The sequence below is a fragment of the Geminocystis herdmanii PCC 6308 genome, assembly GCF_000332235.1.
In the GTDB taxonomy this organism is placed as follows: domain Bacteria; phylum Cyanobacteriota; class Cyanobacteriia; order Cyanobacteriales; family Cyanobacteriaceae; genus Geminocystis; species Geminocystis herdmanii.
In genome coordinates this window covers 1,753,244-2,214,616 of record NZ_CM001775.1, presented here as the reverse complement: position 1 = coordinate 2,214,616, position 461,373 = coordinate 1,753,244, and the positions used below count along the sequence as shown (strand labels likewise).

General features: G+C 34.9%; 410 protein-coding genes, 5 tRNA genes, 3 rRNA genes, 1 other RNA gene, 5 pseudogenes and 1 riboswitch (2 of these 425 only partly in view). Of the genes and pseudogenes, 189 read left to right on the top strand and 235 right to left on the bottom strand.

The window, feature by feature from the left end:
* The 4 genes from SYN6308_RS11010 to SYN6308_RS10995 form a co-directional block, all read right to left on the bottom strand.
* Positions 1-273, bottom strand: partial view of a Txe/YoeB family addiction module toxin gene (locus SYN6308_RS11010; RefSeq protein WP_017294497.1) — the 5' portion only. The gene continues 63 nt to the left of window position 1, outside the view; only the first 273 of its 336 coding nucleotides appear in the window; the start codon lies at positions 271-273; the stop codon falls past the left edge of the window.
* Positions 263-559, bottom strand: a complete 297-nt coding sequence (locus SYN6308_RS11005; RefSeq protein ID WP_017294496.1) for a type II toxin-antitoxin system Phd/YefM family antitoxin — start codon at positions 557-559, stop codon at positions 263-265. The genes SYN6308_RS11010 and SYN6308_RS11005 overlap by 11 nt, the downstream gene beginning before the upstream one ends.
* A gap of 287 nt (positions 560-846) precedes the next feature.
* Positions 847-2,982: a glycine--tRNA ligase subunit beta gene (gene glyS / locus SYN6308_RS11000; protein ID WP_017294495.1), complete on the bottom strand. Its 2,136-nt coding sequence runs from the start codon at positions 2,980-2,982 to the stop codon at positions 847-849.
* Positions 2,983-3,088: 106 nt separating this feature from the next.
* Complete coding sequence (locus SYN6308_RS10995; RefSeq protein ID WP_017294494.1) at positions 3,089-3,505, bottom strand: Fur family transcriptional regulator; 417 nt, start codon at positions 3,503-3,505, stop codon at positions 3,089-3,091.
* 347 nt (positions 3,506-3,852) lie between these two features.
* Between SYN6308_RS10995 and bfr (SYN6308_RS10990) the strand changes: the two genes are divergently transcribed.
* The 4 genes from bfr (SYN6308_RS10990) to SYN6308_RS10975 all read left to right on the top strand — a co-directional run bounded on the left by bfr (SYN6308_RS10990) (position 3,853) and on the right by SYN6308_RS10975 (position 6,687).
* A complete protein-coding gene (bfr, locus tag SYN6308_RS10990) occupies positions 3,853-4,317 on the top strand; it encodes a bacterioferritin (protein WP_017294493.1) in 465 nt (154 codons plus the stop codon).
* A gap of 10 nt (positions 4,318-4,327) precedes the next feature.
* Positions 4,328-4,795 (top strand): bacterioferritin, encoded by a 468-nt coding sequence (gene bfr, locus SYN6308_RS10985; RefSeq protein ID WP_017294492.1) that lies wholly within the window; start codon positions 4,328-4,330, stop codon positions 4,793-4,795.
* 78 nt (positions 4,796-4,873) lie between these two features.
* Positions 4,874-5,479 (top strand): superoxide dismutase, encoded by a 606-nt coding sequence (locus tag SYN6308_RS10980; protein ID WP_017294491.1) that lies wholly within the window; start codon positions 4,874-4,876, stop codon positions 5,477-5,479.
* Between the two features lie 143 nt (positions 5,480-5,622).
* Positions 5,623-6,687: a glycosyltransferase family 4 protein gene (locus tag SYN6308_RS10975; RefSeq protein ID WP_017294490.1), complete on the top strand. Its 1,065-nt coding sequence runs from the start codon at positions 5,623-5,625 to the stop codon at positions 6,685-6,687.
* A 70-nt stretch (positions 6,688-6,757) separates the two neighbouring features.
* On the opposite strand, the gene SYN6308_RS22310 is transcribed toward SYN6308_RS10975, so the two are convergent.
* The 4 genes from SYN6308_RS22310 to SYN6308_RS10955 form a co-directional block, all read right to left on the bottom strand.
* Positions 6,758-8,353: a glycosyltransferase family 4 protein gene (locus SYN6308_RS22310; protein WP_017294489.1), complete on the bottom strand. Its 1,596-nt coding sequence runs from the start codon at positions 8,351-8,353 to the stop codon at positions 6,758-6,760.
* 54 nt (positions 8,354-8,407) lie between these two features.
* On the bottom strand, positions 8,408-10,093 hold the full coding sequence (locus tag SYN6308_RS10965) for a glycosyltransferase (RefSeq protein WP_017294488.1): 1,686 nt from the start codon (positions 10,091-10,093) through the stop codon (positions 8,408-8,410).
* 147 nt (positions 10,094-10,240) lie between these two features.
* Entirely contained in the window at positions 10,241-11,872 is a 1,632-nt protein-coding gene (locus SYN6308_RS10960) for a hypothetical protein (RefSeq protein ID WP_017294487.1), read from the bottom strand.
* Between the two features lie 49 nt (positions 11,873-11,921).
* Positions 11,922-12,650 carry a hypothetical protein gene (locus SYN6308_RS10955; RefSeq protein WP_017294486.1) on the bottom strand — a complete coding sequence of 243 codons (729 nt, stop codon included), beginning with the start codon at positions 12,648-12,650 and terminating at the stop codon, positions 11,922-11,924.
* Between the two features lie 221 nt (positions 12,651-12,871).
* On the opposite strand from SYN6308_RS10955, the gene SYN6308_RS10950 reads away from it, so the two are divergent.
* Positions 12,872-14,299: a sulfotransferase family protein gene (locus tag SYN6308_RS10950; RefSeq protein ID WP_017294485.1), complete on the top strand. Its 1,428-nt coding sequence runs from the start codon at positions 12,872-12,874 to the stop codon at positions 14,297-14,299.
* 93 nt (positions 14,300-14,392) lie between these two features.
* Here SYN6308_RS10950 and SYN6308_RS10945 read toward each other — a convergent pair whose 3' ends face one another.
* The gene (locus SYN6308_RS10945) at positions 14,393-15,202 is read right to left on the bottom strand and encodes a sulfatase-like hydrolase/transferase (protein WP_017294484.1); all 810 of its coding nucleotides are present in this window, start codon (positions 15,200-15,202) and stop codon (positions 14,393-14,395) included.
* A 352-nt stretch (positions 15,203-15,554) separates the two neighbouring features.
* Here SYN6308_RS10945 and SYN6308_RS10940 point away from each other — a divergent pair, with 352 nt between their 5' ends.
* Positions 15,555-18,608, top strand: coding sequence for a calcium-binding protein (locus tag SYN6308_RS10940; RefSeq protein ID WP_017294483.1), 3,054 nt, complete (start codon positions 15,555-15,557; stop codon positions 18,606-18,608).
* 253 nt (positions 18,609-18,861) lie between these two features.
* Here SYN6308_RS10940 and dusB read toward each other — a convergent pair whose 3' ends face one another.
* Positions 18,862-19,866 (bottom strand): tRNA dihydrouridine synthase DusB, encoded by a 1,005-nt coding sequence (gene dusB, locus SYN6308_RS10935; protein WP_017294482.1) that lies wholly within the window; start codon positions 19,864-19,866, stop codon positions 18,862-18,864.
* A gap of 219 nt (positions 19,867-20,085) precedes the next feature.
* On the opposite strand from dusB, the gene SYN6308_RS10930 reads away from it, so the two are divergent.
* Positions 20,086-22,122 (top strand): thioredoxin domain-containing protein, encoded by a 2,037-nt coding sequence (locus SYN6308_RS10930; RefSeq protein WP_017294481.1) that lies wholly within the window; start codon positions 20,086-20,088, stop codon positions 22,120-22,122.
* A gap of 157 nt (positions 22,123-22,279) precedes the next feature.
* Here the strand turns inward: SYN6308_RS10930 and SYN6308_RS10925 are convergent, their stop codons facing one another.
* On the bottom strand, positions 22,280-23,611 hold the full coding sequence (locus SYN6308_RS10925) for a cytochrome P450 (RefSeq protein WP_017294480.1): 1,332 nt from the start codon (positions 23,609-23,611) through the stop codon (positions 22,280-22,282).
* Positions 23,612-23,756: 145 nt separating this feature from the next.
* Here SYN6308_RS10925 and lgt point away from each other — a divergent pair, with 145 nt between their 5' ends.
* Positions 23,757-24,590 carry a prolipoprotein diacylglyceryl transferase gene (gene lgt, locus SYN6308_RS10920; protein WP_017294479.1) on the top strand — a complete coding sequence of 278 codons (834 nt, stop codon included), beginning with the start codon at positions 23,757-23,759 and terminating at the stop codon, positions 24,588-24,590.
* 114 nt (positions 24,591-24,704) lie between these two features.
* Here lgt and SYN6308_RS10915 read toward each other — a convergent pair whose 3' ends face one another.
* The 4 genes and pseudogenes from SYN6308_RS10915 to SYN6308_RS10895 all read right to left on the bottom strand — a co-directional run.
* Entirely contained in the window at positions 24,705-25,541 is an 837-nt protein-coding gene (locus SYN6308_RS10915) for a prephenate/arogenate dehydrogenase (protein WP_017294478.1), read from the bottom strand.
* A gap of 55 nt (positions 25,542-25,596) precedes the next feature.
* Positions 25,597-26,394, bottom strand: a pseudogene (locus SYN6308_RS10910) (RNA-guided endonuclease InsQ/TnpB family protein); the annotation flags it as partial.
* A pseudogene (locus SYN6308_RS24270) lies at positions 26,388-27,272 on the bottom strand (reverse transcriptase domain-containing protein); the annotation flags it as partial. The pseudogenes SYN6308_RS10910 and SYN6308_RS24270, both read right to left, overlap by 7 nt.
* A gap of 616 nt (positions 27,273-27,888) precedes the next feature.
* Positions 27,889-28,194, bottom strand: a pseudogene (locus tag SYN6308_RS10895) (RNA-guided endonuclease InsQ/TnpB family protein); the annotation flags it as partial.
* A 423-nt stretch (positions 28,195-28,617) separates the two neighbouring features.
* Between SYN6308_RS10895 and dxr the strand changes: the two are divergent.
* Both dxr and SYN6308_RS25775 read left to right on the top strand, forming a co-directional pair.
* Positions 28,618-29,787 carry a 1-deoxy-D-xylulose-5-phosphate reductoisomerase gene (gene dxr / locus SYN6308_RS10890; protein WP_017294474.1) on the top strand — a complete coding sequence of 390 codons (1,170 nt, stop codon included), beginning with the start codon at positions 28,618-28,620 and terminating at the stop codon, positions 29,785-29,787.
* 532 nt (positions 29,788-30,319) lie between these two features.
* Positions 30,320-33,229 carry a Calx-beta domain-containing protein gene (locus tag SYN6308_RS25775; protein WP_017294473.1) on the top strand — a complete coding sequence of 970 codons (2,910 nt, stop codon included), beginning with the start codon at positions 30,320-30,322 and terminating at the stop codon, positions 33,227-33,229.
* A 277-nt stretch (positions 33,230-33,506) separates the two neighbouring features.
* Here SYN6308_RS25775 and SYN6308_RS10880 read toward each other — a convergent pair whose 3' ends face one another.
* From SYN6308_RS10880 to SYN6308_RS10830, 11 genes are all read right to left on the bottom strand, one after another.
* On the bottom strand, positions 33,507-34,169 hold the full coding sequence (locus SYN6308_RS10880) for a Na(+)/H(+) antiporter subunit B (protein ID WP_017294472.1): 663 nt from the start codon (positions 34,167-34,169) through the stop codon (positions 33,507-33,509).
* On the bottom strand, positions 34,166-34,738 hold the full coding sequence (locus SYN6308_RS10875; RefSeq protein WP_017294471.1) for a DUF4040 domain-containing protein: 573 nt from the start codon (positions 34,736-34,738) through the stop codon (positions 34,166-34,168). The genes SYN6308_RS10880 and SYN6308_RS10875 overlap by 4 nt, the downstream gene beginning before the upstream one ends.
* Before the next feature lie 5 nt (positions 34,739-34,743).
* Positions 34,744-35,052, bottom strand: coding sequence for a monovalent cation/H(+) antiporter subunit G (locus SYN6308_RS10870; RefSeq protein ID WP_017294470.1), 309 nt, complete (start codon positions 35,050-35,052; stop codon positions 34,744-34,746).
* 155 nt (positions 35,053-35,207) lie between these two features.
* Positions 35,208-35,465 carry a hypothetical protein gene (locus tag SYN6308_RS10865; RefSeq protein WP_017294469.1) on the bottom strand — a complete coding sequence of 86 codons (258 nt, stop codon included), beginning with the start codon at positions 35,463-35,465 and terminating at the stop codon, positions 35,208-35,210.
* Positions 35,462-35,845, bottom strand: coding sequence for a Na+/H+ antiporter subunit E (locus SYN6308_RS10860; RefSeq protein WP_017294468.1), 384 nt, complete (start codon positions 35,843-35,845; stop codon positions 35,462-35,464). The genes SYN6308_RS10865 and SYN6308_RS10860 overlap by 4 nt, the downstream gene beginning before the upstream one ends.
* A 141-nt stretch (positions 35,846-35,986) precedes the next feature.
* Positions 35,987-37,438 (bottom strand): cation:proton antiporter, encoded by a 1,452-nt coding sequence (locus SYN6308_RS10855; protein ID WP_017294467.1) that lies wholly within the window; start codon positions 37,436-37,438, stop codon positions 35,987-35,989.
* Entirely contained in the window at positions 37,438-37,773 is a 336-nt protein-coding gene (locus SYN6308_RS10850; RefSeq protein WP_202803858.1) for an NADH-quinone oxidoreductase subunit K, read from the bottom strand. Before SYN6308_RS10850 ends, SYN6308_RS10855 begins: the two co-directional genes overlap by 1 nt.
* A 245-nt stretch (positions 37,774-38,018) precedes the next feature.
* Complete coding sequence (locus tag SYN6308_RS10845; RefSeq protein ID WP_017294465.1) at positions 38,019-41,192, bottom strand: valine--tRNA ligase; 3,174 nt, start codon at positions 41,190-41,192, stop codon at positions 38,019-38,021.
* A 127-nt stretch (positions 41,193-41,319) separates the two neighbouring features.
* Positions 41,320-41,718: a type II toxin-antitoxin system VapC family toxin gene (locus SYN6308_RS10840; protein ID WP_237741210.1), complete on the bottom strand. Its 399-nt coding sequence runs from the start codon at positions 41,716-41,718 to the stop codon at positions 41,320-41,322.
* Positions 41,705-41,923, bottom strand: coding sequence for an antitoxin family protein (locus SYN6308_RS10835; RefSeq protein WP_017294463.1), 219 nt, complete (start codon positions 41,921-41,923; stop codon positions 41,705-41,707). Before SYN6308_RS10835 ends, SYN6308_RS10840 begins: the two co-directional genes overlap by 14 nt.
* 186 nt (positions 41,924-42,109) lie before the next feature.
* Positions 42,110-42,391 (bottom strand): DUF3288 family protein, encoded by a 282-nt coding sequence (locus SYN6308_RS10830; protein WP_017294462.1) that lies wholly within the window; start codon positions 42,389-42,391, stop codon positions 42,110-42,112.
* A 112-nt stretch (positions 42,392-42,503) separates the two neighbouring features.
* On the opposite strand from SYN6308_RS10830, the gene ispE reads away from it, so the two are divergent.
* The gene (ispE, locus tag SYN6308_RS10825) at positions 42,504-43,451 is read left to right on the top strand and encodes a 4-(cytidine 5'-diphospho)-2-C-methyl-D-erythritol kinase (RefSeq protein ID WP_017294461.1); all 948 of its coding nucleotides are present in this window, start codon (positions 42,504-42,506) and stop codon (positions 43,449-43,451) included.
* 404 nt (positions 43,452-43,855) lie between these two features.
* Here ispE and SYN6308_RS10815 read toward each other — a convergent pair whose 3' ends face one another.
* The gene (locus SYN6308_RS10815; RefSeq protein WP_017294459.1) at positions 43,856-46,468 is read right to left on the bottom strand and encodes a chloride channel protein; all 2,613 of its coding nucleotides are present in this window, start codon (positions 46,466-46,468) and stop codon (positions 43,856-43,858) included.
* A gap of 106 nt (positions 46,469-46,574) precedes the next feature.
* Between SYN6308_RS10815 and SYN6308_RS10810 the strand changes: the two genes are divergently transcribed.
* Positions 46,575-46,973 carry a DUF309 domain-containing protein gene (locus tag SYN6308_RS10810; protein WP_017294458.1) on the top strand — a complete coding sequence of 133 codons (399 nt, stop codon included), beginning with the start codon at positions 46,575-46,577 and terminating at the stop codon, positions 46,971-46,973.
* 3 nt (positions 46,974-46,976) lie between these two features.
* Positions 46,977-47,183 (top strand): type II toxin-antitoxin system HicB family antitoxin, encoded by a 207-nt coding sequence (locus SYN6308_RS10805; protein ID WP_017294457.1) that lies wholly within the window; start codon positions 46,977-46,979, stop codon positions 47,181-47,183.
* A gap of 96 nt (positions 47,184-47,279) precedes the next feature.
* Here SYN6308_RS10805 and SYN6308_RS10800 read toward each other — a convergent pair whose 3' ends face one another.
* From SYN6308_RS10800 to SYN6308_RS10770, 7 genes are all read right to left on the bottom strand, one after another.
* Entirely contained in the window at positions 47,280-47,981 is a 702-nt protein-coding gene (locus tag SYN6308_RS10800; protein ID WP_017294456.1) for a cupin domain-containing protein, read from the bottom strand.
* A gap of 109 nt (positions 47,982-48,090) precedes the next feature.
* Positions 48,091-49,233 carry an FtsW/RodA/SpoVE family cell cycle protein gene (locus tag SYN6308_RS10795; RefSeq protein WP_017294455.1) on the bottom strand — a complete coding sequence of 381 codons (1,143 nt, stop codon included), beginning with the start codon at positions 49,231-49,233 and terminating at the stop codon, positions 48,091-48,093.
* A 131-nt stretch (positions 49,234-49,364) separates the two neighbouring features.
* Positions 49,365-50,138 (bottom strand): hypothetical protein, encoded by a 774-nt coding sequence (locus SYN6308_RS10790; protein WP_017294454.1) that lies wholly within the window; start codon positions 50,136-50,138, stop codon positions 49,365-49,367.
* A gap of 52 nt (positions 50,139-50,190) precedes the next feature.
* Positions 50,191-52,851 carry a PhoH family protein gene (locus SYN6308_RS10785; RefSeq protein ID WP_017294453.1) on the bottom strand — a complete coding sequence of 887 codons (2,661 nt, stop codon included), beginning with the start codon at positions 52,849-52,851 and terminating at the stop codon, positions 50,191-50,193.
* A 328-nt stretch (positions 52,852-53,179) separates the two neighbouring features.
* Positions 53,180-53,386: a hypothetical protein gene (locus SYN6308_RS10780; RefSeq protein WP_017294452.1), complete on the bottom strand. Its 207-nt coding sequence runs from the start codon at positions 53,384-53,386 to the stop codon at positions 53,180-53,182.
* A 166-nt stretch (positions 53,387-53,552) separates the two neighbouring features.
* Entirely contained in the window at positions 53,553-54,968 is a 1,416-nt protein-coding gene (locus SYN6308_RS10775) for a CHAT domain-containing protein (RefSeq protein ID WP_017294451.1), read from the bottom strand.
* 79 nt (positions 54,969-55,047) lie between these two features.
* Positions 55,048-55,176, bottom strand: coding sequence for a photosystem II reaction center protein K (locus SYN6308_RS10770; RefSeq protein WP_192816135.1), 129 nt, complete (start codon positions 55,174-55,176; stop codon positions 55,048-55,050).
* Between the two features lie 160 nt (positions 55,177-55,336).
* Between SYN6308_RS10770 and SYN6308_RS10765 the strand changes: the two genes are divergently transcribed.
* Positions 55,337-55,963 carry a hypothetical protein gene (locus tag SYN6308_RS10765; RefSeq protein ID WP_017294449.1) on the top strand — a complete coding sequence of 209 codons (627 nt, stop codon included), beginning with the start codon at positions 55,337-55,339 and terminating at the stop codon, positions 55,961-55,963.
* Positions 55,964-56,135: 172 nt separating this feature from the next.
* On the opposite strand, the gene serA is transcribed toward SYN6308_RS10765, so the two are convergent.
* Positions 56,136-57,716, bottom strand: a complete 1,581-nt coding sequence (gene serA, locus SYN6308_RS10760; protein ID WP_017294448.1) for a phosphoglycerate dehydrogenase — start codon at positions 57,714-57,716, stop codon at positions 56,136-56,138.
* A gap of 252 nt (positions 57,717-57,968) precedes the next feature.
* Here serA and SYN6308_RS10755 point away from each other — a divergent pair, with 252 nt between their 5' ends.
* On the top strand, positions 57,969-58,301 hold the full coding sequence (locus tag SYN6308_RS10755; protein WP_017294447.1) for an MgPME-cyclase complex family protein: 333 nt from the start codon (positions 57,969-57,971) through the stop codon (positions 58,299-58,301).
* Between the two features lie 306 nt (positions 58,302-58,607).
* Here the strand turns inward: SYN6308_RS10755 and SYN6308_RS10750 are convergent, their stop codons facing one another.
* From SYN6308_RS10750 to SYN6308_RS23905, 4 genes are all read right to left on the bottom strand, one after another.
* The gene (locus SYN6308_RS10750) at positions 58,608-60,398 is read right to left on the bottom strand and encodes a putative bifunctional diguanylate cyclase/phosphodiesterase (RefSeq protein WP_017294446.1); all 1,791 of its coding nucleotides are present in this window, start codon (positions 60,396-60,398) and stop codon (positions 58,608-58,610) included.
* Between the two features lie 145 nt (positions 60,399-60,543).
* The gene (locus SYN6308_RS10745; RefSeq protein ID WP_017294445.1) at positions 60,544-61,443 is read right to left on the bottom strand and encodes a LysR family transcriptional regulator; all 900 of its coding nucleotides are present in this window, start codon (positions 61,441-61,443) and stop codon (positions 60,544-60,546) included.
* Positions 61,444-61,542: 99 nt separating this feature from the next.
* A complete protein-coding gene (locus SYN6308_RS25770; protein WP_272943029.1) occupies positions 61,543-61,668 on the bottom strand; it encodes a hypothetical protein in 126 nt (41 codons plus the stop codon).
* Complete coding sequence (locus tag SYN6308_RS23905) at positions 61,652-61,810, bottom strand: helix-turn-helix domain-containing protein (RefSeq protein WP_017294444.1); 159 nt, start codon at positions 61,808-61,810, stop codon at positions 61,652-61,654. Before SYN6308_RS23905 ends, SYN6308_RS25770 begins: the two co-directional genes overlap by 17 nt.
* Before the next feature lie 294 nt (positions 61,811-62,104).
* Between SYN6308_RS23905 and SYN6308_RS10735 the strand changes: the two genes are divergently transcribed.
* Complete coding sequence (locus SYN6308_RS10735; protein WP_017294443.1) at positions 62,105-62,893, top strand: Uma2 family endonuclease; 789 nt, start codon at positions 62,105-62,107, stop codon at positions 62,891-62,893.
* A gap of 102 nt (positions 62,894-62,995) precedes the next feature.
* Here SYN6308_RS10735 and SYN6308_RS23380 read toward each other — a convergent pair whose 3' ends face one another.
* A complete protein-coding gene (locus tag SYN6308_RS23380; RefSeq protein WP_017294442.1) occupies positions 62,996-64,645 on the bottom strand; it encodes a serine/threonine-protein kinase in 1,650 nt (549 codons plus the stop codon).
* Positions 64,646-64,747: 102 nt separating this feature from the next.
* Positions 64,748-66,154, bottom strand: coding sequence for a protein adenylyltransferase SelO (locus SYN6308_RS10725; RefSeq protein ID WP_017294441.1), 1,407 nt, complete (start codon positions 66,152-66,154; stop codon positions 64,748-64,750).
* Positions 66,155-66,508: 354 nt separating this feature from the next.
* On the opposite strand from SYN6308_RS10725, the gene SYN6308_RS10720 reads away from it, so the two are divergent.
* From SYN6308_RS10720 to hemJ, 8 genes are all read left to right on the top strand, one after another.
* Positions 66,509-66,820, top strand: coding sequence for an RNA recognition motif domain-containing protein (locus SYN6308_RS10720; RefSeq protein ID WP_017294440.1), 312 nt, complete (start codon positions 66,509-66,511; stop codon positions 66,818-66,820).
* A gap of 193 nt (positions 66,821-67,013) precedes the next feature.
* Positions 67,014-67,217: a DUF2997 domain-containing protein gene (locus tag SYN6308_RS10715; protein WP_017294439.1), complete on the top strand. Its 204-nt coding sequence runs from the start codon at positions 67,014-67,016 to the stop codon at positions 67,215-67,217.
* A gap of 60 nt (positions 67,218-67,277) precedes the next feature.
* A complete protein-coding gene (locus SYN6308_RS10710) occupies positions 67,278-67,661 on the top strand; it encodes a DUF1257 domain-containing protein (protein WP_017294438.1) in 384 nt (127 codons plus the stop codon).
* 152 nt (positions 67,662-67,813) lie between these two features.
* A complete protein-coding gene (locus SYN6308_RS10705) occupies positions 67,814-68,233 on the top strand; it encodes a ferredoxin (RefSeq protein ID WP_017294437.1) in 420 nt (139 codons plus the stop codon).
* A gap of 147 nt (positions 68,234-68,380) precedes the next feature.
* The gene (ctpB, locus tag SYN6308_RS10700; RefSeq protein WP_017294436.1) at positions 68,381-69,673 is read left to right on the top strand and encodes a carboxyl-terminal processing protease CtpB; all 1,293 of its coding nucleotides are present in this window, start codon (positions 68,381-68,383) and stop codon (positions 69,671-69,673) included.
* Between the two features lie 78 nt (positions 69,674-69,751).
* Positions 69,752-70,048, top strand: coding sequence for a DUF4164 family protein (locus SYN6308_RS10695; protein ID WP_017294435.1), 297 nt, complete (start codon positions 69,752-69,754; stop codon positions 70,046-70,048).
* A gap of 43 nt (positions 70,049-70,091) precedes the next feature.
* Positions 70,092-70,289: a type II toxin-antitoxin system HicB family antitoxin gene (locus SYN6308_RS10690; protein ID WP_017294434.1), complete on the top strand. Its 198-nt coding sequence runs from the start codon at positions 70,092-70,094 to the stop codon at positions 70,287-70,289.
* Between the two features lie 582 nt (positions 70,290-70,871).
* Complete coding sequence (gene hemJ, locus SYN6308_RS10685; RefSeq protein ID WP_017294433.1) at positions 70,872-71,453, top strand: protoporphyrinogen oxidase HemJ; 582 nt, start codon at positions 70,872-70,874, stop codon at positions 71,451-71,453.
* Here hemJ and recQ read toward each other — a convergent pair whose 3' ends face one another.
* From recQ to SYN6308_RS10665, 4 genes are all read right to left on the bottom strand, one after another.
* A complete protein-coding gene (recQ, locus tag SYN6308_RS10680) occupies positions 71,454-73,574 on the bottom strand; it encodes a DNA helicase RecQ (protein WP_017294432.1) in 2,121 nt (706 codons plus the stop codon).
* A 180-nt stretch (positions 73,575-73,754) separates the two neighbouring features.
* Positions 73,755-75,191: a cysteine--tRNA ligase gene (gene cysS, locus SYN6308_RS10675; RefSeq protein WP_017294431.1), complete on the bottom strand. Its 1,437-nt coding sequence runs from the start codon at positions 75,189-75,191 to the stop codon at positions 73,755-73,757.
* A 91-nt stretch (positions 75,192-75,282) separates the two neighbouring features.
* Positions 75,283-75,633, bottom strand: a complete 351-nt coding sequence (locus SYN6308_RS22290; protein WP_017294430.1) for a hypothetical protein — start codon at positions 75,631-75,633, stop codon at positions 75,283-75,285.
* 345 nt (positions 75,634-75,978) lie between these two features.
* A complete protein-coding gene (locus SYN6308_RS10665; RefSeq protein WP_390091440.1) occupies positions 75,979-76,755 on the bottom strand; it encodes an ABC transporter permease in 777 nt (258 codons plus the stop codon).
* 387 nt (positions 76,756-77,142) lie between these two features.
* On the opposite strand from SYN6308_RS10665, the gene SYN6308_RS22285 reads away from it, so the two are divergent.
* From SYN6308_RS22285 to SYN6308_RS10610, 10 genes are all read left to right on the top strand, one after another.
* Positions 77,143-79,668, top strand: a complete 2,526-nt coding sequence (locus SYN6308_RS22285; RefSeq protein ID WP_017294428.1) for a DUF3536 domain-containing protein — start codon at positions 77,143-77,145, stop codon at positions 79,666-79,668.
* Positions 79,669-80,138: 470 nt separating this feature from the next.
* Positions 80,139-81,440, top strand: a complete 1,302-nt coding sequence (locus tag SYN6308_RS10655) for a CmpA/NrtA family ABC transporter substrate-binding protein (protein WP_017294427.1) — start codon at positions 80,139-80,141, stop codon at positions 81,438-81,440.
* A gap of 146 nt (positions 81,441-81,586) precedes the next feature.
* The gene (gene ntrB, locus SYN6308_RS10650) at positions 81,587-82,423 is read left to right on the top strand and encodes a nitrate ABC transporter permease (RefSeq protein WP_017294426.1); all 837 of its coding nucleotides are present in this window, start codon (positions 81,587-81,589) and stop codon (positions 82,421-82,423) included.
* A 93-nt stretch (positions 82,424-82,516) separates the two neighbouring features.
* The gene (locus SYN6308_RS10645) at positions 82,517-84,517 is read left to right on the top strand and encodes an ABC transporter ATP-binding/substrate-binding protein (RefSeq protein WP_017294425.1); all 2,001 of its coding nucleotides are present in this window, start codon (positions 82,517-82,519) and stop codon (positions 84,515-84,517) included.
* A gap of 74 nt (positions 84,518-84,591) precedes the next feature.
* Positions 84,592-85,587, top strand: a complete 996-nt coding sequence (locus SYN6308_RS10640; RefSeq protein WP_017294424.1) for a nitrate ABC transporter ATP-binding protein — start codon at positions 84,592-84,594, stop codon at positions 85,585-85,587.
* Between the two features lie 215 nt (positions 85,588-85,802).
* The gene (locus SYN6308_RS10635; RefSeq protein ID WP_017294423.1) at positions 85,803-86,918 is read left to right on the top strand and encodes an ABC transporter permease; all 1,116 of its coding nucleotides are present in this window, start codon (positions 85,803-85,805) and stop codon (positions 86,916-86,918) included.
* A 167-nt stretch (positions 86,919-87,085) separates the two neighbouring features.
* On the top strand, positions 87,086-88,099 hold the full coding sequence (locus SYN6308_RS10630; protein ID WP_017294422.1) for an ABC transporter substrate-binding protein: 1,014 nt from the start codon (positions 87,086-87,088) through the stop codon (positions 88,097-88,099).
* 89 nt (positions 88,100-88,188) lie between these two features.
* The gene (locus SYN6308_RS10625) at positions 88,189-88,401 is read left to right on the top strand and encodes a hypothetical protein (protein WP_017294421.1); all 213 of its coding nucleotides are present in this window, start codon (positions 88,189-88,191) and stop codon (positions 88,399-88,401) included.
* A gap of 2 nt (positions 88,402-88,403) precedes the next feature.
* Positions 88,404-88,838, top strand: a complete 435-nt coding sequence (locus SYN6308_RS10620; RefSeq protein WP_017294420.1) for a PIN domain-containing protein — start codon at positions 88,404-88,406, stop codon at positions 88,836-88,838.
* Positions 88,839-89,160: 322 nt separating this feature from the next.
* Positions 89,161-91,224 carry a response regulator gene (locus SYN6308_RS10610; RefSeq protein WP_017294418.1) on the top strand — a complete coding sequence of 688 codons (2,064 nt, stop codon included), beginning with the start codon at positions 89,161-89,163 and terminating at the stop codon, positions 91,222-91,224.
* A 285-nt stretch (positions 91,225-91,509) separates the two neighbouring features.
* Here the strand turns inward: SYN6308_RS10610 and SYN6308_RS10605 are convergent, their stop codons facing one another.
* Positions 91,510-92,295: an ABC transporter ATP-binding protein gene (locus tag SYN6308_RS10605; RefSeq protein ID WP_017294417.1), complete on the bottom strand. Its 786-nt coding sequence runs from the start codon at positions 92,293-92,295 to the stop codon at positions 91,510-91,512.
* A gap of 258 nt (positions 92,296-92,553) precedes the next feature.
* Here SYN6308_RS10605 and SYN6308_RS10600 point away from each other — a divergent pair, with 258 nt between their 5' ends.
* The 8 genes from SYN6308_RS10600 to SYN6308_RS10560 all read left to right on the top strand — a co-directional run bounded on the left by SYN6308_RS10600 (position 92,554) and on the right by SYN6308_RS10560 (position 101,370).
* On the top strand, positions 92,554-92,736 hold the full coding sequence (locus tag SYN6308_RS10600; protein ID WP_017294416.1) for a CsbD family protein: 183 nt from the start codon (positions 92,554-92,556) through the stop codon (positions 92,734-92,736).
* Positions 92,737-93,161: 425 nt separating this feature from the next.
* A complete protein-coding gene (locus tag SYN6308_RS10595; RefSeq protein ID WP_017294415.1) occupies positions 93,162-93,494 on the top strand; it encodes a hypothetical protein in 333 nt (110 codons plus the stop codon).
* Between the two features lie 153 nt (positions 93,495-93,647).
* Entirely contained in the window at positions 93,648-94,535 is an 888-nt protein-coding gene (locus tag SYN6308_RS22280; protein WP_017294414.1) for a BON domain-containing protein, read from the top strand.
* 70 nt (positions 94,536-94,605) lie between these two features.
* Positions 94,606-95,223, top strand: coding sequence for a hypothetical protein (locus tag SYN6308_RS10585; protein ID WP_017294413.1), 618 nt, complete (start codon positions 94,606-94,608; stop codon positions 95,221-95,223).
* Positions 95,224-95,570: 347 nt separating this feature from the next.
* Positions 95,571-95,807: a hypothetical protein gene (locus SYN6308_RS10580; RefSeq protein WP_017294412.1), complete on the top strand. Its 237-nt coding sequence runs from the start codon at positions 95,571-95,573 to the stop codon at positions 95,805-95,807.
* Between the two features lie 231 nt (positions 95,808-96,038).
* Positions 96,039-97,679 carry a sensor histidine kinase gene (locus tag SYN6308_RS10575; protein ID WP_017294411.1) on the top strand — a complete coding sequence of 547 codons (1,641 nt, stop codon included), beginning with the start codon at positions 96,039-96,041 and terminating at the stop codon, positions 97,677-97,679.
* Positions 97,680-98,450: 771 nt separating this feature from the next.
* Entirely contained in the window at positions 98,451-100,094 is a 1,644-nt protein-coding gene (locus SYN6308_RS10565; RefSeq protein ID WP_017294409.1) for a DNA methyltransferase, read from the top strand.
* 439 nt (positions 100,095-100,533) lie between these two features.
* Positions 100,534-101,370, top strand: coding sequence for an alpha/beta fold hydrolase (locus SYN6308_RS10560; RefSeq protein WP_026102025.1), 837 nt, complete (start codon positions 100,534-100,536; stop codon positions 101,368-101,370).
* Positions 101,371-101,440: 70 nt separating this feature from the next.
* Here the strand turns inward: SYN6308_RS10560 and SYN6308_RS10555 are convergent, their stop codons facing one another.
* From SYN6308_RS10555 to SYN6308_RS10545, 3 genes are all read right to left on the bottom strand, one after another.
* Complete coding sequence (locus SYN6308_RS10555) at positions 101,441-101,866, bottom strand: hypothetical protein (protein WP_017294407.1); 426 nt, start codon at positions 101,864-101,866, stop codon at positions 101,441-101,443.
* Between the two features lie 29 nt (positions 101,867-101,895).
* Positions 101,896-102,489, bottom strand: a complete 594-nt coding sequence (locus SYN6308_RS10550) for a DUF922 domain-containing Zn-dependent protease (RefSeq protein ID WP_017294406.1) — start codon at positions 102,487-102,489, stop codon at positions 101,896-101,898.
* 300 nt (positions 102,490-102,789) lie between these two features.
* A complete protein-coding gene (locus SYN6308_RS10545; RefSeq protein ID WP_017294405.1) occupies positions 102,790-103,095 on the bottom strand; it encodes a 2Fe-2S iron-sulfur cluster-binding protein in 306 nt (101 codons plus the stop codon).
* A gap of 191 nt (positions 103,096-103,286) precedes the next feature.
* Here SYN6308_RS10545 and SYN6308_RS10540 point away from each other — a divergent pair, with 191 nt between their 5' ends.
* Both SYN6308_RS10540 and SYN6308_RS10535 read left to right on the top strand, forming a co-directional pair.
* Positions 103,287-104,228 (top strand): isoaspartyl peptidase/L-asparaginase, encoded by a 942-nt coding sequence (locus SYN6308_RS10540; protein ID WP_026102024.1) that lies wholly within the window; start codon positions 103,287-103,289, stop codon positions 104,226-104,228.
* Positions 104,229-104,382: 154 nt separating this feature from the next.
* A complete protein-coding gene (locus SYN6308_RS10535) occupies positions 104,383-104,952 on the top strand; it encodes a DUF3611 family protein (RefSeq protein ID WP_017294403.1) in 570 nt (189 codons plus the stop codon).
* Positions 104,953-104,993: 41 nt separating this feature from the next.
* On the opposite strand, the gene SYN6308_RS10530 is transcribed toward SYN6308_RS10535, so the two are convergent.
* Positions 104,994-105,386 carry an FHA domain-containing protein gene (locus SYN6308_RS10530; protein ID WP_017294402.1) on the bottom strand — a complete coding sequence of 131 codons (393 nt, stop codon included), beginning with the start codon at positions 105,384-105,386 and terminating at the stop codon, positions 104,994-104,996.
* Between the two features lie 319 nt (positions 105,387-105,705).
* Positions 105,706-106,722, bottom strand: a complete 1,017-nt coding sequence (hemF, locus tag SYN6308_RS10525; RefSeq protein WP_017294401.1) for an oxygen-dependent coproporphyrinogen oxidase — start codon at positions 106,720-106,722, stop codon at positions 105,706-105,708.
* A gap of 268 nt (positions 106,723-106,990) precedes the next feature.
* Here hemF and SYN6308_RS10520 point away from each other — a divergent pair, with 268 nt between their 5' ends.
* On the top strand, positions 106,991-107,464 hold the full coding sequence (locus SYN6308_RS10520) for an SRPBCC family protein (RefSeq protein ID WP_017294400.1): 474 nt from the start codon (positions 106,991-106,993) through the stop codon (positions 107,462-107,464).
* 128 nt (positions 107,465-107,592) lie between these two features.
* Here SYN6308_RS10520 and thiC read toward each other — a convergent pair whose 3' ends face one another.
* Together thiC and SYN6308_RS10510 are read right to left on the bottom strand one after the other, a co-directional pair.
* Entirely contained in the window at positions 107,593-108,975 is a 1,383-nt protein-coding gene (gene thiC, locus SYN6308_RS10515) for a phosphomethylpyrimidine synthase (protein ID WP_017294399.1), read from the bottom strand.
* Between the two features lie 5 nt (positions 108,976-108,980).
* Positions 108,981-109,075, bottom strand: a riboswitch (TPP riboswitch).
* Between the two features lie 185 nt (positions 109,076-109,260).
* Positions 109,261-109,482: a ferredoxin-thioredoxin reductase variable chain gene (locus tag SYN6308_RS10510; RefSeq protein WP_017294398.1), complete on the bottom strand. Its 222-nt coding sequence runs from the start codon at positions 109,480-109,482 to the stop codon at positions 109,261-109,263.
* Positions 109,483-109,687: 205 nt separating this feature from the next.
* Here SYN6308_RS10510 and SYN6308_RS23375 point away from each other — a divergent pair, with 205 nt between their 5' ends.
* The 4 genes from SYN6308_RS23375 (at position 109,688) to SYN6308_RS10490 (ending at position 114,673) form a co-directional block, all read left to right on the top strand.
* Positions 109,688-110,224, top strand: coding sequence for a hypothetical protein (locus SYN6308_RS23375; protein ID WP_017294397.1), 537 nt, complete (start codon positions 109,688-109,690; stop codon positions 110,222-110,224).
* A gap of 102 nt (positions 110,225-110,326) precedes the next feature.
* Positions 110,327-112,054 (top strand): peptidoglycan D,D-transpeptidase FtsI family protein, encoded by a 1,728-nt coding sequence (locus SYN6308_RS10500; protein ID WP_237741282.1) that lies wholly within the window; start codon positions 110,327-110,329, stop codon positions 112,052-112,054.
* A 105-nt stretch (positions 112,055-112,159) separates the two neighbouring features.
* Positions 112,160-113,767 (top strand): iron uptake porin, encoded by a 1,608-nt coding sequence (locus SYN6308_RS10495; protein WP_017294395.1) that lies wholly within the window; start codon positions 112,160-112,162, stop codon positions 113,765-113,767.
* Between the two features lie 207 nt (positions 113,768-113,974).
* Positions 113,975-114,673, top strand: coding sequence for a Uma2 family endonuclease (locus tag SYN6308_RS10490; RefSeq protein ID WP_017294394.1), 699 nt, complete (start codon positions 113,975-113,977; stop codon positions 114,671-114,673).
* A gap of 345 nt (positions 114,674-115,018) precedes the next feature.
* Here the strand turns inward: SYN6308_RS10490 and SYN6308_RS10485 are convergent.
* A pseudogene (locus tag SYN6308_RS10485) lies at positions 115,019-115,261 on the bottom strand (type IIL restriction-modification enzyme MmeI); the annotation flags it as partial.
* 158 nt (positions 115,262-115,419) lie between these two features.
* Complete coding sequence (locus SYN6308_RS10480) at positions 115,420-115,635, bottom strand: hypothetical protein (RefSeq protein WP_017294392.1); 216 nt, start codon at positions 115,633-115,635, stop codon at positions 115,420-115,422.
* Positions 115,636-115,836: 201 nt separating this feature from the next.
* On the opposite strand from SYN6308_RS10480, the gene SYN6308_RS22270 reads away from it, so the two are divergent.
* From SYN6308_RS22270 to SYN6308_RS10430, 9 genes are all read left to right on the top strand, one after another.
* On the top strand, positions 115,837-116,154 hold the full coding sequence (locus SYN6308_RS22270) for a FeoB small GTPase domain-containing protein (RefSeq protein WP_052312599.1): 318 nt from the start codon (positions 115,837-115,839) through the stop codon (positions 116,152-116,154).
* A gap of 126 nt (positions 116,155-116,280) precedes the next feature.
* Positions 116,281-116,712 carry a helix-turn-helix domain-containing protein gene (locus tag SYN6308_RS10470; protein ID WP_017294391.1) on the top strand — a complete coding sequence of 144 codons (432 nt, stop codon included), beginning with the start codon at positions 116,281-116,283 and terminating at the stop codon, positions 116,710-116,712.
* A 62-nt stretch (positions 116,713-116,774) separates the two neighbouring features.
* Positions 116,775-117,029 carry a DUF4926 domain-containing protein gene (locus tag SYN6308_RS10465; RefSeq protein ID WP_237741281.1) on the top strand — a complete coding sequence of 85 codons (255 nt, stop codon included), beginning with the start codon at positions 116,775-116,777 and terminating at the stop codon, positions 117,027-117,029.
* A gap of 431 nt (positions 117,030-117,460) precedes the next feature.
* Positions 117,461-117,610: a hypothetical protein gene (locus SYN6308_RS24880; protein WP_017294389.1), complete on the top strand. Its 150-nt coding sequence runs from the start codon at positions 117,461-117,463 to the stop codon at positions 117,608-117,610.
* Positions 117,611-117,686: 76 nt separating this feature from the next.
* A complete protein-coding gene (locus SYN6308_RS10455) occupies positions 117,687-117,968 on the top strand; it encodes a DUF5132 domain-containing protein (RefSeq protein ID WP_017294388.1) in 282 nt (93 codons plus the stop codon).
* Between the two features lie 90 nt (positions 117,969-118,058).
* Positions 118,059-118,595 carry an HMA2 domain-containing protein gene (locus tag SYN6308_RS10450; protein ID WP_017294387.1) on the top strand — a complete coding sequence of 179 codons (537 nt, stop codon included), beginning with the start codon at positions 118,059-118,061 and terminating at the stop codon, positions 118,593-118,595.
* 166 nt (positions 118,596-118,761) lie between these two features.
* Positions 118,762-119,130: a type II toxin-antitoxin system HicB family antitoxin gene (locus tag SYN6308_RS10445; protein WP_144051427.1), complete on the top strand. Its 369-nt coding sequence runs from the start codon at positions 118,762-118,764 to the stop codon at positions 119,128-119,130.
* A gap of 4 nt (positions 119,131-119,134) precedes the next feature.
* Positions 119,135-119,557 (top strand): type II toxin-antitoxin system VapC family toxin, encoded by a 423-nt coding sequence (locus SYN6308_RS10440; protein WP_017294385.1) that lies wholly within the window; start codon positions 119,135-119,137, stop codon positions 119,555-119,557.
* A 188-nt stretch (positions 119,558-119,745) separates the two neighbouring features.
* A complete protein-coding gene (locus SYN6308_RS10430) occupies positions 119,746-121,980 on the top strand; it encodes a heavy metal translocating P-type ATPase (protein WP_017294383.1) in 2,235 nt (744 codons plus the stop codon).
* 388 nt (positions 121,981-122,368) lie between these two features.
* On the opposite strand, the gene SYN6308_RS10425 is transcribed toward SYN6308_RS10430, so the two are convergent.
* Positions 122,369-122,665, bottom strand: coding sequence for a hypothetical protein (locus SYN6308_RS10425; RefSeq protein WP_017294382.1), 297 nt, complete (start codon positions 122,663-122,665; stop codon positions 122,369-122,371).
* A 465-nt stretch (positions 122,666-123,130) separates the two neighbouring features.
* Here SYN6308_RS10425 and SYN6308_RS10420 point away from each other — a divergent pair, with 465 nt between their 5' ends.
* The 3 genes from SYN6308_RS10420 (at position 123,131) to grxD (ending at position 124,490) form a co-directional block, all read left to right on the top strand.
* Complete coding sequence (locus SYN6308_RS10420; RefSeq protein WP_026102021.1) at positions 123,131-123,703, top strand: hypothetical protein; 573 nt, start codon at positions 123,131-123,133, stop codon at positions 123,701-123,703.
* A gap of 147 nt (positions 123,704-123,850) precedes the next feature.
* Entirely contained in the window at positions 123,851-124,105 is a 255-nt protein-coding gene (locus tag SYN6308_RS10415) for a BolA family protein (protein WP_017294380.1), read from the top strand.
* Between the two features lie 61 nt (positions 124,106-124,166).
* Entirely contained in the window at positions 124,167-124,490 is a 324-nt protein-coding gene (gene grxD, locus SYN6308_RS10410; RefSeq protein ID WP_017294379.1) for a Grx4 family monothiol glutaredoxin, read from the top strand.
* A gap of 45 nt (positions 124,491-124,535) precedes the next feature.
* Here the strand turns inward: grxD and SYN6308_RS24550 are convergent, their stop codons facing one another.
* The 5 genes from SYN6308_RS24550 to SYN6308_RS10385 all read right to left on the bottom strand — a co-directional run bounded on the left by SYN6308_RS24550 (position 124,536) and on the right by SYN6308_RS10385 (position 130,976).
* Positions 124,536-124,721 carry a hypothetical protein gene (locus SYN6308_RS24550; protein WP_144051426.1) on the bottom strand — a complete coding sequence of 62 codons (186 nt, stop codon included), beginning with the start codon at positions 124,719-124,721 and terminating at the stop codon, positions 124,536-124,538.
* 270 nt (positions 124,722-124,991) lie between these two features.
* Positions 124,992-125,891: a TIGR04168 family protein gene (locus SYN6308_RS10400; protein ID WP_017294377.1), complete on the bottom strand. Its 900-nt coding sequence runs from the start codon at positions 125,889-125,891 to the stop codon at positions 124,992-124,994.
* Between the two features lie 36 nt (positions 125,892-125,927).
* Positions 125,928-126,548 carry a precorrin-8X methylmutase gene (locus tag SYN6308_RS10395; RefSeq protein WP_017294376.1) on the bottom strand — a complete coding sequence of 207 codons (621 nt, stop codon included), beginning with the start codon at positions 126,546-126,548 and terminating at the stop codon, positions 125,928-125,930.
* 126 nt (positions 126,549-126,674) lie between these two features.
* Entirely contained in the window at positions 126,675-129,158 is a 2,484-nt protein-coding gene (locus SYN6308_RS10390) for a SpoIIE family protein phosphatase (protein ID WP_017294375.1), read from the bottom strand.
* A gap of 144 nt (positions 129,159-129,302) precedes the next feature.
* Positions 129,303-130,976 carry an ABC1 kinase family protein gene (locus SYN6308_RS10385; protein WP_017294374.1) on the bottom strand — a complete coding sequence of 558 codons (1,674 nt, stop codon included), beginning with the start codon at positions 130,974-130,976 and terminating at the stop codon, positions 129,303-129,305.
* Between the two features lie 329 nt (positions 130,977-131,305).
* On the opposite strand from SYN6308_RS10385, the gene SYN6308_RS10380 reads away from it, so the two are divergent.
* The 4 genes from SYN6308_RS10380 (at position 131,306) to SYN6308_RS23900 (ending at position 135,508) form a co-directional block, all read left to right on the top strand.
* Entirely contained in the window at positions 131,306-131,938 is a 633-nt protein-coding gene (locus tag SYN6308_RS10380; RefSeq protein ID WP_017294373.1) for a methyltransferase family protein, read from the top strand.
* 163 nt (positions 131,939-132,101) lie between these two features.
* A complete protein-coding gene (locus tag SYN6308_RS10375) occupies positions 132,102-133,544 on the top strand; it encodes a BCD family MFS transporter (RefSeq protein WP_017294372.1) in 1,443 nt (480 codons plus the stop codon).
* A 343-nt stretch (positions 133,545-133,887) separates the two neighbouring features.
* The gene (locus SYN6308_RS10365; protein ID WP_017294370.1) at positions 133,888-135,120 is read left to right on the top strand and encodes an FGGY-family carbohydrate kinase; all 1,233 of its coding nucleotides are present in this window, start codon (positions 133,888-133,890) and stop codon (positions 135,118-135,120) included.
* Positions 135,121-135,331: 211 nt separating this feature from the next.
* Entirely contained in the window at positions 135,332-135,508 is a 177-nt protein-coding gene (locus SYN6308_RS23900) for a metallothionein (protein ID WP_071590984.1), read from the top strand.
* Between the two features lie 31 nt (positions 135,509-135,539).
* Here the strand turns inward: SYN6308_RS23900 and SYN6308_RS10360 are convergent, their stop codons facing one another.
* Both SYN6308_RS10360 and SYN6308_RS10355 read right to left on the bottom strand, forming a co-directional pair.
* Entirely contained in the window at positions 135,540-139,004 is a 3,465-nt protein-coding gene (locus SYN6308_RS10360; protein WP_017294368.1) for a CHAT domain-containing tetratricopeptide repeat protein, read from the bottom strand.
* A gap of 89 nt (positions 139,005-139,093) precedes the next feature.
* Complete coding sequence (locus tag SYN6308_RS10355) at positions 139,094-142,015, bottom strand: CBS domain-containing protein (protein ID WP_017294367.1); 2,922 nt, start codon at positions 142,013-142,015, stop codon at positions 139,094-139,096.
* A gap of 312 nt (positions 142,016-142,327) precedes the next feature.
* Here SYN6308_RS10355 and SYN6308_RS10345 point away from each other — a divergent pair, with 312 nt between their 5' ends.
* Both SYN6308_RS10345 and SYN6308_RS10340 read left to right on the top strand, forming a co-directional pair.
* Complete coding sequence (locus tag SYN6308_RS10345) at positions 142,328-142,525, top strand: hypothetical protein (RefSeq protein ID WP_040466859.1); 198 nt, start codon at positions 142,328-142,330, stop codon at positions 142,523-142,525.
* On the top strand, positions 142,525-142,779 hold the full coding sequence (locus SYN6308_RS10340; RefSeq protein ID WP_017294364.1) for a ParE family toxin-like protein: 255 nt from the start codon (positions 142,525-142,527) through the stop codon (positions 142,777-142,779). The genes SYN6308_RS10345 and SYN6308_RS10340 overlap by 1 nt, the downstream gene beginning before the upstream one ends.
* A 285-nt stretch (positions 142,780-143,064) precedes the next feature.
* Here the strand turns inward: SYN6308_RS10340 and SYN6308_RS10335 are convergent, their stop codons facing one another.
* From SYN6308_RS10335 to SYN6308_RS10325, 3 genes are all read right to left on the bottom strand, one after another.
* Positions 143,065-143,733: a tetratricopeptide repeat protein gene (locus SYN6308_RS10335; RefSeq protein ID WP_017294363.1), complete on the bottom strand. Its 669-nt coding sequence runs from the start codon at positions 143,731-143,733 to the stop codon at positions 143,065-143,067.
* Positions 143,684-144,724 carry a tetratricopeptide repeat protein gene (locus tag SYN6308_RS10330; RefSeq protein ID WP_017294362.1) on the bottom strand — a complete coding sequence of 347 codons (1,041 nt, stop codon included), beginning with the start codon at positions 144,722-144,724 and terminating at the stop codon, positions 143,684-143,686. Before SYN6308_RS10330 ends, SYN6308_RS10335 begins: the two co-directional genes overlap by 50 nt.
* A gap of 107 nt (positions 144,725-144,831) precedes the next feature.
* Positions 144,832-145,062 (bottom strand): hypothetical protein, encoded by a 231-nt coding sequence (locus SYN6308_RS10325; protein WP_017294361.1) that lies wholly within the window; start codon positions 145,060-145,062, stop codon positions 144,832-144,834.
* 295 nt (positions 145,063-145,357) lie between these two features.
* Here SYN6308_RS10325 and SYN6308_RS10320 point away from each other — a divergent pair, with 295 nt between their 5' ends.
* Both SYN6308_RS10320 and SYN6308_RS24545 read left to right on the top strand, forming a co-directional pair.
* The gene (locus SYN6308_RS10320) at positions 145,358-145,612 is read left to right on the top strand and encodes a type II toxin-antitoxin system HicB family antitoxin (RefSeq protein WP_017294360.1); all 255 of its coding nucleotides are present in this window, start codon (positions 145,358-145,360) and stop codon (positions 145,610-145,612) included.
* Positions 145,613-145,616: 4 nt separating this feature from the next.
* A complete protein-coding gene (locus tag SYN6308_RS24545; protein WP_144051425.1) occupies positions 145,617-145,736 on the top strand; it encodes a type II toxin-antitoxin system HicA family toxin in 120 nt (39 codons plus the stop codon).
* A 137-nt stretch (positions 145,737-145,873) separates the two neighbouring features.
* Here SYN6308_RS24545 and SYN6308_RS10315 read toward each other — a convergent pair whose 3' ends face one another.
* From SYN6308_RS10315 to SYN6308_RS10275, 8 genes are all read right to left on the bottom strand, one after another.
* Positions 145,874-146,083 carry a type II toxin-antitoxin system HicB family antitoxin gene (locus SYN6308_RS10315; protein WP_017294359.1) on the bottom strand — a complete coding sequence of 70 codons (210 nt, stop codon included), beginning with the start codon at positions 146,081-146,083 and terminating at the stop codon, positions 145,874-145,876.
* A 13-nt stretch (positions 146,084-146,096) separates the two neighbouring features.
* Positions 146,097-146,282 (bottom strand): type II toxin-antitoxin system HicA family toxin, encoded by a 186-nt coding sequence (locus SYN6308_RS10310; protein WP_017294358.1) that lies wholly within the window; start codon positions 146,280-146,282, stop codon positions 146,097-146,099.
* 58 nt (positions 146,283-146,340) lie between these two features.
* Positions 146,341-146,727 carry a hypothetical protein gene (locus SYN6308_RS10305; protein WP_144051424.1) on the bottom strand — a complete coding sequence of 129 codons (387 nt, stop codon included), beginning with the start codon at positions 146,725-146,727 and terminating at the stop codon, positions 146,341-146,343.
* A 392-nt stretch (positions 146,728-147,119) separates the two neighbouring features.
* Positions 147,120-147,995, bottom strand: a complete 876-nt coding sequence (locus SYN6308_RS25520; protein WP_026102019.1) for an IS200/IS605 family accessory protein TnpB-related protein — start codon at positions 147,993-147,995, stop codon at positions 147,120-147,122.
* Positions 147,979-148,341 (bottom strand): hypothetical protein, encoded by a 363-nt coding sequence (locus tag SYN6308_RS25515; RefSeq protein WP_026102018.1) that lies wholly within the window; start codon positions 148,339-148,341, stop codon positions 147,979-147,981. The genes SYN6308_RS25520 and SYN6308_RS25515 overlap by 17 nt, the downstream gene beginning before the upstream one ends.
* 87 nt (positions 148,342-148,428) lie before the next feature.
* Positions 148,429-149,037 (bottom strand): IS607 family transposase, encoded by a 609-nt coding sequence (locus SYN6308_RS10285; RefSeq protein ID WP_017292865.1) that lies wholly within the window; start codon positions 149,035-149,037, stop codon positions 148,429-148,431.
* Positions 149,038-149,101: 64 nt separating this feature from the next.
* On the bottom strand, positions 149,102-149,515 hold the full coding sequence (locus SYN6308_RS10280) for a hypothetical protein (protein ID WP_017294356.1): 414 nt from the start codon (positions 149,513-149,515) through the stop codon (positions 149,102-149,104).
* A gap of 13 nt (positions 149,516-149,528) precedes the next feature.
* Positions 149,529-150,452, bottom strand: coding sequence for a type IV pilin-like G/H family protein (locus tag SYN6308_RS10275; RefSeq protein WP_017294355.1), 924 nt, complete (start codon positions 150,450-150,452; stop codon positions 149,529-149,531).
* Between the two features lie 89 nt (positions 150,453-150,541).
* On the opposite strand from SYN6308_RS10275, the gene SYN6308_RS10270 reads away from it, so the two are divergent.
* Both SYN6308_RS10270 and SYN6308_RS10265 read left to right on the top strand, forming a co-directional pair.
* Positions 150,542-150,769 carry a DUF433 domain-containing protein gene (locus tag SYN6308_RS10270; RefSeq protein ID WP_026102017.1) on the top strand — a complete coding sequence of 76 codons (228 nt, stop codon included), beginning with the start codon at positions 150,542-150,544 and terminating at the stop codon, positions 150,767-150,769.
* Between the two features lie 2 nt (positions 150,770-150,771).
* Positions 150,772-151,125 carry a DUF5615 family PIN-like protein gene (locus tag SYN6308_RS10265; RefSeq protein ID WP_017294353.1) on the top strand — a complete coding sequence of 118 codons (354 nt, stop codon included), beginning with the start codon at positions 150,772-150,774 and terminating at the stop codon, positions 151,123-151,125.
* A gap of 198 nt (positions 151,126-151,323) precedes the next feature.
* On the opposite strand, the gene SYN6308_RS10260 is transcribed toward SYN6308_RS10265, so the two are convergent.
* On the bottom strand, positions 151,324-152,343 hold the full coding sequence (locus tag SYN6308_RS10260; RefSeq protein WP_017294352.1) for an IS630 family transposase: 1,020 nt from the start codon (positions 152,341-152,343) through the stop codon (positions 151,324-151,326).
* 38 nt (positions 152,344-152,381) lie between these two features.
* On the opposite strand from SYN6308_RS10260, the gene SYN6308_RS22260 reads away from it, so the two are divergent.
* Positions 152,382-153,098 (top strand): hypothetical protein, encoded by a 717-nt coding sequence (locus SYN6308_RS22260; protein WP_017294351.1) that lies wholly within the window; start codon positions 152,382-152,384, stop codon positions 153,096-153,098.
* 107 nt (positions 153,099-153,205) lie between these two features.
* On the opposite strand, the gene SYN6308_RS10250 is transcribed toward SYN6308_RS22260, so the two are convergent.
* The 8 genes from SYN6308_RS10250 to SYN6308_RS10215 form a co-directional block, all read right to left on the bottom strand.
* On the bottom strand, positions 153,206-153,940 hold the full coding sequence (locus SYN6308_RS10250; RefSeq protein WP_017294350.1) for a hypothetical protein: 735 nt from the start codon (positions 153,938-153,940) through the stop codon (positions 153,206-153,208).
* 240 nt (positions 153,941-154,180) lie between these two features.
* Positions 154,181-154,468 carry a hypothetical protein gene (locus tag SYN6308_RS10245; RefSeq protein WP_017294349.1) on the bottom strand — a complete coding sequence of 96 codons (288 nt, stop codon included), beginning with the start codon at positions 154,466-154,468 and terminating at the stop codon, positions 154,181-154,183.
* A gap of 448 nt (positions 154,469-154,916) precedes the next feature.
* Positions 154,917-156,200, bottom strand: coding sequence for a sensor histidine kinase (locus SYN6308_RS10240; protein WP_158412754.1), 1,284 nt, complete (start codon positions 156,198-156,200; stop codon positions 154,917-154,919).
* A gap of 46 nt (positions 156,201-156,246) precedes the next feature.
* A complete protein-coding gene (locus tag SYN6308_RS10235) occupies positions 156,247-156,930 on the bottom strand; it encodes a response regulator transcription factor (RefSeq protein ID WP_017294347.1) in 684 nt (227 codons plus the stop codon).
* 111 nt (positions 156,931-157,041) lie between these two features.
* Positions 157,042-157,539, bottom strand: coding sequence for a hypothetical protein (locus SYN6308_RS23370; RefSeq protein ID WP_017294346.1), 498 nt, complete (start codon positions 157,537-157,539; stop codon positions 157,042-157,044).
* Between the two features lie 112 nt (positions 157,540-157,651).
* Positions 157,652-158,440: an E3 ubiquitin ligase family protein gene (locus SYN6308_RS10225; protein WP_017294345.1), complete on the bottom strand. Its 789-nt coding sequence runs from the start codon at positions 158,438-158,440 to the stop codon at positions 157,652-157,654.
* Between the two features lie 162 nt (positions 158,441-158,602).
* Complete coding sequence (gene hrcA, locus SYN6308_RS10220; RefSeq protein WP_017294344.1) at positions 158,603-159,679, bottom strand: heat-inducible transcriptional repressor HrcA; 1,077 nt, start codon at positions 159,677-159,679, stop codon at positions 158,603-158,605.
* Positions 159,680-159,786: 107 nt separating this feature from the next.
* The gene (locus tag SYN6308_RS10215) at positions 159,787-160,140 is read right to left on the bottom strand and encodes an ArsR/SmtB family transcription factor (protein ID WP_017294343.1); all 354 of its coding nucleotides are present in this window, start codon (positions 160,138-160,140) and stop codon (positions 159,787-159,789) included.
* A 122-nt stretch (positions 160,141-160,262) separates the two neighbouring features.
* Here SYN6308_RS10215 and SYN6308_RS10210 point away from each other — a divergent pair, with 122 nt between their 5' ends.
* Positions 160,263-161,342: a potassium channel family protein gene (locus SYN6308_RS10210; protein WP_017294342.1), complete on the top strand. Its 1,080-nt coding sequence runs from the start codon at positions 160,263-160,265 to the stop codon at positions 161,340-161,342.
* Positions 161,343-161,622: 280 nt separating this feature from the next.
* Here the strand turns inward: SYN6308_RS10210 and dnaK are convergent, their stop codons facing one another.
* Both dnaK and SYN6308_RS10200 read right to left on the bottom strand, forming a co-directional pair.
* Positions 161,623-163,521 carry a molecular chaperone DnaK gene (dnaK, locus tag SYN6308_RS10205; protein WP_017294341.1) on the bottom strand — a complete coding sequence of 633 codons (1,899 nt, stop codon included), beginning with the start codon at positions 163,519-163,521 and terminating at the stop codon, positions 161,623-161,625.
* 308 nt (positions 163,522-163,829) lie between these two features.
* The gene (locus SYN6308_RS10200; protein WP_017294340.1) at positions 163,830-164,534 is read right to left on the bottom strand and encodes a hypothetical protein; all 705 of its coding nucleotides are present in this window, start codon (positions 164,532-164,534) and stop codon (positions 163,830-163,832) included.
* A gap of 156 nt (positions 164,535-164,690) precedes the next feature.
* On the opposite strand from SYN6308_RS10200, the gene SYN6308_RS10195 reads away from it, so the two are divergent.
* Entirely contained in the window at positions 164,691-167,597 is a 2,907-nt protein-coding gene (locus tag SYN6308_RS10195; protein ID WP_017294339.1) for a glycerol-3-phosphate acyltransferase, read from the top strand.
* 115 nt (positions 167,598-167,712) lie between these two features.
* Here SYN6308_RS10195 and SYN6308_RS23365 read toward each other — a convergent pair whose 3' ends face one another.
* The 5 genes from SYN6308_RS23365 to SYN6308_RS10170 all read right to left on the bottom strand — a co-directional run bounded on the left by SYN6308_RS23365 (position 167,713) and on the right by SYN6308_RS10170 (position 173,723).
* On the bottom strand, positions 167,713-169,290 hold the full coding sequence (locus SYN6308_RS23365; RefSeq protein WP_017294338.1) for a CheR family methyltransferase: 1,578 nt from the start codon (positions 169,288-169,290) through the stop codon (positions 167,713-167,715).
* Positions 169,291-169,617: 327 nt separating this feature from the next.
* A complete protein-coding gene (locus SYN6308_RS10185; RefSeq protein ID WP_017294337.1) occupies positions 169,618-169,872 on the bottom strand; it encodes a DUF3146 family protein in 255 nt (84 codons plus the stop codon).
* A 62-nt stretch (positions 169,873-169,934) separates the two neighbouring features.
* Positions 169,935-170,714 (bottom strand): pentapeptide repeat-containing protein, encoded by a 780-nt coding sequence (locus SYN6308_RS10180; RefSeq protein ID WP_017294336.1) that lies wholly within the window; start codon positions 170,712-170,714, stop codon positions 169,935-169,937.
* A 198-nt stretch (positions 170,715-170,912) separates the two neighbouring features.
* The gene (locus SYN6308_RS10175) at positions 170,913-172,178 is read right to left on the bottom strand and encodes a hypothetical protein (protein ID WP_017294335.1); all 1,266 of its coding nucleotides are present in this window, start codon (positions 172,176-172,178) and stop codon (positions 170,913-170,915) included.
* Between the two features lie 282 nt (positions 172,179-172,460).
* Positions 172,461-173,723 (bottom strand): serpin family protein, encoded by a 1,263-nt coding sequence (locus tag SYN6308_RS10170; RefSeq protein ID WP_017294334.1) that lies wholly within the window; start codon positions 173,721-173,723, stop codon positions 172,461-172,463.
* Positions 173,724-173,814: 91 nt separating this feature from the next.
* Here SYN6308_RS10170 and SYN6308_RS10165 point away from each other — a divergent pair, with 91 nt between their 5' ends.
* On the top strand, positions 173,815-174,168 hold the full coding sequence (locus SYN6308_RS10165) for a Spx/MgsR family RNA polymerase-binding regulatory protein (RefSeq protein WP_017294333.1): 354 nt from the start codon (positions 173,815-173,817) through the stop codon (positions 174,166-174,168).
* 141 nt (positions 174,169-174,309) lie between these two features.
* On the opposite strand, the gene SYN6308_RS23890 is transcribed toward SYN6308_RS10165, so the two are convergent.
* A complete protein-coding gene (locus SYN6308_RS23890; RefSeq protein ID WP_017294332.1) occupies positions 174,310-178,683 on the bottom strand; it encodes a choice-of-anchor I family protein in 4,374 nt (1,457 codons plus the stop codon).
* 190 nt (positions 178,684-178,873) lie between these two features.
* A complete protein-coding gene (locus SYN6308_RS10155; RefSeq protein WP_017294331.1) occupies positions 178,874-179,284 on the bottom strand; it encodes a hypothetical protein in 411 nt (136 codons plus the stop codon).
* 478 nt (positions 179,285-179,762) lie between these two features.
* Here SYN6308_RS10155 and SYN6308_RS10150 point away from each other — a divergent pair, with 478 nt between their 5' ends.
* From SYN6308_RS10150 to SYN6308_RS10140, 3 genes are all read left to right on the top strand, one after another.
* Entirely contained in the window at positions 179,763-180,224 is a 462-nt protein-coding gene (locus tag SYN6308_RS10150; protein WP_017294330.1) for a response regulator, read from the top strand.
* Positions 180,225-180,232: 8 nt separating this feature from the next.
* Positions 180,233-180,595 carry a c-type cytochrome gene (locus tag SYN6308_RS10145; protein ID WP_017294329.1) on the top strand — a complete coding sequence of 121 codons (363 nt, stop codon included), beginning with the start codon at positions 180,233-180,235 and terminating at the stop codon, positions 180,593-180,595.
* 116 nt (positions 180,596-180,711) lie between these two features.
* Positions 180,712-181,107, top strand: a complete 396-nt coding sequence (locus tag SYN6308_RS10140; protein WP_017294328.1) for an MAPEG family protein — start codon at positions 180,712-180,714, stop codon at positions 181,105-181,107.
* Positions 181,108-181,162: 55 nt separating this feature from the next.
* On the opposite strand, the gene SYN6308_RS10135 is transcribed toward SYN6308_RS10140, so the two are convergent.
* Both SYN6308_RS10135 and shc read right to left on the bottom strand, forming a co-directional pair.
* Complete coding sequence (locus SYN6308_RS10135; protein ID WP_017294327.1) at positions 181,163-183,205, bottom strand: ATP-binding protein; 2,043 nt, start codon at positions 183,203-183,205, stop codon at positions 181,163-181,165.
* Between the two features lie 324 nt (positions 183,206-183,529).
* The gene (shc, locus tag SYN6308_RS10130; protein WP_017294326.1) at positions 183,530-185,449 is read right to left on the bottom strand and encodes a squalene--hopene cyclase; all 1,920 of its coding nucleotides are present in this window, start codon (positions 185,447-185,449) and stop codon (positions 183,530-183,532) included.
* Between the two features lie 139 nt (positions 185,450-185,588).
* Between shc and crcB (SYN6308_RS10125) the strand changes: the two genes are divergently transcribed.
* Both crcB (SYN6308_RS10125) and crcB (SYN6308_RS10120) read left to right on the top strand, forming a co-directional pair.
* Complete coding sequence (crcB, locus tag SYN6308_RS10125) at positions 185,589-185,984, top strand: fluoride efflux transporter CrcB (protein ID WP_017294325.1); 396 nt, start codon at positions 185,589-185,591, stop codon at positions 185,982-185,984.
* Positions 185,985-186,047: 63 nt separating this feature from the next.
* On the top strand, positions 186,048-186,512 hold the full coding sequence (gene crcB, locus SYN6308_RS10120; RefSeq protein ID WP_017294324.1) for a fluoride efflux transporter CrcB: 465 nt from the start codon (positions 186,048-186,050) through the stop codon (positions 186,510-186,512).
* Between the two features lie 5 nt (positions 186,513-186,517).
* Here the strand turns inward: crcB (SYN6308_RS10120) and SYN6308_RS10115 are convergent, their stop codons facing one another.
* The gene (locus SYN6308_RS10115; protein ID WP_017294323.1) at positions 186,518-189,019 is read right to left on the bottom strand and encodes a CHAT domain-containing protein; all 2,502 of its coding nucleotides are present in this window, start codon (positions 189,017-189,019) and stop codon (positions 186,518-186,520) included.
* A gap of 556 nt (positions 189,020-189,575) precedes the next feature.
* Between SYN6308_RS10115 and psaA the strand changes: the two genes are divergently transcribed.
* The 4 genes from psaA (at position 189,576) to rpsN (ending at position 195,954) form a co-directional block, all read left to right on the top strand.
* Positions 189,576-191,828, top strand: a complete 2,253-nt coding sequence (gene psaA / locus SYN6308_RS10110; protein ID WP_017294322.1) for a photosystem I core protein PsaA — start codon at positions 189,576-189,578, stop codon at positions 191,826-191,828.
* A 261-nt stretch (positions 191,829-192,089) separates the two neighbouring features.
* Positions 192,090-194,303 (top strand): photosystem I core protein PsaB, encoded by a 2,214-nt coding sequence (gene psaB, locus SYN6308_RS10105; protein ID WP_017294321.1) that lies wholly within the window; start codon positions 192,090-192,092, stop codon positions 194,301-194,303.
* Positions 194,304-195,103: 800 nt separating this feature from the next.
* On the top strand, positions 195,104-195,469 hold the full coding sequence (petE, locus tag SYN6308_RS10100) for a plastocyanin (RefSeq protein WP_017294320.1): 366 nt from the start codon (positions 195,104-195,106) through the stop codon (positions 195,467-195,469).
* Positions 195,470-195,651: 182 nt separating this feature from the next.
* Positions 195,652-195,954 (top strand): 30S ribosomal protein S14, encoded by a 303-nt coding sequence (gene rpsN / locus SYN6308_RS10095; RefSeq protein WP_026102014.1) that lies wholly within the window; start codon positions 195,652-195,654, stop codon positions 195,952-195,954.
* A gap of 40 nt (positions 195,955-195,994) precedes the next feature.
* On the opposite strand, the gene SYN6308_RS10090 is transcribed toward rpsN, so the two are convergent.
* Entirely contained in the window at positions 195,995-197,323 is a 1,329-nt protein-coding gene (locus SYN6308_RS10090; protein WP_026102013.1) for a sensor histidine kinase, read from the bottom strand.
* Positions 197,324-197,615: 292 nt separating this feature from the next.
* Between SYN6308_RS10090 and SYN6308_RS10085 the strand changes: the two genes are divergently transcribed.
* The 3 genes from SYN6308_RS10085 to SYN6308_RS10075 all read left to right on the top strand — a co-directional run bounded on the left by SYN6308_RS10085 (position 197,616) and on the right by SYN6308_RS10075 (position 201,593).
* Entirely contained in the window at positions 197,616-199,658 is a 2,043-nt protein-coding gene (locus SYN6308_RS10085) for an FAD-dependent oxidoreductase (protein ID WP_017294317.1), read from the top strand.
* 243 nt (positions 199,659-199,901) lie between these two features.
* Positions 199,902-200,654, top strand: a complete 753-nt coding sequence (locus SYN6308_RS10080; RefSeq protein ID WP_017294316.1) for a metal ABC transporter ATP-binding protein — start codon at positions 199,902-199,904, stop codon at positions 200,652-200,654.
* Positions 200,655-200,726: 72 nt separating this feature from the next.
* Positions 200,727-201,593 carry a metal ABC transporter permease gene (locus tag SYN6308_RS10075; protein ID WP_017294315.1) on the top strand — a complete coding sequence of 289 codons (867 nt, stop codon included), beginning with the start codon at positions 200,727-200,729 and terminating at the stop codon, positions 201,591-201,593.
* Between the two features lie 115 nt (positions 201,594-201,708).
* Here SYN6308_RS10075 and ssrA read toward each other — a convergent pair.
* The 4 genes from ssrA to ureC form a co-directional block, all read right to left on the bottom strand.
* Positions 201,709-202,097, bottom strand: a transfer-messenger RNA (tmRNA) gene (gene ssrA / locus SYN6308_RS23880).
* Positions 202,098-202,240: 143 nt separating this feature from the next.
* Complete coding sequence (locus tag SYN6308_RS25765) at positions 202,241-202,363, bottom strand: hypothetical protein (protein WP_272943051.1); 123 nt, start codon at positions 202,361-202,363, stop codon at positions 202,241-202,243.
* Between the two features lie 6 nt (positions 202,364-202,369).
* Entirely contained in the window at positions 202,370-204,001 is a 1,632-nt protein-coding gene (locus tag SYN6308_RS10060) for a YcjF family protein (protein WP_017294312.1), read from the bottom strand.
* 373 nt (positions 204,002-204,374) lie between these two features.
* Positions 204,375-206,114, bottom strand: a complete 1,740-nt coding sequence (gene ureC, locus SYN6308_RS10050; RefSeq protein ID WP_017294310.1) for an urease subunit alpha — start codon at positions 206,112-206,114, stop codon at positions 204,375-204,377.
* Positions 206,115-206,515: 401 nt separating this feature from the next.
* Between ureC and SYN6308_RS10045 the strand changes: the two genes are divergently transcribed.
* Complete coding sequence (locus tag SYN6308_RS10045; RefSeq protein ID WP_017294309.1) at positions 206,516-207,991, top strand: DUF4335 domain-containing protein; 1,476 nt, start codon at positions 206,516-206,518, stop codon at positions 207,989-207,991.
* A gap of 71 nt (positions 207,992-208,062) precedes the next feature.
* Here the strand turns inward: SYN6308_RS10045 and SYN6308_RS10040 are convergent, their stop codons facing one another.
* Complete coding sequence (locus SYN6308_RS10040; RefSeq protein WP_026102012.1) at positions 208,063-209,400, bottom strand: histidine phosphatase family protein; 1,338 nt, start codon at positions 209,398-209,400, stop codon at positions 208,063-208,065.
* Positions 209,401-209,589: 189 nt separating this feature from the next.
* A complete protein-coding gene (locus SYN6308_RS25760; RefSeq protein WP_017294307.1) occupies positions 209,590-209,712 on the bottom strand; it encodes a hypothetical protein in 123 nt (40 codons plus the stop codon).
* A 205-nt stretch (positions 209,713-209,917) separates the two neighbouring features.
* Here SYN6308_RS25760 and SYN6308_RS10030 point away from each other — a divergent pair, with 205 nt between their 5' ends.
* Positions 209,918-210,172, top strand: coding sequence for a hypothetical protein (locus SYN6308_RS10030; RefSeq protein WP_017294306.1), 255 nt, complete (start codon positions 209,918-209,920; stop codon positions 210,170-210,172).
* Between the two features lie 8 nt (positions 210,173-210,180).
* Entirely contained in the window at positions 210,181-210,438 is a 258-nt protein-coding gene (locus tag SYN6308_RS25510; protein WP_306301638.1) for a type II toxin-antitoxin system RelE/ParE family toxin, read from the top strand.
* A gap of 104 nt (positions 210,439-210,542) precedes the next feature.
* Here the strand turns inward: SYN6308_RS25510 and SYN6308_RS10025 are convergent, their stop codons facing one another.
* Positions 210,543-211,775 (bottom strand): acetate/propionate family kinase, encoded by a 1,233-nt coding sequence (locus tag SYN6308_RS10025; protein WP_017294305.1) that lies wholly within the window; start codon positions 211,773-211,775, stop codon positions 210,543-210,545.
* A gap of 9 nt (positions 211,776-211,784) precedes the next feature.
* The gene (locus SYN6308_RS10020; protein ID WP_017294304.1) at positions 211,785-212,156 is read right to left on the bottom strand and encodes a cyclic nucleotide-binding domain-containing protein; all 372 of its coding nucleotides are present in this window, start codon (positions 212,154-212,156) and stop codon (positions 211,785-211,787) included.
* Positions 212,157-212,494: 338 nt separating this feature from the next.
* Between SYN6308_RS10020 and psbV the strand changes: the two genes are divergently transcribed.
* Positions 212,495-212,986: a photosystem II cytochrome c-550 gene (psbV, locus tag SYN6308_RS10015; RefSeq protein ID WP_017294303.1), complete on the top strand. Its 492-nt coding sequence runs from the start codon at positions 212,495-212,497 to the stop codon at positions 212,984-212,986.
* A gap of 250 nt (positions 212,987-213,236) precedes the next feature.
* Positions 213,237-214,325, top strand: coding sequence for an ABC transporter ATP-binding protein (locus SYN6308_RS10010; protein WP_017294302.1), 1,089 nt, complete (start codon positions 213,237-213,239; stop codon positions 214,323-214,325).
* Here the strand turns inward: SYN6308_RS10010 and SYN6308_RS23870 are convergent.
* From SYN6308_RS23870 to SYN6308_RS09995, 3 genes are all read right to left on the bottom strand, one after another.
* Positions 214,322-214,738, bottom strand: a complete 417-nt coding sequence (locus SYN6308_RS23870; RefSeq protein WP_017294301.1) for a hypothetical protein — start codon at positions 214,736-214,738, stop codon at positions 214,322-214,324. The two genes, SYN6308_RS10010 and SYN6308_RS23870, sit on opposite strands and share 4 nt — an antisense overlap.
* A 140-nt stretch (positions 214,739-214,878) precedes the next feature.
* Positions 214,879-215,490, bottom strand: a complete 612-nt coding sequence (locus SYN6308_RS10000) for a hypothetical protein (RefSeq protein WP_017294300.1) — start codon at positions 215,488-215,490, stop codon at positions 214,879-214,881.
* Complete coding sequence (locus tag SYN6308_RS09995) at positions 215,483-215,710, bottom strand: DNA-directed RNA polymerase subunit omega (RefSeq protein ID WP_026102011.1); 228 nt, start codon at positions 215,708-215,710, stop codon at positions 215,483-215,485. The genes SYN6308_RS10000 and SYN6308_RS09995 overlap by 8 nt, the downstream gene beginning before the upstream one ends.
* Positions 215,711-215,916: 206 nt before the next feature.
* Between SYN6308_RS09995 and SYN6308_RS22240 the strand changes: the two genes are divergently transcribed.
* Positions 215,917-217,116, top strand: a complete 1,200-nt coding sequence (locus tag SYN6308_RS22240) for an RNA polymerase sigma factor, RpoD/SigA family (RefSeq protein WP_040466857.1) — start codon at positions 215,917-215,919, stop codon at positions 217,114-217,116.
* Positions 217,117-217,223: 107 nt separating this feature from the next.
* Here SYN6308_RS22240 and SYN6308_RS09985 read toward each other — a convergent pair whose 3' ends face one another.
* The 3 genes from SYN6308_RS09985 to coaE form a co-directional block, all read right to left on the bottom strand.
* The gene (locus tag SYN6308_RS09985) at positions 217,224-217,862 is read right to left on the bottom strand and encodes a response regulator transcription factor (RefSeq protein WP_017294297.1); all 639 of its coding nucleotides are present in this window, start codon (positions 217,860-217,862) and stop codon (positions 217,224-217,226) included.
* A gap of 41 nt (positions 217,863-217,903) precedes the next feature.
* The gene (locus SYN6308_RS09980) at positions 217,904-218,296 is read right to left on the bottom strand and encodes a (2Fe-2S) ferredoxin domain-containing protein (RefSeq protein WP_017294296.1); all 393 of its coding nucleotides are present in this window, start codon (positions 218,294-218,296) and stop codon (positions 217,904-217,906) included.
* Between the two features lie 164 nt (positions 218,297-218,460).
* Positions 218,461-219,051 (bottom strand): dephospho-CoA kinase, encoded by a 591-nt coding sequence (gene coaE, locus SYN6308_RS09975; protein WP_017294295.1) that lies wholly within the window; start codon positions 219,049-219,051, stop codon positions 218,461-218,463.
* Positions 219,052-219,148: 97 nt separating this feature from the next.
* On the opposite strand from coaE, the gene SYN6308_RS09970 reads away from it, so the two are divergent.
* Positions 219,149-221,152: a ribonuclease catalytic domain-containing protein gene (locus SYN6308_RS09970; RefSeq protein ID WP_017294294.1), complete on the top strand. Its 2,004-nt coding sequence runs from the start codon at positions 219,149-219,151 to the stop codon at positions 221,150-221,152.
* A gap of 688 nt (positions 221,153-221,840) precedes the next feature.
* On the opposite strand, the gene SYN6308_RS09965 is transcribed toward SYN6308_RS09970, so the two are convergent.
* Positions 221,841-222,950: an S-(hydroxymethyl)glutathione dehydrogenase/class III alcohol dehydrogenase gene (locus tag SYN6308_RS09965; RefSeq protein ID WP_017294293.1), complete on the bottom strand. Its 1,110-nt coding sequence runs from the start codon at positions 222,948-222,950 to the stop codon at positions 221,841-221,843.
* 163 nt (positions 222,951-223,113) lie between these two features.
* On the opposite strand from SYN6308_RS09965, the gene cobQ reads away from it, so the two are divergent.
* Positions 223,114-224,604 carry a cobyric acid synthase CobQ gene (cobQ, locus tag SYN6308_RS09960; RefSeq protein WP_017294292.1) on the top strand — a complete coding sequence of 497 codons (1,491 nt, stop codon included), beginning with the start codon at positions 223,114-223,116 and terminating at the stop codon, positions 224,602-224,604.
* Between the two features lie 133 nt (positions 224,605-224,737).
* Here the strand turns inward: cobQ and trpB are convergent, their stop codons facing one another.
* Positions 224,738-225,982, bottom strand: coding sequence for a tryptophan synthase subunit beta (gene trpB / locus SYN6308_RS09955; RefSeq protein ID WP_017294291.1), 1,245 nt, complete (start codon positions 225,980-225,982; stop codon positions 224,738-224,740).
* Between the two features lie 275 nt (positions 225,983-226,257).
* Here trpB and SYN6308_RS09950 point away from each other — a divergent pair, with 275 nt between their 5' ends.
* Together SYN6308_RS09950 and SYN6308_RS09945 are read left to right on the top strand one after the other, a co-directional pair.
* A complete protein-coding gene (locus SYN6308_RS09950; protein ID WP_026102010.1) occupies positions 226,258-226,839 on the top strand; it encodes a thioredoxin family protein in 582 nt (193 codons plus the stop codon).
* Positions 226,817-227,374 (top strand): hypothetical protein, encoded by a 558-nt coding sequence (locus SYN6308_RS09945; protein WP_017294289.1) that lies wholly within the window; start codon positions 226,817-226,819, stop codon positions 227,372-227,374. Before SYN6308_RS09950 ends, SYN6308_RS09945 begins: the two co-directional genes overlap by 23 nt.
* 19 nt (positions 227,375-227,393) lie before the next feature.
* Here SYN6308_RS09945 and SYN6308_RS09940 read toward each other — a convergent pair whose 3' ends face one another.
* Positions 227,394-228,452, bottom strand: coding sequence for a glycosyltransferase family 4 protein (locus SYN6308_RS09940; RefSeq protein WP_017294288.1), 1,059 nt, complete (start codon positions 228,450-228,452; stop codon positions 227,394-227,396).
* A 132-nt stretch (positions 228,453-228,584) separates the two neighbouring features.
* Between SYN6308_RS09940 and SYN6308_RS09935 the strand changes: the two genes are divergently transcribed.
* Positions 228,585-229,838, top strand: a complete 1,254-nt coding sequence (locus SYN6308_RS09935) for an AAA family ATPase (RefSeq protein ID WP_017294287.1) — start codon at positions 228,585-228,587, stop codon at positions 229,836-229,838.
* Complete coding sequence (locus SYN6308_RS09930) at positions 229,835-230,341, top strand: hypothetical protein (RefSeq protein WP_017294286.1); 507 nt, start codon at positions 229,835-229,837, stop codon at positions 230,339-230,341. The genes SYN6308_RS09935 and SYN6308_RS09930 overlap by 4 nt, the downstream gene beginning before the upstream one ends.
* A gap of 381 nt (positions 230,342-230,722) precedes the next feature.
* Here the strand turns inward: SYN6308_RS09930 and asnS are convergent, their stop codons facing one another.
* Entirely contained in the window at positions 230,723-232,111 is a 1,389-nt protein-coding gene (asnS, locus tag SYN6308_RS09920; RefSeq protein ID WP_272943060.1) for an asparagine--tRNA ligase, read from the bottom strand.
* A 111-nt stretch (positions 232,112-232,222) separates the two neighbouring features.
* A complete protein-coding gene (locus tag SYN6308_RS09915; protein WP_017294283.1) occupies positions 232,223-232,990 on the bottom strand; it encodes a PIN domain-containing protein in 768 nt (255 codons plus the stop codon).
* A 92-nt stretch (positions 232,991-233,082) separates the two neighbouring features.
* On the opposite strand from SYN6308_RS09915, the gene hisB reads away from it, so the two are divergent.
* Positions 233,083-233,721 (top strand): imidazoleglycerol-phosphate dehydratase HisB, encoded by a 639-nt coding sequence (hisB, locus tag SYN6308_RS09910; RefSeq protein ID WP_017294282.1) that lies wholly within the window; start codon positions 233,083-233,085, stop codon positions 233,719-233,721.
* 125 nt (positions 233,722-233,846) lie between these two features.
* Entirely contained in the window at positions 233,847-234,908 is a 1,062-nt protein-coding gene (locus tag SYN6308_RS09905; RefSeq protein ID WP_017294281.1) for a phosphotransacetylase family protein, read from the top strand.
* A gap of 46 nt (positions 234,909-234,954) precedes the next feature.
* On the opposite strand, the gene SYN6308_RS09900 is transcribed toward SYN6308_RS09905, so the two are convergent.
* A complete protein-coding gene (locus SYN6308_RS09900; RefSeq protein ID WP_017294280.1) occupies positions 234,955-235,386 on the bottom strand; it encodes a hypothetical protein in 432 nt (143 codons plus the stop codon).
* Between the two features lie 66 nt (positions 235,387-235,452).
* Between SYN6308_RS09900 and SYN6308_RS09895 the strand changes: the two genes are divergently transcribed.
* Positions 235,453-235,719: a MoaD/ThiS family protein gene (locus SYN6308_RS09895; RefSeq protein WP_017294279.1), complete on the top strand. Its 267-nt coding sequence runs from the start codon at positions 235,453-235,455 to the stop codon at positions 235,717-235,719.
* A gap of 86 nt (positions 235,720-235,805) precedes the next feature.
* Here the strand turns inward: SYN6308_RS09895 and rrf are convergent.
* The 18 genes from rrf to SYN6308_RS09795 form a co-directional block, all read right to left on the bottom strand.
* Positions 235,806-235,922 (bottom strand): 5S ribosomal RNA (rrf, locus tag SYN6308_RS09890).
* 65 nt (positions 235,923-235,987) lie between these two features.
* Positions 235,988-238,760 (bottom strand): 23S ribosomal RNA (locus SYN6308_RS09885).
* Between the two features lie 113 nt (positions 238,761-238,873).
* A tRNA-Ala gene (locus SYN6308_RS09880) sits at positions 238,874-238,946 on the bottom strand.
* Positions 238,947-238,950: 4 nt separating this feature from the next.
* Positions 238,951-239,024: transfer RNA gene (locus SYN6308_RS09875), tRNA-Ile, on the bottom strand.
* A 67-nt stretch (positions 239,025-239,091) separates the two neighbouring features.
* Positions 239,092-240,579 (bottom strand): 16S ribosomal RNA (locus SYN6308_RS09870).
* Together the 16S, 23S and 5S rRNA genes with 2 tRNA genes alongside form the textbook arrangement of a ribosomal RNA operon.
* 725 nt (positions 240,580-241,304) lie before the next feature.
* Positions 241,305-242,657, bottom strand: coding sequence for a transposase (locus SYN6308_RS09865; protein WP_017294278.1), 1,353 nt, complete (start codon positions 242,655-242,657; stop codon positions 241,305-241,307).
* Positions 242,658-242,835: 178 nt separating this feature from the next.
* Positions 242,836-244,575 carry a group II intron reverse transcriptase/maturase gene (gene ltrA / locus SYN6308_RS09860; RefSeq protein ID WP_017294277.1) on the bottom strand — a complete coding sequence of 580 codons (1,740 nt, stop codon included), beginning with the start codon at positions 244,573-244,575 and terminating at the stop codon, positions 242,836-242,838.
* An 811-nt stretch (positions 244,576-245,386) separates the two neighbouring features.
* Positions 245,387-246,142: a matrixin family metalloprotease gene (locus SYN6308_RS09850; protein WP_017294275.1), complete on the bottom strand. Its 756-nt coding sequence runs from the start codon at positions 246,140-246,142 to the stop codon at positions 245,387-245,389.
* Between the two features lie 99 nt (positions 246,143-246,241).
* Positions 246,242-246,475, bottom strand: a complete 234-nt coding sequence (gene secG, locus SYN6308_RS09845; protein ID WP_017294274.1) for a preprotein translocase subunit SecG — start codon at positions 246,473-246,475, stop codon at positions 246,242-246,244.
* 145 nt (positions 246,476-246,620) lie between these two features.
* Positions 246,621-247,991 (bottom strand): NAD(P)/FAD-dependent oxidoreductase, encoded by a 1,371-nt coding sequence (locus SYN6308_RS09840; RefSeq protein ID WP_017294273.1) that lies wholly within the window; start codon positions 247,989-247,991, stop codon positions 246,621-246,623.
* A gap of 80 nt (positions 247,992-248,071) precedes the next feature.
* Positions 248,072-249,226 (bottom strand): LPS export ABC transporter periplasmic protein LptC, encoded by a 1,155-nt coding sequence (lptC, locus tag SYN6308_RS09835; RefSeq protein ID WP_017294272.1) that lies wholly within the window; start codon positions 249,224-249,226, stop codon positions 248,072-248,074.
* A gap of 53 nt (positions 249,227-249,279) precedes the next feature.
* Entirely contained in the window at positions 249,280-249,753 is a 474-nt protein-coding gene (gene def, locus SYN6308_RS09830; RefSeq protein WP_017294271.1) for a peptide deformylase, read from the bottom strand.
* Between the two features lie 115 nt (positions 249,754-249,868).
* Positions 249,869-251,101 carry an HhoA/HhoB/HtrA family serine endopeptidase gene (locus SYN6308_RS09825; protein WP_017294270.1) on the bottom strand — a complete coding sequence of 411 codons (1,233 nt, stop codon included), beginning with the start codon at positions 251,099-251,101 and terminating at the stop codon, positions 249,869-249,871.
* A 363-nt stretch (positions 251,102-251,464) separates the two neighbouring features.
* Positions 251,465-252,289: an inositol monophosphatase family protein gene (locus SYN6308_RS09820; protein ID WP_017294269.1), complete on the bottom strand. Its 825-nt coding sequence runs from the start codon at positions 252,287-252,289 to the stop codon at positions 251,465-251,467.
* A 43-nt stretch (positions 252,290-252,332) separates the two neighbouring features.
* Positions 252,333-252,719 carry a type II toxin-antitoxin system VapC family toxin gene (locus SYN6308_RS09815; RefSeq protein ID WP_017294268.1) on the bottom strand — a complete coding sequence of 129 codons (387 nt, stop codon included), beginning with the start codon at positions 252,717-252,719 and terminating at the stop codon, positions 252,333-252,335.
* On the bottom strand, positions 252,719-252,943 hold the full coding sequence (locus tag SYN6308_RS09810) for a type II toxin-antitoxin system Phd/YefM family antitoxin (RefSeq protein ID WP_017294267.1): 225 nt from the start codon (positions 252,941-252,943) through the stop codon (positions 252,719-252,721). Before SYN6308_RS09810 ends, SYN6308_RS09815 begins: the two co-directional genes overlap by 1 nt.
* Positions 252,944-253,111: 168 nt before the next feature.
* Entirely contained in the window at positions 253,112-253,627 is a 516-nt protein-coding gene (locus SYN6308_RS09800; RefSeq protein ID WP_237741280.1) for a thermonuclease family protein, read from the bottom strand.
* Positions 253,602-253,970 carry a 2Fe-2S iron-sulfur cluster-binding protein gene (locus SYN6308_RS09795; protein ID WP_017294264.1) on the bottom strand — a complete coding sequence of 123 codons (369 nt, stop codon included), beginning with the start codon at positions 253,968-253,970 and terminating at the stop codon, positions 253,602-253,604. Before SYN6308_RS09795 ends, SYN6308_RS09800 begins: the two co-directional genes overlap by 26 nt.
* Positions 253,971-254,164: 194 nt before the next feature.
* Between SYN6308_RS09795 and SYN6308_RS09790 the strand changes: the two genes are divergently transcribed.
* The 10 genes from SYN6308_RS09790 to SYN6308_RS25140 all read left to right on the top strand — a co-directional run bounded on the left by SYN6308_RS09790 (position 254,165) and on the right by SYN6308_RS25140 (position 273,103).
* Complete coding sequence (locus tag SYN6308_RS09790; protein WP_017294263.1) at positions 254,165-255,364, top strand: phosphoglycerate kinase; 1,200 nt, start codon at positions 254,165-254,167, stop codon at positions 255,362-255,364.
* Between the two features lie 495 nt (positions 255,365-255,859).
* The gene (gene adhE / locus SYN6308_RS09785; protein WP_017294262.1) at positions 255,860-258,502 is read left to right on the top strand and encodes a bifunctional acetaldehyde-CoA/alcohol dehydrogenase; all 2,643 of its coding nucleotides are present in this window, start codon (positions 255,860-255,862) and stop codon (positions 258,500-258,502) included.
* Positions 258,503-259,019: 517 nt separating this feature from the next.
* Positions 259,020-259,271: an extracellular matrix/biofilm regulator RemA gene (remA, locus tag SYN6308_RS09780; protein ID WP_017294261.1), complete on the top strand. Its 252-nt coding sequence runs from the start codon at positions 259,020-259,022 to the stop codon at positions 259,269-259,271.
* Between the two features lie 215 nt (positions 259,272-259,486).
* Complete coding sequence (locus SYN6308_RS09775; RefSeq protein WP_017294260.1) at positions 259,487-261,622, top strand: caspase family protein; 2,136 nt, start codon at positions 259,487-259,489, stop codon at positions 261,620-261,622.
* 259 nt (positions 261,623-261,881) lie between these two features.
* Entirely contained in the window at positions 261,882-262,625 is a 744-nt protein-coding gene (locus SYN6308_RS09770; protein WP_017294259.1) for a DUF561 domain-containing protein, read from the top strand.
* Positions 262,626-262,736: 111 nt separating this feature from the next.
* A complete protein-coding gene (locus SYN6308_RS09765) occupies positions 262,737-263,303 on the top strand; it encodes a hypothetical protein (protein WP_017294258.1) in 567 nt (188 codons plus the stop codon).
* 264 nt (positions 263,304-263,567) lie between these two features.
* Positions 263,568-263,954, top strand: a complete 387-nt coding sequence (locus SYN6308_RS22235) for a hypothetical protein (RefSeq protein ID WP_017294257.1) — start codon at positions 263,568-263,570, stop codon at positions 263,952-263,954.
* A complete protein-coding gene (locus tag SYN6308_RS09755) occupies positions 263,947-264,585 on the top strand; it encodes a Mo-dependent nitrogenase C-terminal domain-containing protein (RefSeq protein WP_026102008.1) in 639 nt (212 codons plus the stop codon). The genes SYN6308_RS22235 and SYN6308_RS09755 overlap by 8 nt, the downstream gene beginning before the upstream one ends.
* Positions 264,586-264,776: 191 nt before the next feature.
* Positions 264,777-265,985 carry a hybrid sensor histidine kinase/response regulator gene (locus tag SYN6308_RS09750; protein WP_237741279.1) on the top strand — a complete coding sequence of 403 codons (1,209 nt, stop codon included), beginning with the start codon at positions 264,777-264,779 and terminating at the stop codon, positions 265,983-265,985.
* A gap of 92 nt (positions 265,986-266,077) precedes the next feature.
* Positions 266,078-273,103, top strand: coding sequence for a PAS domain S-box protein (locus SYN6308_RS25140; protein WP_017294254.1), 7,026 nt, complete (start codon positions 266,078-266,080; stop codon positions 273,101-273,103).
* 270 nt (positions 273,104-273,373) lie between these two features.
* Here SYN6308_RS25140 and SYN6308_RS09740 read toward each other — a convergent pair whose 3' ends face one another.
* Positions 273,374-274,525 (bottom strand): NAD-dependent epimerase/dehydratase family protein, encoded by a 1,152-nt coding sequence (locus SYN6308_RS09740; protein ID WP_017294253.1) that lies wholly within the window; start codon positions 274,523-274,525, stop codon positions 273,374-273,376.
* A gap of 177 nt (positions 274,526-274,702) precedes the next feature.
* Between SYN6308_RS09740 and SYN6308_RS09735 the strand changes: the two genes are divergently transcribed.
* Complete coding sequence (locus tag SYN6308_RS09735) at positions 274,703-274,915, top strand: hypothetical protein (protein ID WP_017294252.1); 213 nt, start codon at positions 274,703-274,705, stop codon at positions 274,913-274,915.
* Positions 274,902-275,240, top strand: a complete 339-nt coding sequence (locus tag SYN6308_RS09730) for a type II toxin-antitoxin system PemK/MazF family toxin (protein WP_017294251.1) — start codon at positions 274,902-274,904, stop codon at positions 275,238-275,240. Before SYN6308_RS09735 ends, SYN6308_RS09730 begins: the two co-directional genes overlap by 14 nt.
* A gap of 55 nt (positions 275,241-275,295) precedes the next feature.
* On the opposite strand, the gene SYN6308_RS09725 is transcribed toward SYN6308_RS09730, so the two are convergent.
* Positions 275,296-276,276, bottom strand: coding sequence for an adenosine kinase (locus SYN6308_RS09725; protein ID WP_017294250.1), 981 nt, complete (start codon positions 276,274-276,276; stop codon positions 275,296-275,298).
* Between the two features lie 206 nt (positions 276,277-276,482).
* Between SYN6308_RS09725 and SYN6308_RS09720 the strand changes: the two genes are divergently transcribed.
* Positions 276,483-277,583, top strand: coding sequence for a Gfo/Idh/MocA family protein (locus SYN6308_RS09720; protein WP_017294249.1), 1,101 nt, complete (start codon positions 276,483-276,485; stop codon positions 277,581-277,583).
* A 167-nt stretch (positions 277,584-277,750) separates the two neighbouring features.
* Positions 277,751-280,690, top strand: a complete 2,940-nt coding sequence (gcvP, locus tag SYN6308_RS09715; RefSeq protein WP_017294248.1) for an aminomethyl-transferring glycine dehydrogenase — start codon at positions 277,751-277,753, stop codon at positions 280,688-280,690.
* A 529-nt stretch (positions 280,691-281,219) separates the two neighbouring features.
* Here gcvP and crtD read toward each other — a convergent pair.
* Entirely contained in the window at positions 281,220-282,716 is a 1,497-nt protein-coding gene (gene crtD, locus SYN6308_RS09705) for a C-3',4' desaturase CrtD (protein WP_017294247.1), read from the bottom strand.
* A gap of 224 nt (positions 282,717-282,940) precedes the next feature.
* On the opposite strand from crtD, the gene SYN6308_RS09700 reads away from it, so the two are divergent.
* From SYN6308_RS09700 to priA, 3 genes are all read left to right on the top strand, one after another.
* On the top strand, positions 282,941-283,285 hold the full coding sequence (locus SYN6308_RS09700) for a hypothetical protein (RefSeq protein WP_017294246.1): 345 nt from the start codon (positions 282,941-282,943) through the stop codon (positions 283,283-283,285).
* Positions 283,286-283,321: 36 nt separating this feature from the next.
* Positions 283,322-283,777 carry a type II toxin-antitoxin system VapC family toxin gene (locus tag SYN6308_RS09695; protein ID WP_017294245.1) on the top strand — a complete coding sequence of 152 codons (456 nt, stop codon included), beginning with the start codon at positions 283,322-283,324 and terminating at the stop codon, positions 283,775-283,777.
* Between the two features lie 160 nt (positions 283,778-283,937).
* The gene (gene priA, locus SYN6308_RS09690; RefSeq protein ID WP_017294244.1) at positions 283,938-286,508 is read left to right on the top strand and encodes a primosomal protein N'; all 2,571 of its coding nucleotides are present in this window, start codon (positions 283,938-283,940) and stop codon (positions 286,506-286,508) included.
* A gap of 34 nt (positions 286,509-286,542) precedes the next feature.
* Here priA and SYN6308_RS09685 read toward each other — a convergent pair whose 3' ends face one another.
* The 4 genes from SYN6308_RS09685 to upp form a co-directional block, all read right to left on the bottom strand.
* Positions 286,543-288,129 carry a type IV pilus twitching motility protein PilT gene (locus tag SYN6308_RS09685; protein WP_017294243.1) on the bottom strand — a complete coding sequence of 529 codons (1,587 nt, stop codon included), beginning with the start codon at positions 288,127-288,129 and terminating at the stop codon, positions 286,543-286,545.
* Positions 288,130-288,260: 131 nt separating this feature from the next.
* Positions 288,261-289,715 carry a glycoside hydrolase family 13 protein gene (locus SYN6308_RS09680; RefSeq protein WP_017294242.1) on the bottom strand — a complete coding sequence of 485 codons (1,455 nt, stop codon included), beginning with the start codon at positions 289,713-289,715 and terminating at the stop codon, positions 288,261-288,263.
* Between the two features lie 105 nt (positions 289,716-289,820).
* The gene (locus tag SYN6308_RS09675) at positions 289,821-290,105 is read right to left on the bottom strand and encodes a hypothetical protein (protein ID WP_017294241.1); all 285 of its coding nucleotides are present in this window, start codon (positions 290,103-290,105) and stop codon (positions 289,821-289,823) included.
* Between the two features lie 174 nt (positions 290,106-290,279).
* Positions 290,280-290,939 carry a uracil phosphoribosyltransferase gene (gene upp / locus SYN6308_RS09670; protein ID WP_017294240.1) on the bottom strand — a complete coding sequence of 220 codons (660 nt, stop codon included), beginning with the start codon at positions 290,937-290,939 and terminating at the stop codon, positions 290,280-290,282.
* Between the two features lie 509 nt (positions 290,940-291,448).
* Here upp and SYN6308_RS09665 point away from each other — a divergent pair.
* Complete coding sequence (locus SYN6308_RS09665; protein WP_017294239.1) at positions 291,449-292,177, top strand: SDR family oxidoreductase; 729 nt, start codon at positions 291,449-291,451, stop codon at positions 292,175-292,177.
* Positions 292,178-292,288: 111 nt separating this feature from the next.
* Entirely contained in the window at positions 292,289-293,011 is a 723-nt protein-coding gene (gene folE, locus SYN6308_RS09660) for a GTP cyclohydrolase I FolE (RefSeq protein WP_017294238.1), read from the top strand.
* Between the two features lie 108 nt (positions 293,012-293,119).
* Here folE and dacB (SYN6308_RS09655) read toward each other — a convergent pair whose 3' ends face one another.
* Complete coding sequence (gene dacB / locus SYN6308_RS09655; RefSeq protein ID WP_017294237.1) at positions 293,120-294,010, bottom strand: D-alanyl-D-alanine carboxypeptidase/D-alanyl-D-alanine endopeptidase; 891 nt, start codon at positions 294,008-294,010, stop codon at positions 293,120-293,122.
* A 71-nt stretch (positions 294,011-294,081) separates the two neighbouring features.
* Here dacB (SYN6308_RS09655) and SYN6308_RS09650 point away from each other — a divergent pair, with 71 nt between their 5' ends.
* Complete coding sequence (locus tag SYN6308_RS09650) at positions 294,082-294,741, top strand: lysophospholipid acyltransferase family protein (RefSeq protein WP_017294236.1); 660 nt, start codon at positions 294,082-294,084, stop codon at positions 294,739-294,741.
* 215 nt (positions 294,742-294,956) lie between these two features.
* Here SYN6308_RS09650 and SYN6308_RS09645 read toward each other — a convergent pair whose 3' ends face one another.
* Positions 294,957-295,202: a hypothetical protein gene (locus SYN6308_RS09645; protein WP_017294235.1), complete on the bottom strand. Its 246-nt coding sequence runs from the start codon at positions 295,200-295,202 to the stop codon at positions 294,957-294,959.
* A 225-nt stretch (positions 295,203-295,427) separates the two neighbouring features.
* Here SYN6308_RS09645 and SYN6308_RS09640 point away from each other — a divergent pair, with 225 nt between their 5' ends.
* A complete protein-coding gene (locus tag SYN6308_RS09640; protein WP_017294234.1) occupies positions 295,428-297,587 on the top strand; it encodes a lytic transglycosylase domain-containing protein in 2,160 nt (719 codons plus the stop codon).
* 160 nt (positions 297,588-297,747) lie between these two features.
* On the opposite strand, the gene SYN6308_RS09635 is transcribed toward SYN6308_RS09640, so the two are convergent.
* On the bottom strand, positions 297,748-298,737 hold the full coding sequence (locus SYN6308_RS09635) for an aspartate carbamoyltransferase catalytic subunit (RefSeq protein WP_017294233.1): 990 nt from the start codon (positions 298,735-298,737) through the stop codon (positions 297,748-297,750).
* 310 nt (positions 298,738-299,047) lie between these two features.
* Between SYN6308_RS09635 and SYN6308_RS09630 the strand changes: the two genes are divergently transcribed.
* The 5 genes from SYN6308_RS09630 (at position 299,048) to clpB (ending at position 304,152) form a co-directional block, all read left to right on the top strand.
* Positions 299,048-300,136 carry a pentapeptide repeat-containing protein gene (locus tag SYN6308_RS09630; RefSeq protein ID WP_017294232.1) on the top strand — a complete coding sequence of 363 codons (1,089 nt, stop codon included), beginning with the start codon at positions 299,048-299,050 and terminating at the stop codon, positions 300,134-300,136.
* Between the two features lie 232 nt (positions 300,137-300,368).
* On the top strand, positions 300,369-300,581 hold the full coding sequence (locus tag SYN6308_RS09625; protein ID WP_017294231.1) for a type II toxin-antitoxin system HicB family antitoxin: 213 nt from the start codon (positions 300,369-300,371) through the stop codon (positions 300,579-300,581).
* A gap of 172 nt (positions 300,582-300,753) precedes the next feature.
* Positions 300,754-300,978 (top strand): type II toxin-antitoxin system HicB family antitoxin, encoded by a 225-nt coding sequence (locus SYN6308_RS09620; protein WP_017294230.1) that lies wholly within the window; start codon positions 300,754-300,756, stop codon positions 300,976-300,978.
* Entirely contained in the window at positions 300,971-301,192 is a 222-nt protein-coding gene (locus tag SYN6308_RS09615; RefSeq protein WP_026102003.1) for a type II toxin-antitoxin system HicA family toxin, read from the top strand. The genes SYN6308_RS09620 and SYN6308_RS09615 overlap by 8 nt, the downstream gene beginning before the upstream one ends.
* Before the next feature lie 329 nt (positions 301,193-301,521).
* Positions 301,522-304,152, top strand: a complete 2,631-nt coding sequence (clpB, locus tag SYN6308_RS09610; protein ID WP_017294228.1) for an ATP-dependent chaperone ClpB — start codon at positions 301,522-301,524, stop codon at positions 304,150-304,152.
* A 151-nt stretch (positions 304,153-304,303) separates the two neighbouring features.
* Here the strand turns inward: clpB and SYN6308_RS09605 are convergent, their stop codons facing one another.
* The 3 genes from SYN6308_RS09605 to SYN6308_RS09595 are packed head-to-tail and all read right to left on the bottom strand — an operon-like array spanning position 304,304 to position 307,194.
* The gene (locus tag SYN6308_RS09605) at positions 304,304-304,921 is read right to left on the bottom strand and encodes a DUF3226 domain-containing protein (protein ID WP_017294227.1); all 618 of its coding nucleotides are present in this window, start codon (positions 304,919-304,921) and stop codon (positions 304,304-304,306) included.
* On the bottom strand, positions 304,921-305,991 hold the full coding sequence (locus SYN6308_RS09600; RefSeq protein WP_017294226.1) for an AAA family ATPase: 1,071 nt from the start codon (positions 305,989-305,991) through the stop codon (positions 304,921-304,923). Before SYN6308_RS09600 ends, SYN6308_RS09605 begins: the two co-directional genes overlap by 1 nt.
* A gap of 12 nt (positions 305,992-306,003) precedes the next feature.
* Positions 306,004-307,194: a tetratricopeptide repeat protein gene (locus SYN6308_RS09595; RefSeq protein ID WP_237741278.1), complete on the bottom strand. Its 1,191-nt coding sequence runs from the start codon at positions 307,192-307,194 to the stop codon at positions 306,004-306,006.
* 318 nt (positions 307,195-307,512) lie between these two features.
* Between SYN6308_RS09595 and chlP the strand changes: the two genes are divergently transcribed.
* The gene (gene chlP, locus SYN6308_RS09590; RefSeq protein ID WP_017294224.1) at positions 307,513-308,736 is read left to right on the top strand and encodes a geranylgeranyl reductase; all 1,224 of its coding nucleotides are present in this window, start codon (positions 307,513-307,515) and stop codon (positions 308,734-308,736) included.
* Between the two features lie 298 nt (positions 308,737-309,034).
* Here chlP and SYN6308_RS09585 read toward each other — a convergent pair whose 3' ends face one another.
* The 9 genes from SYN6308_RS09585 to SYN6308_RS09545 all read right to left on the bottom strand — a co-directional run bounded on the left by SYN6308_RS09585 (position 309,035) and on the right by SYN6308_RS09545 (position 318,648).
* Positions 309,035-309,487: a DUF3368 domain-containing protein gene (locus tag SYN6308_RS09585; protein ID WP_017294223.1), complete on the bottom strand. Its 453-nt coding sequence runs from the start codon at positions 309,485-309,487 to the stop codon at positions 309,035-309,037.
* Complete coding sequence (locus tag SYN6308_RS09580) at positions 309,484-309,708, bottom strand: UPF0175 family protein (protein ID WP_017294222.1); 225 nt, start codon at positions 309,706-309,708, stop codon at positions 309,484-309,486. Before SYN6308_RS09580 ends, SYN6308_RS09585 begins: the two co-directional genes overlap by 4 nt.
* A gap of 109 nt (positions 309,709-309,817) precedes the next feature.
* Positions 309,818-310,936, bottom strand: coding sequence for a SpoIID/LytB domain-containing protein (locus SYN6308_RS09575; RefSeq protein WP_017294221.1), 1,119 nt, complete (start codon positions 310,934-310,936; stop codon positions 309,818-309,820).
* A gap of 147 nt (positions 310,937-311,083) precedes the next feature.
* A complete protein-coding gene (locus SYN6308_RS09570) occupies positions 311,084-312,409 on the bottom strand; it encodes an FkbM family methyltransferase (RefSeq protein ID WP_017294220.1) in 1,326 nt (441 codons plus the stop codon).
* Between the two features lie 72 nt (positions 312,410-312,481).
* Positions 312,482-314,836: a hypothetical protein gene (locus tag SYN6308_RS09565; RefSeq protein WP_017294219.1), complete on the bottom strand. Its 2,355-nt coding sequence runs from the start codon at positions 314,834-314,836 to the stop codon at positions 312,482-312,484.
* A 109-nt stretch (positions 314,837-314,945) separates the two neighbouring features.
* The gene (locus tag SYN6308_RS22230; protein WP_017294218.1) at positions 314,946-316,049 is read right to left on the bottom strand and encodes a glycosyltransferase family 2 protein; all 1,104 of its coding nucleotides are present in this window, start codon (positions 316,047-316,049) and stop codon (positions 314,946-314,948) included.
* Positions 316,050-316,116: 67 nt separating this feature from the next.
* Complete coding sequence (locus SYN6308_RS09555) at positions 316,117-316,569, bottom strand: hypothetical protein (protein ID WP_017294217.1); 453 nt, start codon at positions 316,567-316,569, stop codon at positions 316,117-316,119.
* A complete protein-coding gene (locus SYN6308_RS09550; protein ID WP_017294216.1) occupies positions 316,562-316,804 on the bottom strand; it encodes a hypothetical protein in 243 nt (80 codons plus the stop codon). Before SYN6308_RS09550 ends, SYN6308_RS09555 begins: the two co-directional genes overlap by 8 nt.
* 41 nt (positions 316,805-316,845) lie before the next feature.
* A complete protein-coding gene (locus SYN6308_RS09545) occupies positions 316,846-318,648 on the bottom strand; it encodes a hypothetical protein (protein ID WP_017294215.1) in 1,803 nt (600 codons plus the stop codon).
* A 288-nt stretch (positions 318,649-318,936) separates the two neighbouring features.
* Here SYN6308_RS09545 and bicA point away from each other — a divergent pair, with 288 nt between their 5' ends.
* Positions 318,937-320,628, top strand: a complete 1,692-nt coding sequence (gene bicA / locus SYN6308_RS09540; protein ID WP_017294214.1) for a bicarbonate transporter BicA — start codon at positions 318,937-318,939, stop codon at positions 320,626-320,628.
* Between the two features lie 117 nt (positions 320,629-320,745).
* Here the strand turns inward: bicA and SYN6308_RS09535 are convergent, their stop codons facing one another.
* From SYN6308_RS09535 to SYN6308_RS09475, 13 genes are all read right to left on the bottom strand, one after another.
* Complete coding sequence (locus tag SYN6308_RS09535) at positions 320,746-321,129, bottom strand: NINE protein (RefSeq protein ID WP_017294213.1); 384 nt, start codon at positions 321,127-321,129, stop codon at positions 320,746-320,748.
* Between the two features lie 128 nt (positions 321,130-321,257).
* A complete protein-coding gene (locus SYN6308_RS09530; RefSeq protein WP_017294212.1) occupies positions 321,258-321,626 on the bottom strand; it encodes a DUF5615 family PIN-like protein in 369 nt (122 codons plus the stop codon).
* Complete coding sequence (locus SYN6308_RS09525) at positions 321,623-321,871, bottom strand: DUF433 domain-containing protein (RefSeq protein ID WP_017294211.1); 249 nt, start codon at positions 321,869-321,871, stop codon at positions 321,623-321,625. Before SYN6308_RS09525 ends, SYN6308_RS09530 begins: the two co-directional genes overlap by 4 nt.
* Positions 321,872-322,020: 149 nt before the next feature.
* Complete coding sequence (locus SYN6308_RS09520) at positions 322,021-322,365, bottom strand: type II toxin-antitoxin system PemK/MazF family toxin (RefSeq protein ID WP_017294210.1); 345 nt, start codon at positions 322,363-322,365, stop codon at positions 322,021-322,023.
* The gene (locus tag SYN6308_RS09515) at positions 322,359-322,580 is read right to left on the bottom strand and encodes an AbrB/MazE/SpoVT family DNA-binding domain-containing protein (protein WP_237741277.1); all 222 of its coding nucleotides are present in this window, start codon (positions 322,578-322,580) and stop codon (positions 322,359-322,361) included. Before SYN6308_RS09515 ends, SYN6308_RS09520 begins: the two co-directional genes overlap by 7 nt.
* A 187-nt stretch (positions 322,581-322,767) precedes the next feature.
* Complete coding sequence (mnmE, locus tag SYN6308_RS09510) at positions 322,768-324,147, bottom strand: tRNA uridine-5-carboxymethylaminomethyl(34) synthesis GTPase MnmE (protein ID WP_017294208.1); 1,380 nt, start codon at positions 324,145-324,147, stop codon at positions 322,768-322,770.
* Positions 324,148-324,182: 35 nt separating this feature from the next.
* Positions 324,183-324,308 carry a photosystem II protein Y gene (locus SYN6308_RS09505; RefSeq protein WP_017294207.1) on the bottom strand — a complete coding sequence of 42 codons (126 nt, stop codon included), beginning with the start codon at positions 324,306-324,308 and terminating at the stop codon, positions 324,183-324,185.
* Positions 324,309-324,527: 219 nt separating this feature from the next.
* Positions 324,528-325,322 (bottom strand): RNA-guided endonuclease InsQ/TnpB family protein, encoded by a 795-nt coding sequence (locus SYN6308_RS22225; protein ID WP_017294206.1) that lies wholly within the window; start codon positions 325,320-325,322, stop codon positions 324,528-324,530.
* Positions 325,323-325,473: 151 nt separating this feature from the next.
* Positions 325,474-326,088: an IS607 family transposase gene (locus SYN6308_RS09495; protein ID WP_017294205.1), complete on the bottom strand. Its 615-nt coding sequence runs from the start codon at positions 326,086-326,088 to the stop codon at positions 325,474-325,476.
* 48 nt (positions 326,089-326,136) lie between these two features.
* Entirely contained in the window at positions 326,137-326,463 is a 327-nt protein-coding gene (locus SYN6308_RS09490) for a 2Fe-2S iron-sulfur cluster-binding protein (RefSeq protein ID WP_017294204.1), read from the bottom strand.
* 272 nt (positions 326,464-326,735) lie between these two features.
* Positions 326,736-329,867 (bottom strand): Hsp70 family protein, encoded by a 3,132-nt coding sequence (locus SYN6308_RS09485; protein WP_017294203.1) that lies wholly within the window; start codon positions 329,865-329,867, stop codon positions 326,736-326,738.
* Positions 329,868-329,906: 39 nt separating this feature from the next.
* On the bottom strand, positions 329,907-331,091 hold the full coding sequence (gene grpE / locus SYN6308_RS09480; protein WP_017294202.1) for a nucleotide exchange factor GrpE: 1,185 nt from the start codon (positions 331,089-331,091) through the stop codon (positions 329,907-329,909).
* A gap of 197 nt (positions 331,092-331,288) precedes the next feature.
* The gene (locus SYN6308_RS09475; RefSeq protein WP_017294201.1) at positions 331,289-332,020 is read right to left on the bottom strand and encodes a 2-phosphosulfolactate phosphatase family protein; all 732 of its coding nucleotides are present in this window, start codon (positions 332,018-332,020) and stop codon (positions 331,289-331,291) included.
* Positions 332,021-332,396: 376 nt separating this feature from the next.
* On the opposite strand from SYN6308_RS09475, the gene SYN6308_RS09470 reads away from it, so the two are divergent.
* Positions 332,397-332,948, top strand: a complete 552-nt coding sequence (locus SYN6308_RS09470; RefSeq protein ID WP_017294200.1) for a shikimate kinase — start codon at positions 332,397-332,399, stop codon at positions 332,946-332,948.
* A 41-nt stretch (positions 332,949-332,989) separates the two neighbouring features.
* On the opposite strand, the gene SYN6308_RS09465 is transcribed toward SYN6308_RS09470, so the two are convergent.
* The gene (locus tag SYN6308_RS09465; protein WP_017294199.1) at positions 332,990-333,451 is read right to left on the bottom strand and encodes a DUF29 domain-containing protein; all 462 of its coding nucleotides are present in this window, start codon (positions 333,449-333,451) and stop codon (positions 332,990-332,992) included.
* A 155-nt stretch (positions 333,452-333,606) separates the two neighbouring features.
* Here SYN6308_RS09465 and SYN6308_RS09460 point away from each other — a divergent pair, with 155 nt between their 5' ends.
* Positions 333,607-335,304, top strand: coding sequence for an alpha/beta hydrolase (locus tag SYN6308_RS09460; RefSeq protein ID WP_017294198.1), 1,698 nt, complete (start codon positions 333,607-333,609; stop codon positions 335,302-335,304).
* Positions 335,305-335,397: 93 nt separating this feature from the next.
* Here SYN6308_RS09460 and rpiA read toward each other — a convergent pair whose 3' ends face one another.
* Positions 335,398-336,102 carry a ribose-5-phosphate isomerase RpiA gene (gene rpiA / locus SYN6308_RS09455; RefSeq protein WP_040466847.1) on the bottom strand — a complete coding sequence of 235 codons (705 nt, stop codon included), beginning with the start codon at positions 336,100-336,102 and terminating at the stop codon, positions 335,398-335,400.
* A gap of 417 nt (positions 336,103-336,519) precedes the next feature.
* On the opposite strand from rpiA, the gene SYN6308_RS09450 reads away from it, so the two are divergent.
* From SYN6308_RS09450 to menB, 3 genes are all read left to right on the top strand, one after another.
* On the top strand, positions 336,520-337,584 hold the full coding sequence (locus SYN6308_RS09450) for a mannose-1-phosphate guanylyltransferase (protein WP_017294196.1): 1,065 nt from the start codon (positions 336,520-336,522) through the stop codon (positions 337,582-337,584).
* A gap of 252 nt (positions 337,585-337,836) precedes the next feature.
* Entirely contained in the window at positions 337,837-339,636 is a 1,800-nt protein-coding gene (locus SYN6308_RS09445; protein WP_017294195.1) for an SLC13 family permease, read from the top strand.
* Positions 339,637-339,724: 88 nt separating this feature from the next.
* Complete coding sequence (gene menB / locus SYN6308_RS09440; RefSeq protein WP_017294194.1) at positions 339,725-340,558, top strand: 1,4-dihydroxy-2-naphthoyl-CoA synthase; 834 nt, start codon at positions 339,725-339,727, stop codon at positions 340,556-340,558.
* Between the two features lie 276 nt (positions 340,559-340,834).
* Here the strand turns inward: menB and SYN6308_RS09430 are convergent, their stop codons facing one another.
* Entirely contained in the window at positions 340,835-341,140 is a 306-nt protein-coding gene (locus SYN6308_RS09430; protein ID WP_017294192.1) for a hypothetical protein, read from the bottom strand.
* A 401-nt stretch (positions 341,141-341,541) separates the two neighbouring features.
* Here SYN6308_RS09430 and SYN6308_RS09425 point away from each other — a divergent pair, with 401 nt between their 5' ends.
* Both SYN6308_RS09425 and SYN6308_RS09420 read left to right on the top strand, forming a co-directional pair.
* Complete coding sequence (locus tag SYN6308_RS09425) at positions 341,542-342,696, top strand: quinone-dependent dihydroorotate dehydrogenase (RefSeq protein ID WP_017294191.1); 1,155 nt, start codon at positions 341,542-341,544, stop codon at positions 342,694-342,696.
* A gap of 38 nt (positions 342,697-342,734) precedes the next feature.
* Entirely contained in the window at positions 342,735-343,892 is a 1,158-nt protein-coding gene (locus SYN6308_RS09420) for an aminotransferase class V-fold PLP-dependent enzyme (RefSeq protein ID WP_017294190.1), read from the top strand.
* 145 nt (positions 343,893-344,037) lie between these two features.
* On the opposite strand, the gene SYN6308_RS25130 is transcribed toward SYN6308_RS09420, so the two are convergent.
* Together SYN6308_RS25130 and SYN6308_RS09410 are read right to left on the bottom strand one after the other, a co-directional pair.
* Positions 344,038-344,196 (bottom strand): hypothetical protein, encoded by a 159-nt coding sequence (locus SYN6308_RS25130; protein WP_017294189.1) that lies wholly within the window; start codon positions 344,194-344,196, stop codon positions 344,038-344,040.
* A gap of 207 nt (positions 344,197-344,403) precedes the next feature.
* Positions 344,404-344,736 (bottom strand): metal-sensing transcriptional repressor, encoded by a 333-nt coding sequence (locus tag SYN6308_RS09410; protein ID WP_017294188.1) that lies wholly within the window; start codon positions 344,734-344,736, stop codon positions 344,404-344,406.
* Positions 344,737-345,092: 356 nt separating this feature from the next.
* Between SYN6308_RS09410 and prmA the strand changes: the two genes are divergently transcribed.
* Positions 345,093-345,989, top strand: coding sequence for a 50S ribosomal protein L11 methyltransferase (prmA, locus tag SYN6308_RS09405; protein WP_017294187.1), 897 nt, complete (start codon positions 345,093-345,095; stop codon positions 345,987-345,989).
* 329 nt (positions 345,990-346,318) lie between these two features.
* Here the strand turns inward: prmA and SYN6308_RS09400 are convergent, their stop codons facing one another.
* Positions 346,319-347,332: a thiamine phosphate synthase gene (locus SYN6308_RS09400; protein ID WP_017294186.1), complete on the bottom strand. Its 1,014-nt coding sequence runs from the start codon at positions 347,330-347,332 to the stop codon at positions 346,319-346,321.
* A gap of 309 nt (positions 347,333-347,641) precedes the next feature.
* Here SYN6308_RS09400 and SYN6308_RS09395 point away from each other — a divergent pair, with 309 nt between their 5' ends.
* The 4 genes from SYN6308_RS09395 (at position 347,642) to ruvB (ending at position 352,028) form a co-directional block, all read left to right on the top strand.
* Complete coding sequence (locus tag SYN6308_RS09395; RefSeq protein ID WP_017294185.1) at positions 347,642-349,528, top strand: response regulator transcription factor; 1,887 nt, start codon at positions 347,642-347,644, stop codon at positions 349,526-349,528.
* A gap of 17 nt (positions 349,529-349,545) precedes the next feature.
* Positions 349,546-349,932 (top strand): response regulator, encoded by a 387-nt coding sequence (locus SYN6308_RS09390; protein ID WP_026102001.1) that lies wholly within the window; start codon positions 349,546-349,548, stop codon positions 349,930-349,932.
* Positions 349,933-350,129: 197 nt separating this feature from the next.
* Complete coding sequence (gene cobA / locus SYN6308_RS09385) at positions 350,130-350,867, top strand: uroporphyrinogen-III C-methyltransferase (RefSeq protein ID WP_017294183.1); 738 nt, start codon at positions 350,130-350,132, stop codon at positions 350,865-350,867.
* A gap of 57 nt (positions 350,868-350,924) precedes the next feature.
* Positions 350,925-352,028, top strand: a complete 1,104-nt coding sequence (gene ruvB / locus SYN6308_RS09380) for a Holliday junction branch migration DNA helicase RuvB (protein ID WP_017294182.1) — start codon at positions 350,925-350,927, stop codon at positions 352,026-352,028.
* A gap of 389 nt (positions 352,029-352,417) precedes the next feature.
* Here ruvB and SYN6308_RS09370 read toward each other — a convergent pair whose 3' ends face one another.
* The gene (locus SYN6308_RS09370) at positions 352,418-353,905 is read right to left on the bottom strand and encodes a DEAD/DEAH box helicase (RefSeq protein ID WP_017294180.1); all 1,488 of its coding nucleotides are present in this window, start codon (positions 353,903-353,905) and stop codon (positions 352,418-352,420) included.
* A gap of 466 nt (positions 353,906-354,371) precedes the next feature.
* Between SYN6308_RS09370 and SYN6308_RS24530 the strand changes: the two genes are divergently transcribed.
* Positions 354,372-354,491 (top strand): NAD-dependent epimerase/dehydratase family protein, encoded by a 120-nt coding sequence (locus tag SYN6308_RS24530; RefSeq protein WP_017294179.1) that lies wholly within the window; start codon positions 354,372-354,374, stop codon positions 354,489-354,491.
* 145 nt (positions 354,492-354,636) lie between these two features.
* Here SYN6308_RS24530 and SYN6308_RS09360 read toward each other — a convergent pair whose 3' ends face one another.
* Entirely contained in the window at positions 354,637-355,974 is a 1,338-nt protein-coding gene (locus SYN6308_RS09360; protein WP_017294178.1) for a DUF3370 domain-containing protein, read from the bottom strand.
* Between the two features lie 142 nt (positions 355,975-356,116).
* Here SYN6308_RS09360 and SYN6308_RS09355 point away from each other — a divergent pair, with 142 nt between their 5' ends.
* On the top strand, positions 356,117-356,323 hold the full coding sequence (locus SYN6308_RS09355; protein ID WP_017294177.1) for a hypothetical protein: 207 nt from the start codon (positions 356,117-356,119) through the stop codon (positions 356,321-356,323).
* Positions 356,324-356,410: 87 nt separating this feature from the next.
* Here the strand turns inward: SYN6308_RS09355 and dacB (SYN6308_RS09350) are convergent, their stop codons facing one another.
* From dacB (SYN6308_RS09350) to SYN6308_RS09335, 4 genes are all read right to left on the bottom strand, one after another.
* Positions 356,411-357,871: a D-alanyl-D-alanine carboxypeptidase/D-alanyl-D-alanine endopeptidase gene (dacB, locus tag SYN6308_RS09350; RefSeq protein WP_017294176.1), complete on the bottom strand. Its 1,461-nt coding sequence runs from the start codon at positions 357,869-357,871 to the stop codon at positions 356,411-356,413.
* Positions 357,872-357,943: 72 nt separating this feature from the next.
* The gene (pflA, locus tag SYN6308_RS09345; protein WP_017294175.1) at positions 357,944-358,720 is read right to left on the bottom strand and encodes a pyruvate formate-lyase-activating protein; all 777 of its coding nucleotides are present in this window, start codon (positions 358,718-358,720) and stop codon (positions 357,944-357,946) included.
* Between the two features lie 63 nt (positions 358,721-358,783).
* A complete protein-coding gene (locus SYN6308_RS09340; protein WP_017294174.1) occupies positions 358,784-359,710 on the bottom strand; it encodes a serine hydrolase in 927 nt (308 codons plus the stop codon).
* Positions 359,711-359,824: 114 nt separating this feature from the next.
* The gene (locus SYN6308_RS09335) at positions 359,825-360,376 is read right to left on the bottom strand and encodes a D-glycero-alpha-D-manno-heptose-1,7-bisphosphate 7-phosphatase (RefSeq protein ID WP_017294173.1); all 552 of its coding nucleotides are present in this window, start codon (positions 360,374-360,376) and stop codon (positions 359,825-359,827) included.
* Between the two features lie 54 nt (positions 360,377-360,430).
* On the opposite strand from SYN6308_RS09335, the gene plsY reads away from it, so the two are divergent.
* A complete protein-coding gene (gene plsY, locus SYN6308_RS09330; protein WP_017294172.1) occupies positions 360,431-361,069 on the top strand; it encodes a glycerol-3-phosphate 1-O-acyltransferase PlsY in 639 nt (212 codons plus the stop codon).
* Positions 361,070-361,221: 152 nt separating this feature from the next.
* Here the strand turns inward: plsY and SYN6308_RS09325 are convergent, their stop codons facing one another.
* On the bottom strand, positions 361,222-361,731 hold the full coding sequence (locus tag SYN6308_RS09325) for a hypothetical protein (RefSeq protein ID WP_017294171.1): 510 nt from the start codon (positions 361,729-361,731) through the stop codon (positions 361,222-361,224).
* Between the two features lie 155 nt (positions 361,732-361,886).
* On the opposite strand from SYN6308_RS09325, the gene SYN6308_RS09320 reads away from it, so the two are divergent.
* Together SYN6308_RS09320 and SYN6308_RS09315 are read left to right on the top strand one after the other, a co-directional pair.
* A tRNA-Tyr gene (locus SYN6308_RS09320) sits at positions 361,887-361,968 on the top strand.
* Between the two features lie 2 nt (positions 361,969-361,970).
* Positions 361,971-362,042 (top strand) — tRNA-Thr (locus tag SYN6308_RS09315).
* Between the two features lie 372 nt (positions 362,043-362,414).
* On the opposite strand, the gene SYN6308_RS23350 is transcribed toward SYN6308_RS09315, so the two are convergent.
* Positions 362,415-363,365, bottom strand: a complete 951-nt coding sequence (locus SYN6308_RS23350) for a pentapeptide repeat-containing protein (RefSeq protein ID WP_017294170.1) — start codon at positions 363,363-363,365, stop codon at positions 362,415-362,417.
* Between the two features lie 248 nt (positions 363,366-363,613).
* The gene (locus SYN6308_RS22215; RefSeq protein ID WP_017294169.1) at positions 363,614-364,201 is read right to left on the bottom strand and encodes a hypothetical protein; all 588 of its coding nucleotides are present in this window, start codon (positions 364,199-364,201) and stop codon (positions 363,614-363,616) included.
* A 243-nt stretch (positions 364,202-364,444) separates the two neighbouring features.
* On the opposite strand from SYN6308_RS22215, the gene SYN6308_RS09300 reads away from it, so the two are divergent.
* The 4 genes from SYN6308_RS09300 (at position 364,445) to SYN6308_RS09285 (ending at position 371,816) form a co-directional block, all read left to right on the top strand.
* Positions 364,445-366,040, top strand: coding sequence for a hypothetical protein (locus SYN6308_RS09300; protein ID WP_017294168.1), 1,596 nt, complete (start codon positions 364,445-364,447; stop codon positions 366,038-366,040).
* 221 nt (positions 366,041-366,261) lie between these two features.
* A complete protein-coding gene (locus tag SYN6308_RS09295; protein WP_017294167.1) occupies positions 366,262-367,749 on the top strand; it encodes an ammonium transporter in 1,488 nt (495 codons plus the stop codon).
* Positions 367,750-368,715: 966 nt separating this feature from the next.
* Positions 368,716-370,839, top strand: coding sequence for an Rne/Rng family ribonuclease (locus SYN6308_RS09290; protein ID WP_017294166.1), 2,124 nt, complete (start codon positions 368,716-368,718; stop codon positions 370,837-370,839).
* 44 nt (positions 370,840-370,883) lie between these two features.
* Positions 370,884-371,816 (top strand): histone deacetylase family protein, encoded by a 933-nt coding sequence (locus SYN6308_RS09285; protein WP_026101999.1) that lies wholly within the window; start codon positions 370,884-370,886, stop codon positions 371,814-371,816.
* Positions 371,817-371,957: 141 nt separating this feature from the next.
* Here SYN6308_RS09285 and SYN6308_RS09280 read toward each other — a convergent pair whose 3' ends face one another.
* Entirely contained in the window at positions 371,958-372,608 is a 651-nt protein-coding gene (locus tag SYN6308_RS09280) for a phosphorylase family protein (RefSeq protein ID WP_017294164.1), read from the bottom strand.
* A gap of 194 nt (positions 372,609-372,802) precedes the next feature.
* On the opposite strand from SYN6308_RS09280, the gene SYN6308_RS09275 reads away from it, so the two are divergent.
* Positions 372,803-374,296, top strand: a complete 1,494-nt coding sequence (locus tag SYN6308_RS09275) for a DNA phosphorothioation system restriction enzyme (protein WP_017294163.1) — start codon at positions 372,803-372,805, stop codon at positions 374,294-374,296.
* A 108-nt stretch (positions 374,297-374,404) separates the two neighbouring features.
* Positions 374,405-375,565: a cysteine desulfurase family protein gene (locus tag SYN6308_RS09270; RefSeq protein WP_017294162.1), complete on the top strand. Its 1,161-nt coding sequence runs from the start codon at positions 374,405-374,407 to the stop codon at positions 375,563-375,565.
* An 89-nt stretch (positions 375,566-375,654) separates the two neighbouring features.
* Here SYN6308_RS09270 and SYN6308_RS09265 read toward each other — a convergent pair whose 3' ends face one another.
* The 6 genes from SYN6308_RS09265 to nagA form a co-directional block, all read right to left on the bottom strand.
* Complete coding sequence (locus SYN6308_RS09265; protein WP_017294161.1) at positions 375,655-376,983, bottom strand: FAD-binding oxidoreductase; 1,329 nt, start codon at positions 376,981-376,983, stop codon at positions 375,655-375,657.
* A gap of 218 nt (positions 376,984-377,201) precedes the next feature.
* Positions 377,202-377,291: transfer RNA gene (locus tag SYN6308_RS09260), tRNA-Ser, on the bottom strand.
* Positions 377,292-377,448: 157 nt separating this feature from the next.
* Positions 377,449-378,087: a DUF3386 domain-containing protein gene (locus SYN6308_RS09255; protein ID WP_017294160.1), complete on the bottom strand. Its 639-nt coding sequence runs from the start codon at positions 378,085-378,087 to the stop codon at positions 377,449-377,451.
* Positions 378,088-378,114: 27 nt separating this feature from the next.
* Entirely contained in the window at positions 378,115-378,291 is a 177-nt protein-coding gene (locus SYN6308_RS25505; RefSeq protein ID WP_017294159.1) for a hypothetical protein, read from the bottom strand.
* 68 nt (positions 378,292-378,359) lie between these two features.
* A complete protein-coding gene (locus SYN6308_RS09245; RefSeq protein WP_017294158.1) occupies positions 378,360-379,307 on the bottom strand; it encodes a DUF362 domain-containing protein in 948 nt (315 codons plus the stop codon).
* Between the two features lie 72 nt (positions 379,308-379,379).
* Positions 379,380-380,525, bottom strand: a complete 1,146-nt coding sequence (gene nagA, locus SYN6308_RS09240) for an N-acetylglucosamine-6-phosphate deacetylase (RefSeq protein ID WP_017294157.1) — start codon at positions 380,523-380,525, stop codon at positions 379,380-379,382.
* A 137-nt stretch (positions 380,526-380,662) separates the two neighbouring features.
* Here nagA and SYN6308_RS09235 point away from each other — a divergent pair, with 137 nt between their 5' ends.
* Complete coding sequence (locus SYN6308_RS09235; protein WP_017294156.1) at positions 380,663-381,163, top strand: bifunctional nuclease family protein; 501 nt, start codon at positions 380,663-380,665, stop codon at positions 381,161-381,163.
* Positions 381,164-381,368: 205 nt separating this feature from the next.
* On the opposite strand, the gene SYN6308_RS09230 is transcribed toward SYN6308_RS09235, so the two are convergent.
* The 3 genes from SYN6308_RS09230 to SYN6308_RS09220 all read right to left on the bottom strand — a co-directional run bounded on the left by SYN6308_RS09230 (position 381,369) and on the right by SYN6308_RS09220 (position 387,427).
* Positions 381,369-381,827, bottom strand: a complete 459-nt coding sequence (locus SYN6308_RS09230) for a tRNA (cytidine(34)-2'-O)-methyltransferase (protein ID WP_017294155.1) — start codon at positions 381,825-381,827, stop codon at positions 381,369-381,371.
* A 71-nt stretch (positions 381,828-381,898) separates the two neighbouring features.
* On the bottom strand, positions 381,899-385,492 hold the full coding sequence (gene mfd / locus SYN6308_RS09225; RefSeq protein ID WP_017294154.1) for a transcription-repair coupling factor: 3,594 nt from the start codon (positions 385,490-385,492) through the stop codon (positions 381,899-381,901).
* Positions 385,493-385,939: 447 nt separating this feature from the next.
* On the bottom strand, positions 385,940-387,427 hold the full coding sequence (locus SYN6308_RS09220) for a TM0106 family RecB-like putative nuclease (RefSeq protein ID WP_017294153.1): 1,488 nt from the start codon (positions 387,425-387,427) through the stop codon (positions 385,940-385,942).
* 194 nt (positions 387,428-387,621) lie between these two features.
* Between SYN6308_RS09220 and SYN6308_RS09215 the strand changes: the two genes are divergently transcribed.
* A complete protein-coding gene (locus SYN6308_RS09215; protein WP_017294152.1) occupies positions 387,622-388,431 on the top strand; it encodes a glutathione S-transferase family protein in 810 nt (269 codons plus the stop codon).
* Between the two features lie 91 nt (positions 388,432-388,522).
* Here SYN6308_RS09215 and SYN6308_RS09210 read toward each other — a convergent pair whose 3' ends face one another.
* Together SYN6308_RS09210 and SYN6308_RS09205 are read right to left on the bottom strand one after the other, a co-directional pair.
* Positions 388,523-389,062, bottom strand: coding sequence for a GIY-YIG nuclease family protein (locus SYN6308_RS09210; protein WP_017294151.1), 540 nt, complete (start codon positions 389,060-389,062; stop codon positions 388,523-388,525).
* Positions 389,063-389,208: 146 nt separating this feature from the next.
* The gene (locus SYN6308_RS09205) at positions 389,209-389,565 is read right to left on the bottom strand and encodes a hypothetical protein (protein ID WP_017294150.1); all 357 of its coding nucleotides are present in this window, start codon (positions 389,563-389,565) and stop codon (positions 389,209-389,211) included.
* A 247-nt stretch (positions 389,566-389,812) separates the two neighbouring features.
* Here SYN6308_RS09205 and SYN6308_RS09200 point away from each other — a divergent pair, with 247 nt between their 5' ends.
* Together SYN6308_RS09200 and SYN6308_RS09195 are read left to right on the top strand one after the other, a co-directional pair.
* Positions 389,813-390,736, top strand: coding sequence for a DUF6208 family protein (locus tag SYN6308_RS09200; protein ID WP_017294149.1), 924 nt, complete (start codon positions 389,813-389,815; stop codon positions 390,734-390,736).
* A gap of 204 nt (positions 390,737-390,940) precedes the next feature.
* On the top strand, positions 390,941-392,122 hold the full coding sequence (locus tag SYN6308_RS09195; RefSeq protein WP_017294148.1) for an aspartate aminotransferase: 1,182 nt from the start codon (positions 390,941-390,943) through the stop codon (positions 392,120-392,122).
* Between the two features lie 133 nt (positions 392,123-392,255).
* On the opposite strand, the gene SYN6308_RS09190 is transcribed toward SYN6308_RS09195, so the two are convergent.
* The 6 genes from SYN6308_RS09190 to SYN6308_RS09160 form a co-directional block, all read right to left on the bottom strand.
* Complete coding sequence (locus SYN6308_RS09190) at positions 392,256-392,468, bottom strand: hypothetical protein (protein WP_017294147.1); 213 nt, start codon at positions 392,466-392,468, stop codon at positions 392,256-392,258.
* A 149-nt stretch (positions 392,469-392,617) separates the two neighbouring features.
* Complete coding sequence (locus SYN6308_RS09185) at positions 392,618-393,475, bottom strand: shikimate dehydrogenase (protein ID WP_202803901.1); 858 nt, start codon at positions 393,473-393,475, stop codon at positions 392,618-392,620.
* 187 nt (positions 393,476-393,662) lie between these two features.
* Entirely contained in the window at positions 393,663-395,321 is a 1,659-nt protein-coding gene (gene nadB / locus SYN6308_RS09180; protein ID WP_017294145.1) for an L-aspartate oxidase, read from the bottom strand.
* A 183-nt stretch (positions 395,322-395,504) separates the two neighbouring features.
* A complete protein-coding gene (locus SYN6308_RS09175; RefSeq protein WP_017294144.1) occupies positions 395,505-396,452 on the bottom strand; it encodes a DUF4351 domain-containing protein in 948 nt (315 codons plus the stop codon).
* Positions 396,453-396,503: 51 nt separating this feature from the next.
* A complete protein-coding gene (locus SYN6308_RS25500; protein WP_144051421.1) occupies positions 396,504-399,722 on the bottom strand; it encodes a peptidylprolyl isomerase in 3,219 nt (1,072 codons plus the stop codon).
* Positions 399,723-400,191: 469 nt separating this feature from the next.
* The gene (locus SYN6308_RS09160; RefSeq protein WP_017294141.1) at positions 400,192-401,109 is read right to left on the bottom strand and encodes a hypothetical protein; all 918 of its coding nucleotides are present in this window, start codon (positions 401,107-401,109) and stop codon (positions 400,192-400,194) included.
* Positions 401,110-401,170: 61 nt separating this feature from the next.
* Here SYN6308_RS09160 and SYN6308_RS24875 point away from each other — a divergent pair, with 61 nt between their 5' ends.
* From SYN6308_RS24875 to SYN6308_RS23340, 3 genes are all read left to right on the top strand, one after another.
* A complete protein-coding gene (locus SYN6308_RS24875; RefSeq protein ID WP_017294140.1) occupies positions 401,171-401,314 on the top strand; it encodes a hypothetical protein in 144 nt (47 codons plus the stop codon).
* 141 nt (positions 401,315-401,455) lie between these two features.
* Positions 401,456-401,782 carry a hypothetical protein gene (locus SYN6308_RS09150; protein ID WP_017294139.1) on the top strand — a complete coding sequence of 109 codons (327 nt, stop codon included), beginning with the start codon at positions 401,456-401,458 and terminating at the stop codon, positions 401,780-401,782.
* A gap of 75 nt (positions 401,783-401,857) precedes the next feature.
* Positions 401,858-402,307, top strand: coding sequence for a hypothetical protein (locus SYN6308_RS23340; protein ID WP_017294138.1), 450 nt, complete (start codon positions 401,858-401,860; stop codon positions 402,305-402,307).
* 25 nt (positions 402,308-402,332) lie between these two features.
* On the opposite strand, the gene SYN6308_RS09140 is transcribed toward SYN6308_RS23340, so the two are convergent.
* The gene (locus SYN6308_RS09140; RefSeq protein WP_017294137.1) at positions 402,333-403,835 is read right to left on the bottom strand and encodes a site-2 protease family protein; all 1,503 of its coding nucleotides are present in this window, start codon (positions 403,833-403,835) and stop codon (positions 402,333-402,335) included.
* A gap of 189 nt (positions 403,836-404,024) precedes the next feature.
* On the opposite strand from SYN6308_RS09140, the gene SYN6308_RS09135 reads away from it, so the two are divergent.
* The 3 genes from SYN6308_RS09135 to hypD all read left to right on the top strand — a co-directional run bounded on the left by SYN6308_RS09135 (position 404,025) and on the right by hypD (position 407,561).
* Complete coding sequence (locus SYN6308_RS09135) at positions 404,025-404,708, top strand: hypothetical protein (protein ID WP_017294136.1); 684 nt, start codon at positions 404,025-404,027, stop codon at positions 404,706-404,708.
* Positions 404,709-405,093: 385 nt separating this feature from the next.
* Positions 405,094-406,347 (top strand): MFS transporter, encoded by a 1,254-nt coding sequence (locus SYN6308_RS09120; protein WP_017294133.1) that lies wholly within the window; start codon positions 405,094-405,096, stop codon positions 406,345-406,347.
* A gap of 107 nt (positions 406,348-406,454) precedes the next feature.
* Complete coding sequence (hypD, locus tag SYN6308_RS09115) at positions 406,455-407,561, top strand: hydrogenase formation protein HypD (protein WP_017294132.1); 1,107 nt, start codon at positions 406,455-406,457, stop codon at positions 407,559-407,561.
* Here the strand turns inward: hypD and hypF are convergent.
* Together hypF and hypB are read right to left on the bottom strand one after the other, a co-directional pair.
* Positions 407,499-409,874: a carbamoyltransferase HypF gene (gene hypF, locus SYN6308_RS09110; RefSeq protein WP_017294131.1), complete on the bottom strand. Its 2,376-nt coding sequence runs from the start codon at positions 409,872-409,874 to the stop codon at positions 407,499-407,501. The two genes, hypD and hypF, sit on opposite strands and share 63 nt — an antisense overlap.
* 62 nt (positions 409,875-409,936) lie before the next feature.
* Positions 409,937-410,671, bottom strand: a complete 735-nt coding sequence (gene hypB, locus SYN6308_RS09105) for a hydrogenase nickel incorporation protein HypB (protein WP_017294130.1) — start codon at positions 410,669-410,671, stop codon at positions 409,937-409,939.
* Between the two features lie 192 nt (positions 410,672-410,863).
* Between hypB and sipA the strand changes: the two genes are divergently transcribed.
* Positions 410,864-411,085: a regulatory protein SipA gene (sipA, locus tag SYN6308_RS09100; protein WP_017294129.1), complete on the top strand. Its 222-nt coding sequence runs from the start codon at positions 410,864-410,866 to the stop codon at positions 411,083-411,085.
* Between the two features lie 29 nt (positions 411,086-411,114).
* On the opposite strand, the gene SYN6308_RS09095 is transcribed toward sipA, so the two are convergent.
* From SYN6308_RS09095 to ispD, 7 genes are all read right to left on the bottom strand, one after another.
* On the bottom strand, positions 411,115-411,663 hold the full coding sequence (locus SYN6308_RS09095; protein ID WP_017294128.1) for an NUDIX hydrolase: 549 nt from the start codon (positions 411,661-411,663) through the stop codon (positions 411,115-411,117).
* Between the two features lie 87 nt (positions 411,664-411,750).
* Positions 411,751-412,272, bottom strand: coding sequence for a TolB family protein (locus SYN6308_RS09090; RefSeq protein WP_026101997.1), 522 nt, complete (start codon positions 412,270-412,272; stop codon positions 411,751-411,753).
* 27 nt (positions 412,273-412,299) lie between these two features.
* Entirely contained in the window at positions 412,300-413,094 is a 795-nt protein-coding gene (locus SYN6308_RS09085) for a Ycf66 family protein (RefSeq protein WP_017294126.1), read from the bottom strand.
* A gap of 107 nt (positions 413,095-413,201) precedes the next feature.
* Positions 413,202-413,318 carry a photosystem II reaction center X protein gene (gene psbX, locus SYN6308_RS09080; RefSeq protein ID WP_017294125.1) on the bottom strand — a complete coding sequence of 39 codons (117 nt, stop codon included), beginning with the start codon at positions 413,316-413,318 and terminating at the stop codon, positions 413,202-413,204.
* A 136-nt stretch (positions 413,319-413,454) separates the two neighbouring features.
* Positions 413,455-414,144 carry a DUF928 domain-containing protein gene (locus tag SYN6308_RS09075; protein ID WP_017294124.1) on the bottom strand — a complete coding sequence of 230 codons (690 nt, stop codon included), beginning with the start codon at positions 414,142-414,144 and terminating at the stop codon, positions 413,455-413,457.
* A 238-nt stretch (positions 414,145-414,382) separates the two neighbouring features.
* A complete protein-coding gene (locus SYN6308_RS09070) occupies positions 414,383-417,619 on the bottom strand; it encodes a hybrid sensor histidine kinase/response regulator (RefSeq protein WP_390091435.1) in 3,237 nt (1,078 codons plus the stop codon).
* Positions 417,620-418,723: 1,104 nt separating this feature from the next.
* Positions 418,724-419,407 (bottom strand): 2-C-methyl-D-erythritol 4-phosphate cytidylyltransferase, encoded by a 684-nt coding sequence (gene ispD, locus SYN6308_RS09065; protein ID WP_017294122.1) that lies wholly within the window; start codon positions 419,405-419,407, stop codon positions 418,724-418,726.
* A 136-nt stretch (positions 419,408-419,543) separates the two neighbouring features.
* Here ispD and SYN6308_RS22195 point away from each other — a divergent pair, with 136 nt between their 5' ends.
* Entirely contained in the window at positions 419,544-420,146 is a 603-nt protein-coding gene (locus tag SYN6308_RS22195) for a sugar phosphate nucleotidyltransferase (protein WP_017294121.1), read from the top strand.
* 12 nt (positions 420,147-420,158) lie between these two features.
* Here the strand turns inward: SYN6308_RS22195 and SYN6308_RS24205 are convergent.
* Positions 420,159-421,107 (bottom strand): IS630 family transposase gene (locus tag SYN6308_RS24205; RefSeq protein WP_144051420.1). Its coding sequence is split into 2 segments (ribosomal slippage): positions 420,159-420,765 and positions 420,764-421,107, totalling 951 coding nucleotides; the frame shifts between segments, so codons are not numbered across the junction.
* Positions 421,108-421,144: 37 nt separating this feature from the next.
* Here SYN6308_RS24205 and SYN6308_RS09045 point away from each other — a divergent pair.
* The 11 genes from SYN6308_RS09045 to SYN6308_RS24870 all read left to right on the top strand — a co-directional run bounded on the left by SYN6308_RS09045 (position 421,145) and on the right by SYN6308_RS24870 (position 427,338).
* The gene (locus SYN6308_RS09045; protein WP_017294118.1) at positions 421,145-421,369 is read left to right on the top strand and encodes a hypothetical protein; all 225 of its coding nucleotides are present in this window, start codon (positions 421,145-421,147) and stop codon (positions 421,367-421,369) included.
* Positions 421,363-421,539 carry a CDP-glycerol glycerophosphotransferase gene (locus SYN6308_RS09040; protein WP_237741276.1) on the top strand — a complete coding sequence of 59 codons (177 nt, stop codon included), beginning with the start codon at positions 421,363-421,365 and terminating at the stop codon, positions 421,537-421,539. Before SYN6308_RS09045 ends, SYN6308_RS09040 begins: the two co-directional genes overlap by 7 nt.
* Positions 421,511-421,759 carry a DegT/DnrJ/EryC1/StrS family aminotransferase gene (locus SYN6308_RS25495; protein WP_237741275.1) on the top strand — a complete coding sequence of 83 codons (249 nt, stop codon included), beginning with the start codon at positions 421,511-421,513 and terminating at the stop codon, positions 421,757-421,759. Before SYN6308_RS09040 ends, SYN6308_RS25495 begins: the two co-directional genes overlap by 29 nt.
* A 35-nt stretch (positions 421,760-421,794) precedes the next feature.
* Complete coding sequence (locus tag SYN6308_RS22190) at positions 421,795-422,439, top strand: DegT/DnrJ/EryC1/StrS family aminotransferase (RefSeq protein WP_390091334.1); 645 nt, start codon at positions 421,795-421,797, stop codon at positions 422,437-422,439.
* Between the two features lie 63 nt (positions 422,440-422,502).
* Positions 422,503-423,522, top strand: a complete 1,020-nt coding sequence (locus tag SYN6308_RS23335) for a glycosyltransferase family 2 protein (RefSeq protein ID WP_017294116.1) — start codon at positions 422,503-422,505, stop codon at positions 423,520-423,522.
* A gap of 319 nt (positions 423,523-423,841) precedes the next feature.
* Positions 423,842-424,684: a DUF2887 domain-containing protein gene (locus tag SYN6308_RS09025; protein ID WP_017294115.1), complete on the top strand. Its 843-nt coding sequence runs from the start codon at positions 423,842-423,844 to the stop codon at positions 424,682-424,684.
* 131 nt (positions 424,685-424,815) lie between these two features.
* Positions 424,816-424,974 (top strand): DUF4351 domain-containing protein, encoded by a 159-nt coding sequence (locus SYN6308_RS24200; protein ID WP_237741274.1) that lies wholly within the window; start codon positions 424,816-424,818, stop codon positions 424,972-424,974.
* A 64-nt stretch (positions 424,975-425,038) separates the two neighbouring features.
* Positions 425,039-425,623 (top strand): Uma2 family endonuclease, encoded by a 585-nt coding sequence (locus tag SYN6308_RS09015; RefSeq protein ID WP_017294113.1) that lies wholly within the window; start codon positions 425,039-425,041, stop codon positions 425,621-425,623.
* Positions 425,624-425,691: 68 nt separating this feature from the next.
* Positions 425,692-426,237, top strand: coding sequence for a dTDP-4-dehydrorhamnose 3,5-epimerase (rfbC, locus tag SYN6308_RS09010; RefSeq protein ID WP_017294112.1), 546 nt, complete (start codon positions 425,692-425,694; stop codon positions 426,235-426,237).
* An 18-nt stretch (positions 426,238-426,255) separates the two neighbouring features.
* Complete coding sequence (locus SYN6308_RS09005) at positions 426,256-427,128, top strand: SDR family oxidoreductase (RefSeq protein WP_017294111.1); 873 nt, start codon at positions 426,256-426,258, stop codon at positions 427,126-427,128.
* 72 nt (positions 427,129-427,200) lie between these two features.
* Positions 427,201-427,338, top strand: coding sequence for a hypothetical protein (locus tag SYN6308_RS24870; RefSeq protein ID WP_017294110.1), 138 nt, complete (start codon positions 427,201-427,203; stop codon positions 427,336-427,338).
* Here the strand turns inward: SYN6308_RS24870 and SYN6308_RS08995 are convergent.
* From SYN6308_RS08995 to SYN6308_RS08975, 6 genes and pseudogenes are all read right to left on the bottom strand, one after another.
* Positions 427,325-428,581 carry a GAF domain-containing sensor histidine kinase gene (locus SYN6308_RS08995; protein WP_017294109.1) on the bottom strand — a complete coding sequence of 419 codons (1,257 nt, stop codon included), beginning with the start codon at positions 428,579-428,581 and terminating at the stop codon, positions 427,325-427,327. The genes SYN6308_RS24870 and SYN6308_RS08995 overlap by 14 nt on opposite strands.
* Positions 428,582-428,771: 190 nt before the next feature.
* A pseudogene (locus SYN6308_RS22180) lies at positions 428,772-428,954 on the bottom strand (circadian clock KaiB family protein); the annotation flags it as partial.
* Positions 428,955-429,061: 107 nt separating this feature from the next.
* Positions 429,062-429,193 (bottom strand): hypothetical protein, encoded by a 132-nt coding sequence (locus SYN6308_RS23850; RefSeq protein ID WP_390091331.1) that lies wholly within the window; start codon positions 429,191-429,193, stop codon positions 429,062-429,064.
* Between the two features lie 3 nt (positions 429,194-429,196).
* The gene (locus SYN6308_RS08985; protein ID WP_017294107.1) at positions 429,197-430,090 is read right to left on the bottom strand and encodes a response regulator transcription factor; all 894 of its coding nucleotides are present in this window, start codon (positions 430,088-430,090) and stop codon (positions 429,197-429,199) included.
* 129 nt (positions 430,091-430,219) lie between these two features.
* The gene (locus SYN6308_RS08980) at positions 430,220-431,164 is read right to left on the bottom strand and encodes an undecaprenyl-diphosphate phosphatase (RefSeq protein WP_017294106.1); all 945 of its coding nucleotides are present in this window, start codon (positions 431,162-431,164) and stop codon (positions 430,220-430,222) included.
* A gap of 126 nt (positions 431,165-431,290) precedes the next feature.
* Positions 431,291-432,466, bottom strand: a complete 1,176-nt coding sequence (locus SYN6308_RS08975) for a transaldolase (RefSeq protein WP_017294105.1) — start codon at positions 432,464-432,466, stop codon at positions 431,291-431,293.
* A 138-nt stretch (positions 432,467-432,604) separates the two neighbouring features.
* On the opposite strand from SYN6308_RS08975, the gene SYN6308_RS08970 reads away from it, so the two are divergent.
* Positions 432,605-433,009, top strand: coding sequence for an NIL domain-containing protein (locus SYN6308_RS08970; RefSeq protein WP_017294104.1), 405 nt, complete (start codon positions 432,605-432,607; stop codon positions 433,007-433,009).
* A gap of 17 nt (positions 433,010-433,026) precedes the next feature.
* Here the strand turns inward: SYN6308_RS08970 and SYN6308_RS22175 are convergent, their stop codons facing one another.
* A complete protein-coding gene (locus tag SYN6308_RS22175; RefSeq protein ID WP_144051418.1) occupies positions 433,027-433,227 on the bottom strand; it encodes a hypothetical protein in 201 nt (66 codons plus the stop codon).
* A 126-nt stretch (positions 433,228-433,353) separates the two neighbouring features.
* On the opposite strand from SYN6308_RS22175, the gene SYN6308_RS08960 reads away from it, so the two are divergent.
* Entirely contained in the window at positions 433,354-435,366 is a 2,013-nt protein-coding gene (locus tag SYN6308_RS08960) for a DICT sensory domain-containing protein (protein ID WP_017294102.1), read from the top strand.
* 32 nt (positions 435,367-435,398) lie between these two features.
* Here SYN6308_RS08960 and cbiT read toward each other — a convergent pair whose 3' ends face one another.
* Positions 435,399-435,992 carry a precorrin-6Y C5,15-methyltransferase subunit CbiT gene (gene cbiT, locus SYN6308_RS08955; protein WP_017294101.1) on the bottom strand — a complete coding sequence of 198 codons (594 nt, stop codon included), beginning with the start codon at positions 435,990-435,992 and terminating at the stop codon, positions 435,399-435,401.
* Between the two features lie 45 nt (positions 435,993-436,037).
* The gene (locus SYN6308_RS08950) at positions 436,038-436,352 is read right to left on the bottom strand and encodes a hypothetical protein (protein WP_017294100.1); all 315 of its coding nucleotides are present in this window, start codon (positions 436,350-436,352) and stop codon (positions 436,038-436,040) included.
* Positions 436,353-436,605: 253 nt separating this feature from the next.
* On the opposite strand from SYN6308_RS08950, the gene SYN6308_RS08945 reads away from it, so the two are divergent.
* Positions 436,606-437,808, top strand: a complete 1,203-nt coding sequence (locus SYN6308_RS08945) for a class I SAM-dependent methyltransferase (protein ID WP_017294099.1) — start codon at positions 436,606-436,608, stop codon at positions 437,806-437,808.
* A gap of 132 nt (positions 437,809-437,940) precedes the next feature.
* On the opposite strand, the gene urtA is transcribed toward SYN6308_RS08945, so the two are convergent.
* Complete coding sequence (urtA, locus tag SYN6308_RS08940; protein WP_017294098.1) at positions 437,941-439,242, bottom strand: urea ABC transporter substrate-binding protein; 1,302 nt, start codon at positions 439,240-439,242, stop codon at positions 437,941-437,943.
* Between the two features lie 368 nt (positions 439,243-439,610).
* On the opposite strand from urtA, the gene SYN6308_RS08930 reads away from it, so the two are divergent.
* Positions 439,611-442,631, top strand: coding sequence for an AAA family ATPase (locus SYN6308_RS08930; protein ID WP_017294096.1), 3,021 nt, complete (start codon positions 439,611-439,613; stop codon positions 442,629-442,631).
* 286 nt (positions 442,632-442,917) lie between these two features.
* Positions 442,918-443,832, top strand: coding sequence for an AAA family ATPase (locus SYN6308_RS08925; RefSeq protein ID WP_017294095.1), 915 nt, complete (start codon positions 442,918-442,920; stop codon positions 443,830-443,832).
* Between the two features lie 237 nt (positions 443,833-444,069).
* Here SYN6308_RS08925 and SYN6308_RS08920 read toward each other — a convergent pair whose 3' ends face one another.
* Positions 444,070-444,918, bottom strand: a complete 849-nt coding sequence (locus tag SYN6308_RS08920; protein WP_017294094.1) for an ABC transporter permease — start codon at positions 444,916-444,918, stop codon at positions 444,070-444,072.
* A gap of 105 nt (positions 444,919-445,023) precedes the next feature.
* Here SYN6308_RS08920 and SYN6308_RS08915 point away from each other — a divergent pair, with 105 nt between their 5' ends.
* A complete protein-coding gene (locus SYN6308_RS08915) occupies positions 445,024-446,526 on the top strand; it encodes a bifunctional aminoglycoside phosphotransferase/ATP-binding protein (protein WP_017294093.1) in 1,503 nt (500 codons plus the stop codon).
* A 92-nt stretch (positions 446,527-446,618) separates the two neighbouring features.
* Here SYN6308_RS08915 and SYN6308_RS08910 read toward each other — a convergent pair whose 3' ends face one another.
* The 8 genes from SYN6308_RS08910 to SYN6308_RS08875 form a co-directional block, all read right to left on the bottom strand.
* Positions 446,619-447,566: a F0F1 ATP synthase subunit gamma gene (locus tag SYN6308_RS08910; protein ID WP_017294092.1), complete on the bottom strand. Its 948-nt coding sequence runs from the start codon at positions 447,564-447,566 to the stop codon at positions 446,619-446,621.
* A gap of 119 nt (positions 447,567-447,685) precedes the next feature.
* A complete protein-coding gene (gene atpA, locus SYN6308_RS08905; protein WP_017294091.1) occupies positions 447,686-449,191 on the bottom strand; it encodes a F0F1 ATP synthase subunit alpha in 1,506 nt (501 codons plus the stop codon).
* 152 nt (positions 449,192-449,343) lie between these two features.
* Positions 449,344-449,898 carry an ATP synthase F1 subunit delta gene (gene atpH, locus SYN6308_RS08900; RefSeq protein WP_017294090.1) on the bottom strand — a complete coding sequence of 185 codons (555 nt, stop codon included), beginning with the start codon at positions 449,896-449,898 and terminating at the stop codon, positions 449,344-449,346.
* Positions 449,899-449,902: 4 nt separating this feature from the next.
* Positions 449,903-450,427 (bottom strand): F0F1 ATP synthase subunit B, encoded by a 525-nt coding sequence (locus SYN6308_RS08895; RefSeq protein WP_017294089.1) that lies wholly within the window; start codon positions 450,425-450,427, stop codon positions 449,903-449,905.
* Between the two features lie 106 nt (positions 450,428-450,533).
* The gene (locus tag SYN6308_RS08890) at positions 450,534-451,010 is read right to left on the bottom strand and encodes a F0F1 ATP synthase subunit B' (RefSeq protein ID WP_017294088.1); all 477 of its coding nucleotides are present in this window, start codon (positions 451,008-451,010) and stop codon (positions 450,534-450,536) included.
* A 197-nt stretch (positions 451,011-451,207) separates the two neighbouring features.
* Positions 451,208-451,453, bottom strand: a complete 246-nt coding sequence (atpE, locus tag SYN6308_RS08885; RefSeq protein WP_017294087.1) for an ATP synthase F0 subunit C — start codon at positions 451,451-451,453, stop codon at positions 451,208-451,210.
* Between the two features lie 252 nt (positions 451,454-451,705).
* A complete protein-coding gene (atpB, locus tag SYN6308_RS08880) occupies positions 451,706-452,464 on the bottom strand; it encodes a F0F1 ATP synthase subunit A (RefSeq protein ID WP_017294086.1) in 759 nt (252 codons plus the stop codon).
* A 50-nt stretch (positions 452,465-452,514) separates the two neighbouring features.
* A complete protein-coding gene (locus tag SYN6308_RS08875) occupies positions 452,515-452,973 on the bottom strand; it encodes an ATP synthase subunit I (RefSeq protein WP_017294085.1) in 459 nt (152 codons plus the stop codon).
* 166 nt (positions 452,974-453,139) lie between these two features.
* Between SYN6308_RS08875 and SYN6308_RS08870 the strand changes: the two genes are divergently transcribed.
* From SYN6308_RS08870 to SYN6308_RS08860, 3 genes are all read left to right on the top strand, one after another.
* On the top strand, positions 453,140-453,637 hold the full coding sequence (locus SYN6308_RS08870; RefSeq protein WP_144051417.1) for a hypothetical protein: 498 nt from the start codon (positions 453,140-453,142) through the stop codon (positions 453,635-453,637).
* A 255-nt stretch (positions 453,638-453,892) separates the two neighbouring features.
* Positions 453,893-454,237, top strand: a complete 345-nt coding sequence (locus SYN6308_RS08865) for a nuclear transport factor 2 family protein (RefSeq protein WP_017294083.1) — start codon at positions 453,893-453,895, stop codon at positions 454,235-454,237.
* Positions 454,238-454,366: 129 nt separating this feature from the next.
* Entirely contained in the window at positions 454,367-455,551 is a 1,185-nt protein-coding gene (locus tag SYN6308_RS08860; protein ID WP_017294082.1) for a GNAT family N-acetyltransferase, read from the top strand.
* Positions 455,552-455,946: 395 nt separating this feature from the next.
* Here the strand turns inward: SYN6308_RS08860 and dndE are convergent, their stop codons facing one another.
* Both dndE and SYN6308_RS08850 read right to left on the bottom strand, forming a co-directional pair.
* Positions 455,947-456,333 carry a DNA sulfur modification protein DndE gene (gene dndE / locus SYN6308_RS08855; RefSeq protein ID WP_017294081.1) on the bottom strand — a complete coding sequence of 129 codons (387 nt, stop codon included), beginning with the start codon at positions 456,331-456,333 and terminating at the stop codon, positions 455,947-455,949.
* A gap of 31 nt (positions 456,334-456,364) precedes the next feature.
* Positions 456,365-457,345, bottom strand: coding sequence for a succinate dehydrogenase/fumarate reductase iron-sulfur subunit (locus tag SYN6308_RS08850; RefSeq protein WP_017294080.1), 981 nt, complete (start codon positions 457,343-457,345; stop codon positions 456,365-456,367).
* 323 nt (positions 457,346-457,668) lie between these two features.
* Here SYN6308_RS08850 and SYN6308_RS08845 point away from each other — a divergent pair, with 323 nt between their 5' ends.
* The 4 genes from SYN6308_RS08845 to SYN6308_RS08830 all read left to right on the top strand — a co-directional run bounded on the left by SYN6308_RS08845 (position 457,669) and on the right by SYN6308_RS08830 (position 460,489).
* Complete coding sequence (locus SYN6308_RS08845) at positions 457,669-458,064, top strand: AbrB family transcriptional regulator (RefSeq protein WP_017294079.1); 396 nt, start codon at positions 457,669-457,671, stop codon at positions 458,062-458,064.
* Positions 458,065-458,164: 100 nt separating this feature from the next.
* Complete coding sequence (locus SYN6308_RS08840) at positions 458,165-459,013, top strand: CPBP family intramembrane glutamic endopeptidase (RefSeq protein ID WP_017294078.1); 849 nt, start codon at positions 458,165-458,167, stop codon at positions 459,011-459,013.
* Between the two features lie 68 nt (positions 459,014-459,081).
* Positions 459,082-459,444, top strand: coding sequence for an NAD(P)H-quinone oxidoreductase subunit M (gene ndhM, locus SYN6308_RS08835; RefSeq protein ID WP_017294077.1), 363 nt, complete (start codon positions 459,082-459,084; stop codon positions 459,442-459,444).
* Between the two features lie 100 nt (positions 459,445-459,544).
* Positions 459,545-460,489, top strand: a complete 945-nt coding sequence (locus SYN6308_RS08830) for a methyltransferase domain-containing protein (protein WP_017294076.1) — start codon at positions 459,545-459,547, stop codon at positions 460,487-460,489.
* Positions 460,490-460,734: 245 nt separating this feature from the next.
* Here SYN6308_RS08830 and SYN6308_RS08825 read toward each other — a convergent pair whose 3' ends face one another.
* Positions 460,735-461,373, bottom strand: the 3' portion of a protein-coding gene (locus SYN6308_RS08825) for a leucyl aminopeptidase (RefSeq protein ID WP_017294075.1). It continues 834 nt past the right edge of the window; 639 of the gene's 1,473 nt are visible here — the last part of the coding sequence; its start codon lies off the right edge, out of view; its stop codon occupies positions 460,735-460,737.

Sequence of the window (461,373 nt, the reverse complement as noted above, 5' to 3'; positions counted from 1 at the left end):
TAATCGATGTTCTAAATCAATTCTACGAGACCATGTGTCAGAATCTAAAAATTTAAGTACTTCTGGTTTTCCAATGCCTTCTAAGGGTGATTTCATAATAGCCTCAATCAAATCAAGAATCTTATTCGCTTTTGTTTTATCTGTACGATACCACCAATTCAAATCTTCCCGAAAACGAGGATGAAAAACTGGAAACCTTACTTTAACTTGAATAGATTGAATTTCGATAATTTTTTCTTTTTGGTTTTCACCTTTTTTCTTTTTACCTTTCAATCCCTAACTCCTCACATAAATCTTTTACAGTATGGGGAGAAGGAGATTGTTGTTTATCCCATTGTTTCGAATCTTCTAAGGCTTCTAATAATCTTTGGGCATTGGTTGGCGATCGCAATAAATACACAGTTTCTAAAAGACTAGATAAATCATCAGCACCTATCAAAGCAATATCTTTATGATTACGACGCTTAATAACGGCGATACTATTATTATTTTCGACTTCATTAAGCAGATTCGCTAAATTTTCCCGTGCTTGAGTATAACTTGTTTCTATGGAGAACATTTTAAACAACCTGTACAGTTATTCCGTACATTATTTTATCCTTTTAGTTTACCTCAAAATTAAAAAAAAATTACTGAACTAATTTAAACTTTTTTAAGGTGATTTCTAATAATAAATATACCTCCATGATCCCCCCTAACCCCCCTTAACAAAGGGGGAATTATACAGAAGATGGGTAAATTCTTTCTCGTAAATCGCCTAAGTTCATCATTAACAATTTAGATAAGTTAGGGTTGAATATTATTCAACCCCGACAGCAACAAATATATTTATTATCTATGTCTTATTTATTTAACGATCGAGCCAAAATCAGCTAAGATACGACTATAATTGCGCAATAACCCTAGCAAATTGAGACGATTATTTTTCACACTCTCATTTTCAGCCATGACTAAAACGCTATTTTCCCCATCAAAAAAGTTACTAATTTTAGGATTAATTTCTAGTAAAGCATCCGTTAATAATTGATAGTTACTTTCATTTTTAGCTTGTTGACTAATAGGAGATAATGTCACTAAACCTTGATATAATTCTTTCTCAGAAATAGACTCAAATAAATCTGCATTAATTACTTTATCAGGATTTAATTCTTGACTATTTAAACTACCTTTAGATGCTAATTTAGTCGATCGATTTACTGTTTCATAAATTTGAGCTAGAGTACCATTATTACGAATTTGTTGTAAAAATAAAGCCCTATCTCTTATGTCTAATAAATTATTTAAAGCCCTTTCTATATATTCCGAATCATTGTCACCTAATACAGCATTTACTAAGTCATAATCAATGTTTAACTCGTCTTGTAAAAGAGTCTTAATTCTTTGCACAAAAAACTCTTTAATAGTATTTAAAGGGGATTTTTTTTCTTCATGGGCAGTCACAAATTCCTCACAGGCTTGAGTTAATAATGTCTGCAAATTGAGATGAAGATTACCATACCATGTAATGTTAATGATAGCATTTGCCGATCGTCTCAAGGCAAAAGGATCACTCGAACCCGTAGGAATCATACCTAAACCGATTATACTCACAATAGTATCAATGCGATCGCTAATACCCACTACTTGCCCATTCAAAGTTTGAGGCATCGTATCCCCTGCATTTCTCGGTAAATAATGCTCAAAAATTCCCTTAGCCACCGTAGAAGATTCACCGCTAACGAGGGCGTATTTTTCCCCCATAATCCCTTGCAATTCAGGAAATTCATACACCATTTGCGTTACCAAGTCAGCTTTACACAAAGAAGCAGTACTTTCAATTTCTGTACGTTGTGTTTCATTGAGGTTTAATTGTTCAGAAATTTGTTGACTAATGGCGATGATACGATTAACTTTATCGTGCATTGAGCCTAAATCTTCTTGAAAAGTTACCGTTTCCAATTCGGGTAAATAAGTCTCTAAATGATCATCGCAATCAGCTTGGTAGAAAAATTGAGCATCCGCCAACCGCGCTCGAATAACTTTAGCGTTTCCTGTGGCGATAATGTCAGATTTTTTGGGGTCTCCGTTAGAAATAGTGATAAAATAAGGTAATAATTCCCCATTTTCGTCTTTAATGGGAAAATAACGTTGATGTGTCACCATGACAGTACTAATGACTTCTGCAGGTAATGCTAAAAATTCTGGCTCAAATTTTCCTAATACTGCGGTGGGATATTCTACTAAATTAGTAACTTCTGTCAACAAATCGGGGTAAATTTCCGCTTTTCCTCCTACAGTATCCGCTAATATTTTTATTTCTCCTTCAATCTTGGTTTTTCTCTTATTTACATCCGCTAACACATAAGCATTTTCTAAGGATTCTACATATTTGTTTGGGGAGGCAATGGTGACGGGAGAAGGATTTAAAACACGATGTCCTGTTGTCACTCGATCGCTGTTTAAAGTAGTTGAACCACTGACTAATTCAATGGGCAAAATTTCTTCATCCCAAAGGGCAATAATACTACGAATGGGACGGGGAAAACGCAAGTCGCCATCACTCCAACGCATAAACCTTCTACCTTCTAACTTGGTAATCCATTGGGGTATTAAATCCGTTAAAATTTTTGTGGTTTTTTTTCCTTCAGTTTTTTTGTTTACAAAGATAAATTCTCCTTTATCGGTGGTTTTGATGTGAAAATCCGTCACCGAAACCCCTTGTTTTCGGGCAAAACCTTCGGCGGCAGGGGTGGGTTTACCATCTTTAAAGGCACTGTTTACAGGAGGACCTTTTATTTCTTCTTCTCGATCGAGCTGTTTAATTTCTAATCCTTCAATAAATACAGCTAATCTTCTAGGAGTACCATAAATCTTAACATCTTTTGGGGACAAAAATTCATCGCTCAAATTTTGTCTAATTTTACTTTGCCATTGCTTAATGGCACTATCGATAAAATCTGCTGGTAGTTCTTCTGTACCAATTTCTAAGAGAAAATTCGGCATATTTTAAAATTTTTCTATAATCACTTTTCCTTTAATTATCAACTATTGTCTCTCAATAATCAATGTTTCAAGATCAGAGATAATTGATAATGAATAATCCAGATAATTAATTAGATAAATTAGCTTTATTTACTTCATTTTGACAATGTTCACATAAGCCAAAAAACTCTAAAGTGTGATAGTATAGTTTAAAGTTTTGAGATGCACACCAGTTCGTTAACTGCTTATTTATCGGACAAAAATCCTCTTTTAAAAGGCTCGATCGACCACAATTTACACAGTTTAAATGATGATGATGGGAGTCTTTTATCAACTCATATAATGACTCACCATTAGGAGTTATTCTTTCTTGAATAATTCCTTGTAAATGTAAATATTTAAGAGTTCGATATACCGTGGCTAAACCTATTTTAAAATCTTTTTCTTTTAAATTCATATGTAAATCTTGAGCCGTTATTTCTCCCTTTAATTGTTTTAAAAATTCTAAAATATTTTGTTGATTTTTTGTAAATTTAACAAACATTGTATTAGCTGGATTTATATACTTATGTTTTACTGTTTATTGATCTAAATAAACTATTTTTTAAAAAGTGATAATTTTATCAGTTATTAATTATAAAAGTTAACAACTTATCTAGGATTATCCTTATTTGAAATCTAGGATAATTGCTATACAAATATTATTATCCCATATAGTAGTTTGATTTAATAAAATAAATTTTGATTCGATCGAACAGACAAGAATAAATGAAAGAAGAAATAGTTTTCAGTATTGTTAAATAATTGTCAATTTTTTTAAAGATAAATAAATAATACCATAATTAGGAAAATTTAAGTTATAATAGATTAACTAAATTAACGTATAATGTGATGGAAGGAAATCAAGAAGTAAAAGTTCAACTTAATGATATATTAAAGTTAAAATTAACTGCTATTAACCAATTTTTTCTTCATGCAAGAATGAGCAAAAGTTGGGGATTAAATAAACTCAATGAGTACGAATATCGTTATTCTATTAAGTTAATGAAACAAGCGGATAAAATTATCGAACGTATCTTTTTCCTCGAAGGTTTGCCTAATTTACAAAGTTTAGGAAAGTTACTCATCGGTGAAAATGTGCCAGAAATTATCGCTAATGATTTAACCTTTACCATGGAAATAGCTAATAGTCTTCGTAATTCTATTAATTTTTGTGAGTCAACACAAGACTATGTAAGTCGAGATTTATTAACAGAATTATTAGAAGAAACAGAGGAAGAAATTGACTGGTTAGAATCTCAACAATGGTTGATGTCTAATTCAGGGGTAGAAAATTATTTACAATCAATGATTTAAGGAGTTTTTCATGAAAGGAAACATAAAAGTTATTAAACAGCTACAAAAACTTTTACGGGGTGAATTAGCCGCTAGAGATCAATATTTTACCCATTCTCGAATGTATCAAGACTGGGGTTTAAATAAGTTGTTCGATCGTATTGATCATGAAATGCAGGATGAAACCCACCACGCAGATATGTTAATTAAGCGTATCTTGTTTTTAGAGACAACTCCCGATTTATCTGAACAAGATGGCTTAAATATTGGTTCAAATGTACCTGAAATGCTCAAAAGTGATCTTGATTTAGAGTATAAAGTAGTTAGTGACTTAAAGGAAGCTATCGCTATTTGTGAAGAAGAACAAGATTACCAAACTAGAGATATTTTAATGGTTATCCTAGCAGATACCGAGGAAGATCATGCTTACTGGTTAGAAAAACAACTAGGTTTAATTGACAAAATCGGTTTACAAAACTATTTACAATCTCAAATGTAGAGGATTATCTTCCTTAGGGAGAAAGTAAACACAAAGTTTGATATGATAAGGAGAGTAACCGATAGTAAGATCAATAATATGGCTTATCAATTACCAACACTTCCTTACGAATATACAGCTTTAGAGCCTTGCATCTCTAAAAGTACCTTAGAATTTCATCACGATAAACACCATGCAGCTTATGTTAACAACTTTAACAACGCTGTACAAGGTACAGAATTAGACTCTAAATCCATTGAAGAAGTCATCAAAATTACGGCTACCAATCCTAGCCAAGCTGGTATTTTTAATAATGCCGCTCAAGCATGGAATCATAGTTTTTATTGGCAATGTATGAAACCCAATGGGGGAGGCACTCCTAGCGGTGCATTAGCCGATAAAATCAACGCCGATTTTGGTGGTTTTGATAAATTTGTAGAGGCTTTTAAAACCGCAGGTGCTACTCAATTTGGTAGCGGTTGGGCATGGTTAGTTTTAGATGGTGATACTTTAAAAGTAACTAAAACTGGTAACGCTGATAATCCTTTCACTGCTGGGCAAACTCCTTTATTAACCATGGATGTATGGGAACACGCTTACTATTTAGACTATCAAAATAAGCGCCCTGATTATATCGGTGATTTCTTAGGTAAGTTAGTTAACTGGGATTTTGTGGCAGAAAATTTTGCTCAAGCAACAGTCTAGTTTTAATGAGGATAGGTGTTAGGTTTTAGGTGTTAGGTTTTAGGTAAAATAATGTCATTCACCTTTATTATTTATAGCAATCCTCATCTCTCATTTCATTGACTAATATAACTCGATCGAACCCATTACTGTTAAACTTATCGATGTTGGTGGAAAAACCGACGGGGATAACCAATTATATAAATAATATTATACCTTATTTTGCTTTTTTACCCTATACCAGTTTATTAGCAGAAAAATATAATAATTCTAACTATCAAAATCCTTATTTTATTAGTGAAAAATTTAGCCCAGATTATGGCAGTAAAGGGCATTTTTTCCGATTGAAATGGACTCAATTTAATTTACCAAATATCTATCATAAATTAGAGTCAAATTTATTGTTTTCTCCTGTACCAGAAATGCCTTTATTTAGCAAATGTAAGGCTATTGTCATGGTTCATGATTTAATCCCTTTACGGTTTCCGAAAAAAAATTCTCCCCTAACTCCTTATTTTCGTTACTATATTCCTCAAGTTTGTCGTCAAGCTGAACATATTATTTGCAATTCTCAGGCAACGGCAGACGATATTATGAATTATTTTCAAATTTCAGCTCAGAAAATTACGCCTATTTATCTAGGTTATAATCAACAAAAATTTCGAGTAATTGATAACTTAAAAAATGAGAATAAAACACCTTATTTTCTCTATTTAGGCAGACATGATCCCCATAAAAATGTTAATAGAATTATCTCGGCTTTTGCTAAGTTTAAAGATCATCAAAATTATCAACTTTGGTTAGCAGGACCAAGGGACGATCGATATACCCCATTATTACAACAACAGTCGATCGAACTAGGCATAGAAACTCAAGTAAAATTTTTAGATTACGTTAGCTCTCAAGATTTACCGATAATGATTAATCAAGCTCAAGCCCTTGTTTTTCCTACCCTTTGGGAAGGCTTTGGGTTTCCCGTATTGGAGGCGATGGCGTGTGGCACTCCTGTGATTACATCTAATATTTCTTCCTTACCCGAAGTAGCAGGGGATGCTTGTTTATTAGTAAATCCCCATGATATTAATGAGATTAGTTGCGCTATGAACACCATAGCAAAAGATGAGGGAGTTCGATCGAACTTGAGGGAATTAGGCTTAAAACAAGCCCAAAAATTTACTTGGGAAAAAACAGCCCAAGAAACCCTAAAAATTATAACAAATATGGGATAAGTGAACACCTGACATATTTAGGATTTGATTTTCAGAAAGCTATTAAAATCAGAAGTATATATTTCATTTTTTATTCATTTACAGATAAGCCGAGAATTTTCTTCAGCTTAAACCATTTTTGTCTTAACCGCCAAAATTTACTACTTTTCATCGCCTCTAACATAATTTCCGATTCAGTTAAAATCCTTTGAGTTTCCTTTAACTGTTCCTCTTTGTAAGACAATAAAAGACGAGTCAATTCTAATTCTCGACTAAGACTATCTAAAGCAATATCCCCATAAATTTTCTCAAAATATTTCCCTCTTAAATATTGTTGATTATCGTTAATAACATCATCAATTGATTTTGTCAAAATCTCTGGTTGTCTATTTCCTAAATCCTGTTGCTTATTCTTATTTTTAGCTAGTAAATCATTATATAAATTAGAGTATTTTTCGGCTTGGATAGATAATCGGTAATTAGTTTCAATTTCTCTTCTAGCATTCATTCCCATCATGCGACATTTTTCAGGATTATTAATTAATTCAATAATTTTTGTTGCCATTAAATCTAAATTATAAGCAGGTATTAAAATACCATTAATATTATCTTTGATTAAATCAATCATTCCTCCCACGGCAAAACTAATCACCGGAGTTGCACAACTCATCGCCTCTAACATTGTATTGGGAAAATTATCTTCTAAAGACGGTAAAATAAATATATCCGCCGCAGAGTAAATTAAACTTAAATCTCGATCGTCATCAATATTACCCCAATTAATTACCTCAATTTCTAATTCTTTTAAAGCCTCAGAAGGTTCACCAAAACAAGCAATTTTTATTTTACCATTAGTGATTAAATAATTAATATTAGCATCTTTTTTTAACAACTTAAGATATGTAAATAACTGAGAAAAACCTTTTCTTTTTTCCTTGCCTGTCATCGCTCCAATTAGTAAAATAAAAATCTCTGAATTAATATTTAATTTCTTTTTTGCTTCTTTTTTTTCAGTGGGAAAAAATACATTTTCATCAAGGGAATAAGGGATTGTTTCTACTCGATGATGACGAAAAAGTTTACTTTTTTTTACACATTCTGTTAACCATTGACTAGGAGTAACAATAACTAGATTAAGAGGAGAAAATAAGTCTATTTTATCTTGTAAAAGATGATACGGTAATTTATAAAAATCTTCCTGTAATTGAGGGCAAGAATGACAATCTTCTTGATAGCCTTCACATCCAGCACTGTAGTGACATCCCCCGGTAAATGCCCACATATCATGAAAAGTCCAAACCACAGGCTTCCTTAACTCGATAAGTTGTCGAATGGTAAAGGGGGAGAGAAAACCACTGGTTATCCAATGTAAATTAATAATATCACTATCTTTGACTATATCACAATGTCTCAATTCATATCCAGAATAACCTAGGGAGAAAAGGGTATTAGAAATTTTTGTGCGATTATAGTCAATATAGTTTTTTTGGATTAAATCACAATAGAATTGAGATTCATTTTGACCTGTATAAATATCCCATTGAGACACGAGAGAATCTGATGAGGCTTTATATAGGCATAGTATTCGAGAATCCTTGGCTATAGTTAATAAGCCTTGATGTAAACGATAAGCTGCCCTTGCTGCACCCCCTTGCATTTCAAACGTGCTAAGATGAACTATTTTCATGTACAATTAACAATTAACAATTAATAATTAACAAACTTCTTTACTCCCTACTCCCTACTCATCAACAGGTAAGCCGATATTTTTCTTGATTTTGAACCATTTTTCCCTTAATTGCCAAAATTTACTGCTTTCCATGGCAACTATTCTTTCTTTTGCTTCATAGAGACTGTATTCTATCTTTTCTATTTCCTGTTTAAGTTTTTCATCATCATAATAAATAATTACTTCTCCACTTGATTCCTCCTCTGTGTTATTTTCCTCTAATTGACGCAGAAAATTTTGACACTCGTTTAATTTTTGTTGCGATCGATCTAATTGAAACTGTAAATCATACACTTGAGATGGTAAATCCTGCAATTGTTGTATAGCAGTTAATAGTATATATATTTGTCGAGATGTCCACTCTTGAGGAGGAATTTTCCCTAAATATTGTCGTAAGGAATATTTTGCTCGATCATCTATTTCGGAGGTAGAATGTTCGTTAACGTGATATTCATAGAGAGGATAAGGATAATAAATAATTTTTTTACCCGTGACAACGGCGGCAGTGAGAATTTCCCAATTTTGAGTGGTGATAGCTTTATCTTCAGTATGATCAAATTTTTCTAATATTTGCCGAGAAAAGAGGCAACATTCTCCACCATAGACATTTTTTTGCATCATAGTCGGAAGTGTGCCTCCTGAATAACTAACAATTTTCTCCTCTTTGCCTACTTCTTTTTGGGCGCTAGTAACTATATCCCCTTGATTATTAACAGCAGTTTCGATAAATTTTTCTACGGTTTGAGGATAGAAAGTGACTTGGGGTGAGAAAAAGAGGAAGTAATCCCCAGTGGCTTTAGTTAAAATTTCGTTGCAAGTTTTGCCAATGCCTTTGCGATGGGAATGGGAAATAAATTGATAATTAGGATAAAGAGATGAAGCATGATTAAATAATTCTTGAGAATTTTTATCTTTGGAATGATCATCGATAACTATAATTTCTATATGAGGATAGGTTTGCATTTCTAAACTGCTTAAACAGTCAATTAAATATTCCCCTTGTTGATGACTAATTACCCCAATGGTGACTTTTGCCGTTGTTTTCTCAAAAGGTTTTGCTTGTTGAAAAGCAGTTTCTATATAATTTATTTTTTCTTCTAGCAGTTTTCGGTTAATATTTTCTAAGGTGCTTTTTTCTGCTACTTGGGGATATTGAGGATAAGATTCGATCGCACTTTCTAATTGTGTTTGTAAAGACTCCTCATCTTTCGGTTGAAACCAATATAAACAATCTTGACGTTGCACTAACTGTAAAGTTTCCCTAAAACCTCCCGTATCAGATACTACTAAGGTAACAGGCAACTGCCCCATTTCTAAAGCAGTATTCGGAAAATTTTCTTGAGGGCTAGTTAAGCATACAATGGCACTATCCAAATCTCGAATATATTGAATCGCCTGTTGACTATAAAAATTGCTGATAATCTCATAACTAACAACTCCTTCCAACTCCCTTTTTAAATATTCTTCACTGTTTAAATGCTTTAATTGGGCAGAGTATAAAGCTACAACTTTACCCATAAAAATAACCTTAATTTTTGCTCTTAATTCATCTTGTAAACCTTGAATAGCTTGAACAAAAGTGCATAAACCCTTTCTTTCCTCTAATCTGCCGAAAAACACTATAGGGATAGATTGACTCTCTATATTTTCTCCAGAAACTTGATTTTGAATCCCACTAAATTGATCTTTTGAACTCATAATATTAGATGCTTATTGTCTAAAAAACTATATAAATATTTTATGATTATAATATTTTTTACTTAAATTAAAATACTATTTTTTTTGAATAAAATTGCTTTGTAACAATATTAGTCAACTTCTAACCCATTAAATACAAACTAAGGATTAATTATTAAAGGAAGAATAGAGAATATTTTTAACAATAGATAAATCACTGTCAAAAGAATATAATTGTTTATCTTCAATGATGTCTAACTCTTTTTTAGCAGTTTTTAACTCCCCTAGATGAATATATAACATAATTTTAGATGCTTGAATATTGGCTTTCCCCTCATGGGGTACAATACTAGAGGAATAAGCAAATGCCTGATTAATTTCTGAGGGCGAAAAATCCGCAAAAGAGTAAGTTTTCTGAGAATATTCTTCAGGAATCGGTTTAATATTTAGAAAAATAACTGAGCCATTAGGTACATACAAAATAGGCTCAAAATAATCTCTTAATTTATACATAATTAAATGAATCCAACTGCAATTATAATGACAGAAATCTTGATGCTGAATTAAAGATACATTCGGAATTAAAGCTGGAAAAAATTGTTGAGTAATATGGTTAGCTAAATCCCAATTTTTCATGGCATCCACTAATAAAAACTCGATCGACTTTTCTTTATTCCATGACATTGTCATCAAGTCTCCCTGATTAATATTAACCATGTCTTGATGGGGATAAATTTGTTCTAAAAAACCATCTAAAAAGTTATCATCATCTTTATATTTTCCTTCTAATTTTGTGCCTATTACTTCTTTTTCCATCCAAGATGATTTCCAGATAAATCGCTCATAAGCATGGATTTTTTTATCCCTTAATTGATCATAATGTTTATTCTTCTTTAAACCTAAAATTAAAGGTAAAGTAAATGAGCCTAACCAACTACCTAAATCAACTATTTCTCCTTGCCCTGTATATTCATTTTCCGTATAATATTTAACATAACTTCTCTCCTGATTACTTGTCATTCCTAACAAGGGTAATTTGAGTAAATCTTCATCTATTTTGTTAAAAGTAGAAACTGGTTGAATTAAAACAAAATAAGGACGATTGTGAGCGTGAGAAGTCTGCCAACCGTAGGTTTCAATTTTATTTTTGAGGAAATAGGAAGGGAAAAAAGCTAAATCAACATTCTCAAAGGTAGTTTGTTCTCGATAGCAACTTTGATTAAACCAATCATCTTTATTAATGCTATCATTTGCTTCAAAAACCCATTCAAAACAGCCATGAATTGTCACAGAAACTAAGCAATTTTCTCCTAACAAATTACTTTTTTTTGCTTGAATAGTATCGTAACCAAATCCATTCACATCTGGAAATTCTACATAGATTTTTTTATCTTTTAGGGTATTAGCTATTGCCTGAGTAAATAACCAACTACCAATACTTTGATATTTAAAATAAAAATCATTTTTACTTTCTTGTAGAATATATTGTTGCTCTATATTGAGGTTTAAAAGTTCCTCTGCTTCTCCGGTGGAAAAGACAAAATCAAGGGCGGGAATATCAGATTTACCACCATAAAAGTCTTCACTTTGACAGAGTATTAAAATTACACACCATCCTGCTTGATCTAATTTCTGACTTAGGCTAGTATAATAAGTGCCTATGCCACCATTACGAGAAAAACCTTCATACTCATTAGTAATTAATAGGGCAATATTTTCACTTTCGATCGAACCTAATTGTTCAGCTATTTTTTGCTTAAAACTAATTTGATATTTTTTGTCTATATTAGTATTTTTCATGAAGATTAAGTTAATAGCTATTATCCAGCTAAATTATTACAATAAAACTTTAAATAATGGGGATATAATTGGGGTGATTTTTTCCTGTTTCAATATTCCAACCGTAGGATTTAACCCTAGTAGTGAGATAACAAGATGGAAAGAAGGTTAAGGAGGCATTTTCACAGCAATATTGTTCATAATGGGCAATTTGCCAAAACCATTCAGGGTATTCTACATGGTATTTGTCGTTAGCTTCATAAATCCATTCATGACCACTGTGCATTGTCACCCCGATGGTGATATTATCACCTAAGATGTTAGTTTGTTTTCCTTGTAAAGAATGGTAAGCAAAGCCTAACATTTCGTGAAATTCTACATAGATTTTACTTTTTGGAAATTGGGATACGATCGAACTTAAGAAAAAAAGACAACTATAACCAATATAATCCACCCATTGACTTTCTAGGGATTGAAGGATTTGCAAATGATAACTGGAAAGATTCAGAACATTTTTAATTTGATTAGTCGTAAAAATATAGTTTAATTCTGGTAAATGAGATTTTCCTTGATATTCCGATTCAAAATCACAGGAGAGAAGAATCACACACCAACCTTGACTATGTAATCTTTTGGCTAAGTTTTTATAATAAGTACCAACACCGCCATTACGGAATATACCTTCATATTCAGTAGTTGGTAAAACGGCAATTTTTTCAAGGGGGATAGCAGAAGAAGAAAATAATTCCTTCACTGAAGATTGAAAGCTAATGCTATAATTTTGGTCTAATGGATTCACTCTTGCTCAATATCCTATTACAATAAAATCAGATCATCATGATTGAAACAAGTTTACAAGTCACCGTGAGCAAAAAGCAAGACTCAGAATTAACAATTAACAATAGACTTCTCCAAAAAAGATTTTAGCCCTTTCTTGATCAGTTTTTGGATAGAGCTAATAAAGAATGTACAATAAAAAAGCTATAGTGGTTTATTGATAATTCGCAATTTTTGATCAAGATGGCTAAAATTCAACAACCAATTTTAATTATTACTGGGATGCACCGCTCTGGAACATCTTTGGTTTCTTCTCTACTGCAAAGTGCTGGTTTAAATATTGGCAAAAATTTAGTAGCTGGTAATGAAGGTAATATCAAAGGACATTTTGAAAATAAAGATTTTGTAGATTTTCATGAAAAAGTATTATATTCTTTAGGTATTAATCAAATTGGTTGGACTTTAGAAAAAGATTTATCTCCTCCTCCTGCCTATCAAGATGAAGCAAAAAATCTGATAGAGTTGAGTTTATCGCAAAATAAACCCTGGGGTTGGAAAGATCCTCGTACGTCTCTTTTTCTTAACTTTTGGTATAATTTGATCCCTGATAGTCCATTTCTCTTTATTTATAGATCACCTTGGGAAGTATTAGATTCTCTTTTTCGACGAGGAGATGATATTTTTCATCGTCATCCTGAATTCGCTTTGCAAATTTGGATGTCTTATAATCAACAGATTTTAGAGTTTTATCGCCAGTATCAAGACAATTGTTTATTGTTAAATCTTAATCAAATAACTGCAAATCCAGATTTCTTAATCGAGGCAATTGCTAAGAAATTGAAGGTTGAGTTATCAAAATGCGATCGAAATCTCTATGAAGCTAGGTTATTAAAGCAATTATCCCATAATTCTCAACGTCCCTATGAGGTTAAACAGTTTTTCCCTTCTGCTTTTGCTTTATACGAGGAGTTAAATGCTATTAGCGGTTATCAGGATGACATTTTATCTTCTTTAAGTCAGGAATCTTGTCAGGGTTGGTTATTGCAGGATTGGGTGGATGTAAAACGTATTGAAAAGGAATTAGCCCATGAAAAAAAGGATAGCACAGAACATCTCGATCGAGTCTATCAAGAAATAGGTGATTTACGCCATCAAGTTGGGGCTTTAGAATGGGATTTACAACAATCTCAACAGGAATCCACTCACAAATCACAAGAGTTAGAAAATATCCGATCGCACTTTCTGGAATTTGAGAGGGAATTTCAGGAAACTGAATCTAATTTACAACAAGAATTAGTCGAAACTCGTCAACATCTAATTAAATCAGAAGAAGATTTTAACCAAGTTCGATCGTACTTACAACAAGAATTAGAAGAAACTCGTCAACATCTAATTAAATCAGAAGAAGATTTTAGTCAAGTTCGATCGCACTTACAACAAGAATTAGAGGAAACAAAACGCCGTCTTCAACCCTATGAAGAAGAATTACCCCTATTAAGAGGGTATTTTGAAAAATCTCAACGGGAATTAAAAGAAACCCAAGACGAATTACACAACATTCGATCGTACTCTCAAGAATTAGAAGAAAAAATTACCGCCATGGAAAGCAGTAAATTCTGGCGTATTAGAAGTAAATGGTTTAAAGTAAAACGGGGTTTGAATCTAAGCTAAGTAGGGGTTGAACAATGTTCAAGCCAAAAACTGTTCAACCCAAAACAAGCCACAGTTTTTATGACTCAGAGGGCATTAAAGATTTTAAGTAAGTTACGAAAAATCCTGACTTAGTTGAAAAATTAAAGGCACTTCTAAAACCTTTTCATGATGAAAACCATGCTCCCATAATCCATCTTCTCCCCAACAGTCACCGTGATCAGCACAAATGATTATGTTACTATCCTTAAAAGCCTCCAGTAAAGGTTTTAAGTACAAATCCACATACTCCAAACAAGCGGTTTGTCTTTTTCTACATTCCTCAGTATCATTATTCTCTCCAAAAGGAATGCAAGGATTATATTCAGAACTCCAAGATGCTCCCTCATGATAATATGGTGTATGAGTTTCACCAATATTCAAAAAGAGAAACACTTTTTTATCTTGAATTAATGACAATTGAGACTCAATCCAGTGTAGTTGCTTCTTGAGAGAATAAGTATCCCCCGGATAATAGAATAAGTCAAAGTCTTGAATCAGAGATTGTGCTGTTTCCGTTTCAGGATTAAACCAACCCACTGCACCACTACCGATAGTGAGATAGTTGAGTCTTTTAAAACCTTCAATAATATTTTTCCCTTCTAAGATTAAGTAATCATTTTCCTTGCTAAATCCTGCACTTCCTCCCATACGGAAAATTTTGCCATATTTAGCATTAATCAACGGTGTGAAATCTTCGGCGATGCTAGGGGTAAAGCCCACAAACATCGCATGATGAGAAGCATAAGTAAAATAACTCGGAGCTTTTGTTTTATATATTTGACCAATGTTTTTTAAGTTAGGGATATTAGCTTGGATAAAAGTATCGTATCGACAAGAGTCGAGGGTAATAAATAAAACTGAGTTTTGATCCTGTTTATACATATAGAAATTAGGCAAAATAATTATTTTTACGCAATTTTAACACTATCACTCCCCATAGTTCGACTACCCTCAACAACCGACAGGCAGGGCGTTTGCATTCTCGTAAAAATTTATTGTCCGAAAATGAAGATTGCTGATAGAATGAAAAATAGTTAAGGATAGTTAGGTAAATGACACAAATGTACAGTAATCTAGTGAACAGAAGGTCACAATCTTAGCTATTCAAAAACTGTTGACGAATACAAAACTTTATGATATAGTTAGTCAGAAAGAGTAATCGTCTGTTAAATAGTAATTTTTACAGCATTACTAAAAAAAATAATAGAAACCTATTAGTGTAGGAGTGAATTAAATGGCATTAGCGTTTTCGTTAACACCCCAAGATGATACTTGGAATCAAACGGTAGGAGAGGCTGAACTTGGTGCTCCTATTACTGAAGCTGTGGAAGTAACAGCCCTTGAAGGTAATGATACCGTTACTGGTACTGCTTTCAATGATCTTATTCTTGGTAATCAAGGAAATGATTCCTTAGACGGTGGCGTTGCTGGGGATGACATCATCTATGGTGGTCAAGGGGATGATTTTGTGACTGCGACTACTGGTAATAATCTATTACTAGGTAATCTCGGTAACGATACTATTATCGGCGGTAGCGGTAACGACACTATCTATGGTGGTCAAGATGATGATTCCATTGTTGGCACTGCTGGGAACAATGAAATCTTTGGAAACTTAGGTAATGACATCATCATCGCTGGTTCAGGTAATGACTATATCCATGGTGGTCAGGATAATGATACTATCGTTGCAAGTGCTGGTAGAGATACTTTAATCGGTGGATCAGGTGATGATACTATCGTTTTATCCTCTGCTGACGTAGCTGGTAGCGGTGATATATTTGATGGCGGAGATGGTAATGACAACTTATTAGTAGAAGCTAATAATGACTTAACTGGTGCAACAATTACTGGTATTGAAACCGTTAGCGTTGCATTAGGTGTGACATTGACGGCGACCCTTAACAATTTAACCGCAGTAACTGGTTTAAAAGGTCAAGGAACAATCCAAATCACTGCTCCTCGAGCCGAAATTGAGACCTATATTAATTCTTTAGGAGCTAATGTAGATGCTAGTTTAAGAATTCTTGATCAAGATGGAAGACCTGTTGTCGGTACTCCTGATGATAACCCTTCTGATCCCGATAAAGAAAGACCTCCGGTAGAAACTTTTACCCTCGGAGCTGATACTTTTGCCTTTACAGGTAGAGCCAATGCACCTTTGGACACCGCAGCAGGTATTTTCAATAACGTTACCCTACAAAGTAGTGATGTTGCTATAGGTAATGGTGATAGTGATGTCATAACAGTAGAAGTTGGTAGCAATACAACAGACACCATTATTCCCGTAATCAATCCCCAACTGACTGGTATTGAAACCCTTAACTTTACCACAACCTATGCAGGAGGCATCCGCCCTGTCTTTAGTGGATCTCGTACCACTGGCACAGAAACAGTAGTTTTTTCTGACAGTACCACTGGTTTAATAGTGGAAGGTATGCGTAACACCGTTGATGTTGCCTTGAGAAACCACTTTGCCGTTGGTGGATTCGGTGATACTGAGATCAACTTTACCACCACCACAAGTCCAGAGATTAATATTTCTTTAGAAAATGTTCTTTCTCCTAATACTGCTTTTATCGTTGCTAACCACGGAACTTTTAATATTACTTCCACACGGGTAAATGAGATTGATGCTGATGTCGATAATCAATTGGGTTCGATCGGCGGTCGTGCAGGTACTGTCAATATCAGCGGAGATCAAAATCTCGAGTTGAATGCCACCCGAACGGGTGGAAACTTTGCCCCTTCTTTACCAACAACAGTTTCTCGCATTAATGCGGCAGGGATCGAAGGCAATGAAATGGTTACTCCTTTCACCGCAGCCCTCGATATTGATGTCTTAAATCCTAATGGTAATTTGACCTTTATTGGTGGAGACGGTGGCACTACGATCGGAACTATCAATGGGACGAATAATACTGACATCAATTTCACTGGTGGTGCAGGTAATGATCTTATCGGAATTATCACTGGTAACACTAATGTCAATTTCACTGGTGGTGCAGGTGACGATCGTGTAAGATTTGATACTCAACAGCTTAATCGGGGCGATATTATCGATGGTGGAGAAGGAGAAGATGTTGTTTCCACCGGATTCACAGCTTCTATTCCTAGTAGTCTTCGTATGAGTAATGTGGAGACTTTTGAAGTAGGTATTTTTAATCCGGGTGTTACCACAACTATTCCGATGAATGATGTAACAGGACTTAATACTATTGTCTTTACTAATTCTAATGACAACACCAACAGAGCCCAGATTACAGGTATTGGTGTGGTACCTGCGGTCGAGTTTAAAGGAAATGGACGAGCGGGCAATCAACAACCCCATACCGTTTCTATGAATGGTACTGCGGGGGCTGATGTTTTCAATGTCACTTATGGAAATGATGGAGTTGCTCTCGGTGGAAATAACTCTTATCAAGCAGGTTTCATCAGAACTGAATCAGTAGAAACTCTTAATATTACTGTTGAAGATGGTTCAATCCAGTTTGCTACCGACTTAAGCGGGTTTGAAATTTCTGGAAAGGCTTTAAAAACAATCACCTTTACTTCCGAAAACAATGTAACAGGAGAAATTGTACCAAGAAATAACCAATCTCCACTAATTGAACCTCTGCGAATTGGCTCTGATGATAATGAGCTTACTGCCATTGACGCTAGTGCTGTTAAGGGAATGTTTAAAGCACAGAGTGGAAATTTAGCTAAAGGTGCAGTTGTTACATTAGGAGAAGGTAATAGCTTCTTTGATGCTCGTAATAATGGACCTGCAGGAAATGACTCCAGAGGCATTACTATCAGAGGACAAGGTGGTAATGATGAACTTTTAGGAAGTCGTGGCGATGATATCTTAATTGGTGGTGGCGGTGCTGATAAGCTAAATGGTGGAGACGGTAAAAACACTTTTGTTTATAATCAATTAACTGATTCTTTATTGAATAGTCTTGATTCTATTACCGGCGGTTTCGAGTCTGGTGACGATCTAATTCGTGTACCGGGTACTGTACGTAGAGATTTACCGTTAAATAGTGGTTTAGCAAATCCCGCCATTCCACAAATTCGACTAGACAACACAAGTATTAGTAGTACATTTGAATCACTCGAAGCTAATGCCATTGGTGCTTTCACCGTTTCTGTTGCTATCGACCAGATTAATACTTATGTTATCTTCAATAATGGTGTTGCTGGTTATCAATCAGGCTCTGACTCTTTATTTGAAATTGTCGGTACTCCTAATGCTAACCCTGTTGCTCCTGCTATTACTATCGAGGATTTTATTGCTGCATAATGAGCTTATTAACTTTCATCAACTCAGTAAATGTAACTGATTAAAACTATTGAGTTGAATATATTATCTGAAAACTCTCCTATTTTAAATTAGGGGAGTTTTTATTTTTGTCTTTTTTAGATGCGATAAATAAGATTTTGAATCATTTTGTCGTAAGGGTTGAACATTGTTAAACCTCCGCAAGTAGAAAAATGTAATGATGTCGAGCCTTCTATATGTTTTTTGATCGACTCACCTTCAAAATTATTGATGATTAACGACTCAAGGCTTCATCTAACAAACTTAACCCCTCCTCAACGGTGTTAATTTGAGAACATCGATCGCGCAATTCGGAAGCACCACTAAAACCTTTACAATACCATGACAGATGTTTTCGGGCTTGAAAAATTCCCCGTTGTCCTTTGTATTGCCATAGACCAATTAAATGCTCTTTAGCACAGTCTAAACGCTCTTTTAAGGTGGGTAAAACAGATTTTTGGTTGTTTTTGAGGTAAAAGTCAATTTCTCCCACTAAAAAAGGATAACCTAAAGTGCCACGGGAACACATAACTCCGTCAGCTTGGGTGATTTCAAGGCAACGAAGGGCATCTTCCACAGAAAAAATGTCGCCATTGGCAATGACGGGAATGGTTAATTTTTCCTTCACTTGGGCGATAATCTCCCATCGGGCTGTGCCGGTGTATCCTTGTTCTCTAGTACGTCCATGGACAGTTATCATACTTGCTCCTGCGTCTTCCATTCTCTGGGCAAAGTCGAGGATATTGATTTCCGCATCATTCCAACCTAAGCGAGTTTTTACCGTAACGGGTACATCCACTGCTTTTGTTACTTCTCGTACGATCGATTCTGCTATGTCAGGTTGTCGTAGTAAGCGCGAGCCTCCACCTTTTTTGGTAATCTTGTTAACAGGGCATCCCATGTTAATATCAATGGTTTTTGCTCCCTCCTTGACAGCTTTCTGGGCGGCTTCTGCCATAAAATCGGGGCGACAATCAAATAGTTGAATGCTGATAGGTTGCTCATGGGGATCAATTTCCATCAGTTTGGGTAATTCCTTGAGGTGATGAATTTCTGTGGCGCTTACCATCTCTGTGTAAGTCATGGATTCGGGAGCATATTTTCTCACTAAACGGCGAAAGACTAAATCTGTCACCCCAGAAAGAGGGGATTGTAACACTCGGCTATTGATTGTCACTGAGCCTATTTTTAAGGGTGTTGACAGTTTTTGTTGCAATTCAGAGGATAAACTAAAACCCATGGAGTTTATTATGATTAAATGTATGAGGAATTTGGGCGTTAGATATTAATCAACAGTCCATATCCTACTAAGGTCATTATAGGTGATGTTGTTTGTCACGCAAAGACGCAAAGACGCAAAGATGCAAAGGTGTTAAGATGCAAAGGTGTTAAGGTGTTTCACTATAAAAGCACTATTCCCTATTTTGATCAATATTCAAATTAATTAAGTAATATTTTTATGACAAATAGTCTTGTTAATAGTCAAAGTTTATATTTAAGAAAACACGCTCATAACCCGATTAATTGGTTTTCTTGGGATAATGAAGCTCTAAATCTCGCTAAATCTCAAGATAAGCCTATTTTTCTCTCTATTGGTTACTCTAGCTGTCATTGGTGTACGGTGATGGAAGGGGAGGCTTTTTCTGATCAATCGATCGCAGATTACCTTAACGAACATTTTGTCACTATTAAGGTCGATCGAGAGGAGCGTCCAGATATTGATAGTATATATATGACAGCTTTGCAAATGATGACTGGGCAAGGCGGATGGCCTTTAAATATCTTCCTCACTCCTGATGATTTAGTACCTTTTTACGGTGGTACATACTTCCCCCTTGAACCTCGTTACGGCAAACCCGGTTTTTTGCAAATTCTCCAAGCTATTCATAATTTTTATCATCAACAAAAGGATAAATTACTACCACTAAAAGAGGAAATCGTCAAGAGCTTACAAGATAATTCTCAGGTATTTTCCACTTCTGATGATTTATTGACGCTGGAATTGTTGACTAAAGGTATAGAGAATAATAGCAGAGTTCTCGATCGAAATGATTATGGTTCGCCTCGCTTTCCCATGATGCCCTATAGTAATCTTATTTTACAAGGTTCGGTAAGTGATGAAAACTGTCAAAAATTAGTGATTCGTCGGGGTAAAGATTTAGTTAATGGTGGCATATATGATCATGTTGGGGGTGGTTTTCATCGCTATACTGTAGATGCAACTTGGACAGTACCCCACTTTGAAAAAATGCTCTATGATAATGGTTTAATCATGGAATTTTTGGCGAATTTGTGGAGTAATGGCATCGAAAATCCTGATTTTAAAATTGCTTGTGATGGTACATTAAATTGGTTAAAAAGAGAAATGACGGCGGAAGAAGGTTATTTTTATGCCTCCCAAGATGCTGATAATTTTGCCAGTATTAATGATTTTGAACCTGAAGAAGGGGATTTTTATGTGTGGCATTATCAAGAATTAAATGAGATTTTATCAAATGAAGAATTAAGTCTATTAGAAGATACTTTTACTATTTCACAAAATGGCAATTTTGAGGGAAAAAATGTTTTACAAAAATTAGAAGATATGCCCATAAATGAAGATATTAAAAATATCTTAGAAAAGTTATTCATTATCCGTTATGGTGAAAGTTCAATTACTTTAAATAAATTTACCCCTGCTAAAGATAATCAGGAAGCAAAAAATTTGCCTTGGAGTGGGCGCATTCCTCCCGTTACCGATACTAAAATGATTTTAGCATGGAATAGTTTAATGATTTCGGGATTAGCTAGGGCTTATGGTGTTTTTCAAGATAAAAATTATTTAGAATTAGCCGAAAAGGCAACTAATTTTATTCTTAATCATCAATGGGAAAACGATCGACTTTATCGATTAAATTATGATGGAAAAGTTAGTATTTTTGCTCAAGCTGAAGACTATAGTTTTTTCATTAAGGCTTTGTTAGATTTAGCTCAAAATTCTGAGGATAATGCTAACTATTATTTAACTAAAGCTATCAAAGTACAAGAAGAATTTGATCATTTTTGTCTCGATCGAACTCAAGGGGGTTACTATAATAATAGTGATGATAATGCCGAAGATTTATTAATCAAAGAAAAGAGTTATATTGACAATGCTACTCCTTGTGCTAACGGAATTTCGATCGCAAATTTAATCAGATTAGGCTTATTTACCGATAATAATGAATACTTTGAAAAAGCCGAAAAAACTTTACAATTATTCAGTGAAATTATGACAAAATCTCCCACCAGTTGCCCTAGTATTTTTATGGCTTTAAACTGGTATTTTCATGGTAAAAGTGTAAAAACCACCGCCGAAATTAAGCAAAAACTTAATCAAAAATACTACCCAACTGCGGTGTATCGAGTCACCGAGGATTTACCTAAAGATAAAATTGCGATCGTGTGTCAAAAGTCATCTTGTCTTGAACCTGCCATGAATTTTGAAGAAATCATAGCACAATTAGGTAGGGGTTGATGAAAAAAAGTATTTTGATGAGGGGAGGTATCGGAAAGGGTGTTAGGTATTAGGTTAAAAAATGAAAAATCATTGAAAATTAATAAAGAAAGTTCAATTTATTGAACGTAAAATATTAGCCGTGTAATTCATTACACGGTGATTGATTGATTAATACCTAATTTCTCATGGTTAATCTGACTTTTAACCCGTCTTTGGGGTGAGGGGTGGGAATAAGTTGCATGGTTAAATCTTGATTTGGTGACAATTCCCATTCAGCTTTTTGAGTTAATAAAGAAGCAAACACTCGCATTTCCAATCGAGCAAATTCCTTGCCGATACATTCCCTTAAACCACCACCAAAAGGCACAAAACCGAATTTTTTTTGTTTCTCTACGCTATTTTCAGGGGAAAATCGATCGGGCTCAAATTTATCTTTATCATGGTAGAGAGTCTCGTCTTGGTGGGTTTGGGCAATTTGATATTGTACTGTCCAACCTTTAGGAATGTAGTAACCTTCATAGGAGAAATCTTCAATGGCTTGACGAAAACCACCGCCAACGGGAGGAATTAACCGCAACACTTCTTTTAAAACTTGCTCTAAATAGGTCATTTCCTTTAATTGTTCTAAACTAAAGGGAGGTTTATAGTTTAAGGTTTCTTGCTCTTGTCTAATTTTAGCTAAAACTTGGGGATGTTGAGCGGTTAATAAACAAAAAGATGCGATCGCAGATGTTAAGGTTTCATGACCTGCAAATAACAATAATAATACTTGATCTTTTAATTCTTCTAAGGTTAATCGATGGCCATTTTCGTCTTCTGCTGTCAATAATAAACTTAAAGCATCAGATTTTATATTATCTTGCCCTTGTCTTTGTTGAACGATAACTTCGATTTCTCGTAACATTTCTTCACGGCATTTCAGCGCTTTGCCGAATTTGGTAAAAGGCAAGTTGACAGGAATACTAAACAAACCGTTACACCATTCCTCAAATAAAGCGCATAATCGAGTTTCTGAGCCGTTGTCTAATCCTACAAATAGTTTGGCGGCAATGTCAAAGGTATAATGTCTTAATTCGGGATACCAAGCAAATTCTCCTAATTTTGACCATTTTTCGAGATAATTTTCGGTAATAGCTTCGATAGTGGGTAAATAACTGGCTAATACTCGTGGTTGAAAGGCTTGAGCTAATATTTTGCGTCTTGAGGTATGAAAATCACCACTTTTGACAGCTAGGGATGTTTTTCCTAATAAAATTCTAGTACTTTTAGGCCAAGTTGAGACGACGTATTGATTTTCGTGGCGAAATAAAAACTCGTTGGCTTCTCCTCCTATCATGGTAACGGAAGGATTGCCGAAAATATTGGTTTTAAAAATTTTACCGTATTTAGCGATTTTTTTGGTATTAAAATTTCGATCGAACAAAAAATTAAGGGTTTCACCAATGAAGGGTAATCCAGAATCTCCGGGGGGTAAAGGTAAGGATTTTAAATCAGAGTTAGTGGTCATAATCAATAAAATTGCGGTTAATAATATTAAAATACAATACTATGATTTTATTTTTTTCCAATAATTTTATCTTGCTATGGTTCGATCGAATATTCTAACATGATAACATTTAAAATTTAATACCTGATTTTATCACAAAATAATAATGATAAATTTTTTTATTTCACAATTTCGATCGCCCGGTCCTATATTATTAGATTTAGGATTTATTAGTTTAAGATGGTATGGATTTTTAATTGCTTCGGCGGTTTTAATTGGCGTATTTATTGCTCAAAAATTAGGTAAATATCGTAACATTGATCCTGATTTAATTAGTGATTTAATTCTCTGGTTAGTAGTGGGTGCAATTCCTATGGCAAGAATTTATTATGTCTTATTTGAGTGGCAAAATTACGCCCAACATCCTCAAGATATAATTGCCATTTGGAAAGGAGGAATTGCCATTCATGGTGCAATTATTGGAGGCATAATTGCTATGGTAATTTTTGCTAAAATTCAGCGTCAATCTTTTTGGGAATTAGCTGATGTGATTGCACCTTCTTTAATTTTAGGACAAGCCATAGGTAGATGGGGCAATTTTTTTAATTCCGAAGCCTTTGGCAGTCCGACAAATCTGCCTTGGAAATTATATATCCCTCCTAATAGTCGCCCTCTTGAATATATTAATTTTGCCTATTTTCATCCAACTTTTTTATATGAATCTCTCTGGAATTTCGGAGTTTTTATCTTATTAATTATTTTGTTTTTTTGGGGGGTTAAAAATAATCATAAATTGAAAAGTGGTACAATATTTTTATCCTATTTAATTGCCTATAGTTTAGGGAGAGTTTGGATTGAAGGTTTTAGAATGGATAGTTTAATGTTAGGATTTTTAAGAATTGCTCAAGTTGTTAGCATAAGTTCGATCATCCTAGGAATTATCGGCTTAATTTGGTTATATATTCTTAATAAATATTTACCTGATATTAGGAATAAATAATTGGAGTTTACTGAAAAAGTTTTTTAATGATGATAGGTATGGCGTGTTAGGTTTTAGGTTAAAAAATAAAAAATTAAGGTTTTGAGATTTTGTATAAAATAAAATATAGAGGCATTAAAGAAAATTAGGTCTTTCTTGGTTCGTTTTGGTTAAAAGATGCTCTAAATTTTCCCATTTTTCTGTTTCAATATCGTTAATAATTAGGCTTAAATTTTGTTGATATTCTTTCAAAGAATTTAATAATTGTTCTTTATTATATTGTGCCATCATTAAGCCTAATTCTGGATTTCCTCCCCCCACTCTGCTGGTGTCTTTAAATCCCGAACTTGCCAATTTTTTCGCCATATTTACTACTTCTTGATTTTCATGATTGATGCAACTATTAATCAAATTAGCACTAATCATTACGGGTAAATGAGAAATCCATGCTACAGCTCGATCGTGTATTTCTGGAGTGGTTTCATATATTTTGCAACCCACCTCATGCCAGATGTTTTTCACTCTCTCCACATTTTTTGTCGAGGTATTTTCTAAGGGAGTGATAACACAGGGTGCATTTTTAAATAAATTCGCTTCTACGGCTTCAATGCCTTGATTTGCTGTACCTGCCATGGGGTGAGCGCCGACAAAATTAGCCCATAATTCCGTAGCTTGAGGTACGATCGAACCTTTAACAGAACCTACATCTGTAATAATAACATCAGGTGGTAAATGCTTAATTATTCTCTCTAAGGTAATTAAAATTGAGCCTATGGGGGTACAAATAAAAATTACTTCTGTTTGAGCCAAAATATCAAATTCAGTACTAGCTTGACTTACTATGCTTCGCTCGATCGCCTGATTACAAGTTTTTAATTGACGAGAAACCCCGATAACATGATAACCAAGATTGGTTAAATCTAAAGCCAACGAGCCTCCGATTAAGCCTAAACCAATAATACCTATTTTCATAAATGATTTGTAACTAATTTATCATAACTGTTGATTATATAGTGAACTACCTACACTAACCTAACGGTATAGTGTAGGCTTCATCTTTCACAGGCTCATGCCTCAAGACGGACTTGCGTCCGCCCTTTGGTCTTACAGTGCCTCCAGATGCAGAAACGGCTATTCCATCCGTCTGTATAATTCTGATGCCTTTTGCCCTAATGTTTTTACTGGCATTCTCGTCTCGATCGTGGACTGCACCACAACTAGGACAAGTCCATTCTCTTACATCTAACGGCATTTCTGACATTTGATATAAGCAATTAGAACAGGTTTTAGAACTAGGAAACCATCGATCAATTTCGAGTAATAACCCACCATGAAGTTTGAGTTTATAGTCTAAGTAATTGATGAAAGTTCCCCATCCCACATCAGATATAGCTTTGGCTAAACAGTGATTGCGAACCATACCCTTGATATTCAGTTTCTCTACGACTACTACCTGATTGCCATTGACAATCTTTCTGGAAAGTTTATGTAAGAAGTCGTGACGGGCATTACTTGTATGTTCGTGGACTTTAGCTACTAGCTTCGATGCTCTTTCTCTATTTTTAGAGCCTTTTTTCTTACGGGCTAATTTTTGTTGTTTTCGTGCTAGGTTTTTCTCATGTTTTTTTAAGTGGTTGGGATTAGGGTATTTACTGGTTTTTTCACCATCATTTACTATGGCGAAGTCTTTTATTCCCAAGTCAATACCACAGACTTTCCCCGTAATAGTTACTTCAGGAAAATCTTGCTCAGTTTCAAAGAGAATAGACGCAAAGTATTTTCCCGTAGGGGTTTTACTTACAGTAACAGTTTTAATTTCTCCCTGCATTGGAATATTCTTTCAATATCTTTGTGTAAAATAACAAAGTCATCTGCATATCGGATTATGCTAAGAGAATGTTCGTTTTTCCACTTATTACCTTTCCATGTCCGAGCAAACTTTTTAAGTTCTAATTCTAAACCGTGTAAGGCTATATTTGCTAATAATGGGGAAATTACACCTCCCTGTGGTGTACCTTCTTTGGTAGGAAATAGTTGTTTACTGTCCATGTATCCACTTTTTAACCATGATTTAATCTCACGTTTTAATTGTGGGTAGGTTTCAAGTTTTGCAAGTAATTTATTGTGGTCTATTCTGTCAAAACACTTGGCAATATCGGCATCCAACACATATTTAGGTTTTACTTTTATTGCGTTGAATATTTGTCCGATTGCGTCATGACAAGACCTTGCTGGTCGAAATCCATAGCTGTTCGGTTCAAATTTTGCTTCCCATTGGGGTTCAATGGCTAATTTAACTATTCCTTGTTTGATTCTATCTACAATACATGGTATTCCCAGTGGTCTTGTTTCTCCGTTAGGTTTAGGTATGTTCACCCTTCTTGTGGGTTTACATTTGCCTTTAAGATTTAATTGACCTGTAATCTCTAGGCGTTGCTTTGGGGTCAAAGATTTAACTCCGTCCACTCCTGCTGTTTTCTTTCCTTGATTATCCTGAGTTACTTTTCTGGTAGCTAGAATTTTCCCGTAGTAAGATTTTACGAGTAATCTTTGTAAGCTGTGAACCAACTTGACATTACCATTCTGACTCGCTCTATAAATTCGCTTTTGTAGTCTGTACACTTGGCGTTCCACAATCTTCCAATTAATGGATGACCATGTTTGCCAGTTATTCAGTTTATCGATAGGTTTTACCTTCGTCATAATTTTGCTACTTCATTGACTTTATATTGTTTATCAAAGTGTTCACGTCAGCGTATCTTTTACGTTACATAAAAGCGTTGGCTTCTTGAACAATCCTGTCTCCCATAATCTTACGCTGGTTACTACTCAAATTGTTCGACCTCTTTGAGAGATTATGAGAGGTTACTTCGTTCCCTATATCCTTCTGCCAGTTCAGGTGAACCGCAGTATTTCTCAACCTTAGACTTCCTTTCTCCATCGACCCTTTGTATTTGTCCCTAGTTCAGATCAAGTATTTTGCTAGTACAGTAGGATATTACCATTTTGGTCTAGCCTATCAGCCTTATTTGGCTAGTTCCAATTTACGATGATTCAGACAAGGATTCCTTTCGTAGTCATAGTTAAATTGCTCGATGGGGTTCCAAATTTAGGCTTTCAGTTACCACCTTTTAACCCAGCTTCAGCGTATGAGATACCACTTCAATTCACTGTGGGCTATGCTATGCTGTCACGTTGACAATAACGGGTAGGGTTTTCACCTACAAGGATATAGAGTTGTCAAGGTACATAATTGTAAACCTTGCCTAGCTTACGTTTTGGTGTTTTAACCTAAACTTTTACTAGAACGAGTCGCACACTTGAATTTTGGATATTTTGCTCTACCTTCAAAAAAGTTCCTAAACGCTTTAGTGAGATTAAGAGTCGCCGATTGCAACACTTGCGAATAGCAATCCTTCAACCAAAGTGTATCTTCTTCTTTTTTGAGCTTCGGCAAATGCTTATTCAAAGCTATCTGAGTCAACCCTTTGCCAGTTGCTTTATAGGTTTCGTTACACAAGTTTAGAGCGTAGTTATACCACCATCTAGCACAACCCATAACTTGACTCAGTTTTTGGGCTTGTTCATTTGTGGGATATAATCTTACTTTTATTGCTTTGTGCATCTTTACTAACAATCTTAGTTGGTGATAAAAACCATCTTAGCATAAGATTTTGATTTTGGAGAAAGAAATGTCCTATCGGACTCTGTTATGATCAAAGAAATTCCTGCCGAAGGCACTGCGTAGCAGCCCCCACGCTGATTTTGTGGGCGTTTTTGTAGAAAAATTCAGCGTGGGACTTCTTTCTTTATTTAGTTAAAAACTTTGAGGAAAATATTAGTAATAATCTCCGCACTTTTTTCTATTTCTATATCCGTAGTAAATCGGAAATTTTTGCTTAGAACAATGATTGTAGATGATTTCCCTTGAGTTCGATCGAGCTTTCATCTTCTATCTTTAGCTAGTTTGTAGTGACAACTTTAGTCGTTCTTTTTGATGTACTGAAATTGGTATAAGATATTGATCATAAAATTTATATATTAATTTATGAAACTAATTTCTATACTAGGTTCAACAGGCTCGATCGGAACTCAAACTTTAGATATAGTAAGGGAAAATCCCGATGGATTTCAAGTAGTGGGGTTAGCCGCTGGAAATAATATCACCCTTTTAGCGGAACAAATTCGAGAATTTAACCCTGAGATTGTAGCCATTCAAAATCCTGATAAGCTATTAGAATTGAAAAGTTCGATCGAAGATTGCCCCCAACAACCTATTCTATTAGCAGGAAAAGATGCTATTTGTGAAGTAGCCAAGTATGGCAAAGCGCAAAGCGTGGTGACTGGTATTGTGGGCTGTGCAGGATTATTACCCACCATCACCGCCATTAAAGCAGGAAAAGACATCGCCTTAGCCAATAAAGAAACCCTCATTGCTGGTGCACCTGTAGTATTACCTTTAATTAAAGAATACGGTGTCAAATTGTTACCCGCAGACTCCGAACATTCAGCAATTTTTCAGTGTTTACAAGGTGTACCCGAAAAAGGCTTACGCAAAATCATTTTAACCGCTTCTGGTGGCTCATTTCGTGATTTACCCGTAGAAAAATTGGCTAGTGTAACCGTTAAAGATGCCTTAAAACATCCTAACTGGTCTATGGGACAAAAGATCACGATCGACTCTGCAACCTTGATGAATAAAGGTTTAGAAGTGATTGAAGCTCATTATCTATTCGGTTTAGACTATGATGATATTGATATAGTTATCCATCCTCAAAGCATCATACATTCCATGATCGAGCTACAGGATACATCAGTATTAGCTCAATTAGGGTGGGCAGATATGCGTTTACCCCTACTCTATGCCTTATCTTATCCCGATCGAATCCCTACCAACTGGGAAACCTTAGATTTAGTGAAAGTAGGTAGTTTAACCTTCCGTGAACCAGATCATAGTAAATATCCTTGTATGCAATTAGCCTATGATGCTGGACGGGCTGGAGGTTGTCTTCCTGCGGTATTAAATGCGGCGAATGAGCAAGTTGTGGCGTTATTTTTACAGGAAAAAATCGGTTTTCTCGATATTCCGCGCATCATTGAATCTGTGTGCGATCGTTTTTCTAGTCAAAATAAATCAAATCCTAGCTTAGAAGATATTTTACACGCCGATCAATGGGCAAGACAACAGGTTTTAGATAAATTATCCGTGCTAACCTAAGTACTTAAATGTTAATCAATAACTCAGTTAAGTAGTTAAGTAGGGTGGGCAACGCCCACCAACCACCTTATATTATTAAAATTGCATAAAAACAATGATTCTAGGTAACTTTTATCTGAGTAAATACAAGATGTTAGGTATTAAGTAAAACATTGATAAAAAACCATTGATTATTAATTTTACCTTCCATTAATTTAATTAAATAGTTGAACAAAATTTAAAAAATTGATCTAGAAATATCACTATTAACCTTCGTGAACTATAGAAAACCTTGATAATAAAGTTCCCAACATTTGTCGCTAATAAAACTTTGTTCATTTTCAACAATTAAAATTAGTTAAATATTCTTAAAAATCAATTTAAATAATGTTTAAATCAATTATTATTACTATATCCTATCTCTTATCCTTTTTTTTCATTTTAAAAAAAATTTTGTCACAAAATAATTATCAATAGTTGAATACTTTAACTTATGTGGTATGATAACTAAAAAATAATCTTTACATAAAAAATCTTAGAAATTTAAAAACCCATGACAATCATAGATGGCACTTCTGGAAATGACAATATTTTAGGAACTTCCGCCAATGAAACTATTAATGGATTAGGTGGAAATGATACTCTTTCTGGTGGTTTAGGGAATGATATTCTTTCCGGTGGAGCAGGTAACGACTTATTTGCTTTAGAATATTTTGAGTCTTCTTCCTTTACTCGTAATACTGATATTGTCACTGACTTTGTTTCTGGTCAAGATAAAATAGATTTAAGAAATATTGGTATCAGTGATTTTGGCACAATTCTGATTCTTTTAGGAGAAGATGAGAATGGTACAGCACAAATTACCACCCGTTATAATTTGTCTAATAGTAGTGATTATTTCTATCGTCTCAAAATCAATGGTTTGAGAGCGAATCAGTTAAAAGCCAGTGACTTTAATTTTAGCATCGTCAATACTAGCTCTGTCATAATAGGTACTAATGCCGCCGATGATTTATTTGGTGGTTTGGGCGATGACACTCTTCAAGGTAGAAATGGAAACGATCGATTATTCGGGGAACAAGGCAACGACGTATTACAAGGGGGATTAGGTGATGATACCCTTTATGGTGGTGCAGGTAATGACTTATTTGCTTTAGAGTATTTTGAATCTTCGGCTTTTACTCGTGAAACAAACATTGTCGCTGATTTTGTGATTGGTCAAGATAAAATAGATTTAAGAAATATTGGCATCAGCGATTTCGGAACTATTTTGCTTCTTTTAGGAGAAGATGAAAACGGTACTGCTCAAATTACCACTCGTTATAATTTGTCTAATAGTAGTGATTATTTCTATCGTCTCAAAATCAATGGTTTGAGAGAGAATCAGTTAAAAGCCAGTGACTTTAATTTTAGCATCGTCAATACTAGCTCTGTCACAATAGGTAGTAATGCCTCCGATGATTTATTTGGCGGTTTAGGCAATGATACCCTTCAAGGTAGAAATGGAAACGATCGACTATTCGGGGAACAAGGTAACGATGTCTTACAAGGTGGTTTAGGTGATGATACCCTTTATGGTGGTGCAGGTAATGACTTATTTGCTTTAGAGTATTTTGAATCTTCGGCTTTTACTCGTGAAACAAACATTGTTGCTGATTTTGTCATCGGTCAAGATAAAATAGATTTAAGAAACATCGGTATCAGTGACTATACCACTCTTCTGATTCTTTTAGGAGAAGATGAAAATGGCACAGCTCAAATTACCACTCGTTATAATTTGTCTAATAGTAGTGATTATTTCTATCGTCTCAAAATCAATGGTTTGAGAGCTAATCAATTACAAGGAAATCAGTTCAATTTTAATAACGTCACCAATAATTCTCTGATAACCGGTAGCAATGCTTCCGATGATTTATTTGGCGGTTTAGGCAATGATACTCTTCAAGGTAGAAGCGGAAACGATCGATTATTCGGAGAGCGAGGCAACGATTCTTTAGAAGGAAGTGTTGGGAATGATACTCTTTACGGTGGTTTAGGAGATGACATTGCCATTTTTACGGGGACTCGTTCACAATATTCTTGGACGAATAATCAAGGAGTATTTACTATCACCGATAGTGTTAACAATCGAGATGGTGTAGATGTTTTGTATGGTATTCAAAAACTAAAATTTTCCGATCAAACTGTTACGATCGCACCTGTAGAAATTAACCCGACTCTTTCCATCAATAATGTTAGTGTAATTGAAGGTAATAACGGAACTAAAACTCTTGTTTTTACCGTTACCCGTTCAGGTACACCATACAATAATATTAGCGTTAACTATACCACCGCCAATGGAACAGCCACAGCAGGAAGTGACTATATCGCCAAAACGGGTATTTTAACCTTTGGTATTAACGAAACCACTAAAACTATTTCTGTAATAGTCAATGGTGATAATACAGTAGAACTCAATGAAAATTTCTTTGTTAACCTGAGTAATGCCACTAATGCCACCATCAGTGATAGTCAAGGTATCGGCACCATTACTAATGATGATTTTCCCAGTTTACGAATTAATGATGTAACAATCTCAGAAGGTAATAGCGGTACTAAAACTCTAGTGTTTACTGTCACTCGCACGGGTACAGCGTTGCAACCAATTACCGTTAATTATGCCACAGCCAATGGTACAGCGATCGCAGGAAGTGACTATATTGCCAAAACAGGTAGTTTAACTTTTGCTACCAATGAAACCAGTAAAACTATTTCTGTGGTAGTTAATGGAGATACGGCAGTAGAAGCCAATGAAAATTTCTTTGTTAACCTGAGTAACGCCACTAATGCCACCATCATTGATAGTCAAGGTATCGGTACTATTACTAATGATGATGTCAATGGACTTGTTCTTCTAGGCACAAGTAATGCAGATACCCTTACGGGAAACACCGCCAATGACACCTTGCGAGGCTTTGATGGTAATGATAGTTTAAATGGCTCTGATGGTAATGATAACTTAAATGGTGGCAATGGAAACGATCGACTTCTTGGCGGTAACGGAAATGATATTTTACTAGGTGGCACTGGTAATGATAATCTTAACGGTGGTAGTGGTAATGATACTCTTGTTTCCGCCTCTGGTAATGATACTTTAACAGGAGGTACTGGGGTCGATCGATTTGTATTCAAATATGCTGATGAAGGAGTGGACACCATTACTGATTTTTCTGTCACTGACGATAAAATTGTCATCTCAGCCTCTGGTTTTGCCACTAATTTAACCGCTAATGCTAATTTAGCATCTTCTGCGTTCATAATTGGTACGGATGCAACTAATAGTAGTCATCGTTTTATTTATAATAGTAGTAATGGTGCTTTAGTATTTGATGAAGATGGTACAGGATTAATTCCTGCCGTCAGAATTGCGACTCTTAATACAGGTTTAGCCATGACAAATCAAAATATTTTTGTAGAAACCTAAGTAGAATTAACCTCAGTTCGAGATAAAATTTTTTGTGCTGTAAAGGTGTCAGGTGTCAGGTATTAGGTTAAAGAATTGACAAAAAAAATATATCTTAATTGATTTTTTTATCTTCAATTCTTTGATCAAATTATATAATCTTCTGAAAATTACACCTGAAACCTGAAACCTGCCCTTATCAAACATTCTTGCATCGAACTGAAGTAGAATAAAGTCTTAAAATTTGGAACTTTAGGTATTTCTCCTGTCTCCTATCTCCTGTCTCCTATCTCTATAATTACAACAATCCTCGATAGCGAATAAAAAGTAAAATAACCGCCCAAGAACCTAAACCAACTTTTAAAGCAACTAATATATTTAATATGGGAATTATCCCACCACTGATTAATGAACCTAAATTTCCGTAAGGTAATTCAAAACCCATCAATGTTATAGTGGATAAAATTATAAATAAAACTACGATAAATTTTTCCCATTTAGAAGCATTATAATCTTGATAAATTTTTTCCATTGATTGAATAGAAGAAGTGATCACAATTAAGCCAATAGCTGTACCAAGGGCTACTCCAGCGGCGAATCCTCCTCCGGGGGATAAATGTCCCCTTAAGGCTAATTCTATGCCCACTAAGGCGGAAATAGTTGCGGCTAAACGAGCAAGTACGATGGATGGTTCGTCGGTAAAGCGATATACTTTTGTAGAAGGAGTTTCATCCCCGAAAAGATATTGTACCCCTAAGATTGCGATCGTAAATACGACCACTTCGCTGATGGTATCATAAAGACGATTGCGAAAAATAATTCCAGATACTGCATTAGTTACTCCCGTCTCCTCCACAATGGTTTCTACGATAAAAACTTCCTCAGATTCTAACATCGGATTAGGAATGATTAATATTTTGAGAAAAAGAGCAATTCCTGCGATTAAATAAACTATTTTCATGATTTTTTACTTTGATTTTCAGGATAATTAATATAAGTTAAATTAGAATTAAAATTAGATTTTTGAGCTGTAAAAATTTCGTATAATCTCTCGATTCTTAAAATAGTTTGATAAGAATTTTTTTCTAAGTTATCAGGGTACAAAATACCATGAACATCTTTTGCTTTTAAAGCATTTTCTAAACTATCTCGATCGTTATAATTAATTAACTCTAACCGTAAATAATATTTAGCAATTATCGATTTAAAACTGTCTATCAATGATAAAAATAAATTCTCTTTCTCTGAGTCATTAACATTTGATGAATCCTCTTTTAACACCCCTAAACGCATCACTAAGGACGATCGAACCGCAATAACGTACAATGATATGGCTAACAGTGTACCCATTAAAGCCTCCGTTAAAGCCACATCTCCTGCACCCAAAATAGCATAAACTAAAGCTGCGATGGCGCCCAAAGTACATCGAACTACTAAAGCATCATAGGGATTAACTTGAATTACCAACAAAAAAGCCGACAATGGTAATAAGGCGACGATGACATAAACAAATAAATCAGGATTATTCATAAAAATTAAGTATTAGAAATCAAATCTGTTTCAGAATTATGAGCATTTTGATGCTCTGTTGAACAATACGCCAATACATAACCCAACATGGTATTCCACATAGCTAGGGAAATAATAGCAAGTACTAACAAAGGCCATTCACCGGGTATCTTCCATAATAATCCTACAACAATAGCCATTGAACCTAAAGTATCCGACACCGAAAGCCAGTGAAGTTTATAAAGGGGATTACGTTTACTTAATAAATAAGCTGTACCCCATAGCCAAAAAATTAAACCTAATATAATCAAAAAATAGGGCATAAAATTAGTCATAGAATTAAGAATTAAGAATTAAGAATTAAGAATTAAGAATTAAGAATTGAGAATTGAGAATTGAGAATTAAGAATTGAGAATTAAGAATTAAGAATTGAGAATGAATAATAAATAGTGAATAGGGAGGGATTTTAAAATTATTAATTGCTAATTGTTAATTACTTAAATTTCTCATGCGTTTTTGTACTTGTGCTAATAACATCAATCCCGCATTACCTACCGTTAACATAATTACTCCTACAATACCAATCATCCAATCATCTCGTAAAACGGAAATAAATAAAGTGAGAATGGCACTTTTACAAGAAATACTAGAAAAGGCTAACATTTTTTGCCAAATATCTTCATTATGCCATGTCTCATAAATGGGGATTAATAAAGTTAAAATCATGATGATTAAGATAATATTCATGGTGTTTTTTTCCTTAAAATTCTATGGATAGTAAACCATCCTTCTTCGTTATATTTGAGTACGATGGTTTTGGGTGTAAAAGTGATTAGAAATACATCTAAAAATATTAAATATTTCGATCGATTTGGTGGCACTCTTTGCACAGTTAAACCTTCATAAGCATGGGGAAAAATAATTATTTCTATAGCTTCCTTATAGGCTTGAACAATAGAAATAAATAATTCTCCTAACAAATGTATCCAATCTTTAATTGACTGTCTTTCGGGGGGATTTTGTGGTAACAAAAAAGCAATTAAAATCCCTATAATAATATTAATCAGACTCAAATCTGACGTAAGTAAAAACCAAATTGTTAACCTTAAAATTATAGATAAAATCATAAATTAAATTAATTGAGAATTGAGAATTGAAAATTGAGAATTATTTGATTAAGTTTGATGTTAAACACTAAAAAATAAGAAGTTAAAAGTAATGAATATTTTAATTTAATGTTTAACTGAAGCATTATCCATTATCCATGATTATAATGATGGACTATGAACCATTAATAAAATACAATATAGTAAAACTGGAATCAAAGTCATAAAACCGACTAAATGCTCAAATTGTTCTAAAGTACGAGATATTTGAATAGTATTTTTTCGGAAAATAAAAGCGTAACAGAAACAACTAATAGCAAAAGTAATTAAAGCCTTAAGAATATTGATAAAACTATAGGCTGAAAAATAAATTATATTAGCGGCAAGAATACTAATAATTAAAATTGTTACAGCTAATTCTAAATAAGGATATTTTTTTGGTTGTGCATTCTTTTTATAGGGTAATAAAATTAATTGTACAAGATAAATACCAGTACCAACAGCAATAATATTCATGGGAATAACTTGCCAAGGTAAGAGATTTTGATAAGTTAATGCTTTTGCCTCAAAACTAGAGAAAAAAGGAAAACCTACCGCAGATAAAGAAGCTAAAGATAAAGGAATCCAAAGATTAATATTTATTGGTTGATTTTTTAATTCTGATAAGTTTCGAGAAGGTAAATTACCAGCACATAAAAATAGAGTACATTTTGCCAATCCGTGAGTTAAAGCATAAAATCCACCGACAGAAGGAGAAGCAAGAATAAACCCCATTTGAGAAATACTAGAAAAGGCTAATAATCTCTTAATATCTTTTTCAAATAAAGCATAAACAACTCCCAATAATGCCGTTGCCACCGCAAAAACTCTAACGATGAAATCAACATCTTCGCTAATAGCCGCACATCGAATTAACGGTAAGATACTGGCTTTTACCACAATCCCCGATAGCAATGCCGATACTGGAGTTTCTGCTTCTGAGTGAGTTAGAGGCAACCATAACCCCGAAAGGAAAACTCCTCCTTTGACAAATAAGCCTAAAATAATCAACACTAATGCTTCAGGGGGTGCATTGATTAAACCTTCAAAGCGAAAAGAAAGATTCGCTTTATAAACTAAAATTGCCCCTGCTAAATAGAATAACAAAACAATACCACCGACAAATAGATAACGAAATGCTACCCAAATTGATTTATCCGTGCGAGGATAAGCAATTAAAACAAAAGCTATCATGCCGATAACTTCTAAGGCAACATATAAACTAATAAAATCTGTGGTAAGAAAAGCAGAATTTAAACTGCCATGTAAGAGAATAATTTGCGCATAAAAAAAGGCTATTTTTTCCCTCTGCCAACAATATATTATCACCGCTAGAGTTACGATCGAATTAGTTAAAACAAAATAACTACTGAGATTATCAACAGTTAAAGTAACCCCAAAATTATCTAATAACTCTAAATTTAAAGATTGATTAGTCAACAATATTGTTAAACTATAACCCAAAGAAATTAAAACACCAAATAGTGCTAAATATTTATCAAATTTAGGTAACAAATAAATAACAAAACCTAAGATAAAAGGTAAGGTAATCCACGCAATAGTAAAATTAATCATTAACTGTTATTTTTTTCAATTTCTTTTGTTTCTAAAGTGGGATTATTTTTTGCTAATTTCATTATTGCTACTAACATTAAGGCTTGAGTAGAAAAACCAATGACGATGGCAGTTAAAATTATCGCTTGTGGTACAGGATCGGCATAGCTAACTACTTTTTCCGTGATAATAGGGGTAAATAATCCATCACGGGAAGCAATAAACACATAATAGGCAATAATTCCTGTACTCATAATATCCATAGAGATAGTTTTCATTAACAAATTCTCTTTCAGGAGAATACCGAAAAATCCACAGAGGATTGTCAACAAAACAAAACTTTCTAATATAATCATGGTACTTTATTCATAAATATAAATTTTAAGCAATATTAATATAATAAATCATAGAATTTCGTCTATAAGTTCTATAATAAGTTATAGCCTTGAGTAAGGAAAGAGATATTAGTTAACAATTTTTAATCATTTTAATCATTAAAATAAATTTTTATTATAAGCGATGAATCAGGAATGGAGAATTGAGAATAAAGAATGAAGAATTGAGAATTGAGACTGTTAATTGTTAATTGTTAATTATTAATTTATTTCAGTAAATTGATTCTGTTTTGCAAAATTTCTGCTTGAATTTTACTTTCATTTAAAGCATTTTGGGCAGTCTGGATAATCTCTTGAGGTGCTTTATTAACGAAATTAGCATTGTTTAAGCGCCCTTCTAAGGATTTAATTTCACTCTCGATTTTGCCTAGTTTTTTCTCTAGTTTTACCGTCAATTTTTCAATGTCAATAATACCGTCTAAAGGTATCAATATTTGAATTGTGCCGACAACTGAAGCAATTGCCTTTGAGATTTCTTCTGTTAAACTATCAGTAATGGTGAGATGCTCTACTTTTGCCAACTCCTTGATATAAGTTTGAGTTTGACTTAAAATCTTCCTTTCTGTCTCATTGTCTGATTGAAGAATCACGTTAACTTTAACCCCCGGTTTAATTTCGGCTTCCGCGCGGAGGTTACGAATCGATCGAATCGTCTCAAATGATAAACTAAAGGAGTTTTCTAACTCATTATCGATGAGGGTAGTTAAGGGAATAATAATTACTTGAGGAGAAGCAAATTCTAAAGCTACAACTGTATCATTACTGGGATGTCCAAAAATTTCCTCTTTCCATGTGTTTAACTGTTGCCAAGTTTTCTGTCTAGCTTCGGCAAACACCAGATTTTCATAACTAAACCATAAACCATAGAATAATCCCACTAATTGTAAAAAGGGTGCTAAAAGAGGAAAATCGTGAATAGCTGTGAGAATGGAAGAAATTAGCTCTAAAATTAAGAAAGTTACGAAAATTATCCCTAAAAGAGTGAAAGGTTGTTGATATTTGCGGATAAATCCACTAACCTGATCAGGTAATTGATCTAATAAACTTACTACTTGATTCCCTAACTTAATAATTGTACCCTCATCGGTACGATCGATCGTCATCATGGGAGTATCAACTATGGGAGAGGGAGAAAGGTTGATTAATTCGTCAACATTTGGAAAAGATTGTAAGGCTAAACTATCATTATCATTTTGTGTCAAGGTGTGCCAAATTTCTTCGGTGATGTGAGGCATAAAGGGATGTAAAAGTTTTAGTATTCCCTCCAAGACATAAGCCAGAGTTTGTTGCGCCACGACACGAGAGGAAGACTCCCCTTTTATCCATAAACGGGTTTTCACTAATTCGATGTAAGAATCGCAAAAGTCACCCCAGATAAATTCGTATAATCCTTTCGCTGCTTCCCCTAAGCCGTAATTCTCAATATTTTCTCTGGTTTGTTTGACAACTTGATTAAATCTTGACAGTATCCATTTATCCGATAACTCTAGTTGCTGTAAATGGGGATAACCTAATTGTTGCGGTGTCTTACCTTCCAAATTCATCAACACGAAACGCGCGGCATTCCATAACTTATTCGCAAAGTTACGACTAGCTTCCACCGAATCAGATTCATCAGTGGTTCGATCGTATTGTAAACTAATATCTTGTCCTGCACCAGCTACTTCTCGAATTAAAGTATATCTTAGGGCATCAGTACCGTATTTATCAGTTAATAATAAAGGATCGATGCCGTTATTGGCAGACTTAGACATTTTTTTGCCGTTTTCATCCCTTACCAAACCATGAATATAGACATCCTTAAAGGGCATTTTATCAGTAAAGTGTCTCGCCATCATGGTCATTCTGGCTACCCAAAAAAAGATAATATCAAATCCCGTCACCATAGTTGTGTTAGGATAATATTTGGCTAAATCATCGGTATCATGAGGCCATCCCATAGTGGAAAATGGCCATAATCCAGAGGAAAACCATGTATCTAAAACATCTGGGTCTTGTTGTATAATAATATCTTCTCCATAAAGTTCGATCGCTTTTTCTTTAGCTTCATCAGCATTGAAGGCAACCACAAAGGGAGTATCATCGGCAATTTCTCCCCCAGTTTTACTCACAATATACCATGCAGGAATTTGATGTCCCCACCACAGTTGACGAGAAATACACCAATCTTGAATTTTTACTAACCAATCTCGATAGACTTTTTGCCATCTTTCGGGTACAAAATGGGGAGAGTGGTTATTATCTAATTCTTGTAAAGCATTTTGGGCTAAAGGTTCTATTTTCACATACCATTGAGTAGAAATAAGAGGCTCAATGGGTACTTTTCCTCGATCGCTATAGGGTACACTATGACGATAGGCTTCTACTTTGACTAAAAATTCTTCTTCCTCCAGACGGTTAACAATATTTTTTCTCGCTACAAATCTATCTTGCCCTGCAAATTCTCCTCCGTTTTCATTAATCGTGCCGTCTTTGTTTAAAATGTTGATAAAAGGCAGATTATGACGCTTACCCATCTGAAAATCGTTTGGATCATGCGCTGGTGTCACTTTAACACATCCCGTACCAAAAGTTCGATCGACAAATTCATCAGCAATAATAGGAATTTCTCGGAAGGTAATGGGAAGAATGAGAGTTTTGCCGATAAGATGTTGATAACGCTCATCATGGGGATTCACCGCAACGGCAGTATCTCCTAACATAGTTTCGGGGCGTGTCGTGGCTACTTCGATATACTCGTCTCCCTCACTCAAAGGGTAACGCAAATGCCATAAATTGCCGTCAACTTCTTTGTTTTCTACTTCTAAATCTGACACAGCAGACTGAGATTCTGGACACCAGTTAACCATATAATTCCCCCGATAAATCAAGCCTTCTTCATATAACTTAATGAAAGCAGTTTTAACGGCGGTGCATAATTCTTCATCGAGGGTGAATCTTTCACGACTCCAATCTGCTGATAAACCTAGTTTTTGGAGTTGATTAACAATAGCGCCTCCTGATTCTGTGCGCCATTGCCAAGCCTTTTCTAAAAATTTCTCTCTCCCTAAATCGTAACGGGTTTTACCTTCTTCCTTGAGTTGCTTTTCAATAATGGTTTGTACCGCAATACTAGCATGATCTGTACCGGGTAAACAGAGGGTATTTTTTCCCGTCATGCGGTGATAACGAATCAAGGTATCGATGAGGGATGTATTAAAAGCGTGTCCCATATGAAGTTTACCCGTGACATTGGGAGGGGGGATAACAATGGCGTAAGCCTCCCCTTCTTTTTCTGGATTGGCTTTAAAGGTTTCCTTGTTTTTCCAAAACTCTTGCCATTTCGCCTCAGTAGCTTGAGGCTCGTATTGAGGTGGTAATATATATTGAGATTCTGTCATAAAAATTATCTATAAATAGGCAATTTACTATTATATAGGGATTGGATAGGAGAATATAAATTACAAATAATAAAAAATATTGATACATGATCAAAATATATCCAAAGTTTTCATCTAAAATTTTAATTTACCATTGTTGAATAGATAAACCATCGATATAAGTAAAATCACTATCACAAGTGACTAAAATCCAGTTATTTTCTATACATTGGGAAGCAATCCAAATATCATTTTCAGGTATTGGTTTTCCTTTTTGCTTTAATTGAAAACGAGTTTGAGCATAAATTTCTGCAGTTTTTCTTCCCATTGGTAAAACAATACAAGCATCAATAAATTGCAAATATTTTGTTAAATTTGTTAATTTTTTCGCTGAATTTTCAGCACCAAATATTAACTCCCCAACTACGGTTACGGGAAGAATAATAGTTGAATATTGTACAATATAATTAACTATTTCTAAATTACCGTTTAAATAACGAATTACAACGGATGTATCTAGTGCAATATTGACATTACCATTCATCATTATTAACAATGTTAAATTCTTGATTAATAATATTTTCTATTTCTTCAGCTTCTTGATCACTAAGAATACCAGCAAATTGTGATAATGAGTGAGGTAAAGTTACATTACTTTCAATTACTATATTAACTTTAGTGTTTTCTGGTAAATTAGGATTGTTTAAAGGACGTAATAATCCATTTTCATAGATTGCTAACAATTTTTGCATGACAATTTATTAACCCCTAAGATAATTCATATATTTATTGTAAACGCTTTTGATTCTGATTATACGAACCATGGGAATAATTTGATATTGATGAAAATAGGGAATGGGCAATAATATTTTTTGTAATACAAAGCTATAGCCTTCACAAGTATAAAACTTTTGCAATGTTGTAATTAATCTTAATGATTAACTCCAATCTTCTTGATCTTCTTGGGACGGTTTACGGTATATTGATCCTGAACTGTGTAAACTTCTAGCTTTACTGAATAGTTCTTCTTCTGTCATATCCCACTCTTTAACGATCGTATCTAAATCATACTGAATATCTCGCGCCCCGGGGAAATTTTGGTAACGAATTTTTAATCTTGCTACCTCTGCTAAGTTATAATCAGTTTTACCCTCAACAAATATTTTTTTGATGATTTCTCGATCGATATGTCCTAAAGGGTGTTTTTGATCTATACTCATGATTTTAGATGTTAAGTGTTAGGTAATAGGTAATAGGTGTTAATTCTCCATTCTCCATTCTCCATTCTCCATTCTCCATTCTCAATTCTCAATTCTCCATTCTCCATTACTTATGCAATCTTACTCCTTATTTGCCCCTGCTAAAATTAATCTACACTTAGAAATTATAGGCGATCGAGCCGACGGTTATCACGAATTGGTGATGATTATGCAAAGTGTCAATTTAGGAGATATAATTCATATACGGGCAAATGGTACAGATAAAATACGGTTATATTGTCAAAATCCGCAAGTACCTTTAGATGATAGCAACTTAGCCTATAAAGCCGTGGCTTTAATGCAGAAAAAATACCCCCAATCGGCACGAAATTTTGGCGGAGTGGATATTACCATAGAAAAAAATATCCCTGTAGCCGCAGGACTTGCGGGAGGCTCAACGAATGGCGCTGGTGTATTAGTCGGCATTAATTTAATGTGGTCATTAGGACTAACACAACCAGAATTACGAGAATTAGGGAGTTTGTTAGGTTCGGATGTGCCTTTTTGTATATCTGGAGGTACTTCGATCGCCACAGGAAGAGGGGAAGAAATTGAGCCTTTGTCGGATTTAACGGATATATGGGTTATCCTTGCTAAATATAGTAATTTAGGAGTTTCTACCCCTTGGGCTTATAATAGCTATCGAGAACAGTATAACCATCTTTATGTTTCTGATGGGGAAGAAGCGAAAAGTCGCACTCATAAAGTACACAGTGGAGAATTGGTGAAAGCGATTACAGCCAAAGATACTGAGGCAATAGGGCGACTATTATATAATGACCTTGAAAAAATCGTTTTACCTGAATATCCTGCGGTATCAGAGCTTATAACTGCCTTTAAGCAAGAAAATGTATTGGGTTCGATGATGTCTGGATCAGGCCCAACGGTTTTTGCTTTATGTACTACAGAAAAAGAAGCCAACTCGATCGTCCAAAAAGTGCAAAATAGTATTAATGATCCTAATCTCCATTTTTGGGTAGCCCAAATGTGTCCTCATGGTATTGTGTCGATCGAACATTAAAATATCTGTGTAACTTTTATTCTTGGGGCAACAATTAAGTTTATTTCATGGTTATTATGGCGGTTGAAAAAAGCATGGGCAAATGTAGAAATTATCTTACGAGGAGATGTAGGAATAAATGCGGATAACAGTTTTAAGATTTTGAACTAAAAGACAAAGAGTTAAATATTGAGGTAAATTAAACTGATTTTTTAAATGATCCTGATAAAATTGGGGAAGTTGAAACATTTTTTTTTATAGCAATTAATATAAAAACTGAAAATATCTCATCTTTATACAGATTATCATCTTAAATCCCTTACTGATCCCCTCTGTTTAGCTTAATTGTCGCCCCTCAGACTCATTATTTATTACTTTCTCTTAACCAAAAATTTGAGAATAAAACAGCCTCGCCCTCTCCCTGTCTAATCGGGAAGTCTAATAATAATTACTGTTGTATCTAGTTTGGTGGCGATCGATTCTGGAATATTACCATACCATGCTTGTTGTAATAAACTTTCTCTGGATGCCCCCAATATCACCAACTCAGCATTTTGAGATTGAGAAAGATGGAGAATGGCGGAAACCACCGAAGGAGAAGAAATAATCATCGGTTGTACTTCTGTGGTGACTAAATTTCTTAATTTTTTTACGGCTAAATGAAGGTTTCTTAAATCAATCTGGGTTTTCTCTGGAGAATGCACTTTCGCTAAATATACTGGAGGTAATTTTTCCTGAGAATAAACCCCGAGAAAGGCTGGTAATAATTTTAAACCTTCTTGGGCATTTGGTCCTCCTGCCGTTGGTACTAAAAAACTACCTTTACCACTATTGGGATAGGATACTTCATTACCTAATTTGACAAGAATTAACTCACAGGGCGCTTGATTAATCAGGCTATCAATGAGACGAGAGAAAATAAATTCTTCCGAATCTCCCTTTTGTTTCCATCCCATCAAGAGTAAGTTAATGTGTCGAGTTTTGACTATATCCATGACAATTTTACTGCGAAAATGCCCTACTACGATCTTGGTATGAACGGAAATTTTCGTTTTCCTCCCCATTCTCTCTAAATTGTGCATCAAATGACGGCTCGATCGAACATCTACTTTTGTAGTGCGTGGGTCTTGATGTTTTGCAATTTTAATCACCTGCACAAATTCAATCTCATATTGATAGTATCGTGCGATGGCAAGGGCAACCTTAAACAATCCTCGGAAGTCGTCTTCTTCGGCGATGGGTACTAACATACAACCCTTACCAATAGCAGGAGAAGAAGTTTGATAGATAGTATAGGCAGGTTGAGGCTTAAAAGTGGTATCCCCTTTCAACTCTTTAACTTCAGCTCGAATAATATCTGTACGAGTGATAATACCCACTAAACGGCTATCTTGTAAAACGGGAATACGGGATAATTGGTAACGACTAAACAGGTACATCACATCACTTAAAGAAGCATTGGCTTTAACGGTAATAGGATTTGTTGTCATGATTTCTTCTACCGTTACCTGATTATTACTAGCATCAACTTTCACTAAATCCGATTGAGTGATAATTCCTACTAATCCCTCCTCATTTACCACGGGAAAACCTCGATGATGGGAAACTGTCATTAATTCCAACACTTCTGGAATGGTTAAACTTGATGACACCGTTTCTACTTGAGTTTGCATGACATCTGTAGCGGTGAGATTGCTCAAAAAATGGCTTTGAGTATCGTTAGTTTCTTCTTTTAACTCCATACCCATAGCGCGGAGTAAATGTTGATAGACTGAGCCTTTTTCAAAGGTTTCAGCACTAACATAAGCCACGGCACAACTAATCATTAAGGGTAAAACGAGGTTAAAATTGGCGTTTAGCTCAAAGACAATGATAATCGCTGTAATGGGTACTCTGACAACCCCTGTAAATAATGCGCCCATACCCACTAATGCAAAGGTAGATACAGAGCTAGTACCTGATAAATACCATTCTAAATCCCCTACCAAATAGCCTAAAGCCGAACCCATAATCAAGGCTGGGGCGAATAATCCTCCCGGTGCGCCTGATCCTGCGGCGATGATGGTTAAGATATAATGGGCTAAAAAAACTAGGGCGGTTTCTTGCCAATCTAATTCACCCCGAATCAAAAAGTCTTTTAATCCTGCGTTATCTCGAAAAAATGTCGGTAAAAAGGAGATAACAATACCTGAGATTAATCCTGCGACTCCGATGCGCACATAAAGGGGAATTTTCAGTTTTTGATTCCATTGAAGACTAAATAACACACTGCGGTTAAACACTGCGCCTAAAATTCCTGCAATAATACCTAAAAACAGATAAAAGGGTATCTCTTGGGGAAGAAAGCTCAGGTTTTCGGCGGAAAAGACTCCCTCCGAAAGTTTTAAGTTTGAGGATTGTAAAACTAAAGATACTACTGCCCCGGTAAAAGATGCTACGATCGCAGTCTCAAGAGTTAAGTTAGACACATCCCGCATCAATTCTTCTACCACAAACATCACTCCCGCAATGGGAGTATTAAACCCTGCGGCTAATCCTGCGGCAGCACCAGCGGCTATCATCTGCCTACGATGTTCGGGGGATGTGGGTACAAAACGGGTTAATTCCCCAGCTAATGCCGCTCCTATATGCACTGTAGGTGCTCTACGCCCCAAGGTTAACCCTGCTCCTAGTACTAAGATTGTACCAATTAATTTAACAACAGCAACCTTTAAAGTGAGGGGAATTTTATATCTAGCAAGGGCGGCTTTAATTTGGGGGATACCTCCTCCTCCTGCTTCGGGGGAAACGTTTTCTACTAATAATCCTGCTAAACTACCTAAAATTAAACCAAATAAGGGCAAAACTGCGATCGCACCCCATTGATTAACTAATTGAAGGCGATAACTGCCCAGAAAATTAATTCCTTCTTTGAGGAATAAAGCGGCTAAACCTGAGAAAATACCGATTAAACACGCCTCCATTAAAGCATAACGAGTAGAGATCGATCGTCTGCCGAAGTGTTGAGATTTGAACCATTCTTGCCACTGGTTGATCATTTTTCTGGAAAAAAAAGTGGACAGGGATTGAGGATTGGGGAATTAGGGAATTGGGGAATTGGGGAATTGAAAGATATTATTAACTATAAATGATCAATGATTGAAAATGAATGAATTTTTAAAGAAAGGGATAGAGGAATTTAATCGACAGGAATTTTACGCTTGTCATGACACTTTAGAAGAAATCTGGATGGATTCGATCGAACCTGATAAGAAATTTTATCAAGGAATTTTACAAATATCTGTCGGTTGTTATCATTTGAGTAACGGAAATTGGAAAGGCGCTGTTATTTTATTAGGGGAAGGCTTAAGAAAATTAGGGGAATATGAACCAGATTACGATAATGTTGATGTAACTAAGTTAACGGAAAATAGCTATGAATTGTTAACTACCTTACAGCATATTAATCCCGACGATGTAAAAGAATTTTATACAAAATTAATTAATCATCAACTAGAAAATAACCTGACTTTACCTCACATCCAAACTTTAATGAGGGATTAAGTTATGAAATATAAAGGATATGAAGCCGTTATTGAATACGATGAGTTCGAGCGTATTTTTGTCGGACGAGTTATCAATATCAAGGATATTATCATGTTTGATGGAATTTCTGTCGATGAATTACAACAATCTTTCCATAACGTTATTGATGAATATTTAGAAGATTGCCAAAAATTAAATAAAATACCTAATCAACCATCAAAAAATTAGGGTGAAAGATTTTGATTGTTAACTCATTACTTATGTAGGGGCATAAGGCCTTATGCCCCTACTTACTCGATTTTTGCAAGAAGTCTATTATTTCAATTATTTCAATCTGACGATCGCATCTTTATTTTGTTTGAAATCAGATAATTTCAGCCCAATAATTGATTCCATCAATCTGGGGTTTAAATTGACGATGGCATCACTTAACTCAAAAGTTTGAAATCCCGCAGGGAAAATTAACAGAAAATTAGCAGTTTCATCCCCTACCGCTTCGGACCAATGTGTCCACCCTTGTGGTACAAAGAAGATATTGCCCGGTTCTAAAATTTCTTCATAAACCTTGCCTTTCGTATCAATAACAACGGTTTTTGCTTTACCCGACAACAAAACTTGTTCTTCCCAAGTATCGTGCCAATGAGGAGTACGAGAAGCACCAGCTTTGATTTCCACCCGTGCAGAATCATTTTGGGCAATGGGAAAATTTTTCTTACGACAATATGCAACCACTCCAGCATCATAATTATACACTTCCACATCTCTAGGTTCACAAGCGAATCTCATGGGTTTACTCGAATCCATGTCGGCACTGATTACTATAGGTTGTTTCAAAATGGAAATATTCGTTTTCGTAAAAAGTTCGGATTCTTTGACGGAATCAGGAAGAAAAGCCTCAACTTGCTCCCCATTTTTAATGATTGATGGTGCTGATTTATCAAGGGATTGTGCTTTTAATCCGAAGGAAAAAAACCCTATCGCTATGACAACACAGCAAACATAGATCAAAAATTTTTGGATTTTCATATTTATTGTTATTGGTGATAAGAAATTATAGTTTTTTTGAGTGAAAATAGTTAATAATTTTCCATTCGACCTTCTCCATTCTTAATTCTTAATTCTTAATTCTTAATTCTCAATTCTCCATTATTTGTTCTTGGGTTTCGATCGCAACTCTAATCAATAAACCTGCTAAAATTAAACTACTCATCACCGAACTACCGCCATAACTCAACAAAGGAAAAGGTAAACCAGTGGTAGGTAAAGCGCCAATATTAACACCAATATTGAGTAAAGATTGCCCTACTAAAATCATCATCACTCCCACCGCAATTAATCTTTTAATGGGATGTTGACATTTTAAAATTACTGAGAGTGCGATCGTAGCATAGGTCATCACCATTAAAATTAGAATCACACTACCCATAAAACCAAACTCCTCCGCAAACACCGCAAAAATAAAATCAGTATATTGAAAAGGTAGATAAAACAGCTTCTGTTGAGACATCCCAAAACCAACCCCAAACTCCCCTCCCGAACCAATAGCGAGTAAACTTTGTATTAACTGATAACCGTCACCTCGTGCATCTTTCCAAGGGTCAGTAAATGATACAATACGTTTTAGCTGATACGGATTAATCGCCACACTCACGGAAGCCGCCACCATACCCATCATCGCCGTTGCCAACAGCTGTATATAAGGCAACCCCGCCGCTAAAGCCATAAACCATAAAGTCATCCCACATAAAGCAGTCGTACTCAAATTAGGTTGTTTTAAAATACAAACTAGGGTAAAAGCAAAAATCCCTAACCATGTACCTTTAACTTTCCAAGGTAATCTTTGCCAACCTGCAAAAATCACCGCCCCTTGTAAGACAAGAAACGGTTTAAGTAATTCTGACGGTTGAATTTGAATTGGTCCTATAGCAATCCATCTTTCTGCACCATTAATATTTTGCCCTAAACCGATCACTGTGCCAATAATTAAAGTTAAAATTGCCAGATAAAACCAAGGGGCATATTGTAAGATTAATTTCAGGGGTAATTGAATGATTATTTTCAAGGAAATTAAGCCCATTATCATCCAAAATGCTTGACGTTTAAAATAATACCAACCATCGTTAGACTCATCTAAACCCACGGCATAGGAGGCAGAAAATAAGGCAATTAAACCGATTAATAACCATAAAAAAGTTAGCCACCGCAACAATCTTGCTTCTAATGACCATTGATCTATATCTGGTTGATAAAATGGGATAAGATAACGGGTAATTTCCATAGTTGTTAAGAATAAGCCTAGAAATAAAAATAATCTGTCATGAATAATATAGCAATTACTGGAAAGATTTTTGATTTGTTCGTAGGTTTTAACCCTTATTTAATGGCTAAAGTCATCATTATAAACTTTTTTTAAGGGCGATTTTCCCAAGGCTTTAATTTAAGATATTCATAAATTGCTTTGATATGATTTTCTGTTTTATGGACTTTCATTTCTGTGTGTTGAATGTGCCTTATTAACTCTTTTATATTATTTTCTTGTATCATTTGTTTATCAATAAAACCTTGTTGTTTTTTTGCTAACAGATTTATTCCTGTTTGAATATTATTATTAACTTTTTGTTGATTAATTTCTTGTTCATTTTTTAGGTTATTTATTATTTCTTGAAAGTTGCTAATTTTTGTGATTAAATCTTTTATATTATTGTTATCTGAATCGTTAATTATTTTTAAAATAGGTTCGATTGAACTTTTTATACTATCATATTCTTCCGTTAAAATCTCTTGATATTCTTGGATTTCTTCTCTTTTAATGGTCAAATATTCTAATTGTTCATTGATATTATTAACCATAGCTTGTTTTTCAGTTAAAAAAGACTTAATCGAATTTAATTCTTCTTGGATATTTTGCTCTAAATTTTGATATTTTTCTTGACTCATATTTAAAAATTCTTCGGCAGATTGAAGACGATTTACTAAGTCTATAACTTCTGATTTTCCTCCCAATACTTCCAAAAAAATATAAACAAATTCTATTTTATCTAAATCATTTTTTAGTAGTTTTGCTTCCGTCTGTATTGTTTGGGCAAAAGTTATTCTTTCTTCTGCTTTCATGAGTAAATCATTAACAATATTTTTCAGTTGTTCTAAATCTTGAATTGTGTCAGAATCGTTAATATTATTCATAAAATTTTGATTAAGCTAAAACTCATACAAGTTACCTATAGCATTTTTTTGACTAATGAGATACTTTTTTAAGAAAAGATTTACATAAAAGACTGACTAATTCTCCTTCTTGAGTTACAACATCGGCGAAAGGAATTTTTCGAGGGGGTGATTGTTTCAAAAATTTTACCCTAATTCTCGTAGCTTCATAGGTTAAACCTTTTTTGTCTAATTGTCGTGCTATTTCTTCTATTTCTACATCTCGATCGTACCCTCGATTATAAGATCGATCGAGCTCAAATAACAAGACTGCTGACCATGATAAATTATTTGCCACCAAAATTAAGGCTTTTAAATCAGCAAATTTAACCATATCTAAAGAAGATAATAATACAGAAATTAAAAATTGATGTTCACTTTTCTGTAAAAATTTGATTATCTCCCCTTGTATTTTAAAAATGGGTTTCATATTCAAACCAGCTTTAAAATAAGTATATTTTGCACCGTAATAGAAAACCAGTATCTCTAAAAAATTCTCTGGATTAAAAGAAGCTATAATTTGCTCTAAATCGATAAAATCTGAAAAAAAATCTTCAGTTTCTATTAACTCATCAATTCGATAGATAACTTCTTCGATTACTTGCCACCAAGTTAACTTAAATTGTTGCCATTTCTGCTTTAAATTATCAGGAAAAATACCAGTTTCTAACCATTGCCATATATCATAATTGACAAGATTATTAATAAATTTTTGTCGCCGTTGTTGAATGGTAATTAAACTTTGCCCATAAATTCTCAATTCTTCCGCAAAACTTTCAGGAGTTATCTTGTCTTGAATATCAAATAAAATGGATAACTTATAAGAATTTTCTGCGTTATTTTGTAACCAATACCATTCTTTTTCGGTAATAAAAATTGATTCATAATAACGGGCGCGAGTGATGGCAGTGTACCATTGAAATAAGTCATCATAACCTAACTGATTTTTACTTATTTGGAAAGGAAATAAAATTATTACCGCTTCAAACTCTTGTCCTTTTGCTTCTGAAATTGAATAAATAATGATTTTTTCTTGCTTTTCTAAGTAACTAATTTTTTCGTTTAAATCTTCATCAGTAAAGTTAAATAAATCTCTTTTTAAGAAAACAATTTCATTAATTCCTCCAGTTTCTACTTCTGTATTTTTATCATTTCCTAAACAATTTAATAAATTTTTAAACCAATTATTATCTATTTTTATTAATCGTGGTTTTAATCCTTCATCATAACATTTATCAGGGTTGCCAATGGAAGGTAATTTTCTATTATTGCTTTTAATCTGTTGTGAAAAAGCCTCCTCTAAAATATATTTTGCGACGGAGGCTATTTGTTTTGTATTGCGAAAATTTTGGCTTAATTGAATTTCATTAAATAATTGACGACGAGGGTAGTTATCTGCAAAAATAGTTCTAAAATTTGCCCAAGAAAATCCTGAAATAATTACTCGTTGATTTTCATCTCCTAAAATAATAATTGTTACAGGTAAATGGTAGTTATTAGCTAAATCTAGGAAAATTTTAAGTTGAAACCAATAAAAATCTTGTACCTCATCCAAAATTAATAAAATAGGTTTATTTTTGGTTAATAATTGAATCCATTGCAGATTTTGAGATAAATTATTTAACGCTTTTTGGCTATAACTAAAAGCATCCCTTTCATTAAAAATACTAAAGTTTTTTTCTTTCCATATTTCTTGTAAAAAATTGATAATATCTTGATAAGTTACGGTTAATCCATCTTTGCAATTTAGGGGATAATTAAGATTTTTACCTAAAATAAATGATTGCAAAATACCATAAATATTAATATTAGTGAAGTTATTAATCTGATGATTTCTTTTTTGTAACGATTCTCGCATTATTTTACAACCTTGACTAGCGGTTAAGACGGGATAGATTTCATTAGCTAATTTTTGGATTAATTCATTACGACTAAATAAGGCAATATTATATTGTTGATGGGCTAAATTTTCTTGAAACTCATCATCTAAAATAATTACTTCTGGATTTAAGGATTTAAGGGAATTATAACCAAATTTCTTGAGAGATTTATTTGGTGTAATTATGATGGGAAAAATATCTTCAGCAATAAGTTTATCGGCAATAAAAAAAGCAAGAGTTGTTTTACCTGTTCCTGCTGTACCTTGAATTTGATATACTGGAGATTCGTTAGTTTTTATCTCTTGAATTAGCTGTTTTTGTTCAGAATTTAGACAGGGATTAAAACGATATTTTCCTTCGATAATAAAGTCAATGATTTTTTCTGGGTTAATTTGTTCATCGATGAAGGAATGAGATAGTTTATAATATCGATCGAAATCTTGAAATTGAGTATCTTCTTCTATATTTTCATGATTATCGTCATCAATAATTAACTCCTCTAAATGGGTGTTTAATTCGGGGGGAAAGTATTTAGGTAAATGTTGATAGACGGTTTCTCGTGTAGCGATTCGATGAATAATTAAGTAAGGATTTTTCGTTGAACCAACAGTAAAAATAATGCGATAATCACCGATACGATAGCGCCAAACGGTGGGTTTTCTGCCTTTTAGTCTTTTAATATTGGGATATTCGTGTAAATAAAGTCCTTCTAAACATTCGATCGTCTGTGCTAATTTAGTTATATGGGAATAAAATATTTGTGGAGAATGCAAAACACTTTTAAATCCACTATCTGACAAATAAATATCTAACATAAAAAATGAGGAATTATTAACATTACTCACAGTCTAAGCTAGAAAACATCTAAATTGACTCATGAGAATAAGCAATAAAAGTTTCACAGTTTTTTTGATTATTGAACACCTCCCAAAAATTAATAACATAAGAGTTAAAACCTAACAATTATAAACCCTATTTAGTCAGTCGTTCTACTTTTTACCGAAGAAGATAAACCTTGAAAAAGATACCCTAGGTTTATAATAACCTTCCCCTTCCTTAGCGTAATATCTGAGCTAAGGAAGGTTTCGTTTGTCCAAAGTTCAGTCAGGTAAGGAGAGGGCATTAATCATTCTCTGGTAGTTCTTAATTTAATTTTAAAGCATTAACTGGGACATCATCCCAAGAATTAACGGTTTTGAGGATAACTTGCCATCCTTCTTCTTTCTGTTGTGTTGTAAGTTCCGTTTCCCAATTTTTATGACAGTCTTCTGCCATTGCCTTATTTTTAGTAGCAATACAAGCCTGTAAAATACCACAAGCGTCTCTTTGTTCGTTTACCCAAATAGTCATAATAGTTAATGGTTGTAGATATAAAAATCATTGTTGAAGGCAAGGAATGGAGAATCAGTAATAGGCGTTAATCCATAACTCACCGTATAATGAATTACACGGCTAATATTTCACGTTCAATAAATTGAACTTTTTTTATTAATTCTCAATTCTCAATTTTCAATTTTCAATTAATCTTATCACCTACATAGCAAACAGGTTGATTTCCACTAGGGCGAATATAGGAGGATTTCCCACCGCATAATCTTCCAGCTTTGTCTATATCATAAGGACATTCACACAGCCCTCCTTTTAACGGATTACGGATTGGCTTTGATATATCAGGGCTAGAGGAGGAAGAAGATAGAGAAAATTTTTGCAAAAGGGTGAATCCTGTAATTAATAATCCTGCTAAAATAATTAATGTAGCACTACTAAGCACGATCGATTTTAAAGTAAAAAATTGAGAAAAACGATTATTTTCAGACTTACGACTAGCTTTAGTTTTTTTCCCCCTCAAATTTTCCCATAAAGGAGGATCAACTGCTAAATTTTGGCAAATAACGGGCAACCATGACGAGCCGGGGGCTTGTTGTTCAAGGTGATACAAATCTTGTATTTTTGCCTTGGCATCCTTGACGGCTTGATATAAGGTTTCTCCTCCAGAGTAGGCTTGAAGAAAGAATTTTAAAAACTCTTGAGCAACTTCATCGGGTACAGCTTCTCGCATGATAATAGTTTGAGGTAGGTGTAAATCTGCGAGATTAAAACCTAACCCCAAACCTTCACAGGAGTTGAAGATAGCTAATTCTAACCCATTATGGATAGCTTTTGCCAAGGTATTTTTTAGCCTTTGAATATCGATGGTTTCGTAGGGATTAATTTGCAGTAAACCACGTTCATTATTATTATTACTGGAACTGTGACCTGCAAAAAATAAAATTTGCCATGATTGTTCCCATAATGGGGTTAATTCTGCTAAATTGGGTTGATCTAAGAAGACAACTTCGGCATTAGGTAAACCATTTAAAACACGTCTGTCTCTTTCTATATCGATACCCCGTCGATCGCCCAAAATAGCTAAAATGCGCACTTTTGGAGGATAATTAAAATCGCTCGATCGATTAGGCTTTTGGCAATTAGGCTTACTTAAAGCTATCTCTGTTTGCGGATAACGATGCCAAACACTCCATAAATGCCAAGGCAGTTGCCATAAACGAACATCCGCCGTTTGAATTACGAAACGAATTAAATCTTGTTGATGTAAATGGGGAAAAAGATCGAATAGTAGGGATTGCACCCCAGCATTTTCTAACCACTGATTGAGGTTAGCTTGTAAACTTTCAATATAATCTTGACATTGACTAATGGCAACATTAGTAACTTGAGCCGAGGTTGCACCTAAGCGCAGAGAAATAGCTAAACTGCGATAGCTAGATTGCCAATTTGTATAACTTTGATAAAGATTTGGTGCAGGGGGTAATCTTCCTTCCGTTTCCACTAACAACTCTTTGGAGTCATCGTCACTAAGGCGAATGGTAACGAAAAAACCATTTTCAAAACTACCTTCTCCTATCTTAAAAACGATTAGTTTCTTCCCCATTACACCTAAATAATTGATGGTTTTTGTAAGTAATTATCTTCTCTTTTTCTTGTCTTCCTATACAATTATCTTTTCATTCTTATCTGAAGCCTACAGCCGCTTGCCATACAAAGGCTAAGAGTAAGAAAAATAAAGGAATAACGGGTAATACATCCACTAAAGGTTTAAAAATTTCGTAAGCCTCTGGTAATAGTGCTAGTTGCATCATAATAATAAATAGTTCCTTACTAAACAGATTTTTCTATTAGTATTTTATACTATCAGATTCCTTGATCTTTAAATCACTTATTTAGAGTTCTTCAAAAAAAGATTTTTTATCGGTTTGTCTTTTATTATTTTCTTACTCAGTATATTTTATGATAATGATAATGGATCAACAATCATCGGTTAGTTTTACGATCGAACAAGATATAACCCAAGAAAAGACGGGGGATTTTTTTCAATGGCAATGTCAGGTGACACAGGCTTGTAGAAATTTTGAGGGTTATTTAAAAACCGAGAATTTACCGCCATTGCGAGGGATTAGGGATAAATGGCATACAACAATTTATTTTGACACCCCAGAAAATTTAACCCACTGGTTAGAATCAGATACTCGTCGTGATTTAATGAAGCTGAGAGAAAATATCGGCGGTTATCGATTTATTGGCTATAAAACAGGTTTGGAATGCTGGTTATTACAAAAGAAAAATCTACCGCGCTGGAAACAAGTTTTAAGTGTTTTATTAGGACTATATCCCACCATCATGCTACAGACTTTATTGTTTCTTCATGTGCCTATTTTGGATCATTTACCGTTAGCTGTTCAAGTTTTATTAAGAAATATTATGGCTTGTTTTCTGTTAACTTTTTTTGTGATGCCAACAGTAAGAAAGATATTTCATTTTTGGCTTGAACCCCCTCAACCTTCTCAAAAAAATGCTTTAACGGGAATTTTATTGATTTCGATCGCACTCATATTAATGGTATCTATTTTTCAAACATTAATCGAATAAGTTTGTAGTAAGGGTTTTAACCCTTTTTTTACAAAATACGGTGGATGTCTAATGGCTAAAGCCATCACTACAAACTTTTTTTATAACGATACTTTCGAGAAAAATTAAATTTTCAATGACTCAAACTATTGTAGAGACGTAAAATTTTACGTCTCTACCTAACACCTAAGTATTAAAGACTTACAGTATAGGCATCGGTGACACCCTCTACTTTAAGAATTTCGTCTAAAATGCCCTCTGGTAAAGGATCATCAATGGTTAGTACCATAACTGCATCTCCTCGTACGATCGTACGTCCTACTTGCATACTTGCGATATTTACATTAAAGTTACCTAATAAAGAGCCAATTCTGCCGATGATACCGGGCATATCTCTATGTAAGGTGAATAACATATAATTATTGGGAGGTACGTTAACGGGGTAAGCATTCAAGTTGGTAATGCGAATTTCACCATCGTTAAGTAATGCACCGCGCACAGAGTGAGTGCCTTTTGTGCCTGTGGCTTCCAAGTAAATGGAGTTGCTATAATCTTTGATGGTTGCGTCTCTGGAGTCGATGACGTGAATACCTCTTTCTTTGGCTTCGATGGCGGCGTTAACATAGTTAACTCTTTCCCGTAAGGCTTTGGATAATAAACCTTTGATGGCGGCGGTGACAAGGGGTTGACTGCTATTTTCTGCTAATTCCCCTTCTAATTTTACATTGAAACTTTCCACTCGATCGCCGGCTAATTGTCCGACTAAGTTGCCTAAAGTTTCCGCTAAACGCATATAAGGGCGTAATTTTTCCATCACATCGGGGCTTAATCCGGGGATGTTGACTGCACTTCTAGCAGGTAAGCCTAAGAGAACATCTCTAATTTGTTCCGCTACATCGATCGCTACATTAACTTGCGCTTCAGCGGTGGATGCGCCTAAATGGGGAGTTAAAACCACATTACTACCTAAATCTCTTAATTTTGACTCTCCCAAAGGTTCAGAAGAAAACACATCTAAGGCAGCACCAGCAATTTGCCCTTTAGCTAAGGCTTCATATAAAGCATCTTCGTCGATGATACCACCACGGGAACAGTTAATGATGCGGGTAGTGGGCTTCATTTTGCTGAGGGATTGCTCATTAATGAGATTTGCCGTTTCTTTGGTTTTGGGAACGTGAAGGGTAATATAGTCAGATTCGCTGAAAATCATGTCTAAATCCACTAGAGTACAACCTAACTGATTCGCTCTTTCTTGGGAGATAAAGGGATCATAGGCTAAAATTTTCATACCCATAGCTTTAGCAACTTTGGCAACATGAGAGCCAATTTTTCCTAAACCTACCACGCCGAGGGTTTTTTTGTAAATTTCTGTACCCATGTAACTTTTGCGATCCCATTTTTTCGCCTTTACTGATTGGTTAGCATCGGGAATGTAGCGAGAAAGAGACATCATCATGGCTAAAGCGTGTTCGGCGGCGGCGATCGTATTTCCTTCAGGGGAGTTTACAACCACAATCCCTTTACGGGTGGCACTTGGTACATCCACATTATCCACCCCTACACCAGCACGACCAATAATTTTAAGTTGGGTAGCCGCTTCGATAACTTCTGCGGTTACTTGTGTACCCGATCGAATCATTAAAGCATCGTAATCACCGATAATTCCTGCTAATTCTGTGGGGGATAATCCTGTTTTTACGTCAACTTGTGCTACTTGAGAAAGAATTTTAATTCCTGCTTCGTCCACAGGATCAGATACTAATACTTTTGCCATATTCAATTATATATAGGTTTTATCTTTTGCGATATTTTTTTACGGTATTCGATCGCACAGTATTGATCTTATCATTATTACTCCCCTCTGGAAAAAATAATCCATGGTGGCGGTGGGGAATTGAGGAGTTGGGGGGTTGGGGGGTTGGGGAATTGGGGAGTTGGGGAATTAATAATTGTTCATTGTTAATTGTTCATTGTATAATGATCGATCGATTCTAAAAATTATGTTTATAAATAATTAAATTAACTCATGACTACTTATTATTATCTTGTGGCTAGTGAAAAATTTTTGACCAGTGATAGTGAAAACTTACACGAAATCTTAGATGAAAAACATCGTGATTATCAAGAAAAAAATAAAGAAATAGACTTTTGGTTCATCAAACAACCAGCTTTTTTAGATGCACCAGAATTAAAAGAGGTTAAAGGGAAATGTCCTCAACCTGCCGCCGCCGTAGTTTCCTTAAATAAACAGTGGATTACTTTCCTAAAATTGCGCTTAGAATATGTCATCACTGGAGAATTTAACGCTCCTTCTGATACTATTCCCGATGCGATCGCATCTTTAGCTCTCACGGTATAGCAATTAGGTTATAACTTAATTTCTACCGATTAGATTTTTGCAGAAAAGATTTTTATCTGTTCGTAGTAAGGGCTTTAGCCTGTTTTCCCTTGATTATAGTCGATGTCTAATATTTGTGGTGATTGGTGGGCATTGCCCACCCTACATTTAGCTTAAACGGCGAGAAGCTCCACACTATAAAACGCCGTAGTGGGAAAGAAGGAGTACCACGATGGAAGTTCAAGAAGGATAATTTCCGCTTGAAGCCAACACTTTACGAATGTCAGTGTATGGAGCGTCACCTCATCAGAATGCTTTTTTATCCTCCTATAAAAATTTTTTCTTGAGTAACTTTTCTGTGTCATCTATAGTGATAGGGCGACCAAAAAGATAACCTTGGACGTATTCGCACTGATGTTGTTTAACTTTCTCAAATTGTATTTCTGTCTCAACACCTTCTGCTACTACTTCCATCCCTAAGTTATGCGCTAAATTGACGATACTTTCTAATATTTTCTCTTTTTTCTCATGTTTGCCGATGGCACGAATAAAACAAGCATCTATTTTGAGGATGTCAATGGGTAATTGATATAAACGACTCAGAGAAGAATAACCCGTCCCAAAATCGTCGATACATAGTTTAATACCCAACTCCTTTAATTGATTTAACATGGTATCTGCTCTGTTATCGGTTTCGAGAATGGCACTTTCAGTAATTTCTAATTTAATTAAACGTCGATCGCACTGAGTTTGTTGTAGAATTTGTTCTACTTTCGTCACCAAATTAGACTGTTTAAATTGACGGGGGGAAAGGTTAACATTGATAAAGAAAGAATGAGCAGGAATCAAATTTTGCCAGAGTTTGGATTGAATACAAGCCTGATGTAAAACCCATTCTCCAATTTCCACAATCAATCCTGTTTCTTCGGCTAAGGGGATAAATCCCATGGGGGAGATAAAACCTTGTTCGGGATGATGCCAACGTAATAAAGACTCAAAACCGATAATACTTTGATCTACGACATTTATAATTGGTTGATAATAAGTCTCAAATTGATTTTTTTCTAGGGCTTTGCGTAAATCATTTTCCAGACTAAGCCTTTTTACGGCTACTTTGTGCATAGTTTTATTGAAAATAGCCGATCGAGATTTACCTAAAGATTTCGCTCGATACATGGCTAAATCCGCATCTCTTACCATTTCTTCTCCGTTTTCATAGCCCATGGTACTGAGAGTTATTCCTATGCTTCCAGATGTAAAAATCTCTTGGGAATGAAGTATTAAGGGTTGTTGTAAAGCATTTTGGATTCGATCGACAGTTTCAGAAATGATACTTAAATCCTTGACATCATCAATAATAATCGTAAATTCGTCTCCTCCTAAACGAGCTAATTTATCTTGTTCTCGAAGACTGTTTTTTATTCTTTGTGCTACTTCCTTTAAAAAAACATCTCCCACCGAATGCCCAAGACTATCATTAATTAGTTTAAAACCATCTAAATCTAAGAATAATAGAGCAAAAACATAATCTTGATATTCATTCGCTTTAGCTAAACAATCTTGTAATTCTTTTAAAAACCATGCTCGATTATTCAATCCGGTTAAAGAATCATGAAACGCATCATAAACTAATTTTTTCTGAGTATTGATTTTATCAGTAACATCTCTTTGAATGGCTAAATAATGGGTGACTTCCCCTTGACTATTGGTAATAGATTCAATATGCCATTGATTGTAAAATTCTGTACCATCTTTACGATAGTTGATGGTTTCGCCAAAAAAAACTTTACCGCTTCTGAGTAAAGATTTTAGATGTTTAAAGACCGTTCGATCGGTATTTGGACCTTGTAAAATACGAGGAGTTTTACGGATAATCTCCGAAGGTTGATAACCCGTCATTTTGGTAAAAGCCTGATTAACAAAGACAATTTCAGGACCCGGATAATCTAATTCTGTGGTGGTAATTACGATCGAATCATGCGCGCTATGAACGGCAGCCGCTAATAGGGTAAGTTGTTCCTCATTGTTATCGATATAGCCATTAGCTAATTTTTCAGGGGAAATCATTACTTCCAAAACAGCTACATCAGGAAGGGAGGAATTATCGTCTAAAACCATATTATTATTCTTTATTCTCAGATAAAGTGTAAAGGCTCAATATTCTTGTCAGGATTCCACTATATTATCATTTTCTGGGAAATATAAAGTAAATCTTAAGATTTTTCCTGAAAATAAGTTCTAACCACAAAGTTAAGCTACAGTTTTATACTTCCATTAATTGAGTTCGATCGATCAAAAAATCTAAAAAAGTTTGAGCAATAACCGATAATTGTTTTCCCGCTAAATGGGATATATACCAATGACGAGGAATAGGGAAATTTTCCACATCCAAAACAGCTAAATCCTCATGAGAAGCAAAAGTTAAAGTATGTTTTGATAACACCGAAATTCCTAAACCCCCCAAAACAGCTTGTTTTATCGCCTCATTACTACCCAATTCTAATCTCACCCTCACATTAATACCATGCTCATTAAATAAATTTTGTACCGCTTTACGAGTACCAGAACCAAATTCTCGCATAATAAAAGGATAACTTTCTAACATCTCAAGGGGTATTCGTTTACTATCTACCAACGGATGATCTTGTTTAGCTATAACTACCAACGGATTATCAATAAACGGTTGACTTTTAAGATCAATTTCTGAAGGTGGTTGACTTAAAATATATAAATCATCTTGATTATTTAACATTCTCTCCTGTATCTGTTTATGGTTAGTCACCTGCAAAGAAATATCAATATCGGGATAAAGCAAACAAAAAGAGCCTAAAATACGAGGAATAAAATAAGTAGCCGTGGTAATAACTGATAAACTCAATTTTCCTTCCTTTGTGCCTTTTAAATCGGCAATTTTCATCTCAAAATTATCTAATTGAGTAAAAACATCTTGGCAGGTTGTCAATAATTCTTTTCCTGCTTCCGTGAGATAAAGTTGTTTCCCAATTTGCTCAAATAATGGTAATCCTACGGTTTTTGTTAACTGTTTAACCTGACTTGATACCGTGGGTTGGGTTATGTCTAATTCTTCTGCCGCTTTGGTAAAACTTCCCAGTCGTGCGGTGGTTTCAAATACCTTTAATTGATGTAAAGTAGCGTGAATCAAACATTTAACTCCTATATCTATTTATCTTTATTGATACATAATAAATTATAGATAGATAAAAGTCAATAGTAATTAGGGGCTATCGTGAACTACCAAACACTAACCTAACTGTATAGTGTTGGCTTCATCTTTCACAGGCTCATGCCTCAAGACGGACTTACGTCCACCCTTTGGTCTTACTGAGCCTCCAGATGCAGAGACGGCGGTTCTATCCGTCTTTATCATTCTGATACCTTCGGCTCTTATATTTTTCGTTACACAGGCTTAGAGCGTAATTATACCACCATCTAGCACAGCCCATAACTTGACTAAGTTTTTGGGCTTGTTCATTTGTTGGGTATAACCTTACTTTTATTGCTCTGTGCATCTTTACTAACAATCTTGGTTGGTGATAAAAACTATCTTAGCATAAGATTTTGATTTTGGGGAAAAGAAATGTCCTATAGGACTCTGTTCTGTTGGTCGATCGGCATCCCCCCCTGAAACGTGGTATTATTTTATTGTGTTTACAGCGTGGGACTTCTTTCTCCATTTAAGTTAAAAGTATTTTGATGAGGGAAGGTATCTGGTATTAGGTATTAAGTTAAAGAATGAAAAATAAAGATTTTGAGACTTTGTATAATATAGCTAAAATAAGAATATTATTTCATGGGTTATGCAGATGTATCAACAAGAAAATCCCCCTATTTCTCCGAAAGAGACATTACCCACCATGTACGATTTACCTAGTGAAACATTGGAGGATGAAGGTTTGCCAGACGAGTTTCATTTAATTCAACCCACATTATTAAATTCCACTTTTGTGCCTCCCGATTACTCCGAAAATGAGATTTTTGTCGCTAGTGATTTAAACTTATACTATAATCCTTCCCATCCTCAATGGTATAAACGCCCTGATTGGTTTGGGGTTTTAGGCGGTACAAGACTATATGATAATAGAGAATTAAGATTAAGTTATGTCGCTTGGCAAGAGACAATACAACCTTATGTCGTTATTGAGTTTATTTCCCCCAGCACAGAAGGGGAAGATTTAGGGAAAACTTTGTGGAATAGAAGTAAACCTCCTACCAAATGGATTGTTTATGAGCAACTTTTGAGAATACCTTATTATTTTGTCTTTAATCGTTACACTGATGAGTTTCAAGGTTTTGGGTTGATGATGAATCGTTATCAACGGTTATCGAAACAAGATAAAGGATTTTGGTTAGCTGAAGCAAAGATGGGTTTAGGGTTATGGCAAGGACATTATCAAGGGATCGATCGAACTTGGCTACGATGGTATGATGAACAAGGAAACTGGATTCCTACCCCTCTGGAAACACAAAAACAACTTACCCAGCAGGAAAAACAACGTGCTGAGGAAGAAAGACAACGTGCTGATAAAGCAGAGTTAGAGATTCAAAAACTAAGGGAATTATTAAAACAATCTGGTGTTGATATTCCAGAATAAACATTTAATAAAGTTTGCTAGTAATTCTAAGTTTAAATAGTTCTCTCCTACTGTAAATAATACTTTAATAGATAAAAAAAGATGGAGATTAAAAAAAAATCACTATTTTTTGATGCGCAAATTTTCTCCATCTATATCATAGATAATTGCTGGAGGAATTTCTGCCGTTTTTTTACTCATTATTTCGAGAAACAATAAAGAATAAACATAGCCTTCAGGACAAGATAATTCTTGATAAGATAAGGGTAAAGAATCTGTCAATTTAACATTGCTAAAGTTAGGAAATTTTGCTATCGGTTTTTCTGTTTCACAATAGTTAAATCTGATGGTATTCTGAGGAGTTTTTACTTTACTAAAGCTCATATTTGGACTAGCTAACACCCCCCAATCATCATTTTTAGGTTTATAATTCTTCGTTTTTTCCCTGTTTTCTGGTAAATCTGGTTTACCCCCCCAAATCATTACGACAAAATTTCTCAAATTATTTTCCGTTGCTAAGGCTATAATTGCTATATGTCGATCGTCCAATTTTTGTATTCTAAATAAATGTCCACTAGCAAAAGGTAAATAAAGATTTTTCTCTAAAAATTTACCATTTTGACTAAAGTATTTATCTTGAATATCTGTTAATAACATTAAACTTTCCATCGCTTCTTTTTCAAGAATTTCGACACTTTTTGAAGGTATATTATTAATAGGTTTTTCCACATTGGTAGGAGATTCATCTACAGGAGTCGAATTATCAATGGGAATTACGGGGGGAGAATCATCAACGGGGATAACTGGAGGGAATAAATCTAACTTATTTATCAGTATAAGAACGATCGAGCCTAAGATACCAAAAGTTGTCAGAGTTTGCCATGATAATCTTAGTTTTCTTTTGTCTAAATTATCTAAATCTTTAATAACTTCTTCTACTTTTTGATACCTTGTATTCAGAGAAAAAGAGATCATTTTATTGAGAATTTTTTTTAAATCCCTACTAATTTTTTTTGTTAAATATTCTTCCCAAATCCACTGATTATTTAAGTCAATTAAATCAAAGCTCGATCGATTTGTCAATAAATGAATACAAGTTACTCCTAAACTATATAAATCACTAGCAAAAACAGTTTTTCCCCTAGCTTGTTCTGGTGCAACATATTCCGCACTGCCAATAACCGTCGCCGTTTTACATTTATCTTCTTTATCTAATAATTTTGATGCTCCAAAATCCACTAAATAAAAAGTTTGATTATCAATTCTTCTAATAATATTTTGAGGTTTTATATCTCGATGAATAATATTAAGCAAATGAACTTCTTTAAGAATAGCTAAGACATTTTTCAGTAATTTAATAATTATTTCTTCATTAAAAACACCCTCTTTAATTAATTCATCTTCTAAGTTTTCACCATCAATAAATTCCTGAATAATATAATATCTATTTTCCTGCTTAATAAAATCAATTAATTGGGGAATTTGTACATAAGAATTAAGCATTTTTAAACGAGTTACTTCTTCTTTAAACATCTGCCAATTTTTATGATTTGGATTTTGCAAAGAAGGCAAAAATTGTTTAATTACACAACGAGATAAATTTTTATTACTATAATCAATAGCTAAAAAAGTTTTAGCAAATCCTCCCCTACCAATCTCTTTGATTGCACCATATCGATCGTCAAGCCGTAAACTAGAATTACACTTTTGACAATAAGTGTGAGTATCCAAGTTAAGATAATTACACTCTGGATTAAGACAATAAATCTGCATCTTCACAATTAACAATTAACAATTAACAATTAACAATAAATAATAAAGTTGGCTTTTCTACAAATAATCCCTGATTGAAAATCATGATTTTTTTGGAGAATTTTAATACTTAAATTGTTCTAATAAATCATAAAAAGGTTGCCAATTATCTTCCTCTGCTATAGGATGCCACACTGCTTCAATTATCGATCGAACTGGTACAATCGAAGGATTAGATCGATCGAGCCTATCTTTAATCTCATCTAATTCTTCCCTAACAAAATTCTCTAAAGCCCGATGATATAATAGCCTCCAAGAATGTAAATGAGTCGATCGAATTTCTGTATTTTCTAAGATTAAATCAGGATTTTCATGCCAACCATAATTAAATTGTGAAGCTAAATCTGCAAAAAATTGATGATAACTATACTGACTTTCTTTTAATAAATCGATCGTTGCCGTAACTAACTTTTTCCCTAAATTTTGAGCTAAATTTTCAAATCCTAGTTTTTTTACCATCAAAGTATGATAAAATTGATCATAATAAAGATCATAATGGGATAATCCTGCCTGTAAACTCTCAAAGGGTATCACCAACGATAAAGGCTTTTGTAACAATTCCAAATTCCAACGACAAATTAAGGGTTGATTACCATAACTATATCTACCGCCGTAGTCAAAATAAGCCGCCGTAAAGTTAGCATCATAAGTATTAATAAAGGCATAAGGGCCATAATCAAAACTCTCTCCTGTAATAGACATATTATCAGTATTGAGAACACCATGACAAAAACCCGCACTCATCCACTGCGCGCTTAATAAAGCCACCCTTTGCACTAACTCCCGATAAAAATCGATGTAAGGATGATCAGAACTTGTTAAATGGGGATAATAATAATAAATTACATGATCTAAAAGATTTTTGATTAAATCATGACGCTGTAAATAATACAGTCTCTCAAAACTACCGAAACGAATATGAGATTTACTGAATCTTACCATCACAGCGCTACGAGTGGGAGAAGGTTCGTCTCCTCGCCATAAAGATTCTCCCGTTTCAATCAAAGAAAGACAACGGGAAGTATTCACCCCTAAACGATATAATGCTTCTCCTGCAATAACTTCTCTGACTCCTCCCTTCAAAGTTAGTCGCCCATCGGCTTGGCGAGAATAGGGAGTTCTTCCCGATCCTTTTGTGCCAAAATCATATAAGAAGCCATCTTTTCCCCTAATTTGCCCATAGAGAAATCCTCTACCATCTCCCAATTGAGGATTATAAGCACCAAATTGATAACCATGATATTTTAATGCTAAACAAGGTCTAATTCCTTGAAACTTTCCGAAGGCTTCTATCCAATCATTATCGGTGACACTATCTTTGTCTATGCCCATGACAGGTAATAGATTCTCATTTACAAATCTTAATATATGTTGGGGAAATTCTGCTGGAGTAACTTCTTCATAGTAATCATCTCCTAAGTTTTCCATAGCCATTTCATATTCAAGGGAGAGAAAAGGATTTGTTATCATAGTTAGTCGTGGATAGTTAATAATGAATCATTAATTTGCATCTTATCTTTTTTCTGTCTCTTCTCTCTAAAGACATAAATCTTAATATTTCCTTTCCACCTTTGTCTTTTCTTGTTTATCAAGATTCATAGCTTTGATTTTTGATGAAAATTTATGGTTTTTTGTCCAAATCGAGATTAATTGTCGATCGAGTAATTGTCAATTATAAATTACCGTGCTATAATCAAAATTGACGAGATTAAGTATCGGTTTAAAGATTTTGTTTAAGATATTCACGAGTATTTCGAGTTTTCGATTGACAAGCTTCTCTCCGAATTGCGAATCTTAAGACTATATTGTATTTGGAGAAAGTTTATGTCTATCTATGTAGGGAATTTATCCTATGAAGTTACGGAAGCCCATTTAACCTCTGCCTTTGCGGATTTTGGAGCAGTAAAAAGAGTCTATTTACCTACCGATCGTGAAACTGGGCGTATGCGCGGTTTTGGTTTTGTGGAAATGAGTACTGATGCTGAAGAAGATAAAGCAATCGAAGCCTTAGACGGTGCAGAATGGATGGGACGTGACATGAAAGTTAACAAAGCCAAACCCCGTGAGGAAAATAATTCTCGTGGTGGCCGTGGTGGCGGTGGCGGAAGAAGAAATAGTTTTTCCAGTAGCTACTAAAAACTTATTAGTGTAACTAAAAAATATTATTTTTTACCGTTTACCCCTAACTAAATAAAGTTCAACCTCTTTTCAATTGTGAGAAGGGGTTTTTTTTGTGAAATTTTAAGTGAGCCTCGTTACTTTTTGAGCAAATTGAAGATTATAATTCATACTTGAAGGAAAATATAGATTTTAAGGAGAATGTGTCATTATGTCGATCGAAACATTAGAATTTATTATCTTTCCTGATGGTAGAGTCCAAGAAAAAGTAACAGGAATCATCGGAAAGTCTTGTGAAGAAGTAACTAAAGCCATCGAATCACAATTAGGTAGAGTTATATCACAACAAAAAACGGGAGAATATTATGAAGAAAAAATCTCCATAAATAACACCATTCCCAATCAAAATTGGTAAACTTTTATGTATAAATCTCATTTTTTGTAAGATTAAATTAAGTTTAGTAACAGAAATCTTATGTCACACTTTAGCAGTATCAAAACCCAAATTCGGAATATTAATTCTTTGAAAGCCTCTTTAGGAGATTTAGGAATTAACTGGAAACAAGGTCCTTCAAACGTTCGAGGTTATCAAGGAAAAACTAGCCAAGCGGAAATAGTTATTGAACAAGAGAATAATTATGATATTGGTTTTAGTTGGAATGGTCAAGAATATGAGTTAGTAGCTGATTTACAATACTGGCAACAGCCTTGGACTGTTGATGGTTTTTTACAGCGTGTGACTCAAGGTTATGCTTTACATACCGTTTTAACCGAATCTTCTCAACAGGGCTTCAATGTCACTGAACAACAAAAAAATGAAGATGGTAGTATTCGCTTAGTTGTTCAACGCTGGAGTTAGTTTTCAAGAGGACAGGTGGATAGGTGGACAGGTGGATAGGTAGATAGGTGGATAGGTGGATAGGTGGATAGGTGGACGGGTGGACAGGTGGACAGGTGGACAGGTGGACAAGTGGAAAATTTCAATTCTCAATTTTCAATGACTAGAATATTATGATCGATCGAAATGATGAATTTGCACCGACAGGATTAGAACCAGAATTGGGCGGAATTTGGCGAGATAACCCCGAAAGAAGCGGTTTTGAACCAGAATTAGGGGGAATCGATCGAGAAAAAGGGGTTTATGTGGATGAAGTAACCTGTATCGGTTGCAAAAATTGTGTTCATGTTGCCCCGAATACTTTTTATATTGAAGACACTTTCGGTCGATCGAGGGTTTATAATCAAGATGGAGATACAGAAGCAATTGTACAGGAGGCGATCGATACCTGTCCTGTGGACTGCATTCACTGGCTAGACTACACCGACATTAAACAAAAAGAAGGGGAACGAAAATATCAAGATGTGCGTCCACTAGGTTATCCCCAAATTCATAAATCAGCAAAAAAAAGGAAGAAATTATTAAATAATTAAGCCCTAATTGTTAATTGCTCTCCTATTTGACTACAATACAAATAACTGTTAATCCTGTCTTAAATAACTCATTCATCGAAAAACCCAAAATCCCTTAAGACAAGAACTATAGCAACCTACATAGTTAGATTTATTAATCCCCCAACGATGAAACCTCAAATCAAAAAATTCCCCCTAGTACAATCCCTCTTAGCTACCCTAGCAACAGGAAGTTTTTTAAGTATTGCTATTTCTCCCACCGCCCAAGCAGAAATGACCGATAGTCCCAAAATGGTAGTGGATGAGATGTGGCAAATCATCAATAACGAGTTTGTCGATCGAAATTTTAATCAAGTTAATTGGCAAAAAAAACGAGAAGAATTATTAAGCAAAAATTATAGTAACAGAACTCAGGCTTATCGCGCCATCAATCAAGCCTTAAAAGAATTAGGTGATCCCTATACTCGTTTTCTTCCTCCCGAACAATTTGAAGTTCTCAACAGTCAAACATCAGGGGAAACATCAGGGGTAGGCATCCGTATTGCCATCGATCCCCGTACCCAAGACTTATATATTGTCGATTCCATCAGAAAATCCCCTGCCGCCGAAGCTGGACTCCAAAGAGGCGATCGCATTGTGCGTATTGACGGTAAACCCACCGCATTAATGGATTTAGATCAAGCATCGGAAGCGTTAAAAGGGGAAATAGGTACAGATGTTAGCTTAGAAATTGCACGACGAGGACAACCTTCCTTTCAAGTCAAAGTAGTCCGTAGTGAGATAGAAGTTCCCTCTGTGGATTTTAGTCTCAAACAGGAAGCAGGGTTAAACGTAGGTTACATCAAACTAGACGAATTTAGCTCCCTTGCTGCCCAACAAATGAAAGATGCTATTGACGAATTACAAAAACAACAAGCCTCCGCTTTTGTACTGGATTTGAGGGGTAATCCGGGGGGATTATTATTTGCTAGTGTGGACATTGCCAGAATGTGGATGGCAGAAGGGGAAATTGTGGACATAGTCGATCGAAGAGGTGGACACCGCCGTTTTCAGGCGAATAATTCAGCTATTACCGATTTACCCTTAGTGGTTTTAGTCGATGGTAACTCCGCTAGTGCCAGTGAAATTTTAGCAGGAGCGTTAAAAGAAAATAAGAGAGCTACAGTTGTGGGGACAAATACTTTTGGTAAAGGTACAGTACAATCCGTTCATTCCCTCTCCGATGGCTCAGGATTAGCAGTAACAATCTCCCGTTACTATCCTCCCAGTGGCATGAATATCAATAAAAAAGGTATTGCCCCTGATATTGTACAAGGCATTAGCAGAGAAGAGGAGTATCTTTTGAGTCAAAACCCCTCTTTATTTGCCACCAAAGCTGATTCCCAATACTCTAAAGCCGTATCTATTCTCCGAACTCGTACCCCCGTTAATGAATCTAATTCCGTAAGTATTCGACAATAAATTTAGATGAGATTTTTGTTGGGTGACGATGAATTCTAACCCAACCGACAAATTAAAGATAAATTTAGGATTAAAAAAATGAATCAAATCATAGAGGTTAATATTGCCGATGTTTTGTCTCGACTTGAAACAAAGATAGACGGTTTAGACAAAAAATTTGAGGATAAACTTGATAAGTTAGAAAACAAAATCGATCATGTAGCAAATAAAGTTAATGACATCAAAGTAAATCTAGCTAAAGTTGATGAAAAAATTATTGGTTTAGATAAGCGATTAGGCAATTTAGAATTTGTAACTCGATCGATAGTAGGAGGAGTTATTGTCGCTTTGCTTTTGGCTTTTGCTCGTTATCTTTTTCCTAACGTCACCTTGTAACGGATGGTAATCAATTTCAAAATATAGTCGAAGGACAGGAACAATGAAAATTCAAGCAATAATACATGAAGCGGAAGAAGGTGGATACTGGGCGGAAGTGCCATCATTACCGGGCTGTGTTACCGAAGGTGATACAATGGAGGAATTGGAGACTAATCTTCGGGAGGCGATCGAACTATATTTAAGACCCATTCCTCATCAACAAGATTCCTCTAATAAGATATTGGAATTAATTTTATGAAATCAATTTCAGGAAAGCGATTAGCTAAAAATAATCAGACAATAATAATTCCTATTCATGGCAATAAAGATTTAAGAATAGGTACTGTTATATAAAACTTACTCATAGTTACCTATGACGTTTACTTCTTGCTTCTACCAGTCAAGTCGGCTTGATACTGTCCACAAGCGTTGATTCGGGTGTAACCCACCCTACTTTTATTATTCTAATTAATTGATTAATCTTGAATAATAACTAATTTTTATTTAATTTAATCTTTAAATTAAATAGTTTTAACAGTCTTGGTTATCGACTTCATTAAAAGCTAACATATTTTAAAAAAATGTCAACCTTTATCCCGTGAGTAGGTATAAACAACTATAATAAACTATTAGTTAACAGTTAAAAGCTCTTAAAAGTCTGATGAAACAAGCTAATTTGACTGAAGATGATTTGATTTAACCACAAATTAGATCGATAAGTTATTCGATCGCTTTCAGAGCCACAGCTCGATCGAACTGAGGTAAAATAAGAAAAATTATTTATAGATAATGTTGGGTTTCACGGATTCAACCCAACCTACATTTATTCCTCATTAAAAATATGGCTTATTATTGGTTTAAAACATTTCACCTTATCGGTATTGTCGTTTGGTTTGCAGGGTTATTTTATTTAGTACGTTTGTTTGTATATCATGCTGAAGCTAATGAAAAACCTGAACCTGCTCAAAGCATCCTCAAACAACAATATGAGTTGATGGAAAAACGTCTTTATAATATCATCACTACTCCCGGTATGGTTGTTACAGTTGTAATGGCGATCGGACTCATTCGTACACAACCTGAAATTTTAAAATCTTCTTGGTTACATATCAAATTCTTGTTTGTCGGCTTATTGTTGATTTATCATTTTTGGTGTGGCAGAATCATCAAACAATTAGAAAAAGGTGAAAATAGTTGGAGTGGACAAAAATTTCGGGCATTAAATGAAGCGCCAACTCTCCTTTTAGTTGTCATTGTCATGTTGGCGGTGTTTAAAAATAGTTTTCCCCTTGATATTGCCACTTGGTTAATTGTCGGTTTAGTAATTATTATGGCAGGAAGCATTCAATTTTATGCCAAAATTCGCCGTCAAAATGAAGCTAAATTAGCACCAATAATCGACAGTGAAGAAGTAAAAGTTTGATCAATTTTTCATTCTTTTATACCATGCTTTAACTAATTTTATTTCGTCATAACTGTAGTTGTCTCCCAATTTCTCCTTTAATGTTTTTAAAGATTGATCTCCCATTTGTTCGATCGTATTCACAATAACTTCTTTTTTCTTTGATAACACAAATTTGTCAATATCGATCGACTGATTTAGTTCAATTAATTCACTGATATGGGTGATAATAGTACTCACCGCAAAACCCCTTTCTTTGGCAATTTCTGGTATGGTTAAACCCTGTTGATATAACTGTAAAGTTTTCATTTGAGTAGTAGTAGGGAGAGCAACCGTTAAGTTTTCTTCGTTTAAAAAATAGGTGATTTCTTCAATAAAATAATGACCATATTTATTAAGTTTATACTCTGTTATTCCCGATAATTTTGCTAAACTTTTTAAGTTTTTTGGTTGCATTTGTGCCATTATTTTAAGAGTTGAATCTCCAAAAATAACGTAGGGAGCAATGTTTTCTTGATCAGCTAATTTTTTTCTTAACTTTTTCAATCTCTGCATTAATAACTCTACTTCTAAGGCTTTGGGGTGATACTCATGAATAACTCTATTTTTATTAGTATTTTCTACAGCAATTTTTACCTGTTTTTTTTGTCTTAATATCTCCCAACTATCCTTATTTAATTTTAAAATTTTATAACTATCTTCTGTTTGATTTAATAGCCCTTGATAGACTAAAGATTTACCTAAATATTCCCATTCTTCCACCGTTTTATCTTTGCCAATACCATAGGTTGAAAGTAAATGATGTCCATATTTATAGACTTTATCACTGGTTGAACCCCGTAAAACTTCTATAATATGTTTAATACCAAATTTTTCGTTACAACGGGCGACACAGGATAAAAATTTTTGAGCCTCAATGGTACAATCTTCAAATTCTTTAGGATTTAAACAGTTATCACAACCATCACAATCACCCCTAAATCTTTCGCCAAAATAACTTAATTGGATGATACGGCGACAATAATTTGTTTCTGCATATTCAATAACTTTTTTTAGTTGTTGATAGCTAATTTTTTGCTCTTGAATACTCTCTTTTTGTTTAATAAAATAGTTGATTTTATACTCATCATTAGGATTATATAATAATATACACTTAGCTGGGTCTCCATCTCTACCAGCGCGCCCTGATTCTTGATAGTAACTTTCTATATTTCTGGGTAAGTCATGATGAATCACAAAGCGCACATCGGGCTTATTAATTCCCATGCCAAAGGCGAGGGTTGCCACCATGATTCTGACATCATCTCGAATAAAACTGTTTTGGTAGTTCGATCGAACCTCATCGGATAATCTGCCATGATAGGGTAAAGCAGAGATACCATCTTGAGTGAGACGGGAAGCTAAATCTTCTGTTGTTTTACGAGCGAAACAATAAACTATACCAGAACCATCTAAACGACGAATGAGGTTAAAAAGTTGTTGATAGGTGCGTTTTTGACGGGGTTGCACTTCATAATAAAGATTGCTACGATTAAAGCTGAAACGATGAATCGCAGGATTTTTAAAATTGAGTTGCGTAATAATATCTTTTTGTACTCGTGTGGTAGCGGTAGCCGTTAAAGCCATGAGGGGAATGTTAGGAAAACGAAACCGCAGTTGTCGCAGTTGACGATATTCTTGACGAAAATCATGCCCCCATTCCGAGATACAATGGGCTTCATCGATGGCAAAAAAAGAAATCGTCACCGTAGAGGTAAGAAGTTGTAAAAACTGTTGAAATTTCTCACTAACTAATCTTTCAGGGGCAAGATAAACTAATTTGATTTTTCCTGCCAAAATAGCTTCTTCTCGGCGACGAACTTCTGTATAATCGAGGGTACTATTAAGAAAAGTCGCATTGATACCATTATCCTGTAACGCCATAACTTGATCTTGCATTAAAGATATAAGCGGTGATACTACGATCGCCACCCCTTTTTTCAATAACGCAGGAAGTTGAAAACAAAGGGATTTGCCTCCGCCTGTGGGCATTATAACTAATAAATCTCGATCGAGCAGGGCTTGATTGATAATTTCTTCTTGTCCATCTCGAAAACGATCATGACCAAAATACTGCTTTAATGATTGTTGTAAGGAAGCCATTAAGAATTAAGAATTAAGAATTAAGAATTAAGAATTAAGAGTTAAGAGTTAAGAATTAAGAGTTAAGAATTAAGGATTAAGAGTTAAGGATTAACTCCCTGTCTTCCTGTCTTCCTGTCTTCCTGTCTTCCTGTCTTCCTGTCTTCCTGTCTCCCTGTCTTCCTATCCCCCTATCTTCCTCTACCTATGCCACTTAGTCACACCGCCGGGGGCATCAATGAGGGTAACACCTTTTTCTTTCAATAAGTCTCGGATTCGATCGCCCTCTTGGTAGTTTTTCGCCTTCCGTGCCTCTAGTCTTTGTTGAATTAAAGTCTCAATTTCTTCCTCGGTAATGGACAAAGAAACTGGCTCTTTTTCCTCATAATTAGCCTCTAATCCTAATACTTGGGCTAAGGTAACTAAAGTATGCCATTTATCTCCTAATTCTTGGCTCGATCGAGTAGTTTTGCCCTCATGGGTTAAGATGTTAGCCTCTTTAACTAACTCCTTTGCTAGTTCAAACAAGATAGCTAATCCTGATGCAAAATTAAAATCTCGATCGATGGCTTGACAAAAGTCCTCCTGAACTGATTTAATAATTGTAAACTGGGATTCCCTTGTCAAATTTAGCTTTTCTCTATACTTAACTCCAAAAAGTAAACCCTCCGCTAAAGTATGCCAACCCTTCGTTACACCCTCCATCGCATCCTGTGTGAAGTCAAGAGGTTTACGATAATTTGCTTGTAAGATAAAAATACGCATCGCCATAGGGTCATATTTTGCCAATAAATCCCGAATTGTGACAAAATTCCCCAAAGATTTCGACATTTTCTCCCCGTCAACCTTCACCATGCCATTATGCAACCAATAACGAGATAAAGGCTTCCCCGTCACCGCCTCCGATTGAGCAATTTCGTTTTCATGATGAGGGAAAATTAAATCATTGCCCCCTACATGAATATCGATCGTTTCCCCTAACATCTCTCTAACCATAGCAGAGCATTCAATGTGCCAACCGGGGCGCCCTTTTCCCCAAGGAGAATCAAAACTAGGCTCATCAGGTTTTGCTGACTTCCACAAAGCAAAATCAAAAGGTTTTTGTTTCACCCCTTCACTTTGATTAACTCTACCACTTGCCCCAGTTTGTAAATCTTCTAATTTGCGCCCTGACAATTTGCCATAGTCTTTAAATTTCTCTACGGAGTAATAAACATCACCTTCTGTTTCATAAGCATAGCCTTTTTGCTCTAATTCCCAAATCAATTTTTTGATACCGTCTAGGGTATGGGTAGCACGAGGATAAGCATTCGCAGGTTTAACATTTAACTGCGTCATATCCTCAAAATATGCCTCAATAAAGCGCTCAGATACCGCCTCCATCGTGGTGTTTTCCTGTCGCGCACGATTGAGAATTTTATCGTCAATATCTGTAAAATTTTGAATATAGTTAACCTTATAACCACGCCACTCTAAATAACGTCTCACAACATCCCAAGTGATACAAGTTCGAGCATGACCTAAATGACAATAGTCATACACTGTTATCCCGCAACAGTACATATTGACAGTATCTGCATTAAGGGGGATAAATTCTTCTTCTCGATTGGTAAGGGTGTTATAAAGACTTAAATTCATCGGTGAGTTAATGAGGAATGAGGAATGAGGAATGAGGAATTAATAATTAAAAGTACCCATTGTCCATTATCCATTCTCCATTCTCCATTATTTATGGTTGATTGTCAATGGGTTGAGGGGAAGTTGATTCTTGTTGTTTCTGCATTTCCATCATGCGTTTAAGTTGTTGTTGTTTAAAGTCTTCGGCGGCACTGTTAATATTTTTATTTGTGTCTTCGGCAAATTCTTCTCCATTACGCCCATTCAAAAAGTTGGCATTATGAATTAATTGCATGGGATTAAAACCACTTGTACCATACATAGGATTGACTTCATTACTTTGAAATGGTTGGGGTTGTTGGTTATTGATGTTTTGAGCATTGACGTAATTTTGACTAAAACCGATAAATCCTAATGTTATAGTCAAGGTGGTAAAAAGATTTGAATTAATGACTTTTTTCATGATTTTATCTAGCTAATTTACTAAGTTTATGGACGTTATATAATTAATTTTGTTTCCTTTATTTATTGTTAAACTTCGATCGCTAATTCCTGTTTCTATATTTTTATTATAAGTTATATAAACCATTATTATAAAAGAAATATGCGATCGCAACTAAATGTTTTTAAATTTACTTAGGAAAAAAGATTAAAATATAGCATTCCTATATGAGTTGTAAGAAAATAATAATTTAATTTCCACCAAAATTGGGGTTTAGAGGGCAATAATTCTCACAAATGATTTAGGATTGCTATAGTAGTAAATAATCTTTAAAAATGTAGAAAAGCCATTTTTTTATTCTCAATTTTAAGCAAAACGACGGCTTAATAAGGGTTTAATTGAGAGTAAAATCACCACATCAAAGATGAATAATAATGATAAGACTGTGACAAATTTAAGACTTCCCCAAGGGGTATTCATGACTATACTAACAAAACTCCAATCAGAATTTTGATATATATATCTAATAGGCTCAATGGCGTAGGTTAAAGGGTTTAAACTGGCGATGACTTGTAACCATTCTGCCATGAAGGAAAGAGGTGCTAATGCAGTACTAGCAAACAACAGAGGCAGATTAATTACAAAAATCACTGCTAATAATTCAATATGTCCGGGGAGGGCAAAAGCTAAACCTAGGCTTAATCCTGTTACACCCAATACAATAAGAAATACAATAAGTACGATGGCACTCAACCCCCCAAGACTGGGTAAACCAGCACCAATAAAAGCACTGGCGGTAATAATAACGGCAGTTTGAATTAAGCTCAGGGTGATAATATAGATTGTAGAGGCAAGGACGATCGAAAATCGAGAGGCTAAAGGTGCTACTAATAATCTATTTAAAAAGCCAAATTCTCGATCGAACATGATGGGTAATCCGGCATTTAATGCACCAGAAAAAGCAGTAAAAATGATAATTCCCGGTGCTAAAAATTGTCCATAATTAGCATTATTTCCGAATAAATTATTAGGGGCATGAAAGAATAAAGCACCAAATAAAATTAACCACATAAAAGGTTGAATAACTCCAGCAATTAGGGTTGAAGGGCGACGTTTTAATTGAATAAATAAACGCTTATTCATAGCCAGTGTTTCTTGTAAAAAATCACTCAAATCATTGGATTTTTCGGGAATTTTTACATTAGAATTGGGTGCTAAAATTTCTGTAAATTGAGGGTTAGAAAAACTTTGAGTCATAATTAATCGTAAATAGTTATTGTAATATTTTAAAAGTTCAGATTCATGGCAAAATTGCTTATATCGCTAATATAGCAGAATTAATGAATTTACCCACAGAATAGTGTAATCTGATTATTTCTATAACTTTTTACTTGAATCATTTTCATTAAACCTGACACCTGATACCTGACACCTGATACCTAAAAAAATAAAAATACTGAAAGTATCAAAAAAATCAATGCTCGATCGAAATTTGAGGTTAAATAGGAAAAAAGTATCTATTTTTATATCATGACTATTTCTTCTACTCTTATTCCAACTACTCAACACAATCCCCTACAAGAAGCTCAAGGTATTTACGTTACTGTACATGGACACTTTTATCAACCCCCTAGGGAAAATCCCTATCTAAATACGATCGAACGACAACCTAGCGCCCATCCTTTCCACGATTGGAATGAAAGAATTTTCTATGAATGTTATCGCAACAACGCTTTTGCCCGTATTTTTAACAATCAAGGTGATATTGTCGGTATCGTCAATAACTATGAATACATGAGTTTTAATATGGGGGCAACTCTCATGTCGTGGTTAGAAAAGTACGATCGAGCCGTGTATCAGAGAATTATAGAAGCCGATCGAGCCAGTTGTCAACGGTTAAACGGTCATGGTAACGCCATCGCCCAAGTGTATAATCATATTATCATGCCCCTTGCCAACGAAAGAGACAAATTTACACAGGTAAGATGGGGAAAAGCTGACTTTTATAGTCGTTTTGGCAGACAACCCGAAGGAATGTGGTTAGCAGAAACCGCCGTTGATTACGACACTTTAGAAGTATTAATAGCAGAAGGCATAAAATTTATTATCCTTGCACCTTCCCAAGCCAAAAAATGTCGCCCCATAGGAGACAATAAAGAATGGTTAGAAGTAGGAGGAGGGCAAATTGACTCCACTCGCCCCTATCGATGTTATGTTGACAACGGTGCTTATATTGATGTATTTTTCTATGATGGACCTATTTCTGGAGATATGGGTTTTGGAGATGTCTTACTAAGTAGTAATCATTTTTACTCCCGTCTTAACCTAGCCGTTAGGGGAGACAAACGGCAATCTCAACTCATCTCCGTAGCTACCGATGGAGAGACATTCGGACATCATAAAAAAGACACCGAAAAATGTTTAGCCTATGCCTTTACTAAAGAATTTCCCCAAAAAGGTTGGACTGTAACCAACTACGCTCATTATCTTAGTATAGTTACTCCTACTTGGGAAGTAGAATTAAAACCAGCTACCGCTTGGAGTTGTTATCACGGAGTCGAGAGATGGAAAGACGACTGCGGATGTGGAGGAGGAGGAGAATATCATCAAAAATGGCGTAAACCCCTGCGAGAATCTTTAAACTGGTTACGAGACGAATTAACCAAAGTTTATGAAGATGTGGGCTATCATTATTTTAAAAATATTTGGTTAGCAAGGGATGAATATATAGAAGTCATTTTAGATCGAAACCCTGATACTGTCGAAAAATTTTTGCATCGTCACGCCTCCCATAACCTCTCCCCTAGTGAACAAATTGACGCTTTACGATTGTTAGAAATGCAACGACACTCTTTATTAATGTTTACCAGTTGCGGATGGTTTTTTGAAGAAATATCACGCCCTGAAGGCACACAAATCTTACGCTATGCTTCCCACGCCTTAGAGTTAGCAGGAGAAGTAGCAGGAGTACAACTAGAAAAAGAATTTCTCGATCGACTCTCAGAAGCAGAAAGTAACATTAAGGAATATAGTAACGGAGAAGGAGTTTATCGTCAAGCAGTGATACCTTCCCAAGTAAATTTAGAACAAGTTACCGCCCATTATGCCCTTAGTTCCTTGTATAATGACTATCAAAGTGAGCAAACTATTTACTGTTATTCTGCCCAAAAATTAGACTTTCAGAAACAACAAATAGGCTCTTTGACATTAGCAATAGGACAAGTGCGCTTAACCTCACAAATTACATGGGAAAGCGGACATTTTATTTTTGCGGTTTTACACTTAGGGGGTTGGGATTTCCATTGTTGTATTCAACCGTTTTCCAGTCGCTTGGCTTATACAGAAATGAAAGAGGAATTATTTTCTATCCTCAAACAAGCCAGTGTTGTGGAATTGGTTTTAACCATGAGTAAATTATTTGGTAATAAATCCTTTGACTTAAAACATCTTTTTGCCGAAGAAAGATTGGCAATCATGGAAAAATTAACCGTCACCACGAAAAAAAGACTAGATCAGCTTTATACTCAAGTATATCGAGATAATTATAGTATTTTACTGGCTTTTCAACGGGATGAAGTGCCAATCCCCCAAGAGTTACAAGTAGCGGCAGAAGTTGCCATTTCCTATCGTTGTATCAAAGTTATTGAAGCTATCAATAATAATATCCCAGACTTAGATAATTTAGAACCTTATCTCATTGAGTTAGATGCCATTGCCACAGAGGCTAATAATTTACAATGTCAATTAGAGATTCCTAAAGGTAAAAAAACCCTTGAAAAACTTATCTTATTCTCTCTTGAACAAATTTTATCAGATCAGGATATTTCTGAATATGATATTCAGATGATCGATCGACTAATTAAACTAGGGAAAAAACTAAAATTAAACCTTTGGTTAGATAAAATTCAAGAAATTTATTATGACTTTTTATATACTCAATTAGTCCCCAAATTAGCCTTAACTAATCACAAATTACTTGATCCGAATCACTTCAGATTATGGATTAAGTTAGCAGAATATTTAGACATTTATATCAACTTTGATGAAGATAAATAATTAGTGTTTAAAATAATTAAGGTTTGCTGAAAAAGTGTTTATCTCCTGTCTCCTGTCTCCTAACTCCTATCTCACCTCAGTTCGACATAAAGAAAATGATGAAAACTAGACAGGTAGACAAGTGGACAAGTGGACAAGTGGACAGGTAGAAAAATTCCCAATATTTGTGGGTTTTAAAAATAATTTTATTGACTCAAAAAAAACACAATCCTCCTGTCTGCCTGTCTGCCTGTCTTCCAAGTCAGTCCTCACCTATTTTTATATCGAACTCAGGTTATCTCCTACTTTCACCGATAATTCTATCTCGAACTCAGATGACCTTGAATGCAAAATATCAATTTTAAAAATGTATTTTTTGCAAATCATTAAAAAAATGTTACGAAACATACAAATTAAACCATCGTAAACCTTTTAAATATGTACATCAAACTTAACAAATGTTCAAATAAATTAGGAAAATCCATTAATCTATGTCCCAAGTATCCAGACGCAAATTTATCTTCACCGCCGGAGTAACCGCCGTAGGTAGTGCTATTTTACATGGTTGCACCACCGGAGGTAACGAACAACCCACCACAGAAACTCCTACTACTACCGCCCCCGTTACTGGAGATGCACCCGAAGTAACTACCGCTAAATTAGGTTTTATTGCCTTAACGGACTCTGCACCCTTAATTATTGCCAAAGAAAAAGGCTTGTTTGATAAATACGGCATGACTGGAGTAGAGATATTGAAACAAGCATCATGGCCTGTTACAAGGGATAACATTGAATTAGGTTCGGCTGGTGGTGGTATTGATGGAGCTCACATTCTTTCCCCTATGCCTTATCTAATGACATTAGGGACAATTACAAAAAGTGGACAGCCTGTCCCTATGTATATATTGGCAAGATTAAACACCAATGGACAAGCTATTTCCATCGGCAATGCCTACAAAGATGCTAATGTAGCCCTAGATAGTTCAGTGATCAAAGCCAAAGTCAATAAGGATTCTAAATTTGCCATGACTTTCCCCGGTGGTACTCATGATCTTTGGATGCGTTATTGGTTAGCGGCAGGGGGTATTAATCCCGATACCGATGTTTCTGTTATTCCTGTGCCTCCTCCTCAAATGGTGGCGAATATGAAAGTAGGTAATATGGAGGCTTTCTGTGTGGGTGAACCTTGGAATGCTCAATTAATTAACCAAGATATTGGTTATAGTGCTTTAGTGACTGGTGAATTATGGAATGATCACCCTGAAAAGGCATTAGGTTTAAGAAAAGATTGGGTGGATGCAAATCCAAAAGCCGCTAAAGCCTTATTAACCGCAGTGTTAGAAGCTCAACAATGGTGTGATAAACCAGAAAATATTGAAGAAATGTGTCAAATTGTTTCTCAAGATAAGTGGTTTAAAGTGCCTTTTGAGGATATTGTAGAACGATCGAAAGGTAATATTGATTTTGGCAATGGTAGAGTAGAGAAAAACTTCCCCTATGCCATGAAATTTTGGAGAGATAACGCTTCCTATCCTTTCAAGAGTCATGATTTATGGTTTTTAACGGAAGATATACGTTGGGGGTACATTCCCGCCGATACCGATACAAAAGCATTAGTAGATCAAGTCAACCGTGAAGACTTGTGGAAAGAAGCGGCTAAAGCCTTGAGTGTGCCTGAAGCTGAAATTCCCACAAGTACATCCCGTGGTGTCGAAACTTTCTTTGATGGGGTAACATTTGATCCTGAAAATCCTCAAGGTTATTTAGACTCCTTAAAAATCAAAAAAGTTTAAGCAATAAATGATTGATATAAAAGACAAAATTAGTTAACAACATTAAAGTTAATTATTTAACCTTAGTTACTAAAGTTGTCTTCTAAAACACATCGTAACTTTTTTATAAAATAAAAAATAATCAGACATATTATTAATTAAAAATCATGACTGCCAGACTTCAAAAAACCTCTAAAAGTTCTAATATTTTAACTTCTATTTTATACTCTCAAAATACGAGAAAAATTATTGCACCCCTCGTTGCTTTATTTATTTTATTAGCTATTTGGCAAATTTTATGTTCAGGAGAAAAACCTAATTTACCTTCTCCTATTACCGTAGTTAAAGAAACATGGGACCCTTATATTATTAATCCCTTTTTTCATAATGGCGGTACAGATGTCGGTTTATTTTGGCAACTTTTAGCTAGTTTAAAACGGGTTGCCATTGGGTTTTCTTTAGCTACGGTAGTTGGTATTGCACTAGGTATTTTAGTTGGAGCAAATCGCCTTGTTTATTCCGCCTTAGACCCAATTTTTCAGGTACTAAGAACTATTCCGCCGTTAGCATGGTTGCCTTTATCCTTAGCGGCTTTAAGACAAGCTGATCCTTCAGCAATTTTCGTTATTTTTATCACCGCAATCTGGCCTATTATCATCAATACAACGGTAGGAGTACAACAAATACCCCAAGATTATAATAACGTTTCTAGGGTGCTTAAATTATCAAAAACTGAGTACTTTTTCAACATTTTATTTCCTTCCACAGTTCCTTATATTTTCACTGGTTTAAAAATTGGAATTGGTTTATCTTGGTTAGCAATTATTGCCGCAGAAATGTTAGTGGGTGGTGTGGGCATTGGCTTCTTTATTTGGGATGCTTATAACAGTTCACAAATGAGCCAAATTATCCTTGCTTTAATTTATGTAGGAATTGTTGGTTTATTGTTAGATAGATTAGTGAGTTTTGTTGCTACTTTAGTTGTTCCTGAAGAACAAAAATAAACAAGTTTGTAGTAAAGTCTTTAGACTTTTTCCCTAATCAAAATAACCCTTTTAAGGGTTACTACGAACAATTTTTAATTCATCATTAGAACTATGCAAAATTTTATTGAAATTGATCACGTTGATAAAATATTTCCCCTCGCTGATGGAGGAGAATATATCGCTTTACGCAACATTAATTTGAAAATCGAAAAAGGGGAGTTTATCTCTTTAATTGGTCATTCTGGTTGCGGAAAGTCCACACTTTTAAATATGGTTGCTGGTTTATCTAATGCAACTCATGGAGGAGTTATTCTTGAAGGGCGTGAAATTACTGAACCGGGTCCCGATCGAATGGTAGTATTTCAAAACTATTCTTTGTTACCTTGGTTAACCGTGCGCCAAAATATCGCTTTAGCGGTTAATCGGGTGATGCGTCATTTTCCAGAAGCCGAAAGAAAAGCTATTGTGGATGAAAATATCTCTATTGTAGGGTTAAAACACGCTGCCAATAAAAAACCGGGGCAACTGTCAGGGGGGATGAAACAACGGGTTGCCATTGCTCGTGCTTTGGCGACAAAACCGAAAGTACTACTTTTAGATGAACCTTTTGGCGCTTTGGATGCTCTCACTAGGGGAAATTTACAAGAAAGTTTGATGCGCATTGTCCAAGAAAATCATGTTACTTGTATCATGGTAACTCATGATGTGGACGAAGCCTTGTTGCTGTCCGATCGAATCGTTATGTTAACCACAGGTCCAGAGGCTCATATTGGGCAAGTGTTAGAAGTACCTATCCCCCGTCCACGCCAACGATTAGAAGTGGTAAATCACCCCAGTTACTATGCTCTGCGTAACGAAATGGTTTACTTCCTCAACCAACAGAAACGATCGAAGAAAGTAGGAACAGTTATCCCAACAAAAGAAGTTATTGCAGGTAATGGCTTAGAAAAAATTAACCTTGATCTGGGTTTTATCCCCTTAACCGACTGCGCTCCCTTAGTGGTAGCTAAAGAAAAAGGATTTTTTGCCAAACATGGACTAGAACAAGTGAACTTAGTACGAGAACCATCATGGCAGGAGTTAGCAAGGGGTATCGCTGAAGGGCGCTTAGATGGTGCGCAAATGGTGGCAGGAATGCCCTTGAGTATGACTTTGGGCGCAGGAGGTAAACCTTCTATTCCCATGATTACTTCTATGATCCTCAGTCGCAACGGTAACGCCATTACCTTGGCAAAACAGTTTCAAGAAATGGGGGTGACAAACCTTGAAGAATTAAAACAAGCCCTTGCGCAAAGCCCTGATAAAGTCCATACCTTTGGCATTGTTCACCCCGCCTCGATGCACAATTTACTACTGCGTTACTGGTTAGCATCGGGGGGTATTGATCCTGATCAAGACGTTAGTTTAACAGTGATTCCACCCCCTCAAATGGTAGCAAATCTCAAAGCTGGTAATATTGATGGTTACTGTGTGGGTGAGCCTTGGAATACTCGATCGATCAAAGAGGATTTAGGTTATGTAATTACTACAGACTTAGATATTTGGGCAGGGCATCCCGAAAAAGTTTTAGGAGTTAAAGAAGAATGGGTAGAAAAACACCCCGAAACTCATATCGCTTTAGTTAAGGCTTTAATCGAGGCTTGTGAATATTGTGACGATCGACGTAATCGAGAAGAAATCGTAACCTTACTGGCAAAAGAAGAATATTTGAATATGTCAGAAGAATATATCCGTCCCGGTTTTATCGATGATTATAATTACGGTACAAAAACCGAATCTTTACTAAGATTTAACCAATTTTCTGTCAATAACGCCAATTATCCCTCAAGGGTAGAAGGATTATGGATTTTAACACAACTAGCTCGATGGGGTTATACCGATTTTCCTCGTAACTGGGTTGAAATTATCGATCGAGTGCGTCGTCCAGACTTATTTGGAGAGGCTTGTCGTCAATTAGGCATTCCAGATATGGATAGCGAACCTCAAAAGTTACAGTTATTTGACAAGATGATATTTAATGCAGATGATCCCGTGGGTTATTTAGAAAGACTCTCTATCCGCCGTGATTATAAGGTTTCAGAGATTTTAATTGATAACATTGTCAGCAAATAATTAACCCCCCATTTCTCTATCTCCTCAACTCCTTAACTCCTTAACTCCCCAACACCCTAACACCTAATAATATTATGCAAAGGTTAATGAATACAGAAAACAATACAGCCACCTTAGAAAAAACAGATTTTTTAAGTATTAAAGAAGTATCAAAAGTTTATCCCACAGCGAATGGGGATTATATTGTTTTAGACGGCGTTAATTTAAGCGTCAAAGAAGGTGAATTTGTGTGTGTTATCGGGCATTCTGGCTGTGGTAAATCCACACTTTTAAACATGATTTCGGGATTTAATCAACCCACTACTGGCACAGTAAAACTTAAAGATAAGATTATCGCAGAACCGGGTCCCGATCGCATGATGGTATTTCAGAATTATTGTTTATTACCTTGGAAAACCGCCTTTGAAAATGTCTATCTTGCCGTTAGTGCCGTCTATCCGAATAAAAATAAACAAGAAAAACTTGCTTTAGTAGAAGAACATTTAGCCATGGTAGGTTTAACCGAAGCGGCGAAAAAGAAACCGAATCAATTATCTGGAGGGATGAAACAAAGGGTTGCCATCGCCCGTGCCTTAGCCATTCGCCCTGAAGTCTTGATTTTAGATGAACCTTTTGGCGCATTAGATGCTATCACTAAAGAGGAATTACAGGAAGAATTATTAGAAATTTGGCGTAGCCATAGAGTAACTGTAATGATGATTACCCATGACATAGATGAAGCTCTATTCCTCGCCGATCGACTGGTAATGATGACTAACGGGCCTTCTGCTAAAATAGGAGAAGTGCTTGATATTCCCTTTTCTCGCCCCCGTAACCGCGCTCAAATCACGGAAGATCCCCGTTACTACGAATTACGCAACTATGCTTTAGATTTCCTCTTTAATCGTTTTGCCCATTCAGAAGACCCTAGTGATGATACGATCGAACCTGAACCAAAAAATAATAAGCTCAAAATTGCGGGTATTGTGGGCGGTTTAGTGGTAGCTACGATCGCCGGATTTGCATTGTTTCAATCTTTTAGCGGTAATAACGGACAAGCACCGAAAAATAATATTGAACAAGTTAATTAAACTTCGTTATCCAAGGGAGATTATCTCCCTTTGTCATTAAATAAATATATGATTCAAAGATAGTTGACTGATGATCACAGCAATGAGTTTTCAAAAAAGTTTGTTGTAATAGTTTTTGCCTTTAATTCTCAAAAATGCAGATCGATCGAACTCAAGTATAATCAAAAGCATAAAACTATTTATTACCCTCACCAGAAGACTCTTTTAATAACAATATGAATTGGTGGCGAAAACTCAAAAATAATCCCTTAGCTAAATCAGGTGTAATTATCCTCATCTTTTTTTATGTCATGGTTTTAGGTGCTGATTTTATCGCTCCTTATAACCCTTATTCCGCCCAAGAAAATGGCTCTTTATTACCCCCAACAACTATTTATTGGCGTAATCAAAATAAAGAATTTATTGGTCTTCATGTTTATCCTACCACTCAAGGGAAAACTGATATAGAAACGGGCGATCGAACTTTAACCATTGACTATAAAAAACCTTCTCCCCTTCGCTTATTTACTAAAGGTGAACCTTATCAATTTTTACAATTAAAATTACCTTTACCCCCCACATTTCAGGAAGTAGAAATCTTCTCAGGTTTTAGATTAAATAGACGCTTATTCGGCACAATAGGAGAAGGAAAAATTAATCTTTTAGGCACAGATGAACAGGGTAGGGATCAATTTAGTCGTATTTTATTTGGTGGAAGAATAAGCCTTTTTATCGGCTTAATTGGGATTTTAATTTCTTTTCCACTAGGCTTGATAATTGGAGGCATTGCTGGTTATTTCGGCGGTATTTTAGACAATATTTTAATGCGACTGGTGGAAGTTTTAATGACCATTCCGGGCATTTATTTATTAGTAGCATTAGCCGCCGTTTTACCTCCTAGTTTGAGCAGTGCGCAAAGATTTATGTTAATTATTTTAATCACTTCTTTTATTGGTTGGTCTGGTTTAGCTAGAGTTATTAGAGGGCAAGTTTTAACTTTAAAAGAACAAGAATTTGTACAATCTGCTAAGTCGATCGGAGCAAATTCATTCTACATTATTATTAAACATATTCTACCGCAAACAGCGACTTATATCATCATTTCTGCTACTCTTTCAATACCTAGTTTTATTGTGGCAGAATCCGTGTTAAGTTTGATCGGTTTAGGCATTCAACAACCTGATCCTAGTTGGGGAAATTTACTTTCTTTAGCTTCTAATGCTTCGGTATTAGTTTTACAACCTTGGTTAATTTTTCCTCCAGCAATTTTAATTATTTTAACAGTGCTATCTTTTAATTTATTAGGGGATGGTTTAAGGGATGCACTCGATCCTAAAACCATTAATAATTAGGGGTTGCTGAATAACTATGAGTGGTAAAGGGGAGGTGTTAGGTATTAGGTTAAAGGATGAAAAATCAAGATTTGTCCACTTGTTCACCTGTCTCGTTTTCACCACTTTTTTTATATCGAACTGAGGTGATTTTAATAGCTTTCTGAGTTATTCAGCAAACCCTATATATGAATATAAGTTACAAGAGAAAAGGCTTTTTCAAATCTGTTATCCTAATTTTTATTAGTGGTATTTTAGTCATAACTTTAAGCAATTGTAAAACAGAAACGACTTTCCCCTTGCGTATTGGCTCAAATATTTGGCCCGGTTACGCTACTTTATACTTAGCTAGAGATTTAGGTGATTATACTAATACTACTATTAAGTTAGTAGATTATCCTTCCGCAACAGAAGTAGTACGGGCTTATCGTCATGAAGAAATTGAAGGGGTAGCCCTGACGATCGATGAAGCATTAGTGTTAGCATCAACTCAAGATAATATTCGTATTGTCGCCATTTTTAATATTTCCGATGGGGGAGATGTCATCTTAGGAAAGCCCGAAATCAAAACCATGAAAGACTTAAAAGGGAAAAGAGTGGGAGTAGAATCCACCGCCTTGGGGGCTTTTTTTCTTACCCGTGGCTTAGAAGAATCGGGGATGTCTTTGGAAGATATAAAAATTGTTTCTTTAGAACTTTCTGAGCATGAAAAGGCTTATCAAAATGATCTCGTTGATGCTATCGTCACATTTTATCCCCCCAAGTCAAAAATTTTAGAGATGGGAGCAAATTTATTATTTGATAGTAGTCAAATACCGGGGGAAATTGTCGATGTCTTAGTCGTTAATACAGGTGCGATCGAAAACTCTCCTCAAACTATTCAAACTTTAATCAATGGACATTTCAAGGGGTTGGATTATTTAGAGAAAAAGCCCCAAGAAGCCTCCCCTATCATGGCAAAAAGAAGCCAAGTCACCCCAGAAGAATTTTTGGAATCATTAAATGGGTTAAGACAGCCTAATTTACAAGAAAATCAGGATTTATTAAGTAAAAATGATCCTTCCTTGATTAATGCGATGGAAAAATTGGTCACAATAATGTTAGATAATAAACTATTAACAAACACCGTTGATATTGAGAGCCTTCTTGACGATCGATTTGTACAAAATGTAACGTTAAAAGATAATGAACATACAAAATAATTTAATTTGTCAGTCTAAAAACCTCTTTTTGTTATAAATCAGATAGAAATGCTAGAGTAAAAATAGAATTTAAAAATGAGAATAAAACTATGGTAACAACTAATATTAAAGAGACAAAAAAAGTAGTTAAAGATGCAAAATATTACAGAAACAAAATAGGCGTTAAAAAGAAAAATCATGAAGAAATAGAGGAACTTTTTAATAAGCTAAATGAAAATATAGAAAAAATGGCAAAATCAAGCGGTTTAACCATTGATGAATTGATAGATGCTTTAGATCCTAATAAACCTTTTCCCTTTTAATTATGCTTTTAGTTGTCGATGCCAATATCTTAATAGGTGAACTACTAAGAAAAAGAGGACGGATTTTATTTAACCATCCTCGCTTAAATCTTTATATTTCAAACAGAGTTTTTAATGAGACAGGCTATGAATTAAACAAAAGAATAAACTTGATGATCCAAAAAGAAAAAATTGAATCTTCTTTAGGAGAAGAAACCCTAAATTTTTGGAACTCAACAATCAATGATACTATAAAAATAGTTCATATATCTGAATTTTCACATTTAGAAGAAGAAGCTAAAAATCGTATTCCAAGAGATCCTAATGATTGGGAAATAGTTGCTATTTCAATCTTACTCAATGCTGATATTTGGACTCAAGACTGTGACTTTATTGGGTGTGGGCGTGCTACTTGGACAACAGACACTTTGATCTATTTTTTGAATAAAAATACTTAATAAATTAGTTTATTTCTGATAGATTTACTAATTTACAAGAAAGATATTAAGTAAAAATCCTTCCTTGATTAATGCTATGGAAAAATTGGTCACAATAATGTTAGATAATAAACTATTAACAAACACCGTTGATATTGAGAGCCTTCTTGACGATCGATTTGTACAAAATGTAACGTTAAAAGATAATGAACATACAAAATAATTTAATTTGTCAGTCTAAAAACCTCTTTTTGTTATAAATCAGATAGAAATGCTAGAGTAAAAATAGAATTTAAAAATGAGAATAAAACAAGGATAATTTACAAAATAATTAAAAATTTCTATGAGAAAATTTCCTTTTCCCCTAAGATATTCTATTCCCATTATATTGATATTTTGTGGTGGTTTATTGGGGTTTTTCTCCTCATTTCATGAAATAAAACAAATTTATCAAAATACGGAAAATGAAGGGAGAAATTATTTAAAAATATCTGCGGGACAAACTGCTATAATTTTAGACTATCTTTATCGCCGAGAAGATATGCAAAATGCCGTAATAACTATTATTAGTCAATTAGGTAGTGATTCCCATTTAAAGAAAATAATTTTATTTAATGAAAATAATATTGTTCAAGTTTCTAGTCGTTATGATTTAATCAATCTTGGGGTAGAAAGTACCACTGCAAAATCTTATTTACCTTTATTTTATCAGATTAGAAATAACTTGCAAGGACAGATTTTATTATCAAAAAATAATGATAGTTTAATGGCTTTTTATCCTGTTTTATTAGATATTTTACCCGGGGAGATTCAACCTTCTCGTATCGGGATTCTTTTCTTTGAATATGACTTAAATTTTGCTAGAGAAAAAGCCCTTAATAATATTGTACAAAGAAATGTAGTTTCTTTCACCCTTTTAACAATTTTTTGTATTGTTTTATGGTTTTTCTTTGAGTTAACTTTAACTCGTCGGGTATCGAAATTAGTATCAGCTAGTAACAGTTTTTCTCAAGGTAATTTAAACATTAGGACTCAACTTTCAGGCTCAGATGAATTAGCCAAAATTTCCTATGCGTTCGATCGAATGGCTAGTAGAATAGAAAAAAATACCCTGATTTTAGAGAAACAATTAAGAGAAAGAAAAGCCATTACAGAAAAACTAAAAGATACGAATATTAAATTAGAATTAGCCACAAAAGCTAAAAGTGAATTTCTCGCTAATATGAGTCATGAAATTAGGACTCCCATGAATGGAGTTATTAGTATTACGGAACTTTTAGCCTTAACTAATTTAGATGACCAACAAAGAGAATTAGTTGATATTATTCAAGATAGCGGAAAAAGTCTTTTAAATATTATTAATGATATTCTTGATTTTTCTAAAATAGAAGCGAATAAAATTCAATTAGAAGAACAATGTTTTAACTTATTTACTCTGGTAAAATCTGTCTGTATTCTTATGTCTAAACAAGCAGAAAAAAAACAAATTAAATTGGAATATAACATTGATTCTGATATTCCTCTTTATTTTCTTGGAGATTCCTTTCGATTACGTCAAATTTTGTTAAACCTCATTAGTAATGCCCTTAAATTTACTCCTAAAGGCAATGTTTTGATTACTATAAACATCGATAAAAAATGGACTATTGATGAACAAAAAGAAGAATTAAAATATCAATTATTGGTAACAGTTAAAGATACTGGTATTGGGATCGATCGAGATAAAATAAATACATTATTTGATCCTTTTATTCAAGGAGATGCGTCCATAAATCGTCAATATGGAGGTACAGGTTTAGGATTAACTATTAGTAAAAATTTAGTAGAATTAATGGGAGGAACAATTTGGGTAGAAAGTAACGGTAAGATAGGAGGAAATCCTCCCGATAATTGGTATTCTAAGCTCAATGATAGATCAGATAAACCAAGTATGGAAGGAGCAATATTTTACTTTACTTTTCAAATTAAAGCAGTATTGTATTGTAACTTAACTCCCAATAATTTAAACCAAGAAAACTTAAATAATTCATCTTCTCAAGTTGAATCTTCTCCATTAAAAATTCTTCTTGCCGAAGACAATAAAGTTAATCAAAAAGTAGCCTTATTAACCCTCAAAAAAATAGGTTATACTGCGGATATTGCCAATAATGGTTTAGAAGTTTTAGAGATGTTAGAAAAACAATTTTATGATGTTATTTTAATGGATATGCAAATGCCAAAAATGGATGGCATTACTGCCACGCAAAAAATTCGTCAATCCTCCACAAAACAACCGATTATTATTGCGGTGACAGCGAATATTTTAGAAGAAGATAGACAAAAATGTTTCGATGCAGGGATGGATAATTATATTAGTAAGCCTATTGGTATTATTCAATTAAAAGAAACCTTAGCAAATCTTAAATAGGGTTTGCTGAAAAAGTCTTTTGATGAAGGTAGGAGATAGGAGTCAGGAGACAGAAGATAGGAGAAATACTGAAACATCAAGGTTTTGATGCTGTTGATAGATAGAATAAGTATAGTTGTATTTTAAAAAATTAGGTCAAAAGTGTCGAATTTTTGAATAAAAATCCTCAAAACGGTGCACTTTTTCACTAATGTATTATGTTTAAACCGTTGATTTTAATAGCTTTCTGACTTATTCCGTAAACCCTAAATAGGAATTCAGGAAAATTTGTTAATTATTAATTATTTATCCTCCTAAATAGGCTTCTAAAACTCGATCGTCCCCTTGTATTTCTTCGGGAGTACCATCAGCTAAATTTGTACCTTCTGCCAATACCCAAACATGACTACAAAGAGACATAATCACATCCATATTATGCTCAATAATCAGGAAAGAAATTCCCTGTTGATTCCAGTTGACAATATGCTGACAAATTTGATTAATAAGGGTGGGATTAACTCCTGCGGCTGGTTCGTCTAGTAAAATAAGTTTAGGATTTGTCATTAAAGTTCGAGCCATTTCAAGGAGTTTTCTTTGTCCTCCTGACAATGCTCCTGCGTAATCATAGGCTTTTTCGGCTAATCCTACGGATTCTAAAATATTCATGGCTTTTGCCTTGTTTTCTTTTTCTTCTCGGCGAATTTTGCCTTGATTGATTAAGACAGAAAATATATTTTCTCCTGTTTGCTTCTGACTACCTAACAACATATTTTCTAATACCGTTAAACGAGATAATACCCTCGCCACTTGAAAGGTGCGAATAAATCCTTCTCGGGCAATTTCATGGGGGTTTAAGTTTTGTACTGGTTTACCTTCAAATAAGACTTTTCCTGTGTCGGCTTTTAAAAAATTTGATAATAAGTTAAATAGAGTACTTTTCCCTGCACCATTAGGACCTATTAATCCTGTTATACTATTGGCTTTAACTTCTATACTGGCGTTGTTTACTGCTTTTAAACCGCCAAAACTTTTGGAGAGATTATTAGCGATGAGTATAGAATCGTTTAAGTTCGATCGAATTTCTTGCTCCATTTATCCAATAGGTATTGATTTTAAGTAGTATTTATTTTGCCATAGAAATTAACAAAAACCCAAAAATTTATTTAAAATGTGATGACATAAATTTTGCCAACTTTTTACAAAAAATATATGAAGATTTGTGTCTTATTCTACCAATTCGGTAAAGAAAAAAAATAACAACCTATAATGAAGACATACGCAAGGTTGTTAAACTGACTCAACTAAGTGATTCTCAAATTTAATCAATCCAATTTTCAAAGGGAACATATTATGAGTATCAAAGATAGAGCAAAGGCAACAGCTAAAAATGTTGAAGGTAAAATTCAGGAAACTATGGGAAATGTGACAGATAATCCTAAAGCACAATCTGAAGGTAAGGCAAAACAAGTGGAAGCAAAAGTTCGTCACACCACTGAGGATGTGAAAGACGAAGCTAAAAAGATTGCTGAGTAATATTGTCTTTATAGGCTGATTTTCCGACGATAAATAATTAAAACTTTTTTTTCATAATGAGACAAGTTTATTTCTAGTACCAATAGACGTACCGTGACATAAATGAATCCATTAAACAATTTTAAAAAACAAATATAAATTTCACTTTTTTATCATACTTTTTTCTACAAGGGTTTATAGCCTTTGTGGTAATAATGCTTTTGTTTAAGTGCTAAATATACGAATCTTTTGAATCGATCGATTTGTGTTGTAAGTGCTAGAAATATCTTGCTTATTTATGAGCTTAAACAATAATTAGCGTCAATAAATCATCTTAATTGTTGGTGAAAATCAACGATCGTACTTTGCATGGATGCAATAACAAGGGGTAATTCATTAATTATCCCTATCAATACCTATGACAACCTTATCAGAAAATAAACATTATGACAACTCAAACATCTAAGACAAATTCGGCGGATTCTGATCAGAATATTCGATCGTTAGTACTGCCAGAGGAGCAACAGGGAAATGAATTATATGATTCTCCAACCCCTGATAGCTATGATGCTCATATCATTCCCGCAGAAACTGCCGCTAGAAAAGAGCGTGAAGGAGATGATTTTAAACATCTACACACTCATATAGAAGGTACTGAACATATTGAAACAAAAGGGGGTTTTACCGTTGATAAAGAAGGTTTAATCAATAACTTTGCCATCGAACCCGAAATGTATTATGAAACCCGTGGTGATTTATCCGAGAAAAAATCTACTTAGGATTCAAAATAACATCATTGATTAAACTCTCTAAAGCGAGGAAACAAAGTAATCTCCAATCCTCAACTTTGACATTTGATTTAGTTTTTATGTCTCAAAAAAATGTTTCATGTTAAAGCATTTTTGTCCCATTAATATCAGGAAGAAATAATTATGAATACAGGAAATAATCGAAAAAATGCCAGAGTGGTATATCGAGAATATACAGACTCCGATGGTAACATTCGCACGGAATATAAAGACGCTAAAGGTAATATTTATACCGAATATCAAGATGCTAATGGTACTTTTCATACGGATGAACAAAACTCCATTAATCATAAATTGGCGGATGCTCGTATTCAAGACGCACGAGTCGATAATGCAGTGGCACAAATCGATCGATCTGACAAAAATATCTCTAAAGGATTACTGATCGGTGTTATTGTTACCACTGTAGCGGGTTTAGTTGCAGGAGTGATTTATTTTTTAAATGATCTGAATAACCCTCAACCCGTGCCGATCGTCACGATTCCCACGGAAAAAGTTAACCCTAACCCTACCCCCATAAAGGTTGTAGAAAAAGAAGTCGTCAAAATAGTTCCCGTACAAGTGCCTGTACCAACTCCCATGCCCACGGTTAAAGCACCAGAGGCAAAAGCACCAGAGACTAAAACACCAGAGGCAAAAGCACCAGAGACTAAAACACCAGAACCTAATAATAATCCTACGGTGAATAATAATATCACGGTCAAACCTTCGGAGTCTAATTCAGTTCCCGTAGCTAAACCTAGTGAAACCACGACAAAACCTGTGGTAATACCAAATAATTCTGTCAAAGGTAAAAATGATACTGTACTCAAAAATGAAATTTTGAAAACCTTTCAGGGTAATTTACCGAACAATCAATTAAAAGTTGAGGTAAAAAATGGTGAGGTAATCGTATCAGGGAATGTGGAAACACAGGAACAAATGCAACAAATTGAACCGTTACTCTCATCCATTGAAGGTATTAAAAAAGTTAATGTAATGGCTTCGATCGAACCCAGAGTGACAAATTAAGCTCTAATTTACTCTTGTAATGCCCAAACCATAAATAACAAAACATAATTAATAAATTTTTTTAAAAACCATGATTTTCACACAACGTGCCGTCGGAACATTCTCAAATTATGAAGTGACAGATATTGCCCTTCGGGATTTACACAAAAATAATTTTCCTATGGAGCAAATCTCCCTCATCGGCAATGAAATCAATAACGAAGTTGAAGTTACAGGAGTTAACACCAGTGAAGACCTTGTTAATGTAGGACAGTTGCGCACTGACAAAAATAAAGCAGTAGAAACTGCCACAAATGGAGCGATGGCGGGTATTACTGTAGGAGGTTTTACCGGGTTGTTAATTGGTTTAGGTGCGATCGCTATCCCCGGATTAGGTCCCATTATGTTAGCAGGAGCTGCCGCAACGGCTTTAGCTACGACTATTTCAGGTGGTGTCATCGGAGGTGCGATCGGTAGTTTAGGGGGAGGATTAGTGGGTTTAGGTATTCCTGCCGATCGAGCGAAGGTTTATAGTGATCTGATCTCTAAAGGTAATTATCTACTTATGGTAGAAGGTTCGCCGTCTCATATTACTCTTGCGGAAAATATTTTGAATAATCATAAGATTAACAACTGGTTTGTTTACGAGATACAACAAGAAGTTGAACCAACAGCAAAACCAATTTATGTTGAACACTTACGAGCATAAAACTGTTGATAAGAGATAATAGTTTAATTGATAATCCTACCCATGAATGAGGTGGGATTCTTAGTAAATACGTTCGATCGAGATCAATAAACTTGTTCGATCGAATTTGTTGCTCCATTTATCAGACAGGTATTGATTTTTAAGTAGTCTTTATTTTTCCATAGAAATTCAGGAAAACTGAAAAATTTATCCCAGATTTGATGACATAAATTTTGTTAACTTTTCTTAAAATTAACGTTTCTTAACTTATCTTGACATTTGACTAGGAAAATAGGGAAAAATCTAGGACAATAGAATATATAAAATAATTTTGTAAAATAGATAATTATAGGGTTCGTAAATTATATATGAATAATCAAACTGTTTCCGAAGGAAGTGTTATGGGAAATGATAAGGTAGAAATCTCTATTCACCTTGATTTTGAGTTAGTGGAAAAAATCAAACATCTGACAAATGATCCTAGTCGAGTCATTGAATCAGCGTTAAAAGAATGGTTAAAAGGTGAAAGACAACAAGATGACGATTTAACTCGCACTTTAAGACGTAATCCTCCAGTACCACCAAGAGGAGAGTGGAATGACTAAATAGGGGTTGATGAAAAAGTGTTTTGATTACATTAGGAGTTAGGAATAAAGAGTGTATCCGCCTACGGAACTGGTTGAAGCAGAAAGTAAACACTATAGTGAGTAACTATAGATAGTTTTTACATAACAGTAAGAAGTAATTAATGTTAAATCAATTCTCCATTCTCAATTCTCAATTCTCCATTACCATTAGATTAGTAGATAACTAGATCATCGATCATTAGAGAATCAATGACACTAAATATAGTTGAAAATAACTATCACAGTCTGGAAAATTTAGGTAGTGAATTGGTTTTTACTCAAGATGTCTTGGGTAATTATCATTCTTTTTATTGGCGATCGAATTTACCAGAGTTAGGTATCATTACGGAAAATTCAAAAACGCAACTTTTACCCCTTGCTAAATCTGCTTACTTGGAAAGAATCAAAAGAATCTTAACTCGTAAAATTCCTGAACAATGTCATTGTATTTTATGTTATGAACATCATTCTTTTCCTTTTGAATTAATCATTAGTCCCATTATTCTGCAAAAAGGTACTGCGGAATTAGTTTTAGTCATGGGTCGTTTTTTGAATAATGATGAAGTTTGTTTAACTTCTTCTTTACCAACAAATCCAGACCCTTACCAGAAATTACTCACTACCATAGCAAGAAAAATTCGCCGTACCCTCGATTTGAATACCATTTGGCAACAAACCGTTGATAGTATCGGAGAAGCATTGAGGACAAATCGTTGTCTTTTGTTAACATCTAATGAACAGGAGGAATATCTAGAAATTAAGGCAGAATATCGTGAGAGTCAATATCCTTCTCTGTTGGGAAAACGGTTAAGTTTTGCTGATTATCCCATTCTTCAAGAAGTTGTGTTCGATCGAGAATTTAGGATAATTACAGATAAATTGTACCCTAGTTGTGATTCTTTATCTGTATTATTAGTACCAACTTTTTATCAACAAGAATTTAATGGAATTATTGTGCTACATCAGTGCGATCGACTTCGACAATGGAATCAAGCAGAATTAGAATTAGTACAAGAATTAGCAGATCAAGTAGGCACAGCCATGGCTCATGCTATGTTATACCAAAAGCTAGAACAAGCAAATATTGAAGCCAAAGAAGCATCCCGATTAAAAAGCGAATTTTTAGCTAGTACAAGTCACGAATTAAGAACACCTTTAAACGGCATTTTAGGATTTTTAAAACTCATCCTTGATGATATGACAGATAGTCGAGAAGAAGAAATAGAATTTCTTGATCAAGCCTATAATTCCGCACTGCATCTACTAAACTTAATTAACGATATTTTAGATATTGCCAAAATAGAAGCAGGAAAACTAGAATTTAACCTCGATACCATTTCTTTACAAAAAATTTATCAAGACATCGAAAAATTTGCTTCGACTCAAGCCCAAAAGAAAAATTTATCTTTTGACATCAACTTACCCCCTACCTATGATCAAGTCTTACTCTATGCCGACTATCAACGACTACTGCAAGTAATGTTAAATCTCGTGGGTAACTCCTTAAAATTTACTCAAATAGGAGGCATTGAAATCACCACAGAAATTATCCCCAAAACCATTAAACTTCAAGAAAAAACTTTCCCCGGCATGGTAAAAATCAGTGTCGCAGATACAGGCATAGGAGTTTCCTTAGACAAACAAGAAAAACTCTTTGAAACATTTTACCAAGTCGATGGCTCTCGAACCAAGGCTTATGGAGGTACAGGATTAGGGTTAGCAATTTCCAAACGTTTAGTAGAGGCGATGGGGGGAAAAATCTCATTTTATAGCATGGGGGAAGAATTAGGCTCAACCGTTACATTAACGATTCCCTTATCTCAAATTCCCCTCTTGAAAAAAAGTGAATAATTGCACAAAAATTTCGCAAAAAAATGCTTCATGCCTGTAAAAATAACAAAAAAATCTTTTTTTTTTCGACTTTCCCTTGACAATCCTTGACATTTTTGATAAAATTTATATAATGGGAATAGTGCCATTTTTGAAGATAGACAGTCAGATTTCCATTATGATCTTTATATTTTCTATTATTACCAAAAATCAGAAAAAAGTCAAGAAAAATCGCAATTTTTTTTCTGATCATTGTTGTCAATCAACATAAAAAAAATAAAATTCGTTGAGGAGAAGAAGTAATAAATTAATGGTGACAACAAAAGTTATTAAAGAAAATCTAACAGAAAAACAAAGTTAAAATTAGGGAATTTTAATTAGAGTCTGCTGAATAAATCAGAAGACTAGGAAAATCAAGGCATTCAACACATTAAATTAACTAAAAAGTGCGCAGTTTTAACAATTTTTATCCAAAAACTCGACACTTTTGACCTTACTTTTTAAAATACAACTATACTTATTCTATCTATCAACAGCATCAAAACCTTGATGTTTCAGTATTTCTCCTATCTCCTGTCTCCTGACTCCTCTCTCCTATCCTTATCAAAATACTTTTTCAGCAAACCCTAATTAGGTGTCAGTGTTTTAGTGACAAAATTGTCGAGTTTGGATTGAGTTCGATCGTCATAATCAATCCTCCTATGAATATAACAAAGTATGACAAAAATTCTCTATTCGTAACATCAAGAAGTTAAGATGGTACAAGATTAAGAAAGGTTTTTAAGATTTTTTATGAATAATCAATTATTTTACGGTGATAATTTAGACGTTTTAAGAAGACATATTAAAGATGAATCCGTGGATTTGTGTTATATCGATCCTCCCTTCAATTCTAAGCGCAATTATAACCAAATTTATAACAATATTGGAAAAGAAGATCGAGCTCAAGCACAGGCTTTTATTGATACTTGGACATGGGATGATTTAGCTAATATTGGTTTAGCTGAAATCAAGGAAAATTATCACGGTAAATTCACTCAAAAAACCGTTGATTTAATCTGTGGATTAGAGCCAGTTTTAGGAAAGGGAAGTTTATTTGCTTATCTGGTAAATATGACTTTAAGAATAGTAGAAATTCATCGAGTTTTAAAGCCGACAGGGAGTTTTTATCTCCATTGTGATCCTTCCGCTAGTCATTATTTAAAATTAGTTTTAGATGCCATTTTTTGCTCTCAAAAAGGCGATTTTTTAAACGAAATTATCTGGAAAAGAACCACATCTCATAGTGATGCAAAAAAGAGATTTGGACGAAATAATGATATTATTCTTTTTTATGTAAAAACTGCTAATAATTATACATGGAATCCTCAATATGGTAATTTATCAGATAAAAGAATGAATAATTATAATTATCAAGATGAAGATGGAAGATTATGGGCAAGTGGTGATTTAACCGCAAAAGGTTTAAGCGGTGGAGGTTATGAATATGAGTATAAAGGAGTAAAAAATTATTGGCGTTGCCCATTAGAAACAATGAAGCAATTAGACGTAGAAAATAGGCTTTATTTTACTTCAAAAGGTGGTATCAGAATTAAGCGTTATTTAGATGAAAATAAAGGACAATTAATTCAACAAATTTTCGATGATATTCCTCCTATTTCCTCTCAAGCAAAAGAAAGATTAGGCTATCCAACCCAAAAACCCAAAGCATTATTAGAAAGAATTATTAAAGCTAGTAGTAATAAAGGAGATGTGATATTAGATGCCTTTTGCGGTTGCGGTACAACCGTTGAAGTTGCCCAATTACTAGATAGAAATTGGATAGGAATTGATATAACTTATCAAAGTATTGGGGTAGTTATTAAAAGATTAGAAGATAGTTTTGGTAAAGAAGTTTTAGAAAATATAACCCTTAATGGCATTCCTAAAGACATGGAATCTGCCCAAGCATTAGCCTTAAAAAAAGACGATCGAACTAGGAAAGAATTTGAAAAATGGGCTGTTTTAACCTATACGAATAATAGGGCAATAATTAACGATAAAAAAGGAGCAGATAAAGGTATTGACGGTATCGCTTATTTTGATAGTGGCAAAGATAAACCAGAAAAAATTATTATTCAAGTCAAATCCGGCAAGGTAAAATCAGGTGATATTCGAGATTTATTAGGTACAATGACGATAAACGAGGCAACTTTAGGAATATTTCTTACCCTTAACGAGCCAACAAAAGACATGATTAAGACTGCCAAAGAAGCAGGAATTTATCAAAGTAAATTTATGAGTAATCCTGTGGATAAAATTTCGATCGTAACGATAAGAGAAATTATTGAGGAACAAAAAAGACTTGATATAAGATTAGTCTTAGAAGTCTTAAAAAGTGCTGAAAAACAAAGAGAAACCAAAAGCGATCAAATCAAAATTAACTTTTCTAATTAACACAAAAATTTTAAACTAAATTCCACCGTGAAATAGCATCTTGCCCGTAAAAATAGACAGGTTGAACAATGTTCAACCCCTACAGAGAAAAAAAACCGTTTTTTTTTAACTTTTCCCTTGACAACTCTTGACTTTTTTGATAAAATTTAGATAATGGGAATATTGACAATTTTGAAGATAGACAGTCAGATTTCCATTTTGATCTTTATATTTTCTATTATTACCAAAAATCAGAAAAAAGTCAAGAAAAATCGCAATTTTTTTTCTGTAAAGATGTTAGGGTGTTGAGGAGTTTTTGTAAATTTAATTATGTTTTTCTGGTAAAATTACGTCAATTATCACTCTCAACGGCTTATTTTTCAAAAGTTTTGCCCATGGAAATCAGGTATAGTTTACAGTGAATAACAGAAAGATTGATTGATTGATGAATAACAAAACAATGGCAACTCGTAAAACATTTATTAAACCCGATAATATCGAGATTTCTTACTTAGAATGGAATCAAGATAAAACCCCATTATTATTATTACATGGCATGGCGGATCATGGTTTAGTGTGGGGAAAATTGGGAGATTATTTACAGGAAAATTATCATATTATCGCTCCAGATTTGCGAGGGCATGGTAATAGTAGTAAACCAGAAAAAGGCTACTTTACTGAAGATATAGTTAAGGATTTAGAGGCTTTAGTTAACCATTTAGGATGGACAAAATTTCATATATTAGCCCATTCTTGGAGTGCAAAATTTGTGCCGATTTGGGCAACAAAAAAACCTGATATTTTTCAAAGTATGATTTTAGTTGATCCCTTTTATATCAATAAACTACCTAATTGGATTCAAATAACTTTTCCCTTACTTTATCAAGTATTACCCTTTCTGAAAATGACGGGAGATTTTCCTAGTTATGAATTTGCAGAAAATTTAGCTAAAACCTTAAAACAATATCAAGGATGGAGTGATTTTCAACAGGAAGTTTTTAAGTATAGTATCCAACAAAATGATAACGATATTTGGTCAAGTAAATTTGCAATTCAAGCTAGAGATGAAATTTTTACTGATGTGATGTTAAAGGCTGGATTAACCGAAAAATTAACGATTCCTACCTTATTTATTCAACCAGAAAAAGGCTTAAATCGATCGAACTTTCAAATACAACCTTTTAAAGATTATTTACCTAATTTAACTATTAAAAAAGTACCTAGTAATCATTGGGCTTTTTTAGTCGAACCGCAACCATTTAACAAGGTAATAAAAGAATTTTTACAACAACATTAATAGAGAAGATTATTTTGTCATTGCGAGGTACGAAGCAATCTCTCAAATCTTAATTTTTTACCACAAATACTTAATTATTCGGAAAAATTAATTTATCTTTATCGGTGTACCAATCACAAGGGCAAATTCCAGAAATAAGAGAATTATTTATATCAACAGTTAACACCTGAATCGGATTATCAGCACAGGGTTGCCCACATTCAAGATGAATATTAGTCATCCATGCTTTCATAGTAGAATCTTCAATTTTTTCCGCAGAAAACATATATTTACCATAGGGAATTTTCATCACAAATGTAGAATCTTCTTCCTCTGTTTTAATGCAAAATCTTTGGCGAGAATTGAGATTAACTGCACAAATTAACATCGCTGGTAAATAATCCGAAGGATAAATCAATTTTCCTTCTACTTGTGATAATTCTTGAGAATTTACAGCATTATTTAAAGGGAATGTTAATATAAAACTAATTAATCCAACGGTTGTTAATTTTTTCATTTTTATTGACTAAGTAAATCTAATATATTTTATGGAAAAATTGCACCTTGGGTTACTCCATGATTAGTGATTCTATCATACTCTTTTTCTTGCTCGATCGTGCTTTTAATAACATTATGACCGATAATATTAGCATCTTTTTCTAATAGTTGGCAGGAATTTCTTTTTCCCATATTAAGAATAGTTTTTTCGATATTATGAGCAGAATTAACGCCAAAATTTTTATGCCCTTCTTCATGGTTAATTAAGGCTTGATAATATCTATCCCATTTTTGTTTAATAGGTGAAGATAAAGAAGCATAAGTAATTAATTTAGGTAAAGTATATTTTACATTAACAGTGGTTTTAACAGTAGTAATTTGACAATAATTAGGATACTGATACCAGTTAAAATTCCATCTTATATTCCATGATGTATAACCATGATATTTGTTTCCTTGATATATAATCGGGCTATCATTATATAAACTTTTTGCAATGTCTGAAACAGTTTTTCCCCTGACATTATAATAGTTAGTAGTAATATTAATTACTGGCTTTGCTTCCACAGTTAAATTTAAAAAATTTGTCAGAAATACTGCCATTAAAACCAGTAATAATAAAGAGATATATTTCTTATTCATTCATCTCTAGTTAAGATTTCTAATTCTACCAATTCGATCGTTATTAATTAGGCATCTCCAAAAATTGGGCTAGAGACATTTTCTGTAACGTCTCTAGGAGGGTTTCAGACAACACAGGTTTTTACTATTCATTAATCAATTATAAAAAAAGTCTCCCCTCGCCTGTGGGAGAGGGGTTGGGGGTGAGGGCGAAAAATTCTGCCTCTACTTTGAAACAGCCTTGCTTTTTAAGCAGGGTTAGGGGGGTAGAAACTTTTAAAATAACTTCTAATGACTTCTTGAAAAAAGATTTTTTGTTGATTATAAGTCTAATAAAGCATCTTCTTGATGAGTTTCTACGACACAATCAGAAGTGGCAAAGGCTTTACAAGTAAGGAAAAAACCAGCTTCGATTTCTTTGGCTTTTAAAAAGTCGTAGTCGTGTTTGAGAGTACCCTCTTTTAATTTTCCTGTACAACTAACACATACTCCAGCACGACAAGAGTAGGGTAAATTAAATCCTTGTCTCTCGGCAGCATCGAGGATATATTCATCGGCATTGACTTCAATTACAGTGTCAATACCTTTTTCTTGATTAACTAATCTAACCTGATAAGTATTTGCCATCGCTATAACTATAATATTAATTGTAAAAAAACAGTTTATTTTTTATGATAATCTTCATTGTTCACTTAATCTCTCTTGATAGGGACATTATTAAGTAATCTTTACAATTAGAATCTAAAACCTTTTTCTCTCAAAGATTGTTGTCTCGAACTCAGGTTAAAATAATAGGTTGATCAGTTATTTTAAAGTATATGTCGAACATGATTAAACCAAAATTAATTATACACGGTGGGGCTGGTAGTTCTCTGAAGGGAAAAGGTGGATTAGAAGCCGTGAGAAAGTCTTTACATGATATTGTTTCGGAAGTTTATCAATTATTGTTGGAAGGAAAAAGCGCTACGGATGCGGTTATTAGGGGATGTCAGTTGTTAGAAGATAATCCTCGTTTTAATGCAGGAACTGGTTCTGTATTACAATCCGATGGTCAAATTAGAATGAGTGCTTCTTTGATGGATGGAGAAAAACAACGTTTTAGCGGTGTAATTAATGTTTCTAGGGTACAAAATCCCATTAATTTGGCTCAAAAGCTACAGGAAGAGGACGATCGAGTTTTATCTGACTATGGCAGTGCCGAATTATTACGAGAGTTAAATTTTCCTATATATGATCCTTTGACAGATTTAAGATTACATGAATGGATTGAGGAGAGAAAGGAGAATTTTACCAAAAAAATGGCAGGGGTTGTGGCTGAAACCGAGGCAGGTAGAGGCACGATCGGAGTTGTAGCGTTAGATACTCAAGGAAGAATTAGTGCTGGTACTTCTACTGGAGGAAAGGGTTTGGAAAGAATTGGTAGGGTAAGCGATTCAGCGATGCCGGCGGGAAATTATGCTAATGCCTACGCCGGGGTTAGTTGTACGGGTATCGGGGAGGATATTATTGACGAGTGTTTAGCGGCTAAAGTGGTGATTCGTACGGGAGATGGTTTATCTTTAGTGGAAGCGATGACAAAATCTATCACCGAAGCACAGGAAAATAAAAGGGATTTAGGTGCTATTTCCCTCGATCGACATGGTAATATTGTCTGGGGAAAAACCAGTGAAGTTTTATTAGCCGCTTATCACGATGGAAAAACTATTGGTGATTGCTTAGAATGGGATAATGATGATATTGTCGGCTCGATCGACAATTAACAATTAGCAATTAACAATTCTCAATTCTCCATTCTCAATTCTCCATTCTCAATTCTCAATTCTCCATTCTCAATTCTCCATTCTCCATTCTCAATTCTCAATTCTCCATTTTCAATTCTCAATTATTCATTATTCATTCTTCATTATTTAAACCATGTCCAGAGAATCAGAATTAGCACCCTCTTTACCACCAGCAGTACAGAAAGTTTCTACAAATTTACAGAGATGGGGATTTTGGAGTTTTTGGTTACAACTGGTTTTAGGAATTATCTCCACCGTCACCCTCTTATTTTCCATTCCTGCCTTATCCGAAAGTAAACAAAATCTTCAGGCGGTACAATTTGGGATCATATCTGCTTTTATTAGTATCGTGTTGTTAGTAGTAGCTCTTGTTTTATGCTATCGATATGGAAAAATCGGTAAAAAAATCCAAAATCGAGACCCAGCTATGCGCCCCAAAAAGTCTGAAACCATCCGTTTAATTCAATTTGGTTTAGTCTTTAACTTAGTGGGAATGCTTTTTGCCATTATTGGTGCTGAAACTCTCGTGGGCTTGGCTTTAGCTAAATCCTTGACTCTTTCTCCTCAGTTAATCGGTTCAAATCCTCAGCAGTTTGTTAACCCTTTGGATTTATTGATTATTCAAGCCAATACCAACACCATTGGCGCACATTTTGCAGGAATTGTTACTTCTTTAATCTTAATCAGTCGCATCAGCAATTAATCTGCTAATTAGGGCTTAAAACCTTACTAAAAAATTATTCACTAATTCATGACAGTTTCCTTCGATATATCTCTACTGGTAAGAGGTTGACGCTTAGAGTTTTGGTTTGGTTGTCCATTAGCAGATTCAGCTTCCTGACTCAACGTGATTTGAATTTTAGGACCAGAACTCGCTAATCTAATAATCATGCCATCTTTGACTAACACTTTATTGATTTTTTTGCCATTAATGAAAGTACCATTAGAACCAAGGCTGATTAATGCCCAATCTTCCCCTCTTGGTCTAATTTCGAGATGGTGACGAGAAACAACAGCACTATATAAGACTACTTCATTATCATTAGCCCGTCCAATTCTGATCACTGAATTAGGCTCAAAGTTCCATTTTTGAACTGCCACTGATTTGAGAGGATGTAATAAAGTTAAAGTAATCACCGACGTTTCATCTGAGTAAAGATTGCTAGTTTGGTTATAAGTCAAAAAGAATTAATTTACAAGTTTGACTCGATACACTATCATATTTTACCTGATTTGGTCATTTATGAGTCATATCGAATCAATCAATTATCCATTAAACTTTGACCTAAAATATTTTTTATTTGTTTGTAGGGTTTTTACCCTTCTTTGACTAATTACGATCGAAGTCTATTATCTTAGATAATTATTTTATAAGATTTTTTATTCTTTAACCTAAAACCTAAAACCTAAAACCTAACACCTCCTGTCATCTCAAAATTTTTTCATCATCCCCTAATTATTCCGCCCAATTTTGAGGTTTTAAGAACACTTCATATAGTTCTGCTTCGGGGGTATTCGGTTCAGGAGTGTAGCCGTATTCCCAACGCACAAGGGGAGGTAATGACATTAAAATTGATTCCGTTCTACCATTTGTTTGTAATCCGAAAATAGTTCCTCTATCATAAACTAAATTAAATTCAACGTATCTTCCTCGACGATACAATTGGAAATTACGTTCTCGATCGCCATATTCTGTATGTTGACGTTTTTCGGCAATAGGTACATAAGCAGGAAGAAAAGTGCGCCCACAGTCTTGAATGAAGGCGAATAAGTCTTCCCATGTACGATGTTTTTGAGGTGGTAAACCATTGCTATATTCAGCGGCAGATTTATCTTTATGAGGTCCTTTATACAACGCCCCTGTACCGTCTTGGTAGTCAAAGAACAGTCCCCCTACTCCTCTGGTTTCGTTGCGGTGTTTGAGGTAAAAATATTCATCACACCAACGCTTAAACACAGGATAATATTCGGGATTATGGCGATGGCACGTCTGTTTAAAGGTAGAATGAAAATGTTTAGCATCCTCAGCAAAAGGGTAGTAAGGAGTTAAATCTGCACCACCACCGAACCACCATACGGGACCTGCTTCAAAATAGCGATAATTAAGGTGTACCGTAGGGATATAAGGGTTTTTAGGATGCAATACCATGGATGTTCCCGTAGCATAAAAAGAATGCCCTTCCGCTTCTGGTCTTTGTTGTAAAATACTAGGAGGAAGATTATGTCCCCAAACTTCGGAAAAATTAACCCCACCTTGTTCAAATATATTACCATCGGTCATCACTCTCGATCGACCTCCTCCCCCTTCCTCTCTTTGCCAACTATCTTCCTTAAATTTACCCTTGCCGTCTAAGGCTTCTAAACCTGAACAGATTTCATCTTGCAGACTTTGCATAAATTGACTAACTCTAGTTTTTGCATCTTCAGGGGGTAAAGAAGGAGATTGATTGAGATTAGTTTCTGTAACTACCATATTTCTATAAAAATTGATTAAAATAACTTACAATTTACCAATCTAAACTGTGACAGTATCATTAGACTATGATTATTAGCAGATCTTAATATTTTGCAATAGAAAATGACACCAAAACTAACTAAAACTCCTGTGGTTTTTTCAGGAAGAAAACATTAATTATTTATCATCAAATTAGATACAACTAACATTGTTCGATCGTTTCCTAGGAAAAAAATTATTAATTCCTAATCTCTCATTCGTAATTCCTAATTTTTAAATTTTAATCATGATTTTAAGTTTTTCGTTTAAATTATTGGCAGGAGGAGGTAAATTATTATGTCAGTTTTCTCTTTATAAAACCTATCGAGTCGTAAGTAACGTACCAGTGGATATAGTATGGCGAAAATTAATCAACTTAGCCGATATGTCATGGCATCCTCTTTTTTCTCAAACGGATTTACCCAAAGGTTTAATTCCCAAACCGGGGTTAATTTTTCAAGCCGTCACCCGTTTAACTCCTATTCCCATTCGGATTTTTGTAGAAAATGTCAAGCCAAGAGAATTATTGAGTATTCGTTTATTGGCAATACCGGGGATTGAGCAAAGAATTACTTATCAAATCGAATCAACTCTTTGCGGTAGTTATATTTCTTATTCCATCACCTTAAGGGGGTGGCTTTCTCCTTTTATCTGGTGGATAATTAAACCTTATTCTATACGAGTAGCCGATGAATTAGTTAATGCGGCGGCGATAAAGTAAGTATAAGTACTCGATCTTCCGCCGTCGCTAAAGGAAAAGTGGTATGATAAAGAATCAAAACAGCCTATTTTTTCAAAAATTAATTTATATCAAAAAATAAAGGTGGGCAATGCCCACCCTACAAGTTATTATGCTACAGGTTGTTTGGTTTCCGCTTCTTTTGCTAAGAATTTTTCTAATTCAGTAAGTGCATCGGCATCTACTTTAGTCTGCATCGGACAGAATTTAGGTCCACACATAGAGCAAAATTCCGCTTCTTTATAAATATCCGCAGGTAATGTCTCATCATGGTATTCTCTGGCTCGATCGGGATCAAGAGATAACTCAAATTGACGATTCCAGTCGAAGTTATAACGAGCATGGGATAATTCATCATCTCGATCGCGCGCCCCCGGACGATGACGGGCAATATCCGCCGCATGAGCCGCAATTTTATACGCAATTAAGCCATTACGGACATCTTCCGCATTGGGTAAGCCTAAATGTTCTTTGGGAGTAACATAACACAACATTGCTGTACCGTACCAACCAGCCATAGCAGCACCGATGGCACTGGTAATATGATCATACCCCGGAGCAATATCAGTCACAAGAGGTCCTAAAACATAAAAAGGTGCTTCTGAACACTCCTCCATCTGTTTTTTGACATTAAACTCAATTTGATCCATCGGTACATGACCGGGTCCTTCTACCATCACCTGAACATCATGTTCCCACGCTCTGCGAGTTAATTGTCCTAAAGTTTTTAACTCCGCTAATTGTGCTTTATCAGAAGCATCATGGGTACAACCCGGACGTAAAGAATCCCCTAAACTAAAGGAAACATCGTATTTTTTGAAAATCTCGATAATTTCGTCAAAATGAGTGTAAAGGGGGTTTTGTTTGTGATGATGCAACATCCAACGGGCAATAATGCCACCGCCTCTGGACACAATACCAGTAATTCGATCGCGCACTAAGGGTAAATGTTCAATTAAAATCCCCGCATGAATGGTCATGTAGTCAACACCCTGTTGAGCGTGTTTTTCAATGATATGTAAAAAATCATCGGGGGTAAGTTTTTCAATGTTACCGTGAACACTCTCAAGAGCCTGATAAATGGGGACTGTACCGATGGGAATAGGAGAAGCCTTAATAATAGCGGTACGAATTTCATCTAAGTTACCACCTCCAGTGGACAAGTCCATTAAGGTATCAGCACCATATTTTACTGCTAAATGAAGTTTTGCCACTTCTTCATCAATATTAGAACTATTGGGAGATGCTCCAATATTGGCATTGACTTTACATTTTGAAGCAATTCCGATCGCCATGGGTTCAAGATTCGGGTGATTGATATTCGCAGGAATAATCATTCTTCCCCGTGCCACTTCTTCCCGAATTAAATCCACGGGAAGATTTTCTCTTTTGGCGACATAGTGCATTTCCTCGGTGATGACACCTTGACGAGCATAGTGCATCTGAGATACATTAGCTTGTCCCGTACGTTTTGCGATCCATTCTGTGCGCATATTTTATCCTCAATAAACAGCTTTCCTACGCTGGTATTACCCAGTCTCAGGTTCTAAGGGTTTTTCTCAGCCTAGTTTTTAGACACCCCTAGCTATGTAGAAAATTGTATCATTTTTTTATCCCTTAATGGGGATAATTTAGCGAGACATTTTATTCTTATTTTCTCATAAAAATCTCTCTGTCCACTTGTCAACCTGTCAACCTGTCCACTTGTCCACCTGTCCACTTGTCAACCTGTCAACCTGTCCACCTGTCCACCTGTCCACTTGTCCACCTGTCTTTTTTTACAGAGAGATTATTTCATCTTCTCGGAAATGGGCTTTAAATTTTTTGTCGAATTTGACGAGGTAAGGAAAATTTGCGCTGACGGGTCTTCCTTGCCATTCGGTTACAATTTCTATTAGTTCTCCTTCCATGCCTTGAATGTCAAAGGCTTCTTTTTTGTGTTGAGGATGATGATATACTAATACGGATTCTTGTACTTTAATGCGATCGCCTACTTTCATAGTGAAATTTTTAATAGTAAATTTGAATACAAAATATATGCCTAAAGGCAACTAACTTTATTATTTTTGCATACCTCGTCATCTGTGCAAACTTTAGCTTAAAAAAGTTAACACTAAAGCGGTTGCAAATTTTTCAAAAAATACTTCTTATTTTGAGAATATTTGCTAATATTAGTTAGTCTTTATCTAATCTTTGATTATATGTATGTTAGTCCACGATAACCTGCCACGCCGACAAAGTAATGTTGATGTTCAAAAAAAAGAGTCTGTGTCTTCTCGTAAGTTAACATCTACGGGAAAATTGTCTCGTCGGAAATATTCTTCTCGGGTTGTTAATTCACGTCTTGAGGAAAAAATATCCCATATTGAAAAGAAAAATAAACCTTTTTGGCTTCAAAGTTTAATGGTATTAGGTTATGGTTCTTCGGCTTTTTGTTATTTTAGTGTGGCGATCGCATTTGTGATGTATGGTATCACCGTATATGCACCAAAACAGTGGACAAGTAAATATCATCAATTACAAGAATTGCAAAAACAAGAGCGACAATTTAGTTTTACAGAAGAAATAATTAAGAATCAGTTAGCAGAATCAGCACAACAATCAGGATCGGGATTAGTTAACCCTGATCCGACTCAACCTCCGATTTTTTTACCCGATATGACCCCAAAACCGATAGAATTAGACAAGTCTGAGTCCGTTGAACCGAAACAGATACAGAAAATCACTCCTATTGCTTACTAATCGAAGATGAATGTCTTTAAATTTGATCTGAATAAATTTGTCCCTCAAAAAAATTGGTTATCCCAATCCTCCAGCCACCAATCTTCGTTAAATGTTGATTCTTTGGTAAGATTATTTGTAATTTGGTTAGTTTTAATCTTGAGTGCATCGGGTTTAATCTGGCGTTTATATCAGTTGCAAATTAAGGAAGGGGAAGACTTAGCAAAACAGGCAAAACAACAACAAACCTATAATTTTCGTCCGTATATCCCCCGTCGATCGATCGTCGATAGTCGGGGTAGTGTGGTGGCATTGGATAAGGTGGTTTATACGATTTATATTCATCCCAATATGTTGTCGAAATCGAAGGATATTGTAGCGGAAAAAATTGCTGAGATATTAGTCGATCGAGATAAAAATGAGATTTTAAAATTGTTAAACAGTAGGGATACTGGAGTTTTATTAGGAAAAACCATCACCGAAGATCAAGGAAATAAAATTAGACAACTGGGATTCGAGGGCATTGATTTAGAAAGACGTTATGCCCGTTTTTATCCCCAAGGAGAATTAATTGCGGATATTATCGGCTATGTGGACACAGAACACGCAGGACAAGCTGGAGTAGAATATAGTCAGGAAAAACTTTTAGAACGAGAACTTTCCACCATACAAATGACCTCTTTTGTCAAGGTAAAAAAAGATGGACAGGGAGCAATTATTCCCTCCTCTTTACCTCAAGGAGTAGTGGAATTAGATGATTTACAACTCAAACTAACCCTCGATTTACGTTTACAACGTGCCACTAGAGAGGCTTTAAAAAATCAACTGAAAAACTTTAAGGCGAAAAGAGGAGCAGTAATCGTTATGGATGTTCACACTGGTGCGATCGTCGCTTTAGCCTGTGAACCTACCTACAACCCTAATCAATACTCTCTTTATGACTTCGCTTTATACAAAAATTGGGCGGTTACGGACAGTTACGAACCGGGATCAACTTTTAAACCAATTCACGTCGCCATTGCCCTTGATGAAGGGGTAATCACCGATCGATCTCAAGTGTTAGATGCCGCTAGTACCGTTATTGATGGTTGGCCTATTGCTAACGCTTCTAAAACAGGAAAAGGTTGGGTAAGTATTACTAAAGCAATGGAAGTATCAAGCAATACCGCAATGATTCACATTGTCAAAAAAATAAGTAGAGCAAAGTATTACCAACGATTGGAAGAATTAGGCATGAATCGCTTAATGGGATTAGACTTACCTTTTGAAGCAACGGGGTATCTCAAACCTAAAGAAATTTTTACAGCTAGAGACATCGAACCAGCAGTTTCTTCTTTTGGGCAGGGGTTATCTTTAACTCCTCTTAAATTAGTGCAGTTACACGCTGCGATCGCCAATGGAGGAAAATTAGTTACACCCCATGTCATTGAAGGATTAGTTAATGCCCAAGGAGAATTAGAAACTATCCCTAAATTGGAAACAAAACAAGTATTTTCGGAAAGTTCTGCCAAAAGTGTAACTAAAATGATGGAGTCCGTAGTCGCCAACGGTACGGGAGCAGCAGCACATATAGACGGTTATCACATCGGGGGGAAAACAGGCACAGCCCAAAAACATGACGGTAGAGGAAGATACCAAGCTAACGCCAAAATTACCAGTTTTGTCTCGATTTTACCTACTAATGATCCCCAGTATGTAGTTTTAGCTGTGGTGGATGAACCTCAAGGGGGAAATACTTATGGCTCAACCGTGGCTGCCCCCATCGTTAAAGAGGTAATGAATGCCATCATCCGTATTAAGGGTATTCCTCCTTCTTATCCCATGGGCTTGAAAAAAGATAAGAAAAAATAATTGATGGATTTACACCAAAATAAATATAAAACTAACCATATAGATTTAGTTTTATCCCTCTAGGGGGGATTGAAAAAGATAATCATTCTCATCTACTATGGATCAGTGATTATTGTGAAGAGTTTTAAAACAGTGAAAAGTAAATTATTGATTAGTAGTATCTTATTAGGCTCGATCGTGCTTCCTAATGCAGTATTAGCATCCCCTGAAGATATTTTAGAGCAAATCGACAACTATCAACCCACAAACCATCAAGCGCAAGTAACTTCCGTTTCTCAATTGCGAGATGTTTCCCCTACGGATTGGGCTTTTGAAGCCCTCAGAAGTTTAGTCGAAAGGTATGGCTGTATTGTGGGGTATCCCGATCGAACCTTTAGGGGAAATCGTGCCTTGAGTCGTTATGAATTTGCCGCCGGGTTAAATGCTTGTATGCAACAAATGGAGCGTTTAATTGCCGCCAGTGAGTCGGTGATGAGAGAAGACATCGAGAAGCTAAAACGATTAATGGCAGAATTTGAGAGTGAATTAGCCACATTAGGAGCAAGAGTTGATAACCTAGAAGGTAGAGTTGCCTTTTTAGAAGATCATCAATTTTCTACTACCACTAAGTTAAGTGGAGAAGTTATCTTCGGATTAGCTAGTATTTTCAACGGGCAAAAAAACGGCGGTAGAGAAAGTATCGAACAAGTACCCGTTTTAGGTAATCGTACTAGAATAGAATTAAGTACCAGCTTTACTGGACAAGATTTACTCTACACCCGTTTAGCAACAGGTAATTTCCCTGATTTTAGCGTCCCAGCCAACACTCAACAAGCTAGTTTAGCATTCTCTCAACCCGATGACAATGACGTTGCGATCGAAGTCTTAAACTATAATTTTCCTATCAGTGAAAATATTACCCTCTGGTTAGAAGGTGCAGGAGGAGCATTTGATGACTTTACCAACACCTTGAGTATCCTAGACGGAGATGGTGGTAGTGGTGCAATATCCAGTTTTGGTACTCGTAACCTTGTATATTATCAAGGAGAAGGTGCAGGTTTAGCCCTAGAAGGTAAATTAGGGCAATTTGGTTGGAGTTTAGGCTACTTAGCCACCGATGGCAACAATCCCGAAAGAGGCAATGGTTTGTTTAATGGCGCTTATGGTATCTTAGGACAAGTGGGCTACTATCCTAACGATAACTTTGGTATAGCCTTCGCTTACGGGCAAGGATACAACACCTTTGGCATTGGAGAAAATACCCGCAGTTTTGCCGAGTTAATCGCTGATAGCCCCATCGATACCTCTCACAACACCTACGCTGTAACCATGTCATGGCAATTAGCCGAAAAATTTGTTTTAGGCGCATGGGGAGGATATTCTAATGTAAGAACCCTTAACAGTTTTTCTGATGGTATTGTTAACGTATCCCGTGGAAGTTCCGATTCTTGGTATTGGGCGGCAACTTTAGGTTTTCCAGACTTATTCAAAGAAGGAAGTTTAGGAGGTATTGTGGTGGGAATGCAACCATGGCAAACAAATTCTACCATTAGAAATAACGGCGTAAAATTAAGCAATGATGATACTTCTTTCCATATTGAGGCATTTTATGAATACGCCATCACCGATAACATTAAAATTACTCCAGGTGTAATGGTAGTAACCAATCCTTCTAACGATAGCCGAAATGATCCCCTTGTTATTGGAGCATTACGGACTACATTTACTTTTTAAACATTCATTTAGACTTCTCCAAAAAAGTAGGGTGGGCATTGCCCACCAATAGACATCTTAAAAAAAATTTTTTCCGAAACCTCGTAGTAAGGGCTTTAGCCCGTTTTTTAATAATTATTATGCGTAGCTTCTAAGTAAATCAGAATATTTCCATAATTCTGCATTAACATTGTTATCATGGAAATTCCTTATCTAATTTAAAATAATATGGTTGCTCAACTAGAAAAAACCACTAAATCAGAAATTATTTATCCTGACAGTGACGGTAAACCTATGGCAGATAATACCCTTCAGTTTCGTTGGATTACCACCATTAAAACTAATTTAGATTGGTTATTTGTCGATAATCCGCAAGTGTTTGTAGCGGGTGATTTACTTTGGTATCCCACCGAGGGTGATAATAAAAAACGAGTTGCCCCCGATGCTATGGTAGTATTTGGTAGAGAAAAAGGTGAACGTGGCTCATATCAACAATGGAAAGAAGATAATATTGCCCCTCAAGTCGTCTTTGAAATTCTCTCTCCGGGTAACACAACGAAGGAAATGTATGGCAAACTATTGTTTTATCAAAATCATGGAGTCGAGGAATATTACATTTATGATCCAGACATGAATGATTTAACGGGTTTTGTACGACAGGATAATATTTTACAAATGATTGAAAATATAGACGGTTGGGAAAGCCCCCGTTTAGGAATCCGTTTTGAGTTAAGTCAACCAGAGTTAAATATATACTATCCCAATGGCGATCGATTTTCTACTTATAATGAGGAAAAACAAAAAGTATTAGAGGAGAAAGAAAGAGCAGACAAAGAAAAAGAAAGGGCAGAAAAAGAAAAGGAAAGGGCTGATAAATTAGAGGCAAAATTAAGGGAATTAGGCATAAATTTAGAGGATATTAACTGATAATGTCTTCCCTATTAGATATTCGATGTAATAATGACTGGACTTTTAACAAAAAATATTTTTTATAGCAATCAGGAATCATTTGTGAGAAATAAATTATTAGAAAAAATATCGAAGATACGACTAATCTTGCCTTTTGCCTTTTGCCTTTTGCCTCTTGCCTTTGATGATAAGATAATTTTCACAACTCATAACTGACTGCTATATCTGTTTGTAACCTCAGTTCGAGATAAAATTTAGACGAAATCGATAAAATAATATTAAGATTTGACTAAAAAATATTATAAATTGATTTTTGAGATTGATTTACTAAATTTAATGAAGGTTTAAAAGCGTTTTTTCCCCCTTTTTCATCTCAATCAGTAGCTTGGGTTTCCAGACTAAATCAGCAAAGCCAGTATTTTTCTTTTTGCTACCCTTTTTAATAGCTTCTTCGTATTTTGCACCAGCTTCCAATGCACCATCATAACCAAATGCCTGAAAAAATCTATCTAAGAATATCTGCGCTTCTTTCCTTTCTTGTCCAGTTATATGTTGTTGACAAAAGGTAATAAATTTTTCGAGGTTATCTTGATGATTGCTTGTCATGGGAAGATGTAGAAAGTAGGCTATTTTGTATTATGAATTAATATTATCCCACATTCTATGATCAAGATATATCAAAGATAAGAGATACCTAGATTTTATTGATAATTTATATAGATAAATTTGTATCTCTTTAAAATTTTTATTGCTTAAAATTATTATCAAAAAGATTTTTTCTGCATTGAAAGAGATAGACTACTTTTGATCATACTTTTTAATAAAGGTTTACCTAATTTTACCGTTGCTGGTATTAAAACTGTACCCATCACGATCGCACTCAAGCCTAAAAGTGCAGTAGAATCGCCTTTTTGATGATCTTCCATCATTTCCTTGAGATGTAATGTTAAAACAGACTTATCCCAATGTACTAAAGCCATAACAATACCTTTTCAATTAATAAACTTTTCTTTCTAAATTATTGCATAAGATTTGCATTAAAACAAGAATATTTAAAAAATTAAGCAAAAATTAATAAAAATTAATTGCAATAATCTTGCAAAATCTTTAATCACGGCATTAAAATATAATTATAGAAAATTATTGAGAAAATTTTGCGGTAAAAGTTTTGGGAGAAAAACATGAAATCTCATAAATATACAAACAGTAGTAATTCATCAGGTTCGAGGAATAATTGGTTAAAATCCCTATTTAATAAGCCATCCACTCCTACCACAGAGAAAAAAGCTACCACCGAAATAGCCTTAGTGGGAATGCCAAATATGGGTAAAAGTGTTTTATTCAATGCCTTAACTGGGGTATATGTCACCGACGAAAATCACTTTAGTACAACAATGGAAAAATCGAGAGAAAAATGCAAAATTGAGGATAATAATTTTCTGTCATTGATAACCCCAGAATGTGCTCCTTATTACCGATTACCGAAGAAGAAAAAGTAGCTACAGACTTATTATTAAGTTTTATAACAAAATACTTATTAATATTTTGCAATTAGAAAGGAAGATTAAACAGATTTTTGTCAAAAAGAAAGAAGTTTTTGTTAAATTATTTTTACACATAGTCTCATGGCAGGAGTTTCTCAAGTTAAAATTATAGAGTCGATCGAACAATTAAAAACCCTGTTAAGTGAGCAAAAGACATCAGATAATTTTCAGAAAATTCAAGTATTGTATCTTCTCAAAAGCCAACAGGTAAAAACGATTACCGAAGTAGCATCAATCATCGGTAAACATCGAGTAACGATTCAATATTGGTTACGTTGTTATCAACAAGAGGGAATAGAGGAATTATTACAAGAGAAAAAGGGAGGAGGAAGAAAACCTTTTATTTCTCCTCAAATTATCGACAAATTGCGAGATAAACTGGATAAAAATACTGATTTTCAAAGTTATAAAGAAATTCAAAACTGGTTGAATAAAGAATTTCAATTAGGGGTTAGTTATGATGTGGTTTATTATTTAGTCAAAAAAAAACTTAAATATTCTCCAAAAAAATAAAATTACCTCAAGATGCCATAATTGCCAAAACAAAATTAACCAAATATTTATAAGAAGGAAAAATGATGAAATTTCAATTATTTACAACAGTTGCATTAAAAGAAAACATATCTCAATATAACTTATGGGAGGGAGATATTCCTAATATTGTGGAACATCATTTAGTGAAAAATGGTGAAGATAGTTACAGTTTAGAAGTATTTAATCCCATTGGTGAAACTATTGCAGTTATCACTGTTGCAGAATCAAAAATAGAATCTTTAAAGAAAAATGGGGTATTTTCTCAAAGAAGTTTACAACCTCTTTTAACCAATTAATTTTATCAGTGTTATGACATTAATAACTTATTATCATTAGAGTTATTATCAAAAAAAATTAGAAAAATTACTGGTATCTCTGAATCTGAATTGTTTGAGGGTAATTATTTTTATTTTTCCTTATCGGCTTCAAAAAATATCTTAGTCTTAAATTATAAGCCTATCTGTAAAGTCATTTTTCAAATTAATTAAAGTAACAATTTTTAACTGCAAAAAATAGTTAATAATAGGTTAAAATGGTAATTGATCTAATTTAAAAATCTTGCTAAAATAAAGAGAAGATAATCAAAAATTGTCATTGTTTATTGAGGAGTAATTAACTATTTAATTTACAAAATAGAGGTTTTTCATGTCCGATTCTTTTCCTTTGCCAGATTTAAAAGTGGGGGAGTAAAGCTATAGTAGCCAAAATTGAAACCCAAGAGGAAGATATGATTCGTCATTTAATGACAATAGAAGTTATTCAAGGAGTAGATATTTTATCAGAAAGTCGCTTTTCTTCTTGTGTAATGCAAGTGAGCAAAAGTCGGGTAGCATTAGATAAAAAAACTGTTAAAATTATCTCTGTTATTCAATCATAAGTTGAACTATTTTTCAGTAATTGAATATCAGTAAATATTATCTACTAACTATTAATAAATCATGGAGTAAAAGTCAATGTTAGATAAAATCAGAAATATGTATCAAGATGATCCTATTAAAACTATTGCTATCGGTGTTGGAGCAGTAATTCTCGCTCCTACTATAGCTTCCCTCCTCAAACCAGTGGCAAAAGCTACTATTAAAACTGGAGTAATTTTATACCAAAAAACTAAAGAAACTATCGCCGAAACTAGCGAACAAATTGGTGATTTAGTAGCAGAAGCGAAAGCCGAAGTTTTAGCAGAAGCAGAAAAAAAACAGGATACCATCACTGTTTCAAGTACTCCTTCTGATTAATATTTACTCTCCATAATTTACTAAGTCTTTTAAGTATAAATTATGGTTAAAATTTAGAAAATATAGCTATGATAGGGAGAAAATAAAATCATGGACAGTGCAACTTTAAGCGCAGAAAATTTAACTAATTCAGAATCAGTAAATAAAGAGCAAATTGCTACTTTTTTGAAAGAACATGAAGAAGTGGAAATGATTATTCCTGTGATGTTTGGTTTGTTTGTCACCAGTAGATTTCAGTTGCGTGGTGCAAATGCCTTATTAGTCAATTTAGGAGTCGCAACAGTATTTCGCCAATTATTTCGAGAGTTGAAAAAAACCTCGTCTTCGGAAGTAAAACAGGAAAAACCTCAGTCATCCTCAACGGCTAAAAAAGAGGAGGAAATGTCGATCGTCCATTCCGTTAATGGTAGAGTAAGATTAAGGATTCCCCAAGTAAAAGAGGATGCTTTATTTGCGAAACGTTTAGAAAGACTACTCAACAACGATGATAACGTTATCAGTGTCAGAATTAATCAAATAACAGCTTCCGTGGTGATTAATTACGATGCAGGAAGTCTCTCCGATTTAGATTTAGGTTTTAAATTAATAAGTATTATTGAGACAGCAAAAAGCGATAACATAACATAATTAATACCAAAGATTCAGATTATACCAGTCAGTTATGAATTATGACACTTTCTTTCTATTGTCAAACTTAACAATTACAGTGAATAAAAGAAAACTCATCTCATAAATCATTACTGATGAAAATATCATTATTTTTGGGTATATGTATATAAGGAGACATAAATCAATGATGACAACAGAAATTATCAATGAAAATCATACGGAAAAACAAACTTATGGTATTTTAATTCAGTATCAAGACAATGGATTAGTTAATGCCTGTGTTTTGGGTTGGCAAAATTGTCAAGTAACCGCAGAAAATAAACAAGAAGCATTGCAACAGTTACAACAACTGTTAAGCATTAATGAAAACAATCAAGAAATCGTCTCCTTAGAAGTGAAAAAATCTCAAAAAGAAAATCCTTGGCTTAAATTTGCGGGAATGTTTAAAGATGATTTATTATTCGATGAAATGCAGGATTTTATTACGGAAGAAAGAAGAAAAGAGAAAGAAAAATTAGAAGTTGAATATGTTGAATTAACTTCTCCAGAATAAAATAATGACACTTTATATTTTAGATACGGATACTATTTCTTTATTTCAAAGAAATCATCCCGTAATTGTTAGCAAAATTAAGGGGATAGAATTTGCAAATATAACTACCACAATAATAACAGTAGAAGAGCAATTAAAAGGACGGCTTAACTCTATCCAAAAAGCTAAATCACAACCTATTATATCGACAGCTTATCGTAACTTAAAATTAACCATTCATTTTTTTGACAGTATTACTGTTTTAGATTTTGATGAAAATGCCTATAATATTTTTCAAGATTTAAAATCTATTCGTATTGGTAGTCAAGATTTGAGAATCAGTAGTATTGCCTTAGCTTTTGGAGGTGTTGTAGTGACACGCAATCAAAAAGATTTTTCTAAAATACCTAATTTACAAATACAAGATTGGACATTATCTAATAATTAAAATAATTACTAAATTAATAGTTTAATCTCATTATCAACTAATATTTTTCTCTAATTTTCTTCTTACTATTTGTTAAAGATTTTGAGGACAAATTTTTCTAGCTAATTTACTATTTTTCCCATTAAAAATATCTTCTGTAGCAAGATTTTTAAAAGATTTAATCATAATAACATATTATCACGGTTTCCATGCTATTAACTAACTATACAAGTCTTAATTCTATTTCTCCTGATAACACTGATTATTCTCTTATTCATGCTATCAAGGGAAGAATCCGCCTCCGCACTCCCCTTTTAACAAAGGCTTTACAAGATGATTGGGAAAAACGTTTAGGGGTGATAGAAGGAGTTAAAAGTTATCGTTTTAATGTATTGGCTTCTTGTGTGGTTATTCATTATCGAGAAGAAATATCTCTTAATTTGTTTTTAAATGATCTCTTTTTAGGGTATAATTTGGATCAGAATGGGATAACTTTGTCAAATTTTGGGGAATCGTCTCCCAATGCTTCGGAAAATAATGGCATTGATGAAAATACCCCTAATGATAATAGTCAGAGTAAGGAAGACGATCGAGCTTCTTGGTCAAGTTTAACTTTACCTTTAATCTCCACAGGTTTAGCTATAGTTGCCAATGGTTTCCCTTCTTCTTTAATCACCTTTTTAGCTAGAAGTGCCTTAGTTACTGCCAGTTTGCCCGTTGCCACTAGGGCGATGGAAAGTATTTTTATCCATCGTAAACTCAATATCGACTGTCTCGATTTAATGGCTTTGGTGTTGAGTGGTTTACAGGGTAAGTTATTAACTCCTTCTCTTGTGATTACCCTTCATGAGTTAGGGGATTTGATTAGGGAATATACCGCTCGATCGACGGAGCAAAAAACTGCTAATCTATTGGATACCATCGGGCGTTTTGCATGGGTAGAAAGAGAAGGCAAAATTATTTCAATCAAAAGCGATGAGGTAATAGCAGGGGAAATCGTCATCGTCTATCCGGGGGAACGCATCCCCGTTGATGGTATAGTAACATCTGGAGAGGCAACCGTTGACCAACAACAACTCACGGGAGAATCGATGCCCATCGTTGCCCAAATTGGTACTTATGTCTATGCCTCCACTTTACTTCGATCGGGTAAAATAAAGATACAATCGGAAAGGATAGGCACTCAAACAAGGGCGGCGGCGAGTATTGAGTTATTAGAAAAAGCCCCAGTCCATGATACCAGAATGGCGAACTATGCGGCAAAATTAGCCGATAAGTTGATTATCCCCTCCATGATATTAGCAGGAATTGTCTTCGCTACCACCAAAGACCCCACTCGCACCGCCTCCATTTTAACTCTCGATTTCGTTACTGGTATCCGTGTTTCCATGCCAACGGCTTTCTTAGGTGCATTAAATCACACTACCCGTCACGGTATTTTAGTTAGAAGTGGGCGCACGATGGAATTATTAGGGGAAATTGATACTATCGTTTTCGATAAAACTGGCACTCTCACGGAGGGAAATATAAAAGTCGTGGGAGTCGTAACCGTTAATGATAATATCACCCCTGATAGATTATTGCAGTTAGCGGTGTCTGCGGAACAACGAATTACTCATCCCGTGGCGGAGGCGATCGTCAACTATGGTAAACTGAAGAAAATCGACATTTTACCTCGTCATAGTTGGGATTATAGCGTAGGTTCGGGCATGACGGCAGAAATTGACGGTTTAACGGTAATTGTGGGAAGTGAAAAGTTTTTACGCTCTCAGGGAGTAAGTTTTGCTAATATTTCTCAAAATCAAGATAAATTAGACGTTTTAGAGGGGTTATCTTTCGTTTATGTCGCCTGTGATGGTGAATTAATAGGTTATCTCGAATATACTGATCCCTTACGCCCAGAAAGTGCTAGTTTGTTGTATGAGTTGCAAAATATTTTCGGGATGGAGTTACATTTGCTAACTGGGGATAATCAAACAAGGGCGCATCAGGTGGCAAAAACCCTCAGTATTCCCACAAATCAAGTCCATGCTGACGCTTTTCCAGAAGATAAGGCGAAAATTGTCAGAAACTTGAGTAGAGGCGGTAAAACGGTGGCTTTCGTGGGAGATGGTTTAAATGATTCCGTTGCTTTAGCTTATGCTGATGTATCTATATCTTTCGCTGATGGTTCGGATATAGCACGGGAAACGGCGGATGTCGTCTTAATGAATAATGATCTTACTAGCATTATAGAGGCAATTTCGATCGCTAAACAAACTCAAAATCTCATTGAACAGAATACCATGTTAGTAGTTGCCCCCAATCTCATCGGCTTGGGTTTTGCTTCTACCATCGGTTTAAACCCCTTACTCGCTACTATAATCCATAATGGCACTGCGATCGTCGCTGGTTTAAATAGTTTACGCCCCTTAGTGCAACATCAGCTAGAAACGAAAAATTAAGTTTTTTAAAAAACGTAAAAAAAACAAAAATACTATTGACAATATTTCTAAAAATTTGTTATAATTAAAGTATAATAAAACAGCCATCCTTTTCTTGACCCTTAGCGGTCAGGGGAGGGGTGGCTTGTGCATTTTTTTGTAGGACTAAAAAACGATTATTGTTTGTTGCCCAGTTGGTGAGGGTAGTCGAATCATTGCCTCCAGCCTATCTTCACCAGTCAACTTAGATGCGTCTTAGCTTAGTATGATGTTAAGTTGTTGGTTGATCTTTTTTGTCATTAGTCAATATTAAACACTATTAATTAATAGAAAAATATCCCTAAAATATATCTTTAAATTTTGAGAAAACTTGACCATGAAATCTCTTATCTTCAACATATTTAATTACTCAAGGTATAAATGGATGTTGAGAATTTTTATACTTATTGAGCAAATCGATCGAACGTTCACCTAAGTTTATAATTAAAGCACTGATGAAGTCAAGATAAAGGAAAAATCCCTTAACTGTTTTACGATCATCGTCATGTTTACAGTATGCGCTAGGATCATCAAGAGATTCTACCGACATTAACAGTATATCGATATGAGCTAAGTTTACGACTTTGACGATCGAACCTAAAAAGTGATTTGATACATTATTGGATATAAATTGTAAAAAGACTTCTGTTATATAAAACTTACTCATAGTTACCTATGACGTTTACTTCTTGCTTCTACCAGTCAAGTCGGCTTGATACTGTCCACAAGCGTTGATTCGGGTGTAACCCACCCTACTTTTATTATTCTAATTAATTGATTAATCTTGAATAATAACTAATTTTTATTTAATTTAATCTTTAAATTAAATAGTTTTAACAGTCTTGGTTATCGACTTCATTAAAAGCTAACATATTTTAAAAAAATGTCAACCTTTATCCCGTGAGTAGGTATAAACAACTATAATAAACTATTAGTTAACAGTTAAAAGCTCCTAGTTTTTCCTGAATATCCATCGATTTGTTTCTAAGTAAGCTCGATGGCAGTCTATCACCTAATCACTTAAAATTAACATAATTGAGGGGAATCAATCAGTTTCAAGTTTATAGTGAGGGCTTTCTGTTAACATATGGTAAAATTTAAGCAATTTATTCAATCGGGTCATAATTTCGTTATGTTATCGTTGTCCTCAAAAAAAGCCTTGACTAACTATTTAGGGATTGTTGTTTCCTTGGGAGTATTCTCATTTACTCCTCTGACTTTTGCTCAATCAACTACCGAAACTCAAAATAATGAGGGGTTAGAGGAAAATATTGTTACCCCTATTAATCAAACGGAAAGTCTTTTGAGTATTGATGGAGGACAAAAATTGATGCGGGAAGCAGAAGAAGCTATTAACGCTGGAAATTACGATCTGGCTTCGACAAAGTTGCAACAAGCTAGAAGGGTTTTTAATCAACTTTCAAATTTTTATTTGCAATTAGCGGAAAGTTTCGCAGGAATTGATCCTCGTTTGGCAGAAGGACAACGATCGGGCGCGCTGAGAACAGCTGCTCTAAGGGATGAGTCCACTTATCAATTAGCTTTAGTTCATCGAGCGCAAAATAAACCTGAATTAGCCGTTCCGCTTTTGATTCAGATAATTCGATCGCAAAATCCTACCAGTGAATTAGGGCGTAAATCTTATCAACAATTATATGAAATTGGTTTTGTGGAAACACCTTTTCAAACAGGTGCAAATAATTAGTTTTTATCAGTAAATATGTCTTTTTATTAGTCTATAGAAACCATTGATAATTGTCAATTTACTAAGGATAAATATTCAATTTTTAAGGATAAAAAGCAAATATATTGTATAATAAATTAAGGGTAAAATTCTTTATTTTTGATCATAATGGTTAGTTTAGAACAAGTAAAAAAAACGATTCAAGAAGAAATTGCTGATGCACAAGTCTTTGTTAAAGATTTGACAGGAGGCGGTGATCATCTGGAAGCGATCGTAATTTCAGCTCAATTTGAGGGCAAAACAATTGTCAAACAACATCAATTAGTTTATGGAGCATTACAAAGTGAGTTAAAGTCGGAAGCTATTCACGCTTTAGCTTTAAAAACTTATACGCCAGAAACATGGCAAACTATTCAAAACTAAAATAGCTAATCAGTTAAACTAAGATATAAACTATTATTTTTTGTAACATTTATTATTAATTATGACACCAGAATTAGAAAAGCGTATTGACGATGTTGTTAAAAGTACCCCGGTAGTAGTTTTCATGAAAGGCTCAAAATTGATGCCTCAATGTGGATTTTCTAACAATGTGGTGCAAATTTTAAATACCCTTGGGATTCCTTTTGAAACCGTTGATGTGTTAGCGGATTATGATATTCGTCAAGGTATCAAAGAATATTCCAATTGGCCTACTATTCCTCAAGTTTATGTGAATGGGGAGTTTATTGGGGGTAGTGATGTTTTAATTGAGTTGTATCAAACGGGTGAATTACAGCAAATGATTGAGGTTGCTTTAGCTTCATAAATTTTTTTCCCCTTATCTTTTCACGAGAAAAAGGGGAAACTCTAATTAAATACTTTTTGCAGTATTTCTTTTTAACTGCCATTGAATCCAAAATCTTGTCACAGCTATAGTTATTAAACTAACTAAAAGAATCAGATTTAATACTAATGAAAATACATAAATAAAAGTTATAAATGGAGGTGGATTAATAATTATACGCAACATGGTGTAAGCACCGCCAGTATCTGCCATCTCTATAGCAAATAATGACATTAGTAAATAACTAGAGATAGAAACTATATACATTATTAAGTTAAAACTCTTGTTAAAATCTGATGAATTAATAAAAAGTTGTAAAAAAATGAAATAACATACTCGATAAATAACTTCTGGAATGAATAATATTATCAAAAACCATCCTATGTTAGTTACACGAAAAATAATACCGAGTATTAAAGTCAAAATATGGATTATGGTTAAGGTTTTCTTCATAGATAAAAAGCCTCTTGTCATTATTTAATCTCAATGAAAAATGTAGGTAAAAAGTATTCTTTCTTCGATAATATTCGTTTTTTCATGGAAAGAAATTAGAGAAATATTTGTTACTTTTTCTTCCTCTAAAGTTACCAAAGAAAATTTGTGTATCTTTTCCCCATTGATTTCTTGAATACGGGGAGTTGATGCACTGTTCAAATATATAGTATCATAATGATCTTGATTGACGATCGTCCTTAATCTTTCTTTGGTGTGTCTCAAGGTATGGTGCATATGTCCAAAGGTAACTAAGGAAACTTTTTTGTTTAAGTTACGACTAATTTCGATCGCACTCTGAAAATCGGGATCACCAAAATCACCGCCAAGGGGTTTCCAGTCTCTACCGCAGGTATCTTCAGGATTACTTCCCAAGCCAAAAGGTCCATTATGACCGATGAAGATGATATGATCAAAGGAGGTTTGTTTCACGGCTTCCACAATTTTCGCCGTTGATTCCTCAAAATTGTTCACTGCGTAGCGTTGTTGATAAAAGTCGGGGTATTTCCATTTTGAACCTCCCCATGTGAAAGGACGACTACCAACCACCGATAATTGTAAAGAAGGAAAATCAAGACTGCCATAACCAACATGAGTTATGCCTAATAAGTCTAACTGTTTTTGTACTCTATCCTCTAAGGTTCGATCGTAGGGACATTTTTTTCTTCCCCAATGGGTAGCGGTAAACCATGCGTCATGATTGCCTAGAATAACTGCTTTGGGAATGGTTAAACTGGCAATATCTCCCACAACTTTGAGGGATTCGTTACCAAAATCTCCCACAAATAAAGCTAAGTCCACTTCTAAAAATTCTAAGGCAAAAGAGTCATATTTGTTCCAATTTTCGTGAATATCTCCAATAACGGCTATTTTTATGATTGTTTTCCTCATTTCAATAGTGAATAGTGGTTTATTAATTCTTAATTCTTAATTATTAATTCTTAATTGCTTTCCAATCCATGCTAAATCAATTAAACCATTAAAAATGGCGATCGCCTGATCTGTACCACCCTTGGAACTATCAATGCGAATATGTGGTACAGAAGATTCTTTGAGTCGATTATTAGTGATTTCCTTACGAATAAATCCCGAAGGAGTGGCAATAATCAAACTGGGTTGGATAGAGTAAGATTCGACTAAATCTAACAAAGAAATCAAAACTCCTGAACTTTGTCCGATAATATAGATAGGGGAATGATGACGAATGCCTAGATGTTGTAAAAGCCATGATTTTTTTTGACGCAAGGAAACGGGGATAGAAATATTCTCTAAACAATAGACGGGATTGAGAAATGTTTGTTGTAAAGAATAAAAAATTCCTGCTTGAATTGTAGCTGTATCGACAATTATCGGTACTCGATCATTTAAGGCTTTAACGGCTGATTGAAAAACATGGGGAGAAAAATTCACTAAATAATAATAATTTAAGTCTCCTGTGGTGCAAATAATACGCCGAATAATCTCATATTCTGCGGAGGAAAAATGATTATTTTTTATTTCCTTATCTATTATTGCTAAATTTTGTGCTGTTAAAAAATTCCATTCCATTTTGTTTATTAATTCTTTTAAAACCCACTTATATTTTATTTGTATATAAGATCAAAATTTTGTTTTTTTTACTTTACCTAATACCTAAAACCTATCCTCCTCAAAAGACTATGAGGCAACGCTTAATTATTTTTGTTTCAATAAAAGCAGAGTAATATCATCACTAATTTTATTTAAACCGATAAATTTTTTCACGTCATCAATAATAATATCTTTAATACTTTCTATGTCTAAATGCCAATTTTGACTTACCACATTACATAGTCTTTCGATGCCATATTGCATTTTATCAACGTTTCTAGCTTCGGTAATACCATCAGTATAAAGAACAATACCATCTCCTTGATTAAGGGTAATCAATTTATGATCAATAAACTCGGTTATATCATAGTCTAAACCAATGGGTAAGCCTAGATCGATCGTATCAATTAATTCTATTTTACCCCCTTTTCGTACGAAAATAACCTCCTCATGTTGCCCACTAATTCTCAGTTGATTATCAGCATAATTAAGAATAGCTAAAGAAAGATTTTTTGCGGATTTCATTCTTTGAATATTATGATAAATGGCTTTATTTAAAGTATTTAAAAATTCGACTGGATTGGTTTCACCTCTCTGTTTTAAAGTACAAATGGCGGCTTGAGTCATTAACATTAACATCCCACTTTCTAAACCATGCCCCGTTACATCTCCAATGCCAATAGTAATAACATCATCATATTCTAAAACGTCATAATAATCTCCACCTAATTCGTCCATGGGTTGCATATAAGCAACTATATCTAAACACTTAATTTGTTTTAATTCTTCATTTTTTGGTAAGATTAATTCTTGCATCTCATGGAGTATTTTAAGTTTGTCACTCAATAAAATATTTTCTGAACATAAACGCTGATTTAATAAATTAATTTCTTCATTCGCATTGGCTAATTCTTGCGTTCTAATATCTACTATTTTTTCTAAATTTTTCTCTAAAATTTTCCTTTCTGTAATCTCTGTTTGGATGGATAAATATTGTAAAATGTGTCCTTTTTCATCGGTTAAAGGTACGATCGTAGTGTCAACCCAATAATAATGATTATCTTTGCCTTTATTTTTAATTTCTCCTCGCCATACCTGACATTTAGAAATGGTTAACCACATAGATTTATAAAATTTTTTATCATGATAACCTGACTTAAATTTACTGGTTTTTTGTCCTATTAATTCTTCTGAGGAATAACCCGAAATTTCTGTTAATTTTTCGTTACTATGAATAATTTTACCATTAGGGTCTGTTAAAGTAACAATAGCAGATTGATCGATGGCATATTTAAGATTAGAAACATCTTGAAGGGATTTATTCAAATGATCAAAAAATGCCTCTAACATTTGACTCATATTATTAAAAGACATTGCTAAACTATCTAATTCTTCGATACCTTGTAATGGTACTTTTTGATTAAATTCTCCTTCGGAAATTTTTTGAGAAGCAATCTTTAATTTAATAATAGGTTGAATCAAAAATTTAGAGGTAATTAAACCGCTAGAAATAGCAAAAATTAGAGCAATAAAAGATAAGGTAATGGTTAATCGGGTGTTTTCTCGAATAAAAATCATAAAATCTGATTCGGGAATTACTAATACCACAAACCAATTAATACCAGAATTATTATTAATATTAATAACTTTAGTTAACAGTTTATTATTATTAATATTTAATTCAAAATTTATCGGTTTTTTATTACTTTGAGAAAGAACATTATTTGACTGTAAAAAATTAGTTATTCTGTAAATATATTGATTTTTATTATTTGTGCCAGAAGTTAATAAATCAGTATCTTCAAATTTATTATTGAGATGTTTATTTAAAGAATCTGCCATTAATATTCCGTTTCGATCGAGTATAAAAGCTAAACCAGTTTTACCGATTTTTATATCTCTTAAAAACTCACTAATATCGATTAAATTTTGCTGATTAGTTAATACACCTAAAAAGTTATTATTATTATCATAAACTGTTTTACTAACAAAGGCAAGTAATTCTTGATTAACATAATCTTTATAAATTTCATGCCATTGTGATTGATTATTTTTAAGGGTATTTTGATACCAAAAAAGTTGACGAGAATCAAAGTTATAATTATGTTCTTTGCGTAAAAGTTTAGTAATTTCTCCTTGAGAATTCAGCTGATAAGTTAACAAATCCTTAGACTTATTTCTCTCTAAAATAGTTAACTCAAAATCTCCAGAGGGTGTTTTTAAAACTTCGATATAATTGCCTTGTTTGGCATCAGCAAAAGCAATTTTATCAATATTACTTGTCCATTGATATTGAGAAACAAAATAACGTCCTAATAAATCTAAATTTTCAAACAATAAAGGATTAAGAATAATAGCATTTCTATTAATCTGATTTAATTGATTACCTTCGGTAAAATAATCTTCTAAATAATTATCAATATTAAAGGCAATTTCACTTCTTAAATCGAGGGTTATTTCTGATAATGCTTTTTTTGCACTACGGTAAGATAAGTAACTAATAATAGCTAAAATTGCCAAAATTTGACAAACAAAAGGAAATACTAATAAATTGCGTAAATTTGTGCGCGGATAAATTTTTTTGCTCATATTTATTAGCATTCCTAGCATTAATAATTTGTTAGGAGATTGACAGATTGGGGTGTTAATCAATAACCTGCCGTGAAATGAATTACACGGCTAAGGTTATATCGTTCAATAAATTGAACTTTTTTATTCATTGTTAATTGTTAATTAGTTTACGGCAAATTGTCGAATGGCTTGTAAGGCGACGTTAAACAGTTTTTGTGGTTCAAATTCTGGTTGAATTAGTGTCCATAGTCGTTGTACTTCCTCTGTATGGATTCGATCGTCCTCAATCAAAGCCGTAATCAGTTGACGGCGTAAATAGTCTCCCTCCTCTGACACTAAAAATTGTAATCCTAAACTTGCCGTAGGTAGTAAATCAAATTGTCGATCGGACTGTGCGATCGCAATCATATTTTCTAACCGTTCCCATTGAAATTTATCATCTTTAAATAAGACTTCAATTAAACGTTTACGCATGGCTGGGGATTCTTCCATTAACAAACGACGAGAAATGTAAGGGAAAGAAACTTCCACGATACGAAAATTAGGATTCAGAGTTAAAGCCAATCCCTCCTGTGTCACCAAAGAACGAATGATTAACGCAAATTTCGCAGGTACTCTAAAAGGATAGTCAAACATCAATTCCGAAAATTCATCGGTGATTGTCTTGAAGTTGAAGTTGCCTACACTCTGTCCTACCGCATCCCCTAAAACCTTCTCTAAGGCAGGTATAATCGGGTTAATATCCGTTTCAGGAGTCAAAAAGCCCAAATTAACAAAATCTTTGGCTAAAGCCTCATAATCACGATTTATTAATTGTACTACGGAAGATGCGATCGTCTCTTTAGTATCTTCAGTTAATTGATCCATCATGCCAAAATCAATATAAGCCATTCTACCATCCGTGAGGGCAAATAAATTACCCGGATGAGGATCAGCATGAAAGAACCCATGTTCTAATAGTTGACGCAATCCAGACGTAACACCTACACGAATAATCTCATCCGCATCTAAACCTGCTTTTTTAATAGCATCTAAATCATTTAATTTAATGCCATTAATCCACTCTAAAGTTAACACAGTATGGGTTGTATAATGCCAGTAAATACAAGGTACTTTTACCTCTTCATCTCCGAGAAAATTAGTAGCAAATTTCTCCGCATTTCTCCCCTCATTAATATAGTCAATTTCTTCAAATAATTTAGTACCAAATTCATCCACAATTAAGCCTAAATCATGACCTAAATTTAACGGCAAAAATGGAGCAATCCAACGGGAAGCTAAACGCATTAAATACAAATCTAAAGAGATAACAGGTAATAAATTAGGACGTTGAACTTTTACCGCAACTTCCTCCCCTGTGTGTAAAACGGCTTTATAGACTTGCCCTAAACTAGCGGCGGCGATGGGATAAGTAGAAAATTCTTTATAAGCCTGAGTTATTTCTAAGTCTAATTCCTTCTCGATTATCGCTAAAGCAGTATCATTGTCAAAAGAAGGTAATTGATCCTGTAGCTTAATTAATTCTTCTAAAAAATCTTTACGAATTAAATCAGGACGAGTAGAAAGAGCTTGTCCAACTTTAATGAAAGTTGGTCCTAATTTAGTTAATATTTTCCTAAGTTTTTCAGCTCTTTTTTGCTTATTTTTTTGCTCTTGATGAAACCATTTATCTAGGGTTAATTGAATAATAAAAATACCGAAATAAAGAATAATTTTTAAACTGCGAAATATCCCCAACCAAGGACGAAAACGGTAATAGTCTGCGATCGATTGGGGGTTATAATGTCTTATGGGTTCGGTATTACGTTTTTGAGCATCCGATAAGGAGTAATTCACGTTTTGTTATTAAGTTTTAAATAAAAAGATTTGATATAGTTACAGCTAATTATAACCTGATAGATATATTTTTTAGCGTTGAATTTCGGTCAATCTCCCTCAAAACTGATTAAGATATTCTTAATCATCAAAATCGTAAAATGAAAAATCATCATGACTCAAAGCATACAAGTTAATCTAGTTGATTTGTTAAACCGATTAGAAAATAAAATCGATGTTTCCTGTCACTAAAATTAATACAAAAATATATCGATTAGAAAATAAAATTGATAAACTATCAGACGATGTGAATGACATTAAAACCTCTAAAAAAATATTAAAGTAACAATATGAAAATTAAAAACTCGATTAATCTTCATAAAGGATTAACTTTCATTTTTATTCTATCGGTAATGACTATTTATAATAACTTTAATATTGGAGCGTGGATTTATTTAGCATTACACGGAACTTATGGTATTTTATGGTTAATCAAAGACAAAATTTATCCTGATAAACAATGGGAAACAGAAATTTCTTTCCCTTTAGGAATTATTCTCTTTTTTATTCTTGGTTTATATTGGATAGCACCATTTATTCTGATTAGTAGTAATAAACAACCTTCAGAGATTTTAATTGCTACAGCAGTTATTATCAATATTATAGGAATTTTCCTTCATTATAGTAGTGATGCTCAAAAATATTATACTCTTAAATATCATCAAGGATTAATTACCGAAGGATTTTTTGCTCGTTGTCGCAATACCAATTATTTAGGGGAAATTTTAATTTATTTAAGTTTTACTTTATTAGTAAATCACTGGTTACCTTATGTGATTTTAACAGGATTTATTACTTTAATTTTTGTGCCTAATATGCTGAAAAAAGATCAATCTCTTTCTCGTTATGATGAGTTTGCAAACTATAAACAATCTTCAGGTTTAATTTTTCCTAAATTATTCATTAATTCCTCTGAAAAATAGTTTAGAAGTTATCCATAGCGACTATTTCTATAAGTTTGTAGTAAGGGTTTTAACCCTTCTTTTACCCATTAATTTTTCCCAGATGTCTATTATATGTTGTAATCATTGAGCATTGCTTGAGCTACACTTATAGTTTTTTTAAACATTTTATTAATATTGATTTATGACTACAGATAACTATATTTCCCAAGAAATTCCTCAAACAATCCCTAAAGTTGGTATTTTAACAGTATTACGTTTAGGGTTATTTAATCTCGGTATCGGTTTAATTTCGGTGTTGACTTTAGCGGTGTTAAACCGTGTAATGATTTCTGAGTTAGGTATTCCAGCGACGATCGCCGCAGGTGTTCTAGCATTAGGACAGCTGGTAGCTCCTACAAGGGTATGGTTAGGGCAATTATCCGACAGTAAAAAGTTATTCGGTTTACATCGTACGGGTTATGTGCGTATTGCGATCGCCATTTCAGGAATTTGTATCTTTTTAGCGGTGCAATTAGTATGGCTATTAGGTGGCAATATTGTTGAAAATAACGGTTGGCAATGGAATATTTTTACGATTTTTGTCAGTGTCATTTTAGCTTTAATCTTCATTGTACAAGGTATTGCCACGGGAGCAAGTTCAACGCCTTTTACCGCTTTACTGGTGGATATTTCTGAAGAAGACGATCGATCTAAAATAGTTGGCATAATTTGGTCTATGCTGATGGTAGGCATAGTTATCGGTGGAGTTACGGGAAATATTCTTCTCAAAAATTTAGCCGTAGGGGAAGATAATGTGGTTTCCCTAGAAAATCTGATACCGCCAATTAACTCTATCTTTTTATTTGTGCCAATTATTGTGGTGATTTTAACTATTATTGCCACATGGGGGGTGGAGAAAAAATACTCCCGTTATCGTTTAAGATCATCTTTTGTGGATAGAGAAGACGGTATTAGTTTAAAACGGGCTTTAAAAATTCTTACTTCATCTCGTCAAACAGGGATTTTCTTTACTTTTCTTGTGATGGTGACAATGAGTTTATTCATGCAAGAAGCAATTCTTGAGCCTTACGGCGGTGAAGTTTTCAATATGTCGATCGGCGAAACAACCATGTTAAACTCATTTTGGGGTATTGGCATCTTAATTGGCTATGGTATCACAGGATTTTATGTTGTGCCTCGTTTGGGTAAAACTAAAACGACAAAAATCGGTTGTATTCTTGTGGCGCTATCCTTTACTTTAATCATTTTTGCCGGTTTAACCACTACTCCTCAAATTTTACAAGGTGCGATGGTGTTGTTTGGAGTTGCCGCAGGTATCACAACTATTGGCTCAATTAGCTTAATGTTAGACTTAACCGCCGCCGAAACTGCGGGTACATTTGTAGGAGCTTGGGGTTTAGCCCAAGCCATGTCGAGGGGGATTGCCATCGCCTTGGGGGGTTGGATTCTGGATATAGGTAGATTTTTGTTTGATAATCCTTGGTTAGCCTATAGTTTTGTATTTGTTTGTGAAGGCTTTGTGGCATTAGGTGCGATCGTGCTGTTAAATAAAGTTAATGTACAGGAATTTCAAAACACGACTAGAGAAGCAACCGCTATGGTAATGGAAGGGGATTTAGATTAATTTGGTTTTTCTACTTTCAGTATGATAAATTCTTGATGAAGGTAGGCAAAAGGCAAAAGGCAAAAGGCAACAGAGAATTTCAAAATAAATAGTTTTAATACAGTTATTTTAGGAGATTTAAACAGCTTATTTGACTTTAGTTCTAGCATAATTCAACTGTTAAAAAATCAAGGTTATCAAGACGCCAAAAAATCCTTATAAAATATTATTAATGCCATAAATATCAAATATGAACAACAAATTTATGAAAATTATTTGATCAATTCTACTAAGCAATTATTGAATGATTTACCTCTATAAATATTTTTCTTAAAATAAGCAATCAAAAAACTATTTATTACTTATGTATTTAGGGATCGATTTTGGCACATCGGGCGCAAGGGCGATTATTATTGACGAAAATCGTCAAGTTATCCTTTCGGTTAACACTTCTTTTCCGGCTTATCATTCCGTGAATCTTTGGGAAAAGACTTTACACGAATTACTGTCTCAAATTCCCTTTCATCTTGCATCACAATTAAAGTCGATCGTACTCGATGCAACATCTAGCACGGTGGTATTATGCGATCGAACTGGCAACCCCCTTGATGAAGCTATCTGGTATAATGACGATCGAGGTAAGGAGTCTCTCTCAGAAATTAGAGAATTTGCGCCCGAAAATCATCTAGTAATTAGTGCCACTTCCAGTTTAGCGAAACTCCATTGGTGGTATCATCAACCCTTTTTTCGTGATGCTTGTTATTTTCTTCATCAAGCCGACTGGTTAGCATTTTTGTTACACGGCAAACTCGGCATCAGCGATTATCATAATGCCCTCAAGTTAGGCTACGATGTTGTCACCTTAGATTATCCCTCATGGTTAAAGGATCGATCGTACTTTGATATTCTACCGCAAATAAAAGCTCCCGCAGAAAATATTGCTACGGTATCTGGCAAGATAAGCAAACAATATCAGATTAACCCTGATTGTATCGTCAAAGCAGGAACAACCGATAGTATATCGGCATTTTTAGCCAGTGGTGCAACCCAAGCAGGAGAAGCCGTAACTTCCCTTGGTTCAACATTGGTGTTAAAACTGTTAAGTACCACTAAAATTGATGATAGTCGTTATGGAATCTATAGCCATAGATTAGGAGATTTGTGGTTAACAGGAGGTGCATCCAACACAGGTGGTGCAGTCTTAAAACACTTCTTCACTGCCACACAATTAACAGAATTGAGTCTCAAAATTAATCCTGATATTCCTACTAACCTCAACTATTATCCCTTATTAACTAAGGGCGATCGATTTCCCCTTAATAATCCTTATCTTGAGCCAAAAATTACACCACGCCCCGATAATCCTAGAGAATTTTTACAAGGATTACTAGAAGGTATCACTAATATTGAAGCGCAAGGCTATGAATTATTACAAAAATTAGGAGCAAGTAAACTAACAAAAGTATATACAGCAGGAGGCGGTGCAAACAACGAAACTTGGCGTTACTTACGTCATAAAGCCTTAAAAGTAGATGTTTTAGTTTCACCCCATACCCAATCCGCCTATGGTAGTGCCTTATTAGGGGTTGCCTCATAGTCTTTTGATGAGGATAGGTATCGGAAAGGGTGTTAGGTTTTAGGTTAAAGAATGAAAAATCAAGGTTTTGAGGCTTTGCATAATATAAAAAAATATAGAGATATTATTAAAAAATATGAATTTATGTGCGCATATTCAAATTTTGAGTTAGAATAATTAACAAAGCCTGAACGATCGTTCAGATATTAATTGAAAAAGGAGATTGTCAAATATGACTACCGCTACCGTTACTCAAATGAAATGTGCGTGTCCCTCTTGTTTATGTATAGTAGATATAGCTAGTGCCATCCAAAAAGATAATCAGTATTTTTGTTCTGATGCTTGTGCGAATGGACACAAAGAAGGTACAACAGGTTGCTCCCATAGTGGCTGTGGATGTCACGGTTAATGGAGAATGCCGAATTAAGAAAATTTACTCCTTACTCCTTACTCCTTACTCCTTCATAAAGGCTACGCCAGTCACCCAATGGGATAAATGCAGCCCAATGTACAGGATGACTGAAATTTTCACTATTCAACATCTCTAATTGTACCTGACGTAAAGCGCTCGATCGAGCTTCCCCTCTCATCAATCGTTGATAATAATTAGTCATCAATTCTTGGGTAGTCAAATCGAAGACATCCCAAAGACTCATTAATTGACTTTGCGCCCCTGCTAACACAAAAGCCCTTCTTAAACCATAGACACCCTCACCATTTTTTACTTCCCCGATGCCCGTTTGACAAGCGGATAACACTACTAATTGTGTACCCCATAAATCCAAACTGGAAGCATCCAAAGCCGTTAAAGCCCCATCCATTCTATTCTTAGTAGGATTAAACCCCGCAAAAGCCAAACCTGATCTCAATAATGGATTTTCCCTTTGGGTTGTGGTAAGCTGATTGTTTAAGCTAGACGGATTAATAATTTGCTCTGGTGAAGACTCTAAATTAGGTAAAAAGAAGCCATGGGTAGCAAGATGTAAAATTTTTGGGGCTTTTACTTTGATAATATTCTCTGCTAGGGCTTGATTTTCTGTATAAACTCTAGCATTCGGTAACAAAGGAATAATCGCTTCGGCTTCCCCTTTTGTGCCTTCTAAACTTCCACAACACCAAGCTAATTGATCTAAGTCGATCGATCGTTTATGATTACCTCTAATATTTGCATTAGCCACCAAAGAAGTATTTATCTCTAAATCATAGGTAGGATTTGCCACAATTACCGCCTCCGATTTCGGTGGAAACTGAGTTTTTAATCGCAACAAATCTCGGCCACTGGTAAGATAACTAATAGAATAATCTTCTACTAAATACTTTCCTTCCTCATCTTTTAACGTCACAAAAGGAATCAGATTAAGTTGACTATCAGGAGAAATTAAAAGAGTTTTTTTATGATCCAGAAAAGGCAATAATGGTTTAAAAATTAATTGATACAGTGCCTTAGTATGATTATTCAAACTTTCGACATCACCAACATCAGCTAAATCTAGGCGTAACTTTTCAATCAGTTTATCAATGGTTTCTGTGTCACCCAAATCAATGCCTTGAGGCGCACCTTCAGAGTGCAAAATATAGGCAACATAATGAGGTTTTTCAAAATTTCTCGTTTTCAAGTTATAGGGATGATAAACTAAATACTCAATTAAAGCAGTATTTTTAGGAATAAGATTTTGGATACTTTCGAGAGTAATAGATTGATTAATTGCACGAAATTCAGCACTTTGGGAAGATAAATCCGTTTCTAATTGACGAATATTTTGTTGTAAACTATCAATCGATTCTTGATACTGCGCAGGAGAAAATTTGCCCATTCCTTCAAAAGAAAGAGATGCTAATTGACTTCTTTTTTGTGCCAGATTATCGAAAAGAGTCTGTATTTCAGGGTTTTCTTTTTGACGTAGATTAAAAATTATATTGCTTAAGGCATCTAAAACTCGCCCTTTTCTTCGCAGTATGGTTGTTAAAGCTAAACGGGATGCTTGAGAATTATTTTGTGCCGACTGAAGATGTAAAGTAATAACGATATTAGTCGAACTTGAAAGAGTGTTAATATATGCTTGTTTCCTAGATTCATCGCCAATCGTATTCAGAAAATCAGTTAGTCTTTCTTCTTCGAGATTTGTACCTTGAGTTAAATAGTCTAAAGCAACATTGATATTATCTTCTTTCCAATAAAATCCCCCCAAGTTATTGAGTAAAGTAGCTATATTGGGATGTTTTTCCCCCAAGGTTTCTTGATAAATAGCTAAACTCTCCAAAAATAGTTTTTCCGCTTGAGTTCGATCGTCTTGAAATTGATATAATAAAGCTAAATTATTCAGCGATTGCCCAATATCAGAATGTTTTTCTCCTAATAACTTCTTTCTGATAGCTAAAGATTCTTGATATAAAGGTTCAGCTTGTTTATACTTTCCTTGTAAACGGTATAATTCTGCTAAATTATTGATAGAAGTAGCCGTATCGGGATTATTTTCGCCAAAATTTTTCCGATATATAGCTAAAGATTCTACATAAAGAGGTTCAGCTTTTTCAAGGTTGCCTTGTTCATGGTACATTAAAGCTAAGTTATTTAAAGATTGAGCTATGTCGGAATGATTTTCTCCTAGTATGTCTTTACGCTTGGTTAAAACTTGCAAATAAATTGCTTCTGCTTCTTGATAATTTCCCTGCAAACGATATAATTCGGCTAAGTTATTCAAAGCGGTTAAGGTATCAGGATGATTTTCTCCTAATGCTTTTTTATAAATAATTAAGGCTTGTTGATAGTAAGATTCAGCCTCTTGATAATACCCTTGGGAATGATACATTAAAGCTAAATTATTCAGAGATTGGGCGGTATCAGAGTGATTTTCTCCTAAAATTTCTTTTCTAATAACTAAGGCTTGTCTATAGTAAGATTCAGCCTCTTGATAATTTCCTAGAGCATAAAATAACAAACCAAAATTATTCAGAGATTGAGCAATTGTAGGGTGTTTTTCTCCTAAAATTTTCTTAGAAAGAATTAATGATTCTTGATAAAAAGATTTGGCTTTTTCATAATTGCCTTGCATACGATATAACTCGGCTAAATTGTTGAGTAAAATAGCTATATCGGGGTGATTTTCTCCGAAAACTTCTTTTTTGATTTTCAATGCTTGATGATAGAGAGGTTCAGCTTTTTGATAATCACCTTGGGTATAATATAATAAGGCTAAATTGTTGAGAAATATGGCACTATCTGGGTTATCTTTTCCTGCGACTTCTTCAGCAATAATTAAGGCTTTTTGATAATAAGATTTTGCTTGAGGATAATTTCCTTGTAAACGCTGTAAATCTCCTAAATTATTTAATAAGGTAGCAACGGTTAAATTTTTTTCTCCTGAGATTTTTTGAGTGATAATTAAGGCTTGTTGATAATAAGATTCTGCTTGTTGATAATTACCTTGACTATGATATATTTTGCCTAAATTATTGGTAAAAATAGCAGTATTTAAACTATCTTCTTCTTCTGTAGCTTGGAGAGAAGTTAACGCCTGTTGATATAAAGATTGTGCTTTGGGATAATCTCCTATGGTAAAGTATAAATCTCCTAAATTATTGTATAAAATGGCGGAATAAATATTATTTTCTCCTAATACTCCCTTCACAATATCGATAACTTTTTCTAGCTGGATAATTGCATTTTGATAATCTCCTTGGGCTAATAATTCTTCTATTTCAGTGCCTAACTCCTCTATTAGTGCAACTTTTTCTTCGTGTGTTTGACTAATCACATTATTTTGATCTATATTTTGCACGATCACAAAGTGGCGCTGCGAGATCGAACTTTCAGTCTCAGCTAAGATATTACCAGATAAAGTTATCCCTGAAACTATAGTTAAAATTGTGATCAAAAATTTATTTTTTAGAGGATATTTTGCCATAAATAGTAACCCTATTTAGATTATAAATGAAACGATCGAAAAAAAGAAAATCTGATCCTCAATTATAAGATAAGTTCGTAGTGATGACTTTAGTCATTTACTTGAGATTCTAAAGGATAATTATGGGAGAGAAAATCTGTTGCTTCTTGAATATTGGTAACTTTCCCATCTAAATATAAACCTTGTATTTTAGTTAAAATTTCTTTATATTGTTTACTTGGTTTATACCCTAACTTTTTCAAATCTTCACCGTTTAAAATTGGCTTAATTTTACTCCATTTTATTAAATATTGCCAGATTATTTTTCTCATTTGTTTATCATTTTTAACGGCAATAAGTAACAGAGTTATAGAGGAATATTTGGATAAAAACTCTACTTGCTCACTAATAGTTTGAGAAAAGGATAATTTATTTTTAATTTCTTCATTATTAATAGCTAAATATTTTAATCTTTCTATACTATCTTTAGGAAGTTGTAAATTTTGGGCTACTTTTACTCCTTCTGCAAAGGATGCCAAAATAATTTCTAATCTGAGTAACCATGAGGATACTTTTTGATTTTGTTCATCTAAATTATAGTATCTTAAGACACGATCGCGCAGCGCCGTTACACGATCGAGATAACGGATTTGCCACCATAATTGAGGAGTTAACTGGCAATTATTATGAAGACATTTTAATGCACCAATTTCTGCTAATAATTTTAAAGCTGATTTCCAGTATTTAGCTTGAAGAATATAATTTAATTCTGCTTTTAAACGAGTAGTTAAAGCTGGAATAGAAGTTTTTTGCAGAGAAACTTTTTCATACACTCCGCAGGAGATAGCATAACTAATATATTCCATCGTTTGCGCTTCGATCGAAAAATTTAACCTTACCGCAAATCTCACGGCACGAAAAATTCTGGTAGGATCTTCAATAAAGCTATTAGGATGTAAAACTCTGATCAGATTCGATCGTAAATCCTCTAAACCACCGAAAAAATCCAATAACTCTCCCCCATGAGGATTAGTCAAACGAATTGCCAAAGCATTGATAGTAAAATCTCGGCGGTATAAATCTTGACGAATGGAGGAGGATTCCACTTCAGGATTTGCCGCAGGATAAGGATAAAACTCCGTGCGCGCCGTAGCAATATCCACCCATAAAGAATCTAAAATTTCGTCTTTATGCCACAATAACGCCGCCGTTTGAAATTCTCCATGAATACTTAATCGCGCTTCGGGATAAAAACCCTGTAAGGCTTGGGCTAACTTTACCCCAGCTTCGGTAATAGCGTGACGATGAAAACCATCTACGACTAAATCAATATCTTGCAAACAAAGAGTTTCCGATTCAGGAGTTAACAATAAATCTCTTACCCCTCCCCCCACGAGATAAAGATGCCATCCTTGACTTTGGGCATAGTTACTCGCTTTTTGCAATAATTCCCAGATAGGAGGATGTAAATGTTTAGCCAAAGAAGGAGAAAGACAAGACAACAAAGGGGTATTTTCCTCCTGACTAAAATCATCCACAGATTGTTTAGTTTGATGAAGATACCTTAACACGTCAGTACGAGTCACAATACCTAACAACTCATTATCCGCAATAACAGGTAGTCTGCCAATGTCGTTAGTTACCATTAACCCCTCAATCTCATTCAAAGAAGTATCAGGGTGAATAACTTGCACATTTTTTGTCATATAACCCTTAACAGGCGCATGGGAAAAACCATGATGTAAAGCTAAATCAATGTCACGGCGCGAAATTACCCCTCGCAATTCTCCTTGTTGATTGACAACACATAAACCTGAATGTCCATAACGCAGTAAAATTCTTTGGGCTTCTTCGATCGAAGTGTAAGGGCGAATTGTCCTTACAGGAGATGACATTAAATCCGTTGCGGTAAGGGGAGGAGGAATTAAATGTTTAATGCGATGTCGTAGATTATCGATAACATCTTGAGGATTTTCACAACGAAAACAAAAGGAAGCGGCACTACTATGACCTCCTCCGCCAAAATCTGTAAAAATAGAACCTAAATTGACAGATTCTAACCTACTGCGCCCAATTACAGTTAATTTTCCTTTTTTATTTTCAGAATTTGCTCCTAAATCCCCAAGTTTGGAGACTTTTTTATTTTCAGCATTTGCCCCTAAATCCCCAAGTTTGGGGACTTTTTTTTCTCCCCGTATGTCTATTTCTCTATTGCTATTTTCTGAGAAGTCACCCTCAGAATTGGGGGAAGGGGGGCAAAATTTACGTTTATTATAAAAATGCCCAAATAATAAGACATCAATTTCAATTAAGTCTCTAATTCTCTCCGTTAGGTTAGATAATCCTGCAATAAAGTTAGGGGTTTCTAATAAAATCCAAGCGACACAACTACCGTTAATCGTCTCGGTTTGCAAATCTTTTAATACCTTTGGCAACAATTCTTGTAATTGAGATGATAAACTAGGCTCGACATATTCTGCTAAAGTACGCATATTAACCCCTTGATTCATTAACCATGCCAAAGCTGAGGCATCTTGGGGGGTGGTTTGCTCAAATGTAAGTGAACCAGTGTCAACGTGTATCCCTAATGCCATTACGGTAGCTTCCATCTTATTCAGAGTGATTCCGTTTTGTTGCAAAAATTCACAAATTAAACTGGCACAACTGGCCACTTTTTTTATATGCTTTATGGTAGTGGCCTTAATAGTGCCATTTTTTTCAGGATGATTTTCTTCATGGTGATCGTAGATAGTAACAGACTCTAAATGCTCTAACTGTAACCATTCTACCGCTTTTCCTAGTCGATCGAACTGGTGAGTATCCACAATAAATAAACGTCTGATTTTTTGAGGATTGACACTACGAAACTCAATTAAATCAAATTCGTCTCGATGTAAAGCGAGAAATCTCCTCACGGAAGGATGAGCGCCTCCTGTTAAGACAATTTTTGCTCCCTGATGTAGCTTGGTTAAGCCAACGGCTGCACCTAGGGCATCAAAATCGGCGGTTTGATGACATAAAATTAAGTCCATTTTTTAATTAATCATATAAGTTAAACGTGTCCTAGCTTATCTTACTCATATTTTTATGTACGATCGATCATCTTTAAAGACAATTTATGCTCGATCGAACCCCCCTAAAAATGTAGGTTGGGTTAAATGAAATGCAACCTTTACAAATCTAAAACTCAACAAATGTCATGCCCTAAAAGAATGATTTGTCGAAAGGACATAGAAGAAGTAAAAAGCGCGATGCCAAAGGCACGCTGCGCGCCCGCACAGACTATATTTTTTATCTTTAGAAATGTTATGATGTGAATGAATTTTTACAATTATTTGATCATTATGACTATTGAACAAATTGAAAAAGCAATTTTAAATCTTTCTGAACAAGATTTTAGTAAGTTACGAAATTGGTTATTAGATTTAGATTATCAACAATGGGATCAACAATTAGAACAAGATATTATAGATGGTAAACTTGATGCTTTAGCTCAAGAAGCACTCGCTGAATTTGAAGCTGGAGATTATCAAGAAATTTAATGCACTATACTAATCGCAAATTCTGGTTATTTTATAATCAGCTACCTAAAGATATACAACAGCTAGCAGATGTTTCTTATGAATTATTAAAAACTAATCCCAGTCATCCTTCTTTACATTTTAAGAAAGTTAATAAATATTGGTCAGTAAGAGTAGGTAAAGCTTATCGTGCATTAGGAATTGAGGTTAAAAATGGAATTTTATGGTTTTGGATTGGTACTCATGGTGAGTATGATAGATTAATCGGTAAATAAATAAAAACGATCGAACCCCCCCACAAAACTCGATCGAACCCCCCCAAAAAATGTAGGTTGGGTTAAATGAAATGCAACCCAACAAATCGATCGCCAAGGGAGGCGTTGCTCGATCGAATCAATATATATTTGAAAGTTAGGTTTTTTACCTTACTAATCTACGGCTACAGGCTAAAATTATTACTACAAACTATTTCTGGCTAAGGAATGAGGATTTAATAAAATAGACAAGTTTATTTTAAGAGATTGCTTCGTACCTCGCAATGACAATCCAACTTAACTCAATTATTCTTGCATTTCTAACAATATTGACCTCAAACGGCATGCTTCAGCATCATTAGGATCACATTCGATCGCCCGACTAAAAGAAGTAAGAGCTTCGTCATTTTTGTCTAAACTTATTAAAATCCGTCCTCTCTCTTTCCATGCTTCAGCATTATTTGGTTCGACATCAATAGCTCGATCAAGTAAGTTAAGAGCTTCTTCGTACTTTTTATCGTCTCTTAAGATAAAAGATTTAATTATTAAAGACTTAACGTGTTGAGGATTCAATTCTAGGACTTTATTAAAAGAAGTAAAAGCTTCGTCATTTTTGTCTAAATTTATCAGTACAATACCACGTTCAAACCACGCATCCACATAATCAGCTTTTTGTCTTATCGCCTTATTAAAATAAATAAGAGCTTCCTCATTTTTATTTAAAAATTTTAAGCAAATCCCTCTAACATAATATTTAGAAGCTAAACCTTCTGGAAAAGATTGTCGTAACGATTGTAATTCTTGATAATGTTCATCTTGAGGTTGGCTAAAGGAAAACGATTGAGCAAGGGACTTGATTGCATCCTCATAATAGGAAATAGCGTCTAATGCTACTTCTGTTTCCTGTGCGATCGAGCCTAAAGTTTTAGCACGGTGAAACCAGATTCTTGCTGATAAGTTCGAGAGCCTGATCATATATTTTCATTGCCTCCTGATATTGTTGTGAATTAGTTAAATTAATGGCTTGTTGAAGTAAATTTTCCCCTTCGGTTTCCAGTTTTTGTAACTCTCCCGACATCGATTCGATTTTCTCAGAAATTTTATTATTGCCAGAATTGAGACTTAAAGCCTTCTCATAGCAGTCGAGGGCTTCTTGAAAACGCCCTTTACTAGCAAAAATATCTCCTTTTCCTACCCAACCAAGACTGAAATTAGGGTTTAGCTTCAAACTTTGGTTATAGGATTCGATCGCATCTTCCTCAGCATTAAGTTTTGCCAGACAATTACCTTTTTGATACCATGCCTCGACAAAATCCTCTCGATGTTCGATCGCCTCATTGTACCTAACGAGAGCATCTTGAAAATTACCCCCTTCAAAAAGACGATTACCTTGATTAAAAAACTGATCCGCTAATAGTTGTAATTGACCGAAAACTGAATCAATTTTTTGTTGAATTTGAGGATTATTAGCATTTAATTTTTGAGCCGATTGATAACAATTAAAAGCCCCTTTTATATCTTGCTTAATAACCAATAAATCTCCTTTTTCAATCCAAAGCACATCTAAATCTTGTTTAAATTTAAGTGCCTCATCATAAGCAGAAATTGCCTCATCATAACGCTGAAGATAATTTAAAATTTTCCCTTTTTCATGGTTTATTTGATATAAACTAGGTTCAATTTGCAAAGCCTGATTAAAATTAATCAAAGTCTGCTCATATTCTTGCTGTTGATAGAACAAATAACCTTTTTTACACCACGCAGAATAATTGTGAGAATCCTTTTTCAGAGCTTGGTCACAAGCAAAAAAAGCCCATTGAATATCCCCTAAACTACTCTGTTTTTCTGCATACTGTAACCACTGAGAAGAACTCCAAAAAAGATTCCGATATAAACTTATAGTTTGTTGCCATAAGGTTTGCAAAAAAGATATTATTTGTTGTCCTAAATTATCATTATTAGACATAATTTATTAAGAATTTACTTTATTATTTTCAGATCAAATAACCAAACAATATCTATGAAATTAAAGCTATAATTAATGATTATTCACTTGATTTTTGCTGTAATTATTTAGATATAAACAACAACTCGACCTCTTAAATCTCCTTTATGAACATTACTACCATCGACATATACTATTCCCTTCCCCGGATCATTATCAAAATGAGCTTCTCCCTCAGAATTTGTTCGTTCATCACTTGACATTCCACCCGGAAGCCAGTTGCCTTCAAACCCTAACTGAACTCTCTTTCCGCTAACGGGTTTACCAGTACTTTTAGATACCACTTTTACACTAATCATAAATTTCTAAGCCTATTTTTTTAGTTACTACCTTTAAGTGAACCAAATAAATTTAGTAGTTTCAAGAGTAAAAGATCGGATTTGATCGGGAGTTTTATTACAATTTATTAAGCAAAAGATCGGATAAGTTCGGAAAAGATCGGATTAAAGTTGAATGAGGTAATATATACCATTAATTTTTCCTAGGAACTAAGAAAATAGAATCATGTTTTGGAAAATTTCATTAGAGTTCTTCCTGAAGTAATGGAACAGCGAACAAGTGATAGAATTGAGTTTAAATGCTTAATTCAAGAACATGAAAAATATATACAAATTGCCCCTAATCTTAGAACCACAACCTGAAGGCGGTTATACTGTAACTTGCCCTTTATTGCCCAATTTAATTACCGAAGCCGATACATTAGATGATGTGATTCCTAATGTTTCCGATGCTTTGTCGGCACTAATTGAAGCCTATCAAGAATTAAATAAACCGTTACCTTCCTTCCTACACCCTATCATAGAACCGACTATTATTTGGACGGAAACCTTAATTCCTATTTCGGCATAAGTTAATGAAATATAAAGAAGTTGTCAAAAAATTAAAACAGATGGGATGTGAGGAAATTCCCAGAAAAGGTGCAGGTTCTCACCGTAAGTGGTACAATCCACTATATTTATCTCATATCCTATAATAATACTTTCGATCGAACCTCTCCACTCCACAAAGCTCGATCGTCAAAGGCTGTGCTGCTCGATCGAACTCTTTTTCTGATAACATAGAAAATAATAATTTTGTGTCAAAAAGCCATGACTTTTATTTAGATACTTATTAACTAGCTTCGATATAATCCGTTAGAGATAATGGTAAAGGTATCGGTAAACCTTCTTCTCGCAATCCTTCCAAGTGAAAGGTGATCGCCTCCGTCATTTCGTTTTTAAGCTCCTCAATGGTATCACCTGTGGCAACACATCCGGGCAAATCAGGACAATAAGCCGAATAATTAGATGGTGCTTTTTCAATTACGATCGCATAACGCATAAAATCAACTCCTCTATTTTATTTGTGCTTGTTTCAAAATGCTATTAGCTGTACCTGGTGCTAAATAATCAGATAACTTACCCGATATTGTAACCAATCCTCTTTTAAGATCGTGTTTATATTGTCGATGACTACCTTTTGTTCTAATTAAATACCAACCATCTTTTTCTATGATTTTGATAATTTCTTTTACTTTCATTATTGAGAAAATTGTTTCAATATAGGTGAACGAAATGAGTGTTTTTTGTCAAAATTGATCACCTTCTTTTACAAATAAAATCAGAACGCACATATCCTGTCCATTGGTTCATACCTATATTAGTCCACATAGAATTATCTGAACCACGAGAAGTCCCAAAGACATCAAACAAATCAAAGCCAACGGGTAAAGTGTAATTTGTTTTGGCAAACATCTGAACTATCGTATTGCCTCCAGAACCTACTTGTTCTAATCCTCTGGGATGATTAACACTTGGTCCTTTTCTTATAGTTACTACACCAGTACCACTTCTGGTACAAATATAATGAGTTCCCTTGCCAAGATGATTACGCCAATTAAAAGGATATTGAGCTAAAACAGGATTACAAATAAAGGAACTAGAAAAAATGACTAAAAAAGTGATTAATTTTTGTTTATTCATCATAATTAACAATTATCTATCTTAAAATAACCACAAATTGACTTATTTTTAACAGTCATAATATCCGTAATAACTATTAACTTTACGGTGATAAGTTCTCTTACCGCTCCTAAAAAGTTGGACAAACTTGGACATCATGAAAAAATGACCCCAAATCTACCATTTTTGCGTTAACCGAACAGAATTGTTAACGACTCGTGACAAGGAATCTCGCCTTGTAATAAAAGTGTCTTGCGACTTGCCATTAAACCTGTCACTATGTAACTCATCTAATAGCTTGACCTCTACTTCTCTGTTAGAGACACTATTGAAGAAGCTATGTCGTTTTACACCCTTTAGCTTCTTCGACAGGGCATTCCAAAAACTCCAGACGTGCCGACTAGAATCAACTTGAACTAATCGGGCGTAACTGGTTGGAATACCCTCTTTTTTCTTAATGCCCGTCTTGCTAATACTAACCCTGCTGCTGTATCGCTCGACAAACCATAAAGTCTCATAAATTTTGTCAATCCCATTAAACTTGAAAAGGCAGGATTAACTTTTATTACTTCAATTCCATGTTTAAAAGCACAACTATTTAACATATCTAAAAAACAACTATAAGCAAAGTTTGATAACATTCGAGAATATTTAACTCCCTCTTCCTTCATTGTTGCTTTTTTTCGCTCAAAATCTAAATTTTCCACACTAATTGGACACTCATATTGATAGGCTAATTTGACTAATTTTTTCACAGCATCGCCGATAATTGCTTTTGTTTGATTAGTATTTTTATCTCGAACATTGATTTTAATTTGTCCTTTTGCTTTTAAATTTCCATCATGATCAACATAACTCCAACCTATTATATTAGGGTTTAAGTCTATTCCTAACATTCCATTTTTATTACAAGAGATAGTGGGAGTTTCTGGCAAATCAAAACTACAAAATACATACCATTTTTCATCTTTTTTAACAAATCTAAAAGTTAATGCTTGTTGATTATTTAGAGCATAATTTACATCACTTTGTCCATAACTAAATTTGACATTTTCGATTAGATAATACTTCCCAAAAATGGACTCATAACAAGATGGTACTCTTATTTTTAAAGTACCATTAGCTAATAATTGACAATTTTGATTACCATTCTTTTCATCTTTTGAACCCACTAAAGTAAATTGTGAACTACGACATTTTTGCCAGTCTTTTAACCATTCTTGGTGACTAGAATAACCATTCTCCTTTAAATTAAATTGAGCATACCATAGTTTTTTACCCCCGAATATCATAGATGGTTTTTCTTTTTAAAGTAACTAATCTATCTTTCAATATTGCTAATTTTCTTTGTTTTTGATGAATGGTAAATCTTAGTTTACTTCTGATTGATTTTTGATTTCTACCACAAGATAATGGTAATTTAGCTAATTTTTTCTTTTCACTGTCAATGATTTTTTGTAAACCTTTAATCTTTAATTCTGTTTGTTTTATTTGGCTTTTATAACACTCTTTTCGACTAGCTATTTTACCTTTTAAGATTATATGAATAGAGTTAAATTGACGTGCATTTATCCCATACTTTATTTGATAACTCTTCTTTAAATCATTGAGTTTTTTCCTTTTTCTAAATCTTTGCATAAATCTCTTTCAATTTTGCCAAAAAAACCTCCTATTAAATCGCAAAATTCTGCGACTTCTTGACTGATTAAGGTTTGATAAGTTATTTTACTCAAGATTTTTTGCTACCTCTTTTAATTGTTCTACGATTTGTTTGTTTTTATGACTTCTACTACCATATAATCTTGCTGAGAATACTGTAATTATTTCTAGTACATCTTTGGCTAAATCTTCCTCAAAACTAGAATCTTCACTTCTGTTAATAATTATAACTTCTGTGCCAAATATTTCACATAAAGAAAAGATTAAATCAGAACCAAATCGTAATAATCTATCTTTATGAGTAATAATTAATCGGTCAACTTGATAAGAACAAATTAATTTAATTAACCTAATTAATCCTTTCTTTTTATAGTTCATACCTGAGCCTAAATCTTGGATTATTTCAAAATCCCAACCATGACTAGAAGAATAAGATTCTAATACTATTATTTGACGATTTAAGTCATCTTTTTGGTCATAACTAGAAACTCTGGCATAACCAATTGTTAAGGAATTATCCGATTTATTTTTGAGTAAAGTAGAAATATCATATCGTCTATGTCCACCTTCTGTACGAGTAGAGGTTATTTTCCCCTCTTTTTCCCACCTACGCAAAGTCTTTGTGGATACTCCCAATAAATCAGATGCCGATTTTATCGATAAAAAATTGGACATTAAGCCTAAAAATCAATTATTATTTCCAAGTTTATCTAATATTGTCTAATTTTTCAAGGGCTGTTCAATAACCCTTGTTAAAAACAGATAAAGAAGTCCAAGAATTACCCCCATAAGCTCCAGAACTGGCTATTTGATAAGTATAATTACCATTTTGTGCTTTATAGATCCTCATAAAAGGATTTGACGTTGAAACATCACTAGCGGGTAAAACGATCGACTCCCCTGTTTTACGGGATTGACCTACATAAAAATACTCTAACGGCATTGGACAACCACTTTGGGGTTCTATATAGTATTTATCGCAAATAGCAGCATTAAACTCTTTAGTGCTGATGAGAATTTGGGTTCCCATGTTGAGATTTTCACAAAGGGGAGACACGTCACCAGCGACTGCTGGTAATTGAGATGTGATAGTAGTAATTCCTGAGCAAATAATTGCTGATGTTATTGATACTAACTTGTTGATTCTGTTCATAATTTTTGATTTATTAATTGTAACATTCTTCATACCAAGAAATTCTGTCATAATTATCGCAATTAGAAGCGGGTTTCCGATATATGGCTTTACCTTCTGGAGAAGCGGCAAAAGAAGCAACACAATCTGCTTGAGGAATGCAAAATGTTACGACTGCTATATTGCTACAATCTCTCATAATCATATTCGCCCAATAATTAATTAAACCACGGGAATTTAAAATATTCAAAATACGGTTTTGAGTATTTATAGAGAATTCGGCGTTATAGTTATTTCCCTCTCCAGTAGAGGCACTTAAACTCAATCCTAAACTATCTTCTCGGTTAGTAAGATTTCTCGGATCATAACCGCCACCTATATAAGTCGCAATAGAGACTTCTTTTACTCCTTTTTGGATCATTTCATTTCTCACTTGATTGAGGGTATTTTTGCAAGTGGAGCTTGAGAGGGTTTGAGTAGGGACATAAGAGTATAGAGGATTTGAACTATTTCCACAAGTTTCTGCATCTATGGGGGGAGAAATATAATAAGAGGGTGAATTTGTGCGACAACTTATCACTTTGTATTGCTGATCAGAGTTATATTTGACGAACCCTGCAAAACTATGGAGTCCTTCTCTCGTTGCCTTAACAATAATAATAACTTGATTGCGATCAGCTTTTTCGATTTTTACATTATATCCAGATAATGTTATCATTTGTCCTACACTAATTCCTGAATTTATTTCTAAATCTCTGATCGTTGTAATAAATCTGTTTTTTTCATAATGATATACTTGTTGATAGCGAAGAATCGAACTAAGAGCACTTATAGCTTCAATTTCCCTCGCTAAGTGTATTTGATTTCTTTTTGAGCTTGATTGTGCTTGAGATGCGATCGAAAAGTTTAAAAATAAACTTAAAGCAATTGCTGATGAAGTAAATAAGTTATAATTCATATTAAAATTAGTCTAGTAACATAGTTTATTAACAAAAGTCTTTTACAATGTTTGATAAAATAAATACTTATTCAGTAATTATTAAAACAATGAATTGGCAAGAACGAATTGTGATTGACAAAAATGTTTGTCATGGGAAAGCCTGTATTAAAGGAACACGCATTATGGTATCAGTTATTTTAGATAATTTAGCGGTAGGTGTTACCGTACCAGAAATTCTCAAAAGTTATCCTTCCTTGTCTCAAGAAGACATTTTCGCAACCCTTGCTTATGCGGCGGAATTAGCCCGTGAGCGTGTTATTTTATTAGCGGCATAATCATGAAGTTTAAAATAGACGAAAATTTACCCATAGAATTTGCCGAATTGTTACGATCGCAAGGATATAATGCCGAAACAGTTAAAGAAGAAAATCTTTGTGGAAAACCCGATGAAAATATTATTGAAGTTTGTCAGCAAGAAAATAGAATTTTAGTGACATTAGATTTGGATTTTGCTGATATTAGGGCTTATCCTCCTCAAAATTACTCCGGCATTATTGTCTTAAGGGCTTCCCGTCAAGATAAATTATATTTACTCTCGATTTTTGCTAAAATCATCCCTTCATTACGACAAGAAACTATCAATAACACTTTGTGGATTGTTGAAGAAAATAAAATAAGAATTAGAACCTAATCATATTCGGGGGGTGTGAATTAACTTACAAATGCCAATTAAATTGTCAAATTAATAATCCGAATCAAACATTTCTTCTTCCCCATTTCTCCTCTTTTCTGGTTTTTCCACCCAAATAAATATCTCAAAGTTAATAAATTTAAAGCCTTGAATGGGAACTAACTGCGGTTTTATTTTACTATAGCAATCAGGAATGATTCATGAGAAAGAAGCATACATTGATAGTTTGGGAAAACTGAATATATGTTCTTTAATTGCCCATTCAAATAACCACTTTACTATTTTGAAGGTTTTGCACATATTCCAGTATTTTCTTAATATTTCTTTTCCCTGTAACCAGACATCTTCTATGGGATTTTGTTCCGGTGCATTTGGTGCTAATTTTATACATTTTACCAACCAGTCTTCTTGTTCTTTTCCCTCATTTATTTTTCCTAAATACTCCTTTAATTCTTTACTTATATGATATTTTGCTCCATCCCAAATTATTACTATTTGACTATCCTTATTTTTTGATATTAAGTATTTTATAAAGTTTATTGTATTTTCTGTATTGCCTACTTCATAATCCTTAATAAATACCTGTCCTGTTCTATAGTTTACTCCCCCATAATAAGTTTGTCTCTCTTTTTCATTTCTAATTGGCACTTCTATTCTCTCTGCTTTTTTCCCCCAAACATATCCACAAATATCACCCCATAATAAGTGACATTCATCCACAAAAAATATTTTTAAGTTCCCCAACTCTATTTTTTCTTTATTTTTCTCGATATATTCCTTTATTTCTTCTTTTTTTTTATCCACTAAATCTTGATTTTTTTGTGGATTTTTCTTTTGGGATTTTTTCCATGATATTTGTCCTTCATCTAATAGATCATAATAGCTTGATTTTGCCTGATAAGTTACTCCGTACTTTTGGGCTATATAATATTCTAATTCCCCTAAGGTCAAACTTTCTTGACTGTTTAGCCATTGAAACAGTTCTGTTTTTTCCTCTTTACTCAAATATCCCACCGAACCTTTATATCCTAATTTGAGTGCTTCTATGCCATGAATAATATATTGTTCTTTCCATTTACTAATAAATCCTGAACAGACCTGGAGAATTTTCTTGATTGCCCGATGTGAATAACCTTGAAGGGTCATTCTGACTGCTAATGCCCTTTTTAATTCTCTAGAATCTGGATTTGATTCGATAAACTGGTCTAATTCTTTCACAATTTTTCTTACTAATTGTTTTTAGTATTTTCTCACAAATGATTCCTTATTGCTATAATAAATTAAATCAATTATTTGAACTGTTAAGAGCTAGAAAATGTTTACTTATTTTTGATGAATTAGAAAATTTATTTATTCCCAATCAACTAGCAGGACAATGTCAACCACAATACCAAGATTATCAAAATTTTTTCAAGAGAATCATGGAAACTGATCATCAAAGTCATGCTATTTTAATCAGTCAAGAAAAATGTCAAGAGATGAAGTATTTGGACTGTAATTTATACCCGATTAAATGTTTAGAGTTATCAGGTTTAAAGGATATAAATTTTTTGAAAAATATGGGTTTAAAAGATGAAGATAGCTGGTTAAATTTACTGACTTTATATGAGGGAAATCCATTTTATTTACAGAATATAATTTATTGTATTAATAATATTTTTGATGGTTTTGTCAGAGAGTTTTTAGCAGAAAAAGAATTGATTATTACTAAAGAGATAGAAATAAAATTACAGTTATTGTTTAATAGATTATCCCCAAAAGAACAAGAAATTGTATTGGTATTCTGTAATTCAGAAAAACTTTTATCCAGAGAAGAATTAAAAACAAGTTTGGATTTGTCGTCAACAAATTTAATTAATGCTTTAGAGTCTTTACAAAATAGATATTTATTAGAGAAAATTATAGAACAAAAAATTGTCTTTAAATTATCTTCTATTTTTCGATCGTACTTGATAAATAATTATTTAAATTAATCATCATTTAAGTAATAATAAAATCAGTATATTGAGGAATTTTATGATTATGAAAACTGAACAAAATATTCTCTTTGAAGACAATTTATGCTCGATCGAACTCTGTCTTACCAAGTTTTGGGCTGAAACTCAAAAGAATTAAGAATAACCATACTTTCCCCTGATTGTGCGAGAACAAATAACCCGTGACTATAGGCATAATTTGCCACCTCATCGGTAACTACCATCGCCGCTACTGCACCTAATGCCTTCATGTTTTGATACCTTGGCATCAATTGTTTAAACTTCTCTAAACGCTCCAAATGTTCATCCACATCTGGTTGAGTTAATTTACTCTTTACTTCCACTAAGACAACTTCCGTCTCATTCACCACCAATAAATCAATTTCTAAACCACCATCGATTCTTTTAACCGATACATCTGATTGTAACTCATGAACATCAACCCCACGCTCTCTAAATAAACGTACCGCCGCCGGGCGTACTTGCCATTCCACAAATTCTCCTAAACGATTACCCAGTTTACCTAACTGTTGATTTACTTGTTTGATTTGTCGATCGGTTTTTTGTGATTGCTCTTTCAAAATTCGATCGGTTTCCTGTAAACGTCTATCTGTTTCTAAGGATTGCTCTTTCAAAATTCGATCGGTTTCTTGTAAACGTCTATCTGTTTCTAAGGATTGTTCTTTCAAAATTCGATCGGTTTCTTGAAATCGTCTTTCTGTTTCTAAGGATTGTTCTTTCAAAATTCGATCGGTTTCTTGAAATCGTCTTTCTGTTTCTTTTTGAGCAGTTGCTAACTCTGCTAACAATTGCCACACATCATCCGCCGTCGTTGTCATATTTTTTTCTGAAATTTTTTACTTATTTCATTATATCTTACTCATATTTCAATATATGAAATTAATCTATAATTGAGAGTTTTGAAGGAGAAAAAGTAAATAAGACAAGGGAATTAAATTTAATAAATAATAACAACAAATCAATTTTAATAGTTTAAATCTCAATTATTGTACTCATTACTCGTTATTTATTGCTTATTACTTCTTGTCATGAATAAAGTTATAATTCACACATGGTGATTATTCAGAAGTTTTACGACGACTAAAGAAAATACCAGACATAACAATACCACTAACTACCATAGCAGTCAAACCCAAACCATTAAGAATCACATAAAAAACCCTTAAATCTTTGCCTAAATATGTTCCCTGATGAATAAACATAATCATATCCCCAATTTCATCAGATGCACCAAACCAACTTCTTGCAACTCTATATAAAATTCCCGTAAAAGCCGTAATAAATAAGGGTAAAAAAACGATTGGGGCAATTTTGCGATGTAATTTACGAAAGTCTCTACTATCCATTATTCAATACCTATTTTAAACTTGATAATATAGAGTATAAAAAACAAAAGTGAAAATCTAGGGAAGAAAATAATTTTGATATTAGCTTAAATGTCGAGAGAGGTTTCCCCACACCCTAAACACTCTCCCAAACAAAAACGTTTCGGTGTGGGAAGTATCTCAAGCAATAAAATAAACGTTCTATTTTGTCATAATTTGGAAAATTATGATAATACAAGAACAACCGCACACGGGCGGATAATGGTGATAACCAAGCCATATACATAAATAGGGTTTGCCTCATATTTTTTCAGCAGACCCTAAATATAACTCTATGATACCGTGTAAACGACCTTTGGGACGAGGGGCAAAGCCTATCGCCTCGATGTAAGACTAATATAGTCTAACTATATTGGCAATTGATTGGGTAGGAAGCCGAGACTGTAATCTTTGATTCAGTGTAGATAGTTCACCCAATTATCGGTAAATAAATTCGGAAAGTGCTACCTTGAGATAAAACACTTTCTACGGTGATTTTGCCACCATGATGAATGGCAATTTTTTCTGCGATGGCTAAACCTAAACCACTACCTTCTTTTCTGTGACTTCTTCCTCCTTCTCCTCGCCAGAAACGATGAAAGATATTTTTCAACTCTTGAGAATTGATACCGATACCTGTATCTTCGACAGTTATAATTGCCCAATGTAATTCTTTTTTTAAGGTGAAAATTACTTTGCCCTTTTTTGGGGTGTATTGTAAAGCATTGCTAAGAATATTTGTTAAAAGTCTTTGTACATGGGAAGCATTACCTTTAATCCATAAATTTGGCGTTAAATCACATTTTAAAGTTATCTGACTCGATTGTGCTTGTACTTCCAGTAAGTCGAATAAATCCTCACAAATCTCATCAAGGGGAAGTTTAATAAAGAATTTTTCCTTCTCTGTGATTTCTTTATCCATTCTCGCCAATAATAGTAAATCATTAACTAAAATATTCATTTCTTCTGTAGCAGAAACGATGGTTTTGATTTTATGGAGATTATCTTGACTTATTTCCTCATGGTTATTTAAAACTAAGTCAGCAGAAGTTTTAATCACCGTTAAAGGGGTGCGTAATTCGTGGGAAGCATCGGCGGTAAATTGTTTTAATTCTTGAAAACTGGCAATAATTGGTTGTAATGATTGTTTTGTCAGTAAAAATGCCCCACCAGTGGTTAAGATTAAGGCGAATCCGCCCCCTAAAATTAGACTGATTTTCAACCAAAATAAATTATTTTTGAGAAAACCTGTTGATTCTATAATTTTTATATAGCCAATTAGTTGATCATTTTTATGGTTTTTGATCGGTAAAATAAGGGAAAATAAGTTATTTTGATAGTCATAATATTTGTTTATTTTACTAGGAGAAAATTCTTCCCATTGTATGATTAAATTACCTTCTTTTACTAAAACTTTTTTTTCTTCATTTAACCATTGTATTGATATATCTTGATTACCAAAAAAATAAGGATTATTTTTATATACATTATTGTTAGCAATATTTATATTTGCTTCACTTCTATTAATTAAATCTTTTAATGTTAGGTTGAAATCATTAGGTTTAAAATATTCCTCATGTTCATGTTTGACTAAATCTAAAATTAATCCTGCATTTGTTGCCGTTTTTAGAGCATTATTTTCAAATTGTCGGAATAAATTATGGGAGATAATTTCATAAATAATTAAACTTGTCGAACCTAAAATTGCTATCATTATCCCTAGATAAGATAACATTAATTGTGATTTTATTTGTTGAAATTTATGAGGAAACATAGGAATTTAAACGATAGCCAATACCGTAAATATTTTCTATAATGTTAGTTTGTAATCCTGCTAATTTAAGTTTTTTTCTAATTCCTTTAATATGGGCTTTTACTGTTTCTTCTTGAGGTATTTCTTCCATTGACCATAGTTGATCTATAATTATTTCTTTAGTAAGGGTTCGATCGCAATTTATTAAAAATAGTTCTAATAATTGATATTCTTTCGGACTTAAATTAACTAATTTATCTTGATATTTTACTTCATATTTATTAGTATCTAAAGTCAAGTCTTCCCAAGTTTTAATAGAAGTTAAATGGGGACTATTTCTTCTTGATAAAGCCCTGATTCTTGCTAATAATAATTGTAAATCAAAAGGTTTAATAATATAGTCATCCGCTCCAGCATCTAAACCAGTAACTTGATCTAAATTAGTGTCTCTTGCCGTTAACATGAGAATTAATGACTGACATTTATTTTTTCTTAATTTTTGACAAATAGTAATACCATCCATTTTCGGTAAAGTTAAATCAAGAATAATCAAATCATAATTACCCATTTGAGCTAAATCATAACCAGTTTCTCCATCATAAGCTATTTCTATAATATAGTGTTTTTTTCCCAGAAATTCAGCTAAATTCTGAGCAATTCTGAGATCATCTTCTACGATTAATATTTTCATAAATTTTTGAAGAATTTAGTTATAAAGATAACTAACTTTAGCTATTAAGTTTGCATTTTTAATTTCAAAGGAAGATTATATCTAGTTTGTTTAAATATTTATTATAAATATTTAGATTATATTTTTGTGCATATAATTTCGTACCTTTGTATTGTTATTTAGTCCAAAAAGATCATCTCCAAAATTATCATCTAAATTATTACTATTATCATGGTAATTATCATCTAAATTATTGCTATTATCATAGTAATTATCATCTAAATTATTGCTATTGTCATGGTAATTATCATCTAAATCGTTGCTATTGTCATGGTAATTATCATCTAAATCGTTGCTATGATCATCATAGGGATCATTTTCCAAAATATCTGCTGTTAGTACTGGAGAACCATCTTCACGAATAATTGACACCGCCTCGAAATCGTTGTCATCGTAACTTCCTCTTACTGTTACTCTTTCTCCAGAGGTTAAATTTAAGGCTAGATAATCTCTTATATCGGCTTCGATCGAAATTTGACCATTGTCTGTTTCTAGGATAAACTTATTATCATCGAAAATTGCTCCTACAGTCCCCAAAATCTCAGAAATAGATGAAGAATGTTGACTCATGGATTTTAACCTCTTATAGTTTAATTGTCTGATAATCTCAGTTTAAAGAAGAAAAGTGAAAATCTAGGGAAGAGTGATAATTTTTAGTATTAATCAATAATTTTTAACTATATTACATTGAGATAAAAATTATAACAATACCAATAACAATACAGCTAATAAAACCATAAAATAAGTTTTGTTGATTTTGCCCGTAACTGTGAATTAAAGCCTCATTAGTTTTGAGGGAAATCATGAATTTTTCTTGATTATTCGAGGGTTTATGTATCCTTAAATCTCCTGTTTCATCACTAACTTGTCCGATGACTAATATTTCTCTGTCTATGGGTAAAATTGATTCTTTATAACGATAACCGAATATACGCCGACTACTGTTTAAAAAATTATTATTTAACATCAAAGAAAAGTTACCAAATTGCAACATTCCTCCTTCGCTGGATTCGTTGCGAAATTCATCTAAAATTTTAATAGTGTCGATTTTTCCTTCTTCAGGATTAACTATAATTCTACCAGTTTTATCTTCTAAAAAAAAAGGGATCGATCGAACATTTTCGGAAATAGTTTCAGTTTTTTTTACCATTCTTTCTTGTCGATTACCTTTACTATCAGAGGTGATTTCTTTTTCCTCATATTCCCGTTGTACTTTCATTTTATAATAAACACAGGGTTCTTGTTTAAGTTCTGATAATATAGGTTTATTGACGGTTATTTTTCCCCATATTTTGACATAATCTCGCCAATCTCCTCCACCTATTTCCTGACTAATAGAGTTAGCTGTACTAATTAATTCCTCGATATTTGTTTGTCTAGCGGATTGTAAACTTAGTAATTCTTTGGCTTGAATTTGTCGAATAATAAAAAGTACAATTCCGATAATTATCAAAATAATTCCCAATAACATTTTTTTATTTTATTGATAATAGTTTTAAAATTATATTAGATTATTTTTTGCTTTATTTATTAATAAATAAATGACTATTTATTTGACCAAGGATTTGCTGATTGATCACTAATATACACCCAAAAACGATCGAGCAAAGTAAAATTATTTTCAGGATTTTTTTTACAGTTGTTTTGATAGATAATCGGCGGTGGATTCTACCAGTGCGATCGCATATTCATAGGCGATGCGAGTAGGTCCAATAATACCGACACTTCCTGCAGGATATTCCCCTTGATAATAATAGGCAGAAATTAAACTACAAAATTGCATCGATTCTAAGGGGTTTTCAGAGCCGATCGAAATTTTTACCTTTTGACATAATTGATTTTCTTGAGTATTAAAAACTAAAGGAAAAAGCTGATCTTGTTCTTTTTCAATCAATTTTAGTAAAATCTTTATTTGTTCTATATGAGCAAACTCAGGTTGTTGTACTAATTTTGATAATCCTTGAGTCAAAATAGTTGTATTGTTAGATAAACGATAATTAGCTTTAATTTTATTTAATAAATTATTAATAAAATCAGCATAAACTAAAAAATCATTACTTAATTCACTCCAATCTAAACTACTGATTTCTGTCAAAGATTTTCCCTTTAATTTGTGGTTCAAAAAATTAGATAATATTTCTAACTCTCGATCGATCATTTCCTGACAATCATCATCATGGGGTATCTTTAATTGTTGACTATCAAGTAAAATAGATTCCGTTTGATAATTGTCAATTACCATGACTAACATTATTTGATCATTAGCTAATCGAACCAGTTGCAAATGATGAAGAATATTACTAGCAATTTGAGGCAAAGTAATTAAAGCAATACAACCACTTAAATCTGCCAAAATATTAGTGATTTTTTGAAACAAAATTTCGTAACGACCAGAAACCGTTTTTATGGTATCATTTATGATTCGATCGACTGGAAATTTCATCGTATTTTCAGTATCAATTAATTGATCTACATAAACACGATAACCAGAATCAGAGGGGATTCTCCCCGCCGAAATATGAGGTTGATAAAGAAAACCAGCCTTTTCTAACTTCCCCATCACATTACGAATAGTAGCAGAACTAACGCTAAAATCATATTCATCGATTAAAGTTTTTGAGCCAACAGGCTCGGCAGTCGCAATATAATGTTTTACGGTTGCCTGTAAAATTTTGCGATGGCGTTCATTGAGTATAATTTGAACAGTCATCTTAGAGTATCTATTTTGTTATGAAAAAATATTGATTAAACTTATTGTAAAGGTTTTTAAAAAAAATAAAGTATTTCTCCTATTTCCTGTCTCCTCTCTCCTGTCTCCTATATCTTATTAGCAAGAGTTAAATTACGAAACTGAAGGGCTTGTTTTTCAATTTTTTCAGCCAAACGGTTACAAACAAGGTGAGATAACTCAAAAATTAGGCTATCCTCCACATAGTAATAAGCCGATGTACCTTCAGGGCGACGGTTAATAATTCCAGCCTGTAGCATAATTTTTAAATGTTTAGAAACATTCGCTTGACTCGTTTTAGTCTCCTCAACCAATTCTTGAACACATTTTTCTCCATCCCCCAACAGATTGAGAATTTGCAAACGCATGGGGTTACTCAAAATATTAAAGTATTCTGCAACTTGTTCAATAATTTCTGAAGGTACTGGTTGGGGTGTAACCATAGGACTTTTATTAATTTACACTTACATTTTACAATGAACTTTGTCCAAATCCCACAAAAAATAATTGAGAATTGACAATGGATCATAGATAATGAATTAGGATTAATCTATAAATTTAGGAGTTGAGTGATATTTTCTTTAAAAAATCAAAAGTAACTCAAACCACCTTAGAAAAAAACTATTTACGACTCAAAAGAGAACTCATAGGTGGTTCAATACTTTTAGGAATAGTCTTTCTCACTGGTACACTTTGGTTTTGGTTAATCGAAGAATGGTCATTAATCGATTCTGTTTATATGACTATGATCACTTTATCTACCGTGGGTTTTGGGGAAGTAAATCCTCTGGACGATCGATCTCGATTATTCACCATGGTGCTAATATTAATGGGGATTATCGTCATCGGTTATTTAGTGAATCGAATTACCGAGGCTTTTTTACAGGGTTATTTTCGAGAAAGTATTCGTTTAAGACAAAAAAGAAACGTGATTGATAAATTATCCAACCATTATATATTATGCGGTTATGGGCGCACGGGGAGTCATGTAGCGAGGGAATTTGCCGTAGAAAATATCCCTTTTATTATCATTGACTCAGAATTAGATGAGATTGAAAAAGCCCAACAACAAGGATATTTAGTGCTTCAAGGGGATGCTACTTTAGATGAATATTTGTTATTAGCAAAAATTGAAAATGCTGTTTGTATTATAGCAGCTCTTAGTTCTGATGCAGATAATCTCTATACTGTTATGTCTGCTAAAGCTCTTAATCCGAATATTCGTGCGATCGCCAGAGCTAGTACGGAAGAAGCGGTAAAGAAATTAGAACGAGCCGGAGCCGATGCGGTTGTTTCTCCCTATATTACGGGAGGAAAAAGATTAGCCGCCGCCGCCTTACGCCCTCAAATAATGGATTTTGTTGATGGTATTCTCAGTGGTGGAGAAAGGGCTTTTTATTTAGAAGAATGTTTATTAGATGAAAATAATTGTCCTTGTATTGGTCAAACTTTAGCAGAAACTCAATTAAGGGCTAAATCAGGCGCTTTAGTGGTGGCTATTCGTCGTTGTGATGGTAGGTTGATAGCTGGACCTACTGGGGATAGTGTTTTAGAAGCGGGAGATTCTTTAATTTGTATGGGTACAGCAGAGCAATTAAGAATCTTAAATAATATTTTAAGTCCGATTAAGTCCAAGAAAAATTGAGTTCACCTGAGTGACCTGAGTTCGATATAAAAATAGGTGAGGGCTGACTTGGAAGACTCCGAAGACAGGAAGACAGGAAGACAGGAAGATTGTATTTCTGATGAATGAATAAAATTCTCTCAAAAGTACATCAAATATTGAGAATTTTTCTCCCTGTCCACTTGTCCACTTGTCCACCTGTCTAGTTTTCATCATTTTCTTTATGTCGAACTGAGGTTGTTGTAGAGGCGTAAAATTTTACACCTCTACGAGAGGTATTGTCGATGTCTAATCAAACAAATTATTCAGAAAATTCAGCATCGATGACATCATCACCACCAGTTTTTGCTCCAGTATCACCGCCACCTGTGGAATCAGCCCCCGGAGGGGTTGCACCACCAGATTGTTGATAAATGTTAGTGCCGATGGTGTATAGTACCTGTTGCAATTCAGGCATGACGGTTTTAATTTTCTCATCATCGTCTTGAGCAACGGCATCACGAAGTTGGTTAATTAAGTCTTCGGCTTTAGTTTTATCATCACCAGACACTTTATCACCCAATTCGCTTAATTGTTTTTCTGCTTGATTAACTAAAGAATCCGCTTGGTTTTTACGCTCTACTTGCTCCCGTCTTTCTTTGTCGGAGGCGGCATTAGCTTCCGCTTCTTTCACCATACGATCGACTTCATCATCGGGTAAAGTAGAAGCACCAGTGATACTAATAGATTGCTCTTTACCAGTACCTTTGTCCTTAGCAGTTACGTTTAAAATACCGTTAGCATCAATATCGAAGATAACTTCAATTTGAGGTACACCACGAGGAGCAGGAGGAATACCATCTAAACGGAAAGTACCTAAACTCTTGTTATCTTTGGAAAATTCACGCTCACCTTGTAAAACATGGATTTCCACGTTACTTTGTCCATCCACTGCTGTAGAGAAGGTTTCCGATTTTTTGGTGGGGATGGTGGTATTTCTGGGGATAATTTTGGTCATTACACCGCCGAGGGTTTCTACACCTAAAGAAAGAGGGGATACATCTAATAAGAGAATATCTTTGACTTCTCCTGCTAAAACTCCTCCTTGAATAGCCGCTCCCACAGCTACCACTTCATCGGGGTTAACGGTTTGATTAGGCTCTTTTCCAAGAACTTTTTTAACTACTTCTTTGACAGCAGGAATACGAGTTGAGCCACCAACTAAAACAACTTCATCAATATCACTAGCGCTGAGTTTAGAATCTTTGAGCGCATTTTGTACAGGAATAGCACATCGATCGATCAAATCAGAACATAAAGACTCAAATTTAGCTCTTGTTAAAGTTAATTCTAAGTGTTTAGGTCCGTCTTGGGTAGCGGTAATGAAGGGTAAGTTAATTTCTGCTTGAGACACGCTAGAAAGTTCTATTTTCGCTTTTTCGGCGGCTTCGGTAAGACGTTGTAAAGCCTGTTTATCTTTGCGTAAATCAATGCCTTCTTTGCCTTTAAAATCTTCGGCGAGGAAGTCCACAATTTTTTTATCAAAGTCATCTCCTCCTAAGTGGGTATCCCCAGAGGTTGACAAAACTTCAAATACACCGTCTCCCACCTCCAATACAGAAACGTCAAATGTACCTCCGCCTAAGTCAAATACTAAGATGGTTTCGTTACTTTTTCTATCTAAGCCATAGGCTAAAGATGCCGCAGTAGGTTCGTTGATAATACGTTTTACTTCAATCCCCGCAATTTTTCCAGCGTCTTTAGTCGCTTGACGTTGAGAATCATTAAAATAAGCTGGTACGGTAATTACGGCTTCGGTGACAGTTTCCCCTAAGTATTTACTAGCATCTTCCACTAATTTGCGCAAAACTTGAGCAGAAATTTCTTCAGGAGAAAATTGTTTACCCTGAGAAGGAGAATCTATTTTGACATTGCCACCAACATTTAATACTTTATAAGATACCTCTGTGGTTTCGTTGGTAACTTCATCATATCTTCTACCGATAAAACGTTTAACGGAATAGAAGGTATTTTCGGGATTCATTACCCCTTGACGTTTAGCGATTTGCCCGACTAATCGATCGCCATTTTTAGCATAAGCAACTACAGAAGGTGTGGTTCTAAAACCTTCAGCATTAGCAATAACTACTGGTTTTCCGCCTTCCATTACTGCTACACAAGAGTTAGTTGTACCTAAATCTATACCTACGACTTTTCCCATATATTTTTTTTCCTTTTATTATATATAATTTTCTATACATTAAAGATTGATCATTGATAATTAGCAATTTTAAAATTTATTTGTTAACTGTCAATATTCAATTATTAATTTCCTATTTCTATAGTGAGGGAAGCGATCGTTTTCTGGTAGTGTAGTTTTCCGTACCTTTAATTAGGGGAATGGGGAGAGAGGGAGACAGGAAGACAGGGAGACAGGAAGACAGGAGGATATTTTATTTTTTCGGAGTAAGAGTTTCAAGCCTTTTTGCACTAAATGTAGTCAATGATGAACGAAAAAAAGTATTTCAACTAAGGTGTTTTTCCTTGACAATATTCACCATAAAGATTAATATAATCCATAATATTTTCTACTGCTAAAGGTCGTAAATTTCTTTCGGATAAAGGAAATTGATTCAAAACTAATTGATGAATTTGATAAATATTACACCATGATTCTGGGTTAGATAAATTATTTTGTCCTTCTACCAAAGCACGAATAAAATGAGCAGTAAAATTATCAGGTAATTCTAAGGCTACTGAGGTTAATAATTCTAAGGGAGTTATCTTAAATAAAGAGATTGAACTATTTCGATCGAGAGGTGATAAATTTAAGTAATCGTCCATGGCTAAGAGATAACCTAAAACAAATTTATCTGAATAACTAAGCTGTTCGATGGTTAAATCATTTATTTTTAAACCTTTACTTTTAGCGAAACCTTCTAAGAATAAATAACTATTATTTTGTCCTTCAAAATTCCATCCTAAAGCATTAATTACTGCTGATTTTTCATCTAAAGGTGCTTTACTTAATAAAAACTTTAATATTTTTTCATCGATTATTTTCGTCTTTTGTGCTGTGGAAATAATCTCAATATCTTGATAGTAATTAGCAATATTTGTACTGGTTAAAGGGCTATCTGCTTTAGCTGAATTAGGTAATAAAAATAGGCTAGATATACTTAATAATCCTAAAAAATACTTACTTATATTTGTTTTTGATCTTGGTTTTCTCATATTTTTAAGTCACGATATTTTATCACGGAAAGGAGCAAAAAACGCAAAGATTGACGAAATTATCCGATAATTGAATGGCAAAAGGTAATTAAGAAACTCAATCAGGCTTTCTTTAAAATTAAATTATAGTTAATAATTTATATATATTCGATCGATATGACTTTAACACAGGTTTGGGGAATGTCCATTATTCTTGTCGTCTCTCCTATAATTGGCGCAATTCCTCTTATTGATTGGTTTACCTATGCAGTATCAGGGAAGGATTTAAAGAAATTAGGCACGGGTAATATTTCGGTGTCGGCGGCTTTTTATCACGGGGGAAAATTGGCAGGTATCTTGGCGGTATTGTCGGAAGCAGGAAAAGGTATTGCTGTAGTGCTTTTAACTAGGCTTTTCTTTCCTCTCGGTTCAACTTGGGAAATTGTCGCTATTATTGCTTTAGTCTTGGGGCGCTTTTTTTGGGGTAAAGGGGCAGGAGCTACGAATGTCACTTGGGGAATTGTGACTCATAATCCTCTAGCTTCCTTATTAATTGCTTTGTTGGGGGGAGTGAATTTTACTATCTGGCGTGAGAAGCAAAGCGGTAGAGTTGGGGTTTTGGTGTTGATGGTAGTAATCTTGTCAGCACTAAAAATTCATGATAGTATTTATGTTTTAAGCACGATCGTACTTGCTAGTATTTTAATCTGGATATACCAAAATATAGGAGATGATCTACAATTAAGTTCTAATCAAGTTAATGGGGAGTCTGCTAAGGTGTTTCGTTTTTTTAGGGGTGATAACGGTATTCTCAGTTTAAATGATGTCTTAAATCCTCGTCAAGTGGGCGCTAAAGCAAGTAATTTATCTCTTTTGTCTCTATGGGGTTATGATGTACCCCAAGGGTGGGTAATCAAAGCTGGGGATGATGTTTTTAAACTCTGTGATTTTTTACAACCTTCTTTAAGTAATCCCTTGGTAGTTCGATCGAGCGCTTTAGATGAGGATTCTTTGACGGCTTCGGCGGCAGGAATTTATGATAGTTTTCTCAATGTGACGGATAAAAATAGTTTGCAACAGGCTATCATTGCTTGTTTATCTTCCTATGATAGCTCGATCGCACTTAATTATCGTCAAGGTAATCAAGAAAAAGCTCAAGGTATGGCTGTTATCGTACAGCAACAAATACAAGGTTTATATTCTGGTGTAGTTTTTAGTAGAGACCCTGTAAATCAACTAGAAGATTGTGTGTGCATCGAAGCCTTAGCCGGATTGGCTACTCAAGTTGTCTCAGGGGAAGTTACCCCCGAAGCATATCGAGTTTACTTCCCCGATGAAACTTTACAAGGGGAAGGTAATACCCCTAGAGAAGTCTTGATAGAAGTGGCAAAAATGGCGAGGGAAATCGAAAATTTATGCCAAGGGCAACCTCAAGATATAGAATGGACTTATGACGGTGAAAAAATTTGGTTATTGCAAACTCGTCCTATTACTAACCTTCAACCATTATGGACAAGAAAAATTGCCTCAGAAGTGATACCGGGTGTAATATGTCCTTTAACATGGTCAATTAATCAACCTCTTACCTGTGGTGTTTGGGGTGATATTTTTACTATTGTTTTAGGAAAAAAAGCTCAGAATTTAGATTTTGGTAAAACGGCTACTTTACACTATCATCGAGCCTATTTTAATGCCACTCTTTTAGGGGAAATTTTTAAGCGCATGGGGTTGCCTCCTGAGAGTTTAGAATTTCTTACCCGTGGTGCTAAATTTACTAAGCCTCCCTTATCTACTACTCTCATTAATTTATTCGGATTATGGCGTTTATTAAATCATGAATGGAAGTTGCACAATCGATTTAATTATGATCTCGATCGACATTTTAACCCTTTATTGGATGAATTGACAGAAATTGATCCTCATAGTTTATCTTATCAGGATTTGTTAAGAAGAATAGATGATATTTTAACCACCTTAAAAAAAGCCACTTACTATAGTATTTTTGCTCCTTTAAGCTATAGTTTAAGACAAAAAATATTAAAGGTTTTACCCGAAGAATTAGACTATCGCAACATTCCCGAAATTGCCTCTATTAATGATCTCAAAAAAATTGCGATCGATGCCCGAAAACTATTGTCTAAAGATGAATTAGCCTCGATCGACTTAACTAATTACGCTGCTTTTTTTGCCTATTTAACAGAAACCAATGAAGGGGAATCTATTTTACAAAACTTAGAAAAATGTTTAGATAAATACGGTTATTTAAGTGAAGTTGCTACCGATATATCTGTTCCTCGTTGGCGTGAAAATTCTAAGCAAATGAAGATAATATTTACTAAATTTGTGGGGGATAATTTTACCGAATCAAGTATTACAAAACTAGAGAAAAAAAAGGATAAATGGAAAGTTAATACAGTTCAAAAAAGACTAGAATTAAAAGGAAAAGTTAGCACAATTTACTCCCAATTTTTAGCTCATTTACGTTATAGTTTCCTTGCTTTAGATAAAAAACTATTGACAGAAAATAGGTTAAATCAAGAAAACGATATATTCTTTTTAAAATTAGCAGAAATAAAAGATTATATTATCCAAAAAAATCAAGAATTAAACATAGTTAATATCGTAAAAGAAAGGAAATTGGAATGGGAAGAAAGCAAAAAAATAACCACTATTCCTTACCTAATATATGGTAAACCTCCCCACATCGATTTAACCTACCAATACACTCCCACCCTGACAAATTCTTGTCTTCAAGGTATCGGCGCCAGCGCTGGAATTGTTGAAGGTAAAATTAAGATATTGAAAACCCTCACTGACACAGAAAATATCGATTCTGATACTATTCTAGTTGTACCCCATACCGACTCAGGTTGGTCAACTATTTTAGCCCAAGCTGGAGGCATAATTGCCGAAGTTGGAGGAAAACTCTCCCACGGTGCGATTATCGCTAGAGAGTATGGTATTCCTGCGGTAATGGACATTAACCACGCTACAGATATTTTACAAAATGGTCAATTAGTGCGGTTAAATGGTGTTAAAGGTACAGTGGAAATTATCAATGAAGAATTGAAAATGCAGAATTGAGAATGAATAATTGAGTCGCTTTAGCAGACGGTAGCTATTAGCCTTGTCAATTTATTGCAAGGCGGTTAATGGGATACAACAATAATTCACAAGGGTTAAAACCCTTACTACAAATTTAGATAGAATTTAGGGTAGTTTTCAGTTGTTCTTTTAATTGTGCTACGGTTAAGTTGTCTAAGTCTGGAATAATTTGTGAGTCTGGTAATTTGTTTAAGACTTCTTTTAAATTTTTCCACATTTTTTGACTTAAAGAAACGTCATTTTCTAACTGATAAATATTTGCTAATTCAATATATGCTGAAATGAAATTAGAGTCTAAATAAATAATTTTTTTCAAGAGTTTTTTTGTTTCTTCTAAGTTGCCTTGAGCATCGGCTAAGTTACTTAAAATATAGTGGGGATAAACCGCAAAGGAATCTATTTTTAAGGCTAAATTACAGTATTTTTCCGCTTCTAAATACTCTCCCATATTGGCATAAATTTCCGCCATCATTTGATAGGGTAAGATATTTTTTGGATATTCTTGAATTAACTTTTTCGTATTTTCGATCGCACTCTTATAGGATTTTTGTTTGATTAATTTAGACGTTTCAATAAATAATAAATTTTCCTCAATTTTTTTCGTTATTGGTGTAGAAGTAGGAGGATTTGAAGTTAAATTTTGTAATGTATTGTTAAAAGTATTGTTGGTATAAAGAGGTTCGATCGAAGGAGTAAAATTATTAGTAGGTAAAGGCTTTATTTTAGGGATTAAAATAGGTGAAATATTATTAATTTCTTTCGATAAAACTTTATTTTCAGATACAGAATTTTTAGATTGAGTAAAAGAAAAAGATACTTTTTTTACTTGATTTGGATCATAGATATAAACGAGAGATTCAGGGAAACTTTGAGCCTGAAAATGGGAAACTTTAGAACTATCAACTTCTGCATGACCAGTCATTAAAAATCCCGAAATATTGAGAATATTCTTAAATTTATTTACTACTTTATGGATAGATTCTGTATCAAAATAAATGAAAACATTACGACAAATAATCAAATCGATGTTGTCTGGAGACGGATTTAGTTGATCCCATGAATCATTTACTAAGTTAAAATAATGAAATCTTACCATTTTTTTATATTCGGGTAAAATCTCATATTGCTCATTATTTTGTTTAAAATAACGCTCTTTTTTTTCTTGAGACATACTGCGTAATGACCAATTACCATAGATACCTTTTTTTGCTTTTTCTAAAGCATCTAAATTAAGGTCTAATCCCGAAATATTAATATTCCATTGGTGAATATTGCCAATAATTTCTGAGGCTAAAATTGCTAAAGAATAGGCTTCTTCTCCCGTAGAACAACCAGCACTAATGATATTCAGATTTTTTGATGAATAATTTTTCTTAATTAACTCAGGAAAAACATAATTTTCTAAGATTTTAATTTGTCCTTTATCTCTAAAAAAATAGCTCTCTAAGTTAGTTAATACTATGGCTAATTTTTGCCATTCTTCATTACATCTTCTAGTATTTTCCGTTAATAATTTATAATAATCTGATGCCAAAGATATTTTATTAGCATTCATTCTTTGAGAAATATTTTTTGCAAAATTATTTAAGTCTTTTTGACGAATACTAATACCTATTCTTTGATTAATTAAATTTAAAAATTTATTTTGTAAGTCTTCATTCAGATGATCCATATTTTGCTTTAAGATATTTATTCTGTTTTTTTTATGATAAAAATTAATTGAGAATTTAAGGTATTTTTCTTATATATTATTTTGGTTCTTCTACTTTGAGTATGATAAATTATTGATGAAGGTAGGCAAAAGGCAAAAGACAACAGAGAATTTCAAAATTAATAATTTATAAAAATTAGATTTTGATTTTAGTGTAAGCCTTATTTAATAAAAATTATAGCTTTTATTTCCTACTAATTTATCATCACTACTGTAGAAGAGCCTTATTTTTTATATTTTGTATAAATAATTATATTTTAATTAAATTTATTAACTCTATTTGCTTAACTATAGTTTCATTCTTAAAGAAAATTGATAGTCTCCTCCTACTTCTAATTGATAATCATATTTTTCTAAAAAACGAGATAAAGGCTCTTGAATTAAACTGCGTCCAAGGGTAGGATTAACTGATAATTTGCCCATGAGAAAATACCAGCGAAAATACCATTCATAAGTACCTGCTTTTACTTGTCCTTCAATTTGTCCTTTTTGCCAACATTGACTGATAATAGTTACTTGTACGATCGTTTCTGGTAATGACATAAACAATTAGCATTCGGTTTTTAGTCATTTTATAAAAACTATCATAATTTAGGCAAAAATTTTTAAGGGATAAATAGTTTTAACAATAAAGGTGCAACGGAGTTAAACATTTGCACGAATTGAGGGCTACCTTGATTTCCTCCATTTTTTTCTGCTTCTGCACGCGCTTTTACTGACTGGATAAAACGATTGGATAAAATATAGCCGTCAGAATTTTCCTGTAGTTTAAATAATTCTTCGGCTTTTTGTGCGTCTTCAAGGGCATTATTTGTGTCTCCGTAACGAGATTTGATTACAGCACGACTTAAATAGGGTTCGGCAAACTCTGGATTCAGGTCGATCGATCGAGTATAATATGTCATCGCACCTTGATAATTGCCTTTTTTGTCTTCGGCAACTCCCCAGATATAAAATTGTTCTGCACTACCTGCGGTTTCTGGAATACCAACAACTCCTTGTATATGGGCGGTGGAAATATCTGTATTTTCTAGGATAACTCCTTGTACATAAGCGGTTCTAAAATCGGTATTATTAACAACAGCCTGAGAAAGATTTGCCCCAGTTAAATTTGCCCCGTAAAAAGAAGCGCCCGTTAAATTTGCTCCCCTTAAATCTGCCCCTGTTAAATTGGCACGACTTAAATTTGCCCCGACTAAGTTTGCACCTCGTAAATTTGCCCCCATTAAGTTACCCATGACTAAACCAACGTTACTTAAATCGCAATTTTCACATTGTTTTGTGCTTAATAGTTGGTTCAAATGTTCTATGTTTTCACTTCTCACGGAGGTAGGAAGTACCAAACTGGCTAATAAACCAGAAACAATTATAATTGATTTATTCATAGCATTTATTAGAAATAATTTTATTTACTGGACTTATGCACTGTAAAATGTCATTGTGAGGAGCTTTCCGTTGCGAGGTACGAAGCAATCTGAAGCAATCTCCCAAAGTATGATTTTCGTTAGGGATAGGTAAATCCTAATTTATTCTAACCTAATTAATTTATTTTGATTATGCTCGATCGAATTAGATTTTGTAAATTAAGAAAAAAAGCGACTAATTTGTAGTCTAAAAATAGGATTACTTTTCCATAAATAATATACATAAGTACCAATAATTATTGAAAAACAAATAAATCCTAGGGTGTTATAAGTATTAATAATTTGATCTGCACTCCAGCCCACTTCGTTATTTAAAACATTTAAGTCTCCTCCAGAATCCCCTCTACCTCCCCAAAATGTACCCCAAGGAATATCAGCTTTTCCTTTACCAATACGATGCCATTTTGTAAAATTTCCCCAAAATGTTGTCGCCCCTATTATTAAGGCAAAAAAACGCCAAAATTCCCAATAAAATTTTTCAGGTAAACGCCAATAAAAAGCGATAATTAATAAGGCACTTAAATAAAATTCTCCGCCAATACCGCCAAAATATAACAACATTTGATAGGTGGAATAAGAAGTTTTCCACGTTAAAATAAATTGCATTATAGCTAAAATTAAACAAACAATCATTGTCATTTTTTTCTGCTCTTTCCATCCGCTATAAAAGGTTAAACCAATTAATATTAAAATACCAAAATAGACGAATAAAGATCGATCGAACGAGATAATTGTTCCAGCGAATGTTACCATAGCCCGATAACCCGAAAACCATGCGATTGTAGCGTGACCAAATTCATGAACCCACATACTAATAAACCATGCCAAAGGATTGATAAAATTAATGGCAAAAGCAATCAAAAAAGCCATAGGTAAACCATAAAGATTAGTCGTAATTTCCGCTTCTTTTAAGAGAATTTCCGTGTTATACTTTCCCGCATTATGGGCATAAATTCCCGTACAAATTTTAATTTTATCTTGCCAAATTAAGTTATTTTTACTATCGATACTAGAGATAACTACATCCTGTTCACTATCTTTTAAAATATGATTAAAGCTATCATAAATTAACTTAATTGTCAATATTTTTTTACTTATTTTAACATTTTTAATAATAACTTCTAAATGATTAGGAAAAGATTTAACTTTAACTCTAATGCCGATATTTTTTAAATCTTGATTTAGACTGTTAGTAAGAAAGTTTTGATATTTTTTTTCCTCTTTTTCTTGTTTATTATTCTCTTGATTTTGGCAATATTCTCTTAATTGACTATAGGCTTGTTTTAGAGTATTTATATCCTCTTTATTCCCTGATTTTAATTTTTCACCGATGAGCTTATAATAACTATGATCAATATCTTCTAAAGTAGCTTGATCATTTAGTTTCAATATTTGATAACATTGTTCAATGCTTAAATTATCCATAATTTTTGATAGTTTTAACTTTAACAATCATATCCATTGTAGGTTGGATTGAAGAATAAAACCCAACATTTTTAAGTCAATTCGGAAGATTGCTTCTTATCGTAACTAGAGACGTTAATCTCTAGGATTTCGATCGAAATTGTGATAGAGTTCAATTTATTGAATGTAAAATATTAGCTGTGTAATTTATTACACAGTGAGTTATGAATTAACACCTAAGTCCTTATTACATTTTACATTTTGAATGAAATTGCTTCGTCAACTCACAATGACAAAAAATGATTAATTAGATTTAGGAATCATAGAAATTTCTAATTGATTGATAGTACCCATAAATAATATTGTACCAGTATTATTATCTTGAATAACGTATAAAAAAGGACGATTAACTATCATTTGAAAAGGCGAATCTATGGGCATAGAAGTTGCTCGAATACCGATAGAAGTTACGGCGGCGGCTTCTGTACCTTTTTCATCAACATTAATAAAAGTTTTATGTTTAACTTCACTGACAACGATCGATTCTGCTGTTAGGTTACTAAAATCTGCATTATTAAAAGCAGTTTTCATGCCTAAATTGCTTAAAGTATCATTTAATTCAGCTTTATATTCTAAAGTAAATTTAGGTAAGGCAATTAACCCTTCTTTATTACTTAAATTAGATAACCATTGTTGCCAATTTTTTTCATTTAATCTAGTAGTTATAGTGCTTAAATTAACATCTTTTTGGGGTAATAAAATATACATACTCATAGCCCCAGATTTCCCATAGGGTAAGTTAATTAATTGAAAATCTTTGTTTTCATAGTAACTAAAATTTCCTCGTTGAGACATTAAAGGATAATCTATGGTTTTGTTTTTTTCAAGATAAAAAGGTTGTTTTGTGGTTAATTTACTATCAAATTGTTTCTGCCAATTGCTGTTAAAATAAATAGCATTAATTAAAAATAAAACATCATCGGGTTTTACAGAATCAATAATTTCGGAAATTTTGCCTTTAGTCGCATTATTTACCCAACTATTAATAGTTTTTGTTGTCTCAGGATGTTTAAATTCTAGGGTAGAAACTTCAGCTTTAAAATATTTTTTATTGTTATCAATAAAAGTTTGTTTGATGGGGAAATCTTTTCTTATCCAGAGAGAATTTGCGATCGAAAGTTCTATATCATTATTATTAGTTAATAATTGTTGTAAATCTCGATAACCTTGATTAACCTCATCTAAAGTAATGCCTTGAATTGCCAAAGTTTGTGCCATTTCCTGTTTAGTGACACCATCAGCACCATTGTATAATAGAGTTAAAGCAATGGCGATGCTAGTAGGAGAAATCAATAAATTTTCTTCATTATTTAATTGATTAAATAACTTAAAAGCAAATTTTTGATTACTATTTAATAATTGTGAATTAATTATTTTTTTAGTATTCATATTGTTTTGTGCTTGATGATTTGTAGATTGAGCGATGGTTTTTAAACCTAAAGTTAAGCTAATTAAAGAAATACATATTAGGAAAATAATGAGAGTTTTTTGTGGAGTAATTTTCATAGATTTTAATGAGAAAATACAAAGTTTAAAATAAAAATAAGATTATCGATTATAATTAATACTAAATATATTATATCTGACAGCAATAAAAATGACTTTATTAGTATATGGTATTCCTAACTGTGGCACTTGCAAAAAAGCCATTCAATGGTTAAAAGATAATCAGATAAATTATGAATTTATTAACACCAAAGAAAATCCTCCCTCACAAGATTCGATCGAACTTTGGGTAAAATCATTAGGAGTAAAATCCATGCGCAATACTTCAGGTTTATCTTATCGTGCCTTGGGGGAAGAAAAAAAGACATGGACAGATCAACAATGGATTGAAGCCTTTGCTAAAGATGCTATGCTCTTAAAAAGACCATTATTTGTAAAAGAGAATCAAGCTGTTTTAGTGGGATTTCGTGCTAATGAAACCGTCAAAAAAGAACTCTTAGCTTAGTTTTTTTCCTGTAGAGAAATTATTGATTTGACTGAAACCCCTTTGCGTCTTTGCGAGAGAAAAAATTAAATTATTGATTCAGCAATCCTTAAAGAAAAAAGGTGGGCAATGCCCACCCTACTTTTAAATTATTAGTTAGATTTAAGCTAGAACTTCAAAAGCAATTCCCTCTTGATTAAAGCTGGAATAATTTTGTTGGATGCTTTGACGTTCGGCTTCTCCTACAAAAATATACCCTCCGGGTACAGTAGAAAAACGATAAATATCTTCGCCTTTTTGGGTATCTGCACCATAGGTATAGAAGGCTAAACCTTCTTGTACAAAACCAAAATTATTACCTGTTAACAGGCTTTGGCGTTCGGCTTCCCCTACATACAGATAAGCACCAGCGAGGTTACTATTACGGAAACGATAGATAGGGATTAACTCGTCGTGAGCTTCAAAAGAAACTTTAAAGGCTTCTCCTTCTTCCACAAATCCGAAGTTACCTTGCAAAACTCTTTGTTTTTCCTCGTCACCTACATAAAGATAAGTACCATTTCCTGTACGGAAACGATAAATTTGATCATTTAATAAAGGATCGGTAGGATCAATAATTAAGTCTTCTACTAATACCGTACGATCGTTAAATTGTAGTTGTTCAATATTGATTAGGGTATCAGTGTTACTGCCCACGGTGACAACACCATTTTCGACACTAATGGGAAAGTCTGCAAAAACACCATCATAGATTACGGTATCGAAGCCTTCTCCTCCATCAATCTGGTTATCAAATCCATCTAATCCACTACTGACGATGACATCATCTCCTGCACCAGCATTAACGATATTGTCACCACCGCCAAGGATAATTCGATCGAACCCTGAACCCGTAGTAATATTATCGTCTCCGTCCCCACCAACAATTACTAAACCATTAGTACGACTACCGAAGTCGAATGTACCGCCGTTATTACCGATGTTGATGGTAACAGGGTTATCTAATAGAGAATCTTCACGGAAGTTGAGGTTTTGAATGCGAGTGTCTTCAGAAATGGGAGTGTCAGGTTGATTAAAGGCTTCTTCAGCAGTAGGATGAAATTCAGCTAAATACTCCGCTAAAGCATCTTGTTCACCACCAATGGGCAAATTAGAATTATTTGGTAAGTTATCAGCAGTTAACTCATCAAGTCTGACTACATTCTCAAAGTAGAAAGCAGGATAACTGTCTCCTCCACCTGCTAAGAAGTCCAGAATCACCATTTTATAGGTTTGATCGGAATTAACCACTAACTCCCCATCGAGTACGATCGCCTCTGTTGTACCATCTTCACGGTTTAAGACGAGGTTTTGGATTCTTTCCCCTGCGACTTCTACCCCAGTGGCATCACCATCTTCATCACGGGTAAACTCAATAGGAGTATTATCAGGATCAAAACTAAAGCTAAAACCGCCAATCTGCCCGAATTGTCCGGGGGTGACACCTTGCGCCCATTGTGCCACAAAATGCTCTGCTAAGTCTTTGATGCCTTGGGCAGAAATATCCGCAACAGAGAGTTTATTGTCAAAACGAAGGGAGTTTTCAATGTCTAATTGAGAAATGTCTCCTTCTTCTTTACCTACGGCGGGATTAGCTTGGGGAGGTAATTGTACTAACTCGTTTGTGCCACCATCAATAAAGGATACCCCAATTTGATCTCGGATACCGCCTCCATTTTTTACGGAAATATCCACTTCTAAACCGTATTGTTGAGCATACCAAAGGTTTGCATCGGCGGTTAAGTTACCGAGGTTGGTTTCTTCCGTGCGCACATCAGAACGAAAACCGTTAAGCCATACTTCTGTATTCCCAAAAATATTGCCGTCTTTGCTGTTGATGAAGTCACCAACATTATCCACAACTGCCACTACGTCTGGATTAGCAACTTCTTTTACTTGGTCAAAAGTGGTAATATCTTCTTCGTAAAGTCGATCGACACCCTCAATATCTGTGGCAAAAGTACCGCTTTCATCGCCAATTTCGATAATTTGACCTTCGGGATCAAATTCAATGATTAACTGCCCTAAATAACGATAATTAGCTCCAGTATTGATTAAATAAACATCATTACCATCAGCATCTTGGAAGACTTGAGGATAAGGTTGCAACAACTCAGGAGGAGTTTGAGTTTCGTCATCACGCAAAATATCATCATCATTAGCCATGACACGGTGAGAACCACCACCCATGATAATATCAACATTACTGAGCTTAGTAGCTAAAGCCTGTTCCATCTCAAACTGTTGTAAGTGAGTCATCAAGATAATTTTATTGATACCTTGACTTACTAACTCATCCACAAAGGGTTGAATATTATCTGCTAAATTTTGAGCGTTAACCTCAATGTCTCGACTGGTAGGATCAGTTAACATGGTGATACCACCGATATTAGCAATCTGAGGAAGATAAGGCACAACTGCACCAATTACCCCAACTTGTTCACCATTAACATCAATTACCACGCTTTCGGTTAAACTATTAGGTAAAGGTGCTTGACCAGATTCTACTACTAAATTTTTCAAGTTAGAGCTATCGGTAGAATAATCCAAATTACTAGATAAGTAGGGGAATAATGCACCAAGATAACCTGTTTCTGGATCAATACCTACTCCATCAATAAAAAAGTCAGGTGCGATCGCATTATAGAAAGCAGAAGTTCCAGCGTCAAATTCATGATTACCTACGGCGGCGGCATCCCAACCTAAAGCGTTTTGAACTAAGATGTCTGCAATGCCTTGTTGTCCATAAATATCTTGACTAGCATTAAAGAAAGGTCCTGCGATGAATAAGTCACCAGAAGTGAGTTTCAGAGTATTCTCATAACGGGCATCTAGGGCATTCATTACCGCAGAAAAACCGATGGCATCTTCTAAGGCAGGGATACCTGCTTCTTGATCCGAAGCGTGAAGTAGTTGTAAAGTAAAGTTAGTTTGGGGTACTTCGATCTCAAAAACAGTGGTTGTATTACTGGTTTCGTTTGATACGACTAACAAGGGTTTACCGTTAGGGCTATCTTGGGCAGAAATGAAGATTAAACCTTCAGCACCAGAATCGGTTAAGTTGGTTTCGGGGTCTTCTTCAAAGTCACGGGTGTTGATATACTGAACAAATTCGGGAGTCTCAGGATTAGTCAAGTTATACACCATTACTCCACCGATACGCTCTAAACCGACAAAAGCATAGGTTTGCCCATTAATTTTACCAACTGTTACCCCTTCTGGTTCAGGTCCTTTGTTATCACTGCGATCGTCAAAGTTATTATTAGAGTTACTAGCGTTAAAGTAATCAGGGAAGGCTTGAGCGGTAATACGTTCTAAATCGTCTCCGCTGTCGAAAACGAGATTACCTTCACTATCCCAAATACTAAATGATCGAGCTCCAAAGGCATAAATTTCGTCAAAGTCACCATCGCCATCGGTATCACCTAAAGTATTTGTAACCGTTAAACGACCTAAATTGATGTTTTCTTTTAATTCTGTAGCATTAGGAAAGGCAACAGGATCAAGAATATAATCATCATTTCCAAGTCTAATTTCTTCGTTATAAATATCCCCTTCATCAAAACCATCTAAAATACCATCGCCGGTAGGGCGAACTCTGGCATCTCCTTCGTTAGCTGTGACGTAGTAAGTTTGACCATTGACAGTGTAGGATGCGATCGAATCTGGCATATACATCCCAAAAACTGGCACGTTACGAATATTAATAACATCATCTCGATCGCTCGGATCAATACCATTACCTTCTAAGCTATGATCTTTAAAGCCTAAAGGTACAATACTTTCAACGGTAGCCGTGGCAATATCCACAACAGCAACGGCATTATTTTCTTGTAACGTTACCCATGCCTTACTACCATCCCCAGAAAAAGCGATATATTCAGGTTCAACATCTTGAGCTACAGTGGCATTAGGTCCAAAAATACGCACTCCAGAAGCTCTTAATTCATCAACTTGATCATTAAAAGCGGTAAAAGTAGCTTCTTGTACTGTAGCGTTAGCTAGTCCATTACTCAGATCAATAATACTAATAGAACCTTCGGGATCGAAGGTATAATCTTCATTAGGCTCACCTTCATTAGCACTTAAAACTTTAGTACCATCAGGGGTAAAATCTACCATATCAGGAAGAAAACCGACAGTTTGCTTATCTAAAAATTCCCCTGTTGTACTGTCGAAAAACTGCACTTCTCCTCGTTGTTGATTCCCCGTGGCGGTTTCCACAATAGCAAGGGCAACGGCAATAATTCCTTCACTGACAGTGCCTTGCTTCCCTACTGCAACGCTGTTGGGTAGTAAAGCAAAACCTTCACCAACTGCTTGGGTGTCAAGGGGTAAATCTCCAATTTTGGTGATGTTACTGGTGTTAGAGAAGTCTAAAATTTCGATGACATCTCCCGCTACGATAAATAACCGTTGACTGAGGGAGTCGAAAGCAGGAATTTCTGAACCATTTTCACTGGCAAATCTACCGATCAAATTGAGGCTGATTGTCATGATAACTTAACTTAATGATTTTTTTATAATATTAAATTCTGATTTCTCAAAAAAGAAATTCAATTATAGGGTAAAGGATTTAAGTTAAATTAACATTAAGCGATCGATAATGAGTGATTAACAATTACGACTACCATGATGACAATCAAGGAATAATAAAGCTAGGAGAAAGGATACAGGAGAGAGGATTTTAGAAAGAAGTATTTTTGCCTTGAGCATCGACAAATTGAAAGATTTTGATGGATTCTTCCTCTGGGAGGCTAACTTTTTTTGGGGGAGGAGAAGTTTTAGTTTCTTTGTTTTGTAAGTTAGATTCTTCCAAATTCATGGTAAGATTACCTTCTTTTTTAATCGGTAATTTAGGTTGATTATTAGGAGTAAAAATTTTAGATAATTCTATTTGTAAAGATTCAATTAATTCTGATTCAGAATCTAGCATTTTTCTAACTTCTTGAGCATCGGCAAGAAAGCCCTGAATCTTTTGTTTTTTTGCTAATAGATTTTTTTTCCTTTCTAATAATTCTTGTTGTTTCGCTTGTAAAGTTTTGATTTGATTTGACAAGTCTTGATCTAATTTAGAAAAAACATTTGTGTATCCCATAGTTAATTTATCCGTTTTTTTGTTTCAATAATAGCTTATTCTGGATTTATAGCAATCCTAAAGGATTTTTGCACAAATAGTTTTCTTAGTGTTTAGTATTAATTATTAATTTGTCAGTATTACCCTATAGCCATAATAAAAATCTGGTAAATAGTTCATTTAAAATCAAATTTTCATGATAAATGCTCAATTTTAATTATGATATTGTATATTCTACATTTTACACTCGATCGAAGTTTTATATTAAGAGTTTAATTGATAGAACAAAATTACTAAAAGTATCTTTATTTTGAAGTTAAATAAATTTTGATAATTCGCTTTTTTGATGGAAAGGATCGATCGCAATCAGGGTAAAATCATAAATAAATTTATGATAATCTTAAATCTGTTGGGAAAAAAGATAAGGCTAATTAATTGTCAACTCATCAGATTTTTTAATAGAAAAAAAATTATAGCACCTGTATTGTAAAATATCATTATGTATTCATCTCCATTAGTAAACCCCGAAGAATCAATAATTTTATTAGTCGATGATTTAAAGCAAAATTTAAAATTATTAACCTTTATTTTAGAGGGAGAAAATTATCAAACCAGTTTTGCTTTAAGTGGAAAAGATGCCTTAGAAAGATTAAATGTTTTAAAACCTGATCTAATTTTACTAGACTTAATGATGCCTGATATGAATGGTTTAGAAGTGTGCGAAAAAATTAAATCTAATCAACAATATAAAGATATTCCAATCATTTTTTTAACCGCTAGTCAAGAAGAACATCATTTAGTTGAAGCCTATAATATTGGAGCTTCTGATTATGTTGCTAAACCTTTTAAAAAACCAGAATTATTAAATAGAATAGCAACTCATCTTCTGATAAAAAATCAGGCTAAATATATTCAACAATTAGAAGAAGAAATTTGTCATTTAAAATCTCTTAATAATTAATATTTAATATGAAAAAAATATTTATATTTGTCTGTAGTCTGATCATCTTTAGTTTCTGTAACTTACTTTATATTCCTGTGGTTTATAGTCAGTCGATCGAACTTAATCAAGGTAGAGAAATCTTTACTATAAATTGTGCAGGATGCCATCCAAATGGTAGTAATATTATTAGAAGGAGTAAAAATTTGCGATTAAAAACCTTACAAAAAAATGGTTATAATTCTGTAGATTCGATCGAAGAAATTGTTACTTATGGTAAAAATAATATGTCAGCTTTTGTCGATCGACTTACCCCAGAAGATATTAATATAGTAGCAAAATATGTTTTTTCTCAAGCAGAAAATAATTGGGAATTGAAAATTGAAAATTGAAAATGTTTTTATTAAGTGTAAAGTCCATAATCAGAATACATTTTGTTTAGTGTATTTTGAAATTTTAAATTATAATATTCATTGAAAATAAAAATAAATAAAAAAGGAGTAAAAAAATGTTATTAGGTGCAAGTATTATCACAGTTTCTGCATTATTAGTCTATTTTGTTACTATTCTTAATGTGGGAAAAGCAAGGTTTAAATATAATGTAATCGCTCCTGCTATGAGCGGTGATGAAAATTTTGAACGGGCATTAAGAGTACAACAAAATATGTTAGAGCAACTAATATTATTCTTTCCAATACTATGGATTTTTTCTTCTTATGTTAGCGAATTATGGGGAGCTATTTTAGGCGGAATTTGGATTTTAGGAAGGGTATTATATGCTTGGGGATATTATCAAGAAGCCAATAAAAGATTCCCCGGTTTTGCTATTAGTATGTTGAGTATTATGACTTTATTGTTAGGTTGTTTAATCTCTTTAGGAATGAGGATTTACCAACAAATTTAACTATTTTATTCCTGAAAATTGTGGCGAAAATATAAGGAAATTATTAACAGTTTATTTATTCTTGACTTTGATAATTTTTGATGTGTAATTCATCTATTGCTTTTAACTTTTGTTTGAGTAAATCTAAGGCAAAGGGTTTACTAAGATAATCATCCATTCCCGCAGATAAACACATTTCTCGATCGCTTGTCAAGGCATTGGCAGTCATAGCGATAATATGAGGTTGGGTGTCTTCGGGTAAATTATTGCGAATCCACTGAGTAGTTTCTAAACCATCCATTTCAGGCATTTGCATATCCATTAAAATGACATCATATTGTTGATTTTTTACCATGGAAATAACCTCTTTTCCATTATTAGCAATATCTCCTTGATAACCAAGTTTTTTCAAAATTAATAATGCGACTTTTTGATTAACAGGATTATCTTCAGCTAACAAAATTTTTAAGGATGAAATGTCACAATCTTCAGATAAATTTTGGCTATTATTTATATTCTTGACATCTCGATCGAGCAACGGTTTAGATTCTGGTATAATTAAGATGGTAAAATAGAAAGTAGAACCAATATTTTCTTTACTTTCTACCCACATTCTACCTCCCATTAACTCCGTTAAATTTTTACTAATTATTAAACCTAAACCAGTGCCACCATATTTTCTATTATGGGCGCTATCTACTTGAGAAAAAGGCTTAAATAATTTCTCAATATTTTCAGAAGAAATACCGATACCAGTATCTTTTACTGCAAACAAAATATGATATTTTGGAGGCTCATTTTCTTCATAAATATTTTGAAGAGTAACATTAATACTAACTCCTCCTTCATGGGTAAATTTTAGAGCATTTCCCATTAAATTAATTAAAATTTGTCTAAGTCTAATACTATCTCCTATAAAAACTTTCGATAGTCTTGAATCTATAGAATAATTTAAAGCTAGATTTTTTTCATCAGCTTGAAACTGTAATAAAGCAATGGTATCTTTGAGACATTCTTCTAATAAAAAAGCCTGATTTTTTAATTCAAATTTTCCTGATTCTATTTTAGAAAAATCAAGAATATCATTAATAATTGTCAGCAAACTTTTACTACTATTACTGATAATTTCGACAAAATCTTTTTGTTGAACATTTAACGGGGTATCTTTTAATAAATTAGTGATACCAATAACCCCATTCATAGGAGTGCGAATTTCATGACTCATCATCGCTAAAAATTGACTTTTTGCATTATTAGCAACTTCGGCTTGTTGTTTTGCTTTCTTTAATAATTTATTTCTCAGATGAAACTCAAATAATAAATAAACTATCCATGCTAATAACCATGATAATATACAGCCAATAATTAAAATAATATAAGGTAATTTACTTTGGTATAATGCTAAAAAATAGCTACTAGGAATTATCACTATTTTCCATTTAATTCCCTTATATTCTAAATCGATCGACTCTTGCCATTCAAGATTCTCTTTCGGTGGTGAATGAATGGTACTATGGATTAATTCGTTATCTTGATAAATAAAAATTTGATAACCTCTAATGGCTTCTTGACGTAATAAATAATAGAATAAATTATTAGTTTTAAAAACCCCTAAAATAAATCCATCAAATTCATTATTTTTTCCTTCTAAAAAAATAGGACTATAAACGATAAAACCTTTTTTATTTTGAATTAAATCAACTGTTTTACTAATATAAGTTTCTCTTAAACTTTGAGATTTTACTAAAGCATTTTTTCTATTTTCTTCAAAGCCTAAATACAAATCTTGGACTTTGTCATTGCCTTTTTTTGGCACTATCCAACGCACATAATAATCTTTATCTACCCATTCGATGGCTTGATAACCATAATAATCGTTAACGTAACTTTTAGCATCTAATCTCCATTGAGCTTCGGGTGTGCCATTTTGAATATTCCACCGTTTACTCATTCTTTCTAAGGCTAAAACTCTAGTATTTAATTCTGAAGTAATTTTATTTCTTAAAGAAACTAAATCACTTTTTATTAAGTTAGAAATTTGTTGTTTTTCTTGATTAATTAAAATTTGAAAAACTCCTATAGTCATTATCGTCATCCCTACCCCAACAGAAAGAGACATTATTCTTTGATAGATTTTGGAAACGAAAAAATCTAGTTTCATATGTAGTCAGGATAGGGAGATAATTAATGGAGAATGGAGAATTGAGAATGGAGAATTGAGAATGGAGAATGGAGAATTGAGAATGGAGAATTGAGAATGGAGAATGGAGAATGGAGAATGGAGAATGGAGAATGGAGAATGGAGAATTGAGAATTGAGAATTGAGAATTGAGAATTGAGAATTGAGAATTGAGAATTGAGAATGGAGAATGGAGAATTGAGAATGGAGAATTGAGAATTGAGAATGGAGAATTGAGAATGGAGAATGGAGAATTGAGAATTGTTAATTATTTATGATGAATTTTTGATATTTACCTAAGGCAATTAAAGGGAAGTAATGACGATATAAATGATAGTTAAGATAAAAATGTGCTGGAAATCCTGTGCCTGTAAATTCTTTTTCTTCCCATGTGCCTTCATTAGTTTGTTTCGTCAATAGATATTCTATTCCTTTTTTAATATTATCCTCTGGTAAACTTTGAATCGAACTTCCCCCGTCTAATAAACCAATTAAAGCCCAAGCAGTTTGAGAAGCCGTAGAATTACCCTTACCCTTAAAGTAGGAATTTTTATAACTTTCGCAGGATTCACCCCAACCACCATCGACATTTTGACAACTGACTAACCAATTAATACCTTTTTCAATAACATTTTTTTCCACTTTTGGGGCAATTACCGCTAAAGCCGATAAAACTCCCGATGTGCCGTATATATAGTTTACTCCCCAACGTCCAAACCAACTACCATCTTCTTCTTGTTGACGAATGAGATAACCGAGGGCATTTTGAATTTTACTAGCACTCATAGATAAGTCACAACTTCCCACCATTTCTAATACTCTAGCAGTAATATCCGCTGTCGCAGGATCAATCATGGCTTTTAAGTCAGCGTAGGGGAGGTAATTTAACCAATTTGCGTCATTATTAATATCAAATGCCGCCCAACCGTAATTACGACATTGCATGGATTCAATCCACCGCAGACAACGGAAAATTGCTTCTCGTTTCAAGTTTTCGTCGGGTAACTCTAATTGATGTAAAGTCATGATAACCACTGCGGAATCATCCATATCAGGATAAAAACGGTTTTCATATTCAAACGCCCAACCTCCGGGTTTGCCGTGAGGATTTTTGACTACCCAATCCCCATAATCCAAAATTTGTTTGTCTAATAACCACTCTCCTCCCTTGACTAATTGAGGATGATTTGGTGCGACTCCCGACTCGACTAAGGCTCGTAAACTCCATGTTGTATCCCAAACAGGTGACACACAGGCTTGTACTAAATAATCATTATGAGTTTCTATGGCAAAGTTTTCTACGGCTTGTAAACCTCGTGCTACTATAGGATCGTTAACGTGGTATTTTAAGGCTTTGAAGGCTAAAAGGGAGTTAAGCATGGCTGGGATGATTCCTGCCCAATCTCCTGTTACTTCTTCTCTTTCGATAATCCATTTTTCTGCTGCGCGGATACTTTCATCTTTGAAGGGTACAAGATTCCATTCTTCTGCTAGTTTAAATAAGTTGTCTAATTGTCCAAATATATCAGTCCAATCGCCATTACGGGGCATTTCGTAGGTAGCGTTTTCGATGCCTTCGCTGTATAACTCATCTAGTTTAATTCTTGGTTCGATGGCAAAAACGGGCTTTCGATCGAATACAATTAATAAGGGTACAGTGCTACTTCTTGCCCAACTAGACATTTCATAGATAGTGAAAAGAGGATTATTCGGCAATAGCATAATCCAAGGAGGAATAGAAGGCACTCCCTTCCAATCATAACAACCGATTAAGGCAAGGTGAAACTTAGTAAAAATGCGACTTTTGCTGATACCGCCTTTACTGAGAATAAATTTTTTTGCCCTTTCCAATGCGCCATCATCAATACTAACCCCTAATAATCTTAATGCCATGTAGGCTTCCACGGAAGTACTTAAATCTCCGCCATCGCCATAGTATAACTCCCAACCGCCATGACTGCATTGTTTCGATCGAAGATAATGCTCAATTTTATGTAGAGGTTTTTGATTATCGATACCCCAAATTTTGTAAAGTAAGACAGCTTCGGCGGTGATAGTAACATTAGACTCTAAATAGGCGCACCAATGACCATCATTTTGTTGTAGAGAGAAAAGATAATCTTGAGCTTTTTTTGTCGCTGTTTCGATCGTTAACCTATTAATAGTAGAATTATTTGCAGTCATGGCAACTAGAATTTAAGAATTATTTTATAATTTATCTAAATTTTATCAACATTTGAGATCGATCGGACTTAGGCATTCATAAGACTTAATTTCAATTTATTGCCTACTCTCACCATTTTTCTTAAATATATCGTATCCCATGAATGATTCAGTCTTAAAAATACCATTATTAATTTCTCTTGGTGCGATATTCGGGGCGTTAAGTCGTTATTATTTAACGGTGTATTTTGCTGATTATAGTAAACATTTTCCGTTAGGTACATTTGTGATTAATATTTCTGGTTGTTTTTTCATCGGTATTTTTGCTTTTCTTGCTCAAGAATCGATCGTATCTTCTCCATTTCAGTTATTATTTGTAACAGGATTTTTAGGCTCTTATACAACATTTTCAACCTATATCCTAGAAAGCTCTAAGTTGTGGAAAAATAATCAAAAAAAATATAGCTTATTATATGGAATTGGCAGTATTATTACAGGAATTTTCGTTTTAGAAATAGGTATTAATTTAACGAAAATTATCTTAACTAAGGGATGAAAAAATTTTAATTATTCACGAAAAATATATGATTTCAAGATATTATAATTTTAATCAAATAAAATGAATGACAAAAATATACGATTAACCTTATTAATTTTACTAAAAAATCCATTAATTAGAATACCCATAGCCATAAGTTTAGGCTCAATATTAGGGGCGTTAATACGTTATTATTTAATTACTAATATTAATCAATGGTTACAGTATAGCTTTCCTTTCAGTACTATTATAATTAACTTTTCAGGAGCTTTTTTAATGGGATTTATTGCTCATTTACATTTTAAAATGGATATTATTAGCCCAGACTTTCGTTATATGTTTATAGTAGGATTTTTAGGATCATATACAACTTTTTCTACCTATGAGTTAGAAACAGAAATTCTTTTAGAGAGAGGAAAATTATTACAAACTTCTGTTTATTGGTTAGGCAGTATAATCTTAGGTATAATATTTTTTGAATCAGGTAATTTTTTAGCAATTAAGTTTTCTAAAAAACAATTAATTGATAGAATTAAAGCGAAATAAAGGTTTTAAATATTGATAGAATTAAAGCGAAATAAAGGTTTTAAATTTTGATCGAGTTCTGCTATTTTACTAATATCAATACCTTTATTATTAGCCTCTTTTAAGGCTTTTTTATCTGCGGTATAAGTAACTTTTTCGGTACGATATTCGGGGGGTAATTCTTCGGGTTTTACCTTGACATTTATTTTAGGATACTCCCTAAATATCAAACTTCTTTCCTTACCTTCTACTTTTTTAGTCAAGATTTTTTGTTGATGTAAAGATAAAAGTTTTTGCTGTAATAATGCTTGTCCTTTTTTTAATTCTTCGATTTGATTTTGGAGAATTTCATTAACTTTTTTTTGCTTCGCCATATTGCTACTAATGGCTAATTCATATTGATCATTTATCCAAGCAAAACCATCTATATCTAATCCTAATTTATCTAATAATATCATCACTTCTTCCTCATTTTCTACCTGACTTAATTCTTGCCAAATTTGAGAGGCTTTTTCATGGTAATTTTGATGCCAAGAAGTCACAATATTATCTATTTTACTCTCTTGATTTTCGTTAATTTGTTGACTAATTTTCTCTAACGATCGATGATAGTCTTTATCGATTAAACTATTATTATTTCTTAAATTATCTTCTATCCAATTTTGTTTAAATTTAGCTAAATATTGTTGATAAATATTTAAGATTTTCACCGAAGATTCCATATTTTTTGTACGATATATCTCGATTAATTCTTTCAATAAATTTTGACGATATTTGATGTCTGTACTTAACTCTAAAAACTGCTTGAATTGACCATAAAATCGATTTAAACGTTCATCTAAGATATTTTTTGATGAATTTGAGGTATTTTGTAAAATAACCTTGATTTGCCGTAAATTAGTCGTGCCTTGCAAATAGTTACTGATTTCTACTCCAAAAATAATCGCAATTTGTTCGATCGAAATTAAAGAATTAATCGGAAAAAATATAGGAAATGCAATAGACGAAAATCCACTACTATCGGCTAAAGTTAAACAGCGATGAATAATAGTTTTTAGTAAGTTTAAATCCGTTAATTGTGATTGCTGATAGTCATAAATAATGCCGTGAAAAATAGCCTTCCCTTTTAATTCTCCTGTGGTAGTCGTCACAATTTCCCCTAACTGTACAACTTGCCCTAACTGTTTTATATTTCTTCTTTCTAACTCCTGACTAATGGTTTTACCGCCTTTTTCTAACAAGAGTTGAGAGGTATCTTCCCCCATAGATAAGTCTATATCCGTAAAGTTGACTAAAGCATCAACATCGCAGTTTGTCAAAGAATTGTACTCGATCGTAAGTTGCCTATGTTCGATCGAGATGTCGAAAACTAAATTAGTAAAGTTAGGAGGAGTCTTAGGGGAGGAAACAGGAGGGGGAGGATTAAAGTCGAAACCCTGTAAATTTTGCCAAGTCAAGGGTAAACTAGCCGGATTTTGACAGATAATGGGCAACCAAGTGGCACAAGGAAATTGATTTTCCAAAGGTTGCAGTTTTTCCCTTGCCTGTCTCACGGCTAAATATAAAGGTTGATTGTCAGCAAAACTGTTTAAAAATTCTTTGATAAAAACATGGGCAACGGCATCGGGTATCATTTCCCCCATGACGATAACTTGGGATAAATGTAAAGCAACCAAATCTTGTGCCAATCCTAACCCATCACAAGAGTTAAAAATTGCTAACTTTAAACCATTTTGAATTGCCTGTTTTAAAGCGTGATTTAACTCCTCGATCGTGATAATATCATCTTCATTTAGATATAACTTACCTTGCCAAGTTTCTTCATTTTTGCCACTATGTCCAGCAAAAAAAAGTAAATCCCATTTTTGTTCATAAAGTTGATAAAATAATTCTTGACGACTAGGATTAATTAGAGTAACAATTTCTGCACTTTGTAAATTAGTTAAAACCTCTTGATCTGGTGTTAAATCAATACCTTCACCGTTGCCAAAAACTGCTAAAATTTTAATCTGTGAACTCTCTTTAATATTAACATTTAAAGTATTATATTCTACGGGTGCCATCGCTAATTCCGCTTTATGATAACGATTCAGAAAAGAATCAAAAAATAAATGCCAAGGCAAAAAACGCAATTCTTGAAGATTAGTTTGTATCAAAAATCTAATGGCTTCTTGGGTGTCTAATTCTGTGAATAATTTTTCTCTAATTCTACTAAAAGATTCTATCTCGCAATGATACCAATTTCTCAAAGTTTCTTTAAGTTGAACAGCAGAAACTTGACAATTATTCGTGATATGAATAACCTGTTGTTTAGGTGAACCTAATCTCACTTGTTGATGTAAACTGCGATAACTTTCCTGCCATTGTTGATAATGTTGAGTAATCGGTTGACAAGGAGGAAGTTTGCCCGTGATAGTCGTAAAAGGGTGAGTAATACCGTCGGGATTGTCTTCACAGATTTGTAAACTGACATCAAAACCGTTAATAAAATTACCTGATTCTATTTTGAAAAGAATTAGCTTACCCACTGTTAATAAGAAATAATGAATTAGGAGTTACCCATTGACAAAAAAGGAAAAATATACTTTTTGACTTTTAATCTGACTAGAAACCAAGTCATTAGATTTCTTGTAGAAGTCGAGTAATAAGTAATAAATTAAGAAATTTATGTTTTCCATCCTCTAAAGTAAATTTTACTTTTTATTTTGCAAGAAGTCTATTCAATACCTGATTTCGAGATAAAATTTTCGGTGCTGTTGCGGAAAGGATGTCTATCAGACATTCTTGCATCGAACTGAAGTATTCAGTAATTAATTTTGACTACCTGAGTGAACCATAAAAATAGATAGATAGTGAATAATTAAATACTTACTTCTTACTACTAACCTCATGGTAAATCTTTTTATGAAGGAACGTAACAAAATGTTCATTTAAATGAGAAAACACTAATTTCAAGAGTTTTCTATGAGGGAATGTTAAGCAAATTTTAAATATTGTTAAGCAATTCCCACAAGTGAGTCAAAATACCATTATCATCTTGGTTAATGTAGTAGTTAAAGTATTTTGTCGAGAGAGGAGTACCTCATGACAGTAAGCCCTCAGAAAGAGGCGAAAGCTAAAGTTATTGTAGATAAGAATCCAGTTCCTACCTCTTTTGAAAAATGGGGTAAGCCCGGACACTTCGATCGAACTTTAGCTAGAGGACCCAAAACCACCACTTGGATTTGGAATCTTCACGCCGATGCCCACGATTTCGATAGTCAAACCAGTGATTTAGAAGATATTTCTCGTAAAATCTTCAGCGCTCACTTCGGTCATTTAGCAGTAGTATTTGTTTGGTTGAGTGGAATGTATTTCCACGGAGCTAAGTTTTCCAACTACTCCGCATGGTTAGCAGACCCCTTAAACATTAAACCAAGCGCCCAAGTTGTTTGGCCCATCGTTGGTCAAGACATCCTTAACGCCGACGTAGGCGGTGGTTTCCACGGTATTCAAATCACATCCGGTTTCTTCCAATTATGGAGAGCCTCTGGAATCACCAACGAGTATCAACTTTACTGTACTGCCATCGGTGGTTTAGTAATGGCTGGATTAATGCTCTTTGCTGGTTGGTTTCACTATCATAAAGCCGCTCCCAAATTGGAATGGTTCCAAAATGTGGAATCCATGATGAACCACCATTTAGCAGGTTTACTCGGTTTAGGCTCTTTAGGATGGGCAGGACACCAAATCCATGTATCTTTACCTATTAATAAGTTATTAGATGCTGGTGTCGCTCCTGCGGATATTCCTTTACCCCATGAGTTTATTCTCGATCCTAGCAAAATGGCTGAGTTATATCCCAGCTTTGCTCAAGGTTTAACACCATTCTTTACCTTAAATTGGGGTGCATACTCTGATTTCTTAACCTTCAAAGGTGGTTTAAATCCCGTTACTGGTGGATTATGGTTGTCTGATACCGCTCACCATCACTTGGCGATCGCCGTATTATTCATCATCGCTGGTCATATGTACCGCACCAACTGGGGAATCGGTCACAGCATGAAAGAAATCTTAGAAGGTCACAAAGGCCCCTTCACTGGAGAAGGTCATAAAGGACTCTATGAAATCTTAACCACATCATGGCACGCACAATTATCAATCAACCTTGCTTTATTAGGTTCTTTGACCATCATTGTTGCTCAACATATGTACGCAATGCCTCCTTATCCCTACTTGGCAACCGACTATGGTACTCAGTTATCATTGTTCACTCACCATATGTGGATCGGTGCATTCTTTATCGTAGGTGCTGGCGCTCACGCTTCTATCTTCATGGTTCGTGACTATGATCCTGCTAAGAACGTTAATAACCTCTTAGACAGAGTACTCCGTCACCGTGACGCAATTATTTCTCACCTCAACTGGGTATGTATCTGGTTAGGCTTCCACAGCTTCGGGTTGTACATTCATAATGACACCATGAGAGCTTTAGGTCGTCCTCAAGATATGTTCTCTGACTCTGCAATCCAATTACAGCCTGTGTTCGCTCAATGGATTCAAGGTCTTCACACAGCAGCTGCAGGTGCTACCGCTCCTTTTGCTGGTGCTGGTGTTAGCCCTGTATTCGGCGGAGACATTGTTGCTGTAGGTGGCAAAGTAGCGATGATGCCTATGACTTTAGGTACTGCCGATTTCATGGTTCACCATATCCATGCTTTCACCATTCACGTTACCGTTTTAATTCTTCTTAAAGGTGTGCTTTATGCCCGTAGCTCCAGACTTGTCCCCGACAAAGCTGAGTTAGGCTTCCGCTTCCCTTGTGATGGACCCGGTCGTGGTGGTACTTGTCAAGTATCTGGTTGGGATCATGTCTTCTTAGGCTTATTCTGGATGTATAACTCCATCTCTGTGGTAATCTTCCACTTCAGTTGGAAAATGCAATCCGATATTTGGGGAACTGTATTACCTGATGGTAGTGTTTCTCACATCACCGGTGGTAATTTCGCCCAAAGCGCCATTACTATCAACGGCTGGTTAAGAGACTTCTTATGGGCGCAAGCCGCTAACGTAATTAACTCTTACGGTTCAGCTTTATCTGCCTATGGCATCATGTTCTTAGCAGGTCACTTTATCTTCGCTTTTAGCTTAATGTTCCTTTTCAGTGGACGTGGTTACTGGCAAGAGTTAATTGAGTCCATTGTTTGGGCACATAATAAACTCAAATTAGCCCCCGCTATCCAACCTCGCGCTTTGAGCATCGTTCAAGGTCGTGCAGTGGGTGTAGCTCACTATCTCTTAGGCGGTATCGTGACTACATGGGCATTCTTCCTCTGTCGAATGTTGTCGGTAGGCTAGAAATGTAAACTTTCACTAACAAGTGGGAGCTAATTCGGCAAAATAAGTTATAAAATAACCAATAAAGCCGTTTTCAAAAAAAACGAAGGGTTGATAGAAAAGTTTAAATACTTGACTATTAACTTCTTAAAAAACAAGTTTAAATCACTTGCCCAAGGAGTAAACATTAATCTTTTTGGGCAAGAGCAAAAAAACAAAATAGAGCAGCGTTTTTGAATCGTTGACCTTCATTGTGTAACAGGAGAATTCCTTTAAAAAGCTATGGCAACTAAATTTCCTAAATTTAGCCAAGATTTAGCCCAAGATCCAACTACACGCCGGATATGGTACGGAATTGCTACCGCTCATGACTTTGAAACTCATGATGGTATGACCGAGGAGAATCTCTACCAAAAGATTTTTGCTTCTCACTTTGGTCATTTAGCAATCATCTTCTTATGGACTTCCGGAACCGTATTCCATGTAGCTTGGCAAGGCAATTTTGAGCAGTGGATCAAAGATCCTTTAAACGTCCGTCCCATCGCCCATGCAATTTGGGATCCTCATTTCGGTCAAGGTGCGATCGATGCTTTCACTCAAGCTGGAGCATCTAGTCCCGTAAACGTGGCATATTCTGGTGTTTACCACTGGTTCTATACCATCGGGATGACCAACAATCAAGACTTATACACTGGCGCAGTTTTCCTTTTAATTCTGTCTGCTTTATTCTTGTTTGCTGGTTGGTTACACTTACAACCTAAGTTTCGTCCTAGCCTTTCTTGGTTCAAAAATGCTGAATCTCGTTTAAATCACCATTTAGGCGGTTTATTCGGTGTTAGTTCTTTAGCATGGGCTGGTCACTTAGTACACGTTGCTATTCCTGAATCTCGTGGTGTTCACGTTGGTTGGGATAACTTCTTAAGTGTTAAACCTCACCCCGCTGGACTCGCTCCTTTCTTTACTGGTAACTGGGGAGTTTATGCTGAAAACCCTGATACAGCTAGTCAAGTATTCGGAACTTCCGATGGTGCAGGAACTGCGATCTTAACCTTCTTAGGTGGTTTCCATCCTCAAACCGAATCCTTATGGTTGACTGACATTGCTCATCACCACTTGGCGATCGCTGTTATCTTCATTATTGCAGGTCATATGTACCGCACTAACTGGGGAATCGGTCACAGTATGAAGGACATCTTAAATGCTCACAAGCCTCCTTCTGGAAAATTGGGTGCAGGACACAAAGGACTTTATGACACTGTTAATAACTCTCTACACTTCCAGTTAGGTTTAGCCCTAGCTTCTTTAGGAGTTATTACTTCCTTAGTTGCCCAACATATGTACTCGTTACCTTCCTATGTGTTCATTGCTAAAGACTACACCACCCAAGCGGCTCTTTACACTCATCACCAGTACATTGCTGGTTTCTTGATGGTAGGTGCTTTCGCCCACGGTGCGATCTTCTTTGTCCGTGATTACGATCCTGAAGCTAACAAAGATAACGTTTTAGCTCGTATGTTAGAGCATAAGGAAGCGATTATTTCTCACTTGAGCTGGGTATCTTTATTCTTAGGTTTCCACACTTTAGGACTTTATGTTCACAATGACGTTGTGGTTGCTTTTGGTACTCCTGAGAAACAAATCTTAATCGAACCTGTATTTGCTCAGTTTGTCCAAGCGGCTTCTGGTAAAGCTCTCTACGGTTTTGATACTTTGTTATCTAATCCTGATAGTATTGCCTATACTGCTTATCCTAACTACGGTAATGTTTGGTTACCCGGTTGGTTAGAAGCTATTAATAGTGGTACTAATTCTTTATTCCTCAACATCGGACCTGGTGATTTCTTAGTTCACCATGCCATCGCATTAGGATTACACACCACCACCTTAATTCTTGTTAAAGGTGCTTTAGATGCTCGTGGTTCTAAATTAATGCCCGATAAAAAAGATTTCGGTTTCTCCTTCCCTTGTGATGGACCCGGTCGTGGCGGTACTTGTGACATCTCTGCATGGGATTCCTTCTACCTCGCTATGTTCTGGATGCTCAACACTTTAGGTTGGTTAACCTTCTACTGGCATTGGAAACACCTCGGTATCTGGACTGGTAACGTTGCTCAGTTCAACGAAAACTCTACCTATTTAATGGGTTGGTTCAGAGATTATTTATGGGCAAACTCTGCTCAGTTAATCAACGGTTATAATCCTTACGGTGTAAATAACCTCTCCGTCTGGGCTTGGATGTTCTTATTCGGACACCTTGTTTGGGCAACCGGTTTCATGTTCTTAATTTCTTGGCGTGGATACTGGCAAGAGTTAATCGAAACCATCGTTTGGGCTCACGAGCGCACTCCTTTAGCGAACTTAGTTCGTTGGAAAGACAAGCCCGTTGCTCTTTCGATCGTTCAAGCTCGTTTGGTTGGTTTAGCTCACTTCACTGTTGGCTATATCCTCACCTACGCAGCCTTCTTAATTGCTTCTACTGCTGGTAAGTTCGGTTAAATACCAACCCCTAAGTATTAAGTAATTAATCATAAGCCCTCTACCTTCTTGGTGGGGGGTTTATTTTTTTGTTAAAATCATTTTAGTTAATTCAAAATAAAAAACAAAAAATAAACGTAACATTAAAAGAAAAATATTTAACAGATCAAGAGGCGAATAAAATAGCGGTAGTCTTAGATAAAATTTCTCCTGACTATCTTTCAAATATAATTTCAGCGATTATGACATTAAAAAATAATCCTTGAAATCTCAATACCCTTAAAATGAAGAATGTTCAAGGTATCCTTTGAAGGTCGGTAATTATTGAGTTTTATATGATATTACCTGAGTTCGACATAAAATCATCGGTTAAGATAAGGTGTCAGGTATCAGGTGTTAGGTATCAGGTAAAGATAAGGTAAAAAAGTTGAACAAAAATTGATTTTATCCAAATGAAATTAAGTAATTAATTGATCTAAACAAAGAAATTGTTAACCTGCCACCTGCCACCTGCCACCTGAAACCGATTAACCTCAAGAATTCTCTTATCGAACTGAGGTGATATTGATGATCTTAATCAACAAGTTATTCTTCGTCAAGTTGCTCATCGAAAAGACGTTTATCGTAGTTTATAATTATTAGGCATTGCCATATTTAATAGAATAAGGGTTAAAACCCTCACTACGAACAAATAAAATTTTTTTGGAGGAAGTCTAATCGTTAAACAACATTAAGGAAAAAAATTGGCTCAAAAAATGACAAGTGGTCAAAGTTCGTTGTATGATGATTAGATAGAAAAGAAAAATTTTAAGAGAAAAAACATGATTAAGAAACTAGGTTTATTATTATCCTCCTTATTATTAGCTGTTACCATGATTGCGGTTAATCCAGTTCATGCCGACACCGTAGAAGTAAAAATGGGTGCAGATAGCGGAATGTTAGCTTTTCAACCTGCAAAAGTAACGATCAAAGCTGGTGATACCGTAAAATGGGTAAACAATAAACTCGCTCCTCATAATGTAGTTTTTGATAGTTCTGCAAAAAATGGTGAGAAATTAAGCCACAAAGGATTAGTATTTTCCGCTGGAGAATCCTTTGAAGCGACTTTTGCTGAACCCGGAGAATATACCTACTATTGTGAACCTCATCGTGGAGCAGGTATGGTAGGAACTATCACCGTAGAATAGGAATGAAAAATTAGGAATCATGAATTAGGAATCATAAATTATTTAATTTATCTCTCTTATTAAATTTTGAATACTCATAATGAGTAACTATTCAAAAGCAATTAATTGTTGATTGCTCATAAGATGAGTTATGATAGAGAATGTTGTGTTTATATTTAACTTAGTATATAAGTATAGTTTAAATGGCTAAAAAATCAATGATTGCACGGGAAACAAAACGTGCCAAGTTAGTAGCTAAATATGCCAAAAAAAGAGCAGACTTAAAAGAACAAATTAATGCTGCTAGTGATCCTTTAGAAAAATTTGAGTTACAACGCAAATTCCAAAGATTGCCCTTAAATAGTTCTCCTTACCGTCAACGTAACCGTTGTTGGGTGACGGGAAGACCAAGAGGTTTCTATCGTGATTTTGGTTTATCTCGTAATGTTCTCAGAGAATGGGCGCATGAAGGTTTATTACCCGGTGTAGTTAAATCTAGTTGGTAATGCTCTTTTAAAAGGGTTAAAATCCTCACTCAAAAACAGATTAAGAAACAAGAGGAAGGGTGACAATAAAGTTACTCCCCTCATTAATTTGACTTTCAACTTTAATTTTCCCTTGATGACTCTCTACAATAGCAAGGGCGATGGCTAATCCTAAACCTGTACTATAATTATTATTGTCTCCTTTAGTACGAGCAAAATCTCCTCGATAAAATCGATCGAACAAATGGGGTAATATCTTTTCCTCAATACCAATACCATTATCTTTTACCTCAATTTGGCAATAATTTTTATGATTTTTTTTGATGGTTTTTAAAGTAACTTTAATACTTAAATTTTGGTAATTATTTTCATTGATACTATGTAAAATACTATTACTAATTAAATTAGTAAATAAACGATTAATTTCGTTCCAATCTCCATTAATATTAAATAAATTTTCGTCTATATTATTATCCTCAATATCAAAAGATAAGTAAATATTTTTCTCTTTAGCAATAATTTTTTGTTCTTCTACTACTTCTAAAAGTAAAGCATCTAAAGGAATAGTTTGAAAATTGGGTTTAATAATACCGCCATCATTTCTCGCTAAAAATAATAAATCATTGACTAAATTACTGAGTTTTTCTGTGAGTCTTTCTAAAATTTTTAACTGTTTTTGTTGGGCATTAATATCAATTTCAGGATAGGATAAAAGGCTTTGAATATTGGTTTTGATAGTGGCGATCGGATTCCTTAATTCATGGGAAGCATCCGCCGTAAATTGTTTTAAACTTTGATAAGATTCAATGACAGGTTGAATAGCAATTCCCGATAAAAACCAACCAATTCCAGCTACAGAAATAATCATTAAAAAAATAGCTAAACTTAAATCAATAATTAGTTGTTGAATGGGTTTTACCACATCAAATAAAGGATGACTTACTCTTAAATAACCTAAAACATAACGACCAATTTCTACTCTTTTGGTAATTTGTCTTAATAAATAATCATCAGAAATACGAATAGTTTTTCCCCCTGAATTAAAAGACAAGGGAATAGGTAAAGGTGACTCTAAAGTTTGCCACAATAACTCACCATTGGGACTAAACCATTCTAAATCAATGTGATCATCTTCCACTTGATTAGTGGTGCTTGGATGTTGATAAAAACTGCCTTCTAAATTTACTTGATATGTGCCTTCTTCTTTACTGACTCTTTCGATAATTAAAGATGGTTCAACAATTTCCACAACGTGTTTTAAGGTGTCGTCAATTCGATCGAGCAGAGTAGTGTAAACATAACTATAAATACCAAGAGCAAAAATAATCAATAATATAGCGGTTATACTGGTGTACCAAATAGCCAGACGACGACGGGTAGCTTGAAAAATAATTGTATTTGAGGACATTTTAATATTGATGAACGTAGGAGATAGTAGTAATAATTGTTTTAAACATTAGGCTTCTCCAAAAAAATAAATTTTGGACTACTCAAACCACTGTAGAGATGTAAAATTTTACGTCTCTACTGAAATTATTAGTCCTTACTCCTTACTCCTTACTCCTTACTTATTACTTACCTACATCAGAATACTATGAAACAATCCCTATTTAGATGCGTCTGAGTTTAAACCGCTATAATTTAGCTAACAATTTTTTGATATTGGGTATTAAGAATAATTAATGTATAGATTTATTAGTAAAGATTTTTGGCAAAAATTAATCGCTATTCCTTTGAGTCTTATTTCTGTAACTCCCGTTATGGCAAGTGTCCCCCGTAATGTCGAGCGAACCGAAGAATGTGAGATATTAGTAGTAGGAGCAGGATTAGCAGGGGCAGCCACTGCCTATGAAGCCTTGTTAATGGGGAAAACTGTTTGTTTAACGGATATTACTGATTGGGTGGGAGGACAAATTTCTTCTCAGGGAACTTCTGCGTTAGATGAACGTAGTACTCAAAGAAAAGAGTTATTTTTTCCTAGTGGTTATTTGGAGTTGAGAAGTAATCTGGAAAAATTCTATGGTCGATCGAATCCGGGGGAGTGTTGGGTAAGTGATTCTTGTTTTTTACCTAAAGATGCCCATACAGTCTTACAAAAACAGTTACAAGAAGCTGCCAAAAAAGGTAAAGGTACTTTAAAATGGTTTCCCAATACCGTGATTAAAGATTTAAAAATTGAAACTGTGGCGAATGCGGGAACAGGACAACAGATTATCGAGGCGATCGCCATTCAACATCAACCGCAACCGAATACTCCTCCCCTCAACACCGAACCTTTATCTCAAGTCATTGAGGATGCCTACACATATCAGGATTCGGCTAGATTTAAGAAAAATATTATTAGGTTTACTCCTCCTCAAAAACCGAGAAAAGAAGGTAAAGCAAATTGGTTTGTCATCGAAGCCACAGAAACAGGGGAATTAATCGGCTTAACCGATGTACCCCATCGCCTTGGAATTGATCCTCGATCGGAATTAGAACCATCATCATCGAGTACTACACAAGACCCCTATTGCACTCAAGGATTTACTTATACCTTTGCTATGGAGCAAACCGCCGAACCACAACCGCAACCCGAACCCCCTTTTTATAAACAGTATGAGCCTTATTATAGCTATGAATTACCCAGATTAGCCGATTTTGACCTTGTTTATACCTACAGACGTATTTGGAAAGCAGAGCCTAGTGAGATGGTGACATTTCAAGGTATTAGCTTTACAAAACCTACCCCCGGCGATATTTCCATGCAAAACTGGACATGGGGAAATGATTATCGCCCAGGTACATCAAAAGACAATTTAATTTATACCAAAGAACAATTACAACAGACAGGACAATTTAACCCTGGCGGGTGGATGGGGGGATTACGCACAGAAACCCTCCGAAAAGGAGAAGAAAACGCCCTAGGTTTTTACCATTGGTTAGTAGCAGGTACAACGGATTCTCAATTAGGGGATGGTGTCAAAAAACCAAATCCCAATCAGATATTGTTGAAGGGTTTAGACTCTCCTATGGGTACAGTTCACGGTTTATCGAAGTATCCTTATATGAGGGAAGGAAGAAGAATCATTGGCAGACCAAATTATGCTCATCCTAACGGTTTTATGGTCAATGAAATTGATATTTCTCGCCGTAACTATCGAGATGACTATTACCGTCAAACTCTTACCCCTGATCAATATCGCCGTTTACAAGCCTTATTGTCTGGTTTAGAAGGATTTTCCGTGTTAAGTGGTCAAATTGATCCTGATGAAGTTAAAAATCGCACTCGATCGACCATTTACCCCGATGCAGTTGGTATTGGACACTATGCCATCGACTTTCACCCCTGTATGACAGAGTATCCCCACGAAAAACCGGGTAATACCGAGCGAAAAGGAGAAAGACGAGGACAAGGACAGGCTTATCCCTTCCAAATTCCCTTATCTGCCATGATTCCCCAAAAAATTGACAATATGCTCGTAGCAGGAAAAAGTATCGCCACCAGTCATATTGCCGCCGCCGCTTATCGAGTCCATTCCTTCGAGTGGTCATCGGGTGCAGCGGCAGGTATTACAGCATCTATGGCTTTACAAAAAGGTATTTTACCCTATGAATTTACAGAAGGTTTTGCATTCCGCAACAAAAATCTACAGGAATTAAAAATCACCTTAGAAAAAAGAGGTAATCCCACTCAATTCCCTAATACTTCTATCTTTAATTCAGATTGGGACGATTGGAGGTAAATATTTGTTTGTAGTAAGGGTTTTAACCCTTATTTCCTAAATTTATCGAGAAAGCTAATAGACATCGATCGAATAGATTTTTTATTAGTTCGTAGTAAGGGTTTTAACCCTATTAAGATCGGTTTCTTCAAGAGAAGGCTAAAGCCATCACTACGAACTTATTTTATTTTTTTCATAATCTTTTCATAATCTTTTCATTTTTTGTTATAATAACTTTAGTCTCTCCCAAGGTTAAATCAAAAAATGAGTAATTTAGGTTGTCTGAAGGTTGAAAATTTGACGGTAAGCTATCGGAATGTTGAGGCGTTAAGAAATCTCTCTTTTCAAGTTTTTCCTCAACGAGTCACGGGAATTATTGGACCTAATGGAGCGGGAAAAAGTACTATGATTAAAGCTATGTTAGGCTTGATCCCTTATCAGTTTGGCTCAATTCTTTTAGATAGTCAACCTCTTGTCAAACAAAAACAAAGAGTTGCTTATGTACCACAACGATCGCAAATAGATTGGACATATCCCGCAACGGTGTGGGATGTGGTGATGATGGGAAGGGTGAAAAAAACGGGATGGTTTAAACCTTTTTCGAGGATGAGTCGAGAAATGGCAAAAACTGCTTTAGAAAAAGTAGAAATGTATGATTATTGCGATCGACCGATCGGACAACTTTCAGGCGGACAACAACAAAGAGTATTTTTAGCTCGATCGTTAGCGCAATCTGCTGATATATTTTTCTTTGATGAACCTTTTGTGGGAGTTGATCAAAAAACAGAAGCAATCATCTTTAATATTTTCCAAGAATTAGCCGATGAAGGTAAAATAATTCTCGTGGTAAATCATGATTTAGGAGAATCAATTAATAACTTTGATGACTTAATTTTATTAAATAAAACTCTTATTGCCATAGGAGAAAGAAAGGCAGTTTTACAACAAGAAAATTTGTATAATGCCTATAATGGTAAAGTCTCTTTTTACAATCAAAATAGTCGATTATCTGCTTAAAAAAATGGTGATTATTTTCTCACGCAAAGACGCAAAGACGCAAAGATTTATTTAGTTATTAATTCATAATAAATGCTTAATTTTTTACTTGAACCTCTACAGTACGCTTTTATGCAACGATCGTTAATTGTTGCCATAATTGTTGGTATAATTTGTGCGGTAGTGGGTAGTTATTTGATGGTGCAAAGATTAGCATTATTAGGGGATGCCATTAGTCATTCTGTCTTACCCGGATTAGCCGTTGCTTTTATCTTAGAAATTAACATCTTTATCGGTGCATTTGTCGCCGGATTAATTAGTACTGTGTGCATCAATATTATTAGAAATAACTCTAAAATAAAAGAAGATGCCGCTATGGGTATTGTTTTTTCGGCTTTTTTTGCCCTAGGAATTACCTTAATTACTGTAGTTCAAAAAGAGAATAAAATAGACTTAAATCATTTCCTTTTTGGCAACATATTAGGGGTAAGTTTTACGGAAGTTAGAGATACCATAATTATCGCTATTTTTGTGCTATTAATTGTCTTTTTATTTTACAAAGAATTACTATTTTATACCTTTGATAAATTAGGAGCTGAATCTGTGGGTTTACCCGTAAAATGGTTAGATACGGGGTTAATGATTTTAATCGGTTTAACGATTATTGCTAGTTTAAAAGCCGTAGGCGTAATTTTGGTTTTATCTTTATTAATTACTCCTCCTTCTACTGCTTATTTATTGGTCGATCGACTTCATCTAGTAATGTTAATAGGGGTACTAATTGGGATTATTTCCAGTATTAGTGGAATGTATTTAAGTTACTATTTTAACCTTCCTTCTGGTCCTGCGATCGTTTTAGTTGCTACAGTATTATTTATTTTAAGTTTTTTATTTAGTCCCAGTCAAGGATTAATTACCCACTATTTTCGCCTTAAATTCACCTCAAAAAAACCAAGTTAGAATTACTCAGTAAATCAAAAAACTATAAAAATCAAGGGTAAAAAAAATAAGGGTTGAATATTGTTCAATCCTTACAAGAAAAATGACAAATTATAGCTATTTTTGTCTTATTATGATATGGAGCTGAGCAGAGTCGAACTGCTGTCCAAACCAGTTATTTACTTATCGTTCGTTCACAGGTTTAGTCTTTCTAGTCCTAAGACGGGAACTATCACTTATCCCTGATAGTAGGATTTTCTAGTATATTCTTAACTATGAGTCGGACTAGAAGCCTTCCCAGAGGGCATCCGTTGAGGGTTGCCTATAATGTTTAACGGAGTCACACTATAAGCGCTCGAACCAGTTTTTAGGTCTTAGGCAGCAACAGGTGCAGCTTTACGAGCAAAAGGAACGATGTTGTTCGCAGTTACTATTTTTTTGAGTCCAGTATTTCCGAGAGAAGACTCACTCTCGACCTGCATCACGGGTCAGCTTTCACCAGCCTGTCGAAACCGTTACAGCCCCTTGTGCATTCTTCCATCATAACCTATTTCGATCGAACTTGACAACCCCTTAGAGGATTAGGGAATTAGGGAATTAGGCGTTAATCAATCAACCACCGTGTAATGAATTACACGGCTATTATGTTCTCGTTCAATAAATTGAACTCAAAATTTTTGAAAACGCTTTAATTCTCCATTCTCCATTCTCCATTCTCCATTCTCCATTCTCCATTCTCCATTCTCCATTCTCCATTCTCCATTCTCCATTCTCCATTCTCCATTCTCCATTGTTAATTAATTCCATTCGTCTTTTAACTTATTGTTATCTCCCCAATCATCACCGTCATCAAAATAAACATCGTTGCTGTATTCCATTTCTTCCATTTCTTCCCCTTGAAAATTATTATCTAAAGTGTCTTTAATCGGCTCAATGACACGGGTTATAGCATCCTGCACAAAACCTTTAATAAATTCATCCTTACGACTTAGTTTAAATTGTCTTTGCACTACTTCTGTTATACCACCGTCTCCCCAATCTTGATCATGACTGAAATACTCTACAAAACTTTTTCCTGCAATTCTGGTTAAATAAGCTGCACTAATTCCTTGAATCACTTTACCCACAACATAAGTTGCTGCTGTAAATTGTAAGGCTTTTGCCACAAGCTCGATCGCACCTTTTACCACCCCTAAGCTAACAAGAGTTTTACCTAAAGATAAAGCCAAATCTCTCCCTGTCTCACTATTTAAGTCACATCCGTAAACCTGTCCAATTTCTACCACCATTTGTGCATTTACCGCCGCCGTTGCCAACATATCCACCACAGGAAGGGGGGTACAAGCAATGACTCCAGCGCCAATCCATTGATAACGCACAATGATTTTATCCGCTTCTCGACTCCTCTGCTGACTAATCAATTTTCGGGCTTCTTCCCCTAATCGTTGGGATTGCAACAGAATATTATCTGCTAATAAATCATCGCCTTCCGCACGGCAAATACTTGCTAAACGTTTAATTACCGCTATTATGTCAATGTCTGGTTGTATCATTTCATCTTCGGAAAACTGCACTGGTTGAGGATTAGCACAGGCTTTTAAGACATCCACAGGGGCAATGAAATTTTTTACCCTCTCTTGAAGGTTGGTAATAATTATTTCTTGATCTTCTTCTGAATATAAATCTATTTTATTAAATATGAGGATCGATCGTTTGCCAATACTGGCTAAAGCCTCCAAAGGGGTAAACTCCGAAGCGCGTAAATCATTATCACAGACAAATAACAACAAATCCGCTTCTGTAGCTAATTGTCGCGCTAATTGTTCCCTAATTTCTCCGGGGGCGCCCACTTCTAAAATACCGGGGGTATCGGTAATCAATATCTCTCGATTAGCTTGGGGTAATTTTAGACTATAAGTCACACCTTCTGTTGTTGTTCCCATACTTGCATTGACATCACCAACCATCTCACCAATTAAGGCATTAACGAGGGAAGTTTTACCAGCGCTTCCCGTGCCAAAAACCGCTACTTTGAGGATACCAGTAGTTAAATTAGCCTCAATTTGTTGAGATTTAGCCAGTAATGCTTTTTGGGTAACTTCATCTTGAATTTGGGCAACTTGTTTTTTTACTGCTTGGATGGTTTTGGAGGCAATTTGATTTTTTTCGGCGGGTAAAGTCGGTAAATTTTTACGGCGTTTTCCTCTTGTGCCACTTTGGCGATTGGGTAAAACCCCTAAATAGTAGATAAAGATAGCAATAAAGCAAATAAGTAAGACAATGAGAATAAATACCAGAAAATTGGCTAAAAATGGGCTAGTCCATGCAATTTCACTGTAAAGACGGGATAAGGCACTAATTAACCACAGCATTAACCCGAAGATGAAACTTAAACCAACAACAATAGTAATTATCCGAGATAAAGGCATAGTTTATATATTTAATGCGATCGTACCTTATAAACTAAATTTACAATACAATCTTGAGAACTATAGTTTAACCTCATGTATTTAATTAGTGAATCGATCGAGTAATTCTAATAGCAGTTTTGAGGATAGTTAGGATTAAAATGTTTGTTAGGAGTAACAGCCATTACTCCTAATCAGATATTCCATAAGATTAAAAGGATTTTACCATGAGTACAGTCACAGATAACGATCTAAAAGAGTTAAAGGATTTAATTAAAATCGATAAATTATTAAAAAAAAACGACTGTTTGATTAATTATGAATTCTTGAATCATTGCTAGGATAAACAATATTTTCCAAAGTTCGATCGAAACTTTCTTTGTTTTGTTAAGTATTAAAATAAGAAATAACGTTGTGCCATAGGCAATATATTCGCAGGTTCGCAGGTTAAAAGTTGTCCATCGGCTCGTACTTCATAGGTTTCTGCATCGACTTCCATAAAAGGTGCATAATCATTTAACTTCATATCAGCTTTACTCAAATTACGGGTATTTTTAACGGCAATAGTGGGTTTTCTTAAGCCTAATTTACCTTTAATATCTAACTCCAAAGAAGCCTGAGAAACAAAGGTTAAACTGGTAGTTGTGATCGAACCTCCAAAACTCCCGAACATTGGTTGAGAGTGCCTTGGTTGAGGGGTAGGAATACTAGCGTTAGCGTCTCCCATTTGGGCATAGGCAATCATTCCTCCCTTAATTACTAATTCTGGTTTAACCCCAAAAAAGGCAGGTTTCCACAACACTAAATCCGCTAATTTACCTTGTTCGATCGAACCCACATGATCAGCGATACCATGGGTTATAGCAGGGTTAATGGTATATTTGGCAATGTAGCGTTTTGCCCGAAAATTATCGTTGGTAGTATTAAAATCAATCTCTCCCTTATTGAAGGGGGAGGGGGGGATCAAATGTCCTCTTTGTACCTTCATTTTGTGGGCAGTTTGCCAAGTACGAATAATAGTTTCTCCTACCCTTCCCATAGCTTGGGAATCAGAAGCAATCATACTAAAAGCGCCTAAATCGTGCAAAATATCTTCGGCGGCGATGGTTTCACGGCGAATGCGTGACTCAGCAAAAGCCACATCTTCGGGAATACCTCGATCGAGATGATGACACACCATCAACATATCTAAGTGTTCTTCTAAGGTATTCATAGTATAAGGGCGAGTGGGATTTGTCGAGGAGGGTAAAACATTCATTTGCCCACATACCTTAATAATATCTGGTGCGTGTCCACCTCCAGCCCCTTCCGTATGATAGGTATGAATAACCCTGTTTTTAAAAGCATTGATGGTGTCTTCCACAAAACCCGCTTCGTTAAGGGTGTCAGTGTGAATGGCTACTTGCACATCATATTTATCAGCAATAGTTAAACAAGTGTCGATACTCCAAGGGGTTGTACCCCAATCCTCATGGAGTTTTAACCCCATAGCACCTGCCTTGACTTGCTCAATTAACCCCTCTGGTTGGCTACTGTTACCCTTACCTAAAAAGCCCAAATTCATGGCAAAAGCGTCAGCAGATTCTAACATTCGATAGAGATGCCACTCTCCGGGGGTGCAAGTTGTGGCATTTGTGCCTGTAGCTGGTCCTGTACCACCACCAATCATAGTTGTAATTCCAGAAGCAAGGGCGGTTTCGATTTGTTGAGGGCAGATAAAATGGATATGGGTATCAATGCCTCCAGCGGTTAAAATCATCCCCTCTCCTGCGATAACTTCTGTTACTGCACCGATGATAATATCCACATTAGGTTGAATTTGCGGGTTTCCTGCTTTGCCAATTTTGAAAATTTTGCCGTCTTTAATGCCCACATCGGCTTTAACAATACCCCACCAATCGAGAATTAAAGCGTTAGTAATCACCGTATCCACTGCACCATCTGCCCTTGAAATGCCTGATTGCCCCATACCATCTCGAATTACTTTACCACCACCAAATTTTACTTCATCGCCGTAAACGGTGTAATCTCTCTCTACTTCAATAATTAATTCTGTGTCTGCTAGTCTAATTCGATCGCCCTTTGTCACTCCATAGGTTTCAGCATAGGCTCGTCTATCCATAAAATAACTCATAATCATTCACCCCATATCAATTATTTTTAGCTTATAGCATTTTAAGTTCGATCGAGATAGAATATACAAAAAATCAGAAATTATTACCTAATCCTACCTCAGTGAACCATAAAGAAAATGATGAAAACTAGACAGGTAGACAAGTGGACAAGTGGACAGGTAGAAAAATTCCCAATATTTGTGGGTTTTAAAAATAATTTTATTGACTCAAAAAAACACAATCCTCCTGTCTGCCTGTCTGCCTGTCTTCCAAGTCAGTCCTCACCTATTTTTATATCGAACTCAGGTAATCCTCCAATCCCCTAATCCTCCAATCCCCTAATCCTCCAATCCCCTAATCCCTCAGATGTGTAATAATAGGGTTTTGTTTATTCCCAAAAAACGGCATCTTGGCATTGAATATGGTTATTAATACTTCTTCTTTTAGACGCTATACCCCCCCTACTTGTACTTTAGAAATTTATCATCCTCATTTTTGGGGTAATTGGGGTGCAAAAAATTTCCCCCCTCAGTTTAGCTTTCAACTTCATTTTGATGATCCTAGATTACCAAAAAGTGAAAAAAGTATTATATTGGGCGATCGAAATTTATTGGAAAAATTGAGAGAAAAAATTAACGAATATATTAGTAAATATTTAGAATCTGATAGTTTAGAAGGGGAATCTTTAACTTGTGCCTTGCCGTTGGATAATCAAGAAGAATTTATCTCTATCAGTAGAGATTCTGCCTATCGTCATCGCTTGTTTTATCAATGCTTTTTCCCCAAAGAAGAAATCTTAGAAGTAATTTTAACCAATACTCAATTATTTGATTTTGTTAACGCTCTTTCGGCTTATCATCGTGATGCTACAAAACCGATTTTCGATAACGGTGAATCCATGTCTAGTCACATCGGATTAAGTATTACCATTACCGCCTTAGCTTTTGCTTTGGGAGGTGCAATTTGGTGGCGTTATGAAAGACAGATGGCGGATACTATTCCAGTTGATCGAACTACAGAAGTTATTCCTTCTAATGTAGAAGATGTTATTCCACCTATTCCCCTTGATGCTAATACCCTACCTTCGATCGTAGCGCCTGAAGTACCAGAAAATCTCAAAAATAGAGAGCCTCTTTTGCCTCCTCCTTCTACCATTACTCAACCTCCCCAACCAGAAAATACTAATATTGCTAACAACAGTATCGAAAATTCTAATAATAATTTAGCACCTTCCCCCCAAGCTAATTTAATTATTGTACCTCCTCCTCCTGCACCAGCAATTTCTAACCTGCCTTCTCCTCCTCCCATAGACACCACAACCCCTAATATTATCTCCTTACAACCATCTCCTTCGGCGATTACTCCTTCTTTTCAACCAACTCAACCTTTAACTCCTCCTTCTCCTCCCCAATATCCCACCCGTCTTTCTACTTTACCCACTTTACAATCTAATAGCTCAGAGGTAGCTACAACAGCAACACGCCCTAAGCCGTCTAATAACTTAGCACCAGCTATCAACAGTTTAAATAGTATTTCCCCTAATGTTATCGAAAATAGTCCTCAATTTTCCCAGCAAATCAGTCGTTTAGATTCGTCTTTAAATGACAAAAAATCGGCGGGAATAGTATCTAGTGATGTCAAACAATATTTTCAGGGTAAATGGCAACCCCCCGAAAATCTTCGACAAAGCATTGAATATCGCTTAAAATTTAATCAAAACGGTTCTCTAGCTAAGGTTACGCCTGTGGGACAAGTGGCGATCGTGTTTCTCGATCGAACAGGAATACCATTATTAGGAGAAAAAATTACCTCGTCTTTTTCAGATCAAGAACAAGTAACGGTACGATTAATTTTAAGTCCTAATGGTAATGTGCAAACTTTTCACGAAGCAAAATAGCTTAAACCTAATACCTAATACCTGACACCTGACACCTCCCCTTCACCAAAAGACTATGAGGCAAACCCTAATTAGAGCGCTCCAGCGGCGGTTCGATCGAATACACTATCACTTAAATGGCTAGTAATATTCATCGCCTGACAAATGGGCATACCATCCAAGCCTTGAGGATAATCAATAACCGTTACTGCTCCATTACCTTGTTTAATATTCCAAAAATTAGCAGGTTTTAAACCTAATAAATAACAGATAATTACCTTATTAATAGCATCATGGGCAGTAACTAAACCAGTCTTCATTTTGCCTTCTTCTAGGTTTTCTTTAATGATTTCATGCCAAGAATTGACTGCCCTTGCCCAAACTTGATCTAAATTTTCCCCCTCAGGCATCTGCACTGTTTCAGGTTTTTCTTTCCATTCATTTAACAAACCCGGATATTCTGCCTCAATTTCTTTTTCTAATTTCCCTTCCCATAAACCGTGAGATATTTCTTCTAAATCTTTTTTCGTAGTAAGACTAATATTTGGATGATTTTGTAAAATAATTTCGGCGGTTTCTTTCGGGCGTAATAATGGACTTGTTACAGCAAAATCGATCGTTATATCCTTGAGAAAATCGGCGGCTTTTTGTGCCTGTTGTCTGCCGTTATCATTGAGGGGAATATCTTTAACTCCTTGAAATCTCGACATTCTATTCCATTCAGTTTCCCCATGACGTACTAACAATAATCTTAAACCTTGTTTTTGTTCGGGGCGAAAATCTGGTAAAGGCATCCCTAAATGAGATGTTTGATTTAAGGATTCTAACTGTACAGCATCGCCAAAATTGCCAGTAAAATTAAGGACATTAATACAGCAATTAGACTGTTGAATCGTGTGATAATAACTAGCTGACATTCCCAAGGCAGTTAAAATTAAACAACGGTTAATACCATTATGGGCAGTAATTAAAATAGTTTGGTTATCATGGCGAGGGATGATTTCTTGCCAAAATTCCTGCGCCTGACGGTATAAATCCAACACGGGGTAAAAGTCTTCCCCTTCTACTGTCATCTTTAACTCATGGGGTTTTTCTTTCCAAAGACGATATTCTTCGGGATATTCTCTTTTAACGTCTTCTTTTTTCCATTTTTCCCAGATAGGAAGATTGATTTCTCTTAATTTTTCGGCAATGATCAGATTAGGATTATGATCATTTAATTCTTGAATAATTTGTGCAGTTTTATGTGCTCTTTGAAGGGGACTACAATATAATCCGTCAAATTCGATCGTTTTCAGGGCATTTCCGAGGGCATTGGCTTGTTTTTCGCCTTTTTCCGTAATCACAGACTCATTACAACGTCCTTGAATCATTTTTTGCGCATTGTAGCTACTTTGACCATGACGAACTATAATTACACGGGTAGTCATTAGAATATAAAATTAGTATAAGTGTTAAATACAAAGATTAGTTTATAACATTTCTACCAAATAAATTTTCTCAAGGATTCAAATTCTTCAACCTACTATAGCAATCCTAAATCAGTTGTAAAATTTTCGTCTCCTAACCCCCAAAGTTGGGGGAATTAAAGGGGGATTATCCACCAGTCATTTGATTACTTAGGCACCACCAAAAACGATGATATTGGCATTCCCAAAGGCTAAACCACGTCGCAACTGAGCAATGTCGATCGAACTACCTGCACCATTACCATCGGCATCAAAGGATAAGTTCTTAGGCAAAATTAATTAGCCGATTTGTGCTATTAGCTTTGTCAATTTATTGCAAAGCGGTTGATGATAAAATTCCTGTGATTTAAGGTAGATTCGATCACTAAAAGTGGAGTGATCGAGGTTTTGGGAGGTTTGATCGATGTTATATAATAAACGTAAAGTTCGCACTGCGCAGCAGATCACTGCGTTATCGAGATAAAAGGAGTAAGATTTTATGAGTATTTCAGCAGGAGAGTTAAAAAAGAAAGGTATTTCGGTTATTAAAACAAAACTGGAAAAAACGAGTCAGGAAACAATCACGGTAAAAGGACAAGATACTTTTGTGGTTATGAATATGGAATATTATAATTATTTGCGTGAATGTGAATTGGAAATAGCACTACAACAAGCAAAAAGTGAGTATGAGCAAGGTAATTTTGTGAAAGAAAGTGTAGAAAAACATATTGAGCGTATAACTAATGAATTATAATTTGATTTATACAAAAAGCTATAACAATAGAGCAAAAAAATTTATCAAAAAACATACCTGAATTAGTTAAACAATATGAAAAAACCTTAAAATTACTGGAATTAAATCCTCATCATCCGTCATTGAGATTACATAGATTAAAAGGCAAACTTCAAGATTTGTATTCAGTATCAATTAATATTTCTTACAGGATTTGTCTTCATTTAATCATTACGGAAAAAGAAATTATTTTGGTTGATATTGGCTCTCATAATGAAGTTTATTAGAATATGAAAATATAATATTATTCGGAGTTTTGGAGATTGCTTCGTGCCTCCCAATGACAGAGGGAGTTCTATCGAATATGTACATTCCTGCTTTGTCAATTACTTTATCTTATTAAATGATAACATTGTCGGGCGATCGACCAATCTTCTTGAGTATGTACCACCAAAATTTTAACTGCCGAATCATCCGTAGCGATGTTTTTATCTAAACAAAATTGATTATTTTTTTCAGTATCTAATTTAAGCCCTAAAAAGCCCAATTTATCACAAATTTTCTCTCGAATAAATGCCGAATTTTCCCCAACTCCTGCGGTAAAAACTAAACCATCTAAACCCCCAAGACAAGGTAACATACTGCTAATCACTTCTTGGATGCGATTAATATACATTTCTACCGCTAACTTCCCTTTAATATCTCCTTCTTCCATCGCTTTTAATACCGTGCGCAAATCCCCAGAAATCCCTGAAATTCCCAATAATCCCGATTTTTTATTTAAAATTTCATCAATAACCCTGTTATCATAGTCATATTCTCTCATAAAATAAGTAACAATAGCTGGATCGATCGAACCGCTACGACTGCCCATCATCACCCCTTCTAAGGGAGTAAAACCCATACTGGTATTAACACTGATACCATCTTTTATCGCCGTAATCGAACAACCGTTACCTAAATGACAGGTAATCAATCTAAGACTATCTAAAGTTCGATCGTGCAGCGCCACTTCGTGATCGAGAATTTCTGCTGTACGTTGGGCTACATATTCATGGGAAATACCATGAAAACCATAACGTTGGATTCCTTGTTCATAATATTCATAAGGAATAGGGTAAATTTTGCCATAATCAGGGATAGTGCGATGAAAAGCCGTATCAAACACCGCTACTTGAGGAATTTCTTGATTTATCTTCTCAATACTTTCAATACCTTCTAAATGAGCAGGATTATGATTAGGTGCTAAAGGTATTAATTCTCTAATCGTTGCCTTAACCTCCTCCGTAATCAAAATTGCCTGAGAGTATTTACTTCCCCCATGTACTACTCTATGACCAACTACATTTATATCAGACAAATCATTTAAAACCTTAGTTTTGCCCTCCCTCATGGTATCTAACATAGTTTTAATAGCGGTTTGACGGTTACTTATGGGTAACTCAAGGGTTATTTTATTGCCTTTAGCTTCTGCTTTTAACAGTCCATAATTACTACTAACAGTCCAATCAATGATTGCCTCCCAAAGAGGAGAAGGAGGAGAAATGATATTTTCAAGGGAATTAATATCATATAAACAACTTTTTTGACTACTTGAACCAGCATTAAGAACTAAGATTTTCATAGTTAAAATTTACATTTTCTGCTTTAATTTGCGTAAACGGCTCGATAAACTTCTCACAATTTCCAGAGCAAATAAAGGAGTTTCTTGTAATAAGAATAAAAATCTTTCTTTATTTAATTCTGCCAATTTACAATCAGTAAGGGCGATCGCAGTTGTACATCTGTCATGTTCTAACTGCACTAAAGCTCCTTCTCCAAAAACATCATGCTCATGAATTGTCTCTAAAACCTTGCCATCTTTCCATAATTCTACTTGACCTTTCATCAATGCGAACATTTTATCTCCTTTTTCTCCTTCTTTAAAAATGACTTCTCCTGCGGAAAAGTCATGGGTTTTGAGATGATTAAAGAATAAATCAATGACATCACTAATTTCTAACATAAAACAATCTTGTTTGTAAAGTACTAACGCACATTATCTCAGGTCATGGGAATTTTTTGGTTAAGAAATCTTTAACTTTAAAAAAGTAGCTATATTTCAAGTTACCTTATTTGTTGATATTCACGGAGAGGTTAGGACTAAAAATAATTGTTTTTTTTGGGAAACTTCTACAATGGTTAAATTCTCAGTTGTAGAAAAATCTTCCTAGGGGTTAAAATAAAATTCATTAACAAAACTTTACAATAATTCCTCAAAGATGAACCAATTTTGAGAGAAAATGATTAGGGTATAATCTGAAACCCTAAGAAAATATCAAAAAAAATATTTGTTTTAGAATTATGTTGAAAAAAGTTTTTTTAATATTAGTAGCTGGAGTAATTTTTGCATGGCAGTCTTTTGCCCCAAATGCAAATGCTCTAAGTTTAAGTGATGAAATTCGTACAGTGCCTTTAAATGAAGATGGAACTTCTGTTACTTTATCCAATAAAGAAGCACAACTAGGATCAAAATTGTTTATTGATAACTGTGCGCAGTGTCACCTTCAAGGAAAAACCAAAACTAACCCTAACGTTGGTTTAAGTAAAGAGAGTTTAGCTAATGCGCTTCCTCCCAGAGACAATTTATTGGGTTTAGTAGATTATATTAAAAACCCTACCAGTTATGATGGTGAAGAAGATATTTCTTTATTCCATTTAAGCACCGAGCGCCCTGATCTTTGGCCTGAAATTCGTAATTATACTAATGAAGATATTAAAGCTGTTGCTGGTTATATCTTAATCCAAACTAATGCCGATCCTAAATGGGGTAAACGCTCTCTCATCGAACCGTAGTTCACAATTAATAATTAATAATTAATAATTAACAATTAACAATTAACAATTAACAATTACTGATTATTCACTGTTGTTCCTTTAGAAGATTAATTGAAGTTAAGACGTATTTAAGTTGCATATTATTTTGTTACTTATAAATAAACCAATTTTCTTCCTCTCCTTGTCTTCCCCTCCTCCTCCTCTCACCTTTATCAGTAAACTTAGATGCCTTTCAGCTTATCACCTTGCTAATAAGTATAAATTCAAGATGGCGACAGTAACTTTAGAAAATATTGCCCGTAGTTTTAATCAAGTCAAGGTTATTTCTGATATTACTTTTCAAGTACCCGATGGAGAGTTTTGGGTATTAGTCGGTCCTTCTGGTTGTGGTAAATCAACTATATTAAGATCGATCGCTGGTTTAGATGAAATTACAGAAGGAAATTTATATTTCGATCGAACTTTAATGAATACCATCCCCGCCAGAGAAAGAGACGTGGCAATGGTTTTTCAAAATTATGCCTTATATCCTCATCTTACCGTTGCTCAAAATCTTAGTTTTGGTTTAAAAATGCGAGGGATAAACAAATCAGTCATTACCGAAAAAGTTGAATTTGTCTCTCAAATATTAGATATTAACCACTTATTACATCGTAAACCCAAAGACTTATCAGGAGGGCAACAACAAAGAGTTGCATTAGGTAGAGCAATTATTCGACAACCAAAAGTATTTTTATTGGATGAGCCTTTATCTAATTTAGATGCTCAATTACGGGATCAAACACGCACAGAATTAAAAAAACTTCATAATAAGGTTGGTATTACTACGATTTATGTTACCCATGATCAAGTAGAAGCCATGACTTTGGGCGATCGAATTGTCGTTTTAGATCAAGGTAAAATACAGCAAATTGGCACACCTGCACAAATATACGATAATCCAGTTAATCGTATGGTGGCTACTTTTTTAGGTACACCCGCCATGAATATTATTCCCGTTACCTATCATGATGGGGCATTGTGGATTAATCAACAGCAATCCCTCCCTTTAACTCCCTATTGGAAAGAAAAAATACCTCCCCATAATGGGCAAGGTTGGGATTTAGGCATTCGCCCTGAATATATCAATGTTTCGATCGAATCCGATTCATCAGATAATGGTATTATCGCCCAAATAGAAGTAATTGAGCCTTTAGGAAAAGAAATTTTAGTCGGTGCAACTATTGTTGACTCTGAGATAAATATTAATCTACAGTTACCGATGAAATGGAAAGGTGAAAGGTTCGATCGATTTAAAATAGAATTTAGTTTAGATCATAGCTACATTTTTGAGCCTATTTCTGGTAACAGAATTTAAACCACAGTTTTCTTATTCGGATTACTTTTTGCGCCCCGATAAATAACTTGACTTTGTTTTGAGTCAAAAGTTTTAAGACGGTTATATTTAAGGCGATTATAATGAAAACCTCTATAAGTCATAGAAGATTTTTTCTCCTGAGCATTTTCTGTCGGGATTTTCTCAGATGAATTAATTATATTGGGAATATCAATACTTTTATTTGAAGCAATCTGTACTTTTTCAACTCTATCTTTACCTTCCATAATGATGGTAGGTTCATTAAACTTAGTAATAGATTTTTGCGTAAGTAACATTCCCGTTGCTAATATTGCCAAAAGAATAGGAGTAGGTGCGGATACCAGCCCAACAATACAGGTAATGGCAGCGACAAAAGCTGATACCGCTAAAACCAAGCAAATAATTAGTTCCATAATTTCCTCTTTTGATATTTCCAGATTTTAAACGAATATTTGATAAGTAGAATAACTGGTTAACTATAACATTTTTTTATCATTTATTTACTATTCTATCATTAACTTTTTTGAAATTATCTTTCGAGAATATTATCTGTCTAGGGTAATAATAAATCTGCCCCTCCGGGTTGGGGAAGAATAATACCCGTAGAAGCAGGTTTGTCTGGAGTTGTAGAAGTTGAAGGTTTAGTTTCTTTTTCTGTTTCTGTGGTGGGGTTATAAATACTTACTAACACATTAACTAATTCTTCTCTCTGGCGCATTGTCAATTTTTCGATGATGGCTCGATCGAACTCTAGGGGATTTTGTGTTAGAGTACCATTACCCGGATACCTCTGCTCATTAATAATCTCATTTTTTCGGAGATAATCCGCCAAAGTCAGCTTCCAATCAAGACGATAATTAATTGGACGTGCTTTAACATATTGATGATAGCGTACCAGACGACTCACTAAAGTATTTTCGATCGCCCTTTGACCATTACTAACACTGGTATAATTATTTTCTAAAGATAAGTCTGGTATTTGTTGATAAACTTCTTGTGCAACCTTTTCAGGAGTGATACTTTGTGCAAAAACCGCAGCAGAATGATGAATCCCTAACCGCCACAGAAAGGGAGAAAAATGAAAATAATTAATTAAGAGAAAAGTAGCCAAAAATACAGACAAATTTAACCACTTACTCAGATGTAATCTTTTTATCTTAGTCATCACTGATAATTTCAGGTTGGGTAATTTCATCAGACATTTCTATAATAGCTCTAAGCACAGGTTTCATCACTTCTTCTATATTTTCAAAGTCTTCTTTTCTGCGTTGTTTCGCCCTTTTAGCAACGGCTACAGTAATTTTATAACGATTAGATGCCGCATTCATTAATTCATCACTACGAAACATTATTTGACTGGAATCAAAGTTATTTTTCTTAAGCATTCTCGTTTTTATTGGAGTTGTTCAACAAAGCAATTATATCACCTTAGTTTTAATTTACCCCCAGTTCAATATTGAAAATATGAGAGATTAAAGAAATTTTTATCCATTTTATTTTTTTTATTGTATATTGAGGGAAAGTTCGGATTTAAACAGTCTGATCGATCTATAATATAAATATTTAGTCATTAAGGAAAGGAACAGAGATTATGTCAAAGTTTTATTTTCAACCATTACACGATCGTCATTCCCTATCATCCCATACCCAGTCTCTTTATCCTTCCCATGACTCGCCGACTCTAAACGTCTCCTCTCAAAATCAAAATGTAAATTCTCGTGACTTAATGCGCCTGTATCTTCGTGATATTGGGCGCATTCGTTTATTAAGCAAAGAAGAAGAAATAACTTTAGCCCGACAAGTACAAACGGCTCAATCTCTCCATAAAATTAAAGAGCAAAATGATTCTATTCCTGAAATTAAAGAATATATTCTTGTGATGTCTTCCTATGATTCTTTAGCAGGGCATCATTCTCAAGCACCTACCTCAGAAAATTTAGCCAAAACTTTAAAGATTTCTCCCTCAAAATTAGATAAAATTATCCTTCACGGTAAACAAAAATGGGCTAGTTTGGCAAATTTAACCCCCAAAGAATTAGACAAAATCTTAGCTGATGGCGTTAAGGCGAAACAAATGATGATTAAAGCTAATTTGCGCCTAGTGGTTTCCATCGCTAAAAAATATCAAAATAGGGGTTTAGAATTATTAGATTTAATTCAAGAGGGTACTTTAGGATTAGAAAAAGCCGTAGAAAAATTTGATTATACTAAAGGTTATCATTTTAGCACTTATTCTTATTGGTGGATTCGTCAAGGAATGACAAGGGCCATCGCAACTCAAGGAAGAACTATTCGCATTCCTATTCATATTACAGAAAGATTGAATTTACTCAAAAAGGTTCAAAGACAACTATCTCAAACATTAGGGCGCATGGCAACCATAGAGGAAATTGCCAAAAAAATGGAGATGACAGCACCTCAATTACGACAATTTTTAAATCAAATCCCTCGATCGATCTCTTTAGAGATGAAAGTAGGAGAAGATTATAATACCGAATTAGTGGAATTAATCGAGGCTCAATCCGATACCCCCGAAGAAAACCTATTGCGAGTTTCCATGCAACAGGATTTACACTTAATGATGGAACGTTTGAACGATCGAGAGCGACAAATTTTAAGGTTACGCTTTGGTTTTGAAAACGGGAAAATGTACTCTTTAAGCGACACCGCCACCATGATGAATTTATCCAGAGAAAGAGTAAGACAAATTCAAGCAAAAGCAATTCAAAAATTAAGAGAGCCAGATCAAGAAAAACAGTTACGGGATTATTTAGAAGTCCTCAACACCTAGTCTTTATCGATTAGGGAGTTAGGAGAAAAAAGACAGGAGATAGGAGAAATACTGGAAAAATAGCGGATTAGTTTATTAATTCCCACTTTAACCTAATACTCCCCTCATCACACTAGCTCATTTTCCATTACCCAGCGAGATAATTCGGTACGATTATGTAAACCTGTTTTATTTAACATATTAGAAACATGACTTTCTACGGTTCTTTGACTAATACCTAACGCTACGGAAATATCTCGATTGGAGAATCCTTGGGCGACTAAGTCAACAACTTTTGTTTCTGTGGCAGTCAATTCGACACTTTTAGGAACTTGTATTTTTTGTGAATTATCAGGTTTTCGATGGCAAGTCCCCATTAAACGGAGACTATAATTTAAAATTGATTCAACTTGTGCCACTAACTCATCAGGTTCAAAAGGTTTTACCATATAAACATCTGCACCTTTAGTTAAACCTTTGATTCTTTCTTTACTTTGTCCTTTTGCTGATAAAAAGATGATGGGCAACGAATCAAAATTACTATTTTTTCTTACTTCTTCCACAAAAGTATAACCATCCATTTCTGGCATCATCACATCACAGATAATTAAATCAGGGGTTTGTTTTTCCAGTATTTTCATTGCTTCCATTCCCTGACTGGCGGTTAAAATTTCATAACCATTAAATTCTAAATAGTCTTTTACTAATAAAATTAAGTTGGGATCATCATCTATTAATAATAGTTTGTGCGGGGTAGTATCTTTCATGATTTGCCGTCAGTAATTAAGGTGTGTGCGCAATTAATCGATTAACCAGATGTATCCTCTGTTTCTGACAAAGGTAATGGATGTTGATGAAATAAATATTCTGTTACTATTTTATTGCCTATTAGATGTTCTTGAATAATTTTTTCGATCGTCTCTGGAGTTGCGTTACGATACCATGTACCATCAGGATAGACTAATAGTATCGGTCCTTCTATACATACCCTTAAACAATCAGCTTTAGTGCGAAATACACCATAAGGATTATCGGAGGTAGGATGATCTAAATTCAGTTCTTTCAACCTTTTTTTTAGATATTGCCATGACTTCATACTATCTTCTTTACTGCAACATTTTGGTTTAGCTTGATCACAACAAAGAAAAACATGACGTTTAATGTGGGATAATCCCAGTTTTGTCACTGATTCTGTTAACATGACTTTTTTATAGATGACAACCAAATATTTTAACCTAAAATTTCCTCAAATCTAAAAAAGTTTTCTCAATTATTTTCTCCGTGTTGAGCAACGATACCAAATTGACACTCTTAAGTTAAGGGTTGAGAGGGCTACCCAACAAAAAGGCTAGACTTGTCATTAGATTAATTTTTATTACTTTCTATTGACATTATCTCATCTATTCGATCGTATAATTCGAGTAAATTATGATTATTATCAATCACAATATCTGCTTTTTTAACTTTTTCTGATAAGGGCATTTGACTATTTATTCGATCGACTGCTTGTTTTTGTGTTAAATTATTTCTACTTTTTAATCGATCGAGTTGAGTCGCAAAATCACAATTTATAACCCAAATTTGATCGACTAAATCTGTCATGTTTGCTTCAAAAAGTAAGGGAATAGATAAGATAATTATCGGGTTAGATAACTCTTGAATTTTTCTCTCAAAACTATCTCTAACAAAAGGATGTATCTTTGATTCTAACCAGATTTTTTCAGCATAATTATTAAAAATAATATTACCTAACTTGTTTCTATTTAAGTTACCATCATTTAATAAAATATTTTCTCCATATCGATCGATAATATTATAATAAATAGAAGAATTAATTTTAACTGCATCCCTTGCAATTATATCAGCATCTAATACTGGAATGGCATATTTTTCTTGCAAATAGTTGGATACAGTCGATTTTCCTGTGGCAATTCCTCCCGTTAAACCAATAATCATCGGGCTTTTCTACTTTTACTATAACTTATTCTCAATTATCCACTAATGAGGTACATTAGATAAGGTAATCGAAATTAGAGATTAAGGACTGATAAGGGTGGAAAAAGGTACTTTAGTTGAATTTAGAGTTAATAACGATCGTCGTTTAGCAGTAATAGATAAACCAGAAGGCAAAAAAGATTGGATTGCCATTGATGAAAGAGGAAATCCCCACAAAATTCGTCCTCAAAGAGTAGATTATCAAATTCAAGGACAATCTTTTAAATACACGGAAATACCCCAATTTAAGGAAGATATTGTACCTTATTTAGATGAATCTAGTTTAGAAACGGCTTGGGAATTATTGGTGGAAGATGCTACTCCTGTCACTCCTTCTGAATTGGCATCTCTGATTTTTTCGGAAGATACTCCTGCGGTGTGCTATGCAACCCATGTTTTGCTTTCTGAGGATAAAATTTATTTTAAGAAAAAAGGGGATATTTATGAACCTCGATCGAACTCTCAAGTAGAAGAAATTAAGCATAAAATTGAAATCGAAGAGCAAAAAAAACAGGAAAAAGAAGGGTTTATCCTCAAACTACAAAAGGCTTTAGCAGGGGAAACCTTCAAATGGGAAAATGGCGATTCCGTCAGACTCAACTTTTTAGAAAAATATGCCTTACAACCTGATAACCCTCCTAAACAAGCCCAAGAAATTTTAGAAGCACTCGATCGACCCAAAAGCGGTGATTCTGCCGTACAATTACTCATAGATTTGAAACTATGGGATAAACACGAAAATATCTTTTTACGTCGTAGTTCTTATCCCAACTACTTCCCACTACAAGTATCCGAAGCGGCGCATCTAATTCTCGAACAAATTACCACAGGTTCGATCGATGACTTGTCAAATCGGTTAGACTTAACTCATCATAAAGTATATACGATCGATGACGAAACTACCGAAGAAATCGACGACGGTTTAAGCGTAGAAACCCTCGAAGATGGCACATTACGTTATTGGATACATATAGCAGATCCTACCCGTTTAATCAAGCCCGACGACATTTTAGACAAAGAAGCGCGTAAACGTAGTACCAGTTTATACCTTCCTACGGGAATGATTCCCATGTTTCCCCCAGAATTAGCTACAGGACCCATGAGTTTAGTTCAGGGTCAAATTTGCCCTGCATTGAGTTTTGGGGTAACTCTAGCCGATGATGGCGGGGTTATAGACTATGAAATTCACTCTACCCTCATTAAGCCAACTTACCGTTTAACCTATCATGATGTTGACGAAATGTTGCATTTAGATATTCAAGCGGAAAAAGAGGTAAAACAGTTAGCCGAAGCCGCCAAAAAACGATCGCAGTGGCGCAAAGATAATGGCTCTGTTATGATTTCTATGCCTGAAGCTATTATTAAAGTGAAGGACAATGAAGAAGTTTCGATCGAGCTACTTGATCCCTCTTTTTCTCGTTCATTAGTAGCCGAAATGATGATTTTAACGGGAGAAATCGCAGGAAGATTCTGTCAAGAAAACAGTATTCCCGTTGCCTTTCGCAGTCAACCCCAACCCGAATTACCCCCAGAAGAAGAATTAATACTTTTGCCCCCTGGGCCTGTAAGATCATGTGCTTTAAGACGTTGTATGCCAAAAAGTGAAACAGGATTATCGGCGGCACGTCATGCTAGTTTAGGTTTAGAAACCTATACCCAAGTTACCTCCCCTATTCGTCGTTATACTGACTTACTCGCCCATTTTCAAATCAAAGCCTACCTACAGGGGGATGAATTACCTTTCCCACGGGATAGAATGCAAGAGATGATTTTTGAAGTCATGGCAACATCTTCCGAAGCGGTATTAGTTGAAAGACAAACGAATCGTTATTGGAGTTTACAATATTTACTAAAACATAGTAGCGAAGTTTGGCATGGTTTAGTCTTGCGCTGGTTACGGGAAGACGAGAATTTAGCCTTGATTTTATTAGAAGATTTAGGTTTAGAATTTCCCCATAGGTTCGATCGTGTTCCAAAAATTGGCGAACAAATTAGACTACAAGTACATTTCTGTGATCCTCAACGGGATGAAATTCGTTTCAAAGAAGCGATTATGAATTAATTGTCTTAAACAAATTTTTCTAAGATATTCGATAACATTAACTAGGGTTTGCCTCATAGTCTTTATCGATTAGGGAGATAGGAGTTAGGAGACAGGAGATAGGAGAAATACTGAAACATCAAGGTTTTGATGCTGTTATACTTGGCGAGGGTATAACTTGAGTTTGGTGAAGGTAGGCAAAAGGCAAGTAGGCAAAAGGCAACTGTACATTTTGCAACATCAGATTATAACCTTGATGAGTATAATAGATAGAATGAGTATAGTTGTATTTTAAAAAATAAGGTTAAAAGTGTTGAATTTTTGAATAAAAATCCTTAAAACTGCACACTTTTTGGTGAATGTATTATGTCTAAACCTTTGATTTTTATAGTTTTCTGACTTATTCAGCAAACCCTAGATAATTTATAATCTAGTCTATCAGAATCTTTCATTTTCGCATTCCTGTATAACCTGAGTGAACCATAAAATTTTCGGTGCTGTAAAGGTGTTAGGTGTCAGGTATCGGAAAGGGTTAAAGAATTGACAAAAAATATATCTTAATTGATTTGTTTATGTTCAATTTTTTGATAGAATTATATCATCTTCTGAAAACTACACCTGAAACCTGCAACCTGCAACCTGCCACCTGAAACCTATTAACCTCAAGAATTCTTTTATCGAACTGAGGTATTCCCGTATAAGTCAAGATTTAAAACGTCACGACACTGCGAATGGATTCCCCTTTGTGCATTAAATCAAAAGCGGTGTTTATTTCTTCTAAGGGCATGACATGGGTGATTAAATCGTCAATATTAATTTTGCCTTCTTTATACCAATCGACAATTTTAGGTACATCAGTTCTTCCCCTTGCACCGCCAAAGGCACTTCCTTTCCAGACTCGTCCTGTCACTAATTGGAAAGGTCTTGTACTAATTTCCTCTCCTGCACCAGCAACACCGATGATAGTGGAAACTCCCCAACCTTTATGACAACATTCTAAGGCTTGACGCATAACTTTAGTGTTGCCTATACATTCAAAAGTATAGTCTGCTCCTCCTTTGGTTAAGTCAACTAAATAAGGCACTAAATCACCTTCTACTTCTTGGGGGTTAACAAAGTGAGTCATACCAAATTTTTCGGCGATCGATCTTTTGCTAGAATTAATATCCACACCGATAATCATGTTTGCCCCTACCATACGACAGGCTTGGATGACATTTAAACCGATACCTCCTAAACCAAAAACGATAACATTCGCCCCAGCTTCAACTTTGGCGGTGTTAATAACTGCACCAACTCCAGTCGTTACACCACAACCGATATAACAAACTTTTTCAAAAGGCACATCTTGACGAATTTTCGCTAAGGCAATTTCAGGCACAACGGTATAATTAGCAAAGGTAGAAGTCCCCATATAATGATATAAAGGCTTACCATCGAGGGAGAAACGACTACTACCATCGGGCATCAAACCTTTACCTTGAGTAACTCGAATTGCCTGACAAAGATTAGTCTTGAAACTGAGACAATATTCACATTCTCGACATTCTGGCACATATAAGGGGATCACATGATCTCCCACTTTCAGGCTTTTAACGTCTTTACCTACTTCTACCACAACTCCAGCTCCTTCATGACCTAAGATACTGGGAAATAAACCTTCAGGGTCTTTTCCTGATAAAGTATAGGCATCGGTATGGCAAATTCCCGTGGCTTTTATTTCGACTAAGACTTCTCCTGCTTGAGGGGGTTGTAAGTCTATAATTTCGATCGAGAGTGGTTTTCCTGCTTCTAAGGCAACGGCGGCTTTTACTTTCATAATTATTTATCAACTATCAATTATCCACTATCAATTATCAATTATTAATAGACACGAGTGCAAAATAAAAAGTAAAATCTACTGTAAAGTTGAAAACATAAATTTCTTAACTTATGACTTATTACTCATTACTCGATTTCTGCAAGAAGTCTAATTATTCACTATGAAAGCAATTATGGTAGTGGGTACTACTTCCCACGCTGGAAAATCATCTTTAGTCACGGGTTTATGTCGTTTATTATGGCGTAAAGGTTGGTTAGTGACTCCTTTTAAAGGACAAAATATGGCTTTAAATGCCTATGTAACGGCAACGGGGGGGGAAATGGGATATGCTCAAGCACTACAGGCATGGGGTGCGAAAATTGCCCCTAGGGTAGAGATGAATCCTATCTTACTTAAACCTCAAGGTAATATGACTTCTCAGGTGATTATGAAGGGTGAGGTAGTAGGAGTTACCAATGCGAAGGAATACTATGAAAATTATTTTGATAAGGGTTGGGATAATATCAAAGAATGTCTGGAGATTTTAGCACAGGAATTTGATTTGGTAGTATGTGAGGGAGCTGGTAGCCCTGCGGAAATAAATCTTAAACATCGTGATTTAACCAATATGCGAGTGGCAAAACATCTCAACGCTGAGACTATTTTGGTGGCGGATATTGAAAGGGGGGGAGTTTTTGCTCATATTGTCGGTACTTTAGCACTCCTTGAACCAGAAGAACGATCGTTAATTAAGGGTATCGTGATTAATAAGTTTAGAGGTGATGTAACTATTTTAACTCCGGGTATAGAATGGTTAGAAAACTATACCCAAATTCCTGTGTTGGGGGTGATTCCTTGGTTTGATTCGGCTTTACCTTCGGAAGATTCCCTTGGTTTGCTCGATCGAACCAATCACAAAAAAGGTTATGAATTAAAGATTAGTGTGATAAAATTACCTCATATTTCCAATTTTACCGATTTTGATCCCCTTGAAGCGGAAGATAGAGTTTTAATAGAATATATTGAACCTTACGAACAATTAGGCTATCCTGATGCTGTTATTATACCCGGCACTAAGACTTCGATCGAAGACTTAGAAATATTGCAAAAAACAGGAATGATGACACAAATTCAAGAATATGTCGAATCAGGAGGCACAATTTTAGGGATTTGTGGTGGTTTTCAAATGTTAGGACAGATAATATGTGATCCTGATCATCTTGAAGGATTAGCAGAAAATTGTCAAGGATTAGACTTATTACCCATCAAAACCATTTTAAAACGAGAAAAAATCACCCGTCAACGAGAAGTCTTCGCTAATTATCCCCAACAAGGTTTACCCGTAGATGGTTATGAAATCCATCAAGGATATACAGAAATAATCCCTTCTGTGGGTAAACAAAAAAAGATGAATTATTTTCCTATATTTGATGATGACACTTTAGGCATAGTAAATGAAAGCAAAAATGTCTGGGGATGTTATCTTCATGGAATCTTCGACAATGGTGCATGGCGCAGAGCGTGGTTAAATACATTAAGACAAAAAAGAGGTTTACCATCCTTACCCACAGGTATTAGTAATTATCGTCAGCAAAGGGAAGAATTACTAGATTCTTTAGCAGATTTAATCGAAAAACACCTTGATTTAGAATCTTTATTCGATAATCTTTGATTAGAGAGAAGGGGAGTTAGGGAATTAGGAGAATTAGGGAATTAGGGAATTAGGGAATTAGGGAGTTGGGGAGATAATTCTTAATTCTTAATTCTTAATTCTTAATTTTCAACACCTATAATCTAATTGTAAATTACAAGTCTATGCCATCAATATATTTAGCAACAGTTTGCACATCTTTGTCACCACGTCCAGAACAATTAATAACAATACGAGGGCTACCTTCAATATTAGGGCATAATTTTTCCAGATAAGCAAAAGCGTGAGCAGTTTCTAAGGCAGGAATAATACCTTCTAGTTTACATACCAATTGAAAAGCCTCTAAAGCCTCCCCATCGGTGACGCTGTAATATTCTCCTCTACCTTCATCTTTTAAGTAACTATGTTCTGGTCCTACTCCCGGATAATCTAACCCTGCACTGATAGAATGGGCTTCTGTTACTTGCCCTTCTGTATCTTGAAGTAAATAACTCATAGCACCGTGTAAAACTCCGGGTTTGCCTTGAGTTAAAGTGGCAGCGTGTTTTCCTGAAGCAATACCGCTTCCTTCCGCTTCCACTCCAATTAAACGCACAGAAGCATCGCCGACAAACTCATAAAATAAACCCATAGCATTTGAGCCACCGCCCACACAAGCGAGTAAAATATCTGGTAAACCGCCCCATTTTTCTACACACTGGCTACGGGTTTCTTTGCCGATGACTCCATGAAAATCTCTTACCATCATCGGATAAGGATGAGGCCCAGCCACCGAACCTAAGATATAATGAGTAGTCTCAACATTTGTTACCCAATCTCGAATGGCTTCGGACGTAGCATCTTTGAGTGTGCCAGTTCCTGCGGATACAGGTTGAACTTTTGCCCCTAAAAGTCTCATTCTAAAAACGTTGAGCTTTTGGCGTTCCATATCTTCTACACCCATATAGATTACACAATCTAAACCGAAACGAGCGCATACGGTGGCGGTGGCAACTCCATGTTGTCCTGCTCCTGTTTCTGCAATAATACGTTTTTTCCCCATGCGCACGGCGAGTAAAACTTGCCCTAGGGCATTATTAATTTTATGAGCGCCTGTATGGTTTAAGTCTTCTCGTTTTAGGTAAATTTGAGCGCCTGTGCCGTCTGGTTTAGCGTAATGTTGGGTGAGTCTTTCGGCAAAATATAGAGGGTTTGCTCTACCTACATAGTCTTTTAGTAATTGATTTAATTCTGCTTGAAAGTCTCGATCGAGCTTATACTGACTATAGGCGGTTTCTAATTCACTCAGGGCGGGCATGAGGGTTTCGGGTACATATTTTCCGCCGTATTTGCCGAAACGTCCAAAGTTGTCAGGTACTTGAGTTAAATTAGAATTATTTTTAATAGGTGTAACAGTCACAATTTTTAGATTTGATTAAAGTTGATTCCTTTTCTATTTTATACTCACCAAGGAATTAATTTTATCTGGGTGATTGAAACCCATTTTGATACCTATCTCTAGTCTTTTTCTTGTCATCTCATGTCTCAAAAAAGTCGAAAATAATGATTTCCAAAAGTGGTACAGTTCGATCACTAAAAGTGGCGCTGCTCGATCGAACTTTTGTTAATTTTCGTTAGAATTGAGATTAAGTTTACTTTTATTGTTCAATAAACCTATTATTTATTATTATTTTTATGGTATTAACTTCTTCGACAATGTTGGTATTAAATAGTGATGCACCTTTCTTTTCTTTGCTTGATACCGTCTCTGATAAAATTATTTCTTTAGATGATTTTCGGGAATGTAAAGGTTTATTAGTGATGTTTATTTCTCGTCATTGTCCATTTGTAAAACATATTAAAACGGAATTAGCAAAACTAGGCTATGATTATCAAGATAAAAATTTAGGTATCGTGGCAATTAGCAGTAATGATGTGGTTAATTATCCTGATGATTCTCCTGACAATTTAAAGTTAATGGCACAAGAAGAAGGCTTTAATTTTCCTATTTGTTATGACGAAAATCAAGATATTGCTAAGGCTTATAAAGCGGCTTGTACCCCTGATTTTTATTTATTTGATCATAATTTAAAATTGGTTTATCGTGGTCAATTAGATGATAGTCGTCCTAGTTTAAATATACCTGTTACGGGAAAAGATTTACGATCGAGCATCGATGCTTTATTATTAGATCAATCGATCGAGATAGAACAAAAACCAAGTGTAGGTTGTAATATTAAATGGAAATTAGGCAATGAACCCGAATACTTTAATTGAATTAAAAGAATTATTATTACAATATAATATTGATACTCAACATTGGAATCACCATCAAGGAAATAAAACCATCGAGGAATTATTTATTGAGATTCAAGAAGGAGAATCAGAGTTAAAAATCGTTGATAAAATATTAGTTAGATTACTAAAAGTAAGCTCGATCGATGTTAAATTTAAACTGGGCGATCGATATTTTCAACTAATAGAAGATAAGCAAATATTTTTAAAAGGAATAGAAAGAAAACGGGAGTTAAATAATATTACCGAAAAACTCAAAAAAAATGAAAATCCCTTACAAGGTGCTTATCGAGGTTTAGAAGAAGAAATAGGGTTAAAATTAGAAGAACAATTAACCTTTGAAGGAGAAAAATTTTGGGAGCAAATATCTCCTAGTTATCCCCATTTACTCACTAGATATGAGTTTTATAATTACTCAATAATTTTAAATGCCAGACACCTTAAATCTATGCGTTTTTCTGAGTATCAAGAAGAAGAAAAATTACTCAGTCTTTTTACCCTTAAACCCTGTGATTAAATTAGGAAATTTTGCCTTATCATCCCTTCATCACACATTTCAACCATGCCTCAAAACGATCGCCCCAAGCAGTTAAAGAGTACTCTTGTTCTGCTATCTTCCGACAATCATCACGGTTAATTTCCGAAAGGCGGTTAATGGCATTGACTAATTCTTCAACACTGTCGGGAGTTACTAAAAATCCTGTTTTTCCATCGGTGACGATTTCCGCTGGACCTCCTCTAGCATAGCTAATAACAGGCACACCACAGGCTAAGGCTTCAATGGCAACATTTCCAAAAGCTTCTACCCAACGGGGAGTCATTAATAAGCCTTGGCAGTAACCTAATTCTCTCTGTAAATCCACCGTAGATAAAAAACCACGATATTCTATAGGTGCGTTGGAATGTTGTGTGAGAATATTTTGCCAGTAGTTTTCATCTTGAATTTTGCCAAAAATAAGTAAAGGTATTTGAGTTATTTCTGAGGCTTTAACCGCATCTTCTAAGGCTTTTTCTGGTGCAATTCTCCCTAACCATGCTAATTTTTTGTCTGGTTTTTCCCTAAATTCGTATAGAGATAAATCGATGCCACTGCCTAAACATTGACAAACATCAGGAAAAGGGAAAGTTTGCGCCTGAGATTTGGTATAAACAGCAAAGTTTTGAGGATATTTTTTCGCCGTCTGTGCCATAATTTGATCCAAACTATCAGATAATGATCCCATACTGATAAAGTGTGCAATCGAACTCTGAAAAAAAGGAGTAAGATAAAAAGGAAGCCAATCAAAGGCAAAATTTACCAATACATCATAATTTGATTGTACCTGTCTTGCGTATTCCCACATATTTGCTAATACAGAATTTTCGGGCATGATAGTAGGAATATCACGGCTTTGAGTTTGGGCGGGTATGTGCAAATTTCCTTCTATTTCTACTATATCAGTATGGGGAAAAGACGAACCTTGAGGAGCGACTACTTTAACGATATGCTTACGCCTTTGCATTTCTTGAATTAAATTATAGATAGTTAATTCTACCCCACCGCCGATACCTGAACTCAATGCACCCACAGGAGTAGATAAAATTAAAATTTTCATTATTTCGATTTCGATCGAGATTTTTCCTTATTATCCCATAAAAATATATACTTCTTAAAGCAATATTTTTATTTTTACAAAAAATAAATTACTGAATGAAATTATATGCAATATCTAATCAACAAAAATATTATGAATCAAATTAAAGTTAAAAATTTTGGTCCAATAAAATCAGGTTTTTCTGAAAATAACGGATTTATTAACATCCGTAAAATAACTATTTTTATTGGTAATCAAGGTACAGGAAAAAGTAGCATTGCTAAATTAATTTCAACACTAAGTTGGCTTGAAAAAACTTTATATATAGGAAATTTAGACGAAAAAAATGTGACTACCTATAAACGATTTATTAATCTATATTGTGGTTATCATAATTTAAAAAATTATTTTTCATCAGATACAGAAATTGAATATAAAGGAAATGCTTATAACTTTTCTTTTCAAGGAGGAAATTTAAACATTGAAAAACAAGAGTCATTGACAAATAATTATAGAAAATATGTTGTACCTAAAATTTTATATATCCCCGCAGAACGTAATTTTTTTAGTGTTGTGAGAAAACCTGAAAAATTAAAAGGTTTATCAAGATCATTATCTGATTTTTGGGAAGAATTAGAACGATCGAAACAGGAATTATCAGAGGAAGATTTAATTTTACCTGTCGGTAATGTTAAGTTTAAATTTGATGAAAATACACAACAATCATATATTATCGGCAATGATTATAAATTAAATTTATCAGAGTCTTCCAGTGGTTTTCAATCTTTTGTTCCTTTATTTTTAGTCTCTCAAAATATTGCTTTATCGATTAATCCAAACCAAGAAACTTCTCAAAATCAACTTAGTGTGGAAGAACAAAAAATATTACAAGCTAAAGTTCAAAAAATTATATCCGATGATTCCCTTGCGGAAGAACTTAAAGATGCGGCATTAAAACTTTTATCTTCTCAATATCGTCCTGAATGTTTTATTAATATTGTTGAAGAAATAGAACAAAATCTTTATCCTACATCTCAAAAAAATGTGTTTTATAAATTATTAGAATTTGCTAATTTAATAACTAATAATAAATTAATTTTGACAACTCATAGTCCTTATATTATTAACTATCTTACATTAGCAATTAAGGCAGATAAAGTCAAAAAAGAAATTGAATCTTCTAATTCTTCCAATTCAGATTTACTAGAACAATTAGAAAAAATTGTGCCAAAAGATTCTCTTATCTCCTCAGAAGATTCTGTTATATATGAATTAACAGAAGAAGGAGAAATTCAAAAACTTTACAATTATGATGGATTACCTTCTGATGAAAATTATTTGAATCTTTCACTGGCAGAAACTAATGATTTTTTTGATAATTTACTAGAAATTGAAGAACAATTATGAGTATAAATTTTTTTGATGAGCGTTGTCAAAGTAAAACATCTAAGTTAAAATTTGGAATTTGTGATGATTCTTCATTACCACAAGCTCCAGCTTATATTGACTCGGATATTGCTAATGAACAAACCAAATGGATTGCGATCGTTGAAAATATCAATGCCATAGAAATAACATTTACCGCTATTGATAATTGTATCGAAATTAGAAAAGCTAATGGTAAAATGGATAATCGTTGTGATGGAATGCTTACTTATCAAAATAATATTATTTTTGTAGAGTTAAAGGAAAGAGATTATCAAAATAAAGTTTGGATAGACAAAGGAGATAAACAACTTAGGACAACTATTAGTAATTTTGTCACTAATCATAATTTAGCTGATTATAAATCTAAAAAGGCTTATATAGCTAATCGTAAAAAACCTTATTTTCAATATTCCCATAAACAACAAATGCAAAAATTTAAAAATGATACTGGTTTTCTATTAGTGATTGAACAAAAGATATAAATTAAATAAAAAAGTTAAACAAATATAACGAGAAAAATCTCTGTTATACTAAAAAATATCATAGTGATTGTATTTTGTAAAAAGTCAAGATAAATGAGTGCCATATTAAGCAAAAATTTTCAGATTCCTCTTGCAAAAATTACCTACCGATTTATCTAAAAATTTAACTCATTATCTATATGGGGCTGACAAAATAGAAGAATGAAAAAAGTATTTGCTGACACAGGTTATTGGATAGCATTACTTAATCCTTATGATGATTTACATAATCAAGCTAAAAATCAAAGTGAGTGAAAATTACTTCGTGTCTCTTCTAATTCTCTTATTTTTTTTGGTATTGCTCCTTTTTCATCTGGACTACTTTATTAAAACACTATTTGCTTAAAATTCTGCATTCATGGGAGTACGAGGAAAAGGTATCACATCTCTAATATTTTCCATTCCCGTCATAAATTGCACTAATCTTTCAAATCCTAAACCAAAACCAGCATGGGGTACTGTACCATATCTTCTTAAGTCTAAGTACCACCATAAACTATCTCGATCGATCTCTAAATCAGCAATACGAGACTCTAAAACATCTAATCTTTCTTCCCTTTGTGAACCGCCGATAATTTCTCCAATATTAGGTGCTAAAATATCCATAGCTGAAACGGTTTTATGATCATCATTTAAGCGCATATAAAAGGCTTTAATCTCTTTCGGATAATTAGTCACAATTACTGGTTTTTTAAATAATTTTTCAGCTAAATAGCGCTCATGTTCAGATTGTAAATCGATACCCCATTCCACAGGAAATTCAAAAGTTCGATCGCACTTTTCTAACAAACTAATAGCTTCAGTATAAGTAATTCTCGCAAACTCATTATTAATAATATTATCAGCATTACTTAACACATTTTGATTAATTCTTTGATTAAAAAATTCTAAGTCTTCAGGACAACTATTTAAGACAAAATTAAAGACATATTTTAAAAATTCTTCTGCTAAATTTTGATCCCCTTCAAGATCACAAAAAGCCATCTCAGGTTCAACCATCCAAAACTCAGCTAAATGTCGAGAAGTATTAGAATTTTCTGCTCTAAAAGTAGGTCCAAAAGTATAGACATTTTCAAACGCCATCGCCATAATTTCCGCTTCTAATTGTCCACTTACGGTTAAATAAGCCTGTCTGCCAAAAAAGTCTTCGGAATAGTCTATTTTCTCTTTTTTACCTTGTAAAATTTTCTCAAAATTTAAGTTACTAACGGTAAATAATTCCCCTGCACCTTCACAATCACTGGCGGTAATAATCGGAGTATGTACCCACAAAAAACCCTTATTTTGAAAGAATTGATGAATGGCATTCGCACAAGCATTTCTGACGCGCATTACAGCACCAATGGTATTTGTTCTTCCTCTTAAATGTCCGATCGATCTTAAAAATTCAAAAGAGTGACGTTTTTTCTGTAAAGGATAAGTTTCTCCATCACAATCTCCAAAAATTTCGATCGAATTAGCCTTTAATTCCACTTTTTGCCCCTTAGCAGGAGATTCCACTAATTCCCCTTCTACGGTTAAAGATACCCCAGTACTTAACCTTTTAATGATACGTTCATAATCAGGAAAATCTTGATTTAAAACTACCTGTAAATTAGCTAAAGAAGAACCATCATTAACTTCAATAAAAGCAAAATCTTTAAGTTCTCTTTTTGTTCTTACCCACCCTTGTATTTTAATTTTTTGTTCAGGTTTTCCTTGTCTTAAAATCTCAATAATTCTTTTATTAATATACATAAAACATTCCTATAATAGTTTTAAATATTATAACCCACTTAACGAATCTTTAAATCAATTATTACTACAATCCCCTCTCTCCTATCCTCTACTTCATCGAAAAATTTATTTCTTGTTTAGAGAGGGAAAACCCGTTTTTAGCCAAAATTGTTGAAAAGATTCAGGTTGAATAAAATACCAAGCAATCATCACCGTAATAGTTAATCCTCCTATAGCCAAAAATCCCGAAATGATGGTATTAAAAGTATTATTTTTAGGTTTAATTTTTGCCCTCGATGAATAATTTTGAGCATTGATAGAAACAGTTTTACCATTACTATTTGCATTAGTTTTGATAGGAGAAGATTCCTCTCTATGAGAAATTTTACCATTACTAAAACTAGCAATTTTCTGACTAACATTAATCGGTTTTTGCTTTGTGCGTAACCATTGAGTAAACTGAGCTAAAGTTAGACTTACTAAGTTATCCTGTGCCAAATTATCCACTTCTTCTCGTAAATTTTGCTGATTGGTGACTAATACCACTAACTTATTCACATTTTCTAAACTCAGATAATATACGGATTCAGCCATTACCAATTGTAAACGAGCATTTTTACTCAAATTTTCCCCTTCCATCACCGTCAAAGCATCATGATGAGTCATACCTTGAGTAACTAGCCAACCACTATCAGGAAAAAAACGTATAAATTCCCGTGCCGTCTTTTCTTCAACCTCCGAAATAGCCCTTTTTGTTAAAAATTCTAATTCCTCTAACAGCACTTGCGGAATATAACAAATACCTAACTCTGAAAATTGACTCCAATCACGGGTAGTTCCAGCTAAAATTGCTCTGAGTTCAAAAACGATTATGATAGATATATCTTGGGACATAATTTTAAAATTCTACTCTTTCATGAGTGGTTTTAATTATACTCAATAACTCTCACGATTTTGATTATATATATCCGTAAATAAATTAAGTCATGTCTATCATTAATACTTTACCTCATAATTTAGAATCGATCGTCCATAAAACTCGTATTGCCTCCGTTAGTCGCACCACCAAAGAAACTGATATTCAAGTACAAGTTAACCTTGATGGGGAAGGCAAATGTAATGTTAATACTGGAGTTCCTTTTTTGGATCATATGTTACATCAAATCTGCTCCCATGGCTTACTCGACTTAGACATTCAAGCTAAAGGTGACATTGAGATTGATGATCACCATACAAATGAAGATGTAGCAATTACATTAGGACAAGCCATCGCCCAAGCCGTTGGAAATCGTAAAGGTATCCATCGTTTCGGGCATTTTGTCGCTCCCTTAGATGAAGCCTTAATTCAAGTCGCTCTTGACTTTTCAGGACGACCACATTTAAGCTATGGTTTAGATATACCTACTCAAAGAGTGGGTAACTACGATACTCAATTAGTCAGAGAATTTTTTGTTGCTTTAGTTAATCATAGTCAAATTACCTTACACATTCGTCAACTAGACGGCATTAATTCTCATCATATCATCGAAGCCACATTTAAAGCCTTTGCCAGAGCCATGAGAATGGCTTTAGAAATCGATAGTCGCCGTATTCATGAAATACCTAGTTCTAAAGGTGTGTTGTAAAATTGACAATAGACAATGAATAATTGACAATTAAATTAGTTGTTATTCTCCATGAATTATATATCATTAAGTATATTTTATTTTTGCTCCTTACTTAATAGCCAAATCACACTTTATTCATTATTATGTCCAGTAAATATTTATTAATCGCTTCCAGTGAACCTTATACTGGAAAATCTGCTACCATTTTAGGCATTGCCCATCAACTGCAAAATAAAGGTATTAAACTAGGTTATGGTAAACCTATTGGCACTTGTTTTAACCCTTCTGATAACCTTAAAGATGAACAAGATTTACAATTTATTAGTCAAATTTTAAATTTACCTGAATCTCAAATCAAATTACCCTTATTACTATTAGATGAAAAAACTATTCTTGATTATTTAGGTAAAGAAACAAATTATCAAGATCAATTAGTCGAATATTGTACCTCGATCGATGCCGATTTAGTTCTTTTAGAAGGTGCAGGAAATTTAATTCAAGGAAATTTATTTAATCTTAGCGCCCCAGAAATTAGCGAGAAAATAGACGCTTCCGTATTGTTAGTTGTTAAATATGAACCATTATTAATTATTGATCAAATTCTATCAGCAAAACAGATTTTAGGAGATCGACTCATAGGCGTTTTAATTAATAGTATTCCTCACCAACAACTAGACACCCTCGAAAATAGTATTAAACCTTTTTTTCAATCTCAGGGTATCGACATTTTAGGAATGTTACCTACCGATAGACTATTGCAAAGTGTGAGTGTTAAAGAATTAGTATATCAACTAAAAGCAAAAGTACTATGCCGAGACGATCGATTAGACTTAATGGTAGAAAGCCTTACCGTAGGTGCGATGAATGTTAACTCAGCCTTAGAGTATTTTCGTCAACGGCAAAACATGGCTGTAATTACGGGAAGTGATCGAACCGATTTACAACTAGCCGCCTTAGAAAGCTCTACAAACTGCTTGATTTTAACAGGACATACTCCCCCTCAACAATTGATTTTAGCAAGGGCAGAAGACCTGGAAATCCCCATTTTAACCGTAGATTTTGATACCCTTACCACCGTTGAAATAGTCGATCGAGCTTTTGGAACTGTAAGATTACACGAAACAATCAAGGTAGAATGCGTACAAAACCTCATTGAAGAACACTTTAACATTGATTTACTATTAGAAAAAATTGAGAAAATTTAGAACAAATTTTAAATTTAATTCCTCATTTCTCATTCCTCATTCCTCATTATTTACAGTGCTTATCAAGTAAAGAAAGTACCAAATTATAACCATCAGGATGAGTTTGTACAGCATAAGCCTCCGCCTCCAAATGTCGCCTTAAACCATGATTATAATGAGTAAAAAAAGGGCGACTAATATTAGGAGGAGAAAAAGGTAAATTTAAAGCTCTAATTTCACCCTTGCCACCGCATAATTGAGCGGCGTGAGTAGCCTCATGAATCAGAGTAGGTAAAGCAATTCCTAAATCAAACACTAAAGGTTCAATCCAAATAGTACGACTTTTTATCTCTAATAAACCATAGGTACTTCTCACCGGAGGAGACTCAATTTTAACCGTAAAATTATAATCTTCTAAACGTTTTTTTAATTCATTAAATTCGATCGAAAACAGACTATTAGCGACAAAAAAAGAAGAAATTAAAGAAAAAAACAACATTAAAAACAATCTCAAAAATATTATTATAACTTAAAGCTCACTACCAACAATAAAACCCTATTTAATATGACAACAACATCAGAATTAATCACCGTGAACATCAAATTATTTGCCATCTATCAAGAAATATATCAACAACCAGAAATAACCTTAAATATCGCCTCAGGCAGTAAAGCCAAAGATATTTTATCGATAGTAACCCAACAAAAACCAAACCTCGAATCATGGACAAAAATAACTCAAATAGCTGTTAACTTAAAATTTGTTAACCCAGACTATCTTCTTGATCATGGAGATGAAATTGCCTTAATTCCTCCCGTTAGCGGCGGTTAAAATCAAAATCGTCAATTACCTAATTATCCTAAAAAAAAACACCCCGAATCAATCAGAGTGCTTTTTATGTTTGTATGGAATATTAAAGCTGGCATGGAACTATTGTCCCTAGGGGCTACCCCCTTAGTATCGTCGCCGCAATTGCGTTTCACCCACGAGTTCGGGATGGTTCGCAGTGGTTCCACAACGCTAGACACACCAGCTATAGCTTTGAGAATTTACTACCCTCAAGACTGCATAATTTTTCAGTAGAATTTTCCTTGAAGATTAGGTCAAGCGGACGGTTTGTTAGTACACTTCGGCTCCATACATCACTGCACTTCCACCTTGTGCCTATTAACGGGTGTTCTTCCCGTAACCTTACACCAGAATACTCATCTTGAGGTGGGCTTCCCACTTAGATGCTTTCAGCGGTTATCCTCTCCGTACTTGGCTACCCAGCGTTTACTGTTGGCACAATAACTGGTACACCAGCGGTACGTCCTTCCCGGTCCTCTCGTACTAAGGAAGGCTCCTCTCAATATTCTCTCGCTTACACCGGATATGGACCGAACTGTCTCACGACGTTCTGAACCCAGCTCACGTACCGCTTTAATGGGCGAACAGCCCAACCCTTGGGACGTACTTCCGCCCCAGGTTGCGATGAGCCGACATCGAGGTGCCAAACCTCCCCGTCGATGTGAACTCTTGGGGGAGATCAGCCTGTTATCCCTAGAGTAACTTTTATCCGTTGAGCGACGGCCCTTCCACGCAGCACCGTCGGATCACTAAGACCGTGTTTCCACCCTGTTCGACCTGTTCGTCTCACAGTCAAGCTACCTTCTGCCTTTGCACTCTTCGACTGATTTCCAACCAGTCTGAGGTAACCTTTGTACGCCTCCGTTACCTTTTTGGAGGCGACCGCCCCAGTCAAACTACCCACCTGAAACTTTCCGGTCTCCCGTTAGAATTCTAGCTTTGAGAGAGTGGTATCTCACCGTTGGCTCTATAATCCCCACAAGGATTACTTCACAGCCTCCCACCTATCCTGCGCACTCAAAGCCCGAACACAATTCCAAGCTATAGTAAAGCTTCATAGGGTCTTTCTGTCCAAGTGTAAGTAGTCCGTATCTTCACAGACATTCCTATTTCGCCGAGTCTCTCTCCGAGACAGTGCCCAGATCGTTACGCCTTTCGTGCGGGTCGGAACTTACCCGACAAGGAATTTCGCTACCTTAGGACCGTTATAGTTACGGCCGCCGTTCACCGGGGCTTCAGTCGTCAGCTTCGCCTAAACTAACCAACTTCTTTAACCTTCCGGCACTGGGCAGGCGTCAGCCCCTATACCTCCTCTTTCGAGTTTGCAGAGACCTATGTTTTTGCTAAACAGTCGCCTGGGCCTATTCACTGCGACCACCTTGCGGTGGCACCCCTTCTCCCTAAGTTACGGGGTCATTTTGCCGAGTTCCTTGGAGAGAGTTCTCTCGCTCCCCTTAGTATTCTCTACTTGCCCACCTGTGTCGGTTTCGGGTACCGGGACTCTATACTCAACACTATACTCGCTTTTCTTGCCACTTTCCTTTCACACTCACGATAAATCGCTTCCAATCCACTTAGGATGTGCTTCCGTGTCTATGGGTCCCGAATATAGCTCCTATAAAGCCACGCAGGAATATTTACCTGCTTGCCATCGACTACGCTTTACGCTTCGCCTTAGGTCCGGGCTAACTCTCCACGGACGAGCCTTCTGGAGAAACCCTTGGGCTTTCGGGGTTAAGGATTCTCACCTTAATTTTCGCTACTTAAGCCGACATTCTCACTTCTATACTGTCCACATCTGCTTACCGCTAATGCTTCACCCTATATAGAACGCTCCCCTACCATTTATTTCTAAATCCATAGCTTCGGTGATTAACTTAGCCCCGTTCATTTTCGGCGCAGGAGCGCTTGACCAGTGAGCTATTACGCACTCTTTCAAGGATTGCTGCTTCTAGGCAAACCTCCTGGTTGTCTAAGCACTCCCACCTCCTTTCTCACTTAGTTAATACTTGGGGACCTTAGCTGATGGTCTGGGCTGTTTCCCTCTTGACGATGAAGCTTATCCCCCACCGTCTCACTAGTGCTACAATTACTGGTATTCTGAGTTTGTCTCATCTTGGTACCGCTCTCGCAGCCCGCAACGAAACAGTGCTTTACCCCCAATAACATTCCACACCGCTGCGCCTCAACACATTTCGGGGAGAACCAGCTAGCTCCGGGTTCGATTGGCATTTCACCCCTAACCACAGCTCCTCCGCCAATTTTTCAACATTGGTCGGTTCGGACCTCCACCACCTGTTACGGGGGCTTCATCCTGGCCATGGTTAGATCACCCGGGTTCGGGTCTACAAACACTGACTAACGCCTTTTTCAGACTCGATTTCTCTTTGGCTTCATCTTTTCGATTTAACCCGCCAGTGCCTGTAAGTCGCCGGCTCATTCTTCAACAGGCACACGGTCATCCGTTCTATCGGACTCCCATTGCTTGTAAGCTGATGGTTTCATGTTCTATTTCACTCCCCTCCCGGGGTTCTTTTCACCTTTCCCTCGCGGTACTTTTCTCTATCGGTCACACTTTGTATTTAGCCTTACCACGTGGTCGTGGCTGATTCACACTAGATTACACTTATCTCGTGCTACTCGGGATTCACCTAAGTTCCTTTCTGTTTTCAATTACAGGACTTTCACCTTCTACGGTCTAGTTTTCAGCTAGTTCATTTAACATCCATTCTCTATATCGATGTCCCACTACCCCACAGTTCGTAAACTCTGGTTTAGGCTTCTCCCTCTTCGCTCGCCGCTACTAGGGGAATCACTTTTGTTTTCTCTTCCTCTGGCTACTAAGATGTTTCAGTTCACCAGGTTCGCTCATCACTCCTAAGAGTGTGTTTTTAGGGTTGCCCCATTCGGACACTCTCGGCTCATAGTCTGCTTCCGACTCCCCGAGACTTTTCGTAGGTTGCTACGTCCTTCTTCGCCTTCGTGTGCCTAGGTATCCACCATCAGCCCTTCTTTGCTTGACCTTTACCCTACTCTCGTAGGATATTTTTAGCTTTTCTACTTACTTTTTTATGCAGTTTTCAAGGTTCTCACTGAACATTCGTTCAGCATTCTATTAGGTGCTGATTTGTTCATCTGGAGATAAGCGGACTCGAACCGCTGACATCCTGCTTGCAAAGCAGGCGCTCTACCAACTGAGCTATACCCCCATCATGGGCCATCTTGGACTTGAACCAAGGACCTCACCCTTATCAGGGGTGCGCTCTAACCACCTGAGCTAATAGCCCCTAAACCCCTTCATAGCCTGAAAGCCATTCTCTACACTCTTGTGATTACCTTTCGATAATCTCCCTTTAAGGAGGTGATCCAGCCACACCTTCCGGTACGGCTACCTTGTTACGACTTCACCCCAGTCACTAGTCCCACCTTCGGCATCCCTCTCCGTAAACGGTTGAGGTAACGACTTCGGGCGTGACCAACTTCCATGGTGTGACGGGCGGTGTGTACAAGACCCGGGAACGGATTCACCGCAGTATGCTGACCTGCGATTACTAGCGATTCCTCCTTCATGCAGGCGAGTTTCAGCCTGCAATCTGAACTGGGGCTGGGTTTGACAGGATTCGCTCCACTTCGCAGTTTCGCCTCCCTTTGTCCCAACCATTGTAGTACGTGTGTAGCCCAAGACGTAAGGGGCATGCTGACTTGACGTCATCCCCACCTTCCTCCGAGTTCTCCCCGGCGGTCTCCCTAGAGTCCCCAACTTAATGCTGGCAACTAAGGACGAGGGTTGCGCTCGTTGCGGGACTTAACCCAACATCTCACGACACGAGCTGACGACAGCCATGCACCACCTGTCTCTGTGTTCCCTAAGGCACTCTCTCCTTTCAGAAAGATTCACAGGATGTCAAGCCTTGGTAAGGTTCTTCGCGTTGCATCGAATTAAACCACATACTCCACCGCTTGTGCGGGTCCCCGTCAATTCCTTTGAGTTTCACACTTGCGTGCGTACTCCCCAGGCGGGATACTTAACGCGTTTGCTTCGGCACTGTCCGGGTCGATACAGACAACACCTAGTATCCATCGTTTACCGCTAAGACTACAGGGGTATCTAATCCCTTTCGCTACCCTAGCTTTCGTCCCTCAGTGTCAGTATATGCCCAGTAGAGCGCCTTCGCCACTGGTGTTCTTCCTAATCTCTACGCATTTCACCGCTACACTAGGAATTCCCTCTACCCCTACTATACTCTAGCTTTTCAGTTTCCACCGCCTACCCGAAGTTGAGCTTCGGTCTTTGACAGCAGACTTGAAATGCCACCTACGGACGCTTTACGCCCAATGATTCCGGATAACGCTTGCATCCTCCGTATTACCGCGGCTGCTGGCACGGAGTTAGCCGATGCTTATATTAGGTACCGTCATTTTTTTCTTCCCTAAGTTTTGAGGTTTACAACCCAAGAGCCTTCCTCCCTCACGCGGTATTGCTCCGTCAGGCTTTCGCCCATTGCGGAAAATTCCCCACTGCTGCCTCCCGTAGGAGTCTGGGCCGTGTCTCAGTCCCAGTGTGGCTGCTCATCCTCTCAGACCAGCTACTGATCGTGGCCATGGTAGTCCTTTACACTACCATCTAGCTAATCAGACGCGAGCTCCTCTTTAGGCGATAAATCTTTTACTTCTCAGCTCATCCGGTATTAGCATTCGTTTCCAAATGTTGTCCCCGACCTAAAGGCAGATTCTCACGCGTTCCTCACCCGTCCGCCACTATCTCCGAAGAGACCGTTCGACTTGCATGTGTTAAGCATACCGCCAGCGTTCATCCTGAGCCAGGATCAAACTCTCCATTGTAGATTTCTTTTTACTTTCGTTACTCAGTCTTCTATAATGAGCTTTTTGATTGCTCTTTGTTTTTAGTAATTTAATACTTTTTTGTTAATTTAAAGTTCTTTAACAAGGGTGTATGTTATATTTGAAAATGGCTTTCAAACTATTGAATTTTCGAGGTTCGTGGTGTGTTAGACTGGGGCGTTTGCCTCAATCGCACATTTACTAATATAACTAATCTTTTTTAAATGTGCAACTTTTTTTGACATCTTTTTTTCATTTTCTTGTTGAGCATGGCTAGAAGTGTTGATTTATATAGTTTTTTCTTTTTAAAAATATTTTGATTTGGTGGGCAGTGCATCGCCCTACTCCATCAAGTTTAAGGTTTTTGTTGGGTTTCGTTTCCTCAACCCAACCTACAAATTAATTGTAAGTATTTATACAAACTAGGTATAGTCTTCCCTACAATAATTTTTCTTTGCTAAATATTATTAAACTAAGCATAGGAGTCACCTCCAGCCCTTTCAATGTGTTAATTTGTAATGTTAAAAATGAAGGTCAAAAAATGTATGTAAATGCCCAATAACGCTTTTAACAATGCTTTATGGACTTACTTTAAGAAATTATCCTCAGAATATCATCGATGAGAGTTATTTTTCCCGTAAATAAACATAATTAACTATCAGATTTGTTCTATCTTTGAGAAAAATCCTGTTTTATTAATTATTCAGTTGTATTAAAGAAATTCATTAATTCTCTTTTAGTAATCTGGCGGTGGAAACATGAGGACGTTGAGGATTATTTTTTAACTTCGCTTTTGGTTTTTTTTGTCCACGAACAGTTTTACAAAAATATTTCAAACGAACATTGTGGGCTAAAGACTTTAACCATTCCACCATTTCATCGTCATCAAATTGACTAATCCATGCCCAATCATCTTCGGGTACACCAATGATCATTCCTCTATATGTACCTTGTATTTCATTGACTAAATAATAATCAGAAATCCCCATTTCAATTTTTCCCCAACCATGAACCACAGATAAGATATTTTTTATGGTGGCGAGAATATTATATGTCACCAGTGCCATGGAATAGGAAAATAGAGCAGCTTTGGGATAAGCCAAAGTTTTGATTTCTCCATGAAAATTTTTAGTCACTGTTTGAAATAATGTTTCTATATTCCAACGACGTTGATACATCTGAGCTATTTTTTCTTCCCCTATTTCTAAAGGTAAATTAGTCAAAATACTTATTTCTTTTTCCCCATCCCGTGTCGCCTTACTTAAATGTAATACAATACGACGAACAGAAACTACTCTCCCCTCAAAATTAAAGTAAATCATTTGCGAAAATAATTTACCACTGTTGATTTCACCGAGGGATTTTAATAAACCAACTTCCTCTGTAGGAAGGGATTTGTGTTCTCTAATCACAAAAAATGCTTCTTTTTGATCAATGGCAGTTAAAAAATGAGCTGTACAAAAATTACGATCCGCAATCCATACTTGTTTTGCTTGAACTTTATCTAAAAGTGACGGAAACAATGCTCTTTCTTGAGTATAGGCATCCTGTTCACATAAAATATCCAATACCAGTTTTGAGGTGGGGTCAAATATTACAATGGCTTTACCCGGTAAGGGGGCGGCCGTTGACTCACGAGTGGGTTTGAGGCGATGTTCAGTACTAGCCAAACAACTACCATCTGCGATTCTAATTTCATAACCAGGTAACATTGATTCACCAGCATCTCCCAAATGGTAGCATAAACCTTGTAATTGTTTTGCTGTTTCGGCTAATAATCCTTGACTGACTTCGATTTCAACTCCTTGAAGTTTATTATATAATGCAGTAGTTGATACCGTCAGTGTTTCGGCTTTGGCTCGGTAAGCAGCATTCACAGAAGGATAAATCCCACATACAACAGTACTCATTAAATCCACTACCGAGGAGAAAAATAAATCTTGTTGGTATTGACGTTGTGCATATTTTTCAAAGAGATAGTCAATATTATCGGGTGCAAAAATTTTGGTCATTAAAACTTGTACCATAACGGTAATGGGACTATCTTTAACAAACTTTTCTAAAATATTAGATAACATCAGCTACATCCTCTGAATAGATAATTTATAATTTAGTCTATCAGAGTCCTTCATTTTAGTATTCCTGTACGCATTGAAAGGGCTGGAGTCACCTCCTACACTTGTCTTCAAAACCGTGCATGAGACTTTCGCACTCACACGGCTTCTCTCTAACAAACTTCTTTACATGAATACGAGTCTAGTGATAGTTTCTTTTCCCCATTTCTGGGTACTTCTGGTAATCCTCCTTAGTCTTTTCGTCATGGCAATGTCTATGTAAAACTTGTAGGTTTTTATACACATCCTTTCCACCTTGCGATTTCGGGATGATGTGGTCGATTTCTAGCAAGTCTTCATATTTAAAATTGAGTCCACAGTGTTTGCATTTACCTTTCTGTTTATTAAGTAATGTTGCCATTCTTATTGTCACATCAGGATGTTCTCCTCTACGACTTGACCAATAAATCCAATCTCCGTCATAGGGTGATTTTTCTCCCTTGACTTTGGTGTGGCGATTGATTTCAATTTTGGCGTGTTCCTTTAATTCAAATCCATCTTTTGTTTTGAAGACCCAATTTCTGATTGATATGCCGTTTTCACCTTTATCTTCTATTACGGTGTGCCAATATCTGTTTTTAACCCATGATTTTGATTTCTTGGGGTGTCTTCTTTCTGCCCATCTCTTTAATTGAGAGTAAGTTATGTTGTCACAAGACTTGTAAGTTTCCTTACTGCATACCGAGCGATAGTAATTTCCCCATCCTGTGATTACAGGATTAAGTTCTTTTATTAACGCTACTTGTGGTGATGCCTTGTGTTTGTCAATTATTTCTCCCATTTTTTTACTGTGGAGTTTAACCTTCTCTTTAGATGGTTTGATGAGGGTTTTGAATCCGAGAGGTTTGCCATTTGACCTTTTTCCAGATTGCGTTTTCCCAACTTCGTATTGTCGGATATTAAATCCTAAGAAGTCAAACCCTATATTTCCTTCATATTCTTTAAGAGTATGGGAAATACGGGTTTTGCTTGGTTTAAGTTCCAGCCCTAAGTCTCTCAACCATTTCTCAATAAACTCCTTACATTCCATGATTTTCTCAATGTCCTTGTGAAGAATCACAAAGTCATCTGCATATCGGATTATGCTGAGATTACTCATATTCCTTTTCTTGCCTTTCCATGTACTGGCAAACTTTTTGAGTTCTAACTCCATCCCATGCAAGGCTATATTTGCCAATAGAGGGGATATTACACCCCCTTGTGGTGTACCTTCCTTAGTAGGGAATAAGTTTTTGCCGTTCATGTATCCACTTTTTAGCCATGATTTGATTTCACGTCTTAATTGTGGGTATGTTTCTAGTTTTGCAAGTAATTTATCGTGGTCAATTCTGTCAAAACATTTAGCAATATCTGCATCCAATACATATTTTGGTTGTTGGTTAATGCTGGTGTATATTGCCCCTATTGCGTCTTGACAGGACTTAGCAGGACGAAAACCATAGCTATTAGGTTCAAATTTGGCTTCCCATTCGGGTTCTAATGCCAATTTGACTAACGCTTGTTTTGCTCTGTCTTCCATGCAGGGTATCCCAAGGGGTCTGGTTTCTCCGTTTGGTTTTGGTATGTTCACCCTACGAGTGGGTTTACATTTCCCTTTTAACTTCAGATTGTTGACCATATCAAGGCGTTGCTTCGGGGTCAGCGATTTAACACCGTCCACACCTGCTGTCTTTTTACCCTGATTATCTTGAGTTACCCTTCTGGTTGCAAGTAATTTACCGTAGTAGGATTTCGTTAATAGTCGTTGTAAACTGTGAACCAGCTTGACATTGCCACTAGCACTCGCTTTGTATATTCTTTTTTGTAACTTAAAAACTTTCTTCTCTACTGTTTTCCAGTCGATTTTATTCCAAAAGTTTTCTTTATACTTCAAAGAGTTCATAATTTCTATTATTACTAAAGACCATACATTGTTTGTTGCAGTGTTCACGTCAGCATATTTATTACATTACATAATGGCGTTGGCTTTTTGAACAATCTTACTCCCCATAACCTTACGCTGGTTACTACTCCTAATAATCGACTTTATTAAGAGAGGTCATGGGGGTTTCCCCGTTCTCTTACTTTCTTTTTACACAACCTTAGATTCTTTCTATCCACCGTCCTATGTATTACCTTCCAGTTCAGGTGGCAAGAGCCTGCTGGTACATTAGAAGTTACCTTTTGGTCTAGCTAGTCAGCCTAATTTTGCTAGTTCCGTCTTTCGATGGTTCAAACGAAAGTTCCTTTTGTAATCATAGTTGTACTACTGGAGGAACACCAGTTAAGGCTACCAGTGTTGCCCCCGTTCTGCCCATGCACTCAGTGTAGGAGATACCACCTCCAGTCACTCTGGGCTAGTGTTGTCACGTCAGGTATGACGGGTAGGATTCACACCTACAAGAAAGATAGAGTTATTAGGTACAATTGCTTCACGGTTATCCACACCTTAAAGGTACGGTAATCCGCTTCAGGAATTGTAACAATTCCTTAACAATCACCTTGTTTTCCCATGTTAATGAGTATTTCAACTCATGTTCTAATTATGAACTTTCAAGGTACTTGCTTGGTAGATGCCCTTCGAGAATCGCCCATAATGGGTTTAAGTTTCTTTCAGGTCATTTTATACCTAACTAATGTTTATATAGGCTTAGAGAAGGCTCTAGGCATCGTTTTATTAAACGATTCCCCTGCGACTGGGGACTAACTTCACATTAAACGGGTCGCACCCAACCTAAACGGGTGGGTTGCTGATAAATTTTTTTTAGGGTGTTTATGTCTTGGGGTGAAATAGCAGGAATTTCTTGACTGTGAGAATGATACATCACATCGTTTGTGTTTAAACTATGTCCCCAAATTCCTAGTGCATGACCTAATTCATGGGTAATATTGGTTACTAGGTAGTCAAAGGTTTGATGGGGGTTGACTTCGATCGACATGGTGTGTCGTAATTGTTTTGGTGGTGTTTGGGTTAAATAGAATTTGACGGTGGTGGTTGCGGCTTTTGCTCTAGGAAGGTTATATAATCCTGTTTCGGGGTTGATTTGCGCTTTGATTTGGGGATGACGGCGATAGATGAGAATATCGGCTTTGTCAGATTTTTCGATTTCTATTAATGGTAGATAAGGATTCCATGATTCGATCGAAATCCTAACGGCTTTTTGCCACTGTTGAAATTGGGTTAATCCTGCTGGGGATAAATTATCATCGGGAGTTTGTATGTACACTTTAATGGGAAAGTGTGACCAAATTAGATAACCTGCTAAGTGAGGTTGGATTTCTTTAAAGTAATTATCTTGGGTTTCTCCCTTCCATTGTTGTAGGGTTATGGGCAGGGGATGAACTTTTAATGGGGGTAAATTGCTTTCTTTTGCGTTGAGGGAAATAGAAAAATTGACAACAATTATCAGTGTGCAAACTATTAGTGAGATAAAATTGATGTGACTTTTAATAATTCGCTTAGGATTCACTGTGTCTCAGATTTTTAAAATTTTACGATAAATGGGATTAAAACCTTAACGGGTTGAATATTATTCAACCCCTACAAACAAAATTTCTGGTGAAATTGATTAATTATTTAACCATCCTGCACTTAACACAACGGTTAAACTAATAAAGGTTAAACTTAAAATCCATGTAACACGATTCAGAGTTGCTTCGGCACTTTTTGCACTGGCAAATAGTTGTGCTTGTCCTCCTATACCTCCCAAACCATCGCCTTTTGGAGAATGTAATAAAACTAAAACTGTTAGCAATGCAGCCGAACCAGCCCAAATTATTTGTACTACTTGATAAACGCCCATAATGAGTTAATTATATGATTTTCCATGAACTATTATAGTTAGAACTTACGCACTTCTACCAAAAATAAAGGTTTGATTGAGATTACTTTGTACCTCGCAATGGCAGAATATTCCAACAGTTATATAATAAATGGAAAGTATTTATTTAAACTTTCAGGGTTTCTTTTTCTTCGGTGAGGGTTGGGGGATAATGTTCGTTATTGAAGGATTTATTGATGAGGTTATTTTCACTGATTTCTCCTGTAATTAGTCTTGCACCTCTCCCTCTTGTGAGGTAATTCCAGCCCCATTGAAGCATTACGGTTAATTTGTTATCAAATTCGATGAGGTAGTAAATATGCGCAAATACCCACACTATCCAAGCAATAAATCCTGATAATTTGAGGAATCCGAGATTGACTACGGCATAGTTATCGCCTATGACTGCTAGACTGCCTTTGTCTTTATAATAAAAGGGTTCGATCGAACTTCCTTTAACTTTTGCTTTAATATATTTAGCCATGTATAAGCCTTCTTCCATGGCAACGGGTGCAATACCGGGGAGGGGTTTGTTGTCTTGATGGGAAAAGTTAGCTAAATCACCGACTACGAAAATGTTAGGATAATTTTTAATGCTGAGATTCGACTCTACCATAATTCTACCAGCTCGATCGACTTCTACGTTAGTTCTTTTGGCGATGACTTCGGCTAAAGCAGAGGCTTTGACACCGGCTGCCCATAAAATTGTCCTCGCTTTAATGGTTTCTTCTTCTTCACCATGCCTAATATTAACCCTACTTTTTTGAATATTTGTCACCATGCGATTAGTTAATACTGTTACCCCTAATTCTTCTAAAGATTCTTGCGCTTTTTGGGATAAGTCTTCGGGGTAAGGAGGTAAAATGCGATTCATGCCTTCAATTAACAATATTTTCGCTTTGGTGGTGTCAATTTCCCTAAAGTCATCTTTAATAATTTTATGGGCAATTTCTGCGATCGCACCTGCTAACTCTACTCCCGTAGGTCCACCTCCTACAATAGCAAAAGTTAACCATTCCTCTTTTTCTTCAGGAGAGGAAACTTTTTCGGCTTCTTCAAAGGCAAGGAAAATTTTACGACGAATATCAAGGGCATTTTCGATACTTTTCAATCCGGGGGCATCAGTTTCCCAATGCTCATTACCAAAATAATGATGACTTACTCCCGTACCGATGATAAGATAATCATAGTTGATCACTCCTTCACGCATGATAACTCGTTTTTGTTCTGGATCGAGATCGATAACTTCATCTAAAATAACATGGGTATTCTCATTTTTACCGACAATTAACCGTAAAGGAGAACAAATTTCCGCAGGAGATAAGCTACCGGTTGCCACTTGATATAACAGGGGTTGAAAAAGATGAAAATTACGCTTATCGATGAGGGTAACTTGTACTGGTGCGTTACCTAATTCCTTGGCGGCATATAATCCAGCGAAACCGCCTCCGACTATTACGACATGAGGCTGATTTGATTTTTGTTGAAAGTTATACATATTCAATTTCTATTCATTAACTTATGTTAAGTAATAGATTATCGAATTAATTTAGGTTTGAGAGTAGTTACCCATACAATTTAGGGATTTTTTTGATTTAATTCATTGCTATAGATAATGGTAGTCACGGGGTTATCTTGATTACCTTTGACGGTAATTTGTTTATCTTGTAATTTACCTACGGCGCTTATGCCTCGTAAATTAAAATCGGGATTTATCTGTTTATAAAAGACATTACCATCGGCGTTAATTTCTTTATCGTCTAAATTCCAGACTAAATTATCGGAGTAAATTTCTACTTCATTTCTGACGGCTTGTCCATAAATTCCTCCTTTTAAATATAGTTGATTTTCTTCTAAGTGAAAGTCCACATTATTGGCAGTTAATGTTATATCATCTTCTACTTGTACTAATTTTGTGGGGGTGTTCGATCGCATTTTTCGATCGGTATAATACCAAGTAATTCTTTCTGTTGCGGCTTGTAAAGGTGGTTCTAACGATTGATACTCAATATTACCATTGATAATGGCTACATTAACATCTAAATCTATTTCTACTTGATTGCTTTTTAATTTATCTGTTACCTTTTTTTTGTCATCATAACGTACTAAGTCAATTAATTTATTCCCAATAATTTTATTTTCTGGAATTTGCCAATATAAATGTTGAGTTTTTAATTGTAAAGAAGGATTAATTGTTGTACCTAAAATCTGTTTATCTAATTCTAATAATTGAGTCGCTGTATTATATTTAGCCTGTTGTGCTTTGATGACTAATTTAGGATGATTAGCAGTTATGCCTTGATTACCTTCCATTAACATCACATTTTCTTCGGGTTTCCAAACAAGAGTATCTCCTTTAAATTCTGCTTTATTACGAGTATCAAAAGCTAAAATATTTTCAGATAAATAAATTTCTTTGCCTTCATTTTTTACCTCTCCTTTATCTGCACTAACTTTTAAAATAATTTTACCGTTTTCATATAAATTACCTGTTAAACCTTCTAAAATAGCACTTTCTTTATCTTGGGTATAAATGGCTTTTTTGGTACTTAAACGCCACAACATTTGACCATCTGCATTAGACTGTTCTAATACAGCGTTATATAATACTAATCCTTGTTCTACTTCTCTTTGAAACTCGGTTTCTTGGGTTTCTTCTACAGTATTATTTCCTTGACAACTAATTAATAAACAACATAATAAAATAGTAGAGATTGACTTTTTAAATAACATCCTTTGACAATGAATAATGGATAATTAAGAATTGAGAATTTATTTTTTACTTCTTATTCTTGAAGACGATCGACAAATAGAATACCATTAAGATGATCTAATTCGTGTTGAATAATTCTCGCCACAAAATTATTATATTCTTTTCGTTGATGGTTTCCAGCTCGATCGAAATACTCTACCATAATATCCTTATATCGTGGCACATCACCCCGTTGATTTTCCACACTAAGGCAACCCTCCTCCCGAATCACTACATCTTCTGAATGACTGACAATGCGAGGGTTAATCATTGCCATAGGTGGAAGAAAAGGCGCATCAGGATAACGAATATTGGCATGGGAAGCTACGATAATCACACGGCTAGATTCTCCAATCTGGGGTGCGGAAATACCTACTCCATGACGCTGATAAGTAATCTTTAATAAATCATCAATGAGAGTTTGTATTTTTGGATTATCAATATTTGTTACTTCTTTTGCTGTTATCCTTAAAACTGGATTGCCAATTAATAATATTTCTTTAGTCATTATTCCTTTTTTTGCCAGATATTTAGCTATAAAAAAAAGTTTGTAGTAATGGCTAAAGCCATTGATTGATAAGCCTTAAAAGGTTTACTACAAACTCATATGATTTACTTAGATATTATTGAGGTTGCTGAGATGGTTGAGGTTGAGTAGGTAAAACACCTAAAGTTACAGGTATTTTCAACTCTTTTTGTTGTCTGCGCAAATCAAGGGTTAAATCTGAGCCTACATCCTTGGATTCTACTTTTTTCTGTACCTGAGAAGGCTCTGTAATGGCTTCTCCTTCAATACTCTGAATAATATCCCCTGACTGCAATCCTGCTTTGGCGGCAGGAGAATTAGGCATAATTTTAACTATTAATACGCCTTTTTCATTAGTTAAATTAAAGTTTTCATTTTGGTTTAATTGCTGTTTTGTCTGCTCATTTAATGTCACCATAGAAATGCCCAAGTAAGGATGATCTACTTTTCCTTCTGTGATCAGTTTTTCGGCAATTTCTGCCGCCCGATTAATAGGAATTGCAAAGCCTAACCCTTGCGCATTTTTGATAATAGCGGTATTGATGGCGATAACTTCACCTTTGGCGTTTAAAAGTGGGCCTCCTGAATTACCCGGATTAATGGCGGCATCGGTTTGAATAAAGTCTAATCTCTTGTCTCCGACTCCAATTTGAGAGCTCGATCGACCTGTAGCACTTATAATGCCTGTAGTTACCGTATTATCTAAACCTAAAGGATTCCCGATGGCGATCGCCCATTCCCCAATTACGAGCTCATCTGAATTACCCAATAAAGCAATAGGTAAATTTTCCGCTTCAATTTTAATAACAGCTAAATCTGTGAGAGGATCAGTACCTAAAACTTTACCTTCTAAAACTCTACCATCTTTCAGATTTACCGTCACTTGAGTTGCACCTTCTACAACGTGAGCATTAGTCAATATTTTACCATCATCACTAATGATAAAACCAGAGCCTGTACCCTGTTGAATTTCTTCTTGAGGCATTTGAGGAATTTGATTACCAAAAAATTGACGGAAAAAAGGATCATTAAATACTGGAGGAATGTTACCATTATTGGCTACGGTACGTTGAGCATTAATTCTTACTACCGCAGGACCAACATCTTGAACAACTTTTGTCACAAAATTAATATCCTCATTGTCCACTAATCCGGGTAATCTTGCGATTGTGGTATTTTCTTTCTCAGAAAAAATTGCATTGTCATTAGTTCGAGCAAAGATTTCTTGAGTATTCATTAAATAATTGACTCCCACCCCGATACCGGCGCCCAACAATAAAACGGATGTGCAAGTAGTGGCTTTTTGTAAATAATTAGTGGATTTTTTCATAGTATATATAAACTCCTAAAAAAGATAACAAATAAAATGGTTAATAAGATAAAAGACTAAATATAATGGCGTAATTCCTAATAGTTGGTTATTGTTTAACTGTAAAATGTCGTTTTTTCTACATTGTATATTTTAAATTGTAGAATAAAATTGAGTGAACTAAGGTACGATCGTAAAACGGCACTGCACGATCGAAATTAGGAAAAAGAGAAAAAAGTCAGCTCAAAGAGCGAAGGAATAAAAGAGGAAAACCTTTTTTAAGCTGACATTTACTAATATAAAGTAATGATTTGACTTTTCTGTGACGTAGATATGAAAAGTTGATGAAGAAAAATAAAATTTCTACATTGCTAATTTTAAGCCTTACCTATAAACAAAATCAGGAGAATGGGGGGTATTTAATAACACTTTACTTAATTGAGAATGTATATAACCGTTAGTAGCTAAGATTCTACCACTATAAAGGTCAAAGTTACTCTCATCATAAGCGGTAATTTTGCCTCCTGCTTCTTGGAGAATGACAACTCCTGCTAATAAATCCCAAGGTTTTAAACCTCTTTCCCAATAACCTTCTAATCTTCCTCCTGCAACATGACACAAATCTAGGGATGCACTACCTCCCCTTCTCACTCCTTGAGTTAAATGGGTAAGATAACAAAATTCTGCATAATTATTATCTTCTACTTCTGTACGATCGTACGCAAAACCTGTTACCAAAAGGCTATCTTTTAATTTATCAATGGTGGAAACCTGAATAAGTTGATGATTAAGAGTTGCACCTAAACCGAGTGCACCACTCCATAACTCATTTTGCATGGGGTTATAAACAACTCCTACGGTGGGAATGCCTGACACTAATAAACCAATGGAAACGGCGGCTTGGGGATAACCATGAGCATAATTTGTTGTACCATCAAGGGGATCAATTACCCATAAATATTCGCTGTCAGCATTGCCCAAAATTCCTGATTCTTCCGCTAGAATACCATGTTCTGGAAAGTGTCGATCGATCACGGCTAAGATTTCTTCTTCAGCTTGTTGATCTACTTGTGTAATCAAGTCTCCTGCTTTACCTTTTTCTCTGATATGGAGTTGTTTTCCCCAATAAGATTGTAGGATATTTCCTCCAGCTTGGGCGGCTAACAGGGCAACATCAAGAAGTTTTGGGATTTCTATTTGATAAGTCATAAATGAAAAATTGACATTATTTGAGTTAATTAGTTAATTGTGATTACCAAATGGTTTTAATTTCAGTGTAAGAATTAAAAACAGAATCTTTACTAATAATAGTAATATTTTTTTCTATAGCTTGAGCAATAATTAGTCTATCAAAAGGATCTTTATGATGCAATGGCAAAGTAGTAATTATATTCAAATGAGATAAAGATATAGGCAAAATTTCTATGTCATTAATCTTTATTTGTTCGCTAATAAATTCGTGATAATTTTTAGGTAAAGTTAATTTATTAATACTCACTTTAATAGCTATTTCCCATAAACTGGCAATACTTAATAATAAATCAACATCAGATTCTAATAAATTAAATAAATGTTCGGGTATTTCGTCACTTTCATTAACAAACCAAAGAAAAGTGTGAGTATCTAACAAAAATTGCATTACATATACTCCGTAAATTCGGTTAATGGTTCATCAAAATCTGCACTCATTGTAATTAAACCTTTTGCATTACCACGAGTACGACGTTTTTTAGTAGATTGATTAATTCTGGTTAATTTATATATTGGTTTATCATTTTTAGTGATAATTAATTCCTCTATTTTTTCAGTTAATTCTTCCAAAATTTTAGGATTATCTTCTATTTTTTTTAGTTCTATTTGCATTGTTATATTCGACTCCGTATATTTTGAGAGGGGAAATAAACATCTAAATTATCAATCAATTTATCTACAAAAGCTAGTTTTTCGGACTCCATTTTGTCTAATTTTTTGACTATTCTTTGTTTTAATTCTATTTTTGTCATTGATAAACCTCTATGAAAAAACTTTTATCTATTCATTTTTTATTCGCCAAATTCCTTTTTCCATGATACGAGCATAATCTTGACTATTGAGTAAAACTCGATCGTGCTTACCATCGGTATAATTTAAGTTAGCGATGCCATAACCTTGTTTGAGTAATTCTTGATTTACCATTCGATCGAGATACCATACATAACCATTAAGACGATTATATTTATCTTTAACTTGTAAATCGGTTTCGATGATAACCGTTGCGGAATTAAGAGGGGTAAAAAAATCCTTTAAAAATTGTTTTCCCTCCTCAGAGATTTTTGGTTGATTGCGAGGAATTTCTAACCCTGATAACCTCAAGGTATAAGATTTATTCTCAATGATAACCTCAAGGGTTTGGGCGCTAACTATTCTTTTAACTTTTGCTTCTATACCCTTGATGCTAGGGTTATTCTGACATCCCGTCATCACTAAAAGCAATGATAAAAGAATACTGAATAAACCCACTAATTTTAAATTATTAAATAGCTTAATCTTCCTCAATGGGGAAGCCAAAACGAACTTTTCCTTTCCCAAAATAACGCCCAAATTGTAACTCATAAACCTCATCTTCATCTTGGGTTTCTACTACTAAGTTCGATCGAGGGTATGATACACACAGTAAAGCATAACCTTGCCTTTGTAAATCGGGAGATAATCCCATCGCTTCCGGTTGATATACTTCACCTTGAACAACCTTTACAGCACAAGTCGTACAAGCACCATTACGACAAGAAAAAGGCGGTTCAACTTCTTGATGTTCTGCTGTATTTAAAATGTATCTATCTTCGGGTACAATAACCGTTTCAGTGGTATTCTTTTGTCGGTTATGAATAGTTACTTGATATGTTTTAACCATTACTCATTAATAATTGCGGAGTTTTTCATTTATTATAACAATCTTCTTCTCCCCTATTTTCTCGATCGAAAAATAAACCAGTTTTAATTTTAAAAAATAATTTACAATTCGTTACACTTCGGGTAAAATCTGCACAGAGTAAAATTTTTTACCGATCTATTTTTAAAAATAATATATATAGGGAAATTTGCGTCATGGCAAAAAAAAGTATTGCAAGTTTAACAAAATCTGATTTAGAAGGAAAAAGAGTCTTAGTGCGGGTGGATTTTAACGTACCTATGGATAACGGACAAATTACCGATGATACCCGTATTAAAGCCGCTTTACCCACCATCAACCATTTAACCGCTAACGGTGCTAAAGTTTTATTATGTAGCCACATGGGTCGTCCTAAAGGTCAAGTTAAAGAAAGTTTACGTTTAACTCCCGTTGCGACTCGTCTTTCTGAATTATTAGGCAAAACCGTAGTTAAATTTGATGATTGTATTGGGGATACTGTCACTACTGGCGTTAATGCTTTAGCTAATGGTGATGTTGCTTTATTAGAAAACCTCCGTTTCTACAACGAAGAAGAAGCTAACGACGCTGAATTTGCCCAAAAATTAGCTAGTAACGCTGATTTATACGTTAATGATGCTTTTGGTACTGCTCACCGCGCCCATGCTTCCACTGAAGGCGTAACTCATTATTTATCTCCCTCTGTTGCTGGATTTTTGATCGAAAAAGAATTAGAATTCTTACAAAGTGCGATCGAAGCTCCCAAACGTCCTTTAGTGGCGATCGTTGGCGGTTCAAAAGTATCCAGTAAAATTGGAGTTATCGAAACCCTCCTCGAAAAATGTGATAAATTAATCATCGGCGGTGGTATGATTTTCACCTTCTACAAAGCGCGTGGTTTAAGTGTCGGTAAATCCTTAGTCGAAGAAGATAAATTAGACTTAGCCAAAGCCTTAGAAATTAAAGCCAAAGAAAAAGGCGTAGAATTTTTATTACCCACCGATGTTATCTTAGCGGATAATTTTGCCCCAGATGCAAACACTCAAACCGTTGATATTAATAGTATTCCTGATGGTTGGATGGGCTTAGATATTGGACCAGATTCCGTGAAAACCTTCCAAACTGCTTTAGCTGATTGTAAAACTGTAATCTGGAATGGTCCTATGGGAGTATTTGAGTTTGAAAAATTCGCTCAAGGTACAGAGGCGATCGCACATACTTTAGCAGAATTAACAGGTAAAGGTGCAATTACCATTATCGGTGGAGGAGACTCCGTTGCCGCCGTTGAAAAAGTTGGTGTAGCGGAAAAAATGAGCCATATTTCCACTGGAGGGGGCGCAAGTTTAGAGTTACTCGAAGGTAAAGTATTACCCGGTATCGCCGCTTTAGACGACTAATAATCATTATTATTTTATGTAAGGTGGGGTGTCCATCGCCCTACCATCAAGGATTATAAAAATAATTGTTTTGCCTAACTTCTATCTTTGTCAAAAAAAAATTAGTAAATCGACACGTTACAATATCACCTCAGTTCGATGTAAGAATGTTTGATAAGGGCAGGTTTCAGGTGTAATTTTCAGAAGATTATATAATTCGATCAAAGAATTGAAGATAAAAAAATCAATTAGGATATATTTTTTGTCAATTCTTTAACCCTTTCCGATACCCTTTCCGCAACCTTTACAGCACCAAAAATTTTATGGTTCACTCAGGTAATGCTTTAGGATTGCTATAATTAATAATTCTTGACAAAACAAAAATAAAATTATACATTTTCGTTATCTTGTCTATAATGGAAATTAAAGAATTTAAAAGTAGTAAAAAATATCTTTATTTCAAGATACTATCCCTTTAAATTCGTTAAAAATTTTAACCATTTAGGCGTACAAATTATGGACGGTAATATCAATACTTTAACAGCCCTTGAACAGTTAATTAATAGTGTAAAAAAAGCTCAAAAAGAGTATGGAAAATTTAGTCAAGAACAGGTCGATCGAATTTTTAAACGTGCTGCTCTAGCCGCCAACTCAGCCCGAATCCCTTTAGCAAAATTAGCTTGTGCAGAAACAGGGATGGGAATTGTTGAAGATAAAGTTATTAAAAATCATTTTGCTTCTGAGATTATTTACAACAAATATCGAGACGAAAAAACTTGCGGAGTGATCGAAAAAGATGAATGTTATGGACTCGAAAAAATCGCCGAACCTTTAGGAGTCATTGCGGGAATTATCCCCACGACTAACCCCACCTCTACCGCTATTTTTAAAACCCTTTTAGCCTTAAAAACTCGCAATGCGATTATTTTATCTCCCCATCCAAGGGCGCAAAAATGCACCGTAGAAGCGGCTAAAATTGTCCGAGATGCAGCCATCGCCGCAGGAGCACCCGAAAATATCATCGGTTGGATTGATGAACCAACCCTCGAACTCTCTCAAGCCTTGATGCAACATCCCGAAATTAAGCTCATTTTAGCCACAGGAGGACCCGGAATGGTAAAAGCCGCCTATTCTTCAGGTCATCCATCTTTAGGGGTTGGGGCTGGAAACACCCCTGCCGTTATTGAGCAAAGTGCTGATATTAAAATGGCAGTATCTTCGATTATGCTGAGTAAAACCTTTGATAATGGCATGATTTGTGCCTCTGAGCAATCAGTTATCGTCGAAAATGTTATTTATGACCAGTTTAAGACAGAATTTGAGCTACGGGGAGCTTATTTCACTTCTGCGGAAGAAACCCAGAAATTACGAGAAATTATCCTTAAAAATGGTAGAATCAATGCTGATATAGTGGGGCAACCCGTGACTAAAATTGCAGAAATAGCAGGATTCACCCTCAACCCTGAGAGTAAAGTTATTATTGCTGAGGTGGAAAACATCGGATTTGATGAGCCTTTATCCTATGAAAAATTATCTCCCATTTTAGCGATGTATCGAGCGGAGAACTTTGAAAACGCCACAGAAAAGGCGGCTAGGTTAGTTGAATTTGGCGGAAAAGGTCATACTTCTTGTATTTATATTAGCCCTGAAAAACATGATTTAATTGAATACTTTGAACAAAGAATGGAAACCAGTCGAGTATTAGTTAATACTCCTTCCTCTCAAGGTGCGATCGGAGATTTATATAATTTCCGTCTTGATCCTTCCTTAACTTTAGGTTGTGGTAGTTGGGGAGGTAACTCTATCAGTGGCAATGTGGGAATACAACATTTACTCAACATTAAGACTATCACAGAACGCCGAGAAAATATGCTCTGGTTTCGTGTTCCTCCGAAGGTTTACTTCAAATATGGTTGTTTACCCGTTGCTTTAGGGGATTTAAAAAACAAACATCGTGCTTTTATCGTCACTGACAAACCTCTCTATGATTTGGGGGTGACGGTAAAAATTGAAAATGTTTTAGAGCAAATGGGGCTTAAATATGATGTATTTTATGATGTTGAGCCTGATCCTTCTTTAAGTACTGTTAATCGAGGATTAGCAGTTTTAAATAAGTTTAACCCAGATGTGATCATTGCCATCGGGGGAGGATCACCCATGGATGCGGCGAAGGTAATGTGGTTAATGTATGAGCATCCCGACATCGAATTTGAGGGCATTGCCACTCGTTTTATGGATATTCGCAAACGGGTTTATGATTTGCCTGAATTGGGTACAAAAGCGATTATGGTAGCCATACCTACTACATCAGGCACTGGCTCAGAAGTGACACCCTTTGCGGTTGTAACTGATGACGTGACTGGGATGAAATATCCTCTGGCTGATTATGCCTTAACCCCTAATATGGCGATCGTCGATCCAGAATTAGTGTTAAATATGCCGAAAAGTTTAACCGCTTTTGGGGGTGTTGATGCTTTAACCCATGCTTTAGAGGCTTATGTGTCTATCTACTCCACGGAGTTTACCAGTGGTTTGGCATTAAAATCGATCGGACTTTTATTTGACTATTTACCTAGGGCTTATCATAACGGAGCTAAAGACGTTAAGGCTAGGGAAAAAGTCCATTACGCCGCTACGATTGCGGGGATGGCTTTTGCCAATGCTTTTTTAGGAATTTGTCATTCTCTAGCTCACAAACTGGGTTCGAGTTTTCATGTGCCTCACGGGTTAGCAAATGCGTTGATGATTTCCCATGTTATTCGTTACAATGCGACGGATGCACCCTTTAAACAGGCGATTTTTCCTCAATACAAATATCCTAATGCTAAATTCCGTTATGCTCAAATTGCGGACTATTTACACTTAGGAGGCACAACGGATGATGAGAAGGTAGAGAAACTGGTGGAAGCGGTGGAAAACTTGAAAAAAGAGTTAAATATCCCCCTTACCATTCGAGAAGTGTTATCTATTGATGATCAAAAATTCTATGATGAGATGGAAAGTTTAGCAGAACAAGCCTTCGATGATCAATGTACTGGGACTAATCCTCGTTATCCCTTAATCAAGGATATGAAAGAGTTATACATCATGGCTTATCGTGGGTTTAGCCTAGAGTCTCAATTTTATCATCAATCTTCCGAGGCAGTAACCGCAAATTAAGTTAATTTTTTCCCCTTAAAAATGTTGGGGTGTTAGGGAATTAGGGAATTGGGGTATTAGGGTATTAGGGTATTAGGGTATTAGGGTATTAGGGTATTAGGGTATTAGGGAGTTAGGGAATTAGGGGGATTTTTACTTAGGGTTTGCTGAATAAATCAGAAAGCTATTAAAATCAACGGTTTAGATATAATACATTAGTGAAAAAGTGCGCCGTTTTGAGGATTTTTATTCAAAAATTCGACACTTTTGACCTTATTTTTTTTTAATACAACTATACTTGTTCTATCTATCAACAGCATCAAAACCTTGATGTTTCAGTATTTATCCTATCTCCTGTCTCCTGACTCTTCTCTCCTATCCTCATCAAAATACTTTTTCAGCAAACCCTAATTAGACATTAACAAACAAACTCGATAGAATCATTTTACTCGAATACTTATGAAAAACCATTGTAAATCTCAATATTTGAAGATATGATGATTAAGTAAAGGAAAAATGTTAACTGTCATCGAAATTTATGGATACCAAATTAATTAACATCGGTTTTGGCAATATTGTAACAGGAAATCGAGTTATCGCTATTGTTAGCCCAGAATCCGCTCCTATTAAACGTCTTATTGCTGACGCTAAAGAGAAAGGACAGTTAATCGATGCAACCTACGGTAGAAGAACTAGAGCAGTAATAATAACAGACTCCAATCATGTTGTACTGTCAGCTATTCAACCAGAAACGGTGGCTAATCGTTTTATTAGTAATGTTGATAAATAATATAAATGTTTAGTACTTATCTACTGATAAACATAGTCTTTTGCTGAAAATGAGATTTTAGGAAAATGTTTATTACTCTGAATTTTAAACTCGTGGGATAATAAAAATAATTAATTATTGATCACAAATTCTTCTAGGTACTCAAAATTAATTTTTTTAGATTCTAAATTTTACCACTAGCCTATTATTATTCATTTTACGGAAAAGCGATCGCCATGAAATTTTCCCGACGCAATTTTTTACAAACTATCGGTATTAGTCTCACTTCTTGGGGCGTTTTGGGGGATAATATCTTCTTTAACGGTGATGCCTATGGTGCAAATCTGCCTAATTCTCGTAAGTTAGCTTTACTGGTGGGCATTAATCAGTATTCTGAGGGCAAAAATTTAAAGGGATGCGTGACAGATACTGAGTTACAAAAACAGTTACTTATTCATCGTTTTGGTTTCTTACCTTCTGATATTATTACTTTACTCGATCGAAACGCTACTAGAGAAAATATTTTAGAGACTTTTCAACAGCATTTAATTCAACAAGCCCAAAATAATGATATTGTTATTTTTCACTTTAGCGGTTATGGGCGTAGGGTAAAGTTAAATCGGGATGAATCTTCATGGCAAAATAGTTTAATTACTTACGATAGTATCAAAGCTAAAGATAATTTTGTTGATGATATTTTACTAGATACAATTATTAAATTATCCCAGTCTTTAAAGACTAATAAATATACTTTTATTCTTGATACCAGTTTTGTTTCTTTCCCTGAATTTTTGACTAATGAATTTTCTCTACGTTGTTACCCATCATCCCATGATTTTGTTATTAGTCCTCAAGAATTAGAATTGAATCAACAACTATTAAAAAATAACTCGAAAATTACTTTATTAAAAAATAATAATCCTTCCTCTGGTTTTATTTTATCCCCTTCTTTAGATTCGATCGCCATTGAAATTAATAGTTTAAATTTTCATGTGGGATTATTCACCTATGCTTTAACTCAATCCCTATGGCAAAATAATCCTCAAACTGATAACTTAACCTTAATGAAAAAGGTTGCTTTTGAGGTTGCTTTAGCTAGTGGAAATGGGGAAAAAGTGTTCTTTCCTTCTAATAGTCAAAACGAAAAATATATCTATAATTTATCTTTAGAAAAAACTAACAAAGGAGATGCAATTATAACTAATTTTAGTGATCCTAATTTAGTCGAATTTGACTTAGTAGGATTACCTCTATTAGTTTTATATAATTATGGTTTAAATTCTTATTTTACTGGTATTGTTAATGATGAAAAAGTTATTGTTATTCAACTTAATTATTTACAAGGAAACAAGGCTAAAGGTATTTTAATTAATAGTCCTAAAAATTTGATTAGTAAAGGTTTAATTTTACAAGAATCCGTGCGAATAATCGATCGAAATACTGGATTAAATGTCGGCTTAAATAATAGTTTAGAAAAAATAGAAAGAGTCGATGCTACCAGTGCATTAAGTGCCGTGAATAACATAGAATCAGTTATTAATTTAGGAGATAATTTCGCTGATTGTATTTTTGGAAAATTCATTAATAATAATAACTCGATCGAAGGTTATGGTTTATTTTCCAGTGCTGGAATTTTATTCCCCAATACCGCCCCAAAAATAGCCAATGAAGCCGTCTCCTCCGCCGTCAAACGTTTAACTCCAGCCTTTAAAATTGCCTTAGCAGAAAAATTATTAAATCTTACTCTGAATCAATCTTCCTCCTCTTTATCTCTAAATATTAACCTTAAAATTAACCATAATAATCAAACATATATTCACTCCCAACAAACAACCCAAAGTCAACATCAAAAAATCCTCACTTCTTCCTTACAATCTCCTAAAAATCAAGATAACTTATTAATATCTATTCCTTTCGGAAGTCAGTTAACTATTACCATAGACAATGAAAATGATCATAATTTATACTATATTTTATTTGGCATTAATTCTTCTCGTCAAGGAGTAATTTATTTTCCCTCTAATGCCCAAATGATTCAAGGAAAAAATACTATTTCTTTTCCTGAAAATACGGGTAATTTAAAATGGTTATTTGATGCAGAAAAAGCCCTAGGAAAATTGATTTTAATTTGCTCAAAATCCCCATTTAATCAAACGTTAAGCCAATTAAATAAAATCTCAGAAATAACTCCAGAGAATGAGCAAATAATTTCTTTAGAAAATCCTGTTGTCATTGCTAAAGCTATCCTAGAAGATTTACATTTAGGTAGTAATATTACCAGTAATTTAGTTAATAATTTAAGTGATGTTTATGCCTTAGATTTAAACCATTGGGCTACATTTAATTTTCTTTATGAAATAATTGATATTTAAGTATCTACATTGAATTTATAAGATACTAATGGAGGTAAATTTTCACCCAAAGACGCAAAGACGTAAAAAAAGCTAAGTCTTATTATCAAAATTTTGATTAAATTAAAATCATGACTTACTCAATAATAAGCGAGGGAAAAATTTTTCACCCCTAAAACTAAATACGTTTAGATGATAAATTCTGATTAAATCATCTAAAAAAATAATCCCTAATTTGATATAATTACTCTTTAAAACGTTACAACGATCGAATTTAATTATGATTAACAACTCTAAATTAGCTCAAGCCTTCGCTACAAAAAAAGCCATCAAAGTCATTAGCGGATTAAATAATTTCGATGTCAATAATGTGAAAGCGGTTTGTCAATCCGCAGAAATTGGTGGTGCTACTTTTGTCGATATTGCTGCCGATGTCAATTTAATTAAAACCGTCAAGCAATTAATTAATATTCCTGTGTGTGTATCTGCCGTTGACGCTCAATTATTATCAAAAGCTGTTATCGCTGGGGCAGATTTAGTAGAAATCGGTAACTTTGATAGTTTTTATAGTCAAGGTATTACTTTTTCCGCTCAAGATGTCTTAGCTTTAACCCGTGAAACCCGTGCATTATTACCTAACATCACTCTTTCTGTAACTGTACCCCACATTTTACCATTAGATGAGCAAGTAGAATTAGCTCAAGCCCTCGTTATCGCTGGTGCGGATATTATTCAAACGGAAGGAGGCACAAGCTCAAATCCTCATCATAGCGGTATTTTAGGCTTAATTGAAAAAGCCTCCCCTACTTTAGCCGCCGCTTATGCTATTTCTCGTGCGGTGGAAATTCCTGTTATGTGTGCTTCTGGCTTATCTGATGTTACTGCACCTATGGCCATGGCATCAGGAGCTAGTGGTATTGGTGTAGGTTCAGCGATTAATAAACTTAATGATCAAGTAGCAATGATTGCCGTAGTGCGTAGTTTAGTAGAAGCCTTAAATTCTGCCGTGAAAGTTGCTGTGTAAAAACCTCGACTTTTCAGTATTTCTCCTGTCTCCTGTCTCCTAACTCCTACCACCATCAAAAAACTTTTTCAGCAACCCCTACTTATAATCAATAATTTCTCAAAATATTTGATGAAATACTTACTTTTTCTTTTAACTATTTTTAATAGCTTTTTTTTGAATTTTAATCACCATCAAAAGCTATTAGCTGACACCGTAATTAATAAGCAAAAATGTGGTAATAATTTAGAAGATTTAGCCAATTCTTTAGTTAAAGATATTCCTGATTATGCCAATAGAGTTATTCAAAGAAATCGTATTTATTCTCACCCTTTAGATTTTTTCCCTTTCTCGGTTATAACTGCTAGTAAACCTGATTTAGAGCCTTTACCCTTAAATCAAACTCAATATAAAAGTATCCTCAAAAATGCTGACGAAAATCAAGTTAAACAAGTATTTTTTACCACTTTAGAAAGACAATACTCTAGTCAAAATCGCATTATTGAAACTCAAAATTTTCATTGGTTAATGTTGACAAATACTCCTCAAGGTTGGCAAATGATTATGTTATTAACAACATTAGGTTATCCTGATCATATCGGTAATCAAAACTTTATTTCTTCTCCTCCCCGTGACAATAGTGACGGCGTTATTGCTCAAAGTGTAAAGTTATGGTTAAGAGATTGTAAATATAATTAACAATTGAAAATAATTATTTCTATTTTAGGTGATAAAATAATCGAAATATTATAAGTAATAATGCTTAAATTACCTTTTATTTTATTCTTCTATTAATTCGATCGAACCCTTATCTATAAACAATTATCAGGTTTATAAACTCTCGGAAAATATCGATTAGATGTCCCTTAATTTTACTTAACAAAACCTGTTAAAATACTTAATAGAAAAACAGAAAATAATAAGTTATTCTAAATAGTATCAGTATTAAGAGGTATAAATACTATGAATACTATTTCTCATTCTCATCATCAACACCAAAAAGCAATAAATTGGTCTGCTATTATTTTATTCGCCTTAGGATTTTGGTTAAGCGGTAGTTTTTTATTAGACTTTGTGCTAATTCCCGCCCTTTTCGCTAGTGGTATGATGACTGACGGCAGTTTCGCAAGTGCCGGATTTCTGATTTTTGGCATCTTTAACCGTATTGAATTAATTTGTGCATCTTTAGTGTTAACCTGTGCATTTGTGTTTGCTTTTAACCATAATTTTGACAGCAAAAAACAAACTTTATTCGTGACATTTTCCAGCTTATTATTATTAATTGCTTTATCCTATACTTATCTATTTATCCCCAATATGAGCGCATGGGGATTGTGTTTAAATCAATAGCGATCGACAAATTTCAGCATGGTTAAGGGGTTTACTTACTGTAGCCTATGCTGATGGACATTTTGATCCTGAAGAACAAGAATTGATTGCTAGTTTAACCCAAGATGAACTAATTCCCCATACTGATTTAGGAGAATTGGAAACCATTACCCCTCAAGAGTTAGCAGAAACTTTGGGGGATAGTCTTTCTATTAAAGAAGATTTCTTGCGTACTGCTGTAATGATGGCAATTTCTAATGGCGTATATAGTCAATCAGAAGCCGACATAATTCATGAATTTCAGACAGCATTAGGATTAGATTTAGAGGCTTTAAAATCCTTAGAAGCAACATTATGGCATCCCGAAGAGGAAAAAACAGGTAAAGCCAAACATCCCGACGTATTAAAACCTGTAAAAAATTGGTTAGATGGTATGGATGTAAAAGATGCGAGAGTAGCCCGTTTTCTGTGTAAAATGATACCGTCTCAGTGTCCTTTTGAACGAGATATTACACTATTCGGCAAAAAAATTGTTCACATACCGCCCATGTGTGAGTTAAACCCATTATATGAGCAAATGGTTGGTTTAAGATTTCGATCGCTTTCTTACCTCGCCGATGACTGCAAAGAAGATGTGACTCCTTATATCTAGGAATGGGCAGAAACCCATAGGTTATAACATTAAAATATTCTGTATAAGCTGATGTTATCTTGCATTTTTTCTAGTAAGAAAAACTTTGAAACTCTTAACAGTGAATTACCTTCACCAGTAAACTTAGATGTGTCTAGTTTATTTACTTGAGTTGAGTCTAGTGGTGCATTGACGCTAGTGGAAATGTAAATATGTCATCTCTTATCTATCACTACTTAGCTCAAATTATGCCCTCGCCCAGTATCTATATGAAATTTTCTTCTATTTTAGTTGTTGATGATGAGCCTGATAATTTTGATGTCATTGAAACATTTTTAAGTAATGAAAATTATTCTTTACATTACGCTTCTAATGGTTATGAAGCCATCGCAACTTTAGATGATGTACAACCGGATTTAATTCTCTTAGATGTGATGATGCCAGAATTAGACGGGATTGAGGTGTGCCGACAAATAAAAAACAGGGCAAGATGGAAGGTAATACCAATTATTATGGTGACAGCTTTAAACTCGAAGGAGGATTTAGCTAATTGTTTAGAATCGGGTGCCGATGATTTTATCGGTAAACCCGTTAACAGCATGGAGTTAAGGGCTAGGGTAAAATCGATGTTAAGAATGAAAACTCAATATGATGAAATTCAAAAGTTTTCTACTTTGCAAAGAAACACCATCAATACATTAGCCAAAAACATGGATGAATTAACAGGAAATATCGCTGTTAGTTTATCCCATGAGTTAAATACTCCTTTAAATGGTATTGTCGGTATCTTACAAATTATCAAGACTGATTTTGATAAGTTTGATCATGATGAAATGTCAGAGTTACTGGAATTGGCTCAATTTTCCGCTAATCGATTAGTTAATTTAACAAACAGGTTTCTTTTATATCTACAATTAGAATTATCGGGAACAAATAATTTATCTGTATTTCCGCAAGAAAGCCTTTTTTCTCTACCGATTGTGGAATTGATGGTGAGAAGATGCGCTAAAAATTACGATCGTACGGAGGACATAATTTTTGACATTGAAGAAGCGGAAATTGCCATTAGTGAAAACTACTTATTAACTGTGTTATCGGAGTTGGTTGACAATGCTTTAAAATTTTCCAAAAAAGGTTCACCAATAACAGTTTCCAGTCATATTAAAAATAATATGATGTATATTTCTATTCACAATATAGGAAAAGGTATGACACCAGAACAAATTTCTAAAATCGGTACTTTCATTCAATTTGAAAGAGATACTTATAGTCAACAAGGAGTTGGCATTGGTTTAAAACTGGTGAAAATAATTGCTCAAGTTGTCAAGGGTTTTGTCAATATTAGTAGTGTTTATGGGCAGAATATAAAAGTAACAGTGGGTTTACCCATTTTTTCTAGGGATGAAAATGTAGGTTCGTAGTAAGGGCTTTAGCCCTTTTGTCTCAATTATTAATTAGTGGCTAAAGCCACCACTACAAACTTTTAGCAACTTGATTGATGAGGTGAAAATCCATGTTAAACTACGTTCCCCTGACGATCGAAGAATTAAAATCTGGTATTATTCGTCATCCCCTCACGGTATCTCCTCAAACTACGGTAAGAGAAGCGATCGAGCTAATGAGTGGCATTCATTCTAGTTGTGATACATCCTATGATCAAGATAGGAATAAAAAATCCCTAGAAATCGAAGCTCGATGCCAAGGGCAAGCAGTGCGCACGAGTTGTGTGATTGTAGTTGAAGAAGAAAAAGTAATTGGTATTTTAACAGAAAGGGATATTGTTCGTTTAAGTATCGAGAATCCATCACTGGATCATATCACGGTGGAGGAAGTAATGATTTCCCCTGTGATTACTTTTGCTGAAAGTCAATTCACCGATTTATTTTGGACGATTAATTTACTTTATCAATATAAAATTCGTCATCTCCCCATTTTAGATGATCACGATCGATTAACGGGCTTAGTTACCCATGAAAGTTTAAGACAACTATCTCGCCCCATTGACTTATTAAAGTTACGACAAGTCAAAGAAGTAATGATTCATCAGGTTATCTGTGCCGATGAAAAAGCATCTTTGATGGAAATTGCCCGAAAAATGACTCTCCATCGAGTAAGTTGTATTATTATTACAGGAAAAAGGGAGACAGAAGGGCAAATTCAAGAATTACCCGTTGGTATTGTCAGTGAGCGAGATTTAGTACAATTTCAAGCATTACATCTGGATTTTAAGAGCTATCAAGCTGGAGATGTCATGAGTTGCCCTCTAATAACCGTAGATTTAGATGAATCTTTGTTGACAGTTCAACATTTGATGGAAAAACATTTGATTCGTCGTTTATTAGTTACGGGGGATAAAGGGAAGATTGTGGGTATTGTGACTCAAACTAATATCTTACAAGCTCTCAATCCTCTCGAAATTTATAACATGGCAACCATGTTAGAGCAACGGGTGAAAGAATTAGAATTAGAAAAATATGCCCTCTTACATAACCGCAATCGAGAGTTAGAAGAAACCGTTAAAATAAAAACCAAAGAATTAAAAAATAAAGCCAAGAGAGAAAAATTAATCGCCGAAATTGGTAATCGTATTCGAGTCTCTCTCCATCTTGAGGAAATTTTAAATACTTGTGTCGATGAATTACGCGCTTTTTCTGGGTGCGATCGAGTTTTAGTCTATCAGTTTAATCCCGATTGGAGTGGGGTTATTGTGGCTGAATCCGTTAATGAAAAATTTTTGAAAGCTAAAGGAAATAAAGTTGAAGATGCCTGTTTTCAAGAATATGTAGCTAGTAAAGCAAAATACAACACCGATGAAGCTATCGCCATTGAGAATATTTACACGGCAGATTATCCAGATTGTTATATAGAATTTGTCGAACAATATCAGATCAAATCTAACTTAATTATACCGATTCGCTTACAAGAGCAATTATGGGGACTTTTAATTGGGCATCAATGTCAAGATTTTCGACAATGGCAGGAAGAAGATATTTCCCTCTTTCAAGAAATAACCGTTAATTTAGCCATCGCCATACAACAGTCTATTAACTATCACAACCTCGAAAATGAATTAGAAGAAAGACAAAAAGCCGAAGCCTTAGTTAAAGAGAGTGAAAGTCGTTTTCGTCAATTAGCAGAAAATATCGAGCAAATTTTTTATTTAACGGATTTGAAACAAGGAAAAATACTCTATATTAGTCCTACTTACGAGCATATTTGGGGAAAATCCTGTCAAAGTTTATATGATAATCCTCGATCGTACATGGAGAGTGTGCATCCCGAAGATCAAAACCTTGTGATTCAAGCCTACGAAAGTCAAAAATTAGGGCAACAAACCACCGTTGAATATCGCATTGTTCGCCCTGATGGTGAAATTCGCTGGATTTTAGATCGTAACTTTCTCGTTAAAAATTCAGGGGTTAATAATGTGCGAGTTTGCGGCATTGCCGAAGATATTACGGAAGGGAAATTAAACGAGATAGAATTAATTAAATCTCAAAAACAAATAGAAATAACGAGCTTCCGTTTGAAAGAAGCCCAAAGAATAGCGAAATTAGGACATTGGGAATATAATCACCCTGAAGATAGTCTTTATTGGTCAAAACAGTGTTTTTCTATTTTCGGTGTTTCTACTTTAAACTTTACTCCTTCATACAAAAGTTTTTTAGAATTGATACATCCTAACGATCGAGCCTTTGTTAATGAGAACTATGAGAGTCATGTCAATAATCAAACTGATTATAATATTTGTCATCGCATTATTCTTCCTGATGGTCAAGTTAAATATGTTCAAGAGCAATGCGAAACAGATTACAACGAAGATGGTAAACCTTTAATTTCCAGAGGTACAGTACAAGACATCACCAAATTAAAAGAAGCAGAATTAAAACTAGCTAAATTAAATTACGAATTAGAAATTAAAGTAGCCCAGCGTACCCATGAACTATGGAGAATCAATCATCTACAAAAAATGATTCTTGATAGTACCGACTATTCCATTATTTCCACTGACTGTAATGGTTTTATTCAAACCTTTAACTTTGGGGCAGAAAAAATGTTGGGTTATAAAGCCGAAGAAGTTGTCGGGAAAGCCACTCCTTTATTATTCGTGGATTTAGAAGAAGCCCAAGCCCTTGCTGTGCAATTATCTCAAGAGTTAGGGCGAGAAATTCCCCCCGATATTACTGTTTTTACTATTAAATCAAGGTTAGGTATGGTTAACGAGTTTACCATTACCAATATTAAAAAAGATGGTACTCGTTTTCCCATCTTGATGGTGGTTAATCCTTTGAAAAATGAAAAAGAAGAAATTATTGGTTTTTTGGGCATTGGTAAAGATATTACGAAGGAAGAAGAAGCACGGATATATCGTGAAAAAGCAGAAAAAGCCCTACGAGATAGTGAATTTCGTTTTCGGCGCATTTTTGAATCGAATATTGTAGGCTTTATGTTTACCGATTTTAGTGGCACAATTACTGAAGCTAACGATCGATTTTTAGAGATGTTAGGCTATACCAAAGCAGAATTAGAAGCAGGAATGCTTAATTGGGCAACCCTGACACCCCCTGAATATCATCAACAAGACTTAGATTGTATTGAATATCTGAAAATTCATCGCACGATCGAACCTTGGGAAAAAGCCTATTATCATAAAGACGGGCATTTAGTCTTCGTGTTACTTGGGGTGGCGTTAATGATGGAAGATGATACATCTGTTTGTGTCATTATGGATATAAGCGATCGGAAAGAAATAGAAAGAAAATTAGAAGAATCTCAACATTTTTTACAAACTCTTTTAGATACATTACCCGTGTGTGTGGTATGGAAAGATCGAGAATCTAATTTTCTCGGTTGTAATCGTACCTTAGCTCGTTTAATGAATATCCCCGATACCGTTAATATTAGTGATACAAGTCAAATAAACTTATCTTTTACCTCAGAAGAATTAGCGAAATGTCGTCAAGATGATGTTGAAGTCATCACTTCTGGAAAACCTAAATTATTTATCGAACAAACTCTGACTTTACCTAATGGTGAGGTGATGTGGGTAGAAACCAACAAAACTCCCCTCAAAAATAATCAAGGAAAAATTGTCGGTTTAGTGGGTATTTTTTATGATATTACCCAAAAAAGACGGGATGAAATGGAAAAACAAAAAATATTACAAGAATTATCCGCCTTTAAACAAGGTTTAGATCAATCCGCCATCGTTGCCATTACCGACAGCAAGGGAATAATTACCTATGTTAACGATCGATTTTTAACTCTTTCAGGCTATAGTCGAGAAGAATTAATCGGCAATACCCATAGAATACTTAATTCTGGTTATCATTCTCGTGGTTTCTTTAAAAATCTCTGGGAAATCATCGAAAAAGGAGAGATTTGGCGAGGAGAAATTTGTAATCGCAATAAATCAGGAGGTTTTTATTGGGTAGAAAGTACGATCGTCCCTTTTTTAGATCAAGAAGGTAATCCCTTTCAATATCTCACAATTCGCTTTGATATTACCGATCGAAAACTAGGAGAAATCAGAATCCACAAAGAAAACACCTTCCGACAACAAATTCTTGAGCAAATGGGAGACGGGTTATGCGTTTGTTACGAAATTAATGAGCATCCCTTTGTCCGTTTTACCGTGTGGAATGCCAGAATGGAAATAATTACTGGTTATAGCCTTGAAGAAATAAACACCTTGGGTTGGTATCAAAGTTTATATCCGAATCCAGAAATTCAGGCTCAAGCCATAGCAAGAATGAGCAGAATGCGTCAAGGAGATAATATCATCACCGAAGAATGGGAAATTCACACCAAATATGGCGATAAACGCACCATTACTATTTCTACTTCCGTTTTACCCAAAGAAGATAACACTCATATTACTTTTGTTCTTGGGGTTATTCAAGACATTACAGAAAGAAAAGCTAAAGAAAAAGAAAATATAGTTTTAAAAGAACGGTTAGAATTTGTATTATCGTCTAGCCCGGCAATTATTTATAGTTGTGAAGTTAATCCCCCTAACTATCCTCTCAAATTTATTAGTCAAAATGTAAAAACCATTGTCAATTATGACTCAGAAGACTTTTTGTCAGGGTTGTTTTTATGGCATGACTTTATCCATCCTGAAGATTATGAAATTTTCAGAGAAGAAATGGCAGAAGAACTTTTTACTAATAATCATTTTCGTATTGAATACCGCTTTTTGACAGGAGATGATAAATATATTTGGGTACAAGATGAGATGATGCTGTGGCGTGATGCTGACGGTAATCCTACGGAAATTGTCGGTTATGTTGCCAATGTTAACGATCGAAAACAAGCCCAAATACAATTAAAGAACAAAACCAAAGAAATCGATCGATTTTTCTCCCTCGCCATTGACTTACTATCTATTGCTAATCTGAATGGTTACTTTATCAGAGTAAATAAAGAATGGGAAAAAGTTTTAGGTTATCCCGTTAAACAAATAGAAGGCTCAAGATTTTTAGACTATATTCATCCTGACGATTTACCCTCTACCCTAGAAGCAATCAACTACCTGAAAATAGAAGGAGAAATTGCTTCTTTCATCAATCGTTATCGTTGTGCAGACGGTAGTTATCGTTGGTTAGAATGGCGGGCGGTAACTACTGAGAATAATTATATCTACTCCGCCGTCAGAGACATTACCGACAGAAGAAAAAATGAACAGGAAAAATCCGCTTTAATTAACACCATTCAAAGAAATAACGACTTACTCTCTACCATGACTAGAGCAGAATCTCAGTTTATTACTGCCGAGAATCGCTTAATTATTTTTGAACAACTACTTACGGATTTATTAGACTTAACCCATAGTGAATACGGTTTTATTGGAGAAGTACTATTTCGAGAAGACGGTAGTGCCGTGATGGAAGAAAACTTCTTAAAAATTAAGGGAATACCCTATTTACAAACTCATAGTGTCACTAATATGGCATGGAATGAAGAAACTCAGAAATACTATGAAGATAATTATGAGCAAGGTATGGAGTTTACGAATATGAATACCCTGTTTGGTGCTGTAATTATGACAGGAAAACCCGTTATTGCCAATAATCCTAGCACTGATTCTCGCCGTGGTGGTACACCCGAAGGACATCCTCCCTTAAACGCTTTTTTAGGCTTACCTTTTTTCAGTGGTGATAATTTAATCGGCATTGTCGGTATTGCCAATACCCCCGGCGGTTATGATCAATGTACGATCGAATATTTACAACCGTTTTTGATGACTTGTAGTATTTTAATTGAAGGTTATCGCCTCGATCGACGGAAGAAATTAACGGAAGAGCAACTATTTCAGAGTAATCAAGAGTTAATCAGAGCTAATCGCCTCAAAGACGAATTTTTGGCTAATATGAGCCACGAATTGCGCACTCCTCTTAACGCCATTTTAGGCATGGCAGAAGGTTTAAGCGAACAGGTATTTGGTGACATTAACGAAAGACAACTGAAAGCCTTAAAGACGATCGATCGTAGTGGAACGCATTTACTAGAATTAATCAATGATATTCTCGACTTAGCCAAAATCGAAGCCGAACACCTAGAGTTACAGTTAAGCAGTGTTTCCTTGAAAAGTCTATGTGAATCTAGTTTAACCTTTGTTAAACAACTAGCTTTGAAAAAGAGAATACAATTAAAAACTGAACTTCCCCTTAATCTACCTTGTCTGACGATTGATGAAAGGAGAATCCGACAAGTATTAATTAATTTGCTCAACAATGCCGTTAAATTCACCACGGAAGGAGGCAACATCACCATTAAAGTTACCCATCATTTCCCCCCAGAGAAACCTGATTTTGTCACCCAAATTTTTGAAAATCCCGAAAACATCCCCCACAACGATATTTATATCTCCATTATCGATACAGGTATAGGTATCCCCCCCAATAAAATTAAGACTTTATTCGAGCCTTTTGTGCAAGTCGATAGTGCTTTAAATCGTCAATATTCAGGCACAGGCTTAGGGTTAGCTTTAGTAAAAAGAATTGTCGAATTACATGGAGGATATATGATTCTCAGTAGCAAACTAGGCACGGGGAGTTGTTTTACTATTGCTTTACCTTATACCCCTTCTGTTTCCATTCCATCAACAGATAATAACCAAGAAACAACAGCCCCTAATAATGCTCAAACTCCCCTTAAAGAAGCCTTAATTTTACTGGTGGAGGATAACGAGGCGAATATTAGTACTATTTCCAGTTATTTAAAAGCTAAGGGTTATCGTTTAATTATCGCCCAAAATGGTCAAGATGCCATTACTTTAGCTCGATCGGAAAAACCAGATATAATTTTAATGGATATTCAAATGCCCAAAATGAGCGGTTTAGAAGCCATTGAAAGGATACGCCAAAATCCCGAAAGTGTTGATATACCTATTATTGCCCTAACTGCCCTAGCTATGGAGCACGATCGAGAAAAATGTTTACAAATTGGAGCAAATGAGTATTTAACCAAGCCATTGAAACTCAAAGAATTAGTAGCTAAAATTCAGGAATTGTTAACTAGGGGATTAGGGAATTAGGGGATTAGGGGATTAGGGGATTAGGGAATTAGGGGATTAGGGAGAAAAATGTTAATTAGACATCTCCAGAAAAGATTTTTTATTGGTTTGTAGTAAGGGTTTCAACCCTTGTTTTGGCAATTAAGGTCAAAGTCTATTAAAAATCGTGATATTTTTTATGAAAATTGAACTCTTAAAATAGAATTTTACTTCTTACTCCTTACTCTTTACTCCTTACTCCTTACTTTTTACTCCTTACTCACTTATTACTTATTACCTATTACTTACTATTTATCTGCGCCAAGAGACTTTCGGTAAAATTTGCTCCATATCCACTCTACCTTGATATTTTTGTGCAAAGTTTAATAAAGAATCGAGGAGAGAATCAGAGAGATAATGAGGTTGTAAACCTAAATCTAATAAGTTGGTGTTTTTAGCGTTAAAATAGTGTTTTTCTAACTCAACTCGTGGATTTTCAATGTTGTTAACTTCCACTTTTAAACCTACAGTTGCCCCCGCTTTTTGTACCATATTCGCTAAGTCATTGATACTAAATAATTCGGTGAATTGGTTAAACACTCGGAATTTTCCAGCTTCAGCAGGATTGGCGATCGCAAGTTCCATACAGCGTACAGTATCACGAATATCAAGAAAAGCGCGAGTTTGCCCACCACTACCATACACCGTTAAAGGATGTTCGATCGCAGCTTGAATACAAAAACGATTCAAAGCCGTACCAAACACACCATCATAGTCAAGACGGTTAATGAGTAACTCATCCATGCCAGTTTCTTCCGTTAAGACACCATAAACAACCCCTTGGTTTAAATCGGTGGCACGAATACCCCATACTTTACAGGCAAAATGGATATTGTGGCTATCATGAACTTTACTTAAATGATAGAAGCTACCCGGTTGTTTAGGATAAGGTAAAACATCTTTGCGCCCGTTATGCTCAATTTCGATATAACCTTCTTCAATATCAATATTCGGTGTGCCATATTCTCCCATTGTACCCAACTTGACGAGGTGAGAATCGGGAAATTCCTCTTTTATAGCATAGAGAATGTTTAATGTACCTACTACATTATTCACTTGAGTAAATACAGCGTGTTCTCGATCGATCATTGAATAGGGTGCGCTACGTTGCTCTCCAAAGTGTACGATCGACTCAGGTTCAAATTGACGAAAGGCTTTAATTAAAAAATCATAATTAGTAATATCACCAATAAATAGTTCAATTTTTTTACCTGTCAACTCATACCAACGCTGAATCCGTTGTTGAATAGAGGCAATAGGAGTTAAAGTGCCTACCCCTAACTTGTCATCCCAATGACGACGACCTAAACTATCAAGAATAGCTACATCATAACCTTTATTTGATAAATGGAGCGCCGTTGCCCAACCGCAATAACCGTCTCCGCCTATTACTAATGCTTTCATTTTTACTATTTTTAATTAATATCAATATTTAGGTTAATTTACCAATTATTGGCACACAAAAGATCAACAAAATCTTTTTTTTCTGAGTTTCTTCTTCACCGTGAGTCATTATGGAAGTTCGATCGGCTAAAACTACTATAATAAAAAAATCTCCTTGAGCCTATTGTCAATTGTTTTATGTATCAATTATCGTTAAATTTAGAACAAATATTACAGCTAGTTAAACAATTACCTGAAAACGAAAAAATTAGGTTAAATCGTGAATTAGAGCAAGATATACAAAATCAAAAACAAGATCAACAATTAACTACCGTTTATACGAAGATGTCAGAAGCATCATTCCATCAAATTTGGGATAATCCAGAGGATGCAGATTATGACAATTTATAGTTTTAGTGATGTACTTCTTCTTCCTTTTCCCTTTAGTAATCAAATTTCTACAAAAAAAAGACCAAGTGTTGTTATTAGCTCTAATAGTTATAATCAATACAAGCCTGATATAATTATTATTGGTATTACCAGTCAAACAAACACTCCCTTAACCGAAAACGAATTATCTATCATCAAATTTAGTGAAGCAGGTTTATTAAAACCATCGATAATAAAACCAGTTATTGCAACCATTGATAAAAATTTAGTCATAAAAAAACTAGGACAATTACAAAAAGAAGATGCTCATAATTTACACCATTTAATGGCAAGAATTTTAGGATAGATTGATACCTCGCCATGAAAGTTTTTTTGTCATTGCGAGGTAACGAAGCAATCTCTTATTTGAGAGAAAGCAATGTAGCTGTATCTAATCTTGCACCGAAATTTGTCACCAACTTAGCAGAGGCTAAAGAAGCTAGTTTTCCTGCTTTTTCCCATCCTAAGCCGTTGGTAATGCCATATAACAAACATCCAGCATACATATCTCCTGCTCCCACTGTATCTATAGCTGTCACGGGATAGGGTTCGATTTCGATGATTTTCTCTCCGTCAAAAATTAATGAGCCTTGTTTTCCCCTAGTAATAGTAAAGGTTTTCGCTAAAGTTTTGAGATAAGAGATTGCGATCGAAATATCCGTTGTATTCGCCATTTTCAAGGCTTCACTTTCATTAGAAAACAATAAATCAACACCATCACCGATAATTTCGGTTATGCCTTCTCTAAAAAAGTCCACCATGTTAGGATCAGATAAAGAAAAAGAAACTTTTACTCCTGCTTTTTCTGCGATACTTTTGGCTAAAATCGCTGTTTGTTTAGCGACGGGGGAAGAAACGAGATAACCCTCAATATAGATGTATTCGGAATCTTTTAACGCTGATTCGTTTAACTCTTGGGGAGTTAAATCTCCTGTAATTCCTAGAAATGTATTCATAGTTCGATCGGCATCGGGAGTAACCAAGACTAAACATTTACCCGTGATACCGTCAGGAAGGGTATCGGGAGTTAAATTAGTATCTAAACCACAATCAATTAAATCTTGAAGATAAAACAATCCAGCGTCATCATGGGCAACTTTACAGGAATAAAAACCCTTTCCCCCTAGTTGACTAATCGCTACCATTGTATTTGCCGCCGAACCTCCAGAACATTTTTTCCAAGGGGGCGGTAAATGCTCAATCACTTTATTTTGTTTGGTTTCATCCATTAATGTCATTACACCTTTATCGATCGAAAGATGTTGCAACATTTCTGATGTTACTTTAAACTCCATATCCACTAAAGCGTTACCAATACCATATACGTTATATTTTTTAGTCATATTCACCGATAAATTTTAATCATTACCAAATTTAATGATAAGTTAATTTATGAATAAAATTATTCACATTCAATAATTTTACTTTTGCAGAAAATACTTATAACTAGCTTGTAAAGATTAACGGTTGTTCAACTTCTATAGAGTTTTAACCTTAATTTTCTCAATTTTTTGATAAGTTTTCTCTCAATATATTTATTAATAAAAAAATGACTAAAGAAAATTCAATTAAAGTGGCGATCGCAGGAACTGGTTTTGGTAAACAGATTCATTTACCCGCTTTTCAAATTCATCCTCGTACAGAAGTAACCGCTATTTATCATAGAGATTTAAACAAAGCTCGATCGATCGCTCAAGAGTATAATATTCCCTATGCCATGGACAATTTTGATGATATTTGTTCATCTCCTAATGTGGACGTAGTTAGTATTTCTACACCACCTTTTTTACACTATAACATGGGAAAAACTGCCCTTGAAAATAATAAACATATCTTATTAGAAAAACCCCTAAATCTTAATAGTAATGAGACTAAAAAATTATGGCAATTAGCTCAAGAAAAAAAAAGAATTGCAGTAGCAGATTTTGAATTTAGATTTATCCCAGCATGGCAATTATTAAAGGAATATTTAGAGCAAGATTTTGTCGGGAAAACTCGTTTAATTAAAATAGATTGGTTAGTAACTTCTCGTGCTAATCCTCAACGCCCATGGAATTGGTATTCTGTCAAAGAAAAAGGCGGAGGTGCATTAGGTGCGATCGGTTCCCATGTTTTCGACTATATTAACTGGTTATTCGGGGAAGTAGCCACCATTAGAGCCCACTTAAGTTGTTCGATCGAGGAACGCCCCGATCCCTTATCTAACAACGCACTGAAGCCAGTCACGGCTGATGATACTTGTTTGATTACCCTAGAATTAAAAAATGGTACACCAGTACAAATTAACTTAAGTTCTGTCACCTATCAAGGGCGAGGGCATTGGTTAGAAATCTATGGAGAGAAAGGCACTCTAGTATTAGGAAGCAGTAACTTAAAAGATTATGTACATGGTTTCAAATTATTTGCTTCCAACGGTGATAAACCCTTAACGGAGGTGGAAATTCCCAAAAGATTGGCTTTTCCTCAAATCTATACTGACGGGAGATTAGCACCTTTTATCAGAGTAGTCGATCGACTGGTGGATAATATTGATCATAATATTAATAATTCACCCTCTTTAAAAGAAGGATTTTATTCACAATTACTGATGGATTTAACCCATCAATCCCACATCGAAAAACGTAGTTTAGTTGTTAATGAGAATGCTTAGACTCTCAAATTATTTTGTCCGCCCCTAAATCCTCAATCCCCCAATCCCCCAAAGTTGGGGGCAAGGGGGCTTAATCAAGCAGTATTGCACTGGTTATTCTGTTGAACTGAGGTAAGATTAAGTTAAGATATATTAAGAAATATCAACATTAATAACTCCTGTCAGCCATGCTTGATTTAGAACATATAACCTCCCCTTCTGTGGTAGAAAATAATGAAATAGCTTCTTCTCGCCTTCAACCTTCGATGATGGAAGATACTTTTAAGCATCGCCATCTCGGAGTCGATCGAACTGCGCAACAATTGATGTTAGAAACTTTAGGCTATGATAGTCTTGATAGTTTGATTGATACTGCTGTACCTGAATCTATCCGTTTACATAATCCTCTTAAATTACCCCAACCCCTTACAGAAACTCAGGCTTTAAATCAGTTAAAGTCGATCGCACAACAAAATAAGGTATATCGTTCTTATATTGGCATGGGTTATTATAACTGCATCACTCCTGCGGTTATCCAAAGAAATATCCTCGAAAACCCTAATTGGTACACCGCTTACACTCCCTATCAACCAGAAATTGCTCAAGGGCGACTAGAAGCCTTATTGAACTTTCAAACCATGATTATCGATTTGACGGGGTTAGAAATTGCCAACGCTTCCCTGTTAGATGAAGCTACCGCCGCCGCCGAAGCCATGACAATGAGTTATGGAGTGACTAAGCATAAGTCACATCACTTTTTTGTCGATGTTAACTGTCATCCTCAGACGATCGAAGTTATTAAAACTAGGGCAAAATATTTAGATATTGAGCTTATTATTGACAATCCCCAGACTTTTGACTTTAATACTCCCATTTTTGGAGCTTTATTTCAATATCCAGCCTCCGACGGCACAATTTACGACTATAGCAATATCATTGAGCAAATTCATCAACAAAAAGGTGTCGTTACTTTAGCCTGTGATTTATTAAGTCTTGCCTTGTTAAAATCCCCCGGTGAATTAAATGCTGACATCGCTGTGGGAAATACCCAACGTTTTGGTGTACCATTAGGTTATGGTGGACCTCATGCGGCCTTTTTTGCTACTAAAGATGAGTATAAAAGACAAGTGCCGGGGCGCATTGTTGGTATTTCTAAAGATGTCCATGGTAATCCCGCTTTGAGACTGGCTTTACAAACAAGAGAGCAACATATCCGTAGGGATAAAGCAACCAGTAATATCTGTACTGCTCAAGTTTTGTTAGCTGTCATTGCTTCAGCCTATGCGGTTTATCATGGAGAAGAAGGCATTAAAAATATTGCTTTAAGAGTTCATAAATTAACAAAAATTCTCGCTCAAAGTTTAGCTGAAAAAGGTTATAAAATCAAATCTCAACACTTTTTTGACACTATTACTATTGAAATCGATGATTTAGATAGAGTTCGATCGAACGCTGAAGCAAAATTAATTAACTTTCGTTATAATGAAACATCAATTTCTATTAGTCTTGATGAAACGACTACCCTTGAAGATGTTAAAGAAATTTTAGCTATTTTTGCGGATAATAATTGGAAAACAAGGGCTGAAGCCCTTACTACAAACCACGAAGATAGCGTAGGTATTCCTTCTGATTTGCAACGACAAAGCCGTTATCTCACAGAAACTGTATTTAATCAGTATCACTCAGAAACGGAGTTATTACGCTATTTACACCGGCTGGAGAGTAAAGATTTGTCTCTCACTACTTCCATGATTGCCTTAGGTTCGTGTACCATGAAACTTAACGCCACTGCGGAAATGTTACCAGTTACATGGGCGGAATTTAACTCGATTCACCCCTTCGCACCCTTGTCTCAAACTCAAGGTTATCAAACTCTTTTCTCTCAACTGGAGGCATGGTTAGCAGAAATTACGGGGTTTGCTGGTATCTCTTTACAGCCTAATGCTGGTTCACAGGGAGAATATGCAGGGTTACAAGTTATTCGTAAATACCATGATAGTCGAGGAGATTTTGAAAGAAATATCTGTTTAATACCTGAATCTGCCCACGGCACAAATCCTGCTAGTGCGGTGATGTGTGGTTTAAAGGTTATCCCCGTCAAGTGTGATACCCAAGGGGATATTAACATGGAAGATTTGAAGGCAAAAGCAGAAAAATATCAAGACAAGTTAGCGGCGTTGATGGTGACTTATCCATCTACTCATGGCGTTTTTGAGGAAGGGATTAAGGATATTTGCGGTATTATCCACAGTTTTGGAGGGCAAGTGTATCTCGATGGTGCGAATATGAATGCCCAAGTTGGTTTATGTCGCCCCGGTGATTTTGGTGCTGATGTATGTCACCTAAACTTACATAAAACATTTTGTATCCCCCATGGGGGAGGCGGTCCGGGTGTAGGACCTATCGGGGTTATGGCTCATTTAGTGCCTTTTTTACCTTCTACTTCTTTGAGTGAATCCCTTAGTAAGGGGGGGAATAATGAGGAGTCGATGGGGATGGTTTCGGCTGCGCCTTGGGGAAGTGCCAGTATTTTGCCTATTTCGTGGATGTATATTGCCATGATGGGCAGTGAAGGCTTAACGGAAGCCACAAAAATCGCTATTCTTAATGCTAATTATATCGCCCATCGTCTTGCTCCCCATTATCCCATTCTATTTACAGGTAAGTCTGGTTTGGTTGCCCATGAGTGTATCATTGATGTACGCCCCTTGCGCAAAACTGCGAACATTGAGGTGGAAGATGTAGCTAAACGCTTAATCGATTATGGTTTTCATGCACCTACCATGTCTTGGCCCGTAGGTGGTACAATGATGATCGAACCTACGGAAAGTGAATCTTTAACTGAACTCGATCGATTCTGTGATGCTATGATTAGTATTCGTCAGGAAATTAGCTCGATCGAAAATGGTACTATGGATTCTGAGGATAATATGTTAAAAAATGCTCCCCATACGGCTTTTAGTTTAATGACGAGTAATTGGAATCACCCTTACAGTCGAGAAACTGCCGGTTATCCTGATGACTATAGTCAACAATATAAGTTTTGGGCTACAGTCGGGCGTATTGATAATGCCTATGGCGATCGAAATTTAGTATGTTCTTGTGTAGGAATGGAAAACTATAAATAGGAGCTTTTAACTGTTAACTAATAGTTTATTATAGTTGTTTATACCTACTCACGGGATAAAGGTTGACATTTTTTTAAAATATGTTAGCTTTTAATGAAGTCGATAACCAAGACTGTTAAAACTATTTAATTTAAAGATTAAATTAAATAAAAATTAGTTATTATTCAAGATTAATCAATTAATTAGAATAATAAAAGTAGGGTGGGTTACACCCGAATCAACACTTGTGGACAGTATCAAGCCGACTTGACTGGTAGAAGCAAGAAGTAAACGTCATAGGTAACTATGAGTAAGTTTTATATAACAGATGATGAAAAAGTCTTTTGATGAAGGTAGGAGACAGGAGATAGGAGAAATACTGAAACATCAAGGTTTTGATGCTGTTAATAGATAAAGTAAATATATTTGTAACTTTAAAAATAAGGTTAAAAGTGTTGAATTTTTGAATAAAAATCCTTAAAACTGAGCACTTTACCGTTACACCTAAAACCTAACATCTCTTTTCATCTCAAGACTTTTTCAGCAAACCCTAATTATTCTGAATTTGCCTAACAACGGTTAAAGCCGAATAACTAACTCCTGCCGTGCCTTCTCCCGGATGGGTTGAATCTCCCACTAACCAGAGATTTTGTAAGGGGGTGCGAGTAGCGAAGCCAAAGGGACCAAATGTACTGATTCTTTGCCCAATACCCCCCACAATACCTTTTTCCCTTGCGGTATATTTATAGAAAGTCACAGGGGTTGCGATTTCCTGATGAATAATTGTCTCAGGAGTAAGGTTAAAATATTCTTTCAGTCGATCGAGCGTCTTATTAGTATAATCTTGTTTTAGTGCCTCATAGTCTTCAAGGGGAATATTCCACCAACGGTTAATATCGGTAAAAGAAGAAGCGATAATCGTAGCTTTGCCTTCGGGCGCTCTGCCGTCTCCTTGTTTACTTACTGATACAAATAAAGAATTTATTTCTCCAATTTCTTTGTCATAGTCGTACAAAAATTGTAGATGAGGAGGGCAATTATCAGGGATTGCAGTTCGATCGACCCCTAAATATATCACAAAAGCCCCCGAAGCAGGAGGTAATTTTTCTACCCGTTGACTATAAGTCACAGGGATATTTTCTGTCATGGTGGCAAGGTTATTCACCGTTAAATTTCCTACCACATGATGAGCTTTTTGTCGAGTAATTTCTCCCGTTTTCAAGTTTTTCACAGTCACTCCCGTTACTTTTCCATTGTCAGTGTGGATTTTTTGCACTAAATGTCTCATATATAATTTACCGCCATCCCTTTTTAATCCTTCCACCAGTCGATCGCTCAATACCTGCATACTGCCATCGAGATGGTATAATCCTTGAGGGGATTGAGACACCGATAAAGCCGTCGCCGCATAAAGTAAAGCCGTTTCTTCCGTATCCACTTGGGAATATAACTTTAACTGCATATCAAGAAAAGTTTTTAAGCGCCTATCCTTACTTAAACCGAATAATCTCAAAGCATCCGCTACCGTCATCAAAGTAAAAGGCACAGTCACGAAGGTATCTAACCGCAAGGCTTGAATTAATTGCCCTAAATCCCAGAGGTTACGAGGTGGTAAAATAGGGTCACGACTCTGAAAACGCCAACTAGCCTCGAAAAGTTTCTGAAATAATGCCCAAAAATTCTTACTATTTGGAAACTGTCTTTCCCTTTCTAAACGCCATTTTTCAGGATTTCGCCACACCATTATCGGTTGTTTCTCTTGGGGTAAAAATACCGCACAAGCAGGATCACACTCTGTCGCTGATAGTATATCAAGCTGGAGATATTGGAAAATGCGATGATGAATACCTCCCTCCTCTAATCCTGCCACTTGGGTTGCGCCCACATCAAAAGTAAAGCCTTTACGTTGAAAAGTGGAAGCACATCCTCCCGGTACGATCGCCTGATCATATATGGTAACATCGTAACCATCATGGGCTAATAATGCCCCCGTTGTCAAACCACCAATTCCTGCACCAATAACGATAACTTCCTGTTTTTTTCCCATATATTTATCCGTTCGATCGCTTCATAAATCTTAATATATTGTAACAACGTCGAATGGATAATTGAAAATGGAGAATGGAGAATAGATAAAAAAAGTTCAATTCATTGAACGAGATATTATTAGACGTGTAATTCATTACACGACGGGTTATTGATTAACACCCTAATTTTTAATTCCTCATTATATAATTAGCTTATCATCATTAAAATAAGGAGAATATTACTATGACTCAAACAGCGATTAAACAAGAAAGCAAAGATGTCACTAATACGATGATTAATGAAGAATCGAAAGAAGTTTATATTAGCGATATTTTACAAGCAATTCAAGGAATTCCAAAGCAACATTGGCTAAACTTATTAAAAATTATTCAAGCCTTTCAATCCTCAACAAATAATGAACAAGAAATTATTTCTCAAGCAACAATATCAACTGAAAAAGAAATAGATAAAGTCGAAAAAATTAACCGAAATCAAGCAATTTTAGATTTATTAAATCGTTGGGAAAAAGAAGGTGATGTTAAAGAACAAACCGAAACTTTAAATTATTTATTAGAAGTTTTAGACTAAATATTAAACAATGAAAGTATCAAAAAATTAAAGATTATGAATAGATTAATTATTTTAGATTCTAGTATTGTGGGAATTATTACTAATCCTAAAGCAGATAATAATGAAGCTCAAAGTTGTAAAGTATGGTTTAACAATCTTGTACAAAAACAAGAAATTATTGCTCTTACTGAAATAGTTGATTATGAAGTAAGAAGAGAATTAATTCGAGCTAATAAACATAATGGAATTCAGCGATTAGATGAATTAAAAACTGTGCTTAATTATCTTCCTATAATCACAGAAGTTATGTTATTAGCAGCTCAATTATGGGCGGAAACAAGACAAAAAGGAAAACCGACTGCTGACTCAAAGTCTCTTGATGGAGATGTAATTTTAGCGAGTCAAGCTAAACTAGAAGAATTAAACGGAAATACAGTAATTATTGCCACTAGAAATGTTAAACATTTATCTCTTTTTGTGGATGCTAGAGAATGGCAAAATATTTCTTAAAAAAGTTTTTAATGATAGATATTAAAGTAAATAAAAGATTCTATTTATCAGAAAAATAATTAAGTTAATTTTAGAATTAAACTTTTTTAATATATTAAAATTTTTAGATATGATTTTTGATTAATTCCTCATTCTCTTGTCAATAATCCTAGATAACACAATGAAATTAGCAGAACCAATTTATACTTATAATATTGTTAATCCTATCCCTTCGATTCAATGGGTAGAAGTCTTAGTAGATTGTGCCTATAGTGAAGGATTATATACCTATAAAGTTAAACCTGATACGGTTGTTAAAGTGGGTGATATAGTTAGTATTCCCTTCGGCAGTTCGATCGTGGGGGGAATTGTGTTAAAGTTACTTAGTCAACCTCCAGAGAATCTTTCGATCGAGCAGATAAAAGAGATAGATGATATTATTACAACGGGGTTTTTTCCTCCTCACTACTGGGAGTTATTACAGTTAACCGCCGAATATTATTTAACAGATTTAATCAACGTCGTCAGAGTTGCCTTACCTCCCAAGTTATTAGGTAAATCTCAAAGACGAGTGAAACTTATAATCGACAATCTTCCTGAAACCCTAGAGGATGATTGTAGCGTCAGTCAATGGCAAGTCATCAAACTGCTAAAACAAAGCACAGCAAAAGACTATAGTTATAAATTTATTACTCAGAAAGTTAAAAACGCTAGACAGGCAATCAAAACCTTAGTTAAACGGCAATGGTTAGAAATTTATTTACAGCCTCCCTCCAACGCAAAGCCAAAATTAACCAAAATTGTCACCTTTCTTGGGGAAAATGAAGATACTTCCCTCACTCAAAAACAAAAGGATGTCTTAACTATCCTCAAAAATAATCACGGAGAATTACCCCTCAATCAATTAGCCAAACTAGCTCAATTAAATAGTAACTCGATCGTGCAAACCCTTGCCAAAAAAGGTTGTGTTATCATCCAAGAAAGAGAAACCCTGCGCTTATTACAAGATTCTTCTCCCGAAAAAGATAAGCCCAAAAACTTGACAAAAGAGCAAACTCGTGCATTGGAAATCATCACCAGTTTAAAATCTTACTCCACAGTATTATTGCATGGAGTCACAGGTTCAGGTAAAACAGAAGTATATTTACAATCGATCGAACCCATTTTACAACAAAAGAAGTCAGCCTTAGTATTAGTACCAGAAATCGGCTTAACACCGCAACTCACCGACAGATTTAGGGCAAGATTTGGGGATAAAGTGTGCGTATATCACAGCGCCTTGAGTGACGGAGAAAGATACGACACATGGCGACAGATGTTAACAGGAGAATCCCAAGTCATTATCGGCACAAGAAGCGCCGTATTTGCACCCTTACCGAATATAGGAATGATCATCTTAGATGAAGAACATGATACCAGTTTCAAACAACATCAACCCATTCCCACCTATCATGCCGTCAAAATCGCCGAATATCGAGCAAAATTAGTCAACTGCCCCTTAATACTAGGCTCTGCTACTCCTTCCCTCGAATCTTGGCGACAAGCTACCGAAACCGACAAGATGCCTATTCTACCTTCTGACACTTCTCTTACTCCCCCCTTATTAAGGGGGGCTGGGGGGGATCATTTTCCTCTAAAATCAGAGATAAACTCGAATAACTACTATATATCCCTACCTAATCGCATCCAAAATCGCCCCATGCCTCCAGTGGAAATAGTAGATATGCGCCAAGAATTAAGAAAAGGCAATCGCAGTATTTTTAGTTATAGTCTCAGGGATGCGTTAAATAACCTCAAAAAAGAAGGCAAACAAGCTATTTTATTTATCTCTCGGCGAGGACATAGCACTTTTGTTTCTTGTCGTAGCTGTGGTTATGTTATGGAATGCCCCCATTGTGATGTCTCCTTATCCTATCACTATACCCATGAGGGAGCAACGGAATTATTGAGATGTCACTATTGCAATCATACGGAATTGCATCCGAAAAAATGCCCTCAATGTTTTTCTCCCTATCTCAAATTCTTTGGTACTGGCACTCAAAAAGTGTTGCTAGAATTAGAAAAAGAGTTTCCTGAGTTAAAAATTTTACGGTTTGATAGCGATACCACTAGCACAAAAAATGCCCATCGTCGCATTTTAGAAGATTTTGGAGCAGGAAAAGCTGACGTGTTAATTGGTACACAAATGTTAACTAAAGGTATCGACTTAGCGCAAGTTACCCTTGTTGGGGTGGTTTCTGCTGATGGTTTACTATTCCATTCTGATTATAGAGCTAGTGAGAGGGCTTTTCAAACTTTAACCCAAGTGGCAGGGCGCGCAGGTAGGGGTGATGACGCAGGAAAGGTAATTATTCAAACTTACTCACCCGAACATCCTGTCATTCATGCCGTGCAAAATCATGATTATTTAGCTTTTTGTCGCAAGGAATTGCCGGAAAGAGAAAGTTTAGACTATCCCCCCTATGGTAATTTAATTTTACTGCGTTTTAGTGGTGTTGACGGCGATCGAGTTAGAGAATCGGCGGATACTGTGGGGGATATGTGTGCTAATTTATTACCCGATTCGATCGAGATTTTAGGACCTGCTCCTGCTAATATTATGAGAGTAGCAAATCGTTATCGTTGGCAAATTTTGCTTAAATCTGCTGATACTTTTACCCCAGAAATGAAGCAAGTTTTATTAACATTAAAACAATACTGTCATCCCTCAGTTTCGATCGTGCTTGATGCTGATCCTTTAAGAATAGAGTAAAAATGTCTGTTTGTTAATTGTTAATTGTTAATCGTTAGACTCTGCCTCGTAGCATCATTGCCATTTCATTACGGGTAGGTGATCTTTCTAAGGCAGTTTCTTCGGTAATTCTTCCATCTTGATAGAGATTAAACAAGGATTTATTCATGGTCATCATACCGTCAAATTCTCCATCAGTCATCAACATTCCAATTTCTTCATATTTATTGGCTAGAATGTAATCTTTGACGGTTTCTGTGTTGATGAGAATATCATGATAGGCGGCTCGTTTTCCATCCGTAGTACGACACAATCCTTGAGCAATGACTGCCACTAAAGATTCTGCTAAAGCCGATCGAATGGCGGTTTGTTCTTCAGCGGTGTAGAGGGTAAAAATACGTTCCAGAGTTTTAATGGCGCTGTTAGTGTGTAATGTTCCCATAACCAAGTGACCTGTTTGAGCGGCTTTAAGGGCAGTGTTTACAGTAGATTTGTCTCGCATTTCACCTACAAGAATAATATCTGGGTCTTCCCGTAGAGCTGCTTTGAGGGCGTTATCAAACTTGAGGGTATTCATACCTACTTCTCTTTGTTTAATTAACGCACGGCGACTTTTATGGACAAATTCCACAGGGTCTTCGATCGTAATAATATGTTTAGGTTGTTCACTATTAATATGGTCAATCATGGCGGCTAAAGTAGTAGATTTACCCGAACCAGTAGGACCTGTAATTAAAATTAATCCTTTATGGGCATCACAAACATCTCTGAAAATAGGAGGAAGTCGTAACTGTTCCATACTTAAAATTTTCAACGGAATCAATCGCAAAACTAAAGCAGGTCCATTTAAAGCATCAAAAACGTTAATCCGAACCCTTGCAAACTCATATTGAGTAGCACCGTCAAACTCTAATTCTTTTTTGAATTTTTGGATTTCTTCTTCTCGCATAATTTCTCGTAACCAACTCATGAAGGTATTGAGATCAATTTCGGGATATTGATCTAAAACGATCATCTCACCTCGATCGCGCATACGAGGTAATTCACCCACGCCTAAATGAACATCAGAGTAATCATTATCATAGGCAAATTTAACTAAATCACTAAGGGGGGGTTGTCCGGGGGCTCGACTAGGACCGATGGGACGAATACCACCTTGAGGACCAGTTCTTAAAGGAGGAACTCCGGGGGAGGTCGATCGAGCCACGGGAGGACGATCCATTGATGTACCACGACGCACATCGGTTTCTCCCGGTTTCCCTTTGGAAGTTAGAGGGGGGGGAGTCAAAGTTCGTTTTCCTCCTAATGGTGAGGTAGGAGGTGCTTTAGAGCTAAGAGGAGGAGGAGTTAAAGGGGGACGTTTTCCAAGGGGAGGTACACCTACCTCTAAATTAATTTGAGTAGCGCCTTCAGGTTCAAATTCGTCATCGTCATCATCATCAAAATTAGGTAAATCAAAACCTTGGGAGGGAATCTTATTTTTAAGAGGAGGAATATTGCCTTTTGGTAGAGGGGGAAAAGGACTATTAGTGCTAACTCTGGTGCTTTCATCCATATCCGTCGTTCCTTGGGGTTTAGTTTGAGGAATTAAAGGAGGTACAGGTAAAGGTTGTTTTTTCTGTCTTTCGGAAGATTGGGTCATAACTATTTTCTCTTATTCAAAAGATGTTATTCTTATTGTACTTTCAGAAAGGGAATAATTTAATCTGGATGAAGATAGGAACACTTTGACTACCTTAGAGCAAGTAGGGAATAGCCATTTTCACTATTTCGTTAAAGAAAAATTAAACCGCTACGGGGTGCTAAGGTGAGATGTAAAGTTTGGTTTTTTTCACTATTATTCAGTAAAAATGAGCCTTTACCAAAGAGAATTTGTTGGGGGGTTCGATCGAACTCTAAGGTAACTTCTTGAGGTTGAATATCGGTATTAATAGCGACTATAAGTGTTTCATCATCTAGGGTTCGACTAAAGATATAAATATCTTCTCGCGCTAATAACACCTGATATTTTCCTCGTCTTAAAGCAGGATATTGATGTCTTAATTGAATTAACTTTTTATGGTAACTTAATAAGTCTTGATTCCATGATTTTGCGTCAGGAAAACTACGTCTTGAATCTGGGTCTAAACCACCCTCTAAACCTATTTCATCTCCATAATAAATACTAGGCGCACCGGGGAAAGTTAACAATAGCAAGGTACATAATTCTACGGTTTTAATGTCTCCTCCTGCAATGGTTAATAGCCTAGCAGTGTCGTGACTAGCTAATAAATTGAGTTGAGTTAAGGTGATTTCCCAGTCATATAAGTTGAGTAATTCTTCAATTTTTGTTTGATATTCTTGTGCTTTAATGGCAGGATAGGGGTAATAGGGAGGTATCTCAACATATTCTCTCAAAATTCGATCGCCCCCACAAAATGCCATGGTAGGCGCAGTGAAAAGATAGTTCATTACACCGTCAAACTGACTACCATCTAACCATTGTCGGGCATCAACCCAAATTTCCCCCACAATATAAGCAGAAGGATTAATGGCTTTTACCCTTGTGCGAAACTCCTGCCAAAAACCTGCTTCGGTAACTTCATTAGGTACATCTAAACGCCATCCATCAATACCTTGATTAAGCCAATATTCCGCTACCTGCATGATATATTCTTTAACTTGAGGATTACTATGATTGAATTGCGGTAAAGCACGATTATTCACCCAACTGACATAATTAGCAGGATACGAACCATCATAGGCAGATAAAGGCCAACCTTGAATTTTAAACCAGTCTAACCAAGGAGAATGAGTACCATTTTCTAAAATATCATTGAAGAAGAAAAAGCCCCTACCCACATGGTTAAAAACTCCGTCTAAGATGACTTTAATATCTCGTTTATGGGCTTGTTTCAAGAATTGGAAAAAAGCATCATTACCACCTAAAAGGGGATCAATTTGGTAATAATCATGGGTATGATAACGATGGTTACAGGTGGATTGAAAAACGGGAGTAAAGTAAATGGCATTGATACCTAAATCTTGTAAATAATCTAATTTATCGATGATTCCCCAGAAATTTCCGCCTTTATATTTCTGGAGATTAGGCAAACTTTCCCATAATTCTAAGTTCGATGGTTGCCAATAATTGGGATAGTTTTTTGGTGGTTTTCCTAGGGCAAATCGATCGGGAAATATCTGATAAAAAATAGCATCTTTAACCCAATTTGGTGTTTGAATATTCATTTTATTTGTTGATAGTGAGGGTTAAAACCCTTATTATATTGAATATGATTGATGTCTAATTTTATTATAAAAAAGTTAATTTAAAAGCCTTTTAGGTTATACCAATTAATCTATAATTTCTTTTTCTGAATTTTTCATCAAACTAACTTTAACATCATCGATCGCATTATTTAATTGATTAATTTTTTCTTCTAAACTCATGCGACTATGTTCTATTTTTTCACTATCAAAGTTAGAATATTGAGAATTTTTAAGGTTAATTTCTTCTTCCCAATTTTCGCTTTTTTTGTTATTCTTATTAGCAATCACAGTACCAATAATACCACCGACGACACCGCCAATAATTGTGCCTAAGAGAAAACCACCGCCGAAATTATCTTTTTCACTCATAATATTTATTTATTTTCAAATGTTAATAACTGATTCCTTAATTATAGGATGTATATTGTTCAACTCAAAGACAAGGATTTTTGCGTCTTAGGTTAATAAAATAAATGTTGAGAAATCTTTGCATATTTAGAAGAAATATACAGATTTCATAATAAAAAACTGATATTTTGACCATTAATCATCTAATGTACCAAAAGCTCGATCGCCCGCATCCCCTAATCCGGGTACAATATAACCACGATCGTTAATTTCTTCATCAATCATAGCGGTATAAATAGTTAAGCTAGGATAATTAGCACTTAATTTTTGCAAGGCTGGAGGAGCTGTTACCACGGAAACAATACGGGTTAAATCAGGATTTCCACCCCGTTTAGTAATTTCTTCCATAGCTAACATAATAGAACCCCCCGTTGCTATCATAGGGTCTAAAATTAAAATACGAGTATCAGGTTCAAATTTTTTTGGTAATTTATTGAGGTAACAACTAGCTTCTAATGTTTCCTCGTTTCTAACTAATCCTAAGTGATAGGTTTTAGCTAAGGGTAATAATGTTTGGCATCCTTCCCAAAGAGTTAATCCTGCTCGTAAAATGGGGATAGTTACGATCGAAGTATCGGGAGAAATAAAAGTAGCAGAAGCGATGCTCAAAGGAGTTTCAACTTCAGTTTCTAGGGTGGGCAACCATTCTCGAATCGTCTCATAGGTTAACCAACGCCCTAACTCTACCATGGCAGTTTTAAAGAGAGTTGGGGGAGCATTTTTGTCTCTGGCTACCCCTAACCAATGCTTAATTAAAGGATGAGGAGGCACATAAATTCTTAACTGTGGAGGCATGAACTTTAACCCTGTGATGTCATTATCTATTGATATTATATAAGAGTTAGGTATTTGAGGTTAGATAAATCATAAGACTTCTTGCTGAAGTTGAGTAATAAGTTCAGAAATTTATATTTTCCACCCTAAGATACCTCAGTTCGATACAAGAATGTCTGATTTAGGTAGGTTGCAGGTTGCAGGTTTCAGGTGTAGTTTTCAGAAGATGATATAATTCGATCAAAAAATTGAACATAAACAAATCAATTAAGATATATTTTTTGTCAATTCTTTAACCTAATACCTAATACCTGACACCTAACACCTTTACAGCACCGAAAATTTTATGGTTCACTCAGGTTAAGATAGATTTTACCTTTATCTCCTCGCTCTAAATTCCTAACTCTTAACACCTCATGTTATAATGACGATGGTGATTTTTGTTACAAAACTTCACATTATTAGAATGAAACACTGTATAATAGTTTTATACAGAGTGGAAAAACTCAAAATAGAAAGTAATATATATCATGGAATTTTCCCCAAATCAACCACGGGCAATTATAACAGGTGCTAGTAGTGGAATTGGTAAAGCAACAGCCTTAGCTTTTGCGTCTTCTGGGATAGATTTATGTTTAATTAGTCGTTCTCAAGATAAATTAACAGAAGTAGCCCGTCAGGCACAAGAATATGGGGTAAAGGTAAAGACTGTTTCTGCTGATCTAAGTGAAGTATCGACAGTAAGGAGGACGGTACAGTCGATCGTGCAGGAATGGGATGGTATTGACATTTTAGTTAATAATGCTGGAATCGGTTATACCAATTTTTTGAGAGAAACTACCTTAGAGGATTGGCAAACAGTGTTAAATCTCAATTTAACCAGTGTTTTTGAATGTGTAATGGGGGTTTTACCATCCATGCGGACACAGGGTAAGGGAACGATCGTCAATGTAGCTTCCATCGCCGCTGACAATGCTTTTCCTGAATGGGGCGCTTATGCCATTAGTAAATCGGCTTTAGTCACTTTTAGTCAATGTCTGGCGGTAGAAGAAAGAAGTAACGGTATTCGAGTTACTACCATTTCACCGGGGGCAGTCAATAGCCCTATTTGGGATACTGACACCGTTAAGGTAAAATTAAATCGATCGGCAATGCTCAAACCAGAAACCGTAGCACAAGCAATTTTACACACCGTATTATTACCTCAAGAGGCAGTCATTGAACAACTAACCATTACTCCCAGTGTCGGCGCCTTATAAATAAATTTATTTTTAAATTCCTTGAAGTTTACATTTCTTGAGCTTTTCTAGTTGATGTAACTCAAATCTCAAGGGGCAACCCAAAACTTAAACTAATTTACTAACTTAACTATGACAGAATTTTCCAACGGTTCTAACTCTCCTAAAATTTCTCCTGATATTTCTTCCACTATCACTACAGAAGTTTACAATAACGTAGCCACTAGACCCGATCGAAATACCCATAACGGACAAGCAGTACAAATTCATCTCACTCAGGAAGAAAACAAACAACAAATGATGGAATCTGTGCGTGTTATGCTTGAATCTGTAGGAGAAGACCCAGAAAGAGAAGGGTTACTAAAAACCCCCAAAAGAGTTGCCGAAGCCATGCAGTTTTTAACTCAAGGTTATAGCCAATCCTTAGAAAAATTAGTCAATGGTGCTATTTTTGATGAAGGGCATAACGAAATGGTGTTAGTCAGAGATATAGACTTTTTCAGTCTTTGTGAACATCATATGTTACCTTTTATGGGGAGAGCGCACGTTGCTTATATTCCTAACCAAAAAGTTGTGGGATTGAGTAAATTAGCTCGAATTGTCGAAATGTATTCCAGAAGATTGCAAGTTCAAGAGCGTTTAACTCGCCAAATTGCTGAAGCAGTACAAACTATTCTTGATCCTCAAGGAGTAGCCGTTGTCATGGAAGCAAGTCATATGTGTATGGTGATGCGTGGAGTACAAAAACCCGGTTCTTGGACTGTCACCAGTGCCATGCTGGGCGTATTTCAGGAAGAAAATAAAACGAGAGAGGAGTTTCTCAATTTAATCCGTCATAAACCCAGTTTCCTTTAACTAGGATGTGATGAAAAGGTTTTTTTAGGTTTGGTTTAGTTTGTAGTAATGGCTTTAGCCGTTTATTTAATAAGGGTTAAAACCCTTACTACGAACTTTCCATTCTCTCTAATATTGACAATTAGCTGTAGTATTAAGAGTAATCACCATTTCATCGATGGCGCGTACTAATGCCGTACCCGATTGATTAGGATGATTAGCAATAATACTAAACACTAAAGTACCATACTGAGAATGATCAAGATAACCCGATAAAGCTCGAACTCCTGTTAAAGTCCCAGTTTTAGCGTGTACAAGACCTTGTACTGGTGTTTGTTTCATGCGGTTGCGCAATGTGCCACTAATTCCTGCGGTGGGTAAGGATGCGAAGAAGATTTCTCTTTGAGGATTGGAATACATTACCCTAAGAGTATCGACTAAAACTCTTGGTGTGGCTAGGTTACGGCGAGATAATCCCGAACCATCAGCAAAGTGGAAGCCTTGAGGATTAATGCCTAATTGGGCTAAAATTTGTTTTGCGACTGCACCTCCACCGATTCTTTTAAGTAGAGTGTCAGCGTAATAATTATCACTTCTTAAATTAGTCACGGCTACCCATTCCTGTAAGGATTTATTGGCGCTAATGGTGGTAGAAGGGGAAAGTCTTTGTAAAGCGGCTGCGGTGGTTAAAATTTTCATGTTGGAGGCAGGGATAAACCCTCGATCGGCATTATAATTATAGATAGTTTCACCATCAGAAAGTTTTTGTACCAAAATACCCCATCCTCCCCCGTAGCGTTTAATAATGGCTTCCATAGCAGGTGCAACGAAAGGACTACAAGCGTTAGTGGTAGAAGGTTTATTTTCTGGAGGTTGGACTTCTATGGGGATAGAAATAAAGTCTTGATTGTAATTATAATCGGTGAGGGTAGGTTCAACCCCTTGCGATCGAACAGGAGAAACCGATAATAATAAGGTTAGTAGGGATAAACTACAGATAAATTGTGGCTTTTTTAGCATAAGATTAATTTTTGACATAACTATAACTAGATTTTCCGTATTTTAATAATATATTTATTTTTTAAAGAAGGATGAGTACAAATCAACCCTCTCAAGAGATCATCAAAACTAAAACAACAGTTTATCATCTCGTTCGATCGTTTATGGTGAATCCTGTTTTTTCTCTTTATTTTCGAGGTAAGGTGACGGGGAGAGAGAAAATTCCCCCCAAGGGTAAGTTAATTATAGTGAGTAATCATGCTAGTGTTTTTGATCCTCCTTTGGTATCGGCGGCCATTACACGCCCTGTTGCTTACATGGCAAAGGAAGAATTATTTACAAAAAATGGTTTAAAACAGCTTATCACAGCTTTGGGCGCTTATCCTGTTAATCGGGAAGGTGTCGATCGAAAAGCGATACGTCAAGCCATTTCTCGACTGGAGGAAGGTTGGGCAACGGGGATTTTTATTGAAGGCACACGCACGAGTGACGGCAGAGTTCATGACCCCAAACTAGGTGCTGCGTTGATTGCATCAAAAGCACAAGCTCCTTTATTGCCTGTATGTTTATATGGTACAGAGAAAATCCTTGAATCGGGCAAAAAATTTCCCCGATCGATCGATATTCATATCAAAATAGGGGATATTATCGAGCCTCCCGTATCTGGAAAAAAAGAAGTATTAGAAGTCGTCACCCGTGAATGTGCCGATGCCCTTAATTCCCTCCATGACACCCTAAGAATTAAGAATTAAGAATTAAGAATTAAGAATTAAGAATTAAGAATTAGGAATTAAGAATTAAGAATTAAGAATTAGGAATTAAGAATTAAGAATTAAGAATTAGGAATTAAAGCACTTTCAACAATTTTGAGTTCAATTTATTGAACAATCTCTGTTAGTAGTCTAATTTATTACATGTTAGACTATTGATAACATCCCACTTTCCATTCTCCATTCGACCTTCTCCATTACCATTTAAGGATACCTTGATCTTCCCCTTTTTCTCGTTTAATTCTACTATCTTTTTCCATCCATAAAATAATTTGCTCACTGGTTAAATTTTCTATAGAAATTTCTAAATCTTGAGCGATTATTTGCAATAATTTGAAAGAAGAAATAGTGAGGCGAGTTAAAAATTTTTCTGATGAAGTTAATAGGGCTTTTTCTACTTCGATCGACTCTGTTTCTGTTAAAAATTGAGTATTTTCTAGCATAAATTATTAATCATTAATTAAGTAGTAAATTTTAAAATAGAATTTTATAACAAATTAAGGTAAATTATGATAATCTTAAATTTAGCCATAGCCAGGACTTGAAAATTATTAATTACCATTTAAAAAATAAAACTCATTCCATCGTAACCTACACTGACATTCTCTTAGTTTATAATAACAAAGAAAATCTCCATAATTAATGATTATTTTTTATCCAGAGAATAAATGAAAAGTAAAAAAAATAAAACTCTAATACCCATACCCACTTTATTAATTATCCTTACTGGAATTGTTGGCGCTACGGTATTAACTCCCACCCTCATTAAACTTCTGGAGGGGGTTATAGTTACAACTGAGCCAGTAGAGTATAGACTAGATGCACCTTCTGAAGTATTACTCTTAGCAGATGTTTCACCTGTCGATCGACAAACTGCTTTAGAGGCGATCGCCAATCAAGAGAAACCATCTTTAGACAGAAATAGAGCAAGATTTCTATTAGCTTCAGATATATTAAGAGGGGATTTTGATGGTGCAAAAGCCTTAAATTATTTAAAAAATTTAGAGAAAGAATATCCTATTTTAGCACCCTATATCTTATTAAGACAAGGGAGAGCTTATGAGTTAACAAATGACACCGAAAAAGCCCAAGAAATTTGGTTAAAATTAGTAACAGAATTTCCCGAAGATTTAGTTAGTGCCGAAGCCTATTATAAACTTGGTACTTATGATCAAAACTATTGGCAAGAAGCCATAAAAAGATTTCCTCAATATCCTCGTACTCATGAAATTGTCCGTACATTATTAAAAAAAGAACCCAATCAAAAAGACTTATTATTATTATTAGCAACCTATGATTTATCTCCTCAAACTAAAGGAGATTTAGACACATTAGTTAAGCAATTTGGCAAAGAATTAACTCCGCAACAATGGGATATAATAGGACAAAATTATTGGCAAAATAATCACTTTTTACAAGCCTCCCAAGCCTATATAAAAGGCACTTCTACCCCCGAACATTTATATCGTATTGCTAGAGGTTATCAAGTATCAAAGAAACCAACAGAAGCAAAAAGTTTTTATTTGAAATTGGTTAATGAATTTCCTGATGCGCCCGATACGGGGTTAGCTTTAAGAAGACTGGCAACCATGACACAAGGAGATGAAGCCTTGTCTTTCCTTAATCGTGTGGATAAAAGATTCTTAGAAGAAGCGCCTAAAGCCTTAAATCAAAAAGCCACTATCTTAACTGCCTTGGGAAGATTTCCAGAGGCAACCCAAGTCAGAAATCAACTATTACAAGAGTTTCCTAACTCTGAGGAGGCGGCGAATTATCGTTGGCAAGTAGCACAAGAATTTGCACGAGCAAATAATTTAGTCTCCGCTTGGCAATGGGCGCAACAAATTAGCGTCAATAATCCAGACAGTGATGTCGCACCAAAAGCAGGGTTTTGGGTAGGAAAATGGGCAGAAAAATTAGGGCAACCAGAAGAAGCCCAAAAGGCTTTTCAATTTGTCTTAGATAAACACCCTCATTCATACTACGCTTGGCGATCGGCTGTGCGATTAGGTAAAGATGTGGGAGATTTTACCACTATTCGCAGTTTACCATTAAAAGTAGAAACTCCCGTAGCTCGATCGATCCCTCCTGCAGGTTCAAATATGTTTAAAGAGTTGTTTTTATTAGGAGAAAATCAAGAAGCCATCGACTTATTTAGAGGGGAAATAGGCAATAAACCAGAAGTAACGGTATCAGAACAATTTATTCAAGGATTGATTCAACAAATTCAAGGTAAAAATTTACAAGGAATTAATACTATTTGGAGTTTAAAAAATCGTCGAGATAACCCCGAAGATTATCAAGAATGGCGAATCTTGCGTAATAGTCCAGAATATTGGTATGGTTTATTTCCCTTCCATTATGAAGATTTAATCGTAAAATGGTCAACGGAAAGAAAATTAAATCCCTTTTTGGTAGTGTCGCTGATTCGTCAAGAGTCGAGATTTGAGAAAGAAATTAAATCTCCCGTCGGCGCCACGGGATTAATGCAGATTATGCCCGACACGGGAAAATGGATTGCACCCCAAATCGGCATTAAAGAATATTCTCTCACCGATCCTAATGATAATATTAAGATGGGAACATGGTACTTAAACCATACCCACGAAACCTATAATGGTAACTCTTTACTTGCTGTTGCTAGTTACAACGCAGGACCTGGAAATGTGGCAAACTGGTTAAAACGTTATAGTTTGGATGATTTTGACGAATTTGTGGAAAATATCCCCTTCCCAGAAACTAAAGGTTATATCGAGACAGTTTTCGGCAATTACTGGAATTATGTCGAATTGTACGATCCTCAAATACAGGAAAGAATTGAAAATTAATGGAGAATTAAGAATTAAGAATTAAGAATTAAGAATTAAGAATTAAAAATTAAGAGTTAAGAATTAAAAATTAAGAGTTAAGAATTAAGAATTAACAATTATCAATTATCAATTATCAATTATCTTCTAGTCTTAAGAGTCTTCTAACTTCACCAAAAAACTATTTTGAGTTGCCGATGAGGTATAATAACGCCATGCGCACGGCAACTCCATTGGTGACTTGATCGGAAATTAAGCTATAGTTAGGATCATCCATTAATTCTGAACTTATCTCAACTCCTCTATTTACAGGTCCGGGATGTAATACTTTAACTTCTGGTTTACACCATTGTAATCGATCGAGGGTAATTCCGAACAATTGATGATACTCTCTAAGACTGGGTAATAAATAATCTGTCATGCGTTCTTTCTGTAATCTTAAAGTCATGACAAAATCGGCATTTTCTAAAGCTGGTTTTAAGTGCCAATGCAAAAATAATCTATCCTTATATTTATCCTCAACAATATCAGCAAATAGGGAGGGTAACAGAGTGGGAGAAGAAGCTAAATGAACTTGCGCACCACTAGCGAGTAAACTGTTGATATTAGAACGAGCTACCCTAGAATGAAGAATATCCCCGACAATGGCGATTTTTTTGTCTTTTAATAAGGAAATTTGAGGGTTTTTACTCTCTAAAGATGAGCAAATGGTAAACAAATCTAGTAATCCTTGGGAGGGGTGTTGATGTAAACCGTCACCGCCGTTGAAAATGCTTACCCCAGACTGCAATCTATCCATTTCTAAGGCAATATTTAAGGGCACTCCTGATTGACTATGACGAATTACCATGATATTCGCTCCCATTGCCAGATAGGTTTTGGCTGTATCTAAAATTGTCTCTCCTTTGGTTAAAGATGAAGTGCTGGGCGCAAAGTTTAATATATCTGCGGAGAGTCTTTTGGCGGCTAGTTCAAAACTACTACGAGTGCGAGTAGAAGGTTCAAAAAACATATTAGCTACAACTTGCCCTTGTAATGCGGGAACTTTTTTTGTGCGACTCTGTAAAACATCTTTAAAACTAGAAGCGGTAGTTAAAACGGTGTTATACTCCTCGATCGAAAAGTCTTCTAAGGATATAATATGTTTTCGTGTCCAAGATGTAGCAGTCATTTTCTATGATTTGAGAAGGTTTGATAAGATAATATTAAGCATTTTTCCCCTAATCTTATCCGGATGGAATGGATAACATTTTAGAGATTTTGCCTTAACTATCATACCCTGAGATGATATTCTATAGTTTGATAATAAGAGATTGATAGGTTTTAGCTAAAATACTTATAGATTAAAGTACTTAGTCACAATTCTTTTTTTTACTAACATAGTATTTATTCAACCTTATTTTTTATCCTTATTCAACAAATCCTAATCAATAATCACAAATTCACTAGATTAATTTTATCTTTTATTTTAAATAGTTTTCATGCAATTATTAGAATCCCACAATCAATGTCCCGATTGCGTTTTAATGGAATTAAGCGTTATTCCTAAAGAAAATACTAGCAATCAATTTGAGTTATATCTTAATCTTAAATTCAGTCAACAAGAAGAGGAAATCTTAGAAGGAAAAGTTAAATTTAGCCTTCGATCGAGCTTATTAATTTTAGAATTAAATAATATCACATTAGTCGAAAAAAGTCAAATAAATTCCCCTTTAATTAAATTAGTTGACTCAGTTTTTTCAGCACAACCTACATGGATAATTAAGCACACACCAGAGCAAAAATTTCTTCAAGATAATTTATCCAATGTTAAATTAGGGGTAGTGGAAGTTAAAGATTCACCCCATGAATTAACCGCCCAAATTATTGCAAAAAAAGCAGATATTTTTTTAACAGATATTGAAGGATTATGGCTTCATGATATTACTCCTAATAAACACGCAGTTTTAGAGAGAAAATTAGCGGAATTTATTGAAAAAATTTACTTAAAACCTTATATCAGTAAAACGATTTTTCAATCTCAAGACGGAATAAATTCTCCTAGTTTATGTCATGAAAATAAAGACAATATTTTGGTAGAAGATAGTAAATCATTGAAAAAAATTATTCAATTTATTTATCGAAGTCAAAAAGATAATTTTACAGAATTAGCGGAAATAGCAGGATTAAATCCCTTAACTGATTTTGCAGGAGGAGATTTAACAGGAGTTAATTTAAGTGGTTTAAATTTAAGTAGTAGTAATTTTTCTTATGGTAATTTAAGAGGTGCAGACTTAACAGATACGGATTTTAGTGAAGCTAATTTAAACCATATTAAGCTCAATGGTGCGGATTTAAGTGGAGCATATTTAGAGGGTGCAAATTTACAAAATGCTAGTTTACAAAATGCTAGTTTAGCCCTAGCTAATGCTATTGGTGCGAATCTTAGCTATGCTAATTTAACTAATACTAATTTACAAAATACTAGCTTAGGTCAAACTATTGTTAAAAAAGCGATTTTTTCCTCTAATTCAGGTTTAGATGAAGATACAAAAAAACAGTTAATTAAAGATGGTGCGATCGTGCATTAAGTAAGGGTTAATTCGATCGTTTTAAACTTTTCAGTGCGATCGCACAGTGCCGTTTCACGATCGAACTCTCATGGGCAGAAAATGCTTGGAATGACTATATTTATTGGCAAACCACAGACAAATTAGCTTTCATTAACTTTTTTGTATGAAATAAGTTATTATGATCAGAATAAAAATTAAATATAGTTAAATAATAGTTACAATGTCAATCAATGATGGAAAATAATTAACCATGAGAGAGACGATCGTATTTGAAATCAATCAAGAAGATGACGGTGGATTTATTGCAGAATGTCTGAGTGAAGATATTTTCACCGAAGGAGATAGTTGGGAAGAATTAAAGGAAAATATTACAGAAGCAGTGAAGGCTTTTTACTTCGATAAAACATTTATTCCCATTGTAAAATTACATTTAGTTAAAAATGAAACTCTAGTTATTCAATGAAAATACCAAGACTTTAAACTCTATTCTGAATAGCGTTGCTCGTCATAAAAACGTAACAAAACAAGATATTCTTAATACATTAATTTGACATTCGTATCTTTACGATAGCATATTTCGATCGAACCTAAAATAGCTTATCATTAGGATAAATTAAGCAATTCAATACGAAAGGATGAAATATCAACAACTAACAGCAATTATTGAAAAAGAGGGAGATGGTTATGTATCCCTTTGCCCTGAATTAGATATTGCTAGTCAAGGTGATACCATTGAAGAAGCTAGAAATAACCTTAAAGAAGCCTTAGAATTATTCTTTGAAACCGCATCTTCTCAAGAAATAGAAACAAGATTACATAATGAGATTTATATAACTCGTTTGGAGGTTGCTGTTGGGTAAATTACGCATACTTTCGGGGAAAGAAGTCTGTCGAATTTTGGCAAAATATGGATTTCAGCAAATACGTCAGAAAGGCAGTCATATCATAATGCAAAAAACCGTAGAAAATGGTACTATAACTGTTCCAATACCGAATCATGACACGATTAAAATAGGCACACTTCAATCTATTATTCGTCAATCTCAAATACCTAGAAAAGAATTTGAGTTATAACTAGAGCTATATTATAACTTTCTAATGTCTCGCCAGTTTTTAACTTTGCCTTCTTTTACTTCTTGATTTCCCTTTTCAAAAGCAGAACAGTTTTAGCAATTTTTACGAGAAAATCAAGCATTTTTAACCTTATTTTTTTGAAGTAATAAGGTTTTCCCCTGTACTTTGTATAATCTGAAAACCTTTATTTTTCATTCTTTAACCTGATACCTGATACCTGACACCTGACACCTATCCCCATCAAAAGACTTTTTCAGCAAACCCTAATTAATGACATTTTGTTAAAAAAGATTAATAATTAAGATGAGATAACTAATAGATGAGATAAAATGCAACCAACCGATCCGAATAAGTTTACTGAAATTGCTTGGGATGCCGTAGTGCGATCGCAAGATATTTGTAAAGAGTTAAAAAACCAAAACTTAGAAGTAGAACATTTAATACTAGCCTTATTAGAAGAAAATACGATCGCCACAAAAATTTTTAGTCAAGCCAATATTGATATAAACCTTTTAAATAAGCAATTACAGACATTTGCCACCCGTCAACCGAGAATGTTTAGCGTCAATCAGTTATACTTAGGACGTAGTTTAGATTCCATGTTGGATAGGGCGGAAATTTGTCGAGAAAGTTGGCAGGATGAATTTATCGGCATTTCTCATTTATTAGTCGCCTTTTCTGATGATCAACGTATAGGCAAAAAAACTCTTAAAAGTTTCAATATTGATCCTCAAGATTTTCAAATTAAAATTAAAGATTTTAAACTCAAAATTGAGAAAGAAGAAGCCCAAACCAGTGAGCCTGAAGAAACTATCGAAAAAGAGCCTCCTTTAACCAAATTTGGGCGAGATTTGACGGAAGAAGCCAAAGAGGGCAAACTTGATCCTGTTATCGGTAGGGATGATGAGGTAAGACGTGTTATTCAAGTATTGTCAAGACGATCGAAAAATAACCCCGTGTTAATTGGTGAGCCAGGGGTGGGTAAAACTGCGATCGCAGAAGGTTTAGCCCAAAGAATTGTTAACGGAGATGTGCCAGAATCTTTGAAAAATCGTCAATTAATTTCCCTTGATATGGGTAGTTTAATCGCTGGTGCTAAATATCGAGGACAATTTGAGGAGAGACTTCGATCGGTATTAAAAGAGGTGATAAATTCCGATGGACAGATAATTTTATTTATCGATGAACTTCATACCGTAGTGGGTGCAGGTTCAAGGGAAGGAGGCGCAATGGATGCAGGAAACCTGCTTAAACCTTTATTGGCAAGGGGTGAATTGCGTTGTATCGGGGCGAGTACCCTTGATGAATACCGTAAACACATCGAAAAAGACCCTGCTCTTGAAAGACGTTTCCAACAAGTGTATATCAAAGAGCCTAGCGTTGAGGATACCATCTCCATTTTACGGGGTTTAAAGGAGCGTTACGAAGTTCATCACGGGGTGAAAATTACGGATTCTGCTTTGATTGCGGCGGCAACTTTATCTCATCGTTATATTACGGGGCGATTTTTACCTGACAAAGCCATTGATTTAGTGGATGAAGCCGCCGCTAAGTTGAAAATGGAAATCACCTCGAAACCCGTTGAATTGGAAGTACTCGATCGACGTTTGATGCAATTGCAGATGGAGCAGTTATCATTACAAGGAGAGGAAAAAAATGATAAATCTGCGCAGGATAATTTAGAGCGCATCACCGCAGAAATTGACGATTTACAAATCAAACAACGGGAATTATCCTCTCAATGGCTGATTGAAAAAGAATTATTAGACGAAATTCACGCCTTAAAAGAGGAAGAAAAAGAGCTAAGATTGCAAGTTGAACAGGCTGAAAGAGCATACGATTTAAACACGGCGGCACAGTTAAAATATGGCAAATTAGAGACATTACAGCAAGATATTGAGAGTAAAGAAGGGAAATTGCTCGAAATTCAATCTCAGGAAAACGCCATGCTGAGGGAAGATGTCACAGAGTCAGATATTGCGGAAATTGTGGCAGGATGGACGGGAATCCCCGTTAACCGTCTTTTGGAAACCGAGCGCCAAAAATTATTACAATTAGAATCTCATCTGCACGATCGAGTTATCGGACAAAATGAAGCCGTAGCCATCGTTTCTGCCGCCATACGCCGTGCTAGAGCGGGAATGAAAGACCCTAGTCGTCCCATCGGTTCATTCCTGTTTATGGGTCCTACAGGTGTCGGAAAAACCGAATTAGCAAGGGCTTTAGCCGCCTTTTTGTTCGACTCCGAAGACGCTATGATCAGAATAGATATGTCTGAGTACATGGAAAAACACGCAGTATCAAGATTAATTGGTGCGCCCCCCGGTTATGTAGGTTACGAAGAAGGAGGGCAATTATCGGAAGCTATACGCCGTCGCCCCTATTCCGTTGTCTTACTTGACGAGGTAGAAAAAGCACATCGTGACGTGTTTAACATTCTTCTGCAAGTGTTAGACGATGGTAGAATTACTGACAGTCAAGGGCGCACGGTGGATTTTCGCAATACCATTATTGTCATGACTTCTAACCTTGGCGGTGAGTATATTTTGAAGTTGGCAGGGGATGATAAAAACTATGAAGCCATGAAAGAGAAGGTTTTAGTGGCGTTAAACAAGCATTTTCGCCCTGAATTTCTCAATCGTATCGATGACTTAATCATTTTTCATGGACTCAAGAAAGAGGAGTTACGGGAAATTGTCACTTTACAGCTTGTCAGGTTAGAAAAACTACTAGCAGAACAAAATATTTCGATCGAACTCACACCCGAAGCACAAGACTATATTGTGGATGTGGGTTATGATCCTACTTACGGTGCACGTCCATTAAAACGGGCTATTCAAAGGGAATTAGAAAACCCCCTTGCCACGAAAATTCTTGAAAATACTTTCACCGAAGGGGATAAAGTAATGGTAACACTAAAGGACGATCGATTGGTATTTGATAAAGATTCAGGAGTATAGAAAAATCTCGTTATGTATCGATAATTTTAGGGATATTAAGAAACAAAATGAGAAATATTAGAAAATCTATTGATAAAAACTCAACAAGAAAAATCTAATTTTCTCGAATTTTTAAATAACTATATAAATTGGCGATCGAAACAGTAAAATATTATAATGACAAAATAAATTGTTGAAGATTATAAAAAGCAAAATTATTATAATCCCAATAACGAGCTTTTGTTGCATCAATTAAACTTTTATCAGGATTTTTTTGACTTGCTAACCAAGCGTGTATTTTTGCTTTTGCCATATTTTTTGGTTGTTTTCCTGTTTGATTTTTGACACATTCAAAATAACTATCTATACAATCGATTATTGAATCATTTTCTATAGAATTAAGCAATAAATCTTCTAACATTCCTGAATTTTTATTATCAGGTAAAAAAAATAAACTAATCTTAATATGATTATTTTTAGCTATCAAATTATCTAAACTTTTAGGCATAGGTAATTTATGTTTATTTAAAATACTATTAACACTTTGAAATGCACTATGAATTGAATTATCAGCATATCTAGTTATTCCCAAAGATTTTAACTCATCAAAACCCGGTATTAATGGTAAAGTTTCCAAAAAGTTACTAAGATTATCTTTTCCTCCATAGGAAGTAATTAAAATCTCATTATTCAGATTCAGAATATTTATTAATTCACCAAAAAAAACTTCTTCTGCTTTACCTTCTCCTATTAATAATTTTTGTTGAGTAATCTTGGTTAGTTTAATCATTAACGCATCTCTAAATTTAGATCGATCGAAGTATTTATGGTATTTTTGTTATAGGTTAAAACTTTAATTTTATTACTGTCTTTTTTTCTTTCCAAACGATAATAACTAAAATTATATTCAGATAATTCATTAAAGGCTTTATGAGCAGATTCTATACATTCCATACTGTGAGTAGTAGCAAATATTTGAGTATTCATTTTATGAGAAATTAAATCTATTGCTTTCCAAATTTCCACAATTTTTGAATAATGTAATCCATTTTCAATTTCATCGATTAAAACTATGCCATTTTTAGTAGTAGCTATAGCTAATATTATTGATAATAAACGACATATTCCCTCTCCCATATACGCCATAGGAATTAATTCTCCGATACCAATATCTCCTGCAATCACAGGAAATCCTCCTTGAATTAATATAGCTAATCGTTGTAATCTTGGTTCTAATAATTTTAAAGTATCGACAATTTCTCCTTGACGATTTACTTTTTCTAAGTTGCTAAATCTTTCAACATCTTCTCTTGTAGAACGAATTGTAGAAGTAATAAAAACCCCTTGTATTAAGGTAATTTGTTCTCTTTTTCCGATTAAACCATTAGAAGTTAAAGTTAAACTAGAAATAAATTTTTGGTTATTTTTTTGATAAATAAAATTTAATTCATTTGGTATTAATTCAGTGGTTAAAGAGCTAAAAGATTGAGCATTTGAACCGTTAATATCTTCCGATGATGATAGTTTTAAATTGTCAGAATGAGTTAATTGTATTTCGACAATTTCTTTTATTCCTTCTTCATTAATTCCTGTTAGTTGAATGATATTATTAATAGATTTATTAGTAAATAACCAGCCCCATAAAGAATCAAGACTATGATTAAACTGCTCCATACCACGATACATATTTACTCTTAAAGCTAAATCGGGTACATTAGCACCTAAATATAAAAATATTGCTTCCAATAATGAAGTTTTACCGACATTATTCATGCCTCCAATTAAATTTAATCTAGCAATATTTTCTAGGTTTAATTCATCAAAACAACGATAATTTTTAATCCCAAATTTACTTAACATTTATTAAATATACTACCGACCTTTAAGATTCTGACATCGATCGAGCGCTTTTTGAGATAAACTATGATGACGATCGATAGATATACATTTTTCATAACAAGCCACCGCATCAGCAATTAAATCTAATTTTTCCAAAGCTAAACCCTTATGATACAAAGCAGACAAGAAATTAGGTTGCACCCCTAAAACCCTATCCCAACTAATAATTGCCTCTTTCCATTTACCTAAACTATATAACGCATTACCCCGATTATTCCATGAATGATAGTCATTGACATTAATAGCGATAGCTCGATCGAAACTATGGATAGCTTCCTCAAAACGGTTTAAATAAGCCAACGCACTCCCTCGATTATGCCATGCTTGAATAAATTGCTCATCTACACTTAACACTTGATCCCAAAATGCGATCGCTTCCTCTAAATCCCCTAATTCAGCTTTCTCTAAACCCAAATTAAATAAATCATTAACCGTTTCTGGTGACACAGACTCCTGAAAATGACTAGATTCTAACTCCGTTTCTTGGACAATTTTTTCCATAATCATCCCCGGATCAACAGTATTTATACCTAATTCTTTCGCCGTATTTTCCGCAAATTCGGGATTATTTTGTAGTAAAGAAAGCACATCACCCAAAGAACTAGCGGATTCCGTTAATTCATTCTCTGTTTCCGTCTCATTTTCTGTATTTAAGCGCGATCGTAAAGACTCCACGATCGGATTATTTTCCCGACGATTTAATAATTCTGTACCAATTTCATAAGCCAAATCTCCTACAGGACGCAAAAAAGGCAAAGAAGCCGTTACTTCCCCCAAAATAATCATTCTAGCTGCAAAATGATAATGAGGAGCAGGAGAAGCCATTAACTGATTACGGTAACGTTGTAACCAATCTAACCAAATTTCCACCGTTATTCTAGGGGTTAATTTTTCAAAAAATTGCTCAATGCGATTTTCCTGCCATCCATTCGCTACGCCTTGTAATAATTGATGGAATAAAAACTCCAGATCATTATCCTTTACAGAAGACATCGTTTTCTGGGGCGATGTTTTCCCATTATTGCTATTATTCCCATGGTGATTCTCATCCTCATCATTAAGAGGATCATAGGCTTGAATGGGAATTTGTTTAAGCCATTGTTGTAGTTTTTTGATCATTACCTTTTTTGCATTAACCGCTATTCCTAAATATATATTAGACATCTGCAAAAATTAAATTTTTTATGTCTCAAACTATTGTCAATTAAAGTTTAATCAAAATTATACTCATTACTCATTACTTTTCTTGAAAGCAAGATAACCATATTCGGAAACCTGATACCTAAAACCTGATACCTGCTACCTGTCTCAATATGTTCCATAGAGATTAGTCAAAAAATGTGAATAAATATTACTTACTTTGTTAAGGACTGTTGCGAAAAAAGAAATTTTTTTTAAGGGATGCCCGTTTTACCGTAAATTTTTATGTATATGCAATTTATAATCAATAACTGATTTAAAGAATTTTAGGAGAAAACGATCGTGACAATTAGGGTAGCAGTAGTAGGAGGAGGACCTGCCGGTTCTTCCGCCGCCGAAGTTTTAGCCAAAGCTGGAATTGAAACTTATATTTTTGAAAGAAAATTAGATAACGCCAAACCTTGCGGTGGTGCGATTCCTCTTTGTATGGTGAGTGAATTTGATTTACCACCCGAAATTATCGATCGAAGAGTGCGTAAAATGAAAATGATTTCACCCTCCAATATTGAAGTAAATATTGGTCAAACCCTCAAAGATGGTGAATATATCGGAATGTGTCGTAGAGAAGTCCTCGACGGCTTTATGCGCGATCGAGCCGCCAAATTAGGAGCAAACTTAATTAACGGTACAGTCTATCAATTAGACATTCCCAGTAACGATAAAGAGGCTTATACCCTTCACTACGCAGATCATTCTAACGGCACTGCTCAAGGGGAAATGAAAACCTTAAAAGTTGACCTCGTAATTGGTGCAGACGGTGCAAACTCCCGTATTGCCAAAGCCATTGACGCAGGAGACTATAACTACGCCATCGCCTTCCAAGAAAGAATCAGATTACCTGAAGACAAAATGGCATACTACGAAGACTTAGCAGAAATGTATGTTGGCAACGATGTTTCCCCCGACTTTTATGCTTGGGTATTCCCCAAATATGATCACGTTGCCGTTGGTACAGGCACAATGAAAGTCAACAAAGCCATTATCAAAGACTTACAAGCAGGAATCCGTCAACGGGCGGCTAAACGCTTAGAAGGTGGCGAAATCATCAAAGTAGAAGCCCATCCTATCCCCGAACATCCCCGCCCTCGCCGTGTAGTCGGTAGAGTTGCCTTAGTGGGAGATGCCGCAGGTACTGTTACCAAATCTTCTGGAGAAGGCATTTATTTTGCCGCCAAATCCGCCAGAATGTGTGCAGAAGTTATCGTAGAAACCAGTAATAATGGGCAAAAAGTGCCTAGTGAAGCAGATTTAAAAACCTACCTCAAACGTTGGGATAAACAATACGGTGCTACCTACCTTGTATTAGACATTCTTCAAAGAGTTTTCTATCGTAGTGATGCCACCAGAGAAGCCTTTGTGGAAATGTGTTCTGACATTGATGTACAAAAAATCACCTTCGATAGCTACTTATATAAAACCGTTGTGCCTAGTAATCCTTTAGTCCAAATGAAGATTACCGCTAAGACGATCGGAAGCCTATTAAGAGGCAACGCTTTAGCACCGTAATTAATGAATGAGGAATTAGGGGTTGCTGAAAAAGGCTTTTGATGGGGAGAGGTGTCAGGTATCAGGTGTCAGGTGTCAGGTTAAAGAATGAAAAATCAAGGTTTTCAGATCATATGAAATATAAATAAATACGCTATTGATTCAAGGAAATAAGGTTAAAAATGCTTGATTTTCTCGTAAAAATTGCTAAAACTGTGCAGTTTTTTGTTAATGTAGTGTGTCTAAAGCCTTAATTTTAATAGTTTTCTGATTTATTCAGCAAACCCGAATTAAGAATCGACTTTAGTAAAGATATTTGTTACATTTCATTAACGATAGTTAATGCTTCTTGTTTTAGATTTTTACTTAAATAAAAATTATTATTTTCTAAATCATCTAATAACGGTTTAATTGATTGAATAATTCCGCATTGTTTCGCTTGAATTAAAATCCCTATTGTACCAATAAAAGTAACTTTCATATTCCGAGCAACTTTACGAGCTTGTTGATCATCTAAAATTACTTTAACCTTAGTCTCATAAGCAAGGGTAATTGCTTCTGCTTCTCCATCATCAACAATCATTGTTAAAGCGCATACTAAACCTTTATCTGTAATATTTACAACATTTAACCAAGATAGAGTGAAACCAAATTCTTCAGCTACTTTAGGCGGAATTAAAATTGAGTCAAATAATTGGGGTAAAATTTCTAACTTACCAATTCTTTCTAATCCGATTAAACAGGTGCTATCGGCAATAATAATCTGATTCATAGCCCCAATTCTTCTCGCAATTCATTCGGCGAATAATTAAAAACAGGAATTTGATATTTGCCTAAAATTTCAATCAATGAAGACTTAGACAAACCTGCAATTTTAGAAGCCTGTCCTAATGTTATTTTCTGCAATTCATACATTTTAATCGCTAATAATAACTTAACTTCATCTTCAGAAATATGATCTGGTAGCTCTAAACTGACTTGTGTATTATTCATCGTTTTAATAACACTCAATTATATTTTAAATATCTATCATAAATTCATAGGTTAACACAACCTAAAACCTAACACCTGTCGATGACGATCGAGTTTTTGTTTTGATGTCTTATCTTGTTCTCATGGTGGCAAGTCGAGCATTTTGATAGTAATGTCCGAGAATTTGACGATAATCAACGCCGTTTTGAGCTAAATAAAATGTACCCCATTGGCTTAATCCTAAACCATGACCAAATCCTCTCCCTGATACCTGAATGGTATTACCTGAAGTGGATACTCTAAATAAGGTACTGCGTAAATCTAAAGCACTTCTTAACTGTGTACCCGCAACATTTCTTGTACTTCGATCGCCCACGACTTGCATAGTAACAATTCTACCTTGAGGGGTTGTTTTTTGAGGTACTAAAGCTCGAATATTGCCCACCCCACCAGCGACACGACTCATGGCAGAAGGAGAAACGGTTTTATTCCACTGAAAAACGGGCGCAGTTTGATCATAGTCCACTACACCCCTGAGATAAGGTAGGGGAGAAGTCCAAATATCTTCAACGTTTTCCGTATGCCCACCCGAAGATGAATGAAATACTGCTAAAATGGGTTGATTATTATAAGTCATGATTTGCCCATTAGTTGCTCTTACCGCTTGATGGGTGGTGGTGTATTCACTGCTTAATCCTTTATATACCTGCGTAGCAGTGGTGGTATCAAGATCAAAAACGCTATTTTTACTGGTGTTGCGTTTATATAGAGCATAGGTTCGAGCGGCTACTGCTTGGGCTTTTAAGGCTTCTTGAGGCCAACTGGGAATTGCTTCTGCTCCCACTACACTATATAAGTATTCTTCTATGTCCACATAGTTAACCGCAGTAATTCCACCACCCTGACGGGTTAATAGCACTCTACCACGATACCATCGATCGCCGATCCAAGTGACACCATCACCGCTAGGCTCTACCCATATCCCCGTAGAATTCCACTGAGCAAGGTTTACATTTCCGCCATTGGTTTTAGCGACAAAAGAGTTCATTCCGTCAACTTGTCCAATTACACGCCCTGCACCGTCTTTAATTACTGCAGGAGTTGAACTTCCGATTTGTAGATTATTAACACTTTTTTTGATTGCTACCCTCAATTCTAAGGCGGCATGGGCGCTGGTGGTGAAAATTAACCAGAATAGGGCGATAAAACTTAATTTAGAGGTTGTTTTGAAGAATAATTTTGTCCACATAACTTAAATATATATTTTCATTTATCAGTATCTTAGGTTAAATGATCCGATTACTTTTAATTATTCATGTTTTTACTGGGGATAATCGAAATATACTGAAATATTCAACTAAAAAATAGATTATGTCAACAGTATTTTTGTTCCCCTTTAACGGAAATAGGTTTCAGGAAGTATTGATGTTGTCCAGCGATGAGCCTGTAAAAATAAATCGTAATCTTGAAAGAAAAAGATATTTCCCCAACTATTTTTGACTGAATAACAGTTATTACAGTAGAATGCGATCGCATCGCGCCACGAAGTGATCGAATCTGTTTGATCACCCCAAACTCGATACATAACAATATACCAGTGATAATTTCGGCAACGCATTTGGGTTACTAAATCTTCTAATTTATTATGGGTTTCGGAAATCCCAAAGGGAATATTCTTATCCCAAAATTCTGTGATGACTACGGGATATTGATACAATTCCATACCTTCAATCACTTGTAAATCAAAACCTTCGGTATCAATTTTGACTAAACCAATATTAGCAGGAATTTCGTTATTGTCATGGAAACTAGCTAAGGTTTTAACCGTTACCGTAGTGGTATCGGTAAAGAGTAAATCATCGGGCATGGAATGTTTAATTAAGCTGTTATATAAGCTAGAATCCTGATAAATTTTTTCTGGGGTTGTATCAGTGGCTAGATAAAATTCTCTGGTTTCATTGGTTGCACCTAAAGCCACTGAATAACTATGAAAATAAGGATTATTGTTGAGTCGAGATTTTAATTTTTCATAGGTTGGTAAAAATGGTTCAAAGCTATAAACTTCATATCCTGCTTTTAATAAACTTTCTGATACATCCCCAATATTTGCTCCAATATCAATGGCGGAACGATTCGGTAAAAAAGAATATAAATACATCATTAAACCAATTTCTGGATTTTTTAATGTATAGGAAGAATCATTAATAATAATTTTTTTTGAGTTCAAACTATTTAAAATATTTTCGATTGTTTGTTGTTGAGTCAAACATTGTTTTGACAAATCTTGAGCGTTAATTATTTCTTCTTGGACGATCGATAATTTGTCTGATAATTCTTGATTTATTTTTTTAAATTGTATTTCTAAAATATTTAATTTATCATTTTGAAATTGAGAATTTTCTAGTAAATTTAGTAATTTTTTATTGATATGTTCATAGTATTTTTGACTATCTTCTTGAATATTTTTAATTAAATTATTATAGTAATTCTGAGACTGTTTATAAATAATTTTTAAGGTATTTATAATCGAAATTAGAGCTTCTAATAAGCTAATATCATTATTTAAAAGACTATTGGTTTTATTATCTATATTATTCGTTTGATCTAAAACTTGATCTAGTTTTTCAAGAATTAATTGTTTAATAATTTTAACTCGTCTAATTAAAGGTAAATTAGCTAAAAAACTAGCAATACCTTTTTTATTATTTGATTCTGATGTCATAAATTTTTAATAATAAATATACACAAATATAGAATTTATAACTATTCCTTATTCCTGACTTCCTCTGGGGGATTAATTATTGATTTTGGTCATAAATAATTTCTCAAATTTATCATCAGAAGGTTTACCTTTTTCTAAGGATTGCCAAATCCAATTATTAATATCTACACCAGAAAATGCTTGTGCTACTTGAAAAGCTCGATGGCGCATCTGTTTTTGTATGTCAGGTTGAGTAACATAATCCACTGCTTCTTTAAAACTTTGGGGATTATAGTCACAGACAACTCCAATACCAAATCGCTGAATAAATGCACCAGCAGAGGTTTTTTCACTGCCTAAAATAATAACTGGGGTATGGGAAGAAGCCATAGCAAAAATAATTCTACCGGGTAAACTTAAGATGGATAACTCTGCTCGATCGTCTCTTTCATCTAGTGTACCAGTCGGCACGACGACATAAGGATATTGTTTTAATTTTTCGGCTAGAGTGATTTCATCTACTACACCGTAGGGAGTAATATTTCTTTTTTCACTAATTTCTGAGGGAGATTCTGTTAACCAATGGTAATTATAATTACCATACCAATCTAAATGTAAATTAGCACCTTTGACGGTATCGGTTAACATTTGAAACCAAGTATTGCTCCAAATACTACCAATTAAAGCACCTGTTTTGATGTGAAATAATTTTTTATCGGGGGTGGTAATATTACGAGAGATTAAATTATCAGGCACAACGGCGGGTAAGAGATAAAAACTCATGGCGTATTTTTCTTCGTAAGCGTCTCTTAATTCAGGATGAGTAGCTAAACGAAAGGAACATTTACTTAAAAATTCTCTCATTAAATCATCGGGGATATTTTTGGCTACGATATTTTGATCATCCATGATATAAACTCCTAAAGGCACGTTAAATAATTCTTTAACGGCGATCGATAAGTACAAATCATCGGTATAATAAGGAACACAAAAGGCTTGTTTTACTTCAATGTCTTCGAGTAAGGTGAGAATAATTTTAAAGGCTTCTATACGAGATATGCCTTTTTGGGGTAAACAATAACTAATTTCGCCAAAGTTATGGATGCCTCCGTAATGGTTGTCTGATCGAATAGAATAAATATTGGGAGTATCGGCAATAATGCGTTTTACTAATGCGCCTGTACCATGTTTTTGATTAACTTCGTTATGGGTGAGAATGACGGTAGCATCATTTAAAAATTGTCCTAATTTTTCAAAGCGGTTATCTTGAGGAGATTTTTGGGCTAAAGAATCCCAAATCCAATCTTTGATACCTTGAGAAGATAAAGATTGAGCTAATTTTGAGACTCGATTACGAATACTACGTTGATTTTCTTCGTCAATAATCCATGATAATTTTTCAGCAAATTCTCCAGAATTATATCTACATACTACCCCTAGTTGAAAATCTTGCACAAATTGAGCGGCAGCAGTATCTTTGTCCCCCATAACTAACAGGGGAAGATGAGCGGTTGCAACTAAAAAGGGGATGCGAGAAGGAAGGCTTAATTTCGCTATTTCAAGGCGATCGTTTGCAGTAATATTGTCAGCAGTAGGAATTATAGCAAAGGATGCTTCTCTTAATTTTGCCACTAAATCCGCTTCGTTTTCCAGATAACCTTGAAAAGTAATGCCGTCTTGGGCTAATTCTGTTTCTTCAAATTTGAGCCACTCTCTATGGGGATTACCATACCAATCTATTTTAACACCAGAAGTTCTTACGGTTTCTCTGAGTCGATCGAGCCATGTTTGACTCCAAATATTACCTATTAATACACCGTGTTTTTTTTGTCTTGAAGAGGGAAAAATTATGGTATTTTTGACAATGAATTGTTGAGGTGCGACGGGAGGAACAAAGTAAATTTTTTTATGGTATTTTTGTTGATAGGCTTGACATAAATTTCTGGAGATACCAAGGCATAAATCTGATTTATCTAGTAATTGTGCCATGGAATTATCTGGAATTTCATTGACATAGATATTTTGATCATCCATCAAATAAGTACATAATGGTACATCAAACATCTCTTTAATGGCAAGAGTGGTTAAGATGTCATCAAGAAAATAGGGAATACATAATATTCTTTTGGGTTTGAGACTCCCTAAAGTCGATCGAACTTGCTCATAAATAGTGCTAAGATTGTAGCTCTTATGGTGAATCAGAAAATTAAAATTACCAAAATTATCTTTTCCATCATAGAGATTATGAGAACGAATTGATACTATATTTTGATCATCCCGAAAAATTCTTTTTAGTAACACTCCCACCCCGTGACGATGGTTTACTTCTGCATGGGAGATGATAAAGTCATAATCGCCAAACTGTTGAATGATTTTTACATCTTCTATAGCTAATTTTAATCGTTGTCGTAATTCGTTTTGTTGATGTTCGATCGACTGTAATAACATGAGTAGAAAAAAAGATTATATGCAATTATCCTTACTAAGAATATCATGTTTGTTAAATGCTTTATTATTCTTTGACAATTTTTCTCGATTTTTAATTTGACTTTAATTTTTAAACCTTTACTTTTAGTTGAAAAACACTCAGAAAAAAACTAGCAAAAATAATTTGTAATCCCAAGGCGATCGCTGTAACAGAAGGAATAACTAAACGCATAGTTAAAGCAGGGTTTAATGCCATAAAACCCGTTGATTCCCACTGAAACAAGGCAATAATAGAAGTGATAACCCCAATAAAAAATAATATTGTACCTAAAATTAATCCTTGTTCTAAACTAAATTGATCTAGCAAGTTAAACAATTTTTTGTCAGGAGGTAATAACCCTTCTTGGATAGCATAAACTTTGGTAAAAATAGCAAAATTAACTAACTGAAATCCAATAATAATAGCAGTGGCAGAGTATAATAAACTATGAACTCTAGGACTACCTAAGAGAATAATGGTAGTAATAAAACCCATCACCATCAAGAAAAACCCTGGATAAAGAAACAACCAACGGGGGCTGTATAATAATAAAAATCTCAGGTGTCGCCAACCGTCTCTCCATGTACGCAAATGGGGTTTACGGGTGCGCCCGTCCGGTGATAAGGTAGTCGGTACTTCCGTTAGTTTTAAGCCGTTAAGAGTCGCTTTTACTACCATTTCCGAAGCAAATTCCATGCCAGTTGTGCGTAAATTTAAGTCAAGAATAGCTTGTTTACGAAATCCCCTTAAACCACAATGAAAATCATTACATGGACTCTTAAAAAACAATTTCCCTATCCAAGTTAAAACGGGATTCCCTAGATATTTGTGTAAAAAAGGCATCGCACCCTCTTTAATCCCACCCTTAAAACGATTCCCCATCACTAAGTCATAACCACTTCTCAATTTCTCCACGAAGGGATTTAAGGCAGTAAAATCATAGCTATCATCAGCATCCGCCATGATAATAAATTCTCCTCGCGCTGCCATAATTCCTCCCATTAGCGCACTACCATAGCCTTTTTCTTTCACATTAACTAATCTTGCCCCTAGTTCGATCGCAATATTTTGCGATCCATCAGTACTACCATTATCCGCAATAACAACTTCTCCAGTAACTTGATATTCTTGCAGATACCATTGAGCTTTTTTGATACAGGTAGCGAGGGTTTCCGCCTCGTTTAGACAAGGCATAATGATTGATAATTCAAGAGAATCCATTATAAATAATTAGGAATGAGTAATGAGAAATGAGTAATGATTACAAGTATTTTATAATAAATTCAGAAGGGGTTAAACATTCAAAATCAGCAATAGCTTTGATTAATCCTCGATTTGATGACACAAAACAATCACATAAACCCAATTTAGCTGTTAAATACATTTCTATATCTTCTGTGGGGATAATACCTTCATCAATGATTTTAGCCAATAATTTACGCCACTGATTATCAACATTAACATAATAAAAATCTAATCTTGACCAAATTAAACCAATAGCCAAACCTGCCTTATCTTTATTCCATAAATATTTACCTACACGGCGTATTTGATCTATTACTTCATGGGATAAAAGAATTTGAGCATTAATTTGACTATCTTCTTTGCCAAAATATCCGATGGCTTTTAGTATTTGAGCTTCCTGTGAATTTACATCTTGAATGCCAATTATATAAACATTAGTGTCAAGACATAAACGCCTAAGATTAGACATTATTGACTCTTCCCTTTTCTTCAAGCATTTCTAATTTAACTTGATGAATCAAATCCATAATTTTGTCATGGGAATCATAGCCGTTATCTTTAGCTTGTTGACGCATGGTTTCAAATTCATCAGAATCATTTTGAGCAATAATGACTATATCAACTTCACCATCTTGAATGTTTAATGGAGTTTTTGTTTTTAATTCTCCTTTGTGAATTTTGGCTTTTGTTTGTAGAATTTTCATAAATTTATTTTTTTAACCACAATTCTAATCAAAAAATATAGTTATTCTTTATAAATTATAGGTCGATCGCCGCACTTTTCTGTCACTTCTTCTTTACTGAGGTTAAATTCTGCTTTCACTGTATAGTTTTTGCCCTCATGAAAGGCGGAGTTATAAAGAAAAGTTAGGGGAGTAAAACCCACTAAACAAGCCTCTTTTTTTTCTTCTAACATCGTGATAACATCTTGATCAACTCGATCGATCATAAACTTTTCTAAAGACATAGCATTAGGATAGGTATAATCCCAACGAGTAAGAGTCGTAAAAATCATCATCACAAATATACCGACATAGGCATAATTTTGCGGTTTTAACCATCTATTTTTAGTTAATTCATACTGCTGAATTAATAAGTATAAATTGAGAGTAATTAAGACTATTATCCAATACATATAATATCTTAATTGATAGGCAAAAGGAAGAAAAGGTGTCACAACACTCATGATAATAACTAAGTATAAAGCTGTGCGAGTTTCAGGATTATTTAACCTACATAAACAGCCAAATAAAACAACGTTAAACACAACATAAATAGCAAAATATCCTCCCATACCAAAACTATCCGCATCAAGAGGCACATAGTCCATTGCTACAGTCCAAGGCCATGGCCTTCGATCGTCAAAAGCACCTATTTCTAAGAGAGAAAAAATCCATCTTTGTAGAGGATACATATCTGCAATTTTATCGGACATATAATCACCACTAGGCACAATAATATGATTTAATTCATAGCCTAAAATAGTAATTTTTAAGGGATAAAAAGGATTTTGATATAAAATTATATTTTTCACAGAAGTAAGAAAAATAATCACATTTGTTCCTGCCATAGTTACTAATAAAATTAATATATTTTTGACTCTGTTTACTGGATTAAAACGATAAAAAATTAACCATAAAATTCGACCAAAAACAAAAGCCATAACTAAGGCTAAAGGAGGCACTAATAAATATTTGCTATTCCCTGCAATAAATCCTCCTAAAATGAACATTGAGACATTTTTATAGTTAATAAAATTTTCTTTAATAAACAATAAATAGGTTATGATTAGTACGATCGAAAAACCGACATTAGTCAATAAATCCACATAAGCAGAAGTTGTAGCAATGTGAATTAAAGGTACAGCTAAAATAGCAATTACCGATAAATAATAGGGAATTTTAAGATAATATTTAATAAAAATAAAATAGCCAATTAAACTAAAAAAACTAACTAAATTTGCTCCTTGAGGACGATTTTTTCCTAATAAATACCAGAAAAAACCCTGTAAAATATTCGGTAACATTGTGGTTGTATTATAAAAAGGTTCTCTTTCCGCTTCAAAAATATATTGTTCAGGAGAAACTAAACCCCAAAAACGAGCGGCAAAAGGCAGTTGATACATCCAACTATCACCGCCTGTCCAATCTACAGCGAGAATACTTTTTAAGAATAAAAAACTAATAATGATACCAGCAAATATTTGTAAACTTTGAATACTTTTTATTTGGATAATTGCCTTAATAAATAAGGGTAAATCAGGAAAATTATTTATATTTTGATTTAAAGATTTTTTGATACAGACAAATCCAATAATTAATAAAAAAACACGCAAAGAACGAAAGAGAACACCAAAATTAAAGAAAAAACCTACTAATCCTAAAAATAACCCTAAGCTGATAATATTTAAACCCAGGACAATTAATTTATTTTTCTTACCGAACAATAATAACTTAGAAGGTAAAAAAGTTAATTTTTCTTGATAAAATAGCCAACTAAACAGACTAATTAAAATACCGATAAAACCACTAATTAAAGGAACAATCATTATGATAATTTATAATAGAGTTGATACCTAGTCAAAGGTTAAGCTAAACGAAAAAACTTTATTTGTCAATATTTTTAGTTCTATTTATAATTTATTCCCCAGTATTTATGGTAACATTAATAAATATTATATATTTGCTGTAAAAAAATCAATAAAACTGACTATTCATTATGGATATTTTCCTTTATTATATTAGCTATAGATTTTTAACTATATTTTATATAAAAAATATTGATTTTGTTCTATGCAAAATCTACTGAAAAACCTTGATTAAAAATAACACTATCAATGCAAATTACTAATAAAATTCATTTTCGTAATATACAAGGGGATGTATTTGGGGGTTTAACCGCCGCCGTCATCGCCTTACCGATGGCTTTAGCTTTTGGTATCGCTTCGGGTGCTGGGGCTTCCGCAGGGTTATGGGGAGCAGTTTTAGTGGGCTTTTTTGCGGCACTGTTTGGCGGTACTCCTACTTTAATCTCTGAACCTACAGGTCCGATGACTGTTGTAATGACTGCTGTAATCGCAAACTCGATCGCCACTAACCCAGAAAATGGTATGGCGGTGGCTTTTACCGTAGTAATGATGGCGGGATTATTTCAAATTTTATTCGGCTTTCTCAAGTTGGGTAAATACGTTACCATGATGCCCTATACCGTTATTTCAGGGTTTATGACGGGTATCGGTTTAATCCTGATTATTTTACAAATTGCACCTTTTTTGGGTCAAGCTAGTCCGAAAGGGGGAGTTATCGGTACAATTCAAAATATCCCTAATCTCATCTCTAATATTCAACCCTTAGAGACAGTTTTAGCCGTGATGACAGTGGTTATCCTTTATGTTGTGCCGTCTAAATATAAGCGTGTTGTACCCCCTCAGCTATTAGCTCTAATTTTTTGTACAGTGATTTCTTTGGTATTCTTTGGAGATGCAGATATTCGCCGTATTGGAGAAATTCCTACTGGTTTACCCGTTTTGCAAATCCCTACTTTTGAGCCTAGTCAATTGCGTACAATGGTATTTAACGCCTTAGTATTGGGGATGTTAGGTTGTATTGATGCTTTGTTAACTTCTGTGGTTGCTGATAGTTTAACCCGTACAGAGCATGATTCTAATAAAGAATTAATTGGGCAAGGCTTAGGCAATTTATTCTCTGGTTTGTTTGGTGGTATTGCTGGTGCTGGTGCAACTATGGGAACTGTAGTTAACATTCAAACGGGTGCAACTACGGCATTATCTGGTTTGACTCGTGCTTTAGTGTTATTTGTAGTAGTAGTTTGGGCAGCTCCTTTAACGGCGAGTATTCCCTTAGCAGTGTTGGCAGGTATCGCTTTAAAGGTGGGTATCAATATTATGGATTGGGGTTTCCTCAAAAGAGTTCACAAAATTTCATACAAAGCTACTGCGATCGTATATGGGGTTATCGCTTTAACAGTATTTGTGGATTTAATGGTAGCCGTTGGGGTAGGTGTTTTTATTGCTAACATTTTAACTATTGATAAACTTTCGGAGTTACGATCGAAATCCGTAAAAATTATTAGTACTGCCGATGACGAAATTCCCCTCACTCCCGAAGAAAAACAAATCTTAGATTTAGCAGAAGGGCGAATATTATACTTCCACTTGAGTGGTCCCATGATCTTTGGTGTTGCCAAAGCAATATCCAGAGAACATAATGCCATCGCTAATTATGATGTATTGATAGTTAACTTAATTGAAGTGCCAATTTTAGGGGTAACATCATCTCTGGCTTTAGAAAATGCCATTAAAGAGGCTATCGACAACAATCATGAGGTTATCGTAGTTGGTGCAACGGGTAAAGTCAGAAGTCGCTTAGAAAAATTAGGTATTGCTGGATTAATTCCCGAACACCACTGGATGCTCGATCGACTTACCGCATTACAAGAAGGTTTAACTATTGTCAGAGAAAGAGAAAGTAAAGCCATTGTTACTGATACCGAAAAAGTTTTTGAGTGATTGTGAACTACCATACACCAAATATTATTAACTAGCGGTTTAACAGCTTACCCATTGGCAACAGAAATCAAATTTGATTGAGATTGCCTAGCAATGACAAAATCAAAACATCGTTTTTTATGTTAATAATTCACGGCGTTTTTGTTCAAATTCATACTCAGAAATTAACCCTTCTTGACGTAATTTTTCTAATTCCCTAATAGCTGTGGCAATTTCTGTCACCTGTTGGGGATTTACTGTTAGTTGAGCCTGAGAAGATGAAGGAGTTATACTATTGAATCTCCCTGTGAATAAGTCATTATCTTGGGTTAAATACAATACAACATCGATCGCACAAGCAATACGGGCGATGGGACTTTGCCAACTGAGAAGAAAATAGATGACACCCCATAAAGGTTGCCCTAAGTAAAATTTATGTAAACCAACCACAGGGGTTACACTACCAATTAATGCTAAGATAACGCCGATCGATCTTTTTTTGGGTTGATTTAAAAAACTCATATTCTAAAATCTTTGTTTTGATTTACTGATTTTAGCTTAATTTTTATTCAATAGACTTCTGGAAGAAAAGATTTTTAATGGTTTATAGTAAGGGCTAAAGCCCTCGTTTTGACAATTAATAGAGATGTCTAATTTTTAACGGGTAAATATCTAATTCGATAATTCCTATCTTTAATAGTAATAATTACACCATTTTCTAGTATATTTTGACATTCTTGTAAAACAGGATTTAATTTAGATAAAACATAATCAGGATTAGCTTTTTCTAATCGAAAAATAATCACACTTGGCAAAGAATCACCACTAAAAGCTAACAATTCCCCAAAATCTAAATCGAAAGTGAGAATTATTCTTCCTTCATCCTTTGCTTTTGACATAATCAAGGAATCAGGTAAATAAAACAAGCCTTCTTCTGATAGATGAATAGCATCATATCCTTGCTGAGATAAAGCCTTAACCGTTAAAGGTGATACTCCCATGTCTGCTAAAAATTTCATGCCACTTTCTCCTCAAAAGAATAAACTTTTTCATCAGCTAACAAGGAGGCATAATTAAGGGAGGCTTGTATATCTTCTAATTCTAGGTAAGGATAGGCTTCTAAAATTTCTTCGATCGACATATCACTAGCCAACAATTTTAACACTAAAGCGACGGTAATGCGCATTCCTCTAATACAAGCCCTTCCCCCCATAATTTCACGGTTAAAGGTGATTCTTCCTAAGATAACTTTTGTATTTTCCATCGTTTTTTCTTTAATTTTATTATCTTAATTATATTTTATGACATTATCTATTTACTCGATCGAAATCTCTAAAGCCTCCGCAATTTGTTCATCTGTTAACCCTAAATCTCTTAACTTTTAATAGTTTTTATCCTAATTTTTAACTTTATTTAAGCTACTAAAGTTTGTAATTTAGCTAAAACTTCATCAATTAAAAATGAGGGGGATTCTTCAACAAAAGTAGTTTGTCTAGCGATACAATCCACAGCTCTAATTTGATCAACTAAAACCACTCCACGAGTTTGCATTTCTGGCGGTAATTCTACTTCAAAAACCCATCCTTTTTTACGACTGGTAATCGGACAAATTAAAATAATTTTAGAAACTTGATTATAAGTAATAGGAGATATAACAAAAGCAGGACGATACCCTGATTGTTCACTACCAGTACGAGGATTCAATTCGAGTTTGATAATATCACCTCTTTGGGGGATACGATTATCAATTTTTACCACATTTCTTCTCCCACAGATTCTCCCCAATCTAATTCATCATGTTGCATGACAGAGGTGGCATTTTTCAGCAATTCCTCAAGGGTATATTTTGGTTTTGCTGGAGTAAGGATAATTTTATTATCTTCAATAACAATATTTAATAATTCCCCTTCTTGTAATTTCACTTGCTGAGTTATGGCTTGAGGAAGTCTAATTCCCAATGAATTTCCCCACATACAAATTTTCTGGGTAATCATATAGTTTTGGTTTGAGATCGTTGGTTTATACATTAAATATACCAAAATCAAGAACCGTTTTTCATCGATAATTAGGGGTTGGTTAAAAAGTTTTTTTGATGAAGGAAGGTGTTAAGGTTTATGATATAACTTGATTAATCGGTGCTAGAAACGGGTAGTTCACTTCTTATTTCCCTATACAAAAACGGCTAAAAATTCGATCGAGTACAGATTCTGTCACTTCTTCCCCTGTAATCTCCCCTAATGCTTGAATGGCAATGCGTAAATCAATAGTCCAAAAATCTAGGGGTAACTGATTTTCCATTGTCTCTTGTACTTGAATCAGGGCAATTTTAGCACGAGTTAGGGCGGCGGCTTGACGTTGATTAATGGCAATATCTAAATCTCCTGCGGTGGTTTCTCCCTTTTTAATGGTGTCAATGATGGCAGTTTCTAGGGCGTATATGCCTTGATTGAGTGCCCCTGCGGTGGGTACTATTTGATTAATTTCATCGGGGTATTTGACCCCTTCTGATGGTGCTATATCGGTTTTATTGATGACGAGGATCAGATTTAAGTCTTTGATTTGTCGATAAATTTCTTCATCCTCCAGAGTCCATCCGACACTAGCATCGATGGTAAATAAAATTAAATCCGCTTGGGATACCGCTTGTAACGATCGAGCAACCCCAATTTTTTCTACAGTGTCTTCCGTTTCCCTGATTCCTGCGGTATCTAAAACTTGAATGGGGATACCTTGCACCACTAACTGAGATTCTACCACATCACGAGTCGTTCCGGGTAAATCCGTGACAATAGCTCGATCGGTTTTACTCCAAGCATTTAAAAGGCTTGATTTACCTACATTTGGACGACCTACGATCGCAACTTTTACCCCACTACGCAACAACTCCCCTTGATCTTTTGTGGCTAAAATGTGTTTAACTTGAGACAGACTAACTTCTAAATCCTCTCTAATTTGCGCTTCATCAAGGGGAGGTAAATCGTCTTCAAAGTCAATTCTTGCCTCAACTTCCGCCAAAATATCGAGTAAACTAGAGCGCATTTCTCGAATGGGTTGCGCCAGTTTTCCCCGTAATCCTGATAAAGCAACATGGGAGGCTTGAGGAGATTTTGCCCCGACAATTTCTGAGATACTTTCAGCTTGGGTTAAGTCGATTCTACCATTTAAAAAGGCTCTTAAAGTAAACTCTCCTGCATTAGCAAGTCTTGCACCGCATTCCAAACACAATTCCAATATTTGCTGTACAGGAATAATTCCCCCGTGACAATGAATCTCGATGACATCCTCTCTAGTGTACGATCGAGGAGATAACATCAATAATACTAAAACTTCATCGATAATTTGTTGGGTATCAGGATGTTGAATATAACCGTAAAGGATTTGATGGGATTTCCAAGACGGCTTACCTTGGGGTATAAAAATTTTTTGAGTAATCTCTAAGGCAGTGACACCGCTTAACCTGACGATGCCGATACTACCTTGATTCGGTACAACGGCGGAAGCTATCGCCACTATTGTTTCTTGTTGAACTATGTTTTTCATTTCTAATTCCTTATTCCTAATTCCTCATTCTTAACTTAGCTTTGTTTTTTTAAGAATTTTTGTGCTTGAGTGATAGCTAATGCACCAATGTTATAAACTGCCCAACCACCAGCAACTCCTAAAGGTAATAGAACAACTAATAATCTCCAATCAAAATCCATAATCTTATACTCCAGTATTTAATAATTCTCTTTATTAGAAAAATGATAACATTTGTTGCAATTATTAAATCAATTAACAATTAACAATGAACAATTAACAACAAATCACTTCGTTATTAATTTTCCATTCTCAATTCTCAATTCTCAATTCTTAGCTTACTGTTATATAAAACTTATCTATAGTTACTCACTATAGCGTTTACTTTCTGCTTCTACCAGTCAAGTCGGCTTGATACTGTCCACAGACGTTAATTCGGCTGTAACCCAACCTATTTTTTCTATAATTACTTCTTCAGGTGCTTTTTCCAAGTTGATCGAGGCATTCAAATCACGATCACACTCAAAACCACACTCATCACAAGTATATAGCCTGTCAGACAAAGACAAAGTTTCTTTTTTCTGCTCACAATTACTACATTTTTTTGACGATGGATACCATTGATCGATTATATCAACACGATTAGCATACCACAGAGCTTTATAAGTTAGTTGACGTTTAAACTCATACATTCCCAAATCAGCTACATTTCCATCACTTAGAGTCGCAAAAGTTTTACAGCCTAAGTCAATGCCAACAGGTTCAATTACGGGATGGATTCTCGGTGGTAATCTATCCCCATCAATAGAGAAACTAACAAACCATTTATCCGCCGATTTACTAATAGTAAAAGTTTGAGAAACACAAGAAAAAGGAATTGCCTCCTTCAATCTAAAAGTACCTAAAGTTGGTATTTTGATGATTTTTCCTGCTTCTAATAATACTTTACCATTACTCGACTCGACTCTAAATGATTGTTTATCTTTCTTCCTTTTAAAGACAGGTTGCTCCCCTAACCCTTGAAAGTACCGTGAATAGGCAGTTTTCAAATCTCGAAAAGCATTTTGATATACCCTAGAACTAAGATTATTACACCAAGCATATTCTGGTTGCTTCTTAGTGTAGTTAGTAAATAATTTTTTAATAGTGTCAATCTTATAGCTAGAACTTCCCTTAATTTCCTGATGATTAATCATTCCCATTAACGCTAAACCATAATTATAAACAAAGCGAGAGAACCCAGCGTGCTATGCCATAAGAGTTTTCTCTTTGTTATTTAATTTCAGTTCTAGCTTAAGACTAAACATAATAATTAAACTTTACTAACTTAATGAAGTATAACAATATCTAGGGAGATTGTAAAGTATCAGTTGTTAAGATTTCTTGAAGTTTTTTTGAGTAGCTTCTTAAACCGTATAAACGACAAGAAAAAGTCTGAACAATAGCTAACAAATCTTCTACCATTTCTTGTTCTGGAGATAAGGATTGTTGATTTGCTACGGTTAATTTACAGCCGTACCATTGACAATATTCTTCAAAAAAGTCGAAGCCAAAGCGAACTAATCGGTCTTTATGGGCGACAATTAAATGATTAATTTCCCCCAGTCTAATACCTTTCATAATCAATAAAAACTTTTTACGCTTAAAGTTTAATCCTCCGTCGATTTCTGTAATCCACTCATCTACTGGAATCCCACCACCTAAACAAAAAGATTCCATCGCTTTAATTTGGGAGTTTAAATCATCCTTTTGCCCTGATGAAGATACTCGACAATAAACAACAGTTTTTCTTTCATCCAAAGAAGTAGGAAGATTAAGTGCTAATTGTAAATCATTTTCATCGTAATAACGTTGATTTCCAATGGTTCTTTTTGCGACTAACCTTCCTTCAAAATCCCATCTTCTAAGGGTTGAAACCGATCTTCCAATTAATTTGGCAAATTCATGGGGTCTATAAACCATAAAACTTAACTATATAGTAAACTATAACTAAGTTTAGTAAGTTTTTCGTTAAAAGTCAATCGCTCTACCAAATTGTCGATCGTACACTTCATCTTCCTTCCCTGTCTCTACTTTCAAATTAGAACGAGGATAAGACACACACAATAAAGCGTAACCTTCGGCTTGTAACTCAGGAGATAAGCCCATGCCTTCTCCTTGTTCAACTTCTCCAGAAATAATCTTGGCGGCACAAGTCGTACAAACTCCCGCATTGCAAGAATTAGGTATTTGTACGTTTTCTCGATCGGCTACATCTAATATTTTTTGATCTTCAGGTACTTGTAAAGTATAAGTTTTACCTTCATTAATAATTTCTACCGTATAGATATTAGTCATAAAAATTTTTTTATATATTTATTCACAATCTTTAATTGTATCAGTAAAGAGATGCTCGGTGGGGTGAGGGAAAAAATGGGTGGGATAAAAAACGATTTCTGAGTAATGAGTAAATACTTACCACTTATAAAATAGAATTACTATATTTTTATTTTACTTATGACTAAATAATGACTCAGAAATCAGCTTTTGGTTAATGTATTATGTCTAAACCTTTGATTTTTATAGTTTTCTGACTTATTCAGCAAACCCTAAGTAATAAACCATGGGAATTATTCTTTAATGGATTCTAATAGCCACTGTTTAATTTCTGTGGAATCTTTATCAGAGATAGTGTTAATGTCTAACATTTTGGATAATAAATCTAATCGATTTTTGAATACCGATTCAATGTGAGAAAAACCACTGAGATTACCATAAACTGGCAACTCTGTTGTTTTTAATTGCCCTACTCGCTGATAAATAGATGTTTCTAATTGATAGTCTAATAGTTGCCACGCTAAACATTGAGATAAACAACTTAATAAATCTAATGCTACTTGAGGTTGTTTTGTGATGCCATATAATTGATCAAGGGCAAATTGTGCGATCGAATTTACCTCTTTAAAATCAATACGCCATTGTAAAGGTTGCCCAGGGCTGATTAAACGAGCTAAAGCCCAAGAGGCTTTTTGCCGATGTGCCATGTGCTTCCCTGTTTTGATGACATGGCGTAAAAAGTTTAAATTATAAGTATTACATTCTCCACATTTACCGAGGGAATTTAAAAAGACTAAGGCTTTTGCTTCTGTTTGAAAACATTTAAACCCTTCAATCAATTTTTGATCAAAACCACTCCAATATAATTTACCGGGTAAGTTGACAATGGCTTGGTATAATCGATCGTCCGATCGGTTTAAGTCTTGATTAATTTTCATTTGTACCCATTGTTCTAACTTACCTTCAGATGCTTTAACATTGGGAGATTCATCGAGGTTAATGGATGAAAGAATTTCTCCTAAAGAGGATACAGCAACCACAGTTTTAGTGGCAAAGGAAGGAGAGTTGAAAAAATTATCAATTTCTAACCAACGAATTAAATCATCGATGATTTGACTACGATTAACGGCTATTGTAGTTTGCTTGACTAAATCTCGTCTTCGATCGTGTAGTCTGCCATTATTAAAATTTTTATCTAATTGAATGGCAACATCTTCCCAATGTTTAAAATCAACTCGAAGATTAGGCTCAATAGTTTTTCCGTGACGAGTACGGGATATTTGTGGGATAAGAGTTTGTAGATTAATCGGATTAGAAATTTTGATAATTTCCTCTACATCATGGGAATCTGAAGCAACCTCAATTTTAAATCTGGCGTTTTGATTTTTTTGAGAAACTAAGGTTAATAATAGTCTTTCATCAAAGGTATATTCTACTTCTAAATCTAACAAATCTCCTTGTTTTAAATTAGAGGCAAAAATATTTTTTAATGCCACTTGTCTCGATCGTTCTTGTTTGGTATTAATATTAATTTTATTACCCATACCTACCCAGATTTTAAACATCAAATTACCTGAATCTTTTTGAGGTAATTTAAAAGTATCTTTGATACAGGTTTTATAGGGGTATTTTTGTCCTTGAGCAATTAATAAATTTAGTTTACTATTACCATTAGTAATGGCTTCTAAATAAATATTTGTTGGGTTTACTCTTTCAACGGAAGTTAAAGCTCCCGAAGCAAATAAACTAGCTCCTCTCGCTACTGCTAAATCTGGATTTCCTTCATCGAGAATCAAAATATCTCCGAAAAATTCTCTTAATCTTTCTTTAATTAAGGGAAAATAAGTCATCCCGCCATTAAGTAAAATTGCATCTACTTTCGGCACTTGTTTTAAAGTAGCTTTAGCTTTTAATAATACGTCCAAAATCGGTACAATAAAGGTATCAAATCGATCGACAAAAGGACTCTCATTAAAGGCAGTATCGGGATTCATACTTTCTAGTAAATCAATGGTTAAATCTGGGCATAATAATTCTTGTAAAATACCTTTCATTTTTTCTGTGTCGATATTGTGACGAATGGGGACATTTCCTTCTAAAAAAGTCCCTTGAAAGGACATTTTAAAGTCTTGTTTCTCCCTTGCATAAATATATTCTCCTCCCCATAATTTCTTGAATTTTTCTGCATAAATGGGCAATTCATAACTTAATTTATCTCGATCGACGCTAGATATTTCAACATTATTCAAACCATAATCTAAGATATAATCAGCGATTAATTTATCTATTTTGTCTCCCCCTACCCTTGTGCGAGAGCCGATCGCAATATCATTAATTACAAAATTATTATGCTTGTCTGACCATTGTACCTCGTGGAGAGTAACATCTAAAGTACCGCCACCTAAGTCATACACCATAATATTAGAAGGAGTATTCACATCAAAACGAGGAGGAATATCGCCTTTTTGCATGGAGTGAAGGAAATCGTATAAAGCGGCTTGAGGTTCAGATAACAAAACAACTTCAGCTTCTTGCCAACCTGCCAACACGGTTGCCTTACGGGTGGCTTCAATGGCATCGGATTCATAGGAAGCTGGATGAGTAATGACGACTCCTTCCACACTACCATATCTTTCTAATAAGTGATGACGACAAAAAGCCAACACTTGAGAAGCCGCCATTTCTGGAGTAATTTCTCCCGATGTAAGTTGATAATAAAAGGGTTTCCCGTTATCGGAATCCCCCATGTTATGTTTCCATGCCAAAATAGTTTGATCTCGGAAAGCATAGGCGTTATTTTTAATATGCCCTCCGATTTCTCCATTGTCAAGACTGTTGAATCTGACACTAGAGGGGATGGTTGCTTTGCGTACGAGACTAGAATTTTCGTCTTTCAAAGGAACTTCTAACACTGCAGCGTTATATTGCTTCGTCATTTCATTAAAGGTTGTCAAAGAAATAACTGTGTTTGTCGTGCCTAAATCGATGCCGACACATTGCGATCGCATTACATCCTTGAGAATCTCTACATAATCAGCAGTTTCACGACATTTATTGCCGATATTTGTACCTATAATAATCGTTTTAATTTTTCGAGATTTAAGTTTATTAAATAAGCGAGAATAATCATTATCATTGCTTACTATAGCAATGGTATTAATGTTTAATTTACTATTGTTAATTAATTCTTCTGCGGTTTGAAAAATGAGATTGTCCACCTCTTGAGATACGGGGGTTAAACCGGGGGTTAATTCAAAACGATAGTCAAATTCTCGAAATTTACTACCATAGGCAGTTAAAACCGAAGGGGTATTAGAAAAGGCACGACGCATGACGATCGAGCCGTGTTTTTTACAAATATCTTCGACTATATCTAACTTAGGTTTAATGTTATCTAAATCCAATAAAATTGCAATTCTATTCATATTTTTTGTACCTTTTTTGCTAGTTTTTAATATTATTAATTATGCTTCTTCTACTTTGGCAGGAGTCACAATTCGATCGTCCACTTTCCAACCGGGGGCAATACATTTGACAATTTTTTTATCGTCTTTACTCACAAATTGAGAGCCAGATGTGTAGTTATATTTATTGTTATCTAAATCTTCCCCCGTAATCTCAAAAGTTCCCTCAATTTTTTCGGGAAATTGACTAATATTTAACTGTTTAAATGCCGTCAATAAAGATTCGATCGTGATAAAGTAAGTTAAAGTATCCGTAGGGGATAAACTCTCATTATTTTCTAAACAATTATCTAGCTTTTTATAAAGAATAAATAATTGACTTAATACTGGTTGTTGTTGATTATCCTGTAAAGATTTTGCCAAATCATAAACAGCATTTTGAAAAGAATTTCTTTGAGTTTCTTCTAACTCATTTTCTAACTGTTTAATCTTCAATTCTAGCTGTTGTATTTCGCCCTTAAATTTACTCTCAACTTCCCCTAATTCCTGTACTAAATTTTGAGCAGTACGATCTTTAATAGCGGTACGAGTTAAAGCAAACTTTTTTTGTAGTTTATAACCAAATTCTTTTAAGTCTTCAAAAGCCCCAAACTTAATTATTTCTTGATAACCAATACAGTTAATTAATATTTTTTTAGAGTTATCATCGATAAATTTAGGTAACAAAATAATAAACCAAAAAGTACGTTCTTTCGACTTATTAAATTGATCAATAATATCTGCTATTTGATTTAATTTAACTAAATCTGGGGCTTCAATATTGTTAAAATAATGTTCAAATAAACTGACAAAATTAGTCAAATAATTTTCCCATTTTTCCAAAAATTTTTCAATATTATCATCGGAATATTTGTGAGAAAGATGAAAACAGAAATTTTCAGCAATATCATATTCATAATCATTAAAATCCAGATTATCAAGTAAATTATTCCACGTCTGATATTGTTTACTTTCTAAAATTGTAAGAATTTTTTTCTGAATTTCTACTATTTTTAATTGTCTTTTTTGTTTATCAAAATTATGAGGAATAAAATTATCGTAAGATTGATTTAAAAATAAGATGAATTTTCCCCAAGGAGATGAATTTAACTCCTCTTGAGAAAAAAGACGAGGTTTTGGTTTTGTATTACTGACTCTTTCCGTAGCTTTTAATGGTTTATTCTCTGGATTCGATCGATCGTTCATGAAAAAACTCCTTAATATAGTAAAAAGTGAACAACTTATCCAATTGAGACTTACCTATCAGGAAAAATCTGATTATGGATAAATTTTCATTCTTATTTACTTATCAGGAGAACTTTCCTAATTTATGCAAATTTTGGCAAAAAAAAATTTAATTACAAAAAATATCACAAAAAACACTTATTTTAGCGTTTGAAGTCTTAAGTAGTATGTAAAGTCAAAACACCTTTTTCGGTTTGGATGCCAAAAGTAGAGATAATATTAGGCTCAGAACAATATTTTAAATCATCATCTAAATTTAATTTTAATAATCTTTGTCCATGACTGGATAAACGAAATAATCCCAATAAATTATCTTTCCATTGATGATACAGCGCGATCGAAGCTACTACTTCATCATTACCAATCGACTCCGTATCACTTAAATCAACTAATCCAGATGCGATCGCTCCTGCGCATACGGTATCCTCTAAAGAATAACCACCTTCCCATCCCGAACCAAGTAACCAAACAGTTTCAGGTTGTGCTGTTTTTACATAATTCACCACGGCACTATAATTAATAATCGCTCCTGTGATTAAAGTAGAAGCCTCTTTAACTCTTTGTAACGCACGAGTGCCGTTAGTTGTAGTAATAAATAATTGTTTATTTGCCACAGTTTCCCTAGTACAGTCTAAAGGAGAATTACCAAAATCGCATCGATCGACTTTTTTACCTCCTCTTTCCCCTAAAGTTAAATAGGAATCCCTTGGTAAAAGACTACTTTCTGCTAATAATAAATCTACATCACTAAAAGCCTTGACAGATTTTACACCATTATTTAAAGCAGTATTAATAGTTGTTGTAGCTCTCAATACATCAATCACGATGGCACAATCAGGAATATCATTATCGGGAGTAGATTCTGGGGTATGATAAACAGAAATTTTCACGGTAAATTAGGCAATGATATATTAATTAGGACTAGGGGATTATATCATAGAAACTTTCATTTTCAACATAGACGTTGCTGAAAAAGTGTTTTGACGGAAGAAGGTGTTAAGCTAGGACGCATCTAAGTTTACTGATAACGGTAGGCAAAAGGCAAAAGGCAAGAGGCAATAATTAAGAGTTGTAGCCATTTTAAAAATTAGTAAAAAATGCAAGTTAAATGCGTTTTAGCTTAGGTATTAGGTTAAAGAATGAAAAATCAAGGTTTTGAGACTTGGTATAGACAAAATTAAACAAATTTATTCTTAATCAAATAAGGGAGAATTTTTGTTTTGTGGTAAATTATTTTTATTTTCTCAAGAGGTTTAATTATTGTTAATGGATATTTTAAGAGGATTAAATGTTTATTTAATTGGTATGATGGGTTCGGGAAAAACTACCGTAGGTGAATTATTGGCTAAAAAGTTACATTATCGTTTTTTAGATACCGATGCCATTATTGAAACCCTTAGTAATAAAACCATTACGCAAATTTTTGCGGAGGAAGGGGAGGCTAGTTTTCGTACCTTAGAAAATGATGTGTTAAAAGAAGTTTCTGCTTATACTCGCACTGTTATCGCTACGGGGGGAGGTATCATTCTTCGTCAAGACAACTGGAGTCATTTACGGGATGGTATGGTGATTTGGTTAGATGTACCTATTGATGTTTTAACTGAAAGACTGGCAGAAGACAACACTCGCCCATTATTACAAGAAGAAGATTTAGTGACTAAATTGACGGATTTGAGACAACAGAGAGAGTATTTATATCAACAAGCTGATATTATTATTACTGTGTTCGATCGAGATACTCCAGAGGATATTGTTAATAAGATATTCACAGAAATTCCCCACCATGTGAAACCCGAATTTAATCCCGATATGAATTAATTGGGGGATTGGGGGATTGGGGGATTGGGGGATTAGGGGGATTAGGGAAGCCAGTTTTCATCGAGAATTTCTTCTAAAGATGCTATGGGCTTTTCGGGAAAGGTATTAAGAGGTAGTTGAGATTTATCGCTGACAATTTCTCGACTATCTTGATAAGATTCTTCAAATATCTCTTGTAAATAGCGTTTAAGACTCGGACTCGCTTTTAATTCTTTTTTGATTAGTTTACGAAAATTACGGATTTCTCCTTGCCAATGCCCTTTATTTGTTTCTTTTTCTAATTCCCAATAACCCAACTTCAAAAGATGTTCCATTAACCTCATTAACAGACTTTCCAGTTTTCTTTTATCACTTCGACTCAAACCTAATACCTCTTCAATTAAATTTTCCCAATCTACAGAATTAAAATCACCATTTTCTAGTTTTTTAACGGTTTCTAATATCCAAAGATGATAGTCAGTATCGTACAAATTTGTTTGGTTTTTGATTAATTGGGCTACCATTACCATATCCTCCTATTTTTGAGTGACTTTAATTATAGATTATTTCTATCGGGTTAAGTTTTGTAATAAGAAGGCTCGATCGTCTATTCAATAATTATGTTTTCATCTTGCTTTTTTCATTGATAATAAATAATAAATTATCCTTTAAATTTTGTATGAGCTTTTTCGATCGATCTTTTTCTCGTAAACTCACCGCTATAACTTTAAGTCTTCTCAGTTTAGGGGTATTAGACATTAAAAAAGTCTATTCTGCTGATAGTATTTTCTTTGTTTACAGTCCATTTATTGCTAACTTACGGGTAGAATCTTTAGAACAATTCGCCCTTGATGGTACAGTTAACCAAAATTTAGGTTTTTATCTCAATCTGGCTAGGGTTGATGAAGAACAAACTGCCTTATTCCGCAAAGCCTTAACTACTCCCGTACAAGTTGATCCTACTTTAATTTCTCGTATTTTGAACACTTATGAAGGGGAACGATTACTTAACTATTTTGGTTCAGTTATCAACGTAAGGGGAGGGCGTAATGGTAGATATATTCTTCGGGGAGCTTTAGTTAAAGCCGCTATGGAAAAAGACGGTTTAAGTTTAATGAATGTGATTCAGAATATATCCGTTGATGTTCAGCTTAATATCCGTCAAGTTTTAAGGTATGTAGAGCAAGTTAATTTAGTGATTGAAGGTAGTGAGTTTTTCGCCACGGAAATAGCTAATTTAGCCTCGATCGAAGCTGAATCTGCAGGTAACATGGACTTTAGTAAATTACCAGACATTCGTCAACAAGGCTCAAAAGCAGTTACTAACACCACCTTAAATCTATTTGATCAAAAAAGAAATCGCCGATTTTATGTGGAATTATATCAACCGCAACAGTTAACCGCAAATACCCCTGTCATTATATTTTCTCACGGTTTAAGTTCTCGTCCCGAAGATTTTGCCTCCATCGCCAAACATTTAGCCTCTTACGGTTATGTTGTCGCCATGCCTCAGCATATAGGTAGTGATATAAAACAAACCGAGAATTTTCTAGCAGGATTTTCCCGTCAAATATTTATCCTAGAAGAATTTATCGATCGACCTTTAGATATAACATTTTTATTAGACGAATTAACCCGTTTAAATCCCAGTCAATTTGGCGGTAACTTAAACTTAGACAATGTAGGAGTAGGGGGGCATTCCTTTGGCGGTTATACAGCCTTAGCAGTAGGAGGAGCAAAAATTGACTTTGACAACCTAGAAAATGCCTGTAATTTAGCCTTTGGCAATTTGAATAATGCCCTATTATTACAATGTCGTGCCTTAAATCTACCCAGAAAAGACTATGATTTTCGAGATACGAGAGTTAAAGCCGTTTTTACCGTTAATGCCGTCAACGCCGCCATTTTTGGGGCAAAAGGATTAAATAACGTCACTATACCCACTTTTGTGGCAGCAGGTAGCTACGATCCAGCGACTCCCTTCGTTTTTGAACAAGCACGAACTTTTCCCCATATTAACAGTACAGATACTTATTTTCAATTACAAGAAGGTCAAGCCCATGTGGACTTTTCCCAGTTAGATGCGGGTATTACAGACTTGGTGAATACCGTAGGCAATTTAACTCTTCCTGCACCCTACCTATTAGAAAGTTACACTAATTCTATGGCTTTAGCCTTTTTTCAAACCCACTTACAAAACGATGAAAATTACCGAGTTTATCTTCAATCAGCTTACGGGAAACATTTAAGCGAAGGGCAAGAATTTAAAACCCATATTATTACCGATAAATCAGCACCTATTCTACAAGAGAAATTTGCACAATTTATTAATAATAATTACCAATTAATTTTTGGCACACAACTTTCAAAAAATTAGGCGTTACCTCCTAGCTTTTTGGGTGAATACTAGGTGTTAGATTCAGCCTTTTACTATAAGAATTGAAAGGGCTATACCCAACACCTAACTAAGTTAAAACTCTCTCACCGAGGGTTTTCCATCGATAATTTCTCCGACAAGAATTACATCGGCAACTCCGACAAATAAACCATTTTCCAATACTCCGGGTAGGTTATTAATTTTCATTTCTAACTCCGCAGGGTTGTCAATGCGATCGAACTTAACATCAATAACTAGATTACCTTGATCTGTCACCACTGGACCAGCTTTTCTGATACCCATTCTTAACTCAGGTTTACCGCCTAAATCCGCTAATTGACGCATCACAGGAGTAACCGCCATGGGGATAACTTCTACAGGTAACAAAAAAGTTGAGCCTAACTGATCAACTAACTTACCACCATCTACCACTACGATAAATTCTTTTGCTAAACTGTCCACTACTTTCTCCCTAGTATGCGCAGCGCCTCCCCCTTTGATTAAGTTTTTGTGAGGATCAACTTCGTCTGCACCATCAATGGCGACATCTATATGATCGATCGCATCCAGAGTCGTTAAAGGAATACCGTATTGTTTAGCTAAAACTTCCGCTTGAAAGGAAGTCGGAATACCAACAATATTAGTTAAATCACCGTTAGCTAGTCTTTCCCCGATATATTGAATGGCGTAGGCTGTAGTTGAACCTGTTCCCAGTCCTACGATCGAATTAGATTGTACCTTAGAAGCAGCGATTTTGCCTACTTCTTGTTTCATTATTATTACTGGGTCTGTAGTCATAGTTACATTTTAAGATAATTAATATTTGACCATTATCTGTGATTGTCGATCGATTAACAAGGGAATGAAGAATAGGCAAGTTTGTAGGGCTTGAATAATATTCAACCCTTGCCCACAGAAAACAAAGTATTCAAGTAGGGGTGCAAGGTTTGCACCTACGGGTGCAAGGTTTGCACCTACGGGTACAAGGTTTGCACCTACGGGTACAAGGTTTGCCGCTTTTTCAGGTAGGGTTTAATGTTGACAGAGGATAGTTGACAGTAGAAAATGAACAGGAAATAATAGACCCCTTGCAAAATAAAAAGTAAAATCTGTTTTAGGGTGAAAAATATAAATTTATTAACTTATTACTCATTACTCATTACTCCACTTCTGCAAGAAGTCTAATGCCCTTGTTACGAATAATTTAATCCTGATATGACTACTCAAAAATTTATCCCCGTGATTTTAGCCGGAGGCAAAGGCGAAAGATTTTGGCCTCTAAGTCGTTTACAATATCCTAAACAATTTCTTTGTCTCGATCGAACTGGAAAAAGTTTATTACAAAATACCGCCCTTCGTTTACTATCCTTAGCAGGAGGTTGGGAAAATATCATCGTCATCACCTCCGAATTATTAGCCGAAGGAGTCAAGCAACAATTACCAGAATTACCTATAGAGAATATTTTAGTCGAACCCGAAGGAAAAGACACCGCCCCCGCCATCACTTGGGCTAGTCTATATATTAATAGTCACTATGGAGAAGACTCCGTTATCGGCTTTTTCCCAGCCGATCATTATATTGGTAATCAACCAGAATTTGAGAGAATCATCAATCTTGGGGTTAATTTTGCGAACCAAAACGAAGTCATTATGACTTTAGGTATCAAACCTGATTATCCTAGCACGGGTTACGGCTATATTGAGCAAGGAGAAGTTGCCACAGAAAAAGACAATACCCCCATTTATAGAGTAACTCGTTTTACCGAAAAGCCCGATCGAACTACTGCCGAAAAATTTATTGCCACGGGTAGATATAGTTGGAATAGCGGAATGTTTATCTTTAAAACCCAAGTGGTATTAAAAGAATTAGCTAAATATGCGCCCGAAATTTTACAACCATTGCAAGAAAAAGGAAAACAAGCCTATAACAATCTCGAAAAAATTAGCATTGATTACGCCTTAATGGAAAAAACCACCCTTGCGCATATCATCCCCGCCGATTTTGATTGGGATGATTTAGGCGATTGGAATGCCTTAGAAAGATTATTAACCAGTGAAGATAATAACATCGTCATCGGCAATCATATCAATTTCGAGACAAATAACTCGATTATTTATAACAATCAAGAGGATGAAATTATTATGACGATAGGCTTAGAAGATGTGGTGATAGTTAGACAGGGTAACGCAACCCTAGTAGTTAACAAAAATAAAACCCAAGACATCAAAAAAGCCTTGAAACTTTTGCAACAAAAAAAAGAGAGTCAAAATTTTCTTTAAAATTTTCTCCAGTTCGATCGAACATAAGATAAGATTGTATCCTAAGTTAAGAATAAGTCATAGACTTTGCCAGAAAAAAATTTTATTTCCTTGTAGGGGTTGAATAATATTCAACCCTTCCACATTTATTTTTCATTTGTTTGTAGTAAGGGCTTCAGCCCTTGTTTTCAGAATTAATGGAGATGTCTATTGATTAACATCTATCCCATTCTTCATTCCTCATTCTTAATTTTTAATTTTTAATTCTTAAAAATGGATATATCACCAATCTTTCTCACCATCACCGTTTTAATCATTGCCTTAATCGCCTTCATCGCTGAATGGTTGCCCGTTGACTTAACCGCTTTATCTATTACAGTAGTGTTAATGTTATTAGGATTAGTAACCCCCAATGAAGGTATCTCAGGATTCGGCAACTCCGCCACTATTACCGTTATGGCAATGTTTATCCTTAGCGCAGGTATCACCAAAACAGGAATCTTAAACGTAGTTAGAGATTGGTTAATTAAGTGGGGAGGAAAAAACCCCTCTCGACAGATTTTCACCTTAGGAATGGTAGTAGGACCTATTAGTGCTTTTATCAATAATACCGCAGTGGTAGCGATTTTTTTGCCCATCGTCGAACAATGGAGTAAACAAACAAAAACCTCCGTTTCTAAACTCTTAATTCCCATGTCTTTTATGACAATATTAGGAGGGTTAATTACTCTAATCGGCACATCTACCAACATTTTAGCCAGTGGTGTCGCCGTACAATTAGGCTATCCTGAGTTTACTATCTTTCAATTTACCGCTTTAGGTTTACCCGTCTTCTTTATTGGTTTAGTTTATATTTCTTTAGCCGCCCCAAAATTATTACCTGCCAGAAAACCAGCAGGAGGAGAGTCTTTAAGTGAAGATTACGAATTAAAAGAATACGTCAGTGAAATGATTATTCCCCCTAACTCCAGTTTAATCGGGCAAACATTACGCAGTAGTGAAATTCAGAGAAAATTTGATTTAGATGTCTTAGAAATAATCCGTAACGATGAGCATTTCCCCCCCCCCTTAGCTGACAAAGTTTTAGCTTTAGGAGATATTTTATTAGTCAGAGGAAGTCGCAATAGTTTACTTAATATTAAAGATGAAAGAGGAGTAGAAATTTTAGCAGATTTTAAATTTAACTCAACAGAAATGGAGAAAGAAAATAGTCAAGAAGCAGAAAAAATTGCAGAGGTTTTAATACTATCTAATTCTCGTTTAATTGGTACAACTTTAAAAGATTTGCGTTTTCGTCAACGGTATAATTGTACAGTATTAGCTATTAGACGAGGAGAAGAGTTAATTAGAGAAAGACTAGGAAAAGTTACTTTAAAATTTGGAGATTTATTATTAATTCAAGCACCAAAAGAGAGTTTTATTGGTTTACAAACTACTAGGGAATTATTAGTTTTAGAAGAAAAAAATAGGGAAAGTTTAAGACAAGAAAAAGTTTGGATTTCTTTAGGGATTATTGTGGGAGTTATTTTAATTTCCGCTTTTGATATTGTACCGATTTTAGTCAGTAGTTTAGCAGGGGTTATCTTAATGGTAATTACTGGATGTCTTAAACCGGGGGAAATTTATGGCTCGGTACGATGGGATATTATTTTCTTATTAGCAGGATTAATCCCCCTTGGTATTGCTATGGATAATTCGGGTACAAATCAATGGTTAGCAGACAATTTGTTAAGAGTAGCTGGAAATTTCTCTCCTTATTGGATTCTCGTGTTATTCTATTTTTCGACTTCCATGTTAACGGAGGTTTTATCGAATAATGCTGCAGTGGTTTTAATGATACCCATTGCGGTTAAGGTTGCTGAAAGTATGGGATTAGATGCTTTATCTTTTATGTATGTGGTAACGTTTGCGGCTTCTAATAGTTATTTAGCTCCGATCGGATACCAAACCAATACAATGATATACGCTCCCGGTGGTTATAAATTTTTAGACTATACCCGTGTTGGTTTACCTTTGACAATTACTTTAACTATTATTGTTCCTTTATTAGTCATGAAAATTTACGGCATTTAACTGTTGTAATGTCGTTTCTCAAGTGAAAATTTGATTTACAGAGTATAATAGTCGATCGAGCTTAAAAAATTAGTCACATAAACTTGGAATGAGTGTAAACTGGGAAAATATTGGACAATATCAGGATATTTTATATTTTAAATATGATGGTATTGCCAAAATAGTTATTAATCGTCCCCATAAACGTAACGCTTTTCGACCACAAACTGTATTTGAACTTTACTCAGCTTTTTGTGATGCCAGAGAAGATCAAACTATTGGAGTCATTTTGCTTACGGGTGCAGGTCCTCATACTGACGGCAAATACGCTTTTTGCTCAGGGGGAGATCAAAGTGTCAGGGGTAAAGCAGGATATATCGGCAATGATGGTGTACCCCGTTTAAATGTTTTAGATTTACAACGCTTAATCCGCACCATTCCTAAAGTAGTTATCGCCTTAGTGGGCGGATATGCCATCGGAGGTGGTCATGTATTGCATTTGATTTGTGATCTCTCGATCGCCGCCGATAACGCCATTTTCGGGCAAACAGGACCAAAAGTAGGGAGTTTTGACGGTGGTTTTGGTGCTAGTTATCTCGCTCGTATCGTCGGACAAAAAAAAGCTAGGGAAATCTGGTTTTTGTGCCGTCAATACAATGCTCAGGAAGCCTTAGATATGGGATTAGTTAATACGGTTGTTCCCATTGAGCAATTAGAACCTGAAGGCATTAAATGGGCGCAAGAAATCCTCGAAAAAAGTCCTACGGCGATTCGTTGCTTAAAATCCGCTTTCAATGCTGATTGTGATGGACAAGCAGGGTTACAAGAATTAGCAGGAAATGCTACTTTACTATATTATCTCACAGAAGAAGGTACAGAAGGAAAACAGGCTTTTTTAGAGAAGCGATCGCCAAATTTTCGTCAATATCCTTGGCTACCCTAATTTTCTCGACAAGAAGACAGGTGGACAGGTGGACAGGTGGACAAAAAGAGTTATTAATTTGAAGGGCAAAATAACAAAAAACAAATGGAAACAAATAAATTAGATTTAATTTTAGGAATACTGGCTTTAGCTATTATATTAGGCGGTTTATTTATGTTGTTTAGCGGAGTGAAGAAAATGAATGATTGAATGAATAGAGCAAAAAACAGCCACGATATAATAACTAAAATAAGATATAATTCTAATCTAGTAAATATATATATAAATAAATATTGTTTATTTGATAGATTTAGAAACAAGTACTTCAGATAATACGTTTGTTCCATGATGAACGATAGAAACGGACTCAACTACTAAATTAGTTTGAGGAGTAGCGCATCCTAAAGAGAAAGATTTTTCTAACAGTGCGATTTCAGGGAGAGGTTGCCATTCAGTATTAAAAGCTGGGGTTGCTAAGTGACAAGATTTCCACTCGGCTTGAACCGTTACTCCTAGTTGAGAACATAGTCCCCCTCGTCTTCCCTCTGGGTTATAAAATTGGCAATGACGACAAGCTGAATTACAATTATTTTGAGGTTTCATTTTCTTACTATAAAAATTTTTTAACAGTTTTTTCTCTTTCTCTATTATCAACTATCTGGGATCAAGGCTTTTTGAGCTAAAACCCATTTGTATCTAAGGAAATAGGGTTTTTTTAAAGGTTTTAAATTTTATATTGTTTTAACTATTGCTTAACAGTTCTAAATATGTTCTTTGATTTAGGTAAAGTTAGATGAACTTTTAGTTGATCAAAGAAATAATGTATAGAAATATACAATGGGGATCAACAAAAACCTATCTTAAATATAGTGAAAATGGAATTATTTTGTTAAGCACTTATTAGAAAAAAAATATTTAGTTTTATTGCCATAATGTAAGTTAATCTTTGAAAAAACTCATTAAAACTACTAAAATGTATTGGATTTCTTAATCATTCTTAACCAATGTTAAATTTTCTTAAACCTTTCTATCCTGCGTTTTTTGCCTCCCTTAAAACCAATCCAGAGTTTGCCCATGTACAAAGTCTCAATCTATTACAACAATTAGATTTTCAACGAGATAATTTCTTGGGAAAATCAATAATTAAGGAAATAGAAAAATCTTTCTGTTATAGTGATGCTTCTTTATCTCAATCTCTATGGAATCTCAACTTTTCTCATCCTTTAGGTTTAGCGCCCGGATTTGATAAAAATGCCCAAGCGACGGGAATTTGGTCAAGTTTTGGCTTTAGTTTTGCGGAGTTAGGGGCTGTCACCCTTTATGCTCAAAAAGGTAATCCTTCCCCTCGAATGTTTCGCTTACCTGCGGATAAGGCAATTCTTAATCGTATGGGGGCAAATAATGATGGGGCTGAGACGATCGCACTACGACTTCAGCAGACACGGGAAAAACATCCTTCTACTATCCCCATTGGCATTAATTTATGTAAATCAAAAATTACAGAATTAGATCAAGCTACGGAAGATTATGTCGGTAGTTTTCGCCTTTTATGTCCTTATGCTGACTATTTTGTGGTGAATGTTAGTTCTCCGAATACCCCCGGACTTCGATCGCTTCAGGGTGGGGAACAATTAGAGCCAATCCTAGAGGGTTTACAAGCTGAAAATAACGGCAAAAAGCCGATTTTGATCAAAATTGCCCCTGATTTGGAATGGGAAGAGATAAGGTCAATTTTACGGGTATCTCAGCAATATAATTTATCGGGAATTGTTGCTACAAATACCACTATCAAAAGAGACGGATTAAAAACCAAGATTTTACCAGCTACGGGAAAGCCCATTACGGAGGAAGCAGGAGGAATTAGTGGAAAACCTTTGAGAATTCGATCGACGGAGGTAATTCGGTTTATATATAGAGAAACTGGGGGAAATTTGCCCATTATTGGGGTAGGCGGTATTTCTGACACAGAATCAGCATGGGAAAAAATCACGGCAGGGGCGAGTTTATTACAATTTTATAGTGGTTGGATTTATGAAGGTCCTTGGGTTGTCAAGGAAATTTTACAAGGATTAACTCAAAAATTAGCTGACAATGGATTCAATCATTTATCCCAAGCCGTGGGAATAATGGAGAATGGAGAATGGAGAATTAAGAATTGAAAATTGATTAACACGCCATACCTAACACCCTAAATATTATGTTCGATATTTTATCCCACAGAGAAGAATTTACTGGTTTACAAGATAAATGTTATTTTAATTTTGGTGGTCAAGGTATTCTACCTCGATCGAGCTTACAAAAAATCATCGATAGTTATAATTACATTGAAAAAGTAGGTCCTTTCGGTGTCAAAATCAATAGTTGGATTTATCAGACTATTCATGACACTAAGAGTGCGATCGCATCTGAAATCGGCGTAACCCCTGATACCATTGCTTTAACCGAAAATGTCACCGCCAGTTGTAATATTCCTCTTTGGGGGATAAAGTGGCAAGAAGGAGACGAAATCTTATTCACCGATGCCGAACATCCGGGAGTAATTGCTATCATTAAAGAAATTAGTCGCCGTTTTGGAGTTAAAATTGTTACTTGCCCCATAGTTGCTACTCTTAATGAAGGTAATCCCCTGACTGTCATCGAAAATCATCTCACCGCCAAAACAAAATTGTTGGTTATAAGTCACATTTTATGGAATACGGGGCAAGTTTTACCCTTAAAAGAGATTGTGTCATTATGTCATAACTATTCTTCCCATGCCATACAAGTTTTAGTGGATGGTGCGCAATCGGCAGGAAGTTTACCCTTAAATTTGCTTGAAAGTCAGGTAGATTATTATGGTTGTACAGGGCATAAATGGTTATGTGGTGCAGGAGGTGTTGGGTTTCTTTATGTGCGTCAAGATTTAATTTCTCAGTTGCCTCCCACTTTTATCGGTTGGCGAAGTTTAAACTATAGTAAATCTGATTTACCTTTTACGGATGATGGCAGTCGTTATGAGGTGGCAACTTCCGCTTATCCTTTATTTTTGGCTTTAAAAAGCTCGATCGAACTTCATCAAAAATGGGGTAGTATTGAGCAACGGTATCAAAAAATTTGTCAATTAAGCGGTTATTTGTGGTCAAAATTAAGAGAGATTGACGGTATAGAATGCTTAAAACATAGTTTGCCAGAGTCTGGATTAGTGTCGTTTTACCTGAGAAACGGACAAGATGCCGATAAAGTTGTCAAAATCTTAGAAGAAAAAGGCTTTTACTTGCGTACCTTAGTTAGTCCTTATTGTATCCGTGCCTGTGTCCATTATTTCACCCTTGAATCAGAAATTGACGCATTGGTAAATTGTCTTAAACAAATTTGATACTTCACAAAATAACCAAGCCATTAAATTGCTAACTCTTGCTTATATCTAAAACTCAGTAGGGGTTGAATAATATTCAACCCCTACAAACAAGAATAACGATTTTTTCGGGAAAAGTCGTTACTTATGAGTTATGACTCACTATTTATTGCTCTTGACTGTCTTCTGAGGTTCGATTTCCTCCATTACCGTTGTAGTCTTTTCTTTTAAACTTGGAATTAAAACCAGTAGTTTTTTTTCTAAACTGTCGTGCGTAAGCCTTGTTACGTTCTGCTTTTTCTTTTTTAGGATTACTTTTAGCCATTATGTCCTCGTAAATAAATAAGTTACTTCTAATGTCAATATTTTAGATAACTAGAAGCTGTAGAATTCCTTTTCCATGAAAGCATCAATATTAAATTGCACATTCCTTGAAGTAGGTTTTTTGTAGAGAGTTAAGATTATTACTTGATTATACCGAATATTGATCACTAAATCTTGATCCTCATAAAAAATTATAACACTTTAGTTGTTAAGATGGTAAAAATCGATCGAGTGCAGATTTTAAGGCATCAATTTCTTGATCAATACTACCATCTTTAGCGGCACGGGTGATACATTCGCTCAAATGTTCATCAAGAATAAGTCTAGCAACCCTATCCAATGCACCTCGAATGGCGGCAACCTGAATTAAAACTTCTGGACAATCTCTCCCCTCACTTATCATATTCTTAATTCCCCTCACATGACCTTCAATGCGAGATAAACGATTAATAATTTTTTTCTGGGATTCTTCACTATGGATATGACCATGATGAGAATGAGTATGAGAATGGGTGTGATTATCAGGAAAAGTCTGTGTCATGGAATTTATGCTTATGGATTAGTTTTATTTTAACGTGAACTCCCCATAATCTTCTGAGTTCGATGATGAAGAATTTAGCAATTAAAAATTTGGAGTTCAATTTATTGAACGCTATTTCGTTAGCAGTGTAATTTATTACACTGTGGGTTATTGATTAACAACTTATTCCTACTCTTATAAATGAATCATTATTATGGACAACTCTAAGAATAAATTTTTCGGAAGGAAACAAAACCCATATAATTATTAATATCTCTAAACATTTATTATAATTTCTGACGATCGAATTAAATAGTGTTGGATTTCAGAGATTTAACCTAACGGACAAAATATACATTTTTTATTATTAAATCATCATGACAACTCCTTGGTGGGAAATCAAAATTAATCATGTATCAGCATTAGAGGATACTATCTTTTGGCGTTTACAAGAATTTGGCTGTCAGGGTACGGCTTTAATGAAAGAGAATGATTTTTGGTTTATTAAAGCCTACATTCCTTCCATCACAAAAGAAACAGTGGACTTGGCAGCATTATCTCTTTGGTTAAAACAAGATTGTCTTTTGCAAGGCTTTGAATGTCCCCCTATTACATGGCAGTTGATTGATGATGAGGATTGGGCTAGTAGTTGGAAAAACCATTGGCAACCCATGGATATAGGCGATCGATTTTCCATTTATCCTGCATGGATTGAAACTCCTCAAGAGTCTGAAAGAATCATTATTAGACTTGATCCGGGTTCGGCATTTGGTACAGGTGTTCATGCTACAACTCAGCTATGTTTAGAGTCCTTAGAAATGAGATTAGATGAGCCGGAAAAAGAGTTGATTATTGCTGATATTGGTTGCGGTTCGGGGATTTTGTCCATCGGGGCGAAATTGTTAGGGGCAAAGGAAGTATATGCTACAGATATTGATCCTTTAGCCATTAAAGCTACAAAAGAAAATAGTGCGTTGAATCATGTGGAAGGAATCGAAGTTTTTCTAGGTAGTATTGATCAATTAATGTTGATACACGGACTCAAGTTTGATGGTATTGTGTGCAATATTTTGGCGGAAGTGATTAAAACCATGATTCCTGATATGAGCAAAATGATTAAGCCCGACGGTTGGATTACTTTAAGCGGTATTTTAGTGGATCAATCCCTTGAAATTGCTAACTTACTAGAACAAGACGGCTGGACGATCGCTTCTTTGTGGAAAAGGGGAGAGTGGAGTTGTTTAAATGCTCGTCGTCTCCCTAATGTGTTTTGAGTCAATTATAGAAATCTACCTCAGTTCGACATAAAATTTGAGATAAGGGGAGGAGATAGGAGATAGGATACAGGAGATAGTAATAAGAATTGATTTAAACTTATGAAAAATTCATTTTTTGCTATTATTTACCTTTATTTAATGATTTTCCGTACCTAAAATTTGAACACTTATTACTCAATAGCCTTTATTCTAAAAGATTTTTAATCTCGAACTCAGGTAAATCTGGGTGAAGATGGGTAGGGGATTAGGGAATTAGGGAATTAGGGGATTAGGGGATTAGAAGAAAAATTGATGAGTTTTTAATTCTCAATTCTCCATTCTCTTATTTAAAAGTTTTTCAGGAGGGTTTTAGTGGTTTCTGTAGGGTTTTCAGCTTTCATAATTTCCCTGACAACAGCGATTCTTTTCGCTCCTGCTTTGATGACATCTCTGATATTATTACTGTCGATACCGCCAATGGCAAACCAAGGAATTGTAGCGTTGTTTTGCGCATAGCGTACATATTCTAGCCCTGCTGGTTTTTTTCCTGCTTTGGTGGGGGTTTCATAAACGGGTCCAACTCCGATATAATCTGCACCATCACTGATAGCTTTTGCCATTTCTTGGGGATTAGTGGTGGATTTACCAATAATTTTACCCGATCCGAGGAGTTGACGGGCTAAACCAACGGGGCAGTCTGTTTGTCCTAAGTGTACTCCATCGGCGTTAACCGCCATAGCTAAGTCAATGCGATCGTTCACTATGAATAAAGCACCATAATTATTACATAATTGTTTTAATTTATAGGCTTCTTTGAGTTTGACTAAGTCATCTTGATCTTTGTGACGATATTGTAATATTTTTAACCCTCCTTTGAGAGCAGATTCTACCACGGTGAAAAAGTTATCCACAGGAGAAGTGACTAAATATAATGAACATTGTGCCAATAATTTAAAACGAGATTGCCCGAATAGATTACTTTCGAGGGTATAGACTTGGTATCGCATTTGTTTCATGGCGGCGGCAAATTCTCCATCGTACAATTTAGCGTATTCTTCTAATACTCTCAATGCTTCTTGTACTCGACACAAATTCGCTTGTAATAAGTCGTCTAAACTTTCTCTTTCTTCTTCTTGGGGGTGGGTTAAATCTGTACCGACATCATTGGGGGTATCTCTGGCGGTGCGTAATTGGGGGGAATGCCAACTGCCTAATTCTTGACGCATTTGTTTACAATTACTGGCAGTGTCTTTGTCATTTAAGCCGAAACGACACCATTCTTCGATAATTCTTAAGCCTTCTCTGGCTCGATCGAGATTTGCGTCTAATATACGATAAATTGCTGTTTGTTGATTCACCATAAAATTAATAGACTTCTTGCAGAAGTCGAGTAATAAGTAATAAGTTAAGAAATTTATGTTTTCCACCCTAAAATAGATTTTACTTTTTATTTTGCACTCGTGTCTAATGAATAAATCTGAAAGAATGTGTAACCCAACTAAAGAAGACTGCTCCCGATAACAATGTCCATGAGGTATATAATGGTTATGAGTAAAAATACTGATAAGAGTCAATAACATTTATTTCTTAAATATTTTAAGATTTATTTCTAGCATAAATTACTTAATACTAGGATATTCGATCGAATATTGAAGAAACATTTTATAATTATGAAAATTCTTTTAGCGGAAGATGATGAACGTTTAGGAAAATTAATTCACGATTATTTATTACCTGAAGCAGAATTAGTTGATGTGGTTAATACTGGATTTGAGATAGCAGAAAAACTCACAAAAGAATCCTATGATGTTTTAATTTTAGATGTGATGTTACCCAAAAAAAATGGTATCGATATTTGTCGAGATTTACGGAGGGGGGGGATTAATATTGCTATTTTATTTATCACAGCATTAAGTAATCAAAATGATAAAATAAAAGCCTTTGAATCTGGTGCTGATGATTATTTAATTAAACCTTTTGATTTTCAAGAATTATTAGTAAGGGTAAAAGCATTATTAAGACGAGATAATCAAATACAATCCTCTCATCTTAAATGGAATAATCTAGTAATGATACCTGAAGAAAAACAACTTTTTTATTGTGATAACACTATCCATTTAACCCCTACAGAATTTAAAATTTTACAGGTTTTTTTAAGTACTCCTAATAGAGTATTTAGTTCCGATTCAATTATCGATCGACTTTGGGATATTGAGGCTACTCCAACTGAAAGTACATTAAGAACTCATATTAAATCTTTAAGAAAAAAATTAGAAGAAAAAGGAGCAGAAAAAGATTTTATAGAAACAGTGTATGGTATGGGTTATCGTTTAAAACAGATTAAAGAAAAATTGATAACTAAAACAGAAAATGAGTTTTTATTAAATGAGAAAAAACAAAAAGAAAGTAAAGAAAATGAATTGAAATCTTTAATGAAAAAAATGTGGTTAGATAACCAAAAAAGTATCGCTGAAGATTGTCAAAAATTATCTGATTATATAGAGGGTAACAATAAAGAGTTAGATATTGATCAAGCTATACGGATTGTGCATAATTTTGTTGGTTTTCTCGGTAGTCTTGGTTTTGATACTGCTAGTAAAATTTCTAAAGAAATCGAAAATCTGTTGAAAAATAATCGAGATAATTTACAAAATCAAGAAATTAAATCAACTATCATGAAGTTGTTAAATGATTTAGAAACTAATTTATTTCCGTCGGGAGAAATAGCTACTTCTGCCAATCAACAAAATCTGACTAAACATTTATTTTCTCAAGAAAAGATAGAAATTTTAGTGATTGATGAGGATATTAAACTAAGTAATAATTTAATCCTTTTTATGGATAATCCTCAAGTTAATTTTAATTTTGTCTATACGATCGAATCAGGATTAAAATACCTTAAAGAAAAACAATATAATTTAGTAATTTTAGAAACGGAGTGGAAAAAAAATTCGTCTAATCAATTAATCAAAATTTTAGATTATTTAAAGAAGAAAGAAAATAAAACAAAGACGATAATTTATAGTAAAAATGATAGTTTAGAAAATCGTTTATATTGTTCTAAATATCCTATAAGTGCCTTTTTAAATAAAAATAATTCTCTGGAAATTCTTTGGGAAAATATTAAAACTATCTTATCGAATAATCATCATATATCTGAGACTAATTATTTATATGATATTTTAATTATTGACGATGATGTTAGATTTACAGAAGTTTTAAAACAAAAATTAATTTCAAATAAATTACCTATTAATATTCAAACTATATCCGATAGTGAAACTTTTTTAGAGGAAATAACTAAAATTAAACCAGAATTAATTATTCTCGATTTACAAATGCCAAAACTAAATGGATTAGATATATGTAAAATTATCAAAAAAGATCCCTTTTTACAATCTATACCGATTATATTTTTAACAGGAAATCTGAAACCTGATATTATTAATCAATTTGTGGAAGCAGGGGCGGATGATTTTATCAGTAAATCGAAAATTGATTTAGAATTATATCCAAGAATTATGACTCATTTAAAAAGATTCAATTCCGCACAGTAAATAAACTTGATAACTATATGATGAACTATTCTAATGATAATAAAACTATTAAGATTTTAGTTATTGATGATACTAAAGAGATGCAAGAATTGATAAAAATGTCTTTAGAAATGATTAATCAATGGTTAGTAATTACGGTTGATTCTGGTTTACAGGGAATACAAATAGCAGAAAAAGAAGATAATTTAGATTTAATTTTATTAGATTATTTAATGCCCGAACATAACGGAGAATTGACGATGAAAAAGTTGCAATCTATACCAAAAATTTCCCAGATTCCTGTTATCTTTTTAACGGCACAATCTGACGAAAAATTTAACTGGAAAAAACTAGGGGCAAAGGGAGTTATTTATAAGCCTTTTAATCCCCTTAATTTAGGTGATTTAATCAAAAAAATATTATAAGTTTTCACTTTCATTTTTTAATGACTAAAACTATTGTAGAGACCTAAAATTTTACGTTTCTACCTCAAATCTGGTGGATGTCTAATAAAAAAGAGTTACTTTACAAAACCTCCATCGATTTAGTACATTTCGCTACTGTAAAGATTGGTTAATATACACTATCATATTTAAACTGTAACAAAATTTAAGAATAGTGCGTGGGTAAAGTTTATTTAGTAGGTGCAGGACCGGGTGACGCTGGATTGTTAACTATAAAGGGGAAAACTCTGTTAGAATTGGCTGATGTGGTGATTTATGATGCCTTAGTTAGTGAAGAAATTTTGGCGATGATTAGCCCTTATGCTGAAAAAATTAATGCAGGAAAACGGCGGGGTAATCATTCTCTATTGCAGTGTGACACTAATCAGTTATTGATTGAAAAAGCCAAAGATCATGCAATCGTAGTAAGATTGAAAGGTGGTGATCCTTTTGTTTTCGGACGAGGGGGGGAAGAAATGCAGGATTTGATCAAAGAGGGTATTGAAGTGGAAATCGTGCCGGGTATCACCGCAGGAATTGCTGCCCCTGCCTATGCGAATATTCCTGTTACCCACCGAGATTACAGTTCTTCGGTTACTTTTGTAACTGGTCATGAATCCGCAGGAAAATATCGCCCTGAAGTGAACTGGAAAGCCATTGCGCAAGGTTCAGAAACCATCGTAATCTATATGGGGATTCACAATTTAAGTTATATCATCCCTCAATTATTGTCAGCAGGATTAGCAGAAGATACAGAAATAGCTTTGATTCGTTGGGGTACAAGACCAGAACAGGAGGAGTTATATGGTACTCTAGGAGATATGCTCGATCGAGTAGAAAAAACTGGTTTTACTGCCCCTGCCATCGCTATTATTGGTAAAGTAGTCGGTTTTCGACAAATGCTTACGGAGGAATAGGGGGATTGCTTCGTGCCTCCCAATGACATAAGATTGACTAATAAACGTGTTTCAATTATGGCAATAAAACGATCGAACTCGAATCTTCCACAACAAAGAAAAAGTGAAACCTCTGACAATAAAGAGAAAAAAAAATTATTGTTACCCACAGAAATAGTGGAAGATTTGGGAGAAAATGAAGATAAAATTCGCCCTCACCGTTTTGAAGATTATATTGGACAAAAAGACTTAAAAGGGGTGATTTCCATTGCCATTGAGGCAGCCAAACAAAGAAAAGAACCTTTGGATCATATACTATTATATGGACCTCCCGGATTAGGCAAAACTACCATGTCTTTAATTTTGGCTCAAGAAATGGGGGTAAATTGCAAGATTACTGCCGCTCCAGCCTTAGAGCGTCCGAGGGATATTACGGGGCTATTGGTGAGCCTTCAAGCAGGGGATATTTTGTTTATTGATGAGATTCATCGCCTAAATCGTGTTACAGAAGAATTGCTTTATCCTGCGATGGAAGATAGTCGTTTGGATGTAACCATCGGGAAAGGACAAGCAGCAAAAATCCGCAGTATTCCTTTATCTCCTTTTACTCTCATTGGTGCGACTACGAAAATCGGCTCGTTAACTTCTCCCCTGCGCGATCGATTTGGCTTAATTCAACGGTTAAAATTTTATGAGATAGACGAGTTAACAGAAATAATACTTCGATCGAGTGCTATTTTGAAGTTAGATATTGATCAAGGTGGTGCGCAGGAAATAGCTCGTAGGTCAAGGGGAACACCAAGGATTAGTAACCGTTTATTGCGAAGGGTAAGGGATTATGTACAAGTCAAACATCAGTCTTCCATTAATGAAGTGTTAGCCTCGGAAGCCTTAGATTTGCACAATGTCGATCGATTGGGGTTAGATTGGACAGATAGACTGGTATTAACCACCATGATAGAACAATTTAAAGGAGGTCCTGTGGGATTAGAGGCGATTGCCGCCGCTACCGGGGAAGATGCCAAAACCATCGAGGAGGTATATGAACCTTACCTTCTGCAAATCGGTTTTATTAATCGCACCACCAGGGGGAGAGTGGTGACAGACAAGGCTTATCACCATTTAAAAATTAATTTTGGACTTTCCCTTGACAAACTTTTTGAAAAAGGATATACTGTTTAACATAAAGGATCAAAGTATCCGATTGGGTGTGAGGAAATCAAATAGAAAAGCCTTTGGGGTCGAAACATGGCAAGACTCCCAAGGGTTTTTCTCTTTTAGGGGACTTGTTCAACACATAAAACATCAAAACCTTGATGCTTCATTATTTCTCCTAATAAAGAAAATGATAAAAACTAGACAGGTGGACAAGTCGAATGGAAGAAAAATTCTTAATATTTGATGTACTTTTGAGAGAATTTTATTCATTCACAAGAAATACAATCTTCCTGTCTGCCTGTCTTCCAAGTCAGCCCTCATCTATTTTTATAGCTCACTCAGGTAATCTAAGTATTATCTAGTCTTACTCAGCAAACCCTACCTAATTTCTAATTCCTAATTTCCTAACAAATTTATCTTACTTTGACAGGTCGATCGTAATTACGCTTAGGTTTTCCGCCACCTGTTGCACTATAGCTTTGTTTCCGTTCAAAACTACCACTGCCACGACTTCCATATTTACGTCCAGAAGGGGAGGGCTTACCTTTTCCTGCAATATTGGGTTTTAAAGATGCTTCGGGGGGAATTTCCCAATCCTGTTGTAACCATGCGGGGCAATTAGCATCATACAAAATTTGTAAGGTTGCCGCAGCGATCGCACTAGGTTCGTATTCACCATGTAACTCTTTGATTAAAGGTAAGAAAGAAGCTAATCTTTCACCAGCGAGGGATTCCTTAATTTGTTCCGTGAGTTTTTCCATCCGTTTGGCTTCCACTGTCGAGCGATTAGGAATTTGCTCTACACGGATAGCTTGATTCACACGACGCTCAATTTGACGTAGTAAACGACGATCGCTAGGTTCAACTAAGGCAATGGCTTTACCCTCTTTTCCTGCCCTTCCTGTACGCCCGATACGGTGAATATAAGTCTCACTGTTATCAGGTAAATCGTAGTTGAAAACGTGGGTTAAGTCCGATACATCTAAACCACGAGCGGCGATGTCCGTGGCAACTACTACCTTAATTTTACCTTCACGCCAACGCTGAATTAAACGCTCCCGTTGTTGTTGGCTCAAATCACCATGATACTCGTCCACACTTTGCCCTGCTTCTTGTAATTTGGCGGTTACTTCAGAGGCGGTACGTTTAGTGCGTACAAAAATAATAGCAGTTTGGGGGTCTTCAATTTCTAAAATTGGTTGAATTGCCTTGACTTTTGACCAACCACGAGGCACCATATACACCACTTGATCAATGCGAGAAGGAGTATCTTGGGGTTTTTCTCCCATAATACTAACAGGATCAGTCATAAATTCGTTGACTAATTGCTTAATCTCCCGGGGCATTGTTGCTGAAAAACAAGTAGTTTGACGATCGGCGGGGGTAGTGGATAAAATTTGTTTAACATCATCGATGAAGCCCATGCTTAACATTTCGTCAGCTTCATCCAACACAACATATTTTAAATGATCTAGTTTTAAATGTTTGCGATGCAATAAGTCGATAATACGTCCGGGAGTTCCCACCACGATATGAGCGCCTTTTTCTAAGAAGCGAATTTGACGCTCCATAGATTGTCCACCATACACGGTTAAAACATAAATACGTTCTTTACCAATTAAATCTTTAAGGGCTTCGGCTACCTGTTGGGCTAACTCTCTGGTGGGAGCTAAAATCAGGGCTTGAACCTCTTTTGAAGTTCGATCGATTCGATCGAGGATAGGGAGAGAATAGGCGGCAGTTTTACCCGTACCAGTTTGTGATTGTCCCACTACATCACGTCCTAAAATTAATTCAGGGATAGCTAAAGTTTGAATCTTTGTGGGAGTAGTAAAACCAAGATTTTCCACTTGATTAACGAGAGATTCTGAAAGTCCTAAACTTGCGAAAGAAGTTGTCATCTGTAATGATTAAATATGAATTGTTTAACTTAAAATGTCTCGACAGATGAAGGGGAAAACAATCACGAGAAGCAAAACTGGTAACGGTAAGGGGTTGAGATTAATGATATACACTTGACTAAACATTTCATAATTGATGGATTATGGCATTAGTCCTTACTTTCCGATTCTTACTTCTAAAGATACTCTTCCTTGAGATAGCGATGAGCAAACGGAATTGATTTTTTTCAGTTTACTGACAAAGTTTATTGATTTATCTCAATTTCACCATAGAGATTATAGACATCGACTAAGGTAATTTGGGAGAAAATGTAAACATCTTCCCTTGAAAAATTGATGCCTTTTAACAAATTGTAACAAACTTTGGCAATATTTTACGTTTTTCTGAAAAAATCTTATTATAAATATTATTGTCAGTGATCAAGTCTCATGAATACAGAATTAATTAAGGAAGTTCGATCGAACCATGAGTAATATTATCTTAATCACTGGTTCAGCAGGGTTAATCGGTTCGGAATCGGTGAAATACTTTGCTAAGTTGGGTTTAGATGTGGTAGGTATTGACAATAAAAGGAAAAACAAATGACACCTTGCTTTTAGCCTTAACTTCTAACCAATGATCGATGGGTGATATTATTTAGTTTGGCGATCGCACTTTTAGGATCGGGTATTATATATTTTGTGTTTACCAGTCCTGCTGATCCTAATGATATATTAATTATGTAACATTTTTATTGAGTGGATACGGTTAAAATTTGCGGAGGTGTGGCATCGGGAGGATAGAGAAAATCAACGGAGACTAATTTTTGACTTTGGGGGGGGATGGTTACGGTAACTAAATTTTCGCCTTTTTCGCCTCTTTTTTGCACTAAATGAAAGTATTGTAAACGGGGAATATTATTATCATCGTTATATTTTACCTGTACTAAACCTCGAAAAAAGGTTTGGGTGGGTAGGGGATTTAAAAAGTTAACTCCGGGGGTGTCTTGTTTGACGGGGGTTGAAATGGCAATATTAACGGTTTTGGCTTCGTTATTGGGGTTAAATAAGGGTAAAGTGAGGCTATACTGTAAGCTATAGTTACCGTGGGCACTGTAGGCAGTATCGGGGTATCTTACTAAAAGGGGAGCAGTTTGTACTTGATTTGTTCCCAGTGTACCACCAACAAGGGTACTTAAACCATAGGAAAAGGCTTCTCCAGCATTGGGAATAGTTAATAAGGGGGTTGAAGGGGAGTCGGTTAAGTCGGTTTTCCACATATTCCCTTGAGATACTCCTGCAACTCTACCATAGATTCTTTGCCCTTGGGCTTCAGGAGGAGTGGGCGCTTTGTCTCTGGGAGTGGATAGGGAAGCGTTGGTTAATAAGTTTTCCCATTGAGAAAGGCTTGGAGGGTTGTCTTCGGTGTCTTGATACATGGCGAGACTGGCTACATAGACTTTACCACTACTATATAATCTCATATAGCTCGATCGACCGTTAAGAGGGGGGGTAAGAGAATGTATGGGAATGGGGAGATTTAATAACATTCGACTTTCCCCTGCTGGAATTATGATGTTGGGAGGGAAGATTTCTTGACGTTTTCCTCGTAAAATATCTCCCATAACTCTACTACCCGGTCCTGCATAAATGTTACTTCCTTCTACTTTGGAGGGAAGGGTGATAAAAGGTGCATCGGGTTGACTTAAATAACTTGCTCCCTGTAAAATGTCGATCGAGACTGGTTCAGAGGTGGGATTATGAACGATGATGCCTAAGTATAAAGTTCTTTTGTCGTCTTCCGTTGGTGGTTTAGAAACATGGTGAGCAAAAATATCGAATCTTCCTTCAAAGGGAAAGTTTAAATGGGCGTTTTCATCGCTTTTGTTATCGGAAGGAAAGGTAGAGAGTAATATTCCTTCTCCTAATACTAATTCTGGGCTATTACTGTTGAACACGGGTATGTTGTTTAATTCTCCGGGTAACGGGCTAACTAATTGATTTTCGGCGACAATTTCGCTCTTTTGGGTAGTTTGACTATAAATAGCAGTGGGAATAACAGGAAAAAAAAGCGGTAATAATTCTAGCATAGTATCATTCGATCGAGAAAAATTATAAGATTTTGAAAATATAGAAAAGAGACTTAATCATGAACAGAAAAGTTCCATTATTTTAACTGATAATGAGCAAATTGTTATAAGATGTTTAATTATTTATTTTTAATTATTGCCCATGAATAGTGATGAATTAGCTAAATATATCGAACAAACTAATGGTATTTCTAAACCTTGGTTATTGGTACAATTAAGACTGCAAAAATTGGCAGAAAATAAAGCATTTTTATCCCCTGAAGAATATTTAATTCAACTAAAAGATATTCAGCAGGATATGATGAATTTAGGCGAGTGGTGGATTGGGCAAGAAAGAGAGGTTTTTTGATAATTTTAAGATTTAATTTTTCTTATGCAAAGACGCACAGAAGGACGCAAAATATATTTTTATTAGGCATCATAGAAAAGGCAGGTATTAACATTTTTCTACTTGTCCTAATAATAAAACAATTTGATCGATCGAGTTCCTTAAAGTCGTAGAATTGGCTATAGATTGATTAACAATAATCGTAAAAGCTAAATTATCATAATGGGGTGTTTTTAAGTATCCGGATAAAGATGCTACTCCTGTTAATGTACCTGTTTTGCCCGATAAATTATTAGCAATATTGGTATTAACAAATCGATTTTTTAATGTACCATTTTCTCCTGCTACGGCAAGAGAATTATAAAAAATCTCTTTATATTGACTATTATTCATTACTTTTAAAATCGTCACTAAACTTACAGGAGTAATGAGATTATGTCGGGATAAACCCGAACCATCTTTTATTTTATAATTGTCTTCTGATATACCTAATTCTTTCGTTATTTTAGCTAAATTTTCCCATTCACTTGCCGATGAATCAGCTAAATATTTTAATAGGACTTCTGCATATAAATTGTTGCTATCTTGATTGGTAGTTTTAATCAATTCTGATAAAGGAGGAGAGTCGATTTCTAAGAGAAATTGTTTATTTTTATCTAACTTTTCACCATAGTTAATAATTTGACTATTTTTAACTTTAATATCATAATTATTTAAGGTTTTAATCAGTGATTCTTGAAAATATTGGGCAGGATTTGGGATTGCTAATCGCCAAGTATTTGATTGTTTATTTAAAGGAAAATCTCCCGTCATTCTTAAGCTGGAATGAGCCAATAAAGGCAAAATGGTAATGTTAAATTCGGTATTTTCATCTCTAGTATAGACATTATTTTCAACCCTTATTTGTTTTCCTGCTAATTCATCTGACCATTGTAAAGAAGGTTGCTGATTAATGTTACCATGATTTAAGGTAAAATTCACGGTATTATTATTTAAAATTAAACTGTTAACTGGTACGGCAAAATAAAAGTAAATATCTTCAAATTCCCATGTATAATTAGTTGTTGGTTGTGATAAATAGCCATCCATTAATACTAGATTATTAACTTCTTTTATTCCTTCTTCCTTTAGTTTTTCAGCGATAATATTTAACTGTTGCTGTGAAAAAGTTGGATCTCCTTTTCCTTCTATAATTAAACTATCGATCGAGTTTTGACTAACATTAGTATTCGTGGACTCTCTTACAATATAAACAGGAGTATTAATGCTAAAATCTGCTCCTAATTTCCATAAAATAGAAGCTGTAGTTAATAACTTAATATTCGATGCAGGAATAAAAAATTTATTCTCATTTACTTGATATAAAACTTGATTATCTTTAAGATTTTCGATAACAACTCCCCAAGTTTCTTTTTGTCGTGAGGGTTGATTAATAATCGATTCTATTTCTTGATTAAGATTACTGGCACAGATTTTTTTCTCCTTAATATTAACAGATTCTTGGGCTGATATAGGTAAGGGTAGAAATAAAAAAATGTAACTTAAAAGAAAAAATAAATGACGTTTCATCGCAAATTATAGAGCAGATTTTAAAAAAGTTTGTAGTAAGAGTTTTAACCCTCTTTTTATCAATTTTGATGTCTATTGTACGGTTAAACCATAACTTTTAAAAATATTAGTAACTTTAGTGATTAATTCAGGAGAAGGAGGTTCAGTATCTTTTAATTGATAATCATAGCCTAAGGTTTCCCATTTATATTCTCCCATTTTATGGAAGGGTAAAACCTCTACTTTTTGAACATTTTTAAAATGAGAAATAAATTCAGCTAATCCATGAACATTATGATCAGCATCTGTTAAATTAGGTACTAAGACAAATCTAATCCATGTGGGTTTATTTATCTCTGCTAAATAACGAGCAAAAATCAAGGTAGGTTCGAGGGAAACATTAGTCAACTTATGATAAATTGTTTCATCAAAAGATTTAATATCTAACAACACTAAATCAGTATATTCTAAAACGGGTTTTGCACTGTTTAAATTCACATAACCAGAAGTGTCTAAAACTGTATGAATACCTATTTTTTTACATTTTTCAAAAATAGCTTTCACAAATTCTGGTTGCATTAATGGCTCTCCTCCCGTTACAGTAACACCACCACCAGAATACTCAAAGTACGATCGATACTTCTCAATTTCGTTGACTAATTCGTCAACACTAACAGTTTTTCCGTCTTCAAAATGCCGACAGTCTGGGTTATGACAATATAAGCATCTTAAAGGGCATCCTTGGGTAAAAATCACAAAACGAATACCCGGACCGTCCACTGTGCCACAGCTTTCGACAGAATGAATTAAGCCAGTTTGTAGGGTAGGATTAGTTTCTTGAGTATGGTTAATAGTTAATGATTGCGTCATTGATTGTATTAAGAGAGTAATAATGGATTAAGATAATTCATTATAACCTGAATCAAAGGAATGCTATATTTGGGCAAATTGGGCAGAAATAAAGGGAATTATGTCACGGTTTTGACTGTTTTCTTTTCCTTCCGTGAATACTATTAATAGATAAGGATTTCGATCGAGCATTTCAATATAAGCACAATCATGGCGTACGGTAGAAGTCCATCCTGCCTTTGACCATAAACTACTATTATTAGGTAAACTCTCCCCTAAAAAGCCATTAATTTGATTTTCCTCTTCCCCCTTCTCTAAAGTTTTACAAGTCACATCTCTTTTAAGTAAATCCATCATTTTTTGAGAGGCAGTAGAAGACACCGCAACTCCACCGATGATACTATGAAGCAATCTTGCCACGGCATTAGTGGTTAACATATTACGATTATCATAAGTTTCCCCTAAAAACATCCTTTCTCTACCATAAGCGCCATCACACCATGTTTTTTGATTAACATTGATAGTCGCTAATTCTTTCCAGCCTAGAGATTGATAATAACGATTAACGATATTTCTTTGATATTTCCATGTTTCAAAAGGTTCGATCGACAACTCCACTCCTGAAGTAGTACCACTAAGCATATCCACAATATAACTGGTGGCATCATTACTAGAATCCACAATCATATCTCTAATAGCACGATTCAACTCAGGAGATTCGCTAATCATTCCCCCCTCTAACCATTCATAAATAGCGACTAGATAGAATAACTTAACCACACTGGCAGGGTAAATTTTTTCTTCCCCCCGATAACTAAAACCTTGGAGGGGATATTGCCAAAATTCTTGAGAAGATAAAGCGCCTCCAGTATTAACGATAACAGGTTCATCATAAACAATCCATGTTAAAGCGATTTGATTTTTGGCAAGGCTTGGAAATTCTCTCCATGTAGCTTCGAGAATATTTTGTGCTTTGGCGGTAAAGGTGTCGTTAGTTGAGAAAAAAACCATATAAATTAATTGAGAATTGAGAATTGAGAATTAAGAATTAAGAATTAAGAATGAGGAATTAAAACGCTTTCACAAATATTGTAAAACCTAATACCTTCTTCTCACCAATAAATTCTATACTTCACTGAGGGATTCATTATTTATTAATTTTACTGTGCCACCCAGAGAATTAAAAACGGGGATAGGGATTGAATATTTAGATAGATGTTGCAAGGTTTCTTTTCCTCTACCCGTTAACACTAATACTGGTTGACATTGGGCATTAATAGCACATTCTATATCACTAGGGGCATCGCCAATAAAGTACGATCGAGCTAAATCAATATTTTGATGTTGACTATAAGTCTCTAAAAGATAAGGAGAGGGCTTACGACAATGACAATTATCAGCAGGTTGATGAGGACACATTAAAATATCTGCGAATTGTATCCCAAATTGACCATATTCTTCTAAAATTTTTTGATGAATCGCCATGACATCATCATAAGTGAAATAACCTCGACTAATGCCCGATTGATTGGTGACAATAACTAAACGATAACCTTGATCTTGCCATAATTTGAGAGCCTCGATCGCACCTTGAGGAATTTTCACTTGTTCAGGTTTACTAAGATAAGGGATATATTCTATTACCACCCCATCCCTATCTAAAAATAATGCTTTCATCTATGATTGACAGTTAACAATTAAATTTGATTAACTATTTATTATTAACTATTTATGACAACTTCCTTATTAATTGCTATTAGCCTTATTTTAGTCGCTTATTTACTCGGTTCATTTCCCACTGGGTATATACTAGCTCGTATGTTAAAAGGTATTGATATTCGAGAAATGGGATCAGGTTCAACAGGAGCGACAAATGTACTCAGAAATGTCGGCAAAGGAGCGGCGATCGCCGTCTTAATTATTGATATGCTCAAAGGAGTATTAGCCGTATTAGCCGTTAAATTGTTGTATGACTATAGTGAGATATTACCCCCTCAATGGCAAGACTGGTTAATTGCTGTATGTGCATTAATAGCAGTGATTGGGCATAGTAAATCCATTTGGTTAAACTTTGCAGGAGGAAAATCCGCCGCCATCAGTTTAGGAATTTTATTGACGATGAATCCTTATGTGGGTTTAGGTACTTTTGCGGTATTTTTAAGCGTATTAGCGATAACTAGAATTGTCTCAATTAGTTCTATTTCCGCCTCGATCGGTGTTAATATTTTGATGTGGATTTTCTTACCCACGATACCCTATATCGGTTTTGCTATTATTGCCGCCAGTTATGTCATTATTCGTCACCGTAGCAATATCGATCGAATTATAGCAGGAACAGAACCCCGTATTGGACAAACCGCAAACTCTTAGAGAGCTTCAGAAAAATACGATCGTAGGGGTTGAATATTATTCAACCCTTCCCTTATGAAGTTAAGATAATGACTTTACAATAACCCTTTGCGTTCTTCTTTCTTTGCGTCTTTGCGTCTTTGCGTGAAATTATACATTAATATTTGTAATTTCTAAGCCAAAACAAAATCCACATCATTAGTGCCAGAAGTTTCCCCTTCTCCAGACTGAAGTTTTTTGCCATTGATAATTACAGCAAAAGGAGTGTTTTCCATGGTTAAACGATAATCAGTTTCAGAAGCGGTATAACCCACACTACCAATCATTTCTCGTCCCTTATCAGTATAAACAAAAACCAACATTTGATTTTTCGATTTTTGTTGATCATAAGCCCAAATTACCATATAATTTTTATCTTGATACTCAAAAACTTTAGGCGATCGATTAGGTTGATAACGTCCTACCGTGCCGAAAGTTTTATCCAAAAAACCTTGTACAGAATTAGTTTCCACCACTGCAAAAGCGACTTCTTCTTGAGGATTAGAAATAGAAGCATCTTCAGGTAATTGATTAACCACTTCTTGCTGTTTTTTCTCCTGAAAATAATCCACAGCTTTTTTAACTCCGATCGCACCCACTGTAGCGATACCTGCACCAATAAGAATATTGCGTAACTTAGTCATAATTAAATTGAATGTATTTATTACATCCCATTATCCCTTAAATCTTAGTAGTCAATTGTTAAAACTTTCTATAAAAACCAAATTTCCAATTTATTTTCAAAATTATTGGCATTTTCCCAAAAAGTTAGATATAATAATTAAATGTGAAAACAAACGGGTCGATGCCCGAGTGGTTAATGGGGGCGGACTGTAAATCCGCTGGCTATGCCTACGCTGGTTCAAATCCAGCTCGGCCCATCGCCTTTGTAGCTCAGTGGTAGAGCACACCCTTGGTAAGGGTGAGGTCACGAGTTCAATCCTCGTCAAAGGCTTTTTATACTTGTACAGTGCCAAATTAATTGTCATCGGTGACAAATTAGTGTCGTTAGATGTTATTACCAAGAGTGTGTTCCTTTCAATGGGACTTACACCTACATGATGATTAAGTTGTCAATGTACTAAAATAGATACATTACCGCTAATCCCCTAGATAATAAATCTAGTTTCTAGCGAACGAATCGCACTATTACTTATTACTCATTACTTCAAGCCAAATTTATGGTAATTTACCAACCATTTTTTTCGCTCACCCCTTATTTTGCCACACTTTTTTTGTCAATGTAGTTTGTCTAAACCCTTGATTTTAATAGCCTTCTGATTTTTTTCAGCCGACCCTATCTAGAATTGTCTATTAACAAAAAATATTATGCGACTAAAGGTAAATGTAAATGGTAAGGAGAAGATGATAAATCTGTTTGAATTAATTGAGAAAAATTATTAATAATAAAAGAACAAGACTTAAAATACTCCCTCACCCATTGATGATACCATTGTATTTGAAAATCATTGAGCAATTCTGTTTCTGTACCTAGATAGATAATCCTACCTTGATTATTGATTTGAAACTTACTTAACCATTCATTATTGGGCTTGGAAGAATGCCAATATTTGGTTACTAAACCTACCCCCAAATACTTCGTGCTACAAGAGCTGATATAGTTGATAGCGTTTAAAACATCTGCTAGGGCGACTTCATTATATTCCACATAAATTAAACCCATTTCTTCCTGATTTAATTTACTATCGAATTGAGTATTTTTATCGTATTGTGCTTCTCTAAAATAAGTTTTATTTATTATCGCAGAAGTAAAACAAGTACCCGTTATATTAGATTCGCCCATATAGGTTTGAGTTAAATTAGCACCGGTTAAAAATGCGTTTTTTAATTCAGCTTTACGCATATTACCATGGGATAGATTGCAATTATTGAGAGAGGCTTGGGTAAAATTAGCACAACTTAAATAGGCTTTTTCGAGACTAGCATTATTGAGATGAGCTTGACGAAAATTAACTTTTTTACCATGAACATTATTTAAGTTAGCTTGATGGAGTTTAGAAAAACTTAAATCACTTTCATCTAAAATAGCATTTTTTAAATTAGCACCTTTTAAGTTAGCACCTTTTAAGTTACATTTACTGAGATTAGCATTTTCTAAATTAGCATTCTCAAAATTAACAAAACTTAAATCACTATTTTTTAAATTAACTCCGCTTAAATTAATTCCTTGTAGATTAATGTTAGACCAATTGTGACTATGAAAATTTCTTTCCCCTAAGAGGTAACGCTGATTAATTTCTTTGATTAAGTTATTCATAGGTTTTACCTCAGCTTTTCAATTATTGTTATCTTTGATTTAACTCTAATTTAAGAAAAAATTGTGGAGATTTTGTGGAGATTTTCTACAGTTTTGTAATCTTTTATATAAAATGTTATTATCAATACATAATTCTGATAATTATATTTGGGAAAAATAAATTTTACTATCAATTCTACTAAGGAATGAGTCTATTTACCTAGTTTCTTGAAAATTGATAGTATTTTATTTATTAAATTTTACAAAATCTATTTTGACAATGTAATTAATTCTTCTAAGGTTTCTGGTGAAATATTAATTTGAGGATTGTGTTTTAAAGTTTTGGCTAATTGAGAGAGTAAATATAGTTGTTGATTGGGGTTTAAATTAAAAGTAATGTCCATTTTTTGTTCATGATTTCTCAGGAGAATTACATGATTTTTTCCTGATGGATTACTGACTATTTCTACTTCTGATAGGGATAGGGTGGGATATTGGATAATATTTGTGGTAAAGCGAATGATGAGATTGGATTGAGATTGAAGATATATGTCTAATTGGTGAAAATCTGCATCTAATTCTATTTTATGGGGGGTGTAACCAAATTCTTTTTCTTCTCCTTGTTTCTTGCCATAAAGGGTGATGCCTCTTAGTTGAGGTGAGTCGAGGGTAAATTCTTCGTCAAATCTTTGGGTTTCCCAATTTATATCGTCAAGGTTGCCACTGGTGGGAATTAATCTTTGGGCTAATTTTACTGGTTTTGTACCAAGATTTGACCACCATTGACTAATTAATTGTAAATTGGTGAGGTTATGGGGATTTTCGGATTTTGTCTGCCAAGTGATTTTTTTATTCATGGTATTTCGATCGAACTTTATTTTATGGTAACTTTAACGATGATGAGAATTAAATAATCTACTTAAGTTAAATGTGTCTTAGCTAACTCATTGTCTGGTAATGATTAGGTTTTTAATAATTTTTAATGTTTTCAGATGATGCTCAGACGATCGTGCTATATAATTATCTAATTAAATTATCCTCTAAAATGACAATTTCCTCCGAAAATAAGATTTTTATACTAACTGTTTGTGAAATTCACTATGATTAAAACTGCTATTGGTGACAACCTTGATTGTGAAACTTTAAACCATAAATTTCATGAGATAATTAATGGTGAGTTTGATAATCTCGACCGAATTGAAATTGACTGTTTTAAGGAAGATAATTACTTAGTCATTTTAATTAGTGAATCTATTACGGAAGTGATCGATCGAATCAAAGACACCTTAGAAGAATATCAGATTGTGGATAACTTTTTGATTCGCAATATTAATGATGCCAATGAAATTTATTACAACAGTATTGAACATAATTTAGAAGATATTAAGCAAAAAAAATATTATAGCTCTCAAAATTTTTCTGTTGGGTTTATTGTCTCTCTTTTAGGAGGAATCTCCTTAGGTATTATCGGAATTTTTTACTATTTTACTCGCCCTTGTGTGTTAGGAGAATGTAGCGTTATTACTGAAACAGAGACATCAATTTCTAATCAATTTGAAGCTAATTATCAAAATTTAACGGAAGAAAATATCAAGGCTTTACAACTAGGCTTAATATTAGAAATTAATGAGTTAAAAAGAATTCCCCGTTGGTCAAAATACCATGAAGAAGCCACTTCTTTTATAGAAAAATATGATAAGAAAGTTAGTCAATTAGATAATGTCTTGGGTGCTTTACAGTTAGAAAAAGACTCAACAAATTTAACTCAAAATCTTCCTTTATCTCTGGATGAATGGATTAGAATTAAAGGTTTTTGGCAGGAATCGATCGAACTTATGAATAGTTTAAATATCGATATTTTAGCCAACTTTAAAAACGAAAAATTAAATCTTTATCAAAATCAACTAACCATTGCTGATAATAATATTAGCAGAGAAAAACAAGGACAAGAAAATTTAATTAATGCTCAAAACTTAGCTACAACTATAGAAAATAAACAAAAAGAAATTAGCAGTTTAACAGACTTAGAAAATATTGAAAAAAGTTGGCAGACTGCAATAAAACAAGTAGAATCGATCGAACCCTTAACGAAAGCCTATCAAGAAAAAGAAACCCTTTTAAATAGTTATCTCCTCAATTTAATGGAAATACAAAAACAAATTACCAAAGAAAAAAATGCTCTCAATATTAAAAATCAAGCAAAAAAAAATATCAACGAAGCCTTAGAATCACAAAAAAATAATCAATGGACAAAAGCAGTTTCTGCATGGGAAAATGCTTTAAAAGAATTAAAAAAAATTGCTCCCGAAACCTTCACCGCCCAAGAAGCTAAAAATTTAGAAACCAGTACTAATAAACAACTAGAAACAGCTAAATCACAACTAAAAAAAGCCCTTGTTAAACAAGAAATTAAAGCCGAATTAGATACTATCTGCAATAATAGCGAGTTAAAGTGTAGCTATAGTGTAGAACCAAATACCGTTAAAATCTTTTTAAATCAAGAATATTTACAAAAAATATCTAAACTATCAAGTCTTAACAGTTTAACCAATAATGATCAACAAAAACAACAGATAAATACCCACATTGAGCAAGTTGAAAAAAATTATCAATATATAAGTACAAAATATCAAATTATGGTAGAAGTATATAATCCCCAAAGACAATTAATTATGATTTATAATACACGCATTTAGAACACAATAATTAAATTAGGACACTTCTAAATTGAAAGATAAAGGTAGGCAACAGACAAAAGGCAAAAGGCAACAAACAGCTAAAAATTTTATTCGTTTTCTACTAATCTAAAAATCTATAAGTTAATGAGTTTTAACTTAATTAAATATTTGTAAAAATTGATGCTAAAAAAATTTTCTATAGACTTTATAATGTGGAAGTCAAAATTTAGGCGAGGATAATGCTAAAAATTAGAACAAATCAAAAAAGACTCAATATAATTATTAAGAAAATTAAACAATCCTACAGTTGGCAAGGTTGTGTTGTTTTAAGTGCCATTCTTTTATTAAGTTCTAGTTATGCCGTTTATGCTCAAGATACAGCTAAAGATTTGCAAACTATTACAGGAGAATTAAAAGTTGGTTTAGATACTTTATGGGTAGTTTTAGCCTCCGTCTTAGTAATCTTGATGAATGCAGGTTTTGCCATGTTAGAAACGGGTTTTTGTCGTCGCAAAAATGCCGTTAATATGTTATCAAAAAATTTGATTGTTTTCGCTGTATCTACGATCGCATTTTGGGTATTAGGTTTTGGCTTAATGTTTGGAGATGGTAACGGCTTTATTGGTTTACAAGGATTTTTCTTAAATGGTACTGATAATAGTCCAGCCATAGGGGATGCCTATGAGGGAGTTTATGGTGCTTTGAATTGGGCTGGTGTACCCCTATCCGCTAAATTTCTATTTCAAGTAGCTTTCGCTGGTACTGCTGCTACCATCGTATCGGGTGCAGTAGCAGAAAGAATAAAATTTATTGATTTTGTGCTGTTTAGTATTTTTCTAGTTGCGATCGCATACCCAATTATTGGTCATTGGATTTGGGGAGGCGGTTGGTTATCGAAAATAGGTTTTCAAGATTTCGCCGGTTCAACCGCAGTGCATTCTGTAGGGGGGTGGTGTGCTTTAACAGGAGCAATGATTTTAGGACCTAGACTGGGAAAATATCAAGCAGGAGGGGGTATAATGCCCTTACCCGGACATAATTTAAGTATCGCCACCCTTGGCTGTTTCATTCTCTGGATTGGTTGGTTTGGCTTCAACCCCGGCTCTACTATGGCAGTAGGAGAAGATATTGCTTATATTGCAGTTGTAACCAATTTAGCCGCCGCCTCTGGTGCTATCACCGCCACTATTAGCAGTTGGATTTTGGCAGGAAAACCTGATTTATCCTTGACAATTAACGGTATCTTATCAGGATTAGTTGCCATCACCGCCGGGTGTTCTATGGTTAGTTACTCTAGTGCTATTTTAATTGGTGCTTTCGGTGGAATCTTAGTGGTTTTTGCGGTGTATTTCCTCGATAGTCTCAAAATCGATGATCCTGTAGGAGCTGTGTCTGTACATTTAGTGAATGGTATTTGGGGTACGATCGCCGTAGGATTATTTGCCGATTCCATCATCACAGAAAATGAAAATATATCAGGTTTATTTAGTAGTGGCAACTTTAACTTATTAGGCGCGCAATTACTAGGTATTGTATCAGTTGGTATTACAATGATCGTTTTTAGTATTCTATTTTGGAACTTACTGAAAGTAACCCTAGGCTTAAGAGTATCTCAAGAAGAAGAATATTTAGGTTTAGATATTGGTGAACATGGTATGGAGGCTTATAGTGGCTTCTTAGAATTAGAAGGAGAAATGGGAACTATCCTTCCGACGATCGAAAATTAAAAAAAGACAGGTGAATAGGGGGATAGGTGGATAGGTGGACAGGGGGACAGGTGGACAGGTGGACAGGTGGACAGGTGGACAGGTGGACAGGTGAATAGGTGGACAGGTGGACAGGTGGACAGGTGGACAGGTGGACAGGTGAATAGGGGGACAGGTGGACAGGTGGACAGGTGAATAGGGGGACAGGTGGATAAGGTGTTAATTGTTAATTGTTAATTGTTAATTGTCTATTAGTGCGTTTTTTGTTATAATTGCAATTATTCTGAAAAAAACTTTATTTGACGTTTACGGATAATATAGTCCCGATAGTCTTGATTAAAATATTTGTTTGACTACAATAATTATTTTCCGGTACTCCATGAATATAAAACACATATTCCTTTTAAGGAAGTATTATAAAATAATGATAAGTTACTTTCTATGACTTAAATAAAAAGTAATTATGACAAACCCCAAAATAATCCTATCGTTGGGAGTATAATTTTTTGGTTGTAATAAAAGTGATCGATCGAAAAAGAAGAAATAGAGACTAAAAATATTAAGACAAGATTTCAGAATGTGTTCCTCGGAATTGTACCTAAGATAAAATTAATTTTAAATCATACTTGACTTAAGTATATTCAAGTCATGCTGTCCATGAATAGATGCTTTCGGAGTGAGATTAAATGGCTTTAATTTTGATAAGTCTAGCCTCCATAAATTACTAAAAAATTTTTTATCTTCATAAAATTCCGCACTTTATAGAAATAATTAGGAATCGGTTATTACTGAAAGTCTTAAACAAAATCACAAGCTCTATTTGTTCTTAAAAATAATTCTAAATCTATTTAATAAAACCATGTTTTACTCAAACTACTTATTTTTTTAAACGTAGTTTGAGCATAGAAATCATAGGTATTTTTCCAAAAGCCATAAATAACGAAGGCACACACACTAAACTATTATCAAATTTTTTGAGGGAATTGAATGCCAAAACAAATTATTATTGCAGAAAAACACCATATCGCAGCGGTATTTGCTGAAGATCAAATTCAAGAATTAGTAGTTGCCACAGGCAATCAACAGGTAGGAGATATTTATTTAGGGACAGTAGAAAACGTCATTTCAGGGATAGATGCGGCTTTTGTTAATATTGGTGATGCAGAAAAAAATGGTTTTATTCATGTAACAGATTTAGGTCCTTTACGTCTAAGAAAAACCGCAGGTGCGATTACAGAATTACTGTCACCTCAACAAAAAGTATTAGTGCAAGTAATGAAAGAGCCGACAGGCTCTAAAGGTCCTCGTTTGACGGGAAATATTAGTCTTCCCGGTCGTTATTTAGTCTTGATGCCCTATGGTAAAGGGGTTAGTTTATCTCGTCGCATCAAAAATGATAATGAACGTAATCGATTACGCGCTTTAGCTATTTTGCTCAAACCATCAGGAATGGGATTATTAGTGCGAACTGAGGCGGAAGGAACGGCGGAAGAGGCAATTATTGAAGATTTAGACTTATTACAAAAACAGTGGGACAAAATACAGCAGGAAGCTAACTATATCAGTCCTCCAGCTTTATTAAATCGAGATGATGATTTCATTCAGAGAGTGCTACGAGATATGTACACTGATGAAGTTAATCGTATTGTGGTGGACTCGGAAGATAGTGTAAAAAGGGTGAAAAAACAGTTAATGAATTGGGGGGCTGGACTCTCACCAGAGGGGATTTTGATCAATGCCCATCAAGAAGCTACACCGATTTTAGATTTTTTCCGAGTGAATGCGGCTATCAAAGAGGCGTTGAAGTCAAGGGTAGAATTGCCTTCTGGGGGTTATGTTATTATTGAACCGACAGAAGCGTTAACGGTGATTGATGTTAACTCTGGTTCGTTTACCCATTCGGCGACTTCTAGGGAAACAGTATTATGGACTAATTACGAGGCTGCCATCGAAATTGCTCGTCAATTGAAGTTGCGTAATATTGGCGGTGTGATTGTGGTGGACTTCATTGATATGGATTCTCGTCGAGATAAATTGAAGTTACTAGAACATTTTAATAGAGTACTGAAAACCGATAAAGCTCGACCTCAAATTGCTCAATTGTCAGAGTTAGGATTAGTGGAGTTAACCCGTAAACGTCAGGGTAAAAATATTTATGAATTATTTGGACAACCTTGCTCCCACTGCAACGGATCAGGATTAGTCGCCCATTTACCCGGTCATCATGATGTTGATCCTTTACCTTCTAATTATTACACTCCAATTATTGCCAATAAAAATCAGGATAAACCAATTCTTGAGGACAAAATTATTCTTGGAGAAGATTATACTAATGATTTAGAGGATACGGAATTAATTAATCATCCTAGTTACCAAGATCAAAATGGTGCAGCTCGTCGTCGCCGTCGTCGCCGTGAAACTCCCTTGAAAGATGAAGGGATGTTAGTGTCAACTACTAATAATTTAACGGAAGCTGAGGTTAAGCCCGAACGTGAAACCTCACAGCGCGAACGAATAACTCCTTCTCGTGAAACTAAAAAAGAACGTGGAGTATTGCCTCGTCATAATCGAGATGAGAGTAAGTTAGAGAAGGTGGTGGTAGAGATGACAGAAGTAGAACAAGAAATTTATGCTTTAATGGGGGTTTCTCCGATATTGCGTTTAGAGCAAGAATTTAAAGATCCAAAAGCACTGATGGTGTATGTGAAATCTCCTAATGATGAAAAAGACACTAATCAAACAGATATATTTGAAGATACAGAAAATTATGTTCTTGATGATGAGGAAGAATCAAAATCTCCTTTATTAGATGCGATCGCTAATTTGGTGTCTCCAGATACTGATGATGATGCCATAATTTATAGCAGTGTGGAAATGGACAATGATTCTGAGGAAGAAGCACCGATGATTTCTCAGAATTTAGATTTAGACACAGAGGAGGAAGAAAAAGATGAGGTAAGTACAGATTTTGAGCCTTACCAAAGTCTGATTTCTGAACCTGAAACTATTACAGAGGCTTTAATTAAAGAAGCTAAGATGAGCGATTTACCTGTAGTTCGTACCCGTCGTCGTCGTACCTCTCGATCGTCTGCAGTGATGGAAAACGAATAACAATGAATAATTAATAATTAACAATCCACTATTCCCTATTTAATATCTTGAAAGTTGTTTTTTCACCCCGATTTTTAGATCATAAGACGGGGCATTTTCATCCAGAATGCCCTCAACGGTTAACGGCAATTCAACAACGGTTAATAACGGGGGTTTGTCAGGATAAAATACAATGGTTAGAACCAAGTTCGATCGCTCGGCAAACTTTCACGATCGAGCAAAGTCAAGCTATGTATTGGGTTCAAAAAATCCATGATAGTAACTATATTGAAAAAGTACGAACTATTGCTCATCGTGGGGGAGGCAAATTAGACGAAGATACTCCTGTTTCGGCTCAAAGTTATGATGTGGCACTCTTAGCCGTGAGTGCTTGGTTAGATGGTGTTAATGAGGTTTTAAAAGATAGTGAACCTTGTTTCATTTTAGCACGTCCTCCCGGTCATCATGCTACTTCTACCGTTGGCATGGGTTTTTGTCTTTTTTCCAATGCTGCCATTGCCGCTAACTATGCCCTATCTCAAGGTTTTAAAAAAGTCGCAATTTTAGATTGGGATGTACACCATGGTAACGGTACAGAAGAAATTATTGCCCATAATCCGAATATTATTTACTGTTCTTTACATCAATACCCTTGTTATCCGGGGACTGGACAAGAGTTCGATCGAGGTCACTACAATAATGTTTTAAATATTCCCCTCAAGGCTGGAAGTACGATCAAGGAATACAAAGAATCTTTTGAACATAAAGTGATTCCCTTTATCAGCGAATTTCAACCAGACTTATTAATTGTCAGTGCTGGATATGATGCTAATCATGATGATCCTCTTGCGTCAGTTTCTTTATTTCCTCAAGACTACTATACTTTAACTCAATATTGTTTAAAAATCACCCGAAAAATAGTATTTGGGTTAGAAGGGGGATACCATTTAGAGGCTTTAGCGGAATCTGTAGAACAAACTCTTCTCGCTTGTATATAAATGAAGCATAAAATTTTAGATAAAGGTAGGAGATAGGAGATTGGATACAGGAGATAGTAGGAAGAATTGATTTAAACTTATACAAAATTAATTTTAGAAAATAAGTTACTCTTATTTAATTAATGAACATTTGTATCTTTTTTAAGCAATATTTTTACTAACTTTTTCTAGTTGTTTTAAACTAAATAAAGCATTTTTTATCAAAGTTATCGCCTTCAATGGTTCTTGTATAAATGCCCTAGACATTTTAAAATTATCTAATGTGCCTTCTTGAGTGATAGCACTGTTTAAATCTGGTAAATTATCATCATAATTATCACTAATAACTCTTACCACTGATACACAATCAAAATTACTCATAACGGCGAAACTTTCCATATCCACCACATCACCCCATGAGCTAAGATTTGCTTTTTCTACTGAAGAATTAATTAATTTATCCGTAGTAATTCCCTTGACAATTGGCACGTTTAATGTTTTTTTTAACCAATTATTTAGGGTTCGATCGCACTCTTTTGTTTCAATTATTTTATCCTTATTAACATAACTAGAGCTTTCATAAATCACCACATCTCCCACCTTATATTGAAGAGATAAACTGCCACTTAAACCAATTAATAAGACAAAATTTTCTTGATATTTAATACTTTTTAAATGTTCATTTACAGGATTTATTCCTATGGGTAAACTAATAATTTTGGGCTTAATTAATCTTGAATTAAATCCTTTATTTACCGCTTGAAATTCTGCACCATGACACACTAAAATTAAAAGGTTATCGAATAAAGACATAAGAATTAAGAATGGAGAATGGAGAATTGAGAATGGAGAATTGAGAATTAAGAATTAAGAATTGAAAATTAATAAATAATTCAAGATTATTGACTAATATTTAATTTGTTACGAATGATTTAGAATTGCTATATTATAATTAATCTTGTCTATTCTTTATTCCCAAGATGTAAATACGCAAAAAAGTATATTTTATGGAATCATCAAAGGATTTTTTATCTTGCCAACAAGACTATATTTTACAAATTAATTGGGATAAATTAGCTCAAAATTTTCGAGAAAAATATAGTTATAAATTAGCCGAAAAAAGATATGTCTATCATCATCAAAAAGATATAACAGGAATCCCTCAATATCCTGATGATTTAATCTTGAGAGACTATCAAAAACAGGCGATCGAAAACTGGTTAAAAAATCGAGGGCGTGGTATCCTAAAAATGGCAACAGGTAGCGGAAAAACCATTACAGCATTAGCCATTAATACAGAATTATATCACCAAATTAACTTACAAGTTTTATTAGTAATTTGCCCTTTTCGTCACCTTGTTTTACAATGGACACAAGAAGCAGAAAAATTTAACTTATTTCCAATTTTAGCCTTTGAAAATGCCCATAATTGGCATGGAGAATTATCTCGACAACTTTATAATATCCATAATAATAATCAAAAATTTTTAACCATAATCACAACTTATTCTACCTTTATGGGCGATCGATTTCAAAGTCAATTAACCTTTTTTCCTGAGAAAACTTTAATTGTTGGAGACGAAGCCCATAATTTAGGCTCACCTCGTTTATTATCATCTTTACCTGCTAATATAGGATTAAGATTAGCTTTATCTGCTACTCCTGAAAGACATTTTGACGAAGATGGCACAGATTTTTTAATAGATTATTTTGGCAAGGTTTTAAAACCAGAATTTACCCTCAAAAATGCCATCGAAAAACAGGCTTTAGTTAAATATAATTATCATCCTATCTTAGTAGAATTAACTGATCAAGAAGCCTTCCATTATGCTAAATTAACAAAAAAAATAGGTTGGGCATTATCAGAAAATAATAACCTTGAGGATAATCATAATCTTAAAGCATTATTGTTGAGACGATCGAGATTAGTTGCCACAGCTAGTAATAAATTAATCGCCTTAAAAGCCTTGATGAAAGAGAGATTAACCATGAAAGCAACATTATTTTACTGCGGAGATGGTAACGTCAATCAAAACGAGAGACAACTCGAAGCAGTAACGAGAATTTTAGGAAACGAATTAAACTATCGAGTCAATACCTACACCGCCGAAACCCCCGTAGAAGAAAGAGAAACAATCAAAAAACAGTTAAAATCAGGAGAATTACAAGGAATAGTCGCCATTCGTTGCTTAGATGAAGGTATCGATATTCCTATGATTGAAAATGCCGTGATTTTAGCCAGTAGTAGTAATCCCCGTCAATTTATCCAACGGCGAGGCAGAATTTTGCGCCCTTACCACGGCAAAAAAGAAGCAACTTTATTTGATATGATAGTGATACCTCCAATATTAGAACGAGAAGTATGGGAAATTGAAAGAAATTTGCTCAAAAAAGAGTTAAAAAGATTTATGGAGTTTGCCTCCTTAGCTAATAATGCACAAAGCGCTATGGAAATTCTGACGACTTTACAAGATAATTTTGCTTTAACCCTAAATAATTAGAATCTCACGCAAAGACGCAAAGACGCAAAATTTGATTATAAATATTTCTCGTGTCTCCTACTCTCCTAATCTGCTACCTTCACAAAAAAAACTTTTACTGTTTATACCATGTCCATTTACCTTGATTCTAGTGCAACCACTGCTCCCCGTCCAGAAGTTATTGAATTAGTCACAGAAATTTTAACTAGCGGTTGGGGTAATCCTTCCAGTTTACACTCTTGGGGCGAAAGAGGGGCTATGGCACTAGAAAAAGCAAGGTGGCAAGTGGCAGATTTAATCAACGCTTCTTCTCCTAATTCTATCATTTTCACTTCTGGTGGCACAGAATCCGATAATTTGGCAATTTTTGGCATTACTTCTTTATGTAACACTCCTCAACATATCATTATCTCTAGTGTAGAACATAGTGCGATCGAGCGCCCGGTACAATTTTTAGAAAAACAAGGATGGCATATCACAAGATTACCTGTTAATCGAGAAGGGAGAGTTAACCCCCATGACTTACAAAAGGCTTTGTTACCGAATACTGTCTTAGTTTCTATTATCTACGGGCAAAGCGAAGTTGGCACAATTCAACCTATAAAAAAATTAGTAGAAGTCACCAAAAAACATTCTCAAGCCTTGTTTCACACTGATGCAGTACAAATGGTGGGGCGTTTACCCGTAGATGTGGAAGTCTTACAAGTAGATTTATTATCTTTATCTGGACATAAATTTTATGGTATTCAAGGCTCTGGTGCGTTATATGTTAAACAAGGGGTTAAATTAAATTCTTTGTTGTACGGTGGAGGACAAGAGAACAACTTGCGTAGTGGCACTCAAGGGATACCAGCCATTGCATCCCTAGGATTAGCCTCCAGTTTGGCACAAAAAGACATGGAATCAGAAGCCATGAGATTAAGGGAATTAAAAAACTATTTTATCGAATTAATATTAACCAAATGCCCTTATTTAACCTTAACTGGGGATTTATTTCATCGTTTACCCCATCACGCCAGTTTTCTCATAAATCTTCCTCAAGAGGGTATCACAGGGCGAAAAATAGTCAGAGATTTAAGTTTAAAGGGTATCGGTATTAGTGCAGGTTCAGCTTGTAGTAGTGGGAAAACTCTACCATCACCTGTTTTATTAGCTATGGGATATTCTGAAAAAGAGGCAATCAAAGGAATACGTTTTAGTTTCGATCGAAATACCACTAAATCAGATTTAGATTTTACTATTAATACTTTAACAATTCTACTAGATAGAGAAATAGGGGGGGAAAATTAGAGAATTCGGGAGTTATTGCTCACTTTTTGGTTAATGTATTATGTCTAAACCTTTGATTTTAATAGTCTTTTGATTCCCATGCACAAACTCTAATTATCAATATCCCACGATCGCATTTTACCTTGATTAATTAAACCATAAGGATCAACTTTTTTCTTAAAATTAAGTTGTTCAGGTTCGATTATTTTTCTACCACCATCTTCTAAAATATAAGTATGAGGATTAGCAATAAAAGCCCCATTATCCTCATGATATTTAATAATCTCATTTAGTCTGGTTTCGTTAGTATATTTAACTAACTGTAAACCCGCAGGAATTGCCTTTCCTCCTACCCTTAAAAATTCAATGTGCATCATTACCTCATCACCAAAATAATTATACATTTCTTCAACCTTTTCTAAAGAGAAAAAGAAAGTTTGTAAATAAGTGATATTAGCATCAATATTTCGAGCATGAAAAGTTGTATGATTCCATGTAAATTCGATTAAATTAAAATTACTTTTTAAGTCTAAATCTTGTCGATAGGTGATTTCTCCTTGGTATTCTTTTACTAAATCTTCTAAAGCAAATAAAGAATTTTCTTCAATCATTAATAAAGCACAATCTTCGCCATTAGGCAAATAAGATTTAAGAGAGGTAAAGTAATTACTAATCGGTTTAGCGTGAATACTAATAAGTTTTTTATTAATTCCATCACTATCTGCTAAATCTTGACCAAATTTTAAAGCTGAAATAAAATCTTGAAAAGTAACAATCACATCAACCCAATTATAACTAGGTGCAAGAGGAATTTCTAATTCTGTAATAATGCCATTTGTACCGTAAGCATGATTAATTTGTCTAGTTTCATCTCCTCTTAATTCAATAATTCGTGGCTCATTTTCCAACGTAACTACTCGCACTCGATGCAAGTTTCCTCTATCTTTTAATTGTCCATAATTTATCGAGCCAATTCCTCCACTACCTCCACCAATAAAACCCCCTAAAGTTGCTATTTTATAAGTAGAAGGAATCATTCTTAATTCCCATCCTTGCTTTTTAGTTTCTCTCTCTAAAACGCTCATTTTTATCCCTGCTTCCACACAGGCAATTCCTGATTTTATCCATTTAATTTTCCTCAATTCACTCATATCTAAAACAATGCCTCCATTTAAGGGAATACATTGCCCATAATTTCCTGTACCTGCACCTCTTACTGTTAAAGGTATTTTGTATTTTACACAAATTTGAGCTATTTTTAAAACTTCTTCTTCCGTGGTAGGAATAACAACTAAATCTGCTGTTTTTTCTTTCAATTTGGGTTCTAAAATCGGACTAAAATAGTAATAATCTAAGGATAATTGTTTGATTTTTTCCGCTTCCTGAATTATGGTGATGGGATTTAATTCTTGGATGATTAATTGATAGTCAATCGTCATATAATTTAAAGATAAAATAGCTTTTTATTTTGATTTACCTAACCTAAATAATACACTATAAATATAGGGTTTTGAGATTCCTAAGCTCAGAATGACAGAATCTCGTTATTAGTGTGTAAGTTTTAACTTCGTTAAATAAATAGTCATTGCGACGTAACGAAGCAATCTCTAATAGTAAAATTAGGGCTTTCTAGCCTAACTACAAAGCTGATAAAGTACGGAGAGAGAGGGATTCGAACCCTCGGTGGAGCTATAAACCCCACAACTTCTTAGCAGGAAGCCGCTTTCAACCGCTCAGCCATCTCTCCAACAGACATTTACAGATTATAACAGAAAACGATCGTTTTTAGCAACCTCAAAACCCTTTTTCGTTAAATAAAACTTAACAATTTTGTAACCCTCACCCCTAACCCCTCTCCCATAGGAGAGGAGAACAAGTTTATTACATTCAAGGTTTAAACAAAGTTAGTTAAAAACAATGTTAGAAAATTGATATTCGGTAACAATGGATTCTCCATTTTCTTCGCTAGTAATGCGACGATTAGTGAGAATATAATAACCGCCAATTTTCTCAAAGGTGTCATGAAAAATGGTTTTACCGCCCTTGGGTTGCTTGGTTTCAGGCTCTAAATAGATAGAATCATATCCTTGGGATAAATAGCCTTCCTCTGTGTTTAAAATGTCAAAAGTGTTAATAGCTACGATCGAGTTACCAATTTTACGATAGACAAAAGAAACAGTATTATTGTGTACTTTATACTTATTTCCTGCTCCAGCACCACCCACGAGAATTTCTACAGCGCCATTGTCATCTTTCTCGCCAAAAGAGAAAGTATTTTCCCCGTGACTTTTCTCAAAACTATGATTAACACGGTGAATGGTAATCTCCCATAATTGCCCTGTTATGGCTTTTTTTGCTGACTCGTCTTCAATGGCAGATACTTCAAACTGTAAGTTTGCTTTAATTTCACCCTTTGCAGTATAAGTACCTTGAGGGTTGGTTAAGGTAATGTCACAGGTATAACCGGGGAAATCTTTATCCCAAGTATAACGATTTTCGTAAGCTGATCTAAATAGTTCTTCTGCTGTAAGGGTTAATGTCATTTTTTGTCCTTAAATATTTATTTATCATTATATAGCAATCTTACCTTTCGATCGAAGATTAAATGCTTTTATAATTTTGTTCATCATTAACATTATAAGAAGAACAAGGGTTAAAACCCTCACTACGAACAGATAAAAATATTTTCTTTCAATACGGTTATACTTATTGTTTCTGCCGATAACATCAAAACCTTGATTTTTCATTCTTTAACCTGACACCCGATACCTGATGCCTGATACCTACCCTCATCAAAAGACTTTTTTATTACACCCTAATTATTGATAGTTTCTTTGATAAACTTGATATAAAGGTGTTTAAAAGTGGATTTTAAAACTCTCGGTAAGCCAAAATCAATAGGCATTAAAGCGGAGGGTAATTGCCAATTTGCGATGCTTAAATCTTGGGGTTTGAGTAAGGGAAATTCGATGTCTTTGATGTCACTTAATAAGCCTAAATTTTTCTGAGCTCTTAATGTTGGCACTATTTCTGAGGATACATTTAGTATATCAGCGATCGAGACATCGAGGGCAAAAACATTATTAGAAGCGCCTAATACACCTAATTCTCTAGGTTCTCCCCCACTTGGTCCATTACCTTCATGACCAATAATACCATCCATAATGGTCAAGTCGGGATTAATGGCAAGGGCTGTTTCTACCAACATTTCCCCAAAACGGTTAACATCTTTTCCTGCTTCCATGTGCCACCATGCTTTCATTTTACCCGGCACACAACCAAAGAGATTTTTCACCCCCATAGTGACAGTTAACTGCATATGAGATTTGACTTTTGGCAAATTAATAATAACATCCGCTTCCATGGCTTCTTTAGATAGACGCAGATGTTTAAAGTTATCGTTATCAATGGGGTATTTTTTGCCGTTAAATTCCACAATAGGTAAATTCAATTCTTCACACAAAGGCAAGTAACCGTTAGCTTTGGCTACCCCCCTTGCACTACCAAAAGCTGGGCTATCTCCTAAAAAGGGTTTCCCTCCTACTTCTTGCACCATTTGGGCAACACAATAAACGATTTCTTTTCTAGTAGTACATTCTTTCGTAGGGCGTGAGCCTGTTAAGAGATTAGGTTTGAGCAAAACTCGATCGTCTTTTTTGACGAAAGCAGATATACCTCCTAATGGCTCTAGTAATTCTTCTAAAGATAAGCGTAGTTCTTGTAAATCGTAGGATTGAGCTTGTATTAAAGAAACTTTATTCATGGGTAAAATAGACTTCTTGCCGAAGTCGAGTAATGAGTAATAAGTTAAGAATTTATGTTTGACACTTGTAGATTATACTCGATGCCACTGTAATTTTTGACTGCTTTCATTGTAATGCCAACGAATAAAATTAGCTGGAGAGCCTATTTGTAAACAAGATAACCCTATCGCCTTGCGAGGGGCTGAAGTTACAAGCTCGATCGACTGTTCTACAGTACAAATATTCCATTTAACTAAATTCTGAGCGCCCACAAACAAAGGTAAAGTAGTACCTGATAGAGTTCCATCTGGTAATCTAGCTGTGCCATTTTTAACTTCAATAGTTCGATCGTCCCAAGGGTAAACTCCATCACTCAAACCGATAGGAGATAAGGCATCACTGACTAAAAAAATTCCTTCTTGATAGTGGCTCGATCGTAAAATCAAGTTTAGCATAGTGGGATCAACATGATTACCGTCAGCAATTAAACCACAGTAAACATTGGGGTTAATAATCGCTTCTCCCAATAATCCGGGTTGCCGATGATGTAAATTTGGCATGGCATTAAAAGCGTGAGTTACCATAGAAGCGCCTTGACTAAAAGCCTTTTTTGCCTGTGATGCTGTTGCCTGAGAATGTCCTAAACTAACTATAATCTCGATCGAACTCAAATAGGGAATAACGGTGTCGGATTCCTCTAACTCAGGCGCGAGGGTGATAATTTTTACCAGATGACTATAATCCCCTAAAACGAGCTTAACATTCTCCAAAGTTAAAGGTAATAAATGTTGAGCAGGATGAGCACCCCTTTTATCATAATTTAAAAAAGGGCCTTCTAAATGTACCCCAAGAATTTCCGCAGTATCAGGTTTTTTTGGTAAGTTTATATATTGATTAATTACCTTTAAAGATTGATGAATTTTCGCCACTGAAGTAGTAACAATAGTTGGTAAAAAATAATCAATGCCCTCTCGCCACAAATAAGCACAAATCTGATCCAATTTCGGAATATCCTCAAAAGTTAAATCAGGAAAAGCTAACCCTAATCCTCCATTAATTTGTAAATCCACACCTCCTAAAGAAAGCCAATCACCTTGTAAATCTAAATCTCCTTTCGGCAATAAAAAACTATCTTTAATGTTAGTAATTAAATTATTTTCTATTGTTATTGTTTGTAAATTTTTATAGCCAATTAACTTAGCATTACTAATAATTTTTGTTGTTTTTATTTTGTTCATAATCTCAAATTATTAAGATAAAATTAACCTTCTTTATTTTTCTTCCTCTATCGGCAATCATTTTTGAGAAAAAACACGCAAATCTACCATATAATGAGAATTGTTGACCTACTGAGATATTCAAGAGGGATAAATCGATGATCGAGATGAGGGTAGCGGCTATTGCTTTAGATGCGGTAACTCGCAGTCCTATAGTACTACTAAAAGATGCCACAGAACGCCGTGCCTTACCTATATATATAGGACAAGATCAAGCTAGATCTATTATAGGGGCATTGGAACACCAACCAACACCAAGACCTATCACCCATGATTTAATGGTAAATATATTTCGTGCATGGAATTTAAAATTAGATAAAGTCATTATCAGTACTCTACAAGATAATACTTTTTATGCTCTTTTATGTATGAAAATGGGTAAAAAGGAGAAAAATATCGATTGTCGCCCCAGTGATGCTATTGCCCTAGCCGTGAGATATAATTGCCCTATTTGGGTAATGGAAGAAGTTATTTTAGATGCTTCTATCCCCGTCGATAGAGACGCTGACGAGGAAGAAAGGGAAGCCTTTAAGGATTTTGTTGCTAATTTAAGCCCCGATGAGTTGATTCGTCGGGCGCAACAAGCAGGAGAAGAATAAGAGGGTGGTAATCGGTAATGAGTAAGAATGGTTGAGGAGAGGGAATAGGGAATAGGTAAGAGTTTTAGTTATTTTCAAGAGCGATTAACTCTAAAACCAATGTTTTAGTTAAATAATCAACTATGATTAAGTTTTGTATAACAGTTAATAAGAAATGCAAGTTAAATGCGTTTTAGCTTAATTCTCCATTTTCCATTCTCCATTCTCAATTATTTACTGTCTGTCGTATTGATTCAAATAGCACGATCGAGGTGCTTACGGACAAGTTCAAACTGCGTACATGGGGACTTTTCATAGTGATAAAGCAAGTTAAGTCACATTCTTTTAATACTTCTGGGGGTAAACCATCGGTTTCACTGCCAAATAAAAGCCAATCATCGGGTTGAAATTGACACTCAAGATAGTTTTGTTTGCCTCTGACACTTAAACCAATTATTCTTCCACCTTTTTCTCTAGCCGTTTTAATAAAATGTTGGGGACTTTGATGATATGTTAGTTTAACATGGGGCCAGTAGTCTAAACCAGCTCTTTTTAAATATCGATCGCTAATTTCAAAGCCTAAAGGTGCGACTAGATGTAATTCTGTTTCAGTCGCCGCACAGGTTCGAGCAATATTTCCCGTATTGGGAGGTATTTGAGGATGTACTAAAACAACTTTAGGCATAATTTTTACAATAATTTTTATGTAATAGAGATAATATTCTACATTTTTTTTGAATAAAAATATTGAAATACTTAATCTACGACAAGATAGTTAAACCAACTGTTAAGACTGTCTAATTGTTGACTGGCTTTCATCGCACCTAAACCTCTGACGATTACCTTGTTTTTGCCATAGACAAAACGATGTTGCAAATGTTTTGGCAACTTAGCATTTAATAATTGCCATGCTGGTTCTTGCATTGGTGTTTCAAGGATAACATTTTGTTTCCCCTCTAGTTTTATCCGTGAAAAGCCGATCGATCTTGCCCTTAATTTCAATTGAGCTACTTGTAATAATTGTTGTGCTGGTTCGGGAATATCACCATATCTGTCTAGCCAATCCGCTTCAATTTGCTTGATTTCCTTCTGACTAGATACAGTTGCGATCGAGCGGTAAGCATCCATTTTTTGTTCTAAATCAGGGATATAACGAGTGGGGATTAAAGCCGTGAGGGGTATATCAATTTGGGTGTCTTCCACGGTGGGAATTTCCTGCCCTTGAATTTCGTTGATAGCCTCTTTCAACATTTCCGTGTACATCTCAAAACCGATGGCTTCCACTTGCCCAGATTGCTCGGCGCCAAGGAGACTGCCCACTCCACGAATTTCCATATCACGCATAGCTAAATGATAACCCGAACCGAGTTGTGTAAACTCCTGCAAGGCGCGTAATCTTTTTAACGCCACCTCCGATAAAGTCTCCTTGTCAGGATATAGTAACCAAGCATGGGCTTGAATGCCCGATCGACCTACTCGCCCCCTAAGCTGATATAATTGGGCTAGTCCGAATTTTTGAGCATCTTCGATGATGATAGTATTCACACGAGGAATATCTAAACCAGACTCAACGATAGTCGTGCATACTAGCAAATCCACATCCCCATTATTAAACGTCAACATGGTGGTTTCCAATTCCCCTTGGTGCATTTGCCCATGGGCGATGGCAATTCTTAGGCTAGGAATCATGGCTTGAAGCATTTTGATAACGTCTTCCATGCCCTCAATACGGGGTAAAACGTAGAAAATTTGTCCTCCCCTGTCTAATTCATTGCGAATGGCAGTACGAATCGCCCCTTGATTAAAGGGTAAAATATGGGTTTTGATAGGGCGACGACTAGGGGGAGGAGTGGTAATTAAACTCATTTCTCGCACCCCCGAAATGGACATATAAAGAGTACGAGGAATCGGTGTGGCACTGAGGGTTAAAACATCGATCGAAGTTTTCATTGCTTTAATTTTTTCTTTCTGATTCACCCCAAATCTTTGTTCTTCATCCACTACTAATAAACCCAAATCTTTATACTTAATTTTATTACTTAAAACCCCTTGAGTACCCACCACAATATCTAATTCTCCCGTTGCCAATTTTTTGATAATTTCCACTTTTTCTGATTCAGTGCGGAAGCGATTTAATAAACCTATATTGATAGGATAAGGAGAAAATCTTTCCACTAAAGTATGATAATGTTGTTGGGATAAAATAGTGGTAGGTGCAATAAAAACCACTTGTTTATTACCTGCTGTTACCATCTTAAAAATTGCTCTAATTGCCACTTCTGTTTTGCCAAAACCCACATCTCCACACACTAACCTATCCATAGGTCGATCGCTTTCTAAATCTCTTTTAACATCCTGAATCGCCTTGATTTGATCAGGGGTTGGTTGATAGGGAAAAGAGTCTTCTAATTCTCTTTGCCAAGGGGTATCTTCGAGGCAGGAATGTCCCTCTAATTCTGCTCTTTTTGCGTATAATTTAACTAAATCAACCGCTAATTTTTTAATAGATTTTCTAACTTTATTTTTGACATTTACCCAGTCTCTCCCCGACATTTTATTTAACTTAGGAGTGCCTTCTCCTGTATGTCTATAGCGAGATACCAATTCTAAAGCATCAGCTGGAACTCTTAATAAACCATCGAGATATTGAATAGCTAAATACTCTCTTCCTTCACAAATTTCTAAGTTTAAAAACTGTCCTAATCCATAATATTTATGAACAATAAAATCTTTTGGTCTTAACTTGTCTAAATCAACTTGTTTTGAAGCTGCTTGACGGCGTTTTCTGATATAGGTAGGACTAGCTAAATTATGTTGTCCAAAAAACTCTCGATCGGTTATAATAGCAATGCGAAAAGTAGGTAAAATAAAACCTTCTAATTCTGCTTGTCCAGAGTATTTTAAACCAACAGAAATATTTTGACGTTGCAGTTTTTCGATCGAACCAAAATCAACAGCATTAGTAATCAATTGAGCAGGGCAGTCATGTTCTTGTAATAATGCGATCGAGCGAGAAGGTTGAGCAGAAATTAACCATTTATTATACTTACCTAAATCGATGGTATTATAAACCTCTTTTTTACCTCTTAAAATTTCTGCTAATTTAGCAAATTGATGGGGAGAAACAGGCAAAGGGCGAGAAGATAAATTAAGAGTTGGGATGTCCGTTTCGATAACTTCTAAGGCAATTTCTGAGAGATAAATTTGGGGATATTTAATTAACTCTAAAGATGTGGAAAAATCTCGATGAATTTTCGGAATCGCCCCTAAATCCCCAATATTAGAGACTTCATTTTTACCCCCAGATTTGGGGGCAAGGGGGCTTAATTTTTCTTCCTCAGACTTGGGGTTAGGGGGGATTATTCCGTCAGGGAGAATAACAGATTCATTAATTAATTGCCATTTTTCTTGCGCTTGTTCCACCCAAATACGGCTATGGGCAGTACATTGTTCTACCTCATCAATGGCAACGATCGAATTCTCAGGAAAATAGTCTAAAATCGAGGCAACATGACCATTTTCACCATGAAAAGCGCACCCTAAAAAACGACTCATAGCTTCGGGATAAATACCATTATCTAAATTTTCTTGCTCCTTAGTGCTAATATATGGTTTAATAATTTCTATACTAGGCAAATTCTGACTAATTATCCCCGTCCATGTAGTGGGAGTCAGAGTTAATTCGTCTATCTTATCTAAACTTCGTTGAGTAACAGGATCAAATTCTCGAATAGACTCCAATTCATCGCCAAAAAAATCTAATCTGACGGGTAATTCTGCCGAAACTGGGAAAATATCGATTAAATCCCCTCTTTTACTCCATTGTCCTTCGATTTCCACTAAATTAACTCGATCGTACCCCATCCTTGTTAAAGTTAGATCAATATTCTTACTCTCTAAAGTCATGCCCTTGCTCAAATTTAAGCAATAGTCAGCAAAAATGCAAGGGGGTGGTAAGTGGGGTTGTAAGGCTTTTTCTGTGGTGACAACCGCTAAAGGAGAGCTTGTAACATCTTGAGCAATTAGGCTTGAAAGGGTCTGCATCTGTCCCCAAATCATCTCAGATTCACTGTTAAAAGGTTCATAGGGACTCGCTTCTGTGGTGGGATAGAAAAAAACTTGTTTATAGCCCATAACCTCAATATTAGCCATCCAACGGGCTGATTCTTCAAGGGTGGCACAAATTACAAGTAAGTTTTTCTGTTCACTTTGACTAATAGAAGCGGTAACTAAACCTTTAGGTAAACGAGCAACTCCTTGTAAATTCAGCTTTTGACTGTGGTTGAGTTTTTGAATTAATTCGCTGGTTAAGGGGGATTTAGAGATCGATCGAATTACAGAGTTGAGCATGGATAAGGATAGATAAAACAGAAGAGGAGATAATATAGCAATCCTATCTTTAAATGTCAAACCTCGCAATGACAGCATAGGAGTTAATTCTCCTATATTGTCTGTCGATAACCTTAGGCTAGTAATTCAAAGGCAATGCCCTCCTCTACAAAAGCACTAGAGTAATTATCAACAATTCTTTCTCTTTACTATAGAGTTTTGGCATTTTATTTTCATTTTAACTCAAACCTTAACTAAAATAGCGATTGCTATATTTACCTCAGTTCGAGATAAAATTTAGACTAAATCGATAAAATAATATTAAGATTTGACTCAAACTTATCAAAGATTGATTTTTTAGATTTATTTACTAAATTTAATGAAGGTTTTAAAGCATTTTCTTCCCTCTCCTCCCCCTCTCCTCCCTCTTCCCCCTCTTATTCTTCATCATTTTATGTCGAACTCAGGTTATATTTGGGTGGATAACCATTTTTTGAGTTGATAAGTGCCTAAACAGTCATCTTCGTTATAGATTAAGATATAATTCAACCAAGTTCGATCGCGCAGCGCCGTTTCACGATCGAACGTCTTTAACCATTGATCATACCAGAAAACACATTGATCTCCCCCTATTGTATGATAACCAGAAGTTAAATTTCCCGTCACAGGATCACGCCACCGAAAACCTAACCAATTAGCCACAGATTTTAAAGAGTAATTTTCTACGGGTAAAAAAAAGGAATTTGTCACAAATTTATGTAAATCAAATAAGCGTTTTAAAAGAGGTTGTACATCAGCAGAAGAAGTTTGATAAACATAAGCTAAACGTTTAACAGTTTCTCTTTCATACTCAGAATAATGAAATATCGGTGCATCGGGATATTGATTTACTAATTCCAGAAAACTTAACCAAATCTCTTTTTCTTGCTCAATATTTTCCGCTAAAAAAGTATAATATTTTTTCTCCTTAGTTTCATTATTAACTAATAACACTCCTAATAAATAATCAAAATTTTGCGCTTCTATGTCAAAATATAACTCGATCGAATTAGTAGGAATAGATGTAATAATTGGATGCCTAAAAATAGCTTGAGAATGATATAAAGATAGGGCTTGTTGATGAATATTATTACCAATCTCATTACCAAAAAGTCTGATTAACTCAGATAAATCCGCCTCACAAAGAGAAGCTAAATTATTAATTCCCTCCGCCATTAAAGAATCATATTTTTTCGGAGTAATCCCCGGAATTAAAGACAAATGTTGTTGAGATTTTGCCAGAGAATGACAACTTTCAAACCATTGACAAAAACTGCAACGTTGGCGAGAAATAAAAACATCAGGTTCATTTTTTCCTGATACCATAAAGATAAATTCCCTTATCAACTCTCGACAATGAGGAATCCAAATCTTCAGATTAAGATAATAAGGTTTATCTATACACCTCAAAAAAATCTGAGACTCTGACAAATTCACTCCCTGAAAAAGACTCAAAACCTCTCCTTGAAAAGCAGAAATTAATTTATATTCAGGCTTCATACTTTTGCCTAAATGAGTGTTAACAGGAATATAACTCCAATCCCCTAAAAGGCTGGGAATATTTTGTTTAATTAATAAACTAGGAGATGTTTCAAAAACAATTTTTTCTTGATTTTCCCCATAGTGAGTATAAATAACAACCCCTTGATAGATACAATCCACCCCTTGACGCATCAAATTTTCTGTCATGGATGCCACTTGAAAATTATTCTCACTATCTTCTACTAACAGTTTTGGTTGATGATAGGGTAAATTATAAGTTTGCAAAACTTGCCAACTATGAGATTCTCTTTCTTGTCTTAACTTAACAATAAAATCTTTTTCCTCCTGTTTCTGATTATTTTCTTCATAAATATTAAGAAAGGCACGACGATGACAACGTTTATATTGAAATAACAATTCGTCAGTCACTAACATTAAACATCTCCAGAAAAAAATATTTTGATTCTTTTGTCTTTAGGGTTAAAACCTTTATTATGCCTTACTTACTTATGGCTTTGATGACTTTTAAATTCTCCATTCTCAATTTTCCATTCTCCATTAATTATTCACTATTTCCGAGAAAAAGGCTAAGATAATTGTAAAGTTTTATAAAGATAGAGGTTAAATAAGTGTTAGAACTATATCAGTTTGAATTATGTCCATTTTGTGAGAAAGTTAGATTAATTCTTGATTATAAAGGCTTGGAGTATAAAAAAATTGAAGTTACGCCGGGTATTGGGCAGTTTGAAGTATTTAGGCTTTCGGGACAAAAACAAGTTCCAGTGTTAAAAGATGGTGATACATTTATTGCTGATTCCACAGAAATCGCTTTATATTTAGATAGTAAATACCCTGAAAAACCTTTGATTCCTGCGGATGGTATTGCTAGGGCGCAATGTTTACTGATGGAAGAATGGGCGGATGAGTCTTTGGCATTGAAGGCGCGTAAGGCTTTTATGGGCGCTTTGAATCATTATCCTAATTTCCGTACTTCTTTTTTACCTAAAAATACTCCTGATATTTTCAAAACCTTTGTTAGCGCTTTTCCTTCGGAAATTTTCAACGCTATTGGTATGGGATTAACTTTCGGTGTGGATATTCTCAAGGTTGGGGAAAAAGGTTTAAAAAAAGATTTGGAAAATTTGACTTTAATTCTACAAACTCAACCTTATTTAGTTGGTGATAAGCTAACTTTAGCGGATTTGACGGTGGCTGCTTTAACTACTATTGTTAAGTTTCCTCCTGTTGCTTATTTTGATTTACCTCTTGATTTGGAAAACAAGGGTATTCCGGGTATCGCTGATAATGGTGTTTATGAGTCGTTTTTTACATGGCGCGATCGAATTTATGCTGATTATCGTCAACCTGTGGACAAGTCTAGTAGTAATAATTTTAACAGCGATGGGGATAATCAACCCACTTCGATCGAAATAGAATAGAGTGTCAGGTGTTAGGTGTTAGGTTTTAGGTGTTAGGTTTTAGGTTTTGGGTAAAATACTGACTGCTATCTACATAAATAGATGGCGAAAATTATTTCAAATCTAGTAAGCCTTCTTCCTTGAGTTTCGGATTAAAACGAATTTCCATTTTGACGTGACGATTTTCGAGGATGGTTTTTATTTCTTCTTCTAACCTTCGGGCGACTTTTTTCAGTAACTTAATTTTGCCTAATTCATCACTATTTTGATATGCTAATTTATCATCTTCTGTCATAGTTAATTTAGCATCGATCGACTGAGTCCACAAATTTTCTTCTTCACCGTTACCCGAAGGCAACTCCTGATTTTCTTCTAACCAATTACGGCGAATTTCCTCTAAAATAGTTCGATTAGCTCGATCGATCTGATAAAATTTAAACCAGTAACACTTATCAGGTTGTCTGACTAAATGTTGTTTTAAACTCATCAAAAGATTGCGAGAATATCCCACATATTGCAAAACTTTTTCTTGATTAAAAATAGCGTAAATTCCAATTACTCCTTCTAAATCAGCATTTATAAACCCGTTTTCATCAATATAAGAGATAAACTCTAAATCTTTTAATAAAATTTTTCCAGAATTATCAGACATTTTAAAATAGTTAATACTTAATAATAATTACGAAAAGTATCCCCCTTATCTTCTATCTTCTATCTTCTATCTCCTATCTCCTATCTTCTATCTTCTATCTCCTAACTTCTTCCGTCATCAGAATACGATAAGGCAATCTCTAATAATTATTTCCCAATTTGAGAAGCCATAGCTTTAAATTTAGCTAAACTCGCACCCGGACGACGACGAGATTGAGGTACATTATTAGTAACGTATTTACCCGCAAAATTCTCACCCTCAGTAACGGAAGCATTTTCATTACTTTGATTAGAGTAATTTTTAATGGCTTTCACCCAATCAGGTACATCATAACTTACATTAGCAGAAGCCACGGCAACGGGAGCAGATTTTTCCCCTTCAGGAGAAGTTGTTTCCGTTGTGGTTGTTTCTTCACTGGTGACAGTTTCTTCTACAGGGGTTTCTTTTGCTTCAAAAAAATATTCTTGAGATTTGTCTTTTTTGCCAAACAGTTTTAATACCATGTTTCTCCTTATAATAAATTCCAATTTTAAAATTTGTGTTCAACTCGAAGCAGTATATCATTTTTAGATAGCCTTTTATCCATTTTGAATATATCAGAATTTGACTTTTTTTCTTCGATCGAGGGAAACATAACTTCTCTGAGTAATTATACTCAAAAACCTTGATTATATGTCATAAAAAATAATAGTAAAGTAACATTAATAAGATAAACTATTGTCAAGTAAATTATTTTATTCATTAAAAAATATGAGAAACACAGTTTTACTTTTAAAAGAATTACCCCTTGCTTTATTATCTTTTATATTTGCTAAAATTAATAAATTTTTGATTGGTAATTTATATACTTTATACTTAATTTTTAATAAGAAAAAGGCTAAACAATGGCGAGTTATTGATAATGACTTAGTTTCTTCTAGCATAAATTTAGGGGTATTAATGACAAAAGCTCCTCGTTGGAATACCCATGCTATTATTGGTACATTAGGCCCTTTTTCTGTAAATAATTCTTTAAGTATTGACTTAAAATCTGGCAATAATTCCTGTGAATCATGGATTGCTATTTTTTATGATTTTCCTAACTATAATACCATCAGTACGATAGAATCTAATCAAGTTAATTCAGAAGAAGATTGGCATTCTATTAACCTCAAAAAAGGTAAATATACCATCGGTTTAAGATATTATAACTATTTCGATCGATTAGTGTTACCTACAGTTAAAGTTGATGGAGAAACTATCACTTCAGCCCAAGAAATACCCAATGATAGTAATAAATTTTATGACAGTTTAATTAGCAGAAAAAACTTTTATTTCTTAGCCCTTCATTATTATATTTATACAATTTTAAAATATCGCAAATACTTACCAGAATCCTTTATAAAAAATGAATTTTTACCCGTAGGTGCAACAGATACTAAATTTTTCTATGACTATTTAGATAAAGGAGAATCATTAACCATTGAAGTCGATGAATTTAGCCTTAAAACCTATGATATTTATATCACAGTATATGATCGATCGAGCTTACCCCTCAGTTTCTTTCAACTCAGTCAATTAAAACAAAAAACGATCCCTATTATTAATCAAGGTTATTATTTAATAAGAGTGCGCAGAAATGAAAATTTAGACAATAAATTCACAGATTTAGTTATTAATTTATCTAAAAATTAACAATTACTTATTACTCATTACTCATTACTCATTACTCATTACTTATTACTTATTACTCATTACTTTTTACTTATTACTTTTTACTCCCCAACTCAAATTTCTCCCAATATGGTATGATGAAGGGTTATCTTAGTTATTTATACCTAAAATTCTCTTTTAGAAATAGATACAACTTTTTTGGATGCTTTAAAGATAAAATTACCCATGAAAATTAGTTGGATTAACCGTGCCGATCGATTGAAAGCCTTACCACCGTATGTTTTTGCCCGTTTAGATGAATTGAAAATCAAAGCCAGAGAGCAAGGTTTAGATTTGATAGACTTAGGTATGGGCAACCCTGATGGTGCAACTCCGCAACCCATTATAGATGCAGCAAAAGAGGCTTTAAATGTTACCAAATATCACGGTTATCCCCCTTTTGAGGGTACGGCAAATTTTCGTCAAGCCATCGCTAATTGGTATCAAAGACGTTACCAAGTAGATTTGAGTGCCGATAGCGAAGCATTACCATTATTAGGCTCAAAAGAAGGTTTATCACACCTTGCCTTAGCCTATGTTAATCAAGGAGATACCGTTATTGTACCAAGTCCATCTTACCCTGCTCATTACCGAGGACCTGCCATTGCCGGGGCAAATATTTATGCGCCAATTCTCAAAGCAGAACAAGACTGGGTGTTAGACTTAAAAAGTATTCCCGAAGATGTTGCCCAAAAAGCGAAAATTCTTTACTTTAACTATCCTAATAATCCTACCAGTGCCACCGCTCCCCGCAGTTTTTTTGAAGAAGTAGTATCATGGGCAAAACATTACGAGATTATGTTAGTTCATGATTTGGCTTATGCAGAATTAGCCTTTGAAGGATACGAACCCACAAGTTTATTGCAAATTGAAGGGGGGAAGGATATAGGGGTAGAATTTCATACTTTGTCAAAAACCTATAATATGGCTGGTTGGCGTGTGGGTTTTGTGGTAGGTAACAGCGACATTATTCAAGGATTGCGCACTCTCAAAACTAACCTTGACTATGGCATTTTTAGCGTGATTCAAGCTGCCGCCGAAACCGCTTTACAACTTCCTGATACTTATATTCAACAAGTACAAAAGCGCTATCAAGAAAGACGAGATTTCGTCATTGACGGATTAAGTAAATTGGGATGGAGTATGAAACCATCTAAGGCAACTATGTATTTATGGGTAGAAGTGCCTCGTAATTCTAATTCGACGGATTTTGCCCTCGATTTATTACAGAAAACTGGAGTAGTCGTCACCCCCGGCAATGCTTTTGGTGAAGGGGGAGAAGGTTATGTGCGTCTGAGTTTAATTGCTGATTGCCCTCGATTGGGAGAAGCCTTAAAACGTTGGGAAAATGCAGGTATTCACTATTAAGAGGTTTCAGGTATTAGGTTTTAGGTATCAGGTTAAAGAATGAAAAATCAAAGTTTTGAGGCTTTAATTCTTATTACTATCTCCTGTCTCCTAACTCCTATCTCCTCCCTTCATCAAAATACTCTTGTAATCCCTATTTATTTCGATCGTAGGCTTTAGCGGAAGCTCGAATCCAGATGGAAGCAGCGATCGAAAATGGTATCATAGCCGCTAGAATGCCGGTAATAAAAGCATGATTTTGGGCAAAAGGTGACAGGATAAAGATTAAGATGATACCAAGGCAATAAATTAATCCTAAAAAGGGTAAACCGATGACGAGAAGAGCAAAACGATTATCTTTATCCACGAATTTTGAAGTAAAAAGTAATTAGGGTGTTAATTATTCATTAATTAATTTAATCAAGATTATATCCTTTTATTCGCTCTTTGACGACTTTAGCAGGATTTTCCAGTACGATCGAATTACTAGAAACATATTTAATTACCACTTGATTTTTATTTATTTAACAACGCTTGACGCATAACTTCAACGTCAGGTTTTTCCCCTGTCCAAATTTCAAAAGCGATGGCACCTTGTTGCACTAACATTTCACTACCATCAACAATAATTGCCCCCTGTTTTTGAGCTTCTTGTAAAAATAAAGTCGGGCGAGGAGTATAAATTAAATCATAGACGATCGAACTCTCTTTAATCAAACTATTTTGCTCGGAAGTCAAGGGAGAAATGTCAACATTCGGAGACATTCCCAGAGGAGTAGTATTAACAATCAATTCACTATCAGGAATTAACTCCGTTAACTTATCCCAAGAATCAACAGAAATAGAGCAATTTAAGTTACTTTCAGCGAAACTAGCCTTAAATGCTTCTAACCTAGCCAAATCTCTACCAATTACTCTGATTTCCTCACAGCCCAACTCCTCACAGCCCACAATTACCGCTCGACTTGCGCCCCCAGCACCCAATATCAAGGGTACAATTTTACTCCAATCTCTATTTAATTCTTGCAAGGGTGCAATAAAACCATCAATATCGGTATTTGTGCCGTGCCAACCTTCTTCTGTTAACCAGACAGTATTGACAGCACCAATTTTCTTAGCAGATTCTGTGATTTTTGTCAAGAGGGGAAGCACATTTTCTTTATGGGGAATGGTAACGTTAAAACCCCTCAAGTTTATTGCCTGAAACCCTTTAAAAACCGTCTCTAAATCCTCTTTTTTTACCTCAAAGGGGACATATACATAATCTAAGTTTAGCACCTCGATCGCCGCATTTTGCATCAACGGCGACTTAGAATGCTCAATGGGATAGCCAATAATACCTAATAATTTTGTTGTACCCTTTATGTTCATGATTATAATAAATGTTAGATTTTAGACAGTTAGGAGGTTAGGGAGACTAGAAGACAGGAAGACAGGAAGACAGGTGGATATTTTGTTAATTGTTAATTGTTAATTCTTAATTCTCAATTCTCAATTCTTAATTCTTAATTCTTAATTCTTAATTCTTAATTCTTAATTCTTAATTCTTAATTCTTAATTCTTAATTGCTTTGTTGCCAATGATCATTTTGAACTAAAGTATGGGTTAACCAATTATCATTACTATGGGGATAGTCTAAACGATAATGTCCTCCTCGACTTTCTTCTCGAAAAAGCGCACTTTTGAGGATTAAATAACCTATATCTATTAAATTAAGGGTTTCTGCGGTTAATTTCAAGTACTCCTCTCCTTGGGGTGACTTTAATTCATACTGTTGAGAGGGTGATAATTCTGTCAGCCATTGATAAATTGCTAAGGATTTTAATTGATTGCGCCAAGTTACTATTTGTTCGATCGAGCTTTCTAAACCTACTTGAGTGCGACAAATTCCAGCTCCCTCCCACACAACAATGGGTAAATCTTGACGAATTTGTTGAATTAAAGGCATCTCTTTTCCCCAATCATCATTAACAGACTCAGAAACTAAAGGCAATGATTCTTCTATTAACCTAGAATCAAGGCTTAAATTGCGGAAACTTTCAGCAAACACCACACACTCCAACAGAGAATTACTGGCTAAACGATTTGCACCGTGAACACCAGTACTAGCGGTTTCGCCGATGGCGTATAACCCCTTAATCGAAGTCTCATTATTCAGATTGACTTTTACTCCCCCCATCCAATAATGGGCGGCAGGAGATACGGGAATGGATTGTGAAAATAAGTCGATGCCCCACTGTTTACATTTATTGATGATATTGGGAAAACGGTATTCGATACGAGGCACGGGAATCGATCGTAAGTCCAAATATACCTTATCATGGACAGGATCATTACTAACCTTATGTAAATGATTATAGATCGATCGACTCACAATGTCTCTAGGTGCTAACTCTCCTTTGGGGTGATAATCAAAAGCAAAACGTCTTCCATCCTTATCAATTAAATGCGCACCCTCACCCCTCACCGCTTCACTAATCAAAAAATGAGGAGCGTTTTCTCTATCTAAAGCCGTAGGGTGAAATTGTACAAACTCTAAATCTCGTAACACCGCACCTGCGCGCCAAGCTAAAGCAACACCATCTCCCGTGCTAACTTGGGGGTTAGTGGTATGGGCAAAAACCTGCCCTCCTCCACCTGTGGCTAAAATAACCCCTTGTGCTTTTAGCCAATGAATGCCATTTTCGTATAATAAACAAACTCCCTGACATTGTTTTTTATCGTCATCTAACCATAAATTCAGAGCATAGGCTTGTTCATAAACGCTAATATGTTGACTTTCTAACACTTTTTGTCTTAGGATAGATACGATCGCCCTTCCCGTAGTATCCGCCGCATGAAGCACCCTAGGGAAAGAATGGGCAGCCTCCAAAGTAGTCGCTAACTCTCCATTATCCTTATCAAAATCCACCCCCATTTTTAACAAAGATTGAATCGAAATTACCGCATTTTCCACTAAATATTTAACAGCTTGTGCATCACATAAACCTGCACCCGCCTTCAAAGTATCTTCTAAGTGAAGTTGTGATGAATCATCAGGATCGATCGCCGCCGCAATGCCTCCTTGCGCCCAATCACTCGCACCTTTTTTCAATTTATCTTTAGTGATAACTGCAACACGCAAATTATCAGGAAGACATAAAGCAGAATATAAACCTGCCGCACCTGAACCGATGATGATAACATCAAAGCTATGGGGAAAAGAATATTTATGATTCAAAATCTTGAAATCTGGTTTTTTGCAAGGGTTGGGGTATTTTTGGTAATTTTAACCAATAATGATTCTATTTGCCACAAAAAAAATTAAGAATGAGAGTTTTTCATGATCGAAATTGAGATAAAAAAGTAGCTATATTTCAAGCTACCATTAATATCTTTTTTGATCAAATTTTAGAGATAAAAATTAGAACTTACTTAACCATTGTTGTAAATCTTCCACAGAATCCATGTCAAATAACTCCTCTGCTAAGATTTCTAAATCCTCAATATTTAATGCTTTTACTTGCATTTGTAAATCTTTATTAATTACTCCTAATTTTCTTTGAATTAAACGAATAATTAATTCTTTATCTCGATCGATCCTTTGCTGTAAACCTCTTTCTTCCGCCATTTGTTCAAAAGGACTAATTAAGGGCATAATTTTTTCCTCCTCGTATTTAATAATTTTTTTGTTCAAATCTTGCTGTAACAATGATGGTAAAGTCATCATAGCATCGATAAATTTAAACAGTTTTACTATTTCTAATTTACTGTATTTTTTATCGTATAAACTTCTGATTAAATACCATTTCCATTGCTCTCTTTCTGTTAAGTTACTGGTGGTAGCTTTCGTTTTTAAATGAGCCATTATCATCATGGCAAAAGGGTTTAAATTTCTTTCTAATTCTTCCCATTTTTCTTGATAATCTAATAATTTGATCGTGGGAAAATTAAGATTCAGTTGACATCCTCCTAAATCATAACCATAATTGGATGGTCGCCATTTTTCCTTTTCGTCTCCCAGTATAGCAAGGCTAATTACTGGTTTTCGATACAAGTCAAAAGCACGATAATGATAAATAAACATTCTTTGATTAAAGTCGCTATCATACTGACTTTGTACTTCGATGTGAACTAAAATCCACACTTCTTGTTCATCTTTCAAGCACACTTGAAATAGTTTATCCACCAATCTTTTACTATCATCGGAATCGGCAGTGATTTTTTGCAATTCTTTATCTAAAGATGTTATTGGTTTTAACCAGTCAATTAAGTTATATACATCTGGAAAGAAGAAGTCGAGAAATTTATCGAAATAGTCTCCTATAGCTTCTTTCCATGGTTCATCATAATTAGCGTTTATTTCTGTCATAAAATAATGTAGGGCGATGCACACCCCACCTAGCCGACGAGATAATTATAACTAGATTACGACAATATCAGCATTAGTTAAGGCTAAACCAGTACTTAAAGTCGCAAATTGTACCGCAGAAGTCGCACCACTACCGTCAACATCAAAGAATAACCCTCCAGTACTAGAATTATAAATGAAACGATGAGCGGAAGTAGTAGCAGATGCACCTATGATAAACTGAGTTGATAATAGTGTACCAACTGTTAAACCACCGCCAAAACCACTACGGCTAATTAAGATAGTGTCATCAATGACGCTAAAGTCGGTAATTCGATCGAGCCCTTCATTGGAAGAATTAAAGCGGAAAAAGTCATTACCAGAGCCTCCCGTCAGGGTATCATTACCAATACCACCGATAAGGGTATCATTGCCTCCTCCCCCCGTTAGGGTATCGTTACCAGCTCCTCCTGTCAGAATATTATTACCACTATTACCGATGATAACATTATTTAAGGTATTACCCGTACCACTAATATTGGTTGTGCCTGTTAAAGTGAGGTTTTCTAAGTTTGCTCCCAGTGTGTAGGTAATGGAACTATTCACGGTATCAATACCACCATTCAAGGCTTCCACAATCATATCCCCCGGATGATCTACACCGTAAAGATCATTTCCTAATCCTCCGATCATACTATCCGCACCCGTGCCTCCTGATAAGGTATCGTTACCTGCACCACCAATGAGGGTATCGTTACCATCACCACCGATAAGGCGATTATTGCCACTGTTACCAGTGATGACGTTATTTAAGATATTCCCCGTACCACTAATATTGGTTGTGCCTGTTAAAGTGAGGTTTTCTAAGTTTGCTCCCAGTGTGTAGGTAATGGAACTATTCACGGTATCAATACCACCATTCAAGGCTTCCACAATCACATCCCCCGGATGATCTACACCGTAAAGATCATTTCCACTACCCCCTACCATACTATCGGCACCCACTCCTCCTGATAAGGTATCATTCCCCTCACCACCGATTAAGGTATCGTTACCATCACCACCATTAAGGCGATTATTACCACTATTACCCCTGATGACATTGTTTAAGATATTCCCCGTACCACTAATATTGGTTGTGCCTGTTAAAGTGAGGTTTTCTAAGTTTGCTCCCAGTGTGTAGGTAATGGAACTATTCACGGTATCGATACCACCATTCAAGGCTTCCACAATCACATCCCCCGGATGATCTACACCGTAAAGATCATTTCCACTACCCCCTACCATACTATCGGCACCCACTCCTCCTGATAAGGTATCATTCCCCTCACCACCGATTAAGGTATCGTTACCATCACCACCATTAAGGCGATTATTGCCACTGTTACCAGTGATGACGTTATTTAAGATATTCCCTGTACCACTAATATTGGTTGTGCCTGTTAACTTCAGATTTTCGACGTTGTCAGGCAATGTGTAAGTAATGGAACTATTCACGGTATCGATACCACCATTCAAGGCTTCCACAATCACATCCCCCGGATGATCTACACCGTAAAGATCATTTCCTAATCCTCCTACCATACTATCTGCACCCACTCCCCCAGATAAGGTATCATTCCCCGCACCAGCAATAAGGGTATCATTACCATCACCACCGATAAGGCGATTATTACCACTGTTACCAGTGATACGGTTATCTAAAGTATTGCCTGTACCATTAATGTTTGCTGCACCGGTTAAGATTAAGTATTCCACATGATTCGGTAAAGTATAGGTGATGGTCGATCGAACCGTATCTGTACCCTGATTGACATTTTCGATAACTCGATCGCCCGTATTATCCACATAATAGGTATCGTTACCTGCACCTCCTCTCATGGTATCTGCACCTGCACCCCCATTAAGGATATTATTACCACTGTTACCCCTGATGACATTATTTAATCCGTTTCCCGTACCGTTGAGATTTGCACTACCACTTAAGGTTAAGTTTTCTACATGGTTAGGTAAAGTGTAAGTAATGGTTGAGATAACTGTATCAATACCTTGATTAGCTTTTTCAATGACTCGATCGCCCGTATTATCCACATAGTAAAGATCATCACCACTACCGCCAAACATAGTATCTGCACCAGTACCACCATTTAAGGTATCATTACCACCGCCTCCACTTAGCTTGTTATTACCACTGTTACCACTGATTATGTTATTCAGAGTATTACCCGTGCCGTTAATATTCGCAGTGCCACTTAAGGTTAAGTTTTCTACATGGTTGGGTAAGGTATAGGTGATGGTGGAAATAACAGTGTCTATGCCCTCATTTAGTCTTTCTATCACTACATCATTAACATTATCCACATAGTAGGTATCGTTACCAGCACCTCCTACCATACTATCCGCACCCGTGCCACCATCAAGGGTATCATCAGTAACTAAGACTAAGACTCTGACAGTATTGTTTTGAGTTTCTCCTAATAAATTGGTAGCTTGGATGGTAATTTCAGCGACACCATTGGTATTGCTATGGTAATCAAATAAAATTTCTCCCTGATTGTTAATGGTAGAAGTAACTAAACTAGGATTGGTGTTATTTTGGATGGTAAAACTCAATTCAGGTACATCAGTAACGGTGATATTCTCGAATCTAACTAAATCATTGTCGTCATTTACGGGAGAATTAATTACGGGTAGGTTAGTAAAAGCGGGATTTGTAACCCTAGCGTCAATAGTAGATAAAGATGCGATCGAATCTATAGTATTTAAGTCATTTCCAGAAAGTACTTCACCAAAGACAGTAAAACCACCATTTTGATAATCTAAATTACTGGCGTTATTAGCTACATTAAAAAACCATTGACTTGTAGCACTATTAGGATCACCTCCTAACTTTGCCATAGCGATTGTACCCCTTGTATTAGAACGATTTGAGCTAAACTCGTTAACCACTGGAGGATTTGTTTGTATATTATTCACCTCCAAATTATTAGTGGTAAAACCGCCTCCTTGAATGACAAAATTCGGTAGAGATCGATGGATAATAGAGTTAACATAGGCGTTATCGTCAACATATTGTAAAAAATTGTTAACTGTTAGGGGCGCACCTTCTCCATTTTGATCAAATAATAAAACATTAATTTCTCCATTACCAAGGTTGTTGTCGTATAAGTTAAAAGTGGCAATTTTCCCAGTGGTAAAAGGATCATCAAAATATTGAAATAGATTTAGAATAGTATCATTACTGTTAGCATTGACAACTAAAGTATTAAAAGGGTTGATATTGATAGTCATAGAATAGTGGTTAGTGGATAGTTGAATAGGGGGTGTGAATAAATATGTTTGCTCAAACATTTACATACATAAAATTAACACTTTTTTGATCGATATGATTACTTTTTGGGGTAAAGGTCACGAAATTGTAACAATTGCCTTGAACACCCCAACCTCCTCAATCATTTTTGGGGAAAATTTAACTCACTTTAGTAGAACTATTTGGTGTCATGGCGAACGATAGTGAAGCCATCTCAGGAGATTGCTTCGTTACCTCGCAATGACGGGGGGTTCGATCGACTTTGGAGATTGCTTCGTTTCCTCGCAATGACAGGATAGGAGTTCGATCGAGGTTTTGTAAGAGGGGGGAGGGTTCGATCGATTTTAAGGGAGTTCGATTGAGGTTATAGGGTTCGATCGATTTTGGGGATTGTGGGGAGGTTCGATCGATTTTGGTGGGAGTTCGATCGAGCTATGAAGACATTTAGTTTTAGTTTTGGGGATTAACAGCTTTTTTTATCATCTCTAGGGGTAAATTAAGACGATTAGCAATGTCATCGACACTCACACCTAATTGGATTAAAAGTGGTACTGTTTCCAGTTTCCCTTCAAATTTACCTTGTTGAATACCTTGTTGAATACCTTGTTGAATACCCTGTTGAATACCTTGTTGAATACCTTGTTGAATACCTTGTTGAATACCTTGTTGCACTGCTTCTTCTTCTTTTTGGGCGAATTCTTGATCAAATATTGCTCTTAAACTCATAATTAACACCTGCCTTTTTTGATTGAGTGAGAATGATTTATTCTGATTTGCTTCCATAGCATTTAATAAACCATATACCGATTTTAATATATTTTTTCGGGAAGGGTGGTTATCGGGTAATGATTCCAATTCCTCGATGGCACTAAGCTGTATTTTATCCCTGCCAAATAGTCTTAACCATAATGTTTGGGGAGTTTTTGGTAATTGATGTACGGCAATAATACCTGTGTTAAATCCTTGAGGTAAAAAATACACTCCTTTCTCCCAATTTTCTTGAGGTTGTCCTGAAAATTGACTCAAAATCTGTTTAGAAACCGTAGGGGTTATAATCCATAAAGCGATGTCTTTTTTTTGGTCTTTTAAAAGATTGTTTTTGACACTAATTAGTTTACCAATACAATCCATAATCTGCTCGGCTTGAATATGATTACGGTAAACTTCTATTAAACAAGTTGTTTGTGCAATTTTTCCTAATAATCCTAATGTGTCGGGTGTTGTCGGTACTGATTTATCAGGAATAAAAAGAATATCCACTTCTCTTCTTTCGCTACTTACATCCGCTGAAGGAATTACTTGACCATAATTTTGATACAATTCTGGTAACACTTCTTTGACAAATTCGTCATGGGGAAATTGAGACATTTAAGATCAACATTTCGGGTTTTTCCATTGACATTTTACCATTAATTGATCAGAAGAAGTCATGAAGTTTACAGGGAGTTCGGGCGCGCAGCGTGCCTTTGGCATCGAGTTTAGAGATTGCTTCTTGGGAAAGTTCGATTATAGAGAGTTCGATCGAAATCAAGAGAAAATTTTATTCGCCACAAAAAAAAAATTAAATAATTGATGTTATTTGTGAACAAGTTTTGCTATAATGTTAATAACACCTAACACCTAATACCTGATAGAGGCGTTCATCTGAGCGTCTCTATTCTCTTTTATAGACTAGAATAGAGAAATAGATATTGATTTTACAGGTAATGTATTTATGGCAAACTCAGAAAACTTATTACAAAAAGCCTTCTATTTAGGTGTAGGCATAGCCGGTTATGCTGTGGAAAAAGCGAATGATAAATTTCAAGAATTGAAGCAACAAGTAGAAAAAATCGCTAACACTCCAGATTTTCCGCAACAATTGCAAAGAATGGCGGATGACATGGTAAATAAAGGAAAAATGACGGCGGAAGAAGCTCGTACTTTTGTGGATGATATGGTTAAACAATCTCAAAATCAAACCATTAAAAAAAATGATACTTCTAGTCAATCTTCTCAACCACGCCCCATTGAAATTATTACCGATGAGGAAGATAATTAATTAATGAGGAATAAGGAATCCGTTATTGGTTATTGATGAAATTAGTCGTTTAATTTGATAATTATTAGGACAAGAATGGATAATTGGGATAATAACTTATGGAAATGGTTAAATGATGTACAACAAGGATTAGAGTCGTTTTCGATTCATATTAATCAAGAATGGCAAAAAAACATCATAGAATTGGATACAAAACTTAATGATTTAACGGAAGAAGTAGAAAATGCTGTCACCGCCGAGTTAAATCAGTTTTTGGAGGATATGGATGATTTGATGATCGATTTTTTTCGAGTTTTTCTTGATGAGGATTTAACTAGATTTGAGGACGATCAAAATCTTGACTCAGAAGAGTTATACTCTTTATTTGAGGATTATAAACCGATACCTAATACTCAAAAACATCCTGCTTGTGTTGGATGTACTCATTATCATGGACAAACTTATAATGGCAACTTACTTGTATGTGCCATGTATCCCTATGGTTGGGATGGCGAAAAATGTCCAGATTGGGAAAAGGAAAGTTGAGAAGTTGGGGAGTTAGGGGAAATACCTATAAATTGAGCCATTGTGCCACGGTGGTGGGTAGAGGTAATAAGATGACAATGAGTAAAATGAGGGAAAATAAGCCTAGTAAGTCTCTACCGTTATCTAATTCTGTCACATCGTTTAAGGCGGGTTGATCTACTACGGGCATAAAAATTAAGATGATTGCCCATAATAAAAACTCTCCTCGCACTAAGGCTAATATGATCATTAAAACCCGGGTAATTTGCCCTACTATAACGGCTTTTCCTTGCCCAAACATAGCATGAACTATATGTCCACCGTCTAATTGTCCTACAGGCATCAAGTTTAAGGCGGTGACGATTAAGCCAATATAACCAGCTATGGCGGCAGGATGTAGTGCGATTGCCTTGTCTGCCACTAATTGACTCCCCATGACTAATTTAGCCAATACTGCCAGTAAAAAAGAAAAACGAGGGTCTAATGCGTCAAACTGTAACATACTGACTCGATCGGGCATATCCACCACATGGGAATAGGCTAAACCCCAGACTAATACGGGGATAGTAACTAAAAATCCCCCTAAAGGACCGGCGATCGCCACATCAAAAACGGCTTTACGGTTAGGCATGGGAGATTTAATGGAAATAAATGCCCCAAAAGTACCTAAAAAGAAGGGAATGGGGATGAAATAGGGTAAAGTTGTTTTGATTTTATAGTAAACAGCAAATAGATAATGACTTAATTCGTGAATCCCTAAAATGGCGATTAGGGAGAGACTATAGGGCAACCCTTCTAAAATCAATTCAGGATTTGTTTCTAATTCTGTGACTTGTACTCCGCTAATTTCTGCACCGATAATGGTGGTAGTTAATAGGGTTAGGAATAATAAGATTATAGCGGTGACAGGACGAGTTAATTTTTCTTCGGGTAACTTAGTTTTAATGGTGACAGAATGGGGATTTGGCACTAAGGCAAAAAAAGGTTGACCTTGTAGGGTTTCTTGGAAGATAATTAAAAATCGATCGTCAAAAACCTTTTCTAAATTACTTTTGATGGTGGGATAGGCTTTTTCTGGCGCTGTCATTAATTTCCCTAAACAAAGGATGGCTTGGGGTAAATAATCAATTTTTTGAAGGTAATAAACTCCCCAAGGAAAACAATCTCTCAAGGCTTTTTCCTCCTGTGGATTAATGGGGGGTGTTTTATTCTTCTGAGAATTTTCCCCAGAAACATTATCATTATTTAAGGGATTTGCGGATTTTTGTACTTCAGAAGACTCTAAATTAGATGGTTTCTCAGGGGTTATTTTTCCGATTTCAATCAACCAAATATAGAGTATAGGGGAAAGAATTAGGGGAATAAAGACTAATAAAGAGGGCATGGAATTTTTCGGATTCGTCAGATACCATCCCACCCAAATTAATGGCGGTATCATTAAAGCTAACCATAATAACCAAGTGGGGGTTTTTGTTATCTTGGCAATATTGCGTTTAATTATGATGTAGCTAAGGGTACTGAGTACTAAGAAAAGAATAATTAATTCCATGTTTAATTTATAATAATATAGCTGTCTGGTATCTAATTTCGATCGAACTTAAAAGATAAGTGATGAGTAATGAGTAAGAAGGAATTAGGGTGTTAATTTTCAATTTTCAATTCTTCATTCTCAATTCTCCATTTTCAATTCTCCATTCTCAATTCTCCATTCTCAATTCTCCATTCTCAATTCTTTATGATGAACTCTAATACTAATTTTACAGAAAAAAATACTGAAACTACGATTCAAGGAAATAATTATAAATCTCCTAAACTCATTTTAGACAATATTTTCGCTTTTCCACCGAATCGAGATACTTTGGGAGGTACTTCTTATCTACTTATTCACCCTGAAGGTAATATTTTAATTGATTGTCCATCATGGCACATGGGAAATAGAGATTTTTGCTTAAATAATGGGGGGGTGAAATATTTATTTTTGACTCAGCGAGATGGTATTAGTAAATCCATTAAATCTATTAAAAACGACTTAAATTGTGATTTAATTATTCAAGAGCAAGAGGGTTATTTGTTGCCTAATTTAAGCCCGATTACTTTTGGGGATAGTTATAATATCTATGATGATTGTGAGTTGATTTGGACTTGTGGATATTCCCCAGCTTCTTCTTGTTTATATTATGGTAATTATGGGGGAGTTTTGTTTAGTGGAAGGCATTTATTACCGATAAAAGAGGGTATTACTGCCTTAAAATTGAAAAAAACTTTTCATTGGCGCCGACAGTTGCGCAGTGTGAATTTATTGCTCGATCGATTTTCTGAGGATACTCTTAATTATATCTGTCCGGGAGCTAATACGGGTTATTTAAGGGGTAAAGGTACACTCGATCGAGCTTATCATTATTTGAAGGGTTCGATCGTCTAATGCCATCGACGACTATTTATAAATATCTCCTCGAAAACTAATAGCATATATTTCTAGTTCATAATTATCAAAATTTACGGTAAAAATAACTCTAATTTTACCTATTCTAAGGCGATAAAAATTTTCCCATTCTCCTTTCATTTTTTTTATATTTAGTTAAGTAAAAGGAATCATTTTACTTTCCAATTCCGTTAATAAACGAGAAGCGATCGCATCTTGTAATTCGGGATTTAACTGTTCAATTTTGTTAAATACTTTTTGTAAAAGTTTAGTCATATTTTTGTCGGAAATTATTAACTAATTAATTTTATCTTATTAAACCTGAGTTCGATCGAGCTTATCATAACTACTTATAAAAAAGCAGAAAAATAACACTGTAATTTTCATGAATAATCTTAATTCTCAAGTCTGGATATTAGCAGGAGGAAGGTTATTATTACAATTTGGTACTGGTTTTACCTTATTTTATGCTCCTATTTTCTTTGTTAATCAGTTAGGGTTTTCCCCGACTATGGTAGGGATTGCACTGGGTAGTGCATCGGTATCAGGAATTTTGGGACGCTTTTTAGGAGGAAGTTGGAGCGATTCTCCGGCATGGGGTAGAAAAAAAATTCTTTTACTCTCTGCGGTAATAAGTGCGATCGCCGATATATTTTTAGCTTCAGCACATAGTTACAGTTTTTTGTTATGGGGAAACCTGTTAATGGGCTTGGGTATTGGCTTTTATTGGCCTCCTGCGGAAGCCTTAGTGGCGGATTTAACCACTCCAAATCAAAGAAATTCCGCTTTTGCCATCAGTCGTCTGGCGGATAACTTAGGCTTGGGATTGGGTATTGTTATCGGTGGTTGGCTTATTAGTGTGACGAATAATTATCGTCTTTTGTTTATTATTGATGGTTTTTCTTTTGTCGTTTTTTATATAGTCATTTCTTTTACTATTCAAGAAACTGCACAAAATTTTCCTGAATCTCAAGGAAAGTGGCAAGGTTGGGATAAGGCTTTACAAGATAAAAGTTTATGGATTTTTTGCGTGGTAAATATTATGTTTACTACTTATATCTCTCAAATTCAAACGACTCTACCTCTTTATTTGACTAACTTTACCCTTAATAATCAATTTTCCATCGAAAATATCAGCAGTTTATTTAGTTTACACATCATTTTTGCGGCGCTGTTTCAATTACCCATGTTGAAGATTTTAAATCATCTCGATCGTATTCAAGGGTTGACTTTTTCTTTGATGATGTGGGGTATTAGTTTTAGTTTAATTTGGATTACTGGTAATATGGCTCAATTTGCCTTTTATTATGCTCTTTTTGGGGTTTTAATCGCTTCCATCGCTTTGATAAGCTATAATCCTCCAGCTTCTGCTTTAATAGTAGATTTAGCTCCAGTTTCCTTACGAGGAATTTACTTTGCCATTAACTCTCAATGTTGGGCGATAGGTTATTTAATTGGTCCTCCTTTGGGGGGTTGGGTACTCGATCGAGCAGCGCCGTTTCACGATCGCGCAGCGCCGTTTCACGATCAAGGTATAATTTATGCACATAATTTCTGGTTAATCTTAGGGTTTAGTGTATTTATCGCTATGGGAATTTTACAATATTTAAAATATTCTCTAAACCTCAGTAAATCATAAAATTTTCAAGAAAAATAGTGATTTTTCACCGTAATACGGGCATTTTGCCTGTATGGCTAGATTGTGAGAAATCAAATAGCGATAATCCAGTAATACTTTTTAAAATTATGAAATTTGTTGATGAATATAGAGATATAAATTTAGTTAAAAAATATTGTCATTCGATCGAGTCTATCATTACTCAACCATGGCAAATCATGGAAATCTGCGGAGGGCAAACCCATACGATCGTCAAGTATGGTATTCATGAACTATTACCCTCAGAAATAACTTTAATTCATGGACCCGGTTGTCCTGTGTGTGTAACTAATATTAATTTGCTCGATCGAGCCATAGAAATCGCCTCTTTACCTAATACAATATTATGCTCTTTTGGGGATATGTTAAGAGTACCGGGAAGCGAAAAAGATTTATTAATTATTAAAGCATTAGGGGCAGATATTCGCATTATTTATTCACCCTTAGATTGTCTAAAAATTGCTCACCAAAATCCTGATAAAGAGGTGGTTTTTTTTGCCGTAGGTTTTGAAACCACAGCCCCCAGTACTGCTATGACAATTTATCAAGCATATCAGCAAAATATCAGTAATTTTTCTGTGTTAGTTTCCCATGTATTAGTACCTCCTGCAATGGAAGCAATTTTATCATCAAATCAGTGTCAAGTACAAGGATTTTTAGCGGCAGGTCATGTTTGTACCGTAATGGGTTATCAGCAATATGAGGCTATTTCTGCTCAATATCAAGTACCAATTATCGTAACAGGATTTGAACCAGTGGACATTTTACAAGGAATTTTGATGACAATTCAACAGCTAGAAAAGGGAGAGTTCAAGGTAGAAAATCAATATAGTCGTTTAGTTAATCAAGAAGGAAATAAACACGCTCAAATTTTTCTCCAAGAAGTATTTGAAACTGTAGATTATTTTTGGAGAGGTATTGCTAATATCCCTAAAAGTGGCTTAAAAATTAAAGAAAAATATCAGCAGTTTGATGCCGAACAAAAATTTAATTTAACCATAAAAAATAATGATAATTTAGAAAGCCAAAACTGTATTAGTGGTCAAATTTTACAAGGTATTAAAAAACCTCATGAATGCCCTTCCTTCGGCACAAAATGCACCCCAGAAGAACCATTAGGAGCGCCGATGGTATCATCGGAAGGGGCTTGTGCCGCCTATTATCGTTTTAGCACATTGAATTTGCCCCACGGATAAACCACCGTCATTAATGGGAATTTTTTGTGACCAATAGGGCTTAAAATTATGGTTAATTAAACTTTTAATGGCATTTTCTAATAAATATTTATTTTGGAAACAACCACCGCTTAAAACTATTGTTTCTGTATCAATTTCTTGAGCAATTTTATTAATAATTTCTACTAAAGTAAGATGAAATTTAGTAGCGATTAAACTTAAATTTTTGTTGTCTAAATAATCTTTAATAATTTCTAGCACGATCGAACTTATATTAATATAATTACAGTTATTAGAATCATATTGCCATGAAAAATTATAAAGTTTATCAGGTGTTATATCCTTAACTAAAAATTCTAATGCCATAGCAGGTTGCCCTTCAAAAGTGACATCATTTATTATATTTAATAAAAAAGCAATACCATCAAATAAACGCCCGACACTGCTAGTTAAAGGAGTATTAATTTTTTTGTCTATCATTTTTTGAAATAAGATTAATTCTTGAGAGGAAAAATGATTAAAAATTGGTAAATTTTGCGGTATATTTTCTAACTGATTATAAACAGTATTTAATAAGCCTAAAGCGATGCGTTGGGGTTGTAAAATTGCTTGATTACCACCGATTAAAGGAAAGGGTAAAAAACTAGCAATTCTTTTGATTTCTGTTTCAGTAATATAAAAAAATTCTCCACCCCAAATAGTACCATCTAAACCGTAACCCGTACCATCCCATGCTATACCTAATAGGGGTAATTTTAAATTATGTTCGGCAATAGTAGTAAAAATATGGGCTAAATGATGTTGTACTTTAATAATAGGAATATTCGGCTTTTTTTTATGACTTAATTCTTCTGCATATTGACTAGAAAAATAGTTAGGGTGAGCATCACAAACAATTATATCTGGTTCAAAATCATAGATTTTACTAAAATTATTGATAGTTTCTTGATAGGCTTTAATTGTTTCAGGATTATCTAAATCTCCTAGATGTTGACTTATAAAAATTTTTTGATTAAGCTCGATCGAGATGGTATTTTTAAGATGTCCACCTAATGCTAAAATTTGTGGTAATTTCTCTTGAGATTGATAATATTTATCAGATAAGTTTGGAGTTAATTTTAGGGGTAAAGGGGCGTAACCTCTTGCCCTTCTTAAAATCATTATTTCGTTATTAATTACCCTGACAATGGAGTCATCTACAGCTCTAAAAATAGGGCGATTATGCACTAAAAAATAATCAGCTAAGGAATTTAATCTTTCTAAGGCTTCCAATTCATCAATACAAATAGGCTCACTTTTTTGATTTCCACTGGTGGCAACGATCGAAAAATTTAACTCATGTAATAATAAATGATGTAAGGGAGTATAGGGTAACATTATCCCCAAGTAAGGGTTATTTGGGGCGACTTCTTCACAGATAAAATTATCTTTATTTTGCCCTTGATTTATCTTAAAGTTATCAATTTTTTTTAATAAAACAATTGGGGAAGCGGAAGATAATAAAAGTTTTTCTTCTGCGGAGGAAACTAAACAATTTTTCTTAACCATCGATAAATTTGGACACATTAAAGCAAAAGGTTTATGAGGGCGATATTTTCTTTTTCTTAAGGTATTAATAGCTTCTGGATTTCTCGCATCAGCGATTAACTGAAAACCCCCTAATCCTTTTACCGCTAAAATTTTTCCTTGTCGAATTAACTCACAACTTTCTGTTAATGCGGTATCAAATTTACTCAAACAATGTCCTTTTTTATCCCATAATTCTAAGTGAGCGCCACATTTTTCACAAGCATTTGGTTGGGCATGAAAACGTCTATTTTCTGGGTTATGATATTCTTTTTCACATTCTACACACATGATAAATTTATTCATGGTAGTAAAAGCTCGATCGTAGGGTAAATTTTTTATGATAGAATAACGAGAACCGCAATTGGTACAATTAGTAAAAGGATAGCGATAACGGCGATTTTTTCGATCGAAAATTTCCTTTAAACAATCATTACAAACATTTAAGTCTGGTAAAATTAAAGCACTTTTATTATTATTATTAATAGAGTCTGAATTTTTAATAATAAACTCTTGATAATTCTTAAGACTAGATTGATTAATGTTGATACTATCAATTTGACAATGAGGCGGTTTTTCTAACTTGATTTTATTAATAAATATCTCTAATTCTTCTTTAGTTAATTCTAGCTCGATCGAGACACCATCCACAGAATTATTTACCCATCCTTTTAAGTTTAATTCTTGGGCTAATTTATAAATAAAAGGACGAAATCCCACACCTTGCACAATACCAGTAATAAAAATTTGATAACAAGTTTTCGTCATAATTTACTATCTCCTAAGTCCTATCTTTTTTCCTAAGCAAAACTTTATAACACAAGCCTAAATTATAATTTTTGTTGAAGATAATTATACCAAATATTCATGCCTTCACCAGTACGAGAAGATAAAAGGAAAATTTTAGCTTGAGGGGCAATTTTTGTGATATTTTCTAAGGCTAAATCTTGATTAAATTCTACCGCTTCAGCAATATCTATTTTATTAATAATTACCACATCCGCAGACTTAAAAAGAGTAGGATATTTTAGGGGTTTATCTTCTCCTTCTGTCACGGATAAGATAGCAATTCTTTCATTTTCTCCTAAATCATAAGCGGAAGGACAAACTAAATTACCTACATTTTCAATAATTAATAATTGACAAGTATCTAAATTTATTTCTTTGAGAGAATTATTAATCATTTCGGCTTCTAAATGACATATATCTCCTGTGGTTATTTGCACAACTTCGGCTTGACTTCTCCTTAATCTTTGAGCATCATTATCTGTGGCTAAATCTCCCACAATTACCGCACTTTTATAAGTAGAATTTAAGTCTGTTAATGTTTTTTCAATAAAGGTTGTTTTTCCTGAACCGGGAGAAGATAAAATGTTAAAAACATAAATTTTTTTCTCAGTAAATAATTCTCGATTATGATAGGCTAAATGATCATTTTTTGCTAAGATCGATCGATGAATATTAATAGTTCGATCGTCATGATGAGAATGTTGTTTTTCATGGTGATTATGACTGTGAATAGTCACATTTTGAGGGGTAACGCTACAACCGCAATTAGTACACATAATTTACCTATAAATCTATAAGTTAATTATACTTTTTTAGCAAACTCCAATTACAAATAATATCAAGTTCGTTTAAATGCTTATGAATAAATGGCTAAAGCCATCACTACAAACTTATTTTATAAATGATTATCCAAACTTAATCTAAAATGGATTAGGGCTTTTCGATTTTTAACAAAGTTTTTAGTAATTATGGCATCATTAAATATTAAGTCGGGCGATCAAGTTGAAGTAATAGAGTTACCACCATATATTAAAACAGCCGATCCTATGCCCATGTTACGCTCTTCTAGTGTCATTACCTTGGGAGAAAAAGGAATTATCTTAAATCCTCGCCCGGCTGGTTATTGGGCAATTCGTTTTACTCAGGGCGCTTTTTTATTAGAAAGCAAATATTTTCAAGTAATTAGCTAATATTTTCTCATGATACTTTTACATGACATTTAAGCTAAAAAAGGACGAGCTAAAAAATAACTGGTGATGGTTTTTGCGTCAATTTCTGCACTTGTGAGGGCTAATTTTTCAAACTCAGCAGGAGTCATCAAAACTACTTCAATATCTTCGTCATCATCTTGACTAGGGGGATTCGGTAATTTTTCTAAATCTTGGGCAAGAAAAGCGTAAATATATTCATCGGAATAGCCGGGGGCGAGGGGAAATTTACCCAAATTACGCCATTTTTTGGCACTATAGCCCGTTTCTTCTTCAATTTCTCGCTGAATTGTCGTTTCTGGACTTTCTCCCTGTTCTACTGTACCCGCAGGAAATTCTAACAATCTAGTTTGAACGGCAAAACGATATTGACGCACTAAAACTAATTCTCCCTCATTAGTAACGGGTACGGCTAAAGCACCTCCGGGGTGGCGGATACATTCCCATTCCCCTTGCACTCCATTGGGCAATTTTAATTTATTCACTTCAAATTGAAATTTACGCCCTTGAAAAAATAAACGAGGTGCTAAAATTTCGGGTAATTCTTGATTATTTAACATATATTAGACTTCAATTTAAAATTTTTTTATTTGTTTGTAGTAGGGTTTTTAACCCTTCTTTTATTAGTTATGCTCAATGTTATTTAATTAATTTTCCTCAGTATTAACAACACCATCAGGTTGATCTAGTTCAATATTTGGTCCTAAATCCATTACTTCTATATCCCATTGACCACGACGAGCAGTTTCAAAAACTACATAACGACCATCAGGACTGATACGGGGATTTCTTAACCAGCTACGATAGCCTTGAGTTAGTAATTTTGTTTGTTTTGTGGCTCGATCGAACCAAAATATATCGGGTCTGCCTTGAATACTAGAAATATAAACTATATACCTCGCCGTACGACTCAAACTCGGACTATCCGTAATGGCATTAGGTAAATTTAAGCCTGATATATCTACAAAAGAATTTTGCTGTAAATCATACAATAAAATTTCCCGTCGCCCATAACGATTCGATACCATAGCCAAAAAACGACCATCCCCACTAAGAAAGGGTTGCTCGTCATTATAGCGACTGTTAAGGGAGGTGGACAGGGGAGAGACATTGTTAGAGTTGCAACCACCAATAATAACCGTAAGAAGTAAGAGTACAAGAAACTTCAAGAGTGAAAAATATATACGGAAAGGGTTTTAGTAATCAAAATTGTCAGGTTTAGGAGAATTGTCTGAATTATCATAGTCTTGATTCTCACCATCAACATCAAGGGGTTGATAATCTACATACTGTGTACCAACGCTAGAGACTATATCATCCGCAGATTTGGGACGACGTTTTTGGGTTCTTCTAGTTGGTGGTACATCTGAAGGTGGTCTGCGAGAAGAACTACGACGGGGAGTTGGTGTTTCATCTTCCCAATGATCTGGAGTATCCTGCCAATCATCATATTGACGATTACCACGAGAGGGAGGATTATTGCGACTACGACTGACGGGAGGTTCTTGATTATAGTTGGAAGGACGAGGACGACGAGGACGAGGAGCTTCTTCCTCATAAGTGCTACGACGAGAAGTCGATCGAGGTGGTGTACCTTGTAAACGACGACGGGGAACTTCTTCTTCTTCGTAATCGTCTTCCATTTGGTCTAATTCGGCTCGATAGACTCGACTATTAGCTCGATCGTTATCCACATAACTAGATGTTCTTCCCCGCACCTGAGTACTGGTAACGGCTCTTAAACGTACTGATTCTATCACAAAAAAGATTGCCGATCCTGCCAATAATAATTGACAAAATTGAAGAATGGGGTCTAAACGCCAACCATGAAAAAATAAGATACCGCCACAAAGTAAACCAACGGCGGCAAAAAATATGTCATGATCTTTTGATACTTCAGGTTTCCAAGAACGCATCGCATATAAAGCGCCTCCTGCCAAAAAGAGAACGATACCGAGAATACTAGCGGCATTAAAACCAAAATTAACCATGACTAAAACTTAAACTGCTATATTTTTCTATCCTATCAGAGAATTAGGAATTAGGAGTTAGAAGTTGGGAGATAGGAGTTAGGAGATAGGAATATCTGAATCTTGATTTAACGGCGAATTTTATCCGCTTGACTAACGGCAATTAAGCCGATGGTTGCAGGAATAACTACGATCGCCGCACCCCACACCAAACTCCACAAAAAACTACTTAAAGAAGGTGTCATAACTTTTTTATACTTTTGCTTACTAAAAATTGTTTATCCTATTCTACAATAACCTGTTGCTACTTGAATGGATAGTTTTCTGAAATTCAACACGAATTAAAAAAACCCTTCCCAGAATAAATATCTGCTAAGGTTATCATGGCGAGTCTTCAGAAATTAATTTTTTCTCTTTTAAATTTTCCAAACCCACAGAGGTTAATAATTGTTGCCATTCTTGAGGTTGTGATTCTTGAATACTACCCACTAAGGAGATAGTATCTTGCCAAATATTATTATTAGCATAAATTTGTGCTTGTTTGAGGATGTCTTTATTTGCCAATAATTCTTTTTTGATATTTTCGTCTAAGGTAACTCGTTCGATCGAACCTTTTGTATAACTACTGTTATTCACGACCATAGGATTACAAATCAAAGAGATTTCCCATAGGTATTTTTTCCCTACTTCTAAATTGGTTTTTTCGCTAACATTTATACTCATAATAGCATCACTTTCAGTAATAGGAATTTCTTGATTATCGATTTCATTACCCGTTTCATCCTTTAAGATAAATTGGAAAAATTTAGCTTTTGAGGGAGGAATATAAACAAAAAATTGAGGTTGAGGGGAAACAGTTTTGACAGAATTATCCTGATTAGGAGTTAAGGGTGTAATAGGCATATTACCACGAACACAACCGCCCCTTCTTCCTCCTGCCGCCGTACTTTGAGGAGGTTCTCTTTCTGGTGCATCAGGAAATTCGATCGCCTTCACGGAAAAAATTAACGAAGGTATTATACTAATTAATAAACTAAGTCCTATTAATGATTTTTTGTGTATTTTTAACATTAGATTGACCTCCAAATAAAATAATTTAACTAAGATTAAGACGTAATAAAAAATAAAAAGTTCAATCCATTTATAATCTAAGAACCTGTTTTAAAGGTTTCTGATCCCCCTAAATCCCCCTTACTAAGGGGGACTTTCTCTAATATTTCCCCCTTCTTCAAGGGGGCAAGGGGGGAGCAATGGTCAAAATTAAGGCTTTTCAAACAGCTTCTAAAACCGATTACCTAACACCGATTACCTAACTTAATAAAACTTCTCCTTTGATTAATTTTTGGGCTGCGGTTAGTAATTCTTCCTCTAAATAAGGTTTCGTAAAATAGGCTTTTGCTCCCAAATCGGCAGCAATTTTACGGTGTTTTTCTGCTCCACGAGATGTCACCATGGCAACGGGTAATTTAGATAACTTTTCGTCTTGTTGCATTTTTGCCAGTAACTCTAAACCGTTCATGCGAGGCATTTCAATGTCGCACAGTAATAAATCACAGGGTAGCCCACCTACCACTTTATCCCATGCGTCTTGTCCATCTCTGGCTTGTTCCACTTGATAACCTGCTTTTTTGAATGTCATCGATAACATTTCTCTGACTACTACGGAGTCATCGATAATTAATACCATCGGAGAAGATTTGGTTTTTTTCTTTCCGGCAACGGTATTTTGTTGTTGGGGTGAAGAAGTAGATTTTTCGGCTTTGGCTTTCGGTTTTTTTGTACTTCCTGCTAGTAATACTTCCCCTTCTAACATTCTCTTAGTCGATTCTAGCAAATCTGAGTCCACATAGGGTTTGATTAGATAAGCGGAAGCTCCTAATTCCGCAGCGATACGCTGATGTTTTTCTGCACCCCTTGAGGATAAAATCGCAACGGGAAGATGATTAAGGGTGGGGTCTTCTTGGATGTTCTGTAATAGCTCTAATCCGTTCATTCTCGGCATTTCAATATCGCAGAATACTATATCACAGGGTAAGCCCGATCGAAGTTTCTGCCATGCTTCTTGTCCGTCTCTGGCTTGTTCAAAACGATAACCAGCTTTACTTAAACTCATGGATAACATTTCTCTCACGGTGATGGAGTCATCGACAATTAGGATTAATGGTTGAGTTTTGACGGGTTGAGCGACGACGGTTCGATCGGACTGGAAACCTTCGGGCATATCAAGATGGACTTTGGTACTGAGATTACCTTGAGCAATTTCAATAAGTTCGATAACATCGCCAATGGGCATAACAATACCGTCACTGCGTACGGTAGCCCCGGCGATACCTTTGGGCTTGGGTAAAGGACCGGCAATTTGCTTAATAACGATTTCTTCTTGTCCTAATACTTGATCTACTTGAATTGCCAAAAGATTGTTACCACCTCTCAAGATAACGATGGGGATGGTTTCATCTTGGACATTGCTAGTATAAATAATACTACGAGTTATTTGACGATTATAGTTCATCAATGTACTTAAAGGACGGAAAGGTAATAAATTATTTTTCCAAAGAATACATTTTTGCCCTTGAGCGTTGACTTTAATTTCATTGGCGGAATAATCTTTCGTGTCCTCAATTCCGTCTATGGGGAAGGCAATACGAGTTCCGTCATTCATACAACAGAGTGCTTTACCAATACTCAGGGTTAAAGGTAAACGGATGGTAAAAGTTGTACCTAATCCTAAAGTAGAATCAACGGTGACTGTGCCTCGAATTTCGTTTAATTTTGTGCGTACAATGTCTAAACCAACCCCTCTACCAGCGTGACTATCGGCTTTTTCTTTGGTAGTAAATCCTGCATGGAATAAAAACTCGTAAACTTCTTGATCTTTCAGGCTTTGGGCTTGGCTAGGGGTGATGAGCTTGTTTTGAATGGCTTTTTTCTTAATTTTGTGAGGATCGATTCCTGCTCCGTCATCGGACACTGAAATTACGGTTTGAGGTCCTTGTAAAAAGGCTCTGACGGTGATTGTACCAGCAGGAGGTTTACCGATCGATTCCCTCTCTTCGGGGAGTTCGATGCCGTGAGTAACACAGTTTTTGGTAATTTGTAGGAGAGGATCCCATAAATGTTCAAGGATCATTTTATCAATGAGAACCTCTCTACCTTCTACTTTTAGTTGTATTTGTTTGTTGTAGCCTTCGGCAATTTTGCGAATGGGTAGGGGAAGTCGATCGGCATTTTGGGAAAACTGCACCATGCGAGATTTATTAATCTCCTCTTGGAGTTGAGTTGTAACTTGCCTTAAGTTTCGCCCTAATTGATCTGTTTCATCCACAAGGAATTGAATATCAGAAGTTGACTCTCTTACCCGTACAATTAATTCTAAAATATCTTGGGCTAACAGGTGAAATCCTGTAAAACGATCTAATTCTAACTCGTCTAATTCGGGGGGTTGAAATTTATTATTTTCTGAATCATCTCCCCCTATGTAGGTGTTGCTCGATCGCATAGTGCCACTTTGTGAGCGTCCCATCGATCGATTTTCAGCCCTTGCCAATTGAGCTTTTACGGTAGCTTCATTTCTTTTACGGCTATCAATTAAAGCCCCCTCAAGAAGACTTCTTTCGTAAGTATCTTGCATTCTTGCACCCACATCACTTAAATTTTGCACATGGGAAAGAAGATTCTCTAAAAATTGTCTTAACTTGTCTTGATCTTCCTCCAGACGATTACGACGAACTACCATTTCCCCAATGAGGTTATTTAAGTTATCCAGTTGTTTAACTGGTACTCGCATACTTTGTTCAAAAGTTTTTGGTGCAGTTTTTGCTGGGGAATTATTTTGAGGGCGAGTCCATTTTTGTGAAGATTTCCCTTTAGTTTTATCCGCTTGAGCTAGAAGTTTATCTAATTCACTTAAACCTGTGTTGGTTTCTTTGGAGATATTTTGATTTCCTGAAAAGTCTCCCACGGGCAAGTCATTAATAATATTACTCAATTCTTGCCAATCAACGTTTTCAAGATGAGGGGAAGTATTAACGAATCTTTCTAAATCCCGATGATCTTCATAATAGTTAATAAAGGAGTTAAAGATAATTGATTCTAAATCAGAAAATGGGTCTTCTGGTTCTACCCATAATAAGTTATGAGTGAGTAAGTTATTTAAGTCTTCAAATTCATCATAAACAAGAACAAGGGGTTGTTTGCGTTTTTGAGGTTGTAAAATTTGATAGGTGTTGGCACTGCCCGTACTGGGAAAATCGTCTTCTATTTCTAAGTCATCAAGGTTTTGTAATATTCCTTCTAATTCCGCTTCAGGATCATCAATGATAACGGTACTTCTGACATTTTCGTTATCTGTGAATAAGTTATCTAATTCATCTAATTCTTCTGAATTAAAGTCTCCTTGAATAAAGGTTGATTTATAGTCAATGGAAGATGTTCGATCGTGCAAGTTGCCGTTGGCATCGTGGAGTTCCACTTCGTGTTCGTGCAGTGCCGTTTCACGATCGTTTTCATCAAATAGTGCTTCTAAGCCTTCGTCTATATCATCCATGTCAAGGGATGAAGAAATAACAGAATTATCTTGATCATCTTCTGAGAAAAATGACCAATCATCCGATTCTATTCCTTGAGGGATTTCTTGATTATTTTCCCAGCCATCAATTTCAAAATGTTCGTTATCATCATCGTCAAATAAGTTACTTAAATCGTCCTCTTCTTCTGATTCTTCTGGTTTTTGAATATGGGTATTAAAATCTTTTTCTCCTACAAATACAGCACTAACTTCTTGACTGTCATCGGCAAATGAGTCATCGTCTAACCAATCATCGAGTAATCCATCGTTATCGGATAATCCTAAGTCATTGAATATGTCGCTGTCTTCTTCTTCATCTTCGGAGATAATATCATCACTTTCTGGTACGGGTGGAATGGGGGGATTAAAGTCGATTTGAGTTTCTTTCCATAAATCTTTTGCTAGGGTAGGGCTAGGAGTATAGAATTCGGCTTCTTCCTGTGCCATTTTTATTTCTGCTGCATCGATATAAACGGTTTCTAAGTCCATTAGTCTCGATCGAGCGTTGGGTGCTAATATTTGTAGGCTATCATCGACAAAAATAGAATTAACTTCATTTTTGAGTAAATATTCTGCCGCTTTTTTAATTTCTTTGATAATGAGTTTCGTGGTGGAGTTATACTCATTTTCTGAATTAAGAATAGCTATCTTGGCGGTTTCCATAATTTCCACCCAGCCAAAAAGATTTAATTTTTTGCCTTCAATGGATAAAAAATTACAATGAGATTTAATATGTTCTCGATTACGACTGTTATCACCTTGTTTGAGGATTTTTAACATTTCTCCCAGACGAATCAAAGTCTGTTTGTAGAGTTTTTGGTTTTGACTGGCTTGTTCACTGGTAATCATAGCTTTTTCTCAAGAAGTTTCGACTCTAAACAATGAAAGGAAAATTTAACAATGGGCAACATCATTACTATGTTTAATCATAGCTATTTTCAAGACAAATGAACAAGGTCAAATGGAGAATGCACAATAGACACCTGCAAGAATTGAGATAGAGATGTAAAATTTTACGTCTCTACAATAGTTTTAGCTATTAAAAATATAATTTGTGGAGAAGTCTAATAAATGAGGAATTGATCAATAACTTTTTTGTTGTAAGATAAATTCTGCGATCGTCAAGTCTATGGGGGTAGTTACTTTCAGGTTAGTTTCTTCACCGTTAACTATCTGTACAGAAAAACCACATTTTTCTAGTAATGCCGCATCGTCTGTTACTTCCCAACCTAAATTAAGTCCTTTTTCGTGACATTTTTTTAATAATTCTACGTCAAAACCTTGGGGAGTTTGGGCAGCCCATAAATTTTCTCTGGGGGGAGTGTCAGTTACTTGTAGATTATCGTCAACGATTTTAATGGTATCTTTGACAGGTACGGCAGCGATTAATCCTTGACAGTGTAATAAAGTTTGTGTACATCGATCGAACAAATTTGGAGTCGCCAAACATCTCGCTCCATCATGAATTAAGACTTTTTTTGCTTCTGATGGTAAGGCTTGTAAACCGTTATAGACAGATTGTTGCCGAGTGTCACCTCCTTGAATCAATTTCACTGGTTTGGACAATTGAATTCGATCAATAATTTCTTCAAACACAGGAAAATCATAGGATTGTCCCATAATTCCAATCCATTCGATGGTTTTTGATTCATTAGCAGAGATTAATGTCCATGCTAATAGGGGTTTCCCTTTTAATTGTAATAACAACTTATTTTGAGAACTTCCCATTCTTTTGCCCATTCCTGCTGCTGGAATCAATAAATACATACTTTGAAAGTTAAGAAATTATAAAAAACACTTGCAAATTAATAATTTACCAGTAATTAGAGGCTTTATTTTCTAAATTTTCAAGCGTGAATCGATTATAATTTTTAACAAATTTAATTTGTTTTTAAAATCCATCATGAGTAATAATATCCCTATCGCTATTTTGTGTGGCGGGAAAGGCACTCGTTTAAAAGAAGAAACGGAATTTCGCCCTAAGCCGATGGTTATGGTAGGTGATCGACCGATGATTTGGCATATAATGAAAAGCTATTCTAGTTATGGGTTTCATAACTTCATGCTCTGCTTAGGCTACAAAGGCGATATGATTCGAGAGTATTTTATTAACTATGACTGGAATCATAGCGATATTTTACTAGAATTAGGACAACAGAAAATCACCCATTTAGATAAAGGGCATGATGAAGAAAATTGGAAAATCTGGTTAATTAACACGGGAGAAGAAACCATGACGGGCGGTAGGTTAAAACGCCTCAAAAATTACCTAGATAAATCAAATTCAGATATTTTCATGGCTACCTATGGTGATGGTGTTGCCAATATTGATCTAAATAAGTTATTAGCTTATCATCAAAGTCATGGTAAACTAGCCACCGTTAGCGCTGTACGTCCTCCTTCTCGTTTCGGTGAGTTACAAATTGAGAATAATCTTGTCACCAGTTTTAAAGAAAAACCTCAAACTTCAGATGGTTGGATTAACGGTGGTTATATGGTATTATAGCAATTTTCACTGTTATGAGGTACAGTAACAGCAATGAGTAAACCAACCATGAATATCGTTTTTACTCACTTTTTCTATTGCTAATTCAATAGCCTCTATTAATTCTACATAACTTCTTGGGGACATTTTTTTCAATAATGCTTTTATTTTTGACCAGAAATTCTCTATGGGGGAAAAATCTGGTGAATAAGGTGATAGATATATTAATTTTGCGCCGACTTTTTCTATTTCTTTTCTGATCGTTTCTCCCAAATGAATCTTTGCATTATCCATTACTACGCAAGCTCCTTTCCATAATTTTGGGACTAATTTTCTGACAATGAAAGCCTCAAAAGTTAATCCATCTACTGCTCCATAAATATTGCTTAATTCTATTACTCCTTCTAATGATATTGCTCCTATCATGGATATATTTTTACCTCTTTTTTGTGGTTTTTCTCCTCTTGCTCTTTCTCCTTTTAAAGCTCTTGCATATAATCTTACTAATGCTAAATTAACCCCTGATTCATCTAAAAATATTAAGTCTTTTTCGTCAATATCTCTAATTTGTTGCCAATATTCACATCGTTTCTGTTGTACTTTTTCAGTATGTTTTTCTGTGGCGTACAGAGTTTTTTTTTACAGTATAATTGAGTTTTTCACACAGTCGCCACATTGTTGATATACTTACCTGAATACCTGTTTCTAAAGTTAATAAATCACAAAGTTCTTTTAATGTACAATCATTATTGTTCTTAATAATATTTTCTAAAACTAATAAGTTTGGTTCTTGAACTTTACTTTGACTTGCTCCTCCTCGCTTCAAAGGGGAAACATCACCAGTATCTTGATATTGTTTAATAATTTTTTGGACAAAACTTTTTGCCACGGAAAATCTTTGTGCTAATGATCTGATAGAGACTTTATTTTGTAAATAAACATCAACTATTTTTTGCCTAAGATCAATAGAGTATGATTTCATCTTTGTTTATATTAGTTTTAATTAAAATCTAAAGATAGTGTACCTCATAAGGGTAGAAATTGCTATAAATCGACAAGTTTTAGACTTAATCGAAAACGATGATACCATTTTTGAAGCCGAACCTTTACGCATCCTAGCAGATAAAGGAGAATTAGCTGTTTATCACCATGAAGGTTTCTGGCAATGTATGGATACCTATAGAGAATTAGAATTATTAAAATCTTTATACGAAAAAGGAGACGCACCTTGGAAAGTTTGGTAACGCCACAATTTTGGCAAGGTAAAAAAGTATTTATAACTGGGCATACGGGCTTTAAAGGTGCATGGTTATCTTTATGGTTATTAAACTTAGGGGCAGAAGTAGCAGGTTTGAGTTTATCACCAAATACGCAACCTTCTCTTTTTGAGCAATTTAGTACCAGTTTTTCTTGATGTAAAATTACCTAGTTATGACATTGATGTAGATCAACTAGAATCAGCTTTATCTGATAAAACAAGGGCAATTATGATCGCTCACACTTTGGGTAATCCTTTCAATTTAGACGCTATTACTGCCTTTGCCCAAAAACATGATTTATGGTTAATTGAAGATAATTGCGACGCAGTGGGAAGCGTTTATAACGGAAAAAAACAGGTACTTTTGGACATTTAGCCACAGTAAGTTTTTATCCTGCCCATCATATTACTATGGGTGAAGGAGGTGCAGTTTTAACCAATGATACCCGTTTGAAAAAAATTGTCGAGTCTTTCCGTGATTGGGGTAGAAGTTGTTGGTGTCCTCCGGGGGTGGACAATACTTGTAATAAACGTTTCGGTTGGCAACTAGGAGATTTACCCTTTGGTTACGATCACAAATATACTTATGATCATGTCGGTTATAACTTAAAAATGACAGATATGCAAGCCGCCGTCGGTGTCGCTCAATTAGATAAATTACCTGAATTTGTAACAAAACGTCAGGAAAATTTCCAGTTTTTAAAAGAGAATCTCGCTGATTTACAAGATTTCTTAACTTTACCTGATCCAGCACCCAATTCTGAACCGAGTTGGTTTGGTTTTCCTGTCTTTGTCAAAGAATCTGCACCTTTTACCCGTAACGATTTAGTACGTCATTTAGAAGAAAATCGTATTGGTACTCGTTTACTATTTGGGGGGAATTTAGTACGTCAACCTCTGTATCATGGCTTAAATTATCGGATTGTAGGAGACTTAAAAAATAGCGATCGTATTATGAATTGTGTTTTCTGGCTAGGAGTATTTCCGGGCTTAACTGAGGAGATGTTAACTTATGTAGTTCAAACTATTAGAGATTTTTGTCATAATAAAAATTGACTACAATGTACAAAAAAAAAGGGCTTCAGCACTTACTACAAACTAATAAAAATTTTATTAACTATGACATCCAGCACTGAAAATTCTAATCAACCTTTACTATCAATTTGTATTCCTACTTACAATAGAGCTAGTTTTTTGAGAAATACATTGTCATCTATTAAAAATCAAACATTTCCTTTATCTTATGAGTTGAGAGTAAGAGATAATTGCAGTACAGACAGTACAGAATTAGTGTTTCATGATGAGTCCCAAAATATTCCTAATTGGTTTTATTCAAAAAATGAGACTAATGTAGGTGGAATAAAAAATATTAGATTATGTACTTTAGTTTGTAAAGCCCAATATATATATATATTGGGCGATGATGATTATTTATGTGATAATGCTTTTGAAAAAATTCATGATTTAATTTTATTAGCTGAAAAAAGTAAAAGTAAAGCAATATTATGTAATAAACGACTTCGTTACGAAAACAACACGCTTTTCTTAGGCAAGGGCTTTGAATGGTTAGAGTATATTTCAATTAATGAACCCGCTTTTATTTCTAGTGTCATCTGGGAGCGAGATAATTGGTTGAATTATCCTTATTTTGAATATCCTAAAGAAATGGGTATTCCTCAATTAGACTGTTTTATCGAAACTTGCGCTCAGTTTAGTATTGTTGTCAATAATCAAGAATTAGTCAAGGCGGGAGCAGCAAATGCAGTCAACACAACAGAATCTATTAATTACTGGTTTGCCCCTCGTCATGCTATTTCTGATTTATTTGAATATCCTTATCTGTATGAGAAGGTTCTTAAAAGTGATAAATTAACAATAAAAACTAGGATTTTCGTTGAATTGAGAAGATTATCTCTATTAAGGGAAATTTTCAAAAAGTTAATTGTATTTAAAGCCAATGAAGAATATTATCAAAAAGTAGATTTTTTATTTCAACAAATTCATTCTCACTCATTTTACGGTTTTTTGGTTTTATTTATGCGTTTTGTAATCAATAAAACTTTAATTGGAACTTACTTTCTTCGTCAAGGAAAATATCCTCTTTTTCCCAAAGGAGAAAAAATTAATCTTAAATATTAAAAATATACTTAGGATTATTTAGGTAAGAGTCTTAAAAAATAGCGATCGTATTATGAATTGTGTCTTCTGGCTAGGGGTATTTCCCGGCTTAACGAAGGAGATGTTAACATATGTAGTTCAAACTATTAGAGATTTTTGTCATAATAAAAAATGACTACAATGTACAAAAAAAAAAGGGCTTCAGCCCTTACTACAAACTAATAAAAATTTTATTAACTATGACATCCAGCACTGAAAATTCTAATCAACCTTTACTCTCAATAAACGTTGGGGCGATGCACTGCCCACCAACTTGGTAAATACCCAAAATCTAACACCCATGAAAACTGATAAGTTATTTTACACAATCTTTCTTTCTCAACCTTCTTTGATTCATGAGTTAATTCCCAGTATTCCTGCTGACAGTGAATATATTTATAATGCTCCTGTGATTAAAGAAACAGAATTTCGTCTTGACGGCGTATTAACACCGACGGCGGAGAATTTACCTCTAATCTTTTTGGAGGCACAAATGCAAAGAGATTCAGACTTTTATAGTCGATACTTTGCTGAGATATTCTTGTATCTCCACCAATATAAAATAAAAAAACGATGGCGTGGATTATTAATTCTAAAAAATCATCAAGATGATTTAGGTACGGAATTACCTTATGAAAATGAATTAAATACAAGAGTGACTCGATTATATTTGGAAGATTTATTAAGTTTAAAGGATTTGACTCCTAATTTAGCTTTACTCAAATTAATTGTAGTACCAGAAACTGAAGCCATTAATCTTGCTCAAAACATTTTAGATGGTTCTGGAAATGACAAGGAATTTCAAAGACGATTAAATATAATTGAGGCTATACTAGGTAGTAAATTCAGTCAATTAAGTGATCAGGAGATATTAGCTATGTTAGATCTAAAAACGGCAACAATGCCGGCTGAACCCCGTTTGTATAAACAAGTAGTTAGTTACTGGAAAGAAAAAGCCTTACAAGAGGGAGAAGCGGAGTTATTAATTCGTCAGTTAACCCGTCTTTGTGGTGCCTTATCAGATGAGTTACAAACCAAAATTCGATCGCTGTCTATTCCTGAGTTAGAGTCTTTAGGAGAAGCTTTATTAGACTTTCAGGGCATCACAGATTTAGATAATTGGTTTAAGGTAAATCAAGATTAATCTTCCATTGATTTAGCAAATGATAACATCTTTGTAAAGGACATTGTCATTAGTATAAAACAAGCTGAAATCATCGAAGATTATCCTGAATAAGGAGAAGCAGATTTGTTAATTCGTATGTTAACCCGTCGTTGTGGTGCTTTATCAACCTGAGTTACAAACCAAAATTCGATCACGAAGTGGCGATCGCACGATCGATCTCTATTCCTCAATTAGAATCTTTGGCTGAAAGTCTATTTGATTTTCAATCCTTTGAAGATGCGATCGAGTGGTTAAATAACCTGAATTAAATTAAGTTTATCTGTTTTAAATACTAAATATTTTACCTCAAAATAATAAGGAGAATCAGACATTATGACAACATTACTAGAAAATCCTCCCATAAAACCTAATAAATTAGTTTTAGATGGTATTAATTGGGAAAAATTTGAGCAAATAGAAACTATATTTCAAGATATTGAAGAAGTAAGATTTATTTATTTAGATGGAGAATTAGAAATTATCATGAGTCCAAGTCAAGCCCATGAATTCATCAAAAGTCTCATTGGTAATTTATTGGAAACTTACATGAGGCATAAGGGAATTAGATTCTATATGTGGGGAAGTACAACGTTAGGTAGCAAAGAAATAACAGGAAGAAAAGAACCCGATGAATCCTATAATATTTATAGTAAAAAGGACATTCCCGATTTAATTATTGAGGTAATTGTTACCAGTGGTAATATTAACGTGTTGGAAGTGTATCGCCGTCTTGGAATTTCTGAAGTTTGGTTTTATGAAGATGGTTTATTAACAGTTTATAGCTTAAAGAATAGTCAGTATATAAAAGTAAATCAAAGTCAATTATTGCCAGAATTAAATTTAGAAACTTTAACGAAATATATTAACTATCACGATCAATACGATGCAGTTACTGAATTTATTAATGAGTTAAACTAAACATGGTCACTAAGGAAGATAATTAATTTATTATTAACATTTATAAATCGTTTTTCTCAACTTTGATAATGCACAGAATTGAAACTAAAAGACCTAATTGTTATCAACTGCAACCGAAAAAATTTGAAGATAATCGAGGCAGTTTTGTCAAGACTTTTCATGAAGAAATTTTCCAAGATTTAGGATTAGATACTAATTTTGCCGAAGAATATTATTCTTTTTCTTATCAAAATGTTGTACGTGGGTTACATTTTCAATTACCTCCCCATGAGCATATAAAAATAGTTTATTGTGTTCAAGGTGCTGTTAAAGATGTGGTAGTCGATTTAAGAGTTAATTCTCCCACTTATGGACAGTTTGAAATTTTTGATTTAAGTGCTGAAAAAGCTAATTTAATCTATATCCCTTCTGGATTAGCCCATGGTTTTGCGGTGATGAGTGAAACAGCAATTATGATGTATAAAGTTTCTACTGTTTATCATCCTGAATCTGATACTGGTATTCGTTACGATTCTCTAGGAATTCCTTGGGAAATAGATAAGCCGATTATTTCTCAACGAGATAGTAGTTTTATTCCTTTTGTTGAATTTCAAAGTCCTTTTATTTATCCGTAGTGAACACATTATAAAATCATGAAAACTTTAATTATTGGTGCTTCAGGTTTAGTCGGTTATCATCTTTTACAAACGACTAAATCTCGTGGTTGGGATGTTACTGGAACTTATCATAATTATCAACTACCAGAATTATCACCTTTAGAAACAATCCAAGAACAAAAGGTGCGATCGCTCATTTTTCAAATTCAACCTGAAATTATTTTTTTACCAGCTTTTTTATCTAACGTTAATTATTGTGAAACTAATTCTGAAGAAAGTCATTTAATAAATGTGGAAGGCAGTTTAAATGTTATTAAAGCAAGTAAAGAAATTGGTGCAAAATTAGTTTTTTATTCTTCTGATTATGTTTTTGATGGTCAATCAGGACCTTATAAAGAAACAGATTTAGTAAATCCTATTTGTGTTTATGGTAAACAAAAATTAGAAGTAGAAAATTTAATTACTAAGTTATTAGATGATTATTTATTATTAAGAATAACGGTTGTTTATGGTTATGAATTACAAGGGAAAAATTTTGTTACTAGATTAATTAAGTCATTACAAAATAAGGAGATTGTAAAAGTACCAATGGATCAAATTGGTTCACCTACTTTAGTTAATGATATAGCAGAAGCTAGTTGTCGATTAGTGGAAACTAAACAACAAGGTTTATTTCATGTGGCAGGAGTTGATGTTATTAGTCGTTATGATTTTGCCCTTAAAGTTGCAGATGTATTTAATTTAGATTGTCAATATGTTATCCCCATCGATACTCCTAGTTTACACCAACTAGCTCCACGTCCTTTAAAAGCAGGGATGATATGTGATAAACTTTCCTCTACTCTCAACTGGAATTTAAAAGGTACGATCGAAGGACTTAATTTTTACGGGAATGATGAGAAATTTTAAAGACGATTAAATATAATCGAAACTATACTAAATAGTAAATTCGTTCAATTAAGTGATCAGGAGATATTAGCTATGTTAGACCTAACAACTGCCACAATGCCAAAAGAACCTCGTTTGTATAAATTAGTAGTTCAAATGTGGAAAGAACAAGCACTAGAAGAAGGCATACAGAAAGGTTTAGAAGAAGGCATACAAATTATTGTGATATAAGTGGTATAAAAAGAGAAAATTGTGTTCCTTTATTTTGTTGATTTTTTACCCAATTATAGGGACTAATTAGGCTAATTTTAACTCCTATTTTATCACATAATTCCTTGACGATCGACAACCCTAAACCAGTGCCAGAAATATCTCCTTGAGTTTGAATACCTCGATAATGTCTTTCAAAAATATGAGGTTGATCTTCTTCGGGAATACCATAACCAGTATCACTAATTTTAATCAGTAATTCTTGATTTTCTGGAGATAATTCTATCATAATTTTACCCTGATTAGGGGTATATTTTACCGCATTTTCTAAGATATTATTCAGAATTTCCTTTAAGGCTTTTTCATTGCTTAAAATTAAAGGTAAAAAATCATTAGTTTGATAAAAAACTTTGATATTTTTTTCTTCGGCAATAACTTTAATACTGTTAATTAAAGGATTAAGAATATTGGTTATATCTAAAGATTCTAAGGCTTCAATTTTTTCTGGTAAAAAGAAACTACTTTGATTTTGATTTAAAGTAATAATTTCATCATTGTTAAAACCATCCCATTGTTGACTAAAATCAGTAATTAAGTCTTTCATTCGATCGCTCTCTCTGATAATATTTTCAGTAATCTGATAATTTTTATCATCGGGTAATAAACGTTTTAATAATAATTTTCCGAAGGTACGAATAGCTGTTAAAGGATTGCGTAATTGATGTACAAAATCGTCTATATGGTCATTTTCGATCGATCTTAATTGCTGTATTTGATTTAATTTAAGCTCCATTAATTGTTGTTTTTGCTCAATAAAACGAACTAAAGCGATGGTGTTCGCAATCTCTTTAATTTGTAAAATTTCTGATTCATGCCAAGGATTCGTATTTCTTTTAATAGCAAATAAACCGAGGATTATTCCTTGATAAATAAGGGGTAAAATTAATTGATGAGGGGAAGAAGTATTGGGAAGATAACGAGTTATTTCTTGGGATAACAAAGAATCTTCTAATATTTGACTATAGTTATAATAACTATCATTGGAGATATTATCAGGTAAATAAAATAAAGATTTAATATAATTATTAAAAGCACTATCAGGATAAATAAAAATAGGAATTAACTGGGTTTTATCAATACTATTATTCGTTAAATAAATAGCGATTTCTTGCACAAAAAAACTCTTAATGAGTATCGTTAATTGAGCATGACAAACATTGAGAAATTCTTGACTAATATTTATATCGTCTTCATATTCCCTCATAGTCATTAAGTAGATTTTGCCTTATAGTATTTATCGATTAGGGAGTTAAATGTTAAGAGGTTAGGGAATTAGGAAATTAGGGAGTTAGGGAATTAGGGGTTGTTAATTCTTAATTCTTAATTCTTAATTCTTAATTCTTAATTCTTAATTCTTAATTCTTAATTCTTAATTTTTAATTGTTAATTCTTAATTATTTATCGGATTGTTTAGTAATTAAATCTAATCCACAAATAACTTTTTCACGGTTAGATAAATCACCAATAATTCTTTGTAATGGAGGAGGTAATTGTTTAATGAGGGTGGGAGTTACTAAGATTTTCTCTCTTTCCGCCCTTTGTGGTTCTTCTAATACATCAATAATTTCTACTTTATAGCAATCAGGAATCATTTGTGAGAAATAAATTATTAGAAAAAATATCGAAGATACGACTAATCTTGCCTTTTGCCTTTTGCCTCTTGCCTTTGATGATAAGATAATTTTCACAACTCATAACTGACTGCTATATATTGATTACTCAATTCCTCTTTGCACAATTTTAACAGATTAGCGATCGCTCGTTGAGAATTAAGAGAATTTCCTGTAATGTATAAACGTAATATGTAGTTGCTCATGAATTAAAATTGATCCAAGTCAGGGGTAGAGATAAGATTAAGATTACCTAAACCAATATAATATTTTCGATAATAAGAAGTTAAATAACCCATTAATTCTAATAATCTTAACCTACCTTCATCTACATAGGCTTGAATTTTGGCAAAATTAACATTTTGGGTTTTCTTTTTGAGCGCTTTTGTGTGAATATCGACAATATCCCTCGGACTTGCTTTAAAAAACCCTAATTTACTAGCTAATTCTCTTAATTGCTCAGAAATGTCATGATTGACTCGAAAAGCCCTTTCTTCTAAGGCTAAATCCAACAATTCTCCATATTTTTCGCTTAATTCGGCAAAAACTTCGGGAATACTCTCTTTGAGTGCTTCCGAAGCAAACATTCTCGCCGTGATACTAGGTTGGATGGAATTAGCGAAAATTTCTAAATTGGCAAATTCCTCTCGCTGTTGCTGTTGCTGTTTTAGTTGAGCTACTTTATCAATATATTGTTGTCGCTCGATCGCAAGACGAAGGGCATAAACTAACAAGTTAGTATCTAAATCTTTTTTGCGTAGATAACCGTTAGCACCCATTTGGAATGCTTTAACTACAATATTCTCCTCTTGATCATGGTTAGCTGTTTGAACAATAATCGGCGTATCAGGAGCATTTTCTTTAATTTTTAATAGGGATTCGATACCTTTGGCATCGGGTAACATTAAATCTAGTAAGATAGCATCAAATTCTTGTTGATTGAGAAGATTAATCGCTTCGGTTAAATTACTGACTAAGGATAGGTTGAAAGACAATCCTTCTGCTAAAACAGATTGATGGGCATGGGAGAGTAAACTTTGAATTAATTTGGCATTAACTGAATTATCCTCTACTAACAAGATTTCATAGACACAATTTAACATATTTTTATGATACTTCAAAATATTATTTTAACTAAAAATGTTTAGTTGAAAATAACCTTGAAGGGAAAAGTATATTATTACGTTATCATTTATTTTCGCAATTTATATTATTTTTGATGAGCATATTGATTAAAACGTTATCAGAATTGCAACGCCAAAAATAAGACGATACCACACGAAAACCCAAGTATTTTGTTTTTGTAAAAAGCGAATTAACCAAGCGATGGAAAGATAGGAAAAAATCCAAGAGGAGATTAAACCAATGGTTAAAGGTATTAAAGAGGAAAAGGTTAGGGTTTGATCAAAAACGTCTTTTAGTTCTACTAAACCTGCTAGAGTAATAGCTGGAATACCTAGTAAGAAAGAAAAACGAGCTGCGGTTGCCCTTTCTAAGTTGAGAAACAATCCTGCGGTAATAGTTGAGCCTGAGCGAGAAACACCGGGTATAAGGGCTAGGGCTTCAGCTAATCCCATGAGAATACCGTCTTTTGTGGATAATTGGTCAAAATTGCGTTTATGAGTGCCTATTTTTTCGGCGATACCTAATAATATAGCCATGACGATCGAAGCAATAGCAATAGTTTTGAGACTGCGAAAACCAGCGTTATCTAAATCTGTGACAAGAAGTTTTAAAGCCAACCCACAGATAACAATGGGAATTGTACCGATGGCGATACCTAAACCGATTTTAAACTCTTGGGTATCATAATTTTTTTTTTCGATCGACTTAAAAATACCTTGGGTTAAATTGCTTAAATCTTGACGAAAATACCATAAAACCGCCACAATACTTCCTAGTTGGATAATAGCAGTAAAAGAAACTCCCGGATCGTTCCATCCTAAAGCTAAAGGTATCACCTTTAAATGGGCTGTGCTACTAATGGGGATAAATTCTGTTAATCCTTGAATCATGCCTAAAATAAAGGCTTGAAAAATATTTACTTCTGAGAAATTATTGCTCGTGACAGTATCAATCTCTTGAGATAATGCCACAGAATGAGCAAGGAAGACAAATAATATTCCCCCGAAAACCCCTGACACGGCGTTATAAAGATGATAATTAGATTTAGACATTCCTTTGAGTGATAAATTACTGCAACGAGTCTAAAATTATACTCGATCGACCTCACTTTTTGTCATTAAAGTCAATTATCCAGAATTGAAAATTGATCATAACACATCTTTTTTTATCCTAATAGGTTAGGTTGTTTGAGCTAAATAGACGATCGCACCTAAACCAGAAGCCATTTCTTCAGGGGTAATTTTACCATCATGGTTAATATCAATAGCATCAAACACCGCATCAGCGCCTGCCCATTCTTCTCTGGAAATAAAACCATCACCATCTAAATCATAGACATGAAAAATATCTGCCACTGCATGGGCTAAAGATTTATCCCCTTCTAACCTTTTTAAGCGAGTCGCTAAAAGTTGTTCAAGAGTTTCTAAGGCTTTTGTAAATCCGATAATACCTTCCTCTAGTTTTTCCGAAGCCATAGCATCTTCTGAGTGCATTTTGTCAAAAGTAGCCTTATCAACGGTTATTCGCTCAATATCAAGGTTTAAAGCCGTCTCAGGGCATAATTTACGAAGCAAATCTCCTTGTGTATTACTTAATTGTTCTAAAAGTTTAGGAGAAATAGTTAATAAATCACAGCCCGTAAGTTCAATAATTTCGCTAATATTGCGAAAACTTGCTCCCATGACTTCGGTTTTATAGCCGAATTTTTTATAGTAATTGTAAATTTCCGTCACGGATTGCACCCCCGGATCATCTGCACCAGTATAATCTTTACCAGTGGTTTTCTTATACCAATCAAGAATTCTACCCACAAAAGGAGAAATCAGGGTAACTCCAGCTTCGGCACAGGCTACCGCTTGATGAAAACCGAATAATAAGGTTAAATTGCAGTGGATACCTTCTTTTTCGAGAATTTCGGCGGCTTTGATACCTTCCCATGTAGATGCAATTTTAATTAAAATACGCTCTTTTGGAATCCCCGCTTTTTCATATTGGGAAATTAAATAACGCGCTTTTTCGATCGAACCTTGGGTATCATAGGATAAACGAGCATCAACTTCAGTGGAAACCCTCCCCGGTACAATATTTAAGATTTGTTTACCAAAGGCAACGGCTAACCAGTCAATGGCAAGTTTCACCACTGTATCAATATCAGCTTTTTCCCCTAACTCCTGTCTAGCCAATTTTAAAGTATCATCAACAATACTTTGATATTCGGGCATTTGGGCAGCCGCCGTTATCAGAGAAGGATTGGTGGTAGTGTCTCTAGGAGTAAAATTTTCAATGGCTTGAATTTCTCCCGTATCTGCCACGACGATGGTGTATTGTTTTAATTGTTCTAGTAAATTAGTCATTTTTGTCTCAACTCAATTTTTAAAGAGGATTATTTTTCCATGATAATCATAAAAAAATTAAATATTTCTTTAAATACTTATAATAAAATGACTTTAGCCATCACTACAAACTAGCTTATAACCGATTAACAAATACCTATGAAAAAGAGAGTAAATTTAACTTTTCCCCGAAGCGTAGTACAAATGCCCGTCACCTATCGATTAGCGAAAGATTTTAACATCGCCGCTAATATCATACGAGGACAAGTTGCACCCAATCAAGTGGGAAAATTAGTATTAGAATTGTCGGGAGATATAGATCAATTAGATGCTGCCATTGACTGGATGAAAGCAAACAATATTAATGTTTCTCTTACCACAGGAGAGATCATGATTGATGAAAATATTTGCGTACATTGTGGATTATGTACGGGAGTATGCCCTACGGAATCTTTAACATTGAATGCTAGTACTTATAAACTACAGTTTCGACAACAGACTTGCGTCGTGTGTGAGCAGTGTATTCCTACTTGTCCTGTACAAGCTATTACAGCTAACTTATAATAGACTTTTGCAATAAATCAAGGAATTAGGGTGTTGGGGTGTTGGGGAGACTCCGAAGAAAAGAAGATATTTTTTAATTCTCCATTCTCCATTCTCCATTCTCCATTCTCCATTCTCCATTCTCCATTCTCCATTCTCCATTCTCCATTCTCCATTCTCCATTCTCCATTCTCCATTCTCCATTCTCCATTCTCCATTCTCCATTGTTTTCTTAACATAAATTAAAATTTGATTGATGACGAGGGATGACTAACTAATGTAGGATAGAATTTAAAGCAATTATTTGTGATAGGTTATTAATATTTTTACAGCATTAAAGCTGAAAGCAACATTAAGCAGACTTGATGAGTAATCCTAATTCTGTCGTTACCGATTTATTAACAGCCTTCCCCCAATGGCGCTCTCAAATGTATTTTAAGTCTTCTCTGACGGCTTTATCCCATGCCATGGAAGATCAAGTTTTGGCGGGAGATGAACAACCTTTAATTATCGCTAGTTTTCAAAAGGAAAGGTTTTATCGTCAAGAAGCCCACCGCTATCAACGTATTGGGCGTATTTCTCCCCATGTTTACGTTTTGGCTGCTCCTGAAACTGAGTTTAGCAGTATTTCGGATGTGTATGAAAAAATCGCTTTTACCCCTGAAGATGAGTTAATTCACGAATGGCATTTAGTGGTAATTGCCAAACATTATGCTAATTGTTTAATTTGTCGGGAAAAAACCCATCATCCTAAAACTCAAGCCTCGGAAATAGCTATGGATAATAGTCGCCGTTTTGAGGGGATTTGGACGTTCGATCGAACTGTAAGTCAAAAATCAGCAGTAATATTACTAAAACGCATTGTCAATTATCGCCCCGAATTGAAGGGTAAAATAGATGAGGCGTTAGAACTTTATTGCAGTGATATTGACAATATCACAAGTACGCCCTTAGAATTTTCCTCTAGTTCCAATCCTGATCCTTTTGTACAAAGGTTGGTAACATATTTACAGGCTGGACAATATAAACTGATTAAGGCTAATCGTTTTTTGAGTGTCAAGGAGAAAAAAGAACGATTACTTAATTCGATTACGGAAGCAATACGTCGATCGCTCGATCCTGATCAAATCTTACAAGTGGCAGTGGATAAGTTAGGAGAGGGGTTAGATGTTTGTCGTTGTTTGATTTATCGTTGTCAGGAAACGGACTTAAATGCGGAAATTCAACACGAGTTTTTGAATGGTAAGATAAAATCAATTAAGGGCAAAAGTTGGCCGGTTAAAGCGAATCCTTTGTTTGAGGAAGTGTTGACTTTACGGGAATCTTTAAGTATTGATGATGTTTCGATCGATCCTCGTATTCAGAATAATAAATCATTATTATCACAATTAGTCAATAGTTGCTCCATCATTTCATGGCTAATTGTGCCGATACTTTATCAAGGGAAATTATTGGGGATGATGGAATTACATCATTGTGACTCTATGCCCGTCACATGGAAACCCGAAGATATTGCGTTAGTAGATGCTATTGCTACTCAAGTGGGGGTTGCCTTGATTCAAGCGGAGTCTTATGCTAATTTAGAAGACCTTAATGAACAATTGGAGGCTCTCGATCGAACACGCTCGAATTTAGTAGCGATTACGGGACATGAATTGCGTACTCCCCTTTCTACCATTCAGGTATGTTTAGAAAGTTTGGCGAATGAACCTGATATGTCACCAGAATTAAGACAAGTGATGTTAAGTACAGCCTTAGAAGATGCGGAAAGAATGCGTAAATTAGTGCAAGATTTTCTTACCCTCTCCCGCCTCGAAAGTGGTACGGTGGAATGGAATCCTGAGCCTTTATCTTTGCAAGAATGTGTTGATTTATCATTATCTCATATTCGATCGAGACAAGATCAAAGTAATATCCCTTCCATTAATAACTTTATTCTCGATTCTATGGTTTTAGTGGAAGCCGATGGAGAATGGTTGGTAGAAGTCTTGAGTAAATTATTGGATAATGCTTGTAAATTTACCGATAAAAAAGGACAAATTATCATCCAAGTTGAAGAAAAAAATCCTAGTCAATTAAAAGTTATGGTATCAGATAATGGGAGAGGAATCGAACCAGAAAAATTAAAACAAGTGTTCGATCGATTTTATCAGGAAGAAGGCGCATTAAGACGATCGGCAGGAGGCACGGGATTAGGATTAGCCATTTGTCGGCAAATTGTGAAGAATTGGGGGGGAGAAATTTGGGCAGAATCCCAAGGTAAAAATAAAGGAAGTCAATTCTATTTTACTATTCCTAAATATACTCAAAAATCGACTTCTAACTCTAATAATACGAAAAAAAATCGTCGTTCTTCTTCTCAACAAAATCTCCGATAAATAAATATTTCTCCTCTCTCCTTATCTCCTGATTAACTAATTTTTTCACCACTCAAAATAAATACAGGTGCGATCGCAGCGAATACTTGACTTAATCCCCTTGTTTCTAAACGGTTAATGGAAGATTGTACAACTTCAATATTACAGGCTCGTAGTTGAGCAAAACCTTCAGAAAGTTGATACAGATTTTCTAAATTACTAGCCATTGCCACCACTTTCCCTTCGGAGGGTAAATAATCCCAGAGAGTCAATAAGATATTTTTGACAGACTTTCCTCCCCCAATAAAAACTCGATCGGGCTTTTGTGTTAATTTTGTAAAACAATCAGGAGCATTTCCTTCGATTACTTCGACATTTTTTACTTGAAAAACCTCACAATTTTTTTTAATTAAGTTTGCTACATCTGCATCTCTTTCAATGGCAATAACTTTTGTTTGAGGACATAATAAAGCTATTTCGATCGATACTGTACCAGTTCCAGCCCCTATATCCCAAATAACAGAATTTTCTTTTAATTTTAATGCCGATAAAATTAGTAATCTAACTTCTTTTTTTGTGAGGGGAATACCGTCTAATCTTTCAAAAAGTTCATCAGGAATACCGGGAGTTTTATATTGCCAAATCATAATAATTATTAGTAATAAAGAATAATAAATAATCGTTTTTAGTTGTTATTTTTTACTCCAAAGCCGAGTAATTAAAATTAAACAAACTAAAAAATAAGTAGTAGTAATTATGCCATTAAGATAAAGTAATCTAAAAGAAATAACATCAGAAGCAAGACTTCCTCCTAACCATAAAGTACTATAACTTATTAACCATGCCAAACCTAAGTTAACAGAAATTTTACCTGTTTTTTTCTGTTGTGAATTGAGATTATAAGAAAAAAGTTTTAAGTTAATTAATGCCCAAATAGGTCCAAATATCGGCATTAAATATAATGATAATTGAAATTTATCCAGATTTTGTTCTCTATTTTTAGCCATAGCATTGATTAAGAGACTATTAAAAGTTTAGTCTATCAGTTATTTCGTGGAAAAATATATTTTGTTAATAATTAGCAATGTTGCCCCCTTCCAAAATTGAGAGTTCAATTTATTGAACGTGATCATAATAGCTGTGTAATTTATTACACAGTGAGATTGCTTATTGCTTTGTTTCCTACTTCCCAATCACAATGTAGAATGATGCCATTTCGATCGATAATAAAGAGTTGATCAATAATAAGTATAAATAAAAATGTCCGAAGTTAGAAAAGCCGTTCAAAAACTTTATAACACATATCCCTTTCCTCCTGATCCTTTATTAGATGAACCACCTCCGGGTTATAATTGGCGTTGGCATTATCAATCTGTCTATAATTTTTGTACGGGAATGAAACCCCAACGGGAAAAAATCCGCATTTTGGATGCTGGTTGTGGTACAGGTTCGGGAACGGAATATTTAGTTTTACATAATCCCTATGCAGAAATTATCGCCGTTGATATAAGCGAAAATGCCTTAGCAATGGCACAAAAACGCCTCGAAAAATCGGGGGTATTAAATAACTTTCACGGTACAATTACTTTTAAACAACTTCCCCTGGAATCTGCTCATACTTTAGAGGGTACTTTTGATTTAATTAACTCCGTTGGTGTATTACATCATTTACCCGAACCCGAAATTGGCATCAAAAATTTAGCTGAAAAATTGGCGGAGGGGGGCATTATGCACATCTTCGTTTATGGTGAATTGGGCAGATGGGAAATTTCTTTGATGCAACAGGCGATCGCACTTCTACAGGGTGACAAAAGAGGAGATTACACAGACGGGGTGAAAGTTGGTAGAGATGTTTTTGCGACTTTACCTGAAAATAATCGTTTAGTGAGGAGAGAAAAAGAGCGTTGGCAATGGGAAAATCAACGAGATGAATGTTTTGCGGATATGTATGTGCATCCCTGCGAAACGGATTACAATATTGATACTTTATTCGATTTTATTAATGCTTCTGGTTTAGAATTTATCGGTTTTTCTAACCCTGATATATGGCAATTAGATAGATTAATTGGCAAAAATCAAGACTTAATTAATCGGGCGAATAATTTAACTCATCAAGAGCGTTTTCGTTTAATAGAATTACTCGATCCTGATAATATTACTCATTATGAATTTTTCTTGAGTAAACCGCCTTTAATAAGGGAAAATTGGGAAGATGACGATCGACTTCAACAAGCTAAACCTGAGTTAAATCCTTGTATTTTTGGTTGGGAAAGTAAGAGTTTATTAGACTATCAATTTCAACCGATTACCGTTAATGATGAGGAGTTTATTTTTATGCAATATTGCGCTAAAAATCCTCAAGCAAATTTAACGGTAAAAAATATTATTGCTCAAACTAATTTTAGTCTCGATGGAGTTCGATCGTTGATCAAAAAACAGCTAGTTATGATGAGGGTTGAATAATGAGGAATTAGGGTGTTAATGAATAATCCACCGTGTAATTTATTACACGGCTAATAGTGTAAAGTTCAATTTATTGAACTCTTTTTTTCACTCATTAATTCTTAATTTTTAATTCTTAATTCTTAATTCTTCCTAGCTCATTTTAAACTTACCACCCTTAGCAGGATCAGTCCAGTCACAAGAATAACCTTTGGTTTCAGCTACAAACTGATTCCAAGGCACTGCGTCGATGGGTCCATCAGTAGCATAGACAATATCAAATAAACCATCATCTCTCACTTGACCAATACGCACGGTTTTAGCAATATGATGATTAGGTAATAGTGTAACAGCACCATGGGGAGCAGCAAAAGTTTGTCCTACGGCGCTCGATCGAACCTTCTCAATATCATCCACACTACCTGCGGTTTCTACGGCTTGTTTCCAGAGATAAACCATAGTATAAGCCGCTTCCATAGGATCATTTACTACACGATCTTGACCGTATTCCGCTTTGAAAGCCTCGACAAATTTTGTATTTTCAGGACTTTCAACGGTTTGAAAATAGTTCCATGCCGCATAATGTCCTTTGAGGTAATCAACCCCAATTTGTTGTACTTCTTCTTCCGCAATACTTACAGACATAACAGGGTATTTATCAGGAGTTAAACCTGCCGCCTGAATTTGTTTGAAGAAAGCCACGTTACTATCACCGTTAAGACTGTTAAAAATTACGCCCCCGTTAGGTAACGCCGTTTTAATTTTACTGATAATAGGAGTTACTTCAGTGTTTCCTAAAGGTAAATAATCCTCTCCGACAACTTTACCGCCTTTGGCTTCTAATTGGGCTTTAATGATGGTGTTTGCAGTACGGGGGAAAACATAATCTGAACCAACTAGGAAAAACTCTTTACCTTTGTTTTCTAATAACCAATCCACCGCAGGTTCAATTTGTTGGTTAGGGGCCGCTCCCGTGTAAAATATATTATTAGAACATTCTTGTCCTTCATACTGTACAGGATACCAGAGCATATGTTTTTTGGACTCGAAAACTGGCAATACAGCTTTACGACTAGCCGAAGTCCAACAACCAAATACAGTACTGACTTTATCTTGATCTATAAGTTTATTCGCTTTTTCTGCAAAAGTATCCCAGTTAGATTGTCCATCTTCCACAATGGCTTCGATTTGTTTGCCTAAAACACCGCCAGAGGCATTAATTTCTTTGATAGCTAATTTTTCTGCATCCACCACGCTGGTTTCACTAATCGCCATTGTACCGCTTAGGGAGTGTAAAATACCCACTTTGATGGTATCTCCACTGGTGGGAGTTTCTGTGGGAGTAACGGCGGTATCATCTGCTGGAGGGGCATCAGCACAGGCTTTCAATAATATACTTGTGCCGATCGTAGCAGAACCATATAAGAGAAATTTTCTTCTACCAAGTCTGGACATGATTTAATCCTTGCTATTTTTCTGTGTTAAACTTACTCATGGTAAAGATAAGGTTAATAAAATTTTGTATCGTAGAATACATATTTTTCCTATGAATGTAGTGTTATACTAATTAAATAATATAGAATTGCTTAATCATTTCCCTGAAATAATTTGTTAACATCAAAGCATTAAAGCGTTGTTAGGCTTTAGGTGCTATAGATAATCAATACTGTTCGGTTAGTCGCTCAAGTTATTGTGTCCGCCCCTAAATCCCCAATACTGGGGACTTTCACCAAGTTTGATTCCCCCAAAGTTGGGGGGTAGGGGGGCTTAACAGGGCAGTATTCGGTAATAGGTAACATTCTCCATTCTCCATTAATTTTGTTATGATTCCTAGAAAATTAACCCTTAAAAATTTCCTCAGTTATCGATCGAGCATTCTTGATTTTAGTGGACTTCATACCGCTTGTATTTGCGGTGCTAATGGTGCAGGAAAATCATCTCTTTTAGAAGCAATTACATGGGCTATTTGGGGTGAAACTCGTACTAATAGTATTGAGGATATTATTCATTTAGGAGAAAAAAATACAAGGGTGGACTTTGAGTTTATTTATGATGACCAATATTACCGTATTATTCGCACTCGTCAACGGAAAGGGGGAAGTACTTTAGATTTTCAAGTAGTAAATAGCGATGGTTATAAATCTTTATCAGGAAAAGGATTAAAAGATACCCAAGATAACATTATAAAATGTCTAAAGATAGACTATAAAACCTTTATTAATTCTGCTTATTTAAGACAGGGTAGAGCTGATGAATTTATGCTACATACATCGGCGGAAAGAAAACAAATTCTAGCGGATTTACTAAACTTAAATCAATATGAAAAACTAGCGGATTCTGCTAAAAATTTGGCTAGAGAATATAAAATTAGAAGTGAAGAAATAGCTCGAAATGTAACAGAAATTGTTAGTCAACTAGAGGAAAAACAAGCGGTATTTTTAGAGTTAGAAAATACGGAAAAAGATTTAAAATTTTTACAAGAAAAAGAGGAAACAAAAGCTCAACAACTAAGGGAGATTAACTTACTCCATAGTCAACGGGATGCCCAACTCGATCGAGCCGTTAGATTAAGAAGTCAATTAGATGGTATTGTTAGAAGAATTAATAGTTTAGATATAGAAAAAAACACAGTAAATGAGCAGATTAATAAATTAAATATTATCCTCAATAAAGAAGATATTATTCGAGAAAAATATCAAGAATTAAATAGTTTAAGAAATGAAGATCAACAATTAAACGATCGATTTCAAACCTATCAAAATTTATTAAGTAAAAAACAAACATTAGAGCAACAATTAAGGGAAGAAACGAATAACTTAATTTTGACGATTCAAAAAGAAAAAACTAATCTTGAAAACCTCATTAAACAACAGGAAGAATTAGAAAAAACTATTAATAAAGCAGGAGATTTAACGGCGGACATTGAAGCCTTACAAATCTGTCGAGATAGATTAAAAAAACTAGATCAAATTCAAAAAGATATTGTACCTTATATACAACAAGAACAAAAATTAAAAACTGAGTTAGAAAGAGAGTTAACTAAAATACAAATTAACTTAGAAAAACTAGCCCAAGAAGAAGTTATTTTACAAAATAAATTGGCAGAAGTGCCAAATAAAAGGCAAGAGTTTTTTACTCTCGAAAAACAACTTAAAGAATTAGAAAATAAGAAAAATTATCAAAAAAGAGTCCAAGAAAAAGGGGAAAGTCATAAAAGTTTAATTCAAGTCTATCTTAATAATCAAAAAAGTCTCGAAAAACAGATCGAAAAATTGCATCAAAAACTTGATATTCTTAATCAGGATCATGCTGTATGTCCTTTGTGCGATCGAGAGTTAGACGAAAATCATTTAAACCATGTAATTAGTAAAACTAAAGAAGAAGAAAAACAGTTAGAATCGGAATCTTGGCATTATGACGCAGAAAAAAGAAACTGTGAAAGGGAGTTAGAAAAACTTAGGTTAGAATATGGGCAATTAAATCAAGAATTAGCCTCAGAAAATCTTTTAAAACAGAGTTACATTAAATTAGAAAATCAACTAGATTCTATTGAAGATATTTACGCTCAATACGAGGAAATTCAAACAGAAAAAGAAAGATTAACTCAATTATTAACTAATGATAATTATGCTCCAGAAATTCAAGAAAAATTAATCGAAATTCAACACTCGATCGAATCTTTTAATTATAACGAAAAAGATCACGCTTTATTGAGACAGGAAGAATCTAATTTAAGACGAGTGGAATATCAACAATTAAAAATAAACGATGCTCAAAAAGACTTAAATAAATTATTACAACGTAAACCAGAATTAGAAAATAAGATCAGTGATTTAGAATTACAATTAAAAGAATTAACAGAAAATTCTCCTAAACAATTAGAAATTAACGAGATTAATACTGAAATTCAAGAGATTAATTATGATAGCCAATATCATCAAAATATTAGGCAAAATTTACAATCATTACAATCCTATGAATTTCAATATTTACAATTAGAAGAAGGTAAAAAACAATATCCTCAATTAGAAGAAAATTTAAGTCAATTAATAACTAATTTAGAAAGTTATCAACAGGAAAAATTAACCACTGAAACGGAGTTAAAAATTCTTGAAGAACAGCTATTATCGTTAAAAGATTATAGTGAACAATTACAGACTTTACAACAAGAATGGGAGCAATTTCGCAAAAATATTGATGATCTATTCAGAAAAAAAGGCGGTTTAGAACAATCTTTAGCTACTTTAAAAGATCGAGAAAACGATCGAATAAAACTAGAAAAAACATTAGAAGAATGTCAGAAAAACTATAGAGTTTATCAGGAATTAAGCATTGCTTTTGGCAAAAACGGCATTCAATCTCTAATGATTGAAAACATTTTACCCCAATTAGAAACAGAAGCAAATAACATCTTAACTCGTTTAACAGGTAGTCAATTAAACGTTCAATTTATCACCCAAAAACCGAAGGCAAGTCGTAGTAAATCTTCTTCAGCCTTAAAAGATACCCTCGACATTATCATAGCTGATACTCAAGGAACTCGATCGTACGAAACCTATTCAGGAGGGGAAGCATTTCGCATCAATTTCGCCATTCGTTTGGCAATATCCCGCATTTTAGCCCAAAAATCTGGCACTCCCTTACAATTTCTCATCATTGATGAAGGTTTCGGCACTCAAGACAGTGAAGGGTGCGATCGCCTTATTGCTTCCTTGAATGCGATCGCCGATGATTTTGCTTGTATATTAACAGTAACTCATATGCCTCAATTCAAAGAGGCATTCCAAACCAGAATAGAGGTATATAAAACAGAGGAAGGCTCACAAATTAATCTTATCACATAAATAATGGACGATGGAGAATAAAACATATTATCATATTATCCCACATTCGGCACGTCAAACTGTATAAATCCAGATTATGAGGTTAAGAAAAGTGATTGACTACTACAAGAAATATGTTTTGTCTAGAATAAGTTGTTCAATTTTCATACTTTGACATTAGTACTTTATGACGTGCGGAATGTGGGTTGGAAACTAACTCTTCCTCTATGAAAATACTTTTTCAGTAACTCCTACTTCTAAGATAAAATACTAAGGAAAGGCAAATATAACGGAATCAGAATAGCCAATGAGAGATAAAATTACCACCCTCAAAGAAAACTTAGCTCGTACTATTGTCGGCAAAGATGACGCAATTAAATTAGTTATTGTAGCATTATTAAGTGGTGGTCATGCTTTATTAGAAGATGTCCCCGGAGTGGGCAAAACCTTATTAGCTAAGTCTTTAGCTCGATCGATCAACGGCAAATTTCAACGGATTCAATGCACTCCCGACTTATTGCCTAGTGACGTAACAGGTACAAATATTTGGAATCCCAACACCAGAGAATTTGAATTTTTAGCAGGACCTGCTTTTGCTAATATCTTATTAACCGATGAAATCAATAGGGCGACTCCTCGAACCCAATCCTCTTTATTAGAAGTCATGGAAGAAAAACAAATAACCGTGGATGGTGTAGCTCGTTTTGTGCCGTCTCCTTTCTTTGTTATTGCCACTCAAAACCCCGTAGAGTATCAGGGTACGTTTCCTTTACCAGAAGCGCAAATGGATAGATTTACTATTTCTTTCAGCTTGGGTTATCCCTCCTTTGAAGAAGAAGTTCAAATGTTAGAAAGGCAACTAAACACCACTACTGTTGATGAGCTTTCTCCCTGTATTTCTTTAGATGAAGTAAAACAGTTACAAGCAGAAGTAATCAAAGTAAAAGTAAGTAATGAGTTACAAAAATATATTGTAAATTTAGTTTCCGCATCTAGAACTGATGACGAGATTACATTGGGGATTAGTCCTCGTGGTGCGATCGCTCTACAAAAAGCCAGTCAATCCTTCGCCTATTTAGAAGGTAGAGACTACGTTATCCCCGATGATATTAAATTTTTAGCGCCTAGTGTGCTATGTCATCGTTTAATTCCTTCTGGCGGTAGGAATGCTAAAGTTATCGTTGCCCGTTTATTAAACACGATCGCCGTGGAAGGTGAATAATACCTCTATTTCGATGTTTAACAAAACCCTACTTACCTCAGTTCGACAGAAGAAAAATGGTGAAGACGAGACAGGTGGACAAGTGGACAAGTGGACAAGTGGACAAGTCGAATGGAAGAAAAATTTTCAATATTTGTACATTTTTGAGAGAATTTTATTGATTCACAAGAAATATAATCCCCCTGTCTGCCTGTCTGCCAAGTCAGTTCTCACCAATAATTTTATAGTTCACTCAGGTTACTTGGGATTTAAAGCGTCTTTAAGTCCATCGCCAATATAATTTATACTTAAAACGGTCAAAAATATTGCTAACCCGGGAAATATCGCCATATAGGGAGCGGAGGTGAGATAATTTTGGGCATCATAAAGCATTCTTCCCCATGTCGGAATATCAGGAGGAAACCCTAACCCTAAAAAACTAAGGGTGGACTCCACAATAATAGCATTCCCGATCGATAAAGTTGCCGCCACGACAATGACACTAAAAACATTAGGCAGAATATGCACCAAAATAATACGAGCTGAATTTGCCCCTAAACTTTTCGCCGCACTAATAAACTCTCTTTCTTTGAGTTGTAAAAATGAACTCCTGACAAGTCTTGCCACAGACATCCAATTAAGCAACCCAATAACTAAGATTACTAAAACAAAAATTCCTGTTTGTGCGCCCAAAATGGTTTTAATGGCATCCCGAAATAAATAAACGACTAACAACAATACGGGTAATTGAGGTAAGGATAAAAATATATCTGTTAATCTCATCAGGATATTATCAAGGATGCCTCCATAATAACCTGCGATCGCACCAATAATTGTACCAATAGTAATAGAAACCGCCATAGCACAAATTCCTACGGTTAAGGAGATTTTCCCTCCAAATAATGCGCGTGCTAATTGATCTTGTCCTAGATCGTTTGTACCAAAAGGATGCTGTAAACTAGGGGTAAGAGTGGATTTAGAAAAATCTATTTGCTCGATCGAGGTTTGATAAAATAAGGGCAAAATTAAGATACTGAGAATAATTAATATTAAAATCCATAACCCCGTCATCGCCATTTTATCTTGAGTAAATTTACGCCAAAACATAATTAAATAGGTGTGATGAAAAAGTTTTTTGCTGAAAGTAGGCAACAAACAACTTAGATGCTTTCTAATTTATTAACTATAATACTCCTAAAAAAGATTTAGATAATGTATCAAGAAAAATTAATCCAAAAAATGCAAGAGGGAAATTTTTATCCCCATAAAGTTAACCATCCTATTGAAATTATACAAACTCATTGTTCGATCGTCTTTTTAACAGGAGATTATGCTTATAAAATGAAAAAAAAAGTTGATTTTGGTTTTTTAGATTATTCTACCCTTGAGAAAAGAAAGCACTTTCTTGAAGAAGAATTGAGAATGAATAAAACCATCGCTCCAGAACTTTATTTACAAGTAATTCCTATTAGTTATTTTCAGGAAGAATTTATTTTTAATGATGATAGCCAATCGATCGAATATATCTTAAAAATGAGACAGTTTCCCCAAGAAAATCTTTTTTTAAATCTTTTTGAAGTGGGTAAATTAACCGAAAAACATCTTCAAGATTTAGGTAAAATAGTTGCAAATTTCCATAAAAATACTGACACTAATGATTATATTAATAGTTTTGGTACTGCCGAAAAAATTGGAGAATCTATTAATCAAAATTATCAACAAACTGCTAAATATATTGGAGAAGTTCAAACTTTAGAAAAATATCAACAAACAAAAGCCTTTACTGATAATTTTTTAAGGTTAAATGAAAACCTCTTTAAACAAAGACAAATTAACCATAAAATTAGAGAATGTCATGGAGATTTACATTTAAAAAATATCTGTATTTGGCAAGACAAAATTCAACTGTTCGATCGAATAGAATTTAATGAGCCTTTCCGTTTTGTGGACGTGATGTATGATGTTGCTTTTTTAGTGATGGATATTAATTCTAAAGGGGAAAAAGAATTAGCTAATGTGTTTCTAAATACCTATTTAGAAAGAACAGGAGATTGGGAAGGTTTACAAGTTTTACCTTTATATTTAAGCCGTCAAGCCTATGTGAGAGCAAAAGTTACTTCCTTTTTATTAGATGATTCTGCTATTACTGAAACTCTTAAAAAAGAGGCGAAAAAAAATGCAGACGATTATTATAATTTAGCTTGGCAATATACCCAAAAATCTCAAGGAAAATTAATTTTAATGTCGGGATTATCCGGCTCAGGTAAAAGTACTATTGCTCGAAAAATCGCTCAACAAAATAATGCTATACATATTCGCTCTGATGCTGTCAGAAAACATTTAGCAGGAATATCTTTAGAGGAAAAAGGAGACGATTTTCTTTATTCTTCTTCCATGACACAAAAAACCTATGAGCGATTATTTTACTTAGCAAAATTGTTAACAAAACAAGGATTTACTATTATTTTAGATGCTAAATTCGATCGAGTTTCTTTAAGACAACCAATGGTTGAATTTGCCATTCAAGAAAATATTGATTTACAAATTATTTACTGTACCGCACCTTTAAATATTTTGTTCGATCGACTTCAGCAAAGAAAAGGAGATATTTCTGATGCAACCCCTGAATTATTAGCACAACAACAAGCTAAATTAGAACTTTTTACGGATACAGAAAAAGCCTTTTTAAAAATTATTAATACAGAAGAAAATTGAATTAATAATCAGTATATTTAAAAGAATTAAACATTTAAAAAGCCCTCCTCCACATAAGAGAAAGGCTTATTTTTTACTAACATTTTCTGAAATTAACCTAGTGCATTTGCCCCAGAGACAACTTCGAGAATTTGTTGAGTAATAGAGGCTTGACGAGCTTTGTTATAGGATAAAGTAAGGGTTTTCATCAATTCCTTAGCATTTTCACTAGCGTTACTCATAGCCGTCATCCGCGCAGCTAATTCACTAGCCGCCGATTCCTGTAATGCTCTCAATAATTGGTTATTAATGTACAACGGAAGTAGTGAGTCAAGAATCTGAACGGGGTCTTGTTCAAAAATCATGTCTCTAGGTAAACTAGAAGCAGTATTAGCAACGCTTTCTCTTTCTACCTGAAAACTACCACCTTTGACGGTTAAACGGAAAATTTCATCGTCTTGTACTTCTAAACCTTGAGGAGTTAAGGGCAACAGAGTTTGAATGACAGGAGAAGAACTAATTAAGGACACAAAACGAGTGTAAATTAATTCTACTCGATCGACCGTTCCTGTAAAGAATAAGGATAGTAATTCATCCGCCATCGCTCCCGACTCATTCGCCGTAGGAATTTGCTCTAAACCAAAATACTGCCCCGCAATGGGCTCGTTTCTACGTTTGAAGTATTGTCCTGCTTTACGTCCGATCGTGACGTAGGTATAATTAATACCTTGGGCTTTTAATTCAGCAGCTCGTTGTTCGGCTTTTTTAATTACGTTGGTATTGTAACCACCACATAAACCTCGATCGCCCGTAACTACGAATAAAGCAACGGTTTTAACTTCTCGTTGTTTGAGTAGGGGTAAATCCACATCTTCAAAACGGAGACGATTTTGTAAGCCGTAAAGAACTTGTGCTAAAGTATCCGCAAAAGGGCGGGTTGCTGTCACTTGTTCTTGAGCTCTTCTCACCTTCGCCGCCGCTACTAGACGCATAGCTTCAGTAATTTTTTTTGTATTTTTTACTGAGTCAATGCGATCGCGTATCGCTTTTAAATTAGACATAATATTAATTGATAATTGAGAATGGAGAATTGAAAATTGAAAATTACCAATTGACAATAAAAAATATTACCCAAGTAGGGTGGGCATTGCCCACCAAAATCATCGAGTAATCAATTAAATTAAGCAGAGAAAGCCTGTTTAGCTTCGACGATCGCCTCTTTCAATAAGGTTTCAGCTTCGTCGGTTAATTTTTTCTCAGTGCTGACGATTTCCACAAATTTAGGCTTGTTGTTTTTGATGTAGTTTCTTAACTCAGCCACAAATTCTACAACTTTATCCACAGCAATATCATCTAACAAACCGTTGATACCACTATAAACCTGAGCAACTTGTTCCCAAATCGCTAAAGGAGAGTTTTGAGGCTGTTTGAGTAACTGACGTAAACGTTGCCCTTTGGCTAATTGTGCTTGAGTGGCCGCATCTAAGTCAGAAGCAAATTGAGAGAAGGCTTCTAATTCAGCAAACTGGGCTAATTCTAATTTTAATTTACCTGCAACCTGTTTCATGGCTTTGGTTTGAGCCGCAGATCCCACACGGGATACAGAGATACCAGCGTTAATGGCAGGGCGGAAACCAGAGTTAAACAAGTCGGAAGATAAGAAAATTTGACCGTCAGTAATAGAAATTACGTTGGTAGGAATATAAGCGGATACGTCACCGGCTTGGGTTTCGATGATAGGTAATGCAGTCATACTGCCACCACCTAAAGCATCGCTGAGTTTAGCGGCTCTTTCTAATAAGCGAGAGTGTAAATAGAATACGTCTCCGGGATAGGCTTCACGACCGGGAGGACGGCGTAATAACAATGACATCTGACGGTAAGCCTGAGCTTGTTTGGATAAGTCATCGTAAATTACGAGGGTTGCTTTTCCTTGATACATGAAGTGTTCTGCGATCGCAGCACCAGTATAAGGAGCTAAATATTGTAAAGTAGCAGGATCGTTAGCGTTAGCCGCTACAATGACGGTATAGTCTAAAGCGCCTTTTTCTTTTAAAGTATCCACAACACTAGCAACGGTGGAGGCTTTTTGTCCGATGGCAACGTAAACACAGATTACATCTTCGGATTTTTGGTTAATGATGGTATCAACGGCGATGGCAGTTTTACCTGTTTGTCTGTCACCGATGATTAACTCCCGTTGTCCTCTACCTACGGGAATCATAGCGTCGATCGCAGTGATACCTGTTTGCATAGGTTCACAAACGGATTTACGCGCAATGATACCGGGGGCTGGAGATTCGATTAAACGAGTTTCAGAGGTAACGAGTTCACCTTTACCATCGATGGGACGGGCTAAAGCGTCTAAAACTCTACCGACTAAGGCTTGTCCTACGGGAATTTGTGCAATTTTTCCAGTAGCTTTTACGTTACTACCTTCTTGGATGCCAACACCGTCACCCATTAACACAACCCCAACGTTATCAGCTTCTAAGTTAAGAGCGATACCGATCGTACCATCTTCAAATTCTACAAGTTCCCCGGACATGACTTTATCTAAGCCATAGACACGAGCGATACCATCACCGATTTGTAAGACTGTACCAACATTAGAAACTTGAACCTGTTGATCATAAGATTCAATCTGTTGGCGAATAATACTAGCAATTTCGTCTGGTCTGATCATATTCCTTTATGTTTAGCGACTTATATTTAAAAGTTTGCTTGTTAATACAATTGATCTTTTTTACTAAACTTTTGACAGTTTATTTTTATATATCAAGTTTGTAGTAAACCCTTTAGGGTTAAAAATAACAACTAAAGTTGATACTACGAACTTTAATTATTAGCACCTAGAACACTAAGACTAATACGACGCAATTGCCCTTTCAGACTAGCATCATATACTTGAGAACCGACTTTGATGATTACACCACCAATAATATCGGCATCAATTTTAGTCTGAATTTCTACGCCAGTAGCACCAGTAAGATTTTTGATCTTCTCTACTAATTTTTCTGCTTCGCCTTCATAGAGTCTCACGGCGGAGGTAACTTCAGCTAATACTATGTTATTTAACTTGCGTAAAATTTCCAGATATTTCGCTAAAACACCTTCAATGAAGCCTATACGTTTTTTGTCCACCAATAACAGCAAAAAGTTGAGCAAATCATGATTAATTTGCCCCGATATTTGTTTGATAATGGCTTTTTTATCCTCAGCTTTCACCAATGGACTAGCAAAAAATGTTTTTAACTCTACGGATTCACGGATTAATGTCAATAAGTTACGGACATCTTCACCGATAGCATCAGTTACATTTTTTTGTTGCGCTAGGGACATTAGGGCTTCAGCATAAGGCTCTACTACTTCGGCGGTAATAGCACTTTGCATAAATTTAACCTCCTAGTTGGTCAACCGCACGACTAATGAGCTTACCTTGAACTTCATCAGTCAAAGTTTCTCTTAACTGCTGTTCTGCTTTTTCAAGCGCTAATACAGCAATTCTTTTTTTCAAACCTGCGACTACTTTTGCTCTTTCAGAGTCTAACTCTTGTACCGCAGTAGTGCGCATTCTTTCAATGTCTTTTTGTCCTTGTGCCAAAATTTCTGCTCTGAGTTTTTCGGCGGTGGACTCCGCATCAGATTTGATTTGTTTTGCCTTAACTTGAGCTTGGTTTAAGTTGGCTTTCCCCTCTGCTAAAGCCTTAGCGGCAACGGAAGCACGATTTTCCGCTTCTTGTATTTCTTCAGCGATTCTATTGCGTCTTTCTGTGAGTAAGTTTCCCACAAATTTCCCACCATAGACTACTAACAACCCAATTACGAGAACGAGGTTAATAACGTTAGAGCCGAGAATATCTGTACTTATACCAAATCCGCCTGACGGTTCGTGAGTGGCTAGATAAAATAAAGTCACCATAAATTAATCTTTAGTGGAATTAGGCTTATATTTGTGATGTCTTATTGATCCTAGGCTTATTAGCCTAGATAATCTTACAGGCAAGATGCCTGTTGTACGGACACCTTTATCTGACAAATTCAAGTCCGATTACTTTCTCTAAAATTTGTCGGCTTAGGGCGCTGACTTCTTGTTCTAAGGAACTTAAAGCCTGTACTCTTTCTGCTTCGATTTGTTCTGAGGCTTTTTGACGTTCTGCAATTACTTCTTGCTGTGCCTGTTGTACTTGTTCTGTTACAATTTTTTGAGCTTCAGATTGAGCAGTACCGATGATTCCTTGAGATTGTTTACGGACTTCTTTTAGTTCTTGTTCGTATTGTTGAGCGAGGGCGATCGCCTCTTGTTTTTGTTTCTTGGCTTGGTTTAATTGACCTTGAACATAACCTGCTCGATCGTCAATGGCTTTACCTAAAGGTTTATAAAAGAGAATATTTAGTATTGTTGCTAACAGTAAAAACTGAATTGCCATTAAGGGCAAAGTAGCATCAAGATCAAATAATCCACCTTCTGCGGTTTCAGCTGCCAATAAAATCCATTGTGTCATCATAATTTGACTTAGGGGCAGAATTTATTTGTTCCGTTTTTCTAATGTGCAATTATGCTTAGAAATATTACTGCAATTGTGCATTTTATTCAGTGCTTAGGCTTTAGGACTAAGGTATTGAGATAAAAACCTTAAATTTCCTAAAACCTAATACCTGATTTTTTTGCTTTGGGTTATCCTAGATTTAACTTAGTTAATTAGGAGAAAGGATTGGCAAATAATAATACTAATGCAACAACTAAACCGTAAATGGTTAACGCTTCCATGAACGCTAAACTAAGAAGTAAAGTAGCGCGGATTTTTCCTTCAGCTTCGGGCTGACGTGCAATACCTTCTACTGCTTGACCAGCAGCGTTACCTTGACCAATACCAGGTCCGATAGCTCCTAAACCTACAGCTAAAGCAGCGGCGATGACGGAGGCAGCAGCGACTAATGGATCCATAATTCTTACTTTTTCCTTTTAATTAATTTAGTACAACAAAAAATTTAGTTTTTGGTTTTTATAAGAGAAGGAATTGAGCAATCTTTCTCTTATGATAGTTAATCACACAATGGTCATTAATTTAGTCCCAAAAAGTATTTAACTATATTTTGGGTTTTTATGATAGTCAGTTTGATTATTTTTTCTGACTTAGGTTTTCACATCAAATTTCGATCGAGCTTTTGTTGGGTTTCATTTTTCAACCCAACCTACTTAATCGTGATGTTCTTCACCGCCGTGACTTTCCATAGCTTCTCCGATGTAGGAGGCGGCTAGGGTAGCGAAAATTAACGCTTGGATGGCACTGGTGAATAAACCTAAGATCATCAAGGGTAAGGGTACAATTAAAGGCACTAATAAAACCAATACCCCTACTGCTAATTCGTCCGCTAAGATGTTACCGAATAAACGGAAACTTAGGGATAATGGGCGAGTAAAGTCTTCAATGGCACGGAATGGCACCATGATGGGGGAAGGTTGAGCATAGTCGGCAAAGTAGCCTAAGCCTTTTTTGCTAATCCCTGCATAAAAATAAGCTAAAGATGTTAATAACGCAAATGCTACGGTGGTGTTGATGTCAACGGTAGGAGCGGACAATTCTCCTTCGGGGATTTCGATCAACTTCCAAGGAATTAACGCACCTGACCAGTTAGACACAAATATAAATAAGAATAATGTGCCGATAAAAGGAACCCAAGGGCGATATTCTTTTTCGCCAATTTGATCTTTGGCTAAACCGCGCAAGAAGTCCAACACATATTCCATAAAGTTTTGGAATCCTGTGGGGATTCTTTGGACATTTCGGGTAGCTGCGATCGAAGCTACAACGAGAACACCGATAACGAACCAAGAAACGAGAAATACTTGTCCGTGTACTTTGTATTTTCCGATTTCCCAGTAGAAGTGTTCTCCTACTTCGATGGCGGCTAAGTTAAGAGAGTTGAGTAAGTTTATTGTATTTGCAAGTTCCATTGAACAAGATTTTTCCTGATTTTAGGAATCTTTGACAATTTATCATAAAATTAGCCTTTTTTTTCTGATTTATTTAGATTCCCCAATAAACTACTGGGTAAAATATAAAAAAGAATAGCGGCTTTGTAAGTCATAAAACCGAGAAATACGGGTATGACTTGTAATTGTTCCCTTTGGGTGGCAATGATAATTAAACCGACAAAAATAGCTAGACGTGTTGCACCAATCTTTTTTTTGAATGTGCCTACCCTTTCTACTTCCCTCGCCAACATATTGACATACACCAAGCTAAAACAAGCTCCTAATAAGTAATTAAGGCTTGTATTGAGGCTATAAAAGCACCATACGAGAATAAAAACCGCTACACCGATAGATACAGTTCCAATCAGAAGATTATTGCGGAGTTGATAAAACTCTTTCATGGTGTCTTCTTTTTTGACGGGTTCGTTATTCTCAACTTCTGTTGATGTTTCAATGGTGGTTTTGGGGTTGGATTCGGTATTAATCACGTTGACTGCTAGATTCTTTGGTAATTACCGTTATGAATTTTACCATGAGTTCGATCGATTATGTTAATTTTTATTAATTTGTTAAAAAGGGAATCTATTTGAAAAAATTTACGTCTTATTGAAAAATGTCCGTTACAATAACGAAAAACAAATTTTTCAAAATCAAATGTTTAAACCTTTACTAATTTCTACTCTTATTTTTGCTGGTGGTAATCTTTTACCTGTCATGGCGGAAGCTCAACGCTCTGCCCCTGTTACAGAGAACACTACTCCAGAAACAACCACTACAGAAAATCCTCCTGCGGAAACTTTTCAACCCGGTTTTTGGCAACCTATCGCTAGGGTGGATATGACGAAACCCATCACATTAAAAATTATTAATGATAGTGGTATTCTTTTAGATTATGCTTTAACGGATGCGGATATTGAGCCTCTTAGATTAGAAGAAGGTGCTACAAGATCGATCGAAAATGTTGAAGCCCCTATTTATGTAGTTATCTATCCTGACATCAAAAACCCTAATAGTTCGAGAATTAGTCTTAAATATTTTGTGGAAGTTACCCCCGATAATGTTGTGGAATTGACAGTGAAACAAATAGAAAGTATCAGTCAAGGAAATCGGACTTTTAACCTACAATCTAGTGGTGCAATTTTCTTATACTAACTCAGGATTTACGCAGAAAAAGGCCTTGGAGACTAAATTGACAAGGCTTATAACTTAAATCTACTAAGTGCGATTATAGAGACTTCGATCGACTTTAAACAGCATAAGGGTTAAAACTCTTACTACAAACAAATAAAATGCTATAAAGATAATATCAAAACCTTTATTTTTCAGTATTTCTCCTATCTCCTAACTCCTATCTCCTAACTCCTATCTCCTACCTTCATCAAAAGACTTATTCAACAATCCCTACTTATGAATGATTATCGTTTATTAGTTGATAGGGCGATTAAAGCCTGTATGGAAAAAAATGCTTCGAGATTTTCTTCCTTATTTACGGAGGATGGAGAAATTATCTTAAATCAAAATTTATGTTTTTCTAAACAAGAAATTGAGGAAGTAACCCACAAATATTTTGTCAGTTTAAAATATGTTAAAATTGAGACTAAATATATTATAATTGAAAGAAATAAAGCCTTTATTCAATGGTCTTGGTCTGATTTTAATTTAGTTAATAATCAAGAAAATAGTCATGATAATGTTATTGTTTTAGACTTTAAAGATAATTTAATTTATCGTTGGCGAGAATATAAAGGATAAAAAAATATTAAGATTAAAATATATGACTTTTAAAATCCTTACAAATTTTTTTTGTTACGCTAAGATTAAAATAGAGTCTTACTCCATATATTTTTTTAATCTCCTGTTCATTTTAAACTCTAAAAGACTATGAATACTTCTACTTTAACTAAATCGCCTTTAAAAATTCGTGCTATACAATATCGAGACTTAAATGCTATTTCTAGCTTATTACAACAACGTTTGTCGATCGAATTTAATAATCGTCAAGCAACCTTATTAGAGAAAATACAAAAATATCAAAGTTTTTACGGATTGTTAGAGTTATCAAAGTTATTACCGTTAAACAATGATTTTTATATCTATGTAGCGGAAAAAGATCAACAAATACAAGGTGTAATTCAAGTCGCTCCTTTTAATCATACTCGCAGTACATGGAGAGTAGAACAAGTTTTAATTAACTATAATACCTCTATAAGTCATTTACTTATCGGTAATCGTAGCATCGGCTCACAACTTCTCAGACATTGTTTTGAGAAAATATGGGAAGCTAGAACATGGGTACTAGAAGTTAATGTCAATGAAAAAAACACGTTGGGATTATATAGAGAGAACGGTTTTCAACCTTTAGCACAAATAACCCATTGGCGTTGTCCATGGGAAATATTACAAAAATTAGCACAACAAGAACCTAACTTACCGAATTTGTTGTCTGTTAGTAATGCTGATGCAAAATTACTCTATCAATTGGATTGTGTCTCTATGCCTCCCATATTACGACAAGTGTTCGATCGACATATAGAAGACTTTAAACTAGGATTGGGACGTTTCATTCTGCAAAAAATACAAGGATGGTTGAATCATACCTCAGAAATTAGTGCCTATGTATTTGAACCTCAAAGAAAAGCTGCCATTGGCTATTTTAAATTATATCTGTGTAAAGACGGCAGTAAACCCCATGAAGCAGTTTTAACGGTACATCCTGCCTATACATGGCTTTATCCTAAACTTATTAGTCAAATGGCAACGGTAATTCAAGGTTTACCCCCTCAATCTCTGTTGGTTTCTTCCTCTGACTATCAACCTGAAAGAGAGGAATATTTAGAGAAATTAGGGGCGGAAAGGGTAGATCAAAATTTACTCATGTCTCGATCGGTATGGCATAAACTTAGAGAGGCGAAACCCTTAGAATCTTTAAACCTTCCTGAAGTCTTAAATGGCTTAAAACCGGTGCATACTCCTATCCCTACCCCTTGGATAAAATCGTGGTTAGAAAGTACTTATAATTCTTCTTCTTTAACTAATCATCCAGACTCGAACAATTCTCAGGAGTAAATTTTTCCCTCATTTCTTGTCCCTAATTCCTAACAACATAATATATTTTAGGGAAATTATATTATAGTTTCTCTTTTTTTCGATAAATTTTTAAATTATAAATTCCAGTATCTAAATTTTTCCCCGTGTCAAACCATTGTTTTTCATTTTCTCCTACAATTTTTAAAAAGTCTGGATTATAATCTGCTCTAACTGTTTCTCTAGGATCTATATAGAAATTTCGAGAATGAGATATTTGTTTAAATTTTTTCTAAGTAAAATCATCTATAAAACCTTTAAAAAACAATTTAATATATCATAATGCACAATAATTGACTATTTTTCCTGATGGAGAGGAATACCCGAATTAATTTTATAAGTTGCTTAACATAAAATTAATTCAGTCATCGTCATACTCAATCACGAATTTCTAATTCTAATAAGTCTTCTAGTTTTGATAGATTGGGATTACCCACCAGATAACCGATACCTCGATGAAGATGTAGCCTAAATTGATTATTGAGAGTTTCTGGACTTGTATCAAAACCGTCTTGAACGCATCTATGTTTTAAAGCTAGAAACAAAATATCAGCTAAATCACCGCCGAAGGTTTGCCAACTCATTTCTAAATTACTATCGGCGGGAATGGGATAGGGTGCTGGTTTATGAATTTCTGCTAACGATCGACAAAATGCCCAACGACATAATACATTCCAGTTGTCAACTTTAGTGATTCGTTTGAGTTTCACTAATTGATCTTTTCCTTTCTTTGATAATTTGATTCTTTCTATGGTGGATAACATTTTTTACCTAAGTTCTGTTATTGATCATCTATTATTTACTAATTTGAACGGCGGAAATGATCGATCGAACTTCTGTAGTACCTTCTGACGGCTCGAAAGAAACAGGAAATTTACCTGAAGATAACAGCCGTAAGCCTAAAGGCATGATACTTAATAAGCCTTTTATATCTCGAAAATAATTCCCCATGACCATTAAACCAAATTTACGTTCATCAATCCAACCGCCATCTTTAACTAAATCGATTAATACTTTACGATGACGCACCGCTCGACTATCGTTAATATCTTTTTGGGCAAGAATTTCTCCTTTAATTTTACTAATTTGATCTAAAGGAGCAACATCCATGGGACAAACTTCATTGCACATCAAACAACGAGTACACCCCCATACTCCTCGATCGACACTATTATATTGTTCTAGTCTGTGTTCGGAATTGCTATCCCTCGAATCCGTTAACCAACGATAACTTTTTGCTAAGGCATGAGGTCCTGCAAATTCTGGATTAACTTCTTTGGCGTTACATTCAGAATAACAAGCACCACACATAATACAATTACCCGTTTGTTCTAATAATTCTCTTTCTTGAGGGGTTTGTAAAAATTCTTTTTCGGGAACTTGTCTCGCATTAGTACTAATATAAGGTTCGATCGATTCTAAATCTTGCCAAAAATTAGTCATATCCACCACTAAATCTTTAATTACAGGTAAATTATTCAGAGGAGAAATGACAATTTCTGGGATAGATTCCCCCCCAGAGGCATTAATTTTTTTTAATTCACCAGCTACATTTTCTTTACAGGCTAAACTCGATCGACCATTGATTTTCATGGCACAACTTCCACAGATAGTATTGCGACAATTTTTACGATAGGTCAAACTACCATCAACTTCCCATTTAATCTGATTTAAACAGTCTAAAATGGTGCTAGTGGGATTAACATCTAAAGTGTAGGACTGAAATTGAGGAGATAAATTAGCATTTTGACGGAGAATTTTAAAGGAAACTTTCATAGGAACTTTGTAAATTATTGATTAAATTATCTCTATTGTCATCGGTTAATTTATAACTGACAAGGAAAATTTCCTTAAGTTTTGTAAAACCAAATAAATTATCATCTTATTTTATTTTGATACTCTTATTTAACTATCATCCCTAAAAAATAACAATGATCAAGTATTTTTTTTCTGTTCAGTTTAGATAAAAACTTAACTTACTAAGGTATATTAATAATATTGATCAATTTTTTTTTGTAAAAAAGATGATTTAATGATCATTTTTTGTTATGATAAATTATCGTAAGAAATAAAATAACAATAAAGGTAAAAAATAAAATATGAGTGCAGAAACACCAACTCCTTTAGTGGGAAAATCCTTATTACAAAAAGTAAAAGAGTTATCCGCTATTCCTCGTCGTCAAAGAGCAAAAGCCTGTGGTTATTATACCCTAGGAAAAAATGGTAAAGAAAGAGTGAATTTAACGGAATTTTATGATGCCGTTTTAGCCGCAAAAGGTGTTCCTCTCGATCCAGAAAGAACAAAAGATGGAAGAGGTAGAGAAGCTACTTTTCGTGTTAGTGTTCACCGTAATGGTCAAATTGTCATCGGTTCTAGTTATACTCAAAAAATGGGATTAGAATCAGGGGATGAATTTGAAATCAAATTAGGTTACAAGCACATTCATCTAAAACAAGTAGGGGAAGATGGAGTAGATTTTGAGGACGAAGAATAATCGTTAATATTCAGATTAATGAATAGTAATGATTGAAAATTAACTCTTAGAAAGGACGAGAAAATTTGTATTTCTCCCACAATTAACCTTGTAAATAATAATGGTAAATATTGCAGGTGACTCAGTAATTGCTTTTTTTAATAATTCCCATTCAATGATAAAAATTATTTTATTCTTGATAATATGGGCGGTTATCTGGTTTCCCATCGCAATTCCCCTCGCAAGGTTAGTTAAATGGCAAATAGCCGCACCAATTTCCAACACACAAAAACTAACTTTTATTATCTCCCTCTACTCTTTATTGCCGATTCTGACTTGGGCATTATTAAAGGTAGAGGACATTCCCATCGCAAAAATAGGATTGATTTTTCAAGGTAGCTTTTTTAAGTCTATCCTATTAGGCTATGGTTTGGGTATTTTATCTATTCTTTTAGTGGATGGAGTTCAGTTGTTAGCAGGATGGTTAAAGTTTCAGCTTCCTGATGATAATACTCCTAATCTCTGGGCTAATTTGCCCTTACTTTTATTTATCAGTCTTTTTATTAGTTCGATCGAAGAATTAGTATTTCGGGGCATTTTTGTTCATTTTCTCGAAGTCGATTTTTCTTGGTTATGGACTGCCATCATTTCTAGTGCTATCTTTGCATTGTTACACTTAATTTGGGAACAAAAAAATACATTACCTCAGTTACCCGGATTATTTCTCATGGGTTTAGTGCTTTTTTACGCTCGTATCCTCAACAATTATACGATCGCACTATCTATCGGACTTCATGGGGGATGGGTATTTATTTTGGCTTCCGTGGATACCTTTAATTTATATACCTACAATCCAGAGGTAAAAAGTTGGTTAATCGGCAAAAAAGATCAACCCCTCGGAAGTGTTGCAGGTTTAATGGTATTGTTGATAACAACTTTATTACTTATTAATCTTCCAGCAATCTTTTAAAAAAGAGACTAATTAACAGCTAAAATGATATTGTCATAATTGAACTAATAATACGGCTCGATCGAACTATGTTTATCAAATGTACCACTCGTCATATTAGAATTTATACCGCAGAAATCAAAAATAACGAATTGATTCCCTCCAACCAAGTATTAACCCTTGATGTTGATCCTGATAATGAGTTTAATTGGGAAGAAGTTGCATTACAAAAAGTTTATCGTAAATTTGATGATTTAGTCGAGAGTTATAGCGGAGAAGACTTAACCGATTATAACTTACGCCGTATCGGTTCAGATTTAGAAGTATTAATTCGTAACCTCTTAAATAAAGGAGAAATTAGCTATAACCTTAACGCTAGAGTGCTTAATTATAGTATGGGTTTACCTAGGGTTGATGCACCAGAATCCGAAGGTAAATATCAGTTAAGTTAAAAGGGTTAAAACCCTTACTACAAACAAAAACAAATATAAAGTTAAGTTTGTAGTGGTGGCTTTAGCCATTTCTCGATAAATTTATTAAATTGATACAAAAATGAATATTTTATTACCCCTAGAGGGTTTTTTTTTGCTAACCGTCACAGGAATTATCATCTATTTATTAACTCCTCGCCGTTATCAAACTACAGATTCTGTAGCCACTTCCTATGATGAATGGACTCAAGACGGTATCTTAGAATTTTATTGGGGGGAGCATATTCACTTAGGGTATTATGGTTTACCACCTCGCAAAAAAGACTTTTTACAAGCTAAGGCGGATTTTGTCCATGAAATGGTGAAATGGGGAGGCTTAGATAAGTTGCCTTCGGGTACAACGGTTTTAGATGTGGGTTGTGGTATTGGGGGCAGTAGTCGCATCTTAGCAAAAGACTATGGTTTTTCTGTTACAGGTATTACCATTAGCCCTCAACAAGTGCAAAGGGCAACGGAATTAACTCCTCCTGATATAAATGCAAAATTTCAAGTAGATAACGCCTTATCTTTGTCTTTTTCTGACAATAGTTTTGATGTGGTATGGACTGTTGAGGCGGGTCCACATATGGAAGATAAAGCCTTATTTGCTAAGGAATTAATGCGAGTGCTTAAACCTAATGGTATTCTAGTTGTCGCTGACTGGAATCAAAGGGACGATCGAACTATACCCTTAAATTTTTGGGAAAAACCCGTTATGAAACAATTATTAGACCAATGGTCACATCCTGCCTTTTCCAGTATAGAAGGCTTTGCGGAACTTTTAGCCGAAACAGGATTAACCAAAGGGGAAGTAATTACCGATGATTGGACACCACAAACCCTTCCTTCGTGGTTAGATTCCATCTGGCAAGGCATCGCCAAACCCGCAGGATTAGTTAAGTTTGGAGTATCAGGTTTGATTAAATCCGTGCGAGAAATTCCCACTATTTTGTTAATGCGCTTGGCGTTTGGTAGTGGGCTTTGTCGATTTGGGATGTTTAAAGCCATTAAAAATGACTCAAAATAATGTTTGTAGTGATGGCTTCTCGCCAGTGACGTGGTATAATGACTCTTATAGTGGGGCTGGGCGTGTTCCTCACTATAAAATGCCGTAGTGGGAAAGAAGGAGTACCACGATGGAAGTTCAAGAAGGATAATTTCCGCTTGAAGCCTACACTCTACGAATGTGAGTGTATGGAGCGTCACCCATTCATTCAGTGGTGGTTGGTGGGCAATGCCCACCCTACATTTGTATAAAGGAATAAATTTTTTTTAACTTAACGCCCAGTTGACAAGAGTGCGCACAGCGAAACCAGTGCCTCCTTCGTTATCAATAGCGGTAGGTTTTTCCGCCCAAACAGGTCCAGCTATGTCTAAATGCGCCCAGGGGGTATCTTTGACAAATTGTTGTAAGAATAGGGCGGCGGTAATTGAGCCTCCTGCACGACTTCCTGTATTTTTCATGTCTGCGATCGAAGACTTCATTTGTTCAAAATACTTGGTTTCTAAGGGCATTTGCCAGAATTTTTCTCCTGCGGTTTGGGCGGAGGCTTTTAACTGAGTCGCTAAATCATCGTCAGATGTCCATAATCCTGCGATGTCGTTACCTAAAGCCACGATACAAGCCCCCGTTAAGGTTGCTAAATCCACCATGGCATCAACTCCTAATTTATCTGTGTAAACAAGGGCATCAGCGAGGGTTAAACGTCCTTCTGCATCGGTGTTGTTGACTTCGATCGTTTTGTCATTGGAGGCGATTAAAATGTCTCCGGGGTGCATTGCTTTACCGCTAATCATGTTTTCGGTGACGGCACTGATAAAGTGAATTTCTACATCTGGTTTCAACTGTGCGATCGCCTTCGCCGCGCCAAAAGTCGCCGCCGCCCCTCCCATGTCCATTTTCATGGTTTC

Coding starts and splice junctions, on each gene's coding strand:
- SYN6308_RS11005 (WP_017294496.1), bottom strand. CDS start 559: ATGTTCTCCATAGAAACAAGTTATACTCAAGCACGGGAAAATTTAGCG.
- glyS (WP_017294495.1), bottom strand. CDS start 2,982: ATGCCGAATTTTCTCTTAGAAATTGGTACAGAAGAACTACCAGCAGAT.
- SYN6308_RS10995 (WP_017294494.1), bottom strand. CDS start 3,505: ATGTTTGTTAAATTTACAAAAAATCAACAAAATATTTTAGAATTTTTA.
- bfr (WP_017294493.1), top strand. CDS start 3,853: ATGGAAGGAAATCAAGAAGTAAAAGTTCAACTTAATGATATATTAAAG.
- bfr (WP_017294492.1), top strand. CDS start 4,328: ATGAAAGGAAACATAAAAGTTATTAAACAGCTACAAAAACTTTTACGG.
- SYN6308_RS10980 (WP_017294491.1), top strand. CDS start 4,874: ATGGCTTATCAATTACCAACACTTCCTTACGAATATACAGCTTTAGAG.
- SYN6308_RS10975 (WP_017294490.1), top strand. CDS start 5,623: ATGTTGGTGGAAAAACCGACGGGGATAACCAATTATATAAATAATATT.
- SYN6308_RS22310 (WP_017294489.1), bottom strand. CDS start 8,353: ATGAAAATAGTTCATCTTAGCACGTTTGAAATGCAAGGGGGTGCAGCA.
- SYN6308_RS10965 (WP_017294488.1), bottom strand. CDS start 10,093: ATGAGTTCAAAAGATCAATTTAGTGGGATTCAAAATCAAGTTTCTGGA.
- SYN6308_RS10960 (WP_017294487.1), bottom strand. CDS start 11,872: ATGAAAAATACTAATATAGACAAAAAATATCAAATTAGTTTTAAGCAA.
- SYN6308_RS10950 (WP_017294485.1), top strand. CDS start 12,872: ATGGCTAAAATTCAACAACCAATTTTAATTATTACTGGGATGCACCGC.
- SYN6308_RS10945 (WP_017294484.1), bottom strand. CDS start 15,202: ATGTATAAACAGGATCAAAACTCAGTTTTATTTATTACCCTCGACTCT.
- SYN6308_RS10940 (WP_017294483.1), top strand. CDS start 15,555: ATGGCATTAGCGTTTTCGTTAACACCCCAAGATGATACTTGGAATCAA.
- dusB (WP_017294482.1), bottom strand. CDS start 19,866: ATGGGTTTTAGTTTATCCTCTGAATTGCAACAAAAACTGTCAACACCC.
- SYN6308_RS10930 (WP_017294481.1), top strand. CDS start 20,086: ATGACAAATAGTCTTGTTAATAGTCAAAGTTTATATTTAAGAAAACAC.
- SYN6308_RS10925 (WP_017294480.1), bottom strand. CDS start 23,611: ATGACCACTAACTCTGATTTAAAATCCTTACCTTTACCCCCCGGAGAT.
- lgt (WP_017294479.1), top strand. CDS start 23,757: ATGATAAATTTTTTTATTTCACAATTTCGATCGCCCGGTCCTATATTA.
- SYN6308_RS10915 (WP_017294478.1), bottom strand. CDS start 25,541: ATGAAAATAGGTATTATTGGTTTAGGCTTAATCGGAGGCTCGTTGGCT.
- dxr (WP_017294474.1), top strand. CDS start 28,618: ATGAAACTAATTTCTATACTAGGTTCAACAGGCTCGATCGGAACTCAA.
- SYN6308_RS25775 (WP_017294473.1), top strand. CDS start 30,320: ATGACAATCATAGATGGCACTTCTGGAAATGACAATATTTTAGGAACT.
- SYN6308_RS10880 (WP_017294472.1), bottom strand. CDS start 34,169: ATGAAAATAGTTTATTTAATCGCAGGAATTGCTCTTTTTCTCAAAATA.
- SYN6308_RS10875 (WP_017294471.1), bottom strand. CDS start 34,738: ATGAATAATCCTGATTTATTTGTTTATGTCATCGTCGCCTTATTACCA.
- SYN6308_RS10870 (WP_017294470.1), bottom strand. CDS start 35,052: ATGACTAATTTTATGCCCTATTTTTTGATTATATTAGGTTTAATTTTT.
- SYN6308_RS10865 (WP_017294469.1), bottom strand. CDS start 35,465: ATGAATATTATCTTAATCATCATGATTTTAACTTTATTAATCCCCATT.
- SYN6308_RS10860 (WP_017294468.1), bottom strand. CDS start 35,845: ATGATTTTATCTATAATTTTAAGGTTAACAATTTGGTTTTTACTTACG.
- SYN6308_RS10855 (WP_017294467.1), bottom strand. CDS start 37,438: ATGATTAATTTTACTATTGCGTGGATTACCTTACCTTTTATCTTAGGT.
- SYN6308_RS10850 (WP_202803858.1), bottom strand. CDS start 37,773: ATGATTATATTAGAAAGTTTTGTTTTGTTGACAATCCTCTGTGGATTT.
- SYN6308_RS10845 (WP_017294465.1), bottom strand. CDS start 41,192: ATGACAGAATCTCAATATATATTACCACCTCAATACGAGCCTCAAGCT.
- SYN6308_RS10840 (WP_237741210.1), bottom strand. CDS start 41,718: ATGATGAATGGTAATGTCAATATTGCACTAGATACATCCGTTGTAATT.
- SYN6308_RS10835 (WP_017294463.1), bottom strand. CDS start 41,923: ATGCAAAAATTGTTAGCAATCTATGAAAATGGATTATTACGTCCTTTA.
- SYN6308_RS10830 (WP_017294462.1), bottom strand. CDS start 42,391: ATGAGTATAGATCAAAAACACCCTTTAGGACATATCGATCGAGAAATC.
- ispE (WP_017294461.1), top strand. CDS start 42,504: ATGCAATCTTACTCCTTATTTGCCCCTGCTAAAATTAATCTACACTTA.
- SYN6308_RS10815 (WP_017294459.1), bottom strand. CDS start 46,468: ATGATCAACCAGTGGCAAGAATGGTTCAAATCTCAACACTTCGGCAGA.
- SYN6308_RS10810 (WP_017294458.1), top strand. CDS start 46,575: ATGAATGAATTTTTAAAGAAAGGGATAGAGGAATTTAATCGACAGGAA.
- SYN6308_RS10805 (WP_017294457.1), top strand. CDS start 46,977: ATGAAATATAAAGGATATGAAGCCGTTATTGAATACGATGAGTTCGAG.
- SYN6308_RS10800 (WP_017294456.1), bottom strand. CDS start 47,981: ATGAAAATCCAAAAATTTTTGATCTATGTTTGCTGTGTTGTCATAGCG.
- SYN6308_RS10795 (WP_017294455.1), bottom strand. CDS start 49,233: ATGGAAATTACCCGTTATCTTATCCCATTTTATCAACCAGATATAGAT.
- SYN6308_RS10790 (WP_017294454.1), bottom strand. CDS start 50,138: ATGAATAATATTAACGATTCTGACACAATTCAAGATTTAGAACAACTG.
- SYN6308_RS10785 (WP_017294453.1), bottom strand. CDS start 52,851: ATGTTAGATATTTATTTGTCAGATAGTGGATTTAAAAGTGTTTTGCAT.
- SYN6308_RS10780 (WP_017294452.1), bottom strand. CDS start 53,386: ATGACTATTTGGGTAAACGAACAAAGAGACGCTTGTGGTATTTTACAG.
- SYN6308_RS10775 (WP_017294451.1), bottom strand. CDS start 54,968: ATGGGGAAGAAACTAATCGTTTTTAAGATAGGAGAAGGTAGTTTTGAA.
- SYN6308_RS10770 (WP_192816135.1), bottom strand. CDS start 55,176: ATGATGCAACTAGCACTATTACCAGAGGCTTACGAAATTTTTAAACCT.
- SYN6308_RS10765 (WP_017294449.1), top strand. CDS start 55,337: ATGGATCAACAATCATCGGTTAGTTTTACGATCGAACAAGATATAACC.
- serA (WP_017294448.1), bottom strand. CDS start 57,716: ATGGCAAAAGTATTAGTATCTGATCCTGTGGACGAAGCAGGAATTAAA.
- SYN6308_RS10755 (WP_017294447.1), top strand. CDS start 57,969: ATGACTACTTATTATTATCTTGTGGCTAGTGAAAAATTTTTGACCAGT.
- SYN6308_RS10750 (WP_017294446.1), bottom strand. CDS start 60,398: ATGGTTTTAGACGATAATTCCTCCCTTCCTGATGTAGCTGTTTTGGAA.
- SYN6308_RS25770 (WP_272943029.1), bottom strand. CDS start 61,668: ATGATAAAGACGGATAGAACCGCCGTCTCTGCATCTGGAGGCTCAGTA.
- SYN6308_RS23905 (WP_017294444.1), bottom strand. CDS start 61,810: ATGCACAGAGCAATAAAAGTAAGGTTATACCCAACAAATGAACAAGCC.
- SYN6308_RS10735 (WP_017294443.1), top strand. CDS start 62,105: ATGTATCAACAAGAAAATCCCCCTATTTCTCCGAAAGAGACATTACCC.
- SYN6308_RS23380 (WP_017294442.1), bottom strand. CDS start 64,645: ATGCAGATTTATTGTCTTAATCCAGAGTGTAATTATCTTAACTTGGAT.
- SYN6308_RS10725 (WP_017294441.1), bottom strand. CDS start 66,154: ATGATAACAAATCCTTTTCTCTCCCTTGAATATGAAATGGCTATGGAA.
- SYN6308_RS10720 (WP_017294440.1), top strand. CDS start 66,509: ATGTCTATCTATGTAGGGAATTTATCCTATGAAGTTACGGAAGCCCAT.
- SYN6308_RS10715 (WP_017294439.1), top strand. CDS start 67,014: ATGTCGATCGAAACATTAGAATTTATTATCTTTCCTGATGGTAGAGTC.
- SYN6308_RS10710 (WP_017294438.1), top strand. CDS start 67,278: ATGTCACACTTTAGCAGTATCAAAACCCAAATTCGGAATATTAATTCT.
- SYN6308_RS10705 (WP_017294437.1), top strand. CDS start 67,814: ATGATCGATCGAAATGATGAATTTGCACCGACAGGATTAGAACCAGAA.
- ctpB (WP_017294436.1), top strand. CDS start 68,381: ATGAAACCTCAAATCAAAAAATTCCCCCTAGTACAATCCCTCTTAGCT.
- SYN6308_RS10695 (WP_017294435.1), top strand. CDS start 69,752: ATGAATCAAATCATAGAGGTTAATATTGCCGATGTTTTGTCTCGACTT.
- SYN6308_RS10690 (WP_017294434.1), top strand. CDS start 70,092: ATGAAAATTCAAGCAATAATACATGAAGCGGAAGAAGGTGGATACTGG.
- hemJ (WP_017294433.1), top strand. CDS start 70,872: ATGGCTTATTATTGGTTTAAAACATTTCACCTTATCGGTATTGTCGTT.
- recQ (WP_017294432.1), bottom strand. CDS start 73,574: ATGGCTTCCTTACAACAATCATTAAAGCAGTATTTTGGTCATGATCGT.
- cysS (WP_017294431.1), bottom strand. CDS start 75,191: ATGAATTTAAGTCTTTATAACACCCTTACCAATCGAGAAGAAGAATTT.
- SYN6308_RS22290 (WP_017294430.1), bottom strand. CDS start 75,633: ATGAAAAAAGTCATTAATTCAAATCTTTTTACCACCTTGACTATAACA.
- SYN6308_RS10665 (WP_390091440.1), bottom strand. CDS start 76,755: ATGAATAAGCGTTTATTTATTCAATTAAAACGTCGCCCTTCAACCCTA.
- SYN6308_RS22285 (WP_017294428.1), top strand. CDS start 77,143: ATGACTATTTCTTCTACTCTTATTCCAACTACTCAACACAATCCCCTA.
- SYN6308_RS10655 (WP_017294427.1), top strand. CDS start 80,139: ATGTCCCAAGTATCCAGACGCAAATTTATCTTCACCGCCGGAGTAACC.
- ntrB (WP_017294426.1), top strand. CDS start 81,587: ATGACTGCCAGACTTCAAAAAACCTCTAAAAGTTCTAATATTTTAACT.
- SYN6308_RS10645 (WP_017294425.1), top strand. CDS start 82,517: ATGCAAAATTTTATTGAAATTGATCACGTTGATAAAATATTTCCCCTC.
- SYN6308_RS10640 (WP_017294424.1), top strand. CDS start 84,592: ATGCAAAGGTTAATGAATACAGAAAACAATACAGCCACCTTAGAAAAA.
- SYN6308_RS10635 (WP_017294423.1), top strand. CDS start 85,803: ATGAATTGGTGGCGAAAACTCAAAAATAATCCCTTAGCTAAATCAGGT.
- SYN6308_RS10630 (WP_017294422.1), top strand. CDS start 87,086: ATGAATATAAGTTACAAGAGAAAAGGCTTTTTCAAATCTGTTATCCTA.
- SYN6308_RS10625 (WP_017294421.1), top strand. CDS start 88,189: ATGGTAACAACTAATATTAAAGAGACAAAAAAAGTAGTTAAAGATGCA.
- SYN6308_RS10620 (WP_017294420.1), top strand. CDS start 88,404: ATGCTTTTAGTTGTCGATGCCAATATCTTAATAGGTGAACTACTAAGA.
- SYN6308_RS10610 (WP_017294418.1), top strand. CDS start 89,161: ATGAGAAAATTTCCTTTTCCCCTAAGATATTCTATTCCCATTATATTG.
- SYN6308_RS10605 (WP_017294417.1), bottom strand. CDS start 92,295: ATGGAGCAAGAAATTCGATCGAACTTAAACGATTCTATACTCATCGCT.
- SYN6308_RS10600 (WP_017294416.1), top strand. CDS start 92,554: ATGAGTATCAAAGATAGAGCAAAGGCAACAGCTAAAAATGTTGAAGGT.
- SYN6308_RS10595 (WP_017294415.1), top strand. CDS start 93,162: ATGACAACTCAAACATCTAAGACAAATTCGGCGGATTCTGATCAGAAT.
- SYN6308_RS22280 (WP_017294414.1), top strand. CDS start 93,648: ATGAATACAGGAAATAATCGAAAAAATGCCAGAGTGGTATATCGAGAA.
- SYN6308_RS10585 (WP_017294413.1), top strand. CDS start 94,606: ATGATTTTCACACAACGTGCCGTCGGAACATTCTCAAATTATGAAGTG.
- SYN6308_RS10580 (WP_017294412.1), top strand. CDS start 95,571: ATGAATAATCAAACTGTTTCCGAAGGAAGTGTTATGGGAAATGATAAG.
- SYN6308_RS10575 (WP_017294411.1), top strand. CDS start 96,039: ATGACACTAAATATAGTTGAAAATAACTATCACAGTCTGGAAAATTTA.
- SYN6308_RS10565 (WP_017294409.1), top strand. CDS start 98,451: ATGAATAATCAATTATTTTACGGTGATAATTTAGACGTTTTAAGAAGA.
- SYN6308_RS10560 (WP_026102025.1), top strand. CDS start 100,534: ATGGCAACTCGTAAAACATTTATTAAACCCGATAATATCGAGATTTCT.
- SYN6308_RS10555 (WP_017294407.1), bottom strand. CDS start 101,866: ATGAAAAAATTAACAACCGTTGGATTAATTAGTTTTATATTAACATTC.
- SYN6308_RS10550 (WP_017294406.1), bottom strand. CDS start 102,489: ATGAATAAGAAATATATCTCTTTATTATTACTGGTTTTAATGGCAGTA.
- SYN6308_RS10545 (WP_017294405.1), bottom strand. CDS start 103,095: ATGGCAAATACTTATCAGGTTAGATTAGTTAATCAAGAAAAAGGTATT.
- SYN6308_RS10540 (WP_026102024.1), top strand. CDS start 103,287: ATGTCGAACATGATTAAACCAAAATTAATTATACACGGTGGGGCTGGT.
- SYN6308_RS10535 (WP_017294403.1), top strand. CDS start 104,383: ATGTCCAGAGAATCAGAATTAGCACCCTCTTTACCACCAGCAGTACAG.
- hemF (WP_017294401.1), bottom strand. CDS start 106,722: ATGGTAGTTACAGAAACTAATCTCAATCAATCTCCTTCTTTACCCCCT.
- SYN6308_RS10520 (WP_017294400.1), top strand. CDS start 106,991: ATGATTTTAAGTTTTTCGTTTAAATTATTGGCAGGAGGAGGTAAATTA.
- thiC (WP_017294399.1), bottom strand. CDS start 108,975: ATGCGCACAGAATGGATCGCAAAACGTACGGGACAAGCTAATGTATCT.
- SYN6308_RS10510 (WP_017294398.1), bottom strand. CDS start 109,482: ATGAAAGTAGGCGATCGCATTAAAGTACAAGAATCCGTATTAGTATAT.
- SYN6308_RS23375 (WP_017294397.1), top strand. CDS start 109,688: ATGTTAGTCCACGATAACCTGCCACGCCGACAAAGTAATGTTGATGTT.
- SYN6308_RS10490 (WP_017294394.1), top strand. CDS start 113,975: ATGGTTGCTCAACTAGAAAAAACCACTAAATCAGAAATTATTTATCCT.
- SYN6308_RS10480 (WP_017294392.1), bottom strand. CDS start 115,635: ATGGCTTTAGTACATTGGGATAAGTCTGTTTTAACATTACATCTCAAG.
- SYN6308_RS22270 (WP_052312599.1), top strand. CDS start 115,837: ATGAAATCTCATAAATATACAAACAGTAGTAATTCATCAGGTTCGAGG.
- SYN6308_RS10470 (WP_017294391.1), top strand. CDS start 116,281: ATGGCAGGAGTTTCTCAAGTTAAAATTATAGAGTCGATCGAACAATTA.
- SYN6308_RS10465 (WP_237741281.1), top strand. CDS start 116,775: ATGATGAAATTTCAATTATTTACAACAGTTGCATTAAAAGAAAACATA.
- SYN6308_RS24880 (WP_017294389.1), top strand. CDS start 117,461: ATGATTCGTCATTTAATGACAATAGAAGTTATTCAAGGAGTAGATATT.
- SYN6308_RS10455 (WP_017294388.1), top strand. CDS start 117,687: ATGTTAGATAAAATCAGAAATATGTATCAAGATGATCCTATTAAAACT.
- SYN6308_RS10450 (WP_017294387.1), top strand. CDS start 118,059: ATGGACAGTGCAACTTTAAGCGCAGAAAATTTAACTAATTCAGAATCA.
- SYN6308_RS10445 (WP_144051427.1), top strand. CDS start 118,762: ATGATGACAACAGAAATTATCAATGAAAATCATACGGAAAAACAAACT.
- SYN6308_RS10440 (WP_017294385.1), top strand. CDS start 119,135: ATGACACTTTATATTTTAGATACGGATACTATTTCTTTATTTCAAAGA.
- SYN6308_RS10430 (WP_017294383.1), top strand. CDS start 119,746: ATGCTATTAACTAACTATACAAGTCTTAATTCTATTTCTCCTGATAAC.
- SYN6308_RS10425 (WP_017294382.1), bottom strand. CDS start 122,665: ATGAGTAAGTTTTATATAACAGAAGTCTTTTTACAATTTATATCCAAT.
- SYN6308_RS10420 (WP_026102021.1), top strand. CDS start 123,131: ATGTTATCGTTGTCCTCAAAAAAAGCCTTGACTAACTATTTAGGGATT.
- SYN6308_RS10415 (WP_017294380.1), top strand. CDS start 123,851: ATGGTTAGTTTAGAACAAGTAAAAAAAACGATTCAAGAAGAAATTGCT.
- grxD (WP_017294379.1), top strand. CDS start 124,167: ATGACACCAGAATTAGAAAAGCGTATTGACGATGTTGTTAAAAGTACC.
- SYN6308_RS24550 (WP_144051426.1), bottom strand. CDS start 124,721: ATGGCAGATACTGGCGGTGCTTACACCATGTTGCGTATAATTATTAAT.
- SYN6308_RS10400 (WP_017294377.1), bottom strand. CDS start 125,891: ATGAGGAAAACAATCATAAAAATAGCCGTTATTGGAGATATTCACGAA.
- SYN6308_RS10395 (WP_017294376.1), bottom strand. CDS start 126,548: ATGGAATGGAATTTTTTAACAGCACAAAATTTAGCAATAATAGATAAG.
- SYN6308_RS10390 (WP_017294375.1), bottom strand. CDS start 129,158: ATGAGCAAAAAAATTTATCCGCGCACAAATTTACGCAATTTATTAGTA.
- SYN6308_RS10380 (WP_017294373.1), top strand. CDS start 131,306: ATGAAAATTAAAAACTCGATTAATCTTCATAAAGGATTAACTTTCATT.
- SYN6308_RS10375 (WP_017294372.1), top strand. CDS start 132,102: ATGACTACAGATAACTATATTTCCCAAGAAATTCCTCAAACAATCCCT.
- SYN6308_RS10365 (WP_017294370.1), top strand. CDS start 133,888: ATGTATTTAGGGATCGATTTTGGCACATCGGGCGCAAGGGCGATTATT.
- SYN6308_RS23900 (WP_071590984.1), top strand. CDS start 135,332: ATGACTACCGCTACCGTTACTCAAATGAAATGTGCGTGTCCCTCTTGT.
- SYN6308_RS10360 (WP_017294368.1), bottom strand. CDS start 139,004: ATGGCAAAATATCCTCTAAAAAATAAATTTTTGATCACAATTTTAACT.
- SYN6308_RS10355 (WP_017294367.1), bottom strand. CDS start 142,015: ATGGACTTAATTTTATGTCATCAAACCGCCGATTTTGATGCCCTAGGT.
- SYN6308_RS10345 (WP_040466859.1), top strand. CDS start 142,328: ATGACTATTGAACAAATTGAAAAAGCAATTTTAAATCTTTCTGAACAA.
- SYN6308_RS10340 (WP_017294364.1), top strand. CDS start 142,525: ATGCACTATACTAATCGCAAATTCTGGTTATTTTATAATCAGCTACCT.
- SYN6308_RS10335 (WP_017294363.1), bottom strand. CDS start 143,733: ATGATCAGGCTCTCGAACTTATCAGCAAGAATCTGGTTTCACCGTGCT.
- SYN6308_RS10330 (WP_017294362.1), bottom strand. CDS start 144,724: ATGTCTAATAATGATAATTTAGGACAACAAATAATATCTTTTTTGCAA.
- SYN6308_RS10325 (WP_017294361.1), bottom strand. CDS start 145,062: ATGATTAGTGTAAAAGTGGTATCTAAAAGTACTGGTAAACCCGTTAGC.
- SYN6308_RS10320 (WP_017294360.1), top strand. CDS start 145,358: ATGAAAAATATATACAAATTGCCCCTAATCTTAGAACCACAACCTGAA.
- SYN6308_RS24545 (WP_144051425.1), top strand. CDS start 145,617: ATGAAATATAAAGAAGTTGTCAAAAAATTAAAACAGATGGGATGTGAG.
- SYN6308_RS10315 (WP_017294359.1), bottom strand. CDS start 146,083: ATGCGTTATGCGATCGTAATTGAAAAAGCACCATCTAATTATTCGGCT.
- SYN6308_RS10310 (WP_017294358.1), bottom strand. CDS start 146,282: ATGAAAGTAAAAGAAATTATCAAAATCATAGAAAAAGATGGTTGGTAT.
- SYN6308_RS10305 (WP_144051424.1), bottom strand. CDS start 146,727: ATGATGAATAAACAAAAATTAATCACTTTTTTAGTCATTTTTTCTAGT.
- SYN6308_RS25520 (WP_026102019.1), bottom strand. CDS start 147,995: ATGATATTCGGGGGTAAAAAACTATGGTATGCTCAATTTAATTTAAAG.
- SYN6308_RS25515 (WP_026102018.1), bottom strand. CDS start 148,341: ATGCAAAGATTTAGAAAAAGGAAAAAACTCAATGATTTAAAGAAGAGT.
- SYN6308_RS10285 (WP_017292865.1), bottom strand. CDS start 149,037: ATGTCCAATTTTTTATCGATAAAATCGGCATCTGATTTATTGGGAGTA.
- SYN6308_RS10280 (WP_017294356.1), bottom strand. CDS start 149,515: ATGAACAGAATCAACAAGTTAGTATCAATAACATCAGCAATTATTTGC.
- SYN6308_RS10275 (WP_017294355.1), bottom strand. CDS start 150,452: ATGAATTATAACTTATTTACTTCATCAGCAATTGCTTTAAGTTTATTT.
- SYN6308_RS10270 (WP_026102017.1), top strand. CDS start 150,542: ATGAATTGGCAAGAACGAATTGTGATTGACAAAAATGTTTGTCATGGG.
- SYN6308_RS10265 (WP_017294353.1), top strand. CDS start 150,772: ATGAAGTTTAAAATAGACGAAAATTTACCCATAGAATTTGCCGAATTG.
- SYN6308_RS22260 (WP_017294351.1), top strand. CDS start 152,382: ATGATTCCTTATTGCTATAATAAATTAAATCAATTATTTGAACTGTTA.
- SYN6308_RS10250 (WP_017294350.1), bottom strand. CDS start 153,940: ATGACAACGACGGCGGATGATGTGTGGCAATTGTTAGCAGAGTTAGCA.
- SYN6308_RS10245 (WP_017294349.1), bottom strand. CDS start 154,468: ATGGATAGTAGAGACTTTCGTAAATTACATCGCAAAATTGCCCCAATC.
- SYN6308_RS10240 (WP_158412754.1), bottom strand. CDS start 156,200: ATGATAGCAATTTTAGGTTCGACAAGTTTAATTATTTATGAAATTATC.
- SYN6308_RS10235 (WP_017294347.1), bottom strand. CDS start 156,930: ATGAAAATATTAATCGTAGAAGATGATCTCAGAATTGCTCAGAATTTA.
- SYN6308_RS23370 (WP_017294346.1), bottom strand. CDS start 157,539: ATGAGTCAACATTCTTCATCTATTTCTGAGATTTTGGGGACTGTAGGA.
- SYN6308_RS10225 (WP_017294345.1), bottom strand. CDS start 158,440: ATGTTATTGGGAATTATTTTGATAATTATCGGAATTGTACTTTTTATT.
- hrcA (WP_017294344.1), bottom strand. CDS start 159,679: ATGACTGTTCAAATTATACTCAATGAACGCCATCGCAAAATTTTACAG.
- SYN6308_RS10215 (WP_017294343.1), bottom strand. CDS start 160,140: ATGGTTACACCCCAACCAGTACCTTCAGAAATTATTGAACAAGTTGCA.
- dnaK (WP_017294341.1), bottom strand. CDS start 163,521: ATGGGAAAAGTCGTAGGTATAGATTTAGGTACAACTAACTCTTGTGTA.
- SYN6308_RS10200 (WP_017294340.1), bottom strand. CDS start 164,534: ATGAGAAAACCAAGATCAAAAACAAATATAAGTAAGTATTTTTTAGGA.
- SYN6308_RS10195 (WP_017294339.1), top strand. CDS start 164,691: ATGACTTTAACACAGGTTTGGGGAATGTCCATTATTCTTGTCGTCTCT.
- SYN6308_RS23365 (WP_017294338.1), bottom strand. CDS start 169,290: ATGGATCATCTGAATGAAGACTTACAAAATAAATTTTTAAATTTAATT.
- SYN6308_RS10185 (WP_017294337.1), bottom strand. CDS start 169,872: ATGTCATTACCAGAAACGATCGTACAAGTAACTATTATCAGTCAATGT.
- SYN6308_RS10180 (WP_017294336.1), bottom strand. CDS start 170,714: ATGAATAAATCAATTATAATTGTTTCTGGTTTATTAGCCAGTTTGGTA.
- SYN6308_RS10175 (WP_017294335.1), bottom strand. CDS start 172,178: ATGGATAATTTAAGCATTGAACAATGTTATCAAATATTGAAACTAAAT.
- SYN6308_RS10170 (WP_017294334.1), bottom strand. CDS start 173,723: ATGAAAATTACTCCACAAAAAACTCTCATTATTTTCCTAATATGTATT.
- SYN6308_RS10165 (WP_017294333.1), top strand. CDS start 173,815: ATGACTTTATTAGTATATGGTATTCCTAACTGTGGCACTTGCAAAAAA.
- SYN6308_RS23890 (WP_017294332.1), bottom strand. CDS start 178,683: ATGACAATCAGCCTCAATTTGATCGGTAGATTTGCCAGTGAAAATGGT.
- SYN6308_RS10155 (WP_017294331.1), bottom strand. CDS start 179,284: ATGGGATACACAAATGTTTTTTCTAAATTAGATCAAGACTTGTCAAAT.
- SYN6308_RS10150 (WP_017294330.1), top strand. CDS start 179,763: ATGTATTCATCTCCATTAGTAAACCCCGAAGAATCAATAATTTTATTA.
- SYN6308_RS10145 (WP_017294329.1), top strand. CDS start 180,233: ATGAAAAAAATATTTATATTTGTCTGTAGTCTGATCATCTTTAGTTTC.
- SYN6308_RS10140 (WP_017294328.1), top strand. CDS start 180,712: ATGTTATTAGGTGCAAGTATTATCACAGTTTCTGCATTATTAGTCTAT.
- SYN6308_RS10135 (WP_017294327.1), bottom strand. CDS start 183,205: ATGTCTCTTTCTGTTGGGGTAGGGATGACGATAATGACTATAGGAGTT.
- shc (WP_017294326.1), bottom strand. CDS start 185,449: ATGACTGCAAATAATTCTACTATTAATAGGTTAACGATCGAAACAGCG.
- crcB (WP_017294325.1), top strand. CDS start 185,589: ATGAATGATTCAGTCTTAAAAATACCATTATTAATTTCTCTTGGTGCG.
- crcB (WP_017294324.1), top strand. CDS start 186,048: ATGAATGACAAAAATATACGATTAACCTTATTAATTTTACTAAAAAAT.
- psaA (WP_017294322.1), top strand. CDS start 189,576: ATGACAGTAAGCCCTCAGAAAGAGGCGAAAGCTAAAGTTATTGTAGAT.
- psaB (WP_017294321.1), top strand. CDS start 192,090: ATGGCAACTAAATTTCCTAAATTTAGCCAAGATTTAGCCCAAGATCCA.
- petE (WP_017294320.1), top strand. CDS start 195,104: ATGATTAAGAAACTAGGTTTATTATTATCCTCCTTATTATTAGCTGTT.
- rpsN (WP_026102014.1), top strand. CDS start 195,652: ATGGCTAAAAAATCAATGATTGCACGGGAAACAAAACGTGCCAAGTTA.
- SYN6308_RS10085 (WP_017294317.1), top strand. CDS start 197,616: ATGTATAGATTTATTAGTAAAGATTTTTGGCAAAAATTAATCGCTATT.
- SYN6308_RS10080 (WP_017294316.1), top strand. CDS start 199,902: ATGAGTAATTTAGGTTGTCTGAAGGTTGAAAATTTGACGGTAAGCTAT.
- SYN6308_RS10075 (WP_017294315.1), top strand. CDS start 200,727: ATGCTTAATTTTTTACTTGAACCTCTACAGTACGCTTTTATGCAACGA.
- SYN6308_RS25765 (WP_272943051.1), bottom strand. CDS start 202,363: ATGGAGAATGGAGAATGGAGAATGGAGAATGGAGAATGGAGAATGGAG.
- SYN6308_RS10060 (WP_017294312.1), bottom strand. CDS start 204,001: ATGCCTTTATCTCGGATAATTACTATTGTTGTTGGTTTAAGTTTCATC.
- ureC (WP_017294310.1), bottom strand. CDS start 206,114: ATGAGTTATTTTATGGATAGACGAGCCTATGCTGAAACCTATGGAGTG.
- SYN6308_RS10045 (WP_017294309.1), top strand. CDS start 206,516: ATGGTTATTAATACTTCTTCTTTTAGACGCTATACCCCCCCTACTTGT.
- SYN6308_RS10040 (WP_026102012.1), bottom strand. CDS start 209,400: ATGACTACCCGTGTAATTATAGTTCGTCATGGTCAAAGTAGCTACAAT.
- SYN6308_RS10030 (WP_017294306.1), top strand. CDS start 209,918: ATGAGTATTTCAGCAGGAGAGTTAAAAAAGAAAGGTATTTCGGTTATT.
- SYN6308_RS10025 (WP_017294305.1), bottom strand. CDS start 211,775: ATGAAAATCTTAGTTCTTAATGCTGGTTCAAGTAGTCAAAAAAGTTGT.
- SYN6308_RS10020 (WP_017294304.1), bottom strand. CDS start 212,156: ATGTTAGAAATTAGTGATGTCATTGATTTATTCTTTAATCATCTCAAA.
- psbV (WP_017294303.1), top strand. CDS start 212,495: ATGTTGAAAAAAGTTTTTTTAATATTAGTAGCTGGAGTAATTTTTGCA.
- SYN6308_RS10010 (WP_017294302.1), top strand. CDS start 213,237: ATGGCGACAGTAACTTTAGAAAATATTGCCCGTAGTTTTAATCAAGTC.
- SYN6308_RS23870 (WP_017294301.1), bottom strand. CDS start 214,738: ATGGAACTAATTATTTGCTTGGTTTTAGCGGTATCAGCTTTTGTCGCT.
- SYN6308_RS10000 (WP_017294300.1), bottom strand. CDS start 215,490: ATGACTAAGATAAAAAGATTACATCTGAGTAAGTGGTTAAATTTGTCT.
- SYN6308_RS09995 (WP_026102011.1), bottom strand. CDS start 215,710: ATGCTTAAGAAAAATAACTTTGATTCCAGTCAAATAATGTTTCGTAGT.
- SYN6308_RS22240 (WP_040466857.1), top strand. CDS start 215,917: ATGTCAAAGTTTTATTTTCAACCATTACACGATCGTCATTCCCTATCA.
- SYN6308_RS09985 (WP_017294297.1), bottom strand. CDS start 217,862: ATGAAAGATACTACCCCGCACAAACTATTATTAATAGATGATGATCCC.
- SYN6308_RS09980 (WP_017294296.1), bottom strand. CDS start 218,296: ATGTTAACAGAATCAGTGACAAAACTGGGATTATCCCACATTAAACGT.
- coaE (WP_017294295.1), bottom strand. CDS start 219,051: ATGATTATTGGTTTAACGGGAGGAATTGCCACAGGAAAATCGACTGTA.
- SYN6308_RS09965 (WP_017294293.1), bottom strand. CDS start 222,950: ATGAAAGTAAAAGCCGCCGTTGCCTTAGAAGCAGGAAAACCACTCTCG.
- cobQ (WP_017294292.1), top strand. CDS start 223,114: ATGAAAGCAATTATGGTAGTGGGTACTACTTCCCACGCTGGAAAATCA.
- SYN6308_RS09950 (WP_026102010.1), top strand. CDS start 226,258: ATGGTATTAACTTCTTCGACAATGTTGGTATTAAATAGTGATGCACCT.
- SYN6308_RS09945 (WP_017294289.1), top strand. CDS start 226,817: ATGAACCCGAATACTTTAATTGAATTAAAAGAATTATTATTACAATAT.
- SYN6308_RS09940 (WP_017294288.1), bottom strand. CDS start 228,452: ATGAAAATTTTAATTTTATCTACTCCTGTGGGTGCATTGAGTTCAGGT.
- SYN6308_RS09935 (WP_017294287.1), top strand. CDS start 228,585: ATGAATCAAATTAAAGTTAAAAATTTTGGTCCAATAAAATCAGGTTTT.
- SYN6308_RS09930 (WP_017294286.1), top strand. CDS start 229,835: ATGAGTATAAATTTTTTTGATGAGCGTTGTCAAAGTAAAACATCTAAG.
- SYN6308_RS09915 (WP_017294283.1), bottom strand. CDS start 232,990: ATGTCCCAAGATATATCTATCATAATCGTTTTTGAACTCAGAGCAATT.
- hisB (WP_017294282.1), top strand. CDS start 233,083: ATGTCTATCATTAATACTTTACCTCATAATTTAGAATCGATCGTCCAT.
- SYN6308_RS09905 (WP_017294281.1), top strand. CDS start 233,847: ATGTCCAGTAAATATTTATTAATCGCTTCCAGTGAACCTTATACTGGA.
- SYN6308_RS09900 (WP_017294280.1), bottom strand. CDS start 235,386: ATGTTGTTTTTTTCTTTAATTTCTTCTTTTTTTGTCGCTAATAGTCTG.
- SYN6308_RS09895 (WP_017294279.1), top strand. CDS start 235,453: ATGACAACAACATCAGAATTAATCACCGTGAACATCAAATTATTTGCC.
- SYN6308_RS09865 (WP_017294278.1), bottom strand. CDS start 242,657: ATGTTATCTAATATTTTAGAAAAGTTTGTTAAAGATAGTCCCATTACC.
- ltrA (WP_017294277.1), bottom strand. CDS start 244,575: ATGAACTCTTTGAAGTATAAAGAAAACTTTTGGAATAAAATCGACTGG.
- secG (WP_017294274.1), bottom strand. CDS start 246,475: ATGGGCGTTTATCAAGTAGTACAAATAATTTGGGCTGGTTCGGCTGCA.
- SYN6308_RS09840 (WP_017294273.1), bottom strand. CDS start 247,991: ATGTATAACTTTCAACAAAAATCAAATCAGCCTCATGTCGTAATAGTC.
- lptC (WP_017294272.1), bottom strand. CDS start 249,226: ATGTTATTTAAAAAGTCAATCTCTACTATTTTATTATGTTGTTTATTA.
- def (WP_017294271.1), bottom strand. CDS start 249,753: ATGACTAAAGAAATATTATTAATTGGCAATCCAGTTTTAAGGATAACA.
- SYN6308_RS09825 (WP_017294270.1), bottom strand. CDS start 251,101: ATGAAAAAATCCACTAATTATTTACAAAAAGCCACTACTTGCACATCC.
- SYN6308_RS09820 (WP_017294269.1), bottom strand. CDS start 252,289: ATGACTTATCAAATAGAAATCCCAAAACTTCTTGATGTTGCCCTGTTA.
- SYN6308_RS09815 (WP_017294268.1), bottom strand. CDS start 252,719: ATGCAATTTTTGTTAGATACTCACACTTTTCTTTGGTTTGTTAATGAA.
- SYN6308_RS09810 (WP_017294267.1), bottom strand. CDS start 252,943: ATGCAAATAGAACTAAAAAAAATAGAAGATAATCCTAAAATTTTGGAA.
- SYN6308_RS09795 (WP_017294264.1), bottom strand. CDS start 253,970: ATGGTTAAAACATATCAAGTAACTATTCATAACCGACAAAAGAATACC.
- SYN6308_RS09790 (WP_017294263.1), top strand. CDS start 254,165: ATGGCAAAAAAAAGTATTGCAAGTTTAACAAAATCTGATTTAGAAGGA.
- adhE (WP_017294262.1), top strand. CDS start 255,860: ATGGACGGTAATATCAATACTTTAACAGCCCTTGAACAGTTAATTAAT.
- remA (WP_017294261.1), top strand. CDS start 259,020: ATGGATACCAAATTAATTAACATCGGTTTTGGCAATATTGTAACAGGA.
- SYN6308_RS09775 (WP_017294260.1), top strand. CDS start 259,487: ATGAAATTTTCCCGACGCAATTTTTTACAAACTATCGGTATTAGTCTC.
- SYN6308_RS09770 (WP_017294259.1), top strand. CDS start 261,882: ATGATTAACAACTCTAAATTAGCTCAAGCCTTCGCTACAAAAAAAGCC.
- SYN6308_RS09765 (WP_017294258.1), top strand. CDS start 262,737: ATGAAATACTTACTTTTTCTTTTAACTATTTTTAATAGCTTTTTTTTG.
- SYN6308_RS22235 (WP_017294257.1), top strand. CDS start 263,568: ATGAATACTATTTCTCATTCTCATCATCAACACCAAAAAGCAATAAAT.
- SYN6308_RS09750 (WP_237741279.1), top strand. CDS start 264,777: ATGTCATCTCTTATCTATCACTACTTAGCTCAAATTATGCCCTCGCCC.
- SYN6308_RS25140 (WP_017294254.1), top strand. CDS start 266,078: ATGTTAAACTACGTTCCCCTGACGATCGAAGAATTAAAATCTGGTATT.
- SYN6308_RS09740 (WP_017294253.1), bottom strand. CDS start 274,525: ATGAAAGCATTAGTAATAGGCGGAGACGGTTATTGCGGTTGGGCAACG.
- SYN6308_RS09735 (WP_017294252.1), top strand. CDS start 274,703: ATGTATCAATTATCGTTAAATTTAGAACAAATATTACAGCTAGTTAAA.
- SYN6308_RS09730 (WP_017294251.1), top strand. CDS start 274,902: ATGACAATTTATAGTTTTAGTGATGTACTTCTTCTTCCTTTTCCCTTT.
- SYN6308_RS09725 (WP_017294250.1), bottom strand. CDS start 276,276: ATGACTAAAAAATATAACGTATATGGTATTGGTAACGCTTTAGTGGAT.
- SYN6308_RS09720 (WP_017294249.1), top strand. CDS start 276,483: ATGACTAAAGAAAATTCAATTAAAGTGGCGATCGCAGGAACTGGTTTT.
- gcvP (WP_017294248.1), top strand. CDS start 277,751: ATGCTTGATTTAGAACATATAACCTCCCCTTCTGTGGTAGAAAATAAT.
- crtD (WP_017294247.1), bottom strand. CDS start 282,716: ATGGGAAAAAAACAGGAAGTTATCGTTATTGGTGCAGGAATTGGTGGT.
- SYN6308_RS09700 (WP_017294246.1), top strand. CDS start 282,941: ATGACTCAAACAGCGATTAAACAAGAAAGCAAAGATGTCACTAATACG.
- SYN6308_RS09695 (WP_017294245.1), top strand. CDS start 283,322: ATGAATAGATTAATTATTTTAGATTCTAGTATTGTGGGAATTATTACT.
- priA (WP_017294244.1), top strand. CDS start 283,938: ATGAAATTAGCAGAACCAATTTATACTTATAATATTGTTAATCCTATC.
- SYN6308_RS09685 (WP_017294243.1), bottom strand. CDS start 288,129: ATGACCCAATCTTCCGAAAGACAGAAAAAACAACCTTTACCTGTACCT.
- SYN6308_RS09680 (WP_017294242.1), bottom strand. CDS start 289,715: ATGAATATTCAAACACCAAATTGGGTTAAAGATGCTATTTTTTATCAG.
- SYN6308_RS09675 (WP_017294241.1), bottom strand. CDS start 290,105: ATGAGTGAAAAAGATAATTTCGGCGGTGGTTTTCTCTTAGGCACAATT.
- upp (WP_017294240.1), bottom strand. CDS start 290,939: ATGCCTCCACAGTTAAGAATTTATGTGCCTCCTCATCCTTTAATTAAG.
- SYN6308_RS09665 (WP_017294239.1), top strand. CDS start 291,449: ATGGAATTTTCCCCAAATCAACCACGGGCAATTATAACAGGTGCTAGT.
- folE (WP_017294238.1), top strand. CDS start 292,289: ATGACAGAATTTTCCAACGGTTCTAACTCTCCTAAAATTTCTCCTGAT.
- dacB (WP_017294237.1), bottom strand. CDS start 294,010: ATGCTAAAAAAGCCACAATTTATCTGTAGTTTATCCCTACTAACCTTA.
- SYN6308_RS09650 (WP_017294236.1), top strand. CDS start 294,082: ATGAGTACAAATCAACCCTCTCAAGAGATCATCAAAACTAAAACAACA.
- SYN6308_RS09645 (WP_017294235.1), bottom strand. CDS start 295,202: ATGCTAGAAAATACTCAATTTTTAACAGAAACAGAGTCGATCGAAGTA.
- SYN6308_RS09640 (WP_017294234.1), top strand. CDS start 295,428: ATGAAAAGTAAAAAAAATAAAACTCTAATACCCATACCCACTTTATTA.
- SYN6308_RS09635 (WP_017294233.1), bottom strand. CDS start 298,737: ATGACTGCTACATCTTGGACACGAAAACATATTATATCCTTAGAAGAC.
- SYN6308_RS09630 (WP_017294232.1), top strand. CDS start 299,048: ATGCAATTATTAGAATCCCACAATCAATGTCCCGATTGCGTTTTAATG.
- SYN6308_RS09625 (WP_017294231.1), top strand. CDS start 300,369: ATGAGAGAGACGATCGTATTTGAAATCAATCAAGAAGATGACGGTGGA.
- SYN6308_RS09620 (WP_017294230.1), top strand. CDS start 300,754: ATGAAATATCAACAACTAACAGCAATTATTGAAAAAGAGGGAGATGGT.
- clpB (WP_017294228.1), top strand. CDS start 301,522: ATGCAACCAACCGATCCGAATAAGTTTACTGAAATTGCTTGGGATGCC.
- SYN6308_RS09605 (WP_017294227.1), bottom strand. CDS start 304,921: ATGATTAAACTAACCAAGATTACTCAACAAAAATTATTAATAGGAGAA.
- SYN6308_RS09600 (WP_017294226.1), bottom strand. CDS start 305,991: ATGTTAAGTAAATTTGGGATTAAAAATTATCGTTGTTTTGATGAATTA.
- SYN6308_RS09595 (WP_237741278.1), bottom strand. CDS start 307,194: ATGTCTAATATATATTTAGGAATAGCGGTTAATGCAAAAAAGGTAATG.
- SYN6308_RS09585 (WP_017294223.1), bottom strand. CDS start 309,487: ATGAATCAGATTATTATTGCCGATAGCACCTGTTTAATCGGATTAGAA.
- SYN6308_RS09580 (WP_017294222.1), bottom strand. CDS start 309,708: ATGAATAATACACAAGTCAGTTTAGAGCTACCAGATCATATTTCTGAA.
- SYN6308_RS09575 (WP_017294221.1), bottom strand. CDS start 310,936: ATGTGGACAAAATTATTCTTCAAAACAACCTCTAAATTAAGTTTTATC.
- SYN6308_RS09570 (WP_017294220.1), bottom strand. CDS start 312,409: ATGACATCAGAATCAAATAATAAAAAAGGTATTGCTAGTTTTTTAGCT.
- SYN6308_RS09565 (WP_017294219.1), bottom strand. CDS start 314,836: ATGTTATTACAGTCGATCGAACATCAACAAAACGAATTACGACAACGA.
- SYN6308_RS22230 (WP_017294218.1), bottom strand. CDS start 316,049: ATGCCTTGTCTAAACGAGGCGGAAACCCTCGCTACCTGTATCAAAAAA.
- SYN6308_RS09555 (WP_017294217.1), bottom strand. CDS start 316,569: ATGTCTAATCTTAGGCGTTTATGTCTTGACACTAATGTTTATATAATT.
- SYN6308_RS09550 (WP_017294216.1), bottom strand. CDS start 316,804: ATGAAAATTCTACAAACAAAAGCCAAAATTCACAAAGGAGAATTAAAA.
- SYN6308_RS09545 (WP_017294215.1), bottom strand. CDS start 318,648: ATGATTGTTCCTTTAATTAGTGGTTTTATCGGTATTTTAATTAGTCTG.
- bicA (WP_017294214.1), top strand. CDS start 318,937: ATGCAAATTACTAATAAAATTCATTTTCGTAATATACAAGGGGATGTA.
- SYN6308_RS09535 (WP_017294213.1), bottom strand. CDS start 321,129: ATGAGTTTTTTAAATCAACCCAAAAAAAGATCGATCGGCGTTATCTTA.
- SYN6308_RS09530 (WP_017294212.1), bottom strand. CDS start 321,626: ATGAAATTTTTAGCAGACATGGGAGTATCACCTTTAACGGTTAAGGCT.
- SYN6308_RS09525 (WP_017294211.1), bottom strand. CDS start 321,871: ATGGAAAATACAAAAGTTATCTTAGGAAGAATCACCTTTAACCGTGAA.
- SYN6308_RS09515 (WP_237741277.1), bottom strand. CDS start 322,580: ATGTGGGGAAATTCATTGGGAATTAGACTTCCTCAAGCCATAACTCAG.
- mnmE (WP_017294208.1), bottom strand. CDS start 324,147: ATGAAAAACATAGTTCAACAAGAAACAATAGTGGCGATAGCTTCCGCC.
- SYN6308_RS09505 (WP_017294207.1), bottom strand. CDS start 324,308: ATGGATTTTGATTGGAGATTATTAGTTGTTCTATTACCTTTAGGAGTT.
- SYN6308_RS22225 (WP_017294206.1), bottom strand. CDS start 325,322: ATGATTAATCATCAGGAAATTAAGGGAAGTTCTAGCTATAAGATTGAC.
- SYN6308_RS09495 (WP_017294205.1), bottom strand. CDS start 326,088: ATGGTTTATAGACCCCATGAATTTGCCAAATTAATTGGAAGATCGGTT.
- SYN6308_RS09490 (WP_017294204.1), bottom strand. CDS start 326,463: ATGACTAATATCTATACGGTAGAAATTATTAATGAAGGTAAAACTTAT.
- SYN6308_RS09485 (WP_017294203.1), bottom strand. CDS start 329,867: ATGAATAGAATTGCAATTTTATTGGATTTAGATAACATTAAACCTAAG.
- grpE (WP_017294202.1), bottom strand. CDS start 331,091: ATGAACGATCGATCGAATCCAGAGAATAAACCATTAAAAGCTACGGAA.
- SYN6308_RS09470 (WP_017294200.1), top strand. CDS start 332,397: ATGGATATTTTAAGAGGATTAAATGTTTATTTAATTGGTATGATGGGT.
- SYN6308_RS09465 (WP_017294199.1), bottom strand. CDS start 333,451: ATGGTAGCCCAATTAATCAAAAACCAAACAAATTTGTACGATACTGAC.
- SYN6308_RS09460 (WP_017294198.1), top strand. CDS start 333,607: ATGAGCTTTTTCGATCGATCTTTTTCTCGTAAACTCACCGCTATAACT.
- rpiA (WP_040466847.1), bottom strand. CDS start 336,102: ATGACTACAGACCCAGTAATAATAATGAAACAAGAAGTAGGCAAAATC.
- SYN6308_RS09450 (WP_017294196.1), top strand. CDS start 336,520: ATGACTACTCAAAAATTTATCCCCGTGATTTTAGCCGGAGGCAAAGGC.
- SYN6308_RS09445 (WP_017294195.1), top strand. CDS start 337,837: ATGGATATATCACCAATCTTTCTCACCATCACCGTTTTAATCATTGCC.
- menB (WP_017294194.1), top strand. CDS start 339,725: ATGAGTGTAAACTGGGAAAATATTGGACAATATCAGGATATTTTATAT.
- SYN6308_RS09430 (WP_017294192.1), bottom strand. CDS start 341,140: ATGAAACCTCAAAATAATTGTAATTCAGCTTGTCGTCATTGCCAATTT.
- SYN6308_RS09425 (WP_017294191.1), top strand. CDS start 341,542: ATGTTAAATTTTCTTAAACCTTTCTATCCTGCGTTTTTTGCCTCCCTT.
- SYN6308_RS09420 (WP_017294190.1), top strand. CDS start 342,735: ATGTTCGATATTTTATCCCACAGAGAAGAATTTACTGGTTTACAAGAT.
- SYN6308_RS25130 (WP_017294189.1), bottom strand. CDS start 344,196: ATGGCTAAAAGTAATCCTAAAAAAGAAAAAGCAGAACGTAACAAGGCT.
- SYN6308_RS09410 (WP_017294188.1), bottom strand. CDS start 344,736: ATGACACAGACTTTTCCTGATAATCACACCCATTCTCATACTCATTCT.
- prmA (WP_017294187.1), top strand. CDS start 345,093: ATGACAACTCCTTGGTGGGAAATCAAAATTAATCATGTATCAGCATTA.
- SYN6308_RS09400 (WP_017294186.1), bottom strand. CDS start 347,332: ATGGTGAATCAACAAACAGCAATTTATCGTATATTAGACGCAAATCTC.
- SYN6308_RS09395 (WP_017294185.1), top strand. CDS start 347,642: ATGAAAATTCTTTTAGCGGAAGATGATGAACGTTTAGGAAAATTAATT.
- SYN6308_RS09390 (WP_026102001.1), top strand. CDS start 349,546: ATGATGAACTATTCTAATGATAATAAAACTATTAAGATTTTAGTTATT.
- ruvB (WP_017294182.1), top strand. CDS start 350,925: ATGGCAATAAAACGATCGAACTCGAATCTTCCACAACAAAGAAAAAGT.
- SYN6308_RS09370 (WP_017294180.1), bottom strand. CDS start 353,905: ATGACAACTTCTTTCGCAAGTTTAGGACTTTCAGAATCTCTCGTTAAT.
- SYN6308_RS24530 (WP_017294179.1), top strand. CDS start 354,372: ATGAGTAATATTATCTTAATCACTGGTTCAGCAGGGTTAATCGGTTCG.
- SYN6308_RS09360 (WP_017294178.1), bottom strand. CDS start 355,974: ATGCTAGAATTATTACCGCTTTTTTTTCCTGTTATTCCCACTGCTATT.
- SYN6308_RS09355 (WP_017294177.1), top strand. CDS start 356,117: ATGAATAGTGATGAATTAGCTAAATATATCGAACAAACTAATGGTATT.
- dacB (WP_017294176.1), bottom strand. CDS start 357,871: ATGAAACGTCATTTATTTTTTCTTTTAAGTTACATTTTTTTATTTCTA.
- pflA (WP_017294175.1), bottom strand. CDS start 358,720: ATGACGCAATCATTAACTATTAACCATACTCAAGAAACTAATCCTACC.
- SYN6308_RS09340 (WP_017294174.1), bottom strand. CDS start 359,710: ATGGTTTTTTTCTCAACTAACGACACCTTTACCGCCAAAGCACAAAAT.
- SYN6308_RS09335 (WP_017294173.1), bottom strand. CDS start 360,376: ATGAAAGCATTATTTTTAGATAGGGATGGGGTGGTAATAGAATATATC.
- plsY (WP_017294172.1), top strand. CDS start 360,431: ATGACAACTTCCTTATTAATTGCTATTAGCCTTATTTTAGTCGCTTAT.
- SYN6308_RS09325 (WP_017294171.1), bottom strand. CDS start 361,731: ATGACTAAGTTACGCAATATTCTTATTGGTGCAGGTATCGCTACAGTG.
- SYN6308_RS23350 (WP_017294170.1), bottom strand. CDS start 363,365: ATGAATAACTTAATCAAAGAAATTAATCAGCGTTACCTCTTAGGGGAA.
- SYN6308_RS22215 (WP_017294169.1), bottom strand. CDS start 364,201: ATGAATAAAAAAATCACTTGGCAGACAAAATCCGAAAATCCCCATAAC.
- SYN6308_RS09300 (WP_017294168.1), top strand. CDS start 364,445: ATGATTAAAACTGCTATTGGTGACAACCTTGATTGTGAAACTTTAAAC.
- SYN6308_RS09295 (WP_017294167.1), top strand. CDS start 366,262: ATGCTAAAAATTAGAACAAATCAAAAAAGACTCAATATAATTATTAAG.
- SYN6308_RS09290 (WP_017294166.1), top strand. CDS start 368,716: ATGCCAAAACAAATTATTATTGCAGAAAAACACCATATCGCAGCGGTA.
- SYN6308_RS09280 (WP_017294164.1), bottom strand. CDS start 372,608: ATGTCTTTATTCGATAACCTTTTAATTTTAGTGTGTCATGGTGCAGAA.
- SYN6308_RS09275 (WP_017294163.1), top strand. CDS start 372,803: ATGGAATCATCAAAGGATTTTTTATCTTGCCAACAAGACTATATTTTA.
- SYN6308_RS09270 (WP_017294162.1), top strand. CDS start 374,405: ATGTCCATTTACCTTGATTCTAGTGCAACCACTGCTCCCCGTCCAGAA.
- SYN6308_RS09265 (WP_017294161.1), bottom strand. CDS start 376,983: ATGACGATTGACTATCAATTAATCATCCAAGAATTAAATCCCATCACC.
- SYN6308_RS09255 (WP_017294160.1), bottom strand. CDS start 378,087: ATGACATTAACCCTTACAGCAGAAGAACTATTTAGATCAGCTTACGAA.
- SYN6308_RS25505 (WP_017294159.1), bottom strand. CDS start 378,291: ATGAAAAATCAAGGTTTTGATGTTATCGGCAGAAACAATAAGTATAAC.
- SYN6308_RS09245 (WP_017294158.1), bottom strand. CDS start 379,307: ATGAATAAAGTTTCTTTAATACAAGCTCAATCCTACGATTTACAAGAA.
- nagA (WP_017294157.1), bottom strand. CDS start 380,525: ATGAACAAAATAAAAACAACAAAAATTATTAGTAATGCTAAGTTAATT.
- SYN6308_RS09235 (WP_017294156.1), top strand. CDS start 380,663: ATGATCGAGATGAGGGTAGCGGCTATTGCTTTAGATGCGGTAACTCGC.
- SYN6308_RS09230 (WP_017294155.1), bottom strand. CDS start 381,827: ATGCCTAAAGTTGTTTTAGTACATCCTCAAATACCTCCCAATACGGGA.
- mfd (WP_017294154.1), bottom strand. CDS start 385,492: ATGCTCAACTCTGTAATTCGATCGATCTCTAAATCCCCCTTAACCAGC.
- SYN6308_RS09220 (WP_017294153.1), bottom strand. CDS start 387,427: ATGTTAGTGACTGACGAATTGTTATTTCAATATAAACGTTGTCATCGT.
- SYN6308_RS09210 (WP_017294151.1), bottom strand. CDS start 389,062: ATGTCTGATAATTCTGGAAAAATTTTATTAAAAGATTTAGAGTTTATC.
- SYN6308_RS09205 (WP_017294150.1), bottom strand. CDS start 389,565: ATGGTATTAAAACTGTTTGGCAAAAAAGACAAATCTCAAGAATATTTT.
- SYN6308_RS09200 (WP_017294149.1), top strand. CDS start 389,813: ATGAGAAACACAGTTTTACTTTTAAAAGAATTACCCCTTGCTTTATTA.
- SYN6308_RS09195 (WP_017294148.1), top strand. CDS start 390,941: ATGAAAATTAGTTGGATTAACCGTGCCGATCGATTGAAAGCCTTACCA.
- SYN6308_RS09175 (WP_017294144.1), bottom strand. CDS start 396,452: ATGACAGAAATAAACGCTAATTATGATGAACCATGGAAAGAAGCTATA.
- SYN6308_RS25500 (WP_144051421.1), bottom strand. CDS start 399,722: ATGACTATCAATATCAACCCTTTTAATACTTTAGTTGTCAATGCTAAC.
- SYN6308_RS09160 (WP_017294141.1), bottom strand. CDS start 401,109: ATGTCTCAATTTCCCCATGACGAATTTGTCAAAGAAGTGTTACCAGAA.
- SYN6308_RS24875 (WP_017294140.1), top strand. CDS start 401,171: ATGAAGTTTACAGGGAGTTCGGGCGCGCAGCGTGCCTTTGGCATCGAG.
- SYN6308_RS09150 (WP_017294139.1), top strand. CDS start 401,456: ATGGCAAACTCAGAAAACTTATTACAAAAAGCCTTCTATTTAGGTGTA.
- SYN6308_RS23340 (WP_017294138.1), top strand. CDS start 401,858: ATGGATAATTGGGATAATAACTTATGGAAATGGTTAAATGATGTACAA.
- SYN6308_RS09140 (WP_017294137.1), bottom strand. CDS start 403,835: ATGGAATTAATTATTCTTTTCTTAGTACTCAGTACCCTTAGCTACATC.
- SYN6308_RS09135 (WP_017294136.1), top strand. CDS start 404,025: ATGAACTCTAATACTAATTTTACAGAAAAAAATACTGAAACTACGATT.
- SYN6308_RS09120 (WP_017294133.1), top strand. CDS start 405,094: ATGAATAATCTTAATTCTCAAGTCTGGATATTAGCAGGAGGAAGGTTA.
- hypD (WP_017294132.1), top strand. CDS start 406,455: ATGAAATTTGTTGATGAATATAGAGATATAAATTTAGTTAAAAAATAT.
- hypF (WP_017294131.1), bottom strand. CDS start 409,874: ATGACGAAAACTTGTTATCAAATTTTTATTACTGGTATTGTGCAAGGT.
- hypB (WP_017294130.1), bottom strand. CDS start 410,671: ATGTGTACTAATTGCGGTTGTAGCGTTACCCCTCAAAATGTGACTATT.
- sipA (WP_017294129.1), top strand. CDS start 410,864: ATGGCATCATTAAATATTAAGTCGGGCGATCAAGTTGAAGTAATAGAG.
- SYN6308_RS09095 (WP_017294128.1), bottom strand. CDS start 411,663: ATGTTAAATAATCAAGAATTACCCGAAATTTTAGCACCTCGTTTATTT.
- SYN6308_RS09085 (WP_017294126.1), bottom strand. CDS start 413,094: ATGGTTAATTTTGGTTTTAATGCCGCTAGTATTCTCGGTATCGTTCTC.
- psbX (WP_017294125.1), bottom strand. CDS start 413,318: ATGACACCTTCTTTAAGTAGTTTTTTGTGGAGTTTGGTGTGGGGTGCG.
- SYN6308_RS09075 (WP_017294124.1), bottom strand. CDS start 414,144: ATGTTAAAAATACACAAAAAATCATTAATAGGACTTAGTTTATTAATT.
- SYN6308_RS09070 (WP_390091435.1), bottom strand. CDS start 417,619: ATGGATGATATAGACGAAGGCTTAGAAGCACTATTTGATGAAAACGAT.
- ispD (WP_017294122.1), bottom strand. CDS start 419,407: ATGTATTTATTGATTCCAGCAGCAGGAATGGGCAAAAGAATGGGAAGT.
- SYN6308_RS22195 (WP_017294121.1), top strand. CDS start 419,544: ATGAGTAATAATATCCCTATCGCTATTTTGTGTGGCGGGAAAGGCACT.
- SYN6308_RS22190 (WP_390091334.1), top strand. CDS start 421,795: ATGGGTGAAGGAGGTGCAGTTTTAACCAATGATACCCGTTTGAAAAAA.
- SYN6308_RS23335 (WP_017294116.1), top strand. CDS start 422,503: ATGACATCCAGCACTGAAAATTCTAATCAACCTTTACTATCAATTTGT.
- SYN6308_RS09025 (WP_017294115.1), top strand. CDS start 423,842: ATGAAAACTGATAAGTTATTTTACACAATCTTTCTTTCTCAACCTTCT.
- SYN6308_RS09015 (WP_017294113.1), top strand. CDS start 425,039: ATGACAACATTACTAGAAAATCCTCCCATAAAACCTAATAAATTAGTT.
- rfbC (WP_017294112.1), top strand. CDS start 425,692: ATGCACAGAATTGAAACTAAAAGACCTAATTGTTATCAACTGCAACCG.
- SYN6308_RS09005 (WP_017294111.1), top strand. CDS start 426,256: ATGAAAACTTTAATTATTGGTGCTTCAGGTTTAGTCGGTTATCATCTT.
- SYN6308_RS24870 (WP_017294110.1), top strand. CDS start 427,201: ATGTTAGACCTAACAACTGCCACAATGCCAAAAGAACCTCGTTTGTAT.
- SYN6308_RS08995 (WP_017294109.1), bottom strand. CDS start 428,581: ATGAGGGAATATGAAGACGATATAAATATTAGTCAAGAATTTCTCAAT.
- SYN6308_RS23850 (WP_390091331.1), bottom strand. CDS start 429,193: ATGAGCAACTACATATTACGTTTATACATTACAGGAAATTCTCTTAAT.
- SYN6308_RS08985 (WP_017294107.1), bottom strand. CDS start 430,090: ATGTTAAATTGTGTCTATGAAATCTTGTTAGTAGAGGATAATTCAGTT.
- SYN6308_RS08980 (WP_017294106.1), bottom strand. CDS start 431,164: ATGTCTAAATCTAATTATCATCTTTATAACGCCGTGTCAGGGGTTTTC.
- SYN6308_RS08975 (WP_017294105.1), bottom strand. CDS start 432,466: ATGACTAATTTACTAGAACAATTAAAACAATACACCATCGTCGTGGCA.
- SYN6308_RS08970 (WP_017294104.1), top strand. CDS start 432,605: ATGAAAAAGAGAGTAAATTTAACTTTTCCCCGAAGCGTAGTACAAATG.
- SYN6308_RS22175 (WP_144051418.1), bottom strand. CDS start 433,227: ATGTTAAGAAAACAATGGAGAATGGAGAATGGAGAATGGAGAATGGAG.
- SYN6308_RS08960 (WP_017294102.1), top strand. CDS start 433,354: ATGAGTAATCCTAATTCTGTCGTTACCGATTTATTAACAGCCTTCCCC.
- cbiT (WP_017294101.1), bottom strand. CDS start 435,992: ATGATTTGGCAATATAAAACTCCCGGTATTCCTGATGAACTTTTTGAA.
- SYN6308_RS08950 (WP_017294100.1), bottom strand. CDS start 436,352: ATGGCTAAAAATAGAGAACAAAATCTGGATAAATTTCAATTATCATTA.
- SYN6308_RS08945 (WP_017294099.1), top strand. CDS start 436,606: ATGTCCGAAGTTAGAAAAGCCGTTCAAAAACTTTATAACACATATCCC.
- urtA (WP_017294098.1), bottom strand. CDS start 439,242: ATGTCCAGACTTGGTAGAAGAAAATTTCTCTTATATGGTTCTGCTACG.
- SYN6308_RS08930 (WP_017294096.1), top strand. CDS start 439,611: ATGATTCCTAGAAAATTAACCCTTAAAAATTTCCTCAGTTATCGATCG.
- SYN6308_RS08925 (WP_017294095.1), top strand. CDS start 442,918: ATGAGAGATAAAATTACCACCCTCAAAGAAAACTTAGCTCGTACTATT.
- SYN6308_RS08920 (WP_017294094.1), bottom strand. CDS start 444,918: ATGTTTTGGCGTAAATTTACTCAAGATAAAATGGCGATGACGGGGTTA.
- SYN6308_RS08915 (WP_017294093.1), top strand. CDS start 445,024: ATGTATCAAGAAAAATTAATCCAAAAAATGCAAGAGGGAAATTTTTAT.
- SYN6308_RS08910 (WP_017294092.1), bottom strand. CDS start 447,566: ATGTCTAATTTAAAAGCGATACGCGATCGCATTGACTCAGTAAAAAAT.
- atpA (WP_017294091.1), bottom strand. CDS start 449,191: ATGATCAGACCAGACGAAATTGCTAGTATTATTCGCCAACAGATTGAA.
- atpH (WP_017294090.1), bottom strand. CDS start 449,898: ATGCAAAGTGCTATTACCGCCGAAGTAGTAGAGCCTTATGCTGAAGCC.
- SYN6308_RS08895 (WP_017294089.1), bottom strand. CDS start 450,427: ATGGTGACTTTATTTTATCTAGCCACTCACGAACCGTCAGGCGGATTT.
- SYN6308_RS08890 (WP_017294088.1), bottom strand. CDS start 451,010: ATGACACAATGGATTTTATTGGCAGCTGAAACCGCAGAAGGTGGATTA.
- atpE (WP_017294087.1), bottom strand. CDS start 451,453: ATGGATCCATTAGTCGCTGCTGCCTCCGTCATCGCCGCTGCTTTAGCT.
- atpB (WP_017294086.1), bottom strand. CDS start 452,464: ATGGAACTTGCAAATACAATAAACTTACTCAACTCTCTTAACTTAGCC.
- SYN6308_RS08870 (WP_144051417.1), top strand. CDS start 453,140: ATGTTTAAACCTTTACTAATTTCTACTCTTATTTTTGCTGGTGGTAAT.
- SYN6308_RS08865 (WP_017294083.1), top strand. CDS start 453,893: ATGAATGATTATCGTTTATTAGTTGATAGGGCGATTAAAGCCTGTATG.
- SYN6308_RS08860 (WP_017294082.1), top strand. CDS start 454,367: ATGAATACTTCTACTTTAACTAAATCGCCTTTAAAAATTCGTGCTATA.
- dndE (WP_017294081.1), bottom strand. CDS start 456,333: ATGTTATCCACCATAGAAAGAATCAAATTATCAAAGAAAGGAAAAGAT.
- SYN6308_RS08850 (WP_017294080.1), bottom strand. CDS start 457,345: ATGAAAGTTTCCTTTAAAATTCTCCGTCAAAATGCTAATTTATCTCCT.
- SYN6308_RS08845 (WP_017294079.1), top strand. CDS start 457,669: ATGAGTGCAGAAACACCAACTCCTTTAGTGGGAAAATCCTTATTACAA.
- SYN6308_RS08840 (WP_017294078.1), top strand. CDS start 458,165: ATGGTAAATATTGCAGGTGACTCAGTAATTGCTTTTTTTAATAATTCC.
- ndhM (WP_017294077.1), top strand. CDS start 459,082: ATGTTTATCAAATGTACCACTCGTCATATTAGAATTTATACCGCAGAA.
- SYN6308_RS08830 (WP_017294076.1), top strand. CDS start 459,545: ATGAATATTTTATTACCCCTAGAGGGTTTTTTTTTGCTAACCGTCACA.